Genomic DNA, 343,920 nt, shown 5'->3' with positions numbered 1-343,920 from the left:
CGCAAATGCCTTGGATGGAGGACCCCGGCCGAGGTCTTTCGAGAAAAGATGATGGAGGAAATCGGCCGACGCCCCTACTCTCGCAGGTCATGGGAGTCGCGCTTCGGGTAGCGCACACAATCCGGCACCCGCCCTGGAGCCGCCTTCCGGGCCTCTGCGGCGCGCGCACGCCCGTTTGACCTGTTGATCCCTTTACCGAATTCCGCGCGCATGCGCCACGCCCGCGCATCAATCAGCAGCGCAGCTCGCGAATTGTCTGCGCGCCGCCGCGAAAACCATCTCGACCCTTGCCCGTGCTCTGCGCCTCGGTCACAACGAACCCATGGATGATACACCGGACATTCTCTGCATCGGCTCCGTTCTCTGGGACGTGATCGGCCGCTCCGCCAGCCACATGCGCCAAGGCTCCGACGTGCCCGGCCGGATCACCCGGCTGCCCGGCGGCGTGGCGCTCAACATCGCGATGACGCTGGCGCGCTTCGGACTGCGCCCGGCGCTGCTCTCTGCGGTCGGTCAGGATCCCGAGGGCCACGAGCTGGCGGAGGCCTGCGAGCAGCTGGGCTGCGACACCCGGTTTCTCTATCGTTCCGAAGACCTTCCGACCGATCGCTACATGGCCGTCGAAGGCGCCAACGGGTTGATCGCCGCGATCGCAGACGCCCATTCGCTCGAGCGTGCCGGCTCGCGTATCCTGAGGCCGCTCTCGGATGGCACGCTGGGCACCAGCGAGGCGCCGTTCACCGGCTCCGTGGCGCTTGACGGCAACCTCAAGGAAACGCTGCTCGACGAGATCGTCCGCGACGCGGCCTTCGCGAAGGCCGACATGCGCATCGCGCCCGCGAGCCCCGGCAAGGCCGAGCGCCTGATGCCGTTCCTCCGCGCCGGTCGCGGCGTGCTCTACGTGAACCTCGAGGAAGCCGGCCTGCTCTGTCAGGAAAGCTTCAAGAGCGCCCCGGAAGCCGCTGCAAAGCTTGTGGAACGCGGCGCCGCGCGGGCCGTGGTGACCAATGGTGGCGACGCCGCCTGCGATGCCACCGCCGACGGTCTCGTGGCCGAGCGGCCACCGGAGGTTCTGGTGACCCGCGTCACCGGCGCCGGCGACACTTTCATGGCGGCGCATATTGTGGCAGAGCTGCGCGGTGCGGCCCGGGCCGAGGCATTGACCCTCGCTCTGGATGCCGCCGCAGCCTACGTTTCCGGAGACATCGCCTCATGAGCCTCATCAGACTTTCCGCCGCCGTCGCCGACGCCCTCGCCAAGGGCGCCCCCGTCGTCGCGCTGGAATCGACGATCATCACCCACGGCATGCCGTGGCCGCAGAACCTCGATATGGCCCGCAAGGTCGAGGCGGTGATCCGCGAGGAAGGTGCCGAGCCCGCGACCATCGCGGTGATCGACGGTGAACTCTGCGTCGGTCTCGAGGATGCCCAGCTCGAGGCGCTGGCGCAGGCCCGCGGTGTCGCCAAGCTGAGCCGTGCCGATCTCGCCGTGTGCATGGCGCAGGGCCGCACCGGCGCCACCACCGTGGCCGCCACCATGATCGCCGCCGCGCAGGCCGGCATCTCGACCTTCGCCACCGGCGGCATCGGCGGCGTGCACAAGGGCGCCGAGCAGAGCTTCGACGTCTCCGCCGACCTGCAGGAGCTGGCCCAGACCGCCGTCACCGTGGTCTGCGCCGGGGCAAAGGCGATCCTCGACCTGCCCAAGACGCTGGAAGTGCTTGAAACCCTTGGGGTTCCGGTGATCGCCTTCGGCCAGGACCAGCTGCCGGCCTTCTGGTCGCGCGAGGCCGGGTTGCGGGCGCCGCTGCGCATGGACACGCCGCGTGCCATCGCCGAAGCGCAGGCCATGCGGGCTGCGCTCGGACTGCCCGGCGGCCAGCTCGTGGCCAACCCGATCCCGGTCGAGGCCGAGATCGCCCGCGCCGAGATGACCCCGGTGATCGAGCGCGCCAATGCCGATGCCGAGACCCACGGCATCCGCGGCAAGGATCTGACGCCCTACCTGCTGCAGCGCATCTTCGAGCTCACCGAGGGCCGCTCGCTGGAGTCCAACATCGCGCTGGTTCTCAACAACGCGCGGCTCGGGGCACGCATCGCAAAGGAAATGAGCGCCCTGCCCCGAAATTGAGCTTTCGCTTTCGGAGCATCATTGTAGACCGGAATGCGAGCGCTTACCTTCATTCAGGCACTCGGCTTCTGGACGGACAATGAACACCCCCTTCGACGACAAACCGCGCAGGCCGGGCCTGCTGGCCTCCCTGCGCGCGAGCTTTCTGACGGGGCTGGTGGTCATCGCGCCCATCGGCCTGACGATCTGGCTGATCTGGACGATGTTCGGCTGGGTCGACGGCTTCGTGCTGCCGCTGATCCCCGACCAGTTCAATCCCGAGGCCTATATCGGCATCAACCTGCGCGGCCTCGGCGTCATCTTCTTCCTGGTCTTCACCATTCTGGTGGGATGGATCGCCAAGGGGCTGATCGGGCGCTCTCTGATCCGCTTCGCCGAGACCCTGGTCGAACGCACCCCGGTGGTGCGCTCGATCTATTCCGGCATCAAGCAGATCGCCGAGACGGTGTTTGCCCAGTCCGAGCGCAGCTTCGAGAAGGCCTGCCTGGTGCAATATCCCCGCAAGGGCATCTGGGCCATCGGCTTCATCTCGACCCAGGCCAAGGGCGAGGTCGCCGATCGCGCCGAGACCATGGCAGGGCTGACCTCGGTCTTCGTCCCGACGACCCCGAACCCAACCTCCGGCTTCCTGCTGTTCTTCCCCGAGGAAGACGTGGTCGAGCTCGACATGAGCATCGAGGATGCCGCCAAGCTGGTGATCTCCGCCGGTCTGGTCTACCCGCCCGATCGGCCGGGCGACAAACCCCGGGTCGAGCCGGTCCGCAAGGCCTCCTGAACCGATCGCCCTCGCGGCAGCCGCCACGCTGCCTCCGCGAGCGGCGTCAGACACTTGCAGCGCGTCAGTCTGTCACGAGGTTGCGCGTCATGCTGGCAATATCGGGCAACCTATGGGAGAGTTCTCTCATTCGTTTTGTGCCATTTTTAAAGGATGCCCGCATGTCCTGTTTGTCCCGCATGCTTTCCCTTGTCCTGCCTGTCTGCCTCGCCCTGCCCCTTTCCCTGACGCCGGCCCGCGCGCTCGAGCCGCTGAGCGGGTTCGGCGACAATCCCGGCGCGCTCGATGCCTTCCTCTACCGGCCCGAGGCCCAGGGCTCCGAGCTCACCACGCCTGCGCCGCTCATCGTCGCGCTGCACGGCTGCCTGATGAGCGCCGAGGGGTTCGATGACGAGACCGGGCTGGTGGCGCTGGCCGAGGATCTGGGGGCGCTGCTCCTGCTGCCGCAGCAGCGCGAGGACAACATGGAGCGCGGCTGTTTCCGCTGGTTCGATAGCGATGACAACCAGCCGGGCCTCGGCGAAAGCGCCTCGATCCTGCAGATGATCGACCACGTGCTCGCCACCGAGAGCGCCGATGCCGCCCGGGTCTACGTGCTGGGCCTGTCTGCGGGCGGCGCCATGAGCGCGGTGATGCTGGCCAACCATCCCGATCGCTTTGCCGGAGGGGCGATCATCGCCGGGCTGCCCTATGGCTGCAACCGGCCGGTGGGCCTGTTCGATTTCACCTGGTACACGCTGCACTACAATGTCTTCGCTCAGGACGGGGCCGATGCCAGCTATGCCTGCGGCATTACCCGCTTCTTCACTGCCACCGATCGCAGCCCTGCGGATTGGGCCGGCTTCGTGCAGGAGGCCGCCGCGGTCCTGCCCGAGACCTGGCCGCGCGTCTCGATCTGGCAGGGTCTCGGAGACGAGACGGTCGATCCGGCCAATCTCCAAGAGCTGACAGAGCAATGGGCCAGCCTGCAGGGGATCGACGCGCTGCCCGACGCCAGCGAGATCTACGGCGGCGCCACCCGGCACCTCTACCATGACGCCGCGGGCGAGACCCGGCTGGAGACCTGGACCATTGAGGCCTTCCCGCACGCGGTGCCGATCGACGCCGATGGCGCGCCGGAGCCCTGCGGCAGTGAGGCGGCCTATATCAACGATGGCGGCCTCTGCGCGGTGCGCCGGATTGCGCGGTTCTGGGGGCTCGGGGGGTAGGCCCGGCGACGGGTGCCGCCGCCGGGCCGCGCGGCTCAGCGGTTGTCGAGCTGCGCGCGCACGCTCGCCAGCCCGTGGCGTGTGATGCGGTAGGGATGCCCGCCGCAGGAGCGGATCAGGCGTCGTCGTCGCAATCGCTCGAAGACCGGCAGCGTGCAATCGGTCAGCACGAGCCCGTCGCGGGTGATGCAGCTCACCGCGCGCACCTTGCCGTTCTGGGCGCGATCGAAGCGGATCGCGCCACCCTGTGCCAGCACGTGAAGCACGCGCTGTTCGTGTTTGGAAATGTTCATGGGGGATGCCCTTGGAGTGAACGCAAAGCATAGCGCCGTCCGGCCATCGCGCGGACGAAGCGTTTGGGTTCAGCGATCCGTGAAAAGGATCGCGCGGTTGCCCGCAATCTCCAGCATCAAGTCTCCATCTGTCCGGGGCTGCCCCGGCTCTTGGAAGTATTAGGTCAGTCTGGTCCGTGTTTTCAACCCTTCCGGGCGAAACATGCCCCGCCAGGTGGCCTCAGTGGCGCATCGGCGAAGAGAACATCTCGCGCAGATCGGCGGTCTGCCGTTCCCCCAGCGCCGCGCCATGCGTGCTCAGGAAGCTGCCCGCGGCGCGCCGCCCGGCGGCCTTGAGCTGCGCCACAACCGTGGGCAGCGGCACCATCTTGGTGGCGACCGAGAGGTCGTTCATCAGGTCGTCATCGGCGATCATGTGGACCCGGAGTTTCTTCATCGCGCCCTCGCGAACGGAGCCCGCCTCAATCAGGCGCTGAACGAACTCGATGGCGCGCAGCTCGCGCAGGAGCGCCGCGTTGAAGCTGATTTCGTTGATCCTGTTCTGGATCTCCGGCGGCGTCACCGGCACCGCCTCGCGCACGATCGGGTTGATGTTGACGATCACCAGGTCATCGGGCAGCGCCGGCTTGAACAGCGGGAACAGCGCCGGGTTGCCGGAATAGCCGCCATCCCAGAACGCCTCGGTGACCCCGGTCTCCGGGTCGGTCAGTTCCACCGCCTGGAACAGCGTCGGCAGGCAGGCGGAAGCGAGGATGGCCTCGGGGCAGAGCTTGTCGCCCTCGAAGACCCGCACCTTGCCGTCGCGCACCGAGGTGGCGGAGACGAAGAATTCCGGCCCGGCATCGGCGCAGATATCGGCGAATTCCATGCGCCGGAGGATGTCTTCGAGCGGGTTGCGGTAGAGCGGTCCCCAGGCATAGGGCGACAGCATCCGCCCCACCGCCTCGCCGGCAGCAAATGGCAGCGAATACTGAACCGCGTTGCTCACCGTGCCGGCCGGTGGCAGCCAGGCATGCATCCATTCCGGGATCGAGATGTCGCGCAGCCCCGCGACCTCGTGCCAGAGCCAGTCCAGCGTCTCGCGCGCGCCCTCGCGCCCGCCGCGCACCAGCCCCGCCTTCAGCGCCGCGCCGTTGAGCGCCCCGGCCGATGCGCCGGAGATCCCGGCGATCTCGAGATCGTCCTCCTCGAGCAGCCGGTCGAGCACGCCCCAGGTGAAGGCGCCATGCGCGCCGCCGCCCTGCAGCGCAAGGTTGATCCGCCGGGTCATCTCGGCCCCCTTTCACAACGCCCCGGTCTTCTTCTGGCCGAAAATATCCCGGGGTGAATTGGCCGCAGGCCAAGAGGGGCAGCGCCCCTCTCTGCCCGTGGCCAATCGCCTCAAAGCGCCGTCCAGCCGCCGTCGACCGAGATCGTCGTGCCGGTGATCTGCGCCGCCGCGTCCGAGCACAGGAACACCGCGGTGCCGCCGATCTGCTCGGTGGTGGCAAATTCCTTCGAGGGCTGGCGCTCGAGAATGACCTTCTCGATCACCTCGTCCTCGGTCATGTCGTATTTCTTCGCCGTGTCTGGGATCTGCGCCTCGACCAGCGGCGTCTTGACGTAGCCTGGGCAGATCGCGTTGGCGGTGATCGGCTCCTTGGCGGTCTCCAGCGCCACCACCTTGGTCATCCCCACGACGCCGTGCTTGGCCGCCACGTAGGCCGACTTGTAGGGCGAGGCGGTGAGCCCGTGCGCCGAGGCGATGTTGACCACCCGGCCCCAGCCCGCCTGGCGCATCAGCGGCAGCGCCGCGGCGGTGCAGTGGAAGGCGGAATTCATGTTGATCGCGATGATCGCGTCCCACTTCTCGACCGGGAACTCGTCGATCGGAGAGACGTGCTGGATGCCGGCATTGTTTACGAGAATGTCGCAGGCGCCGGCTTTCTCGATCAGCGCGCGGCAGTCCTCGCCCTTGGACATGTCCGCCTGGATATAACGCGCTTCGACGCCGAACTCCTTGCCGAGATCCTCGGCGAGCTTGTGATCCTCGGCGTTGTCGGTGAAGGAATTGAGCACCACCGAGGCGCCGGCCCGCGCCAGCTCGCGCGCCACGCCAAGCCCGATGCCCGAGTTCGAGCCGGTGATGATTGCGGTCTTGCCCTTGAGAGACATGTGAAACTCCTCGCTTTTTTCAGCGGCAGCATAGCAATGCTGCACCTGCAAGATAAGCAAATTCGGGAGCTGCCGGTTCCGCAATCTCGGCTTCACGCTTTCGCGAAGAATATGGCCTTGCGCTCGCCGCCGACTGGCCGCAAAAGCGCCGCATCAGCGAAGCCCGAGACCAAAAAAAACGCCGGCACGAGGCCGGCGTTCAGTCATTGAGGCAGGTTTCATACAGGCAAGAAACCTATCGAGCAGTGCCCTCGTTATACGCGCTTTACCGCTGGAGTCCAAGCTAAAAGTTTGAAAAGACGTGAAAGCCCCGGTACCCTCCGGGGCCAAGAAAACAAGGGCAGTGAGGGATTGTTTCAGCAATGATGGCCGATTATTTCGCGCGCCGCACGGTCGGCGCACTGGCGCTGGCGGCGATTCTGGGCTGCGGTGGAATCGCCTCCGCGGAGCCCGCGCATGGCATAGCTATGTATGGCGACCCTGCCCTGCCCCCAGATTTTGATCACCTGCCCTATGCCAATCCCGAGGCGCCCAAGGGCGGCAAGCTGGTCACCGGCGAGGTCGGCAGCTTCGACAGCCTCAACCCGCATATCCTCAAGGGCTCGGTGCCGTGGCAGCTTCGCTTCCTCGCCTACGAGAGCCTGATGGGCCGCAGCTGGGACGAGCCGTTCTCCCTCTATGGGCTGCTCGCGGAAACCATCGAGACCGGCCCGAATCGAGAATGGGTGGAATTCACCCTGCGCGACGAGGCCCGCTTCTCCGATGGCAGCCCGGTCACCGTCGAGGATGTGATGTGGAGCTACGAGACCCTCGGCACCGAGGGCCATCCGCGCTATCGCGGCGCCTGGTCCCAGGTCGAGCGCATGGAGCAGACCGGCCCGAACAAGATCCGCTTCACCTTCTCGACCGATGACCGCGAGCTGGCGCTGATCATCGGCATGCGCCCGATCCTCAAGAAGGCGCAGTGGGAAGGCCGCGACTTCGGCTCCAGCGGGCTCGACGTGGTGCCGATCACCAGCGCGCCCTACGTCATCGACAGCTTCGAGGCCGGCCGCTTCGTCTCGCTCAAGCGCAACCCCGATTACTGGGGCAAGGACCTGCCCTTCATGACCGGCCAGGCCAATCTCGACGAGATCCGGATGGAATTCTTCGGCGACGGCACGGTGCAGTTCGAGGCCTTCAAGGCCGGCGCGCTCAACGCGCTGCGCGAGAACAACGCCGAAAAATGGGAGACGCAGTATGATTTCCCCGCCGTGCAGCGCGGCGACGTGGTGAAATCCGAGATCCCGCATGGCCGGCCCACCGGCATGACAGGCTTCGTGATGAACACCCGCCACGGCGCCTTCGCCGACTGGCGCGTGCGTGCGGCGATGATCCACGCCTTCAACTTCGAATATATCAACGAGACCATGACCGGCTCGCGCCAGCCGCGGATCACCTCGTATTTCTCCAACTCCGATCTCGCCATGAGCAGCGGCCCCGCCGAGGGCCGGGTGCGCGAGCTGCTCGAGCCCTTTGCCGACACGCTCCTGCCCGGCGCGCTCGAGGGCTATGCCCTGCCCGAGGGCGACGGCAGCGCCCGCAACCGGCGCAACATCCGCGCCGCCATGGGGCTGATGGAGGACGCCGGCTGGACGGTGCAGGACGGCGTCATGAAGAATGCCGAGGGCCAGCCCTTCAGCTTCGAGATCGTGCTCAACCAGGGCGCCGGCGAGGAGCAGTCGATCATCGACATCTACGTGCAGGCGCTGCAGCGCATGGGCATCGCGCCGCGCGTCACGGTGATCGACTCGGCGCAGTATAACGAGCGCGTCAACCGCTTCGATTTCGACATGACCTTCTTCCGCCGTGGCATCTCGCTCAGCCCGGGCAACGAGCAGCGGCTCTACTGGGGCTCCGAGGCGGCAGGCCAGGAAGGCTCGCGCAACCTGATGGGGATGCAATCCCCGGCGGCCGACGCGATGATCGACACGCTGCTCAACGCCACCAGCCGCGAGGATTTCATCGCCGCGTCGCGCGCGCTCGACCGCATCCTGACCACCGGACGCTACGTGATCCCGATCTACCAGTGGAACATCTCGCGCATCGCCCATGCCAAGGAACTGACCTTTTCCGAGCAAACCCCGGTCTATGGCGACTGGATCGACTGGATGCCAAACGCCTGGTGGTGGCAGCCCGAGTGAGTTTGGGCTAAACTCCCGGCAAGCCGGAAACCGGCCGGCATCAAGACCGATACAAGAACAAACAACGAGCAGAGCAATGAAACAGGCACTTCTCATCGCCGCACTGGCGGTTACCCTTGGCGGCTGCGCCACCATCGACGGCGTCGGCCAGGACATCTCGAACGGGGCGCGCACCGTCGAAAGCTGGTTCTGATCGCGCTATCCGACCTTTTGGCACGTTCCCGTGCGCCCCGCCCCGGTCTAACCTGAGACACGGGCAGAGGAGATAAAGGATGAGCGACCGCGTGGAGCTTTTGGGCGAGGGCCGACCGATCCGGGCACTGGTGGTCGATGACCACCCGCTGTTTTGCGACGCGCTGACACTGACCCTGCAGTCGATCTCGGATTTCGAGGAGATCCGCAGCGCCGGCACGCTGGAAAAGGCGCTCGACATCGTCGCGCAGGGCGAGCCGCCGGACCTGGTGATCCTCGATCTCAACCTGCCCGACGTGCACGGGCTCGACGGCGTGGTGCGGATGCGCACCGCCGCGCCCCGCGCCGCCATTCTCATCGCCTCGTCGATGGCCGACAACCGGATGATCAGCCACGCGCTCAAGGCGGGCGCCAACGGGTTCGTGCCCAAGCATTCGCAGCGCTCGGTGTTCCGCCGCGCCTTCGAGGCGGTCGGCCGCGGCGAGCCTTTCGTGCCCGATGGCTACATCGATCCCCGCGAACCCGACTGCGGCGCCGGCCCCGACGACGCGCTGGCCCGGCTGGCGACGCTGACCAACCAGCAGGCGCGCATCCTGTCGCTGATCTGCGAGGGCAAGCTCAACAAGCAGATCGCCTATGACCTCACCATCGCCGAGACCACGGTGAAGGCCCATGTCACCGCGATCATGCGCAAGCTCGGGGTCCATAGCCGCACCCAGGCGGTGCTGATCGCGCAGGAGGCCAACTTCAACCGGGTCTTGCCAAGCGAAGGGGCCACGCCGTAACCTGCCGTGCACATCGCAAGGGGAGGTGATGTCGTGGACGGAGCACAAACGCGCTCCGCAGGGAGGGAAACGGACAAGGCCGGGGCCCTGCGCGTGGCGCAGGTCGACAGCACGGCCGAGGATCCGATCGCGGCGATTGCAGCACAGCTCGGCGGTGGCCCGTTCGAGCTGGTCTGTCTCTTCGCCTCTCCCGAAGCGGATTTCATCGCGCTGAACGACGCCGCCATTGGCGCGTTTGGCGGCGCCGACGTCTTCGCCTGCACCACCGCCGGCGAGATCGGCCGGGCCGGCTACGAAGAAGGCCAGATCATCGCCATCGGCTTCCCCTCGGACCTGTTCGCGGTCGACGCGCTGGCCATCGACGGGCTCGACGCGCTCGATGACAGCCAGGTCATCGACCAGCTGATGCAGCGGCGCATGGCGCTCAATGTCGATGCGCCGGAGAAACCCTACGAGTTTGCCTTCCTGATGGTCGACGGTCTGTCGCTGCAGGAGGAGAACGTCGCCACCATCCTCGCCTCGGCGATGGGCCAGATGCCGCTCTTCGGCGGCTCCACCGGCGACGGCACCGATTTCGGCGCCACCTGGCTGTCCTACAACGGCAAGATCCGCAGCAACGCGGCGCTGCTGGCGCTGGTGCGCAGCCGCTGCCCGGTCAAGGTGTTCAGCATCGATCACCTGGTGCCCACCACCACCCGAATGGTTGTGACCCGTGCCGCACCCGATCATCGCACCGTGCAGGAGATCAACGCCGAACCGGCAGCGCAGGAATATGCCCGTCTGCTCGGGATGCGGCCGGAGCAGCTCGACACCTTCACCTTCGCCACCCACCCCGTCGTGGTGCGCCTAGGCGACAGCCACCACGTGCGCTCGATCCAGAAGGTCGGCGAGCAGGGCGAGCTGGTGTTCTTCTCGGCGATCAACGAAGGCATGGTGCTGACCCTCGCAGAGCGCCAGGACATGGCCAGTCATCTCGATCAGGCGCTCGACGCGCTGTCGGCGAAAGGCGCCCCGCAGCAGATCCTCGGCTGCGACTGCCTGCTGCGCCGCCTCGAGGCCGGACAGTTCCAGGAGACCCGCGCGGTTTCGGACGTGCTGACGAGGCACAACGTGGTGGGCTTCAACACCTACGGCGAGCAGTTCGGCGCATTGCACGTCAACCAGACCCTGACCGGGGTGGCGTTCTACGCCGCCGAGGACGAGGATCAGCCCTGATGTCGCTGATCAACCCGGACGATTCCCTCGAGCGCCAGAACGAGAAGCTGCTGCGCATCGTCGAGACGCTTATGAACCATGTCGAGCATGGCAACGCCCAGTCCGGCGAGGCCTATGCCCAGTTCGAACGCGCCGCCCTGCTGGAAAAGCGGGTGCGCGAGCGCACGCTGGAGCTCGAGCGCACGCTCAACCTGCTGCACGAATCCAACGCCCAGCTCGCCCAGGCCCACGAAGAGACGGAAACCGCGCGGCGCAACCTCGCCGACGCCATCGAGACGATCTCGGAAGGTTTCGCCCTGTTCGATGGCGGCGACGTCCTGGTGATGTGCAACTCGCGCTTCTGCCGCGATTTCCGCGACAGCGTGCGCGACCTGCGCCCGGGGCTGTCCTTCGAGGGCTACGTGCGCCATGTCAGCCGGTCGCGCCACCTGTCCCTGCCCGAGGGGCTCTCGCCCGACGCCTGGGCGGCAGACCGGATGCGCAAGCACACCGACCGCCGGGTGATGTTCAACGTGCGCCACGGTCAGGACCGCTGGCTGCAGGTCTCCGAGCACCGCACCGCCAATGGCGGCACGGTGATCCTGCAGACCGACGTGACCGACATCATCCGGCTCGAGCGGCAGGAGCGGCTCAAGCTCAAGGACAAGCAGACGCGGATGATCCGCGCCACGCTCGACCATCTCGACCAGGGGGTGTGCATCTTCGATGACGGCGCGCACCTCGTGGCATGGAACGAGAAGATCGGCACGCTGATGAACCTGCCCGCCCGCCGGCTGCACCTCGGCGCCTCCTTCGAGGGGCTGATGGAGCAGGTCGAGCAGAACTTCCGGTTCTCGCAGGAGAGCGACCGCGACCTGTTCCTGCGCTGGACCGACCAGGGCGGACGCCGTGGTCCGATCAGCTTCGAGCTCAGCCGTGATGGCGGCATCGTGCTGCGCTTCTTCGGGCGCGGCATGCCGGATGGCGGCTTCCTGTTCTCCTGCACCGATGTCACCGCCGAGCGCGAGGCGGCGCGGCGGCTGACCGAGGTCAATGAGATGCTCGAGCAGAGGGTGATGGAGCGCACCCTCGAACTCGAGGATGCGCTCTCCGCCGCCGAGCGCGCCAACGCCTCGAAGTCGCGCTTCGTCGCGGCGGCGAGCCATGACCTGCTGCAGCCGCTCTCGGCGGCCAAACTGTTCATCTCGTCGCTGTCGGAGAAGAGCGCCGATGCCGGCGACAAGGCGGTGCTCGACAAGGCGGAATCGGCGCTGACCTCGGCGGAGCAGCTGATCGACGCGCTGCTCGACATCTCCAAGCTCGAATCCGACGGGCTGAAATTCGACATCCGGCCGGTGGCGCTGCGCGAGGTGTTCTCGCGCCTGCGCGACGAGATGGAAGTCCTCGCCGCCCGCAAGGGTCTGAAGCTGCGGATGATCGACAGCGACCTGACCGTCGAGACCGATCCGGCCTACCTGCGCCGGGTGGTGCAGAACCTCGTCGCCAACGCCATCCGCTACACCGAAGCCGGCCGCGTGGTGATCGGGGTGCGCCGCCGCGGCGGCACCGCCCGGATCGAGGTCTGGGACACCGGGCCGGGCATCGCTGAAGAAGACCAGTCGGCGATCTTCGAGGAGTTCCGCCGGCTCGACACCCGCGCCTCGACCAATGACGGTCTGGGCCTCGGTCTCGCCATCGTCGAGCGCGCTTGCGCCCGGCTCGGGCACCCGCTGGGGCTGTGGTCGGAGCCGGGGCGCGGCTCGTGCTTCATGGTGAGCCTGCCCGTGGTCGGCGCCACCGCGCCGTCGCGGCCCGCCGCGCTTGGGCCGGCGCGCCCGCAGGGGCTGGCGCAGGCCGGGCTGATCGTACTGCTGGTCGAGAACGATCCGCAGCTGCGCCGCGCGATGACGGTGCTGATGGAGAGCTGGGGCGTCAACGTGATCGAGGCCGAGGATGCCGCAAGCGCGCTCGACCTGTTGGCCGATCTCGAGATCGTGCCCGACGCTCTGCTGCTCGACTACCAGCTCGGCGCGGGCATGTCGGGCACGCAGCTTTTCGGCGAGATCACCACCCGCATGGGCCGCCTGCCCTGCGCCATCGTCTCGGCCGACCGTTCGGAGGCGTTGCGCGAGGCCTGCGCGGCGCTGCAGATCGAGCTCCTGTCGAAGCCGGTGGACCGGCACCGGCTGGGCCGGTTCTTCGACGCAGTGGTGCGCGGCACGCTGGCGGCGGAGTGAGCGGCGCTCAGCGCGCCTTGAAAAGCCCGCCGAGGATGCCGCGCACCAACCGCTTGCCAGTGGTGCCGGACAGCTCTTTCAGAACCGCCTGCCCGAGCGCCTCGCCGATGGAGTTCGGCGCGCTGTAGCGGCTGGAGCGCGGCTTGCTCGCGGTCTTGCGCACCGGCTTGGCGCGCGGTGTCGGATCGTAGCGCCGGGCGCGGTTGTACTCGCGGATCATCTCACCGGCATCCCCGGCCTCCTCCGAGCCCTGCTCCGCGCGATCCGCCTCCTCGGCCGCTTTCGCCGCCTCCTCGGCCCTGCCCTTGAGGATCTCGTAGGCCGAGTGCCGGTCGAGCGGCGTGTCGTATCTCGCCGCGAGCGTCGAGCCCGCCAGTACCGCCGCGCGCTCCTCCGGGGTGATCGGTCCGAGCTGCGACGCGGGCGGACGGATCAGCGTGCGTTCGACGATGCCCGGCACCCCCTTCTCCTGCAGCATCGAGGTCACGGCTTCGCCGGTGCCGACCTCGCGGATCGCCACCTCGGTGTCGAAAGCGGGGTTCGGACGGTAGGTCTCGGCGGCCTGCCGCAGCGCCTTCTTGTCGCGCGCGGTGAAGGCACGCAGCGCGTGCTGCACCCGGTTGCCGAGCTGGCCGAGAATGTCGTCGGGAATGTCATCGGGGTTCTGGGTGATGAAATACACCCCCACCCCCTTGGATCGGATCAGCCGCGCCACCTGCTCGACCTTGTCGACCAGCGCCTTCGGTGCGTCGTCGAACAGCAGATGCGCCTCGTCGAAGAAGAACACCAGCTTCGGCTTGTCGGGGTTGCCGACCTCGGGCAGCTCCTCGAACAGCTCCGAGAGCAGCCAGAGCAGGAATGTTGCGTAGAGCCGCGGCGAGCCCATCAGCGCGTCGGCGGCGAGGATATTGACATGGCCGCGCCCGTCGGGGGCGAGCTGCATCAGGTCCGACAGGGCCAGCGCCGGCTCGCCGAAGAGCTTGTCGCCGCCCTGGTTCTCAAGCACCAGAAGCCGGCGCTGGATGGCCCCGATCGAGGCGGTCGAGACGTTGCCGTAGCGCAGCGACAGCTCCTTGGCGTTCTCACCGACCCAGACCAGCAGCGCCTGAAGATCCTTGAGATCCAGCAGCGGCAGGCCCTGCTCGTCCGACAGGCGGAAGGCGATGTTGAGCACGCCCTCCTGCGCGTCGGTGAGTTCGAGCAGCCGCGCCAGCAGCAGCGGGCCCATCTCGGCCACGGTGGTGCGCACGGGATGGCCCTGCGCGCCGAAGAGATCCCAGAACACCGTCGGGAAGGCGCTGTAGGAGAAATTGTCGAACCCGATGGTGGCGTTGCGCTTGGCGAAGGCGTCATGCAGCTTGCCCTCCGCGCTGCCCGCCTTCGCAAGCCCCGAGAGATCCCCCTTCACATCGGCGAGAAACACCGGAACGCCCGCCGCCGAGAAGCCCTCGGCGAGGATCTGCAGTGTCACCGTCTTGCCGGTGCCGGTGGCGCCCGCGATCAGCCCGTGGCGATTTGCATATTTCAGCGCCAGACATTGCTTCTCGCCGTAGCCCTCTCCGCCACCGCCCAAAAAAACGCCACTTTCCATGCCGGACCTCCACGCGCGTGCGCTCCGAGCATACAATGTTAACCTTTTGAGGCCAGTGTCTTTTTTGCCCGGGGCATCATGTCCTCTCCTGCTCCGGGCAGACTTCCTCCCTGTCAGACTGGCCGCGCTCTCGGGCGCGGCCTTTTTATGCAGTTGTGATCGCGCTGACGTGAGAAAGCCTGTTGACCGCTTCAAAAGAGTTTCGTAGCGTTCGGCCAATGACAAAGCCGGCCGGTCCGGCAGGGAGCAAGGGGGAAGGGACCATCTGGTCCCTTTTCTCTTTTGTTCTACCGGCTTGCGGCTTCCCGCCATCGTGTCCGGGGTGCGTCAATTCCGGCCTGACACCGCGTCGGCGCCGTGATACTCGGACGAGGACTCATGACCATTCCGAGGGAGTTTCCATGACCAGACTGCTTTCCGCCCTGTGGGCCCTGCCGCTCGTGGCCGGCCTCTCTGCCGCACCGGCATTCGCCCAGGACAGCGCGCAGTCCTCCGAGCAGCCAGCAGAACAGCCCGCTGAACAGCCGCAGACCGCCATCGGCGGCGGGCTGAGCATGGGGGAGTCCGATGCTGACGCCACCCCCGGCAGCCAGCAGCCCGAGACCTACACCAAGGCGACCCACGGCGACTGGCAGGTGCAGTGCCTGCGCGTGCCCGAGGGCACCGAGGCCGAGGACCCCTGCCAGATGTACCAGCTTCTCAAGGACGAGAACGGTGGCGACGTGGCCGAGGTCAGCGTGTTCCGCCTGCAGAACGGTGGCCAGGTGGTTGCCGGTGGCACCTTCGTCGTGCCGCTCGAGACCCTGCTGACCCAGAAGCTGACCGTGGCCGTCGATGGTGGCCAGGCCAAGCGTTACGATTTCTCGTTCTGCACCCAGATCGGCTGCTACGCGCGCGTCGGCTTCACCGCCGATGACGTGGCCCGCTTCAAGGCCGGCAGCTCCGCCACCGTCTCGATCGTGCCCGCCTTGGCCCCGGACCAGCGCGTCGAACTCGAGATGTCGCTGTCCGGTTTCACCGCCGGCTTCGACGAGGCCTCCGAGCTGCGCCAGTAAGCGCAGCGGACGCCGGAGCAGAAAAAGAGGGCCGCGGGAGGCATCCCGCGGCCCTTTTCTCATCCCGGGACCACCGGCGCCTGGCTTCGCCCCAGCCCCTCCAGCACCGCCTGCGCGGCGCGGTCGCCCGGATTCGGGCCGCCGCGGCCCAGCCGCTCCATTGTGACGGCCATCGCCTCGACCTGCGCCTCAGGCGCCTCGAGCACGGAGAGCAGCGCGTCGGCGATTGGAGCGGGTCGGCAGTCCTTGCCGATGAATTCCGGAATGGCGCGGGTCTCGGAGACCAGATTGACCAGGGTCACCGTATCCACCAGCAGCATCCGCCCGATGATCTGGCGCGAGAGCCAGCCCATGTCATAGGCCACCACCATCGGCGTGCCCGCCGCCGCGAGCTCGAGCGAGACGGTGCCCGAGGCCGCGAGCGCCACGTCGGCGGCGGCGAAGGCGGCGCGCTTCTCGGCGGCCATGGCCTCGCCCAGCTCGCGAGGGTCGAGCACCAGCGGCGCTTCGGCCCAGCTCGCGCAAAGCTCCTCGACCAGCGGCGCCACCGGGGCGGCGGCGGGCAAGACGAAGCGCAGTTCCGGGCGCTCCTGCTGCAGCCGCGCGACGACCTCGCCGAAGACCGGCGCCAGCCGTGAGACCTCGGAGCGGCGCGAGCCGGGCAGGATCAGCGCCAGCGGCGCGTCGCCCAACCCATGCCGCACGCGGAAGGCCGCGGCCTCCTCGGGCGTGGCCTGCGGCTCGGTCACCACTGGGTGGCCGACGAAATCGCAGCGCATCCCGGCGGCTTCCATATAGGATGGCTCGAAGGGCAGCAGCGCCAGCACCTGGTCGACATGTCGCGCCATCTTGGTCGCGCGCTTCGGCCGCCAGGCCCAGACCGTGGGGGCCACGTAATGCACCACGCGAATATCGGAGCGCGCCTTGACCAGCTCGGCCACCCGCAACGAGAATTCCGGCAGGTCGACGGTGATCAGCACATCCGGTTTCGCGGCGATGATCGCCTCGGCGGTCTCGCGGATGCGGGCCTTGAGCTTGCCGTATTGGCGCAGGATCTCGGTGATCCCCATGACCGAGATTTCGTCCATCGGGAACAGGCTCTCGAGCCCCTGCGCGATCATCCGCTCGCCGCCGATGCCGGTGAACTGGACCCCGGGCACCCGTGCCTTGAGCCCTTCCATCAGCGCTGCTCCGAGCTTGTCGCCCGAGGGCTCGCCCGCGGTGATATAGACTTTCATGCCTCGCGCTCCCGCACCCAGAGAAACAGACCGGCGGCATCGAGCTCTCGAACCATCGCGGCCCGGTCGAGCATCATCACGCCGCCCGCGGACAGGACGATGCCCGAGAGCCCCGCCCGGATGGCGCCCCTGGCGGTGCGGGGGCCGACCACCGGCAGATCGGCGCGGTGGTCCTGCCCCGGCTTCTCGGCCTTGTAGAGCACGCCGCCGGCGGCGGTCTCGAGCGCATCGATCATGGCATCGGTGCCGGCCTCGTCCTCGCGTGCCAGCACCGCGCCGTCGCGGATCACACAGGCCTGCCCGAAATCGCGGGCGCCCTGCTCGGCGCTCACCCGGTCGCCGAGACGCGCCGCTGCGATGGCGGCGGCGTCGGGCTGGACCTGTGTCAGGACACCGGCGGGCGGCAGCAGGTCGGGGGCGGCTTCATGCGCGCCCACCACCTCGAAGCCCGCCCCCTCGAGCAGGCCGATGACGATGCGCAGCGCGCCATCATCGCCGCGTTTCAGCGCCCGGCGGAAGGCGGGCAGCATCAGCACCGTGCGCCAGTCAAGGCGACTGAGTTTGATCTCCGGTCGGGCGACGCGGCCGACCATGCAGATCCGCGTCACGCCGCGCCGGCGCAGCCAGTGCAGGAAGCTGCCCAGCGTCTCGATGCGAAAGCTGCGGTCCACCGGGAGCCCCTCGGGCACATGCGGCTCGAGGGCGCAGATCAGAGGGCGCCCCGGGCAGGCCTCGGCCACCGCGCGGGGCAAGGCGCCCTGCCCTGCGATCAGCGCCAGCATGCGCTCAGCCCGGGGTCAGGAAATGACGGTCGCTGTCGCCGAGGATGAAATCGACGATCTCGCGCACATACTCGCTCTGGGTCTCGTCCCCGAGCCGCTTGGCGCGATCGGCAAAGGCCCCTTCGCCCTGCGCCAGCATCTGGAACGCAGCGCGCAGCGCAGTGATGTCGGCCCGGCTCACGCCGCGGCGCTTCAGCCCCACGAGATTGAGCCCGTCGAGCTTGCCCCGGGGCGCCTGCACGAGGCCGTAGGGGATCACGTCGTTGGTGACCATGGTCACCGCGCCGATGATCGCGCCGCGCCCGATGCGCACCCACTGGTGCACGCCCGACAGGCCGCCCACGATCACGTCATCCTCGATCACGCAATGCCCGGCAACGGCGGAGTTGTTGACCAGGATCACCCGGTCGCCGACATGGACGTCATGCGCCACGTGGCAGCCGGCCATGAACAGCCCGTCATCGCCGACGCGGGTCACGCCGCCACCGCCGTCGGTGCCGGAGTTCATCGTCACGTGCTCGCGGATGCGGTTGCGTTTGCCGACGACGAGGCTGGTGCTTTCGCCACGGAACTTGAGATCCTGCGGGATCTCGCCGATCACCGCGAAGGAGAAGATCACGGTCTCCTCGCCGATCTCGGTGCGCCCGGTAACGACCACGTGCGATTTCAGCTCGACGCGCGGCCCCAGAACCACCTCGGGGCCGACATGGCAGAACGGGCCGATGATGCAGCCCTCGCCAATCTGCGCCCCGTCCTCGATGACGGCAGACGGATGGATCTGTGTCTCGGTCACGCCGGCAGGTCCATCATCGCGGTGAATTCGACTTCGCAGGCCATCTCGCCCTCGACCTCGGCCACGCCGCCGAACTTCCAGACCTTGCCGCCGGGCTTGCCGCGCAGGGTCGTGAGGTTCATGCGCAGCTGGTCGCCGGGGACGACCATCCGGCGGAACTTGCACTTGTCGATGGCCATGAAATAGACCTTCAGATCCTTGTCGGCGAGATCGAGCGCGGTGCCCACCATGACGGCGGCGGTCTGCGCCATCGCCTCGGCGATGGTGACGCCGGGCATGATCGGCTGGCCCGGGAAATGGCCCTGGAAATGCGGCTCGTTCATGGTGACGTTCTTGATGCCGACCGCCGACTTGTAGCCGTCGATCTCGATCACCCGGTCGACCAGAAGGAAGGGATACCGGTGCGGCAGAATGCGCTGGATCAGCTGGATATCCGCGGTGAGCAACGTGTCGGTCATGGTGTTTTCCTGTCGATCTGTTGCCCTGTCCCTAGCAATAGCGGCGTGACGGGGCAAGCGCCGAGCGGTCAGGGCTGGGCGGCGGGAGCGGTCTCGGCGCCGTCCTCCGGCGCCGCACCATCCCCGATTGCGGCGTCGATCCGTGCGATGGCGGCATCGGTGATGTCGATCACGTCCTCGGAGAGGAAGACCGAGCGCTTGTCGAGGATCACCACGGCACCCGCCTCGCGCATGATCCGGTCGATCACCGGCTCGGCCGCCGCGATGAAGCGGCGTCGCTCTTCCTCGGAGAGCTCACCGATGGCGCGGGCCTTGGCATCCTGCTCCCGGCGCAGCGCCTGCACCTTCTCGTCGAAGGCATCGGCCAGCTCGCGGAAGGCCAGCGCATCGAGTTCGGCCCGCTTCTCGGTGAGGGCACGCTCCTCGGCGGTGAGCTCAGCCTCGATGCGCCGGTTCTCCGCCGCGATCTCGGCGCCTTCCGCCTCGAGCGTGCGCGCCACGCGCTCGCCATAGGCGCTCTCGGAAAACAGCCGGTCGAACTCTACCGTCAGGATCGCGCTCTCGACAATCCCGGGCGCCGCGTCCTGCGCGGACGCGGTCCCAGCGGCCCATCCCAGGCCGAGCGCAAGCGCGCAGAGCCTCAGAGCACGCCTCATCTCAGAACTCGGTCGAGACGGTCAGGCTGAAGTTCTGCTCGTTGTCCTTGTCTTCCTTGGTGATCGGACGCGAGAAGTTGAGCCGGAGCGGCCCGAGCGCCGAGTCCCAGAACACCGAGACGCCGATGGCGTGACGCAGGCTGAAATCCTCGTAGAGGACATCATTGGTGGTGGAGGAGACGGTTTCGTCATCCAGGCCCCAGACCGAGCCCATGTCGTAGAACAGGCCGCCGCTGATGCCGTATTCATCCGGCAGGCCGAGCGGGAACTCCGCCTCGAAGCGCATGACGGCGAAATAGTTGCCGCCGAGCGAGTCGTCGACATCTTCTGCCTTGTTGTATTCGCGCGGGCCGATGCCGCCATACTCGAAGCCCCGGAAGGTCGAGTCGCTGAGGCGGAAACGGTCGGTCACGCGGCTCACACCGCTGGTGTAGTTGATCGCGCCGGCCTCCAGCGAGGCACGCAGCGTGACTTCCTCGTTCCAGACCTTGCGCTGCGCGATGGCGCGCAGGTTGGTGCGGATGAAGCTGGTATCGCCGCCGAGACCGCCGAAATCCTGACCGAACTCGAGCAGCACGCCGGCATTGGGATCGAGCCCGTCGCGGCGGGTGTCCCAGCTGAACGTGTAGCCGAGGCTGCTGTCCCAGCGCTCGCCCAGCTCTTCCTCGGCGCGGATGATCTGGCCGGTGTCCCCCTCGTCGGTGTTGAGGATGTCACTGTATTCCAGCGTGTAGCGCAGGCTCAGGCGTCCGAAATCCGACACCGGGAAGCCGATGCTCGGGCGGAAGATGCCCTTGGCGGTATCGAACTCGGCATATTCCTGTTCGGTCGAGGTGTAGCTCGCGCCGAGGCCGAAGCTGAGGTCGCGGCCCAAGAAGGCCGGCTCGACGAAGTTGAAGGAGTAGTTGTTGTTGGTCGACGCGGTGCTGACGCCGAGCGACAGGCGCTGGCCGCGGCCGAGGAAGTTGCGCTCGCTGAACGAGATCGCGAGGCCGATGCCGTTCGAGGTCGAGTAGGAGCCGCCGAAGCTGATCGAGCCGGTGGGCTGTTCCTCGACATTGACGTCGATGATGACCTGCTGCGGCGTGGTGCCCTCGCGCGCGTTGACGTCGGCGGTGGAAAAATACCCCAACGCACGGATGCGCTCGGCCGCCTGTCGGATGGCCCGCGGGTTGAACGGATCGCCCTCGGCGGTGTCGAACTGGCGCCGCACCACGCGGTCGAGCGTTGTGGTGTTGCCCTCGATGTCGATGCGCTCGACGAAGATCCGCTCGCCGCGGGTCATTTCGAAGGTCACGTCGAGGGTCTGGGTGCGGTCGTTGCGGGTGATGCGGGGATCGACGCGAACGAAGGTCAGCCCTTCCTGCACGCCGAGCCGTTCGAGACGGGCGATCTCGTTCTCGACGGTCGACGGCGAGTAGGTCTGGCCCGACTTCATCTTGATGGCGTCGCGGAAAAGCTCGGTATCGACCTCGGGGAGATCGGACTCGACGCTGATTTGACCGATGTTGAACTGCTGGCCTTCCTCGACGTTGAAGGTGACGAAATATGCGTCACGCTCGGAGGCCAGCTCGGCATTCACCCCGGTGATGCGGAAATCGACATAGCCGCGCGAGGAATAGAAATCCTGAAGCAGCTGCCGGTCGAACTCGATCCGATCGGCGATGAAGGTGTCCTTGGTGATGATCGCGCGCAGCAGGCCGGCCTGCTTGGTCTCGAGCACGCGGCGCAGGCGGCGGTCGCTGAACTCGGTATTGCCGACGAAGGCGATGCGCTCGACCTCGGTCACGCCGCCCTCGAAGATCTCGTAGACCAGATCGACGCGGTTGTCGGAGCGCTTGATCAGCTTCGGGGTCACCCGGGCGGCGATGCGGCCCTGCTGGGTATAGGCCTCGGCGATGGCGTTGGCATCCTGCTCGGCGGCGCTGGGGCTGTAGACCCGGCGCGGCTGCGCGGTCACGATGGTCGCGAGATCCTCGTCCTTGATGCGGCGATTGCCCTCGAAGACGATGCGGTTGACCGTCGGATACTCGGTCACGCGGATCACCAGCGTGTTGCCCTGCGGCACGATCTCGACGGTCTCGAAGAGCCCGGAGGCGACGATGCGCTGGTAGGCGGCGTTCAGCTCGCCACCCGAGACCGGCGCACCGCGTGCGATGCCGGCATAGCTCAGGATGGTGCCGGCCTCGATACGCTGGTTGCCCTCGATCGAGACGTTGCTGAACGAGAATGTCTGGGCTTGGGCCGGAGCGGGAAGCGCCGTGAAAGCCATTGAAATCGCGACGGAAAGCGCCGCCAGCGAGCTGCCAATTTTAAGATTGCGCGCGCCGCACAGGAGGCTGGCCCCCGATAGCCCTTGGGTCATCCTTCAATCCACTCCGCCTTCGTTTTTTAACGTGAGTATCGGGATTGAAGAACCTTGTCAAAAGCCGAAACGGTTGGATTTCAGAGCGATCCGAGAAAGGCGCCCAAATACAACGCGACGGCAATCGCGAAGATGCTGAGCAGGCGATCCAGGTTGATCATGACGAGCAGGCCGAGGCCGCGATATCCGGTTTGAATCGTGTGCATGGTGGTCCAGCCGGGTTCCAGTGATTGGTTTCCGAACCGTTTCTATCCACGCATTGCGGCTGATTTGCGGCAGCCTCCGCACGAAAACGCGGCGATGGTCCTCGTGCGGAGCGCCCTGCCTCAGGGGCAGAAGAGATCGTTGGTCAGTGCGAAGGTCATCAGCGACAGAATCAGGATCAGGCCGATCGACATCAGCACGTTGAGCGCCTTGTCGGAGGGCGGCTTACCGGTCACCGCTTCCCAGGCGTGAAACACCAGGTGGCCGCCGTCGAGAACCGGCACCGGGAACAGGTTGAGCAGGCCCACCGCGGTCGACAGCACGGCGATGAAGGTGATGAAGCTCTGCCCGCCCTGGCTCGCCATCGCGCCGCTGGTCTGGGCGATGCCGATCGGGCCCGAGAGGTTGCACGACGAGATGTTGCCGATCACCATGTTCCAGAGCCCCGAGAGCGAGCCCGAGATGATGTCGCCGGTGCGCTGCACGCCGCCGAGGAAGGCGTCGACCGGGCCGATCATGCTGGTCGCCGGCTCGAAGGCCAGCCCTCCCACGATGCCGATGCGATAGACCGCCTGGTAGCCGCCATCCGGCAGCGGCTCGTCGGTGCGCTTCGGTGTCATCGCAAGCTCGAGAGTTTCGCCCTCGCGCCACACCGTGAGATCGAGCGACGCGCCCTCCGAGCCCTCGACCTTCTCCTTGAGCTGCTCGAAGGCGAAGGCCTCTTCGCCATCGATGCTCAGGATGATGTCGCCCGGTTCGAGCCCGGCCTCGTTGGCGGCCGAGCGCGGCACGATCTGGGTGGCGAGCGGCGGATAGACATAGGGCCCGTCGACCTCGAGCTCCTGCCCGTCGCGGGCGACGGTATAGGGCAGGACCGGCTCATGCGGCAGGTCGCGCATGAAGGCCTCGAAGCCTTCGCTGTCATCGAAGGCGGGCAGCGGCGCGCCGTTGATGGCGAGGATCTCGTCGCCCTCGCGCAGCTCCTGCGCCACCGGCAGCGCCCGCAGGTCGCCCACGGTGAAGGGCTCGGTCACCCTGCCCTGCACCATGAAGAGCCCGGTGAAGATCAGGATGGTCAGCGCGAAGTTGAACACCGGTCCGGCGGCCACGGTGGCGGCCCGCGCCCAGAGCGGCGCGCCGTTCATCGTGCGCCGGCGCTCGGCCTCGCTCATATGCGCGAGGCTGTCGAGATCGGCGCCGCCGCTGGCATTGGCGTCGCCCTTGAACTTGACGTAGCCGCCGAACGGAAGCGCCGCGATCTGCCACTTGGTGCCGCGCTTGTCGTAGCGCGAGTAGATCACCGGCCCGAAGCCGAGCGAGAACACATCCGCATCGATCCCGGACCAGCGCCCGACGATGTAATGGCCGTATTCATGGATGGCCACGATCACCGAAAGCGCCACGACGAAGGCGACGAGCGTGTAGAGCACGCCTCCGAATTGCGGGATCAGCTGCGCTAGGTCCAAAAGCTCTACCTCTCACTTGTTTTCATTATTTCGTCCGCAGTCCTACGGGCGAAATGGTCAGCCGCAAGCACGTTATCAAGATCGATCCCGGCTGCAATAAGGCCGGATTGGGCCGACGCACGCTGAAGTGTTTCCTCGACAACCTCGGCCATCTGCTGGAAACCGATGCGCTTTTCGATGAAGGCGTCGAGCGCGCGCTCCTTGGCGGCGTTGAACACCGCGCCCGAGAGCCCGCCCGCCTGCATCACCTCGCGCGCCAGCCGCAGCGCCGGCCAGCGGGTCTCGCAGGCCTCGCGGAACGTGAACTGCCCCATCTTCACCAGATCGAGCCGCTCCACCGGAAGCGTGCGGCGGCGCGGGTGGTGCAGCGCGAAGCCGATGGCGTGACGCATGTCGGGCGGGCCCACATGGGCCATCAGCGCGCCGTCGTTGAAGCCCACCAGCGCGTGAATCATCGATTCAGGGTGCACCAGCACCTCGATGAGCCCCGGGTCGATGTCGAAGAATTCCTTGGTCTCGATGAGCTCGAGCGCCTTGTTGAACATCGAGGCGCTGTCGATGGTGATGCGCTGGCCCATGTCCCAGTTGGGATGGGTCGCGGCCTGCTCGGGCGTGGCCTCGGCCAGCTTCTCGAGCGGCCAGTCGCGAAAGGCGCCGCCACTTGCGGTGATGATGACCCGCTCGACGGCGCTGAGATCCTCGCCGATCAGTGCCTGGAAGACGGCCGAATGCTCGCTGTCCACCGGCAGCACCGTGCCGCCATGGCTGCGCGCGGTCTGCATCACCAAGGGGCCGGCGCAGACCATGCTCTCCTTGTTCGCCAGCGCCAGGGTCGCGCCGTGCTCGAGCGCCGCCAGCCCCGGCGGCAGCCCCGCAGCGCCGACGATGGCCGACATCACCCAGTCCGCCGGGCGCCGCGCGGCCTCGATCAGCGCGGTCTCGCCCGCCGCCGCCTCGACACCGCTACCGGCCAGCCGCTCCCGCAGCTCCGGCAGCAGCGCCTCGTCGGCGGTGACGGCGATCTCGGCCTTCAGCGCGCGGGCATCCTGCGCCAGCTGCGCGATGTTGCGCCCGCCGCTCAGCGCCACCACGTGGTAGGCCTCGGGGTCGCGCTGGATCAGGTCGATGGTGTTCTGCCCGATGGAGCCGGTGGCTCCGAAAATCGAGATTCGTCTCATTCAAGCCCCGGGGGAAAGTCCACGATCTGGCCCGCGATCAGCAGGAACAGCGCCGCGCCCAGCATGCCGTCGAAGCGGTCGAGCAGGCCGCCATGGCCGGGCAGCAGGTTGGAGCTGTCCTTGACCCCGGCCCGGCGCTTGATCGTGCTCTCCGCCATGTCGCCGATCTGGCTGGCCATGGAGATCGCGATCGAGATGCCCATGAGCCCGGCCCCGGCATGGGTGGTGCCTGCGAAGATCAGGCCGACGATTGCGGCCCCGAGCCAGCCGGCGATGGCGCCGGACCAGGTCTTCTTGGGGCTGACACGCGGCCAGAGCTTCGGCCCGCCGAAGGTGCGCCCGGCGAAATAGCCGCCCACATCGGTGATCACCACGACGCAGACCAGCCAGAGCATCCAGACCAAGCCGAAATCCGAGCGCAGCTTCATGAATCCGTAACCCGCGAGCAATATCATCGCGGTGAAGACGGCAAAGGTCACGCCGCCGCGCTCCATCCGGCCGAAGCCCGCCATCGACGGAAGCAGCAGCAGCGGCAAGGCAAAGGCCGGAGGCAGGTAAGGTGTGGCCAGGGCGCAGAGCCCCGCCAGAATGCCGAGGATGTTGGCAGACTTGTCGCGCGCGGTATCCACCATGCGCACGAGTTCCCAGACCATGATGCCACAGGCGAGCGAGATGAAAGCGCGCCAGGCGAGCCCGCCGATCCACACCGCGGCCAGCGCCAAGGCGATCAGAACCGCCGCCGAGAGCACCCGGGGCTTGAGGTCGGTCCATCGTGAGCCAGTCATGCCTTCACGCCCCCGTAGCGCCGTTCGCGTGAGCCGTAGGCGCTCACAAGGGAGCCGAACTCTGCGGCGCTGAAATCGGGCCAGAGCGTGTCGACGAATTCATATTCGGCATAGGCCGATTGCCAGAGCAGGAAGTTCGAGATCCGCGCCTCGCCGCTGGTCCGGATCACCAGATCGGGATCGGGCAGAACGCAGGTATCGAGATATTTCGGCAGCGTCTCCTCGTCGACGCTGGCCGGGTCGAGCCGACCCGCCGCCACGTCCTCCGCAAGGCGCTTGGTGGCGCGTGCCACCTCGTCACGGCCGCCGTAATTGATCGCGATGGTGAGGTTCACCCCGGTGCAGCCGGCGGTGAGCTGCTCGAGCTCGTCCATCAGGGTGACCAGCTTCTTGTCGAGCCGCACCCGGTCGCCGATGAAGCGCACGCGGACGTTCTCGCCCAGAAGCGAGCGCGCTTCCTTGGTGATGTAGCGCCGGAACAGGCTCATCAGCCCCGCGACCTCGGATTGGGTGCGCTTCCAGTTCTCGGTGGAGAAGGCGAAGATCGTCACATAGCCAACGCCCAGATCCGGGCAGGCCTCGACGATCTCGCGCACCCGCTTGGCCCCGGCATGGTGGCCGAACAGCCGCGGACGGCCGCGGCGCTGTGCCCAGCGGCCGTTGCCGTCCATGATGATCGCCACATGACGCGGACCGGCGCCATCGCGGATCGGTTTGGGCATGTAAGGCCCCTCCCTTTGCCTCTGGCGCCGCCGGTCGGGCTCAGACCTGCATGATCTCTTCCTGCTTCGTCTCCAGCGCCTGATCGACCTTCTTGATATAGGTGTCGGTCAGCTCCTGGACCTCGGCTTCCCAGAATTTCTGGTCATCCTCGGCCATGCCGTCGGCCTTGGCCTTCTTGATCTGGTCCATGCCATCGCGGCGCACGTTGCGAACCGCAACCCGGGCATGCTCGGCATATTGGCCGGCGACCTTGCTGAGCTCGCGGCGGCGCTCCTCGTTGAGCTCGGGAATCGGCAGCATGATGATGGTGCCGTTCATCTGGGGGTTGATTCCCAGCCCCGACTCGCGGATCGCCTTCTCGACCTTGTTCACCAGGCCCTTGTCCCAGACATTGATGGTGACCATGCGCGGCTCGGGCACGTTTACCGTGCCGACCTGGTTGATCGGGGTCATCTGGCCATAGGCTTCGACCTGCACCGGCTCGAGCATCGAAGCCGAGGCGCGGCCGGTGCGGAGCGAGGCGAATTCGGTGCGCAGGTTCGACATGGCGCCGTCCATGCGGCGCTTGAGATCGTCGGTATCGAGTTCGAAATCTTCTGACATGTTGGTCTGCCCGCTCAGGTGTTTTTCGTTCCGACCGCTTTCTAAGGCAGGAAACTTGGGATGTATAGCCGTTTGCACGAAACGCCGGCTTACCCCGCGGCTCGCTTGACAGTCTCCCGGGCCGATGAAAACGTCGCCCGACAGGACAGCGCCCATCAGAAGGAGAGCCGCTTGCCTCGCTCCCATTCCACCTTCGTCGTGATCGGCCTCGGCGCCTTCGGCAGCACCGTCGCACAGGAACTCGCGCGCTTCGGCAACCATGTCATGGGGGTCGATTCCGACGAGAAACTCGTGGCCCGCCTGGCCGACACGCTGACCGCCACAGCGATCCTCGACACCACCGACGAGACCGCCATGCGCGAGGCCGGCATCGACCAGTACGATGTGGCGCTCTGCGCCATCGGCTCCGACATCCAGTCGAGCATCCTGACAACGATGAACCTGCGGTTGCTCGGGCTCGACCGGATCTGGGTCAAGGCCGCGAACCGCACCCATCACCGCATTCTGTCGAAACTCGGCGCAGACCGGGTGATCCTGCCCGAGCAGGAAATGGGCCGCCACACCGCGCAGATGCTGAACAACCCGGCGATGAAGGACTATGTCAGCCTCGGCAATGGCTACAGCGTGGTCAACATCCTGCTGCCCGAGCGGCTCGACGGTGTACCGATCGAGAAACTGAAGCTCGAGGACCGCCCGGACCTGCGGCTTCTCGGGCTGATGCGCGGCACCGAGTTCCGCGACTGCAGCAACCCCGCCGCAACGCTGCAGAAGGACGACCGCCTACTGCTGCTGGGCAAGCGCGGGGACCTGCGGGCCTTCGGCGAAGAGCTCTGATCGCCATGACATTCGGCTTCAACGTCCCGCAGCAGCGCCTCGCGCGCCGGCTGTTGCACGTCTCGCCGCCGCTGAGCCTCGCGGCGCTTTACCTAGTCTTCACCGTGCTGGGCGCGCTCAGCTTCAAGCTTCCCGGCGCCACGCTGCACCCGATGACCTGGTCGGAGGCCTTCTTCACCGCCACCTCGGCGGTGACGGTGACCGGGCTGTCGGTGGTCGACCCGGTGGGCGCGTTCACCATGTTCGGCGAGGCGGTGCTGATGGTGCTGATCCAGCTCGGCGGGCTCGGACTGATGACCTTCGCGGTGCTGGTGCTGGCGGCGCTCAGGGTGCCGGTGGGGCTCACCGGGCAGATCTACCTGCGCGAGGAGCTGAACCAGAGCTCGATCCACCGGCTGATGCGCCTGGTGAAGCGGATCTTCCAGGTGGTGCTGATCTGCGAACTCGTGGGCGCGGCGCTGCTGGCGGTGAGCTTCGTGCCGATGCTGGGGCTCGGGCGCGGGCTCTGGGTGGCGCTGTTCCACTCGGTCTCGGCCTTCAACAATGCCGGCTTCTCGACCTTCTCGACCGGGCTCGTGCCCTTCGCCGCCGATCCGATGGTAAACATCGTGATCCCGCTGCTCTTCATCGTGGGCGGCATCGGCTACGTGGTGATCGACGACATCGCCCGGCTGCGCCGCTGGGCGCGGTTCTCGCTGCACACCAAGATCATGCTGACCGGGAGTGCGGTGCTGATCCTCTGGGGCTGGGGCGCCTTCGCGGCGCTCGAATGGCACAACCCGGAGACGCTCGGGCAGTTCGACAGCGCCCCGGTGCGGATGATGGTGGCGTGGTTCCAGGGGGTGACGCCGCGCACCGCCGGGTTCAACACCATCGACGTGGCCGGCATGCATGACAGCACCGCGCTGATGGTGATCTCGCTGATGCTGATCGGCGGCGGGCCGACCTCGACCGCGGGCGGCATCAAGGTGACCACATTCGTGGTCATGTGCCTCGCCACGGTGGCCTTCTTCCAGCGCCGCACCCAGCTCAACGCCTTCGGCCGCTCGATCAGCCTGCCGGAGGTGCTCAAGGTCATGGCGCTCACCGCGATCAGCGTCGTGCTGGTGTTCATCGGGGTGTTCATCCTGAGCGCCACGCAGGAAGGCCATTTCCTCGACGTGAGCTTCGAGGTCGCCTCGGCCTTCGGCACGGTCGGCCTGTCGCGCGGCTTCACCGGCGAGCTGACCGAGCCGGGACGCGTGGTGATCATGGTGATCATGTTCATCGGCCGCGTCGGCCCGCTGACGCTGGGCTATTTCCTCGCCACCCGCTCGGTTCCGCGGGTGCGCTTTCCGGAAGGCCGCATCCACCTGGGCTGAAGGCCAGATCCCTGCGTTTGCCCGGGATCGGCGCGGCTTGGCAAGCGGACAAGGGGGCGCTGCCCCCTCTTGGCGCTACGCGCCAATTCACCCCCGAGGTATTTGGAAACCAGAGAAGGTCAGGGCGATGCGCCCCTGTCTTCTCTTCGTCAAAAATACTCCCGCCGGAGGCAGGCCCGACGCTCCCGCCCGGTACGGCGCCGCAGAACAGGGCGCGCCGGGGACGGCTTCAGCCGCTGACGGTCGTGTAGGTGCCCTGCCCGGCAAGGATGCCGCGGAACCCGCCCGGCTCGTCGAGCGAGAAGACGATGATCGGCAGGTTGTTGTCGCGGGCGAGCGCGATGGCGGAGGCGTCCATCACCTTGAGGTTCTTCACCAGCACGTCGTCGTAGCTGACATTGTCGTAGCGCACCGCGTCGTCGTGCTTGACCGGGTCCTTGTCGTAGACGCCGTCGACCTTGGTGCCCTTGAAGATCGCCTCGCAGGCCATCTCGTTGGCGCGCAGCGTGGCGGCGGTGTCTGTGGTGAAATAGGGGTTGCCGGTGCCGGCGGCGAAGATGCAGACGCGCTTCTTCTCGAGGTGGCGCACGGCGCGGCGGCGGATATAGGGCTCGGCCACCTCGTCCATGCGGATGGCCGAGATCACCCGGGTGAACACGCCCAGTTCCTCCAGCGCCGACTGCATCGCCAGCGCGTTCATCACCGTGGCCAGCATGCCCATGTAGTCGGCGGTGGTGCGCTCCATGCCCTGGGCCGAGCCGGCGAGGCCGCGGAAGATGTTGCCGCCGCCGATCACCATGCAGATCTCGACGCCCATGTCGTGCACGCTCTTCACCTCGCGCGCGATGCGCTCGACGGTGGGCGGGTTCAGGCCGTAGCCCTGCTCGCCCATCAGCGCCTCCCCGGAGATTTTCAGCAGGACGCGTTTGAAGGTGGTCTGCGGTGCCTCGGCCATGTTGAACTCCGTCGCTGAGAGGGGATATGCTGCGCGCCATATGTGGCGGAAAACCTGCGCCGCTGCAATGGCGCAGGATGTGGGGGTGAGCGGTGATCGGTGCCGGCTTGGGAGACAGACTCGCGCGCCTTGCGCCGGACCCGGAGCGCCCGGTCCTGATCGCCGGTCCGACCGCCAGCGGCAAGTCGGCACTGGCGCTGGAGATCGCGGCCCGGCATGGCGGGGTGATCGTCAATGCCGATGCGATCCAGGTGTTTTCCGACTGGCGCGTGCTGACCGCGCGGCCCTCGCCCGAGGAAGAGGCGCAGGCGCCGCACAGGCTCTATGGTCACGTTCCGGGCAGCCAAGCCTATTCCGTGGGCGAATGGCTGAGGGATCTGGCGCCGATTCTCGAGGGCCCCGAGCGCCCGATCATCGTCGGCGGCACCGGGCTCTATCTCACCGCGCTCACCGAGGGGCTGGCCGAGATCCCGGCAACGCCGCCGGAGATTCGCCAGAGCGCCATGGCGCGGCTGGAGGAGGGCGCGCTACAGGCCATGGTCGCCGAGCTCGACCCGGAGACCCGCGCCCGCATCGACATCAACAACCCGATGCGCGTACAGCGCGCCTGGGAGGTGCTGCGCGCGACCGGCCGCGGCATCGCCGCGTGGCAGGACGAGACCCCTGCCCCGATGCTGCCGCTGACGCGCTGCCAGCCGATCCTGTTCGACGCCCCGAAGCACTGGCTCACGCCGCGCATCGAGGCGCGGTTCGACAAGATGATCGACGAGGGCGCGCTCGACGAGGCCCGCGCCAACCTCGCTACATGGACGCCCGACCTGCCCTCGGCCAAGGCGATCGGCGCCGCCGAGCTGATCGCCCATCTGAAGGGCGAGCTCAGCCTCGCGGAGGCGGCGAGCCGCGCCACCATCCTGACCCGGCAATTCGCCAAGCGCCAGCGCAGCTGGTTCCGCGCCCGGATGCGCGACTGGCCGCAGATCGTCCCCGCCGGGGCAGGCTCCGAGGCGGGCGCGTGAGCGCCGCTGCCGCCATGACCGCGCCCGTCAGGGTCGCGTCTCTGGGGCAGCTTCCCGGATGGCAATACCGCCTGCTGCACGACCGCCCCGAGCACACGCTGATCTGGCTCACCCGCGGCCAGGGCCGCGCCATCGTCGAGGGCCTGCGGCGCGGCCTCGGACCGCATAACGCCCTGTTCATCCCGGCCGGGACGCTGTTCGCGCTCGAGCCGGGGATGCAGAGCCTCGGGCTGGTGATGCACTGCCCCGCGGGCGGCGGGCTCTGGCCCGACGGCATCCGCCATCTGCGCGTGCGCGAAGGCAGCGCCCAGGGCGAGCTCACCGGCCTGCTCGACGCGATGATGCGCGAGCAGACCCAGCAGCGCGGCCTCCTCACCGAGGCGCTCGCGGCCCATGCCAGCCTGGTCGCGGTCTGGCTGCAGCGCCAGGGCGTGGCGGCAGCGCAGGAGACCGGCAAGCCCAACGCGGCGCAGCGGCTCATGCGGCTCTATGCCGGCGCGCTCTGCGCCGGGTTCCGCAGCGACCGCGGCGTGTCGGACTACGCCGCCGCCCTCGGCGTGACGCCGACCCACCTGACCCGCACCGCCCGCACCGCCTGCGACCGTACCGCCGCAGCGATGCTGGCCGAGCGCAAGCTGCACGAGGCGCAGCGCCTGCTGACCCAGCCCGATCCGCCGGTCAATCGCATCGCCGAGAGCCTCGGTTTCCACAGCGCGCCCTATTTCACCCGCTTCATCCGCAGCCATACCGGCCATTCGCCCACCGAGATCCGCCGTGGACAGCGTGCGGCGGGTGGCCGTCCAGGGCTGCGCCACTAGCGGGCTGACACCGGAAAATCCTTGCCCCTTCGGGCAGATATGGGGTTTCATCTGCGGCGACGGACTCTGCCACCGCGGCAGAAAGGGAGCGACATGAGCGAGACCGGCGAGCCCGGGAGGATTCATCCCGCGGCGCAGCTTTACGCGCGCGAGCTGGCGCAGGGCCTGATCGGCCGGCGCGAGTTCCTGACCCGCGTCACCGGTCTCGGGCTCAGCGTCGGGGCGGCCTATGCGCTGGGCGGGCTCGGCGCGCCGGCGCCGGCCGAGGAGGCGCCGCAAGCGGCCGAGGAGGCGCCTTCCACGCTTCGCATCCAGATGGAGGTGCGCCCGCCAAAGGATCCGCGCACCGCCGACTGGTCGGAGATCGCCAATATCACCCGCGGCTGGCTCGAGTATCTCGTCGAATACAACCGCGACGGCACGGTGCGCGGCATGCTGCTCGAGCGCTGGGAGGTCAATGACGACGCAACCGAGTACCTGCTGCACGTCAGGCCCGGCGTGCGCTGGACCACCGGCGAGGCCTTCACCGCCGCCGATGTGACCCGGCTGTTCCATTATTGGTGCGACCGCGAGGTCGAGGGCAACTCAATGGCAGGCCGCCTCACCACGCTGGTGGACCGCGAAACCGGCAAGCTGCTCGACGGCGCGGTGACCGAGCTCGACCCGCTGACCCTGCGCCTCCGCCTGCCGATGCCCGACGTGGCGCTGATCGTGGGGCTGGCCGATTACCCGGCGGCGGCGGTCCATGCCAGCCATGACCCCGAGACCATGCTTTCCAACCCGGTGGGCACCGGTCCCTACCTGCCCGAGAGCCTCGTCGCCGGCGAAAGAGCGGTCCTGGTCCGCAACCATGGCCATGACTGGTGGGGAAACCATGCCGAAGGCTTCGGTGGCGCCAGCATCGAGCGCATCGAGTTTCTCGATTACGGCACAGATCCCGCCGCCTGGCTCGCCGCCGCGGAGGCTGGCGAGGTCGACATGCTCTACGAGAATATCGGCGATTTCATCGCCGTCGGTGACGCGCTCGGCTGGCAGCGTTCCGAGGTGGTGACCGGCTCCACCGTGGTGCTGCGCGCCAACCAGGCGGCGCTGGTCGCGGGCAAGGCGCCCTATGCCGACCGCCGGGTGCGCCGCGCCCTGCAGCTGGCCATCGACAACGAGATCTGCCTCGAGCTCGGCCATGCCGGGCTGGGCGTCGTGGCCGAGAACCACCACGTGGCGCCGGTGCATCCCGATTATGCCGATGTCGGCGCCACGCCCTACGATCCCGAGGCGGCGGTGGCACTGCTCGAAGAGGCCGGCATGCTGGAGTTCGAGCACGAGCTCATCACCCTCGATGACGGGCTCACCATGCGCACCGGCGATGCGGCCGAGGCACTGCTCAAGGATGCTGGCATCAAGGTCAGCCGCACGGTGTTGCCCGGCGCCCGGTTCTGGAGCGAGTGGAAGAGCTACCCGCTGTCGATTACCGAGTGGAACCACCGCCCGCTCGGCATCCAGGTTCTGGCGCTGGCCTACCGCTCCGGTGAGTCGTGGAACGAGACCGGCTACGCCAATCCCGAGTTCGACGCGCTTGTGGCGGAGGCGCTGGCCATCGCCGACAATGTCGCGCGGCGCGATGTCATGGCGCGGATCGAGCGGCTTCTGCAGGAGGATGCGGTGATCGTGCAGCCCTACTGGCGCTCGCTCTACCGCCATTATCGCCCGGGCGTCACCGGCGCGGAGATGCATCCCTCCTTCGAGATCCACCTCTACAAGCTCGGCCTCTCGGAGGGCTGAGCTGCGCGCGTCTTCAGGGCGCCCCGAGAGACCCCGTCGGCCCGGTAGACCCGAGCCGGATCACTGCTCGAGCAGCGGCTCGTAGCGCTGATCGGTGAGCGTCTTCAGGAAGGCCACCAGCGCATCGATGCGCTGGTCCTCGAGCGCCGGCCCGTCGGTCAGCTCTTCCATCGCGATGTTCTCGGCCACCTCAGGCGGCCCGAAGGGCGCGCCGGTCTCTGGATTGATCTTCCGCGCCTCGGAACGCGTGTTGTAGCTGTTGTAGAACAGGATCACCGTGCGCAGGTCGTCGAACACGCCGTTATGCATGTAGGGCGCGGTAACCGCCACGTTCCGCAGCGTCGGCGTGCGGTAGCGGCCGTGGCTCTCGGCGGCCTCTTCCACGCCCGGGTTGGCGTGCAGCCCGAGATCGGCGGTGGTGATGCCGTTCATCGCGCGCAAATCGCTGTTCTCGGGAACGCCGATATTGTGGAAGCGATAGTCCGAGAAGGTCTCCTCCGGGTCCATCGCGCTGCGCCGGAGCTGGTGGCACTGGTTGCAGTTGGTGAACTGCTGCGAGAAGAACAGCAGCCGCCCCAGCTCCTCCTGCTTGGTCAGCTGAACCTCGCCGCGCAGGAACCGGTCGTATTTCGAATCGAAGGGCGCGAAGTCCGGGCCGCGCTCGAAGGCGGCGATGGCGCGGGTCATGGCAGCGTAGCCGGCCTCGGGATCGTCCAGCACTCCCGCCCCGAACAGCTTCGGGAATGCCTCCGCATAGGCGGCATCCTCGCGCAGCCGCGCCACCACCGCGGCCTTGTCCGCCATCCCCATCTCCACCGGGTTCAGCGGCGGCCCGCCGGCCTGGTCCTCGAGCGTGCCGGCGCGGCCGTCATGGAACAGCCCGCCCCACCATTCGCCGGCCTCGTTCTTGCCGAAGGGCGGCACGAAGGCTGCATAGGTCGCGGTGGGCGCATTGCGGTCGCCAATCGAGTGGCCGTCATCGCCCGGCGAGGCGGCGCCGCGCGGATCGGCGAAGGCATAGGCCGGATCGTGGCAGGTGGCGCAGCTCTGGCTGCGGTTGGCCGAGAGGTTGGTGTCGAAAAACAGCGCCTCGCCGAGCGCCTCGAGGCTGTCGGGCACCTCTGTGGGCGTGGCGCGCAGGCCACTGGCGCCAAGGCCCGCCGCAAGCGCGGCGGCCATCGCGAGGCTGAGGATCGGGGCGGTCTTCATCGGGCGCATCCACAGGGCACGAAAGGATGCTCTCGTGCCTAGACCCAAGCGCCGGAGAGGTCAATTCCCGAGCATTTCCCTAGGACAAGATGTCCCGCCCGGCCGGATCAGCTGCCCCAGATCGTCTTCACGTAGTTGCGGGTTTCGCGATAGGGCGGCACGCCGCCATGCTTCTCGACCGCGCCCGGCCCGGCATTGTAGGCCGCCAGCGCCAGCCGCCACGAGCCGAAGGCGACGAATTGCTGCTTGAGATAGCGCGCCCCGCCTTCGAGGTTCTGCGCCGGATCGTGCGGGTTCACCCCGAGCCGCTTGGCGGTGAAGGGCATGAGCTGCGCGAGGCCGATGGCGCCCTTGTGCGACAGCGCCTTCGGGTTGAAGTTCGATTCCTGCTTCACCAGCCGCAGGAACAGGTCTTCCGGCACGCCATGACGGCGCGCGGCGGTGCGGGCCATGTCGGCATATTGGCCATTGTAGCGCCCGCGATAGACCGGCGTGCTGCCCTCGTCGCCCCCCATCGGGCCCCATTTCGTCGGGGTGATCACCGAGGCCGGCTTGAGCCGCACCGAGCTGCGGTATTGCTCCGCCGCACGGCTGTCGAGCACCGAGGTCTGCTTGCGAAACAGCATCACCCGGCTCTTGCTGGAAATGGTCTCGGCCTGAACGGCCGTGGCGCAGATTACCGCGCAGAGAAACGCCGGCAACGCCTTACGTGGCAGTACTCGCATGAACCACCCTGTTCTGTCCCAATGTCCACGGGGCGACGTTGCGCCCCCTCAATCCCGCCGAGGACTATACGGATCATGCGGAGTTTCGCTACCCCTGAGGGCAGCGGCGCGCAGGTTCCCGCCAACGCTTTGTTAACCTTGCATGAGGGTTTCATTAACCAAGGCCGGTGTATCAGGCACCCCGTCTGCGCTGCGGCTCCGCGCCCGGGTTTTCGCCACGATCCGGTGGCGCGGCGGGGCGTGGCTGTGTAAGGCTCGTCCAAACCCCTCCGGGGGAGAAGAATCGGAACAACGCGTGAGGATGACATGGCCGGCTCAGTGAACAAGGTGATCCTGGTGGGCAATCTCGGGGCCGATCCCGAAACCCGCAATTTCCAGAACGGCGGCAAGGTCTGCAACCTGCGGATCGCCACCTCCGAGAACTGGAAGGACCGCAACACCGGCGAGCGCCGCGAGCGTACCGAGTGGCACTCGGTGGCGATCTTCTCGGAGCCGCTGGCGCGGATCGCCGAGCAGTATCTCCGCAAGGGCTCCAAGGTCTATATCGAAGGCCAGCTCGAGACCCGCAAATGGCAGGACCAGTCCGGCCAGGATCGCTACTCGACCGAGGTCGTGCTGCGCCCCTATCGCGGCGAGCTGACCCTGCTCGACAGCCGCCAGGGCGGCGGCGGCGGCGGCGATTACGGCGGCTCCGGCGGCGGCTACGGTGGTGGTAGCGGCGGCGGTGGCGGCTACGGCGGCGGCCGCGACGATTACGGCAGCGGCTCGGGTGGTGGCGGCGGCGGTGGCCGTGCCCCCTCGCGCGATCTCGACGACGAGATCCCGTTCTGAGCGCGGCTCTCGCTGGCTGATTTTTGAAGGCCCGGTGCTCTCGCGAGCGCCGGGCCTTTTTTCAAGCGACGTAACGTCCAGCCAGCGCGCCAAGACTTCCGACACGCGCCGGTCGGGCGCCTGCCCATGGAGTGGCGCCGTGGCCTCTAGCCTTTCCGAACTGGCGGGACTGACCAAAGTCCTTGGATCAGCGCGCTGATCAGCCCGGAACAAGCCGAAGGCGCCGGGCTAGCGCCTGCCCGTCCCGGCGGGCTGGCGCTGTTTCACCTTTGTGCTCGAGATCAAGGTCGTCCGGACTTGGCAGGGATAAAACGAAGACCATCACTTGCAGAGCGCCACCCCACGGGCGGGCGCTTGCCGCCTCGGACGTTCGCGTCAGCGGCGGCAGTCTCGAAACGCACCGCTCAGAGAGGCCCGTCCTCCAGCACCCCGTCGGCCGACATCTGGGCATAGAGCAGACCCTCGCGCAGGCCGCGATCGGCGACCGAGAGCCGGTCGGTCGGCCAGAGCCGCAGCAGCGCCTGCAGGATCGCCGCGCCCGACATGATCAGCGCCTGCCGGTCCTGCCCGATGCGCGGATCGCGCCGGCGCCCCGCCGGGCCCATCTCGAGATAGCGCGCAATCACCGCCTCGATCTGGTCCGAGGTCATGCGCAGCCCGTCGACCTTGGTGCGGTCGTAGCGCCGGAGTCCCAGATGAGAGGCCGCCACCGTGGTCACCGTCCCGGAGGTGCCGACGATCTGGAAGCCCTCGCGCGACTGGGCGTCCTTGTAGGGCGCGAATTCCGAGAGGTTCTCCTCGAAATACCAGCTCATCAGCGCGTAGCGTGCGGCGTCGTCCTCGACATCGTTGAACTGGTCGCGCAGCGTCGCCACGCCGAGCGGCACCGAGATCCAGTCGACCACCTTGGCGGCGGGAAACGGGCTTTCGGGCGGATGGAAGCCCGCGTGCAGCCGCATAATCGCCGCCGGCCGGTCGCGCCGGGGCACCGAGGACAGGTCGATCCACACAAGCTCGGTCGAGCCACCGCCGATATCGACCACCAGAAGCTGTTCGGTCCGGGTCGAGACCAGCGGCGCGCAGGAGATCACCGCGAGCCGGGCCTCCTCCTCGGGCTGGATGATCTCGAGCTGCAGACCGGTCTCACGCCGCACCTGCCGGATGAACTCGCGCGCGTTCTGCGCCCGGCGGCAGGCCTCGGTGGCGACCAGCCGCATGCGTTCGACCTTGTGGCGCTTGATCTTCTGCTGGCAGACCCGGATCGCCCCGATGGTGCGGTTCATCGAGGCGCGCGAAAGCCGTCCCGTCCGCTCGAGCCCCTGCCCGAGCTGGACGGATTTGGAGAAGCTGTCGACCACATGGAACTGGCTGCCCTTGGGTTGGGCAATCAGCATGCGGCAACTGTTCGTGCCCAGATCCAGAGCGGCATAAAGCGCACTAGGATCAGGCGGTTGCGGCGCGGGGCTCTCTACCGGTCTCGGGAAAGCGCCCGCACCTTTGGGACGCCTTGGCGCCATGATTGAGCGCCTTTCCGAATGTGAAGTTGGGATCAGGATACGCGGCGCAAGGGCCCCGTGCAAGCGAGATGCTGGCGCTGACCGAAGGGATTTTCATAGAATTCGGCCAGATACGCGTATTCCTCCGCGAGGTGATCGCGCAGCGCGGTCCGGGTCCTGGGCGCCAGATCCTCGAGCGTCAGCCGTGTCGCGCTGGCGTTCTCACGGGCGATGCGCACCGGGCAGCGGGTGCGCTCCGCCAGATCCGCGCCGAGGCGCGCCAGCTCGTCGGTGCGATAGATCCGATCGTAGCGCCCGAGGTCGTGGCCGAGAAACAGCCAGGCCGGCAGGGCATGATGTTTCACCGTCGAGGCCGCGCGGATATAGGCGCGCAGATTCTGGAAGAAGAAATCCGGATCTGGATCCGTCGGCAGCGCGACCCGGCCGCGCAGGATCTTGCGACAATTGTGCAGCTCGCGCATCTCGACGACCCGGTTGGTGTAGAGCGACAGCAAACGCGTCAACGGATCCCGCACCACGCAGAACCGCCACCAGCCGTCATAGGCTTCCCAGCGATGCGGACGGAAGCGCCGGGTCGGGTAGAGCCGGTGCCAGCGCATCACGTCGGGCGTGCCGGTTTCGGGCAGCGCCACCTCGGGATCGACCTGCGCCAGCGCGGCCTTGACCGTCGAGCAGCCCGCCTTGGGCAGCGCCATGTATGCGATCCTGTGCGCCTTTACCGCGATGACCATGCCGGTCCTTCCATTGCCGTTCCCTGCCCTTGCGTGGCGGTTCGCGTCGTTTCGTGCCGGTCAGCTGTCGGGGAAAGAGCCTGCGCCCGGCCCCGGCACGACAGCAAAACTACCGGAGGAACGCAGCAACAATGTGGCGCGGCGCGGTATTTTGATACCCGATCGTGGACGCCGGGAGACAGCTCCGCCCCAAGGCCCGCCCTGACCGGAGGTCGCTCACGGGGCGGTGAGTGTCGAAAACCGACCCCGGCGCAGGGACCCGCGCCGCTAAACAAAAAGGAAAAGGAGGAAGGGAATCGCCCGAATGCCCGAGATCACCATCGTCTACTGGCGCGACATCCCGGCGCAAGTGCTGGTGGGGCGCGGCCGTCGCGGCGGCAAGGCGCCGCTGGCCGAGCGCTTCGAGCAGGCGATCGACCGGGCCGCGATGAAGGTGGGCGCCTCCGACACCGATGCCTATCTCGCCGAGTGGCGCCGCGCCTCCGGTGGCGAGGGAGACGGCGAGCCGCAGGCGCTGGCCGAGGCCACCGCCGCCAGTCTCGAACTTGAGTATGACGACGCCCGCCTCAGGGCGCTGATCGCCAATGACGGCTGGGCCGGCGGCCCGTCCGACCCCTGACGCCCACCCCGATGCGCATAAGGAGCCGCTTGATGTCCCTTCTGAATTTCCGCAAGCCCAAGGCCACCCCCCCGACCATCGGGCTCGACGGATTTCTCGCGGGCTACTCCATCGAGGTGATGCCGCGCACCGCTGCCAAGGTCGAGGATTTCCGCGCCCTGCTGCCGGAGGGCACCCGCGTCTACATCGCCCATATCGGCGGCACGCCGATCGAGGACATGGTCTCCACCGCCCGCCGCATCGCCGGCGAGGGCTTCGACGTCATGCCGCATTTCCCGGCCCGGATCATCGCCGACACGGCGACCCTGGCCGACTGGATCGCCCGCTACCAGGGCGAGGCCGGCGTCACCCAGGGCCTGATCCTCGCCGGCGGCGTCTCCGAGCCGCAGGGCGACTTCCACAGCTCCATGCAGCTGCTCGAGACCGGGCTCTTCGACAAGGCCGGCTTCACCCGCCTGCACGTGGCCGGCCACCCGGAAGGCAACCGCGACATCGATGCCGATGGCGGCGAGGCCGAGGTCATGGCAGCGGCGCGCTGGAAGCAGGACTTCTCCGAGCGCAGCGATGCGCGGATGGCAATGGTCACCCAGTTCGCCTTCGAGGCGCAGCCGATCCTCGACTGGGCCAGCCGTCTGCGTGCCGGCGGCATCGAGCTGCCGATCCATATCGGCCTCGCCGGTCCGGCCAAGCTGCAGACCATGATCAAGTTCGCCATCGCCTGCGGCGTCGGCCCATCGCTGCGGGTGCTTCAGAAGCGCGCGCTCGACGTCAGCAAGCTGCTGCTGCCCTACGAGCCCACCGAGCTCACCGCCGAGCTGGCCGCCCGCAAGGCCGCCGATCCCGCCTTCCCGATCGAGCAGGCGCATCTCTTCCCGCTCGGCGGCATCAAGACCTGCGCCGAATGGGCCGAGACCCACGGCGGCGCCGCGACGCGCCCCGCTCGACGCGCGATCTGAGACGCGGTATCGGGACGGGCATGACAAAAGCTCTCCTCTTCGACCTCGACGGCACCCTGCTCGTCTCCGACCCGCTTCACTACGCGGTCTTCGCGGAAATCTTTGCCGAGAACGGCAAGGAGCTCACCCCGGAGATCTATGAAACCCGCATCCACGGGCACCACAATCTCGAGATGTTCCCGAAGCTCTTCCCGGGCTGCGACGCGCAGGCGCTGTCGGACGAGAAAGAGCGCCGCTTCCGCGAGCGGCTGGGCGACGGCGCCGATCCGATGCCCGGAACCGTGGCGCTGCTCGATCAGGCCGACCGCGAAGGCTGGCGGCTGGCAGTGGTGACCAACGCCCCGCGCGAGAATGGCGAGCACATGCTCAACGCCATCGGCCTGCGCGACCGGTTCGAGCTGCTGATCATCGGAGACGAATGCGCCCGCGCCAAGCCCGATCCCGAGCCCTATCTGGCCGCGATGCGCCAGCTCGGTGCCGAGCCGCACCACTGCCTCGCCTTCGAGGACAGCCAGAGCGGCATGCGGGCCGCCGCGCGATCGGGCGCCTATGCCATCGGGGTGCGCTCGGGGCTGAGCCATGACCGCCTCTGCGAGGCCGGGGCCAAGGCCACCATCGCCGATTACACCGACGCCACCCTGCCCACGCTTCTGGACCGCTTGAGAGGAGAGAGCATCCCATGACGAGAACCGTTGTCGAGTCAAAGACCCGTACCGCCACGCTCGGTTTCGATGAGCCGTTCTGCGTGATCGGCGAGCGCATCAACCCCACCGGGCGCAAGAAGCTCGCCGCCGAGCTCGAGGCCGGGGATTTCTCGACAGTGGAAAAGGATGCGCTGGCGCAGGCCGCCGCCGGCGCCGCCATCCTCGATATCAATGCCGGCGTCGTCTACAACTCCAACCCCAACCCCAACGAGACCGAACCGCCGCTGATGCGCCAGATCGTCGAGCTGGTGCAGGGGCTGGTCGACCTGCCGCTCTGCATCGACAGCTCGGTGCCCGGCGCGCTCGAGGCCGGGCTCGAGGCCGCCGAGGGCCGGCCGCTGCTGAACTCGGTCACCGGCGAGGAAGACCGGCTCGAGCTGGTGCTGCCGCTGGTCAAGAAATACAACGTGCCGGTGGTGGCGATCTCCAACGACGATACCGGCATCTCCGAGGATCCCGACGTGCGCTTCGCGGTGGCCAAGAAGATCGTCGAGCGCGCCGCGGATTTCGGCATCCCGGCGCATGACATCGTGGTCGACCCGCTGGTGATGCCGATCGGCGCCATGGCCACCGCGGGCCAGCAGGTCTTTGCCCTGGTCCGCCGCCTGCGCGAGGAGCTCGGCGTCAACACCACCTGCGGCGCGTCCAACATCTCCTTCGGACTGCCCAACCGGCACGGCATCAACAACGCCTTCCTGCCGATGGCGATGGGCGCCGGCATGACCTCGGCGATCATGAACCCGGTCGCCCTGCCCGTCACCCAGACCAAGATCGCCGCCAAGAAGGCCGAGGTCGCCGCGGCCGGGATCATCCTGCCCGACGATCTCGACGACGAGACCTTCGTCACCCTGTTCGGCATGGGCTCGACCCGCTCGAAGCCCGGCTCCGAGATGGCCGCGATCCGCGCCGCCAACCTGCTGATGAACCAGGATCCGCATGGCGGCGCCTGGATCGCCTTCAACAAGGAAGCCGAGACCGGCGAGCCCACCGCCGCGCGCGGCGGACGCCGTGGCGGCGGACGCCGCAGGCGGGCCTGACCCGCCGTCGCGCCGGCCAAGGCTTTCCGAAACACTCAAGGCGCTATATACCCCCGGCCCGGGCCGCGATCCCTCGCATCGGCCCGGGTTCCGCATTCAAGACCAGACCTCAAGGCATAGCATGACCGACGCACTGACCGAGCTGCTCTCCACCCGCGACTGGCTGATGGCCGACGGCGCCACCGGCACCAACCTGTTCAACATGGGGCTGGCCTCGGGCGACGCGCCGGAGTTCTGGAACGTCGATCACCCCGAGCGCATCCGCACGCTCTACCGCAATGCCGTCGAGGCGGGCTCGGATATCTTCCTGACCAACTCCTTCGGCGCCAACGCCTCGCGGCTCAAGCTGCACGATGCCGCCGACCGCGCCTTCGAGCTGTCGCGCCTCGCCGCCGCGCTGGGCCGCGACGTGGCCGATGCATCGGGCCGAAAACTTGTCGTCGCGGGCTCCGTCGGCCCCACCGGCGAGATCATGGGCGAGGTCGGCACGCTGAGCCACGAGACCGCGGTGGAGATGTTCGAGGAGACCGCTGCCGGCCTCAAGGAAGGCGGCGCCGACGTGCTCTGGGTCGAGACCATCTCGGCGCCGGAGGAGTTTGCCGCCGCCGCCGAGGCCTTCGCCAATGTGGGCATGCCGTGGTGCGGCACCATGAGCTTCGACACCGCCGGGCGCACCATGATGGGGGTGACCTCGGATGCCTTCGTGCGCCAGGTCGATGCCCTGCCCAACCCGCCGCTGGCCTTCGGCGCCAATTGCGGTGTCGGCGCCTCCGATCTGCTGCGCACGGTCCTGGGCTTCGCCGCCACCGGCACCGAGCGCCCGATCATCGCCAAGGGCAATGCCGGCATCCCGCGCTACGAGGATGGCCACATCCACTACAACGGCACGCCCGAGCTGATGGCAGAATACGCGGTGCTCGCGCGCGACGCCGGCGCCCGCATCATCGGCGGCTGCTGCGGCACCATGCCCGATCACCTGCGCGCCATGCGCGCCGCGCTCGAGACCCGCCCCGCCGGCCCGCGCCCGACGCTGGAACAGATCGCCAAGGCCATGGGCGGCTTCAGCTCCGAGAGCGACGGCACCGGGGACACCCCGGCCCCGAAACGCGAACGCCGCGGCCGCCGTCGCAGCAGCTGAGCCCCCGCGCCAGCACCCCACCCTTCTCTTCGTCAAAAATACTCCCGCCGGGGGCAGGCCGGCCCGCGCCGCCACGCCAGCCTCCGGCAAGCATCTCAACCAATCGACACCCCCCGCCCGGCCCAGTACCAGCGCCCCACCCTTCTCTTCGTCAAAAATACTCCCGCCGGAGGCATTCCGACCGACCCCGCCGCAGCGTCCGGCAAGCGCCCCCACCCCCGGCGAGGACGCCCGCAAGGGCGGAGGAGCCCCGCCCGGCTCAGAACAGGCTCAGCTGGTCCCCTGCCCGCGCCGGGACCCGGAACAAATCGCACCGCAGTGGCCCCAGCGCGCGATCCAGCCCGAGCTGTCGAGCCGCCCTGTCAAAGCGCCGCGCGATCAGCCGCGCGTAATGCCCCTCGCCCCGCATGCGCTTGTGCCACTGCGCCGAATAGACCTCGCCGCCATGCATCTCGCGCAGCCGCGCCATCACCCGTCCGGCCCGGCCGGGATAATGCTCCTCGAGCCACTCCTGCCAGAGCGGCGCCACCTCGCGCGGCAGCCGCAACATGATCCAGCTCGCGGCCGCCGCCCCGGCCTCCGCCCCCGCCGCGAGGATCGCCTCGAGCTCCGGGTCGGTCAGCGCCGGCACCACCGGCGAAACCATGATCCGGGTCTCGATCCCGGCCTCGGAGAGCCGCCGGATCGTCGCCAGCCGCCGCTTCGGCGCCGGCACCCGCGGCTCCATCCGGCGCGACAGCTCCGCGTCCAGCGTGGTCACCGAGACGCCCACCCGCGCCAGCCCCTGCGCCGCCATCTCCGACAGGATGTCGATGTCGCGCTCGATCAGCGTGCCCTTGGTGACGATCGCGACCGGGTGGCGGTGATCGCGCAGCACCTCGAGACAGGCGCGCATGATGCCGCGGTCGCGCTCGATCGGCTGGTAGGGATCGGTATTGGTGCCGATGGCGATGGTGGCCACGCGGTAGCGCTTTGACCTGAGCTCCCGCGCCAGCACCTCGGGCGCATCGGGCCGCGCGATCAGCCGGGTCTCGAAATCCAGCCCCGGCGACAGGCCGAGATAGGCATGGCTCGGCCGCGCGAAGCAGTAGATGCAGCCGTGCTCGCAACCGCGATAGGGGTTGATGCTGCGGTCGAAGGGAATGTCCGGCGAGGAGACGTAGTTGATCAGGCTGCGCGGCCGCTCCTCGCTGACCTCGGTGCGCAGCACAGGCAGATCCTCCTCGATCTCCCAGCCGTCATCGGCATCCTCGTAGCGCAGCCGCTCGAACCGGCCGGTCTCGCGGCTGGCGGCACCGCGCCCGGGGCGGCGGTCCTTGTCGATCTGGCGCGGGCTCTCGCTCATCCCTGGATCATGGAACATTGCGCGAACATTCGCAAGGCAGCACCGCCGGAGGTCGCAGCAGAAACCGCGCGTGTCGCAAATGTCAGAGCGGGCCGCAATCATCCAACGCAGGGTCGTAAGACCTAACGCGCCCGCGTGGCCCGCCACGCCCCAATGACGGATCCTGCCCATGGCCGACGAAGACGACGACATCATCCTCGCCGATCTCAACGATGAAGAGCTGGTCGAACAGATGTTCGACGATCTCTACGACGGCATGAAGGACGAGATCGAGGAGGCGGTGCGCATCCTGCTCGACCGCGGCTGGGCCCCCTATCGCATCCTGACCGAGGCGCTGGTCGGCGGCATGAAGATCGTCGGCGAGGATTTCCGCGACGGCATCCTCTTCGTCCCCGAAGTGCTGCTGGCCGCCAACGCGATGAAGGGCGGGATGGCGATCCTGAAGCCGCTGCTGGCAGAAACCGGCGCGCCGACCATCGGCAAGATGGTGATCGGCACCGTCAAGGGCGACATCCACGACATCGGCAAGAACCTCGTCGCGATGATGATGGAAGGCGCCGGCTTCGAGGTCGTCGATCTCGGCATCAACAACCCGGTCGAGAACTATCTAGAGGCGGCGGCGGCGGAAAAGCCCGACATCATCGGCATGTCGGCCCTTCTGACCACGACGATGCCCTACATGAAGGTCGTCATCGACACGATGGTCGAACAGGGCATCCGCGACGACTACCTCGTGCTGGTCGGCGGCGCACCGCTGAACGAGGAGTTCGGCAAGGCGATCGGCGCCGACGCCTATTGCCGCGACGCTGCGGTGGCGGTCGAGACCGCCAAGGACCTGATCGCGCGCCGCCACAACCTGCGCGCCAACGGCTGAGCCGCGGGCGCGTCCCGCGCCCGTCCTGCCGCCCTTTCAGACCGTCGTCCGGAGCGCCCCGCCGCGGGCGCCGGCCTGCCCGGTCCCTGAACGACGCCACGGAATCTGCCCTCCGGACCGAGAATTGCCCTTTGAATCGTGCCCTCAACCGCCTATCTTCAAGTGCAGGAAAGGGAGATGATCATGCCAGTGACATATCTCGTCACGCTGCTTGTCGCGGTTCTGGCCTCGGCCGGGCTGACGGTCTGGGCGTTCCTGTCCTGGGGCGCCAGCACCGTGATCCCGCTGCTCCTGGCGCTGGCCCTTGCCGCGCGTTGGGCCATGACGCCGGTCGCGCCGGATGACGGCCACGCCTGACAGCACCGCCGCGCCCCCGTCCCCGGACCGGACCGTCGCGCCCGACGATGCCACGCTGACCACCACCGGCTTCGAGACGCCGGGCGATGGCAGGCTGCTGATCATCGCCTGCGGCGCCCTGGCGCGCGAGATCCTCGCCCTGCGAGACCGCCACGGCTGGCACCATATCGAGCTCACCTGCCTCCCCGCGATCCTGCACAACCATCCCGAAAAGATCACCGACGCGGTGCGCGCGGCGGTGCTGAAGCACCGCGACACCCACAGCCGGATTTTCGTGGCCTATGCCGATTGCGGCACCGGCGGGCTCCTGCAGGCCGCCTGCGCGGAGCTCGGCGTCGAGATGATCGCCGGGCCGCATTGCTACGCCTTCTATGAAGGGCTTGCCCCGTTCGGGGCGCGCGACGAGATCACCAGCTTCTACCTCACCGATTTCCTCGTCCGGCAGTTCGACGCCTTCGTCTGGCAGCCGCTCGGCCTCGATCGGCACCCGGAACTGCGGGAGATGTATTTCGGCCATTACGAGACCCTGGTCTACCAGGCCCAGACCGACGATCCTGCGCTGACCGCGCGGGCGCAATCGCATGCCGCGCGGCTCGGCCTGACATTCGAGCGACGGATGACGGGCTACGGTGACCTGGAGACCGTCCTGTCGCACTGGGCCGAGCCCGGCTAGACGTTGACGACTTTGGCGGTCAGGTCGCGGGGTCTGGTTGCGGGCGGGGCGCGGGCAGGGTCTGGGCGCTGTCCGTTATTTGTCGCGGAGCGGTGATCTGGAAAGAGGGGGCGCTGCCCCCGCCGCAGCAGAGCTGCGACTCCCCCGAGGTATTTTCGAACCAGAGAAGATCGGGGCGGTCGTCTTTTGGGGACTGGAGGGCTGCGGGCCGGCGGGGCCGGGTCAGCCTGGGCTGGTGGTGCTTTCCTGCAGCACCAGAGAGATCGGCACCAGCGCGACACGGCTGGCGCGATCCTGCAGGCCCCAGAGCAGCAGCGCCGAGACCGTGTCGGCGCGCAGCCGGCCCAGCATGACCACCGCGCCCTCCTGCCGGGCCTTGAATGCGGCCTGGTCGAGGAAGCGGCGCATGACGCGCGGATCCTGCCCCTCGCCGTCGAAATCCCGGAACACGGTGAGCGCCGGCACCTCTTCGCGCCGGGCCAGCGCCTCGCCGGTGTTGAGCCCCTTGGGCTGCATCAGGAGCCCGTGACCGGAGGCGCCGAGATAGCGCGCCGCCTGCTCGGAGATCGCGCGCGCGCCCTGAAGCCCCGCGCCCGGGGCCTCGAGCACTGCGACCGCCTCGGGCACCGCGCCGAGGCTGCCCTCGAGCGTCACTTCCACATCCGCCGCCTGCGCCCCCTCGGGCACGCCCGCGATGGCGAGCACCTCGAATCCGGCGGCGCGATAGCCCCGCGCGGCAGCGGCGGCGTCGGGATGCGAGGCAGGGATGGCAAAGCTCACCGGGAAGGGAAACGTGCCCACCGTATCGGGGCCGAGCGGCCCGGTGCCGTCATCGATCAGCACGATCGACATGCGGGGCGCGTCGGCCTCGACCTCGACCGGAATCGCGTAGCGCAGAAGCGGCGGCAGCTCGGCGGCATCGACCGCGTCGTCCGCGCGCTCCTGCGGCGGCGCGTCCGCGGCCTCGTCTCCGATGCTTGGCAGGCGGCCGGTGTCGCTCGAGGCATCACGGTCGATCAGCGAGCCGACCGGGGTGCCGATGCCGCGCCGTTCGGTATCTTCATCCTCGCGAGCCACCGTGCCGGGCAGCGCGCTGACCCGCGGCAGGGCCTCCTCTCCGGGCACCAGCGGCGCGGGCAGCGGCGGCTCTGGGGTTTCGGTCGACAGGCGCGGGGTCGCCTCGTTCTCCGGGGCTGCCGGCAGGGCGCTGTCACGGCGCTCGGGGCTGTCGCCGCTGGCCGCGTCGAACGCGGGGGGCGCGGTGTCGGGCACCACCGGCGCGGCGGGCGGCTGCAGCGCCGTCTCGGCCTCAGGGGGCGTGTCGGAGGCGGCGTTGAGATCGGGCGCCGGCTCGGCAGCGGCACCGGGCACGTCGTCGGGCGCCTCGGGCCGCGCCACCGGATCAGAACCCGCGGGCTCGGAAGGTGCCGCCCCGGCGACCGGCGCCGCGGTCTCGATGCCATCCTCGGGACTGGTGATCGGGGCATTGTCCTGCAGCGCGGGCTCCTGCCCGGGTGCGGCCTCGGGCACCACGGGGCGCTCCGGAGCCTCTTCGGAGGCGGGCTCCGGCGAAACGCTTCCTGCGGGTGCGACACTCTCGGCAGGCGCCTCGGGAGCGTCGACCTGCACGTCAGGCATCGGTTCGGGCTCAGGCTCAGACGCAGTTTCGGATGTCGAAACGCTGCCGTCCGGAATGGTAGGCTGAGCTTCCGACATGGGCGCCGCCGTATCGGCTTCGGCCGCCTCGGGCGCCGTCGCGCGCTCCTCGGGGGCGGGGCTATCGGTGGCGTCCGGTGCTTCGGCCTCCCGCGAGCCGGTGCCCCCTTCGGCACCCGCCTGCTCGCTCTCCCGGGGCCGGTCTCCGAGGTCGCGCTCCGGCGGGCCGATCAGCACCGAGGCCGTGCCCAGTGCCAAGCCCGACACCACCGTGCCGATGATCGCCCCCGCGAGAAACCCTCGTGCCATTGCTTCTGCCCTCTTCGCCCGTCTGCGCCCGCGGCCCCGTCCCCGGGCCTTGTCGTGGCGCATGCCCTTGACGCTGCACCATCTTGGGGCGCATGTATAGCCCCGACCTAGACCCGCCTCCAGACCGAGAATGCCGCATGCTTCTGCTCATCGACAACTATGACAGCTTTACCTACAACCTCGTGCATTACGTGGGCGAGCTTGGTGTCGAGACCCAGGTCTGGCGCAACGACGCGCTCGACGTGCAGCAGGCGATGGCCCTGAAGCCCGCCGGCATCCTGCTGAGCCCCGGCCCCTGCGATCCCGATCAGGCCGGCATCTGCCTCGCCTTGACCGAGGCCGCCGCCGAGACCCGCACGCCGCTTTTCGGCGTCTGCCTCGGGCACCAGACCATCGGCCAGGCCTTCGGCGGCACCGTCAAGCAGCATTCCGAGATCGTGCACGGCAAGATGGGCACCATGCACCACGACGATACCGGCGTGTTCTCCGGCCTGCCCTCGCCCTTCGAGGCGACGCGCTACCACAGCCTCGTGGTCGACCGCGACACGCTGCCCGAGGAGTTGATCGTCAACGCCTGGCTCGAGGACGGCACCATCATGGGGCTGCGCCACCGCGATCTGCCGATCCACGGCGTGCAGTTCCATCCCGAGAGCATCGCCTCCGAACACGGGCACCAGCTGCTCAAGAATTTCCTCGACACGATGAAGGTCCCCGCATGAGCGACCGCCTCAAGCCGTTGATCGGCACCGCCGCCACCCGTCCGCTGACGCAGGAGGAGGCGGAGACCGCCTTCGAGGTCCTGTTCGAGGGCGAGGCCACCCCGGCCCAGATGGGCGGCTTCCTGATGGCCCTGCGCACCCGCGGCGAAACGGTCGACGAATACACCGCCGCCGCCGGCGTGATGCGCGGGAAGCGCAACGCCGTGATCGCCCCCGAGGGCGCCATCGACATCGTCGGCACCGGCGGCGATGGCAAGGGCACGCTCAACATCTCGACCGCCACCGCCTTCGTGGTCGCCGGCGCCGGGGTGACCGTGGCCAAGCACGGCAACCGCAACCTGTCGTCGAAATCCGGCTCCGCCGATGCGCTGGCCGAGATGGGCATCCAGGTGATGCTGCCCGCAGGCGCCATCGCCCCGATCCTCGAGAGCGTCGGCATCTGCTTCATGATGGCGCCGATGCACCACCCGGCGATGAAGCATGTCGCGCCGGTCCGCACCGAGCTCGGCACCCGCACCATCTTCAACATCCTCGGGCCGCTCACCAACCCGGCCGGCGTCAAGCGCCAGCTCACCGGCGCCTTCTCGCGCGAGCTGATCCGCCCGATGGCCGAGACGCTGGGCAAGCTCGGCTCCGAGCGCGCCTGGCTGGTGCATGGCTCCGACGGCACCGACGAGCTGGCGATCTCCGGCAAGAGCTGGGTCGCGGCACTGGAGGAAGACGGCTCGGTGCGCGAGGTCGAGCTGCACCCCGAGGATGCCGGCCTGCCCGAGCATCCGTTCGAGGAGATCGTCGGCGGAACGCCCGCCGAGAACGCGCAGGCCTTCCGCGCGCTGCTGGACGGCGCCCGGACCGCCTATCGTGACGCGGTGCTGCTGAATTCCGCTGCCGCGCTGGTGGTGGCCGGCAAGGCCTCCGATCTGCGCGAGGGCGTCGCGATGGCGCGCGAGAGCATCGACAGCGGCGCCGCCAAGGCCAAGATCGCGGCGCTGGCAGAGGCCACGCAAAAGGCCGCATGAGACCGCCCGAGGCCTGGGCCGGGCTGCCCTTCTTCGCAGACGACCTGCCGCGCATCGCGGCGGCGCTCGCCACCGAGACACGGCAGATCCTGCCGCCCGCGCCGCAGGTCTTCGCGGCGCTCGAGGCCTGCGCGCCCGAGGAGGTGCGCGTGGTGATCCTGGGCCAGGATCCCTACCCGACACCGGGCCATGCCCACGGGCTCGCCTTCTCGGCGGAGCCCGAGGTGCGCCCGCTGCCGCGCTCGCTGGGGAACATCTACAAAGAGCTGCAAGGGGAGTTCGGCGCCAGCCCGCCCAATGCCGATCTGCGTTTCTGGGCGGCCCAGGGCGTGCTGCTGCTCAATACCGCGCTGACCGTGCCGGCGGGCTCTGCCGGGGCCCACGCCAAGCTCGGCTGGTCGCGGCTGACGGCCCAGGTGCTCGAGGCGCTCTCGGACACGCCGCGCGCCTTCATCCTATGGGGCAACCACGCGCAGGGCTTCGCCAAGCACATCACGGGCCCCGATCACCTGGTCCTGCGCTCCGCCCATCCCTCGCCGCTCTCGGCGCGGCGGGGCTTTTTCGGGTCGCGCCCCTTTTCCCGTGTCAACGACTGGCTTATTGCTCGCGGAGACACGCCGATCAACTGGACGACGCCGGAGGCGCCCGCATGACCATCACCATTCTCGACAAGATCAAGGCCTACAAGCTCGAGGAAGTGGCCGCCGACAAGGCCGTCAAGCCGCTTGCAGAGATCGAGGCCGAGGCCCGCGCTGCCGACCCCGTGCGCCCCTTTGCCGAGGCTCTGCGCAAGGCCTCCGGAACAGGCTATGGCCTGATTGCAGAGGTCAAGAAAGCGTCGCCCTCCAAGGGGTTGATCCGTGAGGATTTTCATCCCGCAACGCTGGCTGCCGCCTATGAGCGCGGCGGCGCGACCTGTCTCTCGGTTCTAACCGATACGCCGTCCTTCCAGGGGGCGAAATCCTTCCTGACCGAAGCCCGCGCTGCGACGGCGCTGCCCGCCCTGCGCAAGGATTTCATGTATGATCCCTACCAGGTCGCCGAGGCCCGCGCGCTCGGGGCCGATTGCATCCTGATCATCATGGCCAGCGTCTCCGACATGCTCGCTGCCGAGATGGAGGACGCCGCCTTCGGCTGGGGCATGGATGCGCTGATCGAGGTGCACAATGCCGAGGAGCTCGACCGAGCGCTCAAGCTGAAATCGCCTCTGATCGGGATTAATAACCGCAATCTCAAGACCTTCGAGCTTACTCTTGACACCACGCGCGAGCTGTCGAAGCGCGTTCCTGCGGAGCGCATTTTGGTCTGTGAAAGCGGTCTCTACACTCCCGCAGATCTCGCCGACATGGCCAGCTACGGCGCCCGAAGCTTCCTGATCGGCGAGAGCCTGATGCGGCAGGAAAACGTCGAGGACGCCACCCGCACGCTCCTCAGCGATCCGGTGCCGGCATGAGCGGCCTGACCCATTTCGACGCCAAGGGCGACGCCCACATGGTCGATGTCTCCAACAAGGCAGTGACGGCCCGCGTCGCCACCGCCGAGGGTTGGGTCAAGATGGCCCCCGAGACCTTCGAGATCATCACCGAGGGCCGCGCCAAGAAGGGCGACGTGATCGGCGTGGCGCGGCTGGCGGGCATCATGGGGGCCAAGAAGACGCCCGAGCTGATCCCGCTCTGCCACCCGCTGCCGGTGACCAAGGTCTCGGTCGAGATCACCCCCGATGCGGCACTCCCGGGCCTGCGCATCGAGGCCACCGTCAAGACCACCGGCCAGACCGGGGTCGAAATGGAGGCCCTCACAGCCGTCTCTACCGCGGCGCTGACGGTCTATGACATGGCCAAGGCAGTGGACAAGGCGATGGAGATCGGCGGCATCCGCGTCATCCTGAAAGATGGCGGCAAATCAGGCCGTTACGAGGCGAAATGATATCTGTTTCCGAAGCGCTGGAGCGTCTCTTCTCGCTCGCCGCGCCGCTGTCCGCCGAGGAGGTCCCGCTTCACCGCGCCGTGGGCCGCGTCATGGTAGAGCCTGTGACGGCGCGCCGCGATCAGCCGCCATTCCATGCCTCGGCGATGGATGGTTACGGCGTCACCGAAGCCGTGCCCGGCAAGCGCCTGAAAGTCATCGGAGAATCCGCTGCAGGGTCATCCTTCGGCGGGCCGGTCGGCGATGGCGAAGCGGTGCGGATCTTCACCGGCGCGCCGGTCCCCGAGGGGGTCACCGCCGTGGTGATCCAGGAGGATGTCGACCGCGAAGGCGACACCATCCTGATCACCGACAGGCTCGGCGCAGGGACGAATATCCGCCCCCTCGGCGGCGATTTCCGCATCGGAGAGACGATCCCCGCACCGCGGCTCCTCGGCCCGCAGGACATCGCCCTGCTGGCCGCCATGAACATCGCCACCGTGCGGGTCGCCCGCCGCCCGCGCGTGGCGCTGATCTCGACCGGCGACGAGCTGGTGATGCCCGGCGAGACGCCCGGCCCCGACCAGATCATTGTCTCCAACACCTTCGGCCTGCACGCCATGCTGACGCAGGCCGGTGCCGAGCCCCGCATCCTGCCCATCGCCCGCGACACCGAGGGCTCGCTCACCACGGTGCTCGGGCTGGTCGACGACGCCGACCTGGTGATCACCATCGGCGGCGCTTCGGTGGGCGATCACGATCTCGTGGCGAAGGTGGCCGCCAGCCTCGGGCTCGAGCGCGCCTTCCACAAGGTCGCCATGCGCCCCGGCAAGCCGCTGATGTCGGGCCGTCTTGGCGGGGCGATGATGATCGGATTGCCGGGAAATCCTGTCTCGGCAATGGTTTGCGGTGAAATCTTCGTGAAACCCGTGATCCGCGCCATGCAGGGTCTGCCCGCCGCGCCCGCGCCGCGTTCGACCGCTCCGCTCGCTGCGGATATCGGCTCTAACGGCCCGCGTGAGCACTACATGCGCGGCCGCACCGAGCCCGACGGAAGGGTGACGGTGTTCGAGCGGCAGGACAGCTCTCTGCTCAGCGTGCTCGGCGCCTCCGATGTGCTGGTTGTCCGCCCGCCGAAGGATGGCCCGCGCGCGGCGGGTGAAGCGGTGGAGATCGTGCGTCTCTGACAGTGTTTGCCACAGCATGTTGACACAAAACGGGAACATGCGTAGAACAAAGGGCAGACAAACGGCGGAGACCGCGGCATGCTGACCAAGAAACAGCTCGACCTTCTGGATTTCATCAACAAACGGCTGCAACGCGATGGCGTTCCACCCAGTTTCGACGAGATGAAGGATGCGCTCGACCTGCGATCGAAATCCGGCATTCACCGTTTGATCACCGCGCTGGAAGAGCGTGGCTTCATCCGCCGGCTGGCGCATCGCGCCCGCGCCATCGAGATCGTGAAGCTGCCCGAGAGCCTTGGCGGCAAGCCCGCCGGCTTCACCCCGCAGGTGATCGACGGTGACCGCCCCGACAGCCGGCCCGCCAAGGCGCAGCCGGTCAGCAATGCCGAGGCGCTGGAGCTGCCGCTGCTCGGCCGCATCGCCGCCGGTGAGCCGATCCAGTCGATCGCCGACAACCCGCCGCAGATCGCCGTGCCCGGCACCATGCTGTCGAGCAACGCGCATCACTACGCGCTCGAGGTCAAGGGCGACTCGATGATCGAGGCCGGCATCCATGACGGTGACGTGGTGATCATCCGCGAGACCTCCTCGGCCAACAACGGCGATATCGTGGTGGCCCAGATCGAGGGCTACGAGGCGACGCTGAAGCGCTTCCGCCGCCAGGGCGATGCCATCGTGCTCGAGGCGGAGAATGCAGCCTACGAGCCGCGCGTGCTTCCGGTGGGCGCGGTCAAGGTGCAGGGGCGGCTGGTCGGACTGATCCGCACCTACTGATCCGCAGTCAGCGATCCCGCGCCGCGTGCCACAGGCGCGCGCCGGCGGCGGTCTCGATGCGGGGGCCCTCGGGGCCATGCCAGATCGCCACGGCGCCGGTGCGTGAGAGACGCTCGGGGTCGAAGATCTCGCAGCCGGGCCAGTCCGGCAGGTTGGCGCTCGACACCACCAGCTCAGCCGCGCCGCATCCGGCGAAGCCCGCCGCCGCGCGCTTGCCCTGAAAGTGGGTGATGGCGAGGTTGGCGGTGGTGATGCGGGCGACCCGCGGGGTGTCGGAGCCCGGCCACAGCGCCGCCGCCGCGTCCTGCCCGCCGGCCTGCCCGTCATTCTCCAGCCAGACCCGCGCCACGAAGCCTGCGCCGCGCTCGCGCGAGAGCGCCCGGCCCGCCTCGGTCATCACCCCGACGAGGGCGCCGCTGTCGGCGATCAGCAGGTCCGGCCGATCGGCGCGCGCCCAGAGCAGCGCGGCGAGGCAGAGCGGTGCGAGCCCGAGCCAACGGCCGCGCCCGTGCCAGAGGCAGAGCATCAGGCCGCCGAGCCCCATCAGCGGCAGCACCCAGCGTCCGGGCGCCGGCACGTGGCCAAGCGCGCCCGGCCAGCCGGAAGCCGTCGCCGCGACCCAGAGGATCCAGTCGAGCCCGAGCGCCATGATCGCGAGCGGCAACGCCTCGAGCCCGAGCGGCATCAACAGCGCCACCGCCACCGCCATCGGCACCACGATCAGCCCCATCACCGGCACGGCCACGAGATTGGCGATCAGCCCGTAATGCGAGACGATGTTGAAATGCGCCATCGAGACCGGCGCGGTGGCAAGCGAGGCGGTGACCGAGGAGACCACCAGCGCAAGCGTCGGGCGCGCCAGCCGCGGCAGGCCGCGTTCGAGCGCCGCGTCGCGCATCGCGGCGAACACGGCGACCAGCGCCAGCGTCGCGGCGAAGCTCATCTGGAAGCCCGGGCCGGTCAGCGCCTCTGGCCGCATGACCAGCACGATCAGCGCCGCCAGCGCCACCGCCCGGAGCGACAGCGCGCGGCGGTCGAACAGCACCGCCACCAGCATCACCGCGGCCATCACGAAGGCGCGCTGGGTGGCGACATTGCCGCCGGAGAGCGCCAGGTAGCCGGCAGCGGCGAGCAAGGCGACGCATGCGGCGATCTTCTTTCCCGGCCAATGGTGACGGCTGCGCGGCGGCAAGAGCAGCGCGAGCCGGGTCGCGGCAAATACCGTGCTCGCCAGCAAGCCCATGTGCAGGCCCGAAATCGCCAGCAGATGCGCGAGGTTGCTGTGCCGGAGAGTGTCGAGTGTCGCCCTGCCGATGCCCGAACGATCGCCGGTCATGATGGCGGCGGCGAAACCGCCGGTCTCGCCGGGAAGCGCCGTACGGACGCGGTCGGCAATCAGGTGACGCAGGCGCAGCACCCGCTGGCCCTCGGCCGCGGGCGCCAGGCGCAGCACCGGCGTCCGGGTATAGCCGACCGCCCCGAGCCGCAGGAACCAGGCGTGGCGGCGGAAATCGAAACCTCCGGGCTCGGCCGCGCCCGCCGGCGGCGCGAGATGCCCGGTCAGCAGCGCGATGTCGCCGGGCTGCGGCGGCGGCACATCGTCTTGCCCGTGCAGCGCCACCCGTATCCGCAGCGGCGTCCTTCCCGGCTCGACCCGCTCGAGCACGACGCGGTCGAGCGTCAGGCGCAGCGCATCCGAGGCGGAGCGATCGATGGCCACGACGCGCCCCTCGATCGGGCCGTAGTAGCGGAAGCCGAGCTGCGGCCCCGCCAGCAGATGCGCCCGCGCGCCCGCAAGCGCCAAGCCGAGCGCCACCAGGGCAACCGCGACGGCGAGCGCCGCGAGCCACACCGCCCGCCGCCGCGACAGCACCAGCAGTGCGGCTCCCACGCCGCCCGCCAGCACCAATCCCCAGACCGGCGGCTCCGAGGGCCAGGCGAAATACAGGCCGATCCCCGTGCCGAGAGCCACCGGGCACCAGGGAAACAGGTGCCCGCGCTGGCCGGTGAGCGCCTGGCCCATGCGGTCTCCGATCCGCCCCATACTTGCCCCTGACCCGTCCGCTGGTTAAGGAACCGGCAAACCCTAGACTCCCCTTGGTTACCGAGAGGTTAATTCCATGACCGTCGTCACCCGTTTCGCGCCGTCGCCCACCGGCTACCTGCACATTGGCGGCGCGCGCACGGCGCTGTTCAACTGGCTCTATGCCCGCGGCCGTGGCGGCAAGTTCCTGCTGCGCATCGAGGATACCGACCGCGCCCGCTCGACCCCGGAGGCCACCGAGGCGATCCTCAAGGGGCTCGACTGGCTCGGGCTCGACCATGACGGCGAGGTGGTAAGCCAGTTCGAGCGTGCCGACCGCCACGCCGCGGTCGCCAACGAGCTGCTCGCCAAGGGCGCGGCCTACAAGTGCTTCTCGACCCAGGACGAGATCACCGCCTTCCGCGAAGAGGCCAAGGAGGCGGGCCGCTCGACCCTGTTCCAGAGCCCGTGGCGCGATGCCGATCCGGCGAGCTATCCCGATGCGCCCTACGTGGTCCGCCTCAAGACCCCGCTCGAGGGCGAGACGGTGATCGAGGACGAGGTGCAGGGCCGCGTGGTGATCCGCAACGACCAGCTCGATGACATGATCCTGTTACGCTCGGATGGCACCCCGGTCTACATGCTGGCCGTCGTCGTCGACGACCACGACATGGGCGTCACCCATGTGATCCGAGGGGACGATCACCTGAACAACGCAGCGCGTCAGATGGGCATCTACACGGCGATGGGCTGGCCGCTGCCGGTCTATGCCCACATCCCGCTGATCCATGGCCCCGACGGCAAGAAGCTCTCGAAGCGCCACGGCGCGCTCGGCGTCGACGAGTACCAGAAGATCGGCTACCCGGCGGCGGGGATGCGCAACTACCTCGCAAGGCTCGGCTGGAGCCACGGCGACGACGAGTTCTTCACCGATGCGCAGGCCATCGAGTGGTTCGACCTGTCGGGAATCGGCAAGTCCGCCGCCCGGTTCGACTTCAAGAAGCTGGAGAATCTCTGCGGCCAGCACATCGCCATCGCCGACGATGCTGCACTGCTGCAAGAAATCGAGGCGTATCTTGACGCGGCGGGAAAGCTTGCCCTGACGGAAGCTCAGCGCGCCGGTCTGCAGCGTGGCATGTATTGCCTCAAGGATCGTGCAAAGACATTCCCGGAACTGCTTGAAAAAGCACATTTCATTCTTGCGGACACGCCGCTTGTTCCGGACGAGAAAGCGGCCAAGGCGCTGGATGCAGTATCCCGTGGTATACTGGCTGCGTTGACGCCGCAGCTGCAAAATGCTAGCTGGTCGCGGGAAGAACTCGAAGGGGAGATGGGCGCTTTCGCTGAGGCACAGGGGACGAAGTTCGGCAAGCTTGCCGCCCCCCTGCGTGCCGCTCTGGCAGGACGCGCCGTGACCCCGAGCGTTTTTGACATGATGCTGGTGCTCGGCAAGGAGGAAAGCCTCCGTCGCATCGAACACGCAGCCACCTCTGAGACGGGGTAACGGCCTGAAGGGAGCGTTTCGACAAACGGCTCGCCAAGGCCATGTGTGACTATATCGCCCCGGGCGCGCCAGGCGCCGGGGGCCCTTTCGAAAGGAACGACGAAGCATGGCTGAAACTCCGACGAAAAATGCGACGCTGACGATCGACGACCAGTCCTACGATCTGCCGATGTATTCGCCCACAGCGGGCCCGGACGTTCTCGACATCCGCAAGCTCTACGCCCAAGCCGGCGTCTTCACCTATGATCCGGGCTTCACCTCGACCGCGAGCTGCGACAGCACCATCACCTTCATCGACGGCGACAAGGGCGAGTTGCTGCACCGCGGCTACCCGATCGACCAGCTGGCCGAGAAGTCGCATTACCTCGAGGTCTGCTACCTGCTGCTCTACGGCGAGCTGCCCTCGGCGGCCGAGCTCGAGAAGTTCGAGAACACCATCACCCGCCACACCATGCTGCACGAGCAGATGCAGTATTTCTTCCGTGGCTTCCGCCGTGACGCGCACCCGATGGCGACCATGGTCGGCGTCGTCGGCGCCATGTCGGCCTTCTACCACGACAGCACCGACATCAAGGACCCCAAGCAGCGCGAGATTGCCTCGCACCGCCTGATCGCCAAGATGCCGACCATCGCGGCCTGGGCCTACAAGTACTCGATCGGCCAGCCCTTCGTGTACCCGCGCAACGATCTGAGCTACGCGGCGAACTTCCTGCACATGTGCTTCAGCGTGCCCGCAGAGCCCTACCACGTGAACCCGATCCTGAGCCGCGCGATGGACCGGATCTTCACCCTGCACGCCGATCACGAGCAGAACGCCTCGACCTCGACCGTGCGCCTGGCCTCGTCCTCGGGCGCCAACCCCTTCGCCTGCATCGCCGCCGGCATCGCCTGCCTCTGGGGCCCGGCCCACGGCGGCGCCAACCAGGCCTGCCTCGAGATGCTGAAGGAAATCGGTACCCCCGACCGCATCCCCGAGTTCATCGCCCGCGCCAAGGACAAGAACGACCCGTTCCGCCTGATGGGCTTCGGCCACCGCGTCTACAAGAACTTCGACCCGCGCGCGACGGTGATGAAGCAGTCCGCCGACGAGGTGCTCGACCTGCTCGGCATCGAGAACAACCCGATCCTCGCCACCGCCAAGGAGCTCGAGAAGCAGGCGCTGGAGGATCCCTACTTCGCCGAGAAGAAGCTGTTCCCGAACGTCGACTTCTACTCGGGCATCATCCTCGAGGCGATGGGCTTCCCGACCTCGATGTTCACCCCGATCTTCGCCCTGTCGCGGACCGTGGGCTGGGTGTCGCAGTGGAAGGAACAGCTCGCCGATCCGCAGCACAAGATCGGCCGCCCGCGCCAGCTCTACCTCGGCAGCACCGCGCGCGACTACACCGATATCGAGACCCGCTGAGCGCGCGGTCCCGGCTGAGACAGGAAAGCCGCCCTTCGGGGCGGCTTTTTTCTTGGGGCGTGCGGTGTCTGCCCGGCGATGCGTTGCTTGGGACGGGCGGGGTGCCTCCAGCGGGAGTATTTTCGACGAAGAGAAGACGGGGCGCTGAATTGGGGAGGGGGCGCCGATTGGCACTGGGCGCGTGTTGCTGCGTCCGTGCTCTCAAGTGCGCGCCGCGCGGTCTGGTGCAGGCGGGATGGCTCCGCCGGGATTATTTCTAGCCAGAAGAAGCAGGGGCGCCGGGGCGGGTGCGGCGCGCTAATTGGCACGGGCGTGTTGGTGCGTCCGCACTCTCAAGTGCGCGCCGCGCGGTCTGGTGTGGGCGGGATGCCTCCGGCGGGGATATTTTGGGCCGGAAGAAGACAGGGGCGCCTGACTGGAGAGTGGCGCGCCCTGTGGGGCTGTCGCCGGGTGTCAGCGGCCTTCAAAATGCGGCGGGCGCTTTTCGAGGAAGGCGACGATGCCTTCCTTGAAGTCGCGGGTCTTGCCGCATTCGCCCTGCAGGCGCGACTCGACCCGAAGCTGGGCCTCGAGATCGTTTTCGAAGGCGCCGCGCAGAGCGGTCTTGATACGGGCGTAGGCCTCGGTCGGGCCCTTGGCGAGATAGGCGGCGCGGGCCTGCCAGACCGCCTCGAACTCGGCATCGGGCACCGCCTCCCAGATCATCCCCATGGCGTCGGCCTGGCGCGCCGAGATGCGGTCGGCGAAGAGCGCGGCGCCCATCGCCTTGGCGAGCCCCATCTGGCGCGGCAGCGCCCAGGTGCCGCCGGCATCCGGGATCAGGCCGATGCGGGTGAAGGCCTGCATGAAGAAGGCGCTCTCGGTGGCGATCACCACGTCATGCACCAGCGCGAGATTGGCGCCGGCGCCGGCCGCCGCGCCGTTGACCGCCGCGATGGTCGGCACCGGGCAATCGGTGATGGCGTTGAGCATCGGCTCGTACTCGTCGCGCAGCACGCGCTCGAGATCCATGTTGGCGGCGGTCTCGCGGTCGCCGAGATCCTGGCCCGAGCAGAACGCCCGGCCGGTGCCGGTCAGCACCACCACCCGCGCCTCACGGCCGGCCTGCTGCACCGCGTGGGTGATCTCGGCCCGCATCTGGGTGTTGAGCGCGTTCATCACGTCGGGACGTGACAAGGTGATCACCGCCACGTCGTCGGCGAGCTTGTAGGTGATGGTGTCGTACTGCATGGGTGCCTCCTGCCTCTCGCGCCTCTCCGCGCCGGCCGCCATCAAACAGGCAGCCGACGCGGTTGGCAAAGGCAAACGCGGCGTCACATGCGCGCCGCCAGCGCGGAAATCAGCGCGCGGGCCTCGGCGGAGGGGGGCCGCTCGCGCCGGAGATAGACCGAGCCGTCGGCGGTGCGGCTCAGCAGCCCCGCCTCGACCATGCTGCGGCGCAACTGGGCGGCGTCGCGGAAGGCGGTCAGCGCGTCGATGCGGGCACTGACGGCGCGCTCGGTCATCTCCTCGCGGGCCGGAAGCCGGGCCCAAAGCGGCCAGAGACAGAGCCATTGCACCTGCGTCCGTCCGGGGAAGCGCATCAGGCGCCCCTGCCCGTCGAAATACCTCAGCGCCTTCTCGACGCGCTTGCAGTCGGGTTTCGGCGCGGGCGTGCTCTCGGCGCGCAGGTGCTGGTAGTTGCGGTAGCCCGCGGCGCGGGCGATCTGGCCCAGCATCTCGAGATGCGAGGGCGGGGTTTCGAGCCGTGCGCGCAAGGCGCGGGCAAATTGCGACAGATCGTCGATCTGCAGGGAAATCACGTCACGGGTCACCAGGTCCTCCGGATCCGATACCGCGCCCCTTTTCGAGGGGTGGAGGTCCGCCCTTGTCCGTCGGGTATCGCCGGGAACGTGGATCAGCGACGAGAGAGCAGGTTTAGCAAGTGGCGGCGCCTGGGTGAACTGCGGACCCTGCCGGTCTCATAGCAAACCGCCGCGCAGGCGTCCACGCCGGGCTTTGCGAGGGGTCGCAATTCGGGCAAGATGGCGGCCATGAGCTACAAGCCTGACGGATATACCGACCTTGCCGCCTACCTGCTGGTGCCCGACCCGGAGGCGGTTCTGCGCTTTTGCGAGACCGTGTTCGATGGCGCGCGCCTGCGGGTGATGCAGGATGGCGCGCGCATCATGCATGCGGAGATCCGCATCGGCGACACGGTGCTGATGATCGGCGGCATGGAGGGCGCGCCGCCGACCATGCTGCATCTCTACATCTCAGATCCCGACGCCGCCTTCGCCCGCGCCCTAGAGGCCGGGGCGGAGGAGATCCAGCCGATGCGCGAAGAGGGCGACGGCGACCGCAGGGGCGGCTTCCGCAGCCCCTGCGGCACGCAATGGTATGTCGCGCGGCAGGTGCAGAGCGCCGCCTAGCGCCCTAGTCCTTCAGGATCTGCTCGAGCCGCGCCTTTTCCTCGGCGCTGAGCCCGGCCTCGGTGCTCGCCGTCGCGCGCGAGCGGCCTCTGATGTAGAGCGCTCCGGTGGCCATGGCGAAGAGGAAGAGCAGCGGGCCCGCGGCCCAGAGCAGCCAGTTCCAGCCGCCGGTGGTGGGCTTCAGCAGCACGAACTCGCCGTAGCGGTCGACGATGTAGTCGACCACCTCCTCGTTGCTCTCGCCCACCATGATGCGCTCACGTACCAGCAGGCGCAGGTCGCGGGCGAGAGAGGCGTTGGAATCGTCGATGTTCTCGTTCTGGCAGACCAGGCAGCGCAGACCTTGCGAGATCTCCCGCGCCCGCGCCTCGAGGGCCGGGTCGTCGAGGATCTCGTCGGGCTGCACCGCCTGCGCGATGCTTGCGATCAGGACAAAGCCGAGCGTCAGGACAAAGCGCATCATTCCGCCGGCACTCCCTTGGCGGGCGCGGCCTTGCGGGCCCCTGCGGCGACGCGGAAGCGCCGGTCGGTGAGGCTCAGGATGCCCCCCAGGGCCATGAAGATGCAGCCGGCCCAGATCCAGTTGGCGAGCGGCTTGATATAGACCCGCATGGTCCAGCCGCCGCTCTGCTGTGGATCCCCGATCACCACGTAGATGTCACGCAGGAAGCGGTAGTCGATGGCCGCCTCGGTGGTGGGCATCTTGGCGACCGGGTAGTCGCGCTTTTCCGGATAGAGATGGGCGATCTCGGCGCCATCCTGGCGCACCGCCACCTCGCCCATGGTCGAGAAGTAGTTGGGGCCGCGCACCCGCTCGACGCCCAGCAGCTCGAACTCGTAGCCGCCAAGCTCGAAGGGCTGGTTCAGCTCGGCGACGCGGATGTCTTCCTGCTGCCAGGCCATCAGCCCGGCGATGCCGGCCATGGTGACGCCGAGCCCGGCATGGGCGACGGCCTTGCCCCAGTCGGCGCGCGGCAGGCGCAGCAGACGGGAATAGTCGCGGCTCTGGCCGACCCGGCTCAGCAGATCTGTGATCGCGCCGGCAATCAGCCAGGTGCCGAGGAAGAGACCCACGGGGCCGAGCAGGCTGCGCCCGCTCTGGATCGTCCAGAACAGACCGGCGACGGCGATGGCGAGCCCCAGCGCGGGCGCCAGCTGGCGCATCACCCGCCCGATCTTGCCGCGCTTCCAGCTCAGCATGGCGCCGATCGGCAGAAGCAGGCCCAGCATGACCATGAAGGGCGTGAAGGCCATGTTGAAGAACGGCGCGCCGACCGAGAGCTTGCGGCCGAAGAGCATCTCCGCCACCAGCGGCCAGAGCGTTCCGACGAAGACCACGAAACAGGCCACGGCGAGCAGGATGTTGTTGGCCACCAGCGCGGATTCGCGGCTGACGATGCCGAACACGCCCTTGGCCTGCATGGCGCCGGCGCGGGCGGCGAAGAGGGTCAACGCGCCGCCGGTGAAGATCACCAGGATGCCGAGGATGAAGACGCCGCGCTCGGGGTCGGTGGCGAAGGCGTGCACCGAGGTCAGCAGGCCGGAGCGGACGATGAAGGTGCCCATCAGCGAGAAGCCGAAGGCGAGGATGGCGAGCAGGATGGTCCAGCTCTTCAGCGCCTCGCGCTTCTCGACAACGATGGCGCTGTGCAGCAGCGCGGCGGCCAGCAGCCACGGCATGAAGGAGGCGTTTTCGACCGGATCCCAGAACCAGAAACCGCCCCAGCCGAGCTCGTAATAGGCCCACCACGAGCCGAGCGCGATGCCGATGGTGAGGAACATCCAGCTCAGCAGCGTCCAGGGCCGCACCCAGCGGCCCCAGGCGGCGTCGACCCGGCCCTCGATCAGCGCCGCGACGGCGAAGCTGAAGCAGATCGAGAGCCCGACATAGCCGAGGTAGAGGAAGGGCGGGTGGAAGGCGAGCCCGGGGTCCTGGAGCAGCGGGTTGAGATCTTGCCCGTCGAAGGGCGGCACCGCGACCCGCAGGAACGGGTTGGAGGTCAACAGGATGAAGGCAAAGAAGGCCACGCCGACCATCGCTTGCACGCCCAGCACGCGTGCCCGCAGGGTTGGTGGCAGGTTGCCCCCGAACCATGCCGCCAGCGCCCCGAAGAGCGAAAGGATCAGCACCCAGAGCAGCATCGAGCCCTCGTGGTTCCCCCAGACGCCGCTGATCTTGTAGAGCATCGGCTTGGCCGAGTGGCTGTTGAGCACCACGAGGCGCAGCGAGAAATCGGAGGTGACGAAGGCGTGGGTCAGCGCCGCAAAGCTGATCAGCACAAGCAGGAACTGTGCGGTCGCGGCGGGTTCGGCGACGGCCATCCAGCCGGGCCAGCGTTTATGGGCGCCGATCATGGGAACCACCGCCTGAACACAGGCGACGAGAGCGGCGAGGATGAGGGCGAAGTGTCCGAGCTCGGTAATCATGGTGGGAGGTGTATACGAAAGCGCGCAGATCCGGCCAATGAAAATCACTTTTGACCGGCGTTCACATTGTCGCAATCGCATGTCGAGGGGAGCAAGGGGCGGGACCGGAATGCCGCCGGGAATGACTTGACGTGCCGTGAAGGCCGCAAGACCTATCGAAACGTGGCGCTATCCAAGAGATCCCCAGAAAGACCGGAACGCGCTGCGCATCGTCGGTCCGCGGATTGGCGATCAGGTCTTTGAAACCTTGATGTATCCCGGCCAATTCGGGAGCATCTCTCAGCTTGGCGCAAACGCCGAGAAATCGCCGGTCCAAGGGGTGGACGTTCCGGAGGCAGGCTTTCAGCATGACCGATGCGCGGCGGCCTGCGGCCTCTATCCCGCGCGGGCAAAACTCAAACGACGCTCACCCCGAGGTCAGCACAACGTTACCGCCCCGCAGCCGCACGCCACTCCGCCAGCGCCGCGTTGTCGCCAGCGTCGCGCTCGGTCGGCGCCTCCGTCCGAGCCACCGGCGCCGCTGCCGCCACTACGGCGGCGATCTCGCGGCGGAACTCCTGCCCCTTGGTCTGGTGGCGGGCGCCGAAATAGAACCCCACGATCGCCGTCAGCAGCCACCACATTGGCTCGGGCACCAGCGCCAGCCCCTGCATCCGCGCGCCGAACCACTCGGGATCCCACATTGCGCTCACGAACAGCCCCAGCGTGCCAAGCGCCAACGCCGGGCGCGGCAGGCGGTTGAGCCCGTCCATCACCCGGTCAAAGCGCGAGCGCCGCGCCTTAACGAACTCCGCGCCGAACTGCGCCAGCGCCTTGCCGCGCAAGCCAGCCTCGCGGGCGTCACACGCCTCGGCATTGACCCGAAAGACCTCCGCCGTCTCCGCCACCACGTTGCGCCCCGAGCCGAACAGCAGCCCCATCGCCCGCTCGATCAGCCCCATGACGCCACCCGGGCACGGAACTCGGCCTCCGTCAGGTGGTAGCGCGGCGCGATGAACGCCTCGGCGCGGGCAATCCAGCCGCCCTTGCCGCCGGAGCGGGAGCGGGCGTATTTGCGGCTCGCCGGACGGGCATCGGCGAGCGCGAAATAGTAATTGCGTCGCGCGATGCCGTAGGCGTCGGCGATATGATCCGGCGCTGCCGCCGCGGCGCGCTCGCAGGCGGCAAGGCTGCGCGGGCCGAGCACCCCGTCGATCCGCACGCCCTGCCCCATCTCGCAGAGCAGCCGTTGCAGGATCTTCACCGCGTTGGCGCCTGCGTTCACGTACATGTCGAAGACCGTCGCCTGCAGCAGCTCCGGCAGCTCGGCGATGCGCGGGCGGATGAAATAGTGCTTCAGGAAGATCGCAACCGCCTGATCGCGGCTCAGCAGCCGAACATCGGCGGCATCGACATCGCCATCGCGGTCGAGATCCATGCCTAGCCGGCGCAGCGTGTGGATGGTGACGCCAAACTTGGTGGCGCCGCCGGGATCGTCTGGATCGTTGACGTAGCCGCCCTCGCGCTCGACGATTTCTTCGGCGATCCGCCGGATGCGATTGCTCACGCTCATTCTGCTCTCCCGACCTTGGAATTTAATCGCGAGGGTTCCCTTCCGCCGCGAAGGCTGCTTCCCTCACCACCGACTCCGCCAGAGCGGGGTAAACGAGAGATGACCGCAGCGCACGGAGCCCGCATGGCCAAGACTCCCACAGCCGAGGAAATCACCGCCCTGCTCGGTCTCGAGCCGCATCCCGAGGGTGGCCATTACCGCCAGACATGGGTGGCCGAGGCCGCGCCCGGCGCGCGTCCGGCGGGAACCTGCATCTATTTCCTGCTGAAGGCCGGCGAGCGCAGCCACTGGCACCGCGTCGATGCCGGTGAGATCTGGCTCTGGCACGCCGGGGCGGCGCTGGTCCTGTCGATCTCGGAGGACGAGGGCGGACCGCGGACGGATCACCGCCTCGGGCCCGACCTGCTTGGTGGGGAGAGACCGCAGATCGTCGTGCCGGCGCAGCATTGGCAGGCGGCGGCAAGCCTCGGAGACTGGACGCTGGTGAGCTGCACCGTCTCGCCGGGCTTCCGTTTCGAGGGCTTCGAGCTTGCTGCGCCCGGATTCGACATTCCCTGACCGCCTGCTACGATCCCGGGCAAAGAGAAAGGCCGGGGCGATGTGCCCCGGCCTTGGAATGCTGCGCGAGAAACGCGGCTTAGTTCATTGCCGACTCGTCGACGTCGGGCATGTCCATCAGCTGCTCTTTGGTGTAGTTGGTCACCAGAGCGTAAGAGCCATCGTCGATCGGCATCAGCTGCACGTCACTGAGCGAGATGTGCACGTGCTTGTCACCGATATCGAGGAAGCCACCGACCTCGGCAACCACACCTTCGATCTTGCCATCGGCGGTGAAGACGATGTCTTCGATCTCGCCGACATTCTGCCAGTTGTCACCGATCTCGGTGTAGGAGCCCATGCCGCCAGCCGAGGCCATGTCGGTCTCGGTTTCCATCTCGGCATCGGCATCGGTGCCGGCCATCTCGGTCTCGCTCTCGGCTTCCATCGCCGCATCGCCTTCGGCGACCTCGGCCTCACCCATCGCGGCGTCTTCGTTGATCGCGTAGACGGCGCCGCCGGTGATGTCGCGGCTGCGGATCAGGCCGTCTTCGTCCATGCCGAAGATGTCTTCCATGGTCTGGCCGGCCTCGGCCGCTGCCTGGTCAAGCTCCTGATTGGCTTCGTTGGCGGCGTTCTGGATCTCCTGGCCGGCCTCGTCAGCGGCCTGCTCGATCTCCTGACCGGCTTCCTCGGCGCCGTTCTCGATGGCCTGGCCGGTGTTCTCGGCGGCCTGCTCGATGTTCTCGCCGGCCTGCTCCATATTGGTTTCGGCCTGCTCCATCTGAGCGTTGTCGGTCTCCATTTCGGCGCCGTGGTTGTCGGCCCAGCCTGCGGTACCTGCGGTAAGCGCGATGGCGGCGACGGTCATGCTAAGGCGGTTCATGGTGTTTCCTCCGTGGTGTTAATCGCCGCTCCGTCGCGGCGTCTGACCTCACAACACGCAGTTGCCCGGGTCGTTCCGCCCGGGCAAAGATCCGCCAATCACATGTTTTTTATGGAACTCTAGCTCGCATTCTTGTGAACGAATGCGAGGAGCTGCCGGGTCGAGCCATCCTTGCCGTCCGCCGCCTCTGCGCCGGTGACCATCGGGCCAAGCGCGGTCGCCAACTCCTTGCCGAGCTCCACGCCCCACTGGTCGAACGAGTTGATGTCGAGGATCACGCCCTCGACGAAGACCCGATGCTCGTAGAGCGCCACGATCCGGCCCAGCGTCTCGGGGTCGAGCTTGGGATAGATCAGCGTGGTCGAGGGCCGGTTGCCCGGGAACACCCGGTGGCGCGCCTGCCGCTCAAGCTCGTCGCCCTCGAACTTGCCCGCGACCTTGCCACGCGCCTCGTCGAGGTTGCGCCCGCGCATCAGCGCCTCGGACTGCGCGAGGCAGTTGGCGATCAGCAGCTGGTGGTGATGCTTGAGCTTCGGCTCGTGGCCCTGCGCCGCGACCATGAACTCGCAGGGTACGACGCGGGTGCCCTGGTGGATCAGCTGGTAGAAGGCGTGCTGGCCATTGGTGCCCGGCTCGCCCCAGACCACCGGGCCGGAATTGCAGGCCAGATCTGCGCCGTCCATGCTCACGCCCTTGCCGTTGCTCTCCATCTCGAGCTGCTGGAGATAGGCCGGCAGCCGGCTCAGGCGGTTGTCATAGGGAAGCACCGCGCGGGTCGCGTGGCCCAGCACCTGGTTGTGCCACATGCCCACCAGCGCCAGCATCACCGGCATGTTCTGCTCCAGCGGCGCGCTGCGGAAATGCTTGTCCATCTCCATGCCGCCCTTGAGGAAGGCGCGGAAATTGTCCGGGCCTACGCCGATCATCAGCGACAGCCCGATCGGCCCCCACATGGAATAGCGCCCGCCGACCCAATCCTCGAAGCCGAAGACGCGGCTTTCCGGGATGCCCCACTCGCCAGCGGCGGCCTTGTTCGACGACAGCGCCACGAACTTGCCCTCGGTCGAGACGCCCTTCTCCTCGAGCCAGGCCCAGGCGGTCTTGGCATTGGTCATGGTCTCGATGGTGGTGAAGGTCTTCGAGGCGATGATGAAGAGCGTGGTCTCGGGATTGCAGAGCTTCAGCGTGTCGGCGATGTCGGCGCCGTCGACATTGGAGACGAAATGGCAGCGCGGCCCGTCGGCGAACGGAGACAGCGCGATATAGCCCATCTTGGGGCCGAGATCCGAGCCGCCGATGCCGATATTGACCACGTCGGTGATCCCGGAGCCGCGGATCTCGTCGGCCAGCGCCTCCATGCGCGACAGCGTCTCCAGCACCTCGGGCATCACATCCGCCCCGTCGACCACGACCGGCGTGCCGTCGAGGTTGCGCAGCGCGGTGTGCAGCACGGCGCGGCCCTCGGTCTCGTTGATCTTCGCCCCCGAGAACATCGCCTCGCGGCGCGCGTCCAGCCCGGCGCCCTCGGCGACAGCGATCAGCGCGGCGCGGATCTCGGCATCGATCAGCGTCTTGGAGTAATCGAACAGCATGCCGTCATGGCGGACGGAAAACGCCTCTGCCCGGCCGGCGTCCTGCGCGAAGAGCGCATCGATACGGGTCTCGGCGCGTGCGGCGGCGAGGCTCTTCAGATCATCCCACATGTCAAATCTCACTTTGCTCTGTTCGGCAGAAATCTATTCGGCCCAGTGCACGACGGCTTCGTCGAGCACCGCGTTGATCGGGGCCTCGAGAGGCGCAAGCCCGCGCGCCTTTTCAAGCACGTCGCGCTTCTCGGCGCCATAGATCACGATGTGCTTCTTCAGCGCCCCGTCGAGCACATGCGCGCTGAGGGTGATGCGCGGTTCGGGCGCGCCGGGGGCCCGCATCGGCAGCAGGATCGGCGCGTCGTTGGACAGCGCCTCCTCGAGCTTGTCGGCCTCGGGAAAGATCGAGGCGGTGTGCATGTCGGCGCCCATGCCCAGGAGCACCACCGCAAGGGGCAGCGCCGGGGCGATGGTGTCGGCCAGCTCGGCCAGCCGCTCCTCCGGGGTCTCGGCCTCGGCATAGAGCGGCAGCAGGCGCGCGGCGCTCGCGCGGTCGGTCAGCAGGCGCTGGCGCAGCAGCCGGGTGTTGGAGCGCTCGGAGCTTTCCGGCACCCAGCGCTCGTCGGTCAGCATCACGTCGACGCGCGACCAGTCGAGATCGGCAGCGCAGAGCGCGTCGAAGACAGGCCCTGGCGAGGTCCCGCCCGGCACCGCCAGCGCGGCGCGCTCCTGATGGCTCAGCGCGGCGCGCAGCTCTCCGGCGATCTGGTTGGCGAGATCCATCGCCAGCAGCTCGCGGTCGGGGTAGGTCTTGAGCTCGTAGGTCATGCCTTGATCCCGCGCCAGCGGCGCCCGTCGCGATTGATGAGGAAGGCGGCGTCATCCGGGCCCGCGCCACCGGCGTCGTAGGGCTTGGGCGAGTCGCCGCGGCGCTCCCAGCCCTCGATCAGCGGATCGGTCCAGGACCAGGCCGCCTCGACCTCGTCGCCGCGCATGAACAGCGTCTGGTTGCCGCGGATCACATCCATGATAAGCCGCTCGTAGGCGTCGGTGACCTCCTCGGCCTCCGGCCCGAGCGCCTCGGCGAAGGACATGTCGAGCGGCACGTCGACAAGGCGCATGCCGCCCGGCCCCGGCTCCTTGATGGTGACGCCCAGCGTCATGCCCTCGTTGGGCTGCAGCCGGATCGACAGCACGTTGCGATGGCGACCAGAGTCGATGCCGAAGATCGAGTGCGGCGTCTCCTTGAACACCACCGCGATCTCGGATGCCCGCGACGCCAGGCGCTTGCCGGTGCGCAGGTAGAAAGGCGTGTTGGCCCACCGCCAGTTCGAGACGTAGCATTTCAGCGCGATGAAGCTCTCGGTCTTCGAGGTCGGGTTCTCGGCATCCTCGCGGTAGGACGGCATCTCGCCATCCGAGGTATATTGCCCGCGCACGATCTGGTCGGGATCGACGGGATCGAGCGCCCGGATCACCTTGAGCTTCTCGTCGCGCACCGCGTCGGCCTCGAACCGCGCCGGCGGCTCCATCGCGATCAGGCACAGCAGCTGCATGAGGTGGTTCTGCACCATGTCGCGCATCGCGCCGGACTTGTCATAATACGAGCCGCGCCCGCCGACGCCCACGGTCTCCGCCACGGTGATCTGGATATGATCGACGTATTGCGCGTTCCACAGCGGCTCGAACAGCATGTTGCCGAAGCGCACCGCCATCAGGTTCTGCACCGTCTCCTTCCCGAGATAGTGGTCGATGCGATAGATCTGATCCTCGTGGAAATACTGCGCCAGTTCCTCATTGAGGGCGCGCGCGCTCTCGAGATCGTGGCCGAAGGGCTTCTCCACCACGATCCGCGTGTCGCGATTCGACAGTCCGCGGCTGTGCACGTGGCTGGCCAGATCGGCGAAGAGGCTCGGCCCGACCGAGAAGTAGAAGGCCCGCACGATGCCCTCGTCGTCGCGCAGCAGATCCTTGAGATCGCTCCAGCCGCCCTCGCCGCGCGCATCCACCGGCACGTAATGCAGATGCCTCAGGAAGCCCTCGACCGCCTCGGCATTGTCGGCCTGCGACTTGCCGAACTCGGCCAGCGCCTCGCGGGTGAAATCACGGAACCCCTGATCGTCCATCTCCGAGCGCGCCGCGCCGATCACGCGGCTGTCTTCGGGCATCTGACCCGAGCAATAGCGCCGGAACAGCGCCGGCAGGATCTTGCGGCGGGCAAGGTCTCCGGTGCCGCCAAAGATGACGAGGTCAAAGGTGTCGACGGGAATGACGCGGGAAACCATCTCGGGTGTGTCTCCGATTCTTTGCATTGCTGATCGTTAGCGCTAACCGCGCCCACTCCCTATCCCAATCTGCCCGCCGAGTCTAACACCGCATCGGGTAACGGCAACGTTGACGCGAGAAAATTTCTGCACGGCAGCGAATTGCCTGCGAAAGCGCTTGGTCCTTGAACGCGGAAGGCCCCCGTGCGACCTGTCTTGCAAGCAAGACCAGAGGACGAGCATGGCGCAGAAAATCATCATCGACACCGATCCCGGACAGGACGACGCGGTCGCCATCCTGCTGGCGCTGGCCTCGCCGGACGAGCTCGAGGTGCTGGGCATCACCGCCGTTGCCGGCAATGTGCCGCTGGAGCTGACTGCGAAGAACGCGCGCGTGGTCTGCGAGCTGGCAGGCCGCCCCGACATCAAGGTGTTCGCCGGCTGCGACCGGCCGCTGGCGCATGATCTCGTGACCGCCGAGCACGTTCACGGCAAGACCGGGCTCGACGGCCCCGAACTGCCCGCGCCCACCATGCCGCTGCAGGAGCAGCACGGCGTCGATTTCATCATCGAGACACTGCGCGCCGAACCCGAGGGCACCGTCACGCTCTGCCCGCTCGGCCCGCTCACCAACATCGCCACGGCCTTCCAACGCGCCCCCGAGATCGTCTTGCGGGTGAAGGAGATCGTGCTGATGGGCGGCGCCTATTTCGAGGTCGGCAACATCACCCCGGCGGCCGAGTTTAACATCTATGTCGACCCGGAGGCGGCCGAGATCGTGTTCCGCTCCGGCGTGCCGATCGTCGTCCTGCCGCTCGATGCCACCCACAAGGCGCTGGTCACCCCGCCGCGCAACGCGGCCTTCCGGGCGCTCGGCACCAAGGTCGGCGTCGCGGTGGCGGAGATGACCGATTTCTTCGAGCGCTTCGACCGCGAGAAATACGGCTCCGACGGTGCCCCGCTGCACGATCCCTGCGTGACGGCCTACCTTCTCAAGCCCGAGCTGTTTTCCGGCCGCTTCATCAATGTCGAGATCGAGACCGTCTCCGAGCTCACCCGCGGCATGACCGTGGCCGACTGGTGGGATGTCACCGACCGCGCGCCCAACGCCACCTTCATTCGCGACATCGACGCAGACGGCTTCTTCACTCTGCTGACGGAGCGGCTGGCGCGGCTATGAAATCCCTGCATCTCGCCGGACCGGACGACCTCGCCCGCCTGCTGCCGCTGGTCACCGCCTTCCATGCCGAGCAAGGCTACGGCACCGATGCCGAGCACCTTCACTCCGCGCTGCTGCCGATCCTCGAAGGCCAGCCGCATGGGGCAATCTGGCTCATCGGGCCGCGCAAGTCGCCGGTGGGCTACGTGGTGGTCAGCTTCGGCTGGAGCATCGAGTTCGGCGGGCTCGAGGCCCGCATCGACGAGCTCTACATCCGCCCCGCCGTGCGCCGCCGCGGCATGGGCGGCGAGGCGCTGCACGCGCTCTCCAACGGGCTGCGCGACAGCGGCGTCGCGGCGCTGCATCTCGAGATCGACCGCGAGGACGAACGCCTGCAGGGCTTCTACCGCCGCGCCCGCTTCCAGCCGCGCGAGCGCAGCGTGGCGATGACGCGGGTGTTCTGAGCCCCCCTCGCCCGCGCCGCTCATGGCAGCGGGATGAACTCCGCGTCATCGCCCGGCGGCAGGTGGAAACGGCCGTTTTCCCAGTCGCCCCGGCGCCACGCCTCCTTGGCCTCCTCGATGCGTTCCTTCGACGAAGCGACGAAGTTCCACCAGATATAGCGTGGCCCCTCCAGCGTTTCGCCGCCGAGCAGCATCACCCGCGCCCCGCGCGGGCCGGCCTTCAGCGACACCCGGTCGCCGGGGCGGAACACCATCATCTGCCCGGCCTCGTAGCTGGTGCCGGCCTGCTCTACCGAGCCCTCGACGACGTAGACGCCGCGATCTTCGTGATTGTCGGGCATCGGGATCGCCGCGCCCGCCTCGAGCACCGCGTCGGCGTAGAACATCTCCGACGCCGTCTCGACCGGAGCGCGCTCGCCCCAGGCATCGCCGAGGATCAGCCGCACCTGCTTACCCTCGCCCTCGAGGTAAGGCAGTGCATCGGCGGCGGCGTGCTGAAACAGCGGCGCGCGGTCCTCGTGATCCTTGGGCAGCGCCACCCAGGTCTGGATGCCGAAAAACGGCATCGGGTCGACCTGCGTCTCGTCATCGGTGCGCTCGGAATGGGTGATGCCGTGGCCCGCCACCATCCAGTTCACCGCGCCGGGCTCGATCCACGCATCGGTGCCGAGGCTGTCGCGGTGATGCATCCGGCCCCGGAACAGGTAGGAGATCGTCGCCAGCCCGATATGCGGGTGCGGCCGCACGTCCATGCCCCGCGTGGGCAGGAACTCCGCCGGCCCCATCTGGTCGAAGAAGATGAACGGGCCGACCATCTGCCGCTTCGGTGCCGGCAGCGCGCGCCGGACCTCGAAGCCGCCGAGATCACGCGCCCGCGGCACGATCAGCGTGTCGATGGCATCGACCTCGTCTCCGGTCGGGCAATGCGGGTCGAGTGCGGGGTTCCAGCTCATGACGTGTCTCCTCTCGGGGTGATGAGGATAAGATAACGCGATATCCGGCGCACGATAGGCCGATACGCGCGCCGTTTCTGTGCATCTTTGTGTAGGGGCTGGCGGCGGCGTTTCGTGCCAGACCGGCGTCGCTCGAGCGGTGGATGCTGCGCCGTGAGTATTTGAGGACGTAGAGAAGATGGGTGATGCGCGATGAGCCGGAGGCGGCGCGGCTTGAGGGGGGTGGAGAAGCCGTGCGTCTGACCGAAGGTGGCGCGGGATGTAGGTGTCGGGCCGTGAGTATTTGGAACGTAGAGAAGATGGGTGATGCGCGATGAGCCGGAGGTGGCGCGGCTTGAGGGGGGGGGTGGAGAAGCCGTGCGTCTGACCGAAGGTGGCGCGGGATGTAGGTGTCGGGCCGAAAGTATTTGGAACGTAGAGAAGAGCCAGAGCGTGGCCTTGGCCGGGGCGGCAAGGGGAACCGTGAGGACGGGGGCTTTCTTTCCGCGTGCGAGCGGTTATCTCTGGGCCATGACCCTGCACATTCCCTTCGACAACAGCTACGCCCGCCTGCCCGGCGCCTTCTACACAAAGCTCAAGCCCGCCACCGTGGCGCAGCCCAGCCTCGTGGCCTTCAACGAGGCGCTGGCCGCGGAGCTCGGCATTTCGGGCACCGACGACCCTAGGCTCGCGCCGGTCTTTGCCGGCAACGTGCTGCCCGAAGGCGCCGACCCGCTGGCGCAGATCTATGCTGGGCACCAGTTCGGGGGCTTCTCGCCGCAACTCGGCGACGGACGCGCGCATCTGCTGGGCGAGGTGGTCGACAAGGCCGGCATCCGGCGCGACATCCAGCTCAAGGGCTCCGGCCCTACGCCCTATTCGCGGCGCGGCGACGGGCGCGCATGGCTCGGGCCGGTGCTGCGCGAATACGTGGTCAGCGAGGCGATGCACGCGCTGAGCGTCCCCACGACCCGGGCGCTGGCGGCCGTGCGCAGCGGCGAGGACATTCTGCGCGAGCGCCCCCTCCCCGGCGCCGTGCTGACCCGCGTGGCGCAGAGCCACATCCGCGTCGGCACCTTCCAGCTGTTCTCCTCGCGCGGGCAATACGACGAACTGCAGACGCTCTACGATTACACCGTCGCGCGCCATTATCCCGGCGTGACCAGCCCCGACGAGCTGCTCGCCCGGGTCTGTGAGCGGCAGGCGGCGCTGGTCTCGCAATGGCTCAGCCTCGGCTTCATCCACGGCGTGATGAACACCGACAACTGCACGCTCTCCGGAGAGACCATCGATTACGGCCCCTGCGCCTTCATGGACCGCTACGATCCGAACCAGGTGTTCTCCTCGATCGACCGCTACGGACGCTACGCCTATTCCGCCCAGCCCGACATCATCGTCTGGAACATGGCCCAGCTCGCCACCGCGCTTGTGCCGCTGATGCCCGATGCCGATGACGGGGTGAAGGTCTTCACCGAGATCGTGCACGGCATGGCGGATCTGCTGCGCGCCGAGTGGCTCAAGCGCTTTGCCGCAAAGATCGGCATCAGTGCGCCCGAAGCGCAGGACGCGGCACTGATCGCCGAGCTGCTCGAGCTGATGCACAAGGGTCAGGCGGATTTCACCAACACCTTCCGGGCGCTGTTGGAAGATGGCGCGCGAGATCAGGTCACCGACCGGGAGGCGTTTGACGGCTGGGAGGCGCGCTGGCGCGAGCGCATCGAAGACGAGCCCGATCCCGAGGGGCTGATGCGGCGGAGCAATCCCGCCTTCATCCCGCGCAACCACCGGGTCGAGCAGATGATCGCCGCCGCGGTCGAGGGCGATGAGCGCTATTTCCATCACTTGAACGCGGTGTTGGCGCGGCCCTATGACGACCAGCCCGAGGCCGAGGAGTTGCGCCGCCCGCCGACCGAGGACGAAATCGTCCCGGCGACCTTCTGCGGCACCTGAGGCCCTGGCCTAGCGGCGGTTGATCAGCACGATCCCCGCCGCCACCAGCACCAGCGCGCCGAGGAAGCTCGGCCCCACCGGCTCGCCCAGCACCAGCCAGCCCATCGCCACCGCCAGCACCGGCGACAGGAAGCTGAAGGCGGCGACGTCGGAGGCGCGGTAGCGCTTCATCACGCCCATCCAGAAGGTGAAGCCTACGCCCACCACCACGACGCCCTGGAACAGCACGCCGCCCCAGTGCAGCAGGTTCGAATCGCGCAGTGGCGGGCCGAAGAGCGGCGCCAGCACCGGCAGAAGCAGCGCCGAGACCGCGACTTGCCACATCAGCTGCGCCTCGGCGCTCAGCCGCTCCGCCTGGCCCAGACGCACGGTGAGGATGATCCCCGCCCAGAGCAGCGCCGCAATCAGCGCCAGCGCGTCGCCGAGCCAATCCCCGGCGCTGCGGCTCTGCGGATCCCAGAGCGCCCAGCCGACCCCGGCCATCGCCAGCACCAGCCCCAGCAGCCTTGCCCGCGTCAGCCGCTCTCCGGGCAGCCAGAGATGCGCCGCCAGCGCCAGCCAGACCGGCATCGAGTAGAACACGATCGAGCCGCGCGACACGGTGGTGTGGTCGAGCGCGATGAACAGCGCCACGAATTCGGCCGAGAACAGCAGCCCGAGCAGTAGCCCGCCGGTCTTGGCCTGCGCCATGCCGGCAAGCGCACCAGGGCGGCGCCAGGCGATCCAGAGCCCTAGCACGAGGACCCCGATGGCCGAGCGCAACCCGGCGGAGAGCACCGGCGAGATGCCGGTATTGGTGAGTTTCACGACGACCTGGTTGAACGCCAGCAGCGTCGAGAACCCGATCAGCCCCGCCGCGCCGGCGAGATCCATGGAATTGCGCGTATTCATGCCCTCGGCTCAACACCGATCCGCGCGGGGCGTCAAGCAGATGCCCGCCGCGGGCGGGTTCGGATTTTCCTTCCCCGGCGCGGGGGCTTTCTGCCAAGGTGAGGGCAACGGAGACAATTCCGGGAGGAGGAAACCATGTCATTGATGGGAACGCTGGCGAAACTCGCCATCGGCTATGCCGCGGCGCGCGGCGTCGACAAGCTGTCCGGCGGCGGCGGCCTCGGCGCGCTGCTCGGCGGCGGCGCACAGGTCAAGGGTTCGGAGCCCGGCACCGATCTACAGGCGCAGATGGGCAAGATGTGGTCGGGCGACGCCGCCACGCCGCTGCAGGAGATGATGGCGAAGTTCCAGGAGACCGGCGCCGCCAACCCGCTGCAGGAGATGATGACCAAGATGCAGGAAGGGGGCTTCGGCGCGATGTTCGGCGCCGCGGGTCTTTCGCCCTCGGATGTGAGCGGCCCCAAGGGCGGCCTGCTCTCGGCGCTGTCGGGAGAAGGCGGCGCGGGCCTGCCGGCGATGTTCGCCGCCGCGGGCGGGGCCGCGGCGATGAGCGGCAAGGGCGTCGGCGCCATGCTCGACCAGGTCAGTGCCGTCGGCACCCCGCCCGAGGCCGAGCGCGCCGCGGGCCTGATGCTGCGCGCGATGATCCAGGCGGCGAAATCCGACGGCGGCATCGACAAGGCGGAGCAGGCCAAGATCCTCGAGACCGTGGGCGAGGATGCCTCCGCCGAGGACCTCGCCTTCGTGAAGACCCAGCTTGCGGCACCGGTCGATCCCGAGACACTGGCGGCCGAGACGCCCGAGGCGCAGAAGGCGCAGGTCTATGCCGCCTCGCTGATGACCATCCGGGTCGATACCGATGCCGAGGCCGAGTATCTCGACCGTCTTGCCAAGGCGATGGGCCTGTCTGAGCTGGTGGTCAACCAACTGCACATGCAGATGGGATTGCAGCCGCTCTATTCCTGAGCCACTCTGCCCGCAGAGTTCCGCCCCGTCCGGCCCGCGCCGGGCGGGGCTGGCTTTTGCCCAATCGCAGGAGATCCCCATGCCGCGCTCGTCCCGCTATGGCATCGCGCTTGCCACGTTCGGTGCGCTGGTGCTGACACCGGACGCGCTGTTGATGCGGATCTCCGGGCTTGACGGCTGGCAGATGCTGGCCTGGCGCGGCTTTGGCGTGGGGGCGGTGTTCTGGCTCGGCTGGCTGCTTCTCGCGCGGCACGAGGCACCGCTGCACCGTCTGCTCCGCCCGGCCGGCCTGGTGCTGATCGTGGCGCAGTATTTCAACGCGCTGCTGTTTCCGATGGCGATCGCCGCGGCGCCGGTGGCGGTGGTGCTGCTCGCGGTCGCGACCGTGCCTGTCTGGGCAGCGCTGCTGTCGTGGCTGGCGCTCGGTGAGCCCACCAGCCGGGCCACCTGGGCCGCCATAGCGGCGGTGTTGGCGGGCATCGGCATCGCGGTCTCGGGCCATGGCGATCTCGCGGTGAATGCCGCCGCCCTCACCGGCGCGCTCTGCGGGCTGGGCGTGGCGCTGAGCCTTGCCACCACCTTCGTCAGCCTGCGCCGCGCGCCGGAGCTGCCGCTCTTGCCAGCGCTTGGTACCGGGGCGCTGCTTGCAGGGCTCACGGGGCTGCTGATCGCCGGGCCGGAGCGCATCGGCGACGGAAATGTCGGCGCGATCCTCGTCACCGCGCTGCTGATCCTGCCGGCCTCGTTCTTCTCGCTGTCGCAGGCCTCGCGCTACACGCAGGCCGCCAATGTCAGCCTGCTGATGCTGCTCGAGACTGTGCTGGGCCCGCTTTGGGTCTGGATCGGGCTGGGCGAGGCACCAACCGCGCGGATGCTCGCGGGGGGCGCCATCGTCCTGGTGAGCCTCGCGCTCTACATCCTGCTGCCGCAGCGCCGGCGCCCGGCGCCCGAAGCCGCCCGAGACGCGACCTGAGTTCAGTCGAGCTGGATGTTGACCCGGCGGTTCTGCCGGCCCTTGTTCTCGACCTTGCCGATGCGGATGCGGCCGATCTCGCCGGTGCGCGCGACGTGGGTGCCGCCGCAGGGCTGCAGGTCGATCTGTTCCTCGCCCGACCCGATGCGCACCAGCCGCACCGCGCCCTGACCGCGCGGCGGCTGAACCGTCATGGTCTTGACCAGCGCCGGGTTGGCATCGAGCACCGCCTCCTCGACCCAGTCGGCGCTGACCGCGAGATCCTGCTCGACGAAGCCGTTGAGCAGGGCCTCGAGCGCCTCGCGGCTGTCGGGCAGCTCGGAAGAAGCGAAATCGAGCCGCCCGTGGCCGGCGCTGATATTGCCCCCGGTGACCGGAAGCGGCACCACCACCGACAGCAGGTGCAGCGCGGTGTGGACGCGCATGTGCCGGTGCCGCCGATCCCAATCGAGACGCTGGGTCACCATGGTGCCGGGCGCCGGCAGCGGCAGCGGCTCGGCCGGGACGAGGATGACCGCGTCGCGCTCCCCCTTCACCGCCGTGGCGATGCCGATGCTGCCGCCCTGCCAGTCGAGCCGCCCGCTGTCCCCGGGCTGGCCGCCGCCCCTGGGATAGAACACCGTCCGGTCGAGTATGATGCCGCCCTCTGGCGTGTGCGCGCGGACCACGCCGGGGGCATCGCGAAGATAGGCATCCTCGCGGAACAGCGCTTGCGTCATCGGCCGCCGTCTCCGCCATCGCCAGCACCACCGCCACCATCGCCATCGGCATCGCCATCGCGCCCGGCGGGTACGATGCCCGAGCGCGTCGATTGCTCATCCGCCGCACGATCATGCGCCTCGCGGTCCTCGGGCGCGGCATCGTCCTTCCCGGCCCCCGGCTTGGCCGTCGGCTCCCGATCCGGGAACAGCACCTCGGGATTGCGCAGCCAGACATCGCGCTGCGCGAACGGGATCTCGATGCCTTCCTCGGCGAAGCGCCGCGCGATCTCGTGGTGGAAATCCGAGGTCACGATGAGCTTCTGCCCGACATCGCGGATGATCGCCCGGATCACGAAATTCAGCGAATCCGCACCGAACTCCTCGAAGGTGACCATCGGCTCGGGGTTGAGCAGCACGAGATCGTGCTGGCGCACGATGCGCAGCAGGATGTCCTGCACCTTTCGGGTGTCGCTGCCATAGGCCACGCCCACCGTCATCACCACGCGGCCGATGACGTTGCCTCGGGTGTAGTTGGTTACCGTGCCCGAGACGAAATCCGAGTTCGGCACGATCAGGTCGGTGCGGTCGAAGGTCTCGATCCTTGTCGAGCGCACCGAGATATCCTTGACGATGCCGTGGTTGCCGTTGACCTCGATCCAGTCGCCCTCGGAAATCGGGCGCTCGATCAGCAGGATGATGCCGGAGACGAAGTTCGACACTATGGTCTGCAGGCCGAAGCCGATGCCGACCGAGAGCGCACCGGCGACGATGGCGAGCGAAGACAGGTCGAGCCCGGCGGCCGTCACCGCGATCAGGGCGGCGAAAAAGATGCCGATATAGCCCAGCCCCGCGACCAGCGCGTTCTGCCCGCCGGGATCGATCTTGGTCTTGGGCAGGATCGAGGTCCGCAGACCGCCCTGCAGCATCCGGGTGACAGTGTAGCCGATCGCGAAGACGATGGCGAAGGTCAGGAAATCGCTCGGCGAGATCCGCGTGTCGCCGACCTCGATGCCCTCCTTGAAGCGGGTCCAGAGCTCAGTCAGGTCGGCGATGCGCGCGCCCCAGATCAGCGCCAGCACCGGGACCTGGAGCAGCAGCAGCACGAAGCCCGCCAGCACCGGGGTCAGGCTGTCGGAGGCCTGCGGATCGCGCCCGGTGATCAGCTCGTAGAGATCGTTGACGAAGCGCTGCAGCACCAGCACCGTCGCGAGCAGGGCGAGCGTGCGGATGGTCGGATAGATCAGCCCCTGCCCGACCGCGTCATAGCCGATCCCCGACATCACCGGCGCCACGATGGCGACGAAGATGGTCAGCCGGCCGACGGTGCGGGCGATGCGCAGGCGAAAGGTCGAGCCCTCGAGCAGCGTCCCCTCGGACTCGGTCTCGTCGCTGAGCTTGGTCAGGATATGCCCGAGCCGCCACAGCATCACCGCGCAGAGCAGCAGCACCGGGTAGTCGAGCACCACCTGCACCTCGTCGGGATAGGCGAAGATCTCGCCGATGGTCGCTCCGGCGGAGCGCAACACCAGCAGGATCGCCAGCAGGTTGGCATAGTAGCGCGCCTCGCGGCGCTGCTTCGGCGGCAGCGGCAGCGTGGCGATGTCGTCGTTGCGGTTGAAGCTCTGGTCGGCCAGCCAGCGCACGATCATCAGCGCCGCGCCCCAAACCGGGATCATCTCGAGCACGCGCTGGAGATTGACACCGGCGAAGCTTGAGGCGCGGAACGCCGCGACCAGCATGACGAGCCCCATGAAGGGCAGGATGATGCGGATGATCGAGGCGATGAAGCCCCAGACCCCGGAGCCGCGGCGCGTGGTCGAGCGCAGCCACTCGATGAACTTGTCGATCCAGACCGGCCCGCGCGCCACCAGCAGCGCCGCCAGCACAAGCAGGAGCAGGATCACCGGCAGGTTCCGCCGCGCCTCGGACCGCTTGATGTCGGACAGGATGTTCTGCCGCAGCTCGTTCACCAGGCTCTGCCCGGACTGGACCAGCGCCGAGCCGGCCTCCGGCCAGAGCGTCGGATTGAGCGGTGACGGCCCGAGCGACAGAAGCGCATCGGCCTGCCGGGTCCGCACAATCGTGTCGATTTCGCGGATCAGCCCGTCGGCCTGGGTATGGGCCTCCTGCGCCCGCCTGACCGGCGCCTGCATGCGCTGCAGCTCGTCGTTGAGTTGCCCGCGCCGAACGGCGATGGCCTCGGGCTCGGTCTCGCCTTCCGCCGGGGGATCGCCGAGCGCGTCGAGCTGCGATTGCAGCGTCTGGATGCGGCTGGCATTGTTGCTCTCGGCCTGCAGGAAGGTGTCGCGCCAGCCGGCGAGCGTGCTGCGCAACGCCTCGAAGGCCTCGGTCGACGCCTCGCCATTGTCGATGGCCTCTTCGGCCCGGCCGGCGATCTGGCTCCAGCTTTCATAGTCGATGCTCTCGTCCTGCGCGCCGGCCATCCCCGCGCTCAGCGCGAGGACGAGCCACAGGGCAGCGACGCGCAACCAGCGCAGCATCGGGATCACAGGTCCTCGAAGACACCGGGGATGGAGGCCGGCGCGCGATCGAGCCACGACGGCACCGGCAGCCCCTTGCCCTTCAGGAACTCGGGGTTGAAGAGCTTCGACTGGTAGCGGTTGCCGAAGTCACAGAGCACGGTGACGATGGTGTGGCCCGGGCCAAGCTCCTTGGCCATCTTGATCGCGCCGGCGACGTTGACGCCCGAGGAGCCGCCAAGGCAGAGCCCCTCTTCGGCCAGCATGTCATAGACCACCGGCAGCGCCTCCGCGTCGGGCACGCGGCAGGTGAAATCGGGGGTGAAACCCTCGAGATTGGCGGTGATGCGGCCCTGCCCGATGCCCTCGGTGATCGAGTCGCCGGGGTTCTCCTGCCCGGTATAGATCTTGTAGAGCCCGGCGCCCTCGGGATCGGCCAGGCCGATCTTCACGCCCTTGGGCTGCAGTGCCTGCGCCACGCCCGCCAGCGTCCCGCCGGAGCCCACGGCGCAGATGAAGCCGTCGACCTTGCCGCCGGTCTGTTCCCAGATCTCGGGGCCGGTGGTTTCCACGTGGGCCTGCCGGTTGGCGACGTTGTCGAACTGGTTGGCCCAGATCGCGCCATGCTCGGCGGTGCGCGCCAGCTCCTCGGCCAAACGGCCGGAATAGCGCACGTAGTTGTTGGGGTTCTTGTAGGGGGCGGCGGGGACCTGCACCAGTTCGGCGCCGGCAAGACGGATCATGTCCTTCTTTTCCTGCGACTGGGTCTCGGGAATCACGATCACCGTGCGGAAGCCCATCGAGGCGCCGACCAGCGCGAGGCCGATGCCGGTGTTGCCGGCAGTGCCTTCGACGATGGTGCCGCCGGGCTCGAGAAGGCCCTTCTCGACCGCGTCGCGGATGATGTAGAGCGCCGCGCGATCCTTGACCGACTGGCCGGGGTTGGCGAATTCCGCCTTGCCCAGAATGGTGCAGCCGGTCATCTCGCTGGCTTTGCGCAGCTTGATGAGCGGCGTGTGTCCGATCAGATGCGCAAGATCCTGTGCAACCCGCATGGGTGCCTCCCCTTTGTCTCGGTCTGGTCGACAGGTTTAGGGCGGGCCCAAGGGGAACTCAAGCGTTCCGGCGCAACTCCTCACGATGACGTGCCAGCCAGAGGATCATCATCGCCAGCGGGCCGACATTGACCTCGCCACTGTCGCAAAGTTCCAGCGCGCGCTCGAAGGGGATGACATGGTTGCGGATGTCCTCGTGCTCCTCGTCGAGCCCGCCCATGCCATTGTCGGCCTCCGACAGCGCGCAGAGCCCGAGGAAGCAGTGGAAGAACTCGGTGGTGTAGCCCGGCGAGGCATAGACCTTGGCCATCGGGCGCAGCTCGCGGATCGTCAGCCCCGCCTCCTCGTGCACCTCGCGCAGCGCGCAGCTTTCCGGGCTCTCGCCGGCATCGACCAGCCCGGCCACGGGCTCGAGCACCGAGGGATAGGGATCGCCGCGCAGCACCGGGCCGTAGCGCAGCTGCTCGATCAGCATGACCCGGTCGGTCGCCGGATCGTAAGGCAGCACGAGCGCCGCGTCATAGGCGACGAAGCCCTCGCGCGGAAATGCCTCGGTCATGCTGCCGTCGAAGCGCCGCTGGCGCAGCTCGAAGGCCCGCAGGCGGAAGAAGCCCTCGTGGCCCGGACGGTCGCGCAGGATCTCGACGCTGTCGAGGCCACGATCGGAGCGCAGCGTCTGCGGCGCGCCGCGCTTGGCAATCACCTGCGCCCAGGCGCGGGCGGCGATGTAGGGCCGGATGCCGGCGATCTCCGAGAGCCCGGAGCGGCCATATTGCGCCATGATCTCCTGCGCCGTGCGCACCGCGAGCGCGCCCCATTCCGCCGCCCATTCCGACAGATGGAAGAGCGGCCCGCACTCCTGCGGCGGGCAGGCGCGGCATTCGACCAGCACCGGAACCCGCGCGCCGCTCCCGGTCAGCGCCTCGCGCTGCTGCAGCCCGTCGCCGAAACCGCCCGAGAAGAACTCGAGCCGCGCCATGTCCTCCTCGGACAGGCCGCGCAGGAGCATTCCCTCGGCGGCGGTCCCGGGGGCCGCGCAGAGCACGGCCTCGGGCACGCCCTTGCCGGTGCCGTAATAGACCGAGACATCGGGCAGCATCGCCGGCTCGACGGCGATGTCGGGCCCCAGGATCTCGGTCAGGACCGGGCGATGGCACAGCGTGCCAAAGACGAAGATGTCGGGCATCAAGCCTCCCTCAGCGCCAGTGGCGCGACGCGATTTCCGAGAACACGGCGGTCACCAGCGCGCCAATGGCGAGCAGGAAGGCAAGCCCGGTGTCGAGCAGATAGGCGCCGTACTCCAGCGCGATCTCGAAAACGCCGTTCACCGCATCCATCGGTCCGCTGTAGCGATGACGCATCGCCAGTTCCCACATGTCGACCAGCGAGTAGACCAGCAGACACCAGAACACGAGCATCACGGTCGCGGTGATGCAATGCGAGATCGCAGCCGCCATGCCGCGCCCGGCGCGCGGACCGACGATGATCCAGCCGCAGAGGAAGCCGACCGCGGCGTTGATGTAGTTGAAATTGCCGAAGCGCTGGATCTCGTCGAACAGCAGCTTGATGTATTCCGATGCGACATAGGCCATGCCCGCCATGCAAAGGGCTGCGATTAGGCGGGCGGCGGTGAACATCGGCGGGCACTTTCGGTCGTTGTCGGGCTCGGGATCGGGCTCTGGATCCCACCGATAATCCACGCCCGCCGCGCCGAGACAAGCCGAACCGCCGCCCGTCGACCATCGGAAAGGCGGAATGTGTCGGTTGCGGAACACGGGGAGAGCGAGTGCTTCAGAAATCCCGGTTCTCATAGGCCTCGAGCGCCGCCTTGCGCCCGTCATCGGCGCTCACGATCGGATCGGGATAGGCATCCTCCGGCGCCATTGCCCAGCTCTTGGGAATGGCGTCGAAATAGCTCAGGGCGGTTTTGGGCGGCTTGCCCTGCCCCTCGGCGATCCAGCGGTTGACGTAGACCTTGTCGGGATCGAACTTCTCGCGCTGGGTGATCGGGTTGAAGACCCGGAAATAGGGCGCCGCGTCAGGCCCGCTGCCGGCGGTCCATTGCCAGCCGAGCGCGTTCGAGGCCGGATCCCAGTCGATCAGGCAATCCTCGAACCAGTGCATGCCGATCTTCCAGTGGCACATCAGGTGCTTGGTGAGATAGCTCGCGACGATCATCCGGGCGCGGTTGTGCATCCGCCCGGTGACATACATCTCGCGCAGCGCCGCGTCGACGAAGGGAATGCCGGTGCGCGCCCGCTTCCAGGCGATGACCTCCTTGCGGCGCTCGTCCTCGTTCCACGGGAAAGACGCCCATTCCTCGCGCCAGCTGCTCTCGGAAAGATGCGGCGTGTGCCAGAGCAGGTGATAGGCGAACTCGCGCCAGACCAGCTCCTTGGCCCAGGTCTCGGCGCCCTCCTTGCCAGCGTCCTTGGCGCGCATCGCCGCGTGCCAACATTGCGCCGGGCTGATTTCGCCAAGCGCGAGGTTCTCCGACAGCGTCGAGCAGCCATCCTCGGCGACGAGGTTCCGGCCCTTGTCGTAGTCGGCGATCTTGCCGGAGGTGAAGGCGCCGAGCCGCGACTGCGCCGCGCGCTCGCCGAGCTGCACATAGGGCTCGACCACCGCCGCGCCGCGCCGCATGGCGTCGCCCAGCTTCCAATCCTCGAGGGCATCGCTGTCGGGCCAGCTTCCTGGCGAGGCGAGCTTCGACGGCGCGGCCAGCGGCTCGGGCACGTCGCGTTCGCAGACCGCGCGCCAGAACGGCGTGTAGACCTTGTAGAAACCGCCCTGCTTGGTCTCGACGGTCCACGGCTCGAAGAGCAGATGACCGGCAAAGCTCTGAGCATCGATCTCGCGGTCCTTGAGCGCCGACTTGACCGCGGTGTCACGCTCGACCGAGGCGGGATCATAGGCGCGCTGCCACCAGACCGCGCCGGCGCCGGTCTCGTCGATGAGCGCCTCGAGCACTTCGCGCGCGGGGCCGGCGCGCAGGATCAGCCGGCTGCCCTTCTCAGCGAGCGCCTCGCCATAGCATCCGAGCCCCAGTCCGAGCCGCCATTTCGGCGCGGCGCCGAGCCCGTCGACCGTGTGGTCGCGGATGAAGACCGGGATCACCGGGCGGCCCGACTTGCCGGCCTCGTGCAGCGCGGCGTGGTCGCTCAGCCGCAGATCGCGGCGGATCCAGACGATGATGGGGCTCGTGTCGCTCATGCTGTCCTCGCGTGGTTCCGCGTGGAAGATAGCGCCCCGCGCCACGGGTCAACCGCCTCGGCCTGCCTTGTCGGGCGTTTACAGCTCCCGGTCGAGCGCCACGATCAGCTGGTCGACCTCCTCCGGCGAGGTATAGTGGGTGAAGGACAGGCGCAGCACACCGGCCTCGGGATCGATGCCCATCGCCTGCAGCGGGCGGACGGCGTAGAAATCGCTGCCGCCGGCCATCACCTTGTGATCCGCCAGCCGCCGCGCCACCGGCTCCGCCGCCCCCTGCAGCGCCACCGCCACCGTGGGCGCGCGGGTCTCGGCGGTCTTCGGCCCCAGCAGGCGCACGGAGTTGCGCGCGCTGAGGAAGTCGAGCAGCGGCTGCATGAGGGCGACCTCGTGGCCATGCATGAGCCCTGCCACCTCGCGCGGAGCGACGCCGTGATGCGCGGCCAGCGCCTCGACGTAATCCACCATCCCGGCGCAGGCGGCGACCTGCGCGTGATCCGGCCCTGCCGGGGTGAACTTCTTGTAGAGCGTGCCGCCATTGAAGAAATGCGCCTGATTGGGCAGCGCCTCGGCCAGCGCCCGGCGCACCACCATGATGCCCTGATGCGGCCCGAAGGTCTTGTAGGCCGAGAACAGGTAGATGTCGCAGCCCAGCTCGCCCACATCGGGGAAGCCGTGCGGCGCATAGCTCACGCCGTCGACGCAGGCGAAGGCCCCTGCGGCATGGGCCAGCGCGGTGATCTCGGCCACCGGGTTGATCTCGCCCACCACGTTGGAGCAATGCGGGAAGCAGACCAGCCGGACCTTCTCGTCGAGCAGCTTTTCCAGCGCTGCCGGGTCGAGATGGCCGGTCTCGGGGTCGATCTTCCACTCGCGGATCTCGATGCCCTCCTCGGCCAGCCTGCGCCACGGGCCGGAATTGGCCTCGTGATCCTGGTTGGTCACCACGATGGCCTCGCCGGGCTGGATGAACTTGCGAAAGGCCTGCGCCAGAACATAGGTGTTCTGCGTGGTCGAGGGGCCAAAGCTCAGCTCCTCGGTCTCCACACCGAGCAGCGCGGCCAAGCGTGTGCGGGCCTCGTCCATCTCGGCGCCGCCGGCCTCGGAGGCCGGGAACGGTGCGTAGGGCTGCACCTTGCGCTGGTGGTAGAACCGGGTGAGCCGGTCGATCACCGGCTGGCAGGTATAGGAGCCGCCGGCATTCTCGAAAAAGGCCCAGCCCTCGAGCGACGGCTCGGCAAAGGCGGGAAACTGCCCGCGGACGAACTCCAGATCCAGCATGATCGCGACTCCCGTGATTTCAGCCGCAACAAACCGGCTGCGGCATGGGGCGTCAAGGCGATCACTGGCTCCCGACGAGAACTCTCACGCGATTGTCGGCGGATACAACGCGAGGGCGACAGCGCCTCTCCCCGACTGCGCCGAATTGAGAGCGCTGCCGATCGCCCTCGTCGCTGCACGGCCCCGCAATGCCGGGCCAGAACGAAAAACGCGGGCCCGAAGGCCCGCGCTCTGGATCTTTCGCGATCGCGGAACGCGATCAGGTGTTGCGACGCTCCGCCATCAGGCCGCGCCAGATCGCCCAGCACATGATCAGCAGCACGATGGTGAACGGAAGACCCGTCGAGATCACCATCGATTGCAGCGACGACAGGCCGCCCGCCGAGAGCAGCAGCACGATGGCCACGGCGCCCTCGAAGACGCACCAGAACACCCGCTGCGGCACCGGCGCATCGACCTTGCCGCCGGCGGTGATGGTGTCGATCACCAGCGAACCGGAGTCCGACGAGGTCACGAAGAACACGATCACCAGAATGATGCCGATCAGCGAGGTGATCGAGGCCAGCGGCATCACGTCGAGCATCTTGAAGAGCTTGACCGGCAGGTCAGCCTCCTGCGCGGCGGTGTAGCCGTCATTGAGCACCTGCTGGATGGCGTTGCCGCCGAAGACGCTCATCCACAGCACGCAGACAAGGCTCGGGATCAGCAGCACGCAGACCACGAACTCGCGCACCGTGCGGCCGCGCGACACGCGGGCGATGAACATGCCCACGAACGGCGACCAGGAGATCCACCACGCCCAGTAGAACGAGGTCCAGCCCTGCATGAAGTTGACGTCTTCACGGCCCACCGGGTTCGACAGCGCCGGCAGGTATTGCAGATAGGCGCCGAGATAGTCGAGGAAGCCCGTGAGCAGCGCCATGGTGTGGCCCGCCAGCAGCACGAAGAGCAGCAGCAGGAAAGCCAGGCCCATGTTGATCTCGGAGAGCACCTTGACGCCGCCGTCGAGGCCGCGCAGCACCGAGACCAGCGCGATCGCGGTGATGCAGGAGATCAGGATCACCTCGGTGGTCGAGCTGATGGCGATGCCGAAGAGCTCGTTGAGGCCGGCATTGGCCTGGGTCGCGCCGAAGCCCAGCGAGGTTGCGAGGCCGAAGAGCGTCGCGAACACCGCCAGAACGTCGATGATGTGGCCCCACCAGCCCCAGACGCGCTCGCCGAGGATCGGGTAGAAGGCCGAGCGGATGGTGAGCGGCAGGCCCTTGTTGTAGGAGAACAGCGCCAGCGCCAGCGCCACCACCGCGTAGATCGCCCAGGGGTGCAGGCCCCAGTGGAAGATCGTCGCGGCAAAGGCCAGCCGGGTCGCGGCCTCCTCGTTGCCCTCAGCGCCGCCGAGCGGCGCCCAGTCGGTGCGCACGCCGTTCTCGCCCATGGTCACGCCGCCCATCGAGGACGAGAAGTGGCTCATCGGCTCCGACACCCCGTAGAACATCAGGCCGATGCCCATGCCGGCGGCGAACAGCATCGCGAACCACCCGGCATAGGTGTAATCCGGCGTGGCATCCGCGCCGCCGAGCCGCACCGAGCCCACCGGGGTCACGATCAGCAGCAGGCAGAAGATCACGAAGATGTTGGCGGCCCCGAGGAAGAACCAGTCAAAGCCCTTGGTCACGCTGTCGAAGAGCCAGCTGAACACCGATCCAGCCTGCTCGGGCAGCGCCAGCGTGTAGAACACGAAGGCAATGACGGCGAGGCCGGAAATGGCGAAGACGGGGTTGTGGATGTCGAGCCCGAAGGGCCCGATCTGGGTTTCGATATTGTCCTGACCGATGACGTAATCGGTATCGATGAGATCCGCGTTGCCTTCTGGCGCGGGGATCCCCTGGTCGTCGCTCGTGTCACTCATGGCACGAAACTCCCTCTTGTTGTTGTTGTCCGGTCTCTTGCCTGCGCTGTCAGCGCACCAGCATCACCGAGATCTTGGCTTGGGTGGCGATGCTGCCGCCATTCGCCGGCCACCAGTGGTCGGCGACATTGGGGATGTGGCTCGCCATCACCACCAGATCGGCCTTCACCTCGCCCACCGCCTTGAGCAGCGTGGGGTCGAGATCGATGCTCGGATCGTGGCTGGCATAGGCCTTTGCCTCGGTGGAGATGCCGCGCAGCGCGGCCTGGTCGGCGGCGAAAGCGGCAAGCTTCTCGGCGTATTCCTTCGGTGTGTGGGCGATGGCCGACGGTTGTTCCGTCGTGACGCCGACATAGATCACCGTCGCGCCGTAATGCGCTGCAAGATCGGCGGCGCAAAGCAGCGCCTTCTCGAGCCGCGCGGCATGGGTCAGGTCGACCGGCACCATGATGCGTTCGAACACGTGTCCCTCCTGTGTCCAGGTTACCCGGGTTGATCCCGGCTTTTCGGCCGCCGCCCGCCCCCGGCCAAGGGCGCGGAAGCGCGGCGTCGGCCCGTGATTACGGCGATGTGGCAAAACATCGCCGATGACGCAGGGTAGCGCACCTAACCGTGAAGGCAAAAAGGGACAAGGCGGATAAACGTCTAAAAACGACATTTATCTGCAAAACCGACTCAGGAAGTCGCGCTAAGGTTGATCACCCCGCCACGTCGACGACGACCCGGCCCTTGACTTGGCCGTTCAGGATGTCGGCGCCGAGCTGCGGCAGGTCTTCCAGCGTCGCGGGCTTCACCATCGCCTCGAGCTTGTCCATCGGCAGGTCGCGCGCCACCCGGCGCCAGGCCCGAAGGCGGTTGTCGAAGGGCTGCATGACGCTGTCGATGCCCAGGAGGTTGACGCCGCGCAGCAGGAACGGGATCACCGTGGCCGGCAGCTGAGCGCCGCCCGCCAGCCCCACCGCGGCGACCGAACCGCCATAGCACATCTGCCCCAGCACCCGGGCCAGCATCGCCCCGCCAACCGCGTCGACGCAGCCGGCCCAGCTCTCGCTCTCCAGCGGGCGTTTCACGGTCTCGGCCAGATCCGCTCGCGGCACGATGTGCGACGCCCCGAGCCCGCGCAGGTAGTCCTCCTGCTCCGGCCGCCCGGTGACCGCGGCCACCTCGTAGCCCAGATGCGCCAGTACCGCCGTCGCCACCGAGCCGACGCCGCCCGCCGCCCCGGTCACCAGCACCGGCCCCTTGTCCGGGCTCAACCCGTGATCCTCGAGCGCCATCACCGCCAGCATCGCGGTGAAGCCCGCGGTGCCCACCGCCATCGCCGCGCGGGTGTCGAGCCCCTCGGGCAACGGCACCAGCCAGTCGGCCTTGACACGAGCCTTCTGCGCGTAACCGCCCCAATGCGCCTCGCCGACGCGCCAGCCGGTCAGCACCACCTTGTCGCCGGGCTTGTAGCGGTCATCCTCCGAGCTCTCGACGGTGCCGGCGAAATCGATCCCCGGCACGTGCGGATAGTTCCGCACCAGCCCGCCGCCCGGCCCGATGCAGAGCCCGTCCTTGTAGTTCAGCGTCGAATACTCGACCGCCACGGTGACCTCGCCCTCGGGCAGATCCTCCAGCCCGATCTCGCGCACCGCCGCGGAGGTCTTGCCGCTCTCCGCGTCCTTCTCGACCACAAGCGCCTTGAACATCTCGTCTCTCCTCTCCGCCCGCCGCCGGCAGGCTCCTTCTCTGGTTCTCAAATACCTCGGGGTGAATGCCGCCCACCGGGCGGCAGAGGGGCAGCGCCCCTCCCTTTCCCGAGCCTCAGAGCCAAGGCCCCTCGCCCGGCATGAAGGCGAGATCGCTGACCCAGCCGCCCCCGCCCGCCGCCGTCACCATCGCATGCACCTGGCCACGGTGATGGGTCTGGTGGTTGAACATATGCGCCAGGCACTGGCCCAGAGGCTTGACCTGCTCACGCCCCGTCGCACCGGAGTACCAGCGCAGGTCGCCGGTCAGATCCAGCGCGCCGAGCCGCTCGGCCCAGAGCAGGATCCGCCCGTCCGCCCGGAAGCGCTCGGCGCCCCAGGCCGCGAGCGTCGGCGTCAGCCCGGTGCTGCCATCGATCCCGATGGCGGGCTTGGGCCAGTCCGAGACCCGGCTCATCCACATCGCGTCGGCCCAGAGCAGGTGGTTGACCGTGGCAAAGACCGAGCCGAAGAACGCGCCGCGATCGCGGCGCAGCTCGGCCTCGGGCAGCGCCTCCAGCGCCGCCTTCATCTGACGGTTCTGCCACGCGTTGTAGCGCGCCATGCTCAGAACGTAGTCCGGGGACAGCATCTCAGCCGGCTCCTTCTTTCGTCGCACCGGGGCCAAAGCGGCGACTCGGCGCTGGACAGCCAATTGTCTGACAATTAAACAGCCCCTCATGTCGCCTGCAAGCACCCCGAAAACCGATCGCTCCACCGAGATTGCCAGCGCCCTGCGCGATGCCATCGTCACGGGCAGGTTGCTGGTCGGCGACCGTCTGCCCTCCGAGGCCGAGCTCGCGGAGCAATATGGCGTGTCGCGCCCGACGGTGCGCGAGGCGCTGAAGCGGCTGGCGGCGCAATCGCTGATCCGCACCCAGCGCGGCGCCACCGGCGGCGCCTTCGTCAACCACCTCTCCTACGAGGCGGCGCATGGCCAGCAGATCACCACCTCGACGCTGCTCCTGTCGATGAACGCCATCGCCTTCGAGACCGCCTGCGAGGCCCGCTTCGCGATGGAGCGCGCCTGCGCGCCGCTGGCCTGCGCCCGGCGCGAGGCGCAGCACCTGACCACCATGCGGGACGAGATCGCGCGCCAATCCGATGCGGCGCTGAGCGACGAGGATTTCTGCGCCTCCGACGTCGCCTTCCATCGCGCGCTGGTCGACGCGGCGCAGAACCCGGTGCTGTCCTACCAGCTGGCCGGCGCGGTCGAGGCGATGCAGCCGCTGATGAACATGATCACCTTCACCGCCCGCGACCGCGCCCGCATCGTGGCGCTGCACGGCGCGGTGGCCGAGGCGCTCGAGGCGCAGGATGCGCGCGCCTGCGAAGCCGGGCTGACGGCGCTCGAGCGCTACACCATCGATCTCGCCGCCGCCGTCATGGCGCGGCGGGCGGCAAAGGCGACGGCGCGGCCCGCGACCTGAGCCAGAGGTTCAGCCGCCAGGTGCCCCAGGCCAGCGGGATCGCCGTGAGACCGGCGATAACATAGGCCAGCGGCTCGTCGTAGAAGCTCTCGAAAAGCTGCGTGTAGGCGTGGATCGCGGCGAAGGTCAGCGCCGCGTTGAACATCCCGCGCTGGTTGCGCAGCCCGGCCCAGACCAGCATCGCGATCAGCGCCAGCGCCCAGAGCACGGTGAAGACATGGTGCGAGATCACCAGCGTCGAGGCGCGGAACGCCTCACGCGCGGCGCTGAACTCTTCCCAGGACATTTCACCGAAGCGATAGCGGCCCGGCCCCCAGATCTGCTCGCCCACCACGTCGCCCCAGAGCGAGCCCACCAGCGCGCAGAGATTGGCCACCACGAAGGCCAGCATAATCAGCACCCGCGCATGCCGTGCCAGCCGCTCGGGCGCGCGCCCCGCGAGCCACAGACAGCCAGCGATCAGCAGCCCCATCTGCAGGATCGAGAGCGTCGGCTCCGGCGAATAGAACACGTAAGCAGCGTGGAAATAGAAGGTCGAGGTGTCGAGCATCTGCGCGAAGGGCACGATGGCCAGCGCCGTGACCAGCCGCAGGTCGATGCGCCAGCCGCCCCAGGCGAGCAGCGCAGCGGTGTAGAGGTAATAGAGCGTGATCGGCAGCCCCGAGACCTCGTTGCGCCCCATCAGGTAGGCGAGGCCACCGAGATGCAGCGCGAGCCCCATCAGCAGGATTGCCGCGGTGGCGAAGCGCGCCGCCTCGCCCGCCCGCCTGAGCGCCAGCGCCGCCAGCGCTGCGATCACCGCACCCACCACCGCCATCGGCCCGCCGGCCGTCTCCGGATGCTTGTCGAGCAATTCCACCGCGCCGCCGCCGAGCAGCATCCCGGCCCCGATCAGCGTCGCGGCATTGCCGAACATGCGCAGCATCGTGCCACCGCGCAGCAGCACGAGGAGCCCGCAGAGCAGCGCCAGCGCGCCGCCGATGGCAACCGCCAGCGGGCTTGCCAGCCAGAGGATCAGACCGCCGGTGGCCGCGAGAATGCCGAAGACCAGCACGGCGTTCACCGCCAGCCCGATCATCGCCTCGCGTGCCCGGACCTCGATCTCGCCCGCCTGCTCGGGCGTGATGATTCCGTCCGCCACCAGACGGTCTGTATCCGCGACCGCGTGCATCGCCTTGTCCTTCGCCATGTATCCTGCGCGCAGATAACGGGATTTCGGCCTCCCCCTGCAAGCCCCGCGCCCCTGCATGGCGCGCTCCGGACGGCTTCGAGCCAAAGAGACGCAACGTCACTTCGCACCGGAATGCCGTCGCGCCGAACGCGCGGGCAAGTCCCGCTTGGGGATGCTGCGATCGCACACATGCAATTCCGCGCATCTCCGCAGTATTGGGTATTCACACCGCATCACGGGTCCGTTAGCGTTTGATCCCGGCAGATGGAGACTGCCGAACGCCCCCGGGAGAGGGCGACGGAATGACAGGGAGGACACCCAATGAAAAAGACCTTCGCGGCCGCGGTAGCGGCCTCTTTTGTGATGACCGGCGCGTCTTCGGCGCAGGAACTCTTCGAAATGACCAGCGGCTACGCCAACAACCTGCCGATCCTCGGCACGGCGTCGGTCAACTTCGTCGACAAGATCAACTCGATCTCGACCGAGGTGGAGTTCGAGCACTTCAACCCCGGTGAGCTGGTGCCCGCGCTCGAGATGCTCGACGCAACCTCGAACGGCTCGGTCGACGCGGCCTATTCGACCTCCGGCTACTGGCAAGGCAAGATGAACGCCGCCGGCCTTTTCGCCGCCGTGCCCTTCGGCCCCGAGCCGGGCGAGATGCTGGCATGGATGCTGTACGATGACGGCATGAAGTACTTCCAGCAGATGTATGACGACAACGGCTATAACGTGAAGGTCATCCTCTGCGGCATGTACGCGCCGGAAACCTCGGGCTGGTTCAAGAAAGAGATCAACTCGATGGAGGACCTGCAGGGCCTCAACATGCGCTTCTTCGGCCTCGGCGCGGAAGTGATGCAGAAGCTTGGCGTCTCGACTTCGCTGCTCGCCGGCGGCGACATCTTCCCGGCCCTCGAGCGCGGCGCGATCGACGCGACCGAGTTCTCGATGCCGCTGGTGGACGCCAATCTCGGCTTCTACAACATCGCGAAATACAACTACTTCCCCGGCTGGCACCAGCCCTCGACCATGTTCGAGCTGCTGATCAACAAGGACCGCTGGGAAGAGCTCGACGAGATCGCCCAGAACCAGATCGAGATCGCCTGCATGGCCAACCTCGCCGACAACTTCGCCGAGGGCGAAGCCAAGAACTTCCCGGCGATGAAGGAAAACGTCGACCAGCACGGCGTCGAGATCAAGAACTGGAACGAGGAGCAGCTTCAGCAGTTCGAGAGCGCCTGGCTCGAGGTTGCCAGCGAGCTTGGCGCCGAAGACCCGTTCTTCCAGGAAGTCTGGGACGACCTGCAGCAGTTCCGCCAGGACTACAAGCTCTGGTCGAACAACATCTACCTGCCGCGCCCCTACACTTCGGTCGCCGACAAGTAATCCGGAATTCATCCATAAAGACCAAGGCCGGGGCGGCATCTCTGCCCCGGCCACGCATGCTTGAGGGAGGCAGGCTCGATGTCCGAGCAAACCGAGGTCGTGGCCGCGATCTCCGATCCGGGAGAGATCGGGCGCGCCGAACATAACCGTGGCGACCGTTTCGTCATCCAGGTCTCGAACCTGGCAGCTTGGCTGTTTCCGATCCTGATGATCGCGATCTGCTGCCAGGTGGTGCTGCGCCAGATGGGCCACAACCAGGCCTGGCTCGACGATCTGCAATGGTGGCTCTATGGCGCCGCTGTGCTGATGGGGATCGGCTATGCCGTCACCACCAACAGCCACGTGCGCGTTGATATCTTCTACGACAATTTCGAGAAGCGGAAGCGCATCCGCACCGACATTCTCGGACTGGCCTGGCTGTTCCTGCCGTTCATCATCCTGTGCTGGGACGTGACGCTCGACTACGCGATCACCTCGATCCGCGCCGACGAGGGCTCCGACAGCCCCAACGGGCTGCACAATCTCTGGATCATGAAGGGCTTCATGAACATCGCCTTCATCTTCATCGCCATCGCGGTGTGGGCGACCTATGTGCGCCTGCTCGGCAAGCTCACCCGGCCGGCGCTGTGGAAGCAGCTGCTCTTCGCCTTCCCCTCGGTGGCCTATGCCATCAACCTCGTCTGCTATTACGCGATCTACGGCGTGGCCTATGTCACCCGCGATCCCGAGATGAGCGCCCGCGACGTGAGCCGCCTTCCGATCTTCGGCGAATGGGAGTTCGGCCAGCACGAGATGCGCTGGACCATCCTCATGGCCCTCATTCTGACCGTGCTCGCCATCGTCGTGGCGCGCCTCTTCGACCGCAAGGACGCCTGACATGGAGTGGCTGACCATCAATGAAATCGCCGTCGCGGCGATGTTCGCCACCTTCATCTGGATGCTGTTCCGAGGCATCCCGGTGGCCTTCGCGCTGGTGGGCGTGAGCCTCGTTTTCGTGCTCATCGCCGAGATCGGGCTCGACCCGTATCGCCGGTTCTGGGGCGAGATCATGGCCTTTGACCGCACCGGCATCGACTATCGCAAGCTGCAGGCGCTGTCGGGCCGGATCTTCGGCAACACCATCAAGAACCCCGTGCTCGTCGCGCTGCCGATGTTCATCTACATGGGCCTGATGCTCGACCAGTCGGGCGTGGCGCAGCGCATGATGCACGCCATGCAGAAGCTCTTCGGCGGGCTGCGCGGCGGCCTGTCGCTGACCGTGCTGCTAATCGGCATCATCCTCGCCGCCTCGACCGGCGTGATCGGCGCCTCGGTGACGCTGCTGGGCGTGATGGCGCTGCCCGCGATGATGGCGCAGAACTACTCCAAGCCCATCGCCACCGGCACCATCGCCTCGGCCGGAACGCTGGGCATCCTGATCCCGCCGTCGATCATGCTCGTCATCATGTCGGACCAGCTGGCGATCTCGCTCGGCGACCTGTTCATGGGCGCGCTGTTCCCGGGCCTGATCCTCGGCGCGCTCTACATCCTGTTCATCGTGATCTACGGCTTCATCTCGCCCGATGCGATGCCGGCGCCCGAGCGCACCTCGCGCATCGGCTGGCACGAGGTCAAGGAAGTGCTGGTCGCCGTGGTGCCGCCGATGTTCCTGATCCTTCTGGTGCTGGGCTCGATCTTCGTGGGCCTCGCGACGCCGACCGAAGCCTCCGGCCTCGGCGCGCTCGGTGCGACACTGCTGGCGCTGTTTGCGCGCAAGCTGAACTGGAAGGTGTTCCGCGAGGTGGCGCGTTCGACGCTCAACACCTCTGGCTACATCGTCGGCATCTTCCTCGCGGCCAACTTCTTCGCCTATGTGCTGCGGCGCTACGGCGGCGACGAGATCGTGCAGGAGCTGGTGCTCTCGGCCTTCGACAGCCCCTACTGGACCGTGGCCTTCATCCTGTTCATCGTGTTCTGCCTCGGCTTCCTGCTCGACTGGATCGAGATCACCATCATCATCATGCCGCTGATGCTGCCGATCATCCAGGGGCTCGAGCTGGCGGTGCCGGGCTATGACCAGGTGCGCGATCCGCAGGTCGTCTGGTTCGCCATTCTCGTGGCGGTGACGCTGCAGACCTCGTTCCTGACGCCACCCGTGGGCTTCGCGCTGTTCTACCTCAAGGGCGTCTGCCCGCCGGGGGTGTCGCTGGCGCATATCTACCGGGGCATCATCCCCTTCGTGATCCTGCAGCTCATCGGCCTGTTCATCGTGTTCGAGTTCCCGCAGCTGACCACCTGGCTGCCATCGGTGGCCTACGGGAACTGACCCGGGACCAGTGCTGACACCGGCTCTCTCTGGCCGCGCCTCGCAAGGGCGCGGCCAGTCTGCATTCCGGGCCCTGCGTCACGGCGCCGCCCCGCCCCGCGCCGACAGCTGGCGCTTCCGACAACGCAAAGGGCCCGCCGGCATCACGCCGGCGGGCCCTTGTTGTTCGTGGCTGCTCGTCCGGTGCTGCGCCGCGGCTCTTCCGAGCGCGGCGCGCGCCTCCCGAGGGAGGATCAGCCGTGCGCGGCCTGCGGCTGGTCGTCCCGCAGCGAGGTCAGTTCCTCGGCCACGAGGAAGGCCAGCTCGAGCGATTGCGACGCGTTGAGGCGCGGATCGCAGGCGGTGTGGTAGCGATCGCTGAGGTTCTCGTCAGAGACCGCGAAGACGCCGCCGGTGCACTCGGTCACGTCCTGGCCGGTCATCTCGAAATGCACGCCGCCCGGAACGGTGCCCTGCTCGCGGTGAACGGCGAAGAAATCGCGCACCTCGCGCAGCACCGAGTCGAAGGGCCGGGTCTTGTAGCCGCTGGCCGACTTGATGGTGTTGCCATGCATCGGGTCGCAGACCCAGACCACGTTGGCGCCTTCGCTACGCACCGTCTCGATCAGGCGCGGCAGGTGCTCGGCGGCCTTGCCGGCGCCGAAGCGGGTGATCAGGGTCAGGCGGCCGGCTTCGTTCTCGGGGTTCAGCTTGGCCATCAGGACCTTGAGATCCTCGGAGGTCATGCTGGGGCCGCACTTGAGGCCGATCGGGTTCATCACGCCGCTGGCAAACTCGACATGCGCGCCGTCGGGCTGACGGGTGCGGTCGCCGATCCAGATCATATGGCCGGAGCCCGCGAGCCACTTGCCGGAGGTCGAGTCGATCCGGGTCAGCGCCTCTTCGTACTCGAGCAGCAGCGACTCGTGCGAGGTGTAGAAATTGACCTGGTGCAGCGCCGCCGAGCGGTGGCTGTCGACGCCCGCCGCCTTCATGAAGTCGAGCGTGTCGCCGATGCGGTTGGCCATGTCGCGGTAGCGCGCGGCCTTTTCGCCCTCGGTGAAGCCCAGCGTCCACTGGTGGACCTGGTGCACGTCGGCATAGCCGCCGGTCGAGAAGGCGCGCAGCAGGTTCAGCGTCGCCGCCGCCTGGGTGTAGGCCTGCAGCATCTTCTGCGGGTTGGGCTTGCGCGCTTCGGGGGTGAAGGCCAGCTCGTTGATGATGTCGCCGCGGAAGCTCGGCAGCTCGACGCCATCCACCGTCTCGGTGGGCGCGGAGCGTGGCTTGGCGAACTGGCCGGCCATGCGGCCCACCTTCACCACCGGCACCTTGGCGCCATAGGTGAGGATCATCGCCATCTGCAGCATCACCTTGAAGGTGTCGCGGATCGCGTTGGCCGAGAACTGGTCGAAGGCCTCGGCGCAATCGCCGCCCTGCAGAAGGAAGGCCTCGCCGCGCGATGCCTTGCCCAGCTCGTCACGGAGACGGCGGGCCTCGCCTGCAAATACCAGCGGCGGATATTTCGAAAGCTGCGCCTCGACGGCCTCCAGCTCGGCCTGATCCTGATACTCGGGCATCTGGATCCGGGGCTTGTTTCTCCAGCTCGACTTGGTCCACTCACTCATGGCTCTCTCCCACGCGGTCTCCGTTAGCGAAAACGTCTGGAGCCTGTATCAAAGCAGGTGCGAGAAGACCATAGGAAATGCAGGTGATCTCTTGACGGGTTTTGGCCTTTCTGCCCATCTGGCGTGATCCCGAAGCGGAGGCGGAACCGTGCCGCATCGGGAACGATCTGTTAAGATTGAAGAAACCTGATCGTCGCGAGGGAGCCATGCCCGTGCAGAGCAAAGCCGTCGAAGCAGAGGCGCAGGCGAAGCCGCGCCGGTTCATCTTCGTCCTCCTGCCGCAGTTCACGCTGCTGAGCTTTGCCGCCGCGCTCGAGGCGCTGCGCATCGCCAACCGCATGGCCGGCCGGCCGGTCTACAGCTGGGTCCTGACCTCGGAGGGCGGCGAGACCGCAAGCTGCTCCGCCGGCACCGAGTTCAAGCTCGATTGCGACCTGCCCGAGCTGACCCGCGATGACGTGGTGCTGCTCTGTGGCGGGCTCGACATCGCCGAGGCCACCACCAAGCGGCTGATGAACTGGCTGCGCCGCGAGGCCCGGCGCGGGCTGACCATGGGCGGGCTCTGCACCGCCAGCTGGACGCTTGCCGAGGCCGGGCTGCTCGATGGCAAGCGCGCCACCATCCACTGGGAGAACCAGGACGGCTTCGAGGAGGAATTCCCCGAGGTCGAGCTGACCAAGTCGGTCTTCGTGGTAGACGGCAACCGGCTCTCGACCGCCGGCGGCACCGCCTCGATCGACCTGATGCTCAAGCTAATCGCCGACGATCACGGCGAGGATCTCGCCAACGCGGTGGCCGACCAGCTGATCTATTCCTCGATCCGCACCGATCAGGACACCCAGCGCCTCTCGACGCCGACCCGCATCGGCGTGCGCCATCCCAAGCTGGCGCAGGTCATCAAGATGATGGAAGCCAATATCGAGGAGCCGATCTCGCCGGCGCTGCTGGCCAAGGATGTCGGCATGTCGACGCGCCAGCTCGAGCGGCTGTTCCGCCGCTACCTCAACCGAAGCCCCAAGCGCTACTACATGGAGCTGCGCCTGCAGAAGGCGCGCAACCTCTTGATGCAGACCGACATGAGCGTGATCAACGTGGCGCTGGCCTGCGGCTTCGCCAGTCCGTCGCATTTCTCCAAGTGCTACCGGGCGCATTACCAGACCACGCCATATCGCGAGCGCGGCACGCTGGGCGCCAAGCCCGGGCGTGAGGAGATCTGAGCCAGCTCAGGGCCGGGCGGCGCGGTAGAGCGTGCCGTTGATCTCGCTGAGAAACCAGATTGCCCCGTCGGGCCCCTGATCGACATCGCGCACCCGGAGCGTCGCCTCGCTCTCGAGCCGCTCGACCTCGCGCAGCGGAGCGCCCGAGAGCCGCGAGATGTAGTTGAACTTGAGCGAGCCGACCAGCGCGTCGCCGTCCCAGCGCCCACCGTCGAGAAACACGATGTCGGAGGGCGCGATCGAGGGATCCCAATAGAAGACCGGCTGCTCCATGCCGGGCTTCGAGTGGCCTTCGCCGATGCGCGCACCCGAGTAGTGCGTGCCGTAGGAGATCACCGGCCAGCCGTAATTGGCGCCCTTCTCGATGAGGTTGACCTCGTCGCCTCCCTGCGCGCCGTGCTCGACCGCCCAGAGACGGCCCTGCGCATCGAAGCCGAGCCCCTGCGGGTTGCGGTGGCCGTAGCTCCAGATCTCGGGCTGCGCGCCATCCTGCCCGACGAAGGGATTGTCGGGCGGCACCGCGCCGTCGCGGGTGATGCGGATTACCGAACCGTTGTGATGGCCGAGATCCTGCGCCGCGGGACGGTCACCGCGCTCGCCGATGCTGACGAAGAGATGCCCGTCCGGGGCCTCGACGATGCGCGAGCCGAAATGCCGCCCGCCGCTCGAGCCCGGCGCCATCTCGAAGATCGTCTCGCTCCGCTCGAGCCGGCTGCCATCGCCTGAGAGCCGCGCCTTCAGCACCGCGGTGCCCGCGCCGCCGCGCTGGCTTTTGGAATAGGTCAGGAAGATCTCGCGGCTGCTGTCGAAATCGCGCGGCACCAGCACATCGAGCAGGCCGCCCTGCCCGCGCGTGTAGATCTCGGGCAGCCCGGAGACCCGCTGCGCCCGGCCATCGCGCACCATCAGCAGGGCGCCGCTGCGCTCGGTGATGAGGAGGCTGCCATCGGGCAGGAAATCGAAGCTCCACGGGGTGTCGAGCCCCTGCACCACCGGTGTGATCGCGAGCGGTCCGGCGTTGCTTGGAATGTCCTGCGCCAGCGCCGCGCTGGCAGGTATCAGGGCAAGCAGGGCTGCGAAAACAAGCTGTCTCATGGCGGGAGCCTCCTCCCCGCCGATATGGGGCAACGAGCCGCAGGGACAAGCCGGTTGCCCGAGCGGCAGCCGCGCCCGTGGCCCCTTTTCTTTTGTCAGGGGCTTGCATAGGCTCACGCCCGGACAAAGCGTTCCAACAAGGGAGATCCTCATATGAAAAAGTGGCTTCTGGCTTCCGCCGCCACCACGCTGCTTGCCGCGGGCGCCGCCCAGGCCCAGGACGCCAAGGTCGGCGTCATTCTCGGCTTCACCGGCCCGATTGAATCGCTGACCCCGTCGATGGGCGCGAGCGCCGAGCTGGCCCTGACCGAGGTCAACGAGAGCGGCAAGTTCCTCGAGGGCGTCACGCTGAGCCCGGTGCGCGCCGACTCGACCTGCATCGACAGCGCCGCCGCCACCGCCGCCGCCGAGCGTCTCATCACCACCGACGGCGTGGTCGCCATCATGGGCGCCGACTGCTCGGGCGTGACCGGCGCGATCCTGTCGAACGTCGCGGTGCCGAACGGCGTGCCGATGATCTCGCCCTCCGCCACCTCGCCGGCGTTGTCGAACGCCGAGGACAACGGCCTGTTCTTCCGCACCTCGCCCTCCGACGCGCGCCAGGGCGAAGTTCTGGCCAGCATCCTGAGCGAGCGCGACGTGAGCTCCGTCGCGGTGACCTACACCAACAACGATTACGGCAAGGGCTTCGCCGACAGCTTCGCCGCGGCGTTCGAGGCCGAGGGTGGCTCGATCACGCTTTCCGCTCCGCACGAGGACGGCAAGGGCGACTACTCCGCTGAAATCGGCGCCCTGGCCTCTGCCGGCGGCGACGTGCTCGTGGTGCTGGGCTACTCCGACCAGGGCGGCAAGGGCATGATCCAGGCGGCGCTCGACACCGGCGCCTTCGACACCTTCGCAATGGGCGACGGCATGTATTCCGATGCGCTGCTGGCCGATCTCGGCGGCGACATCGAAGGCAGCTTCGGCTCGGTGCCGTGGGCCGAGGGCGAAGGCACCGAGGCCTTCACCACGCTCGCAACCGAGGCCGGCATCAACGCCGAGAGCTCCTACACCCGCGAGAGCTATGACGCGGCGGCCCTGATCGCGCTGGCGATGATGAAGGGTGGCGAGGTCTCCTCGGCGGCTGTGGCGGCCAACGTGCTCGACGTGGCCAACGCGCCGGGCGAGCCGATCCTGCCGGGCGAGCTTGGCAAGGCTTTGGAAATCCTTGCCGAGGGCGGCGATGTCGATTACGTCGGCGCCACCAATGTGGAACTCGTCGGACCGGGCGAGGCCGCGGGCACCTACCGCTACTACGAGATCACGGACGGCGCGTTCAGCACCGTTTCGTTCAAGTAAGCTCGCCACCGAGGCGGAAATGGGCAGCCCGGGCATCGTTCCCGGGCTGTTTCCAATAACAAAGCAGGCGCAGCAAACCGCGCCGGAGGGGAAGAAGCATTGATCCGGGTGGACAACCTGCACCGCCATTTCGGCGGCTTCCGCGCCGTTGACGGCGCCTCGCTCGAGATTGCCGACGGCTCGATCACCGGGCTGGTGGGCCCGAACGGGGCCGGCAAGTCGACTCTCTTCAACGTCATCGCCGGCGCCCTGCCTCCGACCTCAGGCACGGTCTGGATGGACGGCGAGGACATCACCGGCCTGCCGCCGCACGCGCTGTTTCACAAGGGGCTCCTGCGCACCTTCCAGATCGCGCACGAGTTCTCGTCGATGAGCTGCCGCGAGAACCTGATGATGGTGCCGGGCAACCAGGCCGGCGAGAGCCTGTGGAACGCTTGGTTCGGGCGCGGACGCATCGCCCAGGAAGAGGCAATGCTGCTGAAGAAGGCCGACGAGGTGCTCGACTTCCTGACCATCTCGCATCTCAAGGACGAGAAGGCCGGCAATCTCTCGGGCGGGCAGAAGAAGCTGCTCGAGCTTGGCCGCACGATGATGGTCGATGCCAAGATCGTCTTTCTCGACGAGGTCGGCGCGGGCGTGAACCGCACGCTGCTGAACACCATCGCCGACACCATCGTGAAGCTCAACCAGGAGCGCGGCTACACGTTCTGCGTCATCGAGCACGACATGGATTTCATCGGCCGCATCTGCGACCCGGTCATCGTCATGGCCGAGGGCAAGAAGCTGGCCCAGGGCACGCTCGACGAGATCAAGGCCAATGACGCGGTCATCGAGGCCTATCTCGGCACCGGGCTGAAGAACAAGGAGGCGGCGGGATGAGATCTGCGCTGCGCGGTGGGGGCGCTGCCCCCACACCCCCGAGGTATTTTCGAACCAAAGAAGAGGGGGCCTTCTCATGAGCGGCGGCCCCTATGACGACCGTGGCAACCAGGACGCCACCATCACCAACCCGCGCGGCATGGGCGAGGACGATCCCGTGCATGCGGGGGGCCACGAGCACCCTGCCCCCGGCGGGCCCTTCCTGATCGGCGAGGCGATGACCGGCGGCTACGGTCGCGGCGCGGATATCCTGCATTCCTGCACCATCGCGGTGGATCGCGGCGAGATCGCCGTCATCGTCGGGCCCAATGGCGCCGGCAAGTCGACCGCGATGAAGGCCGTCTTCGGCATGCTGAACCTGCGCAAGGGCATGGTGCGGCTCGACGGCGAGGACATCACCGAACTGACGCCGCAGGCGCGGGTGCAGAAGGGCATGGGCTTCGTGCCGCAGACCCACAACATCTTCACCTCGATGACCGTGGAGGAGAATCTCGAGATGGGCGCCTTCATCCGGCGCGACGACATCTCGGGCACTCTGGAGCAGGTCTACGAGCTGTTTCCGATCCTGAAGGACAAGCGCAAGCAGGCGGCGGGCGAGCTCTCGGGCGGCCAGCGCCAGCAGGTGGCCGTGGGCCGGGCGCTGATGACCAAGCCCAAGGTGCTGATGCTCGACGAGCCCACCGCCGGGGTCAGCCCGATCGTCATGGACGAGCTCTTCGACCGCATCATCGAGGTCGCCCGCACCGGGCTGCCGGTGTTGATGGTCGAGCAGAACGCGCGGCAGGCGCTGGCCATCGCCGACAAGGGCTACGTGCTGGTGCAGGGGCGCAACGCCCATACCGGCACCGGCAAGGCGCTGCTCGCGGATGACGAGGTCCGCCGCAGCTTCCTGGGGGGCTGAGCCATGGCCTGCCCTGATACAAGACACACCGGGGAGCACCCGTGATGGATTTTCTCAACGCGTTGGTCGCGCTGGCCAATTTCGTTTTCATCCCCGCCATTGCCTATGGCAGCCAGCTGGCGCTCGGGGCGCTTGGCGTGACGCTGATCTACGGCATCCTGCGGTTTTCCAACTTCGCCCATGGCGACACAATGGCGATCGGCACCATGTTCACCATCCTGGTGACCTGGGGGCTGCAAGCGGTTGGCGTGAGCTTCGGCCCGCTGCCCACGGCGCTGCTCGCCATTCCCTTCGGCATCGTGCTGACCTCGCTGCTGGTGCTGGGCACCGACCGGCTGGTCTATCGCTTCTATCGCGAGCAGAAGGCCAAGCCGGTGATCCTGGTGATCGTCTCGATGGGGGTGATGTTCATCTATAACGGCCTCACCCGCCTGATCATCGGCCCCGGCGACCAGAACTTCGCCGATGGCGAGCGCTTCCTGATCTCGGCCCGCGACTTCAAGGCGATGACCGGGCTCGACGAGGGGCTGGCGCTGAAGTCGACGCAGGCGATCACCGTGGTGGTGGCGATCCTCGTGGTGGCGCTGCTGTTCTGGTTCCTCAACCACACCCGCACCGGCAAATCGATGCGCGCCTATTCCGACAACGAGGACCTGGCGCTGCTCTCCGGCATCAATCCCGAGCGCGTGGTCATGGTCACCTGGATCATCGTCGCGGCGCTCGCCGTCGTGGCCGGGACGCTCTACGGGCTCGACAAGAGCTTCAAGCCTTTCACCTATTTCCAGATCCTGCTGCCGATCTTCGCCAGCGCCATCGTCGGCGGGCTGGGCTCGCCGCTGGGCGCCATCGCCGGCGGCTTCATCATCGCCTTCTCCGAGGTCGGCATCACCTATGCCTGGAAGAAGGTGCTCACCTACCTGCTGCCCGAAAGCCTCGAGCCCTCGGGGCTCGTGCAGCTCCTGTCCACCGACTACAAGTTCGCCGTCAGCTTCGTGATCCTGATCATCGTGCTGCTGTTCCGGCCGACGGGTCTCTTCAAGGGGAAATCGGTATGAGGACGCTCGCTCTCTTCGCGCTGGTCGCGGCGCTGATCCTCGGCACCGGCTTTCTGCAGAGCTGGAACTCGGCGCTGATCATCCTCAACATGGGGCTGGTGAGCGCCATCATGGCGCTCGGCGTCAACCTGCAATGGGGCTTGGCCGGGCTCTTCAACGTCGGCGTCATGGGCTTCGTGGCGCTTGGCGGGCTGGCCGTCGTGCTGACCGCGGTGGCGCCGGTGCCCGAGGCCTGGGCCGCGGGCGGCTGGCGCGTGCTCGGCGGCCTCGCCTTCGCGCTCGCCGCCATCGTCGCTGCCGTCTTCGCCTGGAAGCGCTTGCCGCGCAAGACGCGCGGCTGGGCGGTCGCCGCCATCGCCGTGGGCGGGTTTTTCATCTACCGCGCCATCCTCGACCCGGCGGTCTCGGCCATCGAATCCGTCGATCCCGCCGCCACCGGCTTCCTCGGCGGGCTTGGCCTGCCGGTGCTGCTGGCCTGGCCGGTGGGTGGGCTGCTCGCCGCGGGCGTGGCCTGGGTCATCGGCAAGACCGCGCTCGGACTGCGCTCGGACTATCTCGCCATCGCCACGCTAGGCATCGCCGAGATCATCATCGCGCTGCTGAAGAACGAGGACTGGCTGACGCGTGGCGTCAAGAACGTCATCGGCCTGCCGCGCCCGGTGCCCTACGAGATCGACCTGCAGAACGACGCGGGCTTCGTCGAGACCGCCGCGAGCATCGGGCTCGACCCGACCACCGCCTCGACAATCTACGTCAAGCTTGGCTACTCGATGCTCTTCGCCGTGGTGCTGGTCATCGTGCTGGTGCTTGCGCAGCTGGCGCTGAACTCGCCCTGGGGCCGGATGATGCGCGCGGTGCGCGACAACGAGGAGGCCGCCGAGGCGATGGGCAAGGATGTCACCGCGCGGCACCTGCAGATCTTCATCCTCGGCTCGGCGCTTTGCGGCATCGCCGGCGCCATGATGACGACGCTCGACGGCCAGCTCACCCCCTCGAGCTACCAGCCGCTGCGCTACACCTTCCTGATCTGGGTGATGGTGATCGTCGGCGGCTCGGGCAACAATCTCGGCGCGGTGCTGGGCGGGTTCCTGATCTGGTTCCTATGGGTGCAGGTCGAACCGATGGGCCAGTGGCTGATGGGCGTCATCACCGCCGGCATGGCGGATGGCTCGGCGCTCAAGGCGCATCTGCTGGGCAGCGTGCAGCATATGCGGCTGCTGACGATGGGGGTGATCCTCCTGCTGGTGCTGCGTTTCGCGCCACGCGGTCTTTTGCCCGAGCGCTGATAATCAGGCCTTAACATCTTGCGCCTCATGCTGGCCCCGGTTGCACGACCGGGGCCTTTTCCTTGGCGGCGATCCGCGGAGATCCGCCGCTTTGCGCGGCTCCGACAACAGCGAGGAAGACAGCATGGAACAGAGACCGACAGCGGACGTTGCCCCGATATGAGACAGATGGAATGGACCCGCATCACCCAGAACTGGAACCAGGCCGCCGCACGGCTCAAGCGGCGCTTCCCGCTTGTCGAGGGCGCCGAGCTGAGTGCTGCCCCGCCGCAGGTCGAGGAGGTCGCGCGCCATGTCGCCGATCGCCATGACCTGACGCTGGCGGAGGCGCGGCGCGAGGTCGAGGATCTGCTTTTCCCGCAGCGTCTGCCCGAGCAGATCCAGCGCCCGGCGGGCTGACCCGCAAGAGCGGCCGGGGGCGGGAACCGGGCGGGCGGACGCGGCGTTTCAGCAGCAGATGCTAGAGGACCGCGCGATGCTCACCTTTCTCTTTCGCCCCAAGCCGATCACCCTCCCCGAACCCGCAGCGCAGCAGACGGAGCTCGCGCACACTGCGCCCGACCCGCTGCCGGAGGATCTCGCCTATTGGCGCGCCGAGGATGAGCTGGCCCGCCTGGCGGCGCTTGCGCGGCAGGGCTGATCCGGCGCGCAGGGCCGGTCGAGGAAGCCCGGCCTCAGGCGCGCTCCGGTCACGCGTGTATCGCGATCAGCCCAGCGAGGTGACCCAGAGGATCGTCGCATCCTCAGGGCTGACCGAGACCACGTTGTGGCCCATGCTCGCGTCGTAATAGGCGCTGTCGCCGCGTCGCATCTCTATGGGTTCGTAGAACTCGGTGTAGAGCGTCACCACGCCGGTGAGCACGTAGAGGAATTCCTCGCCATCGTGGCGCACCCAGCCATCGAACTCCTCCATGCGGCGCGCGCGCACCCGGGCGCGGTAGGGGAGCATCTTCTTCTTGGTCAGGCTCTCGGCCAGCAGCTCGTGCTCGTAGGTCACCGTCGCCTGATGCAGCCCTTGGCCCTCGCGCGTGTGCACCATGCGCCCCGAGACCTGCTCCTTCTTCGGCGGTGTGAAGAGCTGCGGCACGCCGATGCCGAGGCCCACCGCCAGCTTCTTCAGCGCGTCATAGGTCGGCGACATCTGGCCGTTCTCGATCTTCGACAGCGTCGAACGCGCCAGCCCGGCCTCGCGGGCCGCCTGCTCCAGCGTCCAGTCGCGCGCCTTGCGCAGCTCGCGCACGCGCGCGCCAAGATCGAGCGGTTCGACCGAGGCTTCTTCGCCGGTTTCCCGCGCCAGGCGGATCAAGGTCTTCGGGTCGCGGGTCATGGCTCTTCCTATAGGGCCGCTACGGGAGCCTTGCAACAAATCCGGAGCGGGCCTAAGCCAATGCCATGGTCTCGCTTTTCGATGAAGGCGCCTTCGCGCCCTGCCCCGCGCCGTTCAACCTCGCCGCCCATGTGCTGGCGGCCGGCAGCGCTACGCCCGACAAGATCGCGCTCGCCATCGTCAAGCCCACCGGGGCGTCACGCTGGTCCTACGGGCGGCTCATCGCCGCCGTCCGCGGGACGGCCACCGGGCTGCTCGAGGCCGGGCTCACCCCCGGGGACATCGTGCTCATGCGGCTCGGCAACACCGTCGATTTCCCGATCGCCTATCTCGGCGCCATCGCCGCCGGGCTGGTGCCAGTGCCGACCTCCTCGCAGCTGACCGAGCGCGAGGTCGCGCCGATGATCGAGCACCTGAAACCTGCCGCCATCCTGCGCGGCGACGGCATCGCCTGCCCCGAAACCGCGATCCCGGTCTTTGGCCCCGAGGTCTTCGAGGCCTGGCACGACCTGCCGCCCGCGCCCTGGCACATGGGCGATCCCGAGCGGCTGGCCTATATCATCTACACCTCCGGCACCTCCGGCTTTCCGCGCGCCGTGGGCCATGCCCACCGGGCGATCTGGGCGCGGCAGATGATGATGGAGGGCTGGTACGGGCTGCACCCGAACGACCGTCTGCTGCATGCGGGCGCCTTCAACTGGACCTACACGCTGGGCACCGGGCTGATGGATCCCTGGACCATGGGCGCCACCGCGCTGATCCCGGCGGCGGGCACCGATCCGGCGCAGCTGCCGCTGCTGCTCAAGCGCAACGACGCGACGATCTTCGCAGCGGCGCCCGGCGTCTATCGCAAGCTGCTGAAGATCCCGCTGCCGCCGATGCCGCGTCTGCGTCACGGGCTGGCCGCCGGCGAAAAGCTCACCGCGGCCACCCGAGACGCCTGGCGCGCCGCCACCGGCAACGAGATCTACGAAGCCTTCGGCATGTCCGAATGCTCGACCTTCATCTCCTCGGCGCCCGCGCATCCCTGCGACGCCGACACGCTGGGCCGCCCACAGGCCGGGCGCCGCGTGGCGATCCTGGGCGAGGACGGCGCGCCGGTGCCCTTTGGTGAGCCCGGCACCATCGCGGTGCACCGCTCGGATCCCGGGCTGATGCTGGGCTATGTCGGCGCGCCGGAGGACACCGCGTCGCGGTTCCTGGGCGACTGGTTCCTGACCGGCGATCAGGGCAGCATGGATAAGAACGGCCAGATCCGCTATCTCGGGCGCGGCGACGACATGATGAACGCCGGCGGCTACCGGGTCTCGCCGATCGAGGTCGAGGCCGCTTTGGCGGACCTGCCGGGCATCTCAGAGATCGGCGTCACCGACGTTGCGGTGAAGGAGGGCGTGCATGTCATCGCGGCCTTCTACGTGGCCGAGACCGAGCTCGACGAGGCCATGCTCGCCGCCCGCGCCGCCGAGCGCCTGGCGCGCTACAAGCAGCCGCGCGCCTTCGTCCGGGTCGATGCGCTGCCCCGCAACGCCAATGGCAAGCTGATCCGCAAAGCGCTGAAAGATAACGCAATTTCCTGAGCCTTCGGGCTCAGGCCGAGACCAGCACCACGAACAGGCCAACCGTCACCGCGCCCAGCAGCGTGGCCAGCACCAGAGCCGAGGAGGCGAGTTTCTCGGCGCGGTACTTGGCGGCGAAGATCACCGACAGGCTGAACATCGGCATCGACGCGAAGAGCGTCGCGCCCAACAGCTCCTCGCGGGTCAGCCCGGGCAGCAGCGACAGCGCCGCGAAAACCAGCGCCGGGTGCAGCAGCAGCTTCATCCCGGCCAGCAGGAAGACCGGCGCGTCGACCTCGTGCAGCTTCGATTGCGCCACGTTGCCGCCGACGAGGAAGAGCGACACCAGCGGCGCCGCCGCCACGATCATCATCCGGGTTTTCTCGAGCGGCGCGGCCAGCGCCAGACCGGTGGCGCCGAACGCCAGCCCGGCCAGCAGCCCCATCACCGTGGGGTTCTGCAAGGTCGTCTTCGCGGTGTGACGGATCGCCTGCGTCGGCGGCAGCGCATAATCCCGGCTCAGCACATCCCCCAGCGTGAGCGCCAGCGGGATGACCAGCATGTTCTCGACAACGATCACCCAGGCGAAGAGCCGGTCGGCAACCTCGGGAAAGACGATCATGGTGATCGGGTAGCCCAGGAACACCGAATTGGGCGTGGTCGAGCTCAGCGCCACCACCCAGCTCTGCCCCGGCCCCTGGCCGAAGGCGCGGCGCAGGATCTCGCGGGTCAGCGTCAGCGTGACGAGCGAGGCGGCGGTATAGACGAGGATGAAGCCCCAGTTGAACGCGGTGAGATCGCCGGCATTGGCCACCGCCGAGAAGATCAGCACCGGCACGCAGACGATCAGCATGAAGCGGCTGAGTTGCGGCAGCGCCTCGGGCGACACCAGCCGCGCCTTGATGACGCCGAACCCCAGCAGGATCAGCAGGTAGATCGGCAGCAGCGTGAGGAGCGGTGCGAGCATGGCAAGCCTTTTTGGTATGCACACGTTCTATCTCTTGCGACCCGCGATGCAAAGGCTCGGAACGCTCGCGGACAGCCGAATGGTGGACTCGACGCAGCCAACGCCCAGCCCTTAGGCTCGAAGGGTATTGCCTGTGGCGCGGAGCACGCGTCGTCCGAAACCGACTTTTTCATTCCGAGGAATTGCCATGAAACACGTCCTGATCGCGCTCGCCCTCTGGCTCTGCGCCGTCGCCGGCTCCGCCACCGCCCAATCCTGCCCCGAGATCCGCTTCGCGCGCGGCGCCTCGTCCGGCGAGGTCTCGGGCCGCGTCACCGACAACGCGCCGCTCTGCTTCGTCTTCGGCACCGGCGCGGGCCAGACCGCGCGGTTGCAGCTTTTGGGCAGCGACAACACCTGCTTCACCATCCCGGGCGTGACCGACTGCCAGCAGGATTTCAGTTTCCGCACCAGCGCCGGCACCTACCGCGTCAATGTCTTCCAGCTGTTCCGGGCGCCCGCCTACGAGCAGTTCGCCCTGCGGCTGTCGATCCGATAAGCAACGAAAGTCGAAAGAAAAAGGGCCCCGGATGGGGCCCTTGAAAGGTTCGCTGACGGGGCTCGGTATTCTTACCGCTCGTTGTCTTCTGCCTGCGGCCCCGCCCGCGCAGGGTGACCGCGGCCACCCCAGATCCCTGGCAGGACGCGCATACGCCCTGCCCCGTTTCCTCAGCTGCAGCCGCTGGTCGAACCGCAGGTGTTGCACTTCATGCAGGTGCCGTTGCGCACCAGCGTGTAGTTGCCGCATTCGCCACACGGATCGCCCTCGTAGCCCTGCATCCGGGCCTTGGCGCGGGCGTCCATCGCCACCGCCGAGGTCGAGGTGCTGAGCGTCGCCACGGTGCTCTGCACCGCCTCGGCAGTCACCGCGCCGTGCGAGGCCACCGGGCCGGTGCCGGTGCGTTGGCCGCCCTGAAGCACCACCAGCTCCTGCGGCAGGCGCTTGCGGAGATAGCCCGTTGAAGAGATCTGCTTGAGCATCTCCAGCGAGCGCGCGGCGGTGTTCTCGGACAGTTCCTCGACATTCGACACGCTCTCTTCCTCGCCGCGGCCGAGATCGTCGAAGGTCGCCCCGGAGGGCTTCACATGCGCCAGATCGGTGCGGTCGAGATAGGAGACCGCCAGCTCGCGGAAGATGTAGTCGAGGATCGAGGTGGCGTTCTTGATGCTGTCATTGCCCTGCACCATGCCCGCGGGCTCGAACTTGGTGAAGGTGAAGGCGTCGACGAACTCCTCCAGCGGCACGCCGTATTGCAGGCCGACCGACACCGCGATGGCGAAGTTGTTCATCATGGCGCGGAAGCCGGCGCCTTCCTTGTGCATGTCGATGAAGATCTCGCCGAGGTTGCCGTCCTCGTATTCCCCGGTGCGAAGATAGACCTTGTGGCCGCCGACGATGGCCTTCTGGGTATAGCCCTTGCGGCGCTCGGGCATCTTGGTGCGGCCGGCGCGGATGACCTCCTTGACCACCACCTTCTCGACGATCTTCTCGGCGATGACCTGTGCCTTTTCCTGCGGCGTGCCGGTCTCGAGGGTCTCGAGCGCGTCGTCGTCATCCTCGACCAGCGCGGCGGCCAGCGGCTGGCTCAGCTTGGAGCCGTCTCGGTAGAGCGCGTTGGCCTTTACCCCCAGCGACCAGGACAGTTCATAGGCCTTCTGGCAATCCTCGACGGTGGCCGAGTTCGGCATGTTGATGGTTTTGGAAATCGCCCCGGAAATAAAGCTTTGCGCGGCGGCCATCATGTGGATGTGGCTGTTGACGGAGAGGTAGCGCTTGCCCTTCTTTCCACAGGGGTTTGCACAGTCGAAGATCGACAGGTGCTCGGCCTTGAGATGCGGCGCCCCCTCGAGGGTCATGGTGCCGCAGACATGGTCATTGGCAGCCTCGATGTCGGCCTTGGTGAAGCCGAGATGCTTCAGCAGGTCGAAGGTCGGGTCCGAGAGCTTCTCGGCCGGGATGTTCAGACCGTCGCGGCAGAACTCCTCGCCCAGCGTCCACTGGTTGAACACGAAGCGGATGTCGAAGGCGGTGCCGAGCGCGCGCTCGACCTTCTCGATCTGCGCCGGGCCGAAGCCCATGCCGATCAGCGCGGTGTGGTTGATGCCGGGCGCATTGCCGAGCGTGCCGTGGCCGACCGCGTAGCCCACGATCTCCTCGATCTGGCTGGAGCTGTAGCCGAGCTTCTCGAGCGCCGCCGGAACCGAGCGGTTGATGATCTTGAAGTAGCCGCCGCCGGCGAGCTTCTTGAACTTCACCAGAGCGAAGTCGGGCTCGATGCCGGTGGTGTCGCAATCCATGACGAGGCCGATGGTGCCGGTGGGCGCGATCACCGAGACCTGTGCGTTGCGGTAGCCGTGCTGCTCGCCGAGGCGCAGCGCCTCGTCCCAGGCGGATTTCGACAGCGCGATCAGATCCTGATCCGGGCAGTTGCCGTGGTCGAGCGCCACCGGCTTGACCGCCAGCCCCTCGTAGCCGTCGGTCTTGCCATAGGCGGCGGTGCGGTGGTTGCGGATGACGCGCAGCATGTGCTCAGCGTTGCGCTCATAGCCCGGGAAGCTGCCAAGCTCGCCGGCGATCTCGGCCGAGGTGGCGTAGCTCACGCCGGTCATCAGCGCGGTCAGCGCACCGCAGAGCGCGCGGCCCTCGTCGCTGTCATAGCTGTAGCCCATGTTCATCAGCAGGCCGCCGATATTGGCGTAGCCAAGGCCAAGGGTGCGGAAATCATAGGAGAGCTGGGCGATTTCCTTCGACGGGAACTGCGCCATCAGCACCGAGATTTCCAGCGTCAGCGTCCACAGACGCGTGGCGTGCATGTAGCTCTCGGCGTCGAACTTGCCGCCCTTGAGGAAGGTCAGCAGGTTCATCGAGGCCAGGTTGCAGGCCGTGTCGTCGAGGAACATGTATTCCGAGCACGGGTTCGAGCCGCGGATCTCGCCATCTGCCGGGCAGGTGTGCCAGGCATTGACGGTGTCGTGGAACTGGATGCCCGGATCGGCGCAGGCCCAGGCCGCGTGGCCGATCTGCTCCCAGAGCTCCTTGGCGTCGACGGTCTTGGCGACGCTGCCATCGGTGCGGCGCACCAGCTCCCAGGGCGCGCCCGTCCGCACCGCCTCGAGGAAGGCATCGGTGACGCGGATCGAGTTGTTGGAGTTCTGGCCCGAGACGGTGGCATAGGCCTCGCTGTCCCAGTCGGTGTCATAGGTCGGGAATTCGATCGAGCCGTAGCCTTGCTTGGCATAGTCGAGCACGCGCTTGATGTAGGTCTCGGGGATCGCGACCTTCTTGGCCTCGCGGATCGCCTTCTTCAGCGCGGTGTTTGCATTGGCCTCGTAGGCATCGCTCTCGAGCCCGTCCCACGACCGGATCGCGTCGAAGATGCCGTTGAGCATCTTCTCGTGCATCTTCGAGCCAGCGACGATGCTGGCGACCTTCTGCTCTTCCTTGACCTTCCAGTTGATGAAATCCTCGATATCCGGGTGATCGGCATCGACGATGACCATCTTGGCGGCGCGGCGCGTGGTGCCGCCCGACTTGATCGCACCGGCGGCGCGGTCGCCGATCTTGAGGAAGCCCATCAGGCCCGACGACTTGCCGCCGCCCGAAAGGCGCTCGTTCTCGGCGCGCAGGCTGGAGAAGTTGGTGCCGGTGCCGGAGCCATACTTGAACAGGCGCGCCTCGCGCACCCAGAGATCCATGATGCCGCCATCGCCGACGAGGTCATCTGCCACGGACTGGATGAAGCAGGCATGCGGCTGCGGGTGCTCGTAGGCCGATTTCGACTTGGTCAGCTTGCCGGTCTTGTGATCGACATAATAGTGGCCCTGCCCCGGACCATCGATGCCGTAAGCCCAGTGCAGGCCGGTGTTGAACCATTGCGGGCTGTTGGGCGCCGCGGTCTGGCTCGCCAGCATGTGGCGCATCTCGTCGTAATAGGCCTGGGCGTCGTCCTCGGAGGTGAAATAGCCGCCCTTCCAGCCCCAGTAGGCCCAGGCGCCGGCGAGCCGGTCGAAGACCTGCTTGGCCGAGGTCTCGCCGCCGCGGGGCGCATCCTTGTCGGCCGGGACCGAGCGCCAGAGGAACTCGGGCACGTCCTTCTCGGCGACCTTCTTGAGATCGGAGGGCACGCCGGCCTTGCGGAAGTATTTCTGCGCGATGACGTCGGAGGCAACCTGGCTCCACTTCGCGGGCACTTCAAGTTCGTCGAGTTTGAAGACGGTTGAGCCGTCAGGGTTGCGGATCTCCGACGTCGTGGTGACGAACTCGATGCCCGCGTAAGCGTCCTGGCCGGCCTGCGTGTACTTTCTCTCGATCTTCATCGCTGTTCTGCCCTCAGCTGCCCAAATCTCCTGCCGAGCAGCAGACACAGCGTCTCCGGGCAGCGACGGATGCAAATCCGCCCCTGTCGGGCCATTCTGTCAAACTGCTGGCTCGGTCTGTCCCCGCCGGGAACCACTATATGTTGTGATCTCACGTCCGGCCCCCACAAACTGACGCAAGAGACCGGAATGGGTCAACGGGTTTTTTCGGGGCCGTCCCATATATTTTGCGTTGTGCGCCGAGCCCCCTACAAGGGGTATGGGTTGTTCCAGAGTCGTCCACACCCAAGGGAAAATCGGCCTTGAGCCGCCGAATAAGGAAAATCTTCGCCTGACCGGCGACTTATCCACAGCTGTTGAGAACTGCCCTGAGCATATCTCCCGGAAATCCATGACATTCCTGCAACAGCGGTGTTTCACGCGTCATGCGGAAACAATCGCCGAAAAACCGGGCAGCGGCCGGGATCGACGATCAAGAGATCGCGATTGCCCAGCCAAGCGACCGGAATCACGTCGAACTGTTCAGCATGTGAGGAGAGTGGTCGGGGCGGCGAGATTCGAACTCACGACCTTCTGTACCCAAAACAGACGCGCTACCAGGCTGCGCTACGCCCCGACAGGCTCCGCATAAAGCGAAGCCCGAAGATTGAAAAGAGTGAATTCGCCGGGCCGCGCTACTCGCAGGGCCAGACGGGATCGCCGCTGATCGCCGGATGCATCATCTCGGTGCCCTCGGCGATGCCGAGCTGGGCCGCCATGCCGCCGTTGATCTCGAGCACGTATTGCACCGGGCCGCCGCTCGGGATCGGCGTCTCGTCATGAGGGATGGCCATCTGGTGCACCTTGACCACCCGGCCCTGTGCATCGGCAAAGATCATGTCGAGCGGAATGAGCGTGTTCTTCATCCAGAACGCGGTCGGGCGCTCCGTCTCGTAGACGAACAGCATCCCCGCGCCCGGCGGCATCTGCTCGACGAACATCAGCCCCTGGGCGCGCTCCTCGGCATCGTCGGCAACCTCGACGCGCAACCGCACGCTCCCCCAGTCGCCACGCAGCCAGATGGCATCGTCGCGGCAGGACTGGGCGGAGAGCGGGCCGCTCAGAAGGGCGGCAAAGATCAGTGTGAGGAAAGAGTAAGTGCGGCTTCCCATGCATTTACCTCGGTGGCCATCTGGCCACGCTTGCCATTAATCACACGGATTGCAAGCGCTTCCCCGGGCTGCAGGTCGGCCAGGCCGGACCGGCGCAACACTTCGATGTGAATGAACACATCGTCCGAGCGACCGAACACGTTGGCGAAGCCGAAGCCTTTTGCCTTGTCGAACCATTTCACCCGCGCCGGCTCGAGCGGAGCGGCACGCATCACCTCGGGATCGACATCCTCGAAATCTGCCAGCGGGGCACCTGCCGGTGCCTCGGGCGGTTCGATCCTGCGCACTTCGGTGGCCTGAATGCCCCGATCCGTGCGCTGCGCTGCCACTTCGATTCGCGCCCCGTCGGCCACAGAACTCTGGCCGAAATTCCGGAGGACGTTTGCATGAAGCAGGATGTCGGGCCCGCCTTCATCGGCGATTACAAAGCCAAATCCCTTTACGGGATCGAACCACTTTACCTTTCCGAGAACGCCAAACGTCTCTTCGTCATGCTGTGTCAACTGTGTTTCCATTGGTCGTCATGCGTATCCCCAGTTCCCTCTTGCGACATACGGGGCAGCAATTGCAAGCCTGCACAACTTATATTTGCAAAGCTGTGCAGTTCACGTGACGCGAAATTCACGGATTGAGACGTTCGACGTCCCACGGATCGGCAATCGACCGCCGACGCCACACGAAACGATCATGCAACCGGAAGGCGCCATCGGCCCAGAGTTCGATCTCCAATGGGGCGATCCGGAATCCGCCCCAGAATGGCGGGCGTTTCGGCATAGGTCCGTGTGTCGCAGTGATTTTCGCCACTTCGGCCATCAGCGCGGCCCGCGACGCCAGCGGCTGCGACTGTTGCGAGGCCCAGGCCCCGAGGCGCGATTTGAGCGAGCGGCTGTTGTAGTACTCGTCGGCTTTCGCCCCGTCCTCACGGCTCACGAGCCCGCGCACCCGGACCTGCCGGCGCAACGATTTCCAATGCATCACGAAGGAAGCCTTGCCGCTTTCCGCGAGTTCCCGGCCCTTGGCACTACCATAATTGGTATAGAACACGAAGGCGTCGGCCTCGATCTCCTTGAGCAGCACCATGCGCACATTGGGCAGCCCGTCGGGGTCCACCGTGGCCAGCGCGATGGCGTTGGGATCGTTGATCTCGGTCTTCTCGGCCTCGGCGAGCCAGCTGCGGGCGATCGCGAACGGGTCGTCCCCCGCGAAGATCCCTGTGCGGTCGGACATATCGGTTCTCCTTCACCTGCGATGACAGCGCAAACCCTTGAAGCCGTTCCGGGCTTGCCCTAAAGGGTTTCGGACACAGAAATGCCGGGCGGAGATAGGAAATGTCAAACACTCTGATGGCGGGCAAGCGCGGCCTGATCATGGGCCTCGCCAACGACAAATCAATCGCCTGGGGCATCGCCAAGGCACTTCGGGACGCCGGCGCCGAGCTCGCCTTCTCCTACCAGGGCGACGCCCTGAAGAAGCGCGTCGATCCGCTGGCGGCTCAGCTCGGCAGCGATATCGTCCTGCCCTGCGATGTCGGCGACGAGGCCTCGATCGACGGGCTCTTCGACGGGCTGAAGGAGCGCTGGGACAGCCTCGACTTCATCGTCCACGCCATCGGCTTCTCGGACAAGAACGAGCTGCGCGGCCGCTATGTCGATACCAGCCGCGACAACTTCAAGCTGACGATGGACATCTCGGTCTATTCGTTCACCGCCGTCATGCAGCGGGCCGAGAAGATGATGACCAATGGCGGCTCGGCCCTGACCCTGACCTATTACGGTGCCGAGCGCATCATGCCCCATTACAACGTCATGGGCGTGGCCAAGGCGGCGCTCGAGGCCTCGGTGCGCTACCTCGCCGAGGATCTCGGCCGCGACGGCATCCGCGTCAACGCGATCTCCGCCGGCCCGATCAAGACGCTGGCCGCCTCAGGCATCGGCGATTTCCGCTACATCATGAAGTGGAACGAGTACAACTCGCCGCTGCGCCGCAACGTGACCATCGACGATGTCGGCGGCTCGGCGCTCTACCTGCTGTCGGATCTCGGCGCCGGCGTCACCGGCGAGACCCATCACGTCGATGCGGGCTATCACATCGTCGGCATGAAGGCGCCCGACGCGCCGGACATCACCAAGGGCTGAGGAGGAGCTCGCATGACCAACGACCTTCTGCCGCATGAAAAGGGCTTCCACGTCAGCTGGGACCAGCTGCACCGCGACGCGCGGGCACTGGCCTGGCGGCTCCAGGGCCACGGCCCGGCGGAGGGCGGCTGGAAGGCGGTGGTGGCGATCACCCGGGGCGGCATGGCCCCGGCCATGATCATCGCCCGCGAGCTCGACATCCGCACCGTCGATACGATCAGCGTCAAGAGCTACCACTCGGGCGGCGGCAAGGCCGATCAGCGGCGCGAGGCGCAGGTGCTGAAATCGCCCGACGCAGCGCTGGTGGGCGATGGCGACGGCATCCTGATCATCGACGACCTGGTCGACAGCGGCAAGACGCTCGAGCTGGTCCGCAGCCTCTATCCCAAGGCGCATGTGGCGACGGTCTATGCCAAGCCGATGGGCAAGCCGATGGTCGACAGCTACATCACGGAAGTCAGTCAGGACACCTGGATTTTCTTCCCGTGGGACATGGCGCTGCAATACGTGAAGCCCTATCGCGGCGACTCCGACTGAGCACCAATTTTTTCGTATGAAAAATTTCGCCCCGCGCCCGATCAAGGCGCGGGGCGTTTTCGTGCTTAGAGCGCCGCCTTCAGGGTCTCCTGCCACGGCGTGGTCGGGCGGCCGAGCAGGGTCGAGAGCGTCTTGTCTTCGCTGAAGAGGCCGCCCTGCGAGGCGCCCTTCTCGCTGTCGGCCAGCATCTCGGCCACCGGCGCCGGCAGGCCCGCGCCGATCAGCGCCGCCTGGTAGGCCTCCGCGCTCATGTCGGTATAGCCGATCTCCTTGCCTGCGAGCGTCGATAGCTCGGCGGCAAACTCGGGCAGGCTGTAGGCGCTGTCGCCGGCCAGCTCGTAGACCGTTCCCGAGGCGGGCAGTTCGCCGCTCAGCACGATGGCCGCGGCCTCGGCATAGTCGGCGCGAGTGGCGCTCGAAACCCGGCCCTCGCCGATGGTGCCGATCATGCCGCCATGCTCCAGCGCGGTCGGCACGCCCATGGTGTAGTTCTCGGTGTACCAGCCGTTGCGCAGCAGCGCGTAGGGCAGACCTGAGGCCGCCAGCGCCTGCTCCGTCGCGACGTGCTCGGCGGGCAGCACCGTCAGCGGTGAGCTGTCGGCCTTGAGGATCGAAGTATAGGCGATGAAGCCCACGCCTGCGGCCTTCGCGGCATCGATGACGTTGCCATGCTGCGCGGCGCGCTGGCCGACCTCGCTCGAAGACACCAGCAGCAGCCGCTCGACGCCCGCAAACGCCGCTTCCAGCGCCGCCGGATCATCGTAGGAGGCGACGCGGACGCTCACGCCCTTGGCTTCCAGCGGGCCCGCGGCCTCGGGTCGGCGCACCAGTGCCCCGATCTCGCCCGCCGGCACGCGGGACAGAAGTGCGTCGATGACAAGGCCGCCGAGCTGGCCGGAGGCGCCGGTGACGAGGTATTTGAGCGATTGCGACATGGGGAGATCCTTTCCTTGGTATTCGGTCTATAACCGTGATATGGTCTCTTATGTAGACCTCATATCGATGCCTGTGAAGGAGGCACATTTTCATGACTAGGGAACATCGAGGTAACCCCGACGGCATCGAGATCCTGCGCCAGCTTGCCGGGTTCGACGGCGCGCCGGACGATCCCGGAGTCTGCCCGGTGCGCGACGTGCTCGACCGGGTCGGCCAGAAATGGACGCTTCTGCTGCTCATCGCGCTCACCACCGGGCCCAAGCGCTTCTCGGCGCTGCAGCGGCAGGTGGGCGACATCTCCAAGCGCATGCTGACCCAGAGCCTGCGCCAGCTCGAGCGCGACGGGCTGATCTCGCGGCAGGTCTTCCCGACCAAGCCGCCCTCGGTGGAATACGCGCTGACCGAGCTCGGCCAGTCGGCGCTGGAGCCGATCGCCATCCTGACCGACTGGGCCGACCGCAACCACGCCCGCATCCGCGCCGCGCGCGCGTCCTTCGACACCGCCGACGCCTGAGGAAAAGGCCCGACCGAAAGCTCCGCCACGGCGGGCCTTTCCCCCCTCCGACCGGCCTGATAGCGTGCGCCGAAATCACGCCGGATCCGACCAAATGACCCATCTCAGCCGCACCCAGTCCACCTTCACGCCGCCGGTCCCCGAGGCCAAGCGCTGGATCGAGGGCGTGTCCTTTCCCGCCGACCGTCCGCTGATCAACGTAAGCCAGGCCGCGCCGGTGGATCCGCCGCCCGCCGCCCTGCGCCGCGCCATGGCCGAGGCGATGGAGGAGCCCGAGACCCATCTCTACGGGCCCGTGCTCGGCCTGCCGGCGCTGCGCGAGGCGCTGGCGCGCGACTGGAGCGCGCATTACGGCGCCGAGGTCGGCGCCGACCGGGTCGCGATCACCGCAGGCTGCAACCAGGCCTTCGCCGCCACCATGGCCGCCATCGCCGGCGAGGGCGACGAGGTGCTGCTGCCGACACCGTGGTACTTCAATCACAAGATGTGGCTCGACATGCAGGGTGTCCGGACCGTGCCGCTGCCCACCGGCGACGACCTGCTGCCTGATGCTGAGACCGCCCGCGCCCTGCTCACCGATCGCACCCGCGCCATCGTGCTGGTCTCGCCCAACAATCCCGGCGGCGTCGAATACCCGGCCGAGACCCTGCGGGCGCTCTACGATCTCGCCCGCGCGCAGGGCATCAAGCTCATCGTCGACGAGACCTACAAGGATTTCGACAGCCGCTCCGGCGCGCCGCATGACCTGCTGAGCCAACCTGGCCACCAGGACACGCTGATCCAGCTCTACAGCTTCTCCAAGGCCTACCGCCTCACGGGCCACCGCGTCGGCGCGATCATCGCCGAGCCGGGGCTGCTCGAGGAGGTGGAAAAATTCCAGGACACGGTGGCGATCTGCGCGCCCCAGCTCGGACAGATCGCGGCGCTCTGGGGGCTCGAGAACCTGAGCCAGTGGGTCGCCGGCGAGCGCGACGAGATCCTCGCCCGGCGCAAGGCCATCACCGCAGAGTTCCCGCGTCTCGAGGCGCGCGGCTGGCGGCTCAAGGGGCTGGGCGCCTATTTCGCCTATGTCGAGCACCCGTTTGCCGAAGCCTCCGACGTGCTGGGGCGCAAGCTGGTGCACGAGGCCGGCATCCTCGCCCTGCCCGGCACCATGTTCGTGCCGCCCGAGGACCCGGCCGGCGCCCGGCATTTCCGCTTTGCCTTCGCCAATCTCGACGCCGACGCCATCACAGTGCTGTTCGACCGGCTCGACGCGCTGGACTGGCCCCTTGCGGGGACCGACGGCCCGGCATAGACACGGGCGCCAGAACCATAAGGGGAAGAGGCAGTCATGGCGCGCGGAAAAGGCGGCATCACCAAGTACATCGTCTGGGCGATCCTGATCGCCTCCTTCGTCGGTTTCGGCGCCTTCGGCACGGTGAATTTCTCCGGCGGGGTCGGCAATATCGGCTCGGTCGGTGACACCACGATCTCGACCAGCGACTATGCCCGCGCGCTGCAATCCGAGCTGCGCGCCCTGCAGGCCCAGACCGGCCAGGCGGTGACGGTGGAGCAGGCGCGCCAGTCTGGTCTCACCGACCAGGTGCTGGCCCAGGTGGTGACCAATGCCGCGCTCGAGGACGAGACCAACCGCATCGGCCTCTCGGTCGGCGACGAGCGTGTCGCGGAAGACCTGCGCAACGTGCAGGCCTTCAACGGCCCCGACGGCAGCTTCGACCGCAGCGCCTATGCCTACGCGCTGCAGAATGCCGGGCTTAACGAGGGCGAGTTCGAGGAAAACCTGCGCCGCGATGCCGCGCGGTCGATCCTCAGCGCCGCGGTGATTTCGGGCACCACCCTGCCCGACGCCTATGTCGACACGCTGCTCGAATATATCGGCGAGAGCCGCGCCTTTACCTGGGCGACGCTCGAGCGCGACGCGCTCAGCACCGGCCTGCCGGTGCCCTCCGAGGACGAGCTGCAGGCGTGGTACGACGACAATATCGACCGCTTCACCCTGCCCGAGACCAAGGTCATCACCTTCGCCTGGCTGACGCCCGACATGATCGTCGACACCGTCGAGGTCGAGGAAGACGCCCTGCGCGCCGCCTACGAGGAGCGCGCCGAGGAGTTCAACCTGCCCGAGCGCCGGCTGATCGAGCGCCTTGTGTTCAGCACCGAGGCCGAGGCCCAGGCCGCCGCCGACCGCATCTCCTCGGGCGAGGCGGATTTCGAGACCGTGGTCGAGGATCGCGGCCTTGCGCTGATCGACACCGACATGGGCGACGTGACCCGGGACACGCTGGGCGAGGCCGCCGAGCCGGTGTTCTCCGCCGAGGTCGGCGACGTTGTGGGCCCCGCGCCCTCCTCCTTCGGCCCGGCGCTCTACCGCGTCAACGGCGTGCTGCCGGCGCAGGAGACCCCCTATGAAGAGGCCGTGCCGGACCTGCGGGATTCGCTGGTGCTCGACCGCGCCCGCCGGGTGATCGAGGGCATGGCCTCGACCATCGACGACGAGCTCGCCGGCGGCGCCACGCTGGAAGAGCTGGCCCAGGACACCGACATGGAGCTCGGCCAGATCGACTGGACCGCCAGCACCGACACCGGCATCGCCGGCTACCAGGCCTTCCGCGAGGCCGCTGCCGCCGTGGCCGAGGGCGATTACCCGGCCATCGACCAGCTGGGCGATGGCGGCATCTTCGCGCTGCGGCTCGACGAGCTGCGCGCCCCCGCCCCGGCCCCCTTCGAGGACGTGCGCGACCGTGTCGAGGAGCTCTGGGAGCAGGAGCAGGCCACCGAGGCGCTGCTGGGCCAGGCCGAGGACATCGCCACCCGCATCTCCGAGGACCAAAGCTTCGGCGAGAACGGGCTCGAGCCCACCGCCGAAAGCGGCCTGACCCGCGAGTCGCGCGTTCAGGGCCTGCCCGGTGCGGTGCTCGAGGCGGTGTTCGAGATGTCTCCCGGCGAGGCCCGCGCGCTGCGCGGCACCGGCACGGCTCTGATCGTGCGGCTCGATGACGTGACGCCGGTCAACAAGGACGACCCGCAGATGCAGCAGCTTGCCAACGCCCTGCGCGATCAGGCGGCAAGCAGCGTCTCGCAGGATCTGTTCCGCGCGCTCAATGTCGACATCCAGTCGCGTGCCGGCATCAGCGTCGATCAGTCCGCGGTGAACTCCGTGCTCAGCACCCTGCAGTAAGGCACATCATGGCGACGCTCATCCCCGCTTTCGAAGACTTCGCCGCGGCTTACGAGGCCGGCAAGAACCAGGTGGTCTACGCCCGGCTCGCCGCCGATCTCGACACGCCGGTGTCGCTGATGCTCAAGCTGACCGGCGCCGCCAAGGACGCCTTCATGCTCGAGTCGGTGACCGGCGGCGAGGTTCGTGGCCGCTACTCGATCATCGGCATGAAGCCCGACGTGGTTTGGAAGTGTCATGGCGAGACGGCGCAGATCAACCGTCAGGCGCGCTTCGATCCCGAGGCCTTCGAGCCGGTGGAGAGCGATCCGCTGACCGCGCTGCGCGAGCTGATCGCGGAAAGCCGCATCGAGCTGCCCGAGGATCTGCCGCAGGCCTCCGCCGGGCTCTTCGGCTATCTCGGATATGACATGATCCGGCTGGTCGAGCACCTGCCCAACGTCAATCCCGACCCGCTGGGCCTGCCCGACGCGCTGATGCTGCGGCCCTCGGTCGTCGCGGTGCTCGACGGGGTCAAGGGCGAGGTCACCGTGGTGGCGCCGGCCTGGGTTCAGGGCGGTGTCTCCGCCCGCGCCGCCTATGCCCGCGCCGCCGAACGCGTGATGGACGCGGTGCGCGACCTCGAGCGCGCGCTGCCGCAGGCCAGCCGCGATCTCGGCGAGGCGCACGAGGCCGGCGAGCCGGTGTCGAACTTCACCCGCGAGAGCTACAAGGCCGCGGTCGAGACCGCCAAGGACTACATTCGCAAGGGCGACATCTTCCAGGTCGTGCCGGCGCAGCGCTGGACCCAGACCTTCCCGCTGCCGCCCTTCGCGCTCTACCGCTCGCTGCGGCGCACCAACCCGTCGCCCTTCATGTTCTACTTCAACTTCGGCGGCTTCCAGGTCATCGGCGCGAGCCCCGAGATCCTCGTGCGGGTCTTCGGCCGCGAGGTAACGATCCGCCCGATCGCCGGCACCCGTCCGCGCGGTGCGACGCCCGAGGAGGATCGGGCGCTCGAGGCGGATCTGCTGGCCGACAAGAAGGAGCTGGCGGAGCACCTGATGCTGCTCGACCTCGGCCGCAACGATGTCGGCCGGGTGTCGAAGATCGGCACCGTCCGCCCGACTGAGAAGTTCATCATCGAGCGCTACAGCCACGTGATGCACATCGTCTCCAACGTGGTGGGCGAGCTGGCCGAGGATCAGGACGCCCTGTCGGCCTTCTTCGCCGGGATGCCCGCGGGCACCGTTTCGGGCGCGCCCAAGGTCCGCGCGATGGAGATCATCGACGAGCTGGAGCCCGAGAAGCGCGGCGTCTATGGCGGCGGCGTGGGCTATTTCTCGGCGGGCGGCGACATGGACATGTGCATCGCGCTACGCACCGCCATCGTGAAGGACGAGAAGCTCTACATCCAGGCCGGCGGCGGCGTGGTCTATGACAGCGACCCGGAATCCGAGTACATGGAGACGGTGCACAAATCCAACGCCATCCGCCGCGCGGCGGCGGACGCGGCGCGGTTCACCTCCTCGGGGAACAGCTGAGACAGCAAGGAACGGGCCCGGTCGGGCCCGTTTTTTTCTTGCCTCTAGGGCTCACGCGTTGCGCTGCCCTCGACGCGGGCAGCGCTCAGACCAAGCCCGCAAGAACCCCCGGCAGCGCCTCCGGCAGATCCTCGGCGATCAGCCCTGGACCGAAGGCCCGCGCCGCCTCGACATGCAGCCACGCGCCCGCACCCGCCGCCTCGAACGGTGCCAGCGCGCGCGCCATCAGTCCGGCGATCAGCCCCGCCAGAACGTCGCCCGCGCCAGCCGTCGCCAGCCAGGGCGCCGCGCGCGCGCCGACGCCCGCGTTGACCGCGCAGCGCCCGTCCGGGGCAGCGATCACCGTGTCGGGCCCCTTGAGCAACACCACGCAGCCCGCCCGCCGTGCCGCCTCGCGCGCGGCGTCGACGCGGGAATAGGCGGGCCCGGCCTCGGCCACCTCGCGCAGCCGCGCCGCGAGATCGGGGAACAGGCGGGCGAACTCGCCGTCATGCGGGGTCAGGACGCAGCCCCGGTGCAGCAGCCCGAAGAGCTCGGCCGGATCGTCGGCGAAGGCGCTCAGCGCATCCGCGTCGAGCAGCGTCGGCCGCTCCACCTCGAGCGCCACCGGCACCAGCTCCTGCGCCCGCTCGATCCCGAGCCCCGGGCCGAGACAGAGCGCGTTGATCCGGTCATCCTCGAGCAGCTCCGCGAGCCCTTCCGCCCCCTCGACCCGGCGCAGCATCAGCGCGGTGATCTGCGCCGCGATCTCCATCTGTGCCGCACCCGGTGCGCCGAGCGTCACCAGCCCCGCGCCGACCCGGAGCGCAGCGCGCGCCGAGAGCCGCGCCGCGCCGGTGCGCCCGAAGCCGCCGCTCAGCACCAGCGCATGGCCGTGGCTGAACTTGTGCCCTCCGGCCTTGCCCAGCCCCGCGGGCGCCGTCACCTCACCGACCCGCTCGCCACGCGGCGCGCGCGAGCGGCGCGGCTCGAGCCCGATCGGTACGACGACCACCGTGCCACAGAGCTCCGGCCCCTCCGCCAGCACATGGCCGAGCTTGCGCGAGTGGAAGGTCACCGTCAGGTCGGCGGCCGCGGACGCTGCCTCAAGCACCTCGGGAAGACCCACGAAATGCTCGTCGCGCAGCACCCGGCCGCTATCGCTGCAGAGCCCGCTCGGCAGGTCGACGGCGACGATCAGCGGCGTCCAGTCCGGGCGCTCGCTGGCGCTCATCGCGGCCCCCTCGCCGCGCAGCTCCGCGAGATCGAGCAGCGTCACGCCGAGATCGGCGATCGGCCGGCTGAGCCCGGTGCCGAAAAGCGCGTCGACCACCAGCGCGGCGCGCCGGCTGGAGGCCTCGAAGCCGGGCTCGAGCGGCAGGATCCGGCCGATCTCGAGCCAGCGCTCGGCGTTGCGCCGCGCATCGGGCGGCAGCCGCTCGAGCACCCCGTAGAGGTAGAGCTCTACCTCCCAGCCACGCGCCACCAGAAGCCGGGCGATGACGAATCCGTCGCCGCCATTGTTGCCCGGTCCGCACAGGACAACCGCCCGGTGCGCCCGGCGCGCAAGCTCCGGCCAGTGCCGGAAAACCGCGTCCACGACGCCGGATCCGGCCCGCTCCATCAGCTCCAGACCGCTCACCTCGCCCGAGCTTATCGCTGCCGTCTCCACCGCGCGCATCTGCGCCGCTGTCAGGAGATCTGCCATGTCTTCCACCTCAAGTTTTCATTTCGCCCGTTTTGAAGGCATGTTGCGCAAAATTCACGCGGTCGATACAAATCGCTCTATGCACCCCCTGCCCCCGTAGGCTATCCGATTGTGGCCGCCGGGCAGAAATGATCTGGCAGGGTCCGACACGGGATTACGAGGAGAGATAGACCATGAAAAAGGTCGAGGCGATCATCAAGCCGTTCAAGCTCGACGAGGTCAAGGAAGCGCTTCAGGATGCTGGCATCCAGGGCCTTTCGGTTCTCGAAGTGAAGGGCTTTGGCCGCCAGAAAGGCCATACCGAGCTGTATCGCGGCGCGGAATATGTGGTCGATTTTCTGCCCAAGGTGAAGATCGAGGTCGTCCTGGATGACGAACTCGTCGACGCCGCCATCGAGGCCATCATCTCTGCCGCCAAGACCGACAAGATCGGCGACGGCAAGATCTTCGTGAGCCCGATCGAACAGGCCATCCGGATCCGCACCGGCGAATCCGGCTCGGACGCGCTCTAAGCGCATCCCGGGCGGCCGATAAAACAATCATACCGGACCCAAAGTCACAGAAAGGGAAGAAGGGAATGAGCATCAAGGACGTTCTCAAGCTGATGAAGGACGAGGAGGTCGCTTACGTCGACATCCGCTTCACCGATCCGCGCGGCAAGCTGCAGCACGTGACGGTGATTGCCGATGAGGTCGACGAGGATTTCCTCGAAGAAGGCTTCATGTTCGACGGTTCCTCCATCGCAGGCTGGAAGTCGATCGAAGCATCCGACATGAAGCTGATGCCCGACCCGGACAGCGTGTATATCGACCCGTTCTATGCCGAGAAGACTCTCTGCATCCACTGCTCGGTGGTCGAGCCCGACACCGGCGAAGCCTACGAGCGTGACCCGCGCGGCACCGCGATGAAGGCAGAGGCCTACCTCAAGTCCTCCGGCATCGGCGACACCGCGTTCATGGGCCCGGAAGCCGAATTCTTCCTGTTCGACGACGTGAAGTTCTCGGTCGCGATGAACAAGGTCTCCTACGAAGTCGACGCGCTCGACGCATCGTGGAACACCGACACCGACTACGAGATGGGCAACACCGGCCACCGTCCGGGCGTCAAGGGCGGCTACTTCCCGGTCAACCCGATCGACGACGCGCAGGACCTGCGCTCCGAGATGCTCTCGACCATGAAGCGCATCGGCATGAAGGTCGACAAGCACCACCACGAGGTGGCGTCGTGCCAGCACGAGCTTGGCCTGATCTTCGGCACCGTCACCAAGCAGGCTGACGAGCTTCAGAAGTACAAGTACATCATCCACAACGTGGCCCAGGCCTACGGCAAGTCGGCAACCTTCATGCCGAAGCCGATCGCCGGCGACAACGGCACCGGCATGCACGTGAACATGTCGATCTGGAAGGACGGCAAGCCGCTCTTCGCAGGCGACAAGTATGCCGACCTGTCGCAGGAAGCCCTGTGGTACATCGGCGGCCTGCTCAAGCACGCCAAGGCGCTCAACGCCTTCACCAACCCGTCGACCAACTCCTACAAGCGTCTGGTCCCGGGCTTCGAAGCCCCCGTGCTGCGCGCCTACTCGGCCCGCAACCGCTCGGGCTGCGTGCGTATTCCGTGGGCGGAATCGCCGAAGGCAAAGCGTGTGGAAGCCCGCTTCCCCGACCCGTCGGCAAACCCCTACCTGTGCTTCGCAGCGCTCCTGATGGCCGGCCTCGACGGCATCAAGAACAAGATCGATCCGGGCGAAGCCATGGACAAGAACCTCTACGACCTGCCGCCGGAGGAGCTGGAAGGCATCCCGACCGTCTGCGGCTCGCTGCGTGAGGCTCTGGACGAGCTGAAGGCCGACATGGACTTCCTGCTGGCCGGTGACGTGTTCACCAAGGACCAGATCGAAGGCTACATCGACCTCAAGATGGAAGAGCTCGAGCAGTACGAAATGACCCCGCACCCGGTCGAGTTCAAGCTGTACTACAGCTGCTGATCCTCGCGGAGAGTTTGGGAAAGGGCGCCTTCGGGCGCCCTTTTTCGTTGCTCCGGTGAAGCAGGTCGCCGCCCTTGGGGGCCTGCCGAATATGCGGCCTAATCACCCCTTGCAGGACCGAATGTTGACCGCGCCCCATGATTCGTGGTCGGTATTTGTCCCCATTGTTTCCCGACTATCGAAGATCCACCCGGATCCGCTCCACCGTTCTCACGAAGGCGCGACAACGCGACGACCGCTTCAAGAAACTGCGCCAGGACGCGGTTGCAAAACCGGTCAACCTGACGCTCTTTAGCACCAACCCTTTCGGGTAGGTTGAGACAAATCCGGACTAATTCCACGCCTTCGCGTCAGAATGTGGCCCTCGCACGGCAATTCATTGAAATTACGGCGAAATCATCCCGACCTTGGGCAGGACCGCGGCAGATCGGACCCGCCCGCACCGCAGACAGACCAGATTCTCACCCCAATCGAGACCAAGACTGAGTCTCGTGGGGATAGTCAAAACCAACAAAAACACTGCTCAGGAGTTCAAGATGACCCAAGGTTTCACGAGTACAGCCCGTCTTGTCTTCGCCGCCCGTTCGATCGTCGTTGTCGACGAGATCCAACAGATCATGCGCGATGCCCTGACGCATAACGATTTCTCTGTCGCAGGTTGCGACATGACCGACACCGCCGCCCTGTCCTTCGCCACATCCGGCGGCGACTGGGAGGCCCGCATTCATCACGAGGGCGACGAGGTCGTGCTGCACGTCACCGCCCCGCGCGAAGACGCAGCCCTGCTGACGCCGCTGGCGCATGTCGCCTTCGCCCTCGTCGAAGCCCTGCCCGTCGCCCATGTGATCTGGGCCGGCACCGAGCTCCGCCTGCCACGTGAGCGCTTCCTGGCCCAGCTCGCGCCCGCCTGCGCTGCACAGCAGCCCGTGCAGGCCGCCGAGCCTGAGCGCCTGCGCCCGCGCCGCGTCAAGCTCGAGCACGGCCAGGCCCGCACCCAGCGCCTGAGCCAGAAGGATGTCCTGGCCCGGACCCTGCCGGTCGCCAAGAAGGCCCGGCGGCAGCCCACGGCGCAGACCAAGCGCACCGAGGCACATTACCAGGCCTATGATCGCCGCCTGCGCAGCGCGCTGGTCGCCCCGGTCCAGAAGATCGAGATGGCCGACCTGCCGCGCGAGCAGCCCGAGGCCGCGGAACCGGCGAGCGTCTCGAGCTGGGCGCTTTCGGTGGGCGTCGCCACGATCTCGCTGCCGCTGGCCGTGCCGCTTCTGGCCTACAACGCCACCAGCGCCTTCCCGCAGCAGCGCCGCATGCTCGCCACCGGGATCGCCGGCCTGTTCGTGGCTCTGGATGCAACGGGTGTCGCGGCCGGTCTGCTTGGCAGCTACTGAGCCGGTCGCGCGGATCCGGGCCCAAGGTGGGAGGGCCCGGATCGCGATATTCGGGGCGCCCTGCGCGAAACGAGGGTTGCGAGCGATGCGCGAGACATTTCTGTTTGCCGCGTCCGGGTGCTGGGCTACCGTTCTCCTCAACTCAGAGTGAATTGGAGAACCAAGAATGTTCCGCCGGGTATTCAGACTTGCCGCAGCCATGACCCTCGGGCTCGCCACGGCAGGCACGGTGCAAGCCGCCACATGCGGCAACAACGCCAGCGGCTTCAGCGCCTGGAAGCAGGAATTCGCCGCCGAGGCGCAGCGCGCTGGCGTTGGTCAACGTGGCCTTCAAGCGCTTATGAACGCGCAATATTCCACCACGACCATCGCTGCCGACCGCAACCAGAAGGGCGTGAAATACGCGCTCAACGATTTCATTCGAATCCGGCTTGGCTCGCTCGACGGCTTCGCCGCCACGGGGCGCAAGCGGGTGCAGGCCAACCCGCAATTCTACGCCGCGATCGAGCAGCGCTATGGCGTGCCCGCGGGAATCCTCGTGGCGATTCACGGCATGGAGACAGGCTTCGGCCGCAGCATGGGCAACGTCCCGGTGGTGTCCTCGATCAGCACCGTGGCCTATGATTGCCGCCGCTCCTCGTTCTTCACGCCGCACGCGTTGGCGGCGCTGCAGATGGTCGACCGCGGCATGCTGGCGCCCAACCAGAAGGGCGCCGCCCATGGCGAGCTGGGCCATACCCAGTTCCTTCCGGGCAACGCCATGCGCTACGGGGTCGACGGAAATGGCGACGGCCGCGTCGATTTCTACAACCAGTGGGACGCGCTGGCCTCGACCGCGAATTTCCTGCGCCAGAAGGGCTGGCGACCGGGTCAGCCCTACCAGCAGGGCACGGCCAATTTCCGCGTGCTGAACGAGTGGAACGCCGCCACCGTCTACCAGCAGGCCATCGCCCTCTCGGCCGAGCGCATCGACCGCTGACAGGTGCAACTCCAGCCGCGGGGCCCCGGCTCCGCGGCGCCAACCCGGCCCGCCCGTTCCGGCCCGGATGCCCGCCCGGTTCCGCCGCGCATCGCGGCCACCTCGCGGATGGTTAAGGACGCATTAACGACACCCCCGCGTCGACAATATGCCTAATTTGATATGTATTCTGTGAAAATCTAATGTTTTAAGTGAGTTCAGGGAGTCCCGGGTTTTGGGATACGCAGAGACACCGCATGCGGGCATTTTCTTGACCCACGATGTCGCGCTGAATGACAGGCAACTGCTCAGCGACGCCGCCCAGGTTCTGCGACGGCTCGATACCCGGTCAGGCCGCCCGATCCGCCGCTCGAACAAGCGCGCCGCGATCATGGCAGATCATTTCGGCATTTCGGTCAAGGTCCAGCGCATCCCGGATGACGCCCCCTATCTCTCGATCCGCATCCTGCTGCGCAAGGGCGAGATGTCGGACGAGACGCTGGCGCGGCGCATCCTTGCCCAGACCGTGCGCGGGATGCTGTCGCACATCCCGGTGGATTCGATCGACTGGTTCGATTGCGAGACGCTGATCGAACCCGACGATTTCCGCGAGATGTTTGGCCAGCCGGTGCCCGACAACCAGTACAATCCGACCCAGCCCCCGCACATGGATTTTGCCCTGAGCGAGCATCTGCGCGAGATGATGGCGGTCGACGACGACGAGGGCCCGGCCCTGCTCGCCGAGACCGCGGAGGTCGCCGGGAGCACCGACGAGCCCGCCACAGGCGCGCAGGAGCGCCGGCAGGCGCCGGATCGGCGCGCCGACACCCGCACACCCGCTCGGCCCCGCAAGCGTCGTTTCGGCCTCGTCTTGCTGCCGTTCCGCGCGCTGACGTTCTTCTGGAGCCTGTGGCGCGGCATGGATCTGCGGCTGGTGAGCCGGGTTCTCGTGCTGGTCGCGCTGGCCATCGTGTTCGCGAACACCGACATCCTGCGCGACGTCCTCAACCAGCTGACGCGCTGAGCGCGAGGGCGCGGGCCCGCTCCATCACGTAGGTGTGGATCGAGAACACCACCGCGCGGGTCTCGGGCAGCCGCACTAGGCATTGCCGCTCGGAGCGGAAATAAGCCGCGGTGGCGGGATCGGCGCGGTCGGTGTTGTCGCGCCGGGGGCCGGGCTGGAACAGCGTCGGGTCGTTGTACCACAGCCGGTTGAAGCGCATCAGCGGACGCCCCACCTGCACCCCGTCGAAAAGCCGCTGCACCCGCGCCGCGATGGCATCGTCATACTCGGGGATCGGGATGTGGATCTCGACCAGCGGGCGCATCACCTTCTGCGCCAGCCGCCAGCCGGCGGGAAAGCACAGCACCGCGCCGGTGAGCACGTGCTCCGCCTCGCCCTCCGCCTTCTCGAGCAGGCAGAAATCCTCCTGCACCAGGCGCCCCAGCGTGCCCATCGGGTCCTCGCGATCGAGCGTCACCTGCGTGCCGTCGGGCCGGGTGACGCGCGCACCGTCGCGGGAGAACCCCTCGGGCAGATGCGCGAGCACGACCTCGAGCAGCTCGTCCGCCGCCGGACGGGCGCGCTCGGAGAGCGCCAGCACCGCGTCGCGATTGGTGTTGAGGAGACGCTCCCGGTCGGCCATCTGGCCGGCATAGGCCTCGTCGACGAGGAGCCAGTCGGACATGGCGATGGGGCCGATATTCGGCAGCGGCCGCGAGGTCGAAAGATCGAAGGGAAGGCGCTCTTGCAGGGTCATGCCAAAGGGCTAGCGCCGGAGCGGGCTTGCCGCAAGATGCGGCAGCGTCGCGGCAAAGGAAAAGCGGCGCGGGAAACTCCCGCGCCGCTCTCGATGCTTCACTGTGAGGCGGAGGCTCAGCCGCGGGCGCGGCCCAGGGCCTTCCAGGACAGCGGCAGGATCAGCGCGGCCAGGGCCAGCTTGATCGCGTCTCCGACGAGGAACGGGGTCAGGCCCCACTCGAGGATCGGCTTGTCCCAGCCGTAGAGCATGCCGAGCCAGATCAGGCCGGGCACGTAGATCAGCGCGTTGCCCAGCAGCATCGCACCGGCCATCTTGGGCGCCGAGCGGTCCCAGCCGGCGCGCGCCAGCGTGCCGAGCAGCAGGACGGCCATCACGTAGCCCACGAGGTAGCCGCCGGTGCCGCCCATCATGTAGGCGAAGCCGTTGAGCTCGGCCGAGCTGCCGGCGAAGACGTCGAAGCCGAGCGCACCCACCAGCATGTAGCCGAGGATGGTCACGAGGCCGAGCCGCGCGCCATAGGCGGCGCCGAGGGTCAGCACGCCGAAGGTGCCCATGGTGATCGGCACCGGCCACATAGGCACCTTGATCTTGGCCATGATCGCCAGGAAGGCGATGCCGGCCACCACGAGAGCGGCCTGCTTGAGGCGCAGGGCGGTGCCGTCCGTGGCACCGAAGCTTTCCACCAGAACGGAGCGGTTCTGTGCGATGGTCATCGGGTGTCCCCCTTGTTTCATCTCCATTCCTTGAGTTTCTGCACCATGGCGAAGACCATCGCAAGCCGTCATCACCCTGTCATGCACGCTTAATTTGCAAACCGTGAGTTTGCAGCGGCAAAGCCCGCGGCGCCCACCGACGCCTCGAAACCTGCCTGTTACCGCCACCGGGAGGCAGACCGGGCTTGCCTGCGCGGCGGCGCGATGTCAGGTCTGGTGCGGTCCGAAGCTTTCGAGGCGCCGATGTCCACGCCGGTCTCATCCATCCGCAATCTCGGCCCCGCCGTCGAGGCCGCCTGCGCCCGCGCCGGCATTCCCGACGCCGAAACGCTGCGCGAGATCGGCGCGCATGACGCCTATGGCCGGATGCTGCGCACCGGCACCAAGGCGCATTTCATCAGCTACTACGTGCTGCACATGGCCTTGCAGGGCCGTCCGTGGAACGATTGCCGCGGCAAGGAGAAGGACGATCTGCGCGCCCGCTTTGATGCGCTCTGCGCCGAGATCGCCGGCCGGGGCGAGGCGCTCTCCGGCATCGAGGCGGTGCTCGACGAGATCGGCGTCATCGCGCGGCGCAAGGGGCCCTGAACCGGGCTCTCCTCCGCCCTCACGGGCGCTCCTCGAGGCGCGGGTCGGAACTCGGCAGGCGGGTTTTACGTTGATTGGCGAAACGTAACACGCAACGGAGGCCCGTCCCCATGGACCTTATCCGCATCATCGCCGCCATCCTGCTGCCGCCGCTCGGCGTCTTCCTGCAGGTCGGTCTCGGCAAGCATTTCTGGATCAACATCCTGCTCACGCTCCTGGGCTACATCCCCGGCATCGTCCACGCCGTCTGGATCATCGCCCGGACGCCGCAGCACGCGTGATCGCCATGTCGCGTCGTGAAACCTTCGAACGGGTCGAGCGCGTCGAGCGCTTGGCACGCCGCCTCGACCGCGCCTTCCGCCTGCCCTTCACCAAGATCCGGCTGGGCTGGGATTCGATCCTCGGCCTCGTGCCGGGCATCGGTGACACGCTGGCGCTTGCCCCGGCCGCCTGGATCGTCAACGAGGCCCGCGAACTCGGCGCACCGAAGGCGTTGTTGGTGCAGATGAGCTGGAACGTCGCGGTGGACTGGGCGATCGGCCTGCTGCCGCTGATCGGCGACATCATGGATGTGGGCTACAAGGCCAACATGCGCAACGCCGCGCTGCTGCGCCGCTGGGCGGAGGAATATTACCGGACCGCCGGCGAAGGCCGGGCCGAGGCGCCCGACTACCAGGGGGCTGAGCTGGCCTGATGGCATGAGCCAAGCAAAGAAAAACGGGCGCCCCGCGGGGCGCCCGTTTTGAATCTCGTAAAAGGTCCGAAAAGGCGGCTCAGCCGACCAGTTCGAGGCCCGAGAAGAAATAGGCGATCTCGACCGCGGCGGTCTCCGGGGCGTCGGAGCCGTGCACCGAGTTCTCACCGACCGACTCTGCGAACTCTGCGCGGATGGTGCCTTCGGCGGCATCGGCCGGGTTGGTGGCGCCCATCACTTCGCGGTTCTTGGCAATCGCGCCTTCACCTTCCAGCACCTGCACAACGACCGGCGCGGAAGCCATGAACTCGCAGAGTTCGTCGTAGAACGGGCGCTCGGCATGCACCTTGTAGAACTCGCCGGCCTGCGCCTTGGTCATCTGGATGCGCTTCTGTGCGACGATGCGCAGACCCGCTTCCTCGAACTTGGCGTTGATCTTGCCGGTCAGGTTGCGGCGGGTGGCGTCGGGCTTGATGATCGAAAAGGTCCGTTCGAGGGCCATGTCTGTCTCCATTGAAAAGCCGGGCAGCTGGCCCGGCCGGTATTCGCTGCTGTGGGCGTTAGCATGGCAGAGGCGCCTTGGAAAGACCCGAGCCGTCGCCCCGGGCGGCAGGTTTCGGCCTGCGAGGGGCCAGCCCCTCGCGCTCCCCGGGATATTTCCAGCCAAGAGAAGATCATGGGGGATTTCCGTGCCGCGGCACCTCTGCTAGAGCGCGGAGATGCTCAGGATCGATGATATTTCCTATTCCGTCGAGGGGCGGCCCCTGTTCGAGGGCGCCTCCGCGGTGATTCCCGCCGGCCACAAGGTCGGCCTCGTTGGCCCCAATGGCGCCGGCAAGACCACGCTGTTCCGGCTGATCCGCGGCGAGCTGACGCTCGACGGCGGCGAGATCGGCCTGCCCGAGCGGGCGCGGATCGGCGGCGTGGCGCAGGAGGCGCCGGCCTCGAACGTGTCGCTGATCGAGACGGTGCTGGCCGCCGATAGCGAGCGTGCGGCACTGATGGCCGAGGCGGAAACCGCCACCGACCCGCACCGCATCGCCGAGGTTCAGACCCGGCTCGCGGATATCGACGCCTGGTCGGCGGAGGGCCGCGCCGCCTCGATCCTCAAGGGTCTGGGCTTCGACGAGGCCGACCAGCAGCGCCCGAGCTCGGATTTCTCCGGCGGCTGGCGGATGCGGCTGGCGCTGGCCGGGGTGCTTTTCGCGCAGCCCGACCTGCTGCTGCTCGACGAGCCGACCAACTATCTCGACCTCGAGGGCGCGCTCTGGCTCGAGAGCTATCTGACGCGGTATCCGCACACGGTCATCGTGATCTCGCACGATCGCGGGCTGCTGAACCGGGCGGTGGGCGCGATCCTCCATCTCGAGGACCGGCAGCTGACGCTCTACCAGGGCGGCTACGACACCTTCGCCCGCACCCGGGCCGAGCGCCGCGCCGTGCAGGCGGCGGCGGCGAAGAAGCAGGAGGAGCGCAAGGCCCATCTGCAGAGCTTCGTCGACCGCTTCCGCGCCAAGGCCTCGAAGGCCAAGCAGGCGCAGGCCCGTCTGAAGATGATCGCGCGGATGGACACCATCACCGCCCCCGAGGAGGCCGCCAAGCGGGTGTTCAGCTTCCCGCAGCCCGACCAGCTCTCGCCACCCATCGTGGCGCTCGAGGGCGGCGCGACGGGCTATGGCGAGCGGCAGGTCCTGTCGCGGCTGAACCTGCGGATCGACCAGGACGACCGCATCGCGCTGCTCGGGCGCAACGGCCAGGGCAAGTCGACGCTATCGAAGCTGCTGGCGGACCGGCTGGCGCTGATGGAGGGCAAGATGGTGCGCAGCTCGAAGCTGCGCATCGGCTATTTCGCCCAGCACCAGGTCGACGAACTGCATCTCGACGAGACCCCGCTGCAGCACCTGCAGCGCGAGCGCCCCGAGATGGCGCCGCCGAAGCTGCGCGCCCAGCTGGCGGGCTTCGGCCTGATGGCGGCGCAGGCGGAGACCGAGGTCGGCCGGCTCTCGGGCGGCCAGAAGGCGCGCCTGTCGCTGCTGCTGGCGACGCTCGACGCGCCGCACATGCTGATCCTCGACGAGCCCACCAACCACCTCGACATCGAGAGCCGTGAGGCGCTGGTCGAGGCGCTGACGCAATATTCCGGCGCGGTGATCCTGGTGAGCCACGACATGCACCTGCTGAGCCTCGTGGCCGACCGGCTCTGGCTGGTCAAGGACGGCACGGTGAAGCCCTACGAGGACGATCTCGACGCCTACCGCGCGATGCTGCTGACCCAGGACAAGCCGGTGAAGCAAGGCAAGGCGAAGGCGGAGCCCCCGAAAGCGCCGAAGCCGACGCGCGACCAGATCCTCGCGCTGCGCTCGGAGGTCCGCAAATGCGAGGCGCGAGTCGAGAAGATCGAGGAGATGCGCGAGAAGCTGGCCAAGAAGCTCGCCGATCCGGCACTCTACGAAGACGGTCGCGCCGGCGAGCTCGAGACCTGGAACAAGAAATATGCCGAGGTCATGGACGGGCTGCACCGCGCCGAGGCGCTCTGGGAAGCCGCGCTCGAGAAGCTCGAGACCGCCGAAAGCGCCTGATCCCGGCGGCAGCGCTCTCGGAAAACGCGGGACGCCTCCCGCGGGAGTATTTTTGACGAAGAGAAGACAGCGCCGCAGCGCCCATATCTTCTTTGGTTCAAAAATACCTCGGGGGTGAATTGGCCGCAGGACAAGAGGGGGCAGCGCCCCCCCCTTCCCTTCTCGCCAGGTGCAGCGTCAGGCAGTGGCGCCGTCCTCCGCGGCCCCTTCGACCGGCTCGGTGGTCTCCGGGGTCTCGGGGATCGCCAGCGACAGGATGATCGCCGAGAGACCCGCCAGCGTGATCGGCGTGGCCACGACCTGCTTCAGGAAGGCCGGCAGGTTCTGCGTTGCCTCCGGCACCAGCGTGACCCCGAGGCCAAGCCCGAAGCTCACCGCCATGATGTAGACCTTGCGGCGGTCGATCTCCTGCGTGGCGAGGATCCGGATGCCGGCCACCGCGATGGTGCCGAAGAGCACCAGCGTCGCGCCGCCGAGCACCGGCTTGGGGATCAGCAGGAAGAGCTGGCCCACCATCGGGAAGAACCCCAGCAGCACGAGAATGCCGCCGATATACATCCCCACGTGGCGCGAGGCGACGCCGGTCATCTGGATGACGCCGTTGTTCTGCGAAAACGTGGTGTTGGGGAAGGTGTTGAACAGCGCCGCCAGCCCCGAGTTCACGCCGTCGGCGAGGATGCCGCCCCTGATCCGGCGTAGGTACAGAGGCCCCTTGACCGGCTGGCCCGCGATCACCGAGTTGGCGGTCAGGTCGCCCGAGGTCTCGATCGCCGTCACCAGGAAGATGAAGGCAATGGGGATGAACAGGCCGAGATCGAAATCGAGCCCGTATTTCAGCGGCTGCGGGATGGCGATCAGCTCGCCCTGCCCGGCCTTGGAGAAATCCACCATGCCGAAGACCATCGACACGATGGTTCCGACCACCAGCCCCACCATGATCGCCGAGATGCGCAGCATCGGGCTGCCGGTGAATGTCAGCACCAGGATCACCGCCACCACGATCGAGCCCATGACCAGGTTGATCGGCTTGCCCAGATCCTCGCCCGCGCCGACGCCGCCGGCGAAATCGGTGAAGCCCACCTTGACCAGCGACAGGCCGATCACGGTGATGACGATGCCGGTGACCGTTGGCGTGATGATCTTGCCGAGCTTGTCGATGAACTGGCTCAGCACCACCTCGATCAGGCAGCCCGCGAGGCAGAGGCCGAAGATCATCGCCAGCATGTCCTCGGGCGTGCCGCCATTGTTCTTGACCGCGAAGCCCGCGGCGAGGATCGGTCCGAGGAAGGCGAAGCTGGTGCCCTGCACGCTCAACAGCCCCGAGCCCACCGGCCCGATGGTCTTGCACTGGATGAAGGTGGCCACGCCAGAGACCAGCAGCGACATGGCGATGAGATAGGGCACATACTCCCCAAGCCCCAGCACCCCGCCGATCACCAGCGTCGGCGTGACGATGCCGACGATGGAGGCGAGGATGTGCTGGAACGCCGCCAGCGCCGCCGCGGGCGGCTCGGGCTTGTCCTCGAGCGTGTAGATGAGTGATCCGTTCGATTGCGTCTCGGTGGCCATGGCGCCCTCCATCCTGTGTGCAAGGAAGGGTCAGGCGCGCCGCGCCGGCTCTCCCACCACCAGCTTTCGGCGAAGCCGTGCCCCGGGCCAGAGATTTGACGCCCCCGCGACGCACGGCGCCGGGGCGGCACGGCGGTCGCGCAATCGGGGCGCGCTCCGGAGCGTACCTGCACGCAAAACGGGCAGGCCGCGGATGGTCTGCCCGTCTGGAGGGTCAGGTGCTGGTAAGGCGGCTCAGCGGTAGAGCAGCGACACGCCGTCGGTGAAGAGATGCACCTTGGCGGGCTCTGCCGAGAGCCGCACCTCGGAGCCGCGCAGTCCCTTGTGGATGCCCGGCAGCTTGGCGATGACCGGTTCTTTCGCCGCGCCGTCATCGACGAAATGCAGCAGCGTCACCTCGCCGAGCGCCTCGGTCAGCGCCACCTTGCCAGTATAGGCGCCCTCGCCTTCCGCCAGCACGAAATCCTCGGGCCGGATGCCCACGTTGACGCTCAGCCCCATGTCGGCCGCGGTGGTCGGCACGGTCGAGACGGCGGTCCCGCCACCGGCGAGCTTGACGGTGGTGGTCTCGCCAGTGGCGACGATCTCGCCCGGCATCAGGTTCATCGCCGGGGAGCCAATGAACTGCGCCACGAACTCGGAATTCGGCGTCTCGTAGAGCTCGAGCGGCGAGCCCACCTGGGCCACGCCCTTGTTGGCCAGCACCACGATCCGCGTCGCCAGCGTCATCGCCTCGACCTGGTCGTGGGTGACGTAGATCATCGTGCGGTCGGGCATCTGCTCCTTGAGCTGGGCGATCTCGATCCGGGTCGCCACGCGTAGCGCTGCGTCGAGGTTCGAGAGCGGCTCATCGAAGAGATAGACCTTGGGGTCGCGCACGATGGCGCGGCCGATGGCGACGCGCTGGCGCTGACCGCCTGAAAGCGCCTTGGGCAGACGATCCAGGTAAGGCTCGAGCTGCAGCATCTTGGCGGCGCGCTCCACTGCCTCGCGGATCTCGTCCTTGGACTTCTTGGCGATCTGCAGCGCAAACGACATGTTCTCGCGCACGGTCATGTGCGGGTAGAGCGCGTAGCTCTGGAACACCATGGCGATGCCACGCTGCGCCGGCGGCACGTCGTTGACGCGCTGGCCGTCGATCTCGAGCGTGCCGGCGGTGATCTTCTCGAGCCCCGCGATCATCCGCAGCAGCGTGGACTTGCCGCAGCCCGAGGGGCCGACGAAAACGATCAGCTCGCCTGCCTTGATATCGAGATCGATATGCTTGAGCACCTCGACGGCGCCGCCATAGGTCTTGCCCACATCCGTCAGTTTCAGATCGGCCATTTGCGTACCCCCTCCGAGATCAAGATTTCAGCGCCAGAACGGGCTGCCAGCGCCCGAAATGCAGCTTGCCGTCGGGCGCCGGTCCGGCGGATCCGAGCTCGGCTCCGATTTGATGCCACTTTCCCGCCGGCGCGTCGATGGTGACCGGCGCGTCGCTGATGTTGAAGGCGCAGAACAGCTCGGTCTCGCCGAGGCAGCGGCGGAAGGTCAGCACCGGCCCCTCGCAGCGCACCTCCGAGATTGTGCCCTTCTTCAGCGCCTCGTGGCTGTGCCGGAACGAGATCGCCCGGCGATAATGATGCAGCATCGCCAGCGGGTCTTTCTCCTCGTCGGCGACGGTGCGGCTGAGATGCGCGTGGCTGACCGGCAGCCACGGGCGCATGCTGGAGCTGAAGCCGCCATTGTGTTCGTTGCTGTCCCAGACCATCGGCGTGCGGGCTCCGTCGCGTCCCTTGAAGGCCGGCCAGAAGCGCTTGCCGTAGGGATCCTGCAGATCCTCGAAGGCGACCTCGGCCTCGGGCAGCGCCAGTTCCTCGCCCTGGTAGATGCAGGCGGAGCCGCGCAGGCACATCATCAGCGTGATGTAGAGCCGCGCCGCGGCCTCGGGGATGTCCCACCGGGTAATGTGACGCACCACGTCGTGGTTGGAGAAGGCCCAGCAGGCCCAGCCGCCCGGCGCCTTCTCTTCCATGTCGTCCATCACCCGCTTGATGAAGGCGGCGGTGGGCGCATGGTCGGACAGCAGGTCGAAGGCGTAGGACATGTGCAGGTGCTCGTCGCCCCGCGTGTAATCGCCCAGCACCTCGAGCCCGCGCAGATCCTCGCCGACCTCGCCCACGGCGGCGGCGTCATACTCGTTCATGAGCTTGCGCAGTCGCGCGAGGAACTCCAGGTTCTCGGGCTGGGTCTTGTCGTAGAGGTGGTTTTGCCAGGTATAGGGGTTCACCGCCGGCGCGGTGATCGGGTTGCGCTCTTCCGGCGGCAGCGCCGGATTGTCGCGCAGCTCGCGGTCGTGGAAGTAGAAGTTCACCGTGTCGAGCCGGAAGCCGTCGACGCCGCGATCAAGCCAGAACCGCGTCACGTCGAGCAGCGCCTCCTGCAGCGCCGGCTCGTGGAAGTTCATGTCGGGTTGCTCGGTGAGGAAGTTGTGCAGGTAGTACTGGCAGCGGGTCGGATCCCATTGCCAGGACGAGCCGCCGAAGATCGACAGCCAGTTGTTGGGCGGCGTGCCATCGGGCTTGGCATCGGCCCAGACATACCAGTTGGCGCGCGGGTTGTCCTTCGAGCTGCGGCTCTCCTTGAACCACGGGTGCTCGATGGAGCTGTGCGAGATCACCAGGTCCATCAGCACCTTGAGGCCGAGCATGTGGGCGGTCTCGATCACCGTGTCGAAATCCGACAGCGTGCCGAACATCGGGTCGATGTCGCAGTAATCGCTGACGTCATAGCCGAAATCGGCCATCGGCGAGCGGAAGAACGGCGAGATCCAGATCGCGTCGACGCCGAGCGAGGCGACGTAGGGCAGACGCTGGGCGATGCCCAGCAGGTCGCCCACCCCGTCGCCATTGCTGTCCTGGTAGCTGCGCGGATAGATCTGGTAGATCACCGCGCCCCGCCACCAGTCGGGATCCTTCTTGAGGTGGCGCTGCGCGCTCATGTCCGGGTTTGCGGTCATGTGGTGTGTTCGTCCTTATTTCACCGAGCCGGCCAGCAGGCCGCGCACGAGGTATTTCTGCATTGCGAAGAAGACCACCAGCGGCACCGCGATCGACACGAAGGCGGCGGCGGCGAGGATGCCCCAGTCGCCCCCGCGCGAGCCGAGGAGATCGTCGGCGATCTTGACGGTCATCACCCAGCTCTCGCTGTTGGACGGCAGGAAGACCTTGGCGACAAGCAGGTCGTTCCACGTCCAGAGGAACTGGAAGATGGCGAAGGAGGCCAGCGCCGGGAAGCTCAGCGGCAGCACGATCTTGGTGAAGACCTGGAAATCGGTGGCGCCGTCGACCTTGGCGCTCTCGATGATGTCGCGCGGCAGGCCCATCATGTAGTTGCGCAAGAGGTAGACCGCGAGCGGCAGGCCGAAGCCGGTATGCGCCAGCCATATGCCGAGGAAGCTCTGCCCGATGCCGATCTTGTTGTGCAGCGTCAGCATCGGCACCAGCGCCAGCTGCAGCGGTACCACCAGAAGGCCCACCACGGCGGCGACGAGCCAGCCGCGGCCGGGGAAATCCATCCAGGCCAGCGCGTAGGCCGCGAAGGCCGCGATCAGGATCGGGATCACCGTCGCCGGAACCGTCACCGTCAGGGTGTTGATGAAGGCGCGGTCCATGCCGTCGGAGGTCAGGATCTGGCGGTAGTTCTGCCAGCCGAAATCGGGCGGCTGCTTGGTGACGACGTAGAGCGACGGTGCGCGGCTGATCTCGCCATCGTTGATGTAAGCGAAATCGCCATTCTCGGCCACGGTCAGCGAGCGCTGCAGCACTGCGCTGCCCGGCGTGATCGGCAGTCCATCTTCCGTTGCCTCGGGGAATTCGGGCTCGCCATCCGCCGGATAGGCGATCTCGATGCGCTTGTCGTCGAGCTCGCCGTCTTCCTCGGTCACCTCGACCTCGTACCAGGCGAAGGTCTCCCCGACATCGGCGGCGCCGGGATCGCGCCCGGTCAGGCCGAAGCCCGAGACGCTGCCGGAGCCGGCCTCGAAGACATTGCCCTCGAGCACGTAATAGTCGCCGTCCTGCCGCACGCCCTCGGGCTCTGGGCGCGTCCGCACGGCGCTTTCCACCGGAAACATCGCCGCCCACCAGCCGGTCTCGGAGATCTGCTCGCGGTCGCGGAAGGAGGAGACCAGCAGGCCGACCGTGGGGATCAGCCAGACGACCACGAGAAACAGCACCGCGAGGTTGGTCACGAGGCTGAGCGAGGATTTATGACCTGCAATATTATCCATGATTACAGCTCCTTGCGCGCCTGGCGGATGTTGTAGATCATCACCGGCGTAACGATCAGCATGATCACGAAGGCCACCGCCGTGGCGCGCCCGTCATCGCGGAACATGTAGCTCATCATGTAGCTCGGCAGGATCTCGGTATCGAAATTGCCGCCGGTCATCGTGTAGACGATGTCGAACACCTTGAGCGTCAGGAAGGTGATGGTGGTCCAGACCACGGCGATGGTGCCGGCGATCTGCGGGATCTTGATGCGGAAGAAGATCTGGAACGGGTTGGCGCCGTCGATGATCGCGGCCTCGATGGTCTCTTCCGGGATGCCGCGCAGCGCCGCCGAGAGGATCACCATGGCGAAGCCGGTCTGCATCCAGACCATGATGATCATGACGAAGAAGTTGTTCCAGAACGGGATCTGCAGCGGGTCGATGGCGGCGAGGCCGAAATAGTCACGCACCGCGTTGATGATGCCGATATTGGGATCGACCGCGTAGACGAATTTCCAGATCAGCGAAGCGCCGACGAAACTGATCGCCATCGGCATGAAGATCAGCGACTTGGCGATGCTGCCCCATCTCAGCCGGTCGGTGAGCTGCGCCACCAGCAGGCCGAAGAAGGTCGAGGCGGCGGGCACGAAGAGCACCCAGAGGAAGTTATTGAACAGCGCCACGCGGAAGCCGTGCTCGGAGAACATCTGCACGTAGTTGCCGAGCCCGATGAACTCGTTGCCCGAGCGGTTGTAGAGCGAGCGCAGGAAGCTGCCGAGCACCGGGTAGACGAGGTAGAGCCCCAGCGCGAGGATCGCCGGCATCAGGAAGAGCCACGGCCGCACCGCGGTGGCGCGGGCGATATTGCGGCCCTGGTCATCCTTGCGCGGCGGAAAGATGAAGCGGTCGAGGACGATGTTGGAAAGGTAGAAATAGCCCACGCATCCGCCGACCCCGATGATGATGGTCAAAATGCCCTGAAGGATCGGTGACATGGCGTGCTCCCCTCGCCGTAAGCCTCATGCGCGCCCCCCGCGCCCAGCCGGGCACGGGGGAAGATCGATACGGTGTCAGACCGTCAGCGGATCGAGTCCCAGCGGTTCTGGATGGTCTCGGCCACGCTCTCGGCATCGGCCCCGCCGACATAGTCGATCATGCCCTTCCAGAAGGCGCCGGCGCCGATCTCGGCCGGCATCAGGTCGGAGGCGTCGAAGCGGAAAGTGGTCGCATCGGCGAGGATCTCGCCCATGGCGCGCTGCGCGTCGGTGGCATAGACCTCCGGGTTAACGCCGGCGTGGGCGGTCAGGAAGCCGTCCTGCGCCATCCACAGCTCATGCGCGATCGGCAGCTTGAGATACTCGAGCATCACGTCGGTCGCCTCGGAGGGCTTGGTGATCGAGAACAGCGTGCCGGCACCCAGCACCGGGTTGCCGAGATCCTTCTCCTCGTAGGACGGGAAGTAGAAGAAATCGACGTTGTCGCCGAGCTCGGCGCTCTCCGGGAAGAAGGCCGGGATGAAGCTTGCCTGACGGTGCAGGTAGCAGGTCGGCGGCACCGCGAAGAGGCCCGAGGGGCTGTCGCGGAAGTCGGTGGTGGCCGCGGCCTGGGCGCCGCCGCGCACGTAGTCATCGTTGCGGATGAACCAGCCGAACTCGTCGATGCTCTCGACCACCTGCGGGTCGTTGAACGGGATCTCGTTGGTCACCCACTGGTCGTAGACCTGCGGCTCGTGCATGCGCAGCATCAGGTCCTCGACCCAGTCGGTCGCCGGCCAGCCGGTGGCGGCGCCGGAGCCCAGGCCGATGCACCAGGGCGTGCCGCCATCGTCGACGATCTGCTCGGTCAGCTCCTTGAGCTCTTCCATGCTCTCGGGGATCTCGTAGCCCATCTCGTCGAAGGCGATGGGCGAGTACCACACGAGGCTCTTCAGATCGACGCGGTAGAACAGGCCGTAGACATGCTCTTCTCCGTCCTCGCCCTCGTAGGTCGACAGGTCGACCCAGCTGTCCCCGGCGGAGAAATTCTCCGACACCCAGTCGGCGGTGTCGTCGGGCAGCGGCGTCAGCAGGCCCTGGCTGGCCATGTCGGCGGCGAGGCCCGGCTGCGGGAACACCGCGAGGTTCGGCGCGGTGCCGGCACGGGCCGAGATCACGATATCCTGCTCGAAGCTGTCGGAGCCCGAGTAATTCACGTTGGCGCCGGTGGCCTCCTCGAAGTAGCGGAAGACGATGTCGACCTTCTCCTTCTCGTTGCCGGTCCAGGGGCCGGTGATCTCGACGGTCTGGCCGCTGAGATCATACTGCTCGGCAAAGGCCTCGTAGCTGTCCCACTGGAAATCGCCCTCGCCCACTTCGAAGGGCATGTCCTGGGCAAAGGCCGCACCGGTCGACAGCGCGACAATCGCGGCACTGCCTAGAAACGAGCGTTTCGAGAGATACTTCATATGTGATCGTCCTCCACGGTTTCGCGACTATAGACTCGCGCGTTCACCGCTTTGAGGCGAGTCACCCCAAAGCGCTTTGAAGTTGGCCGAGGGTTGCTTGTTTCCAACCGCAAGTCAATCGCGAGGTAGCTTCTTTTTCTACAGTTTCCATGCTGCACTGCAGCTTTTTCGAGCGTAAACAAAATCTCTTTTCGTCGTCTTTGATTTGGGTCTATTGTGGCGATCATCCGAAGCGCTTTGGAAGACATTGCCATGAATCTGAAGCAACTCGCCGCCCATCTCGGACTGTCGCAGACGACAGTGAGTCGCGCCCTCAACGGCTATCCGGAAGTGAGCGAACAGACCCGCAAGCGCGTGGCCGAAGCCGCGCGGGCGCTGAACTATTCGCCCAATGCCCGCGCCAAGGGGCTAGCGACCGGGCGCGCCATGGCGATCGGCCACGTGATCCCGATCTCGACCCAGCACGAGATGGTGAACCCGGTCTTCGGGGATTTCATCGCCGGCGCCTCGGAAGCCTATCTCAAGGCCGGCTACGACATGACCCTGTCGCTTTCCGGCGACGAGGACGAAGCCGACAATTACCGCCGCCTCAAGGCCAAGGGCCATGTCGACGGCATCATCGTGCACGGCCCCAAGATGGCCGACGGGCGCATTCCCTTCCTGCGCGGGCTCGACCTGCCCTTCGTCGTGCACGGCCGCGCCTCCGAGCTCGACATCCCCTACAGCTGGATCGACATGAACAACACCAGCGCGTTCAAGCGCGCCACCGCGTTCCTGCTCGATCTCGGGCATCGCCGGATCGCGCTGCTGAACGGGCTCGAGTTCATGGATTTCGCCTATCGCCGCCGCATCGGCTATGAGGAGGCGCTGACCGAGCGCGGCATCGCGCCCGACCCGGGCCTGATCCGCGGCGAGGAGATGACCGAGCCCTTCGGCTACCGCGCGGCGGCGCAGATGCTGGCCAGCGACCAGCCGCCCACCGCCTTCCTGACCTCGTCGCTGATCACCGCCATCGGCATCCGCCGGGCAATCCACGAGGCCGGGCTCGAGATGGGCCGCGACGTCTCGGTGATCACCCATGACGACGATCTGAGCTATCTCGCCAATGGCCGCGACATGCCGATCTTCACCGCCACCCGCTCCTCGGTGCGCGAGGCCGGGCGGCTCGCCGCAGAGATGCTGCTGCGCCACATCGCGGCGCCGGCGCGCGATCCCGAAACCCATCTGCTCGAAGCACAGCTGATCATCGGCGGGTCCACCGGCCCCGCCCCGAAACCGGATTAGGATTTAGACATCATGCTCTTGACCCGAAAGGACTTTCCCGAAGGCTTCACCTTCGGCACCGCGACCTCGAGCTACCAGATCGAGGGCCACAAGTTCGGCGGCGCCGGGCGCACCCACTGGGACGATTACGCCGACACGCCGGGCAACGTGGTGCGCGCCGAGAACGGCGACGTCGCCTGCGACCACTATCACCGCTATGCCGAGGATCTCGACCTCGTGGCCGATGCGGGCTTCGATGCCTACCGCTTCTCGATCTCCTGGGCGCGGGTGCTGCCCGAGGGCCGTGGCGAGGTGAATCCCGAGGGGCTGGATTTCTACGACCGGCTCACCGACGCGATGCTCGAGCGCGGGCTCAAGCCCTATGCCACGCTCTACCACTGGGAGCTGCCCTCGGCGCTGGCCGATCTCGGCGGCTGGCGCAACCGCGACATCGCGCAGTGGTTCGGCGATTTCACCGAGGTGGTGATGTCGAAGCTCGGCGACCGCATGGAGACCGTGGCCCCGATCAACGAGCCGTGGTGCGTGGCGTGGCTGAGCCACTTCCTCGGCGGACAGGCCCCCGGCCTCAAGGACATCCGCGCCGCCGCGCGGGCGATGCACCACGTGCTCCTGGCGCATGGCCGCTCGATCGAGGTGATGCGCGGGCTCGGCATGTCGAACCTCGGCGGGGTGTTCAACCTCGAATGGTCGGAACCCGCCGACAGCAGCGAGGAGGCCTACCAGGCCGCCGCGCGCTATGACGGCATCTACAACCGCTGGTTCATGGGCGGCGTGTTCAAGGGCGAATACCCGCAGATCGTGCTCGACGGGCTCGAGCCGCACATGCCGAAGAATTGGCAGGACGACATGGCGCTGATCTCGCAGCCGATCGACTGGTGCGGCATCAACTACTACACCCGCAAGCTCATCACCGCCGACACTAGCCCCTGGCCCTCGGTCAAAGAGGTCGATGGCATCCTGCCCAAGACCTACATGGGCTGGGAGATCTATCCCGAGGGGCTGCTCAACTTCCTCGAGCGCACGGCGCGGGAATATACCGGCGAACTGCCGATCTACATCACCGAAAACGGCATGGCCGCGCATGACGACATCGTCGCCGGCGAAGTCCCCGACGAGCACCGCATCGCCTATATCGAGGCGCATCTGGCCGATGTGCGCCGCGCCATCGCCCGCGGCGTGCCAGTGAAGGGCTATTTCTGCTGGTCGCTGCTCGACAATTACGAGTGGAGCTTCGGTTACGACAAGCGCTTCGGTCTCGTCCATGTCGACTTCGACACGCTTGCGCGGCTTCCCAAAGCCTCCTACCACGCACTCAAGGGAGCGCTAACGGAGGGCAGATCATGAGCCACGCGATCACCGCAGTTCTCGCCGATATCGGCGGCACCAACACCCGCGTGGCCCTGGCCGCCGGACCGACCGTGCAGGAGGCCAGCGTCAAGCGCTACCGCAATTCCGAGTGGAGCGGCATCGGCGCGGTGCTGCGCGATTACCTGACCGCCGCCGAGATCGAACCGGATGCCGCCTGCGTCGCCATGGCGGGGCCGGTGCGCGACAGTGCCGGCAAGCTCACCAATCTCGACTGGGAGGTGAACCGCGAGATCCTGCACGAGGCCACCGGCGCAAAGACCCTCGCGGTGCTCAACGACATGCAGGCGCAGGGCCATGCGCTGGGGCACATCCCCGTCGAGAACCTCACCACCCTGCACAGGGGCGCGCCCGCCAGCCCGCACTCGGCGCGGCTGGTGGTGGGCGTCGGCACCGGCATGAACGCGGCGCCGGTGTACCGGCTCGGCGAGCAGACGCTGGTACCCCCGGGCGAGGCCGGCCACGCCACGCTGGCGCTGCGCTCGGATGACGAGCTGCGGCTGTTCCAATACGTCTCGCGCAAGCATGACGGCGCCGGGGTCGAGCATTTCCTCTCCGGGCGCGGCTTCGAACGGATCTGGAACTGGCTCTGCGACGAGGATGGCGTCACCGAGGCCGCCGAGATCGACAAGTCCGCCGCCGAGATCATGGCACTGAAGGAAGCGGGCGATCCCCGCGCCGCCCGCGCCGTCGAGACCTTCTCGCGGCTGCTGGGGCGGGTCTGCGGCGATCTGGCGCTGATCACCCTGCCCTTCGGCGGGCTCTACCTGATCGGCGGCGTGGCGCGCCATTTCGGCCCCTACCTGCTCGACAACGGGTTTACCGAGGGCTTCCGCGACAAGGGACGGTTCAGCACCTTCATGGATCAGTTCCCCGTGCATCTGGTCACCGATGACTTCGCAGCGCTTACCGGTTGTGCATGTCACCTGACCGAACAGCTGCAATTGCAGGACCAGTAGGACGGTAACCTTGTATTCTGACCGGAAGCGCTATTGATAGCAGCATACTCCGCTCAGGAGCACCTCTGACCCTATCGAGCGAGCCCAAAGCCCATGCTGCAACTCTCCACGCCCTCCCTGCGCGACTCGATCCTGCGCCATCTGACCTATTCCTTCGGCAAGGATCCCGAGCACGCCATCCTCGAAGACTGGCGCATGGCGCTGAGCTACGCGGTGCGCGACCGCATCGTCGATGCCTGGTTCAAGGCCACCCACCAGACCTACGAGACCGGCGCCAAGCGGGTCTATTACCTGTCGATGGAATTCCTCATCGGCCGCCTGCTCGAAGATGGCATCGTCAATCTCGAGCTGGTCGAGGAGGCGAAATCCGCTCTGGCCGAGTTCTCCAAGGATTACAACGAAGTGCTGGCAGATGAGCCGGATGCAGCGCTGGGCAATGGTGGCCTTGGCCGTCTCGCCGCCTGCTTCCTCGAGAGCCTGTCGACCATCGGCTGCCCGGCGCATGGCTACGGCATCCGCTACGAGCACGGCCTGTTCCGGCAGAGCTTCGTCGGCGGCCGCCAGGTCGAGCAGCCCGAGCTCTGGCTCGGCCAGCGCCACGCCTGGGAATTCGAGCGCCCCGAGGTCCGCTACCGCATCGGCTTCGGCGGTCATGTGACCAACCACGGTGAGACCGTGCGCTGGCATCCGGCCGAAGAGGTCGAGGCCGAGGCCTTCGACACGCCGGTGGTGGGCTGGAAGGGCCGCTGGGCCAACACCCTGCGCCTGTGGTCGGGCCGCGCCATCCACCCGTTCGACCTCGCCGCCTTCAACCATGGCGACTATGCCGCCGCCGCCGCCCCCGAGGCGCTGGCGCGCACGATCTCCCGCGTGCTCTACCCCGACGACACCACCGAACAGGGCAAGGAGCTGCGCCTCAAGCAGGAGTACTTCCTGACCGGCGCCGCCCTGCGCGACATCCTGCGCCGCTTCAACAACCAGTTCGGCGACCTGCGCAAGCTGCCCTCCAAGGTGGCGATCCAGCTCAACGACACCCACCCGGCCATCGCCGGGCCCGAGCTCATCCGCATCCTGCATGACGAGCGCGGCATCCCCTTCGCCGAGGCGATGGACATCGCCCGCAACACGCTCAGCTACACCAACCACACCCTACTGCCCGAGGCGCTTGAAAGCTGGGGCGAGGCGCTGTTCGGCCGGCTGCTGCCGCGCCACATCCAGATCATCGACCAGATCGACAACGAGCACGCCAACCGCAATCCCTCGCGCACCCAGTCGATGCGCGCCGACCACCAGGTCAAGATGGGCCAGCTCTCCTTCGTCATGGCGCATAAGGTCAACGGCGTCTCGGCGCTGCACACCGAGCTAATGAAGACCACCGTCTTCGAAGAGCTGCACAACCTGCACCCCGACCGCATCGTCAACCAGACCAACGGCGTCACGCCGCGGCGCTGGCTCCTGGCCTGCAACCCGCGCCTCGCCGGACTGATCACAGAGTCGATCGGAGCCGACTGGGTCGATGATCTCGAGCAGCTCGAGAAGCTCGAGCCCTACATCGAGGATGCCGGCTGGCTCGACCGCTATTCCAAGGTCAAGCGCGACAACAAGGTCGAGCTGTCGAACTGGATGGGTCAGACGCATGGCTTCCATGTCGATCCCGACATGGTCTTCGACGTGCAGATCAAGCGCCTGCACGAGTACAAGCGCCAGCACCTCAACATCCTCGAGACCATCGCCCACTGGCTCGAGATCCGCGACAACCCGGATGCCGACTGGACGCCGCGCCTCAAGCTCTTTGCCGGCAAGGCCGCACCGGGCTATTTCTTCGCCAAGGACATCATCCGCCTGATCAATGACGCGGCGGCGGTGATCAATGCCGACCCGGTAACCAACAAGTATCTCAAGATCGCCTTCCTGCCGAACTACAACGTCACGCTGGCCGAGCGGCTGGTGCCGGCGGCGGATCTCTCCGAGCAAATCTCGACCGCGGGCAAGGAAGCCTCTGGCACCGGCAACATGAAGTTCGCGCTCAACGGCGCGCCCACGGTCGGAACGCTTGACGGCGCCAATGTCGAGATCCGCGATCACGTCGGTGCGGAGAACTTCTTCCTCTTCGGCATGACCGCGGAGGAGGTTATGGAGCGCCGCATGGTCGAGAGCCACGCGCAGAAGGCCATCGCCGCCGATCCGCGTCTCGCCCGGGCGCTCGAGGTGATCCGCGAGGGCCGTTTCTCGCCCTCCGAGCCCGAGCGCTACCACAACATCACCGGCAATCTCGAGGGCGCGGATTACTTCCTCGTGTGCTCCGATTTCAGCGATTACTGGCGCGCGCAGCGCGAGGTGGATGCCGCCTTCAAGGACCAGCAGGGCTGGGCCCGGATGGCCGCGTTCAACACCGCGCGCTCGGGCTGGTTCTCGTCCGACCGAACGATCCGCGGCTACATGAAAGACATCTGGGACGCCAAGTCTTTGCTCGACTGATCCCGCGATAAGAGTTGATGCGAGTCATTGCAGCTCGCGTCAATCGCACTAAAGTCCGAGGCATGACCGATGCAAATCACCCTCCCGTCTCGGAATTTCATCGCCTGACCCAAGGTCAGCATGACGATCCATTCGCCCTGCTCGGGCCGCACAGGACAGAGGGCGGTGACCGCTACGTCACCGCCTTCGACCCCGGCGCCCGCCAGATGTGGGCCGTGATCGGCAAGGACACCCACCCGCTCGAGCCGCTCGCCGATGCCCCCGGCATCTTCCGCGGCAAGGTCCCGGGCGACAAACCCTATCACCTGCGCGGCGCGGCAAACGACGCCGAGTGGGATTTCGAGGACGCCTATCGTTTCGGCCCCGTGCTCGGCGAGATGGACGAATACCTGCTCGGCGAAGGCAGCCACCTGCGGCTCTGGGAAGCGCTCGGCGCCCACGTGATGGAGCACGAGGGCTGCCAGGGCACGCATTTCGCCGTCTGGGCCCCCAATGCCCGCCGCGTCTCGGTTGTTGGCGATTTCAACTGGTGGGACGGGCTGCGTCACACCATGCGCAAGCGCGGCGCCACAGGCGTGTGGGAAATCTTCATCCCCAACGTGGGCGACGGCGCCTTCTACCGCTACGAGATCGTCGGGCCCGACGGCAATCTCCAGCCGCGCAAGGCCGACCCGGTGGGCTTCGGCTCCGAGCACCCGCCCGCCAACGCCTCGATCGTGCGCGACATCCGCGAATACGGCTGGTCCGATGGCGACTGGATGACCAAGCGCGAGGCGATGCAGAACCGCGAGGCGCCGATTTCGGTCTACGAGGTCCACCTGCCCTCCTGGCGCCGCAAGGACTGGGGCCGCCCGATCTCCTATATCGAGGCCTCCGACGAGCTGATCGCCTACGTCAAGGAAATGGGCTTCACCCATATCGAGCTGATGCCGATCAGCGAGTATCCGTTCGACGGCTCCTGGGGCTACCAGCCCATCGGCATGTTTGCGCCGACCATCCGCTGCGGCTTGCCCAACGAGTTCCGCGACCTGATGAACGCCGCCCACCGCGCCGGCGTCGGGGTCATCCTCGACTGGGTGCCGGGCCACTTCCCGTCCGATCCGCACGGGCTCGGCCAGTTTGACGGCACCGCGCTCTACGAGCATGCCGACCCGCGCGAGGGCTTCCACAAGGACTGGAACACGCTGATCTACAATTACGGCCGGGCCGAGGTCTCGAATTTCCTGACCGCCAACGCGCTCTACTGGCTCGAGGAATTCCACGCCGACGGTCTGCGCGTCGATGCGGTGGCCTCGATGCTCTACCGCGACTACTCGCGCAGCCCCGGTGAATGGGTCCCCAATAAGGATGGCGGGCGCGAGAATTACGAGGCCATCGCGGTGCTGCAACGGATGAACATCGCCAGCTATGGCGAGAACCCGGGCATCATGACCGTGGCCGAGGAAAGCACCGCCTATCCCGGCGTGTCGCAGCCCGTCGATCAGGGCGGGCTCGGCTTCGGCTTCAAGTGGAACATGGGGTGGATGAACGACACCCTGGAATACATGAAGAAGGACCCGATCCACCGCTCCTACCATCACCACCAGATGACGTTCGGGCTGGTCTATGCCTTCTCGGAGAACTTCATCCTGCCGATCAGCCACGACGAGGTGGTGCATGGCAAGGGCTCGATGCTGGGCAAGATGCCGGGCAGCGACTGGGAGAAATTCGCCAACCTGCGCAGCTACTATGGCTTCATGTGGGGCCACCCGGGCAAGAAGCTGCTGTTCATGGGCCAGGAGCTGGCGCAACGCAGCGAGTGGAACCACGACGCGCAGGTCGACTGGGAGTGTCTCTCCAACCCGCAGCACGCCGGCATCCAGCACCTCGTGCGCGATCTCAACCACCTCTACCGCGACACGCCAGCGCTGCACGCGAAGGACTGCTTCGAGGACGGCTTCCAGTGGATCAACGGCGGCGACTCGCAGAATTCGGTGTTCTCCTGGGTGCGGCGCGGCGGCCCGGACGACCCGGAGGTCGTGGTGATCTGCAACTTCACGCCGCAGGAGCACGGCGCCTACCGGCTCGGGATGCCATCCGCCGGCATTTGGCGCGAGGCGCTCAACAGCGATGCCGAGATCTATGGCGGCGGCAATCGCGGCAATTACGGATCTGTCGAGGCCCAGGAGGGCGCGTATCACGGGCAACCGGCGCATGCCGACGTGATGCTGCCCCCGCTCTCGACCATCTACCTGGTGCGCGACACCTGAGTAGCTGACGGGGCATTTCAAGCGGTCACCAAACCACGGGGGAGAGGCGACCGGACAATGTAGGAGGAATGGACATGCCTTGGACGAACCAGAGGCTGTCGGGGCGAAGCATGGCCTTCGTTCTGGCGGGAGGTCGCGGCTCGCGGCTGCACGAGCTGACCAACAGCCGGGTGAAACCGGCGGTCTATTTCGGCGGCAAGGCACGGATCATCGATTTCGCGCTGTCGAACGCGCTCAACTCCGGCATCCGCAAGATCGCGCTGGCGACCCAGTACAAGGCGCACAGCCTGATCCGCCACTGCCAACGCGGCTGGAATTTCTTCCGCGCCGAGCGCAACGAGTTCCTCGACATCCTGCCCGCCTCGCAGCGCGTCTCGGAAGGCATGTGGTATCGCGGCACCGTCGATGCGGTGGCGCAGAACATCGACATCATCGACAGCTACGATATCGACTACATCGTCATCCTCGCCGGCGACCACATCTACAAGATGGATTACGAGGCGATGATCCGGCAGCATGTCGAGACCAGCGCCGAGGTCACCGTGGGCTGCCTCACCGTGGACCGCCCGGAGGCCAGCGCCTTTGGCTGCATGGCCGTCGACAGCCGCGACCGCATCACCTCGTTCCTCGAGAAGCCCGCCGACCCGCCGGGCCTGCCCGACGATCCCGAGAAGACCCTCGTGTCGATGGGGATCTATGTCTTCAACTGGCATTACCTGCGCGAGCGGCTGATGGAGGACATGGCCAACGATGCCTCGAGCCACGATTTCGGCAATGACATGATCCCCGAGATCGTCGCCAAGGGCACCGCACAGGCCCACCGTTTCGAGGACAGCTGCGTGCGCTCGCGGCCCGATGCGCCGGCCTACTGGCGCGACGTCGGCACCGTGGATGCGTTCTGGAAGGCCAATATCGACCTGACGGATTTCTCGCCCGATCTCGACCTCTGGGATCGCGACTGGCCGATCTGGACCTATTCCGAGCTCGTCCCGCCGGCCAAGTTCATCCACGACGAGGAAGACCGGCGCGGCTCCGCCGTCAGCTCGATGATTTCGGGCGGCTGCATCGTCTCGGGCACCGAGATCCGCAATTCGCTGCTCTACACCATGTGCCACACCAATTCCTACGCCTCGCTGCAGGGGGTGGTGGCGCTGCCCTACGTCAACGTGTCGCGTCACGCGCGGCTTACAAATGTTGTCATAAACCGCGGTGTACATATCCCCGAGGGACTCGTCGTCGGCGAGGATCCCGAGGAAGACGCCAAGTGGTTCCGCGTCACCCAAGGTGGCGTGACGCTCATCACCCAGCGCATGCTGGATCGGAGGGAAGCCGAGAAATGACCAAGGTCCTGTCCGTCACGTCGGAATGCGTGCCGCTCATCAAGACTGGAGGGCTCGCGGACGTGGCGGGCGCGCTGCCCGGCGCGCTGGCTGCCAAGGGCGTCGAGATGCGTACCCTGCTGCCCGGCTATCCCAAGGTGATGGCCGAGGTCGGCCGGCGCCGCAAGGTGGCCGAATGGGATGACCTGTTCGGCGGCTTCGCCCGCGTCTATCGCGGCGCGCTCGGCGACCAGGTGCTCTACGCGCTCGACGCGCCGCATCTATTCGACCGCGATGGCGGCCCCTATCTCGACAGCCACGGCCGCGATTACCCCGACAACGCTGAGCGCTTCGCGGCGCTCTCGGTGGCCGCGGCGATGATCTGCGCCGACGGCATCGAGGGCTGGTTTCCGCAGATCATGCACTGCCACGACTGGCAGGCCGGCTACGCGCCGCTCTATCTCCGCGAGCTTGGCGCCAGCAATCGCGTCGCTTCGCTGATGACCATTCACAACATCGCCTTCCAGGGCCTGTCGCCCGCCTCGATGATCTCCCGGCTCGGCCTTCCGCGCTCGGAATTCAATGAGCGAGGATACGAATACTGGAACAATATCAGCTCTTTGAAGGCCGGTCTTGTCTACGCGGATAAACTCTCGACCGTCTCGCCCACCTATGCCTCCGAGCTGATGACCGAGGAATACGGCATGGGGCTCGACGGCGTTCTGCGCGAGCGTCAGGAGGATCTCTCGGGCATTCTCAACGGCATCGACGAAGCGCTTTGGATGCCGCCCTACACCAGCCCCGAGGGCAAGGCCGAGCACCGCGCCGCGCTGCGCGACGAGTTCGGCCTGCCGGACTGGCCCGGCCCGGTCTGCGTGCTGGTCTCGCGGCTGACCGAGCAGAAGGGGCTCGACATCCTCCTGCAGGCCCTGCCCGCGCTGCTCGACCGCGGCGGACAGCTGGTGCTGCTCGGCAGCGGCGACCGGGTGTTCGAGCGCGCCTTCCAGGGCTATGCCGAAGCGCATCCCGGCGTCGCGGTCCAGATCGGCTATGACGAGGCGCTGGCGCGGCGGATGATCGCGGGGGGCGACGCCATTCTCGTGCCGTCACGATTCGAGCCCTGCGGCCTCACCCAGCTCTACGGGCTGCGCCACGGCACCCTGCCGGTGGTCGGCCTGACCGGCGGGCTCGCCGACACGGTGATCAACGCATCGCCTGCAGGATTGGCAGCCGGTGCGGCAACGGGGCTCCAGTTCCACCCGTTGACCGCGCAAGCCCTTGCGCAGGCCCTGATGAAACTGGTCAATCTCTACCAGGATCGAGATACCTGGACGAAGATGATGACCAACGCGATGGCCGCCCCGGTGGGCTGGGACCAATCCGCCGCCACCTACGCGGCGCTTTACGCAGAGATGGTCCGCCCCGCATGAGCGGACCGGAAATGCTGGCAGGATGCGCCGCGCCGCTCGGGGCGAGCTTCGACGGCGACGGCGTCAATTTCGCCGTGTTCTCGGAGCATGCCGAGGCCGTCCATCTCTGCCTCTTCGACGAGCACGGCACCGAGACCGCGCGGCTGCCGATGCCCGAGCGCGATGGCGATATCTGGTATGGCCGCGTGCCCGGGCTGATGCCGGGCCAGCTCTACGGATACCGCGTCGAGGGGCCGTTTGCGCCGCGCGAGGGCCATCGCTTCAACCCCGCCAAGCTGCTGATCGACCCCTATGCGCGCCGCCTCACCGGCCATCCAACCTGGCACGCGGCGCTCTATGGCGGCGCCGAGGCGCCCGACCCGCATGACAGCGCCCGCTACATGCCGAAATGCGTCGTCGAGGACACCAGCTATGACTGGGGCCGCCATGAGGCGCCCAACACGCCGCTCGAGGAAAGCATCATCTACGAGGCCCATGTGAAGGGTCTCACGAAGCAGTTTCCCGGCGCCGACCACCCGGGGCATTTCCTCGCACTGGCCTCCGACCCGGTGCTCGAACACCTGATCAAGCTCGGCATCACCGCCGTCGAACTGCTGCCGGTGCAGGCCTTCCTCAATGATCGCTTTCTGGTTAAGAAAGGCCTCGTAAACTATTGGGGTTACCAGACTTTGGGTTTTTTCGCGCCCGAGCCGCGCTACCTCAGCCACGGCCGGCTCTGGGAGTTCCAGTACATGGTTGCCCGGCTGCACTCGGTCGGCATCGAGGTCATCCTCGACGTGGTCTACAACCACACCTGCGAGGGCGACGAGAACGGGCCGACCTTCGCCTTCCGCGGGCTCGACAACCGCTCCTACTATCGCCTGCACGAAGATAAACGCTTTTATATCAATGATACAGGCACCGGAAACACGGTGAATATCGAGCACCCGATGGTGCTGCGCATGGTGCTCGACTCGCTGCGCTACTGGTCGACCACCATGGGGGTCGACGGCTTCCGCTTCGATCTCTGCTCGACGCTGGGGCGCACCGAAACCGGCTTTGACCCGAATGGCGCCTTCTTCAAGGCAATCCGGCAAGATCCTGTTCTTGCGACGAAAAAGCTTATCGCGGAGCCTTGGGACATCGGCCCGGGCGGCTATCAGCTTGGCAACTATCCGCCGCCCTTCGCCGAGTGGAACGACCAGTATCGCGATGGCGTCCGGCGGTTCTGGCGCGGCGATCTTGGCCATGTGCCGGTGATGGCCGACCGGATCACCGGCTCGGCCGGCCTGTTCGATCATTCCGGCCGCCGGGCGACCTCCTCGGTCAACCTGCTCACCGCCCATGACGGCTTCACCCTGATGGACGTGGTGAGCTATACCGAGCGTCACAACGAGGCCAACGGCGAGAACAACCGCGACGGCCACGGCGAGAACTATTCCGACAATTTCGGCGTCGAGGGCCCCACCGGCGACACGGAGATCAACGAGAAGCGCGCACAGCGCCGGCGCAACATGATGGCGACGCTGCTGCTCAGCCAGGGCACGCCGATGATCCTCGCCGGCGACGAGCTCGGCAATTCTCAGAACGGCAACAACAACGCCTACGCGCAGGACAATGAGACCGCCTGGATCGACTGGGAGGCCGCAGACGAGGATTTCCTTGCCTTCACGCGCTGGCTCATCAACTTCCGCAAGGCCCACCCGATCCTGCGCCAGAAGCGCTTCCTGCACTCGATCCCGCGCAAGGTCGACGGCGTGACCGACCTGTTCTGGTGGCGCCCCGACGGCGACGAGATGAGCCGCGCCGACTGGACCAACGGCCACATGCGGGTGCTTTGCGCCGAGTTCCGCATGGCCAGCGGCACCCCGAAATACGCGCAGCGCGAGGAGGCGATCTATCTCGCCTTCAATTCCGGCGATGCCACCGCGCTGACTCTTCCCAAATTGCCCGACGGCTTCTGCTGGGTGCGCCATGTCGACACGGCGAACCCCGATTTCATCGCCGAGCGGGTCGGAGACACCATCCAGATGGCCGCCAATTCGGTGCTTGCCCTCGTGGAGGAACCGGTATGAGCGACACGATCCACGACCGCGCACTGAAGGCAGGTATCATTGCTGAATTCAGGGATTTGCACGGCGAAACGCAAGTGGCGAGCGAAGAGAGCAAGGCAGCGCTTCTGGCCGCCATGGGGCTCGAGGATGCGCCTGAGCGCACAGAGCCCGAGCTGCCGCGCTGGCATGTCTGCGAGCCGGGAGAGCCGGTCGGCGTGGTGCCCGCCGGCGCCTGGCAGCTGACCCGCGAGGATGGCAGCCAGACCGAGGGCCGCGGCGCGTTGCTGGAGCTGCCGCTGGGCCGGCACCTGCTCGAGAGCGATGGCGAGCGTTGCTGGCTGCTCTGCGCGCCCGCGCGCCTGCCGCTGCCGCGCAAGCTCTGGGGCCTGATGGCGCCGCTGGCCTGCCTGCGCAGCGAGGCCGAGGGCGGGCTCGGCAGCTACGAGGATCTGGCACGGCTCGCCGAGGGCATCGGCCCCACCGGCGCCGCCTTCCTCGGCATCAACCCGATCCACGCGGGCTTCCTCACCGATCCCGGCGGGTTCAGCCCCTACACCCCCTCGCATCGCCGCCGTGTCGCGCCGCTCTACCTGCCGACCGCCGCGAAGGCAGAGGCGCCCGGTCCGATCCTGATCCTGCCCGAGGAACTGCCGGCGCGGATGGCAGCGCTCGAGGCGGAGTTCCGCGCCGCGCCGCCGGGCCCCGGCTTCGACGAATATCTGCGCCATGAGGGCGCCTCGCTGCACCGATTTGCGACCCACCAGGCGCTGTCGGAGAGGTTCGGCGCCTACTGGGACAGCTGGCCTGCGGCCTACCACGATCCCGACAGCGCCGAGGTGGCGCAGGCGGCGCATGATCTCTCGGACCGGGTGCGCTTACACGCATGGCTGCAATACGCCTCCGAGGGCGCGCTCTCCGAGACCCAGAGGCGGGCGCAGGCCGCGGGGCTCGAGCTCGGGCTCTACCTCGACCTCGCCGTGGGCACCCACCCGCATGGCGCTGAGACCTGGGAAGACCGCGAGAGCTTTGCCTTCGGTGCCAGCCTCGGCGCGCCGCCCGATGCCTTCGCGCCGCAGGGCCAGAACTGGCACCTCGCGCCGTTCAACCCGGTGCACCTGATCAACACCGGCTTCGAGGCGCTGGCCGCGACCCTGCGCCAGCAGCTGCGCTTCTCCGGCGCGCTGCGCATCGATCACATCCTCGGCTTCGAGCGCGCCTACTGGGTGCCCGACGGCGACCTGCCGGGCGCCTATGTCACCATGCCCCGCGATGCCATGCTGGCGGTGGCCCGGATGGAGGCTGCGCGGGCCGGCGCGGTGATCGTCGGCGAGGATCTGGGCGTGATCCCCGACGGGCTTCAGCACGCGCTGAAGGACAGCGGCATCCTTGGCTGCCGACTGATGTGCTTCGAGCACAGCGGCGATCCGCCCTGGTACAAGGCGCCGCAGGACTATGACGTGGGCGTCATCGCCAGCTTCTCCTCGCATGACCTGCCGACCTGGAAGGGCTGGCGCCAGGGCCGCGAGATCGCCCTGCGCCGTGACATGGGCATCATCCCGGCCGAGCATACCGAGGGCATGATGGGCTTCCGCGGCCGCGAGGTCGAAGGCATGGACGGCGCCACCGCGCCCTATCGCGGTGACCATGCCGCCGAGAGCCCCGAGGCGATGGCCGCGCTGCTGGCGGAGACCGCCTCTTGCATGGTGGCGTTACAGGTCGAGGATATGCTCGAGATGGAAAACCAGCCCAACATGCCGGGAACGGTGTGGGAATACCCGAACTGGCGTCAGCGGCTGCCCGCCGGCGTCGACGAGATCGCGGCGAGCCCCGTGCTTGCAAACGCCGCCCGGATCATGAAACGTGCCGGGCGATAGGAGACTGATATTATGACCAGCATTCGTACCATCCCGACCGAGCCGATCGAGGGCCAGAAGCCGGGCACCTCGGGCCTGCGCAAGAAGACCGAGGTGTTCCAGACCCACCATTACCTCGAGAACTTCATCCAGAGTATCTGGAACGGCATCGGCGGGGTCGCGGGCAAGACGCTGGTCCTTGGCGGCGACGGGCGCCACTTCAACTCGCAGGCCGCGCAGGTGGTGCTGCGCATGGCCGCCGCCAGCGGGGCCAAGAAGGTCATCGTCGGCAAGCGGGCGCTGCTCTCGACACCGGCGGCCTCCAACCTGATCCGCAAGCGCGGCGCCGATGGCGGCATCATCCTCTCGGCCAGCCACAACCCCGGCGGCCCGAAGGGCGATTTCGGCGTCAAGTTCAACGCCGCCAACGGTGGCCCGGCGGCCGAGGGCATCACCGGCAAGATCTTCGACGCCACCAAGGAGATCGCCGAGTTCCACATCGCCGAGAGCCAGGATATCGGCCTGCGCATGACCGACACGGTGATGCTGGGCGAGATGGAAATCGAGATCGTCGACCCGGTCGACGACTACGCCGAGCTGATGGCCGAGCTGTTCGATTTCGATGCCATCCGCGCGCTCTTCAAGTCGGGTTTCCGGATGCGCTTCGACGCCATGCACGCAGTCACCGGCCCCTATGCCACGCGGCTGCTCGAGGAAACGCTGGGGGCCTCGCCCGGCACCGTGTTCAACGCCATCCCGCTGCCGGATTTCGGCGAGGGCCACCCCGATCCGAACCCGACCTGGGCCAAGCAGCTCTGGGACGAGATGATGTCCGACACCGGCCCCGATTTCGGCGCCGCCTCCGATGGCGACGGCGACCGCAACATGGTCGTGGGCCGGCATTGCTACGTCTCGCCCTCCGACAGCCTCGCGGTGCTCGCCGCCAATGCCACGCTGGTGCCGGGCTACAAGGACGGGCTCAAGGGCGTGGCGCGCTCGATGCCGACCTCGCAGGCGGTCGATCGCGTCGCCGAGAAGCTGGGGATCGACTGCTACGAGACGCCCACGGGCTGGAAGTTCTTCGGCAACCTGCTCGATGCCGGCCGTGCCACGCTCTGCGGCGAGGAAAGCTTCGGCACCGGCTCCGACCACGTGCGCGAGAAGGACGGGCTCTGGGCGGTGCTGTTCTGGCTCAACATCCTCGCGGTGAAGAAATGCACCGTGGCCGAGCTGATGGAGGCGCACTGGGCCGAGTATGGCCGCAACTACTACTCGCGCCACGATTACGAGGCGGTCGACAGCGATGCGGCGGCGGGCGTGATGGAGCACGTGCGCGGCCAGCTGGCCTCCCTGCCCGGCTCGACTTTCGGCAGCCTGACGGTCGCTGCGGCGGACGAGTTCGCCTATGACGATCCGGTCGACGGCTCGCGTTCCGAGGGCCAGGGCCTGCGGGTGCTGTTCGAGGGCGGCGGACGCCTGGTGCTGCGCCTGTCGGGCACCGGCACCGAGGGCGCGACGCTGCGCGTCTATCTCGAGAAGGTCGAGACCGATCCCGCCGCCTTCGGCCTCGATCCGCAGGCGGCGCTGGCCGAGGTCATCGCCGCCGCCGAGACCATCGCCGAGATCAAGTCCCGCACCGGGCGCGACGCGCCCGACGTGATCACCTGATCGCACGTGGACACGCTTCGCGCCATCGCGCTGATGGTGGCTTCGATGGCGTTGCTGGCCGCCAGCGACGCCTTCCTGAAGCTCGCCTCGCAGACCGCGCCCGTGGGTCAGGTCATGGTCATGCTGAGCCTTGGCTGCAGCGCGCTCCTCGTTGCGATCGCGCTGTTTCGCCGCGTGCCGCTGCGGCTGACCGACGCCTTCGCGCCGAAGGTCATGCTGCGCAACGTCTTTGAGATGATCGGCGCGCTCGGCATGATCGTGGGCCTGTCGAAGATCCCGCTCTCGCTGATGGCTGCGATCATGCAGACGGCACCGCTGGTGGTCACTCTGGGCGCGGCGGTGTTCCTGCGCGAGCCGGTGGGCTGGCGGCGCTGGCTGGCGATCGGCGTGGGGCTCGTCGGCATGCTGATGGTGATCCGTCCCGGCGGCGCCGCCTTCACCGGCTGGGAGATCTTCCCTGTGGTCGGCGTCACAGGCCTCGCGGCGCGCGACCTGGTCACCCGCCTGCTGCCACCGCAGATCCCCTCGCTCTCGGTCTCGGCTTACGGCTTCGCGGCGATCTTTCCGGTGGGCCTGGCGGTGCTGCTGATCACCGGCGCGCCGCTCTCGGGTGCTGCGCCGACCTTCGCCTACATGGCGGGCGCGGTGGCGGTGACGGCGGCGGGCTATCTCGCGGTGACCATGGCGATGCGCATGGCCCCGGTCTCGGCGGTGGCGCCCTTCCGCTACACGCGCCTCGTCTTCACCGCCGGGCTCGGGATGGCGATCTTCGGCGAACGCCCCGACGGCTGGACCTGGGCCGGCGCCGCGCTGATCCTCGCCGCCGGGCTCTACAGCTTCGTCCGCGAGCACCGCCTGGCTAGGCTCCAGACCGCGGTGCTCCGTCCCTGACATCCGCTCCCGGCCGCAGGGTCCGGCCTGCCTCCGGCGGGGATATTTCTGGCCAGAAGAAGACATGGGCGCTGCGCCCTCGTCTTCTCTGGTTTCCAAGTACCTCGGGGGAGTCGTGGCGCAGCCGCGGCGGGGGCAGCGCCCCCAACCACCCTATCCGCCCAGCACCTCGATCCCCGCCGGCAGCGGCCGGTTGCCGCCGTCCACCGACACCGTCTCGCGGGTGCGCGGCAGGGCCTCGGGCATCTCCTTCTGGATCCAGGTGATCAGCTCCTCACGGATTTCGCAGCGCAGATCATAGGTCCGCGGCGCGTTGCGGGCCGAGGCCAGCACCCGCACCTCCATCACCCTCTCGCGGAAGTCGTTGACCTGCACGTGGCAGACATTGCCGTCCCAGAGCGCCGAGTTGCGGCAGACCTCCTCGGTCTTGGCGCGCAGGCGTTTGATATCGGCGCAGTGGTCGAGGTAGAGCAGCACGCCGCCGATCAGCGAGGAGCTGTCGCGGGTCCAGTTCTGGAACGGCTGCTCGATGAAATAGCTCAGCGGCACCACCAGCCGGCGCCAGTCCCAGATCTTGATCACCACGTATGTGCCGGTGATCTCCTCGACCCAGCCCCACTCGCCCTCGACGATCACCGCGTCGTCGATGCGGATCGGCTGGGTGACCGCGAGTTGGATGCCGGCGATGAGGTTCTTCAGCACCGGCTGGAAGGCAAAGCCCACCACGATGCCCGCAGCGCCGCCCGCCGCCAGCAGCGACACGCCCCATTGCCGCACGCCCTCGAAGGTCATCAGGATCGCCGCGGTGGCCACGATGACGATCACCCAGCCCGCCAGCCGCACCATGATGCGGCTCTGGGTGACGTGCTTGCGGGCGAGGTAGTTGTCCTCGGAGTCCAGGGTGAACTTGCGCAGGTGCACCGTGGTCCAGATGTGCAGCGCCGTGTGCAGCGCCCAGGCCACCAGCACCATGAACGCGATGAGCAGCGCGTGCTGGCCGAAATCGGTCTGCTCCGGGCTCAGCGGCGCCACCGCGACGCCCACGAAGAGCGCCGCCACCACCAGCGCCAACCGCAGCGGGCGGCGGGTCCGGGCGACGAGGCTGCGCCAGAACAGATCCTTCCCGGCGACCGTGCGGTTGAGGATCGCGTAGACCAGCCGGAACACCAGCACGCCCAGCACGAAGAACGCCACAACCACCGACACCGGCATCACCCAATGTGGCAGCACAGGGATCACCGCCTCGATATCGGTGGTGATCTCGGCGACCTGCTGCTCGATCTGATCCAGTTCGTCTTCCATGCGTGCTCCCTGCCGGTGCACGCCTCCTCTCGCGCCCGCGTTCGTTGCCTGTTGCCTCCCTGTCTCCACAAACAATAGCTGCGCCGCGGCATTTGGCAAAACCGAGGCGCCGCGAAAGAAAATGTTAGCGATATCGCGCCACCTACCCATCTGTTAGCGCTGCGCAAGTTTACTTTCGCGCAACGGCTGTTATAGCTCGCTCAAACCCAATTGGAGGCGAGGGACGCACCCATGAGCACCATCATCGACATTCACGCCCGCGAGATCCTCGACAGCCGTGGCAACCCCACGGTCGAGGTCGACGTCATGCTGGAAGACGGCACCCTTGGCCGCGCCGCGGTGCCCTCGGGTGCCTCGACGGGCGTGCACGAGGCGCATGAGCGCCGCGACGGCGACAAGACCCGCTACATGGGCAAGGGCGTGCTCGACGCCGTGGCCGCGGTCAACGGCGAGATCGCCGAGGCGCTTGTGGGCTTCGACGCCACCGAGCAGGAAGCCATCGACGGCGCGATGATCGAGCTCGACGGCACCGACAACAAGGGCCGGCTCGGCGCCAACGCCATCCTCGGCGTCAGCCTCGCCACCGCCAAAGCCGCGGCCGAGTTCACCGCGCAGCCACTCTACCGCTACGTTGGCGGCACCGCCGCCCGCGTCCTGCCGGTGCCGATGATGAACATCATCAATGGCGGCGAGCACGCCGACAACCCGATCGACATCCAGGAATTCATGATCATGCCGGTCAGCGCGGAGAACATCCGCGAGGCCGTCCGCATGGGCTCCGAGGTGTTCCACACGCTCAAGAAAGAGCTCTCGGCGGCGGGCATGTCGACCGGTCTCGGCGACGAGGGCGGCTTTGCCCCCGAGCTCGGCGGCACCCGCGAGGCGCTGGACTTCATCCTGAAGTCGATCGAGAAGGCCGGCTACAAGCCCGGCGAGGATATCTACCTCGCGCTCGATGCCGCCTCGACTGAGTATTACAAGGACGGCAAGTACGAGATGAAGGGCGAAGGCCTGTCGCTCTCGTCGGCCGAGAATGTCGACTACCTCGCCAAGCTCTGCGCCGACTACCCGATCATCTCGATCGAGGATGGCTGCGCCGAGGATGACTGGGAGGGCTGGAAGCTGCTCACCGAGAAGCTCGGCGACAGCGTGCAGCTGGTGGGCGACGACCTCTTCGTGACCAACCCGGCGCGCCTGTCGATGGGCATCGAGCAGGGCGTGGCGAACTCGATGCTGGTCAAGGTGAACCAGATCGGCTCGCTGTCCGAGACCCTGCGGGCGGTCGAGATGGCCCACCGCGCGCGCTACACCAACGTGATGTCGCACCGCTCGGGCGAGACCGAGGACGCGACCATTGCCGACCTCGCCGTGGCCACCAACTGCGGCCAGATCAAGACCGGCTCGCTGGCGCGCTCGGACCGGCTCGCGAAGTACAACCAGCTGATCCGCATCGAGGAAATGCTGGGCGACACGGCGATCTACGCCGGGCGCTCGATCCTGCGCTGAGGGCTGGACGCTCCAGCGGGGGCGTTTGATAGAGATTGTGGAGGGGCGGTGACCTGTGGTTGCCGCCCTTTTTAACTTTCGGGGCTGGAGCTTGTCGGTCGTCAGAAAAATGTCAGCTTACAGCCCGTTCACGACGTTCGCGCTCGGCTTGGCACAGGTCGCCTGTCTTGGCAGGAAGGGCGGGGAAGTGTGCATTCGCTGCAATCCGCACCAAAGACAGCTATGCGAAGTACATCCATCGCTGCAAAGTGTCTGACATGGGTCGACGAGGTTCATCTTCTCCGGCACTACTTGATGAAACCAATGCTTTGAGAAGGCCACAAATGAAACTATTTCCGCAGGATGATGACGTCGTCTTATATGAAACTGGGTTCGAAGATGATGTTCTTGAGCGAAAGTCCATTTCAAACCAGCTGTCTGAACTTGTTGAGCGAATAGAAAATCCGGTTGTCCTTGCGCTCGATGACAAGTGGGGATCTGGAAAAACATTCTTTCTCAAAAGGTGGGTTGCAGCACATACTGCAGAAAACAACGGCACGGCCACAACTATATATTTTGATGCATTTGAAAACGATTATCTCACCGATCCTCTCGTTTCCATCATCACTGCGGTAAGCGCGCGCCTCCCAGATGAGCAAGCCGAAACAGTAAAAAAATGGAAGACCGTTGCGACAAAACTTGCAAAGCCAGCATTGGGTATTGCTCTTTCGGTGGCGACGTTTGGTGCGAAACAGTATTTAGATGAAATGGGAGATGTGATCGCGGACGCAGCGAGCGGCGAAGCCAAAAATGCGGTTCAAGACCTATGGGAGGTTGAAAGAGTCCGAAAAGATGCGATGCATGATTTTCGAAACTTGCTGTCAGAACTAACCCAGAAATCAGCTGCACCGATCGTTATTGTAGTAGACGAGTTAGACCGTTGCCGACCAGACTATGCCCTTACCGTTCTGGAAGTTATTAAGCACTTTTTCTCGGTGCCAAAAGTCCACTTTATACTCGGTGTCAATGGTAAAGCATTGGAGAACAGTGTCAAAGCAAGGTACGGCGCAGACATTGACGCAGAAAGTTACCTCCGAAAATTCATAAATGTATCGTTCTCCCTCCCTCGTGCGATCGGTGGCCGCGGCGAAGTAAGTGTATTTTCAAAATATGCATCCAAACTTATTTCCGACATGGAGCTTCCTCAGCGTGTTTCAGACCGTTGTGTAAGCCTGCTAAAGTGCGTCGTTGATAGCCGTGATGTCTCACTTAGAGATATAGGAAAGGTCTTTTCCAAGGTTGCTTTGGTTCCTGATGAGGTTCACAAGAAAAACTTCAAGGACGGATATATAGATATCCTCTGCGCACTTATTGTCACTTCGGTTGTAGACCCTCAGCTTCACGCGAAACTTGTCTCTGGAGATGCCCAGACGTCGGAACTCCGAGATTATCTCGCAGCGCCCAAAGAAAAAACAATAGAAAGAATCGATGATACTTACAATTCCGCCTACAATCACGAGGTTACGACTTGGCTCGCGACAATCATTTTTTGTTGTGGGAGAGAAGATATAGAAAATGTTGAAGGCTTACCTTCTTGGTCTGAGAACCTTGGGGAGCGGTTTGACCGATTTGGAGTGCGGGATAGGAAATCAATAGCCCCCGGAATCCAGAAAGATTGGGTCGAAATATTTAGGGTTTAGATTTTTCATGTGGGTGTACTTACAAGCATAGGATGCACCTTTCGGAGGTGCTACCAGCGTTTAAGGCTTCCCAAGGATATGCGAACTGACATATCATCTTGGCGGATGAAAGCGGCCATCGGCCGAGAGCTTCATGAGCGGCCGCTTTGGGCCGATAGGGCACATTGTCCGAAACGGCTTCCATCGACCTTGAAAGGGTCGGAACTTTCGCAAAACGGTCATTTATTTATCGAACTAGCACGGAACTGTGCGCTCGCGCTATAGACCCGAGCGCGCTCTCAAAGCCAAGCCTTCAAAAATGCGACCCACGAAAAAGGCGGCGACCACCGGTCACCGCCCCTCCCCAATCTCAAGCCCGAAAGAGCCCTCAGCCCGCTGCCTTGGCCTCGATCTCCTCGGCCACCGCCTCGGCGCGCGCGGCAAGCTCGGCCAGGGTGTCCGACACGCTCGCCGGGATCACCGGGACCTCGACCTTCTCCGGCGCCGGCAAGGGCCGCTCGCGGAGCTCGCGCAGTTCCTCGGCCATCTCGCCCAGCTTGTCCTCGGCCTCGCGCAGACGGTCCTCGAGACCGGCGGTCTTGTCGGCCAGCATCAGCCCCGACATCAGCAGCATCCGCGCCTCGGGCATCCGGCCGATCTGGTCGACCAGCACCGAGGCCTCGGTGTCGAGCATGCGCGCGGCGGTGAGCAGGTATTGCTCCTCGCCCTGCTGGCAGGCGACGTCGAAGGTCCGGCCGCCGATGTTGATCTGAACTTCGATCTGCTGGCTCATTGCGCCGCCTCCTCTTCGCCGGCGGCCTGCGCCAGCATCGGCTCCAGTGCGCCGAGCACCGCGCGGGCCTCGGCCGCCTCGGCGGCGCGGGCAGCGCGTAGCGCCTCGAGCTCGGCCAGCATCGCCTGGTTGATCAGATGCGGCTCGCCGAGGTTCTCGGCCAGCGCCTCGCGCATCTCGGTGCAGCTCTTGAGCAGCGCGTCATTGGCCTGGCGCAGGCGCTGGAGCTCGCCGTCGAGCGCCTGCATGCCCTCGCGCTGCGCCGCGATCTGCTCCTGCAGCGCGGCGTCGGGCTCGGCAGGCTCTGGGGCCTCGGGCTGCGCCTCGAGCTGGTCGTGCAGCGACCTGACCCGCGCCTCGAGCTGGGCGTTGGCCATCTTCTCATCCTCGAGCGCCGCGTTCAGCCGCGCGATCTCCTCGGCGGAGCCGTCATCCACCGGCTCGAGCGCCGGCTGCGGCGCCTCGAGCGCCTCGACGCCCTTTGAGATGCGGTCGAGCGCCCGCGTCATCCGTGACTGCAACTCGTCAATCTGGCTCATCTTGCCCTCTCTCGATCTGCCTTCGAGGCCTGTCGCGTCGATCGTTGCGAATCGAACCCGCCCCGTTTCGGAACAGTTTATCAAGCGCCGGGGGAAATTGCGCCCCATATGTCCCAAGTGGTTACGGGCGGGAATTCACCCACCGGCGCCGCCTTGACGGCGCTAACGCTTGATCTTCGGCCCAACGCTGCTATTAGCCCCGAAACGGCTCTGGGATAGAGAGGAGTTCCCGTGGATATCAATGCCCTTCGAGATGCACATCCGGATCACTGGATGCGTGCCACTGCCATCCGCGCACTGACGCTCGACGCGGTCGCCGCGGCCAATTCGGGCCATTCCGGCATGCCCATCGGCATGGCCGACGTGGCGACCGTGCTGTGGTCGAAGCACCTGAAATTCGACGCGAAGAACCCGACCTGGCCGGATCGCGACCGCTTCATCCTGTCGGCAGGCCACGGCTCGATGCTGCTCTATGCGCTGCTCTATCTCAGCGGCGACGAGCAGATCACCCTCGATCAGGTGAAGAACTTCCGCCAGTGGGGCTCGCGCACTGCGGGCCACCCGGAGAACTTCCACGCCGACGCCATCGAGATGACCACCGGCCCGCTCGGCCAGGGCATCGCGCATTCGGTCGGCTTCGCCATGGCGGAAGAGATCCTGCGCGCCCGCTTCGGCAAGGCCGCGATCAACCACCACACCTATGTCATCGCCGGTGACGGCTGCCTGATGGAAGGCGTGAGCCAGGAGGCCCTCGGCCTCGCCGGCCGCTACGAGCTCGGCCGCCTGATCGTGATGTGGGACAACAACGACATCACCATCGACGGCAAGGTCTCGCTGTCGGACCGCACCGACCAGGTGGCGCGCTTCAAGGCGTCGGGCTGGCACGTGCAGGAGATCGACGGCCACGATCCCGAGGCCATCGACGCCGCCATCACCGCCGCCAAGAAGGTCACCGACAAGCCGTCGATGATCGCCTGCAAGACCCACATCGCGCTGGGTCACGCCGCGCAGGACACCTCCAAGGGCCACGGCGCGCTGACCAATGCCGAGCAGAACGCCGACGCCAAGGCGGGCTGGGGCTGGACCACCGGCCCGTTCGAGGTCCCGGCCGAGATCAAGAGCTGGTGGGAAGAGATCGGCAGCCGCGGTGCCGCCGAGCGCGAGGCCTGGGACGGCCGCATCGCCGCCATGTCCGACCGCAAGCAGGCCGAGTTCGCCCGCACCATGGCCGGCGAGGCGCCCAAGAAGCTCTCCTCCGTCGTCCGCGCGCTGAAGAAGCAGAGCTCCGAGAACGGCCCCAAGGTCGCGACCCGCAAGGCCTCGGAGATGGTGCTCGAGGTGATCAACCCGGTGATGCCCGAGACCGTGGGCGGCTCCGCCGACCTCACCGGCTCGAACAACACCAAGACCGGCGACATGGGCGTGTTCGACACCGACAGCCGCGGTGGCCGCTACGTCTACTGGGGCATCCGCGAGCACGGCATGGCCTCGGCGATGAACGGCATGGGCCTGCATGGCGGCATCCGCCCCTATGGCGGCACATTCATGGCCTTCACCGACTATGCCCGCCCGGCGATGCGCCTGGCCGCGCTGCAGCAGACGCCGACGGTCTTCGTCATGACCCATGACAGCATCGGCCTTGGCGAAGACGGCCCGACCCACCAGCCGATCGAGCACCTGGCGATCTCGCGCGCGACGCCGAACACCCTGGTGTTCCGCCCCGCCGACGTGGTCGAGACCGCCGAGGCCTGGGAGATCGCGCTGACCCAGAAGAGCACCCCCTCGGTGCTCTCGCTGACGCGTCAGAACGTGCCGACTGTGCGCCACCAGCACAAGACCAACAACCTCGTCGAAAAGGGCGCCTACGTGCTCGCCGATGCCGAGGGCAAGCGCCAGGTCATCCTGATGGCCACCGGCTCCGAGGTCGCCATCGCGCTCGAGGCGCGCGATCTGCTGCAGGCCGAGGGTATCGGCACGCGCGTGGTCTCCATGCCCTGCTTCGAGCTCTTCGAGGCGCAGGACGAGGCCTACCGCAAGCGCGTGCTGCCGGGTGGACCGGTGCGCGTGGCCGTGGAAGCCGCGACCCGCTTCGGCTGGGACAAGTGGCTGCTGGGCGAGCGCGGCCGCGAGGCCAAGGCGGGCTTCGTGGGCATGGACGGCTTCGGCGCGTCGGCCCCGGCCGAAACCCTCTACGAGCAGTTCGGCATCACCGCCGAGGGCGTGGCCGCGAAAGCCAAGTCGCTGCTCTGAGCCCTGCGCTCTCTCATGAAACAGGAAAGCGCGCCGCATCTGCGGCGCGTTTTTTTTCGTCTTCGTCCCTCTCTCACGAGCAAAAGGCGCCGCCGCGTCATCGCCTGCCCGCGGGGTGGCGAAACGACTCTTGATCCTCTCGATTCATCCCAGCCAAGTCCGAAAGACCTCGACACGACGCGCGGGCGTCACCAGATCGTCAGCCCGGGGCGGGTCATGCCGAAGGCTTGCCTCTGGCATTACCGATTGCGCGCCTCCGGGCGTTTGCTTGCAAACGCCTGCCGGCGACACAACGCAAAAACGCGATGTGTGAGAGGCGGTCTACGGCCTTGATTCCGCGTCAGTAACCCGCTGGGATCCTCCTCAATGCGCCTCTTTTGCGCCCCCGAAGAGCGGCATCACCAGCTTGGTGACGACCGGCACCAGCACCAGCCCCCAGGCCAGTCCTACGACAAAGTCCATCGCAGCCGTTGCCAGCCACAGCACCGCCCCCTGCCACTGCTCGCTTACCGCCTGCTCGGCGATCACCGCGTAATGGTGGATGAACTCCTCGGGCGCGTGCCAGCCGATCTGCGCCAGCGAGTGGATGATGATCGAGCCGCCGACCCAGAGCATCGCCGCGGTACCGACGATGGAGAGCAGCTTCATTACGTAGGGCATGCCCTTGACGATGCCGCGCCCCACCGCGCGGGTGACCGAGAGCTTGCCCACCTGCGTCAGCCACAGACCGACGTCGTCCATCTTCACGATCAGCGCCACCGCGCCATAGACCAGCGCCGTGATGCCCACCGCGACCAGCGCCAGCACCACCGCTTGGATCCAGACCTCGGGGGCCTCGATGGTCGAGAGCGCCAGCGTCATGATCTCGGCGGAGAGGATGAAGTCGGTTTTGATCGCGCCCTTCACCTTGGTCTCTTCGAGATGCGCCGGGTCGCCGACATCGTGGCTGCCATCCGGCCCGCCGGAATGCTCGTCATGCGGCATCACCACATGAACCACCTTCTCGGCCCCCTCGAAGCACAGGTAGGACCCGCCCAGCACCAGGAGATACGGTACCAGCCACGGCGCGAACGCCGCCATCAGCAATGCCGCGGGCAGCAGGATGATCAGCTTGTTGAAGATCGAGCCGCGGGCGATCCTCCAGATGATCGGCAACTCGCGCGAGGCCTCGAAGCCGTGCACGTATTTCGGCGTCACCGCGGCATCGTCGATCACAACGCCCACCGCCTTGGAGCCGGCCTTGGCGGCGTGGGCCGAAATGTCGTCGACGGAAGCCGCCGCGATCTTGGCGATGCCCGCCACGTCATCGAGTAGCGCCAGAAGCCCGCTCATGTCTGTCTCCGTTCCTGCGTCTCGCACAACCTAGCCGACGCCCTGCCCGGTTCAAGCACCGTCCGCGATGAACCGGCCGAAGCGGCCCGCGCACGCCGTTACCGCAACCGGCCGGAGGCCCGTTTGAAATGGCTCGCAAATGTTAGCGCAACCCACATGTTTATCGCTAACATACTGTCTTTTCTCAACTTTTCACGTTGAGATTTCGGTGTACGTCCGTATACACACTTTCGGAAAATTCGCTGCCACAGCCAAGAGGACATCTCCCCATGACCGTCACTGTCGGGATCAACGGCTTCGGCCGCATCGGCCGCTGCACGCTGGCCCATATCGCCGAAAGCGCCCGCAACGATGTGCAGGTGGTGAAGATCAACGCCACCGGCCCGATCGAGACCTCGGCCCACCTGCTGCGCTACGACAGCGTGCACGGGCGCTTCGGCGGCGACGTGAAGGTGGTCAACGGCAACGCGCTGGATCTCGGCCGCGGCCCGATCGACGTCATGTCGACCTACGAGATGGGCGAGCTCGACTGGACCGGCTGCGACGTGGTGCTCGAGTGCACCGGCAAGTTCAACGACGGCAACAAGGCGGTGCAGCACATCCACCAGGGCGCCAAGTCGGTGCTGATCTCGGCCCCGGCCAAGAACGTGCAGAAGACCATCGTCTACGGCGTCAACCACCGCGAGCTCGTGCAGGGCGACGTGATGATCTCGAACGGCTCCTGCACCACCAACGGCCTCGCGCCGCTGGCCAAGGTGCTCGACGAGGCGATCGGCATCGAGAGCGGCGTGATGACCACGATCCACAGCTATACCGGCGACCAGCCGACGCTGGATCGCCGCCACAACGATCTCTACCGCGCCCGCGCCGCGGCCATGGCAATGATCCCGACCTCCACCGGTGCCGCGAAGGCACTCGGAGAAGTATTGCCAAATTTGAAGGGAAAGCTTGACGGATCGGCCATTCGTGTGCCAACTCCTAACGTCTCGGCCGTGGACCTGACTTTCCAGGCGTCCAAGGACGTGACCGTCGAGGATGTGAACGAGATCGTGCGTGAAGCAGCCTCCGGTCGGATGGGAATGGTCCTGTCCTATGACCCGGAGCCGAAGGTCTCGATTGATTTCAACCACACGACGGCCAGCTCGATCTTTGCACCCGAGCAGACCAAGGTCGTCGGCAAGCGCACCGTGCGTGTGCTCGCGTGGTATGACAACGAGTGGGGCTTTTCCGCCCGTATGGCGGATGTGGCCGCAGCAATGGGTCGCCTTCATCACTGATGGAGCGGCCTCGGTCCTGACCCCACATCGAGGGGCGGCGGAGGGGAGACCGCCGCCCCTTTTTGCGTCTTAAGGGCCGCCATCGTCTAAAGGCCGCCAACCTTCGCTTTAAAACCGTGCTCCGCTTGCGGCGGGCGCCACGACGCCCGTCCCGCAACAAACGCTCCTCTCAGACGCAGCCCCCGCACGCGCGGCCTTTGAACCGAGAGCCTCAGGCGCCGGTCACGTGGCGAAACCTTGCAAGAGGCACGGTCGCGGCGGGCCTCTTTGCCGGTGGGATCGCTATGTCGGGGGGATCGTGAAATCGCGATCTTGGGTGCCGATAGGAACAGCGCGCCGCATGTCTTGCCCGGGACGGCACCATGGCAGGCCGGAGCGCCAAGCCCCGGCCGCCGGCAGAAAGCCCTCAGGCTTCCGCTTTCTTCTCCCAACGGCCGCTTTCTTCCGACCAGTACTGCGCCTTGCAGCCCGCGCCGGTGAGCGCCCGCCATTGGCCGCGCGCCGCGTCGAGCGCCATCGGGTCGTGGCCGTCGAAGAGGATGCAGACCCGCTCGAGCCGGTTGACCTCCTCGGGCTCCACACCGGCCCCGTCCACCGCCATCAGGCAGGCGGGATCGTTGGGCAGGGCCTCCTGCACCGTCAGCAGCACCGGCTGCAGCGCGTCGTGCTTCCCGCCCGCCTGTCCATGCGGCAGGAAGCTCTCCTCAGGCCCCATCCAGAGCCGCTGGTCGAGCCAGTCCATGCGCCCGGGATCCGTCCCGCGGACCGCCACCCGCCAGCCCGCCGCCAGCGACTTCTCGAGAAGCACCGGCAGCGTCGCCTCGAGCGGACGCTGGGTCAGGTGGTAGAAATAGGCCGCGCCCATGTCAGCCCCCCGCAACCGGGGGGTGCGGCGCGCGGCGCGCCGGAACCGCGGTCATCGGCTCAGCTCCCCTCGCTTTCGAAACCGTCCCGCACCAGCCGGTCGAGCGCCATGACGCCCCAGCCGGTGGCGCCCTTCGGCGCCAGCGTGCTCTCCGCCTTCAGCGAGGCGACGCCGGCGATGTCGAGGTGGATCCACGGCATCTCGTCCTTGACGAAGCGCTTGAGGAACTGCGCCGCGGTGATCGAGCCGCCGGGGCGGCCGCCGACGTTCTTCATGTCGGCGATGGGCGATTTCAGCATGTCGTCATAGGCCTTGCCCAGCGGCATCCGCCATGCGCCCTCGCCCTCGCTCTCGGCGGCCTTGAGGAAGCCCGCGGCGAAGCGCTCGTCGTTGGAATAGACTGCGGCATTCTCATGCCCCAGCGCCACGATGCAGGCGCCGGTCAGGGTGGCGAGATCGACCATGGCGGCGGGCTTCTCGAATTCCTGCGCGTACCACAGCACGTCGCTCAGCACGAGGCGGCCCTCGGCGTCGGTGTTGATGACCTCGATGGTGTCACCCTTCATCGAAGTGACGACATCGCCCGGCCGCACCGCGTTGCCCGAGGGCATGTTCTCGACCAGCCCCACGAGCCCGGTGACGTTGGCCTTGGCCTTGCGCAGGGCCAGCGCCTTCATCACGCCCGAGACGACGCCGGCGCCGCCCATGTCCATCGTCATGTCTTCCATGCCGCCGGCGGGCTTCAGCGAGATGCCGCCGGTGTCGAAGACCACGCCCTTGCCGACCAGCGCCAGCGGCGCGCCCTCGCCGCCCTTCCAGCGCATGATCGCCAGCTTCGAGGGCGAGACAGAGCCCTGCCCGACGCAGAGCAGCGCGCCCATGCCGAGCTCTTCCATGCGGTCTTCCTCGATCACCTCGACCTCGACACCAAGCTCGCGCAGCCCCTCGAGCCGCGCCGCGAACTCGGTGGTCGTCAGCACATTGGCGGGCTCGTTGACGAGGTCGCGGGTGAAGAACACCCCGCCCGCCACCGCCAGCAAGGGCGCCGCGGCGGCCTCGATCTCGTCGGGCTTGGTGCAAAACACCTTGGCCGCAGCCAGCGGCTTGCCCTTGTCGCTCTTGTGATCGGTAAAGCCGTAGCCGCGCAGCGCCAGGCCAAGCACCACCTGCACCAGCCAGATCTGGCTCTCGCCCAGCACCGTCACCGCGCCCGAGCCCGCCGCCTTGGCGATGGCGGCGCCCGCCTTGCGCGCATCGGCAACATCCGGCCGGCGCTCGAGCTTCACGATATCCACCGCGTCGGCAGCCATCCCCGAGGGATAGGACAGGCTCACCACGCTGCCGGCGGGCTTCTTGGCCCAGCCCTCGTCGGCCACCGCGCGGGCCACCGCGCCCTTGGTCAGCCGGTTCAGCCGCCGCGCACCGCGCCCGAGCTTGCCCTCGCTGTCGATGAAGACGGCAACGCGGCCTTCCGCGCCCGCCAGGGCGTCGAGATCGGTTTCGGCAAAGGTGAACTCGCGCAGATCGGTCATCATGCTCTCCTGTTGGCTTTGCCCAGAGTCGTAGAGCCGCGTGACGGCATTGACCAGAGGCAGCTTTTCCAGCACATACCGATCCGTTAGCCTAGAGCGCAGCGCAGGATCTGGAGGGCACATACGCGTGCAGAGATTCGACAGATACATGCTGTCGCAACTCATGGTGGTGTTTGGGTTTTTCGCCCTGGTGCTTGTCATGGTCTATTGGGTCAACGCGTCGGTCAGCCTGTTCGACGAGCTGATCACCGATGGCCACTCGGCCCGCATCTTCCTCGAGTTCAGCCTGCTCAGCCTGCCCGCGGTGATCGCGCTGGTGCTGCCGATGGCCGCCTTCGGCGCCGCGGTCTACGTGACCAACCGGATGTCGAACGAGTCCGAGATCACCGTGCTGCAGGCCGGCGGGCTGTCGCCCTGGCGCCTCGGCCGGCCGGTGCTGGTCTTCGGGGTGCTGATCGCGCTGATGATGATGGTGCTGACCCATGCGCTGGTGCCGGCCTCGGTCGCGCAGCTGCGCGAGCGCGAGCGCGAGGTCTCCGAATCGGTGGCGGCACGGCTGCTGCATGACGGCACCTTCCTGCACCCGACCCGCGGCGTGACCTTCTACATCCGAGAGATCACCGACGATGGCGAGCTGCGCGACGTCTACCTCAGCGACCGCCGCAGCGACGCGCGCACGGTGACCTACACCGCCCGCACCGCCTATGTGACGCGCGACGAGGAAGGGCCGAAGCTGACCATGCGCAGCGGGCTGGCGCAGGAGCTGAACCGCGAGGCCGAGACCCTGTCGACGACCAATTTCAGCGATCTCACCTACGACATCAGCGGCCTCATCACGCAAGGCGGCTCGACCCGCCGCCGTGCCCGCCAGATCTCGACCTTCGAGCTGCTGACCCAGACCGAGGCGGTGGCCGAAGAGGTCAATGACAGCATCGGCGAGGTGCTCGAGGAGGCCCATAACCGCTTCCAGATGCCGCTGCTCTGCATCGTCGCGGCGCTGATCGGCTATGCCGCGCTGATGACCGGCACGTTTTCGCGCTTCGGGGTCACCCGGCAGATCGTGGGCGCGATCTTCCTGCTGGTCTTCGTCAAGCTGGTTGAGAGCGCGATCACCGATCCGGTGCGCTCGACGCCGGAGCTCTGGCCGCTGGTCTACCTGCCCAGCCTGGTGGGCTTCGCCATTGCCGCGGCGCTGCTTTGGCGCGCTTCGCGGCCGTTCCGGCCCGAGCGCCGGCGCAAGCAAGGCGACGAGGTGGCCGCATGATCCTGCACCGCTATTTCGCGCGCCGCTTCCTGAGCGTCTTCCTGTCGATCCTGACCGTCTTCGCGCTATTCCTTGCGCTGCTCGACCTGGTCGACCAGCTGCGCCGCTTCGACGAGAGCGTGCGCTTCGGACAGGTCGTCCACCTCACCCTGCTCAACCTGCCCGCCGGGCTTTACGAGATCCTGCCGCTGGTGATGATCCTCGCCACTGCAGCGCTGTTCCTGATGATGGCGCGCAGCTCCGAGCTCGTCGTGGTGCGCGCCGCCGGACGCTCGGGCCTCACCGCGCTGGCCGGGCCGGTGGCGGTCGCGCTGGTGATCAGCGGCGTGTCGCTGGCCATGCTGAACCCGCTGGTCGCCGCCACCTCGCGACAGGCCTCGGATCTCACCGAGAGCTACAAGAGCGACGGCGCCTCGACGATCTCGATCGGCCGCGAAGGGCTCTGGCTGCGCCAGGGCGGCAGCGCGGGCGACACGGTGATCCGCGCCGCCCGCGCCAATCCCGACGCCACCGTGCTCTACGAGGTGAGCTTCGTCGAATACGAGGCTGAAAGCGGCCCCATGCGGCGCATCGAGGCCGAGGAAGCCACGCTGCAGGACGGCGCCTGGGTGCTGCGCGATGCCAAGGTCTGGCCACTGCAGAGCGGGCGCTCGCCGGAGAGCCTCGCCGAGCGCCACGACCGGCTCGAGCTGCCCTCGGACCTGACCCAGGACGGCATCCGCGACCGCTTCGGCAAGCCCGCCTCGGTGGCGATCTGGGATCTTCCCGAGTTCATCGCCGGGCTCGAGATGGCCGGCTTCTCGGCCCGGCGTCACATCGTCTGGCTGCAGATGGAGCTGGCCCGCCCGGTCTTCCTCATCGCCATGGTGCTGGTCGCCGCCGGCTTCACCATGCGCCCCGCCCGGCTCGGCCGCACCGGCCTGCACGTGCTGGCCGCGGTGCTGCTGGGCTTCGGCCTTTACTACGTCCGGAACTTCGCGCAGATCATGGGAGAGAACGGCCAGCTGCCGCCGCTCCTCGCCGCGTGGATTCCCCCGATTGCCTCTCTGCTGCTTGCGCTGGGGCTTGTCCTGCACATGGAGGACGGCTGATGCAGATCGCCCGCTCCGCGTGGCTTGCCGCCCTTCTGGCGCTGGCCACCCCTGCGTCGCTTCTGGCGCAGACCGTCACAATCCCCGCCGATGCCACCGACGCGGACTCCGCCCCGGCGCTGCTGGTCGCCGACCAGGTTTTCGTCGAGGATGGCTCGCGTCTTATCGCCACCGGCAATGTCGAGGCGCTGCATGACGGGCTGCGGCTGAGCGCAACGCGCATCCTCTTCGACCAGGAGGCCGGCGAGCTCACCATCGAGGGGCCGATCCGGATCACCGACGAGACCGGCAACCTGCTGCTCGCCGATGCCGCCGAGATGGAGGAAGGCCTGCGCAACGGGCTGCTCAAGGGCGCGCGCATGGTGATGGACGACCAGCTCCAGCTTGCCGCCGTCGAAGCGCAGCGGGTCGGCGGGCGCTACACCCAGCTCAGCCGCGTCGCAGTGACCTCGTGCCAGGTCTGCGGCCGCAACCAGACACCGCTCTGGCAGATCCGTGCCGACCGGGTGATCCACGACCAGGACGCGCGCCAGCTCTATTTCGAGGGCGCCCAGCTGCGCGTGCTCGACGTGCCGATCCTCTGGGTGCCGCAGATGCGCCTGCCCGATCCCAGCCTCGAGCGCGCCCGCGGCTTCCTGACACCGACGATCCGCAGCACCTCGCTGCTCGGCACCGGCCTGCGCATCCCCTATTTCATCCCGATGGGCGATCACCAGGACCTGACTCTGACGCCCTATCTCTCCAGCGAGACCCGCACCCTCGAAGGCCGCTATCGCCGCGCCTTCGCCTATGGCGATATCGAGATCGAGGGCGCGATCAGCCGCGACTCGCTGCAGCCCGACGAGACCCGCGGCTACCTCTTCGCCTATGGCGAGTTCCTGCTGCGCAACGGCTTCCGTTTCGAGTTCGATATCGAGACGGTCTCGGACGACGCCTATTTCAACGAGTACGACTACGCCGAGAACGAGCGCCTCGACAGCGCCTTCACCCTGAGCCGCGCGCGGCGCGACGATTTCTTCTCGACCGACCTGATCTACTACGAGACTCTGCGCGCCGCCGAGGATGACGAGACCCAGCCCGCGGTGATTTTCAACAGCGAATACGAGCGCCGCTTCTTCCCCTCCCGCATCGGCGGCGAGTTCCGGCTCGGCGCCATGGTGCATGGCCATTACCGGCGCTCCGAGCTCGACTACGACAGCGATGACGAGGACAGCGTCGTCGACGGGCGCGACATGGCGCGGCTCAGCGCCGAGGCCAGCTGGCGCCGCCGCTGGACCCTGCCCGGCGGCATCCGCGCCGGCATGCTCGGCCAGCTCTGGGCCGATCGCTTCAGCGTCTGGGACGATGCCACCGCCGATGCCGAGGCCTCCCAGCTGACGCCGGGCGTCTCGGTCGAGCTGCGCTGGCCGCTGGTCAACCGCGACGCCTTCGGCGGCCGCTCGCTGCTCGAGCCGGTGCTGCAATATGGCTGGGTCGGCGGCGACCGCCCCAACATCCCCAACGACGAGAGCACCCGGGTCGAGTTTGACGAGGCCAACCTGCTGGCGCTGTCGCGCTTCCCGGCCAGCGACCGCCACGAGCGCGGCCGTCTCGCCGCCGCCGGCCTGCGCTGGCGCCATGAATCGCCGACCGGCTGGACCGCCGGCCTGACCTTCGGCCGGGTCTGGCGGGCCATCGAAGATGACGATCTGAGCCGCTCCTCGGGGCTCGACAATCCCGCCTCCGACTGGCTGGTCTCCGGTGGCTTCGCCAACCCGCTCGGGCTCAGCATCTCGGCCCGCGGCCTGCTCGACGGCAATGGCGAGTTCGACAAGGCCGAGGCGCGGGCCAACTGGTTCAACGACCGCATCGAGCTCGACGCGACCTACCTGCTGCTGCTCGCCGATCCGCTCGAGGACCGCGACGAGAGCCAGGCCGAATGGCGCTTCGAGGGCAGCTACCGCATCAGCCGCCACTGGACCGGCTCCGGCGAGTGGCGCTACGACCTCGCCGACCGGCGGGTTGACCGCGCCGGTCTGGGGCTGCAATACCGCAACGAATGCGTTCAGGTGGGGGCGTCGGTCTTGCGCCGTTTCGCTTCCTCGACCAACCTCGAACCGTCCACGGAGTTCGACCTCACGGTCGCCCTGACAGGCTTCGGCACTGCCGCAAGCGACAAGGAGTATCGACGCACATGCAACTGACCCCTGCCCGCCTTCTTCGCGCCCTCACCCTGTCGGCGGGGCTGGCGCTGACCCTGACGCCGGGCGTGGCGCCGGCGCAGAACCTCTTCGCCCCCGCCATCACCGTCGACGAGATGGTGATCACCGGCTACGAGATCGAGCAGCGTCGCCGCATGATGACCCTGCTGAACGCGCCGGGCAACGTGAACGAGCTGTCGCGCGAGCAGCTGATCGACGACCGGCTGCGCCTCAAGGCGGCGCGCGACGCGGGCATCGAGCCCAGCGAGCAGGACGTGATCGACGGCATGGAGGAATTCGCCGGCCGCGCCGATCTCAGCCGCGAGCAATTCGTGGCCCTGCTGGCCCAGGGAGGCGTCGACGAGGAGACCTTCCGCGATTTCGTGCGCGCCGGCACCGCCTGGCGGGATCTTGTGCGGGCGCGGTTCTCCTCGCGCACCCAGATCACCCCGGAAGAGGTCGACCGGGCGCTGGCCAGCGGTGGCGGTGGCTCCGACGTGCGGGTGTTGCTCTCTGAGATCATCATGCCGATCAACGCCCAGAACGCCGAGGCGGTGCGGGCCCGCGCCGAGCGCATCTCGCAGATGACCTCGACCTCCGAATTCTCGGCGCAGGCGCGGCAGTATTCGGCCACCGCGACGCGCGACAATGGCGGCCGGCTGCCGTGGCGCGACCTCACCGAACTGCCACCGCAGATCCGTTCGCTGGTGCTCGGGCTGGCGCCCGGCGAGGTCACCGACCCGCTGCCGATCCAGGGCGCCGTGGCGCTGTTCCAGCTGCGCGACATCGAGGAGACCGGCTATACCGGGCCCGAATATGCCGCCATCGATTACGCCGCCTATTACATGGCCGGCGGCCGCTCTCCCGAGACCCTTGCCAAGGCGCGGGTTCTGGCCGGGCGGGTCGACCGCTGCGACGATCTCTACGCCGTTGCCAAGGGGCAGCCCGAGGAGGTTCTCGACCGTGGCGCGCTGCCGCCCGCCGAGATCCCGACCGACATCGCCTACGAGCTCTCCAAGCTCGATCCCGGCGAGGTCTCGACGGCGCTGACCCGCGCCGATGGCCAGACGTTGGTCTTCCTGATGCTGTGTGGCCGCACCGCCGCGGTGGCCGAGGATGCCGACCGCAGCCAGGTCGAGATCGGCCTGCGCAATCGCCGCCTCACAGAGGTCTCCGACAGCTACCTTGCGCAGCTGCGCGCCAACGCGCGCATCGTCGAGAGATGAGCCGCGTCCCCGCCCCCGTGGCGATGAGCTGCGGGGAGCCCTCGGGCATCGGCCCGGAACTGGCAGAAGCGGCGTGGCAGGCGCTCGGGGCCGCGTTGCCCTTCGTCTATCTCGGCGCGCCGGAGCACCTGCCGGGCAGCGTGCCCCACGTCGTGGTGGGGCGTGCCGAGGAGGCGGCGCAAGCGGCCGAGGAGGGCCTGCCGGTGCTGGCGCTCGACATCCCCGGCCCGCGCGTTCCCGGCACGCCGCAGCCGATGCAGGCGGCAGGCGTCATCGCCTCGATCGCCCGCGGCGTGGGTCTGGTCCAGGAGGGCGCCTGCTCGGCGCTCTGCACCCTGCCGATCTCCAAGCAGGCGCTGGCCGAGGGGGCGGGTTTCGCCTATCCCGGCCATACCGAGTATCTCGCCGCGCTCGGCGGCGCGGACGAGGTGGTGATGATGCTGGCCAGCGACGAGCTGCGCGTGGTGCCCGCCACCATCCACATCCCCGTCTCCGAGGTGCCCTCGGCCCTCACCGCCGCGCTGCTGGAGAAGCGCCTGCGCATCACCCATCGGGCGCTGATCGAGCGCTTCGGCATCAACGCGCCGCGCATCGCGGTGGCCGGGCTCAACCCGCATGCGGGCGAAGGCGGCCGCATGGGGCGCGAGGAAATCGAGCTGATCTCGCCGCTGCTCGACAGGCTGCGCGCCGAGGGGATGCAGCTCATCGGCCCGCTGCCCGCCGACACGATGTTTCACGCCGAGGCGCGGGCGGGCTATGACGCGGCGGTGGCGATGTATCACGACCAGGCGCTGATCCCGATCAAGACCCTGGCCTTCGACCGCGGCGTCAACGTCACGCTCGGCCTGCCCTTCATACGCACCTCGCCCGATCACGGCACCGCCTTCGGCATCGCCGGCAAGGGGGTGGCCAACCCGACCTCGACCATCGAGGCGCTGCGCATGGCGTGGCGGATGGCCGGGGGCGAGAGCGGGACCGGGATCGGGACAGAGACCGGGGGCGCGGCGTGAGCGGCGCGGTCACATCGGGGGCGCTGCCCCCGTCCGCCGGGGGCGGACTCCTCCGAGGTATTTTGGAACCAGAGAAGACATGAGCGCCATCGACGGGCTTCCTCCGCTGCGCGAGGTAATCGCCTCGCACGGGCTTTCGGCGAAGAAATCGCTGGGGCAGAACTTCCTGCTCGATCTCAACCTGACCGCCAAGATCGCGCGGCAGGCCGGGGATCTGTCGGGCATGGACGTGCTCGAGATCGGGCCGGGCCCGGGCGGGCTTACCCGCGGTCTCCTGGCCGAGGGCGCGCGCAAGGTGCTGGCGATCGAGAAGGACACGCGCTGCCTGCCGGCGCTGCAGGAGGTGGCCGAGGCCTATCCCGGCAAGCTCGAGGTGATCTCGGGCGACGCGCTGCAAATCGACCCGCTGGCGCATCTGACGCCGCCGATCGCGGTCTGCGCCAACCTGCCCTACAATGTCGGCACCGAGCTGCTGGTGCGCTGGCTGACCCCGGAGGGCTGGCCGCCGTTCTGGCAGACCCTGACGCTGATGTTCCAGCGCGAGGTCGCCGAGCGCATCGTGGCGCAGCCGGGATCCAAGGCCTATGGCCGACTCGCGGTGCTGGCGCAGTGGCGCGCCGAGGCGCGCATCGTGCTCAGCCTGCCGCCGGGCGCCTTCACCCCGCCCCCCAAGGTCTCGTCGGCGGTGGTGCATCTGCGCGCCCTGCCCGAGCCGCGCTTCCCGGCCGAGCGCGCGGTGCTCGAACGCGTGGTGGCCGCCGCCTTCAACCAACGCCGCAAGATGCTGCGCGCCGCGCTGAAGGGGCTGGCGCCGGATATCGAGGACCGGCTCGAAGCGGCCGGCATCGCCCCCACCGAGCGCGCCGAACAGGTCTCGCTCGAGCAGTTCTGCGCCCTGGCCCGCGCCCTGGCCTGAGTTGGCCCGACAGCGGCGGGCCGCTTGCTCAACGCACAACAAAAGACGCCATGCCCGGGCTCGGACATGGCGTCTTTTTCATTTTCAAGCGGAGCGCGGCTTACTCGGCGGCGTCGGGCGTCGGAGCCTCGTCGCTGGCCGGCTTGCGGCTGCGCGGCTTCTTCTCGGGCTTCTCGCCACCCTCGCCCTCGGCGGCCGGCTCGGCCTTCTTGCGCGGGCTGCGGCGGGTGCGCTTGGGCTTTTCCTCGGCGGGTGCCGGCTGCGGGGCCGAACGGTTCTCCGGGGTCTCGACCAGGCCGGACTCCTCGCCCTCGCTCATGTCGATGACATCGTCCTGCGCGGCGGGCTGCGGCTCGGAGCGCTGCTCCGCGCGCGGCTGCGGCTGCTCGCCCTGGCCGCTCTCCTGCTGGCTGCCCTCGCGCTCGTCACGGTCGTCGCGCTTCTGGGCGTCACGCTCGGCGCGGTCCTTGTCGCGTTGCGCCTGGCGCTCGCGGTTCTCGCGCTCCTGCTGCTCGCGCTTGGCCTCGACCTCGCGCTGCGCTTCCGAGAGCATGCGCAGGTAATGCTCGGCGTGCTGCTGGAAATTCTCCGCCGCGACCCGGTCATTGCCGAGCGCCGCGTCGCGGGCCAGCTGGTTGTACTTGTCGATGATCTGCTGCGGCGTGCCGCGCACCTTGCCCTCGGGGCCGTTGCTGTCGAACACACGGTTGACGACGTTGCCCAGCGAGTTGCGGTTGCGGTTGTTCTTCGACCGCGAACGGGATTTCGAGGATCGCATCTGTTCTGCTATCAGCCTTGTGTCTGACTGTCCCTGTGACCCTGCGGCGCCTCTGGCGCCATCGTGTGCGGGGTCACATCAATGTTGGGTTGACGTCGGGCGGGACCGCCAGAGGCATCCACCGGACCGACCCCACCTGCTAACCATGTCAGGGCTGCGGAAACAAGGGAAAATCTCGAAACCGCAAAGAAAACCGCTGAAAGTTGCTCTTATCCGGGGGTCAGACCGCCGCGGTCCGGCCGACGACGACGCGGTCGCGCCCGTCGAGATCGGCGATCACCGCCACCTCCGACAGCCCGACATCGCGGAACAGGTCGGCCACGGCGCCCCCCTGGCTGGGGCCGATCTCGACCATCAGCCGCCCGCCCGGCAGCAGATGCGCCGGCGCGCCGGCGGCAATGCGGCGATAGGCGGTGAGCCCGTCGCCCTCGTCGGTCAGCGCCATGCGCGGCTCGTGATCACGGACCTCCGGCGACAGCCCCGTCATCTCGTCGAGCGCGATATAGGGCGGGTTCGACACGATCAGGTCGAAGCGCTCGCGGTCATCCTCTCCCAGCGCGCCGAACCAGTCACCGCGGGCCAGCGCCGCGCGCGCCTCGAGCCTGAGCGCGTTGCGGTTCCAGAATGCCACTTCGAGCGCCTCCTGCGACAGATCCGTGCCGATGCCGGTGGCGCCCTCGCGTTCGGCCAGCAGGGTCAGCAGGATGCAGCCCGAGCCGGTGCCGAGATCGAGCACCCGGGAGAACGGGCCGGCCAGCGCCGCCTCGATCAGTATCTCGGTCTCGGGGCGCGGGTCGAGCACCTCGGGGGTGACGAGGAACTCGCGGCCGTAGAACTGGCGCCGTCCGGTGAGATGCGAAACCGGGACGCGCGCCGCGCGGCTCTCGATCACCGCATTGAAGAGCAGCTCATGCTCGCTTTCGACCGGGTCGGGCAGGAACAGCGTAAGCCGCCCCGGCGGCACCTTGAGCACATGCGCCAGCAGGCGGCGCGCGTCGCGGCCGGGATCGGGAATGCCGGCCTCGGCCAGACGCCGCGTGGCCGCCGCCAGCAGCGCGGAGCCGGTCACGTGCCCATCTCGGCGAGCTGGGCGGCCTGGGCGTCGGCGGTGAGCGCGTCAATGATCTCGTCGATGTCGCCGGCGAGGATTTGCTCGAGCCGGTAGAGCGTCAGGCCGATGCGGTGATCGGTCATCCTTCCCTGCGGGAAGTTGTAGGTGCGGATGCGCTCCGAGCGGTCGCCGGAGCCGACCTGCGCCTTGCGGTCGGAGGCGCGGGCATCGGCGGCCTTCTGGCGCTCGAGGTCGAAGAGCCGCGTGCGCAGCACGTTCATCGCGATCTCGCGGTTGCGGTGCTGGGATTTCTCCGAGCTGGTCACCACGATACCCGTGGGAATGTGGGTGATGCGCACCGCCGAGTCGGTGGTGTTGACGTGCTGGCCGCCGGCACCGGACGCGCGCATGGTGTCGATGCGGATGTCGTTCGCGGCGATGTCGATATCCACCGCCTCGGCCTCGGGCAGCACCGCCACGGTGGCGGCGGAGGTGTGGATACGGCCGCCGCTCTCGGTCTCGGGGACGCGCTGGACGCGGTGCACGCCGGATTCGTATTTCAGCCGCGCGAAGACGTTGTCGCCCTCGATCCGAACCACCAGCTCGCGCAAACCGCCAAGCTCGGTGGGCTGCTCCTCGATCACCTCCCAGCGCCAGCCGCGCGCCTCGGCGTAGCGCTGATACATGCGCGCCAGATCGCCGGCGAAGAGCGCCGCCTCCTCGCCGCCGGTGCCGGGGCGGATCTCGAGCATTGCGGGGCGGGCGTCGGCGGCATCCTTGGGCAAAAGCGCCAGCTGCAGCGCCTTCTCGGCCTCGGGCAGCCGGGCGCGCAGGGCGGGAAGCTCCTCCTCGGCCAGCTCCTTCATCTCGGGATCGTCGAGCATCGCCTCGGCCTCGGCGAGATCGGCCTGCAGGCTGGTCCAGTCATGGATCTGGTCGACCACGGGCTTGAGCTCGGCATATTCCCGGCCAAGGGCGGCGATGTCGCCCGATCCCTCGGCCATGCGGGCCTCGAGATACTCGAAACGTTCACGAATTTGCTGAAGACGGTCAGAGGGGATCATGGCGCAACTGTCTTCCCCGAAACCATCGGCGGGTCAAGGGCGGCAGATCGTGCCGGGCGAGATTTCCGTCTGGCCTCCGTGGCCCCGGCTCACTCCCCGGTGTCGAGCTGCGCCAGCCAGCCGTCGACGCGGGCCTTGTTGACGCCCATGTCGGACTGACCAAAGCGCTGGCGGCCGTAAAGCTCGAGGAAGCCGTCATTCAGCTGCACGGTGGTGTAATCGGGAAAGCCCATCCATTGCGAGCGCGTGAGATAGGTCACGCGGCCCTCGTCGGGGCTGCCCGAGAGCACCTCGGTGCGCGGGGTCTCGAGGATGGCGCGGTGCAGCGCGGAGAACATCGCCTCGTCGCCCGGCACCCGGCGGCGGACGCCGTGGGCGAGATCCTGGTCGGCCGAGACCTTGGGATCCACATGCCAGACCTCGGGGTCGGAGGGGGCGAGCCGGATCCAGGCCAGACCGCCGATGACGACAAGCACGATGAGCCAGAATATCTTACGCACGGAGACCGGTCCTTTCGGGTCTTGCGGGTGGGTCGGAACAGATCCCGGACCGCGGCTGGCGTCCGGCACACTCGGCACGGACCGCCCAACACACGGGCGGCCTCCTGTTCCCATGATTCCGCCGGCAGGAAAAGGCCGGCGGGCTCACGTTCGCGGTATGTCGCGCACGGCTCAGCGCCGCGTCCAGCCCCAGAGGCAGAGCAACTCGGTCGCCACATGCGCGCCTGCGATGGCGGTGGCGCCGGTGGTGTCGAAGGGCGGAGAGACCTCGACCACGTCGCCGCCCTTCAGGTCGATCCCTGCCAGCCCGCGCAGCATCACCGCCGCCTGATGGCTGGTCAGTCCGCCCCAGACCGGCGTGCCGGTGCCCGGCGCAAAGGCCGGGTCGAGCGCGTCGATGTCGAAGGTGAGATAGACCGGGTTGTCGCCGACGATGGCCTTGGCCTGCGCCACGATGGCCTCGTGCCCCTGCCCGTGCACCGCGCGCGCATCGAGGATGTGAAAGCCCAGCGGATCGGGATTGTCGGTGCGGATGCCGATCTGCACCGAGCGCTTCGGATCCACCAGCCCGAGCTTGACGGCCTTGTACATGAAGGTGCCGTGATCGATGCGGTCGAAATCGTCATCGGCCCAGGTGTCGGTATGGGCGTCGAACTGGATGACGCTGAGCGGGCCGTACTTGGCCGCGTGCGCCTTCAGGAGCGGCAGGGTGATCGAGTGATCGCCGCCCAGCGTGATCATCGCCGCGCCCTGCTCGAGGATGCCCGTCGCGTGCGCCTCCAGCGTCGCCGGAAAGGCCGGGACATTGGCATAGTCAAAGGCCAGATCGCCGTAATCGGCGATGGCGAATTCGCTGAGCACGTCATAGCCCCAGCCATAGGGCGCATCGCAGGGCTGCAGGAGCGAGGCCTCGCGGATCGCCCGCGGCCCCAGCCGCGTTCCGCTGCGGTTGGTCACCGCCTGATCGAAGGGCACGCCGGTCACCGCGATATCGACGCCGTGCAGGTCCTTGGTGTACTTGCGCCGCAGGAACGAGGCGGCGCCGCCGAACACGTTCTCGAAGCTCGCCCCCTTCAGCTCCTCGCGGGTGAAGGCGTGATCGATCTGGGTCTTTGCGTCTTCCAGCGCCATGATGGTCCTCGGCTTTCCCTTGTCGGCTCGTCAGTCAGCTCTTGAGCGGCAGCGCGGTCTCGATCAGCCGCGCGAAGAAGCTCGCGCCGATCGGGGCGATGGCGTCGTTGAAATCGTATTTCGGGTGATGGCAGTTCGGCGTGTCGCCCTGTCCGAGGAACAGGTAGGCACCGGGGCGCGCCTCGAGCATGTAGGCGAAATCCTCCGCCGGCATGATCGGGTCGATATCGTCGCGCACGTTCTCGGGCCCCACAACCTCGCGCGCCACCTCGGCCGCGAAGCGGGTCTGCGCGGCATGGTTCACCGTCGGCGGGTAGCCGCGCTCGTAGGTGACGGTCGCGGTGCAGCCAAAGACCTGCGCCTGCATCTCGGCGATCTCGCGCAGGCGCTTCTCGGCGAGGTCGCGGATCTCGGGGCGGAAACTGCGCACGGTGCCAGCGAGGAACGCGGTGCCGGGGATGATGTTATGCGCGGTGCCAGCGTGGATCTGCGTCACCGAGACCACAAGCTTGTCGATGGCCGAGACATTGCGGCTGACGATGCTCTGCAACGCCATCACCATGGCCGAGGCCGCCGGGATGGGATCGCTGCTCTCCTGCGGCTCGGCGCCGTGGCCGCCGACGCCCTCGATATCGATGCGGAACTCGTCGGCCGAGGCCATCAGCGGGCCCGGCGCGGTGACGAGATGGCCCTCGGGCTCGCCCGGCGCATTGTGGATGCCGTAGACCTCCTCGATGTCGAAGCGGTCCATGATGCCCTCCTCGACCATCACCCTGCCGCCGCCGCCGCCCTCTTCGGCGGGCTGGAACAGCAGCGCCACGCGGCCGGCGAAGTTGCGGGTCTCCGCGAGATACTTGGCGGCGCCCAGCAGCATGGTGGTGTGGCCGTCATGGCCGCAGGTATGCGCCATGCCGGGCACTTTGGAGGCGTGCGCGGTGCCCGAGAGATCCTCCATCGGCAGCGCGTCCATGTCAGCGCGCAGGCCGATGGTGCGCCCGGGCTCGCGCCCCTCGATGATCGCCACCACGCCGGTCTGGGCGATGCCGGTATGGATCTCGTCGATGCCGAAGCTCTCGAGCTGCTCGACCACGAAACCGGCGGTCTTGACGCAATCGAAAAGCAGCTCCGGATGCTGATGCAGGTGCCGGCGCCACGCCTTCAGCGTCTCGGCCTCGGCGGCGATGGAATTGATCACTGGCATGTCGCCCTCCTTCGCGGGGTCCCCCGATCCCGCTTTTGGTCATCGAACCTCAAAGCGCTCAGCGCTTCAAGGGCTGCCGCGCCTCGACCAGCTTGACGAAAAAGCTCGCCCCGATTGGCGCCGCCTCGTCGTTGAAATCGAATTTCGGATGGTGGCAGAACGGCCCCTCGCCCTGCCCGAGATAGAGGAACGCGCCGGGGCGCGCCTCGAGCATGTAGGAGAAATCCTCGGCCCCCATCGAGGGCACGCTGTCGTCGACCACCTCGGCCACCACCTCGCGGGCGACCTCGACAGCAAAGGCGGTCTGCTCGGCGTGGTTGATGGTCGGCGGGTAGTTGCGCTGGTAGTCGAGCTCGGCCCGCAGCCCGTAGGCCATCGCCTGACCGGCAACGATCTCACGAATGCGTTTCTCCGCCATGTCGCGGATGCCGGGATCGAAGCTGCGCACGGTCCCCGCCAGATAGGCGGTCTCGGGGATCACGTTGGTGGCCGATCCGGTCTGCACCACGGTCAGCGAGACCACGAGCGATTCCAGCGGATCGGTGTTGCGCGACGGCACGGTCTGCAGCGCCTGCCCGATGGCCAGCGCACAGGGAATGGGATCGATGCAGGTGTCGGGATGGGCGGCGTGGCCGCCGCGCCCGGTCAGCCGCAGCTCGAAATCGTCGACCGCCGCCATCAGCGGGCCGGGCCGCGTGGCGATCTCGCCCAGCGGGCGCGAGGGATCGGTGTGCAGCGCGTAGACCTGCTCGATCCCGAAGCGCTCCATGATGCCTTCCTCGACCATGATGCGGCCGCCGCCGATGGTCTCTTCCGCCGGCTGGAAGATCAGCGCCACCTTTCCGGCGAAGTTGCGCGTCTCGGCAAGGTATTTCGCGGCCCCGAGCAGCATCGCGGTGTGGCCGTCATGGCCACAGGCATGCATCTTGCCCGGCACCTCCGAAGCGTATTCCGCGCCAGTCTCCTCGTCCATCGGCAGCGCGTCCATGTCGGCGCGCAGGCCGGTCACCGGCCCGTCGCCCTGCCCCTCGACGATCGCCACCACGCCGCTCTCCGCGATGCCCTCGTGGATCTCGGTGATGCCGAACTCGCGCAGGCGCTCGACCACGAAAGCCGCAGTCTGGTGGCAATCGAGGCTGAGCTCGGGGTTGCGGTGCAGGTGCCGCCGCCAGGTCTTCATCTCCTCGGCGTAATCGGCGATGCGGTTGACGATGGGCATGGGTGGACTCCGGGGCTTCCTTGGCGCAGGACTGCACCCAATACCGAAACGCAGGGGAAGTCCATGAGCGACACGCAGAGCGACGCAGCGGCGCATGACCTGATCCACGATCCCAAGGGCGGCATGCCGCGCCTCTTGGAGATCATGCGCCGGCTGCGCGATCCCGAGACCGGCTGCCCGTGGGACGTCGCGCAGGATTTCGCCACCATCGCGCCCTACACCATCGAGGAAGCCTACGAGGTCGCCGACGCCATCGAGCGCGAGGCCTGGGGCGAGCTCAAGGGCGAGCTGGGCGACCTGCTGTTCCAGTCGGTGTTCCACGCCCAGATGGCGAGCGAGCGCGGCCTCTTCACCTTCGACGAGGTGGCCGACACCATGTCGGACAAGATGGTGGCACGGCACCCGCATGTGTTCGGCGACGAGTCGAACGCCAAGTCGCCCGAGCAGCAGGTCTCCGACTGGGAGGCGATCAAGGCCGAGGAGCGCGCCGCCCGCGCCGAGAAGGGCGTGCTCGACGGTGTGGCGCTGGGACTTCCGGCGCTGCTGCGCGCGGTGAAGCTGCAGAAGCGCGCCGCCCGGGTGGGGTTTGACTGGCCCTCCACCGACGAGGTCATCGACAAGATCGTCGAGGAGGCGCAGGAGCTGCGCGAGGCCAGCGATCCCGACCACGTGGAGGAAGAGTTCGGCGACCTGCTCTTCGTCATGGCCAACCTCGCGCGACACCTCGAGATCGACCCCGAGGCCGCGCTGCGCTCCGCCAATGCCAAGTTCACCCGGCGCTTCGCGTCCATCGAGGCGGCGCTGGCCGAGCAAGGCAAGCGCCCAGAAGACAGCGATCTCGCCGAGATGGACTCGCTCTGGGACGCGGCCAAGGCGCGCGAGAAGGCGGAAAAAACCTGAGAGGAAGAGTCGGCCATTGACCCGACCAAAACGATCAGATTAAGTGCGCGCCACCTGCAATCCGCACTCATGGGAGACCGATATATGCGCCTTGCAACCACCGCCCTTGCCCTGATCGCCGCGACGAGCCCGGCACTGGCCGAAGAGGTGAACCTCTATTCCTATCGCCAGCCGGAACTGCTGGCGCCGCTGACCGATGCCTTCACCGAGGCCACCGGCATCGACGTCAACGTGGCCTTCCTCGACAAGGGCATGGTCGAACGCCTTCAGGCCGAGGGCGACCGCTCGCCCGCCGACCTGGTCTTCACCGTGGACATCTCGCGCCTTTCGGCGATCGTGAATGCCGGCGTGACCCAGGCGGTGGAAAGCGACGTGCTGAATGCCAACGTCCCCGAGCAGTACCGCGATCCCGAGGGCCACTGGTTCGGCCTGACCACGCGGGCGCGCATCGTCTACGCCTCCAAGGACCGGGTCGACCCGTCCGAGGTCACCACCTACGAGGATCTCGCCGATCCCAAGTGGCAGGGCCGCATCTGCACCCGCTCCGGCACCCACCCCTACAATGTCGCGCTGGTCTCGGCGATGCTGCACCACCACGGCGAGGAAGAGACCAAGGCCTGGCTCGAGGGGGTGAAATCCAACCTCGCGCGCAAGCCGCAGGGCAACGACCGCGCCCAGGTCAAGGCGATCTGGTCCGGCGAATGCGACATCTCGCTGGGCAACACCTACTACATGGGCCAGATGGTCAACGATGACGAGCAGAAGGCCTGGGCCGACTCGGTCAACGTGCTGTTCCCCGAATTCGAGGGCGCCGGCACCCATGTGAACATCTCCGGCGTGGCGATGACCAAATCCGCCCCGAACCGCGAGAACGCGCTGAAGATGATGGAATTCCTGACCCAGCCCGAGGCGCAGGAAATCTATGCCCACGCCAATTACGAGTACCCGATCGCGCCCGGCACCGAGGCCGACGCGCTGGTTACCGGCTGGGGCAGCTTCGAGGCCGACGACGTCAACCTGATGGAGCTGGCCGACCTGCGCGCCGACGCGCTGCGGATCATCGAAGAGGTCGATTTCGACGGCTGACGACCCGCCGTCCTCTGACGGACCGATCTCAGGCGCGGCGCTCTCCGGGGCCCGCGCCTTTTTCATGCCCGCCCTTCGCGCTTTTGCCCCTGACCGGCACCCGGCCGCGATCGACGGCCTGCCTCCGGCGGGAGTATTTTTGACGAAGAGAAACAGGGGCGCCGTGCCCTTGCCTTCTCTGGTTTCCAAATACCTCGGGGGAGTCCGCGCATCGCGCGGGCGGGGGCAGCGCCCCCATTGCCGCCGGGTCTCGCGCCGCATCCCGAATGGCAGCACCGCGCAAAAGAAAACGGCGCCCCGGGGGACGCCGCTCGATGACTTCCGGTCGGTCCGGAGGCGTCGCTTACGACGCTTCCTTGATGAACTTGACCGCGTCGCCGAAGGTCTGGATGGTCTCGGCGGCGTCGTCCGGGATCTCGATGCCGAACTCTTCTTCGAAGGCCATGACCAGCTCGACGGTGTCGAGGCTGTCTGCGCCCAGATCGTCGATGAACGAGGCGCTCTCGGTCACCTTGTCTTCTTCAACGCCGAGATGCTCGACAACGATCTTGCGCACGCGATCAGGGATATCGCTCATGTTTCCGTCCTCACATTTGTCCGGGCCCTGCGGCCCTCTCTGCCCTTGCCCCACCGGGGTGGTGGCTCATTTTCGCCCGTGACGGGCGCCTCATCCCCGGATGGTCCGGGTCCGGCCTTGCGGTGCGACGGATCGCACCCCCGGGCCTCATTCCTTGCGCGCCTATATCATAAGGGGCCGGGTTGGCAAATGCTTTCCGCCCCTCATGAAAGCGGCGTTTACAGCATCGCCATGCCGCCGTTGACGTGCAGCGTCGCGCCGGTCACGTAGCCCGCCTCGGGGCTCGCCAGATAGAGCACCGCCGAGGCGATCTCGTCGGCACTGCCCATGCGGCCCGAGGGGATCTGGCCGAGGATACCGGCCTTCTGGTCATCGTTGAGCTTGTCGGTCATCGCGGTCTCGATGAAGCCCGGTGCCACCGCGTTGACGGTGATGCCGCGCGACGCGACTTCGTAGGCCAGCGATTTCGACATGCCCACCATGCCGGCCTTGGCGGCGGCGTAGTTGCCCTGCCCCGGGTTGCCGGTCGCGCCGACCACCGAGGAGATGTTGACGATGCGGCCCCAGCGCGCCTTCATCATGCCGCGCAGCACGCCCTTGCAGAGCTTGAAGGTGGCGGTGAGGTTGACGTCGAGCACCGACTGCCACTCCTCGTCCGACATCCGCATGAAGAGGTTGTCGCGGGTGATGCCGGCGTTGTTGACGAGGATGTCGACGCTGCCCATGGCTTCCGCTGCCTGCTTCGGCAGCGCCGCGACGGCCTCCGGGTCGGAGAGGTTGCAGGGCAGCACGAACGCCCGCTCGCCCAGTTCCTCGGCCAGCGCCTGCAGCGGCGCCTCGCGGGTGCCCGAGAGCCCCACCGTGGCGCCGGCCTCGTGCAGCGCCTTGGCGATGGCACCGCCGATGCCGCCGGAGGCCCCGGTGATCAGCGCGCATTTTCCAGTCAGATCGAACATGGCTCGGCTTGCCTCTCTCTTCTCAGTTCCGTCATTTCGCATTGCTTGCGATCGCGTATCGCACCGGCCCGCGCGCAGGGCAAGGGCGAGAGCACCGCGCGGCGCTCTCCCTCGCGCTGCAGGGCGCGGCTTACTCGGCCGCTTCCAGCACCTTGGCGACATCCTCGGGCGTGCCCACGGTCTGGACGCCCGCAGGTCGGTGGATGCGGCGCACCATGCCGGTCAGCGCCTTGCCTGCGCCGATCTCCCAGAACTCGGTGACGCCCTGCGCCACCATGTATTCCACCGACTCGCGCCAGCGCACCGAGCCGGTGACCTGCTCGACCAGCAGCGCGCGGATCTCGGCCGGCTCGGTGACGGCGCTGGCGCGCACGTTGGCGACCAGCGGCACGCTCGGCGCGGCGATCTCGACCGCCGCCAGCGCCTCGGCCATGACCTCGGCGGCGGGCGCCATCAGCGCGCAATGGAACGGCGCGCTCACCGGCAGCATCACCGCGCGCTTCGCGCCCTTCGCCTTGGCGATCTCCACGGCGCGCTCGACCGCGTCCTTGCTGCCCGAGATCACCACCTGCGCGGGGTCGTTGTCATTGGCCGCGGCGCAAACGCCGCCGCCCTGCGCGGCCTCAGAGGCCACCGCCTGTGCAGTGGCGAGGTCGAGCCCGAGCAGCGCCGCCATGGCGCCCTCGCCGACCGGCACTGCCTGCTGCATGGCGCGCCCACGGGTGCGCAGGAGCCGCGCCGCGTCGGCGACGCTGAGCGCGCCGGCGGCGGTGAGTGCAGAGTATTCCCCGAGCGAGTGCCCGGCCACGAAGCTGGCCGTGCCAACCGAGACGCCCTCGGCCTCGAGCGCGCGCATCGCCGCCAGCGAGGTCGCCATCAGCGCCGGCTGGGCGTTCTCGGTCAGGGTCAGCGTCTCGGCCTCGCCCTCCCAGATCAGCGTCGAGAGCTTCTCGCCGAGCGCCGCGTCGACCTCGTCGAACACCGCGCGCGCCGCCGGGTAGGCCTCGGCCAGCGCCTTGCCCATGCCGATCGCCTGTGCGCCCTGGCCGGGGAAAATGAATGCTCGGGACATCTGCGGTCCTCCCAAAGGTTGCGGTTTGCGCACGTCTGCCGTGCCGTTGGGGGCCTCCCTTAGCGCCGTTGCCGCGGCTTCGCAACGCTCACGCACGAGCGCTGTGCGCGGCTCCGCAATTGCGCCGCGGCGCAGCGAGGCTAGTTAGGGGGAAGCACACACCCCGACAGGAGCCCCGGATGCCCCTCGCCAACACCGCCACCTCTTACGGCAGCCTCGCGCGTCTCTTTCACTGGCTGATCGCGCTCGGAATCCTCCTGATGATCCCGCTGGGCTGGCTCGCCCACCTGGCGCCGATGCAGGATGCCGACCAGATCGCGCTGAAGACGACGCTGTTCTCGGCCCACAAGACTCTGGGCGTGGCGGTCTTCCTGCTGGCGCTGGGGCGGATTGTCTGGGCCATCGTGCAGCCGCGCCCGGTGCCGCTGCACCCCGAGCGCCGCGCCGAGACCACGCTGGCCGACACGGTGCACTGGGCGCTCTACGCGGCGCTGGTGATCGTGCCGCTCTCGGGCTGGATCGAACACGCCGCGACCGACGGTTTCGCGCCGATCTGGTGGCCCTTCGGACAGAACCTTCCCTTCGTGCCCAATTCGCCGGAGTTGGCCGAGACCATGGCGACGGTGCATTTCCTGGCGCAATGGCTGCTGGTGGGCGCGCTGGTGCTGCACGTGGCCGGCGCCATCAAGCACGCCGCGGTCGACCGCGACGCCACCCTGCGCCGCATGGCCCACGGCGCAGCGGCGGGCCAGCCCGGTGCGCGCCATGCCGGCGCGGCGCCGGCGGTGCTGGCGCTTGCGGCCTGGATCGCGGTGCTCGGCGGCGGCGCAGCGGCGGGGTATTTCAGCAACGAAGAGCGTGGCGACGCGCCGGCGCTGGAACAAGCCGCCTCGGACTGGCAGGTGCAGGAGGGCACGCTCTCGATCAGCCTGGTTCAGATGGGCTCCGAGGTCACCGGCAGCTTCGCCGACTGGACCGCGGCGATCGCCTTCGAGCCGCAGGACGCGCCCGGAAAGGCCGGCGAGGTCGAGGTGACCATCTCCATCCCCTCACTGACGCTCGGCTCGGTCACCAGCCAGGCGCTCGGTGCGGATTTCTTCGCCGCGAACGACTTCCCCACCGCCAGCTTCAACGCCGACATCCTCAATGTCGCCGATGGCTACGAGGCGCAGGGCAGGCTGACGCTCAAGGGCGCCGAAGTCCCGGTCACCCTGCCCTTCCAGCTGACCCTCGACGGCGACACCGCCCGCATGGAAGGCCGCACCACGCTCGACCGCCGCAACTACGGCATCGGCGACAACATGGGCGATCCCGGCCAGCTCGGCTTCGAGGTCGAGGTGCTGATCGAGTTGACCGCCACCCGCAGCGGCGACGCCTGAGGCCGCGCCCGGCCCCGCCGCCCGGCCTGCCTCCGGCGGGAGTATTTTTGACGAAGAGAAGACACGGGCGCTCCTGTCTTCTCTGGTTTCAAAATACCTCGGGGGTGAATTGGCGCACGGCGCCAAGAGGGGGCAGCGCCCCCTGCCGCCTCGTCGCCAGGCGACACATCGGATGCGGCAGCGCGGCCTCGACGGGTGGCCCGCCCACGCTTGCCACTGGCCCAGTTGCTCGGCGCGTGCTATCGGCTCCGCCATGACCCAGATCACCCTGCGACGCCCCGACGACTGGCACCTTCATCTGCGCGATGGCGCGATGCTGCGCGCCGTGACCCCCGAGACCGCGCGCCATTTCGGCCGCGCCATCATCATGCCCAACCTCGTGCCTCCGGTCGTGACCGGCGCCGAGGCGGCGGCCTATCGCGAGCGCATCCGCGCCGCCATCCCAGAGGGCATCGGCTTCATCCCGCTGATGACGCTCTACCTCACCGAGGAGACCGATCCGGCGGATGTCGCCCGCGCCAAGGCCGAAGGCATCATCACCGCGGTCAAGCTCTACCCGGCGGGCGCCACCACCAACTCGGCCTCGGGCGTGCGGGATTTCGACAAGGTCCGGCCGGTGCTCGAGACCATGGCCGAGCACGGCATTCCGCTCTGCGTGCATGGCGAGGTGGTCGATGGCAATGTCGACATCTTCGACCGCGAGGCGGTGTTCATCGAGCGGGTCCTCGACCCGGTCCGCCGCGCCACCCCGGGGCTGCGGGTGGTGATGGAGCACATCACCACCAAGGACGGTGTCGAGTATGCGCGCGCGGGCGGCGACGATCTGGGCGCCACGATCACCACGCATCACCTGGTGATCAACCGCAACCACATCCTCGTCGGCGGCATCAAGCCGCATTACTACTGCCTGCCGGTGGCCAAGCGCGAGAGCCATCGCCAGGCGCTGCTGGAGGCGGCGACAAGCGGTGATGCGAGCTTCTTCCTCGGCACCGACAGCGCGCCGCATACCGACCCGAACAAGGAAAGCGCCTGCGGCTGCGCCGGCTGCTTCACCGCCACCAACACCATGTCGGTGCTGGCGGAGGTGTTCGAGCAGGCCGGCGCGCTCGACCGGCTGGAGGGCTTCACCTCGCTCAACGGTCCGGCCTTCTATGGCCTCGCGCCCAACGAGGACCGGATCACGCTCGAGAAGGGTGCGCCAGTGAGCTACCCCGCCAAGATCGAGACCGGCGACGGACCGGTCACCGTCTTCGAGCCGGGCTTCCCGCTGCACTGGCGGGTGCTCTGAGGCGGATCCCCCGAGACGGGGCGATCCGAGATGCGCTGCACCGGCCCCCGGGCCGGTGCAAGGGGCTCTGCCCCTCTGCCGCGCGAGGCGCGGCATTCACCCCGAGGTATTTGTCGAACCAGAGAAGATGCGGGGCCTTCCCTGTGGGGGCGGTTTCGGGCTAGAGGGGCGGCGTCTGTCAGCTTGGAGTGCGCCCGATGATCCCCTCGTCCTATCCCTCGTCCGAAGAAATGGCCCGCCTCACCGCGCGCATGCTGTGGGAGATCGGCGCGGTGCATTTCATGGAGAACGGTGAGCCCTTCAAGCTCGCCTCCGGCCTGCCCTCGCCGGTCTATATCGACTGCCGCAAGCCCAACTCCTTCCCGCGGGTGCGCGCGACGCTGATGGATTTCCTCACCGTCACCGTGATGCGCAACGCCGGCTTCGAGGCCTTCGACAACATCGCCGGCGGCGAGACCGCGGGCATCCCCTTCGCCGCCATGGTCGCCGAGCGCATGGCGCTGCCGATGACCTATGTGCGCAAGAAGCCCAAGGGCTACGGCCGCAACGCCCGCATCGAGGGCGTGATGACCGAGGGCCAGCGGGTGCTTCTGGTCGAGGATCTGACCACCGATGGCGGCTCGAAGCTGAGCTTCGTCGACGCGATCCGCGAGACCGGCGCCAGCTGCGCCCACACCGCCGTCATCTTCTATTACGGCATCTTCCCCGAGACCACCAAGACGCTCGGCGATCACGGCGTCGATCTGCACTACCTCTGCACCTGGCACGACGTGCTGGCCGAGGCCAAGGCACGCGGCGGCTTCGATGAAGACACCCTCGCGCAGGTCGAGGCCTTCCTTGCCGATCCGCGTAAATGGCAGGCGGAAAACGGCGCATAAGCGGTTTTTCACGCCATCCTTCGCATTGGGGAGAATCGCGAGAATTCCCCTAAATGTTGCGGCATTTGAAAGTCGTGATACGATATCAAGACGGTCGCGGGCGTGCCCCGCGATCTCCACCGGTTTATCCGCCGGTTGTCCACAAACATATCCCGATTGGTGTTTGCGCCGTCATTGGCTATCACGCACGAACCACCTGGGCAGTGGGATAACGGGGCAGAGACAGGCAAGGACAGGGCAGAGCAATGAACGACCACAGCGTGTTCAATCCGACCGGCGTCGAGGTGGAACAGCCGGAGACGATGCCGCATTCGATCGAGGCCGAGCAGCAGCTCCTGGGCGCGATCCTGACCAACAACGACATCTATGACCGGGTCGCGGCGATCCTCAGCTCGCACCATTTCTTCGAGCCGGTGCATGCCCGCATCTACGAGATCGCCGCCGCGCGCATCGCCAAGAACAACCTCGCCTCCCCGGTGACGCTGAAGGCCTTCATGGAGGATGACGAGGGGCTCAAGGAGCTGGGCGGCCCGGCCTATCTCGCGCGTCTCGCCGGCGCCGCGGTGTCGAGCTTCGCGGTGCGCGACTATGCGCAGATGATCTATGATCTCGCGGTGCGCCGCGACCTGATCCAGCTCGGCCGCGACATCGCCTCGAAGGCCGCCAAGGTCGACGTGAAATCCGAGCCCAAGGAGCAGATCGTCGAGGCCGAGCAGGCGCTCTACAAGCTCGCCGAGCAGGGCCAGACCGAGGGCGGCTTTCAGTCCTTCCTGCGTGCCGTGACCGAAGCGGTCAACGTGGCCAACGCCGCCTACCAGCGCGAGGGCGGGCTCGCCGGCATCTCCACCGGGCTCATCGACATGGACAAGAAACTCGGCGGTCTGCACCCGTCGGACCTTCTGATCCTCGCCGGCCGCCCCTCGATGGGCAAGACGTCGCTGGCCACCAACATCGCCTTCAACATCGCCAAGGCCTACAAGCGCGGCCAGAAGCATGATGGCACCGAGGGCGCCATCGACGGCGGCGTTGTGGGCTTCTTCAGCCTCGAAATGAGCGCCGAGCAGCTGGCAGGACGTATCCTCGCCGAGGCCTCGGAGATCTCGAGCCACAAGATCCGCCAGGGCGACATGGACGAGAAGGAATTCCGCCGCTTCGTCGAGGCCGCCAAGGAGCTCGAGGCCTGCCCGCTCTTCATCGACGACACGCCCGCCCTGCCGATCAGCCAGGTGGCGGCCCGTTCGCGCCGCCTGAAGCGGACCCACGGGCTCGACCTGATCATCGTCGACTACCTGCAGCTGCTGCGCGGCACCGCCGACAACCGGGTGCAGGAGATCGCCGAGATCTCCATGGGCCTCAAGGCCATCGCCAAGGAGCTCAACATCCCCGTGATCGCGCTGTCGCAGCTGTCGCGCCAGGTGGAAAGCCGCGACGACAAGCGGCCGCAGCTCTCGGACCTGCGCGAATCGGGCTCGATCGAGCAGGATGCCGACGTGGTGATGTTCGTGTTCCGCGAGGAATACTATGTCGAGCGGGAAAAGCCCTCGGACGACCGTCTCGACGAGATGGCCGCCTGGCAGGAGCGCATGAGCCGGCTGCACGCCAAGGCCGAGGTGATCATCGGCAAGCAGCGTCACGGCCCCATCGGCACGGTCGAGCTGTCCTTCGAGAGCCAGTTCACCCGCTTCGGAAACCTCGTCAAACCGTGGCAGCAGGACGGCGACGGCTTCTAGGCCCGGCCCGCGACCGCTTTCCCACTTGACGGCCCTGCGGGGTTGGATTTCAAGCAAGGCATGGCACAGGCACAGCTTTCTATCGACCTCGCCGCGATCCGCGCAAACTGGCGCGCGCTCGCCGATCTTACCACCGGCGAGGCCGGCGCCGTCGTCAAGGCGAATGCCTACGGGCTCGGGGTCGACAAGGTCGCCCCGGCGCTGGCCGCCGAGGGCGCGACGCGCTTCTTCGTGGCCGAGGCTTCGGAAGGGCTCGCGGTGCGCCGCGCGCTCGGGCCGGATCCCGAGATCTGCGTGTTCTCGGGCCACATGAAGGGCGATGCCGAGGTGCTGCGCGAGGCCCGCCTCGTGCCGATGATCAACTCGATCGACCAGATGCTGCGCCATGTCGAGGCCCTGCCCGGCCATGCGTTCGGCATCCAGCTCGACAGCGGCATGAACCGGCTCGGCATGGAGCCGTCGGAATGGTCGGCCCTGCGCGAGATCGCGCTGGCCCAGAAGCCGCGGCTTGTCATGTCGCACCTGGCCTGCGCCGACGAGCCCGAGCACGGCATGAACGCGCTGCAGCTGCGCACCTTCCGCGAGATGACCGATGATATCGAGGCGCCGCGCTCGCTCTCGGCCACCGGCGGCATCCTGCTGGGGCCGAACTATCATTTCGAGGTCACGCGGCCGGGCATCGGCATCTATGGCGGCCTGCCCTTCGCGGATGCGAAGCCCGTTGTCGAACTGCTGCTGCCGGTCATCCAGACCCGCGAGGTCACCCCCGGCGAGGCGGTGGGCTATGGCAACAGCTGGGTGGCGCGCGTGCCCACCAAGGTGGCGACCATCGCCGCCGGCTACGCCGACGGCATCCACCGGGCGCTCGCCAAGAAGGGCTATGTCTGGGCCGGCAACATCCGCTGCAAGATCCTCGGCCGGGTTTCGATGGATCTCATCACCATCGACGTCACCGCGCTCAAGGAGGTGCCAGAGCAGGTCGAGCTCCTGGGCCAGAAGCAGGGTGTCGACACCGTCGCCGACGCCATCGGCACCATCGGCTACGAGGTGCTGACCTCGCTCGGCAACCGCTACGCCCGGACCTATACCGGGGCATGAGCCTCGCCACGCCACTGGCGCTGATCGGCCGCACGGTTCTTCGGGTCCTCGCCGCCATCGGGCGGGTGGCGATCTTTGCCGGCGCGGCGATCAGCCACCTGGTTCGCCCGCCCTTCTATGCCCGCGAATTCCTTAACGCGCTGCTGCAGATCGGCTGGCTCTCGCTGCCAGTGGTCGGGCTGACGGCGGTGTTCACCGGCGGCGCGCTGGCGCTGCAGATCTATTCCGGCGGCGCCCGGTTCAACGCCGAGGCGGTGGTGCCGCAGATCGTCGCCATCGGCATGGTGCGCGAGCTGGGGCCGGTGCTGGTGGGTCTGATGATCGCCGCGCGGGTGACCTCGAGCATCGCCGCCGAGATCGCCACCATGAAGGTGACCGAGCAGATCGACGCTCTGGTGACGCTCTCGACCCACCCGATGAAATACCTCGTCGCGCCGCGGCTGCTGGCGGCGCTGATCGTGGTGCCGCTCCTGGTGGCGGTGGGCGACGTGATCGGCATCTTCGGCGGCTATTTCGTCGCCACCGGCTCGCTCGGCTTCAACCCGGCGGCCTATCTCGAGAACACAGTCGATTTCCTCGAGCCGCTCGACATCGTCTCCTCGCTGGTCAAGGGCTGCGCCTTCGGCGGCATCGCGGCGCTGATGGGCTGCTATTACGGCATGCAGTCGGGCCGCGGCGCGCAGGGCGTCGGCCGCGCCACCAAGGGCTCGGTCGAGGCGGCGGCGGTGCTGATCCTGGCCGCCAACTTCCTGCTCACCGGGGTGTTCTTCTCGATATGACCGACACCCCGACGCCCCTGCCCCCGATGATCGAGCTGCGCCACGTCGCTAAATCCTTCGGCACCAAGCCGGTGCTGCGCGACGTGCACATGAGCATCCCGCGCGGCACCTCGATGGTGATCATCGGCGGCTCTGGCACCGGCAAATCGGTGACGCTGAAATGCGTGCTCGGCCTGATCGAACCCGATGCCGGGCAGATCTTCGTCGATGGCCACGACATGCACGAGGGCGACCGCGACGCCTTCCTCGCCCGCTTCGGCATGCTGTTCCAGGGCGGCGCGCTCTTCGACTCGCTGCCGGTCTGGCAGAACGTCGCCTTCCGGCTGCTGCGCGGCGCCCTCAGGCGCCCGAAGCGCGAGGCGCGCGAGATCGCCATCGAGAAGCTGCGCCGCGTCGGGCTGACGCCGGATGTCGCCGATGCCTTCCCGGCGGAGCTTTCGGGCGGCATGCAGAAGCGCGTCGGCCTGGCCCGCGCCATCGCCGCCGATCCCGAGATCATCTTCTTCGACGAGCCCACCACCGGGCTCGATCCCATCATGGCCGGCGTGATCAACGATCTGATCCGCGAGATCGTCACCGAGATGGGCGCCACCGCGATGACCATCACCCATGACATGAGCTCGGTCCGGGCCATCGCCGACGACGTGGCGATGCTGCATGACGGTGTCATCAAGTGGACCGGCCCGGTGGCCGAGATGGACCGCGCCGCCGATCCCTATTTGCAACAATTCATCCACGGGCGCGCCGAGGGCCCGATCGAGGCCGTGAGGTAGACCATGCTAGAGCCCACCCCCATCCTGCTTGCCTTCCTGATCTTCAAGCGCTTCATCTTCCTCGAGCTCGTCGCCGCGCTGGCGCTGGCCCGGGCGATGCGGGCCGCGGGCCCCGCGCGCGGCGCGGCGGTGGTGGCGCTGGTGCTCGCGGTGATCGGCTGCATCGTGCTGCTGGCCCCGGTGGCCGGGCTCACCGGCGGCGCGGTGGCCGCCGCGGCGGCGCGGTTCATGAACATGGGCAGCGGCCTACTGCCGCTCCTGCTGCCCTCGCTGGTGCTCGCCGCCAGCGCCTACCTCCCCGGAAGCCGCGGCCGCGGGCTCGACATCGCCCACGTGGTTCTGCTGATCGTGCTCTTCGGCCTCTGGCTCGCCGCCCGGCTGGTCTGACCCCTTGGCCGCCCTGCACCTGCCCGGACCGGTGCTCAAGGGCGCCAACCTCGCGCTTCTGTTGCTCTATCCGGTGGCGTGGGTCGCGCCGCTGATGCGGGCCGGCGTGCTGCCGCTCTTCGGCCTGCAGGAGATCAGCGTGCTCTCCGGGCTGCAGGCGCTCTGGAGCAGCGACATCTTTCTCGCCTTGATCGTCACGATCTTTGCGCTGTTCGCGCCGTGGCTGAAAACCCTGGGCCTTGCCCTGATTCAGTTCGGCCTTCTCGACAGGCGCGCGCTTAGGGCCGTCAACCTTCTCGGCAAGCTGGCGATGGCCGATATTTTCTTGATCGCGGTCTATATAACACTCGCCAAAGGCATCGGCGTCGGCCGGATCGAGACGGCCTGGGGGCTCTACCTGTTCAGTGGCTGCATCCTGGCCTCGCTTCTGATTTCCTTGGCGGAATCCAGCGCAGAAACGGGCGCCGACAGCCGCGCGGGCTGATGCAAATCCGGAAACAATTCCGCGATTCGGTTAAGGATTCCCTAATCCAGACCGGGGCGCTGACATGCTGCTCAAAAAAATTCTAGGCGAAATTGCAACCTTCGGCGTATTCTTGCCGTTGTCGATTTATGCAATTCATATTTTTTCCGGGGGCATAGACCCATGATGTCGCAGATGCGTGCAACGGCTTTTCTCGTCCAGTATCTCATGCAGCGGGTCGCGTTCCTGCTGATCCTGTCCCTCGGTCTCGGGCTCGGCGCCTATTCCGCCGCTGCCGCGTTCGGGCTTGTCGACTGGCTCACCATGCCGCTCACCTTCGGTGACCAGGTGGTGCCCCAGGCCGGCATCTACATCCAGCTCGGCCTGACCGCGCTGGCGCTGGGTCTGATGTTCTTCCTGCCCTCCAATGCCCGCATAATGACGCTGGAAAACTCGCACCGGCGCTTTCACATGACGATGCGCGATGTCGCCCGTGCCTATGCCGCCTCGCATCGCGCCGACCGCGAGGGCGTGTTCCGCATGTCGTCTGAGTTCGACTCGGTGCGCGAGCGCATCGCCTTCCTCCGCGATCACCCCGATCTCGGCGATCTGGAGCCCTCGGTGCTCGAGGTCGCGGCGCAGATGAGCCATGTCTCGCACGAGCTGGCCGAGGTCTATTCCGACAGCAAGGTGCAGCGCGCCCGCGATTTCCTCACCGCCCGCCAGCAGGAGATCGAGGATTTCAACATCCGCCTCGAGGAAGCCAAGCGCGTCGCCAACGAGATCCAGAGCTGGCACATGCGCGTCGAGCTGGAAGAAGACGTGGCCGAGTCGCAGCTCGCCCGGCTCTGCGACCAGCTCGAGGCGATCCTGCCCGAGATCCGCGTTTCCGAGCCGCAGCAGCCGCCGCAGCACATCGCCACCCTGAGCAACGTGCATTCCGGCTGGGTCGGGGGCCCCGAGCATTACGAGGACGACGAGCACGAGACCGCCCGCCCGGAGCCGGTGGTGGCGATGCTGTCTCGCCGCGCGGCGGAATAACTCCCTGCGCCTTTCGAGGCGCTTGCACCTGCCATGCCGCTGCGCCAAACAGGCGGCATGGCGCGCGCATCCACGAATTTTGTCTGTCAGTCCTGCGGCAACACCACCTCGAAATGGTCGGGGCGGTGTGAGGCCTGCGGCGAATGGAACACCATCGTCGAGGAGGCGCCGCTGTCGAGCGGGCCCTCCGGCAAGACCTTGGGCAACGCCCGCGGCCGAGCCGCCAAGCTCACCGACCTGTCGCATCCCGAGGCCCCGCCGCCGCGCACCGCCTGCGCCATCGGCGAGCTCGACCGCGTCCTGGGCGGCGGGCTGGTGCCCGGCTCGGCAATTCTGGTGGGCGGCGATCCCGGCATCGGCAAGTCGACCCTGCTGCTGCAGGCCGCCGCGGCCTTTGCGCAGGCCGGGCTCAAGGTGATCTATGCCAGCGGCGAGGAGGCCAGCGCCCAGGTGCGGATGCGGGCGCAGCGGCTTGGGCTTGAGAAAGCCCCGGTCAAGCTCGCCGCCGAGACCAACCTGCGCGACATCCTGACCACGCTCGAGGAAGAGCGGCCGACGCTGGCGATCATCGATTCGATCCAGACCATGTGGGCCGACAACGTGGGCTCTGCCCCGGGCTCGGTGGCGCAGGTGCGCGCCGCGGCGCATGAGCTGACGACCTTCGCCAAGAGCCGGAACACCAGCGTGATCATGGTGGGCCACGTCACCAAGGACGGCCAGATCGCCGGCCCCCGCGTGGTGGAGCACATGGTCGACACGGTGCTCTATTTCGAGGGTGAGCGCGGCCACCAGTTCCGCATCCTGCGCAGCGTCAAGAACCGCTTCGGCCCGGCCGACGAGATCGGCGTCTTCGAGATGACCGGCGCGGGGCTGTCGGAGGTCGCCAACCCCTCGGCGCTGTTCCTGTCGGAGCGCGGCAAGCCGGCGCCCGGCTCGGTGGTGTTTTCAGGCATCGAGGGCACCCGCCCGGTGCTGGTCGAGTTCCAGGCGCTGGTCGCGCCCACGCCGCAGGCCAACCCGCGCCGCACCGTGGTGGGCTGGGACGGCAGCCGGCTGGCGATGATCCTCGCAGTGCTCGAGGCGCGCTGCGGCATCCCCTTCACCGGGCTCGATGTCTATCTCAACGTCGCCGGCGGCATGAAGGTGAGCGAACCCGCCGCCGATCTCGCCGTCGCCGCGGCGCTTCTGTCGGCGCGCGAAGACGTGGCGGTGCCGCCCGAAACGGTGGTTTTTGGCGAAATCAGCCTCTCCGGCGCGCTGCGGCCGGTGGGTCAGACCGAAAACCGGTTGAAAGAGGCGCAGAAACTTGGTTTCTCCACAGCCATTCTGCCGCGCGGCGGCAAGGCCAAGGGTTCCGGGATGGAGCTGACCGAAATGGCGGATCTCGCCAGCGTGGTTGGCGAGGTCTTCGGCGCCGGTTAAGAGGGCCCGCACAGACCGGGACGACAAGGGACAGGATCGGATGGAAGGTTTCACTGTAGTTGATGGCGTCGTTGCCGTCGTCATCGTGCTGTCGGCGCTGCTGGCCTATTCCCGCGGCCTGGTCCGCGAGGCGCTGGCGATCGCCGGCTGGATCGCCGCCGCCGTCCTCGCCTACATGTTCGCGCCGCAGGTGCAGCCGCTGGTGCAGGAAGTGCCGGTGATCGGCGAGTTCCTCACCGACAGCTGCGAGCTGTCGCTGATCGCCGCCTTCGCCGCGGTGCTGGCGCTGGCGCTGGTGATCATCTCGCTGTTCACCCCGGTGTTCTCGAGCGTCGTGCAGCGCTCGGCGCTTGGCGGGCTCGACCAGGGGCTCGGCTTCCTGTTCGGCGTGGCACGCGGCATCCTGCTCGTGGCGATCGCCTTCTTCGTCTACCAGACGGTGATCACCGCGCAGGGCATCCCGATGATCGACGACTCGCGCTCGGCGGCGGTGTTCGCCCAGTTCACCGACCGCATCGAGGAACAGAACCCCGAAGCGGCGCTCGGCTGGGTCACCCGCCAGTACGAAGAGCTGGTCGCGGTCTGCCAGGCCCCGGGTGCAAACGACGCCTGAGCCTGTTCAAAGTTTCGGAATGCAGAACGCGCGGCCCTCTCGGCCGCGCGTTTTCGGTTCCAGAGACGCCCGACGCCAGAGGTCATCACACCCTCACCGCCCGCCGCGCATCGCCGGTCCGCGGGATGGCGATCCACCCTTGGAATCCCTCGATTTATCGCTGCCACATCCGAAGGACCTCGAAGCTGAGGGCCCAGCCCCACCAGATCGCCGGCCCGGGGCGCGGACCGGCGATGCGCGGCGGCCTGCGGCCTTGATTCCGCGCTTCGCATCGCTCGGGCCGCGCCGCAAACGACTGACTCCGGCGATCTGAAGGGCCCTTGGCGCCGATCCTGCGCGTGCTTTGAGCGATCCGCCGCCCGAAAGCTCCAGCGTCAGCTCCTCGCCCCGCAGAGCGCGCACCCGATTGCCCGCCGCTACAGCAGCACCGCCCGGATCGCGTAGGCTACCGCCCCGACCGCTGCGAGACCGCACAAGTAAAGCGCCACGAACCACCCGAGCTTGCGCAGCCGCGCGGCCATCAGTGATAGCCCTCACCCGGCTTCAGCTTGCCGCGGAACACCCAGTAGGCATAGGCGGTGTAGGCCAGGATGATCGGCACCAGAACCACCGCGCCCGCGAACATGAAGAGCTGCGAGCTTTCCGGCGCCGCCGCCTGCTGCAGCGTCACCGAGGGTGGGATCACGTAGGGCCACATCGACACGCCGAGCCCCGCGAAGCACAGCAGGAACAGCCCCAGCGCCAGCACGAAGGGCAGCCAGTCCGGCCCCTTGCCCGAGGTCAGCGACCGCGCCAGCCAGAGCGTCAGCACGCCCACCAGCACCGGCACGATGGCGACCTCGAGGATGCCCGGCCAGGCCAGCCAGCGCTCGAAATAGGCGGTCTCGAGAAAGGGCGTCGCGGCGCTTACCGCGACGATGCCGCCCACCGTCACCAGCCCCGCGATGCGGGCCAGCCAGCGGGCGCGCTCCTGCAGCGGGCCATCGGTCTTGAGATTGAGCCAGCAGGCGCCCAGAAGCGCGTAGCCCGCCACAACGGCGACCCCGCAGAGCAGCGTGAAGGGCGTCAGCCAGTCCCACCAGCCGCCGGCATAGGCGCGGCCCTCGACGGTGATGCCCTGCAGCAGCGTGCCGAGCGTCATGCCCTGCGCCAGCGCCGCCACGGTCGAACCGCCCATGAAGGCCATGTCCCAACTCCAGCGCGAGAAACGGCTGGTCGAGCGCCAGCGGAACTCGAAGGCCACGCCGCGGAACACCAGCGCCAGCAGCATGGCGATGATCAGCGGGTAGGTCGCCGGCAGGATGATCGCGTAGGCCAGCGGGAAGGCGGCGAAGAGCCCGCCGCCGCCCAGCACCAGCCAGGTCTCGTTGCCGTCCCAGACCGGGGCGACGGTGTTCATCATCAGGTCGCGGTCATGCTTGCTGGGAAAGAACGGGTAGAGGATGCCGAGCCCGAGGTCAAAGCCGTCGAGCACGACGTAGACGAAGACGGCGAAGGCCAGCAGAAGCGCCCATGCGGTTGTCAGGTCGAGTGCCATTGCGCTTCCCTCCGGCTCATTCCGCCGGGGCCGCGCGGCCCCGATCCATCTGCTGCTGCGGCGTGATGCCGGCGGCGCGGGTCGGTCCGGGCTCGGCATCGGCATCGTCCTCGCCCATGTCGGGCTCGCGATGCATCAGCCGCAGGATGTACAGCACCCCTGCCCCGAAGACCGCGAAATAGATCACGATGAAGGCGATGAGCGACCAGCCCACCGCGCTCGCCCCGAGCGGCGAGACCGCGTCGGCGGTGCGCAGCTGGTTGTAGACCACGTAGGGCTGCCGTCCGACCTCGGTGGTGATCCAGCCGGCGATCACCGCCACCAGCCCCGAGGGCCCCATCGCCACCATCGCGCGCCAGAGCCAAGGCGAGGCGTAGAGATGGCCGCGCCAGCGGGCCCAGAGCCCCCAGAGACCGGCGCCCACCATCAGGAAGCCGAGCCCCACCATGACCCGGAACGACCAGAAGATCACCGCCACCGGCGGCTCCTCCTCGTCGGGCACCACGTCGAGCCCCTCCATCGCGCCGTTCCAGCCCAGCCCGAAGATCACCGAGCTGAGGTGCGGGATCGACAGCTCGTAGCGCATCTCTCCGGCCGCTTGATCCGGCAGGCCGAAGAGGATCAGAGGCGCGCCGTCCTCGTGGCTGTGGAAATGCCCCTCCATCGCTGCGATCTTCACCGGCTGGTGCTCGAGCGTGTTGAGCCCGTGCTCGTGGCCCACCATCACCTGCAGCGGCGCGGTGACCACGATCATCCACATTGCCATCGAGAACATCCGCCGCGCCGCCGGGTTGTGCGCCCGGCCGCGCAGCAGCTGCCAGCCGCCAACGCCGCCTACGATGAAGGCGGTGGTGAGATAGGCCGCGGTCAGCGTATGCGCGAGGCGATAGGGGAAGGACGGCGTGAAGACGATGGCCCACCAGTCCTCGGGGATGAACTGCCCGTCGGCGTTGATGCCGAAGCCCTGTGGCGTCTGCATCCACGAGTTCACCGACAGGATCCAGGTGGCCGAGATCGCCGTGCCCACGGCCACCATCGCTGTGGCGAACATGTGCAGCCCCGGCCCCACCTTGTCGCGCCCGAAGAGCATGATGCCGAGGAACCCCGCCTCGAGGAAGAAGGCGGTCAGCACCTCGTAGGCCATCAGCGGGCCGACCACCGGCCCCGCGAGATCCGAGAACACCGACCAGTTGGTCCCGAACTGGTAGGACATCACGATGCCCGAGACCACGCCCATGCCGAAGGCGATGGCGAAGATCTTGACCCAGAAATTGAACACCCGGAGGTAAACCCCGTCGCGCGTCCAGAGATACAACCCGTTAAGCACCGCGAGATAGCTCGCAAGGCCGATGCTGATCGACGGGAAGATGAAGTGGAACGACACCGTGAAGCCGAACTGGATGCGGGCCAGCAGCGTTGCGTCGAGGCCGAGGAATGTGTCCATGCCGGGGTCTCCGTGGTTGCTTGGCCCACCACCTAGACCGGTTCGCCGCCCGTGCCAGAGGCAGATCGCGGCATGTGGTCGCGTTTAGCGGTCGTATACTCTCCTCATGATTGCGCGCGACCAGAGTTTTATGATCCTTCCGTGACATGCATCGCGGATGCGATTATGTGGGGGCCATCTCTCCCAATACCGGATTCGGAGCTGCCCTTGTCCGAGCGCCATATGCCCCCCGCCCATCCCTTCGATTTCGATGCCGTAGATGGCGACAAGCTGCATGAGGAATGCGGGGTCTTCGGAATGATCGGCGTCACTGACGCCGCCAATTTCGTTGCCCTCGGCCTGCATGCGCTGCAACACCGCGGCCAGGAGGCCGGCGGCATCGTCTCCTACCATCCCGAGCACGGCTTCAACTCCGCCCGCCGCTTCGGCTATGTCCGCGACAACTTCACCAAGCAATCGCTGATGGAGACCCTGCCCGGGGCGCTGGCCATCGGCCATGTCCGCTACTCGACCGCCGGCTCCAAGGGCGCGCAGATCCGCGACGTGCAGCCGTTCTTCGGCGAGTTCTCGATGGGCGGCGCGGCGATAGCCCATAATGGCAACATCACCAATGCCGAGGCCCTGCGCCGCGAGCTGATCGAGCGCGGCTCGATCTTCCAGAGCTCTTCGGACAGCGAATGCATCATCCACCTGATGGCGCGCTCGCTGCAGCGCGACATCCCGGCCCGCATGGAAGACGCGCTGCGCCGCGTCGAGGGCGCCTTCTCGGTCGTCGCCATGACCCGCACCAAGCTGATCGGCGTGCGCGACGCGCTCGGCGTCCGCCCGCTCGTGCTCGGCAAGGTCGGCGACGGCTGGTGCCTGTCGTCGGAGACCTGTGCGCTCGACATCATCGGCGCCGAATACGTGCGCGAGATCGAGCCCGGCGAGATGGTGGTGATCACCGAGAAGGGCGTCGAGAGCACGCACCCCTTCCGCAGCCGCAACTCGCGTTTCTGCATCTTCGAGCATGTCTATTTCTCGCGCCCCGATTCGATCATCGGCGGCCGCTCGGTCTACGAGACCCGCCGCCAGATCGGCGTCGAGCTGGCCCGCGAGGCGCCGATCGAGGCTGATCTCGTCTGTCCCGTCCCCGACAGCGGCACCCCGGCGGCGATCGGCTACGCCCACGAGAGCGGCATCCCCTACGGCATGGGGATCATCCGCAACCAGTACATGGGCCGGACCTTCATCGAGCCGACCGAGCAGATCCGCAACATGGGCGTGCGCCTCAAGCTCAACGTCAACCGCGCCCTGATCCGCGGCAAGCGCGTGGTGCTGGTCGACGACTCGGTGGTGCGCGGCACCACCTCGCGCAAGATCAAGGAGATGATCCTCGATGCCGGCGCCGCGGAGGTGCATTTCCGCATCGCCTCCCCGCCGACCGCATGGCCCTGCTTCTACGGCGTCGACACGCCCCAGCGCGAGAAGCTACTGGCCGCGACCATGTCCGAGGACGAGATGCGCGATCATCTGGGCGTCGACTCGCTGAAGTTCATCTCGCTCGACGGCCTCTACCGCGCCGCGGGCGAGGCCGAGGGCCGCAACAACAGCTGTCCGCAGTATTGCGATGCCTGCTTCTCCGGCGAATACCCGGTCGAGCCCGCAGACATGATCGAGAAGGGCTTCAAGCTCAAGGCGGCGCAATAAGCGTCGCATCGGCGCGCCCCTGCCGGCGCGCCGGCTCCTTCCCGCCGATCCGCCGCCGGTGATCCCTGCGCTCACGGCGGCGTGACGGTGCCCCATCTTTCCTGTCTCTGCCTCGGGCCTTATTGAGCCGCCCATTCTAAGGGGACCATACAGGAGGATGGCCAGAATGGCTCAGCAACAGACCCCCAGACAGGTCGCAGAACGCGCCACCCAATCGGTTGACCTGCCGCGCAACGGCCCGATGCTGCTCGGCGTGTTCGGCGACGCGCGCGCGCCGGAGGCGCTGGTGCGGCTGCGCAGCGGCCGGCTCGACACCGTGGCGCTCGGCGATCGCGTCGATGGCCGCGAGGTGGTGGCGATCGACGATGGCCGCATCGCGCTGGCGCGCGGCGGCAAGGCGACCTGGCTCGAGCAACTCGGCGGACGTTGACAATCCCCGCCGCGCGGGCCAATGGGGCAGGCATGACCGACCAGATTGCCATCGTCACCGGCGCCTCGCGCGGCCTGGGCTTCGCCCTCGCCGAGGCGCTCGCGCCCCGCTACCACGTCGTCGCCGTCGCCCGCACCGTGGGCGGGCTCGAGGATCTCGACGACCGCATCAAGGCCCGCGGCGGCAGCGCCACGCTGGCGCCCATGGACATCACCAAGCAAGACGCCATGGCGCAGCTCTGCCGCTCGGTCTATGACCGCTGGGGCGGCGCCGCGCTCTGGGTCCACACGGCGATCCACGCCGCGCCGCTGGCGCCGGCGAGCCACATGGAGCCGAAGGATTTCCAGAAGGCGCTCGACATCAATGTCGCACCGATGGGCTACCTGGTGCCGTTCATGGCGCCGCTTCTGGGCGAGACCGGCCAGGCGCTGTTCTTCGACGATGCCCATGCCGGAGAGCGCTTCTACGGCAATTACGGCGCCACCAAGGCCGCCCAGATCGCTCTGGCGCGCTCCTGGCAGGCCGAAAGCGCTAAGACCGGCCCGCAGGTGCGGATCCTGGAGCCGCGCCCGATGAACACCACCACCCGGATGCGCTTCCACCCCGGCGAGGACAAGGACGCGCTGGCCACCCCTTATGCCGAGGCCGCCCGCCTGCTTGGCGAGGCCGGGATCGCCTGACGTTCCGCGACCTGCGCCAGTGTTTCCTGCCGGACGCCTCCGGCGGGAGTATTTTCGACGAAGAGAAGCCTGGGGCGCAGCGCTCCTGCCTTCTCTGGTTTCCAAATACCTCGGGGGTGAATTGGCGCAGAGCGCCAAGAGGGGGCAGCGCCCCCTGCCACGCCTGCAACCGCGCACGCGCGTTCGGGGCGCGGCAACAGCCCCACACTCCGCCAGGGAACGCCCGCGCACGCTTGCTCCACCATGTCACATTGCCTATTCAGGCCGAAAGACAGGGGTTTCCATGCGCATTCTCATCACCAATGACGACGGCATCAACGCGCCCGGGCTTGCCGTGCTCGAGACCATCGCGGCGGAGATCGCGGGTCCCGGTGGCGAGGTCTGGGTCGTGGCGCCGGCCTTCGAGCAATCGGGCGTGGCCCATTGTATCAGCTACACCCACCCGATGATGATTGCCGAGATGGGACCGCGCCGCTTCGCCGCCGAGGGCAGCCCGGCCGATTGCGTGCTCGCGGGCGTACATGACGTGCTCAAGGACAGCCCGCCCGATCTCGTGCTCTCCGGCGTCAACCGCGGCAACAACTCGGCCGAGAACGTGCTCTATTCCGGCACCATCGGCGGGGCGCTCGAAGCCTCCCTGCAGGGGCTGCCGGCGATTGCCCTGTCGCAGTATCTCGGCCCCGAGACCCGCGACCTGGAAAACCCGTTCGAGGCGGCAGCGACCCACGGTGCCGCGGTGGTCCGGCAGATCCTGGCGACGCGGGAGGCCGCTGAGGCCGATTACAGGCTGTTCTGGAACGTCAACTTTCCGCCCGTGCCGGCGGCCGGCGTGAAGGGCGTGCGCCTCGCGGCGCAGGGCCGGCGCGCGGGGACCGGCTTCTCGACCGAGCCGCACCTGTCGCCCTCGGGGCGGCGCTTCCTGTGGATCCGCGGCGGCGACCAGCGCGTGCCGGCGACGCCCGGCAGCGATGCCGACGCCAATCTCGCAGGCTACATCTCGGTCACGCCGATGCGCGCCGATCTCACCGATCACGCCGCGCTCGCGGGGCTCGAAGGCGATTTCGCATGAGCTTCGACGCCGAGGCCAAGATGCAGTTCCTCTTCGCGCTGCGCTCGCACGGTGTCACCGATCAGAGCGTGCTGCAGGCGATGGAGAAGATCGACCGCGGCGCCTTCGTGAAGGGCTATTTCAACGAGCGCGCCTACGAGGACATGCCGCTGCCGATCCCCTGCGGGCAGACCATCTCGCAGCCCTCCGTGGTCGGGCTGATGACCCAGGCGCTGCGGCTGACGGGCCGCGAGAAGGTGCTCGAGGTCGGCACCGGCTCGGGATATCAGGCGGCGGTGCTGAGCCAGCTGGCGCGCCGGGTCTACACCGTCGACCGGCATCGGCGGCTGGTCGCCGACGCGCGCAAGGTCTTCGAGGCGCTCGACCTGTCGAACATCACCGCCTTTACCGCCGATGGCAGCTTCGGCCTGCCCGATCAGGCGCCGTTCGAACGCATTCTCGTGACCGCCGCCGCCGAGGATCCGCCCGGCCCGCTCTTGGCCCAGTTGCGGATTGGCGGTATCATGGTATTGCCCGTGGGCCAGTCGGATACCGTGCAGCACCTGATCCGCGTCACCCGGACCGAGCAGGGCTACGATTATGACGAGTTGCGCCCCGTGCGCTTTGTACCGCTGGTGGAAGGTCTGGCGAAGGAAAGCTAGGCCGCCCGGCTTCACATCCATGACGTCCCGGCGACAAGGGGCGCATATGAGGACATCGAGATGGACAGCACCCTCCGCTTCCCGCAGATCCGGCTTGCCGCGCCGCTTGCGCTCCTGGCCGCGCTCGGCGCCTGCTCGCAACCGCTCGACTACGACATGCGCGGCCGCATGGGCGGCCCGATCGACACCAGCGAAGCGGCGCTCGCCGCAGTCGGCTCGCGACCGCAGGCCGACAATCGCGGCGTGATCTCCTACCCCAATTACCAGGTCGCGGTGGCCCGCAGCGGCGATCGGCTGGCCGATGTCGCCAACCGGGTCGGCCTGCCCGCGGGCGAGCTCGCCCGCTACAACGGCATCGAGATCAACGACCCGCTGCGCGCCGGCGAAGTCATCGCCCTGCCCCGCCGGGTCTCGGAGCCGTCGCCGGCCACCGGGGCCGCGACCACGGGCCCGATCCGGCCGGTGGGAGAGGTCGACATCACCACGCTGGCCAGCAGCGCCATCGACAACGCACCGGCCTCCTCCCGGCCCACGACGACGCAGAGCGCTGCGCCCGCGAGCTCCGGGGTCGAGCCGATCCGCCACAAGGTCGAGCGCGGCGAGACCGCCTATACCGTGGCACGGCTCTACAACGTCACCCCGCGCACCCTGGCGGACTGGAACGGGCTCGACAGCAACTACACCTTGCGCGAAGGCCAGTACCTGCTGATCCCCGTGGTCGAGCAGAGCGCCGCGCCGTCGAGCACCAGCGTCACCACCGCTCCGGGGACCGGCTCGCCCACGCCGCAGCCGCCCTCGGCAGTTCAGCCGCTGCCCGATGACGAGCCCTCGCTCGCCGCGAGCAATGTCGCCGGGGCCGCAAGCGCGCCCGCCACTGCCGCGGCCGCCGCGCCGAAGCCGGTGGCCGATATCGGCCAGAGCCAGGCGTCGGCCAGCGCCAGCGCCTCCGCCGCCATGCAGATGCCGGTGAGCGGCAGCATCATCCGCGAGTACTCTGCCAACAACCAGGGCATCGACATCTCGGCCCCGGTGGGCAGCGCGGTGAAGGCCGCGGCCAGCGGCACCGTGGCGGCGATCACCACCAATACCGACAACGTGCAGATCGTGGTGATCCGCCATCCCGACGAGCTGCTCTCGATCTACACCCATCTCGACAGCCTCAGCGTCAAGAAGGGCGATGCGGTGAGCCGTGGCCAGAGCATCGGCAAGGTACGTCCGGGCGATCCGAGCTTCCTGCATTTCGAGGTGCGCAAGGGCTTCGACAGCGTCGACCCGATGCAGTACCTGCGCTGAACCGCGCCTGAAACGACCCTGAAACGACCCTGAAACGACAAAGGGCGAAGACCTTTCCTCCGAAACGTCTTCGCCTTTTTTCTTCCGCTCCCGCCGGGAAGATTTTTCGCAGGAAAAATCTTCTAGAGCGCTACGCCCCGGCGGCCTGCCAGATCGGTGAAGAACTGCCACGCCACCCGGCCCGAGCGCGCGCCGCGCGTGGCCTGCCATTCGATCGCCTCGGCGCGCAGCTCGGCCTCCTCGACCGCCACGCCATAGGCGTCGCAATAGCTGCGGATCATCGCGAGATACTCGTCCTGCGAACACGGGTGGAAGCCCAGCCAGAGGCCGAACCGGTCCGAGAGCGAGACCTTCTCCTCAACTGCCTCCGACGGGTTGATCGCCGAGCCGCGCTCGTTCTCAATCATGTCGCGCGGCATCAGGTGGCGCCGGTTGGAGGTGGCGTAGAACAGGACGTTCTCGGGCCGCCCCTCGATGCCACCGTCGAGCACCGCCTTGAGGCTCTTGTAGTGCTGGTCGTCATGGCTGAACGACAGGTCGTCGCAGAACAGCACGAAGCGCTTGTCGGAGGCGCGCAGCAGGTTCAGCAGCCGCGCCACCGAGCCCAGATCCTCGCGCTGCAGTTCCACCAGCTTGAGATCCTGGCCGCCGCTCTCGCGCACGGCGGCGCAGACCGCCTTGACGAGGCTCGACTTGCCCATGCCGCGGGCGCCCCAGAGCAGCGCGTTGTTGGCCGGCAGGCCCTTGGCGAATTGCAGCGTGTTGGCGAGCAGCGTGTCGCGGGTGCGCTCGATGCCCAAGAGCAGGTCGAGCGGCACGCGGTTGACCCGGGCCACCGGCTCGAGCCGGTCGGGATCGACATGCCAGACATAGGCCTCGGCACTCTCGAAATCCGGGGCGGCGAGCGGCGCCGGAGCCATGCGCTCCAGCGCCGCCGCGATGCGGGAAAGGTCCGTATCGGTCACGTCTTGTCCTTGTCCTTCGACGCGTCGTCCTCGGGCTCGTCGTCGTCCTCGTCGAACTCCTTGAACATCGGATCGTTCTCGGTGTCCGGCTCGTCCTCGAACCACAGACCCTGCGCCTTGAGCTCCTTCTCGCGCTTACGCTCGACGAGGCGCACGAGGAAGATCGAGACCTCGTAGAGCCCGTAGACCACCGTGAAGAGGATGATCTGCGTGGTCACGTCCGGCGGGGTCACCAGCGCGGCGAGCACGAGGATCGCCACCATGGCGTATTTGCGCACGCTGCCGAGGCCCTGTGCCGAGACCAGCCCGGCCTTGCCCATCAGGGTCAGCAGCACCGGCAGCTGGAAGCAGAGCCCGAAGGCGATGATGAACTTCAGCGTGATGTCGAGGCTCTCGTTGACCTTGCCGAAGAAGGTGATGCGGATGCCCTCGGCGGTCTCGGGGACCACCGCCGGCTCGGAGGCCGCGGGCACACCCGCCACCCCGTCGCTGACGCTGCTGGCGGCGTTCGACAGCAGGTTGGCGAAGATCGACGACACGTCGGCGAAGCCCAGGAAGAAGGCCATCGCGAGCGGCGTGACGACGAAATGCGCGAAGCTCGCGCCCAGCAGGAACATCACCGGCGAGGCCACGAGGAAGGGCAGGAAGGCGCCCTTCTCCGACTTGTAGAGCCCGGGCGCCACGAAGCGCCAGAGCTGGTAGGAGATCACCGGGAAGGCCAGCCCGAAGCCGAACACCATCGAGATGCGGAACAGCGTGAACAGGTATTCCTGCGGGCTGGTGTATTGCATCGTCGGCGACGGGTCGCCGAGCTGGCGCAGCGTTGCCTCGATGGGACCGAGCAGGAACTGCAGGATCGGCTCGGCCACGGTGAAGGCCAGCACGATGCCGATGATGAAGGCGATCACCGAGCGGATCAGCCGCGTGCGCAGCTCCGCAAGGTGCTCGATCAGCGGCGCCGAGCTGTCCTCGATCTCGTCATGATCCGTGTGACTCATTCTTCACCGTCTTTCTTGAGAGACGCTTCGAGCTCGGCCGCCTTGGCGGCAGCCTCCTCGGCGCGCTTCTGCGCCGCCTCGGCCTCGCGGCGCTGGCGGTCGGCGGCGCTGCGAGCAGCGCTGGCCTCGATGCGCTTCTTCGCCTCGAGCCGCTCGGGATCGAGCGCGTTCGGGTCTTCCTTGAGCCCCGCCTTTTTCGTGTCCGGCGTCGGGTCGGTCATCGCGCGCGCCGCATCCTTGACCCCGTCCATCGCCGAGCCGATCGGGTTGGTCGCGGTCTTGAAGGTCTTCGCGACATCGCGCACGCCGCTTTCATCGGCGGCATCGTTCATCGCGCGGGTGAACTCGCGCGCCATGCCGCGGGCCTTGCCCATGAAGCGGCCCACGTTGCGGAACAGCACCGGCAGGTCCTTCGGACCCACCACGATCAGCGCCACGATGCCGATGACCAGAAGCTCGGACCAACCAAGATCCAGCATCTGGGCTTACACCTTGTCTTTTTCGTCTTCGGCGGGCGTGACGTCCTTGGCGCTCTCGGCCTTTTCGTCCTCGAGCTCCTTCTTGCCGTCGTCGACGCCCTTCTTGAAAGCGGTGATGCCCTTGCCGACCTCGCCCATCAGGCTGGAAATCTTGCCGCGGCCGAACAGCACGAGCACGACGACTGCGATCAGAAGGAGGCCGGGAAGGCCGATATTGTTGAGCATTGTCTTCTCTCCTTGGGCGGGCAGCACGCGGGCGGCCCGTGAATCTCTCTGTCTCCGATCTCTACGGCGAAGCGACGCGGGCCGAAAGCGGATGCGGGCCCCCTTCGCGCCCCGGAGCCGGAAATTTGCATAAGACTTTGACACTATTCTGTCAGGAGTTCAGTCTGGCTCCGTTCGAGGCCCTGTGCCGACCGGAGACCAGAGATGAAGAAGACCGACAGGCTCTATGCCCTGATGGAGCAGCTCAAGGACGGACGCCTACACACCGCCGAGGCGCTGGCCGGGCGTTTCGGCGTCTCGGTGCGCACGATCTATCGCGACATGGATGTGCTGATGGCCTCCGGCGTGCCGATCGAGGGCGAACGCGGGCGCGGCTACAGCGCGCGCGGCGGCTTCACCCTGCCGCCGCTGACCCTGACCGAGACCGAGCTCGAGGTGCTGCATCTGGGGCTTGCGGCCATCGGCGCGGGTGCCGGCGAGATGCCGGAGCTGGCAGAGGCGGCGCGGAGCCTCTCGGCCAAGATCGACGCGGTGCTGCCCGAAGAGGGCGCGCCCGAGCCCGGCGCCTTCGGCTTCGCCAGCTACCCGTTCCACGAGGCCGCCGAGGGGTTTCGCCACATGCCGCCGGTGCGCGCCGCGATCCGCGCCCGCCAGCGCCTGCGCATCACCCTGCGCGGCGCCGGAGAGCCCTGCGAGATCCGCCCGCTCAAGCTCGATTACTGGGGCCGGATCTGGACCTGCATCGCCTGGAACGAAACCACCGGTGCCTTCGACAGCCTCCGGCTCGACCGCATCGAGGCGCTCACCCCCCTGCCCGGCCTGTTCGTCGACGAGCCGGGCAAGCGGTTGGCCGACTACCAGCGCGCCAAGCCGTGACGCGGGCCGCACGGGCCGGGAAATTCCCGGCTCTTGCCGCAGCTCTGCCATGACAGGCGCCCGATTGCGCTGCTAAGCAAGGCGCAACCGCGCCCTTCCGGGCCCGCAAGGGGACGATCGACCACCGTGACGAGTGACGCCACCAGTTTTGCCGCCTACCGCGCCCGCAGCCATTTCCGCTGCCTCGACGGGCTCCGCTTTCTCTGCATCGCCATGGTGCTGTGGCATCACGCCCAGCCGGTGCGCAGCCCCGCGCTTCAGATCCTCGACCGCGGTTTCCTCGGGGTCGACTTCTTCTTCGTGCTCAGCGGTTTCCTGATCACCACGCTGCTCCTGCGCGAGCGTGACCGGCGCGGGCGCTTCTCGCTGAAGAACTTCTACATTCGCCGCGCGCTGCGCATCCTGCCGGTCTATGGCTTCGTGGTGACGGCGCTCTGCGTCTATTACATCGGGATCAAGGGCCAGACGCAGTATCTCGAGGCGGTGCCCTTCTACTACCTCTTCCTGTCGAATTTCCTCATCGAGCACGTGCCGACGCTGTCGATCACCTGGTCGCTCTCGGTCGAGGAGCAATATTACCTGATCTGGCCGCTCTTGCTGATGCTGCTGCCGAGCCGGCTCTGGGGGCCGGTGGCGCTCGGACTGGTGGCGCTGAATGTCGGGCTGGCAATGATGCCGCCCGCCGATCCGCCGCTCGCCGCCGGGCCGCTGGTCTTCCGCCTGCCCAACGCCACCTACGCGCCGATCATCCTCGGCTCGCTCGCCGCGATCCTGCTGCACCGGCCCATCAGCTACGCCCGGCTGCGGCCGCTCTGCGCGCACCCCGCGACGCCGCTGGCGGGGTTTGCGGCGCTGGCGCTCTTGCTGCAATTCGGCCCGGAAGACGTGCGAGGTCTGCAAAATCTTGCGATCCACCTGCTGATGACGCTGGTGCTGATGGCGTTGGTGGTGCGCGAGCACGGCGCGCTGCAGGATCTGCTGGCGCGACGGCCGCTGATCCGCATCGGCCAGGTGAGCTATGGCATCTATCTCTACCACCTGATCGCGCTCGACCTGACCCTGAGGCTCGGCGCCCGGCTGGGCCTTGCCGGAGACAGCTCCGATACCGGGCTGATGTGGCTGCTGCTGGGGAGCTATTCGCTGCTGTCCTGCGCGATGGCCGAGCTCAGCTTCCGCACGCTCGAGGCCTTCTTCCGACGCTTCCGCCCGCAGGATCGCCCGCCCAAGACGGTGGCGGAAGAAAAAGACCCCCGGAGGCCGAAGCGCTCCGAGGGTCCCACGGGGAAACAGGTTACTCGCTAGAGAGCAGGCGCGGCCTTACTCGGCCTTCATCGCCTCGAGCGAGATTTCCAGCTCGACTTCGTCGCTGACATAGGGAGCGAAGGCGCCAACGTTGTAATCCGAGCGGATCAGGGTGGTGGTGGCGACAAAGCCGAGCCACGGCTTGCCTTCCATCGGGTGCTCGCCGGCCTGGGTCAGGGTGGTATCGAGAACGACTTCCTTGGTCACGCCGTTGAGCGTCAGGTCGCCGGTGATCAGCGCGGTGTTGTCGCCGGTCACTTCGATGCCGGTGGAGGTGAAGGTCACCATGTCCTCATCGGTGGCGCCGAAGAAATCGTCGCTCATGAAGTGCTCGAAGCGGGCTTCCCAGCCGGTAATCATCGAACGCACCGGGAAGGACACTTCCACCGACGAGGCGGCCGGGTCTTCGGCGTCATAGGAGATGTCGCCCTCGAAACCCGAGAACATGCCGTAGCCGGTCGAGAAGCCAAGGTGGTTGTAGCTGAACACGATCTGGGCGTGGCTGGAGTCGATCTCATAGGCCTCGGGGGCGGCGACGGCTGCGATCGGTGCGGCGGCGACGAGGCCGGCGAGGAGAAGGGATTTCATTCAGGGGCTCCACTGGTTGGATGCGAATTTGTCGTGCCCTGAAGATTGGCGCTTTGCTGCACCGCGACAATTCCGGCTCCTGACACAGACTCTGTGGAGAAATGAACATGACCTCTCAGCAAGGATGCGAAGTGCCTGCTAAACGCGTTCGCCCCGCGCGCCGATCAGGCAACTCAGGCCGGTGATCAGCAGGAAGAGCGACAGTCCGAGCTTGGCCAGCATCAGCTCGGGAGAATAGGTCGCGCCGGGCACCAGCCAGAACCCGAAGGCTGCGATCAGCAGGCCCGCCCCGAGCAGCCCGAGAAGCGCACGGGTGACGAGCCTGGCCGCATCGATGGCGGCGGGAGCCTGGCGCGGCGCCCCGGTGCCGAGGGTGGTGTGATACGACATGAGCTGGGTCCTTCCGATGTCTCAAACTGGGACTGTGCGGCTTCTGCCGGGCGATCGCGGCCAGAATTCGGCACCATGCGGGTAAATCCCGGGCGCGCGCCCGCGCCCTTGCCCCTGGCGCCGATCGGTCTCAATCTGCCGCTTGCACCGGCCCCGATCGCCGCGCGGCCGGCCGCCCGCCGATCCGCGTCTTGGCGCTTGATCCCCGCGCCCAGAGGTGTATACGGGCGCATCCCTCCGCGAGACCGTATGAACCGCGCAGTCTCTCGTGGGCAGGAGTGGAGAGGATGCCTGCCCTATGAAATGCGCCTTGATAGAAATGGAGCTCACATGCCGCTTTACGAGCATGTCTTTATTGCGCGTCAGGATCTGTCCAACGCGCAGGCCGAAGGCCTCGTCGAACATTTTGGCACCGTCCTCTCGGACAACGGCGGCAAGGTCGTCGAATCCGAGTACTGGGGCGTCAAGACGATGGCCTACAAGATCAACAAGAACCGCAAGGGCCACTACGCCTTCCTGAAGACCGACGCTCCGGCGACCGCGGTCCAGGAAATGGAGCGCCTGATGCGCCTGCATGACGACGTGATGCGCGTCCTGACCATCAAGGTCGAAGAGCACGCCGAGGGCCCGTCGGTCCAGATGCAGAAGCGTGACGAGCGTGACAACCGTCGCGAACGCCGCAACTGATACCCTGAGAAAGAGGAGTTAAACCATGGCTGCAAAACCGTTTTTCCGCCGCCGCAAGGTCTGCCCCTTCTCGGGCGACAATGCACCCAAGATCGACTACAAGGACACCAAGCTGCTGCAGCGCTACATCTCGGAGCGCGGCAAGATCGTGCCGTCGCGCATCACCGCAGTGTCCGCCAAGAAGCAGCGTGAACTGGCCCGCGCCATCAAGCGCGCCCGCTTCCTCGCCCTGCTGCCCTACGTCGTGAAATAAGGAGGCACTCGCATGCAAGTCATTCTTCTTGAGCGCGTGGCCAAGCTCGGCCAGATGGGCGACGTCGTCGACGTCAAGCCCGGCTTCGCCCGCAACTACCTGCTGCTGCAGGGCAAGGCGCTGACCGCCTCGAAAGAGAACATCGCGCACTTCGAAGCCCAGAAGGCTCAGCTCGAGGCCCGCAACCTCGAGACCAAGAAAGAAGCCGAAGCGCTGGCAGAGAAGCTCGACGGCCAGCAGTTCGTCGTGATTCGCTCCGCCTCCGACGGCGGCAACCTCTACGGCTCCGTCACCACCCGTGACGCCGCAGACGTCGCCACCGAGGAAGGCTTCTCGATCGACCGCAAGCAGGTCATCATCCGCCAGCCGATCAAGGAACTGGGTCTGCACGAAGTCGAGGTGCACCTGCACCCCGAGGTCATGTGCGTGATCGAGCTCAACGTCGCGCGTTCGCCGGAAGAGGCCGAGCTGCAGGCATCGGGCAAGTCGATCCAGGAACTGGCGGCCGAGGAAGAGGCTCAGGCCGAATTCGAGATCTCCGAGCTGTTCGACGATCTCGGCGCCGCCACCTCCGAGGATTCCGACCTGGTCGAGACCCCGGAAGGTCAGGCCGAAGAGGCCCGCGAAGACTGATCTCTCGGGCTCCGGCCCAAGAGCGAGAAATTCAAACCGCGCCGGTCCTCCGGCGCGGTTTTTCTATTTGGGAGCGAGTCGCCCTGCCCCCGCTGCCCGAAATTGCGCCATTTTCGGAAGAAACAATACCGCACTATGTGAGCGGTATAGGCGGCGGTCTGATAAACAAACTCTCAAATTAAGATAAAACGGCAGAGTTTCCGTTGCCTTCGATCTCGGATTGTCAGAGATGCCATACGCCGGAAAGCGCCAAGCGCGCCATCCGGCAAGGGGGAAGACAAGGGGACTAATCGTGACTCTAGAAGAGCGCATCAGTGCGCAACTGCGCCTGTTCCGGCGCAGTGCGGGCCTGACGCAGAACGAACTGGCGAAACGCGTCGGCGCACATGTTCAACAGATCTATCGCTATGAAACCGGGGCGGGCCGGATTCCGGCAGCGCAGCTGTGGCTGCTGTCGCAGGCGCTGGACATGCCGATCGAGCAATTCTTTACCGAGGTCGAGGCCCCGGTCACCGAGCAGGAGCAGGCGGTGTTCGACGACATCCGCACCGCCGCGACGCTGCTGCGGTCGCTGGCGGCGGATCAGCGCGGCGCGGTGATCGAGCTGCTGCGCGCCATGGCCAGCGACAACGAGCCAAAGAAAAAGGCCGCCCCGCAAGCGGAGCAGCCTCTTCGGGTGGCGGGGTGCTGACGCACCCCACCCAAGTCTCTGAAGATCACTCTTCGTCGAGCGCCTCGACCGCGGTCTGAAGCTCTTCCTTGGAGACTTCTTTCTCGGACACCTTGGCCTGCTCGGCGATGTGATCGATGACCTTGTCTTCGAAGATCGGCGCGCGCAGCTGCTGCTGCATCTGGGCGTTCTGGCGCACGAAGTCGAAGAAGGCGCGTTCCTGGCCCGGGTACTGGCGAGCTTGGTTCATGATCGCCTGGGTCATCTCGGCATCGGTCACCTCGACCTCGGCCTTCTGACCAAGCTCGGCGAGCAGCAGGCCAAGGCGCACACGGCGCTCGGCGAGGGTGTTGTGCTCGTCGGTGGGCTCGATCTCGCCGTGGTCATGGCCGTGATCTTCCGGGTGCTCTTCGTGGTAGAGCTGGTGCGCGATCTGCTTGGCCTCGGCCTCGACGAGGCTCGGCGGCAGGTCGAAGGAAACGAGGGCGTCGAGCTTGTCGAGCAGCGCGCGCTTCATCACCTGACGGGCGGCACCGGCATACTCGGCCTCGAGGCGCTCGCGGATCTGGCCCTTCAGCGCGTCGAGATCCTCGGCACCGAACTTCTTCGCCAGCTCATCGTCGATCTCGGCGGCGACGGGCTCCTTGACGGCCTTCACGGTCACGTCGAACACCGCGGCCTTGCCGGCCAGGTTCTCGGCGCCGTACTCTTCCGGGAAGCTCACTTCCACGGCCTTCTCGTCACCGGCCTTGACGCCCACGAGCTGCTCTTCGAAGCCCGGGATGAACGAGCCCGAGCCCAGCACCAGCGGGTAATCCTCGGCGGCACCGCCGTCGAAGGCCTCGCCGTCGACCTTGCCGACGAAATCGATCACCACCTGATCGCCGTCCTGCGCCTCGGCGCCCTCGGCACGGTCGTTGAAATCCTGCGCGGTCTCGGCGAGCGAGGCCAGCGCCTCGTCGACGGCGGCGTCATCGGCCTTGACGACCAGCTTCTCGATCTCGACGCCGGACAGGTCGACCTCGGGAACCTCGGGGAGCTTCTCGTAGCTCATCGCCACGTTGACGTCGTCGCCCTCTTTCCAGTCCTCGTTGGTCATCTTGACCTCGGGCTGGAGCGCCGGACGGTCGCCGCTGTCCTCGAAGTGCTTCGACATGGCTTCGTCGATCGCTTCCTGCATGGACTCGCCCATCAGGCGCTGGCCGAACTGTTTCTTGAGCAGCGGCATCGGAACCTTGCCCTTGCGGAAACCCTTCATCTCGATCTCGGGCTGCGCCTCGGCCAGTTTGGCGTTGACCTTCGCGTCCAGCTCCTCGGCGGTGAGGATCAGCTCATAGGCGCGTTTCAGACCTTCATTCAGCGTCTCGGTGACCTGCATACCATCTTCCTTGGTTCTTGCGCGGCCCCGTTCTTCAAAGCCGCCCTTCTCTGTCGAATTTGCGGTCTTCTATGCGTCCCGGCCCATGCGTGCAAGGCGGATTCGCCTGCCGCGGCGCGGCAATGGCGAGCCGCCGCGCGCGGCCGCGCATATCGCGCTTGCCTCGCCCCGGACGGTGCAGTAAGCAATCGCTCACCGCGGGTGTAGCTCAATGGTAGAGCAGCAGCTTCCCAAGCTGACGACGAGGGTTCGATTCCCTTCACCCGCTCCATCTTCCCGATCTCGAATTCCGACAGGTCCGGCGCGCCCGCGGCGGCGGCGGCGCTGCGCGCGTGCCGTCCGAAACCATCGTCTAGCAGGGGATCAACGCGGCCTCCGGGTCCGGGCGCGTGGCACGGCCCACCCGCCCCGGGCGAGCGCGGGGACGACCGGGCGGCGGCGGTTCAGGCGCGCTTGCCGCGGATCAACTGGGCCAGCATGCCGTTGCGGGCCGGCAGGAAGCAGCAGGCGAGGACGAAGCGGAACGGGTTGATGACCATCATGGCGGATCACTCCTGTGGCGCGGGCAGCAGGGTGCCGCGCCATGCCGGGCGCGGCTGAGGCGGACGCTAGCCAAGGCAGGAATCGATTCCATGACGATTCGGGCACAATCCTGCGACGGACGGCCCCTGAAAGGTTAAACGAAGTTTAAGGTCCCTGCACCCGGCGTCAGCGCGCCGCGAGCGCCTCGTTGAGAACGTCCAGCACCGTCTCGCGCGGAGCGTCGGCGCTGACGAAGGCCTGACCGATGCCGCGGGCCAGGACGAAGCGAATGGCGCCGTCGACGACCTTCTTGTCCTGCCCCATGAGATCGTAGAGCGCCTCGGCCCCCGGCAGTTTGCCCGGAATGTCGGCGAGATCCACCTTCATGCCCATCGCCCTGAGATGCGCGCGCAGCCGCGACGGATCTTCCTGCGGGCACAGCCCCAGCTTCGATGACAGCTCGAAAGCCAGCGCGCAGCCGATCGCCACCCCCTCGCCATGCAGCAGACGGTCGGAATAGCCGGTGGCCGCCTCGAGCGCGTGGCAGAAGGTGTGGCCGAGATTGAGCAGCGCGCGGTCGCCCTGCTCGGTCTCGTCGCGCACCACGATCTCGGCCTTCATCTCGACCGAGCGCGTCACCGCGCGGGTGAGAGCGGCCCGCTCGCGTCCGGCGACGGCCTCGGCATTGCCCTCGAGCCAGTCGAAGAAGGCAGCATCACCCAGCAGGCCGTATTTCACCACCTCGCCATAGCCGGCGAGGAAATCGCGCTGCGTCAGCGTATCGAGCACGCCGATATCGGCCAGCACCAGCGACGGCTGGTGGAAGGCGCCGATCAGGTTCTTGCCGACCGGCGAGTTGATCCCGGTCTTGCCGCCAACCGAGCTGTCGACCTGCGCCAGCAGCGAGGTCGGGATCTGCACGAAGCGCACGCCGCGGCGCAGGATCGCGGCGGCAAAGCCCACCAGATCGCCGATCACCCCGCCGCCAAGCGCCACCACCACGTCGCGGCGCTCGACCTTCTGCGAGAGCAGCCACTCGGTGACATGCTCGAGCTCGCGCCAGCATTTCGTGGCCTCTCCGGGCGGCAGCGACAGCGCCTCGCAGGCGATGCCCTCGGCGGCAAGCGCGCCGCGCAGGGTCTCGAGATGGGCGGCGGCGACGGTGGCGTCGCTCACCACGACGACGCGCGGCCGGTGCAGCAGCGGCGCGATCTCCGCCCCAGCGCGCGCCAGAAGCCCCTCGCCGATCCGCACATCATAGGCCCGCGCGCCAAGCGCCACATGCACCGTTCCGCTCATTCCGTCACCTCTTGCAATACGTCCGGTCGCGCCTTCAGCGACTCGATCACCCGCCCGGCCATCGCCTCGACCGATTTGCCCTGCTCCGATGTCACCGTGACATCTGCCAGCGCGTAGACCGGCACCCGCTGCTCGTAGATCTCGCGCAGCGTGGCGCGGGGATCGGGGGTGCGCAGCAGCGGACGGGTGTTCTTGTGCTTCACCCGGTTCCACAGCACCGGCAGCGCGGCATCCAGCCAGACGGCAACGCCGCGCTCGGTGATCATCGCGCGGTTCGCCGCGCTCATGTAGGCGCCACCACCGGTCGAGAGCACGGAGGGCGCCCCGTCGAGCAGCCGCGAGATCACCTGGCTTTCCTTCTGGCGGAAGAATGGCTCACCATCGCGGGAGAAGATCTCGGCGATGGTCATGTTGGCGGCAAGCTCGATCTCGGCATCCGAATCCCGGAACGGAACATGCAGCGCCGCCGCAAGTGCCTTGCCCACAGCGGTTTTTCCCGCTCCCATCATCCCCACGAGAACCACGGTCTTTCGAAGCTTCAGTGCCTGCACGCTTGTATCTCGGCCATCCATCGCCAATGTTACCTTTCGTGGCCGTGAATGACGTGAGTTTGCCGAAAAGGCTAGGTATAAGTTCGGAAAAAGACACGAGGCAGGACGACCAATCGCATGGGACGCATCATCAAATGGCTCTTCATCCTACTGATCCTCGGCGGGATCGCGCTGGTGGGATACGCCTATATCGGGCCGTTCTTCGGCGCCGATTTCTCTCCGCCGCAGACCGAGATTCGCGAGCCCGTGGAGCTTGATGCGAACTAGGACCCTGATCCTTGCGCTCGGGCTGAGCGCGGCCGCGCTGCCGGCAAGTGCGCAGGAAGCGCGCCAGCCGCAGCTGCCGATGTCGGCCATCGACTGGCTTGATGGCAGCGACAGCAACGCGCCCAGCGTGCTGCGCCCGTCGCCGCTGCGCAACCCGCAGCCCTTCGGCGTGCCGCTCGACGAGCCGCCGGTGGCAAGCTCGGTGCAGAGCCCCGAGGTCGAGAGCGCGCCGCTTGGCCAGCCCACCGCAGAGGCCGTGGGGCTGTTGCCGATGTCGGTCACCGGGCTGCCGCGCAGCCTCTGGCGCAACAGCGAGGTCGAGATCCTTGCCGAGCTGATCGAGCGCGTGGACCCGGCGGTGCCGGCGCTGTCCGCGCTGCTCTTCACCCTGCTGCTGGCCGAGGCCGATGCGCCCATCGGCTCCGGCGAGGGCGCGCCGCTGCTGGCCGCCCGGCTCGACCGGCTGATCGAGGAAGGCGCGGTCGATCCCGGCCTTGCGCTGATCGAGCGCGCCGGCGGCGCCACCAGCCCCGATCTCTTCGCGCGCTGGTTCGACCTCGCGCTACTGGCCGACAGCCCCGACGCGCCCTGCCGGGTGCTGCAGCGCCAGCCGCAGCTCTCCGACGATCTCGCCGCGCGGGTGTTTTGCGATGCCCGCAACGGCCGCTGGGATCACGCGGTGACGGTGCTGGGCACCGCCGATGCGCTCGACCAGATCAGCGACCGCGACGCCGAGCTGCTGATCCGCTTCGTCGAGCCCGAGCTGGTCGACGAGAGCAACCCGGTGCCGCCGCCGGCGCAGCCGACGCCGCTGCAGTTCCGCCTGTTCGAGGCGGTGGGCGAGACCCTGCCCACGCAGCCCCTGCCCCGCGCCTTCGCCGCCGCCGATCTCAGCGGCACCAGCGGCTGGCGGGCGCAGCTCCTCGCAGCCGAACGGCTGGCCGCGCATGGCGCGCTATCGGCCAACCGGCTGCTGGGGCTCTACTCCGAACGCAGACCCGCCGCCTCGGGCGGCGTCTGGGACCGCGTCGCCGCGGTGCAGGCGCTGGACAGCGCGCTGACCGAGGGCCGTGAAGACCTGATCGGCCCGGCGCTGATCACCGCCTGGGGCCAGATGCGCAGCGCGGGCCTGCTGGTGCCGTTCTCCGAGCTCTTCGGCGAGCGGCTGAGCACGCATCAGCTCGACGGTCGCGCCGGACGGCTGGCGCAGCGCGCGGCGCTGCTCTCGCCCGGCTACGAGAGCGCCGCGCGCGCGCTTGGCGATGGTGCCAGCGGCCGCCTGAACCTCGCCGCCGCGATCGCCAAGGGCGCCGCCCCCGAGCCGCTGCCCGAGTCCGCTTTCGAGGCTGCCGTGGCGCGCGCCTGGGACGATCCGACGCCCCCGGCCGAGCTGGCGCGGCGGCTGCAGCAGGGCAAGCTCGGCGAAGTGATCCTGCGCAGCATGGCGCTCTTCGAGACCGGTGCCGCCGGCAACCACCAGGACCTGACCGAGGCGCTGGCCACGCTGCGCGCGGTCGGGCTCGAGGACACCGCGCGCCGCGCCGCCATCGAGCTGCTGATCCTCGAGGACGAGGGCGCGCTGCGATGAGCGCCGCCAACTGGACCGGCGCCTTTCTCGAGGCGCAGGCGGCGGAGCGTGGCGCGGCGGACAACACCACCGCCGCCTATGCCCGCGACCTCAGCGATTTCACCGGCTGGCTGGCTGGCCGCGGACGCGGGCTCGACACGGCGCAGCGCGCCGACGTCGAAGCCTACCTGATCGACTGCGAGGCCCAAGGGCTCGCGATCTCGACCCGGGCCCGGCGGCTGTCGTCGATCAAGCAGCTCTACCGCTTCGCCTTCGAGGAGGGCCTGCGCGAAGACAACCCGGCGGTGCAGATCTCCGGCCCCGGAAAGAGCAAGCGCCTGCCCAAGACGCTGTCGATCGACGAGGTCGACCGGCTGTTGCAGGCCGCCACCGAGCATGGCCGCACCGAGGACGACCGGCTGCGCAACACCTGCCTGATGCAGCTGCTCTACGCGACGGGCATGCGGGTGACCGAGCTCGTCACTCTGCCCGCCTCGGCGGCGCGCGGGGATCCGCGGATGCTGCTGATCCGCGGCAAGGGCGGCAAGGAGCGCATGGTGCCGCTCTCACCCCCGGCCCGCGAGGCGCTGGCGGCGTGGCTGGCGCGGCGCGACGCGCAGGACGAGGCCGGACGCGCCAAGGGCAAGCCCGGCTCGCCGCATCTCTTCCCCTCGCGCGGCAAGGCCGGGCACCTGACCCGCCACGCCTTCTACCTGCAGATCAAGGACATGGCGGTGCGCGCCGGGGTCTCGCCCGCGAAGGTCACACCCCACACCCTGCGCCACGCCTTCGCCACCCACCTGCTGCAGAACGGCGCCGACCTGCGGGCGATCCAGACCTTCCTCGGCCATGCCGATGTTGCCACCACCGAGATCTATACCCACGTGCTGGAAGAGCGTCTGCGCGAGCTGGTGCTCGACCACCACCCGCTTGCCCGCGACTAAGCCCCCCGCCGGCTCCCGCTGGGTCGCCCCGATCCCGAAAGCCCGCCCACCGTCCGCTCCCTGCGCCAAAGCGCGCGCCCGCCTCCGCGAGACCCGTGCACGGAAAGCTCAGGCGTCATGAAAAACGCCCGCCAGGGCCGTTGCGCCGCGCCGCCGCGCCGTGGCCCACCTTGAACCGGCCTTCCCCGCGCCCCATAACATCCCGGACCACCGGACAGACCCAGCAAGAGACGCCGACACTATGGATCCCACCTCCGCCGCATCCGGCACCGACATCGCCCTCCTGATCACCTCGGGGGCGATCCTGCTGCTGATCATGATGTCGGCCTTCTTCTCGGGCTCCGAGACGGCGCTCACCGCCGCCTCGCGCGGCAAGCTCCGTGCGGCGCAGGATCGCGGCTCCAAGGGCGCCGAAACGGCGCTCAAGATCACCGAGGACAATGAGCGCCTGATCGGCTCGGTGCTGCTGGGCAACAACCTCGTCAACATCCTCGCCACCTCGCTGGCCACCACGCTCTTCACCCGGCTCTTCGGCGACAGCGGCGTGGCGCTGGCGACCCTGGTGATGACCCTGCTGGTGCTGATCTTCGCCGAGGTGCTGCCCAAGACCTACGCCATCACCAACCCCGAGACCGCCGCCTCGAACGTGGCGCGGCCGATCTCGCTGATCATCCTGGTGTTCTCGCCCATCGTCGGCGCGATCCGCGCCATCGTGCGGGTACTGCTGCGCGCCGTCGGCGTGCAGACCGACCCCGACAGCCAGATCCTCGCCGTGCGCGAGGAGATCGCCGGGGCGCTGCAGCTTGGCCATTCCGAGGGCGTGGTCGAAAAGGAAGATCGCGACCGCATCCTCGGCGCGCTCGATCTGGCGGAGCGCACCGTCGAGGAGATCATGCTGCACCGCTCCAACATCGAGATGATCGATGCCTCGAGCACCCCGCGCGAGATCCTGAAGCAGTGCCTTGAGAGCAACTACACCCGCCTGCCGGTCTACCGCGACGATCCCGAGAACATCATCGGCGTGGCCCATGCCAAGGACCTGATGCGCGCGATGTACGAGACCATCGCCAATGCCGGCGACCGCGCCGCCGAGGCGCTGGAGGAGTTCAACATCACCGAGGTGATGATGAAACCCTATTTCGTGCCCGACACCACCACGCTGGCCGACCAGATGCGCAACTTCCTGCGCAAGCACACCCACTTCGCGCTGGTGGTCGACGAATACGGCTCGCTGGAGGGGCTGCTGACGCTCGAGGACATCCTGGAGGAGATCGTCGGCGAGATCACCGACGAGCACGATCCCGATGCCGAGCATCAGGTCAAGGCGGGCGACGATGGCTGGTTCTGGCTCGACGGCGCGATGACGATCCGCGATCTTAACCGCGCCACCGACTGGTCACTGCCCGATGACGAGGCCAACACCATCGCCGGGCTGGTGATTCACGAAGCGCAGATGATCCCCACCGTGGGCCAGCGCTTCAGCTTCCACGGATTCCGCTTCGAGGTCATGGAGCGCGAGCACAACCGCGTCACTCGGCTGCGCGTGCGTCCCCTCGCACCGGTCGCGGGCTGATCCGGCCCACCCGGTCGGTCTCGCCCCGGCGCATGTCGATCGGCAGCTCGGCGCAGAGCTCGAACCCGCCCTCGACGCGGCCTTCGCTCAACGTTCCGCCCACCTGCGTCGCCGCCGCCTCCATCAGACGCGCCCCGAGCGAGGTCGAGGACAGCGTGTCGACCACCGGCTCGGCGCTGCGCGTCCGGCCGTTGTCGCGGCAAACCAAGCGCATCCGGTTGGGGCCGGTGCGCTCGAGCCGGAAGCGGATGACGATCTCCTCGCCGCTCTCGGGCTGGGCATACTTGGCGGCGTTGGCGGCAAACTCGTTGGCGATCACGCCAAGCGCCGCCGCCACCCGGGAATCGACCTCGATGCGGGTCGTCCCCTCGATCTCGACCCGCGTGCCGGTCAGCGCGTTGCGCTGCAGCAGCTGCGCCACGCGCTCGAGATAGCTGTCGAGCCGCACATCGTGCAGGTTGGAGGTCTGGTTCAGCTCGGCATGCAGCTGGGCGATGGCATCGACGCGCCGTCCGATGGCGTCGAGCGCGTCCTGCGCCTCGGGATTGCCGATCCGCGACCGGTAGAGCCGCACCGTGGAGGCGACGGTCTGCAGCGAGTTCTTGACCCGGTGGTCGATCTCCTCGCGCAGCATCTCCTTGTTCTTCAGGGTGCGCTGCAGGTCGAGCTGGCGCATAACCTGCCGCGACATCACCATCAGGAGCTGCCGCTGTTCGGGCGTGAGCTTGCGCGGCTTGGTGTCGAGGACGCAGAGCGAGCCGATGCGATGCCCGCTGCGGGTGATCAGGGGGGCGCCGGCATAGTAGCGCATGTCGGCCAGCACGCCGCAGCACAGCGGGTTGTCGGCGGTGCGCGCATCGTCCAGCGTGTCCTCGATCTCGAGAATCTCGTCGCTCAGGATGGCATGGGCGCAGATCGACTGCTCGAGCGGCGTCTCGGAGGGCTCGAAGCCGTGCCGGGCCCGAAACCACTGCCGGTTCTCGTCGACCAGGCTGACCAGCGCGACGGGCATGTCGAGCATGGTCGCCAGGAGGTCGACGACCTCGTCGAAGGCGGGGTCATCCTCGCTGTCGAGAACGCCGTAGCTTTCCAGCTCGGCGAGACGGTCGTCCTCATCCTCGTGTTTGGGCGCTAACACCATGCTCGTCGTGTCCCGCTAAATGACCACGGCGCGGCACTTTATTGCAATACCGGATCGCGTCAACTCTGGTTTGTTGCCCCGCGCGAGACAAAATGCACTGCGGCAAATCTTCGCCAAAGCCGGGTTCGCTCGCCCGATCTGCGTCAGTTAACGTCCTGATGGCAAGTGGTAATGAAATCTTCACCAAAAAAGACACCGCTAACACGCAACATCCGGTATAACGCCCGCATGGGCGGAATTGCGATTTTGATTCCCGCTGCCGGTGCCAGCCGCCGGATGCGCGGGTCCGACAAGCTTCTGATGGATGTCAGGGGGGTGCCGTTGCTGCGCCGTCAGGCGCTCGCGGCGCTCGAGGCCGGCGATCACGTGGCGGTGGCGCTGCCGGCGCATGACCACCCGCGCGCCGAGGCGCTGCGCGGTCTGCCGGTGCAGATCGTCGAGGTGCCGGATGCCGCGCTCGGCATGTCGTCCTCGCTGCGCCGCGCCGTGAGCCTGCTGCCGCGCGGGCTCGACGGCGTGATGATCCTGCCCGCCGACATGCCCGAGATCACCGCCGCCGACATGTCGCGCCTGATCGCGGCGTTCCGCGCCGTGCCGCACGCCACGATCCAGCGCGCCACCGCCGAGGATGGCACGCCGGGCCACCCGGTGCTGTTCCCGGCCGATTGCTTCCCGGCGCTGCAGGCGCTGAGCGGAGATTTCGGTGCCAAGGCGGTGCTCACGGCGAATATCCACCGGGTGCGCGATCTCGCCCTGCCCGGCGCCCGCGCGCTGATCGACCTCGACACGCCCGAGGCCTGGCAGGAATGGGAAGCGGCGCAGCAGGCGGCAGAATAGCCGCGCTGCCGCACGCGCGCTCTGGAGAGTGCGCTGGCGAATCTGCCCAGTCTCGAACTTTAGCTTTCAGACGCCGCGATCCGGCCGATCGAACCGAACCGGCTCTCAGCCCTCCGCCGTCACCAGGATTGCCCGGAAGTCATTGACGTTGGTCCCCGTGGGCCCCGGCGCGAAAAGCCCGCCCGTGCGCTCGAACGCGCCCCAGGCGTCGTTGCGCGACAGCAGCGTCATCGCGTCTTCCCCGCCGTCGCGCAGCGCCGCCGCGGTGCGGCCATCGGCGAAGGCCCCGGCATTGTCCTCGGTGCCGTCTATGCCATCGGTGTCGGCGGCCAGCGCATGGATGCCGGCCTGACCGTCGATGGCATGGGCGAAGGCCAGCAGGAACTCGGTATTGCGCCCGCCCCGTCCGCCCTCGCCGCGCAGGGTCACCGTGGTCTCGCCCCCCGAGAGCAGCACCACCGGCGGCGCGAAGGGCCGGCCGCGCGCGGCGATCTCGCGGGCGATGGCGGCATGGACATAGCCGACGTCGCGCGCTTCGCCCTCGACCGAGTCCGACAGGATCGCGGCAGAGAGCCCCGCCTCCTCGACCTTGCGCGCCGCCGCCTCCAGCGACAGCCGCGCCGAGGCCACCACGTGCACCTCGTTGCCGTCGAAACAGGGATCGTCGGGCATCGGCGCGGCAGAGGCGCCGCTGCGGATATGCGCCATGATGGTCTCGGGCAGCGCGATGTTCCACGCCTCGATCATCCCCAGCGCCGCGCGCGCATCGACGCGGTCCGGCACCGTCGGGCCGGAGGCCACCTGCGCCGGGTCGTCGCCCGGCACGTCCGACACGATCAGGCTCACCACCTTGGCCGGCGCACAGGCGGCGGCGAGCCGCCCGCCCTTGATCCGGCTGGCATGCTTTCGGATCGCGTTCATCACCCCGATCGGCGCGCCCGAGCCAAGCAGCGCCCGGTTCAGCGCCTGCTCGTCTTCCAGCGTCAGGCCCTCCGGCGGCGCGGGCAGCAGCGCAGAGCCACCACCGCAGACAAGCGCCACGACGAGATCGTCCGGGCCGAGCCCCGAGACCGCCTCGAACAGCGCCGCGCTGGCCTCGAGCCCGGCGGCATCGGGCACCGGGTGGGCCGCTTCCATGACGCGCAGATGCTGGCAGGGCGCGGCATAGCCATAGCGGGTCACAACCACGCCCTCGACCGGTTCGCCCCAAAGCCGCTCGAAGGCGGCGGCGAGCTGCGCCGCGCCCTTGCCGAGACCGATCACCACCGTGCGCCCCCTGGGTTTCTCCGGCAGCGCCGCGCGCAGCGCCAGCTCCGGATCGGCGGCGGCGACCGCGGCCTCGAATAGCCCGGTGAGAAACGCCCGTTCGTCCTGCATCAGCTCTTGCCCCTCGATGGTCTGGTGTCAGGCGCTCACCGCGCGGATTTTCACTCCGCTGGCAAGCGCCGCCCCACGCGCCCCGCGGCGGAAGGCAAGCTCGAGCTCGGCCACCATCCCCTTCTGCGCAATCACGTAATCCTGCACCGAGAGCAGCGCCGGAACAACCGCTTCGATCTCGCCCCGCTCGCAGCCCAGCCGGTCAAGCAGCCGGGCGGGCTCGCCCTGCCGCAGCGGCAGCAGCGCCGAGACCTCGCCGCCATCGCGCCGCAGGGTCAGAACGTAACCGTAGGCGGGTTCCGCCAGCAGGTGAAGCTCGAGCGCCGGGCCGGGCCCGTCGGCCCCTTCGGGCGCCATCCGGAGCCCATGCCCGGCGAGGCCGCGCCGTATCTCGCCCGGGTCCGGCGGCACCGCCCCAACACCCGCGTCCGGTGCCGGCAGGAGAAGCGGCGCCGGCAGGCGCAGCGGTCCGCCAAGCGCCACGCAGGCGGCCAGCGCCTCGAGCGCCGCCGGCACCCCGGACAGAGGGATCAGCCCGACAGCAAGCAAGGCCTCGGCGCGGTCGGCCGGCAGCGCCTCGGATCCGGTTGCCAGCAGCCCCAGCGGCATGCCGACGCGTCGTCGCGCGGCGGCAGCGGCCTCGGCGACGCGATCCCAGTCGGCAGCGCCTCCCTCCACCGTGTCGGGATGATCGAGCACCAGCAGCGTCATCACCGCCTGCCCGGTCATCGCCTCGACGATGATGCGTGTCAGCCGAGGCACCGAGCGCTGCACCGCGCTGCTGCAATCGAGCGGGTTCGCGAGCGCCATGCCGGCGCCAAGGTCCTGCGCCAGCACCGCGCGCTGCGCTTCGGAGAAGGCCGGGAAGCGCAACCCCTGCGCCTGCCCCATCTCGCGCAGCAATTCGCCCGTGCTGCCATCGCAGCAGAGCGCCGCAAGCGCGTTGGCCGGAAGCGCGCCGGTGACGTGCAGGATCTTCAGCGCCTCGAGAAGGGCCTCGGGGCTGCGCACCTGCGCCAAACCAGCGCGCTCGAACAGCGCCTGAGCCCCGGGCTCGCGCCCGGCGCGCAGGATCACGATGGATTTGCCGAGCCGCTCCGCCGTCTGCGCCATCGCGATCAGGGCTTCGGGATCGCCAAGATCCTCCGCCTGAAGCCCCAGCGCCGAGATCCGCTCATCGCTGAGAAGCGCCTCGCCCAGCCGTGCGAGGCCGGTCTGCGCCCGGCCCGGCTCGGCCACCGCGAGCACCGCGATCGGCAGACCGCGCGGCTGCAGCGAAAGGCGCTCCGCAAGGCTGGCGCTGCGCGCCACGATCGCCACCCCGCGCTTGACCGCCTGCAGCCCGTGCGGGCCATCCCAGACCGGCGCGCGCTCGAGCGCGTTGATGACGCCCTGACAGCCCGGCCCGAGCAAGGGCATGTCTCCTGCCGCGAGGCCGAGCTCTGCCGGCAGCGCCTCGCCCTGGCAGATCGCCCCGCCCGCGCCGTGCTGCGCCAGCCAGGCGACGCTGGCCACCGCGTCCGGGCCGTCCTGCGAGATGAAGGCCAGATCCGGTGCCTCGGGCAGCGCGTCGAGCCCGGCATAGGCGCGGATCCCCGCCACCTGGTCCTCGCCTCCGACCACCGGCCAGATATCCCAGACATACCCCATGCCGCGCAGGTTCGCGATGACCGCGGCGCACCACTCCGAAGACCCGATCAGGGCGACCGATTTCGGTCTCAGGAATCGCGAGAAGTCTCGTGCCATCGCTCTGTCGCTTGCTCCCCGCTCTGCACAGGTTTTGTCATCTAGATATTTTTGCGTGAAAGCACAGGCGCTTGCGAAGATTTTTCGGCCCCAGCCCCGAAAACACCCGTGGATCTGCGAGATATTTCATCGCTCGCGCTTCGGCGCGGCCCTAGCCCTCTTGCCCCGAGAGCCGCCCCAGATCGTAGCCATACCAGTCGAGGATGCTGCGCGCCGCCGTGAGCCGCTCGCGTGGCTGGCCGGTCCGATCCATGATCCAGACCCGCGCGCCGCCCGGATCGCCAAGCGCCGCGGTGCGGTCGTCATCGTCGAGCCAGTGCACCCAGACCTCCTCGCCGGCGAAGGCAAAGCGGCCGGAGGAGAGGTCGCGGATGGGAAGGCGGGCGCCGTCGAGCGTGGCGGTCTCGCCCGCGATGGTGAGCCGAGTCCCGGGCGCCAGCCCTGCGCCCTCGACGACCTGCCATTCGCCCTGAAGCCGGTCGAGCGTGGCATTGGCCTGGCTTGCCAAGGGCGCGGTGGGATTGCGCAGCGGGATCGCCGCGGAGGGCAGCTCGGCAGAGCCACCGCCGCAGGCAGCAAGGACCAGGCAGGCCAACAGCGCCGCCCGAGTCGGGCCCCGCCCCTGTGCCTTGTCACCACTCGTCGCCATCGGTCACCCCCGCGTCACGCCACTGGCCCGCACGCTGCGCCACAGCGCCGCCCGACGCAAGGGCGTGGCTTAGCGCAGCGACAAGAGATCGGCCGCATCCTGCAGACCGGGGAGGATCTAACGATGCCCGACACGACAGACTGCGACGATCATGCCGGGGACAGGCCGGCCGAGGCGCATGGCCTCGCGGGAAGCGCGCTCCGCCAGGCCGCGAGCGCCCGCCACAACATGCCGGATCAGGCAGGGGCCCGGCCAGAGCCAGCGCTGAGGGCCGCCGCGGCTCGCGCGTTCCTAGAGCGCGCGGCGCGGTCCTTCCGGCCGCCACCGGGCTGAGCACTCAGCCGCGGAAGCCTGTCGCGACAACGAATTTCTCCGAGGAATCCGAGCGGCTTGCCGGCGGCTTGACGTTGGCCACCTTGTCGAAGCGCTTCTTCAGCAGCGCCTGAAGCCCCTGCTCCGCGCCGCCCGCCAGCACCTTGGCGACAAAGGTGCCGCCCTCTTCGAGCACGTCGAAGGCCAGCTCGGCAGCGGCCTCGCAGAGCGCGATGATGCGCAGGTGATCGGTCTGCTTGTGCCCCGAGGACGAGGCCGCCATGTCCGACATCACCACGTCGGCCTTGCCGCCGAGCCAGGCCTTGACCTTGTCGTCGGCGCCGTCCTCCATGAAGTCGAGCTGGTGGATCTCGGCCCCGGGGATCGGCAGCACCTCCTGCAGATCGACACCCAGAACGAAGCCCTGTGCCTTGCCCGAGCGCTCGCCGAGCGCGTTGACCCGCGGCACCGCGACCTGGCACCAGCCGCCCGGCGCGCAGCCGAGATCGACCACCCGCGCGCCCGGCACGAGGAAGCGGTATTTCTCGTCAAGCTCGAGGATCTTGAAGGCGGCACGGCCGCGATAGCCCTCTTCCTTGGCGCGCTTCACGTAAGGGTCGTTGAGCTGGCGCTGCAACCAGCGCGTCGAGGAGGTCGTACGCCCGCGCGCCGACTTCACCTTGACCTTCAGGTCGCGCTGGCCGCGCCCGGAGGTGTTCTTTCCTGTCGGCTTCTTTGCCATGGCCGGTATCGTCTTTCTTCAGATGCCGGGGCGACATGCCCGTCTTGCGGCCATTGTGCAAGTTTCTCAGCCCGGTTCCAACGTCGCTTTCGCATCTTTGAGCAGCCGCGCCGCCTCGGAGCCTTGAATCTTCGCGATGTCGTCCTGGTATTTCAGGATCGCGCCCAGCGTGTCCGAGATCACCTCGGGGCTGAGATCGACCACGTCGAGCGCCAGCAGGCACTTGGCCCAGTCGATGGTCTCGGCGACGCCGGGCTTCTTGAAGATGTCCTCGGTGCGCAGCGCCTGCACGAAGGCCACGATCTCGCGGCTGAGCTCTTCGGCGATGCCGGGCTCGCGGGCGTGCAGGATCTCGACCTCGCGGGCAAAATCCGGGTAGTCGACCCAGTGGTAGAGGCAGCGCCGCTTGAGCGCGTCATGCACCTCGCGGGTGCGGTTCGAGGTCAGGATGACGATCGGCGGCTCGGGCGCCTTGATGGTACCGAGCTCGGGGATCGTCACCTGGAAATCCGAAAGCGCCTCGAGCAGGAAGGCCTCGAAGGGCTCGTCGGTGCGGTCGAGCTCGTCGATCAGCAAGACCGGCGCGCCATGCTCGTCGGGACGCATGGCCTGCAGCAGCGGCCGCTCGACGAGGTAGTCCGGGCCGAAGAGCTCACGCTGGAGCACCTCGCGATCGGCGCTGCCCTGCGCCTCGGCGGTGCGGATGGCGATCATCTGCGCCGGGAAGTTCCACTCGTAGACGGCGCTCGACGCATCCAGCCCCTCGTAGCATTGCAGCCGGATCAGCCGCCGCCCCAGCATCAAAGCCAGCGCCTTGGCGATCTCGGTCTTGCCGACCCCAGCCTCGCCCTCGAGAAACAGCGGCCGCCCGAGCTTCAGCGACAGGAAGACGACCGTGGCAAGCGGCCGCCCGCAGACATAGCCTGTCTCGGAAAGCAGCGTCTGGACGTCGTCGATGGTTGCGGGAATTGTCATGCGGGGCCTCCTCCTGCCCTCCGGAGTGCCCGCCCCGGGGGGCGCGGTCAATCCCCCGAAGGTCGCAGTCGGGGAGAATCCCATCGGCCACAGCCGTGCTGCCAAGGCCCTGCGAGCGTTGACGCATCCCGGGCGAGGTGCGATTGTCTCACGATGAGGGTAAGGCCACGGGGGAGCATACCTCCGGGCGCATTCGGACCGGGCAGGCCCATGAGTGACGGACAGGCGGGAGCGCAGCGATGCGCATAACCGCGGTGACATGCGTGAAGAACGAAGGCCCGTTCCTGCTGGAATGGGTGGCCTACAACCGTCTTCTCGGGGTCACGGATTTCCTCATCTATTCTAACGATTGCAGCGACGGCACCGACACGCTGCTCGACGCGCTGGCGCCCTGGGGCGTGGTGCACCTGCCCAACCCCGCCAAGGGGCGCAACTACCAGATGGAGGCGCTCAAGCACGCCGAGAAGCAGCCGGTGGTGCGGCAGGCCGACTGGGTCTGGGTGGCGGATGTGGACGAGTTCCTCAACATCCATGCGGGCGACCACACCATCCCGGCGCTGGTCAAAGCCTGCGGCGATCCGCAGGCGATCTCGATCAGCTTCCAGTTCTTCGCCAATGACGGCGTCGAGCGCTTCGAGGACCGCCCGGTGATCGAACAGTTCACCCGCTCGCACAATCCCGATCTCTGGTGCGCCGAGAGCGCAATCGAGGTCAAGACGCTGGTGCGACAGGACTTTCCGCTGCACTATTTCGGCGCGCACCGGCCCTTCCATCGCGTGACCGAGGATGCGGAGCCGCCGCGCTGGACCGATGGCTCGGGCCGTCCGGTGCCGCCGAAGTTTCTCGTCGCGGCCAACACCCGCCGCATCCGCAAATTCCCCGCCGCCGGCGCCCGGCGCCACGCCACGCTGAACCACTACGCGCTGCGCTCGCTCGACAGCTACCTCGTCAAGAACGACCGCGGCGACGTCAACCGCGAGGGCCGCGCCTTCGATGACACCTACTGGCGCGAGCGCAACGATCCCGCCTTCGAGGATCGTTCGATCCAGCGCCACCTGCCGGCGCTGGAGACCGCCTTGCAGGAGATGAAGGCCGGCCCGCTCGGGGCGCTGCACGATGATGCCGTGCGCCGCCACCGCGACAAGCGCGACGCGCTGCTGGCCCAGCCGGCCTATGCCGAGATGCGGGCGCATCTGGAGCGCCTGCCGGCGCTGCCGCCCGGAGAGGCCGAGCTGATGCGCGAGCTGGGGATGGCGCCATGAGCGTGCGCGTGATCAATCTCGGCCTGCCCAAGACCGGCACCACGACGCTCGGCGTGGCTCTGGAGCACGCGGGCCTCCGGGTGGCGGATTATAAGCTGCGCCGTCGAAGCTGCCCCGACAAGAGCATCGCCGGCAGCTTCGTCGCGCGGCAGCTCTATGACGGCTATTTCGGCTCGGGCGACCCACTGGAGAAGCTCGGGATCTTCGACGCCCTTTCTGAGATATCGGTTTTGAATCGCGACCTATGCCTCTGGCCCCAAACGGATTTTGGACTTATCCAGAGCCTGCGCGAGCGCTATTCCGAGCTGCGCTTCGTGGCCTCCTACCGCGATCCCGACGCCACCGCCCATTCGATGCTGCGCTGGTCCGACCTCGGAAGCGACCGGCTGCCCAAGGGCAATGTCCCCGGGCTTCCTAGGGGCTATGGCGAGACCCGCCTGCAGCGCGCGCAATGGGTGGCGCAGCACTATGCCTTCCTGCGCACGATCTTCGCTGGCGACCCGCGGTTCCTGGAGTATGACATCGACGATCCCGACGCCCCCGAAGCGCTTTCGGCGCATCTAGGAATTGACCTACCCTGGTGGGGAAAGGCCAATGAAAACAGGTCGATGCGTCCGGAGGGCGCGGAGTGAAAATCATCGTTCATATCGGGCCCGACGGCCCTTCGACCGATCGGCTGCAAAGGGTGCTGCACGCCAAGCGCGACCAGCTGAAATCCAAGGGCGTGCTCTATGCCCGCACCCCCGGCGCGAAGAACCACACGCGGCTCTTCATGGCGGTGAGCGCGCCGGAGGCCGTCGACACGCTGCGCTTCAACCGCGGCTTCATCACCCCCGAGAAGCAGGCGGCGCTGCGTGCCGAGGTGGCGCAACAGCTCGCGAACGAGGTGGCGCAGACCCAGCCCGAGACGCTGATCCTGTCGGCGCATCAACTTGGGTCTAACCTGACATCTAGACATGAAATCAATACCCTGAAAGATCTTCTTTCACCACTCTCGGAAGAGATAGAGATCATCGGCCATATCGGTGATCCGGCCCGGATGCTGGTCGCCCGCTACTGTGCGCAACTGCTTGAAGGACGCGCGCGGCCGCTCGATCTCGAGCTTGGGTTGCTCGACCAGGAAAGCTGGTGGGAGGCAGCCCTTGCCACCCATCCCGCCCCCGACCTGCAGGCCGGGCGGTTCTCCGAGGTTCAGGGCGCGGTGCACTGGCTGGATTTCGCGCGGCTGCAGCAGGAGTGGGAGGCGGTGTTCGGCGCCGGGAGCCTTCGTTTCCGCGTGCTCGACCTGCCGCAGCTCTATTCAGAGGCCGCCACCGAGGAGATCCGCGCCGCCTTCGGCATCCGCGAGACCATCGGCAAGGCCGAGCCAGAGCGCCAACCGGTGCTGCCGTCCGCCGCCTGGATGGCGCGCTGTCGCCAGATGAACGACGTGCTGCTGCGGTTCCTGGCGCAGCGCGAGACCATCCTTCCGCGCCAGCTGTGGCGCAAGATGCTGGGCGAGATCAAGGTGCACGGCGCGCCCATCGATCCGGGCAGCCTGCACCCAATCTCCGAGCGCTTTGGCGACGACCTCGCCACCCTCGCCGCCCATCACCCCGGCCTCGATCCCGCGCGCCTCGCCCCCGCACCGCAGGCCGCCCCCTGGCAGGAGGCGGACCCGACGCTGGGCTTCCGCGCCACGCAATATCTCATGGCCTTCCGCTGGCGCATCGCGCAGGCGAGCAAGGAGGCCGAGCCCGAGAAGGCCTCCGAGATCGCCGCCCTCGCGGATCCCGAACCAACCCCTGCGCCCAAGCCGGAGTTGCCCAGGCTGTCGCCCTGGGCCGAGCGCTACATGCCCGATCTCGCCAGGCAGAACGTCGCCAAGCTGCAGCGATCCCCCTTCAAGCCGCACAACCGGCTCGGGCGCGTCCGGGAAGACGCCGCGCCAGAGCCCTACGCCCCGCGCCAGCGTCTCGAAGGCCGCGGCGGGAACATCATCGTCGGCTGCATGAAGAACGAGGCACCCTATATCGTCGAATGGGTGGCCTATCACCGCGCCGTGGGCTTCGACGATTTCCTGATCTACAGCAATGGCTGCGAAGACGGCACCTCGGAGCTGCTCGAGCGGCTGCAGGCGATGGGCGTGCTCCAGCACCGCAACAATGACGACTGGAAGGGAAAGTCGCCGCAGCAGCACGCGCTCGACCTGTCGCTGAAGGAGCCGGTGCTGCGGGAGGCCGACTGGATCGCGCATATCGATGTCGACGAGTTCGTCAACATCCGCTGCGGCAACGGCACGCTCTCCGATCTCTTCGAGCGCGTCCCGGATGCCAGCAACATCGCCATGACCTGGCGGCTCTTCGGGTATAACGGCGTGCGCCGGCTCGAGGATCGGCTGGTGATCGAGCAGTTCGACACCTGCGCCCCCAAATACTGCCCCAAGCCGCACACGGTCTGGGGCTTCAAGACCCTGTTCCGCAACATCGGCGCCTATGGCAAGATCTCCTGCCACCGCCCCAACAAGCTTGCCGAAGGCTTCGAGGACAAGGTGAAATGGGTCAACGGCTCCGGCGCCGACATGACGCAGGAGGCGCTCCGCAACGGCTGGCGCAATTCCAAGAAGACCATCGGCTACGATCTCGTGCAGCTCAACCACTACGCCCTGCGCAGCGCCGAGAGCTTCCTGATCAAGCGCCAGCGCGGCCGGGCGCTGCATGTCGACCGTTCGATCGGGCTGAACTACTGGATCCGCATGGATTGGGGTGGCGCGCGCGACCTGACGATCAAGCGCAACATCCCCCGCGTGAGGGCCGAGATCGACCGCCTGCTCGGCGATCCCGAGCTGCGGCGGCTGCACGAGGCCGGGCTCGCCTGGCACAAGGCCAAGGCCGAGGAGCTGCATGCCACGCCCGAATTCGAGGACCTCTACCAGCAGGCCCTCGCCCTGCGCCTGACCGAAACCGAGCGGGTGGCCTATGCGCTCGCGCTCGATCTGGAGAGCTGAGTGATGGATGGCGACGGCCCGAAGAACCCCTTCCTGCGCTCGCGCGGACTGAAGATCCCCAAGCATCCGCAGATCACCACCGGCCGGGTGCGCGGCGCGATCCGCGAGGAGACCTACGAGCGCAAGGAATGCGACGCGGTCTCGCGCGTGGTGCACGAGGGCGACCGGGTGCTCGAGCTGGGCGGCGGCATCGGCTACATGTCGACGCTGCTGTCGGTCAACCGCAAGGTGGCACAGGTGGTCAGCTACGAGGCCAACCCGGCGCTGATCCCCTACATCGCCAGCGTCCACGCCGCCAACGGGGTCAGCAATGTCGAGGTGCGCAATGCGCTTCTGACGCCGGACGGCGGCGATCCGGTCGACTTCCACGTCCGGCGCAACTTCCTCGGCTCGTCGTTGGATCGCGAGGCCGATCCCGACAGCATCACCGAGACCGTGCAGATCGACCAGCACCGGCTCGCGGATGTGCTGGAGGAGGTCAGACCGGATGTGCTGGTCTGCGACATCGAGGGCGCCGAGGCCGATCTGCTGCCCGCGGGCGACTGGTCTGGATTGCGCTGCGCCATCATCGAGCTGCACCCGCAATGGATCGGCCAGAGCGGCGTCCAGGCGGTGTTTGACGCCATGCACCGTGCTGGCCTGACTTATTTCCCCAAGGCCTCAGAGGCCAAGGTCGTGACCTTCCGGAAGGGATGGTGAGCGCGTGAAGATCACCGCCGTTCTCTGCGTCCGCAACGAGGGCGCCTTCCTGCTCGACTGGCTGGCGCATCACCTGGCCTCCGGCATCACACATGTCGTCGCGCTGTCGAACGATTGCGACGATGGCACCGACGCGCTGCTCGACCGCCTCGCAGAGCTCGGCCACGTCACCCACATCCGCAACGAGGGCCCCTATGACAAGGGCGGCATCCAGTTCACAGGGCTGAAGCTCGCCGACAAGTGCGCGGCGGTGCGCGAGGCCGACTGGCTGCTGGCGCTCGACGTGGACGAGTTCGTCAACGTGCATGTGGGCGGGCGCACCCTGCCCGAGCTCATCGCGGCGCTGCCCGAGGCCGACGCCATCACTCTGACATGGCGGCTCTTCGGCAACGCAGGCGTGCTGCGCTATGCTGACCGGCCCGTGCCCCTGCAATTCACCCGTGCGGCCCCGGTGGCGATGGTCTGGCCGTGGCGCTCGGCGATGTTCAAGACGCTCTACCGCAACGATGGCACCTATCGGAAGCTCGGAGTGCACCGCCCGCGCAACCCCGATCCGGCGCGAGTCGAGGCGGCCCGCTGGTTCGATGGCGAGGGGCGCGCGCTAGACGCGCAGTTCCGCACCCGGCGGATCTTTTCCCAGTACGGGCGCTCCAACTACGGGCTGGTGCAGCTCAACCACTACCCGCTCGGCGCGATGGAGAGTTACCTGCTTAAGGCCGATCGCGGGCGGGCGGTGCATTCCGATCACCTGCTCGGGCTCGACTACTGGGTCGAGCGCAACTTCAATACCCACGAAGACCGCTCGATCCTCGCGCTGAGCCCGCAGGTGGCCGAGCAGCGCGCGGCGCTCGCGGGCGATGCCGAGCTTGCGCGGCTGCACGCGGCGGCGGTGGCGTGGCGGCAGGCGCGCTTCGAGGCGCTGATGCTGGAGGAGCCCTACCGGGCGCTTCTGGGACGGCTCCTGATGACCCCGCCGAGCCAGCCGCTGGCGCCCCAGACCGCCTCGGTCCTGCACCGTTTCGCGCAGGCCGCGCGGACGGCCGAGGACGGATCCTAGACGCCAAACGAGGCCCGGGGGCAAAAATCGCGGTATTCGGGGCAACGCCGGGTGCCAATGTTACCGTGAATTAAGCATATTTCCGCCAAAAACGCAGAACACTGTTTCCTCCAACGAGAACTCCCGCAAGACTGCGGCTCCCAGACATATGGCAGGCATAGATGCAGGATCAGACAGACCTTTCCGCGGTCGATCTCAGCGGGCTCGAGCGCAATGAATGGATCCGCCAGATCTCCGAGATCGGCGAGAGCGACGGGTTCACAGAACCGCTCGGGGCGCGGCACCACGCGGTGTTCGTGGAGCGTGGCGACACGCTCCTGGTGAGCTTCGAATCCCTTCCCGGCATCGATGCGCTGTCGGAAACTGCGACGCCGCTCGGCTGGGAGATGGCCCGCGACTGCGACTGGTCGACGCTGTCGGTGCTCTGCACCGCCGACACCTGGTTCCGCGATGAGGCGGTCTACACCTTCTTCGACCAGCTCCTCGATGACGGGTTCTTCGACGATTTCGAGACCGTGCTGTTCTACGGCGCCGGCCCCTGCGGCTATGCCGCGGCGGCCTATTCGGTGACCGCGCCGGGCGCGCGGGTGGTGATGCTGCAGCCGCAGGCGACGCTCGATCCCCGCGTCACCGAATGGGACGAGCGCTTCGTCGAGATGCGCCGCGCCGATTTCACCTCGCGCTTCGGATATGCCCCCGACATGCTCGACGCGGCGCAGCGCGCCTATGTGCTCTACGATCCACGCGAGCGCTTCGATGCCATGCATTCGGCGCTCTTCGTCCGCCCCAATGTCGACCGCTTCCGCCTGCCCTTCATGGGCAGCGCGCTGCAGGGCGACCTGCTCGATCTCGAGCTCCTCGTACCGCTGCTGACCGCCGCCGCCGAGGATCGCCTCGACAGGCTGAGCTTCGCCCGGATGATGCGCGCCCGGCGCGATCACACGCCCTACCTGCGAAAGCTGCTGATGCGGCTCGAGGGCGACGGGCGCATGGAGCTGGCCGAGATGCTCTGCGAGAACGTGACCGCGCGACTCGATGCGCCGCGCTTCCGCCGCCGTCTCGAGGCGCTGCGCGCTGCGCGGACGAAACCCGAGCAGGTCGCCGCCGAAGCCTGACAAGCGTCAGGGCGCGATGGCCCGCAGCGCCCGCGCCCGGGCGGGCGGGATCGCCGACACCTCGACACCCGTGAAGACGTGCAGCGTGGTCATCGCGCGGTCGATCACCGCGTGATCGCTGACCCAGCCGCCCATGCCGAGATAGGTGCGCAGCAGTGGCGGGATCAGCTTCATCGCCTGCCGCGCATCGCCGCCTCGCTCGGGGAACCCCACCGTCTCCGCTGCCCGCCGCCCGACCCGCCAGCGCTCCGGCGCCAGATGCCGCGCCCGAAGATGGGCAAAGGCCGGGGCCAGCGGCGCCGGATCGGTGCCGGCAAAGCTGGCGCAGCCGAACAGCAGACCGGCGCCACCCTCGTCCACCAGACCCGTGATCGCGCCCCAGGCCAGCCGCAGCACGTCGGGATCGCTGAGGCCGGGGCGCACGCAGAACCGTCCGAGCTCGAGCATCGGCCCGCCGAAGTCCTCGAGCCGCGAGAGATCGTAATACTGCGCCGAATAGCTGCGCCCGACCGCCGCGCCATCCTCGAGCCAGAGGTAGCGGAAGCAGGCCAGGAGCCCGTCCCCGCCCGTTTCCTCGATCAGCACATGCCGGCAAAGCGGGTCGAACGCATCGACATCGGCCGCCCCCTCGACGCCCAAGAAGGCCCGCCCGCGCAAGGCCTGCGCCCGCGCCACATCCTCAGCGCCCGAGGCCAGCCGGACCCGGTAGCGCCCGCGCCGCAGCAGCTCGACGCTGCCGTCCGTCGCGGCGCCGTCGCGATCCCGGAAGGGTGCCACGGCGCCCGCCGTTTACTGGGTGAACTGGTCGAGGGAGATGCCGCCGATATTGCCGAAGAGCTTGCGGATGAAGCTCAGCTCGCCATCGGTGGTCTTGGTGATGCGGCGGGTCAGCGGCACCACGTTGCCATCTTCGAGACCGTAGCGGGTGATGTTGTCGACCACGCCGTCGGAATCGAAGCTGATCGCCAGGACCTCGCGGCTGACGACCTTGGGCGCCTGCCAGGCGAACTGGCGCATCTCGGATTCGATGTAGTAGAAGCCGCCATCATTCGAGACGCCCGAGGTCGTCGGCACGCCCACGACATCCTCGACGGTGCCGCGGGTGTCGACGCCGGGAACGATCTGCTGCAGATCCTCTTCCGAGGGCGCATAGCCGTGCTTGGTGTACTGCGCGCTGCACGCGGACAGCCCCAGGACGGCCACCATTGCCACGATCGCCGGAATTGCGGGTTTTGCCATCTGCTGCGCCTTGCCTGTTGTCTTGGCCCTTGCGGGTTTCTATCCCCGATTACATAACCGAGCCAAGCCCTTCAAGCAAAGGAAAGGCAGGCACCATGAGCCAATCCGGATCCACCCCCGAGCGGCTGCGCGTGGCGGCGCTGCGCAACACCCAGCCCACCGCCTTCGACATCCGCCCCGACGAAACCCGGCGCGCCGCGCTGGCCGACGAACTGCGGCTGCTGTCGCTGAAGAAGCTGCGCCTTGCCGGCGAGCTGCGCCCCGAGGGCCGCAATGGCTGGCGGCTCGAGGCCATGCTCGGCGCTACCGTGACCCAGCCCTGCGTTGTCACCCTCGCGCCGGTCACCACCCGCATCGACGAGCCCGTGACGCGGGTCTGGCGCCCCGAGGAAAGCTTTGCCTCGCTGACCGAAGGCGCCGAGATCGAGATGAGCGACGACGAGTCCGAACCCCTGCCCGACGTCATCGACCTCGGCGCGGTGATGTCGGAGGCGCTGTCGCTGGCGCTGCCGCTCTACCCCCATGCCGAGGGCGCCGAGGCCGTGGCCGGCGAGCTCGACGCGCAGGCCGCGCCCGAACCCGAGGACGAGCGCCCGAATCCCTTCGCGGCGCTTTCGGGCCTGCGCGAGCGCATGGAGAGCGGTGAGGATGATGGCGAGGGTGGCGAAAACCGCTAAACACCCCTCTCCGCGCGCGAAATAACGCTTGCGGTTTCGCAAGAAACTCCTATTTTCGCGCCTTCATCGGAATTCTGGGTTGCCATCTCCGGGTCTATGCGACTATGAGGCCGGGCACGCCCGAACGGAACGGGCAACGAATTGCCCCCACACGCGAAAGATCGAGGTTGAGACATGGCTGTCCAACAGAACAAAGTATCCAAATCGCGCCGCAACAACCGCCGGGCGCATGACGCCCTCACTGCGGCGAACCCCAACGAGTGCGACAACTGCGGCGAACTCAAGCGCCCGCACCATGTCTGCCCCTCCTGCGGTCACTACGGTGAGCGCGAGGTCGTGGCCATGGCCGACGAGATCGAGCTGGACGAAGACGCAGCCTGAAACCGTCTGAAGGCCCGTGCCGCATGACCTCCGAACAGGATAAATCGCAGGCACGCGGACCGATCGTCCTATCCATCGACGCCATGGGCGGAGATCGCGGGCCGGCAACCATCGTTGCCGGCCTTGCCACCTTTGCGCAGCGCAACAAGCAGGCGAAGTTCATCCTTCACGGCCCTGCCGACCAGCTCACGCCGCTGGTCGAGAAGCGCAAGCTGGGCAAGCGGGTCGAGATCCGCGACGCCCAGGGTGTCGTCTCGATGGAGGACAAGCCGAGCCACGTCATGCGGAACGGGCAAGACACCTCGATGTGGTCCACGCTCGATTCGGTGCGCAACGGCGAGGCGACGGTCGCGGTGTCCTGTGGCAATACCGGCGCACTGATGCTGCTGGCGATGGTGCGCCTGCGCAAGCTGCCCGGCGTCAACCGCCCTGCCATCGCCGTGCTCTGGCCGTCGAAGAACCCGCAGGGGTTCAACGTCATGCTCGACGTCGGCGCCGACATCCGCGCCGATGCGCAGGACCTGCTGAAATACGCCCTGATGGGCGCCTCCTACGCCCGCAACGGGCTCGCGCTCGAGCGTCCGCGCGTCGGGCTGCTCAACGTGGGCACCGAGGAGCACAAGGGCCGCGCCGAGCTCAAGCAGGCGCATGAGCTGATCTCCGAGGCCGCCGAGGGCAACAATTTCGAGTTCGTCGGATTTGCCGAAGGCGGTGACATCCCCGGCGACCGCTGCGATGTCATCGTCACCGACGGCTTCACCGGCAATATCGCGCTCAAGACCGGCGAAGGCACCGCCTCGCTGATCGGACAGTTCCTGCGCGAGGCCTTTGCCTATTCGCCGCTGTCGCGCGTCGCCGCCCTGCTCGCCCTGACCTCGCTCAAGCGCCTCCAGGCTCGCATCGATCCGCGCCGCAAGAATGGCGGTGTGTTCCTCGGCCTCAACGGCACCGTCGTGAAGAGTCACGGCGCCGCCGATGCAACCGGTGTGGCAGCCGCCGTCGAACTGGCTTACGATCTGGCGCAATCGGGCTTTGGCGACCGACTCGCCGCCCGCATCGCATCGGCGGCGAGCAGCGCCGAGGACAGCGCCGCCAAGGCTGGCGCCGAGCAGGAAAAAGACGGAACGGATTCATGACCATACGCGCGCAGGTAGCGGGGGTCGGGCATTACCTGCCCGAACGCATCGTCCCCAATGCCGAGTTCGAACAGACCCTCGACACGTCGGATGAATGGATCCGCACCCGGTCGGGGATCGAGCGCCGCCACTTTGCCGCCGAGGGTCAGGCCACCTCTGATCTCGCCAGCCGCGCCGCCGAGGCCGCGCTGGCCGATGCAGGGCTTCAGCCGTCGGATATCGACGCGCTGATCGTCGCCACGTCGACCCCGGATCTCACCTTTCCCTCCGTCGCCACCATGGTGCAGGCCAAGCTCGGCATGCAGACCGGCTTCGCCTTCGACGTGCAGGCGGTTTGTGCCGGCTTCGTCTACGCCCTGACCAACGCCAACGCGCTCATCACTTCGGGCACCGCCCGCCGGGTGATGGTGATCGGCGCCGAGACCTTCTCGCGCATCCTCGACTGGCAGGACCGCGCCACCTGCGTGCTCTTCGGCGACGGTGCCGGCGCGCTGATCCTCGAGGCCCAGGAGGCCGCCGGCACGCCGCAGGATCGCGGGATCCTCGCCGTCGACCTGCATTCCGACGGCCGTTACCGCGATCTGCTCTATGTCGATGGCGGCGTCAGCACCAACTCCATCGGCCACCTGCGGATGGAGGGCAAGGAAGTCTTCCGCCACGCGGTCAGCAAGCTTGCCGCCACCGCCGAGGCGGCGCTCGAGAAGGCTGGGCTCGGCGCCTCCGATATCGACTGGGTGGTGCCGCACCAGGCCAACATCCGCATCATCGCCGGCACCGCCAAGAAGCTCGGCCTGCCGATGGAGAAGGTCGTGGTGACCGTGCAGGACCACGGCAACACCTCCGCCGCCTCGATCCCGCTGGCGCTGTCGGTGGCCAAGTCCGAGGGCAAGTTCTCGCCCGGTGACCTGGTCGTCACCGAGGCAATCGGCGGCGGGCTGGCCTGGGGCGCGGTCGCGCTGCGCTGGTAGGCACGAATTCACGCGGATTTCACGTCCGAAGCCCCGCTTTCAAGTGCTTGATATTGACTCGGAAATTTCCCGCCCCCATGCTTGGGCGAAACCGGGAGGGACGGGAATGAGTGAAAAGACCCTGACGCGCATGGATCTGAGCGAAGCGGTGTTCCGCGAGGTCGGCCTGTCGCGCAACGAAAGCGCCGAGCTGGTCGAAGCGGTTCTCCAACACATGTCCGATGCGCTGGTGCGCGGCGAACAGGTGAAGATCTCGTCCTTCGGCACCTTCTCGGTGCGCGACAAGGCGGCCCGCGTCGGCCGCAACCCCAAGACCGGCGAAGAGGTGCCGATCCAGCCGCGCCGCGTGCTGACCTTCCGGCCCTCGCACCTGATGAAAGAGCAGGTCGCCGAAGGCAACAAGAGGTAAGACCACATGAGCAAGTCCCGCGACGCGTTCCGCACCATCAGCGAGGTCGCGGATCTGCTGGACACGCCCGCCCATGTGCTGCGGTTCTGGGAAAGCAAGTTCTCGCAGGTCAAGCCGGTGAAGCGCGCCGGCGGGCGGCGCTATTACCGCCCCGGAGACATCTCGCTGCTCTCCGGCATCCGCACCCTGCTTTACGATGACGGGCTGACCATCAAGGGCGTGCAGAAGGTCCTGCGCGAGAAGGGCGTCAAGCATGTCGCCGCGCTGGCCCCGCTGGTGCTGGACGAGGACGCAGCCCAGCCCGAGATCGAAGACGCCCCCTTCGTGGATGCCGAGCCGGAAAGCGGTACGGTTCTGCCCTTCGCACCGATGCCCTCCGCCAAGGAGAAGCCCGCCAGCTCGCCCGAGGGCAACGCAGAGGAAGAGCCGGGCCCCGCGCGGGACGTGTCAGGCGCCGCGATGGACGCTACAGACGCGCCCGAGGCCCCGGCGGCAGCGCCGAGCACGCCCGAGCCGACCGATCCCGACCCGTCCGGAATCGCCGATGAGCTGCCGCCCGATCTGCCGCGGACCGATCTCTTCGCGGCGCCGTCGGAGCCTCCCGCGATCACCGATCAGGATGGCCCGGTGCCGCAATTCCTGACCCAGTCGCTCGAGGAGCGTCAGCAAGACGAGACCGCCCTGCCCGCCGAGAACGCTGCGCCTGCGGCTGACGAGGCGCTGGAGCCGATGCCCGAGCAGCCCTACGACGCCCATCTCGAGGCTGAGGCTGAGGCTGAGGCTGAGGCTGAGGCTGAGGCTGAGGCTGAGGCTGAGGCTGAGGCTGAGGCTGAGGCTGAGGCTGAGGCTGAGGCTGAGGCTGAGGCTGAGGCTGAGGAAGCCTCGCACGATTCGGACCCGCACCCGCAAGCCACCGAGCCCGCGCCCGACGACGTCTACGGCGCCGATACGCTGGCCTTCCGCGACACCGCGGTCACCCCGCGTCCCGAGTTGCCCGATCTCGCCGCTCTGCCGGCGCCGGCCCCCGGCCCGCTGCGCCATATCGCACGGATCGAGCTGCTCGACAGGACCCGCGCAGAGGCGCTTTCGGCCCCGGTTGCGGCGCTGCGCGAGTGGCTCGGCCGCTCCGGTCGCTCGGCGCGGCACTGATCCTGCGGCCCGCCGATTTTTCGTGCAGATAGGGCTTGCCCCTGCCGTCAAAAACGGTATGAACCGCACACCAAGTCGGGCTATGGCGCAGCCTGGTAGCGCGTCCGTCTGGGGGACGGAAGGTCGCAGGTTCGAGTCCTGCTAGCCCGACCAAAATACCCCGCATGCAAAACCCCGTCTGTTCCAAGGCTTTCCAGCCTCGGACGGCGGGTTTTTGTCGTTCCCTCGCCCGCCGCCGCTTGCTAAGGACAGCAGACGCAACAAGGGGACAGGCATGACCGGGGTGCTCGCCAGCCAGCAGATCGAAACCATGATCGCCGAGGGCGCGATCCGCCTCGCGCAGCCGATGGCCGAGGGGCAGATCCAGCCCGCCAGCCTCGATCTGCGGCTCGGCACCGAGGCGATCCGGGTGCGCGCCTCCTTCCTCGCGGGCGGTGGCCGCAGCGTCGCCGAGCGGCTGTCTGAGTTCGAGATGCACCGGGTCGACCTGACCGCCGGCGCCGTGCTCGAGAAGGGCTGCGTCTACGTTGTGCCGCTGCTCGAGGAGCTGGCGCTGCCCGAGGGCGTCAATGCGGTCGCCAATGCCAAGAGCTCGACCGGGCGGCTCGATCTGCTGACCCGCACGATCACCGATGGCGGCACCGAGTTCGACCGGGTGAGCGCCGGCTATACCGGTCCGCTCTACGCCGAGATCTGCCCGCGCAGCTTCTCGGTGCTGGCCCGTACCGGCATGCGGCTGAACCAGATTCGCTTCCGCAACGGCCAGTCGGTGCTCGACGATGCCGAACTCACCGCGCTGCATGCCAGCGACACGCTGGTCACCGGCGGCCCCGCGGTGATCCGCGAAGGGCTGGGCTTCTCGGTCGATCTCAAGCCGCAGGGCGACACGCTGGTCGGCTGGCGCGCCAAGCCGCATACCGGGGTGATCGATCTGGACCTGCTGGGCCATTACGACCCGGCCGAGTTCTGGGATCCGCTGCATTCCGACCGTGGCCAGCTGATCCTCGATCCGGATGCGTTCTACATCCTCGTGAGCCGCGAGGCGGTGCATATCCCGCCCGCCTATGCCGCCGAGATGGCGCCCTATATCGCCATGGTCGGCGAGTTCCGGGTGCATTACGCCGGCTTCTTCGATCCCGGATTCGGCCATGCGGGGGCCGGCGGCACCGGCTCGCGTGGGGTTCTGGAGGTGCGCTGCCACGAGGCCCCTTTCGTGCTCGAGCACGGGCAGGTGGTGGGCCGGCTGGTCTATGAGCGCATGGATGAGCTGCCCGAGCAGCTTTACGGCGCCGGCATCGCTTCGAATTACCAGGGCCAGGGCCTCAAGCTGTCGAAGCATTTCCGCGCCTGAGCGCGACGGCGCTGAACGCCATCGCCCTGAGCCGCCGCGGCGCGCCGCCGCCGCGGGCATCGGCGGCCGGGCCCCGGGCGCCTCCGTTTGCTAGAAGACGCAGGCCCCCCGGTGGGCCAAAGGACTCAGGCGGCGCGGGCCAGCACCACCCGGTTGCAGCCTGCCCGCTCGGCCTCGCGCAAGGCGCCTTCCGCCCGGGTCAGCGCCGGACCGAAAGCCGTGTCACCGCGGCGCGAACAGGCGGCCCCCATCGACACCGTCACCCCCGGCAGACTCCGCTCGAGCCCCCGCGCCGCATTCAGCAGGCGCCCGGCCCGGGCTTCGATCTCGTCACCGGCGATGCCGCGGATCAAGATCGTCAGCCGGTCATCGGCGCTCAGGGTAAGGATCTCCTCGGCGCAGAGCACCGCGCCGAGATTCGCGGCCAGTTCACGCAGGGCGGCGATGCGCGCATCGTCGCTCATCCGATCCCGATCGCCCTCGGCGGCTTCGAAGCCCACCAGAACGATGCCCATCGGGGCCGCTCCTCCGAAGGTCGCCATGAAGAGCCGCGCCATCTCGGGCCCGTAGAGGCCGCTGTCGGGATCGCGCAGCAACGCCTGCGCAAGCGCATCCTTGCGATGCGCGTAACGCTTGTGCCGTGCCTCGGCCAGCATGGCGAGGTAAAGCACCAGCATGAACACGCCCACCGAGGACAGCACCATCACGAAGAACATGGTCAGCGACTGGAAGGCCGGCTCGATGATCTTCATCAGCACCGCCGAGGCGCCGAGCCAGCCGAACCAGAGCAGCAGCAGGCGGCGCGCCGCGCGTCCGACCGGGGAATTCCCGATCGTCGAACGCAGCAGCGGCCGGCGCACGAAGCGCAGCAGCCCGGCTGTGCTGAGCCCCAGCAGCATGACGCTGGTGGGCAGCGACATGGCGCCGAACATCTGCGGCTGTTCGAAGAGATAGCCGCACAGCCCGATGAAGGGCAGCGCCATCGCCAGCAGGGTCAGGCCGAGCGGCGCCTGGCGCAGCCGCCCGAAGCTGAGCTGGCCGAGCGCGAGCAGGATGAAGGAGAGCGAGGTGTTTTCCCCCATCTGTCCGGCGCCGAAGTTGAGCCCCTGCGCATGCAGGATCTGCGCCCCGACGGACACCGCGATGACCATGCCCCAGAGTGCGGCCTCGAGCCGCGACACGGTGCGCAGCGGCGCCTGCATCGAAGTGGCGGCGAGAGCGAGCAGCGCGGCAAGTACCGTCGGGATCGAGAAGACCGCAGCGCCGACGGGCGCGTAGAGGCCGGGGATGGCGTAGACATGCCCCTCGATTGCCATGATGCACAGGAAGGCCACGACGCTCAGCGCCGCCCAGCGAATCCAGACGACGCCGCGCAAGGTGGTGTGGCTGACGGGGGCCGTGGCGGCCCGAGCGCTTCCGCGTTGAAAGGTAAAGGCGGCGGACCGGACGACTGACATGATTGAATGCTCCCCTGAGGCTTTGTGGCGGTTGTCGCGAGGGATCGATCCCGCTGAGGCTAGGGCGAAACCGTTGAGCCTTCGTAAATGCGGGCCTTGAAACGCGCGCCGGCGCTGCGCGTTCCCGGCCTCGGAAAAGGCCGGGGTTTCCCGCCGCTACGAGCATGGGGGACCGGCGCTTAACCGCTGATAAGGAAGGCCTTCCCGGGATCGGGGGGAACGGATGCCTGATTGCGTCCGTTGTCCCGCCACAAGTTCGCGGCGCCACGCCGCGCTCAAGGAAAGAAAGGACATTCCATGCGCCTCATCAAGCCCGCCGTCTTCGGTTCCGCCATCCTCGGCATCCTCGCCTCGCCCGCCATGGCGGCGATGACCGCCTCGACCACCACCGAGCTCAACCTTCGCACCGGTCCCGGTCCGCAATACGAGGTCGCCGCCGTGCTGCCCGCAGATGCGGAGCTCGACGTGCAGGGCTGCCTTGAGGCGGCGGACTGGTGCGAGGTCAGCTACGACGGCACCAGCGGCTGGGCCTATGCGGCCTACATGACCACCCCGGTCGAGAACGAGCCGGTCGTGATCTACGAAAACGCCCGCACGCTCGAGGTCGAGACCGTGACCTACGAGGATGACAGCGACGCCGTCATGGGCGGCGCGGCCGGCGGCGCCTGGGGCGCGGCGGCAGGAGCGCTCCTGGTCGGCGGACCGCTGGCGGCCGCGACCGGCGCGGTGATCGGCCTTGGTCTCGGCGCCAACGCCGAGGTCGAGGAGAAGACCGTGACCTATATCCGCGAGAACCCGGTCGAGCCGGTCTATCTCACCGGAGAGGTGGCGAAGGGCGCCGGCATCCCGCAGGAGGTCGAGATCTACACCGTTCCGGAGAGCAACTACGCCTATGTCAACGTCAACCGGATGCCCGTGGTGGTGGACCCCGAAAGCCGCCGCATCGTGCAGGTGATCCGCTGAGCCTAAGGGCACAGCATCCGTGACCCGGACGCAAAGGCACCCCCGCAGCCTGCTGCGGGGGTGTTTTCGTAGGGTGTGGCGCAGATGGAAGCGGCGTCAGTCCTCGAACAGCTCGCTCTGACCCGGCGCCTCGTCCTCGCCCTCGTCGCCGGCGCTGTCGCCCGGCAGCGGGACGGTGCCCGGCGGCGGGCGGTTGTCGAGCAGGCCGGCGGAGCGCAGCTCCTTGAGGCCCGGCAGGTCGCGGGCGCTCTCGAGGCCGAACTCGTCGAGGAAATCCTGCGTTACCACGAAGGTCACCGGACGGCCCGGGGTCATCTTGCGGCGACCGAAGCGGATCCACTCCATCTCGAGCAGCTGGTCGACGGTGCCGCGCGACACGCTGACGCCGCGGATCTCCTCGATCTCGGCCCGGGTCACCGGCTGGTGATAGGCGATGATCGCCAGCGTCTCGATGGCGGCGCGGCTGAGCTTGCGGGTCTCGACCGTTTCCTTCTGCATCAGGAAACCGAGATCCGGCGCGGTGCGGATCGCCCAGGCATCGCCCACCCGCACCACACGAACGCCGCGGCCCTCGTAGCGCTTGCGCAGGTAGACCAGCGCCTCGGCCGGGTCGGAGCCATGCGGCATCCGCGCCTCGAGCTCGCGCACCGTCACCGGCTCGGCGGAGGCGAAGAGAATGGCCTCGACCATGCGCTCCTGCTCGGCAATGGGCGGCGCCTCGAAAAGCGTGTCGCGGGGCTTGGCGGGGGCGTCGGTGGTGTCGGCAGGAGCCTGCTCCGGGGCTTCCTCCGGCGCCTCGGTCGTTTCGGGCGCCCGGGCGCCCTCCTCCTCGGCCGCGCCCGGCGCGCCGGTGCCGTCAGTCTCGGTCATGGCGGGTCTCCCGTTTGCGCAGCTGGATCGGCGCGAAGGTCTCGGATTGGCGGATCTCGGCATGGCCCTCCTTCACCAACTCGAGCGAGGCGGCGAAGGTGGCGGCGGTGGCGGAGCGCCACTTCACCGGGTCGGCTTCCCAGCCGTCGGGCAGCCAGGAGGAGATATCGGTCCATTGCCCGGCGAAGCCCAAGAGCCCGCGCATCCGGTCGAGCGCCTGCTCCATGGTGTAGACGCTCTCGCGGTCCATCACGAAGGGGCGGAACTCGTCGCGAGTGCGGATCCGGGCATAGCCCTGCATGAGGTCCATCAGCGTGGCGGTGTAGCGCACCCGGCGCACCCGCTCCATGTCCTCGGGCAGGCCGCGGGCGAAGAAATCGCGCCCCAGCCGGTCGCGGGCCATCAACCGCGCGGCGGCATCGCGCATTGCCTGCAGCCGCTCGAGCTGGAAGGCCAGATGCGCCGCCAGCTCCTCGCCCGAAGGGCCCTCTTCGGTCGGATCGGGCGGCAGCAGCAGGCGCGATTTCAGGAAGGCGAGCCAGGCAGCCATGACGAGGTAGTCGGCGGCCAGCTCGATGCGCAGCGCCTTGGCGCGCTCGACGAAGGCGAGATATTGCCGCGCCAGCTCCAGCACCGAGATCTTGCGCAGGTCGACCTTCTGGGTCCGCGACAGGGTCAGCAGCAGGTCGAGCGGGCCCTCGAACCCGTCGACATCGACGATCAGCGCCTCGGCGGCCAGCCGCTCGGCGACGCTCAGCGTCTCGACAGTGCTGTCAAATTCCTCGTCTGACATCAGGCGGTCTCGGGCAGAAGCGCCTCACGCTCGGCCTTGAGCGCCACGATGTCAAGCTCGGCGGGCGCGCTGCGGGCCTCGAGCGCCGCCTCGGCGCGTGTCTGCGCCGCGGGGCTCATGCGACCAGCAACCTCCATCAGGGGCGCCATCTCGGCCATGTCGCCGTTGCAATGCAGCACGCAATCGCAGCCGGCAGCCAATGAGGCCGCGCCACGCTCGGGCACGGTGCCCGAGAGCGCCTGCATCGAGATGTCGTCGGTCATCAGGAAGCCGGTGAATCCGATCTGCTCGCGGATCAGCCGGATCATCCCGGGATCGACGGTGGCGGGCGCGGTGTTGAGCCCCTCGAAGACCAGATGCGCGGTCATGCCGAGCGGCAGGTCGTGGAACGGACGGAAGGCGGCGAAATCGACGGCCTCGAGCTCATCGCGCGGGGCGGAGATGCGCGGCAGGTCGAGATGGCTGTCGAGCTGGGCGAGCCCGTGGCCCGGCAGGTGCTTGATCACCGGCAGCACGCCGCCCTGCATAAGACCGTCGGCCACCGCGCGGCCAATCTCGGCCACACGCTCCGGGGACTCACCATAGCAGCGGTTGCGCAGGAACGGATGCGTGGCATCGCGCGCCACGTCGAGCATCGGCGCGCAATTGCCGTCGATGCCGAGGCCACGCAGCTCGAGCGCGGTGATCAGGAAGCGCAGCCGCATGGCCTCGGCGGCGGTGTCGCCGAAGCGGGCCACGTCATCAAGCGGCGGCAGCCATTCGGTGGCCAGCGGCGGGCGCAGGCGCTGCACCCGGCCGCCCTCCTGGTCGATGAAGATCGGCGCGTCGCGGCCGACCGCCTCGCGCAGCTCGGCGGTCAGCGCGCGGATCTGCGCGGCGCTTTCGAGGTTGCGCGCGAAGAGGATGAAGCCGAACGGGTCGGTGCGGGCGAAGAAGCGTCGCTCCTCCGCAGACAGGCGCAGCCCCTCCGGGCCGAGGATCGCCGCTCCGAAGCTCTGGCCGCTCACCGGGTCGTCACCGGGATGCAATCGGCGTTCTCGGCGACGAAGGCGGCGCAGAAGCGGCGCGCGTCGGAGAGATCGGCGAAGCCGTGGGCGCGCAGGCGGTAGAAGATCCGCCCGCCGGAGGTGGCGCGCTCGATGACGCGGGACTTGCCGTCCATGAACTCGCCGAAGCGCGATGAGAAGCGCTGCCATTCGCTGCGCGCGGTCTCGGGGCTGTCATAGGCGCCGAGCTGGGCCAGGCGGGTGCCGGCAGGGAGCGTCGACGGGTCGATCTCGCTGGGGCCCTGCTGCGCCGCGATCGCCGCGGCCACCGCCGCCTCCGGCGAGGGGCCGGAGGTGTCGAGCGCGGCGGGGCGGCTGGACGGGCGCAGCGAGCGCACCAGCGCGCCCGGCGGTCCGGTCAGCGCCGCGACCTCCTCGGAGGCTTGCGCCTCCTCCTCGGCCGCGGGATCGACCAGCGTGGTCTGAACGTCGGGGCTCTCCCCGGGGGCAAGCGCGCTCAGCGGCGCCGCGTCGGCGGCGATCTGGTCGGCCAGCGCGCGGATCATGTCGGCGCTGTCGGTGGCGGCTTCGGTGCCCGCAACAGCCGGACTTTCGGGATCATCCTGCGCCGTGCCGGGCGCGGCGGGTACGGCTGCGCGCGGCGTCGGCTTGGGAAGCGCGGCCAGCGGCAGGTCCTCTTCGCTGAGCCCCGCCGGTTGCGGCGCGAGAAGCAGCTGGTCCGGCACCGGCGCGGCGAGGCCGGTGCCGGCCACGTCATTGACCGCGAGCCCCTGGTGATCCGCCATGGTGCCGCCGGGATCCTCGGGCGCGATACGCATCGGCCCCTCCATCGCCTGCACCACGGGGATGCCGGTCACGTCCCGCATCACCAGCTTGTAGCCCCAGACGCCGACGCCGGCGATCAGCGCCAGCGACACCGCGGCGCCCGCCCAGTTGGTGAGCGTCGCGATCCTGGTCCCGGTCGGCGCCGGCTCGTCCGCGGGCGCGTCATAGGTGAAATCCGCCATTCTGCCTCGCTGCCCCGCGCCGGCCTCGCCTGATCTCGTCGGGCCGGTCTGCGGGTGTTCTGCTCTGCCCGTTGTCCCGGGGCGGCGCGGCATTCTTGGCTCAGCGCATTTCTTCCACCGGGGTCACGCCCAAGATACCAAGGCCGGCGGAAATGACAACCGCGACCGCCCGGGCGAGAGCGATTTTGCTCTGGGTCGTGGCGGCATCGTCTTGCAGGAAGCGCAGCTCCGGCTCGTCGTGGCCCTTGTTCCACAGCGCGTGCAGGTCGGAAGCCAATTCATTGAGCCAGATCGCGACCTTGTGCGGCTCGTGGCCCTTCGCGGCGATCTCCACCAGGCGCGGCCATTCGGCCAGCTTCTTCATCAGCCCGAGCTCGGCCTCGTGGCCCAGCACCGAGACATCCGCCGAGGCCAGCGCCGCGTCAGAGACATCGATCCCCGCCTCGGTCGCCTTGCGCATCACCGAGCAGATCCGGGCGTGTGCGTATTGCACGTAGAACACCGGGTTCTCCTTCGACTGCTCCACCGCCTTGGCGAAGTCGAAATCGAGCGAGGCGTCGTTCTTGCGGGTCAGCATGACGAAGCGGGTGACGTCGGGGCCCACCTCCTCGACCACGTCGCGCAGGGTGACGAAGGTGCCGGCGCGCTTCGACATCTTGAACGGCTCGCCGTTCTTGAACAGCTTGACCAGCTGGATCAGCTTGATGTCGAGCGGGGTCTTGCCGTCCGACAAGGCCGAAACGGCGGCCTTCATGCGCTTGACGTAGCCGCCGTGATCGGCGCCGAACACGTCGATGAGCTGGTCGTAGCCGCGGCTGATCTTGTCGTAGTGATAGGCGATGTCGGGCGCAAAATAGGTCCAGGCGCCGTCGGATTTCTTGATCGGCCGGTCGACATCGTCGCCATGCTCGGTCGATTTGAACAGCGTCTGCTCGCGCGGCTCCCAATCCTCGGGCTTCTTGCCCTTCGGCGGCTCCAGCACGCCGCGATAGATCAGCCCCTTGGCATCGAGCGCCTCGATCGCCGCCTCGATCCGACCGGTACCGTAGAGCGACTTTTCGGAGTAGAACATGTCCATCTCGACGCCGAGCAGCTTCAGGTCGGCGCGGATCAGGGCCATCATCTCGTCGGTGGCGAAATCGCGTACCTTCTCGAGCCAGACCTCCTCGGGCTGGCCGACATACTTGTCGCCGACCCGCTCCCTGAGCTTCTCGCCCACCGGGATCAGGTAGTCGCCCGGGTAGGTGCCGTCGGCAAACTCGACCTCGTGGCCCTGGGCTTCGAGATAGCGCAGGTAGACCGAGCGCGCGAGCACATCGACCTGCGCACCGCCATCGTTGATGTAATACTCGCGGGTCACGGCGTAACCGGCGAAATCGAGCAGGCTGGCCAGCGCGTCGCCGAACACGGCACCACGGGTGTGGCCGACATGCAGCGGACCGGTCGGGTTGGCCGAGACATACTCGACATTGACCTTGGCGCCCTGCCCCATCTGCGAGCGGCCGAAATCGGTTCCGGCGGCGAGCACGCCCTGCGGCAGCTGCTGCCAGACAGAGGGCGCGAGCCGGAGGTTGAGGAAGCCCGGCCCGGCCACCTCGGCGCTGTCGACGCGCGGGTCGGCGGCGATCTTCGCGGCCAGCGCCTCGGCGATGTCGCGCGGCTTGGCCTTGGCAGGCTTGGCCAGCACCATCGCGGCGTTGGTCGCCATGTCGCCATGCAGCGGGTCTCGCGGCGGCTCCACCGTCACGGCGGCTGTGGCGAGGCCCTCGGGCAGCGCGCCCTCGGCCTGCAGCGCCTCGATCGCCTGAAGGACAAGCGCGCGAATATCGGTGAAGAGGTTCATGTCAGCGTCTCCATACGGTCGGCGTTCCCTCTACCACTTCGGCGCGCAGCGTCAAATGGCCTGCGCCGCGCGGGCTGCAAGGCCGGTATGTGGGGGCGCTGCCCCCGCCCGCGCGGCCCGCGCGGACTCCCCCGAGGTATTTGCAAACCAGAGAAGACGGGAGCGCGGCGCCCCTGTCTTCTCTTCGTCAAAAATACTCCCGCCGGAGGCAGCCCGGCGCTTGCGGCCCGGAGCGCCTCTCGGACAGGGCGGCGCGCTCAGGCGCTCTTCATCGTGTCCTGTCCGTTCTCGTCGCGGCGATCCTCCTTGCGCTCCTGTCGTTTGGGCGCGAGGAACAGCAACCGCGTGCCCTCGGTCTCCTTGACCTTGTCCTCGGGGCCGAGCAGGCGCAGCGTGCCGTTGGGGCCGAGATCGGCGACCGGCACCGCCTCCGGGTTGGTCTCGCGCCACTGCGCCAGCGGGAACTCTTCCGAGAGCTTGGTCACGCGGAACTCCCAGCCCTCGGCCAGCCGCGCATTGGCCTCGAAATAGGTCTCGTCGGCGGCGAATTTCTGCCCGCCGAGGGTCGGCGGCAGGGCGTGGCGAGCCGAGGTCTCGCGCACGCGCTTGAGCTGGAACACGTGCTCGCGGCCGAACTCCGGCGCGAGGTCGGTGGCGACCAGCGTGTTGTAGGCATCGTTGTCGGTGGCGGCGATGACCTTGTCGTAGGTGACGAAGTCGAGCTTGTGCTCGGCGGCCTCCGACAGAATGTCGCCCCAGAAGGTCTCGAGCCCCGCCTCGCGCGCGCTGCGCAGATGGGCGCGGTTGGGATCGGCGAGCAGCACCGGCAGGTCGAGTTTCCTGAACGCCAGCCCCAGCGCCACCGACCAGCGCGAGCCGCCGACGATCATCACCCCCGGCGTCTCGGTGGCGGTGAGGCCCAGCAGCCGCGCCATCGGCGTCAGGGTGAAGCCGTGCAGCACCACGGTGGCCGCCACCAGCGCGAAGGCCAGCGGCGCGATGCGCTCGGCATCGGCGATGCCAAGCGAGGCGAGCCGCTCGCCGAAGAGGCCCGCCACCGCCACCAGCACCACGCCGCGGGGCCCGGTGAAGGCCACCAGCAGGCGCTCGCGCCAAGGGATGTTGGAGAACCCAAGCGCCGCCAGCACCGGCAGCGGACGCGCGATCAGGATCACCACCGCCACGAACAGCGCCGCGCCCCAGTCGAGCGACAGCAGCGTCTCGCGGCTCATGTTGGCGGCGAGCAGGATAAACACGCCCGAGACCAGCAGGATCGTCGCATGCTCCTTGAAGCGGCGCAGCTCGGCATAGCTCGGCAGGTTGGCATTCGCGATCCAGAGCCCCATCACGGTGACCGCCAGCAGACCGCTCTCGTGCAGCAGGCTGTCGGAGAGCGCGAAGACCCCGAGCAGCAGCACGAAGAGCACCGGCACCTTCATGTATTCCGGCACCAGCGCGTTGCGGAAGGCGCGCGCCAGCCCCCAGCCGCCCGCCACGCCCAGCGCGATGGCCACCGCCACGCCGAGCACCATCTGCAGTACCGCGTCGCCCGCCGTCTCGGCATTGTTGAGCACGATGACCACCTCGAAGGCGAGCACCGCCGCCAGCGCGCCGACGGGATCGTTGACGATGGCCTCCCATTGCAAGAGCGCCGCCGGGCGGCGCTTGAGCCGGGCCTGCCGCAGCAGGGGCGCGATCACAGTGGGGCCGGTCACGATCATGATGCCGCCGAACACCGCCGAGACCTCCCATGACAGCCCCGCCGCCCAGTGCAGCGCCGCCGTCGAGGCGGCCCAGCCCAGCGGCCCACCGACCAGCACCAGCCGACGCACGCCGGTTGCGGCGTCGCTGAGGGACTGGAAGTTGAGCGTCATGCCGCCCTCGAAAAGGATGATCGCAACCGCGATGGCGAGCATCGGCTGCATCAGCCGTCCGAAATCCTCCGAGGGGTTGAGCACGCCGAGCCCCGGCCCGATCGCCAGGCCGGCCACCAGCATCAGTACGATGGCCGGCATCCGAAGCCGCCAGGCCAGCCATTGCGAGCCCACGCCCAGCGCGCCCACAAGGGCAAATCCGATCACCGGGTCGAGCCCCGAGGTTTCCGCCACTGCCATCGTCGTCCTTTCGCCAGTCGGCTGCCCGAGCGGGCATACGCAAGGGCGCGCAGGCTCGAGGCCCACGCGCCGGACACCATCAGATGTGCCGAAAGTGGTTTCTGTCCAGTAAAGACGCGCGGATCAGCGCACGTCGTGCAGGATGTCCACGCCCATCAGCCGCGAATGCGCCTGCAGCGCGTAGCGGTCGGTCATGCCGGCAATGTAGTCGCAGACCAGCCGCGCCAGCGCGGTCTCGTCCTCGGCGGCGGCGATCTCGACATGCCAGCGCTCGGGCAGCAGCGAGGGGGTCGCCATGAACAGCGGGAAGAGATCGGTCACCACCTGCGTGACCTTGGTGCGGATCTCCATCACCGAGGGTGCGCGATACATGCGGCGGAACAGGAAGCTCCGGATCTCTTTCAGCTGCACCCACATGTCATCCGAGAAGGCGATGACCGGGCGACCAAGATTGCGGATCGCCTGCGGCCCCTCGGGAGCGGCGGCCTCGAGACGGACGCGGCTGGTGTCGATCACGTCGGAGACCATGTAGCCGAACACCCGCCGCAGCGCCTCGTGGCGGCGGCGGTAGACATCGAGCCCGGGATAGAGCCGGTCGACCTCGGCATAAGCCGGACCGATCAGCGCGAGCTCGGCGATCTCTTCTTCGGTGAACAGCCCGGCGCGCAGACCGTCCTGCAGATCGTGGTTGTTGTAGGCAATGTCATCCGACAGCGCCGCCACCTGGGCCTCGCCGCTGGCATGGGTGTGCAGCTCGAGATCGTGGTGGGCGTTGTATTCCGCCAGCGTCACCGGCAGCTCCTCGCCTTCCGCCAGCGGCAGCAGCGGGCCGTTGTGCTTGGCGATGCCCTCGAGCGTGTCCCAGGTCAGGTTGAGCCCGTCGAACTCGGCGTAGTGGCGCTCGAGCGAGGTGACGATGTGCAGCGCCTGGGCGTTGTGGTCGAATCCGCCATAGGGCGCCATCAGCTCGTGCAGCGCGTCCTCGCCGGTATGGCCGAAGGGGGTGTGGCCGAGATCATGCGCCAGCGCCACCGCCTCCGTCAGATCGGTGTTGAGGCCCAGCGCGTTCGACATCGTGCGCGCCACCTGCGCCACCTCGATCGAATGGGTCAGCCGGGTGCGGAAGAAATCGCCCTCATGCTCGACGAAGACCTGGGTCTTGTGCTTGAGCCGCCGGAAGGCCGAGGAGTGGATGATGCGATCCCGGTCACGCTGGAAGCAGGAGCGGAACGCGCTCTCTTCCTCGCTGACGCGGCGGCCGCGCGCGTGCTGTGGATCGCAAGCGTAGATCGCCATGCGCTATCGCCTTCATGTCTGCCGCGGGCCGGATCGTTTCGCCCGGTTGCCGCCTGTCCTTGAGATCCCTATATTCGACAAGTCCGCCAAGATAAACCGTTGGGAGTCTTGCCATGAACCTGCCCCCCAAAGTCACAGACCGTGCCTTTGCCCGCCTTCACGAGATCGGCGCCCATGCCCAGGGAAAGGCCCTGCGCGTGGCCATCGAGGGTGGTGGCTGCTCGGGCTTCCAGTACGAGATCAAGCTCGACGACCCGGCCGAGGACGATCTGGTGCTCGAGGGCGCCGGCGAACAGGTGGTGATCGACGAGGTCTCCCTGCCCTTCCTGACCAACGCGGTGATCGATTTCTCGGAAGAGCTGATCGGCGCGCGCTTCGTCATCGAGAACCCCAACGCCACCAGCTCCTGCGGCTGCGGCACCAGCTTCTCGATGTGAGGCCGGGCGCAGGGCCTCGCCCAGCGCACCTCCCCCGATCTACGCGCCATGACAGGCCCGGGCCCGCCGCCCGGGCTTTTCGCTGCGCGGGGCCTTTGCATGGCAGGCCCCCTCCTCTCTCGCGCTCCACGACAGGTCTATGCCAGCCGCAATGGCGCAGCCGAGGCCCGACACTGCCGGACAGCGCCATGAAGACCAGAGGGCGCTCTTGCAAGGCCTGCCCCCCCTCGGGAGACGGCTCGGATCCCGATACCGCTTCGCCGCGATCAGCGGGAGCGGTGGCCCGCCCCTCTATCCCGGCATCGCTTCCACATCGGGGAGCGCGTAGCTGCGCTCCAGCACGGCATCGCCCGGACGGTAGATCCGCATCAGGAAATTCCAGCCCTCGCTGATGTCCACCCGGTTGGGCTGCGCGCCGCAGAGCGCTTCGGAGCCGTAATGGACCGTGAAGGTGCCGTCCTCGTTGAGCGTGACATTGCGGTCATTCACGATGTTGTTGTCGCTCTCCATGAACCCGTCCGCGCCGTAGACGGTGATCGACCAGAACGCATCGTTGGGCGGCACCTCGTAGGTCGCGGTGTAGCAGACCTCTGCCGAGGACGGGCCGGTGTAGTTGATGTAGACGGCATCCTTCTCGGGAAAAAGCCCCCATGCCCCGGCGGCGGCCAGCTGGCGCGTCTCCTCGTTCACCTCTCCGCGCGGCCCCATCCAGTCGGGTTCGTACTGCGCGAAGTTCTGGAACTCCTGCTCATACCCGGCGCGCAGCGACAGCATGCTCTCCAGGTCCCATTGCGGTTCGGGAAAGAGATCGTGGCTCGACGCCTCGATCACGAAGGCGTTCTGCAGGTCGTTGACGAGGGCAATGTCCTCGGGGTCGTCCGGGTCCATGATCTGGATGCGCATGAGAAGCGAGACGTACTTGGTGTCGTCCGGGATCTCGTGGGTGCCCGGCTCGTAGAACACGATCGGCGCATAGTGATCGTTGTCGACGACGAGGATCGAAAAATAGCGGTCATCGGGGAAGTCGGGGATGGTGATCGTCGCGCCTCCCTCCGTGTCGACGACCGAGCCCGCATAGAGCGTATCCCGGTTCATGCGAACGACATCCTGCGCATCGAGCGGCGTCGGCTTTCGAATGTAGAAGAAGCGGTTGACGTCATTGCCCGCGTTGGCCTGAAACTGCGCAAAGGCCATGTCCGTCTCGGCACGGATATAGGTTTCCGGCGTAACGGTCTCTTGCGCAAGTGCGGCTGCCGGGATCGAGCTGGCTGCGAGAAGGAACAGGGCGGATCTCATGTGCGGGTCTCCCGTTTCAACGTCCGATACGGCCATTGCTCCATTGTGAAGCGCGGGTGTCAATGCGCAATATTCGCCTCTAGCGTGTCAAAGCCCCGCCCTGAATGCCGGAGGCTCCACCGCCCATCGCCCCGGGTTCGCGAGACCTGCTAGCCTGCTCTCGAAGATCGCCGCTTCGACCCGCCAAGGAGAGGCGCCCGTCCCGAGGCCGCGCTTCCGCTCCGCCCGCTGCCCGCCCCGGGACGCCCCCCCTCGCCGCCGCTTCGCGCCGCCCCGTTCTTGGACCGGCTGCCCACAGCGTCCATCCCGCGCAGCCCAACCAGCCGCCCCGACATCCCTCCCTTGCTTCGCTCGATTGACAAACCGCCCCGGTGCCGGAACAAGCGGGGGATGCAGTCCACCCGCCTCGATCACAGAGACATCGCCATCCTCGCCACTCTCAGCCGCGAGGGCCGCATCGCCAAGACCGAGCTGGCGGCGCGGGTGAACCTCTCGCCCACCCCCTGCTGGGAGCGCATGAAGCGGCTCGAGAAGGCCGGCTACATCACCGGCTACCGGGCCGAGATCGACCTCGCCTCCCTCGGCCCCCATGTGCAGGTCTTCGTCACCGTCGAGCTCGAGAGCCACAAGGCCGAGAGCTTCCAGCTCTTCGAGCGCACCGTGGCCCGAATGGACCAGATCACCGGCTGCTGGGCCATCGGCGGCGGCTATGATTATCTCATGCAGGTGGTGACCACCGATGTCGCCACCTTCCAGGAGATGATGGACGGGCTGCTGGAGAGCCGCGCGGGGGTGCGGCGCTACTACAGCTACATCGTCACCAAGCCGGTGAAGGCCGATCCCCCTGCCATGGGACTGCTGCGCGGCGCCGACTGAGCGCAGCGCGAGACAGGCAGAGATTTCCTCTCCGCTCTTCAGAGACACCCGCTCCAGCAAGCTGAGGCACGCGGACCGCCCTGCCGTTCAGCCGCCCCCGGACTGCGGTAGATCGAAAGGAGCGTCACCGTGGAGCCGGCAAAACCCGATCCTCCCGCCCATGGGCTGCCAAATGGTGTGGCCACACGACCGGAGATAACCTCTCCGCTCTGGTGAGAACGCCAGTCTATCCACGAAAGAGGCAAGCCCCAACGCGCTGCGGATCGGCCGGCCCGGGCAGCGGGACATTTCCTGCAACGTCCTACGCCGCCGTCGAAGACCAATCTCCCGCGATGCGCCTGCTCTGCCCCATTGGGGGCCGAGAGTGATCAGCAGAGAAATCCTCTCCGCAGCGCAGCAAAAACGGAGAGAAACTTTCTTCACCCGCGAGAAACTCCGGAGAAATCCTCTCCCGCGCCCGACGCAGTCTGAGGGCATCCAGGAGGTGTTGCCCATGACCGATCTCTCGAACAGCCCGACCCTCGGCCTTGCCGATCCCGGCCTCATGCCCAATGCCGGCGACTTCCCCGGTGGTGGCCGTCTCGCCGTGCGTGACCCGGCCACCGGCCAGCTCGTCGCCAAGGTGGCGATCAGCGAGGCCGACGGTGCCCGCGCCGCCGTCGATGCCGCGGATGCCGCCTTTGCCGACTGGGCGCTGACCCTGCCGCAGGACCGCGCCGCGATCCTGCACCGCTGGCACGCGCTGATCAATGAGGCCAAGGAAGACCTCGCCCGCATCATGGTCGCCGAGCAGGGCAAACCGATCTCCGAGGCCCGGGGCGAGATCGACTACGCCGCGAGCTTCGTACAGTTCTACGCCGAGGAAGCGCTGCGCCCGAACATCGAGGGCGTCACCAGCCACCTGCCCGATGCCGAGATGGAGCTCTGGCGCGAGCCGGTGGGGGTCGCAGCCCTCGTCACCCCGTGGAACTTCCCCTGCGCGATGATCACCCGCAAGGCCGCCGCAGCACTTGCCGCCGGCTGCACCGTGGTGATCCACCCCTCCGCCGAGACGCCGCTCTCGGCGCTTGCGCTGGCCGAGCTGGCCCGCCGCGCGGGCTTCCCTTCGGGTGTCGTCAACACGGTGATCGGCGACGCTGCCGCCATCGTCGGCGAATGGACCGCCGACAGCCGGGTGCGCGCGCTGTCCTTCACCGGCTCGACCGAGATCGGCCGGCTGCTCTATCGCCAGTCCGCCGACACGGTCAAGCGGCTGGTGCTCGAGCTTGGCGGCCACGCGCCGTTCATCGTCTTCGACGATGCCGATCTCGACCGCGCGGTGGCCGAGGCGGTGAAGGCCAAGTTCGCCACCTCCGGGCAGGATTGCCTCGGCGCCAACCGCATCTACGTTCAGCGCCCCGTCTATGACGAATTCTGCGCCCGCTTCACCAAGGCGGTGGAGGCGCTCACCATGGGTCACGGCATGACCGACCCCGAGATCGGCCCGCTGATCCACGAGCGCGCCATCGAGAAACAACAGGCGCAAGTCGCGGACGCGCTGGCCAAGGGCGCCAGACTTCTTGCCGGGGGCACGGTCTCCGAGGCGCATGGCCCGCTGTTCTTCCAGCCCACGGTGCTGGCCGACGTGCCCGATCATGCCGCGATCATGTCGGAAGAGAATTTCGGCCCCGTCGCGCCGATCACGCCCTTCGATGACGAGGCCGAGGTCATCGCCCGCGCCAACAACACCGAGTACGGGCTCGTGGCCTACGTCCACAGCCTCGACCCGCGCCGCATCTACCGCCTCACTCGGGCGCTGCAATTCGGCATGGTCGCGGTCAACCGCACCAAGGTCACCGGCGCGCCGATCCCGTTCGGCGGCACCAAGCAATCCGGGCTCGGCCGCGAGGGCGCCCGGCAGGGCCTCGAGGCCTTCACCGACATCAAATACGTCTGCCGCGACTGGGGCTGAGCCCCACGCGCCCATCGACAAGACCACCAAGAAGGACAGATCCATGCTGACGAATGACCAACTGGGCAAGTGGGACCGCGAGAGCTTCTTCCACCCCTCCACCCATCTCGGCCAGTTCGCCCGCGGCGACGCCCCCCAGCGCGTCGTCACCGGCGGCGAGGGCGTCTACATCACCGACCGCGACGGCAACCGCCTGCTCGACGGCTTCGCCGGGCTCTACTGCGTCAACGTGGGCTACGGCCGCACGCAGATCTCCGAGGCGATCGCCAAGCAGGCGCACGAGCTGGCCTATTACCACGCCTATGCCGGGCACGGCTCCGAGGCCTCGATCACGCTCGCCAAGATGGTGATGGACCGGGCGCCCGATCACATGGCCCGGGTCTATTTCGGCCTTGGCGGTTCGGACGCCAACGAGACCAACATCAAGCTGGTCTGGTATTACAATAACATCCTCGGCCGGCCCGAGAAGAAGAAGATCATCTCGCGCTGGCGCGGCTATCACGGCTCGGGCCTGATGACCGGCTCGCTCACCGGGCTCGAACTCTTTCACAAGAAGTTCGACCTGCCGCTGACGCAGGTGGTGCATACCGAGGCGCCCTACTACTACCGCCGCCCCGAGGGCATCGAGACCGAGGCCGAGTTCGTCGCCCATTGCGTGGCCAAGCTCGAGGAGCTGATCGCCGCCGAGGGCGCCGACACCATCGCCGCCTTCATCGGCGAGCCGGTGCTGGGCACCGGTGGCATCGTGCCGCCGCCGGCGGGCTACTGGCCGGCGATCCAGGAGGTGCTCGACCGTCACGACATCCTGCTCATCGCCGACGAGGTGGTGACGGGCTTCGGACGGCTGGGCTCGATGTTCGGCTCGGACCATTATGGCATGAAGCCCGATCTCATCACCTCCGCCAAGGGCCTGACCTCCGCCTACGCGCCGCTCTCGGCCACCATCGTCGGCCAGCGCATGTGGGACGTGCTCTGCCAGGGCACCGACGAATACGGCGTGCTGGGCCATGGCTGGACCTATTCCGCCCACCCGATCGGCGCCGCCGCCGGCATCGCCAACCTGCAGCTGATCGACGAGCTGAACCTCGTTCAGAACGCCGCCGAGACCGGCGCCTACCTCACCGAGACCATGCGCGCCGCCCTCGGCGATCATGCCCATGTCGGCGAAGTCCGCGGCGAGGGCATGCTCTGCGCGGTGGAGTTGGTGAGGGACCGCGACGCGCGCGCCTTCTTCGATGCCTCCGAGGGCAAGGGCGCCAAGGTTGTGGCGGCGATGCTCGAGCGCGGCGTGATCGCGCGGGCCATGCCGCAGGGCGACATCCTGGGCTTCGCCCCGCCGCTCTGCCTGAGCCGCGCCGAGGCCGACGAGATCGTCTCGGTAACCCGCGACGCCGTGGCCAGCGTGCTCGGCTGAACGGCATCGGGGCGCCCGGCAGACGGGCGCCCCACTTGCGCGGCGCGGTCGGGAGGGGCACAAGGGCCGCGCCGCAACCCTCGGAGTGCCCCATGAAGACCTGCATCGCGACGTCCGATTTCTTCGTCCCGGGCGAGACCTTCATCAACCGCCATATCGAGCACATCTTCGGCGGCGAGACCTGCGTGCTCACCGGGCGGTTCAACGGCACCGACCCGCTCGGCAAGCCGATCTTCGAGCGCCGCGCGCCGCTCTCCACCGCCGACCGTCTGCGCGCGCCCTTTGCCATGGGCTTTAACGCGCTCACCGAGAGCACCGGCCGGCTGCCCTTCGGCGACAACAAGGCCCGCCTGCGCGACTGGCTGCGCGAGCAGCAGGTCGAGGTGATCCTGGCCGAGTTCGGCACGCAGGCGCTGGTGGTGGCCAAGCTCGCTCAGGAAATGGACCTGCCCTGCTTCAGCTATTTCCGCGGCACCGATGCCAGCTTTGCCTTGCGCTCGAAGAAGACCGTGCGTGCCTACAGGCACATGATGCCGCGCCTGGCGGGCGTGTTCTCGGTCTCGCAATTCCTGCTCGACAACCTCGCCCGCCACGGCGTCAACCATCCCAATGCCCACGTGGTGCCCTCGGGCGTCGACATCCGCCGCTTTACGCCCGCCGAGAAGATCCCCGGCTCGTTCCTCGCGGTGGGCCGCATGGTCGAGAAGAAGGCACCACAGGTGACCCTGCGCGCCTTCGCAAGCGCCGCGAAGGGCCGCGACGCCCATCTCACCTTCATCGGCGACGGCCCCCTGCTTGCCCCGTGCAAGACAATGGCCACTGAACTCGGCATCGCCGATCAGATCACCTTCACCGGCGCCCTGCCCCATGACGAGGTGCGCCGGCACCTGATGACAACCGAGATCTTCCTGCAGCATTCGGTCACCGCCAGGAACGGCAATACCGAGGGCCTGCCCACGGCGATCCAGGAAGCCCTGGCCTGTGGCTGCATCACCCTCTCGACGATCCATGCCGGCATCCCCGAGGCGGTCGAGGACGGCGTCAATGGCCTCCTGGTCCCGGAATGGGACGAGGCGGGCTTTGCCGACCGCATCGCGCAGCTTCTCGACATGGAAGACCGCTCCGCCATGACCCGCGCCGCCCGTGACACCGCCGTGGCCCGCTTCGACAACGCCGTCCTGCTGGAAAAGGTCGAGCGCATCATCCGCGACACCCTCGCCTGAGCGCCCAACTCCCAGCCCATCTCCCGGCCGCGAGGTCCGGCCTGCCTCCGGCGGGGATATTTTTGGCCAGAAGAAGACACGGGCGCTCCGCCTGATCTTCTCTGGTTTCAAAATACCTCGGGGGAGTCGTGGCGAAGCCGCGGCGGGGGCAGCGCCCCCAACCTGCCTCTCCACACGCGCCACACAACCGCTTGCATCCCGATCCGCTTTCCGCCAGATTATGAACAGTTGTTCATTTCCATCACGGCAGGGAGGGCCCGACATGGATTTCGCGCTGAGCGAGGAGCAGACGGCGATCTTCGACATGGCCTACGGCTTCGGCCAGGAACACGTGGCGCCCAATGCCATGGCCTGGGAGGCCGAGGGCACGATCCCGAAAGAGCTCTGGACCGAGATCGGCCAGCTGGGCCTGGGCGGCATCTATGTCAGCGAGGAGAACGGCGGCTCGGGGCTCACCCGGCTCGACGCCACGCTGGTCTTCGAGGCGCTCAGCATGGCCTGTCCGGCGGTGGCGGCCTTTCTGTCGATCCACAACATGTGCGCCAAGATGATCGACCTCTACGGCTCAGAGGATCTGCGCGCGCGCTACCTGCCGAAGGCGCTGACCATGGAGACCGTGCTCTCCTACTGCCTGACCGAGCCCGGCTCGGGATCGGATGCCGCCGCATTGCGGACCCGCGCCGAGCCTTCCGGCAATGGCTACAGCCTCACCGGCACCAAGGCCTTCATCTCCGGCGGAGGCTATTCCGACGCCTATATCGTCATGGCCCGCACCGGCGATGACGGCCCGCGCGGCATCTCGGCGCTGGTGCTCGACGACGGCACCCAGGGGCTGAGCTTCGGCGGGCTCGAGGCCAAGATGGGCTGGAAAGCCCAGCCCACGCGGCAGGTCCAGATGGACGCCTGCCCGGTGCCCGCGGGCAACCTGCTGGGCGAAGAAGGCAAGGGCTTCCGCTACGCCATGGCCGGGCTCGACGGCGGCCGACTCAACATCTCCGCCTGCTCGCTCGGCGCCGCGCAGGCGGCGCTCGACGCGACGCTCGCCTACATGGCCGAGCGCCGCGCCTTCGGCCAGAGCATCGACCAGTTCCAGGCCCTGCAGTTCCGCCTCGCCGACATGGAGATCGAGCTGCAGGCCGCCCGCACCTTCCTGCGCCAAGCGGCGTGGAAGCTCGACACCGGCGCACCGGACGCCTCCAAGTTCTGCGCCATGGCGAAGAAATTCGTGACCGAGGCGGGCTCCAGGGTGGCCGATCAATGCCTGCAGCTGCACGGCGGCTACGGCTATCTTGCCGATTACGGCATCGAGAAGATCGTCCGCGACCTGCGGGTGCACCAGATCCTCGAGGGCACGAACGAGATCATGCGCATGATCGTCGCGCGCAGCCTCGTCTCGTCCTGACCCGAACACACGCGCAAAGGCACCACTCACGCCGCGCCTTGGCAGGCCCCCCTCGTGGGGCCTGCCGCCCCCAAAACCGACCCGCCAAGGAGCCGCCGAGGAGCCCATGAGCGACACCCATATCCGCAAGCATGGCCGTGCCGGCCAAATCACCCTGACGCGCCCCCGCGCGCTGAACGCGCTGACCTATGACATGTGCATGGCGATCGAGGCCGCGCTCGACGCCTGGCGCGACGATGTTACCGTCGACCTTGTGATCCTCGACGCCGAGGGCGAGAAGGCGTTCTGCGCCGGCGGCGATATCGCCGAGATCTACCGCGCCGGGCTGAGTGGCGATTTCGACGCCGGGCGCGATTTCTGGCGCGATGAATACCGGATGAACGCCAAGCTCGCCGACTATCCCAAGCCCATCGTCAGCTTCCTGCACGGCTTCGTCATGGGCGGCGGCGTCGGGCTGGGCGGGCATGTCTCGCACCGGGTGATCGGCGAAAGCGCGCAGATCGCCATGCCGGAATGCGGCATCGGCTTCGTGCCGGATGTCGGCGGCTCGCTGCTGCTGGCCCGCGCGCCGGGGCGGCTCGGCGCCTATCTCGGCCTCACCGCAGCGCGCATGGGGCCGGGCGACGCGCTGCACGCGGGCTTCGCCGATCTCTTCGTGCCGGAGGCGCGCTGGGAGGCGCTGAAATCCGAGCTGGCCGAGACCGGCAGCGTCTCTGCGCTCGACGCCGCCGCAGGGCCCGCCCCCGAGAGCCCGCTGGCCGCGGCGCAGGGCGAGATCGACACGCTCTTCGCCTCTGACAGCCTGCCCGAGATCAAGGCCGCGCTCGATGCGGCCGAAGGCGAGATCGCCGCGCGCGCCGCCAAGGCGGTGGGCCGCAACGCGCCGCTGTCGATGGCTGTGACGCTGGCCATGCTGGCCCGGCTGCGCGAGGGCACGCCCGACATCCGCCGCGCGCTCGAGCAGGAATACCGCGTCTCGCACCGCATCGTCGAAGAGGGTGATTTCCTCGAGGGCGTGCGGGCGCAGATCATCGACAAGGACCGCAATCCGAGCTGGCGCTTCCCCATCGAGGAGGTGACGGAGGACCGGATTGCCGCCATGCTGGCATCGCTCGGAGAGGCAGAACTGGCGCTCTGAGAGGCGCCGCGAGGGAGGAGAGACACCATGAAGATCGCATTTATCGGGCTCGGCAACATGGGCGCACCGATGGCCGCCAACCTGGCCAAGGCCGGCCACGAGGTCACCGGCTTCGACGTGGCCGGCGCCAGCGCCGAGGGCGTGGGCACCGCCGCCTCCGGCCCCGAGGCCGCGACCGGCGCGGAGGTCGTCATCACAATGCTGCCCAACGGCGCCATCCTGCGCAGCGTCGCCGCCGAGGTGATCCCGGCGATGTCGCCCGGCGCGGTGCTGCTCGACTGCTCGACCGTCGATGTCGAAAGCGCCCGCGCGGTGGCGCAGCAGGCCGAAGAGGCCGGGCTCGGCGCGCTCGACGCGCCGGTCTCGGGCGGCATCGGCGGTGCGGCGGGCGGCACCCTGACCTTCATGGTGGGCGGCTCGGAGGAGGCCTTTGCCAAGGCCAAGCCGCTCTTCGACGTCATGGGCCAGAAGGCCGTCCATTGCGGGCCGTCGGGCAATGGCCAGGCGGCGAAGATCTGCAACAACATGATCCTCGGCGTCACCATGATCGCCACCTGCGAGGCCTTCGCGCTGGCCGACAAACTCGGCCTCTCGCGCGAGGCGATGTTCGACGTGGTCTCGACCTCATCGGGCTACTCGTGGTCGATGAACGCCTATTGCCCGGCGCCCGGCGTCGGGCCGCAATCGCCGGCGGACAACGGCTACCAGCCCGGCTTCGCAGCCGAGCTGATGCTCAAGGATCTGGGCCTGTCGCAGCAGGCCGCAGCGGCGGCGGATGCCGATACGCCGATGGGCCATCGCGCGCTCGAGCTTTACCGGAGCTTCGTCGAGGACGAGGGCGGCAAGGGGCGCGATTTCTCCGCCATGCTGCCGCGCTTCGAAGAGCGCGGCCGGAGCTGATCCTCGGTCGATCTGCGGAGGGGGCGCGGCATCGCGCCCCTCTTTCCGCAGCCCCTCTTTCCGCCACCTCGCTTTCGCGCCATGCTGCGCGCCATGAGCTGGACCGAGATCCCCCCGCAGATCGCTGCGCTCTCGCCCGAGGGCCGCGCCGCGCTGGCGCAGCTGGCGCCCTTCGACGCCTCGCGCGGCACCGTGCTGTTCCGCCCCGGCGAGGCGGTGCGCGGCTTCGTCATCGTGCTCTCGGGCCGGGTCGATGTCTGCCTCACCGGTCCCACCGGGCGCGACATCCTGCTCTACGCGGTCGAGCCGGGGCAGAGCTGCGTGCAATCCACCCTCGGGCTGCTGGGCGGCGAGGACTATTCGGGAGAGGCCGTGACCCGCAGTGACAGCCGGCTGGTGCTGATCCCGCGCGCGCTTTTCCTGCGCCTGATGGCCGAGGAGGCCAGCTTTCGCGAGTTCGTCTTTTCCGCCTTCGCGCAGCGCATGCAGAGCATGATGCATCTGCTTGAAAAAGTGGCGTTTCAGCGCGTCGAATGCCGCCTCGCCGAGGCGCTCCTCGCCCAGAGCGACGGCGACACGCTGCACGCCACCCACGCCGAGATCGCCACCATGATCGGCTCTGCCCGCGAGGTCGTCTCGCGTCGCCTCGACGCGCTGGCGCGGCGCGGCATCGTGGCGCTCGACCGGGGCGCGGTGCGGCTGCTCGACCGCGAGACCCTGCGCGCCATCGCCGCCGCAACCGGTTGAGCGCCGCGTCGTTCCGCTGTCGATTCCCGGCGCGCGCCCTGTTAGAAGGGCCTCAAAAGGACATGGTAATGGTCACGCTCGACATCTTCTCCGACCCGATCTGCCCCTGGTGCTATATCGGCAAAGCCCTCCTCGACCGCGCCCTGCTCGAGGAGCCCGATCACCCGTTCACCATCCGCTGGCGGCCCTTCATGCTGAACCCCGACATGCCCGCCGAGGGCATGGACCGGCGCGCCTATCTCGAGGCAAAGTTCGGCGGCAAGGAGGGCGCGGTGCAGGCCTACATGCCGGTGGCCGAGCACGCCGCCGAGGCCGGGCTGACGCTCAACCTCGACGCCATCGAGAAGACCCCCTCGACCGTGGATGCGCACCGGCTGATCCACTGGGGCGGCATCGAGGGCGTGCAGACCGCCGTGGTCTCGTCGCTGTTCCAGGCCTATTTCGTCGATGGCCGCGATATCGGCGACCGCGAGGTTCTGGCCGACATCGCCGATGGTTGCGGGCTCGATGCCAGCCTGATCCAGCGCCTGCTGACCTCCGATGCCGACCGGCGGGAGATCGTCGAGATGGACGCAACGGCGCGCGGCATGGGGGTGACCTCGGTGCCGACCTTCGTCGTCGCGGGCCAGCATGCGGTGCCCGGCGCGCAGCCCACCGCGCTCTGGTCGAAGGTGATCGCCGAGATCCGCGAAGGCGCCGCCTGAACCAGCCGGCCGCCCGCGCCTCTGCCGCAATGACATGCGCCGAACGCATGGCCGGATTGCGCGCCTCCGCGCGTGGTCCCCGGTTGTGCCGGTATACCGTTTTCCGATAGCCCGGTGGTAGCGGTAAACCGGCCCGCCGCCGGCAGCTGAGGCTGCTCCGGCGTGGCCCTGCACATTCAGAGGTCACATGCGGTCTGTTCCCGGACGGGTCGAGTTCATCGCGTTGCTCGCGATGCTCTTCGCCACCATCGCCTTCTCCATCGACGCCATGCTCCCGGCCCTGCCCGAGATCGGCGCCGACCTGACGCCCGACGCGATCAACCGCGCGCAGCTCGTGGTGACCAGCTTCGTCTTCGGCATGGGGATCGGCACCTTCTTCACCGGGCCGCTTTCCGATGTGTCCGGGCGCAAGCCGGTGCTGCTGGGCGGGGCGGCGCTCTATGTCGCGGCCTCGATCCTCGCCGCCTATGCCGAGACCCTCGAGCTGCTGCTTGCCGCCCGCCTGCTGCAGGGGCTGGGCGCCGCCGGTCCGCGGGTGGTGGCGCTGGCCATCGTGCGCGATCTCTACTCGGGGCGCGAGATGGCGCGGATCATGTCTTTCGTGATGATGGTCTTCACCCTGTTCCCGGCCCTCGCCCCCTCGATCGGCGCGGTGATCATCGACGCCACCAGCTGGCGCGGTATCTTCTGGGCCTTCGTGCTGTTTTCCAGTGTCGCCTCGCTCTGGCTGATGGTGCGCCTCCCCGAGACCCACCCGCGCGAGAACCGCCAGCCGTTCCGCCTGCCGGCGTTCCGCGCCTCGCTGGCCGAGCTGCTCAGCCACCGGGTGGTGGTGATCTCGATCGCGGTGCAGGCGCTGATCTTCGCGATGCTGTTCTCGATGATCTCCACCGTGCAACAGATCTACGACATCAGCTTCGGCCGCGCCGAGAGCTTCCCGATCTGGTTCGGCGGCGTGGCGATCCTCGCCGCCTCGGCCAGCGTGCTGAACGCAGCGCTGGTGATGCGGCTGGGGATGCGCTTCCTGATCAGCGCCATGCTGGCGGTGCAGGTGGTCATGGCGGGCATAACCCTGGCGCTGTTCGGCTTCGGCCTCTCGGGCACGCCCGGCTTTGCGCTGTTCCTGGTCTGGCAGCTTTCGGTGTTTTTCCAGATGGGCCTGACGGTGGGCAACATCAACGCCATCGCCATGGAGCCGGTGGGCCATATCGCCGGGCTCGCGGCCTCGGTGATCGGGGCGGTGGCGACGGTGGCCGGCGTGCTCATCGCGGTGCCGAACGGGCTGATGTTCGACGGCACGCCGGTGCCGCTGGCGGCGGGGATCTTCGTCGAGGCGGTGCTGGCGCTGGCGCTGATGCGCTGGCTGCTGCGCGCCGAGGCGGCCGAGGCGGCCTGAGCCCCGTGCCGGGCGGTCCTCCGGCGGCGGCCGTGACGCCAGCCCCTGAATCTGGCTCCGAACCTGCCCTTTAAGCTGACCCTGAAACTCGAACTGAGCCCGCATCGATCTTCGCCCCCGAGCCGCCGCGCGCCGTGTCATGCGCTTTTTCGGTGACCATCTGCGGCGCTCTGCTCACCCTCGAGGTGGAAGGCGCCCATGTCGCCCAGGAGCTCGCGAGCGTGGCTGCGCAGCCGCAGGCCCATGGCGGCCATCTCTTCGCTGAGCCCGGCGGTGTCCTGGGTTTCGGCGTCGAGCCGCGCCAGCGTCTTCGACAACTCCGACATGCCGCCCGACTGGCCGCGGCTTTCGTCGCGGATCTGCGCGATCATGCCGCTGACCGCGCTGACCTCGTCGACGATGCTCGACAGCCGGACGCCGGCCTCGTTGACCAGCCGCGCGCCATTGGTGACCTGTGCCTCGCTGTCGAGGATCAGCGTCTTGACCCCGGCGGCAGCCTCGGAGGTGCGCTGCGCCAGTTGCCGGACCTCGGCGGCGACCACGGCAAAGCCCTTGCCGCTCTCACCGGCGCGCGCCGCCTCGACCCCGGCATTGAGCGCCAGGAGATTGGTCTGGAACGAGATGTCGTCGATCAGGTCAATGATCTTGCCGACTTCCGAGGAGCTCTGCTCGATCAGGTTCATCGCCTCGATCGCCTCGTTGGTCACCGCGCCGCCCTGCTCGGCGCTCTGCCGAGCGACGCTGGCGCGCTCGGAGGCAGTGCTGGCCTGATCTGCGGTTGCGTTCAGCGCCTGGGTGATGTCGCTCATGCTGTGGGTCGCTGCGCTGAGCTCATGCGCCTGCCGTTCGCTGCGCGCCGAGAGATCGCCGGTCACCGCCTCCAGCGCCTGCGCCTCTTCCTCGAAGCTGACCGCCTTGGCGCCGGCGCTGCGCAGCGCCTCTTCGAGTTGGCGCACCGCTAGGTTGAAATCGTGGCGCAGCGACTCGAAGGCCTCCGGCATCGGCGCATCGATGGCACAGGCGAGATCGCGATCGGCGAGCCGGTGCAGATGCTGATTGAACAACGCCACCACCTCGCGGGTCTCCTGCGCCGCCGCCTCGGCCCGGGCCTGCGCCGCCGCAGCCTTGTGGCTCTCATCGGCGAGCAGCTCACGGCTTTCCTCGATCCGGCGGGTGGCGGCGTTGCGCTGCAGGATCGCCATGGTCAGGATCGCCGTCTCCATCACCACGATGCCGGCATGCAGCGCCGTGCGCATGACGTTTTCGATCAGGTCGGTCGAGGGGTAGACCGCCGCCGGCAGCAGCAGCGTCAGCGACACGTGGTGCACCGCGACGATGCCGGCCGCGTAGAGCATCACCCCGACGCGGCCCAGCACCGATACGCCGGCCAGCATGACGAAATAGACCATGTGGGTGTCGATCTGCCACGGGTGCATCTGGTAATCCGCGGTCAGCACCATGACCTCGGCCAGCACCGCGGTGGCGATGACGTAATCGCGCAGCCCCGAGCGCATGCGCAGCGACAGGACCGCCACCGCCATCAGCGCCGAGGCACCCAGCGTCCCGGGCATCATCGCGCGCCCGAGATAGAGATCCGTTGCCACGAAGACGGGCAGCAGCATCAGCCCCAGCAGGACAACCAGCGACGGCTCGCTGAGCCCGCGCACCCAGGAGAGCAGCTTCGACATCATGAGCGGCCCCCGCAGAGCGAGGCCATCGCGCGGGCGTCGCGCACCGCCCAGGCGCCGAACGCGCGCAGCTGCGCCACCGGCGCTGCGCCGTCGAACACCGCCAGTGCGCCGAAAGACGCGGCGTCCGGCCCGATCGCGCGGCCCCCGGCCTGCGCGATCATCGCGCCTGCCCCCTCGGACCAGGGCGGCGCGATGACCAGCACCGGCGCGCCGTCGCCCGGGGCGGAGCCGAGCGCGGCAGCCAGCGTGGCGCCGACGCCGGCGAGCAACAGACAGACCAGCAGGAGGGCATCGAGAAGAAGGCGAGGAGCAAACATGCGCGCATCTAGCAGCCCGGTCCTTTCCAATCCCTTATCGCCGCCCAAATTTCCTGCAGTGATCGTCACATTTTGTATACCGATGCATACCATGCTTCCCAAAGTTGCGAATCTGGGCTACAGCCGCATCATGCTGCACGTGCAAAACGGAAAGGGACCTGCATGTCGAAGATCAAGGTAGACAACCCGATCGTCGAGATGGACGGCGACGAGATGACCCGCATCATCTGGGACTTCATCAAGACAAAGCTGATCCTGCCCTATCTGGATCTCGACCTGCTCTATTACGATCTCGGCATCGAGAGCCGGGACGAGACCAATGACCAGATCACCATCGATGCCGCCGAGAAGACCAAGGAGATCGGCTGCGCGGTGAAATGCGCCACCATTACGCCCGACGAGGCGCGGGTCGAGGAATTCGGCCTCAAGCAGATGTGGAAATCGCCCAACGGCACGATCCGCAACATCCTCGGCGGCGTGGTGTTCCGCCAGCCGATCATCTGCCGCAACGTGCCGCGCCTAGTCCCGGGCTGGACCCGGCCCATCGTCATCGGCCGCCACGCCTTCGGCGACCAGTACAAGGCCACCGATTTCCACTTCCCCGGCGCCGGCAAGCTGACGATGAAATTCGTCGGCGAGGATGGCACGGTGATCGAGAAGGAGGTCTTCGACGCCCCCTCCGCCGGCGTCTACCAGGCGATGTACAACCTCGATGCCTCGATCATCGATTTCGCCCGCGCCTCGTTCAACTACGGGCTGTCGCTGGGCTGGCCGGTCTATCTCTCGACCAAGAACACCATCCTCAAGGCCTATGACGGCCGCTTCAAGGACCTGTTCCAGAAGGTCTTCGAGGAGGAGTTCGAGGAGAAATTCAAGGCCAAGGGCATCTGGTACGAGCACCGGCTCATCGATGACATGGTCGCCTGTTGCATGAAGTGGAACGGCGGCTTCGTCTGGGCCTGCAAGAACTACGATGGCGACGTGCAGTCCGACACCGTGGCGCAGGGCTTCGGCTCACTCGGCCTGATGACCTCGCAGCTGATGACGCCGGACGGCAAGATCGTCGAGGCCGAGGCGGCGCATGGCACGGTGACCCGCCACTACCGCCAGCACCAGGCCGGGCAGGCCACCTCGACCAACTCCATCGCCTCGATCTACGCCTGGACCGGCGGGCTCAAGCACCGCGCCAAGCTCGACGGCAACACCGCGCTGATGGCCTTTGCCACCACGCTCGAGAAGGTGGTGGTCGAGACGGTGGAATCCGGCTGGATGACCAAGGATCTGGCGCTGCTGGTCGGGCCCGACCAGAAATGGCTCACCACGATGGGCTTCCTCGAGAAGGTCGACGAGAACCTCAACAAGGCGCTCGGCGCGCTCTGAGCGCCCTCCTGAGCGAAGAATGGCCGGCCCCCGCGCGGGGCCGGCTTTCGTTTGACCGGGCGCGCGACGCCGTGAGACGCTGACCGGACATTTCCCAATTTCAGGTCTTTCTCATGCGATCCCTTTTGCTCTCCGGCGCGTTGGCGCTGTTTATCCTGCCCGCCTCCCTCGCCCATGCCGACTGGGCCCTCAGCCAGGGCAATGGCAGCGCCGCCATGTCGCAGCAGGTCGGCCCCACGAAGATCACCTTCTTCTGCACCCGAGCGCGCCCCGACCAGCTGCAGATCTCCTTCGATCCCTGGCCGCAGCCGGCGCGCGGGGCGATGCTGTGGATGACCCTGCCCGATGGCCGCAACGACCGGCAGCCGATGGACGTGATGGCCCGCGACCGCGCGCTGAGCGTCACGCTGATGACCTCTTCCCTGGTGCTCGAGCATCTGCAGCAGGCGGCCTCGCTCAGCTTCGACATCGACAACCGCGAGATCGCCCGGACCGACGCCAGAGGCACCGGCGCCTTCCGCCTCGCGGTGAGGGAACAGTGCCGGTTCTGAGCCTCTCCGGCCACGCCTGCCGACGCGCGCGGCACAGTCCGCCCATCAAACGCGCGCCTGCACCGCCGGACACCACGTCGCGCCACGGCCCATCTTGACCGCGCGCGAGCGGCGCGGCATGGCAAACCCATGCTGTTGCTTCAATCGCCCCCGCCCGACCGTCACACCCTCTGGGAAGACCTGCAGGCCATCCTCGTCGGCACCACGCTGGTGGCGCTGTCGATCCAGTTCCTGCGCGCCTCCGAGCTGTTCACCGGCCAGATCGCCGGCCTGTCGCTGGTGCTCTCCTATCCCAGTGGCCTGCCCTTCGGCGCGATCTTCTTCCTGCTGAACCTCCCGTTCTACCTTCTGGCGATCAAGCAGCTGGGCTGGCGATTCACCATCAAGAGCTTCCTGTCGGTGGCGCTGATGTCGACGATCGCGGAAAGCCTGCCCCTGGTGCTCACCATCAACCACCTGCACCCGGCGCTCGGGGCGACGCTCTCGGGGATGCTGGCGGGCGTCGGCCTGCTGATGCTGTTCCGGCATGGTGCCACGCTTGGCGGCGTCGGCATCGTGGCGCTCTGGGCGCAGGACACCAAGGGCATCAAGGCCGGGCACGTTCAGCTCGGCTTCGACCTCGGGGTGTTCCTGCTGGCGCTGTTCCTGTTCGACTGGGAGCGCGTGCTCTGGTCGCTGCTGGGCGCCGTGGTGCTCAACATCCTGATCACCGTGAACCACCGCCGCGACCGCTACATCGCGCGCTCCTGACGCCTTACGATCCGGGCAATAGGCCGCCCCCGCGGGGAGACGGGAGCGGCCGCGCGGTCAGCGCATCTCGGCCAGAAGGCCGTTTTCGCGCGCCACCACGATCTCTTCGGTACCCAGCAATCCGTCTCCGTCACGGTCGAGATAGAGGAACGTGTCGATCGAGATATCGGGCCAGACCGCCTGCACCTCGTCGAGCGTCAGAACCCCGTCGCTGTTGACGTCCGCCACCTCCGCGGCGAACGCGGGCGCGGCACTGGCGAGGACGAGCACGGGCAAGGTCAGGCGGGGCATGGTCGGATCTCCGGACTGGGGCGGTTTGCATTGACCTCAGCCTTGCCGCATCTTCCCGGCTGCGACAGACCTCACCCTGCTAAGGCCCGAAACGCGCAGAGCGCTGCCGGAACCGGCCAGCGCCGCGCGCGGCCCTCCGCCGCCGCAGCGCGGCACGGTTTGGCAGAGCGCCAGCCCGCCGATGCGCGCGCGGCCCTCCGCGCATGAAAAACGCGCCGGAGCGGGTCCGGCGCGTCGGGATCTTGCAACGGCTCCGAAGAGCCCCGGGTGTCGCTCAGAGCGAAGCCTGGTAGATCTTGTCGATATTGCTGCCGAGCAGCGCGTTGAAGGCGTCATCCGACTGCTTCTTCGACAGGCCCTCGGCCAGCGCGCGGCTGAAGGAGGCGATCATCTTCGGCTGCTTGGCCAGCTTCTCGCAGGCGACATCTGTCGAGTAGCCGCCCGAGAGCGCCACGACGCGCACCACGCGCGGATGATCGGCGAGGGAGTCATAGAGGCCGTCGACGGTCGGGATGGTCAGCTTCAGCATGACGTCATCGCCTTCCGGCAGCGCGTCGAGATGCTTGGCGATCTCGGACTTCAGGATTTCCTCGGCCTCGGCCTTGGTCGGCGAGTTGATGTCGACCTCGGGCTCGATGATCGGCACCAGACCGGCGGCGACCACGGTCTTGCCAAGCTCGAACTGTTGGTCGACGACCGCCGCGATGCCCTCGGCATTGGCCTCGTGGATCACCGAGCGCTCCTTGGTGCCGAAGATTCCGAAGCTCTCCTTGGCTTCCTTGAGCAGATCCTCGATGCCCGGCATCGGCTTCATCAGCTGGACGCCGTTTTCCTTGTCGGCGAGGCCCTTGTCGATCTTCAGGAACGGCACCACGCCGCGCTTTTCCCACAGGTACTGGGCGGTCGGGATGCCGTCGATCTCGCCGCGCATGGTGCGCTCGAAGAGGATCGCGCCGAGCACCTTGCCGTCGGTGAAATCGGGGGCGGTGATGATGCGGGTGCGCATCTTGTGGATCTCGCCGAACATCTCGGCTTCGCCGTCATATTCGCTCTCTTCGACACCGTATTGCAGCAGCGCCTTGGGGGTGGACCCGCCCGACTGGTCCAGCGCCGCGATAAAGCCCTGGCCGGTCGACATCTTTGTCTTCTGCTCTTCGAAAACGCTCATGAGGAACCCTCTCCCATGCTGAAAAATCCTTGTTGCCAAAGGCATATCCCAAGGGATTTGCGTTGGGTAGGCGAAAGACGGAGGTTTAACGCTAACGTCCGTCGTTAACGTCTTCCGCTAACGGCGCTCAACCTGCAGATGGATGCCATCGCGGGCACGCACGGTCAGGAAGGCCACCGGCTCTGGCACCTTGCCGGGCAGCGCGGTGAGCTTCAGGTCGCGCAGGACGAGCGACAGCATCAGCACGCCTTCCACCATGGCAAACCCCGCCCCGGTGCAGACCCGCGGCCCGGCGGAGAACGGCATATAGGCCTCGCGGGCGCAGCTGCGCCCGTTCTCGGTGCCCCAGCGGCTTGGGTCGAACCCGTCGGGATTGTCCCAGAGCCGCGCGTGGCGATGCTGGTGCCACGGGCTCAGCACGATCTGCGCGCCCTTCGGCACGTCGCGGTCGCGGAAGCGCTCGGGACAGCGCGTCTCGCGCACCATCATCGGCACCGGCGGGTAGAGCCGCAGCGTCTCGCGAAACACGTCGCGCGAGAGCCTGAGCCTGGCGATGTCGGAAAACGCGGGCGCGTCTCCCAGCAGCTGCGCCTCCTCGGCCAGCCGCTCCTGCCACTCGGGATGCGTCGCCACGAGATAGAGCGCCCAGGCCAGCGCCGAGGCCGAGGTCTCGTGGCCGGCGAGGAAGAAGATCGCCACCTGGTCGACCATTTCCCCGGTCGAGAAGGTCTCGCCGGTCTCGAGATCGGCGGTGGTCATGATCTTGGTGGCCAGATCATCGGGCGCGGTGCCGGCCTCGATCTCGGCGCGGCGGCGCTCGCAGAGCGCGGTGATCAGCGCGCGGATGCGCCTCGCAGCCTGCCTGGTGTCGGCCCGGAAGAAGCGCGGCATCCAGCGCGGCAGCGGCAGGAAGGCGGCGAGGTTGAGGATCGGCTGGGTGCGTTGATAGGCGCGGAATTCGTGGAAGACCTGCGCCGCGAGGGCGTCCTCAATGGGGATCGAGAACAGCGTGCGGAAGATGATATCGGCGGCGGCGTGGCTGGTCTGCTCCTCAATCTCCACCGTCTCGCCGGCGCGCTCCGAGAGCCGCGCCAGCGCCGCCTGGCTCGCCGCCCACATGGCGGGATAGGTCTCGCGCAGGCGCCCGCCCTCGAAGGCCGGGTCGATGATGCGCCGCTGGCGCTGCCACTGCGCGCCGTTGGTGAGGAAGACCGACTCCCCGAGCAGCGGCCGCAGCCCTTCTGAGATGCGCCCGGACTTGGGGAAGTCGAGCGGGCGCTCCTTCAGCACGGTGGTCACCAGGTCGGGCTGGTTGACGAGGTAGGAGCGGAAGAACGGCGTGCGGAACTCGGCCATCCAGGCGCGGTAGAGCCGCTCGGGCTGGGCCGAGAGCAGATCCTGCCGGAACAGCTTGAGGTAACGCCGGAGCGAGACCGTGTCGGGGCGGGAGGCGGGCTTGGGCGGCAGGGTCATGGCGCGGTCGAGGTGAATTTCGAGACCGGCACGTCGATGCGGCTGGCCGAGGGTGGGCGCCCGGCGTAGCGCGTGGCGAGGCTGAGCGGGCCGGCGGTGATCTGGAAGTAATCGTAATCGCGCGGCGCGTCGAAGGCGCAGAGATACTGGAAATGCAGCCGGAAGAAGCGCCAGCGCAGCGTCTTCCAGCGCGCGGGGGTCAGCGCCCGGGTGAACTGCGCCGAGAACACCAGCGGCCAGCGCTTGCCCTCCGGCGCCACACCCGAGACCGAGACCGGATCGCAGAGCGCGAAGGCGCAGCCGTCGCCCGGGGCGGTGACGTCGACCCAGGTGAGCTCGTCGCGAGCCGAGAGGAAGGCGAGATCGGCGCGCAGCCGCCAGGCGTCGCGCAGGAAGGACACCATAGGCACCACCTGCCCGAGGCTGAGAAACGCCAGCCGCGGGCCTCGGGCCGGCACGCGCCCCTGCCGGATCAGGTCGGCGACGATCGAGACCGCGAGATGCGCGCCCGAGCTGTGGCCGACCACCAGCACCTCGTCGACCTCCTCGCGCAGAGCGTCGGCGATGGTGTCGGTGAACTGCGCCATGCGGGCCTCGAGCTCGGGCGGGTTGGCGCCGCGATGCTGCGCCGAATAGGCGTAATCGTGCATCAGGTAATAGGCGAAGAGCTTGCCGTCCCTGGCCTTGAACCAGCGCAGCAGCCAGACCGCCGCCGCGATCCCGGCGATGCCGCCGCCGATATCGGCGAGGACGCCCAGCCAGGGGCGGAGGAGCCCCGCCGCCGAGACCAGCGCCCAGATCAGCAGCAGCGCCAGCACGAGCTGGCCCAGCAGCATGCCCACCGGGTAGAGGGCCGCGATCACCGGCCCCTTGCGCAGCCGCATCAACCGCCGCAGCGCGCCGGTGGCGATGTATTCCCACGCCGTGCGGACAAGCTGGAGATAGGTGGCGGGGATGCTGGTCGACATGCTGCCGCGCACGATATCCGACCAGACCAACACCTCGACCTGCGCGGCGACCTCTGCGCCGTCGATCAGGGCGGCGACCTGCCAGCCGTAGGTGGCGCCGCCGACGCCCGGCTTCAGCGCGATCTCGTAGCCCGAGATCCGCGCCTGCTCGGCGCCTTCCTTGCGGTAGAGCTCGCGGTAGCGACGCGGATGGATCGGATCGTAGCCCGGGATGTAGAACACCCGGCGCCGCGCCACCTCCTGCGCCGCCCGCGGCGCGCCTGCTGCCTGTGGGTCGTTGCCCATGATCCCTGCCCTCTTTTGGCGATCCTGTCGCTAACAGGCCGCGAGGGCAAGACTAAGGCCGGATCTAGGCCGCCTCAGCCGAGCTCGCCGAGCGCCGGGAAGGTCTCGAGCAGCCAGAACGAGAAGGCCGAGAACGCGCCGGTGAGCAGCGCGAGGCCCACGGCGATGAGCAGCACGCCCATGACCTTCTCGATCAGCCCCATGTGGCGCTTGAGACGGTTCATCACCCCCATGGCGCGGCTCAGGAACACCGCCGCCAGCAGGAACGGCAGGCCGAGCCCCGCGGCATAGACCGCGAGCAGCGCGGTGCCACGCGCCACCGAGGCCTCGGAGGCGGCCATCGACAGGATCGCGCCGAGCTGCGGCCCGATGCAGGGCGTCCAGCCGAAGGCGAAGGCGAGCCCGAGGATATAGGCGCCGAAGGCCGAGCCGCCGGCATCGCCGGTCTCGATCCGCGCCTCGCGGTCGAGGAAGGGAATGCGGAAGACATGCAGGAAATGCAGCCCGAAGACGATCACCACCACGCCCGAGATCCGCGCCAGCAGGATCTGGTTCTGCAGGAAGAACATTCCCAGCCAAGAGGCGGTGAAGCCCAGCAGCACGAAGACCGTGCTGAGCCCCAGCACGAAGAACAGCGCCGCGGTGAAGGCGCGCAGGCGGGCGCGGCCGCCGGCCTCCATCTCGGCGATCGAGACACCGGACATGAAGGCGAGATAGGGCGGCACGATCGGCAGCACGCAAGGCGACAGGAACGAGATGATCCCCGCGGCGAGCGCCACGAACATGGCCGGCAGAAGGCTGGCGTCGATGAGGTCGATTCCGAACATATGCCTTCGATAGAAGATAACCCGGCCCGCGTCACGTGGCGTGGGGTCACATCCCCGTAGGCGGGCTGAAACCTGGCCCAGCCCCCGCAATGCGAAACGGCCCCGGAGGATCTCCGGGGCCGTTCCTGTCATCCGTGCTGCGGCTCGGGCTCAGCGCCCGATCGACCACCAGCCACGACGCTTGGGCTTGTCATCCGCCTCGGCCTCGACGGGCTCGGGAACCGTCTCGGGCTCCGGGGCCGGCTCTGCCTCGGGTGCCACCGGAGCGATCGCCTCAGCCGCCTCGGCGGGGGCCTCCTCCGCCGCTTGCGCAGCGTCTTCGGCCTGTTCCGGCTCTGCCTCGGGGGCCGCCTCGGCCACCGGCTCGGGCTGGACCTCGGTCTCGACCGGCGCGGGCGCTTCGGCCTCGGGAGCCTGCGCGACCTCGGCCTCGGGCTGGGCTTCGATGACCGCCGCGCCATCTGCCTGCGGCTCCGGAGCAGCCGCATCCTCGGCCGCCGGTGCCGGCTCGGAGGCCTCGACCACGGCAGCGCCGGCGGTCTCTTCCGCGCGCGCATCGGTGGCGCCCTCAGCGGGTGCCTCGGCTGCGGCGACCTCGCCTTCGGCGGCGTCGCTCACCGCGTCGGCCTTGGGCTTGCGCGACCGCGAACGGGTGCGGGTCCGCTTGGGCTTGGCCGGGGTCTCCTCGGCCTCTGCCGGAGCGGGCGCTGCCTCTTCGCTCACCGCCTCGCCGGCCTCTTCCGTCGCGGCGTCGGACGGCTCATCCTTGCGGAACTCGCCGTTGTCGTCATCGCCGCTCTCGGAGCCGTTCTCGCCCTCACCGTTCGACTTCTTCGAGCGCGAGCGGCGGCGACGACGGCGACGCTTCTTGGGCTTGCCCTCGTCGTCCCCGTTGTCCCCGGTCTCGCCGTTGCTGTCCGAGCCGGCATCGCTGCCGCTCTCGGTCGCGCCGGTGTCTTCGACGATCTCGTCCTCGTCCTCCGCCTCGGCGGCGGCGTCCTCGTCGATCTGGTCCATCAGGGAGGTGTCGACCGAGACCACCGGCGCCACGACTTCGGCGACGTTGCGGGTGGCGGTCTTGAACTTCTCCAGGGTGAAGTCCGGCGAGACGAGGTGCAGGTCGCCCTCGATGCGCACGGCCATGCCGTAGCGCGCCTCGATCATCGCCACGTGCTCACGCTTCTGGTTCATCAGGTAGTTGGCGATGCCCACAGGCACCTTGACCAGAACCTCGCGCGAGCGGCGACGGGTGCCCTCTTCCTCGATCTGGCGCAGGATGTTGAGCGCCATGTTGTCGTCGGAGCGGATCAGACCGGTGCCATGGCAGGCCGGGCACGGCTGCGTGGTGGCCTCGATCATGCCCGGACGCAGGCGCTGGCGCGACATCTCGAGCAAGCCGAAGCCGGAGATCCGGCCAACCTGGATGCGGGCGCGATCGGTCTTGAGCTTGTCCTTGAGCTTTTTCTCGACGGCAGCGTTGTTCTTGCGCTCTTCCATGTCGATGAAGTCGATCACGATCAGACCGGCCAGGTCGCGCAGGCGCAGCTGGCGGGCCACCTCCTCGGCGGCCTCGAGGTTGGTCTTGAGCGCGGTCTCCTCGATCGAGCCTTCCTTGGTGGCGCGGCCGGAGTTGACGTCGATGGCGACCAGCGCCTCGGTCACGCCGATGACGATATAGCCGCCGGACTTGAGCTGCACGGTCGGGTTGAACATCGAGCTCAGGTAGCTCTCGACCTGGTAGCGCGCGAAGAGCGGCATCGGGTCGGCGTAATGCTTCACGTTCTTGGCGTGGGACGGCATGATCATCTTCATGAAGTCTTTGGCGATGCGGTAGCCGCGGTCGCCTTCCACATGAACCTCGTCGATCTCGCGATTGTAGAGGTCGCGGATCGAGCGCTTGATGAGGTCGCCTTCCTCGTAGATCTTCGCCGGCGCGACGCTCTGCAGCGTGAGGGCGCGGATCTGCTCCCACAGGCGCTGGAGATATTCGTAATCGCGCTTGATCTCGGTCTTGGTGCGCTTGGCACCGGCGGTCCGGATGATCAGGCCCGCGCCCTTGGGCACATCGATCTCGGTGGCGATCTGCTTGAGCTTGGAGCGGTCGGCGGCGTTGGTGATCTTGCGCGAGATGCCGCCACCACGGGCGGTGTTGGGCATCAGGACGCAGTAGCGGCCGGCCAGCGACAGGTAGGTGGTGAGCGCCGCGCCCTTGTTGCCGCGCTCTTCCTTGACCACCTGCACCAGCATGATCTGGCGCACCTTGATGACTTCCTGGATCTTGTACTTGCGCGGCCGCGGCTTGCGCTTGGGACGGATCTCTTCCTCGGTGTCGTCGTCGGCCACCGACTCGATGCTGTCTTCGGCGCTGACGCGGTCATCGTCATCGTCATCGTCGCCATCCTCGGCGTCGTCCTCGGCACCGTCGTCCGTCAACTCGGCCTCGGGCGCCGGAGCGACCTCCGCCTCTGCCTCGGTGCCCGCCACGGCCTCATCGCCCGCGTCCGCAGGCTCTTCGGTCACGGTGTCGACGGACGGCGCGGCTTCCGCGGCCACGGTGTCGCCGTCGGCATCCGCCGACGCGGCGTCGGCAGTCTCCTCACCGATCTCGTCCTCGCCGAGATCGATGGTTTCCATGCCCTTGATCTCGGAGGGATCCGCGGTGGCGGTCTTGTCGTCCGAACGGGTCTTCTCGGCCCGCGAGGAGCTGCGCGAGCGCGAGCGGCGCGACCGCGACCGCTTCGACTTGGGTTGGTCTTCCTCTTCCTCGGCCTCGGCGGCGAGCGCCGCCTCCTCTTCCATCAGGGCCTGACGGTCGGCGACCGGGATCTGGTAATAATCGGGGTGGATCTCGGAGAAGGCGAGGAACCCGTGGCGGTTGCCGCCGTAATCCACGAAGGCCGCCTGAAGCGAGGGCTCCACACGCGTCACCTTCGCGAGATAGATATTGCCGGCTAGTTGCCGCTTGTTCTCCGATTCAAAGTCGAATTCCTCGACCTTGTTTCCGTCCACCACCACGACGCGGGTTTCCTCCGCGTGGGTGGCGTCGATGAGCATCTTCTTTGCCATGTTGTCCGTCTGCACGGCGCATGCGCGCCTTCCCCTGGCGGGTGAAGGCGCGTTGCGGCGTGGCTTGTCTGGGCGAGTTGCGGCGCGCAGGCACGGGAAGGCAATCTGCCTTCGCCCGGGTGCCTCGTCTGCGTCGCACGCGTCATCGCGGTTCTTCTCCGACGCTCGTCCGCGTGTCGCGTCCGGCGCCTGTTTGCGGCCCGTCGCCATTGGGCGGTCCGGGCGGTCTTCGGTTGGCCTTGCGGCCCGATCGGTCTGCTCCGGGTCCTTTGGAGGGGACGCGCCGGAGCAGCGAAACTCTGGGGGCTGCCGTCGCGCGGAAGCCTACCCGACAGCATAAGGGATGGGGTGTGGAAAAGACAATATGGAATGTGAATACCGGCAGAGATCGCGCGCCGCTTCGCTGCAGGGTGATGCAACTTCCCCGGCCCCGCCGCGTTGGGTGCAGACTGCCCGGCATCGGGCGCCCCTGGAAGACAGAAGGAAAGGAACGGCAGATGATCAACAAATCCGCATCGGCGAACTGGAAGGGCGGCCTCAAGGACGGCACCGGCACCATCTCGACGGAGTCCGGCGTGCTCGACGAGGTCAACTACGGCTTCAAGAAGCGCTTCGAGGGCGAGCCCGGCTCCAACCCCGAGGAGCTGATCGCTGCCGCCCATGCCAGCTGCTTCTCGATGGCGCTCAGCATGATCCTCGGCGATGCCGGCTTCACCGCCGACGACATCTCGACCAAGGCGGTGGTGTCGCTGGAAAAGAAGGACGACGGCTTCGCGGTCACCAAGAGCCACCTGACCGTCACCGCGAAGGTGCCGGAGGCCACGGCGGAGGATTTCGCCAAGGCCGCCGAAACCGCCAAGGCAAATTGCCCGATCTCGAAGCTGCTCGACACCGAGATCACCATGGACGCCACGCTGGCGTGAGCATGACGGGCGGAGGGGGCGCTGCCCCCTTCGCGCGCCGGGGCGCGCTTACCCCCGGGATATTTGTGGCCAGAAGAAACACGGGGCATGGCGCTCCTGGTTTCTTCTGGCCTTAAATATCCCCGCCGGAGGCATCCGAGGGTGACGTCAGCCGAAGGCCTTGAGGCGCTTGATGAGCGACGAGGTGTCCCAGCGGCCACCGCCCATCTGCTGCACATCCTTGTAGAACTGGTCGACCAGAGCGGTGACCGGCAGGGCGGCACCGATCTCTTCCCCGGTGGCGAGGCAGATGGCGAGATCCTTGCGCATCCAGTCGACCGCGAAACCATGCTCGAACTGATCGTCGAGCATCGTCTCGTAGCGGTTGACCATCTGCCACGAGCCGGCAGCGCCACCGCCGATCACGTCGACCACCGCGCGGCCATCGATGCCGGCCTTCTCGGCGAAGGCGAGCCCCTCGGAAAGGCCCTGAACGAGGCCCGCGATGCAGATCTGGTTGACCATCTTGCATTTCTGCCCGGCGCCGCTGTCGCCGATGCGCTTGCAGAGCTTGGCATAAGCGTCGATCACCGGAGCGGCGCGGTCGTAATCGGCCTGGTCGCCGCCGCACATCACCACCAGCTGTCCGTTCTCGGCCCCCGCCTGGCCACCGGAGACCGGCGCATCCACGAAGCCCGCGCCCTGCTCCTTCGCGATGGCATAGAGCTCCTGCGTCACCATCGAGCTGACCGTGGTGTGATCGACGAAGAGCGCGTTTTCGCCCATGCCGGCAAAGGCGCCATCATCGCCAAGGCAGACCGAGCGCAGGTCGTCGTCATTGCCGACGCAGGCCATGACGAACTCCGCGCCTGCCGCCGCCTCGCGCGGGGTCGCGGCCATCGCACCGCCATGCTCGGCCAGCCATTTCTCGGCCTTGGCCGTGCTTCGATTATAGACCGTGACCTCGTGACCCGCCGCCGCCATGTGGCCGGCCATCGGATATCCCATCACCCCAAGACCCAGGAACGCGCATTTCGCCATGGGTAAACCTCCCGTTATCGCTGTGCTTTGCACTTTGTCGCCGCTGCCCCGCCCCTTGGCAAGGGGGCGGCGGCGCGCTAAGCCCCCGGAAACCGGACAGCGGGGGTTTTCCCAATGGCGACACTCTTTCGATGGCTCCTGAGATTTGCCTCGATGGCGATCATGCTGTCGGTGATCGTGGTGCTGCTGGTCTATTACCTCGCCTCGCGCTCGCTGCCCGAGTATGACAAGGATCTCGCCGTGGCGGGCGCCGCGGCAGAGATCGAGATCGTGCGCGACAACGCCGCGGTGCCGCATATCTTCGCGGGCAGCGACGCGGACGCCTATTTCGGCCTCGGCTACGCCCATGCGCAGGACCGCATGTGGCAGATGGTGCTCATGCGGCGAACCGCGCAGGGCCGGCTTTCCGAGGTCTTCGGGCGGCGCACGCTCGACACCGACATCCTGATGCGCCGGCTCGATCTCTACACCGCCGCCACCCGCTCGGTCTCTGTGCAGGACGCGGAGACCAGCGCGGCGCTGCGCGCCTATGCCGCCGGGGTCAACGCCCGCATCGCCGAGATCAACGACCAGAGCCTGGGGCGCGGGGCGCCGGAGTTCTTCCTGTTCAACGCCCCCGTGGCCCCCTGGCAGCCGGCGGATTCGCTGGCCGTCATCAAGCTGATGGCGCTGCAGCTCTCGGGCCAGTTCCGCGACGAGATCCTGCGCGCCCGCACCTCGCTGCTGCTGCCCGATCCCGACCGGCTGGCCGACATCCTGCCCGACATGCCCGGGCAAGGCACCGCCGCCCTGCCGGACTATGCCAGCCTGTTTCCCGGCCAAATCATGCCGCGCTTTGCCGCCGCCAGCGAGCCCCCGCGCGACGCGCTCTCGCCGGTGCCCGAGCGCGGGCTCGCGGGCGCCTCCAACGCCTTCGCCGCCGCCCCCGACCGCTCTGCCGGCGGTGGCACGCTGCTGGCCAACGATCCGCATCTCGGCCTCACCGCGCCCTCGACCTGGTATCTCGCACGGCTGCAGCTTTCCGGCGGCGGCGTCATCGGCGGCACCATCCCCGGCGTGCCGGCGGTGATGCTCGGGCGCTCGCAGGATCTCGCCTGGGGGCTGACCTCCTCCTATCTCGACGACCAGGACCTGCATATCGAGGAGCTGAACCCGGAGAATTCCGAGCAGTACCGCACCCCCGAGGGCTGGGCCCGGTTCCGTACACGGCGCTCGATCATCGAGATCAAGGACGACGCGCCGGTCACCGTCACCCTGCGCTGGACCGAGAACGGCCCGGTGCTGCCGCGCAGCCGCTTCGATCTCGAGACCATCACGCCCCCGGGGCATGTCGTGAGCCTGAGCTGGACGGCGCTTTCGGAAGACGACAGCTCGATGAGCGCCGCCATCGGGCTGATGCGCGCGGGCAGCGTCGAGGACGCGCTGGAGAGCAGCGGACGCTTCGTCGCGCCGTCGCAGATGCTGACGCTGATCGACCGCGACAGCATCGCCATGAAACTCATCGGCGCGATGCCGGCGCGCGATCCGGCACATCAGAGCCAGGGCCGCCTGCCCTCGCCCGGCTGGATCGAGGCCAACCGCTGGCAGGGCACCCTGCCCGACACCGCCAACCCGGTCTGGACCGAACCCGCCGGCGGCATCGTCGGCAACACCAACAACAAGATCATCGACCGCCCCTTCCCGCTGCATGTCAGCTACGACTGGGGCGACAGCCAGCGCGTGCAGCGCTGGACCCAGCTGATGCAGGGGCGGCAGGTGCACACCCGTGACAGCTTCATCGAGGCGCAGCTCGACACCGTCTCGCCTGCGGCGCGCACGCTGCTGCCGCTGATCGGGCGCGACCTGTGGTACACCGGCGAAGCGGCGCCCGACGGCACCCCCGAGCGCCGGCGCCAGCGCGCGCTCGACCTGCTCGCCAACTGGAACGGCGAGATGAACGAGCATATGCCGGAGCCGCTGATCTATGCCGCCTGGGTGCGGGCGCTGCAGGAGCGGCTGATCCGCGACGAGCTCGGGCCGCTGGCGGAGCGCTTCAACCACGTCGAGCCGCTGTTCATCGAGCGGGTGTTCCGCAATGTCGACGGCGCCTCGGTCTGGTGCGACGTGATCCGCTCGGTGGTTGTCGAGACCTGCAGCGACATCGCCCGGCAATCGCTCGACGACGCGCTGGTGTGGATCGGCGAGACCTATGGCGGCTCGCTTGAGAGCCTGCGCTGGGGCGACGCGCACCAGGCGCTGCACGCGCATTCTGTGCTGGGCGAGATCCCGGTGCTGCGCCATTTCGTCAACATCCGGCAAAACACCAGCGGCGGCGATTTCACCCTCGAGCGCGGGCTCACCTCCGGGCGCGACCCGGAGCCCTTCCTCAACATCCACGCGGCGACCTATCGCGGCGTCTACGATTTCGCCGACCCGGATTCGTCGGTCTTCATCTCGTCGACCGGACAGTCGGGGCATTTCCTGTCGCGCCATTACGACGATCTCGGCACGCTCTGGCGGCGCGGCGAATACATCCCCATGTCACTCGACGCCGACCTGGCGCGGGCGGCCTCGATCGGGGTGACGCGGCTGATCCCGGAATGAACACGAAAAAACCGGGCGAGACCCATCTTGCGCCTGCGGATGCGCGCGCAATCGCGCGCGCGGCGCTGGCCCAGGCGCGGCCCGGTGTGGATTTCGGGCTGGGCTGCCTGAAGAACACCGAACAGGCGCAGCGCGCGCAGGTGTTCTGCGCCTGCTCACCCGAGGAGCGGCTGGTGGTGAAGGTCTACGCGCCGAGCTCGGCGGAGAAGGCCCGCGCCCAGGCGGCGCGGCAGCGCGCTGTCATTGCGGACTGGCCCGAGGGCGCGCCGGAGGTGCTGTTCTTCGACGAAGCGCGGCGGGTCGTGGGCATGGCCTATGCGGACGGACCGAGCCTTGCGACGCTGCTGCCAAAGCTCTCGCCGGACGAGGCCGCGCGACGGCTAAAGGCGGCGGGGCACTGGATCGGGCGGTTTCACGGGCTGACGCGAGAGGCGCACCCGCTGCGCCCCAAGGGGCAGATCGCCTGGCTTCACCGGCTGCTGGAGCAGCACGAGAGCGGCGCGCGTGCCTTCCCGGAGATCGACGCCTTCCGGGACGAGGTGGCGCGGCTCGAGGCGATGTTCGGCGCCGTGCGCGGTACGCCCTCGCAGCGCGCGGTGACCCATCGCGACCTGCATCTGGCCAATCTCATCGCCACGCACGACGGGCTGGTGGGGCTCGATTTCGAGAACGACAAACCCGACGAGCCGCTGCGCGACCTGGTGGCGCTGCTGATCGACGCGCTGGCACTGTCCGGCTATCCCGAGGCGCTCGAGCATCACGCCGCGGCGCTCTCCAAGGGCTACGGGCCGGTCGGGAGCACGCCGGAGGCGGTAATCTTCCTGCAGCGGCTGTTCGCGCTCGGGGTCTGGGCCAACACCCCGCCCGAGCCCTCCCGGCGGCAGACGGCGCGCTATCTCGCTGCGCGGCAGCTCCTCGCACCCGAGCGGGCGCTCTTCGCCAGCTGAGCGCCCGGCTCAGCCCTGGTCGCGGCCGATGATCTCGCGCAGGGCATCGCGCTTCAGAACGAAGAGCGCGCCCGCCGCCACCAGCCCGAGCCCGAGCGTCATCAGGCTGGCGAGGATCACCGTCTCGACCCGCTCCACCGCCAGCACGTCGATGTCGGAGATCAGCGAGAGCATCTCGAGGATGGTGAAGGTGAGCAGCGCGGTGCCCACGAAGGAGCTGCGCGGGATGAAACGGAAGGCGATGGGGAAGCAGGCGAGCGCCAGCGCGATGGTCAGCCATTCGGGCGGCGTGAGCAGCGTCAGCGCCACTGAAGCCGCCGCCCCCAGCAGGGTTGCCAGCGTGCGGATCAGGCTGCGCGAGAACAGCGCGCCATAGGGCGGCATCGACAGGATCACGAAGGTCAGCGGCAGCCAGAAGCCATGCGTGCCGAAGGCGCGCTGGCCGAGCCAGACCGCGCTCACCAGCCCGATCCCGAAGATCACCCCGAAGGTGAAGCTGTAGACCCGGCTCACCCGCTTCGGCGGGTCGGGCACGCCGACCTTCGAAGCCAGCGAGGTGATCGAAAGGCTCCAGACCATGCCGCCGAGATAGATCGCGAAGAGCAGCGGCAGGTTGTCGGACGGGATGAGCGGCGAGGTGAAGAGCGTCCAGGTGAGCAGCGCCCGCATCGCCGGGCGCGCCAGCCGGTGATGCGCCGCGATGGCGGTCATCGCCGCGAGGCAGCCCGCCACCATCAGCGCCATGACCGGATCGCCGATCGCCACCATGCCGCCGAGCCCGGTGACCAGCGTCGCCAGCAATGCGACCGGTGCGCCGCCCTCGCGCGCCGCCAGATGCGCCGGCATCGCCGCGGCGAAGGCCGCCATGCCGATCGGTCCGAAGGCGAGCACAGCGGCCAGCGGCGGCACCGCCACCGCCAGCATCATCGTCGCCACGTCGGACCACGCCATCAGCCGCGGGCCGTCGATGAACCACGCGGTTGCTCGGCTGTGCTCGGCCATATCCGGGTTCCGTCTGTCTGATCTGCCTGATCTGTCGGAGCCGAGGCTAGCACGCCGCGCGCGACGCGCCAGCCCCACCCTGTCTCAGAGGGTCTCGAACTGGGCGCGGTCCTTGGCGGACCAACGCACCTGGAGGACGAAGCCGTCCTCGTCCTGGGCCTCGCCCTTCACAAGGCCCTTCTTGAACAGCCACGAGCGCCGCTTGCCGTCGTCGAAGGCCAGGTGCAGTTCTTCCTCGAGGGTCTCGCCCTGCAGCCGCTCGGTGATCGCCTCGAGCATGGTGTCGAGCCCTTCGCCGGTGATCGCGGAGACCGCGAAGATCTGCTCCTCGCGGGCGGCGCGCTGCAGCACCGCGTCATGCTCCTCGGGGGCGAGCCGGTCGGTCTTGTTCCAGAGCTCGACCAGCGGCACCTCCTCGTCGACGCCCAGACTGTCGAGGATCGCGGCCACGTCGGCGGCCTGCTCCTCGGTGTTGGGGTGCGAGATGTCGCGCACATGCACGATGATGTCGGCCGCCAAGACCTCTTCGAGCGTGGCGCGGAAAGCCGCGACGAGCTCGGTCGGCAGGTCGGAGATGAAGCCCACCGTGTCGGACAGGATCACCTCGATACCGGTGGGCAGCTTCACCGCCCGCATCGTCGGGTCGAGCGTGGCAAAGAGCATGTCCTTGGCCATGACCTCGGCCCCGGTGAGCCGGTTGAAGAGCGTCGACTTGCCGGCGTTGGTGTAGCCCACCAGCGCCACGATCGGGAACGGCACCTTGGCGCGCGCCTTGCGATGCAGGTCGCGGGTCTTGACCACGCGCTCAAGCTGACGGCGCAGCCGTACCAACTGCTCGTCGATGGCGCGCCGGTCGGCCTCGATCTGGGTTTCGCCGGGGCCGCCGACGAAGCCGAGCCCGCCGCGCTGCCGTTCGAGGTGGGTCCAGGCCCGGACCAGCCTTGTGCGCTGGTAGCTCAGCGCTGCCATCTCGACCTGCAGAACACCTTCTCGGGTGGCAGCGCGGTCGGAGAAGATCTCGAGGATCAGGCCGGTCCGGTCGAGCAGCTTGACCTTCCATTCCTTCTCGAGATTGCGTTGCTGCACCGGGGACACCGGGCCATCGACCAGCACCAGCTCGACCTCGGCCTCCTGGATCTGCTCGCGCAGTTCCTCGATCTTGCCGGTGCCGAAGAGATGTCCGGGATGGGGATCGCGCAGCGGCACAACGGCGCTGCCAACGATCTCGAGATCGGGAAGCGCGGCGGCCAGCGCCACGGCTTCCTCGAGCGCCATGTCCGCGTCGCGCCGATCCCGGTCGGAGCGGATGTCAGGATGCAGGACCCAGGCGCGGGTCACATGCGTTGCGTGTTCTTTCAATCGTTGCCGTCGCCGTCATAGAGGTTGATCGGCTGCGACGGCATGATGGTCGAAATCGCATGCTTGTAGACAAGCTGAGACTGGCCATCACGGCGCAGCAGCACGCAGAAATTGTCAAACCAGGTGATAACCCCCTGAAGTTTGACGCCGTTTATCAGAAAAACCGTAACCGGAACCTTGGTTTTGCGGACGTGATTAAGGAATGCATCCTGCAGGTTCTGTCTGTCCGAAGCCATTGAAATTGCCTTTATTCTTGCTCTTTGCCGCTTTGCGACCTTCCCTCGTTTGGTCGAGTATGTATCGCGTGCAAGGGAACTTCCAGTGTAAAAATAGGGCCGTAGCCCTGTGGCCGCGCGCGTTCTTGCCGTCTGACCGCCCGAGATGCAAGCCACACGGGAGCACCATGCCGCCGCTGACCTGCGGGCAGGGCTGCCACGCCACCGCTCCGGAGAGCGGCGCAGGCTGGTTCAGTCGCGCCACAACCCGGGCGTGAGAAGCACGATGATCGCCAGAAGCTCGAGCCGCCCCAGCACCATCGCAGCCGCGAAGGTCAGCTTGGCGCCGGCCCCGAGCCCGGCCAATTCCACCGGCATCTCGGCCGCCGCGCGCACCAGCGGGCCGCAATTCGTCAGCCCCGCGATGGTGATCACCATGGCGTTCTCGAAATCCAGCCCAAACAGGCTGAAGACCAGCGAGATGGCGGCGATCGACATTGCGAACATCATGAAGAACACCCAGGCGATGAATGCACCCTGCCGCCGCATTCGCCGCGCCATGACGCCGGAATGGCCGACCGAATGCGGATGCACCAGCCGCTCGAGCTCGCGCTTGCCGGCAAGGAACAGCGCGTAGATCCGCAGCAGCTTCACGCCGCCGGCGGTGGTCGCCACGCCGCCACCCATGATCGCCAGCCCCATCAGCATCAGCCCCGGGGTCTCGAGCCCCGACCAGCTGCGCGCCTCGGCCCAGTCGGCGCTGACGAAGCCGGTGGTCGACAGGAAGGACAGCGCCGTGAAGATGCCGCCCCAGAGCGCCCGCAGCCCGAGCAGCAGGTTCTGCTCCTCGCCGACATCGAAGGCGGCGATCCAGTGGCGCAGGAACAGCAGCGCCGGCACCACGATGACCAGCGCCAGCCCCATGCGGAACTCGGGATCCTCGCGCAGGCCGGGCCGGTAGGAGGCGCCGGTATCGCCGGAGAAGGTCAGCCGCGACAACGCGAAGAACAGGAAGCAGAACACGATCATCTCGCCGGCGATGCCCGACGGCGCCTTCAGCGGCGCCGACATCGGCGAGATGCCCGAGGTCGCCATCGTCGACATGGCGTGGCTCACCGCCACCAGCGGCGGATCCCCGGCGACCATCAGCATGATCCAGAGCGCCAGCGTCAGCCCGCAATAGATCGGCACCAACATCCGCGCGGTGACCGAAAGCCGCTCGGCCGGGTCCGACAGGTCGCGCCGGGAGGCCCCGGCGTCGACGCTCTGCCCCGGCTCGCCCCGGGCGGTGATCTCGAAGCCGCCGAGGGTCAGCGGGGCGAGGATCGCCGCCGCCGCCACCCACATCAGAAGCCCGCCGAGCCAGCCCACCTGGGCGCGCCAGAGATGCTCCGCCGCCGACAGGCGCTGCGCGTCGAACAGAGTCGCGCCGGTGGTGGTGAAGCTCGAGACCATCTCGAAGAAGGCGTTGAGGAAGCTGGTGTTGCGCACCGCCTCGTGGAACGGCACCGCCATCACCGCCGGCAGCACGATGAACGCCGTCATCAGCGCCAGCAGCTGGCGCGAGGCGTTGCGGTTGTGCCGCCGTGTGGCCTGGGCGATGGCGATCAGCACCGTCAGCACCAGCCCAACGATCGCGGCGTAGAAGAAGCTGCGCGCGTCGTGATACTCGGCATCCGCCAGCGACACCGCCGCCGGCAGGATCATCGAGGCGCAGGCAATCCCGGTGAGCAGGAGCAGCAGCGGCGTTCGGGCAAGCGCGCGCATCGGCCTAGAAGAAATCGATCGAGACCTGGAGCAGCCGCTCGACCTGCGCCACGTCCTTGGCCAGCGCGAAGATCACCACGCGGTCGCCATCCTCGATGCGCAGATCGCCGGTGATCTTGACCACTTTGTCCTCCTTGCGCACCGCCCCCACCAGAACGCCTTCCGGGAAATCGATTTCGCGGATCATCTTGCCCGCCAGCGACGAGGTCGAGAGCACCTCCGCCTCGATCACCTCGGCCTCGGCATCGCCGATCGAGTAGACCGAGCGCACCCGGCCGTGGCGGATGTGGCGCAGGATCGAGCTCACCGTGGTGGCGCGCGGGTTGATATAGGCATCGACCCCCAAGGGCTCCATCAGCGGCACCATGGTGGGATCGTTGACCAGCGCGATGGCCATCGGGCAACCCGCGGCCTTGGCGCGCACCGCCGCCAGCATGTTGGTCTTGTCGTCATCGGTGACGCAGAGCACCGCGTCAGCACGGTCGATCCCGGCCTCGGCAAGCAGCGCCGCGTCGAGACCGTCACCGTGCAGCACGATGGTCCGCTCGAGCGCGTCGGCGGCGCGCTCGGCGCGCTTGCGGTCGCGCTCGATGACCTTGGCGCGAATGCGCTCGGTGCGCTTCTCCAGCGCGCTGGCGACCGCGAGGCCGACATTGCCGCCACCGATCACCACCACCCGCTCCTGCTTTCGCAGCGACTTGCCGAAGATCTCGAGGGTGCGGCGGATGTCCTCGCGATGCACCACCACGTAGCAGGAATCGCCGACGAAAAGCTGGTCGCCCGGCTCGGGCGCGAAGAGCGTGCCCTCGCGGCGCACGCCCACCACCACGGCGCGCAGGGTCGAGAACAGGTCGGAGAGCTGGCGCAGCGGCGTGTTCACCACCGGGCAATCATCGTCGATGGTCAGGCCGAGCAGCTGGGCATCGCCCTGCAGGAAACGCTCGGTGTCGAAGGCCGCCGGCGCCGACAGGCGCTGCTGCGCCGCCTCGGCGACCTCGCGCTCGGGGCTGATCACCACGTCGATCGGCATGTGATCGCGGCGGTAGAGGTCGGAATAGATCGCGGTGAGGTAGGATTGCGAGCGCAGCCGAGCCACCTTGCGCGGGATCGCGAAGATCGAATGGGCCACCTGGCAGGTGACCATGTTGACCTCATCGGAATGGGTGGCCGCGATGATCATGTCGGCATCGCGCGCGCCGGCCTTTTCCAGCACATCCGGGTAGGACGCAAAGCCGGCGATGCCCTGCACGTCGAGCGTGTCGGTGGCGCGGCGGACGAGATCGGGGTTGCTGTCGACGACGGTGACGTCGTTGCGCTCGCCCGAGAGGTGCCGGGCGATCTGCCAGCCGACCTGCCCCGCCCCGCAAATGATGACCTTCATCCGTTCCTCGTGAATGGCCCAAGACGTCTCGCTGGCATGACACGGGCGCGCGAGAGGGTCAACGGGCGGCTGTCGCGGCGCCCCGGGTGACGGAGACGCTGTGGCGCGGCTGCGGGGTTTGCGGGCGATGGCCGCGGTCGGGCCGCCCCGGCGAAGGTGGTCGGCGTGGCGGGCGATCCGCCGGTGAGGGGCGCTGCCCCTCACACTCCCCGGGATATTTTCGGCCAGAAGAAGGGGTTGCGGCCGGGTGGGGAGCGGTGCGCTCTGCTGCGGGGCCGGTGCGGTGGCGAGGGCGGTGCCGACGAGGGACGCTGCCCATCGCTCTCCTCGGGATATTTGCGGCCAGAAGAAGGGGTTGGGGACTGGGTGGGGAGCGGTGCGCTCTGTTGCGGGGGCCGGTGCGGTGGCGAGGGCGGTGCCGACGAGGGGCGCTGCCCATCGCGCTCCTCGGGATATTTGCGGCCAGAAGAAGGGGTTGGGGGCTGGGTGGGGAGCGGTGCACTCTGCTGCGGGGGCCGGTGCGGTGGCAAAGGCGGTGCCGACGAGGGGCGCTGCCCCTCGCGCTCCCCGAGGTATTTGGGAACCAGAGAAGAGGGGATGGGATGGGGTCAGAGACCAGCGCTGGCGCGGGCCTTCCAGCTTGCGTGCCAGGCGCGGACATCGGCGCGGGACTCCCAGCGGTAGTCGGGATCTTCTGCGGTGCGGCCGACCCAGAGCTGGCCCTGCCCGATGCGCCAGGGATCGAGCACCAGCCCCTCGGCCATCGGCTGGCCGCGGGCTGTGACGATCACCGTGGCGTGCTCGAGCTTGAGGTTGCGGGCATTGGCGATGGCGCGGTGCAGGTCGAGCGTGCGGAAGCCTTCGGCGGCGAGGCCGATCTCCAGCGCGTCGGCGAAATCCTGGCACACGCCCTTCTCGCGCAGCCCGTTGACGACCTTGAAATTGTGCACCAGCGGCGGATCGGTCACCTGCCAGGCGCGGGCGCGCTCGAGCGGCAGCTCGACCGCGATGCGGGCGGCGCGGGCGGCCTCGGCGGGATCCACCGCGGGGCCGAGCGCCAGCAGCGCCCGGGTCACCTCGGTGACCTGCGCCTCGCGCGCCCCGGGCGTGACCGTGGCCGGCGCGGGAGCGCCGCCCTGGCTCGAGACCGTGGCGCCGCAGCCCGCCAGCAGCAGCGCCAACGCCAGAGCGGTTGCTGCGCGGTGTGGCCGCTCAGCCTGCCTGCTGGACATGATCCTCGTCCACATAGGCCATGCGGCCGCCGGATTTCGAGCCCGTCACCACGCCCAGCGACTTCAGCTTGCGGTGCAGCGCCGACCGCTCCATGCCGACGAAGGCCGCGGTGCGGGAAATGTTGCCGCCGAAGCGGTTGATCTGGGTGAGCAGGTATTCCCGCTCGAAGGCCTCGCGGGCCTCGCGCAACGGCAGCGTCGCCAGCGTGCCCGAGAGCACCACGCGACCGTCGTCCTCGCCGCCCGAGGGCGCGTCCTGCGGCAGCTCGCGGGCCTCGATCGGCCCGGTGCCCTCGCCGAGGATCAGAACCCGCTCGACCAGGTTCTTGAGCTGGCGAACGTTGCCCGGCCAGACCATGGTCTGCATCAGCGCCACCGCGTCTTCCGAGAGCGGCCGCACCGGCAGGCCCTGGCTCTTGTTGCAGGCCTCGATGAAATGCGCCGCCAGCATCGGGATGTCCTCGCGCCGGTCCTCGAGGCTCGGCACCGCGATCGGCACCACGTTGAGCCGGTGGTAGAGCTCCTGGCGGAAGCGGCCGGCATCGATCTCGGCCTCGAGATCGCGGTTCGTCGAGGAGATCACCCGCAGGTCGACGCGGACCTTGTCGGAGCCGCCGACCCGGGTGAAGGACTGGTCGACCAGCACGCGCAGGATCTTCGACTGCGTGCCGCCGGGCATGTCGGCGACCTCGTCGAAATAGATCACCCCGCCATGGGCCTGCTCTAGAAGGCCGGGCTCGATGCCGCGCTCGGGGCTCTCGCGGCCGAACAGCACCTCCTCCATGGTCTCGGGCTCGACGCCGGCGCAGTTCACCGTCACGAAAGGCGCCTGGGCACGGCCGGAATTGGCGTGGATGTAGCGCGCCGCCACCTCCTTGCCGGAGCCCGCCGGGCCGGTCAGCATCACCCGTCCGTTGGATTTCGTGACCTTATCGAGCTGGCTCACTAGGGCGCGGAAGGCGGCGCTGTCACCGACCATCTGCGCCACCTCGGTCTCTCGGCGCTTGAGCTTCTGGTTCTCGCGGCGCAGGCGCGAGGTTTCCATGGCACGGCGGATCACCACCAAGAGCTGGTCGATGTTGAACGGCTTCTCGATGAAGTCGTAGGCGCCCTGCTTGATCGCCGCCACGGCGATCTCGATATTGCCGTGGCCCGAGATGATGATGATCGGGATGTCGGGGTTGTCGCGCTTGACGGTCTTGAGGATGTCGATGCCGTCCATCTTGCTGTCCTTGAGCCAGATGTCGAGGATCATCAGCCCGGGCGGCTCGGCGTTGACCTCGGCCATCGCCTCGGAGCTGTTGGCCGCCAGCCGGGTGCTGAAGCCCTCGTCCTCGAGGATGTCCCCGATCAGCTCGCGTATGTCGCGCTCGTCGTCGACGATCAGGATGTCGCTCATGTCTGCCCCTCTAACTCTGCAATGATCTTTTGCTGTTGTGCCGGATCCGCCGGCATCGACCCGAGCGGAAGGCGGATCACCGCCATCGCCCCGGCATGGGTGGCGCCCTCGAAGAGCGGCGCGTCCTCGAGGGCGAGGCTGCCGCCATGCTCCTCGATGATTTTCTTCACGATGGGCAGGCCGAGGCCGGTGCCCTTGTCGCGGGTTGTCACGTAAGGCTCGAACAGCCGCGCCCGGTCTTCCGGCAGGCCGATGCCATTGTCCATCACCCGGATCAGCGCCCGGCCATCCTCCTCGCAGAGGCTGACGCGGATCTCCGGGGCGTAGCCCTCGGGCGCACCGGCTTCGACAAGCGATTCAATGGCTTCGCCGGCATTCTTGATGATGTTGGTCAGCGCCTGCCCGATCATCGTGGCGTCGAGCTCGGCGGGCATCTCGGCCTCGGGCAGATCGACCTCGAAGCGCACGTCGGGCTGGCCGGTCTCCTGCAGGAGCACCGCGCCGCGCAGCAGGGCCACCACGTCTTCGGGGCGGCGCTCGGGCTCGGGCATGCGGGCGAACTTGGAGAACTCGTCGACGATGCGGCGCAGGTCTTCGGTCTGGCGCACGATGACCTCGGTCATCTGGTCAAGCTTCTCGGCATCCTCGCCTTCCATCTGGCGGCCGAACTTGCGCTTGATGCGCTCCGCCGAGAGCCGGATTGGGGTCAGCGGGTTCTTGATCTCATGCGCGATGCGGCGGGCGACATCGCCCCAGGCCGCCATGCGCTGCGCGCTCACAAGGTCGGTTACGTCGTCGAAGGCCACCACGTAGCCCTCGAGCGAGCCGTCGTCGCGGCGGCGCAGCGACATCCGCACCAGCAGGTGCTCGAGCCGGCCCTCGCGGCTGACCTTGACCTCTTCCTGCGCCGTCTCCTGCCCGCTCGCCATAAGCTTGTCGAAGAGCGCGCCGAACTCGGGCACGGCCACGGTGATCGGCACCTCGGACTTGGTCTCGTGCCAGCCCAGAAGGCGCTCGGCGGAGCGGTTGACGAAGGTCACGCGGCCGCTGTCATCGAGCCCGACCACGCCGGAGGTCACCGAGTAGAGCACGCTGTCGAAGAGGCGCTGGCGGCGCTCGATCTGGCGGGTATTCTCGAGCAGGGTCTCGCGCTGCGCCTTGAGCTGGCGGGTCATCTGGTTGAAGTAGCGCCCGAGCATCGAGATCTCGTCGTCGCCCTCTTCCTCCTTGACCTGCACGTCGAGATCGCCAGCGCCGACGCGCTGCGCCGCACCGGTGAGCCGGCCCACCGGGCGCGACAGGCGCTCGGCGAACCACAGCCCGAGCCAGATCGCCGCGAGGATCAGCAGTACGGCGAAGCCGAGATAGAGCAGCGCGAAGTCGAAGAGCCGGCGGCCGCGCTCGCTTTCCTGCTGCTGGTAGAACTGGGCGGTGGCCTGGGTTTCATCGAGCAGGTTCAGCAGGTTGCCGTCGACGGCGCGGCTGACATAGAGGTAGCGGTCGGTATAGGCATCGAGCGGGGTCAGCGCGCGCAACTCGTGATTGTCCCAGTCGGGGATCATCACCACGCCCTCGTCCTCGGCCAGCGCGATCTGTGCTATGGTAGGCTGCTCGTAATCGAACAGGTAGGAGCGCTCGCCGCGGGCACGGATCTCGCCGGAGCCGTCGATCACATAGGCTTCGCGCAGGCCGCGCTGCACCTGCCCCTGCCCCTGCGCGAGGATCTGGCGGATGTCGCCATCGTCGAAGGCGAAATTGGCGCGCCGGGCGCTGTCGACGAAGCGCGCCAGCGCCTCGACATCCTCGATCAGGCCGCGGCGCTGCTCTTCCTCATAGGCCTCGGCGGCGGCGAGCGAGGCGCCGACCACGTTCTGCACCCGGCTCGAGAACCAGGTCTCGAGCCCGACATTGATGGTGAGCACGGCGAACACCGCGACGGTGACCGTGGGCAGGAGCGCCATCAGCGCGAACACCCCGGTGAGGCGCAGGTGCAGGCGCGAGCCCGCCGATTGCGCCCGCCGGTCCGAGATCATCCGGGCGACGCGGGCCAGAACCAGCGTCACCAGCAGCAGCACATAGACCAGATCGGCAAGCAGAACGAGGCTGAGGCTCAGCTCCGTGCCCCGCCCGGTGTCGAGCGGGCCGAGGGCCACGAAGGTCAGAAGCGCCAGCACAGGCCCGAGGATCACGAGCCCCAGGGTCACCACGTTCTGGACCATGCGTTGCCGCCGCAGACGAGTCAGCTTTGACCACGCCGCGCTACGCGAGACTGTTTTCCGTGCCCGGATGGCCACAGGCCGACCTCATCCTGATGTGCTGCTCGATGCAGCGAACCGCCATATGCTGTGGCTTCTTCGCCGCTTTCACCGAAAGCGAAGCAGCGCGGCCACATCTATGTGGCCCTTTTACATCAGTTTGCGGCGGCGTGTCACGCGAATATCGAGGTCGGTGATCTTCTTTCGCAGCGTATTTCTGTTGATTCCCAAAAGATCGGCACATTTCGCCTGGTTGCCACCGGTGGCCTCGAGCGCGATCTCGATCAGCGGCGCCTCGACCTCCTTGAGGATGCGCGCATAGAGGCCCGGCGGCGGCAGCATGTTGCCGTGCAGGTCGAAATAGCGGCGCAGGTGGCGGGCCACCGAGGTGCCGAGCTTCTCGGCATCGCCGCCGCGCAGAATCGGGCCGGTATCGGGCTGGTTGCCCAGCACCGCCTCGACCTCGGGACGGCTGATCTCCTCGGCGCGGCTGGTCAGGCTCAGACGGCGCACCGAGTTCTCGAGCTGGCGCACGTTGCCGGGCCAGCTATAGGCACGGAAGAGCTCGGAGGCATCGGCCGAGAGCCAGCGCTTGGGCGCGCCCTCGCGCTCGGCGCGCGCAAGGAAGTGATCGGTCAGCAGCGCGATGTCCTCGACCCGCTCGCGCAAGCTCGGCACGTTGATCGTCGCGCCGGAGAGGCGGTAATAGAGATCCTGGCGGACGTGGCCCTCTTCCATCGCCTGCGCCAGATCGCCCTGCGAGGTCGCCATGAAGCGCGGCACGTGTTCGCCGGGGATATCCATCATCCGCACCACGCGGGCCTGGATCTCGTCGGGGATGTCGGTGATCTCGTCGATCAGCAGAGTGCCGCCCTTGACCCGCGCCAGCACCCGCGCCGGGCCCTCGAGATCCGACAGGTCGGCGCCGGTCACGGTGACGAAGGGCAGCGTGCGACGGTCGGAGAAATCGTGGATCGCGCGCGCGATCAGCGATTTCCCGGTGCCGCTCTCGCCCGAGATCAGCACCGGCAGATCGGTGTTCATCACCCGCGCCACGAGGCGGTAGAGCGCCTGCATCGCCGGGGTCTTGCCGACCAGCGGCAGCTCGTCGGGGCCGTCGGCGCCGATCGTTGCCACCTCTTCGCGCTTCGGCGTCCGGTTGCGGTTGTCGAGCGCCTTGGCGGTGCGCTTCATCAGGTCCGGCAGGTCGAAGGGCTTGGGCAGGTAATCATAGGCCTCGGCCTCGGCGGCCTGGATCGCGGTCATGATGGTGTTCTGCGCCGAGATCACGATCACCGGCAGCTCGGGCCGGTCTTGGTGGATCTTGGGCAGCATCTCGAGCCCGTTGCCATCGGGCATGACCACGTCCGAGATCACGACGTCGCCCTTGCCCTCGCCGACCCAGCGCATCAGCGTGGTCAGCGACGAGGTCGCGTGCACCTTGCAGCCGGCGCGGGTCAGGGCCTGGGTCAGGACCGTGCGGATGGTGCGGTCGTCATCAGCGACAAGAACGGTGCCGTCCATTAGCTCTTCTCCTCAGTCTCGCGCGGGGCGCGCGGAAGCGAAATGCGGAAGACCGTGCGGCCGGGGACGGAGTCCACCGAGATCCAGCCGTCATGGTCGGATATGATTTTCGAGACCAGCGCGAGGCCGAGGCCGGTGCCGTTCTCCTTGCCCGAGACGAACGGGTCGAACACGTCGCCCTTGATGTCGTCGGGCAGGCCCGGGCCGTCATCGATGACCTCGACCTGTAGCGGCAGCTTCTGGGTCGTGCCGTCGGCCCGGCGCATGCGGAAGGAATGCTCGTAGAAGGTCCGCAGGCGGATGGTGCCGCCGGCCTTCTGGTCCGCCGCCTCGGCCGAGTTCTTCAGCAGGTTCAGAATCACCTGCAGAAGCTGGTCGGGATCGCCATGGGCGAGCGGCAGCGAGGGGTCGTATTCCTCGATGAATTTCATGTGCGCCCCGGCACCAAGCTGGGTCGAGCGCCGCGCCCGGTCGAGCACGTCGTGAATGTTGACCGCCTTCTTCTCGGGCGCCGAGAGGTTGCCGAACTGCTCGACCTGCTCGAGCAGCTTCACGATGCGGCGGGTCTCGGCGACGATCAGGTCGGTGAGCTCGAGATCGTCCTTGCTGAGGCTCATGCTCAGGAGCTGCGCCGCGCCGGCAATGCCGGCCAGCGGGTTCTTGATCTCGTGCGCCAGCATCTCGGCCATGCCAATGGCCGACTTGGCCGCCGACTTGACCGAGTGGCTCTGGGTCATGCGCCCGGCCAGCTCGCGCGGCGAGATCAGCATGATGAACCAGCCGGAATGGCTTTGCACCGGCGCGATCTGCAGGTTGCAGACCAGCGGCGGGCGCGAGCCGGTGCCGACATCGACATCGTTGACGAACAGCGGCGTGCCGTTCTCGCGCGCCCGGGCGAGGCTTTCCTCGAGCGGCGCGTCGACCGCGAGCCGATCCCAGATCGGCTGGCCGATCAGCCACTTGGCCGAGTTGTTCATGAAGCCTTCGGCGGCCGGGTTCATGTCGGCGATGCGCTCCTCGGCGTCCAGAAGGATCGCCGGGATCGGCAGGGAGGACCAGAGCTGGCCTTGGATCTCGGTGTTCATGCGGCCTCCTCGAGGGCCTCTTCAAGCGCCGGCTTGAGCTCTGCGCGCACCCGGGCGGGATCGCGCTCGGTCAGCACCTTGCGGCGCATCGCCGCCTCGGTGCCAGCGGCGTCCATGTACCAGCCCAGATGCTTGCGCGCGCAGCGCACGCCAAGCTCGGGGCCATAAAACTCGATCATCCGGTCATAGTGCTCGCGCACCAGATCGGTCAGCGCCGCGCCCTCGGGGATCTCGGGCTTCGGGGCGCCGTAAAGCGCGTGGGCGATCTCGGCCAGCCGCCAGGGCGCGCCCTGCGCCCCGCGCCCGACCATGACGCCATCGGCCCCCGACAGGCGCAGCGCCTCGCGGGCGCTCTCCGCATCGGTGATATCGCCATTGGCGACCAGCGGCACGCTCACCGCCTGCTTCACCTCGCGGATGGCCGCCCAGTCGGCCCGGCCCTTGTAGAACTGGCAGCGGGTGCGGCCGTGAATGACGATCATCCGGATGCCCGCCGCCTCGGCCCGCGCCGCAAGCTCGGGCGCGTTGAGGCTGCCATCGTCCCAGCCCAGCCGGGTCTTGAGCGTCACCGGCAGGTCGACCGCTTCGACCACCGCCTCGATCAACCGCAGCGCGTGGTCGGGATCGCGCATCAACGCAGATCCCGAGTAGCCCCCGGTGACCTTCTTGGCCGGGCATCCCATGTTGATGTCGATGACCCGCGCGCCCATATCCGCGACCATGCGCGCGGCCTCGGCCATCGGCTCCGGCGCGCGGCCCGCGATCTGCACCGAGGTGTTCTCGATGGCGGTGCCGAGCTCGGCCTTCTCGCGGGTTCCGGGGCGCGCTGTGAGGAACTCGCCAGAGGCGATCATCTCGGACACCACAAGCCCCGCGCCCCATCGCGAAACGAGGGTGCGGAAGGGCAGATCGGTGATTCCCGCCAGCGGAGCCAGCAGGACGGGGGGAGTGATCGACCTATCTCCGAGGAGGATACTCAAGCGCCTATTCCTTGTGCAGATGCTTGTGAGGTAACCTGTGATGTCGCGACATTCAATTGCCCAAAGGGTTTATCGCCCCATCTTGTCGCAGCTTGCTTAATTTTTGATCGCCTCTTCAGGTCGCATTGCGCAGCGCCGGGGCAGCGCCTAGAGAGGGTGGCGGGAAGGACGCCAGACATGACCACCGCCGCCATCATCGTCGCCGCCGGCCGCGGCACCCGCGCCGGGGGCGCGCTGCCCAAGCAGTGGCGCGAGATCGCCGGCGCCCCGGTGGCGCTCTGGACGCTTCGGGCCTATGCCCACCTGCCCCGCATCATCCTGGTGATTCACCCCGATGACAGGCCGCGCGCCGAGGCGCTTTGCGAGGGCCTCCCGGTGACGCTGGTCGAGGGCGCCGCAGACCGCGCGGGCTCGGTGCGTGCGGGGCTCGAGGCGCTGGCGAGCGATCCACCGGAACGGGTGCTGATCCACGACGTGGCCCGCCCCTGCGTGTCCCGAAATCTGTTAGACGCGGTGATCGCCGCGCTCGACACCGCGCCCGGGGCCGCGCCCGCGCTCGCCGTCACCGACGCGCTCTGGACCGGCGACGGCATCCGCGTCACCGGCACCCGCGACCGCAGCGGGCTCTACCGCGCCCAGACCCCGCAGGGCTTCCGCTATGATGCCATCGTGGCGGCCCACGCGGCGCATCCCGGCGAGGCGGCGGACGATGTCGAGGTCGCCCGCGCCGCCGGGCTGGACGTGGCCATCGTTCCGGGCGAGGAACGCAATCTCAAGATCACCGGCCCGGACGATTTCGCCCGCGCCGAGGCACTGCTGAAGGAGAGGCATCAAATGGATATCCGGCTGGGCAACGGCTATGACGTGCACCGCTTCGGCGAGGGAGATCACGTGGTGCTCTGCGGCATCAAGGTGCCGCACGGGCGCGGCCTGCAGGGCCATTCCGACGCCGATGTCGGCATGCACGCGGTCACCGACGCGCTCTACGGTGCGATGGCCGAGGGCGATATCGGCCGCCACTTCCCGCCGAGCGATCCGCAGTGGAAGGGCGCCGCGAGCGAGATCTTCCTGCGCCACGCCGTCGAGCTGGCCCGCTCCAAGGGCTACACCATCTCCAATATCGACCTCACGCTGGTCTGCGAACGCCCCAAGATCGGCCCCCATGCGCCCGAGATGACCGCCGAGATGTGCCGCATCATGGGCATGGAGCCCGACCGGGTCTCGATCAAGGCCACCACCTCCGAGCGGCTGGGCTTCACCGGCCGCGAAGAGGGCATCGCCGCCATTGCAACAGCCACGCTGGTGAAACCATGAAAGCCATCGCCTCCTTTTTCTATGTCGGCTTCCTGAAGCCCGCCCCGGGCACTTGGGGCTCGCTCGCCGCCCTGCCCGTCGCCTATCTGCTGCTGGTCGCCGGTGGCTTCTGGCTGCTCGCCGCCGCCACCGTGGCGGCCTTCGTGCTGGGCCTCATTGCCACCGAGCGCATGACCACCAACGCCGCCGACCACGATCCCTCGTGGATCGTCATCGACGAGGTCGTCGGCCAGTGGATCGCGCTCTTCCCCGTGGGCTACGGGGCAATGATGATGTCGGTCGATGTCTGGCGGCTCTGGCCGGGCTGGATCTCGGCCTTCGTCTTCTTCCGACTGTTCGACATCTGGAAGCCGTGGCTGGTGGGTAAAGCCGACCGCCGGGGCGACGCGATGGGCGTGATGCTCGACGACGTGATCGCCGGCGTGTTTTCTGCTATCGTCAGCATCGCGCTTGCCGCGCTTGCCCACGGAGTCTTGATGTGACCGAAGTCCTTGCCCGCGAAATCCTGATGCTGGCCCGCGAACGCGGCGCCACGATCACCACCGCCGAAAGCTGCACCGGCGGTAAGGTCTCGGCGGCGATCACCGATGTCGCGGGCGCGTCCGATATCTTCCACCGCGGTTTCGTCACCTATTCCAACGCCGCCAAGCAGGACCTGCTCGGCGTGCGCGGCGAGACGCTGACGCTGCACGGCGCGGTGTCGGAAGAGGTGGCGCGCGAGATGGCCGAGGGCGCCCGCGCCGCGGCCGAGGCGGATTTCGCCGTGGCAATCTCGGGCGTCGCCGGCCCCGGCGGCTCGGAGCTCAAGCCAGAGGGCATGGTCTGCTTCGCGCTGGCAGCCGCCGGCGACACGATCAGCGAAACGATCGAATTCGGTGCATTGGGACGGGGAAACGTCCGCGAGGCCGCCACCCACCATGCGCTCGAGCTGCTGCAGAGCGCGCTCAGCGCCGACTGAGCTGCCTCAGCCCTGCCCGCCGTAGAGCTCCGCCGCGCGGCGCTCGAAGGCGCGCACGATGCGCTGCATCGCCTCGTAGAAGAACATCCCCGCCGCGCCCTGCAGGATGCGGTTCTTGAACTCGAAATCGACGAAGAAGTGCACGTCGACGCCACCGTCCGGCTTGTCCTCGAATTCCCACTTGGAAATCATGTGCTTGAACGGGCCGTCGAGATATTCGGTATCGATCTTCTTCTGTTCCGGATAGAGCGTCACGCGGCTTCCGAAGCGCTCCCGGAAGACCTTGAACGAGATCACCAGGTCCGCAAGCATCACCGTGTGATCGCCCTTGTCCTCGGTCGAACGGATGCGCGCCGCTGCGGTCCAGGGCAAAAACTCGGGATAGCTGCCCACATCGGCCACCAGATCATACATCTGTTGGGCGCTATACGGCAGGTGCTTGGTCTCGGAGTGGGTCGGCATGACAGTCTTTCTAGCGTCCCTTTATCGCGTGACAATGGTCGGGGGTTTCTTCATATGCTGTGGCCGTCTTTGCAAGGGGAATGCCATGACTGAGCGGCCTTATGTTGTCGACGAGATGATCTCGGCCAAGACCATCGCCGCGCGGATCGAAGACCTCGCGCGCGAGATCGACCGGGAATACCGCGACACTGACAAGCTCGTGGTGGTCGGGCTGCTGCGCGGCAGCTTCGTGTTCATCGCCGACCTGGTGCGCGAGCTCGACCTCCCGGTCGAGGTCGATTTCCTCGAGGCCTCCTCCTATGGCGACGCCATGCAGTCGAGCCGCGAGGTGCGCATCCTCAAGGATCTGCGCTCGCCGATCGAGGGCCGCGACGTGCTGGTGGTGGAAGACATCGTCGACACCGGCTTCACCCTGCATCACGTGCTCAAGCTGCTGGGCTCGCGCGAGCCCCGCAAGCTGCGCACCATCGCCCTGCTCGACAAGCCCGCGCGGCGCGAGGTCGCGCTCAAGGCGGACTGGACCGGGTTCGAGATTCCCGATGAGTTTGTCGTGGGTTACGGCATCGACTTCGCGCAAAGGAACAGGAACCTGCCGTTCATCGGCAAGGTCCGCTTCCCGGAGGGCTGATCCCCGCGCCCGAGCGGTGCCCCGGGCCCTCGCGAGGGGCAGTCGGCCCGCCTACGCCGCATCGGAGCGCCGGTGCCGGCCCGATCTCGGCCGTCCGGCCTGCGCGCCGGGCCAATCGGGGCTCTCGGCGCCGTCCGCGACCCGGGCTTGGAGCACGATCTCGCCCGCTCGGGACCGCTATGTCCCCAGCGCGCGCCATCACGACTTGGCGAGCGACATGTCAGCTCACCCACGCCGCTGACGTGATTGACCTCTTTTATCACGCGAAATAAGATCTCCAGAAAACTGTTTCTAAACAATTTTTACCGGCAAAAGATAGCGGATCACGAGAACGTTTAGCAGCATGGCAAGCTGGCGGGACCGCAACTCTCCTGTTGTCACAGGACCGACGAGCGACAAGGCTGGGTTTGCCAGGGCAAGGTTGTCGAGCTAGCCTTCTTGGCACCCATAGGTAGAAATACTCACACCCACAGGGAGATTTCAATGCATCGCATTCTGACCGCCGTCACCGCCCTTTCGCTCTGCACGGCCGGTGCCGCCAGCGCCCAGGATTACGCCGGCCATCTCAAGGCCCGCCAGGGCCAGTTCCGCATCCTCGCGATCAATCTCGGCACGCTCGGCGACATGGCCCAGGGCAAGACCGAGTATGATGCCGAAGCGGCGCAGGCCGCCGCCGACTCACTGGTCGCGGTCTCGATGATCCACCAGGGGCCGCTCTGGCCCGAGGGCTCGTCCGAGATGGACATGGACGGCACCCGCGCCAAATCCGAGATCTGGGACGACTGGGAGGATTTCGCTGCCAAGTGGGGTGCGCTCGGCGAGGCGGCCACGGCGATGCAGGCCGCCGCCGGCAACGGCGCCGAGGCCATCGGCCCGGCGATGGGCGGTCTGGGCGGCGCCTGCAAGGCCTGCCACGACAGCTACCGCGCGCCGCAGAACTGATCCATGCGCAAGGCAATCGCAGCAGTGGTCCTGGTGGCGATCGCCGCCGCCGGGGCCGGATGGGTGCTGACCGCGCCGAAGCGGCTGCCCGAGGCGCGCTTCGCCGGCATGACCGGCGACCCGGCCGCCGGCGAGCGGGTCTTCACCGCCGCCGGCTGCGCCTCCTGCCACCACGCCCCCGATGCCGAGGGCGAAGACAAGTTGGTGCTTTCGGGCGGCCAGCGCTTCGCCTCCGAGTTCGGGACCTTCGTGGCGCCCAATATCTCGCCTGATCCCGAGCAGGGCATCGGCGACTGGGGCCTCACGGCCTTCGCCAACGCGGTGATGCGGGGCATCTCGCCCTCGGGCCGCCACCTTTACCCGGCCTTCCCCTACACCGCCTATGCCCATATGCGCGACGCCGACGTGGCCGATCTCTGGGCCTACCTGCTCACCCTGCCCGCCTCCGATATGCCCAGCGAGCCGCACGAGGTCGCCTTCCCGTTCAACATCCGCCGCGGCGTCGGTGCCTGGAAGCTGCTCTACGCCAGCGACGACTGGGTGATGCGCGAGGTGCCCGACGCCCAGCTCGAGCGCGGCCGCTACCTGGTCGAGGCGCTGGCCCATTGCGGCGAATGCCACACGCCGCGCGATGGGCTGGGCGGGCTCGACAGCTCCGCCTGGCTCACCGGCGCGCCCAATCCCAGCGGCAAGGGAACGATCCCCGGCCTGACGCCCGACCAGCTCGACTGGGACGCAAGCTCAATCGCCTACTATTTAGAAAGCGGCTTCACCCCGGACTACGACAGCGCAGGCGGCCACATGGTGGCAGTGGTGGAGAATTTCGCAAAGCTCGAGGCCTCCGACCGCGAGGCCGTCGCCGCCTATCTCAAGGCTCTGCCCGCCGGTGGCGACATGGACTGATCGCGGCGCTGCTGTCCCGAAACCATCTCCCGGCCGCAGCGCACAGCCTGCCTCCGGCGGGAGTATTTTTGACGAAGAGAAGCCAGGGGCACAGCGCTCCTGACTTCTTTGGTTCAAAAATACCTCGGGGGTGAATTGGCGCAAAGCGCCAAGAGGGGGCAGCGCCCCCTGCAATACGAGAAGAGCGCCGCGCAGCGGCACCGCGGGCGTCAGCCCTTCTTCTTGCCGAGGTGTTTCTTCAGCGCGCCGGCATTCTTCTCGCGGCGGCCCTTGTAGGGGTTCTTGTCGCCCTGCCCGCGCATGTAGAGCCGGATCGGCGTGCCGGGCATGTCGAAGCTCTCGCGCAACCCGTTGACGAGGTAGCGCGTGTAGCTGTCGGGCATGTCCTGCGGGCGCGAGCACATCACCACGAAGCCCGGCGGCCGGGTCTTGGCCTGGGTCATGTAGCGCAGCTTGATGCGGCGGCCCTGCGGCGCGGGCGGCGGGTGGCTCGCGATCATGCCCTCGAGCCAGCGGTTGAGCTGCCCCGTGGGGATGCGGCGGTTCCAGACTTCCCAGGCCTTCATGATCGCGGCCTGCAGCCGGTCGAGGCCGCGCCCGGTCTTGGCCGAGACGGTCACCAGCGGTGCGCCGCGGAGCTGCGGGAGAAGGCGCTCGAAGGCTTCCTTGAGGTCGCGCAGCTTCTCCTGCTTCTCGTCCTCGACGTCCCACTTGTTGACCGCGATCACCACCGCCCGGCCCTCGCGCTCGGCGAGGTCGGCGATGCGCAGGTCCTGCTGTTCGAAGGGGATCGCCGCGTCGAGCAGCACCACCACGACCTCGGCAAACTTCACCGCGCGCAGGCCGTCGGAGACCGACAGCTTCTCGAGCTTCTCCTGCACCCGCGCCTTCTTGCGCATGCCGGCGGTGTCGAAGATCCGCATCGGCACCCCGCCCCACTCGGTGCGCACCGAGATCGCGTCACGTGTAATGCCGGCCTCGGGGCCGGTGAGCAGGCGATCCTCGCCGATGATCTTGTTGACCAGCGTCGACTTGCCGGCGTTGGGCCGACCCACCACGGCGATCTGCAGCGGCTTGGCCGCGGTGATCTCGGGGAGCCCCTCGTCGGCCTCTTCCGAGACCTCCTCGTCGACGCTCACATCGGTCTCGGGCGCTTCCTCGGCGGCGCGCTCGGCGAAGCCGTCGGCCAGCGGCTGCAGCGCGCCGTAGAGGTCGGGCATGCCCTCGCCATGCTCGGCCGAGATCCGCAGCGGCTCGCCCAGCCCCAGCGCGTAGGCCTCGAGCACACCGGCATCCGCCGCCGAGCCCTCGGACTTGTTGGCGCCGAGGATCACGTGCTTGGCGCGCTTGCGCAGGATGTCGGCGAAGATCTCGTCGGTCGGCGTCACGCCGACGCGGGCGTCGATCATGAAGAGGCACACATCGGCCATCTCGACCGCGCGCTCGGTCAGGCGGCGCATGCGGCCGGGCAGGCTGTCATCGGTGGCATCCTCGAGCCCCGCGGTGTCGATCACCGTGAAGCGCAGGTCACCGAGCTTGGCCTCGCCTTCACGCAGGTCGCGCGTCACGCCGGGCTGGTCGTCGACCAGGGCGAGGCGCCGGCCCACAAGCCGGTTGAACAGCGTCGATTTCCCCACGTTGGGGCGGCCCACGATGGCCAGCGAGAAGGTCATGTCCTGACTCCCAGATCACAAGCCGCCCCGATAACGCATTTGCCGGCACGGCGAAAGGGGCGACGGATCAGCCCCGTGCCCCCCTCATGCAGACACCCCGTCACGGGCGTCCTGCCACATTCATCCTTGCCAGCTCAGCGGTAGGCGACGAGCTGGCCCTTCTTGGTCACCACGTAGAGCGTGCCGTTGGCGATGGCCGGAGCGGTGGTCGCGCCGCCCGCCACCTCGGTGGCGGCGATGAGCGCGCCGGAGGCCGGATCGAAGCTGCGCAGCAGCCCGTCGGAGGAGGCCACGACCAGGCGGCCACCGGCGATCACCGGACCGTAATGGGAGAAGGCGCTGTCGCGGCGGCGCTGCGGCTTGCGCACCGGCTCGTAGCCCGGCAGGTCGACAGCCCAGACCTGGTCGCCGCTGGCGGCATCGAGCCGCACCAGCTGGTTCTGGTCCGACACCAGGAACACCGAATCGCCGGTCGGCCAGACCGGGCCGCGGGCGCCCATGCGCGCGGTCCAGAGCCGCTCGCCATTGCCGAGATCGAAGGCCACGACGCGGCCCGAGTGGTTGCCCACGAAGACCCGGTTGCCCGCGATCACCGGCCCGCCGGTGATATCGCCGACCAAGGCCAGCGCCGAGCCGGAACGGCTGCCGACGACGTCGGCGCTCCACAGGCGCATGCCGCCCTGGCGGAAGGCCGTCTGAACCGAGCCGTTGCCAAAGGCGAAGACCACCGACTTGTCGCTCAGCGCCGGGGCCGGCGCGCCGGCAACGTTGGCGAGGCTCTCGGGCGCGTCGATCTGCCAGCGGATGCGGCCGGTGTCGGCCTCGAGCGCCCAGGCGCGGCTGTCGCCCGAGGTGAGGTAGACGAGGCCGCCGGCCACGGTGGGCGCGCCGGTGGCGGTGTTGCCGAGGCGCTGCTCCCAGATCTCGGCGCCGCTGGCGGCGTCGAGCACGGTCAGGCGGCCAAAGCCCGTCGCGACGTAGAGCCGGCCGTCAGCGGCGGCGAGCCCGCCGCCCTGTGCCTGGCCGGTGCGCTCACGCTCGGGCACCATGCTTTTCTGCCAGAGCACTTGGCCGCTGCTGCTGACGGCACTGACCATGTGTTCGGAGTCCATCGTGTAGATCCGGCCGCCGGAGACCACGGGATCGACATTGATGCGGCGGCGGCGTCCATCACCGTCGCCGATATCGACCGCGAAGACCGGGGTGAGCGCGCGATTCAGCGCCGCGTTCTCGACCCGTGCAAATGGCGAGGCCGGGCTCTGCGCCCAGCCGGCATTGACGGTGCTGGCCGCCAGCGACACGGCACGCGACGTGTTGGCCGGTGTGATCTCGGCCGGGCCGCTGTCCTGGAGCACCTCGCGGGCGCCGAAGCGCTCGCCGGGAAGGATGACCTCTGGCTCCGAGCAGGCCGACAGCATGGTCAGCCCGAGAAGCCCCGCCGTGATGGTGGTGTTGCGCAAGTCCACTGCCCCCGTCTTTCGCCTGTCACGCGTCGATCTGACGGAGAGACCCGTCAGACCTGATGTGTTTGCATCGGTTTAGCTGGCATCCAGCGCGCCGCCAAGGGCGATGATCATCTGCGAGGCGCGCTGGCGCAAACCGGCGGTGGCCTCGGAATCCTCGACGATGCGGCGCAGACGCTCCTCGGCAGCGACCCGGTCACCGGCCTCGATGTCGAGCAGCGCGAGCTGTTCCTCGGCCAGCAGGCGCAGCGGCTTGCCCGGCACCGCGAGCGACTCGAGCCCGGCGCGGCGCTCCTCGATCGAGAGGCCGGAGCCGGCCTGGCTCATCGCCTTGTAGCTGGCGATCTCGCGGTAGATCTCGGGCACCTCGCCATTGGCGGCGACGGATTCGAGGCTCAGCGCGGCGGCCTCCATGTCCTCGGCGCGGGCCGCCTCGGAGGCGGTCAGCATGGCGATCACCGCCTCGGCGCCGGGCGTCGGCGCCTCGATCTCGGCGAGCGCGGCAACGCGCGCCCCGGCCTCGTCGGCCTCGAGCGCGGCGAGGATCTCGTCGCCAAGCGCCTGCGCCGCGGCGCGGCTCTGGGCGTTGCTGTACTCGCGCCAGGCGGCACCGCCGACCAGCAGGATGACCAGAAGCACGGCGATCCAGCCATAGCGCTTCATGGCGGCGAAGAGCCGGTCGCGGCGGACCTCTTCGGTGACTTCGTCGATGAAACTGTCGGGATTGCTCAAGGGCGGCCTCACAAGTCTTTGTCGGCCCCCTCTTACAGGCCGCGGCAGGCACTGCCAAGGCATCTCCCGACCAAGCCGTGGCGGCGCCCTGCCCAGCCGGGCAGGCAAGCGGCACGGTGCTTGATCGGTCTCGCGAAGCGGGATAATCTGAACGGGTCGGTTCAGGCGCCACCCTGGCGTTCGACCACGTCCCAGTTATCGAAATGGTCGCATTGCGGGCGTATCGTTTCGAAATATCTTCCGACCCGTGTTCTCGAGCCGAGTGGAAAGTCCCGACCCATGCGTATCCTTTCGATCCTGACGGCGCTTGTCGTGATGGCCGTGCTCTACGGTGTGGTGCTTGAGCGCGATCGCCTGCTCGGCTTCGCGCGCGACATCGCCCCGACCGAGGCGGCCGCCTCCGAAGACGGCGCGCAAGCGGCGGAGGAGGCCCCGGAAGAGCCCGCGGCGCAACCTGCCGAGGATGGCGCCGTGGCGGTCATCGCGCGGCACTCGACGGCGCAGGAGATCGATGACGCGGTGCTCCTGCGCGGCCAGAGCCAGGCCTTCCGCGAGGTCGATGTGCTGTCCGAAACCACCGGACGGGTGATCTCCGAGCCGCTTCCGCGCGGCAGCGCAGTCACCGCCGGCCAGCTGCTCTGCGCGCTCGATCCCGGCACCTCCGGCGCCTCGCTGGCAGAGGCCGAGGCGGCGCTCGCGGAGGCCGAGGCGCAGCGCCCGCAGGTCGAGGCGCGGGTGCCCGAGGCCGAGGCCGCGCTGGCGCAGGCGCAGGCCCAGCTTGAAGAGGCGCAGATCACTCTCACCGCCGCCGAGAAGCTCTCGGAGAGCGGCTATTCCTCGCGCACCACGCTGGCCTCGGCCCGCGCCGGACAGCGCGCCGCCGAGGCGGCGGTGCGCAGCGCCGAGGCCGGGCTGAAATCCGCCGACAGCGGCACCGACAGCCTCGAGGCGCAGATCGAGAGCGCCCGCGCCGCCGTCGCCCGCGCCCGCACCGAGGTCGAGCACCTGTCGATCACCGCGCCCTTCGCCGGCGTGCTCGAGGATGACAGCGCCGAGCTCGGCGCGCTGATGACCGTGGGTTCGCGCTGCGCCACGGTGCTGCAGCTCGATCCGATCCGGCTGGTAGGCTACGTGCCCGAGGCCGATATCGCGCGCGTCCGCCCTGGCGCCCGCGCCGGCGCCCGGCTGGTGGGGGCGCAGCAGGTCGCGGGCGAGGTCACCTTCATCGCCCGCCGCGCCGACGAGACCACCCGCACCTTCCGCGTCGATATCACCCTGCCCAATCCCGATCTCGCGATCCGCGCCGGCCAGACCGCCGAGATCGCCATCGAGGCAGACGGCGCCATGGCGCATCTGCTGCCGCAATCGGCGCTCACCCTCGACGATGACGGCCGCCTCGGCATCCGCGTGGTCTCGGCCGACAGCACCGCGGCGTTCCTCCCAGTCAGCGTCCTGCGCGACACCCGCAGCGGCATCTGGGTCTCGGGCCTGCCAGAGCGCGTCGACGTGATCACCGTGGGGCAGGAATACGTCACCGACGGCGTCGCGGTCCGGCCGAGCTTCGAGGAGGTCGTGCAGTGACCGGCCTCGTCGACTGGGCCGCCGAACGCGCCCGGATGGTGCTGGCCTTCATCTTCCTGTCGCTGGTGGCCGGTGCCTATGCCTATGCCACCCTGCCCAAGGAGGGCGAGCCGGATATCGAGATCCCGGCGTTGTTCATCTCGGTGCCCTTCCCCGGCATCTCGGCCGAGGATGCCGAGAAGCTGCTGGTCAAGCCGATGGAGACGGAGCTCGCCGATCTCGACGGGCTCAAGACGCTCTCGGGCGTCGCCTCCGAGGGTTATGCCGGCGTGGCGCTTGAGTTCGAGTTCGGCTGGAACAAGTCCGAGACCATGGCCGACGTGCGCGACGCCATGAACACCGCCGAGGGCAGCTTCCCAGACGGGGCCGAGAGCTACTCGATCAACGAGATCAACTTCTCGGAATTCCCGATCCTGATCATCTCGCTCACCGGTCCGGTGCCCGAGCGCACCATGGCGCAGGTGGTGAAAGACCTGCAGGACAAGGTCGAGGCGCTCGACTCGGTGCTCGAGGCGGGCATTGCCGGCAACCGCGACGAGATGGTCGAGGTGGTCATCGATCCGCTCCGGCTCGAGAGCTACAACGTCACCGCGAGCGAGCTGATCAACGTGGTGCAGAACAACAACCTGCTGGTCGCCGCCGGCGAGGTCGAGACCGAGACCGGCGCCTTCTCGGTCAAGATACCCTCGAGCTTCGACGAGCCGCGCGACATCTACGACCTGCCGGTGAAGGTCAACGGCGACCGGGTGGTGACTCTGGGCGAGCTCGCCACCATCAGCCTGACCTTCGAGGACCGCGAGGGCACCGCACGCTTCAACGGCGACAGCACGGTGGCGCTGCAGGTGGTCAAGCGAAAGGGCTTCAACCTCATCGACACCTCAGCCGAGGTGCGCGCGGTGGTGGCCGAGGCCGAGGCCGGCTGGCCGCCGGAGCTGCGCGCCGCCGTCACGGTCTCCGCCAGCAACGACCAGAGCCGCATCGTCGACAGCATGGTCAAGCAGCTCGAGGGCTCGGTGCTGACCGCCATCGCGCTGGTGATGATCGTGGTGCTGGGCGCACTCGGTACCCGCGCGGCGCTCCTGGTGGGCTTCGCCATCCCGACGAGCTTCCTGCTTTGCTTCCTGCTGCTGCTCGGCATGGGCATCACCGTGTCCAACATCGTCATGTTCGGGCTGATCCTCGCGGTGGGGATGCTGGTCGACGGCGCCATCGTGGTGGTGGAATACGCCGACAAGCGCATCGAGCAGGGCACCGGGCCGATGCACGCCTATGTCGAGGCCGCCAAGCGCATGTTCTGGCCGGTGGTCAGCTCCACCGCCACAACGCTCTGCGCCTTCCTGCCGATGCTGTTCTGGCCCGGCGTGGCGGGGCAGTTCATGGGCATGCTGCCGGTGACGCTGATCTTCGTGCTCTCGGCCTCGCTGGTGGTGGCGCTGATCTACCTGCCGGTGATGGGCGGGGTCTCGGGGCGGTTCTCGCGCGGGCTGCACCGCAAGGGCGAGCGCCTGCGCCGCCGCCTGCCGAACTGGTGGGCGCGCGCGGCGCTGGTGCCGGTGGCGCTTCTGGGCATGTTCATCGGCGCCATGATGGTGCTGAACCCGGATTTCCTGTTCCACTCGCCCTTCACCGGCTACACCGCCCGCGCCCCCGGTATCGCGGTCTTCCTCGCCTTCGCGGTCATGGCCTCGATCACGCTGGATGCCGCTCGCATCGAGCACCGCCGCAAGCGCATCAAGGCGCAGTACCGCCGCACGCCCTTCGGCTGGCTGATCCAACTCATCACCGCCAACCCGGTGATGCCGGTGGTGACCATCGGCGCGGTGGTGTTCTTCGTGATCTCGGTCTTCGGCTATTACGGCGAGAACAACAACGGCACCGAGTTCTTCACCGAGAGCGAGCCCGAGCAGGCCATCGTCTATGTCCGCGCCCGGGGCAACCTCTCGCTGGCCGAGAAGGACGCGCTCGTCCGACGCGCCGAACGCATCGTCCTCGCCCATCCCGGCATCGACACCGCCTTCGCCTTCTCCGGCGACGGCGGGCTCAGCTCCAACACCGGCGGCGCCGAGCCTCCCAAGGACACCATCGGCCAGATCCAGCTCGAGATCATACCTTGGGAGAACCGCCGCGACCGGCCCGAGCTCGACGGCGATCTGGTGCTCGCGGAGCTGACCGAGGCGATGCAGGCCCTGCCCGGCATCCAGATCGAGATCCTCGATCTCGCCATGGGGCCGGCCTCGGCCAAGCCGGTGCACCTGCGCCTGAAGGCCGACAACTGGGACGACCTGCTCGCCGCCACCGAAACCGCCCGGGCGCGCTTCGATGCCACCGCGGGGCTGCGCCAGATCGAGGACACCCGTCCCCTGCCCGGCATCGACTGGCAGATCGACGTCGATGTCGAGAAGGCCGGCCGCTACGGCGCCGATGTCGCCACCGTGGGCGCCATGGTGCAGCTCGTCACCCGCGGCCTGACGCTCGACACCATGCGCGTCGACAGCTCCGACGAGGAGATCGACATCCGCGTGCGCCTGCCCGAGGAAGACAGGGTGCTCTCGACCCTCGACAGCCTCAAGGTCCGGACCCGGGACGGGCTGGTGCCGCTGTCGAACTTCATCAGCCGCAAACCGGTGGCCAAGCTCGCCGAGATCAACCGCGTCGACCAGAAGCGCCATTTCGACATCAAGGCCGGGGTCCGCGAGGGGCTGGTGAAATTCATGAGCGACGGCGAGACGGTGGGCTACGGGCTTGAGGCCGGCTCGGGTGCGGGCGATCTCACGCTGCGCGGCACCGCCTATGAGCTGACGCAGCTCGAGGGCGATGCCGACCCGGCGGCGCTGGCCGAGCGCGGCGCGCTGCAGGTTGTCCCGGTCAATGCCAACGAGCGCATCGCTTCGCTGACCGCGTGGCTCGAGGGCGCTCCGCTGCCGCAGGGGGTCAGCTGGGAATGGACCGGCGACCAGGAGGAGGAGGCCGACAGCCAGGCCTTCCTCGGACAGGCCTTCTCGGCGGCGCTGGCACTGATGTTCATCATCCTGCTGGCGCAGTTCAACAGCTTCTACAATGCGGTGCTGGTGCTGCTGGCGGTGGTTCTCTCGACCGCCGGGGTCTTCCTCGGGATGATCGTGATGGACCAGACCTTCTCGATCATCATGACCGGAACCGGCGTCGTGGCGCTGGCCGGGATCGTGGTCAACAACAACATCGTGCTGATCGACACCTTCCAGGAGTATTCGCGCTACATGCCGCGGATCGAGGCGATCATCCGCACCGCAGAGGACCGCATCCGCCCGGTGCTGCTGACCACCATCACCACCATCGCGGGGCTGTTCCCGATGATGATCGGCCTCAGCCTCGACTTCTTCGGCGGTGGCTACGCCATCGACAGCCCGACCTCGCTGTGGTGGAAGCCGCTCGCCACCGCGGTGGTCTTCGGCCTCGCCATCGCCACGGTGCTGACGCTGGTCTTCACCCCCGCGATGCTGGCGCTCCGGGTCTGGTTCAACACCTATCTCGGCTGGATCTCCCGGGCGCTGGCAGCGCTGTCGCTGGGCCGCGGCAGCCGCGCCGCGCAGGACTGGGCGCTGGCGCGGGCGGCAAAGCGGGTGAAGGCGCCGACCATCCTCTGGGAGGAGGTGTCGCCCTTCCCGGCCCGGCCCTATCGCGGCGCCGACGACACGGGCGGGGAAGACTCGCTGAAAGCCGCGGAGTGAAACACCGGGCGGCGTGTCGCGACGGCGCCTCGCGCGGGCTCCGACGCCGCGACGCATGTGTTCGACCAACGACCGCCTGATCGGTGCCTCCGCGCGCGCGACGCCGCCTGACCGTCACGCCAACAAGGTGAAGTCGGCCTCGGCGACGTCGCGCCCGTTGACCTGAAGGATCACCGCGTGCGGCCCCGGATGCAGCCGAAAGGTGGTGGCGTCGCCCTTCATGCGGTGGCGCTTGCCGAGCGTCAGGGGCTTGCCCGGCGCAAGCTCGGCGGCCTTCAGCTTGAAGACCTTCTCGGCGCTGCCTTTCGGCCGCGCGAAGCGCAGCCGGTAGTCGACCAGCACCGGCGCCCGCTCCGGGCTCTCGAGCGTGGCCGCGATGTCGAGCACCTCGCCGATGCGCAGCGCCGGGGGGATCTCGAGCCGCGCGCTGAGCGCGATGTCCGGATGGTAGCCCAGCAGCGCCAGAGCGCCCGGCTCACCACGCTTGACGGCGGTGCGCAGGGCATGGCGGGCGATCCAGTCGCGCTCGCGCGGCTCTTGCGTGCCGGCATCGCGCCAGGCGCTCAGCCGGTCGAGCACCGCTTCCGGGTGGGTCTTGCCCAGGTCGTTGAGATGGTTGGCGACCGAGCGGGTGACGAAGCGGGTGTCGTCGGCCTGCAGGAGATCGAGCAACGGCAGCGGCGCGCGCGGATCGAGGCTGATGCCGATGCCCCAGGGCAGCTTCGGCCTTGTGCCCTCGGAGACCAGCCGGCGCACGTGGTAATGCGGATCGCAGGCCCAGTCCTGCATCCGCGCGAGCACGAGATCGGGCCAGCGGTTGAGGAACGGCCGGATGGCGTATTCCATCGAGAAGCGCTGGGTGGCAGCGTGCAGCAGGTCGAGCGCACGCTCTGGATGCTCGATGCCATGCCGCGCCGCCAGCACGCCATGCACCGCGTGGATGAAGCGGCCGAAATCGTCGTCCTTGCGGGCCGGGTCGAGCGGCTCTGGAAGCATTGCCTCAAGAGCCTCGGCCATCGCTCTGAAATCACTCGGGAGTTGCGCCTCGAGCCCATCCGCCAAAACGGCGAGGCGCGCGTGGACGCCAAGGCCCTGGAAGCGCGGCAAAACGAAGTCGAGGAAGCGCCCGGGATCGAAACCGGGCAGCGCGGAGGCCTCCTGTGCCAGCGCCCCCGCGCTCTCGGCGTTGAAGAGCTGGTCGGCGAGGGAAAACCCCGCGCCGCCGCCCTTGCCGTCAGGACCGCGGGCCATGCGCACCGCAGGGTTGGGGGCGCTGCGCCCGTGGCACCGGTTGTGCGCTAGCCAAAGGAGCGCGGGGGCGCTGCCCCCGTCGCCCGTTCCGGGCGACTCCCCCGGGATATTTTTGGCCAGAAGAAGCTGCTTGCGTGTCAGATCGTGGCAAAGGTCTCGCCCCCGTCGAGCACGATGTTCTGGCCGACGATGTAGCCGGCATGGGCGGAGCAGAGGAAGGCGCACATCTTGCCGAACTCGGCCGGATCGCCGTAGCGGCCGGCGGGGATGCCGGCGGCGCGGATCTTTCGGGCCTCGTCGCGGGTGATGCCCTTCTGCTGCGCCATGACGTCGTCCATCTGGTCGATGCGGGCAGTGTCGTGCACGCCCGGAAGCAGGTTGTTGATGGTGACGCCCTTTTCGGCGATCTGGCGCGAGGTGCCGGCGACGAAGCCGGTGAGGCCAGAGCGGGCGGCGTTGGACAGGCCCAAAGGCAGCAGCGGCGCCTTGACCGAGCGCGAGGTGATGTTGACCACCCGGCCCCAGCCGCGCTCCATCATCGAAGGCACCAGCGCTTGCATCAGCGCGATGGGCGAGAGCATCGAGCCGTCGAGCGCATCGATGAAATCGCCGCGGTCCCAGTCGGTCCAGTAGCCCGGGGGCGGGCCGCCGGCGTTGGTCACCAGGATATCGCAGGCGCCGGCAGCGGCCAGCACCTCGGCGCGGCCCTCGGGATCGGTGATGTCGGCGGCGATGGCGGTGACCTCGACGCCGTGGGCTTCGGCGATCTCGCCGGCGGCCTCGTCGAGCGGGCCGGCGCTGCGCGCGTTCATTACCAGCGTGCAGCCGGCCTCGGCCAGCGCCTCGGCGCAGCCGCGCCCCAGCCCCTTCGAGGAGGCGCAGACCAGCGCGCGCTTGCCGGAAATTCCTAGATCCATCTGTTCAGTCTCCGTGTTGGCTCCGGGCCTTGCCCGGGCGGCCGGGAAAACGCCGGCCACGGACCCATTTGATGCCACAATGGTTTGGCATACAATGCCCCGATGAGCCGGCCGCCGAGGCGCCGGTCTCGTTGCGCCGATCCGGGCGCCCAGGAGAAGAGGCAGGGGCCGACCCGACATGACCGAGGCTGAAGGCACGCGCACCGCGCATGGCGTCACCGTCTATCGCGCCGACCAGATCCGTGTCGTCAATGGCGCGAATCTCGGCGACGGGCTCAGCTTTGCCGAAGAGCTGGTGCCGGACGACATCTACCGGCTGTCGCCGGTGGCAGGGCGGCATCGGTTGAGCCTCTACCCGGCGGCGCAATCGCCGTTTCGCATCGCCGCGGACAGCGAGATCGGCACGCCCGGCGCCGATCTGCATCTCGACTGCGTGCTGACCTTCATGTCCGGTGACGGGCACACCACGGAAGGGCTGGTGCTGGTCGAGACCGACCCAGATGGCGATGTGGCCGGGATCCTGTTCCTGCCGCTGGCGCCGCTCGATCCGCGCCAGGATCTGGCGCTGGTGGGCGTGAGCCACGACGCGGCGCTGCAGAAATTCGCCCAGGCGGCCTGCGTGTCCTTCACCCGCGGCACGATGATCACCCTCGCCTCCGGCGCGCAACGCCCGGTCGAGGAGCTTGCGGTCGGCGACCGGGTGCTGACCCGGGACGACGGTCCGCAGGAGATCCGCTGGCTCGGCCAGCATACGGTCCGGGCGGTGGGTGAGTTCGCCCCGATCCTGATCCGCGAAGGCGTGCTGAACAATTCCGGCGATCTCCTGGTGAGCCCGGACCACCGCCTGTTCATCTACCAGCGCCGCGACCAGATCGGCGCCGGGCGCTCGGAACTGCTGGTGAAGGCGCGCCACCTGGTGAACGGCGACAGCATCTGCCGGGTCCAGGGCGGGTTCGTCGACTACTACCAGATGCTCTTCGACCACCACCAGATCATCTATGCCGAGGGCATTGCGGCCGAATCGATGCTGATCGACACCCGCACCCATGCCGCCCTGCCCGACGAGCTGCACCGGCGGCTCTCGGAGTTGCTGCCCGGGCACAGCCGCAGCGATCACCGCGATCTCGAGGTGCAGGAGGCGCTGCTTGACCGCCCCGACCTCGCGGAGCTGCTGCGGAAGTCGTCGAGCGGCTGATCGAGGCGACATCGCTCGGTGCACGGAGAGTGCCGGGAGATTCTGGATAGGGGGGGCGCTGCCCCCTCTTGGCGCTCTGCGCCAATTCACCCCCGAGGTATTTTGAACCAGAGAAGTCATCAGCGCAGCACCCCAAGCTTCTCTTCGTCAAAAATACTCCCGCCGGAGGCAGGCCGTCCCTTGCGGCCGGGCGCGGGTGATGGGGCTCCGTGATACGGAGCGTCCGGCGCAGGCCAGCCGACCGGAGAGGCGTTCAATGATTGCGCAGCGCCTCGATGAGCTCGTCCTTCGTCATGTCCGAGCGCCCGTCGATGCCGATCTCCTGCGCGCGGGTATACAGATCGTCCTTGGTCCATTCCTCGTAGGGCGGCGCCTTGCCGCCTTTCTCGGAGGGGTGCATGTCATCATTCGCCTGCGCGTTGGAGATGCGGGCGGCCTTTTCCTTCGACATGCCCTCATCGCGCAGGTCGTCGTAGAGTTTCTCGTTCTTCAGGCTCGGATTGGCCATGGTCGGTCCTCCTGTGTCGCGGTCAGAACCCGCGAGGCGCGGCGCCGGTTCCGCGCAGGCCGCTCTTCCCTTGGCGCATGGCCGGCGTTATATGCGCGCTCATGCTGGACACGCCCTCGAACCGCCCCGACCTCCCCGCGGAAATCGCCCGCCGCCGCACCTTTGCGATCATCTCGCACCCGGATGCCGGCAAGACCACGCTGACGGAGAAATTCCTGCTCTATGGCGGCGCCATCCAGATGGCCGGACAGGTGCGCGCCAAGGGCGAGGCGCGGCGCACCCGCTCGGACTTCATGAAGATGGAGCAGGAGCGCGGGATCTCGGTCTCCGCCTCGGCCATGTCCTTCGATTACGGCACCTTCCGCTACAACCTCGTCGACACGCCCGGCCACTCGGATTTCTCCGAGGACACCTACCGCACGCTCACCGCGGTCGACGCGGCGATCATGGTGATCGACGGCGCCAAGGGTGTGGAAAGCCAGACCCAGAAGCTCTTCGAGGTCTGCCGCCTGCGCGACCTGCCGATCCTGACCTTCTGCAACAAGATGGACCGCGAGGCGCGCGACGTCTTCGAGATCATCGACGAGATCCAGGAGAACCTCGCCATCGACGTGACGCCGGCCTCCTGGCCGATCGGCATGGGGCGCGATTTCGTCGGCTGCTATGACATGCTGCGCAACCGGCTCGAGCTGATGGATCGGGCCGACCGCAACAAGGTGGCGGAATCGATCAAGATCGACGGGCTCGACGACCCGAAGCTGGCCGAGCACGTCCCGGAAGAACTGCTCGAGCAGTTGAAGGAAGAGATCGAGATGGCGCGAGAGCTGCTGCCGGCGCTCGATCCGCAGGCGGTTCTTGAAGGCCACATGACGCCGATCTGGTTCGGTTCGGCGATCAACTCCTTCGGCGTCAAGGAACTGATGGACGGCATCGGCAGCCTCGCGCCCGAGCCGCAGCCGACCAGCGCCGAGCCGCGGCAGATTTCGCCCGACGAGAAGAAGGTCTCGGGCTTCGTCTTCAAGGTGCAGGCAAACATGGACCCCAAGCACCGCGACCGGGTGGCTTTCGTCCGCCTGAGTTCCGGGCATTTCAACCGCGGCATGAAGCTCACCCACGTGCGCTCCAAGAAGCCGATGAGCATCACCGCCCCCGTGCTGTTCCTCGCCTCCGACCGCGAGCTGGCGGAAGAGGCCTGGGCCGGCGACATCATCGGCATACCCAACCACGGACAGCTGCGCATCGGCGACACGCTGACCGAGGGCGAGGCGCTGAAGGTGACCGGGATCCCGTCCTTCGCGCCGGAGCTGTTGCAGGGCGTGCGCGCGGGCGACCCGATGAAGGCCAAGCATCTCGAGAAGGCGCTGTTCCAGTTCGCCGAAGAGGGGGCGGCCAAGGTCTTCAAGCCGAATATCGGCTCGGGCTACATCGTGGGCGTCGTCGGCGCGCTGCAGTTCGAGGTGCTGGGCGCGCGGATCGAGCAGGAATACGGCCTGCCGGTCCGCTTCGAGGCCTCGCAGTTCACCTCGGCGCGCTGGGCGCATGGCGACAAGGCGGCGGTGGAGAAATTCGTCAACGCCAACAAGCAGCACATCGCCCACGACAATGACGGCGACGTGGTCTACATGACCCGCCTGCAATGGGACATCGACCGCGTGGTGCGCGACTATCCCGAGATCACCCTCTCGGCCACCAAGGAAATGATGGTGTAAACGCCGGTCCGGGCCCCTCTTGGGGCCCGGCAAACGCTCCGGGGGAGCGTTTGAGGCGTTTTCGGGCGGAGCCCATCCGAGTTCCGCTGGAAAGATTGAGGGGATCACGGGCGAAGCCCCCCCGATCCGGCCCCTGCCCGTCTCTACGCGCCCCTCCCCCCAACTTTCCGCTTGACCTAGAGTGCGCTCCAACCCCTAGCAAGGGAAGCGTCGAACGGAAAGGAGCCCGTACCATGCGGATCGCCGAGTTCGCGCGGGCCACCGGCTTCCCGGTGGATACGCTGCGCTATTACGAGAAGATCGGCCTCATCGACCCGCCCCTGCGCGACAGCGCCGGGCACCGGGTCTATGGCGACGCCGAGCTGCGCTGGGCCGAATTCCTGCACAGGCTGAAGACCACCGGCATGTCGATCTCCGAGATGCTGGTCTATGCCGACGCGCGGGCCGCAGGCGATCACACCGCTCCCGAGCGCGCCGATATGCTGCGCGCGCACCGGGCCGAGGTCGCTGCCCGCGTGGCGGAGCTGCGGGAGTGCCTCTCCGTTCTCGACACCAAGATCGCCACCTACGAGGCGATGATGTCAGACGCGAAAGGACCTGACCATGCTGCACCAGACCACAGAGACCAGAGCGGAGCGCGGCCGCAGGCTGCTGAGTGAGATCGACGGCGCCGCCGGAGAGGCGGTGATCGCCAGCCTGCAGGGCATCGCGCCCGACTTCGCCGAGCTGCTCTTCGAGTTCCCCTTCGGCGACATCTACGCCCGCGAGGCGCTGTCGCTGCGCGATCGCGAGATCGCCACCGTGGCGGCGCTCGCCGCCATGGGCACCGCGCCGAAGCAGCTCGGCGTGCATGTGCACGGGGCGCTGAATGTCGGGGTGACGCGCGATGAGATCGTCGAGGTGATGATGCAGATGGCGGTCTATGCGGGCTTTCCCGCCGCGCTCAACGCGCTTGGCGTTGCCAAGGAGGTGTTTGCCGAGCGCGACGCCGCCTGACCGGCCTCCGCGAACGGACCGGGCCCCGCCAGAGATTGGCGGAGCCCGGTTGCCCCGATACGGGCGCTTGCTCCGAAGCGCTTACTCCGCCGGCACGCGCTTCTCGACATGGCCGCCGCCGAAGCCGTCCGGCAGTACGAAGGCCACCAGCACGAAAACCAGCCCCAGCGCGATGCCCAGAAGGTCCCCCGAGACCGCGAAGAGGCCCGCGTAGTCAGATCCGGGCACGGTGCCCAGCGTGACCTTGCCGCCGGCGATGTCCGAGAGCAGGCCGCTGGCCTTCCAGACCGGGTAGGTGGCCATGTAGGCGGCGGCACCGAAGAGACCGCCGGCGATGAAGAACAGCGCGTCCTTGCGGCCCGTGGCGGCGGCACAAACACCGGTGCCGGGGCAGAAGCCCGAGGCCGCCCAGCCGGCGCCCAGCAGCAGGCCGCCGATGAACACGCCGATATAGGCTGCCTTCACCGACATGTGCCCGACCTCGACGAGGCCGATCATCTGGCCGCCGAACATGAGGATCGAGCCGGTGCCGATGGCCAGCAGGATGGTCTTCATCAGCCGCAGCCGCCGCAGGGTCAGCATGCCGGTGATGACGTTGGGATTGGTGGCGCCGATGCGGTCCAGCACGAAGCCGAAGGCAGCGCCGATGACGATGGCGAGCACGATCTGCATGGCTCAGTCCTCCCGGTACATGGTCATGGCAACGGGCACCGCGGCGAGGAAGGCGCCGGCGGCGAAGATGTAGCCCGAGAGCGCGGTCTGCATTATCCCCGACATCATGTGCCCCGAGGTGCAGCCGCCCGCGAGCCGGGCGCCGTAGAGCACGACGAAGCCGCCGAGGAAGGCGACAAGGTAGCGCGTGCCGGGGGTGTCGCCGAAATTGGCCCGCCAGATCGCCGGCGCGCGGCGCTCCTCGCGCGAGACGCCGCCCTTCAGCAGCGACGACAGCAACGCGCCGGCGGCCATCGCCAGCACGAAGATGAAGCTGTAGTTCAGCGGGTTGGCGGCGCTCTTAGCGTATTTTCCGCCGGATTTCGCCATATAGGCGTTGGTCGAGGTCCAGCCCTCGTCGGTCTGGGTGATGAACTCGGACGAGACCGCGTCGGCCACGATGCCGTCGAGGATGACGAATTGGGTGCTCACCCCGATGGGCTTCACCAGCAGGACGGCGGCAAAGAACACCACGCCCAGCAGCACGCCCCCGATTTTCCAGTTCCAGGTCATGCGACCCTCCCTTGCGTATGACATTCCACTTTCAGAATGCATATCATATTCCGACTTTTGCATGACTCAGATCAAGGCGGGCGACGTAAGCCTGGTCTGTTGCCCGGCCGGTCGCGCCGGAAGGATGCATGGAAGAGGCGGGAGACACTGAGAAATCCCGAAAATATGTAAATAACTCAATGAAATGAGGCGTGAGCCGGAGGCACCGATTGAACGCCGTTCGCATCAGTCGATGCGGTTCGGTGCAGGGTCCGGTCGCTGTAAGCCCCGCCGGAAAGCCGCAATTAAACCGGGCCCGGCGGGCTGACGCCGCGCGGCAAGGCCCCTGCCGCGCTTGAGCGACGCAAAAAAGGGGCGCTTGCGCGCCCCTTTGCAGTCAGTCTAGCTGCGGGTCAGCTACCCTGCAGCAGCGGCGTGATGCGGCGCACCGCAGCGCGGCGGTTGGCGCGCTCCGAGGTCTGGGTCTCGACCGCGAGATCGCTCTCGCCGTAGCCCTGCAGCACCATGTTCTCGGGCGGCACGTCGAAATACTCGGTCAGCGCCAGCGCCACCGATTCCGCGCGGCGGTCGGACAGCGCGAGGTTGTAGCCCCAGCCGCCGGTGGCGTCGGTGTGTCCCTCGATCAGGAAGACCTCGCCCGGGTTGTCGGCGATGACTCGCTTCATCGCGTTGCCGAGCGCCGCGAGCGCCTGCGCCTCCTGCGGACGGATCGCCGCCGAGCCGGTCTCGAAATTGATCGAGTCGACGCTGACCTCGGGCACGAGGTGGCGCACGGTGTCGATGTTGCGGATCTGGTTGAGCGAGAAGCTGCGGCCCACGTCGGTGCCGTTCTCCGCCGCCAGCGCCGCGGCCAGCTCGGCCTCGTCGACCTCGCGGATGTTCATCCGGCGCGGCGTGTCCTGGGTCTGCGGGAGGTCATTGATCACCACCTCCTGCTCGGCCTGGGTATCGTCGAAGAGCACGATCGTCTCGCCGTCCGGCAGAGTCCGGATGCGGCGCAGAACGCGACCATCGGCGGCTTTCACGGTCTCGACCGCGTTGCCATCCTCATATTGCACCACGGTGCGGGTCGAGCCGTCATCGTAGCGATAGGTGGTGACGTCGGAGCCCGGGCGACGCAGCAGCACGTCATCGTTGCGCAGCACGCGGTACTGGCCGTTCTCCTCGACCACGAGGCGGTCGCCGGTGTTCTCGACAACCTTGGCGTCGTCCGAGAGGAACTTGCTCAGAGCGACGGCCCCGAGACCGGCAATCGCGGCGGTGCCGAGGGTCCGCAGCGTGTCGTTGCGATCGTCGTCATCGGCGCTGTCGTTGCGGCGTTGGGCAGTGTCGTCCTGCGCCTGCTGGAGCGCCTGCCCGATGCGGGTGCCGAAGTCTTCGTCCGAGCTGCGCACATCCGCATCCGAGACCTCTTCTTCGACCACCTCCGGTTCACCGGCCTCCGCGAGCCCAAGCGCCGCGGCCGCCGCGCCGAGCTGCTGCGAAATCCGCGCAGCAGCGTCGGCCTGCTCCTGATCCGAGACCTCTTCCGGCTCGGCCTGCAGGCTCGGCTCTTCGGTTTCTGCCTCCGCCTGAACCTCGGTTTCTGCCTCCGCCTGAACCTCGGCCTCGGCTTCCGGCTCCACCTCGGCCACCGGCTCCTGTGCCTCGGCTTCCTCCAGCGCATCGCGGATCTCGTCGGCGCCTTCGGTCTCGGCGGTCTGAGTTTCCGCTACGGGCGCTTCGGCGGGAGCGTCCTGTGCCTCGGCCTCTTCAAGTGCCTCGCGCAGTTCGTCGCTGCCTTCGGTTTCGGCGGTGGGAGTTTCCGCAGCAGTCGCTTCGGCGGGAGCGTCCTGCGCCTCGGCTTCCTCAAGCGCCTCTCGCGGCTCGTCGCGACCTTCGGTCTCCGCGGTCTGCGTTTCCGCTGCGGGCGCTTCCGCGGGAGTGTCCTGCGCCTCCGCCTCTTCAAGCGCCTCGCGCAGCTCGTCGCTGCCGTCGGTCTCGGCGGCCTGAGTTTCCGCTGCGGCTGCTGCGGGAGCGTCCTGCGCCTCGGCCTCCTCAAGGGCCTCGCGCAGTTCATCGGCGCCTTCGGTCTCGGCGGTCTGAGTTTCCGCCACCGGCGCGTCAGCCGGGGCATTCTGCATTTCGGCGGGCGCTGCCTGCGGTGCTGCCTCGGCCTGCGCGGGCGCGTCTGCAACCTCGGCGGCAGGCTGTTCGACCTCGGCCTCGGCCGACGTCTCCGCGGCAGGCTTTTCGGCCAGTGCGGCGCGGCTCTCTGCAGTCGCGGCGGGCGCGTCCTGCCCGGCTGCCGCCAACGGCTGTGCCTCGCCATCCTGTTGCGCCTCTTGCACGGCTGCAGCAAGCGCGCCGTTCTTCCCGGTCAGGGTCGCGGCATCGGGCAGCTCGGCCACCAGCGCGCAGTCGACATCGTCAGACGCCTCGCCGCCCTCGCAGAGCGCCTGCAGACGGGTCAGCTCGGCCACGAACTGCTTGCGGTTCATACCGTCCGTCTCGAATCCCACATCGAGCGAGCCATCCTGCGCGCCCTTGAGGATCTGCTTGGGCGTCATCCCGTCGAAGCTCTGGGCCACGGCCGGCAGCGACAGGCTGGCCATCATCACCAGCGCTGTGGTGGTTCTCAGAAACGGTTTGGTCATTATGCGTCCTTTCCTCCGTGCCGCCATCAAGCGAGGCGGTTTGGAGGATACAACGCGGCCAGACCGGTTTTGTTCAAAAACTAGGCAGAAGACCGCCGACCGGGGCAACTTCGCGCGCTAGAGCGCCGCCAGAAGCCGCGCCTTCTCGCCGGCGTCATCCGGGCGCGAGATCGCCTCGGCCAGCTCTTCGAGCGAGCGGATCGAGTGTCCGGCGCGGAAGCTGTCGACATGGGGCAGCATGGCGCGGATGCCGGCGGCCTTCGGCGCGAACCCGTCCCAGCGCAGCAGCGGGTTCAGCCAGATCAGCCGTCGCGCCGATAGGTGCAGCCGCTCCATCTCCTTTTCGAGCGCCCCCGCATCGTCGCGGTCGAGCCCGTCGGTGATCAGCAGCACCACCGCGCCCTGCCCCATGACCCGGCGCGACCAGTCGCGGTTGAATTCGTGCAGGCACTGGCCGATCCGGGTGCCGCCCTGCCAGTCCTGCGCCTCGGCCCCGGCAGACTTGAGCGCCGCATCGACATCGCGCGTGGCGAGGTGGCGGGTGATGTTGGTGAGGCGGGTGCCGAAGGTGAAGGCGTGCACCTTGGCCCAGCCGGCGCCCTTCTCATTGGCGACCGCGTGCAGGAAATGCAGCACCATGCGGGAATACTGGCTCATCGAGCCGGAGATGTCGCAGAGCACCACGAGATTGGGCCAACGCGGGCGCGGCTTGAGATGGGCGAGCTCGCGCAGCTCGCCGCCCTGCCGCATCGAGCCGCGCAGGGTGCGGCGCCAGTCGATGCGGCGGCCGGTGTAGGCGGCCATGCCGCGGCGCGAGGGGATCGGCTTCACCGGCAAGGTGAGGCGGGCGATCATACGCCTGGCTTCGGCGATCTCCTCGGTCGACATCTGCTCGAAATCCAGCGTCTTGAGCTTTTCCTCCGCCGAGAGGGTGAAGGAGCTGTCGACCTCGATCTTCGTGGCCTCCTCCTCGCCCTCGGGCTGCGGGATCTCCGGCATCTGGTCGCCCAGCAGCGCCTGCGCCGCGCGCTTCTCGGCGGATTGCGCGATCTTCTCCTCCTGCACGCCGCGCACCGCCGGCAGCATCATCGACATCATGTGCTCGAGGTAGCGCGGGTCGCGCCAGTAGAGCCGGAAGACCTGCGCAAAGACCACGCGATGCTCGGGGCGGTTCACGAAGCAGGCGTGCAGGGTCCAGTAGAAATCCATCCGGTCGGTGAAGCCCGCCGCCGCCACCGCGCGGATCGCGTCGATGACCCGGCCCGGCCCTACCGGCAGCCCGGCGCGCCTCAGGGCGCGGGCGAAATGGATGATGTTCTGCGCGAGCCTCGGGTTGTCGGGGATCGCGATGGGCACGTATTCGGGCATGGGGCCTCTGATCTGGCCGGCAGCGCGCGCGCCGGGCTCCCCTCCTCCGGGTCGGGCCAGCGAAGCGCATCGCCGGGCGCGGGGCAAGTGCTTCCTTGGTCGCGGAAGCCTGCGCGTCAGTTGCGCCGGCCCGAGGCGCCTCCGCGTCGGCGCGGCGCGCTGCCCCGCTCCATGCCCTCGCGCAGCACCGCGGTCATCGGGTGACCCTCCTCGCGGTGTCGGTCGAGCAAGACCTCGATCAGTGGCCGCGCCTCGGCATCCTTGGGCAGCGACAACGCCCAGTCGAGAAAGATCGAGCGGCATTCGGCCTCGGTGATGCCGTCGATGCGGTAGGCCTCGGCAATCAGACCCTTCGGGTCTTCCGGGGTTCCCTTCTTCATGCGTGTCTCTCCTTCATGTCTCGGGCGCCGGCAGCGCGGCATCGATGATCTCGGCGGCGCGGCTGGTCATCTCGGTGAGCTTGTCGCGCAGCGCGTCGGGGCCGTCGGTCCCGGTCAGACGGGTCAGGAAGGCGCAGCCGCCGGCGCCGAGCTCGGTCGGGTCGAGCGCGCCCTCGGCGATCAGGCGGGCGCCGATCTGCAGGCTCCAGCACAGGCGATAGGTGGCGGCGAGGTGATCGGCATCGGACTTGCTGAGCCAGCCTTCCCGCGCCGCCATCGCGAGCCCGCGGGTGGTGCGCCGCGGCGCCTGCCCCGAGAGCAGCGCCCCGGCCTGCGCGGTGAGCTCGATATCCTGCATCCGCCCGCGCCCGATCTTGGGATCCCAGGCCGCCCCCTCCCCCTTGGCGGCAGCGATGCGCGCCCGCATCGTGGCTAGCTCACCCAGCACCTTGTCGCGCGGCGGCGGGCTGGCGAGCAGCTCCGCACGCAGCGCCTCGACATCCTCGGCCAGCGCCGCTGGCCCCGCCACGACCCGGGCACGGGTCAGCGCGAGATGCTCCCAGACCCAGGCCTGTTCGCTCTGGTAGGCCCGGAACGAGGCCAGCGAGGTCGCCACCGGCCCCTGGTTGCCCGAGGGGCGCAGGCGCATGTCGATCTCGTAGAGCTTTCCTTCCGCCATCGGCGCGGTCATCGCGGTGATCGCCGCCTGCGTGAGCCGCGCGTAGTATTGCCGCGCCGGCAGTGGACGGCGCCCCTCCGAGGCCTCGACCCCGTCGGGATCGTAGATCGCGATCAGATCGAGATCCGACAGCGCGTGCAGGCGCCGCGCGCCCAGAGACCCCATGCCGACAACCACCGCGCCGCGCCCCGGCGCCGGCCCGTGCTTGCGGGCAAACTCCTGCGTCACCACCGGCAGCACGGCGGCGAGCGAGGCCTCGGCGAGATCGGCGTAATGCTCGCCCGCCTCCTCCGGCTCGCTGAGCCCCCGGAGCAGGTGCACGCCGGCGCGGAAATGCCATTCCTTCTGCCAGCGCCGGGCCATGTCGAGCCGGGTCTCGTAATCGCTCTCGCGGGCGAGGATGTCCTTCAGTTCTGCGGTGAGCGCCGCGGCGCCGGGCCACGGGCTGAAGAAATCGCCACCGATCACCGCGTCGAACACGCTCGAATTGCGCGACAGGTGCCGCGCCAGATCGGGCGAGGTCGAGACGATGTCGATCAGCAGGTCGATGAGCTGCGGGTTGGCCTCGAAGAGCGAGAACAGCTGCACCCCGGCGGGCAGCCCCGCGAGGAAGCCATCGAAGGCCGAGAGCGCCTCCTGCGGCTTCGCGGCCTTGGCGAGCCGCCCGAGGATCTCGGGCTTCAGGCGCTTGAAGATCTCCACCGCGCGGCCCGAGCGCAGCGCCGGGTAGTTGGGCCAGCGCGCCACCAGCTCGCTGCGCTCGATCTCGTCGGGCACATCGGCCTCGCAGGGCGCATCGGGGGCAAAGAAGCCCTCGGTCAGCTCGTGCACCTCCTCGAGACGGCGCTTGAGATCCTGCTCGAGCTCGGCCCGGTCGCGCCCACAGAGCGCCGCCAGCCGGTCGAACTCAGGATCGGCGGTGGGCAGGCGATGGGTCTGGGCGTCGCGCATCATCTGCACCCGGTGCTCGATCTCGCGGTGCGCGCGGTAATGCTCGGTCAGCTTCTCGGTGACGCTCTGCGGCACCCAGCCGGTCTCGGTCAGCACCCGCAGCCCGTCGACCGTGCCGCGCACCCGCAGCTCCGGGTCGCGCCCGCCGGCGATGATCTGCCGGGTCTGGGTGAAGAACTCGATCTCTCGGATGCCGCCACGGCCGAGCTTCATGTCGTGTCCCGGCAGGGTGATCGGCCCGTGGCCATGCTTGTCGCGGTAGCGCAGGCGCATGTCGTGGGCGTCCTGGATGGCAGCGAAATCCAGGTGCCGGCGCCAGACGAAGGGGCGCAGGGTCTCAAGGAAGCGCTCGCCGGCGGCGAGATCCCCGGCGCAGGGCCGCGCCTTGATATAGGCGGCGCGCTCCCATGCCCGCCCGAGGCTTTCGTAATAGCGCTCGGCGGCCTCCATCGAGATGCAGACCGGCGTCACCGCCGGATCCGGGCGCAGCCGCAGGTCGGTGCGGAAGACATAGCCTTCGCCGGTCAGGTCGCCAAGGCTGCCGGACATCCGGCGGGTGGCTCGGACGAAGGCGCTACGGGCGTCGTGGAAATCGTCGCGCTCGAAGCGGCTCTCGTCGAACAGGCAGATCAGGTCGATATCCGAGCTGTAATTGAGCTCGAAGGCGCCCATCTTGCCCATCGCCAGGACCACCATGCCGCCGGCGGAGGGGATGTCATCCTCGGTCGCGCCCGGCAGCTTGCCACGGCGGATCTCGCGCGCGATCGCCGCCTGCAGCGCCTGCTGCACCGCGAGATCGGCAAAGCGGGTGAGCGCACCGGTGACCTCCTCGAGCGTCCAGACGCCGGCCAGATCGGCGAGCCCGGCCAGCAGCGCCACGCGGCGCTTGGCCTGCCGCAGCGCCACGTCGACCTCGTCGGGCGCGCCCGCCTCGAGCGTCTTGAACAGCGCCGGCAGCGCGGCGTCGGGATCGTCAAGCGCGCCCTCGAGCCAGTCGGCCTCCTTGCGGATCAGGCCCTGCAGATAGGGGCTGGTGCCGCCGGTGCCCTCAATGAGCCGGGCGCAGTCGCCCTCGGCCCAGGGCGTGGCGGCGAGCGCCTCGGTACCGAGATCGGGCTCGAAGGGGCGCGGCAGGCGGGTGATGCGGGATGCAAAGCTCATGCCGCCTATATGGCGGGGCGCGGCGGGGTTGCGCAATCCCAAGCTCTTGCAGCCGCGCGCCCGCCGCGCTCTAACCGGGGCCGGCAGCAACAGGAGAACCCGATGAGCAAGAGCCTCAAGCGCGTCCGCGCGGCGCTGGAAGATGCAGGCCTGACGCCAGAGATCCGCGAGGTGGGTCAGGCCCGCACCGCGCAGGAGGCCGCCGACAGCGTCGGCTGCGAGCTCGACCAGATCGCCAAGTCGATCATCTTCCGTGCCGAGGAGAGCGGCGAGGCGGTGCTGTTCCTGACCGCGGGCGGCAACAAGGTCTGCGCCGAGAAAGCCTCGGCACTGGCCGGCGAGCCGCTCGGCAAGGCCGACGCGACGCTGATCCGCAGCCAGACCGGCTTTGCCATCGGCGGCGTCTCCCCCGTCGGGCATCTCAGCCCGATCCGGGCGTGGATCGACCCGCGGCTGCTCGAGTTCACCACGATCTGGGCCGCCGCCGGCACGCCGCGGCATGTCTTCGCACTCGACGCCCACCTGCTGCCGGGCCTGACCGGCGCCGTCCCTGCGGCCTTTACGCTCTAGGCGGCGCGCGCCCCTTGCCGCGCTGGCGCGGCGGGGCCATGCTGCAGGGAAAGCAAGGAGATCTGGTCATGGGCTGGTCCTTTCCCATCGGGCGGCTGTTCGGCTCGGAGCTGCGGGTGCACGCCACATTCTTCCTGCTGCTGGCCTGGATCGGCGTCTCCGCCTGGTCCTATGGAGGGCCGGCGGCGGCGTTGCAGAACGTGGGCTTCGTGCTGGCGCTCTTCGCCTGCGTGGTGGCACATGAGTTCGGCCACGCGCTGACCGCGCGGCGCTACGGCATCAAGACCCCGGACATCACGCTCTTGCCCATCGGCGGGCTCGCCCGGCTCGAGCGCATGCCCGAGACACCGCGCCACGAGATCCTGGTGGCGCTGGCCGGGCCCGCGGTCAATATCGTGATCTGGGCGGTGCTGATGCTCTTCGGGGCGGGCACCCGGCTCGATGCGCTGGCGGCGCTCGGCTCGGCGCCGGGCGCCTTCCTCGGCCAGCTCGCGGCGGTCAACCTGTTCCTCGCGCTGTTCAACCTGCTGCCCGCCTTCCCGATGGATGGCGGCCGGGTGCTGCGCGCCGCGCTGGCCACCCGGATGGACCGGGTGCACGCCACCCGCGCCGCCGCCACCGCGGGGCAGTTCATGGCGTTTCTCTTTGCCTTCTGGGGGCTGGCCTCGGGCAACTTCATGCTGCTGCTGATCGCCATCTTCGTGTTCTTCGCCGGCCAGGCGGAGAGCCAGGATGTCAGCTCGCGGGCGGTGGCCAAGGGGTTGATGGCGCGCGACGCGATGATCACCAGCTTCGAGAGCCTGAGCCCCTCGGACCCCATCCACGTCGCGGCGCAGACCCTGATCCGCACCACGCAGCACGAGTTCCCGGTGCTGGACGAGGACGGCAGGCTGGCCGGGTTCCTGACCCGCACCGCGCTGTTCCACGCGGTGGCCGAGGGGCAGAACACGCTCGAGATTGGGGCGGTGATGGAGGAGGTGCCGCAGGTCGCCCTGAACGCCCCGCTCGACAGCGCCCTCACCGCGCTGAGCGGCGCGCCTTCGGTGGCGGTGATCGACGCAGATGCCCGGGTGCTGGGCTACATCACACGCGAGAACGTGGGCGAGCTGATGGTGCTGCGCAGCCCGCGCTGAGCCCATCTGCGCCGCGGCGTGGGCCGCGAAACGCTTGACCCCGGTGACGGGGCTGCTACGGAGAGCGTCACGGTGGGCCTGTAGCTCAATTGGTTAGAGCAGGGCGCTCATAACGCCTTGGTTGCGGGTTCAAGTCCTGCCGGGCCTACCAGAGATGAAATAAGACACTATTTTTCCTTCATTTTTCGACGCTTTTGGACCACGCGTCATACCACGTGGTCCACTTTTCCGAGATCCAGGCAGGAAATCCGCTCAATAGCGCGTGCGGCCAACCCTGCTCTTTCGACCTTTCGAGTGTAGATCTCCGAGGTCTGCGCCTGGGTGTGCGACATCAGTGCCATGATCTCGTATTGCGTCGCGCCTGCAGCAGCGAGCAACTCAGCAGCGCCTTTTCGAATTCCGTGCTGAGTACGACCTTTCGGCAACCGGGCCTCGGCCGTCCAATCCTGAATCTTGTTGCGCACGACCTCAGCGGATGCAAACCGTCCACCCGCTTTGTTGCCGATGAAGATGTCCCGCTCTGGATGCAGTTTCAGCTCTTCGAGCAGTTGTCTGAGGACGGGCACGTCAACATGTGCGGAGCCCTTCTTGGACGGTTGAAAAGACAACACTGCGTCACCAGTCGACGACCACAGAATATGCTCCGGGCCGAGACGATACACGTCGCCAATCCGGGGTAGCACATTGAGCGAAAGCAAGAACCATAGTCGCGCCATAGTGCCAGGCCCATGGTGCTGCAGAAATCTCCTCATATCGGCGACGGCCCATGGCGTCGCTCCGCCGCGGTTCTTGTGCACTTTCTTCACATCGAAGATCGCGGAAGTGTCAGGGAAACCAGAGCGTTCCTCGCCCCATCTATAAGCCGCGCGCAGCGCTTTCAGGCAATTGTCGGCGGACCCTGTCTTCGAACCAAAGGAGTCTCGGATGTGGACAAATGCTTCCTTCGGCAGATCCGCGTCCAGGCTCCCCATCCGATCCCCATCAAGATCCTTGATGTCACATGCGCGGTTCAGCAGAGGTCTATAACCCTTCAGGGTTAACGGCGAGGGCTTGAATCGTGACTCAATTTCGGTGTCGTTTATCTGTTCGGATAGCCATGCCAGATAGCCCTCGCAGAGGGCGTCCAAGGTCCCGGCAACAGACTTCTCCGGCTTCTTGGCTTGCGGTGCGTGTCCTGCGCGAGCAGCAGCGTAGTGCTCATGAAATCGAGGCTCGCCTGGACCCATCGGGATTGTAATTTTGCGATCCCTATCGCCCTCAACACGAACGCGCCAGCGAAGGCTGCCCGCTGCGGTTTTGTCTTTGAGCAATCCCTTAAAACGGTATTTCATCTTGTCCCGCCCCACTTCTTCGGTGCTTTTTCACCAATTTTTCTGTTGATATTTGCGTTGTCCGTCTGATCGTGTGAGGCGAATTCGAGACGCAAAGAGCCATCTGGTTGGACGACCATTGCAGTGATTGGCAGCCCTGCATCCGCCGCAGCGGATAACGCATTGGAAACAGACGCTTTTGTTAGTTTTGCTGACGGCAATGTCTCACACCTCACTTGTTGAGGTCGGGAAATCTGACCGTAAATTTTCTGCGTAAATTTGGTTTGTATCCGTCGCTTCAGCCTCCACTAAATACCTCCGAGAAACCCACAAGCCGTCACTGAAATCGAAGCAGTCAGGAACGGTTTTCTTCAGCTTTCTGAACCAGCGCGCACTCGGCCCTGTGGTCGTGCAGATCGTGCGTAGCCGCGTCAGCGCGACCTGCACGCTCTGCGCGCCGCCGGGGTTGTCGTTGGCGGTCTGCAGGTCGATTGCGGTGTTGATCTCGGTCATGCTCAGTCCTCAAAAAGCCTGCCCGTTCTTGGGCAGGGAGGACGTGTTGCCGTCGCATGGATCGCAGAAACGGTTCGGTTCGGATCCCTCGCGGGGGCGCCTTGCAGCG

General features: G+C 67.7%; 312 protein-coding genes and 4 tRNA genes. 169 read left to right on the top strand and 147 right to left on the bottom strand.

Going from position 1 to position 343,920, the window contains the following annotated elements; translation table 11 throughout:
• Positions 1–322 precede the first annotated feature (322 nt).
• The 4 genes from KUV62_RS18995 to KUV62_RS18980 all read left to right on the top strand — a co-directional run bounded on the left by KUV62_RS18995 (position 323) and on the right by KUV62_RS18980 (position 4,113).
• A complete protein-coding gene (locus KUV62_RS18995; protein WP_222605298.1) occupies positions 323–1,216 on the top strand; it encodes a PfkB family carbohydrate kinase in 894 nt (297 codons plus the stop codon).
• Complete coding sequence (locus KUV62_RS18990; RefSeq protein ID WP_222605297.1) at positions 1,213–2,130, top strand: pseudouridine-5'-phosphate glycosidase; 918 nt, start codon at positions 1,213–1,215, stop codon at positions 2,128–2,130. The genes KUV62_RS18995 and KUV62_RS18990 overlap by 4 nt, the downstream gene beginning before the upstream one ends.
• Before the next feature lie 79 nt (positions 2,131–2,209).
• Positions 2,210–2,905: a DUF502 domain-containing protein gene (locus tag KUV62_RS18985; RefSeq protein WP_222605296.1), complete on the top strand. Its 696-nt coding sequence runs from the start codon at positions 2,210–2,212 to the stop codon at positions 2,903–2,905.
• A gap of 161 nt (positions 2,906–3,066) precedes the next feature.
• A complete protein-coding gene (locus KUV62_RS18980) occupies positions 3,067–4,113 on the top strand; it encodes an alpha/beta hydrolase family esterase (protein WP_261395759.1) in 1,047 nt (348 codons plus the stop codon).
• A 35-nt stretch (positions 4,114–4,148) separates the two neighbouring features.
• Here the strand turns inward: KUV62_RS18980 and KUV62_RS18975 are convergent, their stop codons facing one another.
• The 3 genes from KUV62_RS18975 to KUV62_RS18965 all read right to left on the bottom strand — a co-directional run bounded on the left by KUV62_RS18975 (position 4,149) and on the right by KUV62_RS18965 (position 6,560).
• Complete coding sequence (locus tag KUV62_RS18975; protein WP_222605295.1) at positions 4,149–4,406, bottom strand: YjhX family toxin; 258 nt, start codon at positions 4,404–4,406, stop codon at positions 4,149–4,151.
• Positions 4,407–4,626: 220 nt separating this feature from the next.
• Positions 4,627–5,676: a patatin-like phospholipase family protein gene (locus tag KUV62_RS18970; RefSeq protein WP_222605294.1), complete on the bottom strand. Its 1,050-nt coding sequence runs from the start codon at positions 5,674–5,676 to the stop codon at positions 4,627–4,629.
• 110 nt (positions 5,677–5,786) lie between these two features.
• On the bottom strand, positions 5,787–6,560 hold the full coding sequence (locus tag KUV62_RS18965) for a 3-hydroxybutyrate dehydrogenase (RefSeq protein WP_222605293.1): 774 nt from the start codon (positions 6,558–6,560) through the stop codon (positions 5,787–5,789).
• A 362-nt stretch (positions 6,561–6,922) separates the two neighbouring features.
• On the opposite strand from KUV62_RS18965, the gene KUV62_RS18960 reads away from it, so the two are divergent.
• From KUV62_RS18960 to KUV62_RS18940, 5 genes are all read left to right on the top strand, one after another.
• A complete protein-coding gene (locus KUV62_RS18960; protein ID WP_222605292.1) occupies positions 6,923–8,743 on the top strand; it encodes an extracellular solute-binding protein in 1,821 nt (606 codons plus the stop codon).
• 76 nt (positions 8,744–8,819) lie between these two features.
• Positions 8,820–8,936 carry an entericidin EcnA/B family protein gene (locus tag KUV62_RS18955; RefSeq protein ID WP_222605291.1) on the top strand — a complete coding sequence of 39 codons (117 nt, stop codon included), beginning with the start codon at positions 8,820–8,822 and terminating at the stop codon, positions 8,934–8,936.
• Between the two features lie 79 nt (positions 8,937–9,015).
• The gene (locus KUV62_RS18950; protein WP_222605290.1) at positions 9,016–9,720 is read left to right on the top strand and encodes a response regulator; all 705 of its coding nucleotides are present in this window, start codon (positions 9,016–9,018) and stop codon (positions 9,718–9,720) included.
• Between the two features lie 33 nt (positions 9,721–9,753).
• On the top strand, positions 9,754–10,935 hold the full coding sequence (locus KUV62_RS18945) for an FIST N-terminal domain-containing protein (RefSeq protein ID WP_315901597.1): 1,182 nt from the start codon (positions 9,754–9,756) through the stop codon (positions 10,933–10,935).
• Positions 10,935–13,151, top strand: coding sequence for a PAS-domain containing protein (locus KUV62_RS18940; protein ID WP_222605289.1), 2,217 nt, complete (start codon positions 10,935–10,937; stop codon positions 13,149–13,151). Before KUV62_RS18945 ends, KUV62_RS18940 begins: the two co-directional genes overlap by 1 nt.
• Positions 13,152–13,158: 7 nt before the next feature.
• Here KUV62_RS18940 and KUV62_RS18935 read toward each other — a convergent pair whose 3' ends face one another.
• Positions 13,159–14,742, bottom strand: a complete 1,584-nt coding sequence (locus KUV62_RS18935) for a helicase HerA-like domain-containing protein (protein ID WP_222605288.1) — start codon at positions 14,740–14,742, stop codon at positions 13,159–13,161.
• A gap of 401 nt (positions 14,743–15,143) precedes the next feature.
• Here KUV62_RS18935 and KUV62_RS18930 point away from each other — a divergent pair, with 401 nt between their 5' ends.
• Positions 15,144–15,797 (top strand): invasion associated locus B family protein, encoded by a 654-nt coding sequence (locus tag KUV62_RS18930; RefSeq protein WP_222605287.1) that lies wholly within the window; start codon positions 15,144–15,146, stop codon positions 15,795–15,797.
• Positions 15,798–15,856: 59 nt separating this feature from the next.
• On the opposite strand, the gene lpxB is transcribed toward KUV62_RS18930, so the two are convergent.
• The 12 genes from lpxB to frr all read right to left on the bottom strand — a co-directional run bounded on the left by lpxB (position 15,857) and on the right by frr (position 27,048).
• Positions 15,857–17,035 (bottom strand): lipid-A-disaccharide synthase, encoded by a 1,179-nt coding sequence (gene lpxB / locus KUV62_RS18925; RefSeq protein WP_222605286.1) that lies wholly within the window; start codon positions 17,033–17,035, stop codon positions 15,857–15,859.
• Positions 17,032–17,817: an LpxI family protein gene (locus tag KUV62_RS18920; protein WP_222605285.1), complete on the bottom strand. Its 786-nt coding sequence runs from the start codon at positions 17,815–17,817 to the stop codon at positions 17,032–17,034. Before KUV62_RS18920 ends, lpxB begins: the two co-directional genes overlap by 4 nt.
• Positions 17,818–17,821: 4 nt before the next feature.
• Positions 17,822–18,610 carry an acyl-ACP--UDP-N-acetylglucosamine O-acyltransferase gene (lpxA, locus tag KUV62_RS18915; RefSeq protein WP_222605284.1) on the bottom strand — a complete coding sequence of 263 codons (789 nt, stop codon included), beginning with the start codon at positions 18,608–18,610 and terminating at the stop codon, positions 17,822–17,824.
• Entirely contained in the window at positions 18,607–19,068 is a 462-nt protein-coding gene (fabZ, locus tag KUV62_RS18910) for a 3-hydroxyacyl-ACP dehydratase FabZ (RefSeq protein WP_222605283.1), read from the bottom strand. The genes lpxA and fabZ overlap by 4 nt, the downstream gene beginning before the upstream one ends.
• 68 nt (positions 19,069–19,136) lie before the next feature.
• Positions 19,137–19,724, bottom strand: a complete 588-nt coding sequence (locus KUV62_RS18905) for an OmpH family outer membrane protein (RefSeq protein WP_222605282.1) — start codon at positions 19,722–19,724, stop codon at positions 19,137–19,139.
• A 1-nt stretch (position 19,725) separates the two neighbouring features.
• Positions 19,726–21,996: an outer membrane protein assembly factor BamA gene (gene bamA / locus KUV62_RS18900; protein ID WP_222605281.1), complete on the bottom strand. Its 2,271-nt coding sequence runs from the start codon at positions 21,994–21,996 to the stop codon at positions 19,726–19,728.
• Between the two features lie 173 nt (positions 21,997–22,169).
• Entirely contained in the window at positions 22,170–22,295 is a 126-nt protein-coding gene (locus tag KUV62_RS22720; protein ID WP_261395758.1) for a hypothetical protein, read from the bottom strand.
• A 120-nt stretch (positions 22,296–22,415) separates the two neighbouring features.
• Positions 22,416–23,759 (bottom strand): RIP metalloprotease RseP, encoded by a 1,344-nt coding sequence (gene rseP / locus KUV62_RS18895; protein WP_222605280.1) that lies wholly within the window; start codon positions 23,757–23,759, stop codon positions 22,416–22,418.
• A 5-nt stretch (positions 23,760–23,764) separates the two neighbouring features.
• Entirely contained in the window at positions 23,765–24,937 is a 1,173-nt protein-coding gene (dxr, locus tag KUV62_RS18890; RefSeq protein WP_222605279.1) for a 1-deoxy-D-xylulose-5-phosphate reductoisomerase, read from the bottom strand.
• Positions 24,934–25,722, bottom strand: a complete 789-nt coding sequence (locus KUV62_RS18885; protein ID WP_222605278.1) for a phosphatidate cytidylyltransferase — start codon at positions 25,720–25,722, stop codon at positions 24,934–24,936. Before KUV62_RS18885 ends, dxr begins: the two co-directional genes overlap by 4 nt.
• Positions 25,719–26,444, bottom strand: coding sequence for a polyprenyl diphosphate synthase (uppS, locus tag KUV62_RS18880; RefSeq protein WP_222605277.1), 726 nt, complete (start codon positions 26,442–26,444; stop codon positions 25,719–25,721). Before uppS ends, KUV62_RS18885 begins: the two co-directional genes overlap by 4 nt.
• A gap of 40 nt (positions 26,445–26,484) precedes the next feature.
• On the bottom strand, positions 26,485–27,048 hold the full coding sequence (frr, locus tag KUV62_RS18875) for a ribosome recycling factor (protein WP_222605276.1): 564 nt from the start codon (positions 27,046–27,048) through the stop codon (positions 26,485–26,487).
• A 171-nt stretch (positions 27,049–27,219) separates the two neighbouring features.
• Here frr and KUV62_RS18870 point away from each other — a divergent pair, with 171 nt between their 5' ends.
• Complete coding sequence (locus KUV62_RS18870) at positions 27,220–27,882, top strand: potassium channel family protein (RefSeq protein WP_222605275.1); 663 nt, start codon at positions 27,220–27,222, stop codon at positions 27,880–27,882.
• 5 nt (positions 27,883–27,887) lie between these two features.
• Positions 27,888–29,243, top strand: a complete 1,356-nt coding sequence (locus KUV62_RS18865) for a TrkH family potassium uptake protein (protein ID WP_222605274.1) — start codon at positions 27,888–27,890, stop codon at positions 29,241–29,243.
• A 229-nt stretch (positions 29,244–29,472) separates the two neighbouring features.
• Here the strand turns inward: KUV62_RS18865 and pyrH are convergent, their stop codons facing one another.
• Positions 29,473–30,198, bottom strand: coding sequence for a UMP kinase (gene pyrH, locus KUV62_RS18860; protein WP_222605273.1), 726 nt, complete (start codon positions 30,196–30,198; stop codon positions 29,473–29,475).
• 107 nt (positions 30,199–30,305) lie between these two features.
• Here pyrH and miaA point away from each other — a divergent pair, with 107 nt between their 5' ends.
• The 3 genes from miaA to KUV62_RS18845 all read left to right on the top strand — a co-directional run bounded on the left by miaA (position 30,306) and on the right by KUV62_RS18845 (position 33,811).
• Entirely contained in the window at positions 30,306–31,214 is a 909-nt protein-coding gene (gene miaA, locus KUV62_RS18855; RefSeq protein ID WP_222605272.1) for a tRNA (adenosine(37)-N6)-dimethylallyltransferase MiaA, read from the top strand.
• Entirely contained in the window at positions 31,211–32,032 is an 822-nt protein-coding gene (locus tag KUV62_RS18850; protein WP_315901596.1) for a helix-turn-helix transcriptional regulator, read from the top strand. Before miaA ends, KUV62_RS18850 begins: the two co-directional genes overlap by 4 nt.
• A gap of 93 nt (positions 32,033–32,125) precedes the next feature.
• Entirely contained in the window at positions 32,126–33,811 is a 1,686-nt protein-coding gene (locus tag KUV62_RS18845) for an ABC transporter substrate-binding protein (RefSeq protein WP_222605271.1), read from the top strand.
• A gap of 60 nt (positions 33,812–33,871) precedes the next feature.
• Here KUV62_RS18845 and KUV62_RS18840 read toward each other — a convergent pair whose 3' ends face one another.
• On the bottom strand, positions 33,872–35,020 hold the full coding sequence (locus tag KUV62_RS18840) for a cytochrome-c peroxidase (protein WP_222605270.1): 1,149 nt from the start codon (positions 35,018–35,020) through the stop codon (positions 33,872–33,874).
• 107 nt (positions 35,021–35,127) lie between these two features.
• On the bottom strand, positions 35,128–35,745 hold the full coding sequence (locus KUV62_RS18835) for a lytic transglycosylase domain-containing protein (protein ID WP_261395756.1): 618 nt from the start codon (positions 35,743–35,745) through the stop codon (positions 35,128–35,130).
• 306 nt (positions 35,746–36,051) lie between these two features.
• On the opposite strand from KUV62_RS18835, the gene ssb reads away from it, so the two are divergent.
• Positions 36,052–36,576 carry a single-stranded DNA-binding protein gene (gene ssb, locus KUV62_RS18830; RefSeq protein ID WP_222605269.1) on the top strand — a complete coding sequence of 175 codons (525 nt, stop codon included), beginning with the start codon at positions 36,052–36,054 and terminating at the stop codon, positions 36,574–36,576.
• Positions 36,577–36,980: 404 nt separating this feature from the next.
• Here ssb and KUV62_RS18825 read toward each other — a convergent pair whose 3' ends face one another.
• A complete protein-coding gene (locus tag KUV62_RS18825) occupies positions 36,981–38,093 on the bottom strand; it encodes a Ppx/GppA phosphatase family protein (protein ID WP_222605268.1) in 1,113 nt (370 codons plus the stop codon).
• A gap of 32 nt (positions 38,094–38,125) precedes the next feature.
• Positions 38,126–38,824: a sulfotransferase family 2 domain-containing protein gene (locus KUV62_RS18820; protein WP_222605267.1), complete on the bottom strand. Its 699-nt coding sequence runs from the start codon at positions 38,822–38,824 to the stop codon at positions 38,126–38,128.
• Positions 38,825–39,128: 304 nt separating this feature from the next.
• Here KUV62_RS18820 and KUV62_RS18815 point away from each other — a divergent pair, with 304 nt between their 5' ends.
• The 5 genes from KUV62_RS18815 (at position 39,129) to bmt (ending at position 43,278) form a co-directional block, all read left to right on the top strand.
• Positions 39,129–39,443, top strand: a complete 315-nt coding sequence (locus KUV62_RS18815; protein WP_222605266.1) for a virulence factor — start codon at positions 39,129–39,131, stop codon at positions 39,441–39,443.
• Positions 39,444–39,475: 32 nt separating this feature from the next.
• Entirely contained in the window at positions 39,476–40,399 is a 924-nt protein-coding gene (locus KUV62_RS18810; RefSeq protein ID WP_222605265.1) for a methylenetetrahydrofolate reductase, read from the top strand.
• Between the two features lie 20 nt (positions 40,400–40,419).
• Complete coding sequence (locus KUV62_RS18805; protein WP_222605264.1) at positions 40,420–41,082, top strand: HAD family hydrolase; 663 nt, start codon at positions 40,420–40,422, stop codon at positions 41,080–41,082.
• The gene (locus KUV62_RS18800) at positions 41,079–42,140 is read left to right on the top strand and encodes a methyltetrahydrofolate cobalamin methyltransferase (protein ID WP_222605263.1); all 1,062 of its coding nucleotides are present in this window, start codon (positions 41,079–41,081) and stop codon (positions 42,138–42,140) included. The genes KUV62_RS18805 and KUV62_RS18800 overlap by 4 nt, the downstream gene beginning before the upstream one ends.
• A gap of 121 nt (positions 42,141–42,261) precedes the next feature.
• On the top strand, positions 42,262–43,278 hold the full coding sequence (bmt, locus tag KUV62_RS18795; protein WP_222605262.1) for a betaine--homocysteine S-methyltransferase: 1,017 nt from the start codon (positions 42,262–42,264) through the stop codon (positions 43,276–43,278).
• A gap of 259 nt (positions 43,279–43,537) precedes the next feature.
• Here bmt and KUV62_RS18790 read toward each other — a convergent pair whose 3' ends face one another.
• Positions 43,538–44,623: a PA0069 family radical SAM protein gene (locus KUV62_RS18790; RefSeq protein ID WP_222605261.1), complete on the bottom strand. Its 1,086-nt coding sequence runs from the start codon at positions 44,621–44,623 to the stop codon at positions 43,538–43,540.
• A gap of 169 nt (positions 44,624–44,792) precedes the next feature.
• Here KUV62_RS18790 and KUV62_RS18785 point away from each other — a divergent pair, with 169 nt between their 5' ends.
• The 3 genes from KUV62_RS18785 (at position 44,793) to KUV62_RS18775 (ending at position 46,527) form a co-directional block, all read left to right on the top strand.
• A complete protein-coding gene (locus KUV62_RS18785; RefSeq protein WP_222605260.1) occupies positions 44,793–45,497 on the top strand; it encodes a corrinoid protein in 705 nt (234 codons plus the stop codon).
• A 183-nt stretch (positions 45,498–45,680) separates the two neighbouring features.
• Positions 45,681–45,854, top strand: a complete 174-nt coding sequence (locus KUV62_RS18780) for a hypothetical protein (protein WP_222605259.1) — start codon at positions 45,681–45,683, stop codon at positions 45,852–45,854.
• Complete coding sequence (locus tag KUV62_RS18775) at positions 45,838–46,527, top strand: DUF1638 domain-containing protein (RefSeq protein WP_222605258.1); 690 nt, start codon at positions 45,838–45,840, stop codon at positions 46,525–46,527. Before KUV62_RS18780 ends, KUV62_RS18775 begins: the two co-directional genes overlap by 17 nt.
• Before the next feature lie 222 nt (positions 46,528–46,749).
• Here the strand turns inward: KUV62_RS18775 and KUV62_RS18770 are convergent, their stop codons facing one another.
• On the bottom strand, positions 46,750–48,492 hold the full coding sequence (locus KUV62_RS18770) for a divergent polysaccharide deacetylase family protein (protein WP_222605257.1): 1,743 nt from the start codon (positions 48,490–48,492) through the stop codon (positions 46,750–46,752).
• 137 nt (positions 48,493–48,629) lie between these two features.
• On the opposite strand from KUV62_RS18770, the gene KUV62_RS18765 reads away from it, so the two are divergent.
• The 7 genes from KUV62_RS18765 (at position 48,630) to lexA (ending at position 54,096) form a co-directional block, all read left to right on the top strand.
• Positions 48,630–49,211, top strand: a complete 582-nt coding sequence (locus tag KUV62_RS18765) for an anthranilate synthase component II (RefSeq protein ID WP_222605256.1) — start codon at positions 48,630–48,632, stop codon at positions 49,209–49,211.
• Positions 49,208–50,230 (top strand): anthranilate phosphoribosyltransferase, encoded by a 1,023-nt coding sequence (gene trpD, locus KUV62_RS18760; protein WP_222605255.1) that lies wholly within the window; start codon positions 49,208–49,210, stop codon positions 50,228–50,230. The genes KUV62_RS18765 and trpD overlap by 4 nt, the downstream gene beginning before the upstream one ends.
• Positions 50,227–50,883 (top strand): uracil-DNA glycosylase, encoded by a 657-nt coding sequence (locus KUV62_RS18755; RefSeq protein ID WP_222605254.1) that lies wholly within the window; start codon positions 50,227–50,229, stop codon positions 50,881–50,883. Before trpD ends, KUV62_RS18755 begins: the two co-directional genes overlap by 4 nt.
• Entirely contained in the window at positions 50,880–51,683 is an 804-nt protein-coding gene (gene trpC, locus KUV62_RS18750) for an indole-3-glycerol phosphate synthase TrpC (RefSeq protein ID WP_222605253.1), read from the top strand. Before KUV62_RS18755 ends, trpC begins: the two co-directional genes overlap by 4 nt.
• Positions 51,680–52,156 (top strand): cyclic pyranopterin monophosphate synthase MoaC, encoded by a 477-nt coding sequence (gene moaC, locus KUV62_RS18745; RefSeq protein ID WP_222605252.1) that lies wholly within the window; start codon positions 51,680–51,682, stop codon positions 52,154–52,156. Before trpC ends, moaC begins: the two co-directional genes overlap by 4 nt.
• On the top strand, positions 52,153–53,322 hold the full coding sequence (gene glp, locus KUV62_RS18740) for a gephyrin-like molybdotransferase Glp (protein WP_222605251.1): 1,170 nt from the start codon (positions 52,153–52,155) through the stop codon (positions 53,320–53,322). The genes moaC and glp overlap by 4 nt, the downstream gene beginning before the upstream one ends.
• A gap of 78 nt (positions 53,323–53,400) precedes the next feature.
• Positions 53,401–54,096, top strand: a complete 696-nt coding sequence (lexA, locus tag KUV62_RS18735) for a transcriptional repressor LexA (RefSeq protein WP_222605250.1) — start codon at positions 53,401–53,403, stop codon at positions 54,094–54,096.
• A 7-nt stretch (positions 54,097–54,103) separates the two neighbouring features.
• On the opposite strand, the gene KUV62_RS18730 is transcribed toward lexA, so the two are convergent.
• Complete coding sequence (locus KUV62_RS18730; RefSeq protein WP_222605249.1) at positions 54,104–56,140, bottom strand: ComEC/Rec2 family competence protein; 2,037 nt, start codon at positions 56,138–56,140, stop codon at positions 54,104–54,106.
• Positions 56,141–56,216: 76 nt separating this feature from the next.
• Here KUV62_RS18730 and gltX point away from each other — a divergent pair, with 76 nt between their 5' ends.
• Together gltX and gltA are read left to right on the top strand one after the other, a co-directional pair.
• Complete coding sequence (gene gltX, locus KUV62_RS18725) at positions 56,217–57,623, top strand: glutamate--tRNA ligase (RefSeq protein WP_222605248.1); 1,407 nt, start codon at positions 56,217–56,219, stop codon at positions 57,621–57,623.
• Positions 57,624–57,729: 106 nt separating this feature from the next.
• The gene (gene gltA / locus KUV62_RS18720) at positions 57,730–59,028 is read left to right on the top strand and encodes a citrate synthase (protein ID WP_222605247.1); all 1,299 of its coding nucleotides are present in this window, start codon (positions 57,730–57,732) and stop codon (positions 59,026–59,028) included.
• Between the two features lie 453 nt (positions 59,029–59,481).
• Here gltA and KUV62_RS18715 read toward each other — a convergent pair whose 3' ends face one another.
• Positions 59,482–60,258: an enoyl-CoA hydratase-related protein gene (locus KUV62_RS18715; RefSeq protein ID WP_222605246.1), complete on the bottom strand. Its 777-nt coding sequence runs from the start codon at positions 60,256–60,258 to the stop codon at positions 59,482–59,484.
• An 83-nt stretch (positions 60,259–60,341) separates the two neighbouring features.
• Entirely contained in the window at positions 60,342–60,842 is a 501-nt protein-coding gene (locus KUV62_RS18710) for a DUF2087 domain-containing protein (RefSeq protein ID WP_222605245.1), read from the bottom strand.
• A 219-nt stretch (positions 60,843–61,061) separates the two neighbouring features.
• Here KUV62_RS18710 and KUV62_RS18705 point away from each other — a divergent pair, with 219 nt between their 5' ends.
• On the top strand, positions 61,062–61,439 hold the full coding sequence (locus tag KUV62_RS18705; protein WP_222605244.1) for a VOC family protein: 378 nt from the start codon (positions 61,062–61,064) through the stop codon (positions 61,437–61,439).
• Between the two features lie 4 nt (positions 61,440–61,443).
• On the opposite strand, the gene KUV62_RS18700 is transcribed toward KUV62_RS18705, so the two are convergent.
• The 4 genes from KUV62_RS18700 to KUV62_RS18685 all read right to left on the bottom strand — a co-directional run bounded on the left by KUV62_RS18700 (position 61,444) and on the right by KUV62_RS18685 (position 65,418).
• On the bottom strand, positions 61,444–61,902 hold the full coding sequence (locus tag KUV62_RS18700; protein WP_222605243.1) for a cytochrome c-type biogenesis protein CcmH: 459 nt from the start codon (positions 61,900–61,902) through the stop codon (positions 61,444–61,446).
• Positions 61,899–63,866 carry a heme lyase CcmF/NrfE family subunit gene (locus KUV62_RS18695; RefSeq protein ID WP_222605242.1) on the bottom strand — a complete coding sequence of 656 codons (1,968 nt, stop codon included), beginning with the start codon at positions 63,864–63,866 and terminating at the stop codon, positions 61,899–61,901. The genes KUV62_RS18700 and KUV62_RS18695 overlap by 4 nt, the downstream gene beginning before the upstream one ends.
• A 428-nt stretch (positions 63,867–64,294) precedes the next feature.
• On the bottom strand, positions 64,295–64,807 hold the full coding sequence (locus KUV62_RS18690; RefSeq protein WP_222605241.1) for a holin family protein: 513 nt from the start codon (positions 64,805–64,807) through the stop codon (positions 64,295–64,297).
• Positions 64,798–65,418: a holin-associated N-acetylmuramidase gene (locus tag KUV62_RS18685; protein WP_222605240.1), complete on the bottom strand. Its 621-nt coding sequence runs from the start codon at positions 65,416–65,418 to the stop codon at positions 64,798–64,800. The genes KUV62_RS18690 and KUV62_RS18685 overlap by 10 nt, the downstream gene beginning before the upstream one ends.
• Before the next feature lie 123 nt (positions 65,419–65,541).
• On the opposite strand from KUV62_RS18685, the gene KUV62_RS18680 reads away from it, so the two are divergent.
• Positions 65,542–65,976 carry a cupin domain-containing protein gene (locus KUV62_RS18680; RefSeq protein ID WP_222605239.1) on the top strand — a complete coding sequence of 145 codons (435 nt, stop codon included), beginning with the start codon at positions 65,542–65,544 and terminating at the stop codon, positions 65,974–65,976.
• A gap of 79 nt (positions 65,977–66,055) precedes the next feature.
• On the opposite strand, the gene KUV62_RS18675 is transcribed toward KUV62_RS18680, so the two are convergent.
• From KUV62_RS18675 to zwf, 4 genes are all read right to left on the bottom strand, one after another.
• The gene (locus KUV62_RS18675; protein ID WP_261395755.1) at positions 66,056–66,841 is read right to left on the bottom strand and encodes a PRC-barrel domain-containing protein; all 786 of its coding nucleotides are present in this window, start codon (positions 66,839–66,841) and stop codon (positions 66,056–66,058) included.
• A gap of 119 nt (positions 66,842–66,960) precedes the next feature.
• On the bottom strand, positions 66,961–68,544 hold the full coding sequence (pgi, locus tag KUV62_RS18670) for a glucose-6-phosphate isomerase (RefSeq protein ID WP_222605238.1): 1,584 nt from the start codon (positions 68,542–68,544) through the stop codon (positions 66,961–66,963).
• 33 nt (positions 68,545–68,577) lie between these two features.
• Complete coding sequence (gene pgl, locus KUV62_RS18665) at positions 68,578–69,255, bottom strand: 6-phosphogluconolactonase (protein ID WP_222605237.1); 678 nt, start codon at positions 69,253–69,255, stop codon at positions 68,578–68,580.
• On the bottom strand, positions 69,252–70,712 hold the full coding sequence (gene zwf, locus KUV62_RS18660; protein ID WP_222605236.1) for a glucose-6-phosphate dehydrogenase: 1,461 nt from the start codon (positions 70,710–70,712) through the stop codon (positions 69,252–69,254). Before zwf ends, pgl begins: the two co-directional genes overlap by 4 nt.
• A 220-nt stretch (positions 70,713–70,932) precedes the next feature.
• On the opposite strand from zwf, the gene KUV62_RS18655 reads away from it, so the two are divergent.
• Together KUV62_RS18655 and KUV62_RS18650 are read left to right on the top strand one after the other, a co-directional pair.
• Entirely contained in the window at positions 70,933–71,871 is a 939-nt protein-coding gene (locus KUV62_RS18655; protein WP_222605235.1) for a nucleoside hydrolase, read from the top strand.
• Positions 71,868–72,314, top strand: coding sequence for a GNAT family N-acetyltransferase (locus tag KUV62_RS18650; protein ID WP_222605234.1), 447 nt, complete (start codon positions 71,868–71,870; stop codon positions 72,312–72,314). Before KUV62_RS18655 ends, KUV62_RS18650 begins: the two co-directional genes overlap by 4 nt.
• Before the next feature lie 20 nt (positions 72,315–72,334).
• Here the strand turns inward: KUV62_RS18650 and KUV62_RS18645 are convergent, their stop codons facing one another.
• Entirely contained in the window at positions 72,335–73,267 is a 933-nt protein-coding gene (locus KUV62_RS18645; protein ID WP_222605233.1) for a pirin family protein, read from the bottom strand.
• A gap of 510 nt (positions 73,268–73,777) precedes the next feature.
• Here KUV62_RS18645 and KUV62_RS18640 point away from each other — a divergent pair.
• The gene (locus tag KUV62_RS18640; protein WP_222605232.1) at positions 73,778–75,196 is read left to right on the top strand and encodes a protein adenylyltransferase SelO; all 1,419 of its coding nucleotides are present in this window, start codon (positions 73,778–73,780) and stop codon (positions 75,194–75,196) included.
• A gap of 9 nt (positions 75,197–75,205) precedes the next feature.
• On the opposite strand, the gene KUV62_RS18635 is transcribed toward KUV62_RS18640, so the two are convergent.
• Positions 75,206–76,087 (bottom strand): DMT family transporter, encoded by an 882-nt coding sequence (locus tag KUV62_RS18635; RefSeq protein ID WP_222605231.1) that lies wholly within the window; start codon positions 76,085–76,087, stop codon positions 75,206–75,208.
• 135 nt (positions 76,088–76,222) lie between these two features.
• Here KUV62_RS18635 and KUV62_RS18630 point away from each other — a divergent pair, with 135 nt between their 5' ends.
• Together KUV62_RS18630 and KUV62_RS18625 are read left to right on the top strand one after the other, a co-directional pair.
• Complete coding sequence (locus tag KUV62_RS18630; protein WP_222605230.1) at positions 76,223–77,053, top strand: tellurite resistance TerB family protein; 831 nt, start codon at positions 76,223–76,225, stop codon at positions 77,051–77,053.
• Positions 77,054–77,132: 79 nt separating this feature from the next.
• On the top strand, positions 77,133–78,026 hold the full coding sequence (locus tag KUV62_RS18625) for a DMT family transporter (protein WP_222605229.1): 894 nt from the start codon (positions 77,133–77,135) through the stop codon (positions 78,024–78,026).
• 2 nt (positions 78,027–78,028) lie between these two features.
• On the opposite strand, the gene KUV62_RS18620 is transcribed toward KUV62_RS18625, so the two are convergent.
• The 11 genes from KUV62_RS18620 to KUV62_RS18570 form a co-directional block, all read right to left on the bottom strand.
• On the bottom strand, positions 78,029–78,745 hold the full coding sequence (locus KUV62_RS18620; RefSeq protein ID WP_222605228.1) for an alanyl-tRNA editing protein: 717 nt from the start codon (positions 78,743–78,745) through the stop codon (positions 78,029–78,031).
• Positions 78,742–81,228: a DUF3772 domain-containing protein gene (locus KUV62_RS18615; protein WP_222605227.1), complete on the bottom strand. Its 2,487-nt coding sequence runs from the start codon at positions 81,226–81,228 to the stop codon at positions 78,742–78,744. The genes KUV62_RS18620 and KUV62_RS18615 overlap by 4 nt, the downstream gene beginning before the upstream one ends.
• A 5-nt stretch (positions 81,229–81,233) precedes the next feature.
• Entirely contained in the window at positions 81,234–82,262 is a 1,029-nt protein-coding gene (locus KUV62_RS18610) for a cysteine synthase A (protein ID WP_222605226.1), read from the bottom strand.
• 58 nt (positions 82,263–82,320) lie between these two features.
• Positions 82,321–83,448 carry an NUDIX domain-containing protein gene (locus tag KUV62_RS18605; RefSeq protein ID WP_222605225.1) on the bottom strand — a complete coding sequence of 376 codons (1,128 nt, stop codon included), beginning with the start codon at positions 83,446–83,448 and terminating at the stop codon, positions 82,321–82,323.
• 10 nt (positions 83,449–83,458) lie between these two features.
• The gene (locus KUV62_RS18600) at positions 83,459–83,962 is read right to left on the bottom strand and encodes a TrgA family protein (protein WP_315901594.1); all 504 of its coding nucleotides are present in this window, start codon (positions 83,960–83,962) and stop codon (positions 83,459–83,461) included.
• Between the two features lie 91 nt (positions 83,963–84,053).
• Positions 84,054–85,475 (bottom strand): cryptochrome/photolyase family protein, encoded by a 1,422-nt coding sequence (locus KUV62_RS18595; RefSeq protein WP_222605224.1) that lies wholly within the window; start codon positions 85,473–85,475, stop codon positions 84,054–84,056.
• Between the two features lie 78 nt (positions 85,476–85,553).
• Positions 85,554–86,753 (bottom strand): aminotransferase class V-fold PLP-dependent enzyme, encoded by a 1,200-nt coding sequence (locus tag KUV62_RS18590; protein ID WP_222605223.1) that lies wholly within the window; start codon positions 86,751–86,753, stop codon positions 85,554–85,556.
• A gap of 259 nt (positions 86,754–87,012) precedes the next feature.
• Positions 87,013–88,659, bottom strand: coding sequence for a BCCT family transporter (locus KUV62_RS18585; RefSeq protein WP_222605222.1), 1,647 nt, complete (start codon positions 88,657–88,659; stop codon positions 87,013–87,015).
• Between the two features lie 49 nt (positions 88,660–88,708).
• The gene (locus KUV62_RS18580) at positions 88,709–89,122 is read right to left on the bottom strand and encodes a universal stress protein (protein WP_222605221.1); all 414 of its coding nucleotides are present in this window, start codon (positions 89,120–89,122) and stop codon (positions 88,709–88,711) included.
• 235 nt (positions 89,123–89,357) lie between these two features.
• Positions 89,358–90,350, bottom strand: a complete 993-nt coding sequence (gene acuI, locus KUV62_RS18575) for an acryloyl-CoA reductase (protein WP_222605220.1) — start codon at positions 90,348–90,350, stop codon at positions 89,358–89,360.
• A 115-nt stretch (positions 90,351–90,465) separates the two neighbouring features.
• Positions 90,466–90,981, bottom strand: coding sequence for a DinB family protein (locus KUV62_RS18570; RefSeq protein WP_222605219.1), 516 nt, complete (start codon positions 90,979–90,981; stop codon positions 90,466–90,468).
• Positions 90,982–91,069: 88 nt separating this feature from the next.
• Here KUV62_RS18570 and KUV62_RS18565 point away from each other — a divergent pair, with 88 nt between their 5' ends.
• Entirely contained in the window at positions 91,070–91,819 is a 750-nt protein-coding gene (locus tag KUV62_RS18565) for a FadR/GntR family transcriptional regulator (protein WP_222605218.1), read from the top strand.
• Here KUV62_RS18565 and KUV62_RS18560 read toward each other — a convergent pair.
• Positions 91,773–93,008, bottom strand: a complete 1,236-nt coding sequence (locus KUV62_RS18560) for a hypothetical protein (protein WP_261395754.1) — start codon at positions 93,006–93,008, stop codon at positions 91,773–91,775. The genes KUV62_RS18565 and KUV62_RS18560 overlap by 47 nt on opposite strands.
• Positions 93,009–93,311: 303 nt before the next feature.
• On the opposite strand from KUV62_RS18560, the gene KUV62_RS18555 reads away from it, so the two are divergent.
• The 3 genes from KUV62_RS18555 (at position 93,312) to KUV62_RS18545 (ending at position 96,678) form a co-directional block, all read left to right on the top strand.
• Entirely contained in the window at positions 93,312–94,373 is a 1,062-nt protein-coding gene (locus KUV62_RS18555) for a TRAP transporter substrate-binding protein (RefSeq protein WP_222605217.1), read from the top strand.
• 78 nt (positions 94,374–94,451) lie between these two features.
• Positions 94,452–95,249, top strand: coding sequence for a TRAP transporter small permease subunit (locus KUV62_RS18550; protein ID WP_222605216.1), 798 nt, complete (start codon positions 94,452–94,454; stop codon positions 95,247–95,249).
• A gap of 1 nt (position 95,250) precedes the next feature.
• A complete protein-coding gene (locus KUV62_RS18545) occupies positions 95,251–96,678 on the top strand; it encodes a TRAP transporter large permease subunit (RefSeq protein ID WP_222605215.1) in 1,428 nt (475 codons plus the stop codon).
• A 233-nt stretch (positions 96,679–96,911) separates the two neighbouring features.
• Here the strand turns inward: KUV62_RS18545 and KUV62_RS18540 are convergent, their stop codons facing one another.
• Positions 96,912–98,282: a class II 3-deoxy-7-phosphoheptulonate synthase gene (locus tag KUV62_RS18540; protein WP_222605214.1), complete on the bottom strand. Its 1,371-nt coding sequence runs from the start codon at positions 98,280–98,282 to the stop codon at positions 96,912–96,914.
• A gap of 206 nt (positions 98,283–98,488) precedes the next feature.
• On the opposite strand from KUV62_RS18540, the gene KUV62_RS18535 reads away from it, so the two are divergent.
• Positions 98,489–99,499: a GlxA family transcriptional regulator gene (locus tag KUV62_RS18535; protein ID WP_222605213.1), complete on the top strand. Its 1,011-nt coding sequence runs from the start codon at positions 98,489–98,491 to the stop codon at positions 99,497–99,499.
• Between the two features lie 6 nt (positions 99,500–99,505).
• Here the strand turns inward: KUV62_RS18535 and KUV62_RS18530 are convergent, their stop codons facing one another.
• Positions 99,506–100,594, bottom strand: coding sequence for a PQQ-dependent sugar dehydrogenase (locus KUV62_RS18530; protein WP_222605212.1), 1,089 nt, complete (start codon positions 100,592–100,594; stop codon positions 99,506–99,508).
• Between the two features lie 153 nt (positions 100,595–100,747).
• Here KUV62_RS18530 and KUV62_RS18525 point away from each other — a divergent pair, with 153 nt between their 5' ends.
• The 7 genes from KUV62_RS18525 to KUV62_RS18495 all read left to right on the top strand — a co-directional run bounded on the left by KUV62_RS18525 (position 100,748) and on the right by KUV62_RS18495 (position 106,696).
• A complete protein-coding gene (locus KUV62_RS18525) occupies positions 100,748–101,935 on the top strand; it encodes an ABC transporter substrate-binding protein (protein WP_222605211.1) in 1,188 nt (395 codons plus the stop codon).
• Positions 101,936–102,034: 99 nt separating this feature from the next.
• Positions 102,035–102,814 carry an ABC transporter ATP-binding protein gene (locus KUV62_RS18520; RefSeq protein WP_222605210.1) on the top strand — a complete coding sequence of 260 codons (780 nt, stop codon included), beginning with the start codon at positions 102,035–102,037 and terminating at the stop codon, positions 102,812–102,814.
• A gap of 76 nt (positions 102,815–102,890) precedes the next feature.
• The gene (locus KUV62_RS18515; protein WP_222605209.1) at positions 102,891–103,715 is read left to right on the top strand and encodes an ABC transporter ATP-binding protein; all 825 of its coding nucleotides are present in this window, start codon (positions 102,891–102,893) and stop codon (positions 103,713–103,715) included.
• Between the two features lie 44 nt (positions 103,716–103,759).
• The gene (locus KUV62_RS18510) at positions 103,760–104,770 is read left to right on the top strand and encodes a branched-chain amino acid ABC transporter permease (protein WP_222605208.1); all 1,011 of its coding nucleotides are present in this window, start codon (positions 103,760–103,762) and stop codon (positions 104,768–104,770) included.
• Positions 104,767–106,056 (top strand): branched-chain amino acid ABC transporter permease, encoded by a 1,290-nt coding sequence (locus KUV62_RS18505; RefSeq protein ID WP_222605207.1) that lies wholly within the window; start codon positions 104,767–104,769, stop codon positions 106,054–106,056. Before KUV62_RS18510 ends, KUV62_RS18505 begins: the two co-directional genes overlap by 4 nt.
• A 159-nt stretch (positions 106,057–106,215) precedes the next feature.
• A complete protein-coding gene (locus KUV62_RS18500; RefSeq protein WP_222605206.1) occupies positions 106,216–106,455 on the top strand; it encodes a hypothetical protein in 240 nt (79 codons plus the stop codon).
• A 76-nt stretch (positions 106,456–106,531) separates the two neighbouring features.
• Positions 106,532–106,696 carry a hypothetical protein gene (locus tag KUV62_RS18495; RefSeq protein WP_222605205.1) on the top strand — a complete coding sequence of 55 codons (165 nt, stop codon included), beginning with the start codon at positions 106,532–106,534 and terminating at the stop codon, positions 106,694–106,696.
• A gap of 66 nt (positions 106,697–106,762) precedes the next feature.
• Here the strand turns inward: KUV62_RS18495 and KUV62_RS18490 are convergent, their stop codons facing one another.
• Positions 106,763–107,383, bottom strand: a complete 621-nt coding sequence (locus tag KUV62_RS18490; RefSeq protein WP_222605204.1) for a helix-turn-helix domain-containing protein — start codon at positions 107,381–107,383, stop codon at positions 106,763–106,765.
• Positions 107,384–107,448: 65 nt separating this feature from the next.
• On the opposite strand from KUV62_RS18490, the gene KUV62_RS18485 reads away from it, so the two are divergent.
• Complete coding sequence (locus tag KUV62_RS18485; protein WP_222605203.1) at positions 107,449–108,960, top strand: class I adenylate-forming enzyme family protein; 1,512 nt, start codon at positions 107,449–107,451, stop codon at positions 108,958–108,960.
• Between the two features lie 10 nt (positions 108,961–108,970).
• On the opposite strand, the gene KUV62_RS18480 is transcribed toward KUV62_RS18485, so the two are convergent.
• Positions 108,971–109,906: an AEC family transporter gene (locus KUV62_RS18480; RefSeq protein WP_222605202.1), complete on the bottom strand. Its 936-nt coding sequence runs from the start codon at positions 109,904–109,906 to the stop codon at positions 108,971–108,973.
• 187 nt (positions 109,907–110,093) lie between these two features.
• Between KUV62_RS18480 and KUV62_RS18475 the strand changes: the two genes are divergently transcribed.
• Positions 110,094–110,444, top strand: a complete 351-nt coding sequence (locus KUV62_RS18475) for a hypothetical protein (protein ID WP_222605201.1) — start codon at positions 110,094–110,096, stop codon at positions 110,442–110,444.
• 170 nt (positions 110,445–110,614) lie between these two features.
• Here KUV62_RS18475 and KUV62_RS18470 read toward each other — a convergent pair whose 3' ends face one another.
• The 5 genes from KUV62_RS18470 to pdxH all read right to left on the bottom strand — a co-directional run bounded on the left by KUV62_RS18470 (position 110,615) and on the right by pdxH (position 116,640).
• Positions 110,615–114,262, bottom strand: a complete 3,648-nt coding sequence (locus KUV62_RS18470) for a vitamin B12-dependent ribonucleotide reductase (RefSeq protein ID WP_222605200.1) — start codon at positions 114,260–114,262, stop codon at positions 110,615–110,617.
• A 539-nt stretch (positions 114,263–114,801) separates the two neighbouring features.
• Positions 114,802–114,878: transfer RNA gene (locus KUV62_RS18465), tRNA-Pro, on the bottom strand.
• Between the two features lie 58 nt (positions 114,879–114,936).
• Positions 114,937–115,413, bottom strand: a complete 477-nt coding sequence (locus tag KUV62_RS18460; protein ID WP_222605199.1) for a DUF192 domain-containing protein — start codon at positions 115,411–115,413, stop codon at positions 114,937–114,939.
• Positions 115,380–115,928 (bottom strand): cold-shock protein, encoded by a 549-nt coding sequence (locus KUV62_RS18455; RefSeq protein ID WP_222605198.1) that lies wholly within the window; start codon positions 115,926–115,928, stop codon positions 115,380–115,382. The genes KUV62_RS18460 and KUV62_RS18455 overlap by 34 nt, the downstream gene beginning before the upstream one ends.
• A gap of 106 nt (positions 115,929–116,034) precedes the next feature.
• Complete coding sequence (gene pdxH / locus KUV62_RS18450; protein WP_222605197.1) at positions 116,035–116,640, bottom strand: pyridoxamine 5'-phosphate oxidase; 606 nt, start codon at positions 116,638–116,640, stop codon at positions 116,035–116,037.
• 101 nt (positions 116,641–116,741) lie between these two features.
• Here pdxH and fabI point away from each other — a divergent pair, with 101 nt between their 5' ends.
• Both fabI and gpt read left to right on the top strand, forming a co-directional pair.
• Positions 116,742–117,548: an enoyl-ACP reductase FabI gene (gene fabI / locus KUV62_RS18445; protein ID WP_222605196.1), complete on the top strand. Its 807-nt coding sequence runs from the start codon at positions 116,742–116,744 to the stop codon at positions 117,546–117,548.
• A 12-nt stretch (positions 117,549–117,560) separates the two neighbouring features.
• Entirely contained in the window at positions 117,561–118,085 is a 525-nt protein-coding gene (gpt, locus tag KUV62_RS18440) for a xanthine phosphoribosyltransferase (protein WP_222605195.1), read from the top strand.
• Between the two features lie 65 nt (positions 118,086–118,150).
• Here gpt and KUV62_RS18435 read toward each other — a convergent pair whose 3' ends face one another.
• The gene (locus KUV62_RS18435; RefSeq protein ID WP_222605194.1) at positions 118,151–119,020 is read right to left on the bottom strand and encodes an SDR family oxidoreductase; all 870 of its coding nucleotides are present in this window, start codon (positions 119,018–119,020) and stop codon (positions 118,151–118,153) included.
• 92 nt (positions 119,021–119,112) lie between these two features.
• Between KUV62_RS18435 and KUV62_RS18430 the strand changes: the two genes are divergently transcribed.
• From KUV62_RS18430 to trpE, 4 genes are all read left to right on the top strand, one after another.
• Positions 119,113–119,535 (top strand): winged helix-turn-helix transcriptional regulator, encoded by a 423-nt coding sequence (locus KUV62_RS18430; protein WP_222605193.1) that lies wholly within the window; start codon positions 119,113–119,115, stop codon positions 119,533–119,535.
• A 94-nt stretch (positions 119,536–119,629) separates the two neighbouring features.
• Positions 119,630–120,832 carry an aminotransferase gene (locus KUV62_RS18425; protein ID WP_222605192.1) on the top strand — a complete coding sequence of 401 codons (1,203 nt, stop codon included), beginning with the start codon at positions 119,630–119,632 and terminating at the stop codon, positions 120,830–120,832.
• 36 nt (positions 120,833–120,868) lie between these two features.
• Entirely contained in the window at positions 120,869–122,716 is a 1,848-nt protein-coding gene (locus KUV62_RS18420; protein ID WP_222605191.1) for a peptidyl-prolyl cis-trans isomerase, read from the top strand.
• An 8-nt stretch (positions 122,717–122,724) separates the two neighbouring features.
• Complete coding sequence (trpE, locus tag KUV62_RS18415; protein ID WP_222605190.1) at positions 122,725–124,239, top strand: anthranilate synthase component I; 1,515 nt, start codon at positions 122,725–122,727, stop codon at positions 124,237–124,239.
• An 85-nt stretch (positions 124,240–124,324) separates the two neighbouring features.
• On the opposite strand, the gene KUV62_RS18410 is transcribed toward trpE, so the two are convergent.
• Complete coding sequence (locus tag KUV62_RS18410; RefSeq protein ID WP_222605189.1) at positions 124,325–125,926, bottom strand: NAD(P)H-hydrate dehydratase; 1,602 nt, start codon at positions 125,924–125,926, stop codon at positions 124,325–124,327.
• 173 nt (positions 125,927–126,099) lie between these two features.
• Between KUV62_RS18410 and KUV62_RS18405 the strand changes: the two genes are divergently transcribed.
• The 5 genes from KUV62_RS18405 (at position 126,100) to KUV62_RS18385 (ending at position 131,280) form a co-directional block, all read left to right on the top strand.
• A complete protein-coding gene (locus KUV62_RS18405; protein ID WP_007800427.1) occupies positions 126,100–126,438 on the top strand; it encodes a P-II family nitrogen regulator in 339 nt (112 codons plus the stop codon).
• Positions 126,439–126,503: 65 nt separating this feature from the next.
• Positions 126,504–127,910 (top strand): type I glutamate--ammonia ligase, encoded by a 1,407-nt coding sequence (glnA, locus tag KUV62_RS18400; protein ID WP_222605188.1) that lies wholly within the window; start codon positions 126,504–126,506, stop codon positions 127,908–127,910.
• Between the two features lie 536 nt (positions 127,911–128,446).
• The gene (locus KUV62_RS18395) at positions 128,447–129,298 is read left to right on the top strand and encodes a hypothetical protein (RefSeq protein ID WP_222605187.1); all 852 of its coding nucleotides are present in this window, start codon (positions 128,447–128,449) and stop codon (positions 129,296–129,298) included.
• A 166-nt stretch (positions 129,299–129,464) separates the two neighbouring features.
• Positions 129,465–130,277, top strand: coding sequence for a lytic transglycosylase domain-containing protein (locus tag KUV62_RS18390; RefSeq protein ID WP_222605186.1), 813 nt, complete (start codon positions 129,465–129,467; stop codon positions 130,275–130,277).
• A gap of 250 nt (positions 130,278–130,527) precedes the next feature.
• Positions 130,528–131,280, top strand: coding sequence for a hypothetical protein (locus tag KUV62_RS18385; protein ID WP_222605185.1), 753 nt, complete (start codon positions 130,528–130,530; stop codon positions 131,278–131,280).
• Here the strand turns inward: KUV62_RS18385 and KUV62_RS18380 are convergent.
• Both KUV62_RS18380 and KUV62_RS18375 read right to left on the bottom strand, forming a co-directional pair.
• Positions 131,261–132,016, bottom strand: coding sequence for a heme-dependent oxidative N-demethylase family protein (locus tag KUV62_RS18380; RefSeq protein ID WP_222605184.1), 756 nt, complete (start codon positions 132,014–132,016; stop codon positions 131,261–131,263). The two genes, KUV62_RS18385 and KUV62_RS18380, sit on opposite strands and share 20 nt — an antisense overlap.
• Before the next feature lie 116 nt (positions 132,017–132,132).
• Positions 132,133–132,732 carry a biotin transporter BioY gene (locus tag KUV62_RS18375; RefSeq protein ID WP_222605183.1) on the bottom strand — a complete coding sequence of 200 codons (600 nt, stop codon included), beginning with the start codon at positions 132,730–132,732 and terminating at the stop codon, positions 132,133–132,135.
• Positions 132,733–132,975: 243 nt separating this feature from the next.
• On the opposite strand from KUV62_RS18375, the gene KUV62_RS18370 reads away from it, so the two are divergent.
• From KUV62_RS18370 to KUV62_RS18360, 3 genes are all read left to right on the top strand, one after another.
• Positions 132,976–133,320, top strand: a complete 345-nt coding sequence (locus KUV62_RS18370; RefSeq protein WP_222605182.1) for a TfoX/Sxy family protein — start codon at positions 132,976–132,978, stop codon at positions 133,318–133,320.
• Between the two features lie 110 nt (positions 133,321–133,430).
• Positions 133,431–133,601: a YqaE/Pmp3 family membrane protein gene (locus KUV62_RS18365; RefSeq protein ID WP_222605181.1), complete on the top strand. Its 171-nt coding sequence runs from the start codon at positions 133,431–133,433 to the stop codon at positions 133,599–133,601.
• A 5-nt stretch (positions 133,602–133,606) separates the two neighbouring features.
• A complete protein-coding gene (locus tag KUV62_RS18360) occupies positions 133,607–134,014 on the top strand; it encodes a DUF4112 domain-containing protein (RefSeq protein ID WP_222605180.1) in 408 nt (135 codons plus the stop codon).
• A 79-nt stretch (positions 134,015–134,093) separates the two neighbouring features.
• Here the strand turns inward: KUV62_RS18360 and ndk are convergent, their stop codons facing one another.
• Positions 134,094–134,516, bottom strand: coding sequence for a nucleoside-diphosphate kinase (gene ndk, locus KUV62_RS18355; RefSeq protein ID WP_222605179.1), 423 nt, complete (start codon positions 134,514–134,516; stop codon positions 134,094–134,096).
• A gap of 217 nt (positions 134,517–134,733) precedes the next feature.
• On the opposite strand from ndk, the gene KUV62_RS18350 reads away from it, so the two are divergent.
• Positions 134,734–136,593 carry an ABC-F family ATP-binding cassette domain-containing protein gene (locus tag KUV62_RS18350; protein ID WP_222605178.1) on the top strand — a complete coding sequence of 620 codons (1,860 nt, stop codon included), beginning with the start codon at positions 134,734–134,736 and terminating at the stop codon, positions 136,591–136,593.
• Between the two features lie 177 nt (positions 136,594–136,770).
• Here KUV62_RS18350 and KUV62_RS18345 read toward each other — a convergent pair whose 3' ends face one another.
• The 6 genes from KUV62_RS18345 to KUV62_RS18320 form a co-directional block, all read right to left on the bottom strand.
• Complete coding sequence (locus KUV62_RS18345; RefSeq protein ID WP_222605177.1) at positions 136,771–138,162, bottom strand: nucleobase:cation symporter-2 family protein; 1,392 nt, start codon at positions 138,160–138,162, stop codon at positions 136,771–136,773.
• A gap of 234 nt (positions 138,163–138,396) precedes the next feature.
• Positions 138,397–139,488, bottom strand: a complete 1,092-nt coding sequence (locus tag KUV62_RS18340) for an ABC transporter ATP-binding protein (protein ID WP_222605176.1) — start codon at positions 139,486–139,488, stop codon at positions 138,397–138,399.
• A 19-nt stretch (positions 139,489–139,507) separates the two neighbouring features.
• A complete protein-coding gene (locus tag KUV62_RS18335; protein WP_222605175.1) occupies positions 139,508–141,163 on the bottom strand; it encodes an alpha-glucosidase in 1,656 nt (551 codons plus the stop codon).
• A 15-nt stretch (positions 141,164–141,178) separates the two neighbouring features.
• The gene (locus KUV62_RS18330; RefSeq protein WP_222605174.1) at positions 141,179–142,435 is read right to left on the bottom strand and encodes a carbohydrate ABC transporter permease; all 1,257 of its coding nucleotides are present in this window, start codon (positions 142,433–142,435) and stop codon (positions 141,179–141,181) included.
• Positions 142,436–142,437: 2 nt separating this feature from the next.
• Positions 142,438–143,412 carry a carbohydrate ABC transporter permease gene (locus tag KUV62_RS18325; RefSeq protein ID WP_222605173.1) on the bottom strand — a complete coding sequence of 325 codons (975 nt, stop codon included), beginning with the start codon at positions 143,410–143,412 and terminating at the stop codon, positions 142,438–142,440.
• 83 nt (positions 143,413–143,495) lie between these two features.
• Positions 143,496–144,860, bottom strand: coding sequence for an ABC transporter substrate-binding protein (locus tag KUV62_RS18320; RefSeq protein WP_222605172.1), 1,365 nt, complete (start codon positions 144,858–144,860; stop codon positions 143,496–143,498).
• Positions 144,861–145,112: 252 nt separating this feature from the next.
• On the opposite strand from KUV62_RS18320, the gene KUV62_RS18315 reads away from it, so the two are divergent.
• The 11 genes from KUV62_RS18315 to KUV62_RS18265 all read left to right on the top strand — a co-directional run bounded on the left by KUV62_RS18315 (position 145,113) and on the right by KUV62_RS18265 (position 162,389).
• Positions 145,113–146,144, top strand: coding sequence for a LacI family DNA-binding transcriptional regulator (locus KUV62_RS18315; protein WP_410000876.1), 1,032 nt, complete (start codon positions 145,113–145,115; stop codon positions 146,142–146,144).
• A gap of 12 nt (positions 146,145–146,156) precedes the next feature.
• Complete coding sequence (locus tag KUV62_RS18310) at positions 146,157–147,488, top strand: GH1 family beta-glucosidase (RefSeq protein ID WP_222605171.1); 1,332 nt, start codon at positions 146,157–146,159, stop codon at positions 147,486–147,488.
• Entirely contained in the window at positions 147,485–148,468 is a 984-nt protein-coding gene (locus tag KUV62_RS18305) for an ROK family protein (protein ID WP_222605170.1), read from the top strand. Before KUV62_RS18310 ends, KUV62_RS18305 begins: the two co-directional genes overlap by 4 nt.
• Positions 148,469–148,561: 93 nt before the next feature.
• Positions 148,562–150,946 carry a glycogen/starch/alpha-glucan phosphorylase gene (locus KUV62_RS18300; RefSeq protein WP_222605169.1) on the top strand — a complete coding sequence of 795 codons (2,385 nt, stop codon included), beginning with the start codon at positions 148,562–148,564 and terminating at the stop codon, positions 150,944–150,946.
• Between the two features lie 62 nt (positions 150,947–151,008).
• Entirely contained in the window at positions 151,009–153,195 is a 2,187-nt protein-coding gene (gene glgB / locus KUV62_RS18295) for a 1,4-alpha-glucan branching protein GlgB (RefSeq protein ID WP_222605168.1), read from the top strand.
• Positions 153,196–153,269: 74 nt separating this feature from the next.
• The gene (glgC, locus tag KUV62_RS18290; RefSeq protein ID WP_222605167.1) at positions 153,270–154,535 is read left to right on the top strand and encodes a glucose-1-phosphate adenylyltransferase; all 1,266 of its coding nucleotides are present in this window, start codon (positions 153,270–153,272) and stop codon (positions 154,533–154,535) included.
• Positions 154,532–155,944 (top strand): glycogen synthase GlgA, encoded by a 1,413-nt coding sequence (gene glgA / locus KUV62_RS18285; protein WP_222605166.1) that lies wholly within the window; start codon positions 154,532–154,534, stop codon positions 155,942–155,944. Before glgC ends, glgA begins: the two co-directional genes overlap by 4 nt.
• On the top strand, positions 155,941–157,998 hold the full coding sequence (gene glgX, locus KUV62_RS18280) for a glycogen debranching protein GlgX (protein ID WP_222605165.1): 2,058 nt from the start codon (positions 155,941–155,943) through the stop codon (positions 157,996–157,998). Before glgA ends, glgX begins: the two co-directional genes overlap by 4 nt.
• Positions 157,995–159,851, top strand: a complete 1,857-nt coding sequence (gene malQ / locus KUV62_RS18275) for a 4-alpha-glucanotransferase (protein WP_222605164.1) — start codon at positions 157,995–157,997, stop codon at positions 159,849–159,851. Before glgX ends, malQ begins: the two co-directional genes overlap by 4 nt.
• 12 nt (positions 159,852–159,863) lie before the next feature.
• Positions 159,864–161,498 (top strand): alpha-D-glucose phosphate-specific phosphoglucomutase, encoded by a 1,635-nt coding sequence (locus tag KUV62_RS18270; protein ID WP_222605163.1) that lies wholly within the window; start codon positions 159,864–159,866, stop codon positions 161,496–161,498.
• Between the two features lie 6 nt (positions 161,499–161,504).
• Complete coding sequence (locus KUV62_RS18265) at positions 161,505–162,389, top strand: DMT family transporter (RefSeq protein ID WP_222605162.1); 885 nt, start codon at positions 161,505–161,507, stop codon at positions 162,387–162,389.
• A 153-nt stretch (positions 162,390–162,542) separates the two neighbouring features.
• On the opposite strand, the gene KUV62_RS18260 is transcribed toward KUV62_RS18265, so the two are convergent.
• Entirely contained in the window at positions 162,543–163,691 is a 1,149-nt protein-coding gene (locus tag KUV62_RS18260; protein ID WP_222605161.1) for a mechanosensitive ion channel family protein, read from the bottom strand.
• Between the two features lie 231 nt (positions 163,692–163,922).
• Here KUV62_RS18260 and eno point away from each other — a divergent pair, with 231 nt between their 5' ends.
• Positions 163,923–165,197 carry a phosphopyruvate hydratase gene (eno, locus tag KUV62_RS18255; RefSeq protein ID WP_222605160.1) on the top strand — a complete coding sequence of 425 codons (1,275 nt, stop codon included), beginning with the start codon at positions 163,923–163,925 and terminating at the stop codon, positions 165,195–165,197.
• Positions 165,198–165,520: 323 nt separating this feature from the next.
• Positions 165,521–166,876 (top strand): P-loop NTPase fold protein, encoded by a 1,356-nt coding sequence (locus tag KUV62_RS18250; RefSeq protein WP_222605159.1) that lies wholly within the window; start codon positions 165,521–165,523, stop codon positions 166,874–166,876.
• Between the two features lie 367 nt (positions 166,877–167,243).
• Here the strand turns inward: KUV62_RS18250 and KUV62_RS18245 are convergent, their stop codons facing one another.
• On the bottom strand, positions 167,244–167,648 hold the full coding sequence (locus KUV62_RS18245; RefSeq protein ID WP_222605158.1) for a cell division protein ZapA: 405 nt from the start codon (positions 167,646–167,648) through the stop codon (positions 167,244–167,246).
• Entirely contained in the window at positions 167,645–168,187 is a 543-nt protein-coding gene (locus tag KUV62_RS18240) for a hypothetical protein (RefSeq protein WP_222605157.1), read from the bottom strand. The genes KUV62_RS18245 and KUV62_RS18240 overlap by 4 nt, the downstream gene beginning before the upstream one ends.
• Before the next feature lie 231 nt (positions 168,188–168,418).
• Between KUV62_RS18240 and tkt the strand changes: the two genes are divergently transcribed.
• The gene (tkt, locus tag KUV62_RS18235) at positions 168,419–170,437 is read left to right on the top strand and encodes a transketolase (RefSeq protein ID WP_222605156.1); all 2,019 of its coding nucleotides are present in this window, start codon (positions 168,419–168,421) and stop codon (positions 170,435–170,437) included.
• Positions 170,438–170,800: 363 nt separating this feature from the next.
• Here tkt and KUV62_RS18230 read toward each other — a convergent pair whose 3' ends face one another.
• The gene (locus KUV62_RS18230) at positions 170,801–171,769 is read right to left on the bottom strand and encodes a DUF808 domain-containing protein (RefSeq protein WP_222605155.1); all 969 of its coding nucleotides are present in this window, start codon (positions 171,767–171,769) and stop codon (positions 170,801–170,803) included.
• 269 nt (positions 171,770–172,038) lie between these two features.
• Here KUV62_RS18230 and gap point away from each other — a divergent pair, with 269 nt between their 5' ends.
• Complete coding sequence (gap, locus tag KUV62_RS18225; RefSeq protein WP_222605154.1) at positions 172,039–173,046, top strand: type I glyceraldehyde-3-phosphate dehydrogenase; 1,008 nt, start codon at positions 172,039–172,041, stop codon at positions 173,044–173,046.
• Between the two features lie 406 nt (positions 173,047–173,452).
• On the opposite strand, the gene KUV62_RS18220 is transcribed toward gap, so the two are convergent.
• Both KUV62_RS18220 and KUV62_RS18215 read right to left on the bottom strand, forming a co-directional pair.
• Positions 173,453–173,911: a DNA polymerase III subunit chi gene (locus KUV62_RS18220; RefSeq protein WP_222605153.1), complete on the bottom strand. Its 459-nt coding sequence runs from the start codon at positions 173,909–173,911 to the stop codon at positions 173,453–173,455.
• Between the two features lie 59 nt (positions 173,912–173,970).
• Positions 173,971–175,443 carry a leucyl aminopeptidase gene (locus tag KUV62_RS18215; protein ID WP_222605152.1) on the bottom strand — a complete coding sequence of 491 codons (1,473 nt, stop codon included), beginning with the start codon at positions 175,441–175,443 and terminating at the stop codon, positions 173,971–173,973.
• 148 nt (positions 175,444–175,591) lie between these two features.
• On the opposite strand from KUV62_RS18215, the gene lptF reads away from it, so the two are divergent.
• The 6 genes from lptF (at position 175,592) to rsmA (ending at position 183,130) form a co-directional block, all read left to right on the top strand.
• Positions 175,592–176,707 carry an LPS export ABC transporter permease LptF gene (gene lptF, locus KUV62_RS18210; RefSeq protein WP_222605151.1) on the top strand — a complete coding sequence of 372 codons (1,116 nt, stop codon included), beginning with the start codon at positions 175,592–175,594 and terminating at the stop codon, positions 176,705–176,707.
• Positions 176,704–177,798 (top strand): LPS export ABC transporter permease LptG, encoded by a 1,095-nt coding sequence (gene lptG / locus KUV62_RS18205; protein WP_222605150.1) that lies wholly within the window; start codon positions 176,704–176,706, stop codon positions 177,796–177,798. The genes lptF and lptG overlap by 4 nt, the downstream gene beginning before the upstream one ends.
• Positions 177,798–179,981, top strand: a complete 2,184-nt coding sequence (locus KUV62_RS18200) for an LPS-assembly protein LptD (RefSeq protein WP_222605149.1) — start codon at positions 177,798–177,800, stop codon at positions 179,979–179,981. Before lptG ends, KUV62_RS18200 begins: the two co-directional genes overlap by 1 nt.
• Complete coding sequence (locus KUV62_RS18195; protein WP_222605148.1) at positions 179,972–181,204, top strand: peptidylprolyl isomerase; 1,233 nt, start codon at positions 179,972–179,974, stop codon at positions 181,202–181,204. The genes KUV62_RS18200 and KUV62_RS18195 overlap by 10 nt, the downstream gene beginning before the upstream one ends.
• A complete protein-coding gene (pdxA, locus tag KUV62_RS18190) occupies positions 181,201–182,214 on the top strand; it encodes a 4-hydroxythreonine-4-phosphate dehydrogenase PdxA (protein WP_261395750.1) in 1,014 nt (337 codons plus the stop codon). Before KUV62_RS18195 ends, pdxA begins: the two co-directional genes overlap by 4 nt.
• Before the next feature lie 79 nt (positions 182,215–182,293).
• Positions 182,294–183,130 (top strand): 16S rRNA (adenine(1518)-N(6)/adenine(1519)-N(6))-dimethyltransferase RsmA, encoded by an 837-nt coding sequence (gene rsmA / locus KUV62_RS18185; protein WP_222605147.1) that lies wholly within the window; start codon positions 182,294–182,296, stop codon positions 183,128–183,130.
• A 100-nt stretch (positions 183,131–183,230) separates the two neighbouring features.
• Here rsmA and KUV62_RS18180 read toward each other — a convergent pair whose 3' ends face one another.
• From KUV62_RS18180 to KUV62_RS18150, 7 genes are all read right to left on the bottom strand, one after another.
• Positions 183,231–183,908: a DUF4167 domain-containing protein gene (locus tag KUV62_RS18180; protein WP_222605146.1), complete on the bottom strand. Its 678-nt coding sequence runs from the start codon at positions 183,906–183,908 to the stop codon at positions 183,231–183,233.
• Between the two features lie 220 nt (positions 183,909–184,128).
• Positions 184,129–184,977 (bottom strand): peptide chain release factor N(5)-glutamine methyltransferase, encoded by an 849-nt coding sequence (gene prmC / locus KUV62_RS18175; protein ID WP_222605145.1) that lies wholly within the window; start codon positions 184,975–184,977, stop codon positions 184,129–184,131.
• Positions 184,974–186,023: a peptide chain release factor 1 gene (gene prfA / locus KUV62_RS18170; protein ID WP_222605144.1), complete on the bottom strand. Its 1,050-nt coding sequence runs from the start codon at positions 186,021–186,023 to the stop codon at positions 184,974–184,976. Before prfA ends, prmC begins: the two co-directional genes overlap by 4 nt.
• A gap of 89 nt (positions 186,024–186,112) precedes the next feature.
• A complete protein-coding gene (locus tag KUV62_RS18165) occupies positions 186,113–186,523 on the bottom strand; it encodes a DUF1499 domain-containing protein (RefSeq protein WP_222605143.1) in 411 nt (136 codons plus the stop codon).
• 171 nt (positions 186,524–186,694) lie between these two features.
• Positions 186,695–187,654: an agmatinase gene (gene speB, locus KUV62_RS18160; RefSeq protein ID WP_222605142.1), complete on the bottom strand. Its 960-nt coding sequence runs from the start codon at positions 187,652–187,654 to the stop codon at positions 186,695–186,697.
• A gap of 34 nt (positions 187,655–187,688) precedes the next feature.
• Positions 187,689–188,855 carry a M20 aminoacylase family protein gene (locus KUV62_RS18155; RefSeq protein WP_222605141.1) on the bottom strand — a complete coding sequence of 389 codons (1,167 nt, stop codon included), beginning with the start codon at positions 188,853–188,855 and terminating at the stop codon, positions 187,689–187,691.
• A gap of 58 nt (positions 188,856–188,913) precedes the next feature.
• Positions 188,914–190,074 carry a M20 aminoacylase family protein gene (locus KUV62_RS18150; RefSeq protein WP_222605140.1) on the bottom strand — a complete coding sequence of 387 codons (1,161 nt, stop codon included), beginning with the start codon at positions 190,072–190,074 and terminating at the stop codon, positions 188,914–188,916.
• A gap of 63 nt (positions 190,075–190,137) precedes the next feature.
• On the opposite strand from KUV62_RS18150, the gene mazG reads away from it, so the two are divergent.
• Together mazG and KUV62_RS18140 are read left to right on the top strand one after the other, a co-directional pair.
• Positions 190,138–190,974: a nucleoside triphosphate pyrophosphohydrolase gene (gene mazG, locus KUV62_RS18145; protein ID WP_222605139.1), complete on the top strand. Its 837-nt coding sequence runs from the start codon at positions 190,138–190,140 to the stop codon at positions 190,972–190,974.
• 84 nt (positions 190,975–191,058) lie between these two features.
• On the top strand, positions 191,059–192,060 hold the full coding sequence (locus tag KUV62_RS18140) for a Fe(3+) ABC transporter substrate-binding protein (protein WP_222605138.1): 1,002 nt from the start codon (positions 191,059–191,061) through the stop codon (positions 192,058–192,060).
• Between the two features lie 343 nt (positions 192,061–192,403).
• Here KUV62_RS18140 and KUV62_RS18135 read toward each other — a convergent pair whose 3' ends face one another.
• From KUV62_RS18135 to fabD, 3 genes are all read right to left on the bottom strand, one after another.
• Positions 192,404–192,637 carry an acyl carrier protein gene (locus KUV62_RS18135; protein ID WP_007800270.1) on the bottom strand — a complete coding sequence of 78 codons (234 nt, stop codon included), beginning with the start codon at positions 192,635–192,637 and terminating at the stop codon, positions 192,404–192,406.
• Between the two features lie 218 nt (positions 192,638–192,855).
• Entirely contained in the window at positions 192,856–193,593 is a 738-nt protein-coding gene (gene fabG / locus KUV62_RS18130; protein ID WP_222605137.1) for a 3-oxoacyl-ACP reductase FabG, read from the bottom strand.
• 130 nt (positions 193,594–193,723) lie between these two features.
• On the bottom strand, positions 193,724–194,665 hold the full coding sequence (fabD, locus tag KUV62_RS18125; protein ID WP_222605136.1) for an ACP S-malonyltransferase: 942 nt from the start codon (positions 194,663–194,665) through the stop codon (positions 193,724–193,726).
• Between the two features lie 179 nt (positions 194,666–194,844).
• On the opposite strand from fabD, the gene KUV62_RS18120 reads away from it, so the two are divergent.
• From KUV62_RS18120 to KUV62_RS18065, 12 genes are all read left to right on the top strand, one after another.
• On the top strand, positions 194,845–196,044 hold the full coding sequence (locus KUV62_RS18120; RefSeq protein WP_222605135.1) for a cytochrome b/b6 domain-containing protein: 1,200 nt from the start codon (positions 194,845–194,847) through the stop codon (positions 196,042–196,044).
• A gap of 253 nt (positions 196,045–196,297) precedes the next feature.
• Entirely contained in the window at positions 196,298–197,332 is a 1,035-nt protein-coding gene (gene pyrC / locus KUV62_RS18115) for a dihydroorotase (protein WP_222605134.1), read from the top strand.
• Between the two features lie 197 nt (positions 197,333–197,529).
• A complete protein-coding gene (locus KUV62_RS18110) occupies positions 197,530–198,210 on the top strand; it encodes an orotate phosphoribosyltransferase (RefSeq protein WP_222605133.1) in 681 nt (226 codons plus the stop codon).
• A gap of 245 nt (positions 198,211–198,455) precedes the next feature.
• The gene (locus KUV62_RS18105; RefSeq protein ID WP_222605132.1) at positions 198,456–199,940 is read left to right on the top strand and encodes a replicative DNA helicase; all 1,485 of its coding nucleotides are present in this window, start codon (positions 198,456–198,458) and stop codon (positions 199,938–199,940) included.
• A 60-nt stretch (positions 199,941–200,000) separates the two neighbouring features.
• Complete coding sequence (alr, locus tag KUV62_RS18100) at positions 200,001–201,038, top strand: alanine racemase (protein WP_222605131.1); 1,038 nt, start codon at positions 200,001–200,003, stop codon at positions 201,036–201,038.
• Positions 201,035–201,817 (top strand): MlaE family ABC transporter permease, encoded by a 783-nt coding sequence (locus KUV62_RS18095; RefSeq protein ID WP_222605130.1) that lies wholly within the window; start codon positions 201,035–201,037, stop codon positions 201,815–201,817. The genes alr and KUV62_RS18095 overlap by 4 nt, the downstream gene beginning before the upstream one ends.
• Positions 201,818–201,843: 26 nt before the next feature.
• The gene (locus tag KUV62_RS18090; RefSeq protein WP_222605308.1) at positions 201,844–202,590 is read left to right on the top strand and encodes an ABC transporter ATP-binding protein; all 747 of its coding nucleotides are present in this window, start codon (positions 201,844–201,846) and stop codon (positions 202,588–202,590) included.
• Positions 202,591–202,593: 3 nt separating this feature from the next.
• Positions 202,594–202,977, top strand: coding sequence for a hypothetical protein (locus KUV62_RS18085; protein ID WP_222605129.1), 384 nt, complete (start codon positions 202,594–202,596; stop codon positions 202,975–202,977).
• 4 nt (positions 202,978–202,981) lie between these two features.
• Positions 202,982–203,461 carry a paraquat-inducible protein A gene (locus tag KUV62_RS18080; protein ID WP_222605128.1) on the top strand — a complete coding sequence of 160 codons (480 nt, stop codon included), beginning with the start codon at positions 202,982–202,984 and terminating at the stop codon, positions 203,459–203,461.
• 162 nt (positions 203,462–203,623) lie between these two features.
• Positions 203,624–204,481 (top strand): DNA repair protein, encoded by an 858-nt coding sequence (locus KUV62_RS18075; RefSeq protein WP_222605127.1) that lies wholly within the window; start codon positions 203,624–203,626, stop codon positions 204,479–204,481.
• 57 nt (positions 204,482–204,538) lie between these two features.
• Entirely contained in the window at positions 204,539–205,903 is a 1,365-nt protein-coding gene (gene radA / locus KUV62_RS18070) for a DNA repair protein RadA (protein ID WP_222605126.1), read from the top strand.
• Between the two features lie 40 nt (positions 205,904–205,943).
• Positions 205,944–206,516 (top strand): CvpA family protein, encoded by a 573-nt coding sequence (locus KUV62_RS18065; protein WP_222605125.1) that lies wholly within the window; start codon positions 205,944–205,946, stop codon positions 206,514–206,516.
• Between the two features lie 520 nt (positions 206,517–207,036).
• Here KUV62_RS18065 and cydB read toward each other — a convergent pair.
• Together cydB and KUV62_RS18055 are read right to left on the bottom strand one after the other, a co-directional pair.
• Positions 207,037–208,053: a cytochrome d ubiquinol oxidase subunit II gene (cydB, locus tag KUV62_RS18060; RefSeq protein ID WP_222605124.1), complete on the bottom strand. Its 1,017-nt coding sequence runs from the start codon at positions 208,051–208,053 to the stop codon at positions 207,037–207,039.
• Positions 208,054–208,069: 16 nt separating this feature from the next.
• Positions 208,070–209,497, bottom strand: a complete 1,428-nt coding sequence (locus tag KUV62_RS18055) for a cytochrome ubiquinol oxidase subunit I (RefSeq protein ID WP_222605123.1) — start codon at positions 209,495–209,497, stop codon at positions 208,070–208,072.
• A gap of 222 nt (positions 209,498–209,719) precedes the next feature.
• Between KUV62_RS18055 and purF the strand changes: the two genes are divergently transcribed.
• The 6 genes from purF to KUV62_RS18025 all read left to right on the top strand — a co-directional run bounded on the left by purF (position 209,720) and on the right by KUV62_RS18025 (position 215,299).
• Complete coding sequence (gene purF, locus KUV62_RS18050; protein ID WP_222605307.1) at positions 209,720–211,186, top strand: amidophosphoribosyltransferase; 1,467 nt, start codon at positions 209,720–209,722, stop codon at positions 211,184–211,186.
• A 166-nt stretch (positions 211,187–211,352) separates the two neighbouring features.
• Positions 211,353–211,616 (top strand): amidophosphoribosyltransferase, encoded by a 264-nt coding sequence (locus KUV62_RS18045; protein ID WP_261395749.1) that lies wholly within the window; start codon positions 211,353–211,355, stop codon positions 211,614–211,616.
• Positions 211,617–211,648: 32 nt separating this feature from the next.
• Positions 211,649–212,296: an SDR family NAD(P)-dependent oxidoreductase gene (locus tag KUV62_RS18040; RefSeq protein WP_222605122.1), complete on the top strand. Its 648-nt coding sequence runs from the start codon at positions 211,649–211,651 to the stop codon at positions 212,294–212,296.
• 283 nt (positions 212,297–212,579) lie between these two features.
• Positions 212,580–213,365, top strand: a complete 786-nt coding sequence (gene surE / locus KUV62_RS18035; protein ID WP_222605121.1) for a 5'/3'-nucleotidase SurE — start codon at positions 212,580–212,582, stop codon at positions 213,363–213,365.
• The gene (locus KUV62_RS18030; protein ID WP_222605120.1) at positions 213,362–214,006 is read left to right on the top strand and encodes a protein-L-isoaspartate(D-aspartate) O-methyltransferase; all 645 of its coding nucleotides are present in this window, start codon (positions 213,362–213,364) and stop codon (positions 214,004–214,006) included. Before surE ends, KUV62_RS18030 begins: the two co-directional genes overlap by 4 nt.
• Before the next feature lie 60 nt (positions 214,007–214,066).
• Entirely contained in the window at positions 214,067–215,299 is a 1,233-nt protein-coding gene (locus KUV62_RS18025) for a peptidoglycan DD-metalloendopeptidase family protein (RefSeq protein ID WP_222605119.1), read from the top strand.
• 122 nt (positions 215,300–215,421) lie between these two features.
• Here KUV62_RS18025 and KUV62_RS18020 read toward each other — a convergent pair whose 3' ends face one another.
• From KUV62_RS18020 to KUV62_RS18005, 4 genes are read right to left on the bottom strand one after another with little or no spacing between them, the layout of a single operon-like run.
• Entirely contained in the window at positions 215,422–216,264 is an 843-nt protein-coding gene (locus KUV62_RS18020) for an ATP-binding protein (protein WP_222605118.1), read from the bottom strand.
• On the bottom strand, positions 216,261–217,262 hold the full coding sequence (locus KUV62_RS18015; protein ID WP_222605117.1) for a twin-arginine translocase subunit TatC: 1,002 nt from the start codon (positions 217,260–217,262) through the stop codon (positions 216,261–216,263). Before KUV62_RS18015 ends, KUV62_RS18020 begins: the two co-directional genes overlap by 4 nt.
• Complete coding sequence (gene tatB / locus KUV62_RS18010) at positions 217,259–217,741, bottom strand: Sec-independent protein translocase protein TatB (RefSeq protein ID WP_222605116.1); 483 nt, start codon at positions 217,739–217,741, stop codon at positions 217,259–217,261. Before tatB ends, KUV62_RS18015 begins: the two co-directional genes overlap by 4 nt.
• A gap of 6 nt (positions 217,742–217,747) precedes the next feature.
• A complete protein-coding gene (locus KUV62_RS18005) occupies positions 217,748–217,966 on the bottom strand; it encodes a twin-arginine translocase TatA/TatE family subunit (RefSeq protein WP_222605115.1) in 219 nt (72 codons plus the stop codon).
• Between the two features lie 204 nt (positions 217,967–218,170).
• On the opposite strand from KUV62_RS18005, the gene KUV62_RS18000 reads away from it, so the two are divergent.
• Together KUV62_RS18000 and KUV62_RS17995 are read left to right on the top strand one after the other, a co-directional pair.
• Complete coding sequence (locus KUV62_RS18000; RefSeq protein WP_222605114.1) at positions 218,171–218,842, top strand: helix-turn-helix transcriptional regulator; 672 nt, start codon at positions 218,171–218,173, stop codon at positions 218,840–218,842.
• 126 nt (positions 218,843–218,968) lie between these two features.
• Positions 218,969–220,144, top strand: coding sequence for an acyltransferase family protein (locus KUV62_RS17995; RefSeq protein ID WP_222605113.1), 1,176 nt, complete (start codon positions 218,969–218,971; stop codon positions 220,142–220,144).
• A gap of 15 nt (positions 220,145–220,159) precedes the next feature.
• Here the strand turns inward: KUV62_RS17995 and KUV62_RS17990 are convergent, their stop codons facing one another.
• Complete coding sequence (locus tag KUV62_RS17990) at positions 220,160–220,732, bottom strand: YceI family protein (RefSeq protein WP_222605112.1); 573 nt, start codon at positions 220,730–220,732, stop codon at positions 220,160–220,162.
• A gap of 138 nt (positions 220,733–220,870) precedes the next feature.
• A complete protein-coding gene (locus KUV62_RS17985; RefSeq protein WP_222605111.1) occupies positions 220,871–221,122 on the bottom strand; it encodes a hypothetical protein in 252 nt (83 codons plus the stop codon).
• A 330-nt stretch (positions 221,123–221,452) separates the two neighbouring features.
• Here KUV62_RS17985 and rpsF point away from each other — a divergent pair, with 330 nt between their 5' ends.
• From rpsF to KUV62_RS17965, 4 genes are all read left to right on the top strand, one after another.
• A complete protein-coding gene (rpsF, locus tag KUV62_RS17980) occupies positions 221,453–221,809 on the top strand; it encodes a 30S ribosomal protein S6 (RefSeq protein ID WP_222605110.1) in 357 nt (118 codons plus the stop codon).
• Positions 221,810–221,834: 25 nt separating this feature from the next.
• Positions 221,835–222,062, top strand: coding sequence for a 30S ribosomal protein S18 (gene rpsR, locus KUV62_RS17975; RefSeq protein WP_007800837.1), 228 nt, complete (start codon positions 221,835–221,837; stop codon positions 222,060–222,062).
• 12 nt (positions 222,063–222,074) lie between these two features.
• Complete coding sequence (gene rplI / locus KUV62_RS17970; RefSeq protein ID WP_222605109.1) at positions 222,075–222,695, top strand: 50S ribosomal protein L9; 621 nt, start codon at positions 222,075–222,077, stop codon at positions 222,693–222,695.
• Between the two features lie 292 nt (positions 222,696–222,987).
• The gene (locus tag KUV62_RS17965; protein WP_315901593.1) at positions 222,988–223,386 is read left to right on the top strand and encodes a helix-turn-helix transcriptional regulator; all 399 of its coding nucleotides are present in this window, start codon (positions 222,988–222,990) and stop codon (positions 223,384–223,386) included.
• A 25-nt stretch (positions 223,387–223,411) separates the two neighbouring features.
• Here KUV62_RS17965 and tig read toward each other — a convergent pair whose 3' ends face one another.
• Positions 223,412–224,743, bottom strand: a complete 1,332-nt coding sequence (gene tig, locus KUV62_RS17960; protein ID WP_222605107.1) for a trigger factor — start codon at positions 224,741–224,743, stop codon at positions 223,412–223,414.
• A gap of 197 nt (positions 224,744–224,940) precedes the next feature.
• On the opposite strand from tig, the gene KUV62_RS17955 reads away from it, so the two are divergent.
• Positions 224,941–225,014, top strand: a tRNA-Gly gene (locus KUV62_RS17955).
• A gap of 437 nt (positions 225,015–225,451) precedes the next feature.
• On the opposite strand, the gene aroB is transcribed toward KUV62_RS17955, so the two are convergent.
• Together aroB and KUV62_RS17945 are read right to left on the bottom strand one after the other, a co-directional pair.
• Positions 225,452–226,564 carry a 3-dehydroquinate synthase gene (gene aroB / locus KUV62_RS17950; RefSeq protein WP_222605106.1) on the bottom strand — a complete coding sequence of 371 codons (1,113 nt, stop codon included), beginning with the start codon at positions 226,562–226,564 and terminating at the stop codon, positions 225,452–225,454.
• On the bottom strand, positions 226,561–227,136 hold the full coding sequence (locus tag KUV62_RS17945; protein WP_222605105.1) for a shikimate kinase: 576 nt from the start codon (positions 227,134–227,136) through the stop codon (positions 226,561–226,563). The genes aroB and KUV62_RS17945 overlap by 4 nt, the downstream gene beginning before the upstream one ends.
• Before the next feature lie 96 nt (positions 227,137–227,232).
• On the opposite strand from KUV62_RS17945, the gene KUV62_RS17940 reads away from it, so the two are divergent.
• The 4 genes from KUV62_RS17940 (at position 227,233) to KUV62_RS17925 (ending at position 231,466) form a co-directional block, all read left to right on the top strand.
• Positions 227,233–227,382, top strand: coding sequence for a hypothetical protein (locus tag KUV62_RS17940; protein WP_007800851.1), 150 nt, complete (start codon positions 227,233–227,235; stop codon positions 227,380–227,382).
• Positions 227,372–228,970: a hypothetical protein gene (locus tag KUV62_RS17935; RefSeq protein WP_261395747.1), complete on the top strand. Its 1,599-nt coding sequence runs from the start codon at positions 227,372–227,374 to the stop codon at positions 228,968–228,970. Before KUV62_RS17940 ends, KUV62_RS17935 begins: the two co-directional genes overlap by 11 nt.
• Complete coding sequence (locus KUV62_RS17930; RefSeq protein WP_222605104.1) at positions 228,967–229,893, top strand: site-specific tyrosine recombinase XerD; 927 nt, start codon at positions 228,967–228,969, stop codon at positions 229,891–229,893. The genes KUV62_RS17935 and KUV62_RS17930 overlap by 4 nt, the downstream gene beginning before the upstream one ends.
• Positions 229,894–230,134: 241 nt before the next feature.
• The gene (locus KUV62_RS17925; protein WP_222605103.1) at positions 230,135–231,466 is read left to right on the top strand and encodes an HlyC/CorC family transporter; all 1,332 of its coding nucleotides are present in this window, start codon (positions 230,135–230,137) and stop codon (positions 231,464–231,466) included.
• Here the strand turns inward: KUV62_RS17925 and KUV62_RS17920 are convergent.
• Positions 231,423–232,607, bottom strand: coding sequence for a histidine kinase dimerization/phosphoacceptor domain -containing protein (locus tag KUV62_RS17920; protein WP_222605102.1), 1,185 nt, complete (start codon positions 232,605–232,607; stop codon positions 231,423–231,425). The genes KUV62_RS17925 and KUV62_RS17920 overlap by 44 nt on opposite strands.
• 228 nt (positions 232,608–232,835) lie before the next feature.
• Here KUV62_RS17920 and KUV62_RS17915 point away from each other — a divergent pair, with 228 nt between their 5' ends.
• Positions 232,836–233,444 carry an NTP transferase domain-containing protein gene (locus KUV62_RS17915; RefSeq protein ID WP_222605101.1) on the top strand — a complete coding sequence of 203 codons (609 nt, stop codon included), beginning with the start codon at positions 232,836–232,838 and terminating at the stop codon, positions 233,442–233,444.
• 105 nt (positions 233,445–233,549) lie between these two features.
• On the opposite strand, the gene KUV62_RS17910 is transcribed toward KUV62_RS17915, so the two are convergent.
• The 5 genes from KUV62_RS17910 to KUV62_RS17890 form a co-directional block, all read right to left on the bottom strand.
• On the bottom strand, positions 233,550–234,821 hold the full coding sequence (locus KUV62_RS17910) for a glycerate kinase (protein WP_222605100.1): 1,272 nt from the start codon (positions 234,819–234,821) through the stop codon (positions 233,550–233,552).
• 27 nt (positions 234,822–234,848) lie between these two features.
• Entirely contained in the window at positions 234,849–236,567 is a 1,719-nt protein-coding gene (locus tag KUV62_RS17905) for a CoA-binding protein (RefSeq protein WP_222605099.1), read from the bottom strand.
• 151 nt (positions 236,568–236,718) lie between these two features.
• A complete protein-coding gene (locus KUV62_RS17900) occupies positions 236,719–237,216 on the bottom strand; it encodes a lipocalin family protein (protein ID WP_222605098.1) in 498 nt (165 codons plus the stop codon).
• A gap of 337 nt (positions 237,217–237,553) precedes the next feature.
• Entirely contained in the window at positions 237,554–238,270 is a 717-nt protein-coding gene (locus KUV62_RS17895) for an RlmE family RNA methyltransferase (RefSeq protein ID WP_222605097.1), read from the bottom strand.
• 66 nt (positions 238,271–238,336) lie between these two features.
• Positions 238,337–239,245 (bottom strand): AAA family ATPase, encoded by a 909-nt coding sequence (locus KUV62_RS17890; RefSeq protein WP_222605096.1) that lies wholly within the window; start codon positions 239,243–239,245, stop codon positions 238,337–238,339.
• Positions 239,246–239,484: 239 nt separating this feature from the next.
• Here KUV62_RS17890 and KUV62_RS17885 point away from each other — a divergent pair, with 239 nt between their 5' ends.
• The 6 genes from KUV62_RS17885 to KUV62_RS17860 all read left to right on the top strand — a co-directional run bounded on the left by KUV62_RS17885 (position 239,485) and on the right by KUV62_RS17860 (position 246,364).
• Positions 239,485–240,507 (top strand): glycosyltransferase family 2 protein, encoded by a 1,023-nt coding sequence (locus KUV62_RS17885; protein WP_222605095.1) that lies wholly within the window; start codon positions 239,485–239,487, stop codon positions 240,505–240,507.
• Positions 240,504–241,139 (top strand): sulfotransferase family protein, encoded by a 636-nt coding sequence (locus tag KUV62_RS17880; RefSeq protein ID WP_222605094.1) that lies wholly within the window; start codon positions 240,504–240,506, stop codon positions 241,137–241,139. The genes KUV62_RS17885 and KUV62_RS17880 overlap by 4 nt, the downstream gene beginning before the upstream one ends.
• Positions 241,136–243,493, top strand: coding sequence for a glycosyltransferase family 2 protein (locus tag KUV62_RS17875; RefSeq protein ID WP_222605093.1), 2,358 nt, complete (start codon positions 241,136–241,138; stop codon positions 243,491–243,493). The genes KUV62_RS17880 and KUV62_RS17875 overlap by 4 nt, the downstream gene beginning before the upstream one ends.
• 3 nt (positions 243,494–243,496) lie before the next feature.
• Positions 243,497–244,192: an FkbM family methyltransferase gene (locus KUV62_RS17870; protein WP_222605304.1), complete on the top strand. Its 696-nt coding sequence runs from the start codon at positions 243,497–243,499 to the stop codon at positions 244,190–244,192.
• Between the two features lie 4 nt (positions 244,193–244,196).
• On the top strand, positions 244,197–245,249 hold the full coding sequence (locus KUV62_RS17865; RefSeq protein ID WP_222605092.1) for a glycosyltransferase family 2 protein: 1,053 nt from the start codon (positions 244,197–244,199) through the stop codon (positions 245,247–245,249).
• 161 nt (positions 245,250–245,410) lie between these two features.
• On the top strand, positions 245,411–246,364 hold the full coding sequence (locus tag KUV62_RS17860) for a phosphoadenosine phosphosulfate reductase (RefSeq protein WP_222605091.1): 954 nt from the start codon (positions 245,411–245,413) through the stop codon (positions 246,362–246,364).
• Between the two features lie 6 nt (positions 246,365–246,370).
• Here KUV62_RS17860 and KUV62_RS17855 read toward each other — a convergent pair whose 3' ends face one another.
• On the bottom strand, positions 246,371–247,141 hold the full coding sequence (locus tag KUV62_RS17855) for a GNAT family N-acetyltransferase (protein ID WP_222605090.1): 771 nt from the start codon (positions 247,139–247,141) through the stop codon (positions 246,371–246,373).
• A gap of 12 nt (positions 247,142–247,153) precedes the next feature.
• Positions 247,154–247,603: an outer membrane protein assembly factor BamE gene (locus KUV62_RS17850; RefSeq protein ID WP_261395746.1), complete on the bottom strand. Its 450-nt coding sequence runs from the start codon at positions 247,601–247,603 to the stop codon at positions 247,154–247,156.
• Between the two features lie 95 nt (positions 247,604–247,698).
• On the opposite strand from KUV62_RS17850, the gene KUV62_RS17845 reads away from it, so the two are divergent.
• The 8 genes from KUV62_RS17845 to KUV62_RS17810 all read left to right on the top strand — a co-directional run bounded on the left by KUV62_RS17845 (position 247,699) and on the right by KUV62_RS17810 (position 253,674).
• The gene (locus tag KUV62_RS17845) at positions 247,699–248,280 is read left to right on the top strand and encodes a YceD family protein (protein WP_222605089.1); all 582 of its coding nucleotides are present in this window, start codon (positions 247,699–247,701) and stop codon (positions 248,278–248,280) included.
• 174 nt (positions 248,281–248,454) lie between these two features.
• Complete coding sequence (gene rpmF, locus KUV62_RS17840; protein WP_007800883.1) at positions 248,455–248,661, top strand: 50S ribosomal protein L32; 207 nt, start codon at positions 248,455–248,457, stop codon at positions 248,659–248,661.
• Between the two features lie 23 nt (positions 248,662–248,684).
• Positions 248,685–249,797: a phosphate acyltransferase PlsX gene (gene plsX, locus KUV62_RS17835; RefSeq protein WP_222605088.1), complete on the top strand. Its 1,113-nt coding sequence runs from the start codon at positions 248,685–248,687 to the stop codon at positions 249,795–249,797.
• The gene (locus KUV62_RS17830) at positions 249,794–250,765 is read left to right on the top strand and encodes a beta-ketoacyl-ACP synthase III (protein WP_222605087.1); all 972 of its coding nucleotides are present in this window, start codon (positions 249,794–249,796) and stop codon (positions 250,763–250,765) included. The genes plsX and KUV62_RS17830 overlap by 4 nt, the downstream gene beginning before the upstream one ends.
• A gap of 106 nt (positions 250,766–250,871) precedes the next feature.
• A complete protein-coding gene (gene ihfA / locus KUV62_RS17825; protein WP_222605086.1) occupies positions 250,872–251,174 on the top strand; it encodes an integration host factor subunit alpha in 303 nt (100 codons plus the stop codon).
• Between the two features lie 6 nt (positions 251,175–251,180).
• Positions 251,181–252,323, top strand: coding sequence for a MerR family transcriptional regulator (locus tag KUV62_RS17820; RefSeq protein ID WP_222605085.1), 1,143 nt, complete (start codon positions 251,181–251,183; stop codon positions 252,321–252,323).
• A gap of 76 nt (positions 252,324–252,399) precedes the next feature.
• A tRNA-Pro gene (locus tag KUV62_RS17815) sits at positions 252,400–252,476 on the top strand.
• A 121-nt stretch (positions 252,477–252,597) separates the two neighbouring features.
• Positions 252,598–253,674, top strand: coding sequence for a 2'-deoxycytidine 5'-triphosphate deaminase (locus KUV62_RS17810; protein WP_222605084.1), 1,077 nt, complete (start codon positions 252,598–252,600; stop codon positions 253,672–253,674).
• A 125-nt stretch (positions 253,675–253,799) separates the two neighbouring features.
• Here the strand turns inward: KUV62_RS17810 and KUV62_RS17805 are convergent, their stop codons facing one another.
• Complete coding sequence (locus KUV62_RS17805) at positions 253,800–255,131, bottom strand: GGDEF domain-containing protein (RefSeq protein WP_222605083.1); 1,332 nt, start codon at positions 255,129–255,131, stop codon at positions 253,800–253,802.
• A 297-nt stretch (positions 255,132–255,428) separates the two neighbouring features.
• Between KUV62_RS17805 and KUV62_RS17800 the strand changes: the two genes are divergently transcribed.
• Positions 255,429–256,094, top strand: coding sequence for a DUF1236 domain-containing protein (locus tag KUV62_RS17800; protein ID WP_222605082.1), 666 nt, complete (start codon positions 255,429–255,431; stop codon positions 256,092–256,094).
• A 96-nt stretch (positions 256,095–256,190) separates the two neighbouring features.
• Here KUV62_RS17800 and scpB read toward each other — a convergent pair whose 3' ends face one another.
• The 7 genes from scpB to KUV62_RS17765 all read right to left on the bottom strand — a co-directional run bounded on the left by scpB (position 256,191) and on the right by KUV62_RS17765 (position 265,024).
• The gene (gene scpB / locus KUV62_RS17795; RefSeq protein ID WP_261395763.1) at positions 256,191–256,784 is read right to left on the bottom strand and encodes an SMC-Scp complex subunit ScpB; all 594 of its coding nucleotides are present in this window, start codon (positions 256,782–256,784) and stop codon (positions 256,191–256,193) included.
• A gap of 166 nt (positions 256,785–256,950) precedes the next feature.
• Positions 256,951–257,757 carry a segregation and condensation protein A gene (locus KUV62_RS17790; protein WP_222605081.1) on the bottom strand — a complete coding sequence of 269 codons (807 nt, stop codon included), beginning with the start codon at positions 257,755–257,757 and terminating at the stop codon, positions 256,951–256,953.
• Positions 257,757–258,785 carry a glycoside hydrolase family 3 N-terminal domain-containing protein gene (locus tag KUV62_RS17785; RefSeq protein ID WP_261395743.1) on the bottom strand — a complete coding sequence of 343 codons (1,029 nt, stop codon included), beginning with the start codon at positions 258,783–258,785 and terminating at the stop codon, positions 257,757–257,759. The genes KUV62_RS17790 and KUV62_RS17785 overlap by 1 nt, the downstream gene beginning before the upstream one ends.
• A complete protein-coding gene (locus KUV62_RS17780) occupies positions 258,761–259,771 on the bottom strand; it encodes an SPOR domain-containing protein (RefSeq protein WP_222605080.1) in 1,011 nt (336 codons plus the stop codon). Before KUV62_RS17780 ends, KUV62_RS17785 begins: the two co-directional genes overlap by 25 nt.
• 100 nt (positions 259,772–259,871) lie before the next feature.
• Positions 259,872–261,614, bottom strand: a complete 1,743-nt coding sequence (argS, locus tag KUV62_RS17775) for an arginine--tRNA ligase (RefSeq protein ID WP_222605079.1) — start codon at positions 261,612–261,614, stop codon at positions 259,872–259,874.
• Between the two features lie 257 nt (positions 261,615–261,871).
• Positions 261,872–263,728: a cation:proton antiporter gene (locus KUV62_RS17770; RefSeq protein ID WP_222605078.1), complete on the bottom strand. Its 1,857-nt coding sequence runs from the start codon at positions 263,726–263,728 to the stop codon at positions 261,872–261,874.
• A gap of 123 nt (positions 263,729–263,851) precedes the next feature.
• Complete coding sequence (locus KUV62_RS17765) at positions 263,852–265,024, bottom strand: deoxyguanosinetriphosphate triphosphohydrolase (protein ID WP_222605077.1); 1,173 nt, start codon at positions 265,022–265,024, stop codon at positions 263,852–263,854.
• Between the two features lie 113 nt (positions 265,025–265,137).
• Here KUV62_RS17765 and KUV62_RS17760 point away from each other — a divergent pair, with 113 nt between their 5' ends.
• Positions 265,138–265,461, top strand: a complete 324-nt coding sequence (locus KUV62_RS17760) for a HesB/IscA family protein (RefSeq protein WP_222605076.1) — start codon at positions 265,138–265,140, stop codon at positions 265,459–265,461.
• A 291-nt stretch (positions 265,462–265,752) separates the two neighbouring features.
• On the opposite strand, the gene KUV62_RS17755 is transcribed toward KUV62_RS17760, so the two are convergent.
• A complete protein-coding gene (locus KUV62_RS17755; protein ID WP_222605075.1) occupies positions 265,753–266,757 on the bottom strand; it encodes a DUF1214 domain-containing protein in 1,005 nt (334 codons plus the stop codon).
• 390 nt (positions 266,758–267,147) lie between these two features.
• Between KUV62_RS17755 and KUV62_RS17750 the strand changes: the two genes are divergently transcribed.
• The 10 genes from KUV62_RS17750 (at position 267,148) to KUV62_RS17705 (ending at position 278,508) form a co-directional block, all read left to right on the top strand.
• Positions 267,148–267,633 carry an Lrp/AsnC family transcriptional regulator gene (locus KUV62_RS17750; RefSeq protein ID WP_222605074.1) on the top strand — a complete coding sequence of 162 codons (486 nt, stop codon included), beginning with the start codon at positions 267,148–267,150 and terminating at the stop codon, positions 267,631–267,633.
• Between the two features lie 544 nt (positions 267,634–268,177).
• Complete coding sequence (locus KUV62_RS17745; protein WP_261395762.1) at positions 268,178–269,584, top strand: NAD-dependent succinate-semialdehyde dehydrogenase; 1,407 nt, start codon at positions 268,178–268,180, stop codon at positions 269,582–269,584.
• Between the two features lie 43 nt (positions 269,585–269,627).
• Positions 269,628–270,998: an aspartate aminotransferase family protein gene (locus tag KUV62_RS17740; RefSeq protein ID WP_222605072.1), complete on the top strand. Its 1,371-nt coding sequence runs from the start codon at positions 269,628–269,630 to the stop codon at positions 270,996–270,998.
• A 92-nt stretch (positions 270,999–271,090) separates the two neighbouring features.
• Positions 271,091–272,221, top strand: a complete 1,131-nt coding sequence (locus KUV62_RS17735) for a glycosyltransferase (protein WP_222605071.1) — start codon at positions 271,091–271,093, stop codon at positions 272,219–272,221.
• 262 nt (positions 272,222–272,483) lie between these two features.
• Entirely contained in the window at positions 272,484–273,623 is a 1,140-nt protein-coding gene (locus KUV62_RS17730; protein WP_222605070.1) for an acyl-CoA dehydrogenase family protein, read from the top strand.
• A gap of 106 nt (positions 273,624–273,729) precedes the next feature.
• Positions 273,730–274,761, top strand: coding sequence for an enoyl-CoA hydratase/isomerase family protein (locus tag KUV62_RS17725; protein WP_222605069.1), 1,032 nt, complete (start codon positions 273,730–273,732; stop codon positions 274,759–274,761).
• Positions 274,762–274,788: 27 nt separating this feature from the next.
• Positions 274,789–275,661: a 3-hydroxyisobutyrate dehydrogenase gene (mmsB, locus tag KUV62_RS17720; RefSeq protein WP_222605068.1), complete on the top strand. Its 873-nt coding sequence runs from the start codon at positions 274,789–274,791 to the stop codon at positions 275,659–275,661.
• Between the two features lie 93 nt (positions 275,662–275,754).
• On the top strand, positions 275,755–276,408 hold the full coding sequence (locus KUV62_RS17715; RefSeq protein WP_222605067.1) for a Crp/Fnr family transcriptional regulator: 654 nt from the start codon (positions 275,755–275,757) through the stop codon (positions 276,406–276,408).
• 68 nt (positions 276,409–276,476) lie between these two features.
• On the top strand, positions 276,477–277,112 hold the full coding sequence (locus tag KUV62_RS17710) for a DsbA family protein (RefSeq protein WP_222605066.1): 636 nt from the start codon (positions 276,477–276,479) through the stop codon (positions 277,110–277,112).
• A 187-nt stretch (positions 277,113–277,299) separates the two neighbouring features.
• Entirely contained in the window at positions 277,300–278,508 is a 1,209-nt protein-coding gene (locus KUV62_RS17705) for a Bcr/CflA family efflux MFS transporter (RefSeq protein ID WP_222605065.1), read from the top strand.
• 137 nt (positions 278,509–278,645) lie between these two features.
• Here KUV62_RS17705 and KUV62_RS17700 read toward each other — a convergent pair whose 3' ends face one another.
• Both KUV62_RS17700 and KUV62_RS17695 read right to left on the bottom strand, forming a co-directional pair.
• Positions 278,646–280,199 (bottom strand): methyl-accepting chemotaxis protein, encoded by a 1,554-nt coding sequence (locus tag KUV62_RS17700; protein WP_222605064.1) that lies wholly within the window; start codon positions 280,197–280,199, stop codon positions 278,646–278,648.
• Positions 280,196–280,516 carry a hypothetical protein gene (locus KUV62_RS17695; RefSeq protein WP_222605063.1) on the bottom strand — a complete coding sequence of 107 codons (321 nt, stop codon included), beginning with the start codon at positions 280,514–280,516 and terminating at the stop codon, positions 280,196–280,198. Before KUV62_RS17695 ends, KUV62_RS17700 begins: the two co-directional genes overlap by 4 nt.
• Positions 280,517–280,678: 162 nt before the next feature.
• On the opposite strand from KUV62_RS17695, the gene KUV62_RS17690 reads away from it, so the two are divergent.
• From KUV62_RS17690 to KUV62_RS17680, 3 genes are all read left to right on the top strand, one after another.
• Complete coding sequence (locus KUV62_RS17690; RefSeq protein ID WP_222605062.1) at positions 280,679–281,896, top strand: NADP-dependent isocitrate dehydrogenase; 1,218 nt, start codon at positions 280,679–280,681, stop codon at positions 281,894–281,896.
• Between the two features lie 113 nt (positions 281,897–282,009).
• Positions 282,010–282,447: a hypothetical protein gene (locus KUV62_RS17685; protein WP_222605061.1), complete on the top strand. Its 438-nt coding sequence runs from the start codon at positions 282,010–282,012 to the stop codon at positions 282,445–282,447.
• 129 nt (positions 282,448–282,576) lie between these two features.
• Positions 282,577–283,197, top strand: a complete 621-nt coding sequence (locus tag KUV62_RS17680) for a YitT family protein (protein WP_222605060.1) — start codon at positions 282,577–282,579, stop codon at positions 283,195–283,197.
• Positions 283,198–283,254: 57 nt separating this feature from the next.
• Here KUV62_RS17680 and KUV62_RS17675 read toward each other — a convergent pair whose 3' ends face one another.
• The 6 genes from KUV62_RS17675 to KUV62_RS17650 form a co-directional block, all read right to left on the bottom strand.
• Positions 283,255–283,488 carry a hypothetical protein gene (locus KUV62_RS17675; protein WP_222605059.1) on the bottom strand — a complete coding sequence of 78 codons (234 nt, stop codon included), beginning with the start codon at positions 283,486–283,488 and terminating at the stop codon, positions 283,255–283,257.
• 274 nt (positions 283,489–283,762) lie between these two features.
• On the bottom strand, positions 283,763–284,656 hold the full coding sequence (locus KUV62_RS17670; RefSeq protein WP_222605058.1) for a fructose bisphosphate aldolase: 894 nt from the start codon (positions 284,654–284,656) through the stop codon (positions 283,763–283,765).
• 117 nt (positions 284,657–284,773) lie between these two features.
• Positions 284,774–286,129 carry a cytochrome P450 gene (locus KUV62_RS17665; RefSeq protein WP_222605057.1) on the bottom strand — a complete coding sequence of 452 codons (1,356 nt, stop codon included), beginning with the start codon at positions 286,127–286,129 and terminating at the stop codon, positions 284,774–284,776.
• Entirely contained in the window at positions 286,126–287,382 is a 1,257-nt protein-coding gene (locus tag KUV62_RS17660; RefSeq protein ID WP_222605056.1) for a hypothetical protein, read from the bottom strand. Before KUV62_RS17660 ends, KUV62_RS17665 begins: the two co-directional genes overlap by 4 nt.
• Positions 287,383–287,456: 74 nt before the next feature.
• Positions 287,457–288,209: a cytochrome c biogenesis CcdA family protein gene (locus tag KUV62_RS17655; protein ID WP_007800952.1), complete on the bottom strand. Its 753-nt coding sequence runs from the start codon at positions 288,207–288,209 to the stop codon at positions 287,457–287,459.
• A 150-nt stretch (positions 288,210–288,359) separates the two neighbouring features.
• Positions 288,360–291,275: a ribonuclease E/G gene (locus tag KUV62_RS17650; RefSeq protein ID WP_222605055.1), complete on the bottom strand. Its 2,916-nt coding sequence runs from the start codon at positions 291,273–291,275 to the stop codon at positions 288,360–288,362.
• A gap of 497 nt (positions 291,276–291,772) precedes the next feature.
• Here KUV62_RS17650 and KUV62_RS17645 point away from each other — a divergent pair, with 497 nt between their 5' ends.
• Positions 291,773–292,198, top strand: a complete 426-nt coding sequence (locus tag KUV62_RS17645; protein ID WP_222605054.1) for an OsmC family protein — start codon at positions 291,773–291,775, stop codon at positions 292,196–292,198.
• Between the two features lie 147 nt (positions 292,199–292,345).
• On the opposite strand, the gene KUV62_RS17640 is transcribed toward KUV62_RS17645, so the two are convergent.
• Positions 292,346–293,218, bottom strand: coding sequence for an NAD(P)-dependent oxidoreductase (locus KUV62_RS17640; protein ID WP_222605053.1), 873 nt, complete (start codon positions 293,216–293,218; stop codon positions 292,346–292,348).
• Positions 293,219–293,332: 114 nt separating this feature from the next.
• Between KUV62_RS17640 and KUV62_RS17635 the strand changes: the two genes are divergently transcribed.
• On the top strand, positions 293,333–295,801 hold the full coding sequence (locus KUV62_RS17635; protein WP_222605052.1) for a penicillin acylase family protein: 2,469 nt from the start codon (positions 293,333–293,335) through the stop codon (positions 295,799–295,801).
• On the top strand, positions 295,798–296,748 hold the full coding sequence (locus KUV62_RS17630; protein ID WP_222605051.1) for a phosphotransferase family protein: 951 nt from the start codon (positions 295,798–295,800) through the stop codon (positions 296,746–296,748). The genes KUV62_RS17635 and KUV62_RS17630 overlap by 4 nt, the downstream gene beginning before the upstream one ends.
• Before the next feature lie 9 nt (positions 296,749–296,757).
• Here the strand turns inward: KUV62_RS17630 and KUV62_RS17625 are convergent, their stop codons facing one another.
• The 11 genes from KUV62_RS17625 to dusB all read right to left on the bottom strand — a co-directional run bounded on the left by KUV62_RS17625 (position 296,758) and on the right by dusB (position 310,947).
• Positions 296,758–297,750 (bottom strand): FUSC family protein, encoded by a 993-nt coding sequence (locus KUV62_RS17625; protein ID WP_222605050.1) that lies wholly within the window; start codon positions 297,748–297,750, stop codon positions 296,758–296,760.
• A gap of 84 nt (positions 297,751–297,834) precedes the next feature.
• The gene (gene hflX / locus KUV62_RS17620) at positions 297,835–299,088 is read right to left on the bottom strand and encodes a GTPase HflX (RefSeq protein ID WP_222605300.1); all 1,254 of its coding nucleotides are present in this window, start codon (positions 299,086–299,088) and stop codon (positions 297,835–297,837) included.
• A gap of 17 nt (positions 299,089–299,105) precedes the next feature.
• Positions 299,106–299,345: an RNA chaperone Hfq gene (hfq, locus tag KUV62_RS17615; RefSeq protein WP_007800966.1), complete on the bottom strand. Its 240-nt coding sequence runs from the start codon at positions 299,343–299,345 to the stop codon at positions 299,106–299,108.
• 231 nt (positions 299,346–299,576) lie between these two features.
• Positions 299,577–301,091, bottom strand: coding sequence for a TrkH family potassium uptake protein (locus tag KUV62_RS17610; protein WP_222605049.1), 1,515 nt, complete (start codon positions 301,089–301,091; stop codon positions 299,577–299,579).
• A gap of 4 nt (positions 301,092–301,095) precedes the next feature.
• Complete coding sequence (gene trkA / locus KUV62_RS17605) at positions 301,096–302,472, bottom strand: Trk system potassium transporter TrkA (RefSeq protein ID WP_222605048.1); 1,377 nt, start codon at positions 302,470–302,472, stop codon at positions 301,096–301,098.
• Between the two features lie 608 nt (positions 302,473–303,080).
• Positions 303,081–303,704 (bottom strand): hypothetical protein, encoded by a 624-nt coding sequence (locus tag KUV62_RS17600; protein WP_222605047.1) that lies wholly within the window; start codon positions 303,702–303,704, stop codon positions 303,081–303,083.
• A complete protein-coding gene (locus KUV62_RS17595; protein ID WP_222605046.1) occupies positions 303,685–305,103 on the bottom strand; it encodes a sigma-54-dependent transcriptional regulator in 1,419 nt (472 codons plus the stop codon). The genes KUV62_RS17600 and KUV62_RS17595 overlap by 20 nt, the downstream gene beginning before the upstream one ends.
• Entirely contained in the window at positions 305,100–307,322 is a 2,223-nt protein-coding gene (locus KUV62_RS17590; RefSeq protein WP_222605045.1) for a sensor histidine kinase NtrY-like, read from the bottom strand. The genes KUV62_RS17595 and KUV62_RS17590 overlap by 4 nt, the downstream gene beginning before the upstream one ends.
• Positions 307,323–307,508: 186 nt before the next feature.
• Positions 307,509–308,882, bottom strand: a complete 1,374-nt coding sequence (locus KUV62_RS17585; RefSeq protein ID WP_222605044.1) for a response regulator — start codon at positions 308,880–308,882, stop codon at positions 307,509–307,511.
• The gene (locus KUV62_RS17580) at positions 308,882–309,967 is read right to left on the bottom strand and encodes a two-component system sensor histidine kinase NtrB (protein ID WP_222605043.1); all 1,086 of its coding nucleotides are present in this window, start codon (positions 309,965–309,967) and stop codon (positions 308,882–308,884) included. The genes KUV62_RS17585 and KUV62_RS17580 overlap by 1 nt, the downstream gene beginning before the upstream one ends.
• Positions 309,964–310,947, bottom strand: coding sequence for a tRNA dihydrouridine synthase DusB (gene dusB / locus KUV62_RS17575; RefSeq protein ID WP_222605042.1), 984 nt, complete (start codon positions 310,945–310,947; stop codon positions 309,964–309,966). Before dusB ends, KUV62_RS17580 begins: the two co-directional genes overlap by 4 nt.
• 177 nt (positions 310,948–311,124) lie before the next feature.
• Here dusB and KUV62_RS17570 point away from each other — a divergent pair, with 177 nt between their 5' ends.
• The 3 genes from KUV62_RS17570 to KUV62_RS17560 are packed head-to-tail and all read left to right on the top strand — an operon-like array spanning position 311,125 to position 313,219.
• Positions 311,125–312,261 (top strand): bifunctional 2-C-methyl-D-erythritol 4-phosphate cytidylyltransferase/2-C-methyl-D-erythritol 2,4-cyclodiphosphate synthase, encoded by a 1,137-nt coding sequence (locus tag KUV62_RS17570; protein WP_222605041.1) that lies wholly within the window; start codon positions 311,125–311,127, stop codon positions 312,259–312,261.
• Positions 312,258–312,743, top strand: coding sequence for a phosphatidylglycerophosphatase A (locus KUV62_RS17565; protein ID WP_222605040.1), 486 nt, complete (start codon positions 312,258–312,260; stop codon positions 312,741–312,743). The genes KUV62_RS17570 and KUV62_RS17565 overlap by 4 nt, the downstream gene beginning before the upstream one ends.
• Positions 312,740–313,219, top strand: coding sequence for a CinA family protein (locus tag KUV62_RS17560; RefSeq protein WP_222605039.1), 480 nt, complete (start codon positions 312,740–312,742; stop codon positions 313,217–313,219). Before KUV62_RS17565 ends, KUV62_RS17560 begins: the two co-directional genes overlap by 4 nt.
• 6 nt (positions 313,220–313,225) lie before the next feature.
• On the opposite strand, the gene KUV62_RS17555 is transcribed toward KUV62_RS17560, so the two are convergent.
• The gene (locus KUV62_RS17555) at positions 313,226–313,681 is read right to left on the bottom strand and encodes a type II toxin-antitoxin system RatA family toxin (protein ID WP_222605038.1); all 456 of its coding nucleotides are present in this window, start codon (positions 313,679–313,681) and stop codon (positions 313,226–313,228) included.
• An 85-nt stretch (positions 313,682–313,766) separates the two neighbouring features.
• On the opposite strand from KUV62_RS17555, the gene hpt reads away from it, so the two are divergent.
• The 3 genes from hpt (at position 313,767) to KUV62_RS17540 (ending at position 316,154) form a co-directional block, all read left to right on the top strand.
• Positions 313,767–314,309, top strand: coding sequence for a hypoxanthine phosphoribosyltransferase (gene hpt, locus KUV62_RS17550; RefSeq protein WP_222605037.1), 543 nt, complete (start codon positions 313,767–313,769; stop codon positions 314,307–314,309).
• Between the two features lie 483 nt (positions 314,310–314,792).
• The gene (locus KUV62_RS17545; RefSeq protein WP_222605036.1) at positions 314,793–315,251 is read left to right on the top strand and encodes a c-type cytochrome; all 459 of its coding nucleotides are present in this window, start codon (positions 314,793–314,795) and stop codon (positions 315,249–315,251) included.
• A 3-nt stretch (positions 315,252–315,254) separates the two neighbouring features.
• Positions 315,255–316,154, top strand: a complete 900-nt coding sequence (locus KUV62_RS17540) for a cytochrome c (RefSeq protein ID WP_222605035.1) — start codon at positions 315,255–315,257, stop codon at positions 316,152–316,154.
• A gap of 209 nt (positions 316,155–316,363) precedes the next feature.
• On the opposite strand, the gene der is transcribed toward KUV62_RS17540, so the two are convergent.
• The 3 genes from der to KUV62_RS17525 all read right to left on the bottom strand — a co-directional run bounded on the left by der (position 316,364) and on the right by KUV62_RS17525 (position 320,022).
• Complete coding sequence (gene der, locus KUV62_RS17535; protein WP_222605034.1) at positions 316,364–317,827, bottom strand: ribosome biogenesis GTPase Der; 1,464 nt, start codon at positions 317,825–317,827, stop codon at positions 316,364–316,366.
• A 134-nt stretch (positions 317,828–317,961) separates the two neighbouring features.
• Positions 317,962–319,287, bottom strand: a complete 1,326-nt coding sequence (locus tag KUV62_RS17530; protein ID WP_261395761.1) for a PQQ-binding-like beta-propeller repeat protein — start codon at positions 319,285–319,287, stop codon at positions 317,962–317,964.
• A 78-nt stretch (positions 319,288–319,365) separates the two neighbouring features.
• A complete protein-coding gene (locus KUV62_RS17525; protein WP_222605033.1) occupies positions 319,366–320,022 on the bottom strand; it encodes a tetratricopeptide repeat protein in 657 nt (218 codons plus the stop codon).
• A 279-nt stretch (positions 320,023–320,301) separates the two neighbouring features.
• On the opposite strand from KUV62_RS17525, the gene KUV62_RS17520 reads away from it, so the two are divergent.
• Positions 320,302–321,603: an efflux RND transporter periplasmic adaptor subunit gene (locus tag KUV62_RS17520; RefSeq protein WP_222605032.1), complete on the top strand. Its 1,302-nt coding sequence runs from the start codon at positions 320,302–320,304 to the stop codon at positions 321,601–321,603.
• Positions 321,600–325,310 (top strand): efflux RND transporter permease subunit, encoded by a 3,711-nt coding sequence (locus KUV62_RS17515; RefSeq protein WP_222605031.1) that lies wholly within the window; start codon positions 321,600–321,602, stop codon positions 325,308–325,310. Before KUV62_RS17520 ends, KUV62_RS17515 begins: the two co-directional genes overlap by 4 nt.
• A gap of 114 nt (positions 325,311–325,424) precedes the next feature.
• On the opposite strand, the gene KUV62_RS17510 is transcribed toward KUV62_RS17515, so the two are convergent.
• A complete protein-coding gene (locus KUV62_RS17510; RefSeq protein ID WP_222605030.1) occupies positions 325,425–326,561 on the bottom strand; it encodes a hypothetical protein in 1,137 nt (378 codons plus the stop codon).
• Positions 326,562–326,698: 137 nt separating this feature from the next.
• Entirely contained in the window at positions 326,699–327,478 is a 780-nt protein-coding gene (locus KUV62_RS17505) for an SDR family oxidoreductase (protein WP_222605029.1), read from the bottom strand.
• Between the two features lie 178 nt (positions 327,479–327,656).
• Between KUV62_RS17505 and KUV62_RS17500 the strand changes: the two genes are divergently transcribed.
• Positions 327,657–328,673 carry a Hint domain-containing protein gene (locus tag KUV62_RS17500; RefSeq protein WP_222605028.1) on the top strand — a complete coding sequence of 339 codons (1,017 nt, stop codon included), beginning with the start codon at positions 327,657–327,659 and terminating at the stop codon, positions 328,671–328,673.
• A 253-nt stretch (positions 328,674–328,926) separates the two neighbouring features.
• Here the strand turns inward: KUV62_RS17500 and KUV62_RS17495 are convergent, their stop codons facing one another.
• Positions 328,927–329,181, bottom strand: a complete 255-nt coding sequence (locus tag KUV62_RS17495; RefSeq protein WP_222605027.1) for a Rho termination factor — start codon at positions 329,179–329,181, stop codon at positions 328,927–328,929.
• Positions 329,182–329,282: 101 nt separating this feature from the next.
• On the opposite strand from KUV62_RS17495, the gene KUV62_RS17490 reads away from it, so the two are divergent.
• The 3 genes from KUV62_RS17490 (at position 329,283) to KUV62_RS17480 (ending at position 331,886) form a co-directional block, all read left to right on the top strand.
• Complete coding sequence (locus KUV62_RS17490) at positions 329,283–330,890, top strand: peptide chain release factor 3 (protein ID WP_222605026.1); 1,608 nt, start codon at positions 329,283–329,285, stop codon at positions 330,888–330,890.
• A 233-nt stretch (positions 330,891–331,123) separates the two neighbouring features.
• The gene (locus tag KUV62_RS17485) at positions 331,124–331,549 is read left to right on the top strand and encodes a MerR family transcriptional regulator (protein ID WP_222605025.1); all 426 of its coding nucleotides are present in this window, start codon (positions 331,124–331,126) and stop codon (positions 331,547–331,549) included.
• Positions 331,494–331,886: a carboxymuconolactone decarboxylase family protein gene (locus tag KUV62_RS17480; RefSeq protein ID WP_222605024.1), complete on the top strand. Its 393-nt coding sequence runs from the start codon at positions 331,494–331,496 to the stop codon at positions 331,884–331,886. Before KUV62_RS17485 ends, KUV62_RS17480 begins: the two co-directional genes overlap by 56 nt.
• An 81-nt stretch (positions 331,887–331,967) precedes the next feature.
• Here KUV62_RS17480 and KUV62_RS17475 read toward each other — a convergent pair whose 3' ends face one another.
• From KUV62_RS17475 to KUV62_RS17450, 6 genes are all read right to left on the bottom strand, one after another.
• Positions 331,968–332,558, bottom strand: a complete 591-nt coding sequence (locus KUV62_RS17475; protein WP_222605023.1) for a YeeE/YedE thiosulfate transporter family protein — start codon at positions 332,556–332,558, stop codon at positions 331,968–331,970.
• A gap of 3 nt (positions 332,559–332,561) precedes the next feature.
• Positions 332,562–333,110, bottom strand: a complete 549-nt coding sequence (locus KUV62_RS17470; protein WP_222605022.1) for a YeeE/YedE thiosulfate transporter family protein — start codon at positions 333,108–333,110, stop codon at positions 332,562–332,564.
• A gap of 392 nt (positions 333,111–333,502) precedes the next feature.
• Positions 333,503–335,746 (bottom strand): OmpA family protein, encoded by a 2,244-nt coding sequence (locus tag KUV62_RS17465; protein ID WP_222605021.1) that lies wholly within the window; start codon positions 335,744–335,746, stop codon positions 333,503–333,505.
• 117 nt (positions 335,747–335,863) lie between these two features.
• Positions 335,864–337,114 (bottom strand): vWA domain-containing protein, encoded by a 1,251-nt coding sequence (locus KUV62_RS17460; RefSeq protein WP_222605020.1) that lies wholly within the window; start codon positions 337,112–337,114, stop codon positions 335,864–335,866.
• A 116-nt stretch (positions 337,115–337,230) separates the two neighbouring features.
• Positions 337,231–337,494 carry a hypothetical protein gene (locus KUV62_RS17455; protein ID WP_222605019.1) on the bottom strand — a complete coding sequence of 88 codons (264 nt, stop codon included), beginning with the start codon at positions 337,492–337,494 and terminating at the stop codon, positions 337,231–337,233.
• Positions 337,495–337,507: 13 nt separating this feature from the next.
• The gene (locus KUV62_RS17450) at positions 337,508–340,285 is read right to left on the bottom strand and encodes a glutamine-synthetase adenylyltransferase (protein WP_222605018.1); all 2,778 of its coding nucleotides are present in this window, start codon (positions 340,283–340,285) and stop codon (positions 337,508–337,510) included.
• Between the two features lie 102 nt (positions 340,286–340,387).
• Between KUV62_RS17450 and KUV62_RS17445 the strand changes: the two genes are divergently transcribed.
• The 3 genes from KUV62_RS17445 to KUV62_RS17435 all read left to right on the top strand — a co-directional run bounded on the left by KUV62_RS17445 (position 340,388) and on the right by KUV62_RS17435 (position 342,139).
• Positions 340,388–340,855: a YbaK/EbsC family protein gene (locus tag KUV62_RS17445; protein ID WP_222605017.1), complete on the top strand. Its 468-nt coding sequence runs from the start codon at positions 340,388–340,390 to the stop codon at positions 340,853–340,855.
• Positions 340,856–340,923: 68 nt separating this feature from the next.
• Positions 340,924–341,988, top strand: coding sequence for a site-2 protease family protein (locus tag KUV62_RS17440; RefSeq protein ID WP_222605016.1), 1,065 nt, complete (start codon positions 340,924–340,926; stop codon positions 341,986–341,988).
• Positions 341,989–342,062: 74 nt separating this feature from the next.
• Positions 342,063–342,139: transfer RNA gene (locus tag KUV62_RS17435), tRNA-Ile, on the top strand.
• 55 nt (positions 342,140–342,194) lie between these two features.
• Here the strand turns inward: KUV62_RS17435 and KUV62_RS17430 are convergent.
• Both KUV62_RS17430 and KUV62_RS17425 read right to left on the bottom strand, forming a co-directional pair.
• The gene (locus KUV62_RS17430; protein WP_222605015.1) at positions 342,195–343,319 is read right to left on the bottom strand and encodes a site-specific integrase; all 1,125 of its coding nucleotides are present in this window, start codon (positions 343,317–343,319) and stop codon (positions 342,195–342,197) included.
• Positions 343,320–343,523: 204 nt separating this feature from the next.
• Positions 343,524–343,811 (bottom strand): hypothetical protein, encoded by a 288-nt coding sequence (locus tag KUV62_RS17425; protein ID WP_222605014.1) that lies wholly within the window; start codon positions 343,809–343,811, stop codon positions 343,524–343,526.
• Positions 343,812–343,920: the final 109 nt, after the last annotated feature.

This window comes from Salipiger bermudensis (genome assembly GCF_019801965.1).
Taxonomy (GTDB): domain Bacteria; phylum Pseudomonadota; class Alphaproteobacteria; order Rhodobacterales; family Rhodobacteraceae; genus Salipiger; species Salipiger bermudensis_A.
This window is presented reverse-complemented; position numbering and strand designations above follow the sequence as displayed.

What these genes read in the sequence shown, in the direction of transcription:
- KUV62_RS18985 (WP_222605296.1), top strand. Translation starts at nt 2,210, where the DNA reads ATGAACACCCCCTTCGACGACAAACCGCGCAGGCCGGGCCTGCTGGCC.
- KUV62_RS18565 (WP_222605218.1), top strand. Translation starts at nt 91,070, where the DNA reads ATGTCGCCTGCAAGCACCCCGAAAACCGATCGCTCCACCGAGATTGCC.
- KUV62_RS17590 (WP_222605045.1), bottom strand. Translation starts at nt 307,322, where the DNA reads ATGGTCCAGAACGTGGTGACCCTGGGGCTCGTGATCCTCGGGCCTGTG.
- KUV62_RS18315 (WP_410000876.1), top strand. Translation starts at nt 145,113, where the DNA reads ATGAATCTGAAGCAACTCGCCGCCCATCTCGGACTGTCGCAGACGACA.
- ihfA (WP_222605086.1), top strand. Translation starts at nt 250,872, where the DNA reads ATGAGTGAAAAGACCCTGACGCGCATGGATCTGAGCGAAGCGGTGTTC.
- rpsR (WP_007800837.1), top strand. Translation starts at nt 221,835, where the DNA reads ATGGCTGCAAAACCGTTTTTCCGCCGCCGCAAGGTCTGCCCCTTCTCG.
- uppS (WP_222605277.1), bottom strand. Translation starts at nt 26,444, where the DNA reads ATGCCCAAACCGATCCGCGATGGCGCCGGTCCGCGTCATGTGGCGATC.
- KUV62_RS17500 (WP_222605028.1), top strand. Translation starts at nt 327,657, where the DNA reads ATGACCGAGGCTGAAGGCACGCGCACCGCGCATGGCGTCACCGTCTAT.
- KUV62_RS18430 (WP_222605193.1), top strand. Translation starts at nt 119,113, where the DNA reads ATGACTAGGGAACATCGAGGTAACCCCGACGGCATCGAGATCCTGCGC.
- KUV62_RS17460 (WP_222605020.1), bottom strand. Translation starts at nt 337,114, where the DNA reads ATGCCCGAATACGTGCCCATCGCGATCCCCGACAACCCGAGGCTCGCG.
- hpt (WP_222605037.1), top strand. Translation starts at nt 313,767, where the DNA reads ATGACTGAGCGGCCTTATGTTGTCGACGAGATGATCTCGGCCAAGACC.
- KUV62_RS17625 (WP_222605050.1), bottom strand. Translation starts at nt 297,750, where the DNA reads ATGGCCGAGCACAGCCGAGCAACCGCGTGGTTCATCGACGGCCCGCGG.
- KUV62_RS17895 (WP_222605097.1), bottom strand. Translation starts at nt 238,270, where the DNA reads ATGGCAAAGAAGCCGACAGGAAAGAACACCTCCGGGCGCGGCCAGCGC.
- KUV62_RS17850 (WP_261395746.1), bottom strand. Translation starts at nt 247,603, where the DNA reads ATGGCAAAACCCGCAATTCCGGCGATCGTGGCAATGGTGGCCGTCCTG.
- KUV62_RS17630 (WP_222605051.1), top strand. Translation starts at nt 295,798, where the DNA reads ATGAACACGAAAAAACCGGGCGAGACCCATCTTGCGCCTGCGGATGCG.
- eno (WP_222605160.1), top strand. Translation starts at nt 163,923, where the DNA reads ATGAGCACCATCATCGACATTCACGCCCGCGAGATCCTCGACAGCCGT.
- KUV62_RS18090 (WP_222605308.1), top strand. Translation starts at nt 201,844, where the DNA reads ATGATCGAGCTGCGCCACGTCGCTAAATCCTTCGGCACCAAGCCGGTG.
- hfq (WP_007800966.1), bottom strand. Translation starts at nt 299,345, where the DNA reads ATGGCTTCGGACAGACAGAACCTGCAGGATGCATTCCTTAATCACGTC.
- KUV62_RS18935 (WP_222605288.1), bottom strand. Translation starts at nt 14,742, where the DNA reads ATGGAAAGTGGCGTTTTTTTGGGCGGTGGCGGAGAGGGCTACGGCGAG.
- KUV62_RS18980 (WP_261395759.1), top strand. Translation starts at nt 3,067, where the DNA reads ATGTCCTGTTTGTCCCGCATGCTTTCCCTTGTCCTGCCTGTCTGCCTC.
- KUV62_RS17635 (WP_222605052.1), top strand. Translation starts at nt 293,333, where the DNA reads ATGGCGACACTCTTTCGATGGCTCCTGAGATTTGCCTCGATGGCGATC.
- KUV62_RS18310 (WP_222605171.1), top strand. Translation starts at nt 146,157, where the DNA reads ATGCTCTTGACCCGAAAGGACTTTCCCGAAGGCTTCACCTTCGGCACC.
- KUV62_RS18405 (WP_007800427.1), top strand. Translation starts at nt 126,100, where the DNA reads ATGAAAAAGGTCGAGGCGATCATCAAGCCGTTCAAGCTCGACGAGGTC.
- KUV62_RS17510 (WP_222605030.1), bottom strand. Translation starts at nt 326,561, where the DNA reads ATGGCCCGCGGTCCTGACGGCAAGGGCGGCGGCGCGGGGTTTTCCCTC.
- KUV62_RS17450 (WP_222605018.1), bottom strand. Translation starts at nt 340,285, where the DNA reads ATGAGCTTTGCATCCCGCATCACCCGCCTGCCGCGCCCCTTCGAGCCC.
- KUV62_RS18230 (WP_222605155.1), bottom strand. Translation starts at nt 171,769, where the DNA reads ATGAGCGGGCTTCTGGCGCTACTCGATGACGTGGCGGGCATCGCCAAG.
- KUV62_RS18335 (WP_222605175.1), bottom strand. Translation starts at nt 141,163, where the DNA reads ATGACCGCAAACCCGGACATGAGCGCGCAGCGCCACCTCAAGAAGGAT.
- fabI (WP_222605196.1), top strand. Translation starts at nt 116,742, where the DNA reads ATGTCAAACACTCTGATGGCGGGCAAGCGCGGCCTGATCATGGGCCTC.
- KUV62_RS18505 (WP_222605207.1), top strand. Translation starts at nt 104,767, where the DNA reads ATGAGGACGCTCGCTCTCTTCGCGCTGGTCGCGGCGCTGATCCTCGGC.
- KUV62_RS18215 (WP_222605152.1), bottom strand. Translation starts at nt 175,443, where the DNA reads ATGACCGATCTGCGCGAGTTCACCTTTGCCGAAACCGATCTCGACGCC.
- KUV62_RS18325 (WP_222605173.1), bottom strand. Translation starts at nt 143,412, where the DNA reads ATGTCACCGATCCTTCAGGGCATTTTGACCATCATCATCGGGGTCGGC.
- KUV62_RS17670 (WP_222605058.1), bottom strand. Translation starts at nt 284,656, where the DNA reads ATGAGCGTTTTCGAAGAGCAGAAGACAAAGATGTCGACCGGCCAGGGC.
- KUV62_RS18685 (WP_222605240.1), bottom strand. Translation starts at nt 65,418, where the DNA reads ATGAGCGTGAGCAATCGCATCCGGCGGATCGCCGAAGAAATCGTCGAG.
- KUV62_RS17555 (WP_222605038.1), bottom strand. Translation starts at nt 313,681, where the DNA reads ATGCCGACCCACTCCGAGACCAAGCACCTGCCGTATAGCGCCCAACAG.
- KUV62_RS18680 (WP_222605239.1), top strand. Translation starts at nt 65,542, where the DNA reads ATGGCCAAGACTCCCACAGCCGAGGAAATCACCGCCCTGCTCGGTCTC.
- acuI (WP_222605220.1), bottom strand. Translation starts at nt 90,350, where the DNA reads ATGTTCAAGGCGCTTGTGGTCGAGAAGGACGCGGAGAGCGGCAAGACC.
- KUV62_RS17610 (WP_222605049.1), bottom strand. Translation starts at nt 301,091, where the DNA reads ATGCGCGCGCTTGCCCGAACGCCGCTGCTGCTCCTGCTCACCGGGATT.
- KUV62_RS18640 (WP_222605232.1), top strand. Translation starts at nt 73,778, where the DNA reads ATGACCCTGCACATTCCCTTCGACAACAGCTACGCCCGCCTGCCCGGC.
- KUV62_RS17890 (WP_222605096.1), bottom strand. Translation starts at nt 239,245, where the DNA reads ATGACAATTCCCGCAACCATCGACGACGTCCAGACGCTGCTTTCCGAG.
- KUV62_RS17810 (WP_222605084.1), top strand. Translation starts at nt 252,598, where the DNA reads ATGACCGGGGTGCTCGCCAGCCAGCAGATCGAAACCATGATCGCCGAG.
- bmt (WP_222605262.1), top strand. Translation starts at nt 42,262, where the DNA reads ATGACCGACGCACTGACCGAGCTGCTCTCCACCCGCGACTGGCTGATG.
- KUV62_RS17680 (WP_222605060.1), top strand. Translation starts at nt 282,577, where the DNA reads ATGCTGTTGCTTCAATCGCCCCCGCCCGACCGTCACACCCTCTGGGAA.
- alr (WP_222605131.1), top strand. Translation starts at nt 200,001, where the DNA reads ATGGCACAGGCACAGCTTTCTATCGACCTCGCCGCGATCCGCGCAAAC.
- fabG (WP_222605137.1), bottom strand. Translation starts at nt 193,593, where the DNA reads ATGTTCGATCTGACTGGAAAATGCGCGCTGATCACCGGGGCCTCCGGC.
- moaC (WP_222605252.1), top strand. Translation starts at nt 51,680, where the DNA reads ATGAGCGGCCTGACCCATTTCGACGCCAAGGGCGACGCCCACATGGTC.
- KUV62_RS18015 (WP_222605117.1), bottom strand. Translation starts at nt 217,262, where the DNA reads ATGAGTCACACGGATCATGACGAGATCGAGGACAGCTCGGCGCCGCTG.
- rpsF (WP_222605110.1), top strand. Translation starts at nt 221,453, where the DNA reads ATGCCGCTTTACGAGCATGTCTTTATTGCGCGTCAGGATCTGTCCAAC.
- KUV62_RS17580 (WP_222605043.1), bottom strand. Translation starts at nt 309,967, where the DNA reads ATGAACACCGAGATCCAAGGCCAGCTCTGGTCCTCCCTGCCGATCCCG.
- KUV62_RS17655 (WP_007800952.1), bottom strand. Translation starts at nt 288,209, where the DNA reads ATGTTCGGAATCGACCTCATCGACGCCAGCCTTCTGCCGGCCATGTTC.
- prfA (WP_222605144.1), bottom strand. Translation starts at nt 186,023, where the DNA reads ATGATCCCCTCTGACCGTCTTCAGCAAATTCGTGAACGTTTCGAGTAT.
- KUV62_RS17860 (WP_222605091.1), top strand. Translation starts at nt 245,411, where the DNA reads ATGCAGGATCAGACAGACCTTTCCGCGGTCGATCTCAGCGGGCTCGAG.
- KUV62_RS17730 (WP_222605070.1), top strand. Translation starts at nt 272,484, where the DNA reads ATGGATTTCGCGCTGAGCGAGGAGCAGACGGCGATCTTCGACATGGCC.
- KUV62_RS17755 (WP_222605075.1), bottom strand. Translation starts at nt 266,757, where the DNA reads ATGAGATCCGCCCTGTTCCTTCTCGCAGCCAGCTCGATCCCGGCAGCC.
- lpxB (WP_222605286.1), bottom strand. Translation starts at nt 17,035, where the DNA reads ATGAAAGTCTATATCACCGCGGGCGAGCCCTCGGGCGACAAGCTCGGA.
- trpC (WP_222605253.1), top strand. Translation starts at nt 50,880, where the DNA reads ATGACCATCACCATTCTCGACAAGATCAAGGCCTACAAGCTCGAGGAA.
- KUV62_RS18390 (WP_222605186.1), top strand. Translation starts at nt 129,465, where the DNA reads ATGTTCCGCCGGGTATTCAGACTTGCCGCAGCCATGACCCTCGGGCTC.
- KUV62_RS17700 (WP_222605064.1), bottom strand. Translation starts at nt 280,199, where the DNA reads ATGATGTCGAAGCTGCTCTCCTGGGTGCGCGGGCTCAGCGAGCCGTCG.
- KUV62_RS18345 (WP_222605177.1), bottom strand. Translation starts at nt 138,162, where the DNA reads ATGGCCACCGAGACGCAATCGAACGGATCACTCATCTACACGCTCGAG.
- KUV62_RS17820 (WP_222605085.1), top strand. Translation starts at nt 251,181, where the DNA reads ATGAGCAAGTCCCGCGACGCGTTCCGCACCATCAGCGAGGTCGCGGAT.
- KUV62_RS18605 (WP_222605225.1), bottom strand. Translation starts at nt 83,448, where the DNA reads ATGCCCGACATCTTCGTCTTTGGCACGCTGTGCCATCGCCCGGTCCTG.
- dxr (WP_222605279.1), bottom strand. Translation starts at nt 24,937, where the DNA reads ATGAGACGAATCTCGATTTTCGGAGCCACCGGCTCCATCGGGCAGAAC.
- KUV62_RS17540 (WP_222605035.1), top strand. Translation starts at nt 315,255, where the DNA reads ATGCGCAAGGCAATCGCAGCAGTGGTCCTGGTGGCGATCGCCGCCGCC.
- KUV62_RS18770 (WP_222605257.1), bottom strand. Translation starts at nt 48,492, where the DNA reads ATGGCACGAGGGTTTCTCGCGGGGGCGATCATCGGCACGGTGGTGTCG.
- KUV62_RS17650 (WP_222605055.1), bottom strand. Translation starts at nt 291,275, where the DNA reads ATGGCAAAGAAGATGCTCATCGACGCCACCCACGCGGAGGAAACCCGC.
- KUV62_RS18820 (WP_222605267.1), bottom strand. Translation starts at nt 38,824, where the DNA reads ATGGTCATCGCGGTAAAGGCGCACAGGATCGCATACATGGCGCTGCCC.
- plsX (WP_222605088.1), top strand. Translation starts at nt 248,685, where the DNA reads ATGACCTCCGAACAGGATAAATCGCAGGCACGCGGACCGATCGTCCTA.
- KUV62_RS18220 (WP_222605153.1), bottom strand. Translation starts at nt 173,911, where the DNA reads ATGGGCGCGGCCTATTTCTACCACCTGACCCAGCGTCCGCTCGAGGCG.
- ndk (WP_222605179.1), bottom strand. Translation starts at nt 134,516, where the DNA reads ATGGCCCTCGAACGGACCTTTTCGATCATCAAGCCCGACGCCACCCGC.
- KUV62_RS17715 (WP_222605067.1), top strand. Translation starts at nt 275,755, where the DNA reads ATGAGCTGGACCGAGATCCCCCCGCAGATCGCTGCGCTCTCGCCCGAG.
- KUV62_RS18370 (WP_222605182.1), top strand. Translation starts at nt 132,976, where the DNA reads ATGTCCACGCCGGTCTCATCCATCCGCAATCTCGGCCCCGCCGTCGAG.
- KUV62_RS18975 (WP_222605295.1), bottom strand. Translation starts at nt 4,406, where the DNA reads ATGAACATTTCCAAACACGAACAGCGCGTGCTTCACGTGCTGGCACAG.
- KUV62_RS18570 (WP_222605219.1), bottom strand. Translation starts at nt 90,981, where the DNA reads ATGCTGTCCCCGGACTACGTTCTGAGCATGGCGCGCTACAACGCGTGG.
- der (WP_222605034.1), bottom strand. Translation starts at nt 317,827, where the DNA reads ATGACCTTCTCGCTGGCCATCGTGGGCCGCCCCAACGTGGGGAAATCG.
- KUV62_RS18490 (WP_222605204.1), bottom strand. Translation starts at nt 107,383, where the DNA reads ATGACCCGCGACCCGAAGACCTTGATCCGCCTGGCGCGGGAAACCGGC.
- KUV62_RS17905 (WP_222605099.1), bottom strand. Translation starts at nt 236,567, where the DNA reads ATGGCACGAGACTTCTCGCGATTCCTGAGACCGAAATCGGTCGCCCTG.
- KUV62_RS17505 (WP_222605029.1), bottom strand. Translation starts at nt 327,478, where the DNA reads ATGGATCTAGGAATTTCCGGCAAGCGCGCGCTGGTCTGCGCCTCCTCG.
- KUV62_RS18435 (WP_222605194.1), bottom strand. Translation starts at nt 119,020, where the DNA reads ATGTCGCAATCGCTCAAATACCTCGTCACCGGCGCCTCCGGCCAGCTC.
- KUV62_RS18705 (WP_222605244.1), top strand. Translation starts at nt 61,062, where the DNA reads ATGAGCTACAAGCCTGACGGATATACCGACCTTGCCGCCTACCTGCTG.
- glnA (WP_222605188.1), top strand. Translation starts at nt 126,504, where the DNA reads ATGAGCATCAAGGACGTTCTCAAGCTGATGAAGGACGAGGAGGTCGCT.
- KUV62_RS18360 (WP_222605180.1), top strand. Translation starts at nt 133,607, where the DNA reads ATGTCGCGTCGTGAAACCTTCGAACGGGTCGAGCGCGTCGAGCGCTTG.
- frr (WP_222605276.1), bottom strand. Translation starts at nt 27,048, where the DNA reads ATGTCAGAAGATTTCGAACTCGATACCGACGATCTCAAGCGCCGCATG.
- KUV62_RS18195 (WP_222605148.1), top strand. Translation starts at nt 179,972, where the DNA reads ATGCAACTGACCCCTGCCCGCCTTCTTCGCGCCCTCACCCTGTCGGCG.
- mmsB (WP_222605068.1), top strand. Translation starts at nt 274,789, where the DNA reads ATGAAGATCGCATTTATCGGGCTCGGCAACATGGGCGCACCGATGGCC.
- KUV62_RS18775 (WP_222605258.1), top strand. Translation starts at nt 45,838, where the DNA reads ATGACGGCCACGCCTGACAGCACCGCCGCGCCCCCGTCCCCGGACCGG.
- KUV62_RS17520 (WP_222605032.1), top strand. Translation starts at nt 320,302, where the DNA reads ATGCGTATCCTTTCGATCCTGACGGCGCTTGTCGTGATGGCCGTGCTC.
- KUV62_RS17760 (WP_222605076.1), top strand. Translation starts at nt 265,138, where the DNA reads ATGAACCTGCCCCCCAAAGTCACAGACCGTGCCTTTGCCCGCCTTCAC.
- KUV62_RS17640 (WP_222605053.1), bottom strand. Translation starts at nt 293,218, where the DNA reads ATGGCGAAATGCGCGTTCCTGGGTCTTGGGGTGATGGGATATCCGATG.
- KUV62_RS18695 (WP_222605242.1), bottom strand. Translation starts at nt 63,866, where the DNA reads ATGATTACCGAGCTCGGACACTTCGCCCTCATCCTCGCCGCTCTCGTC.
- KUV62_RS18515 (WP_222605209.1), top strand. Translation starts at nt 102,891, where the DNA reads ATGAGCGGCGGCCCCTATGACGACCGTGGCAACCAGGACGCCACCATC.
- KUV62_RS18350 (WP_222605178.1), top strand. Translation starts at nt 134,734, where the DNA reads ATGCTCAGGATCGATGATATTTCCTATTCCGTCGAGGGGCGGCCCCTG.
- KUV62_RS18530 (WP_222605212.1), bottom strand. Translation starts at nt 100,594, where the DNA reads ATGAGACAGCTTGTTTTCGCAGCCCTGCTTGCCCTGATACCTGCCAGC.
- KUV62_RS18065 (WP_222605125.1), top strand. Translation starts at nt 205,944, where the DNA reads ATGGAAGGTTTCACTGTAGTTGATGGCGTCGTTGCCGTCGTCATCGTG.
- KUV62_RS18800 (WP_222605263.1), top strand. Translation starts at nt 41,079, where the DNA reads ATGACGAGAACCGTTGTCGAGTCAAAGACCCGTACCGCCACGCTCGGT.
- ssb (WP_222605269.1), top strand. Translation starts at nt 36,052, where the DNA reads ATGGCCGGCTCAGTGAACAAGGTGATCCTGGTGGGCAATCTCGGGGCC.
- KUV62_RS18620 (WP_222605228.1), bottom strand. Translation starts at nt 78,745, where the DNA reads ATGACGCAAGCGCTGTTCCGCGAGGATGCCTATCTTCGCGATGCCCCC.
- KUV62_RS18250 (WP_222605159.1), top strand. Translation starts at nt 165,521, where the DNA reads ATGAAACTATTTCCGCAGGATGATGACGTCGTCTTATATGAAACTGGG.
- KUV62_RS18610 (WP_222605226.1), bottom strand. Translation starts at nt 82,262, where the DNA reads ATGCGGGTTGCACAGGATCTTGCGCATCTGATCGGACACACGCCGCTC.
- rplI (WP_222605109.1), top strand. Translation starts at nt 222,075, where the DNA reads ATGCAAGTCATTCTTCTTGAGCGCGTGGCCAAGCTCGGCCAGATGGGC.
- KUV62_RS17830 (WP_222605087.1), top strand. Translation starts at nt 249,794, where the DNA reads ATGACCATACGCGCGCAGGTAGCGGGGGTCGGGCATTACCTGCCCGAA.
- KUV62_RS18120 (WP_222605135.1), top strand. Translation starts at nt 194,845, where the DNA reads ATGCCCCTCGCCAACACCGCCACCTCTTACGGCAGCCTCGCGCGTCTC.
- KUV62_RS18485 (WP_222605203.1), top strand. Translation starts at nt 107,449, where the DNA reads ATGGTCTCGCTTTTCGATGAAGGCGCCTTCGCGCCCTGCCCCGCGCCG.
- tatB (WP_222605116.1), bottom strand. Translation starts at nt 217,741, where the DNA reads ATGCTGGATCTTGGTTGGTCCGAGCTTCTGGTCATCGGCATCGTGGCG.
- KUV62_RS17705 (WP_222605065.1), top strand. Translation starts at nt 277,300, where the DNA reads ATGCGGTCTGTTCCCGGACGGGTCGAGTTCATCGCGTTGCTCGCGATG.
- KUV62_RS18865 (WP_222605274.1), top strand. Translation starts at nt 27,888, where the DNA reads ATGACATTCGGCTTCAACGTCCCGCAGCAGCGCCTCGCGCGCCGGCTG.
- KUV62_RS18615 (WP_222605227.1), bottom strand. Translation starts at nt 81,228, where the DNA reads ATGCTGCGCTGGTTGCGCGTCGCTGCCCTGTGGCTCGTCCTCGCGCTG.
- KUV62_RS18805 (WP_222605264.1), top strand. Translation starts at nt 40,420, where the DNA reads ATGACAAAAGCTCTCCTCTTCGACCTCGACGGCACCCTGCTCGTCTCC.
- KUV62_RS18305 (WP_222605170.1), top strand. Translation starts at nt 147,485, where the DNA reads ATGAGCCACGCGATCACCGCAGTTCTCGCCGATATCGGCGGCACCAAC.
- glgA (WP_222605166.1), top strand. Translation starts at nt 154,532, where the DNA reads ATGACCAAGGTCCTGTCCGTCACGTCGGAATGCGTGCCGCTCATCAAG.
- KUV62_RS17440 (WP_222605016.1), top strand. Translation starts at nt 340,924, where the DNA reads ATGGGCTGGTCCTTTCCCATCGGGCGGCTGTTCGGCTCGGAGCTGCGG.
- KUV62_RS18425 (WP_222605192.1), top strand. Translation starts at nt 119,630, where the DNA reads ATGACCCATCTCAGCCGCACCCAGTCCACCTTCACGCCGCCGGTCCCC.
- KUV62_RS18240 (WP_222605157.1), bottom strand. Translation starts at nt 168,187, where the DNA reads ATGAGCCAGATTGACGAGTTGCAGTCACGGATGACGCGGGCGCTCGAC.
- KUV62_RS18380 (WP_222605184.1), bottom strand. Translation starts at nt 132,016, where the DNA reads ATGACCCTGCAAGAGCGCCTTCCCTTCGATCTTTCGACCTCGCGGCCG.
- KUV62_RS17695 (WP_222605063.1), bottom strand. Translation starts at nt 280,516, where the DNA reads ATGTTTGCTCCTCGCCTTCTTCTCGATGCCCTCCTGCTGGTCTGTCTG.
- KUV62_RS18030 (WP_222605120.1), top strand. Translation starts at nt 213,362, where the DNA reads ATGAGCTTCGACGCCGAGGCCAAGATGCAGTTCCTCTTCGCGCTGCGC.
- KUV62_RS18375 (WP_222605183.1), bottom strand. Translation starts at nt 132,732, where the DNA reads ATGACCATCGCACAGAACCGCTCCGTTCTGGTGGAAAGCTTCGGTGCC.
- KUV62_RS17665 (WP_222605057.1), bottom strand. Translation starts at nt 286,129, where the DNA reads ATGACCCTGCCGCCCAAGCCCGCCTCCCGCCCCGACACGGTCTCGCTC.
- KUV62_RS17885 (WP_222605095.1), top strand. Translation starts at nt 239,485, where the DNA reads ATGCGCATAACCGCGGTGACATGCGTGAAGAACGAAGGCCCGTTCCTG.
- speB (WP_222605142.1), bottom strand. Translation starts at nt 187,654, where the DNA reads ATGGCGCTGGAAGACGCAAAGACCCAGATCGATCACGCCTTCACCCGC.
- KUV62_RS18535 (WP_222605213.1), top strand. Translation starts at nt 98,489, where the DNA reads ATGCCCGTGCAGAGCAAAGCCGTCGAAGCAGAGGCGCAGGCGAAGCCG.
- KUV62_RS17455 (WP_222605019.1), bottom strand. Translation starts at nt 337,494, where the DNA reads ATGAAGAAGGGAACCCCGGAAGACCCGAAGGGTCTGATTGCCGAGGCC.
- pgi (WP_222605238.1), bottom strand. Translation starts at nt 68,544, where the DNA reads ATGTGGGATGATCTGAAGAGCCTCGCCGCCGCACGCGCCGAGACCCGT.
- KUV62_RS18135 (WP_007800270.1), bottom strand. Translation starts at nt 192,637, where the DNA reads ATGAGCGATATCCCTGATCGCGTGCGCAAGATCGTTGTCGAGCATCTC.
- KUV62_RS17570 (WP_222605041.1), top strand. Translation starts at nt 311,125, where the DNA reads ATGACCACCGCCGCCATCATCGTCGCCGCCGGCCGCGGCACCCGCGCC.
- KUV62_RS18055 (WP_222605123.1), bottom strand. Translation starts at nt 209,497, where the DNA reads ATGGACACATTCCTCGGCCTCGACGCAACGCTGCTGGCCCGCATCCAG.
- KUV62_RS18550 (WP_222605216.1), top strand. Translation starts at nt 94,452, where the DNA reads ATGTCCGAGCAAACCGAGGTCGTGGCCGCGATCTCCGATCCGGGAGAG.
- radA (WP_222605126.1), top strand. Translation starts at nt 204,539, where the DNA reads ATGGCGCGCGCATCCACGAATTTTGTCTGTCAGTCCTGCGGCAACACC.
- KUV62_RS17870 (WP_222605304.1), top strand. Translation starts at nt 243,497, where the DNA reads ATGGATGGCGACGGCCCGAAGAACCCCTTCCTGCGCTCGCGCGGACTG.
- KUV62_RS18585 (WP_222605222.1), bottom strand. Translation starts at nt 88,659, where the DNA reads ATGAGTGACACGAGCGACGACCAGGGGATCCCCGCGCCAGAAGGCAAC.
- KUV62_RS22720 (WP_261395758.1), bottom strand. Translation starts at nt 22,295, where the DNA reads ATGCACACGATTCAAACCGGATATCGCGGCCTCGGCCTGCTCGTCATG.
- KUV62_RS18525 (WP_222605211.1), top strand. Translation starts at nt 100,748, where the DNA reads ATGAAAAAGTGGCTTCTGGCTTCCGCCGCCACCACGCTGCTTGCCGCG.
- KUV62_RS18365 (WP_222605181.1), top strand. Translation starts at nt 133,431, where the DNA reads ATGGACCTTATCCGCATCATCGCCGCCATCCTGCTGCCGCCGCTCGGC.
- KUV62_RS18460 (WP_222605199.1), bottom strand. Translation starts at nt 115,413, where the DNA reads ATGGGAAGCCGCACTTACTCTTTCCTCACACTGATCTTTGCCGCCCTT.
- KUV62_RS17805 (WP_222605083.1), bottom strand. Translation starts at nt 255,131, where the DNA reads ATGTCAGTCGTCCGGTCCGCCGCCTTTACCTTTCAACGCGGAAGCGCT.
- KUV62_RS18780 (WP_222605259.1), top strand. Translation starts at nt 45,681, where the DNA reads ATGCCAGTGACATATCTCGTCACGCTGCTTGTCGCGGTTCTGGCCTCG.
- KUV62_RS18420 (WP_222605191.1), top strand. Translation starts at nt 120,869, where the DNA reads ATGGCGCGCGGAAAAGGCGGCATCACCAAGTACATCGTCTGGGCGATC.
- KUV62_RS18700 (WP_222605243.1), bottom strand. Translation starts at nt 61,902, where the DNA reads ATGATGCGCTTTGTCCTGACGCTCGGCTTTGTCCTGATCGCAAGCATC.
- KUV62_RS18320 (WP_222605172.1), bottom strand. Translation starts at nt 144,860, where the DNA reads ATGAAGTATCTCTCGAAACGCTCGTTTCTAGGCAGTGCCGCGATTGTC.
- glgB (WP_222605168.1), top strand. Translation starts at nt 151,009, where the DNA reads ATGACCGATGCAAATCACCCTCCCGTCTCGGAATTTCATCGCCTGACC.
- KUV62_RS17490 (WP_222605026.1), top strand. Translation starts at nt 329,283, where the DNA reads ATGCTGGACACGCCCTCGAACCGCCCCGACCTCCCCGCGGAAATCGCC.
- KUV62_RS18810 (WP_222605265.1), top strand. Translation starts at nt 39,476, where the DNA reads ATGTCCCTTCTGAATTTCCGCAAGCCCAAGGCCACCCCCCCGACCATC.
- gltA (WP_222605247.1), top strand. Translation starts at nt 57,730, where the DNA reads ATGGCTGAAACTCCGACGAAAAATGCGACGCTGACGATCGACGACCAG.
- KUV62_RS18000 (WP_222605114.1), top strand. Translation starts at nt 218,171, where the DNA reads ATGAAGAAGACCGACAGGCTCTATGCCCTGATGGAGCAGCTCAAGGAC.
- KUV62_RS18540 (WP_222605214.1), bottom strand. Translation starts at nt 98,282, where the DNA reads ATGAGTGAGTGGACCAAGTCGAGCTGGAGAAACAAGCCCCGGATCCAG.
- rsmA (WP_222605147.1), top strand. Translation starts at nt 182,294, where the DNA reads ATGAGCGCCATCGACGGGCTTCCTCCGCTGCGCGAGGTAATCGCCTCG.
- gap (WP_222605154.1), top strand. Translation starts at nt 172,039, where the DNA reads ATGACCGTCACTGTCGGGATCAACGGCTTCGGCCGCATCGGCCGCTGC.
- KUV62_RS17790 (WP_222605081.1), bottom strand. Translation starts at nt 257,757, where the DNA reads ATGTCAGACGAGGAATTTGACAGCACTGTCGAGACGCTGAGCGTCGCC.
- KUV62_RS17740 (WP_222605072.1), top strand. Translation starts at nt 269,628, where the DNA reads ATGCTGACGAATGACCAACTGGGCAAGTGGGACCGCGAGAGCTTCTTC.
- glgC (WP_222605167.1), top strand. Translation starts at nt 153,270, where the DNA reads ATGCCTTGGACGAACCAGAGGCTGTCGGGGCGAAGCATGGCCTTCGTT.
- KUV62_RS17990 (WP_222605112.1), bottom strand. Translation starts at nt 220,732, where the DNA reads ATGAAATCCCTTCTCCTCGCCGGCCTCGTCGCCGCCGCACCGATCGCA.
- KUV62_RS18650 (WP_222605234.1), top strand. Translation starts at nt 71,868, where the DNA reads ATGAAATCCCTGCATCTCGCCGGACCGGACGACCTCGCCCGCCTGCTG.
- KUV62_RS18105 (WP_222605132.1), top strand. Translation starts at nt 198,456, where the DNA reads ATGAACGACCACAGCGTGTTCAATCCGACCGGCGTCGAGGTGGAACAG.
- KUV62_RS18025 (WP_222605119.1), top strand. Translation starts at nt 214,067, where the DNA reads ATGGACAGCACCCTCCGCTTCCCGCAGATCCGGCTTGCCGCGCCGCTT.
- KUV62_RS18920 (WP_222605285.1), bottom strand. Translation starts at nt 17,817, where the DNA reads ATGCTGGCGCTGATCGCAGGGCAGGGCGCCTTGCCCCGCGCGGTGGCC.
- KUV62_RS18965 (WP_222605293.1), bottom strand. Translation starts at nt 6,560, where the DNA reads ATGTCTCTCAAGGGCAAGACCGCAATCATCACCGGCTCGAACTCGGGC.
- mazG (WP_222605139.1), top strand. Translation starts at nt 190,138, where the DNA reads ATGAGCGACACGCAGAGCGACGCAGCGGCGCATGACCTGATCCACGAT.
- KUV62_RS18470 (WP_222605200.1), bottom strand. Translation starts at nt 114,262, where the DNA reads ATGAAGATCGAGAGAAAGTACACGCAGGCCGGCCAGGACGCTTACGCG.
- KUV62_RS18500 (WP_222605206.1), top strand. Translation starts at nt 106,216, where the DNA reads ATGAGACAGATGGAATGGACCCGCATCACCCAGAACTGGAACCAGGCC.
- malQ (WP_222605164.1), top strand. Translation starts at nt 157,995, where the DNA reads ATGAGCGACACGATCCACGACCGCGCACTGAAGGCAGGTATCATTGCT.
- KUV62_RS17425 (WP_222605014.1), bottom strand. Translation starts at nt 343,811, where the DNA reads ATGACCGAGATCAACACCGCAATCGACCTGCAGACCGCCAACGACAAC.
- KUV62_RS18645 (WP_222605233.1), bottom strand. Translation starts at nt 73,267, where the DNA reads ATGAGCTGGAACCCCGCACTCGACCCGCATTGCCCGACCGGAGACGAG.
- gpt (WP_222605195.1), top strand. Translation starts at nt 117,561, where the DNA reads ATGACCAACGACCTTCTGCCGCATGAAAAGGGCTTCCACGTCAGCTGG.
- KUV62_RS18340 (WP_222605176.1), bottom strand. Translation starts at nt 139,488, where the DNA reads ATGGCCGATCTGAAACTGACGGATGTGGGCAAGACCTATGGCGGCGCC.
- KUV62_RS18260 (WP_222605161.1), bottom strand. Translation starts at nt 163,691, where the DNA reads ATGGAAGACGAACTGGATCAGATCGAGCAGCAGGTCGCCGAGATCACC.
- KUV62_RS18905 (WP_222605282.1), bottom strand. Translation starts at nt 19,724, where the DNA reads ATGAGGCGTGCTCTGAGGCTCTGCGCGCTTGCGCTCGGCCTGGGATGG.
- KUV62_RS17445 (WP_222605017.1), top strand. Translation starts at nt 340,388, where the DNA reads ATGAGCAAGAGCCTCAAGCGCGTCCGCGCGGCGCTGGAAGATGCAGGC.
- KUV62_RS18845 (WP_222605271.1), top strand. Translation starts at nt 32,126, where the DNA reads ATGAGCGAGACCGGCGAGCCCGGGAGGATTCATCCCGCGGCGCAGCTT.
- KUV62_RS17710 (WP_222605066.1), top strand. Translation starts at nt 276,477, where the DNA reads ATGGTCACGCTCGACATCTTCTCCGACCCGATCTGCCCCTGGTGCTAT.
- KUV62_RS18790 (WP_222605261.1), bottom strand. Translation starts at nt 44,623, where the DNA reads ATGAGCGAGAGCCCGCGCCAGATCGACAAGGACCGCCGCCCCGGGCGC.
- KUV62_RS18785 (WP_222605260.1), top strand. Translation starts at nt 44,793, where the DNA reads ATGGCCGACGAAGACGACGACATCATCCTCGCCGATCTCAACGATGAA.
- KUV62_RS18955 (WP_222605291.1), top strand. Translation starts at nt 8,820, where the DNA reads ATGAAACAGGCACTTCTCATCGCCGCACTGGCGGTTACCCTTGGCGGC.
- KUV62_RS18455 (WP_222605198.1), bottom strand. Translation starts at nt 115,928, where the DNA reads ATGGAAACACAGTTGACACAGCATGACGAAGAGACGTTTGGCGTTCTC.
- KUV62_RS18755 (WP_222605254.1), top strand. Translation starts at nt 50,227, where the DNA reads ATGAGACCGCCCGAGGCCTGGGCCGGGCTGCCCTTCTTCGCAGACGAC.
- fabD (WP_222605136.1), bottom strand. Translation starts at nt 194,665, where the DNA reads ATGTCCCGAGCATTCATTTTCCCCGGCCAGGGCGCACAGGCGATCGGC.
- argS (WP_222605079.1), bottom strand. Translation starts at nt 261,614, where the DNA reads ATGAACCTCTTCACCGATATTCGCGCGCTTGTCCTTCAGGCGATCGAG.
- KUV62_RS18690 (WP_222605241.1), bottom strand. Translation starts at nt 64,807, where the DNA reads ATGGGGCTGATCGAGCGGGCGATGGGGCTGCTGTTCGGCTCGGGGCGC.
- KUV62_RS17645 (WP_222605054.1), top strand. Translation starts at nt 291,773, where the DNA reads ATGATCAACAAATCCGCATCGGCGAACTGGAAGGGCGGCCTCAAGGAC.
- KUV62_RS18495 (WP_222605205.1), top strand. Translation starts at nt 106,532, where the DNA reads ATGCTCACCTTTCTCTTTCGCCCCAAGCCGATCACCCTCCCCGAACCC.
- KUV62_RS18200 (WP_222605149.1), top strand. Translation starts at nt 177,798, where the DNA reads ATGCAGATCGCCCGCTCCGCGTGGCTTGCCGCCCTTCTGGCGCTGGCC.
- aroB (WP_222605106.1), bottom strand. Translation starts at nt 226,564, where the DNA reads ATGAGCGGAACGGTGCATGTGGCGCTTGGCGCGCGGGCCTATGATGTG.
- trpE (WP_222605190.1), top strand. Translation starts at nt 122,725, where the DNA reads ATGGCGACGCTCATCCCCGCTTTCGAAGACTTCGCCGCGGCTTACGAG.
- gltX (WP_222605248.1), top strand. Translation starts at nt 56,217, where the DNA reads ATGACCGTCGTCACCCGTTTCGCGCCGTCGCCCACCGGCTACCTGCAC.
- KUV62_RS18140 (WP_222605138.1), top strand. Translation starts at nt 191,059, where the DNA reads ATGCGCCTTGCAACCACCGCCCTTGCCCTGATCGCCGCGACGAGCCCG.
- KUV62_RS17475 (WP_222605023.1), bottom strand. Translation starts at nt 332,558, where the DNA reads ATGCAGATCGTGCTCGCCATCGTCATCGGCGCTGCCTTCGGCTTCGTG.
- KUV62_RS18950 (WP_222605290.1), top strand. Translation starts at nt 9,016, where the DNA reads ATGAGCGACCGCGTGGAGCTTTTGGGCGAGGGCCGACCGATCCGGGCA.
- KUV62_RS17925 (WP_222605103.1), top strand. Translation starts at nt 230,135, where the DNA reads ATGGATCCCACCTCCGCCGCATCCGGCACCGACATCGCCCTCCTGATC.
- KUV62_RS18990 (WP_222605297.1), top strand. Translation starts at nt 1,213, where the DNA reads ATGAGCCTCATCAGACTTTCCGCCGCCGTCGCCGACGCCCTCGCCAAG.
- KUV62_RS18960 (WP_222605292.1), top strand. Translation starts at nt 6,923, where the DNA reads ATGATGGCCGATTATTTCGCGCGCCGCACGGTCGGCGCACTGGCGCTG.
- pdxH (WP_222605197.1), bottom strand. Translation starts at nt 116,640, where the DNA reads ATGTCCGACCGCACAGGGATCTTCGCGGGGGACGACCCGTTCGCGATC.
- tig (WP_222605107.1), bottom strand. Translation starts at nt 224,743, where the DNA reads ATGCAGGTCACCGAGACGCTGAATGAAGGTCTGAAACGCGCCTATGAG.
- KUV62_RS17940 (WP_007800851.1), top strand. Translation starts at nt 227,233, where the DNA reads ATGGGACGCATCATCAAATGGCTCTTCATCCTACTGATCCTCGGCGGG.
- KUV62_RS17485 (WP_222605025.1), top strand. Translation starts at nt 331,124, where the DNA reads ATGCGGATCGCCGAGTTCGCGCGGGCCACCGGCTTCCCGGTGGATACG.
- KUV62_RS18655 (WP_222605235.1), top strand. Translation starts at nt 70,933, where the DNA reads ATGGCGCAGAAAATCATCATCGACACCGATCCCGGACAGGACGACGCG.
- KUV62_RS18085 (WP_222605129.1), top strand. Translation starts at nt 202,594, where the DNA reads ATGCTAGAGCCCACCCCCATCCTGCTTGCCTTCCTGATCTTCAAGCGC.
- lptG (WP_222605150.1), top strand. Translation starts at nt 176,704, where the DNA reads ATGATCCTGCACCGCTATTTCGCGCGCCGCTTCCTGAGCGTCTTCCTG.
- KUV62_RS18040 (WP_222605122.1), top strand. Translation starts at nt 211,649, where the DNA reads ATGACCGACCAGATTGCCATCGTCACCGGCGCCTCGCGCGGCCTGGGC.
- KUV62_RS18005 (WP_222605115.1), bottom strand. Translation starts at nt 217,966, where the DNA reads ATGCTCAACAATATCGGCCTTCCCGGCCTCCTTCTGATCGCAGTCGTC.
- KUV62_RS17800 (WP_222605082.1), top strand. Translation starts at nt 255,429, where the DNA reads ATGCGCCTCATCAAGCCCGCCGTCTTCGGTTCCGCCATCCTCGGCATC.
- KUV62_RS17600 (WP_222605047.1), bottom strand. Translation starts at nt 303,704, where the DNA reads ATGTCCAGCAGGCAGGCTGAGCGGCCACACCGCGCAGCAACCGCTCTG.
- KUV62_RS17430 (WP_222605015.1), bottom strand. Translation starts at nt 343,319, where the DNA reads ATGAAATACCGTTTTAAGGGATTGCTCAAAGACAAAACCGCAGCGGGC.
- KUV62_RS18045 (WP_261395749.1), top strand. Translation starts at nt 211,353, where the DNA reads ATGGCTCAGCAACAGACCCCCAGACAGGTCGCAGAACGCGCCACCCAA.
- surE (WP_222605121.1), top strand. Translation starts at nt 212,580, where the DNA reads ATGCGCATTCTCATCACCAATGACGACGGCATCAACGCGCCCGGGCTT.
- KUV62_RS18110 (WP_222605133.1), top strand. Translation starts at nt 197,530, where the DNA reads ATGATCCCCTCGTCCTATCCCTCGTCCGAAGAAATGGCCCGCCTCACC.
- KUV62_RS18300 (WP_222605169.1), top strand. Translation starts at nt 148,562, where the DNA reads ATGCTGCAACTCTCCACGCCCTCCCTGCGCGACTCGATCCTGCGCCAT.
- bamA (WP_222605281.1), bottom strand. Translation starts at nt 21,996, where the DNA reads ATGGCTTTCACGGCGCTTCCCGCTCCGGCCCAAGCCCAGACATTCTCG.
- cydB (WP_222605124.1), bottom strand. Translation starts at nt 208,053, where the DNA reads ATGGCACTCGACCTGACAACCGCATGGGCGCTTCTGCTGGCCTTCGCC.
- KUV62_RS17495 (WP_222605027.1), bottom strand. Translation starts at nt 329,181, where the DNA reads ATGGCCAATCCGAGCCTGAAGAACGAGAAACTCTACGACGACCTGCGC.
- KUV62_RS18715 (WP_222605246.1), bottom strand. Translation starts at nt 60,258, where the DNA reads ATGCAGTACGACACCATCACCTACAAGCTCGCCGACGACGTGGCGGTG.
- glp (WP_222605251.1), top strand. Translation starts at nt 52,153, where the DNA reads ATGATATCTGTTTCCGAAGCGCTGGAGCGTCTCTTCTCGCTCGCCGCG.
- KUV62_RS18930 (WP_222605287.1), top strand. Translation starts at nt 15,144, where the DNA reads ATGACCAGACTGCTTTCCGCCCTGTGGGCCCTGCCGCTCGTGGCCGGC.
- KUV62_RS17770 (WP_222605078.1), bottom strand. Translation starts at nt 263,728, where the DNA reads ATGGCAGTGGCGGAAACCTCGGGGCTCGACCCGGTGATCGGATTTGCC.
- KUV62_RS17745 (WP_261395762.1), top strand. Translation starts at nt 268,178, where the DNA reads ATGCCCAATGCCGGCGACTTCCCCGGTGGTGGCCGTCTCGCCGTGCGT.
- KUV62_RS17945 (WP_222605105.1), bottom strand. Translation starts at nt 227,136, where the DNA reads ATGGATGGCCGAGATACAAGCGTGCAGGCACTGAAGCTTCGAAAGACC.
- KUV62_RS18815 (WP_222605266.1), top strand. Translation starts at nt 39,129, where the DNA reads ATGCCCGAGATCACCATCGTCTACTGGCGCGACATCCCGGCGCAAGTG.
- rpmF (WP_007800883.1), top strand. Translation starts at nt 248,455, where the DNA reads ATGGCTGTCCAACAGAACAAAGTATCCAAATCGCGCCGCAACAACCGC.
- KUV62_RS17915 (WP_222605101.1), top strand. Translation starts at nt 232,836, where the DNA reads ATGGGCGGAATTGCGATTTTGATTCCCGCTGCCGGTGCCAGCCGCCGG.
- KUV62_RS17690 (WP_222605062.1), top strand. Translation starts at nt 280,679, where the DNA reads ATGTCGAAGATCAAGGTAGACAACCCGATCGTCGAGATGGACGGCGAC.
- KUV62_RS17725 (WP_222605069.1), top strand. Translation starts at nt 273,730, where the DNA reads ATGAGCGACACCCATATCCGCAAGCATGGCCGTGCCGGCCAAATCACC.
- KUV62_RS17595 (WP_222605046.1), bottom strand. Translation starts at nt 305,103, where the DNA reads ATGAGCGACATCCTGATCGTCGACGACGAGCGCGACATACGCGAGCTG.
- KUV62_RS18270 (WP_222605163.1), top strand. Translation starts at nt 159,864, where the DNA reads ATGACCAGCATTCGTACCATCCCGACCGAGCCGATCGAGGGCCAGAAG.
- purF (WP_222605307.1), top strand. Translation starts at nt 209,720, where the DNA reads ATGCCCCCCGCCCATCCCTTCGATTTCGATGCCGTAGATGGCGACAAG.
- KUV62_RS18595 (WP_222605224.1), bottom strand. Translation starts at nt 85,475, where the DNA reads ATGAGCGACACGAGCCCCATCATCGTCTGGATCCGCCGCGATCTGCGG.
- KUV62_RS17565 (WP_222605040.1), top strand. Translation starts at nt 312,258, where the DNA reads ATGAAAGCCATCGCCTCCTTTTTCTATGTCGGCTTCCTGAAGCCCGCC.
- KUV62_RS18155 (WP_222605141.1), bottom strand. Translation starts at nt 188,855, where the DNA reads ATGCCAGTGATCAATTCCATCGCCGCCGAGGCCGAGACGCTGAAGGCG.
- scpB (WP_261395763.1), bottom strand. Translation starts at nt 256,784, where the DNA reads ATGGTCGAGGCCATTCTCTTCGCCTCCGCCGAGCCGGTGACGGTGCGC.
- KUV62_RS18630 (WP_222605230.1), top strand. Translation starts at nt 76,223, where the DNA reads ATGTCATTGATGGGAACGCTGGCGAAACTCGCCATCGGCTATGCCGCG.
- KUV62_RS17780 (WP_222605080.1), bottom strand. Translation starts at nt 259,771, where the DNA reads ATGGCGGATTTCACCTATGACGCGCCCGCGGACGAGCCGGCGCCGACC.
- KUV62_RS17910 (WP_222605100.1), bottom strand. Translation starts at nt 234,821, where the DNA reads ATGCAGGACGAACGGGCGTTTCTCACCGGGCTATTCGAGGCCGCGGTC.
- KUV62_RS17480 (WP_222605024.1), top strand. Translation starts at nt 331,494, where the DNA reads ATGCTGCACCAGACCACAGAGACCAGAGCGGAGCGCGGCCGCAGGCTG.
- KUV62_RS17900 (WP_222605098.1), bottom strand. Translation starts at nt 237,216, where the DNA reads ATGGCGACGAGTGGTGACAAGGCACAGGGGCGGGGCCCGACTCGGGCG.
- KUV62_RS17750 (WP_222605074.1), top strand. Translation starts at nt 267,148, where the DNA reads ATGCAGTCCACCCGCCTCGATCACAGAGACATCGCCATCCTCGCCACT.
- KUV62_RS18835 (WP_261395756.1), bottom strand. Translation starts at nt 35,745, where the DNA reads ATGCGAGTACTGCCACGTAAGGCGTTGCCGGCGTTTCTCTGCGCGGTA.
- KUV62_RS18675 (WP_261395755.1), bottom strand. Translation starts at nt 66,841, where the DNA reads ATGAACCGCCTTAGCATGACCGTCGCCGCCATCGCGCTTACCGCAGGT.
- KUV62_RS18510 (WP_222605208.1), top strand. Translation starts at nt 103,760, where the DNA reads ATGGATTTTCTCAACGCGTTGGTCGCGCTGGCCAATTTCGTTTTCATC.
- KUV62_RS18180 (WP_222605146.1), bottom strand. Translation starts at nt 183,908, where the DNA reads ATGCGATCCTCGAAATCCCGTTCGCGGTCGAAGAACAACCGCAACCGC.
- fabZ (WP_222605283.1), bottom strand. Translation starts at nt 19,068, where the DNA reads ATGACCGACACGTTGCTCACCGCGGATATCCAGCTGATCCAGCGCATT.
- KUV62_RS18245 (WP_222605158.1), bottom strand. Translation starts at nt 167,648, where the DNA reads ATGAGCCAGCAGATCGAAGTTCAGATCAACATCGGCGGCCGGACCTTC.
- KUV62_RS17465 (WP_222605021.1), bottom strand. Translation starts at nt 335,746, where the DNA reads ATGACCAAACCGTTTCTGAGAACCACCACAGCGCTGGTGATGATGGCC.
- trkA (WP_222605048.1), bottom strand. Translation starts at nt 302,472, where the DNA reads ATGAAGGTCATCATTTGCGGGGCGGGGCAGGTCGGCTGGCAGATCGCC.
- KUV62_RS18560 (WP_261395754.1), bottom strand. Translation starts at nt 93,008, where the DNA reads ATGGCGAAGGACAAGGCGATGCACGCGGTCGCGGATACAGACCGTCTG.
- pyrC (WP_222605134.1), top strand. Translation starts at nt 196,298, where the DNA reads ATGACCCAGATCACCCTGCGACGCCCCGACGACTGGCACCTTCATCTG.
- KUV62_RS17985 (WP_222605111.1), bottom strand. Translation starts at nt 221,122, where the DNA reads ATGTCGTATCACACCACCCTCGGCACCGGGGCGCCGCGCCAGGCTCCC.
- lptF (WP_222605151.1), top strand. Translation starts at nt 175,592, where the DNA reads ATGCTGTCGCAACTCATGGTGGTGTTTGGGTTTTTCGCCCTGGTGCTT.
- glgX (WP_222605165.1), top strand. Translation starts at nt 155,941, where the DNA reads ATGAGCGGACCGGAAATGCTGGCAGGATGCGCCGCGCCGCTCGGGGCG.
- KUV62_RS17930 (WP_222605104.1), top strand. Translation starts at nt 228,967, where the DNA reads ATGAGCGCCGCCAACTGGACCGGCGCCTTTCTCGAGGCGCAGGCGGCG.
- KUV62_RS18840 (WP_222605270.1), bottom strand. Translation starts at nt 35,020, where the DNA reads ATGAAGACCGCCCCGATCCTCAGCCTCGCGATGGCCGCCGCGCTTGCG.
- KUV62_RS17845 (WP_222605089.1), top strand. Translation starts at nt 247,699, where the DNA reads ATGAGCCAATCCGGATCCACCCCCGAGCGGCTGCGCGTGGCGGCGCTG.
- KUV62_RS17685 (WP_222605061.1), top strand. Translation starts at nt 282,010, where the DNA reads ATGCGATCCCTTTTGCTCTCCGGCGCGTTGGCGCTGTTTATCCTGCCC.
- trpD (WP_222605255.1), top strand. Translation starts at nt 49,208, where the DNA reads ATGAGCGACCGCCTCAAGCCGTTGATCGGCACCGCCGCCACCCGTCCG.
- KUV62_RS18395 (WP_222605187.1), top strand. Translation starts at nt 128,447, where the DNA reads ATGACCCAAGGTTTCACGAGTACAGCCCGTCTTGTCTTCGCCGCCCGT.
- KUV62_RS18330 (WP_222605174.1), bottom strand. Translation starts at nt 142,435, where the DNA reads ATGGATAATATTGCAGGTCATAAATCCTCGCTCAGCCTCGTGACCAAC.
- pdxA (WP_261395750.1), top strand. Translation starts at nt 181,201, where the DNA reads ATGAGCCGCGTCCCCGCCCCCGTGGCGATGAGCTGCGGGGAGCCCTCG.
- KUV62_RS17585 (WP_222605044.1), bottom strand. Translation starts at nt 308,882, where the DNA reads ATGGACGGCACCGTTCTTGTCGCTGATGACGACCGCACCATCCGCACG.
- KUV62_RS18590 (WP_222605223.1), bottom strand. Translation starts at nt 86,753, where the DNA reads ATGCTGGATCTGGAGTTCGTCCGCGGGCAGTTTCCCGCCTTTGCCGAG.
- KUV62_RS18825 (WP_222605268.1), bottom strand. Translation starts at nt 38,093, where the DNA reads ATGGCGCCAAGGCGTCCCAAAGGTGCGGGCGCTTTCCCGAGACCGGTA.
- KUV62_RS18940 (WP_222605289.1), top strand. Translation starts at nt 10,935, where the DNA reads ATGTCGCTGATCAACCCGGACGATTCCCTCGAGCGCCAGAACGAGAAG.
- KUV62_RS18625 (WP_222605229.1), top strand. Translation starts at nt 77,133, where the DNA reads ATGCCGCGCTCGTCCCGCTATGGCATCGCGCTTGCCACGTTCGGTGCG.
- KUV62_RS17765 (WP_222605077.1), bottom strand. Translation starts at nt 265,024, where the DNA reads ATGGCGATCTACGCTTGCGATCCACAGCACGCGCGCGGCCGCCGCGTC.
- zwf (WP_222605236.1), bottom strand. Translation starts at nt 70,712, where the DNA reads ATGGTTTCCCGCGTCATTCCCGTCGACACCTTTGACCTCGTCATCTTT.
- lexA (WP_222605250.1), top strand. Translation starts at nt 53,401, where the DNA reads ATGCTGACCAAGAAACAGCTCGACCTTCTGGATTTCATCAACAAACGG.
- KUV62_RS18475 (WP_222605201.1), top strand. Translation starts at nt 110,094, where the DNA reads ATGAAACACGTCCTGATCGCGCTCGCCCTCTGGCTCTGCGCCGTCGCC.
- KUV62_RS18765 (WP_222605256.1), top strand. Translation starts at nt 48,630, where the DNA reads ATGCTTCTGCTCATCGACAACTATGACAGCTTTACCTACAACCTCGTG.
- KUV62_RS17880 (WP_222605094.1), top strand. Translation starts at nt 240,504, where the DNA reads ATGAGCGTGCGCGTGATCAATCTCGGCCTGCCCAAGACCGGCACCACG.
- KUV62_RS17735 (WP_222605071.1), top strand. Translation starts at nt 271,091, where the DNA reads ATGAAGACCTGCATCGCGACGTCCGATTTCTTCGTCCCGGGCGAGACC.
- KUV62_RS18545 (WP_222605215.1), top strand. Translation starts at nt 95,251, where the DNA reads ATGGAGTGGCTGACCATCAATGAAATCGCCGTCGCGGCGATGTTCGCC.
- KUV62_RS18095 (WP_222605130.1), top strand. Translation starts at nt 201,035, where the DNA reads ATGAGCCTCGCCACGCCACTGGCGCTGATCGGCCGCACGGTTCTTCGG.
- KUV62_RS18555 (WP_222605217.1), top strand. Translation starts at nt 93,312, where the DNA reads ATGAAAAAGACCTTCGCGGCCGCGGTAGCGGCCTCTTTTGTGATGACC.
- KUV62_RS17935 (WP_261395747.1), top strand. Translation starts at nt 227,372, where the DNA reads ATGCGAACTAGGACCCTGATCCTTGCGCTCGGGCTGAGCGCGGCCGCG.
- KUV62_RS18730 (WP_222605249.1), bottom strand. Translation starts at nt 56,140, where the DNA reads ATGGGGCGGATCGGAGACCGCATGGGCCAGGCGCTCACCGGCCAGCGC.
- KUV62_RS17920 (WP_222605102.1), bottom strand. Translation starts at nt 232,607, where the DNA reads ATGGTGTTAGCGCCCAAACACGAGGATGAGGACGACCGTCTCGCCGAG.
- KUV62_RS18410 (WP_222605189.1), bottom strand. Translation starts at nt 125,926, where the DNA reads ATGGCAGATCTCCTGACAGCGGCGCAGATGCGCGCGGTGGAGACGGCA.
- KUV62_RS18970 (WP_222605294.1), bottom strand. Translation starts at nt 5,676, where the DNA reads ATGACCCGGCGGATCAACCTTGCGCTGCAGGGCGGCGGCGCGCATGGC.
- KUV62_RS17675 (WP_222605059.1), bottom strand. Translation starts at nt 283,488, where the DNA reads ATGCCCCGCCTGACCTTGCCCGTGCTCGTCCTCGCCAGTGCCGCGCCC.
- KUV62_RS17660 (WP_222605056.1), bottom strand. Translation starts at nt 287,382, where the DNA reads ATGGGCAACGACCCACAGGCAGCAGGCGCGCCGCGGGCGGCGCAGGAG.
- KUV62_RS18635 (WP_222605231.1), bottom strand. Translation starts at nt 76,087, where the DNA reads ATGAATACGCGCAATTCCATGGATCTCGCCGGCGCGGCGGGGCTGATC.
- KUV62_RS17545 (WP_222605036.1), top strand. Translation starts at nt 314,793, where the DNA reads ATGCATCGCATTCTGACCGCCGTCACCGCCCTTTCGCTCTGCACGGCC.
- pyrH (WP_222605273.1), bottom strand. Translation starts at nt 30,198, where the DNA reads ATGGCCGAGGCACCGCAGACCACCTTCAAACGCGTCCTGCTGAAAATC.
- KUV62_RS18995 (WP_222605298.1), top strand. Translation starts at nt 323, where the DNA reads ATGGATGATACACCGGACATTCTCTGCATCGGCTCCGTTCTCTGGGAC.
- KUV62_RS17470 (WP_222605022.1), bottom strand. Translation starts at nt 333,110, where the DNA reads ATGACCTGGAACTGGAAAATCGGGGGCGTGCTGCTGGGCGTGGTGTTC.
- KUV62_RS18150 (WP_222605140.1), bottom strand. Translation starts at nt 190,074, where the DNA reads ATGCCCATCGTCAACCGCATCGCCGATTACGCCGAGGAGATGAAGACC.
- KUV62_RS18480 (WP_222605202.1), bottom strand. Translation starts at nt 109,906, where the DNA reads ATGCTCGCACCGCTCCTCACGCTGCTGCCGATCTACCTGCTGATCCTG.
- KUV62_RS18075 (WP_222605127.1), top strand. Translation starts at nt 203,624, where the DNA reads ATGATGTCGCAGATGCGTGCAACGGCTTTTCTCGTCCAGTATCTCATG.
- KUV62_RS18885 (WP_222605278.1), bottom strand. Translation starts at nt 25,722, where the DNA reads ATGACTGGCTCACGATGGACCGACCTCAAGCCCCGGGTGCTCTCGGCG.
- pgl (WP_222605237.1), bottom strand. Translation starts at nt 69,255, where the DNA reads ATGACCTACGAGCTCAAGACCTACCCCGACCGCGAGCTGCTGGCGATG.